Below are 447,270 nucleotides of genomic sequence, written 5' to 3' on the forward strand. Positions count from 1 at the left end.
CTTGGCCCGAAAGCTGCTCGTGCGCCTCAACGCCAAGGCCCGCGACGCTCGACGCGCCCTGGTCGCCGCTTGACAGACCAGACAGTCGCTCCGTCGGCTTCGCCGACACCTCCCCCACAGGGGGAGGATCTTCGAAACTCCGCGCTTGATTTATATACGATTGCCGACACCTTCCGCGCCGCCGCCTCGCGAGGCGCATAACGTCGGGAGGACATGCCATGCGGGGCAAGCGCCGCTTCATCGTCGCCGCGATGGTCGCCGGCCTGATCGGCCTGGACGCGGCCCGGGCCGCCGAGCCCCCGATCTATCTCGGCGTCGACATCTCCTACGCCAACGAGATGGACGACTGCGGCGCGGTCTACAAGGCCGGCGGCAAGACCGTGGACCAGTACCGGTTCTTCAAGTCGGCCGGCGCCAACACCGCGCGGATCCGCATCTGGAACGACCCGGACTGGACGAAGTATTCCAACCTCGCCGACGTCAAGCGCAGCCTCCGCCGCGCCAAGGCGGCCGGCCTGCAGGTGCTGCTGGACTTCCACTATTCCGACGATTGGGCCGACGGCGACAAGCAGGTCGCCCCCAAGGCCTGGGCGAAACTCTCGACGCCCGACCAGGCCAAGGCGCTGTACGCCTTCACCCACGACACCCTGATAGAACTGCACCGCGAGGGCCTGATGCCCGACCTGGTGCAGGTGGGCAACGAGACCAATGGCGAGATCGTCTCCAGCCTGGCCAAGGCCAAGGAGCCCATCCACTGGGACCGCAACGCCCTGCTGTTCAACGCCGGCATCAAGGCGGTGCGCGACGCCGGCCGCGAGACCGGGACCCGGCCGCGGATCATGCTGCACATCGCCCAGCCCGAGAACGCCGAGCCGTGGTTCGAGGCGGCGACCAAGGCCGGCGTCACCGACTACGACATCATCGGCCTCAGCTACTACAGCAAGTGGTCCAAGCGCTCGATGGCCCAGCTGGGCCAGACGATCAACCGCCTGCGCCACGCCTATGCGGCCGACGTGTTGGTGGTCGAGACGGCCTATCCGTTCACCACCCAGAACGCCGACAGCTCGCCCAACCTGCTGGGCGAGGACTCGCTGATCGCCGGCTATCCGGCCACGCCCGACGGCCAGAAGCGCTACCTGGTCGACCTAACTCAGCTGGTGCTGGCCAGCGGCGGCACGGGCGTCTTCTACTGGGAACCGGCCTGGGTCTCGACCAGGACCTGCGGCACCCGCTGGGGCAAGGGCTCCAACTGGGAGAACGCGGCGGTGTTCGATTACAAGGGCGAGACCCTGGGTAGCGCCGAGGTCTGGCTGAAGCACGCCTACGTGCTGCCGGTCGAGGTGACGTTCAAGACCAGGGCGACGACCGACACCGCTTTCATCGACGGCGACTTCCTGGGCGGCGTCGGCCCCAGGCCCATGACCCGCGAGGGCGACGTCTTCGTCTACCGCACACGCCTGATGCCGGAGACCTCGGTGACCGTGGCCATGGCGGCGACCGCCGCGGCGGTGGCCGAGGCGCCGGCGGTCACCGCCACGATCGGCGACCGCGCGGCCACCGTTCCCCTGCGCGAGCAACCTTGATCTGTCGGACTCGACCTTCGATTGTCTGTTTAATAATATGAATGGAGATTCCCCGAAAACGGCGATATGGCTGTCGGACCAGGGGAACGTCGGGCGCGGGGGCGCGCCGGTCGAGGAGGTCGCGATGCCGCGGGACAACCCGGCGCAGCAACAGGTGGAGACGCCCGACGACGGGCGGATCAATCGCCTCAATGCGCGGTATCGCGGCCCGCTGACCAGCTTCTTCCTGCGCCGCGTCCACCGTCGCGACGAGGCCGAGGACCTGACCCAGGAGGTGTTCCTGCGCATGGTCCGCAGCCTGCAAAGGACCGACAGCGACGGCGGCGAGCGGATCGACAATCCCGAAGCTTTCCTGTTCCGGACCGCCGTGAACCTTCTGCGCGACCGGGCGCGCCGGGCCAAGACCTTCGCCGAGCACCTGGCCGAGGCGGCTCACCGCGACGAAAACATTGAGGTTCGTTCGCCCGAGCGCGTCTTACAAGGCAGGCAGTCCTTGCGATCCGCGCTGGCCGCCCTGGAGGAGCTGGACGCCCGCACCCGCGACGTGTTCATCCTGCATCGACTGGAAGGGTTGAAACACGCCGAGATCGCGACGCTGTACGGCGTCTCGTCGAGTTCGATCGAGAAGTACATGATCAAGGCGCTGGCGCATCTGGCAAGGCGCGCTCGCGCGTTCTAGAGCAGGTCCGTGGCCCGATCCTTGTCCGACAGCATCGTTCACGAAGAGGCCGCGCGCTGGCTCATGCGCCTGGGCGACTCTCCGGATGACGCGGCGATCTTCGAGGCCTTCGAGGACTGGCGCGACGCCTCGCCCGAACACCGGCAGGCGTTCGAGGACGTCCAGGCGAGCTGGGCGCTGTTCGGCGAACAGGCGGCCGCGCCCGAACTGCTGGTCCTGCGTCGCAACGCGCTGGACCGGGCCGGGGGGATCGGGCGGCGACGCGGATTCGACCTTGGTCGTCGCGGCTTCGCCGCTGGCCTCGCGGTCCTGGCCGCCGCGCCGCTCGCATATTACGGCTGGCGACGGCTGCACCCCGACGCCGGCCAGACCCTGCGAACGGCGATCGGCGAACAGCGCACGGTCACCCTCTCGGACGGCAGCCGCGTCTCCCTAGACGCCAACACCCTGGTCAAGGTCGCCTATTCGCCCGCCCTGCGGTTGGCCGAAGTGGTCGAGGGTCGCGCCCATTTCGAGGTGGCCAAGGACAAGGCCCGCCCGATGAGGGTGCGAGCCGGCACGCGCACAGTGACCGCCCTGGGCACCGCCTTCACCGTCGAACACGAGGGCGAGCGGGTCGTCGTCACCCTGGTCGAGGGCCGGGTGGCGGTGACCGAGACCGCTTCGGCCCGCGGTGTCGCCCCGCCGCCGAAGGAACTGGTTCCGCAGCAACAGCTGGTCTTCGCCGCCGACGCCGCGCCGCGCATGCACGAGGCCGTCGACGTCGAGCGGGCCATGGCCTGGCGCGAGGGCAAGCTGGTGTTCGACGACGAAAGCCTGGCCGACGCCGTCGCCCGCATGAACAACTATTCGCGGGTGAAGATCGTCGTCGAGGACGACCCCGCCCGGACCCTGAGGATCAGCGGCATCTTCAACGCCGGCGACACCCCGGCCTTCGTCGAGGCGGTGCAGAGCTATTTTCCGGTCGACGTATCGACCGGCGAGTCCGTCGTCCAGATCCGCTCCCGCGGCTGATCCACAGACCTGATCCAGGCCACGGTGAAGTTTTTTTTGAGGGCTCCGCCAAGAGCCGCGTCGTAACCCATATCCGCGGGTTTCGAGAGCCAAGACGGTCGCCAGAGCGAACCGCGGACCGGGAGGGAAAACCGATGACTGCCTATCGTCCACGCGGACGCCGCCACGGCCTTTGCGCCGGCGCCGCGAGCGCCATTCTGCTGACGGGTCTCGCCGCCGCCGCGCCGGCCCTGGCCCAGAGCCAGGCCGCCGTCGCCCAGACCTACGAATTCAACATTCCGGCCAAGGACCTGGACCAGGCCCTGAAGGCGTTCGGCGACCGGTCGAACACCCAGGTGTTGTTCACCAAGGCCGTGGTCCAGGGGCGCAAGAGTTCCGCGCTGCGCGGCCGCTACACCAGCGCCGAGGCCCTGAACCTGCTGCTCAAGGGCTCGGACCTCAACTATCAGCGCACCGCCTCGAACGTGGTCCTGATCCGCGGAGGCGCGCCGGCGTCGTCCATCGCCGGGTCGGCCGCCGAGGCGCCGGCGTCGACCTCGGCGCAGGAAAGCGTCGCCCAGGTCGATGAAGTCGTCGTCACCGGCGTGCGCAAGAGCCTGCGCGACGCACTGGACGTCAAGCGCGGCTCCGACAAGGTGGTCGAGGCCATCTCGGCCAAGGACATCGGCGTACTGCCCGACGTCACCATCGCCGAGTCGATCGCCCGCCTGCCCGGCGTCAACGCCACCCGCGACCGCGGCAACGACAGCCAGGCCGTCGTGCGCGGCCTGGGCGCGCGCCTGGTGCTGGGCACCATCAACGGCCGCGAGGTCGCCTCGTCCGAGCCCGACCGCAACGTCCGCTGGGAGATCTATCCGTCGGAAGTCGTCTCGGGCGTCCAGGTCTACAAGTCGCAGTCGGCCGACCTGATCGCCGGCGGCGTGGCCGCGACCATCAACATCGATACGATCGCCCCGCTCGACTACAAGGGCCCGCAATTCGTGGTCCGCGCCGGCCCGGTCTATTACGACGGCGGCAAGGACATCCCCAACTACGGCCAGACCGGCTACCGCGCCTCGGGCTCGTTCGTGCACAGGTTCAACGACGACCTGGCCATCGTTCTGGGCCTGACCAGCCAGAAGCAGAAGAACGGCTACACCTCGTTCCAGGGCTGGGGCTACAACGACTCGGTCATGCGCCAGCCGCAAGGCGCCAGCGACTTCAGCGGTGACCTGAACGGCGACGGCAAGGTCGATCCCACGCCCTGGGGCATGCAGCTGGAGATCAAGAAGATCGACCAGAAGCGCACCGGCGTCTCGACCGGCCTGCAATGGAAGCCGACCGACCATTTCGAGCTGAAGGCCGACCTGCTCTATTCCGACATCAAGATCACCGAAAACCAGGACCAGCAGATCTACGCCCAGAACATGGGCAACTGGAACAACGGCAACTGGGGCGACTACAACGCCGCCGGCGCCCACTACACCCTGGTCAATGGCGACGTGGTCGCCGCCACCCTGCCCTTCGCCGCCGTCACCTCGGTGATCGCGCGCTACACCGAGGACAAGAAGCTGTGGGCCGGGGGCCTGAACGGCAAGTGGACCAACGACGCCTGGACCGTGGCCGGCGACCTGTCCTACTCGCAGGCCGAGCGGACCAACAACTGGCGCGCCGTGCGCACCGAGGTCTATCCGGCCTCGATGACCTACGACACCCGCGCCGGGGTCAAGCCCAGCGTCACGACGACGGAGGACCCCACCAAGCTGGCCCAGGTGGCGCCCAGCTATCGTGGCGGCCAGAACGACGGTCCCGAGCACCTGAACGACGAACTGGTGGCCGGCGCCCTGGACTTCACCCGCGACTTCTCGGGCGGGGCGTTCAAGAGCCTGCAGTTCGGCGGGCGCTATTCCGACCGGGTCAAGGACCACGACCAGGCCTCGTGGGCGACCTGCCCCAACCCGGGCAACCTGCCCACGAACAGCCCGATCCTGAAGGACCAGACCTGGGGCACCTGCTTCCAGTCGGTGACCCTGCCGGCCAGCCTGTTCAGCTCGTACAACATCAGCAGCTTCAACGTCCCCAACATCCTGACCGGCGACATCGACGCCATCGCCAAGGCCGCCTACGGCGACCACGGCTTCGACGCGGCCAACGCCGTGGACAACCTGGCCCAGCGCTGGCGCGTGCACGAGAAGGTGGCCGAGGCCTACGGCAAGCTGAACTTCGCGGCCGACGGCGTCGCCGGCGCCTGGATGACCGGCAATCTCGGCGTTCGCGTGGTCAGCACCAAGACCGACAGCGAGGGCTATCGCCAGGACCCGGGCCTGGCGACCTTCTCGGCGGTCTCGGTGGGCGGCGACTACACCGACGTGCTGCCCAGCGCCAACGTCAAGCTGGACTTCGACCAGGGCCGTGTGCTGCGCTTCGGCCTGGCCCAGGTCGTGGCCCGCCCGCCGCTCGACGAGCTGCGCGCCAGCCGCACCCTGACCACCTGGTCGCCCTTCACCGGTTCGGCGGGCAACCCCGAGCTGAAGCCGTTCAAGGCGGTGCAGTTCGACGCCTCGGCCGAATGGTACTTCCGTTCGGAGGGCCTGGTCGCCGCGTCCTACTACTACAAGGACGTCGACACCTATATCGGCTGGAAGCAGACGCCCGAGACCTACAATGGCGTCACCTATGCGGTGTCGAGCCCGGTCAACGGCGGCGGCGGCCACATCCAGGGCCTGGAGCTGACCTTCCAGACGCCGTTCTTCTTCCTGCCGGGACCGCTGAGCAAGTTCGGGATCTATTCGAACTACGCCTACGTCCAGTCCAACCTGCGGGAATTCCAGCCGGTCACCAAGCCGCTGACCCTGACGGGCCTGGCCAAGAACACCGCCACGGTCGACCTGTGGTACGCCAACGGTCCGGTCGAGGCGCGCCTGGGCTGGAAGTACCATTCGCCGATGACCGTGATCTACGGCTGGAGCGGCGCGGATCTGCAGACCCTGGAGAGCGAGAAGACCCTCGACTTCAGCGGTTCCTACACCTTCAACGACCATGTCGCCGTGCGCTTCCAGGTCAACAACCTGACCAACGAGCGCCTGCGCATGTACCGCGACAACACCCCCGACCGTCTGGGCCGCTACGACCTTTACGGTCGTCGCTACCTGATGGACGTGACGGTGAAGTTCTGACCCTTTCCGCCACCCCTTCGTCCTGCGGGGTGGCGGCGGCGAGCCTGGTTCGCCGAGCTGGATCCATCAGGCTTCCCGATGATCCTGCGCCCTGGGGAGGAAGCCGACCGCTTCCTCCCCATTCTTTGTTTTCCGCGTGAGGTCCCCATGGTCGATTTCAGCCGTCGCCAAGCTCTGGCCGCCACCGCCGGCGCCGCCGCCTTCGTCGGCGTGGGGGTCGGCGCCGCGTCCGCCCGCGCCGCCGCGCCCAGGGGCAAGACGCCCGCCGCCTCGGCGCCGTCGTCCCCGCCCGCCGTCGACCTGGCCCCGCGCGAGCGCCTGTCGCTGAACTTCGACTGGCGGTTCAAGCTGGGCCACGCCCAGGATCCGGCCCGCGACTTCGGTTTCGGGGCCAACCAGCGCACCTTCGCCAAGGCCGGGGCCACCGCCGCCAACTGGGCGGTCAGCCAGCTTTCCGACCCGAAGTTCGACGCCGGCGCCTGGGCGCCCGTCACCCTGCCCCACGACTGGGCCGTCGAGCTGCCCTTCGTCGACAACCCCGCCTTCGTCCCGTCCGGCAAGCCCGACGACGAGGACCTGCGCGCCGCCCACGGTTACAAGCCCCTGGGCCGCGAATTCCCCGACACCAGCGTCGGCTGGTACCGCAAGACCTTCGCCCTGCCCGCCGCCGACGCCGGCAAGCGGCTGTCGATCGAGTTCGACGGCGCGTTCCGCGACGCCACGGTCATCGTCAACGGCTACATCCTCGAGCGCGAGGACAGCGGCTATAGCCCGTTCCGCGTCGACATCACCGACATCGCCAACCTCGGCGTCGACAACACCCTGGTCGTGCGGGTCGACGCCAGCCTGGGCGAGGGCTGGTTCTACGAGGGCGCGGGCCTCTATCGCCACGTCTGGCTGGTCAAGACCGCCCCGGTCCACGTGCCGCAATGGGGCGTGTTCGTGCGCGCCAAGCTCGACGGGACCCTGTCGATCGACACCGACCTGGTCAACGAGGGCGACGCCCGCGCCGACTACGCGGTGGCCCACACCGTGCTCGACGCGGCCGGCAAGCCGGTGCTGGCCCCCGCGCCGGCCACCGGCCTGCTGCCGGCCTGGGAGCGCCAGTCGCTGGCCCTGACCGTGACGCTGGCCGATCCCGTCCCGTGGTCGCTGGAGACCCCGCACCTCTACACTTTGGTCACCGAGGTCAAGGTCGGCGGCGCCGTGGTCGACCGCTACGTCACGCCCTTCGGCGTCCGCTCGATCGCCTTCGACGCCGACAAGGGCTTCCTGCTGAACGGCCAGTCGGTGAAGCTGAAAGGGACCTGCAACCACCAGGACCACGCCGGGGTCGGCGCGGCCATCCCCGACGCCCTGCAGGTCTGGCGGCTGGAGCAGCTGAAGAGCATGGGCTGCAACGCCTATCGCGCCGCCCACAATCCGCCGACGCCGGAACTGCTGGACGCCTGCGACCGCCTGGGCATGCTTGTCATTGACGAGACCCGGCGGATGTCCAGCGATCCGACCTCGATGGACGAGCTGGAGCGCCTGGTCCGCCGCGACCGCAACCACCCCTCGGTGATCCTCTGGTCGATCGGCAACGAGGAGCCGCAGCAGGGCACGGCGCGCGGGGCCAAGGTGGCGACCACGATGAAGCGGCTGGTCAATCGCCTGGACCCCACCCGCCTGGTCATCGCCGCCATGGACAACGGCTTCGGCGAAGGCATCAGCGCGGTCATCGACGTCCAGGGCTTCAACTATCGCCACGAGAAGATGGACGACTTCCACGCCAGGTTCCCGCACGTGCCGATCATCGGCACCGAGAGCGCCAGCACCGTCGCCACCCGCGGCGAATACGCCCGCGACGACGCCAAGCTCTACGTGCCGGCCTACGACACCGAGCATCCCTGGTGGGCGACCACGGCTGAGAAGTGGTGGAGCCACGCGGCCGACCGCCCGTGGATGGCCGGCGGCTTCATCTGGACCGGCTTCGACTATCGCGGCGAGCCGACGCCGTTCAACCGCTGGCCCAGCATCAGCTCGCACTTCGGGGCGCTCGACACCTGCGGCTTCCCCAAGGACAACTACTACTATTACCGCGCCTGGTGGCGGCCCGAGCCGCTGCTGCACCTGCTGCCGCACTGGAACTGGGAGGGCCGCGAGGGCCAGCCGATCGCGGTCTGGGCGCACAGCAACTGCGACCGGGTCGAGCTGTTCCTGAACGGCAAGAGCCAGGGCGTCCGCGACGTCGTCCCCAACCACCATGTCGAATGGTCGGTCCCCTACGCGCCGGGCGTGATCGAGGCCCATGGCTACAAGGGCGGCAAGGTCATCCTGCGCGAACGCCGCGAGACCGCCGGCCCGGCCGCCAGCCTGCGGATCACCGCCGACCGCCCAACCCTCCTAAAGACTGGCCTGCGCGCGGACGGCCAGGACGTGGCGATCCTCAAGGTCGAGGTGCTGGACGCCAAGGGCCGCCCGGTTCCCCGCGCCGACGACCTGGTGACCTTCGCTGTGGCCGGCCCCGGCGAGGTGATCGGCGTGGGCAACGGCGACCCGACCAGCCACGAGGCCGACGTGGCCAGCCAGCGCAAGGCCTTCAACGGCCTGTGCCAGGCGATCGTCCGCACCCGGCGCGGCCAGGCCGGCGAGTTGCGCGTGACCGCCTCGGCGCCGGGGCTGAAGGCGGCGACGGTCAGCGTGACGGTGGGCGGCTAACGACCCTCTCCTTCCAACAAGGGTTGTCATCCCGGAAGCCTCGCAGAGGCTGTCCGGGACCCAGGGGACTGGGCGAAGGCGGTGCGGTTCACCTGGGTCCCGGACAGCGCTACGCGCTTCCGGGATGACAACCCTTTTGACCCCTAACGCTTGACCAACGCCCCGATCGCCACCGCCTCGCCCATCGCCTTGTAACCCGCCGGCGAGGGATGCAGCTGGTCGCCGGAATCATAGGCCGGCAGCAGGCGTTCGGGATGGGCCGGATCGCGGGTCACCTGGTCGAAGTCGAGCACCGCGTCGAACACGCCCGAGCCCCGGATCCAGGCGTTGACCGCCTGGCGGTCGGCGTCGGCGTCCGCGTCGGAACGGTAGACCTTGGTCCCGCCGCACGGGAGGATCGTCGCCCCGATCACCCTGATGCCGCGCTCGTGCGCCCGGGTCACGATCTGGCGGTAGGCGGCGATCAGGCCGGTCACGACCTGGGTCCGCTTTTCCGGCGTCACCTCGCCCTCGCGCGACAGGCCGCCGATGTCGTTTATGCCGATCAGCACGATCAGGGCCTTCACCCCCGGCTGGGTCAGCACGTCGCGATCCAGTCGGGCCAGGGCCGCCTGGCCGCTGCCGTCCTTGAGCAGCTTGTTGCCGCCGATGCCGACGTTCAGCACCGAGACGCCTTTCGTCCGCGGGTCGGCCTGCAGCCGCGCGGCCAGCACGTCGGGCCAGCGCTCGTAGACGTCGACGCCCGCGCCCGAGCCGTCGGTGATCGAGTCGCCCAGGGCCACGACCGCCATGCCCTTGCCGGAGGGCCGCTCGACGTCGACGCCGGCCAGTTGGGCCCACTGGGTGAAGGTCGTGGCGCCCGCCAGTTCCGGCGCGGCCGACTGGTCGCCGGCGACGACGAAGGCCGTGGTGCGGGCCGAGCGGTGCACGCTGGCCTGGCGCGGGACTTCGGGCAGGCGCAGGCTGACGGCCAGCCGCGCCAGGCCCGCGACCGGCAGGTTCACCGGGTCCGACAGCCAGGTCGCGCCGGGCGGTATGGTCACGCCGGCCTGGCCGTCGAAGGTCACCGCCCGGTCGGTCTCCGCCACGATCCCCGACCCGCCGGGCGCGGCCGCGAGCGCCACCCGCGCGCCGTCGATCCGCAGCGGCGCGGTCCCGAAGGTATTGGCCAGCCGCAGCCTCAGGCGCGGCCCGCCCGCGCCCAGCCTCACCACCTGGCGGATCGTGACCTCGCCCTGCGGCGCGGGCAGGTTGGCCGCGTCGGTCGGAACCAGGGCCGTCGCCCACGAGCCGGTCCAGGTCGGCGGCGTGGTGGCCGCCGCCGCCGGCCAGGCCAGCCCCACACACAGCGCCAGCCCCAAAAGCCGCGTTCCGATCCGCCGCATCGCACCCTCCCAAAGATCTCACAAAATGGATTGACGTCACAGAATATGGAATTAGCGTCGCTGGCAAGATCGCGCTGATCCGGCCGGCGGCGCCGAAGGCGGCGCGCAGGAGGAAGCGCGCCATGAACTCTCCCACCCGACGTGAGGTGCTGGCCCAGACGGCGCTGGCCGGCGCCATGGTCGGCCTGGCGGGTCCGGCGCTGGCCGTCAGCCCTGCTTCGGCCACCTCCGCCAAGTCCCTGCCGCCAACCGAGGCGGTGTGGATCGACGGCGCGCCCCCGGCCCTGAACGCCGGCCAGACCTGGGGCGTACCCTGGCCGCAAGGCGCCTATCCCCGCAAGCAGGCCTTCCGCGCCAGAGCGTCGGACGGCTCGCCCGTGGCCCTGCAGACCTGGCCCCTGGCCTACTGGCCCGACGGCTCGCTGAAATGGACCGCCCACGCGGTCGGGGCCGGCGACCTGGGCGCGCGCCTGACGATCGAGCCCGGCAAGGCCGGCGCCGGCGGCCCCGGCGTCCGGGTGACCGAGAGCCCAGCGGCCGTCGAGGTCTCGACCGGCCCGGCGACCTGGCGCTTCCCCCGCGACGGCTCGGCCCTGATCGCCTCGGCCACCCGAGGCGGCCGCGAGGTGTTGCACAATGTCCGCCTGGTCCTCCAGACCCAGGACGCGCCCGAGATCGGCGCCGCGCCGGTGGGCCGCAAGACCTTCGAAAGCGTGATCGACAAGCTGGTGGTCGAGCAAAACGGACCGGTCCGCGCGGTGGTCCGCGTCGAGGGCCGGCACAAGGGCGGAGGCCGCGCCTGGGCGCCGTTCATCGTCCGCTTCTACGCCTATGCCGGCGCGGACTCGCTGCGGATGATGCACACCTTCATCTTCGACGGCGACGCGGCCAAGGACTTCGTCTGCGGCCTGGGCGTCACCGCCGACGTGCCGATGGCCGACGAGCTCTATGACCGCCACGTGCGCTTCACCGGCCAGGACGGAGGGCTCTGGGCCGAGGCGGTCAAGCCGCTGACCGGCCTGCGCCGCGACCCGGGCGCGGCGTTCCGCGACGCCCAGATCGCCGGCCGCAAGGTCCCCCCCGCCGACCAGATGGCCGCCCCGGTCCGCGCCGGCCTGCACCTGATCCCGGCCTGGGGCGACTTCCTGCTGTCGCAGCCCACGGCCGACGGCTTCACCCTCCGCAAGCGCACCGCCCCGGGCCACGCTTGGATCCATGCCGACGGCGGCCAGCGGGCCAGCGGCGTGGCCTATGTGGGCGGGGCGAGCGGCGGGGCGGCGATCGGCCTGGGCAATTTCTGGCGCGCGCCGCCGACGGCTCTGGAGATCAAGGGCGCGGCCGGCGAGGTCGCCCGGCTGACCGCCTGGCTGTGGTCGCCCGACGCCCCGGTGATGGACACCCGCTTCTATCACGACGGCCTGGGCATGGAGACCCACGCCCAGGAGACCGAAGGCCTCAATATCACCTACGAGGACTACGAAAAGGACTGGGGCACGCCCACCGGGATCGCCCGCACCACCGAGCTGCGGCTGTGGGCCCTGGACACGACCCCGGCCCGCGGCGCCTTCCCGAAGATGGCCCAGCTGAACGACAAGCCGCCGCGCCTGATGGCGACGCCGGAACGGATCCACGCCGCCAATGTGTTGGGCGCCTGGAGCCTGCCGGACCGGGGCACGCCGCAGAAGGCCCGGATCGAGGACCGCCAGGACCAGTTGCTGAACTTCTACCTCGGCCAGATCGCCCAGCGCCGCTGGTACGGCTTCTGGGACTATGGCGACGTCATGCACAGCTACGACGTCGACCGCCACGTCTGGCGCTACGACATCGGCGGCTTCGCCTGGGACAATTCGGAGCTGTCGACCGACCTGTGGCTGTGGCTGAGCTACCTGCGCGGCGGCCGGGCCGACGTGTTCCGCATGGCCGAGGCCATGACCCGCCACACCGGCGAGGTCGACGTCTACCATGTCGGACCCTACCGGGGCCTGGGCACCCGGCACGGCGTGCAGCACTGGGGCGACAGCTCCAAGCAGCCCCGGGTCAGCAACGCCATCTACCGCCGCATCTACTACTACCTGACCGCCGACGAGCGGGTCGGCGACCTGATGCGCGACCTGGTCGACGGCGACGAGGCCCTGACCCGGGTCAATATCGGCCGCAAGCTGGAGGACGGCGCCTGGCCCAAGGGCGAGATCCGCGCCTCGTTCGGCACCGACTGGAGCTCGCTGTGCGGCGCCTGGTTTACCGAGTGGGAGCGCACCGGCGACGTACGCTGGCGCGACCGGATCCTGGCCGGCATGAAGTCGATCGCCGCCCTGCAGAAGCAGTGGTTCGCGGGCGCGGCCACCTACGACGTCAAGACCGGCACGTTCTCCGGGACGGGCGACAAGCTGGCGGTCGGCCACCTGAACGCGGCGTTCGGCGCCCCCGAGATCCATGTCGAGATGCTGGCCCTGATCCGCGAGCCCGCCTACGACAAGGCCTGGCTGGACTATTGCCGCTGGTACAACGCCCCGCGCGCCGAGCAGATCGCCCAGTTCGGCCGGCCGCTGGGCGCCAACGGCCTGCGCCAGGGCCATTCGCGCCTGACGGCCTACGCGGCCTGGCGGCTGGGCGATAAGGCCCTGGGCGAGCGGGCCTGGAGCGAATTCTTCGGACGCGGCGTGGTCGAGGACCTGAACCTGTCGACCGCCACAAAACATGTCGCCGGCCCCGACGTGCTCAACCCCATCGACGAGGCGGCCGGGGTCACCACCAACGGCACGGCCCAATGGGGCCTGGCGGCGATCATGAACCTGGCGCTGGTTCCGGAGGCGTTGCCGACGGGAAACTAAATCCGCCCCTCCCCCTGTGGGGGAGGTGTCGGCGAAGCCGACGGAGGGGGGAGTCATCGGCCGGCGACCACCGCCTGGATCTTCAATCCCAAAACTCCCCCCACCGATCGCTGCGCGATCGCCTCCCCCACAGGGGGAGGGTCGACACACTGCCGAAACATGGCGTCGCCTACGAACACCTCAACTTATCGGCGTCGATACCGGGGGGTCATCCGCCGGCCACGGCGGCGCTCTAGGCAAGGACGGCTCACATCAAGGCCGTCCATGTCCCGCAAACGTCTCGCCTCGGCCGCCCTGGCTCCCCTGCTGCTCTGCGCCGGAGGCGCGGCGGCCGAGACCCAGGTGACCAGCAGTACGCGCACCACGCCGATCGCCACCTCGACCGCCGCGTCCGGGGCCGCCGACGACGTCAAGATCACCAGCGACGGCGCGATCACGCTCAGCGCCTCGGGCCCCATCGCCACGCTGGACAGCAACAACACCCTGACCAACGCCGGCGCGCTGTCCAGCGTCGGGGTCTCCGATTCGATCGGCGTGCTGGTGCTGGGCGGCCACGCCGGGACCCTGCTCAACAGCGCCACCATCAGCCTGACCGAGGACTACACCTATACCGACGACGACGATGACGGTGACTATGACGGCGCCTTCGCCAAGGGCTCGGGCCGTTACGGGATCCGCCTGACCGGGACCACGCCCTTCGTCGGGACCATCACCAACGACTCGACGGGCGCGATCACCATCGAGGGCAACGACTCGGCCGGTATCAGCCTGGAAGCGCCCTTGACCGGCTCGCTGGTCCACGCCGGCTCGATCAGCGTCACCGGCGACCGCAGCTACGGGATCCACACCACGGGGACGATCAGCGGCGGCCTGACCAGCAACGGTTCGATCAGCGTGCTGGGCGGCGGCAGCGTCGGCCTGGCGGTCGACGGCGATGTCGGCGGCGCGCTCGTCATCCAGGGCTCGGTCTATGCCACCGGCTACCGGGTCACCTCGCGCTATTCCGATCCCGACGACGAGGCCCTGCTCGACGCCGACGACCTGCTGCAGGGCGGCAGCGGGGTGAAGGTCACCGCCGACGTGGCCGGCGGCGTGCTGCTGGACGCCCCGCCCACAGACACCAACGACGACACCTCCGACGACGAGGACGGCGACGGCGTCACCGACAGCAGCGAGGGCACGGCTTCGGTCACCGCCTACGGCTCGGCCCCGGCCCTGCGGGTCGGCTCCGACACCCGCGCGGTGACCCTGGGCGCGGTCGGGACGGGCGACGACGCCTACGGCCTGATCATCAAGGGCTCGGTGACCGCGGCGGGCGTCCATGACGGGATCAGCGCCACCGGCGTCCAACTGGGCGGCGACGCGGGGCTGTCGACGATCGTCACCGGCGGGGTGAGACTGACCGGCTCGATCTCGGCCAGCGCCTACGAGGGCGACGCGGTCGGGCTGAAGCTGAACGCCGGCGCCGTGGCCGACACGCTGTGGAACACCGGCTCGCTCGCCGCCTCGGTGATCGGCGACACCGCCGTCACCGCCAAGGGCCTGAGCATCGCGGCCGGGGCCGGCATGACCAGCGTGACCAACGCCGGCACGATCAGCGCCACCGTCTCCGGCGAGGGCGGCTCGTCCTACGCCATCATCGACGACAGCGGCGGCCTGAAAACCATCACCAACACCGGCAGGATCACCGCCTATGTCGTCGCCACCGACGACGACTACGACACCGACGACGCCGACACCGACGCCAGCAACGAGGTCATCCACGGCACGGCGACGGCCATCGACGTCTCGAAGAACACCACCGGCGTGACCATCGTCCAGAGCGGCGTCACCGACGGCGACGACGGCGATGATGGGGTAGCCGACGCCGATGCCGACGGCGACGGGGTGGACGACGCCGACGAGCCGCTGATCCGCGGCAGGGTGCTGTTCGGCTCGGGCGCCGACAGCCTGTCGATCCTGAACGGCGGCCTGATCGGCGACGTGTCGTTCGGCGCGGGCGCCGACCGCCTGACCATCGACGGCACGGGCTACATGGTCGGCGCCCTGACCGACAGCGATGGCCTGCTGGACATCAAGATCGGCGACGGCTCGCTGGGCCTGACCAACACCGAGACCATCAAGGCCACCAGCCTGACCCTGGGCGCCGATAGCACCCTGGTGTTCTCGATCGACCCCACCGCCGGGACCCAGACCAAGCTGGTGGTCGACACCGCCACGATCGAGACCGGCGCCACCCTGGGCCTGAACTTCAAGAGCCTGCTGACCGCCCCGACCACCTATACGGTGATCCAGGCCGGCAGCCTGACGGCCGGGACGATCAACCAGGACCTGCTGGGCCATACCTCCTACCTGTACGTCGCCAACGCCTACGCCTCGGGCAACGACATCGACATCGACGTGCGGCGGCGCACCGCCTCGGAAGCTTCGATGTCGCGCAGCCAGACCAGCGCCTATGACGCGGTGTTCGCGGCCCTGTCGGACAACACCGACGTCGCCGGCGCCTTCCTGAACCAGAGCACCCACGACGGCTTCTTCAACCTCTACGACCAGATGCTGCCCAGCCAGGGCGAGGGCCTGTTCTCGGCCTTGCAGACGGTGCAGCAGCAAATCTCGGCGGCCACCGCCAACCGTCCCGACATCGGCGACCGCTACGGGCCCGACAGCGTCTGGGTACAGGAGATCAACGCCCTGGTCCGCCGCGAGGACGGCGACACCCAGGGCTCCGACACCCAGGCCCTGGGCATGGTGGCCGGCTACGAGGCCATGGGCGAGGCCGGCGGGGCGCTGGGCGTCACCCTGGCGGCGGTCAGCCTGGAGGAGCACGACACCGTCGCCAAGGCCGGCGAGAAGACCACCGCCTCGATCCTGCAGGCCGGGCTCTACTGGCGGCGGTCGGTCGGCGGCTGGCGCTTCAACCTGGGCGGCGGGGTCGGCTACAGCCGCTTCAACGGCGACCGCAGCTTCGTCAGCGAGGACGTCGACGGCGACGGCACGGTAGACGTCAAGCTGACCAACACCGCCGCCTGGAACGGCATGGTCGCCAACGCCTTCGCGGGACTGGCCTACGAGGCCCGGCTGGGCGAGGTCTATCTGCGCCCCGAAGGCCGGCTGGACTATGTCTGGCTGTGGGAGGGTCAGCGCAAGGAGCACGGCGGCGGCTCCGGCTTCGACCTGACCGTGGCCTCGCGCAAGGCCGACAACCTCAGCGGCGACCTGGGCCTGGTGCTGGGCAGGCAGTACGGCAAGGACGTCTGGGTGCGGCCCGAGCTGCGGGTCGGCTACCGGCGGACCCTGGCCGGGGCCATGGGCGACACCATCGCCAGCTTCGCGGGCGGGACGCCGTTCACCCTGGCCGCCTCGGACGACAAGAATGGCGCGGTGACCCTGGGCGTCGCCCTGCGCGCCGGCTCGGCCCTGTCCTACCTGGCCCTGGAGGGCGGGGCCGAGGCCTCGCGCAAGCAGACCAAGTACACCGCGCGACTGACCGGAAGGGCGATGTTCTGACCATGGACAAGCGCATCCTGGTGCTCGACGGCGATCCGGTCGCCCGCCACGACACGACGGGGCTTCTCTCCGGCTATGGCCTGACGGCCTTGGGGGCTGGAAGCGCCCGCGAGATGGAGCAGATCCTGCGCGAGACCCAGGTCAACCTGGTGATGCTGGACATGATGCTGCCCGACGCCTCGGGCCTTTCGGTCTGCTCGCGCCTGCTCAGCCTGCCCTCGCCGCCGGCCATCATGATGGTCTCGGAGTCCGACGAGGAGTGCGACGTGGTGGTGGGCCTGGAGTTCGGGGCTGACGACTACGTGGTCAAGCCCTATCGCCCGCGCGAGCTGCTGGCCCGGATCAGGGCGGTGCTGCGCCGCTGCGACGAGGCGCGCGCCGAGGAGCCGGCCCGCGAGGCGCCGGCGGCCTACCGTTTCGACGGCTGGCGGCTGAGCGTCGCCACCCAGGACCTGTTCGACCCGCGCGGCCGGCCGGTGCCGCTGTCGACGGCCGAGTTCCTGGTGCTGTGGGCCCTGCTCGACCGGCCCAACCAGGTGCTGACCCGCGACGAGCTGCGCCACGGTCCGCCCGACGCCCACGCCCGCCCCGCGCCCCAGCAGGTCAATGTCGCCATCAGCCGCCTGCGGAGCAAGCTCCACCGCATCGACGGCGGGGCGGGGCTGATCCGCACGGTCCGGCATGTCGGCTATATCTTCGCGGCCCGGGTGGATCGGGTGCAGGAGTGATCGCCGTCGTCCCTTGAGGTTGTCATCCCGGAAAGCGCGCAGCGCTTGTCCGGGATCCAGGGGCGGCCGCACCGCATTCGCCCAGTCCCCTGGGTCCCGGCTCTTCGCTGCGCTACGGCCGGGATGACAACGGTTTGAAGGTCCGGGCGGCGTTTGGACCACGGCCGCTGTATCGCCAACCCATTCAAAGGCACGCAAATAAGCAGTCATGTTTCGGCCGATTACAGTAATGTTTCCGCCCGATACAAAACTGTTCCGAAAAAGCCCGCTGGATACCTGAAAAACAGTCCGACCGCGACGCTTGGCCCATGGCGAAGGTCCCGGCCGCGCCTTATTCTGCAGGTATGTCCGCCGCCATGATCCAGCTCGCGCCCGCCGAACACGCCACCGTCCTGCTGGTCGAGGACGACGACGTGCTGCGCCAGGAAATGGCGGGCTACCTGGCCGGCCAGGGCTACACCGTGCGCCAGGCCGCCGACGTGTCCGCCGCCCGCGGCGTGTTGGAGAGCCGGCCGGTCGACGTGCTGGTGCTGGACGTCAACCTGCCCGGCGAGAACGGCCTGTCGCTGTGCCGCCAGGTGTCGGGGACCGACGGGCCGGCCATCCTGCTGCTCAGCGCCCTGGGCGACCCGGTCGACCGCATCGTCGGGCTGGAGCTGGGCGCCGACGACTATGTGGTCAAGCCGATCCCGCCGCGCGAGCTGCTGGCCCGGGTCAAGGCCCTGCTGCGCCGCCGGGCCGGGGGCAAGGGGCCGCGCAGCGACGTGCGGCTGTTCGCCGGTTTCCGGCTGGACGCCGCCGCCCGCCAGCTGACCGCGCCGAACGGCGTGCTGCTGCTGCTGACCCCGGGTGAGTTCACCATCCTGTCGACCCTGGCCGACCACGCCCGTTCGGTGGTGTCGCGCGACGCCCTGCTGACCATCATCGCCGGCGAGGCGGTCGAGAACCTGGGCCGTCGCGTCGACCTGCACATCAGCCGCCTGCGCCGCAAGATCGAGGCCCAGTCCGACGAGCCCCTGATCCGCACCTATCGCGGCATGGGCTACATGCTGGACGCCAAGGTCACGCTCGAATGACCGCCCCGGGGGGCCTGTTCGGCGGCCGCCCGTTCCGGCGCTGGCCCAGCCCGCCGATCGCCTTGCAGATCCTGGCCCTGCTGATCGCCGGCCTGGTGGTGGCCCAGACCGTCACCCTGGTGCTGACCGTGCTGCTGCCGCCGGCCCCGGCCATGCACCACAGCCTGGCCGACATCGCCGCCGGCCTGCGCGGGGCGATGCCCGACAGCGACGACGACCGCCCGCTGATCCGCACCGTCGAGACCCAGCCCCCCAGCCTGCAGAGCCCCGGCTGGGTGGCCTCCGAGCCCGCCCGGGCCGACCTCGCCCGCCTGCTGAACGCGCCTCGCGAGGACGTCCGGCTGCTGTTCTACGCCCCGCCGCCGTTCGCCGGCACCGAAAGCCGCCGCCCCGGCCGCCCGCCGCTGGCCCTGCTGCTGACCAGCTACGCCGAGGCCCAGACCCTGCCGCCGGGGCCCGGACCGGGCGGCGTGGGCGGGCTGCGCGTCGGCATGGGACCGATGGGCGGCGTCCAGATCCGCCAGGGCTTTCCATCCGACGCGGCGATGCGCGGAGTCGTCGGCCAGCAGGTCTTCCAGGCGGGCGACGCGGGCGGCCAGCGGATCTTCAGCTACTCGTCCTCCGCCGCCGCGGCCGGCCGCTCGACCGATCCGCTGTTCACCGCGCCGTTCCGTTCGCGGGCGAACATGACCCTGCCCGACTCGCTGCGGGGGCCAGCCCCGCCGGCGCCGCCGCTCGATCCCGTCGCCGACGCCGTCGCTCGCGAGCCGACCCTGAAACGCCCGCCGCCGCCCCAGCCCCTGACCGCCACCGCCCCGGTCGTCGAACCCGTTCAGGCCGCGCCCCACGTCGCCCTGCCCGCGCCCCGGCCGCCTTCGCCGCCCAAGCCGGCGCCCGAACCGGAGGCGACGGCGGGCCGGCCCCTGGCCGCGCCAGCCGCCCGCAGCCTGTTCGGCCTGGCGCCGCCGCCGTTCGTCGAGGGCGAGTTCGTGGCCGCCCTGCGCGTGGGTCCAAACCGGTGGGTGACCCTGCGGCCCCAGCCCGAGGCCTTCCCCAACAGCTGGCAGCGCCGGGTGCTGATGTGGTTCGCCCTGTCCCTGGCCGTGGTCGCCCCGCTGGGCTGGATCTTCGCCCGCCGCCTGGCCGCGCCCCTGGCCGGCTTCGCCGCCGCCGCCGAGCAGCTGGGTCGCGACCCGGCTTCACCGGTTATCGTCGCCGACGGCCCCGCCGAGATCGGCCGCGCCGCCCGGGCCTTCAACGCCATGCAGGGCCGGCTCAGCCGCTACATCACCGACCGCACGGCGATGATCGGCGCGATCTCGCACGACCTGCGCACGCCCCTGGCCCGCCTGCGCTTCCGCCTGGAGCGCGCCTCGCCGTCGCTGCGCCGCGAGATCGCCCAGGACCTGGACCAGATGGAGGCGATGATCACCTCGGTCCTGGCCTTCATGCGCGAGGACGCCGAGGCCGGGGCCCGCCAGCGCGTCGACCTGCGCTCGCTGCTGGAATGCGTGATCGACGAGGCCGAGGTCACCGGCGCCGACGTGGTCCTGGAGCCCGGCGAGCCGGCCGAGGTCGAGGTCTCGGTGCTGGGCCTGCAGCGGGTGTTCGCCAACCTCGTGGACAACGCCGTCAAGTACGGCGACAGCGCCCGGGTGGCCCTGCATGTCGAGGGCGACGAGACCGTGGTCGAGATCCGCGACCGGGGTCCGGGCCTGGACGCGAGCGAGCTGGAGCGGGTGTTCACCCCGTTCTACCGCGGCGTCGAGGCCCGCACCTCCAGCAAGCAGGGCGTCGGCCTGGGCCTCAGCTCGGCCCGCTCGATCGTCCGCGCCCACGGCGGCGACATCCGGCTGGCCCTGCCCGGCGAGGGCCTGCTGGTGCAGGTGCGCCTGCCTCTGGTCGGGACGGTGGAGGCGAGGCCGCCGGCGCGCCTGCAGGCGGCGGAGTAGCCTCTCCCTTCGCCGGTCTTCCAGGCAAAACGCCGCTACGCCACCGGATCCGCCCGCGCCCAGACCCGCCGCTCCGCGCCGAACCGGTCGGGGACCACGCTGCACGTCACATCCAGCACCATCGTCTGTCGCGTCTTCAGGTCATAGGCTGGCCAGGCCGGCTGGCCCGGCGCCGACGGCCGCCCCGTCCGGGCGAAGTTGGCCCACATCGTGCTGATGTTTTTCGCCGCGGCGAAGCGGTCGGCGCGGTTGCCGGCCAGGGTGTCGGGCGAGACGACGGTGTTGAACACCAGGGGGATGTCGCTGGCGTGCATGGCCCCCAGTTCGATGTCGGTCCCGTCCATCTTGCGGTTCGAGCGGTAGGCGATGTTGTAGACATAGGCCGGCGCCCGGCCCTGGGCGGCCTTGCGCTCGGCGGCGACCACCGATCCCGCGCCCATGGCGTAGTAGCTGGCCGCCGCCAGGTAGAGGTCGCTGGGCGTGGCGCCCGGACGGTCGGAGCGGTAGGCGTCGATCAGCGCCTGGGCCTGGTCGCCGAACCTGCCCGACAGCCGCGCCTTCAACCCCGCCTCGTCCAGCCGGAAGGCTTCGACGTCCTTGCCGGTCCAGGCGAAGAAGGCCGCCTCGTTGTCCAGCCAGCCGATCATCAGCGGCTTGTCGGCGGCGCTGGCCGGGGCGGTCGGATCGAACGGGTGGTGCGGCAGCAGGTCGCCGTCGAGGATCGGGCCGTAGGTTCCGGGCGTCAGGGACTGGATCCCGCGCCAGCCGCCGCTGTCGCTCTTGACCTTGGCGCTCAGCGCCTTCTGGGCGGCCAGGATCTGGGGCGCGGGAACCTCCAGCACCTTGCGCCAGTCGGCCGGGGCGAGCCCCAGCTGCTCCAGGAACATCCGCGTCGTCTGGGCGGCGACGTCGGGGGTGGTGATCCGCACAACCGGCCCGCTCTGGATGATCGCCTTGGAGAACAGCGGCGCGACCGACGGCATGGCGTAGAGGCACGAGGTCTTGGCCCCGCCGCCGCTTTCGCCGAAGATCGTCACATTGGCCGGATCGCCGCCGAAGGCCTCGATGTTGCGCGCCACCCACTTCAGGGCCAGCACGATGTCGGACAGGCCCTGGTTGCCCGAACCGGCGTAGTCCGCCCCGCCCAGCTCGCCCAGGTACAGATAGCCCAGCACGCCCAGCCGATGGTTGGTGGCCACCACCACCACGTCGTGCTCGCGGGCCAGCATCGAACCGTCCTGGGCGGTGCTGCCGCCGGAGCCAGTCGTGTAGCCGCCGCCGTGGCTGTAAAACATCACCGGCCGGCCCTTGCCGCCGCCGGCGGGCGTCCAGACGTTCAGCACCAGGCAGTCCTCGCCCGGCGCGGGCTCGTTCTTGCCATAGACCGTGGTCGGGTCCTGCAGCGACGGCGTACCGAGTTTGCTGGCGTCGAATACGCCGTTCCAGGGCGCGACCGACCTGGCGGGCTTGAAGCGGTTCATGCCCGAGACGCTGGCCCCATAGGGCACGCCCTTGTAGGCGTCGACGCCGCCGGTCCGCAGGCCGCGCAGCCGCCCCTCGGCGATCTGGACTTCCACGGCCTCGGACGACGCGTCGGCGGCGCAGGCCGCCATCGGCAGGGCCAGGACGCCGGCGGCCGCCCCCGTGGCCAGCAGCCGGCGGCGATTGATGTCGGCGTCGCGGATCAAGGACGTCACGGGCAACTCCTGTTTCGATGGACCGCCAGGGCGGAACTAAGATCCGTCCCGACGGCGCCTGGATTTCCTAGCCCGACCTTGGTCGGCGACGCGGAGCAACGGCCTAGCGGCACATCTTGTCGAGGTCGGCGAACGGCAGGTCCAGCCTGGGAACCGGCAGGCCCTTGGCCTTCAGGGCGTTCTCCAGCGTGGTCGGCGCCTCGGTCGCCTTCGTCTTGAAGTCGGCCGCGTAGAACCTGTCGCGCTCGGCCTCCTCCAGGCTGACGAACTTGACGCCATTGTCCTGGTACATCTTCAGCAGCCGCGGCATGACCCGGGCGTCGAAGGCCCCGGCGTGCATCAGCAGCACATAGGGGATGTCGCGGCCGTACAGCGTGGCCGACAGGCTTCGCGAATAGTCCAGGCTGTCCTTGGCGGCCTTCAGGTAGCTGGCCTCCAGCGACGCCACCGCCGCCGCGTCGCCCTTGGCCATGCAGCGGGCGTAGGGCTCGTTCCAGGCGTAGTCGCCGAAGCTCATGGTCACGCTGGCGATGCGGTAGCCGTGGGCCTTGAGCAGCTTGCGGGCCGCGACGTGCTTTTCCGGCGTCTCGCCCTCGCTGAGGAATGGATAGCGCAGCCAGCGCCAGTCCTGGCCGGCCATGTGACGTTCCAGCAGCGGCTCGTTGCGGACGAGGTCGGTCTCCCACTCGGCCAGGCTGTGGGTGTTCAGGTCCAGGTGCGACCAGGTGTGGTTGGCCAGCGGGTGGCCGGCCGCGCGCCACAGCGACAGCACGCCCACCGAGTCCGGCTCGCGCTCTTCGTGCACCCCGTTGACGAAGCCGTAGACCGGTCCCGTCCTCGCGTCGTGGAAGGCGGCCAGCAGCCGGCCGGCCACGTCGATGCGGCTGACGCCCGGCGGCAGGGCGCTGTGGGCGGGCAGGTCGTCGAAGGTCAGGGCCATCTTCACCGGCGTAGCGGCCTGGGCGGCCCCCATCGTCGCCACGGCGGCGACCACCGGCGCGATCCAGCGCGCCCACACCCGCGCCCGCGCGCTCCTGCGGCCCTCGATAGGCATGCGTCCTCCCGCTTCATTCCTTGGCGAATGATAACGCTACCACTTATGCCGCCCTTCGCCCTCGCTGCAAGGCCGATCGCACGCCGCCAGCGCCCCGCGCGAAAACTTGCGGGACACGGTGGGGGTTTTGGCGCGACGTGCGTCATACATCCTGGGAAAATCGTCAGACCCTCCAGCAGGCGGAACCGTGCGGCCAGCGACCGAGCCAGACCTGAGCAGACTCGACCGGCGCTATCGGCCCGCGCTGATGGCGTTCTTCATGCGTCGCGCCGCCAGCCACGGCGACGCCGAGGACATGACCCAGGAGCTGTTCGCCAAGCTGGCGACCGCTGAAGCCAGTTCAATCGACAACGCCGACGCCTACATCTTCCAGATGGCCGCCAACCTGCTGCGCGACCGGGGCCGGCGCGAGAAGGTGCGGGCCAACTACCGCGCCAGCCTCGACACCAGCGCCCTGGACCTGGAGCCCCTGGACCCCGCCCGGGTGCTGCTGGGTCGCGAGAGCCTGGGCGAGGTCTCCGACGCCCTGCGCGAACTGCCCGAGCGCACCCGGGCCATCTTTCTCCTGTTCCGTCTGGAAGGCATGAAGCAAGCCGAACTCGCCGCCCTGTACGGCGTCTCCGTCAGCGCGGTGCAAAAGCACATCCTCAAGGCCATGACCCACCTGACCCGACGCGTGAGGGCCGGCGAATGACCATGATCTCGCCCGACGACCGGCTGGACACCGCCCGCGAGCAGGCCGCCCTGTGGTGCATGCGGCTGGCCGACGACGACCTGTCCCCGGCCGAGCAGGCCGACCTCCAGGCCTGGTTCGCGGCCGACCCCGCCCATCGCGGCCTGCTGGACGACGCCGTCACCGCCTGGCGCGCGGTCGAGGAACAGGCCGCCAGCCCGGGCCTGATCGCGCTTCGGCGCGAGGCGCTCGAGGACCTGCGCCGCGCCCAGCACGGCCGCTGGGCCCGTCCCGGCCGCCGTCCTGTGCTGTGGGCCGGCCTGGCCGCCGGCCTGGTCGTGGCCGTCGGGGCCGGGCTCGCCTGGCGGGCCAGCCTGCCCGACGTCTACCGCACCACCGAGGGCGAGCGGCGGATCGTCGAGCTGGCCGACGGCTCGCGCGCCTCGCTCGACAGCGCCACCGTGCTGAAGGTGAAGTACGAAAGCGGCCGCCGCCGGCTGTGGCTGGACAGCGGCCGGGCCAAGTTCTCGGTGGCCAAGGACCCCCTGCGCCCGTTCTCGGTGGCGGCCGGCGACAAGCTGGTGGTGGCCACCGGCACGGTGTTCAGCGTCGAGCGGCTGACCGGCCAGATGCGGGTGGTGCTGTACGAGGGCCACGTGGCGGTGCTGGACGACAAGACCGGCCGCGCCGACAAGGCCGCGCCCGTCCAGATCGACGGCGCCCCCGCCGACCGGCTGCTGACCCCCGACCATGAGCTGGTGACCTCGACCAAGACCGACGCCACGGTCGTCAGCCAGCTGGACCCGGCCCGCGCCAAGGCCTGGGAGAACGGCCAGCTGGTGTTCCAGGACGAGCCCATGGACCTGGCCGTCGAGCGGGTGAACCGCTACGCCCGCGACAAGCTGCAGATTGGTGATCCCGGCGTGGCCAAGCTGCGGATCAGCGGGGTGTTCACCTCGGGCGACACCGGCGCCTTCGTTGACGGGGTGACGGCCGTTCTGCCGGTCCACGCGGTTGCGGCCGATGGCGTGACCGTGCTGAAAATCGATCACGGCCAAAAAAATTCCACGCCGGCCGGTGTGCCTTCGACGAGCTGAGGCGTCTCACCTTCCAAAGCGCCGCAATCAACGTCGGCGCGCTTGGGAGGGAAGACACATGCGCAGATCCTTCGACCGCCGCTACTGGGCTGGCTCCACCGCCGCCACGGCCCTGATGCTGCTGGCCGCCCCCGCGGCCGTCCACGCCCAGCAGGCCCCTCAGCAGGCCAGGGGCGCCACCTACAGCTTCGACATTCCCGCCCAGGACCTGAGCGGCGCCCTGCGCGCCTTCGGCCAGACCTCGGGCCAGCAACTGGCCTTCGACGAGGCCAGCGTGCGCGGCAAGCGGGCGCCGGCCCTGCAGGGTTCCTACACCGCCGAAGCCGCGCTGAAGCGCCTGCTCAGCGGGGCCGGCCTCAGCGCCCAGCCCACCGCCAGCGGCGTCTACGCCATCCGCGCCAAGACCCTGCTGGTCGCCACCAGCGCCCAGTCCGAGGCCCAGCCCGCCACCGCCGTCGAGCCCATGCCCGAGACCCCCGCCCAGGTCGACGAGCTGATCGTGGTCGGCACCCCCGGCGGCAAGGGCATCGACAAGCTGGCCGCCAGCTTCGCGGTCACCACCGTCAACGCCGACGACATCGCCAAGGCCTCGCCCAAGAGCACGGCCGAGCTGCTGACCCTGGTGCCCGGCGTCTGGGTCGAGACCTCGGGCGGCGTGGCCGGGGCCAACGTCTTCGTGCGCGGCTTTCCCGCCACCGGCGACGCCGAGTTCCTGACTATCCAGTTGCAGGGTTCGCCGATCTATCCGCCCTCGACCCTGTCGTTCCTGGAGAACAGCTCGATCTTCCGGGTCGACGAGACGATCTCGCGGATGGAGGCCCTGCGCGGCGGTCCCAACCCGATCTTCTCCAACGGCCAGCCGGGCCTGACCACCAACTTCCAGCTCAAGGAAGGCGGCGAGGAGACCCACGGCCTGGTCAAGCTGACCACCTCCGACTACGACCTGCGCCGCGTCGACGGCCTGCTGAGCGGCAAGCTGGCCGACGACCTCTATTTCATGGTCGGCGGCTATGCGACCACCTCGCCCGGCGTGCGCGACACCCAGTTCGACAGCGAGGTCGGCCAGCAGTTCACCGTCAACATCACCAAGCGGATGGAGCGGGGGAAACTGAACCTCTACGCCCGCTACACCGACGACCACGGCGCCTGGTACCTGCCGTTCGCGATCAACGTGCCGGGCGTCGACAAGGGCGAATACACCCAGCTGGGTAACGCCAGCCGCTTCCACACCCTGCAGGTCAACGGCGCCGGCGCGACCCGCGACTTCGACCTGGCCGACGGCCGGGGCTTCAAGGGCTATGTGGCCGGCGGCAGTTTCGACCACGAGTTCGGTGACGGCTGGCAGGTGCGCGACCGCTTCAGCCTGACCGACGGCGACGCCAACACCTACGGCCTGGTGCCGGACGGGGCGGCGATCACGGTCGGCGCGCTGAACACCGTGGTCCCCGGCGCGATCACCACGCGCGGCGGAACCACCCTGGGCGCCAACGACTACGTCCAGAACTGGGGCGCCTGGATCGTCGAGAAGAAGATCAAGGCGGTGACCAACGACCTGTCGATCGCCAAGACGGTCGGGACCCACCAGCTGTCGGCCGGCTACTACGCCTCCAGCTTCAAGTCCGACGACTTCTGGACCATCGGCAATGTCGAGCCGATGCAGGTCAAGGCCAACGGCGACTACCTGGCCGCCCCGGTCACCTGCGCCAATCTCGCGGCGGCCGGCAGCACCTCCAGCTGCTTCAAGTTCGGCCTGACCTCGGCCGGCGACGGCCGGGTGGACGCGCTTTACCTGGCCGACTCCTGGCAGGTGATCGATCCGCTGCGCATCGACCTGGGCGTGCGCCGCGAGCGCTTCCAGACCGACTATGTGGTCGACGACGGCCCCGGCTTCCCCGACGGCCTGGCCCTGCGCGCCACCGACTACAGCAACAGCAAGACCAGCTACACGGTCGGGGTGAACTACGACATCAACGCCGTCTCCGGCGTGTTCGGCCGCTATTCGCGCGGCTACAAGTTCCCCAGCTTCGACAATTTCCGCGAGGGCCTGACCGACACCCTGTCGGTCGACCAGTACGAGCTGGGCTACAAGCTGCGCAGCGGGCCGTTCGAGCTCTACGCCACCGGCTTCGCCAACAAGTTCGAGGGCGCCAAGTTCGCCGACGTCGGCGGCATCCAGGAAAGCAACAGCAACAAGGCCCACGGCGTCGAGCTGGACGGCCGCTGGCGCTCGGATTTCGGCCTGTCCCTGGCCCTGAACGGCACCTTCCAGAAGACCGAGATCGTCAAGTCGTCGATCCCAGGCAACAAGGGCAACAGCGCCCAGCGCCAGCCCGACTGGATGATCCGCTTTACCCCCAGCTACGACGTGACCCTGGGCTCGGTGGAGTCGACCTTCTACGGCACGGTCAGCGCCGTGGACGACCGCTTCGCCGACAACGCCAACACCCAGGTGCTGAAGGGCTACACCAAGGTCGACCTGGGCGCGATCTTCGACGTCAACGCCTTCACCGTCCAGGTCTCGGCCGACAACCTGACCGACAGCCACGGCCTGACCGAGGGCGACCCCCGCTCGACCAGCGGCGCCAACGCCCGCCCGATCCTGGGCCGGTCGTTCAAGGTCAGCGTCGGCTACAATTTCTGACCGGTCTCCCTGCGCGGACCGGGTCCCCACGGACCCGATCCGCGCTTCTTTCGTTCTTGAGTTTGATTGATTTTTGAATCCGCTCATCCCGGCGAACGCCGGGATCCAGATCCCATAGCGGTGTGGATGATTGGAAGGGCTCGGCGCTCTTGGCGTCAGCTTCAAAGCCATTCCATCTGGGTCCCGGCGTTCGCCGGGATGAGCGGATAGGTGGAGGACCTGTCGTGAAGCATCGCCCCCTACTGGCTTCCATCGCCTGGCTCGCGCTCGCCTCTCCGACGCTCGCCCAAGCCCCGGCGCCGAAGGCCAGCGAGGTCCCCTCCCCCGCCGACACCTATGGCGCGCTGTTCCACCAGGTGCAGATGCGCAAGCTGTTCCCGGACGGCAAGACCTTCGTCGACGCCACGCCCAAGCGTCCGCCCGCCCAGATCATGGCCGCCTACCGCGCCCACGCCGCCTTCACTGACGCCGAACTGAAGCGCTTCGTGCACGCCAATTTCGTCGTCCCGCTAAGCGCGCCGCTTCCGCCCCCGTCCAAGGACCGCACCACCCTGAAAGCTCACATCGCAGCCCTGTGGCCGGTGCTGACCCGCTCGCCGGTCGAGGCGGTGGACGGCGGTAGCGCCCTGCCGCTGGACAAGCCGTTCGTGGTGCCCGGCGGGCGCTTCCGCGAGATGTACTACTGGGACAGCTACTTCACGATGCTGGGCCTGGCCGCCGACGGCCGCCAGGACGCGGTGGAGAGCATGGTCGACGACTTCGGCGGGCTGATCGACCGCTATGGCCACATCCCCAATGGCACGCGCACCTACTATCTCAGCCGCTCGCAGCCGCCGTTCTACTTCGCCATGGTCGGGTTGACCGACAAGACCGACAAGGCGCGGTTCAAGCAGCGCCTGGACCTGATGCGCCGCGAACACGCCTTCTGGATGGACGGCGAGAAGACCGTCAAGCCGGGCCAGGCCTGGCGCCGCGTCGTCGCCCTGCCCGACGGGGCGATCCTCAACCGCTACGCCGACGACCGGACCACGCCGCGCGACGAGTCCTATCGCGAGGACGTGCTGACGGCGCGCGCGGTGACCAACCGCCCGGCCGGCGAGGTCTTCCGCGACCTGCGCTCGGGGGCCGAAAGCGGCTGGGACTTCAGCTCGCGCTGGATGGCCGACGGCAAGAGCCTGAAGACCATCCAGGTCACCGCGATCGTCCCGGTCGACCTGAACGCCTTGCTGTTCGGCCTGGAGACGACGATCGCCGAGGGCTGCGCCGACCTGGCGGACGCGCCCTGCGTCGCCGAGTTCAGCGGCCGCGCCAAGGCCCGCCGGACGGCGATGGACGCCTATCTGTGGGACGCCCCGCGCGGCCTCTATCTCGACTACCAGTGGCGCGAGCGGACGCGGCTGGACCATTCCAGCGCCGCGACGCTGTATCCGCTGTTCGTCGGGGCGGCCAGCCCGGACCAGGCCAAGGCGGTGGCGGCGACCACTCGCGCCCTGCTGCTGGCCCCGGGCGGCCTGCGCACCACCACCGTCGCCACCGGCCAGCAATGGGACACCCCCAACGGCTGGGCCCCGCTGCAGTGGGTGGCCGTGTCGGGCCTGCGCCGCTACGGCGAGGAGGACCTGGCCAGGGACATCGGCCAGCGCTGGCTGGCCACCGTGACCCGCGAGTACAAGGCCAGCGGCAAGATGCTGGAAAAGTACGACGTCGAGGAGGCCAAGGCCGGCGGCGGCGGCGAATATCCGCTGCAGGACGGCTTCGGCTGGACCAATGGCGTCACCCGCGCCCTGCTCGACCTCTATCCGGCGCCAGGCTGAACGGACCGCGTCAGGATCGAGGACCGCGCCGGGCGGGGCGGTAGGCGTCGATCTCGATGCCGTGGCGGCGCAGCTTGTCGTAGAAGGTCTTGCGCGGCGTGCGCAGCAGGGCCATCGCCGTGCGCGCGTCGCCGTCGCAGGCGGCCAGGGTCTCACGGATCGCCATCGCCTCGTAGCGCTCGACCCGTTCGGCCAGGCCGTCGGCCGGGCTGGCCTCCCCGGGCTCGGCGGCGACGGCCGACGACAGGCCCAGGGCCACCCGCTCGGCGTAGTGGGCCAGCTCCCGCACATTGCCGGGCCAGTCGTGACCCAGCAGATGGTCGCGGACCACGGCCGTCAGGCGCGGAACCGGCCGACGAAAACGGGCCGCGGCCTCGGCCAGGAAATGGCCGAACAGCATCGGCACGTCCTCGCGCCGCTCGCGCAACGGCGGGACGACCAGGGTGACGACGTTCAGGCGGTAATAGAGGTCGGCGCGGAAGGCGCCCTCGCGCACCGGTTCGGCCAGGTCGATCTTGCCCGCGGCGATGATCCGGAAGTCCAGGTGCCGGGGCTCGGCCGCGCCGATCGGCCAGATCTCCCGTTCCTCGACCACCCTCAGCAGCTTGGCCTGCATGGTCGGCGTCAGGCCCTCGATCTCGTCGAGGAACAGCACGCCGCGGTCGGCCAGCTCCAGGCGGCCGATCCGGGGGCGTCCGCCGGCCGCGCCGCCCGCCACCCCGAACAGCTCGGCCTCGAACACCGCCTCGGGCAGGGCGGCGCAGTTGACGGTGGCCATGGGCCGGGCGCGGCGCGGGCCGCCGCGGTGCAGGGCCTGGGCGACGAGGTCCTTGCCAACGCCGGTCTCGCCCTGGATCAGCACGTCGACCTCGGCCTCGGCCAGCTGGGCGATCGTCGCCCGCAGCCGCTGCATGACCGGCGCCTCGCCTAGCAGGGGCGAGCCCGCCGTCGCCTGGGCGGCCGCCGCCTCCAGCCGCCGGTTATCCAGCACCAGGCTCCGCTTCTCCAGGGCCCGCGCCAGGGCCACCGCCAGGCGTTCGATCGGGAAGGGCTTGGAGACGAAGTCGTAGACCCCGTCCTTCAGGGCGGCCACGGCCATGGCCACGTCGCCATGGCCGGTGATCAGCAGCACCGGAATGTCCGGGTCGATCGCCTGGATGCGCGCGAACAGCGCCAGGCCGTCCATGCCCGGCATGCGCACGTCGGAGACCACCGCCCCGGGGAAGTCCCGCGACAGCGCCTTCAGCGCCGCCGGGCCGTTGTCGAAGGTCGCCACCTCGAAGCCGGCCAGCTCCAGGCCCTGGACGACGGCGCCGCGCAGGGCCTCGTCGTCGTCGACGAACACGACCTGGCCAGCGGAAGCGGTCATCGCTCGGCCTTGCGCAGGGTCAGGGTGAAGGTCGCGCCCTCGCCAGGGATGGAGGCGGCGGTCAGCCGGCCGCCGAAGCCGGCGGCGATGTCGCGGGCGATGACCAGGCCCAGGCCCAGGCCTTGCGGCTTGGTGGTCAGGAAGGGCGTGAACAGGCCGCGCTCGACCTCGGGAGCCAGGCCCGGCCCGTTGTCGGCGACCGCGATCTCCACCGTCTCGCCCGCGTCGCGCACGGTCAGGGTCACCAGGCCGTGCTCGCGATGCTCCACCGCCTCGAAGGCGTTCTGCAGCAGGTTGACCAGCACCTGTTCCAGCCGGATCCGTTCCCCCAGCACCGCCAGGCCCGGCGTCTCGCCCTCGCGGACCAGCCGGGCGTCGTGGCGGCGCGAGCGGCTGGCGGTCAGCAGGACCGAGCCCTCGATCACCTCCGACACTAGGGTCGGCTCGACCCGGCCGTCGGCCTTGCGCGAGAAGGCCCGCAGCTCGTCGGTGATGCGGCCAATCCGCTCGGTCATGGCGGCGATCGCCACCAGGTTCTCGCGCGCCGTCTCCGGCTTGCCGCGGCCGATCAGCACCAGGCCGTTGTCGGCGTTGGCCCGGATGGCGGCCACCGGCTGGTTGATCTCGTGCGCCACCCCGGCGGCGATCTGGCCCAGGGCCGCCAGCTTGTTGGCCTGGACCAGGTCGGCCTGCAGGGCCCGCAGCCGGGTCTCGGTGCGCTGGCGCTCGTCGACCTCGCGCGACAGGGCGCGGTTGACCTGCGTCAGCTCCTGGGTGCGGACCTCGACCCGCCGCTCCAGCTCGACCCGGGCCTCGCGCTCGCGCAGGGCGGCCAGGCGGATGCGCCGCCGGCGGATCCACAGCCAGAACAGCACCGTGCTCAGCAGGGTCCAGACCAGGGCGGTGATCCAGCGCGCCGCCGCCGCCGCCTGGTCGACCGGGGCGGCGGCGGTCAGCAGGTGCAGCGTCCAGCCGGGCGCGACGTCGGCCAGCCGGGTCTCGATCTGGCGTTCGGCGCGGGGGACGTCGGTGCGCTGCACGCCGTCGCCGCCGCGCGAGCGCAGCGGCAAGGGCGCGAACGCCGCGTCGCCGAACTGGCCCTGGGCCCGCAGCCTCGCCCGGTCCTGGTCGGACAGCGGGCGGCGCGCCTGGAAGCGCCATTCCGGCTGGCTGGTGATCAGCACCAGGCCGCGCGGATCGACCACGAAGGCCGGCTCGCCGATGGCCCGCCAGGCGGCCTCGACGCCGTCGAACTCCAGCTTGACCACGACGACGCCCAGCGGTCCGGCCGCGCCGTCCACCCGCCGGGCCAGATAGAGGCCCGGCTTGCGGCTGACCGTGCCCAGGGCGAACTGCTCGGCGTGACCCTGGGTCATGGCCTCGGTGAAATAGGGGCGAAAGCCGTAGTTCGAGCCGACGAAGCTGGTCGGCTGGCGCCAGTTGCTGGCCGCGACCGTCACGCCGTCGGTCGCGATCACATAGACGGCGGCCGCCCGGGCCTGGACGCCCAGGGTCTCCAGCTTGCGCGACAGGGCGGCCAGCCGCTCGGGCGCGCGGCTGGACAGGGCCGCCTCCAGGTCGGCGTCGTCGGCCAGGACCAGCGGCAGGGCCCGCTGCTTGTCCAGCTCGCTGCGCAGCACCGCCGCGTGCAGGGCCGCCGAAGCCGTCGCCCGCGCCCGCAGGCTGGCCATGGCGCGATCCTGGACCAGCGCCCCGACCGTCCAGGCCAGGGCCAGGCCGATCGCGGCCGCCACCAGGGCCCAGGCCAGCAGGCGCCGGCGCGAAACCGGCGCGTCCGATGTCGATGTCGACGCCAAGCCAACCTCCAGAGATCGTGCCATATACCACACAAACGGCGATTTTCGTGGGCGAAATACGATACAGGCAGGACCGCGAAAGCCCTGCCGAGGACAGGTTTTTCCCAGCTAAATCAAACCCGTATGCCGCTGGAAAGAAAACGGACGGCGCGGCGCTGAAATTCCCGCACTCTAGGCCCAAGCGCCGAGCCTTCAGAGATGCGCGAGGAAACGAGCCCAGGAGCCCGCCGATGATCCCGCAGACCCCCGCCGCCGCGCCGTCGCGCCCCGGCCGCTGGTACGCCCACCTCTATGTGCAGGTGCTGATCGCCATCACCGCCGGCGCCCTGATCGGCCACTTCTATCCCCACTTCGGCGAGTCCCTGAAGCCGCTGGGCGACGCCTTTATCAAGCTGGTGAAGATGGTCATCGCCCCGGTGATCTTCCTGACCGTGGTCACCGGCATCGCCGGCATGCGCGACCTGGGCAAGTTCGGCCGCGTGGTGCTGAAGGCCTTCGTCTACTTCTTCACCTTCTCCACCCTGGCCCTGATCCTGGGCATGATCGTCGCCAATGTCGTCCACCCGGGGGCCGGCATGAACATCGACCCGGCCAGCCTGCACAGCGACAAGGTCGCCGACTACGCGGCCAAGGCCCACGAGACGACGGTCGTCGGCTTCCTGAGCAACATCATCCCGGCCACCGTCACCGGCGCCTTCGCCGACGGCGACATCCTGCAGGTGCTGTTCTTCTCGATCCTGTTCGGCGTCGCCCTGGCCCTGGTCGGCGACAAGGGCCAGCCGGTCGTCGACCTGCTGGAGTCGATCGCCCACGCCTTCTTCCGCCTGGTCGGCATCCTGATGAAGGCCGCCCCGATCGGCGCCTTCGGGGCCTTCGCCTTCACCATCGGCAAGTACGGCATCGGCTCGGTGATCAATCTGGCCGCCCTGGTCGGGACCTTCTACGCCACCTCGCTGATCTTCGTGCTGGTGATCCTGGGCGCGGTGGCGCGGTTCAACGGCTTCTCGATCCTGCGCCTGATCCGCTACCTGAAGAGCGAGCTGTTGCTGGTGCTGGGCACCAGCTCCTCGGAATCGGCCCTGCCCAGCCTGATCGACAAGCTGGAGCGGGCCGGCTGCGCCAAGCCGGTGGTCGGGCTGGTCGTGCCGACCGGCTATTCGTTCAACCTCGACGGCACCAACATCTACATGACCCTGGCGGCGCTGTTCATCGCCCAGGCCACCGGCGTCCACCTGTCGCTGGGCGACCAGCTGCTGCTGCTGGGCGTGGCCATGCTCAGCTCCAAGGGCGCGGCCGGCGTCACCGGCGCGGGCTTCATCACCCTGGCGGCGACCCTGTCTGTGGTGCCCTCGGTGCCGGTGGCCGGCATGGCCCTGATCCTAGGCGTCGACCGGTTCATGTCCGAGTGCCGGGCCCTGACCAACTTCATCGGCAACGCCGTGGCGACCATCGTCGTCAGCCGCTGGGAGAACGCCCTGGACAAGGACCTGCTGGACGCCGCCCTGGCCGGCCACCCGGTTCCGTCCGACGTCGAGCCGACGCCCGACCCGGTTACGATCGCGGCCGAATAGGCGCTTCACACCGGGAGGCCGCCCCGCGGCCTCCCGCCGTTCCCGATCCCGATCACCAGCTCCCGGCGCTCGGCGCCGGAGAGGGGGAGACTTCCCATGCGCGTTCTGTTCACCACCACCGCCCTGGTCGCCTTCGGCCTTGCCGGCGCGGCCCACGCCGAAGACCCCGACCTGGCGGCGCTGAAGGCGCAGATCCAGGCGCTGCAGGCCCGGCTCGACGTGCTCGAGCGCCAGGCCGCGGCTGCGCCGCCCGCCGCCGCCCCGGCTCCGGCCGCCGCGCCCATCCAGACCTTGGCGTCCAAGCCGGCCGCCGAGCCGATCCGCTGGGAGAACTCGCCGCGCTTCACCGACGCCTCGGGCGCGACCTTCAAGCTGCGCGGGCGAATGTCGCTGGACGCGGTGGACTCCACCACCGAGCGCGACGGCCTGGCCGACTACCACGCCCGCCAGTTCCGGGCCCGCCAGCTGTTCCTCGGCGTCGAGGGCCAGACCGGCCGCTGGGCCTATCGCCTTGAGGGCGGCGCGGTCAGCGGCGGGGCCTGGGGCTGGGACGACGCCATCATCGAATACAAGCTGAACAGCCAGACCTCGATCCTGGCCGGCAATCAGAAGGCCGCCTCGCTGGAGGGCCTGACCTCGTTCAAGTCAACCACCTTCATGGAGCGCGGCGCCTATGGCGACCTGATCGACGCCGGCTATACCCTGGCCCTGGAAGTGGTGCGGACCGGCCCCAACTGGTCGCTGTGGGCCGCCTTGCAGGGCGACAGCATCAACAAGGCCGACGTGACCGGGGGTTTCGATCCCAACCAGGCGGTCGAGCGGTCGGGCGCGACGGTGCGGGCCACCTGGTCGCCCAAGCTGTCGGAGAACGACCGCCTGCACCTGGGGGCCTGGGCGCGGCGGCGCGACCGCGGCGGCGAGACCGGCTTCACCTATTCGGCCGCGGCCAACACCGCCTTCCGGCCGCAGACCGCCTCGGGCGCCACCCTGCTGAGCACCGGCGCGGTCGGCGACGGCGACACCACCCTGGCCCTGGAAGGCGCCTGGGTGCACCGCGCCCTGTCGGTCCAGGGCGAAGCCGCGCGGATCCGGGTCGACCGCATCGCCACCAGCCTGAGCCCGACCCTGGGCGGCGACAATTTCGACATCGTCACCGCCTATGGCGCCGTCAGCTGGTTCCCGACCGGCGAGACCCGGCCCTACAATCCCAACGGCTCGTTCGGCCGGATCAAGGTGCTCCACCCGCTCGACAAGGGCGGCCTGGGGGCCGTGGAACTGGCGGCCCGCTACGACTACGCCGACCTCACCGACATGGCGGCGAACACCGTGGTGGCCCCGGCGCTGCAGACTGGCCTGGCCACCGCCGGCATCTATCGCGGCGTCACCGTGGGCGCCAACTGGTACCCCTACAGCTATGTCCGGCTGACCGGGAACCTGACCCGGGCCAAGATCGACAACCGCAGCCTCGCCGGCGCGGAACTCGACGCCGACGTCACCGTCGTCCAGGGCCGCCTGCAGGTGGAGTTCTAGGGTCGACGTTCAAGGCCCTGCGTGGTCCTCGTCCTTCGACAAGCTCAGGATGAGGACCCTTTAGAGGTCGAGCCGTAGAAAACCTCATCCTGAGCTTGTCGAAGGACGAGGTTTTCCCCCTGCGTCGAAGGGCTACCCAAACCGGGACGCGAACAGGAAACCCGCCCCCGCGATCAGCGCCCGGTCGCCTCGATGATCGCCACGCCCCAGGGCGGCAGGTCGAGGGGCTGGCCGGCCTCGACCTTGCGGCCCGACAGCAGGTCCGTCCCCGTCCCGGCCCCCGCGGCCAGCCGCTGCGGCGTGGCCGAATAGTTCAGCACGTAGCGCACCGCATGGCCGTTCGACAGCTGGCCGCCGCGCACGATGACCGGGAACCGCGCCTGCGGGATCTCGACGCCGGCGCGCCGAGCCTCGCCAGCCAGGATCTTCTCGATCATCGCATCGCTCGGCATGAAGCCGACATAGGCGACCTCGCCCTTGCCGTAGGCGTTGCGGGTCATGGCCGCATAGGCGGGCCAGGAGGGGTGCTTGTAGCGCGCCACCACGGTGGCCGTGGTCGGGGTCAGGAACTCCATCCACCAGCGGGCGGTGTTGTCCTTGTCGCCGACGGCGAAGGGGTCGCCGTCCAGGGTCACGCCCTCGGGCCTCGTGAACTGCTCGTAGCGGACGCCCGCCGCCTGCGTGATCCCGCCCGGCTGGGGCGTGTAGCGCACCTTGGTGTTCTCGTCGGTGAAGCCGCTCTTGAAGGTGTAGACCAGGTGGCCGCCGGCCTTGGCGTAGGCGTTCAGCCGATCGATCTCGGCGTCGCTGGCCGCGTAGAGGGCCGGGACCACGATCAGCTGGTAGTCCGACAGCGGCGTCTTGGACGTGGGCGACAGGAAGTCGACCTCGACGTTCATCCGGTAGAGGGCGTCGTAATAGGGGCGCAGCACGTCGTTGTAGCCGACGTCCGAGCTGATCTTGAACGAGTCGAAGGCGCTCAGCGCGGTGTTGCTGACATAGATCGCGACCCGATTGCGCTTCTTCATATTGACCAGTTTCGGCCCCAACCGCTTGAGGTCGGCGCCGATGGTCTTGGCCTCCTCGTAGACGGCGTTGGGCCGATAGTCCTGGGAGAGCACCCCGCGCCAGTAGGTCTCGATGGCGTTGGACGTGCTGGCCCAGTGCCAGTACTCGACCATGTTGGCGCCCGAGGCCAGGTGGCTGAAGGCCTGCAGCCGCAGCTGGCCGGGATAGGGCGTCCATTCGGGGAAGCCCTGGGCCTCTGTCTCCAGCACCAGATAGTTCTGCCCGTCGCGCACGGACCGGCTCACGTCGCCGCCGAAGGCGATCTCGGCGCCGGTCAGCTTGTCCTGGCTGGGGTGGTAGATGTCGACGCCGGCCACATCCAGCGCCCTGGCCGCCTCCCAGTGGTTCACCTCGGGCTGCACGCCGAACGAATGGCCGCGCCAGGCGTAGTCGAAATTGTGGGTGATGAACTGGTCCGGCCGGGCATGGGCCCGCACCAGGCCGGCCTGCCAGGCCAGGAAGTCGGTGACCAGGCCGCGCTGGAACCGCGCGAAGGCGTTGGACAGGCTGGCGTTGATCGAGCCGTTGACCGACGGGAAATCCTCCCAGCGGTTGATGCGGTTGCTCCAGTAGTCCAGGCCATAGGCCTTGTTCAGGGCGTCCAGGTCAGGCCAGCGGCGCTTCATGTCGGCGACGAAGGCGGCCTGAACATTGGGGCCGCTGGTGCCATAGGCCTTGGTCTCGTTGTCGACCTGGTAGCCGACGACCGCGGGATGGTCCTTCACGTGGTCGACCAGGGCGACGATCACCCGCTCGGCGGCGCGGCGATAGTCGGGGTCGGTGATGTCCATGTTCTGCCGCCAGCCGTACTCGGCGCGGCCCTTCGGCGTGACCACCAGGACGTTGGGATGCTCGCGGGCCAGCCAGGTGGGGACGGCGTAGGTGGGCGTGCCGACGATCACCTTGATGCCGTGCCGCTGCATGGCCGCCAGGGTCCGGTCGACGTGGCTGAAGTCGAAGACGCCGGGCTGGGGCTCCAGCGTGCCCCAGGTGGACTCGGCGATGCGCACGACGGTGATCCCCGCCGCCTGCATCATCCGCGCGTCCTCCTCGACCCGGTCGGTCGGGGTGTATTCGTCGTAGTAGGCCACGCCGTAGAGGATGGTGTCGGGGAGGTCCGCCGCCACCGCGATCCGGCCACAGCCCAGCATGAACAGCAACGCCAACGCCACGGCCCGCAGGCGTTGATCGAAGTTCAGCATCCTGGCCTCCCGAGCCGTCCGTCAGTGGTTCGGCATCGTAGGGGCCAGACCGGCCAGCGGCAACGCCGCCGGCCGGTCGCGCATCATTCGCCGAAGCGGAAGCGTAGGCCCAGGCCGTAATAGCGGCCTTCGTAGCGGACATCGACCGGATAGGTGCGATCGGGCTGGTAGTTGTTGTAGTTCTCGAACGGCTTGGCCAGCAGGTTGGAGACGTCCGCGCTGATGGTCAGGTTCCTGGAGATGTCGTAGCTCAAGGAAGCGTCCAGGCGGGAGGTCGCGCGGACCCCGACGCCGGTATACTGCGTGCCGGTGGCGTCTGCGCGATAATAGCTGACCCAGGGCGATCGGCGATTATAGGAAAGCCGTCCCGTCAGGCCGTTGCGTTCATAGAAGACGGCGGCGTTGTAGGTCCACTTCGACAGGCCCGGAATGCGGACGAAGGCGGGATTGACGCCCAGCTTGTCGGGGAACCGGTTCTTGCCATCGATATAGGTGACGTTCCCCTGAACGCCGAAGCCCTTGAACGCTTCCGGCAGGAAATCCAGGAAGGTCTGGGCGCCGACCTCGAAGCCCTTGATCTTGCCCGCGCCGGAATTCTCGGGACGGCTGAGTTCGACCACACCGTAGACCGGGTCCTGGATGCGTCGCGTGTAGTTGTTCGTGAACCCGAAGAGGTCGCGATAGAAGCCGGCGACGCTGATGTTGCCGGTGCTCGAGAAGTAGTATTCGGCGCTGACGTCGTAGTTGTTGGAAGTCAGCGGGAGAAGGTCGGGATTGCCGCCCGAGCCCCTGGCGTCCGGCGGCGGGGGCGCGGTCGGGCTGGGCGGATTCTCGGACGTGTGGTCAACCTGCTCGATGTGCAGAGCAGGGTTGAGCGAGCCAAAATCGACGCGCGTGCGGGTCTGGGTGTAGCCCAGGCGCAGTTGCAGCTTGTCGATCGGCCGGATCCGCAGGCTGACGTTGGGCAGCACGTCGGTATAGTTCTGCCGGATCGTCTTAGGGCTCAGGGCCGTGACGCCGGCGACCTTGACGGTGGAGGCGCCGGAAAACTCACCCAGCGTCTGGACGACGCGGACGCCGGCCACGCCGTCGATGGCGACCGAACCCACGTCGAAGGCGTACTTGGCCTGAACGTACTCGGCGTAGCTTTGCTCGGTGGCGCTGAACGCGCCGTCCTTCTTCAACGGCACGTCCGGAGCGGTGAAATCCCTCAGCGCGTTCTTGTAGTTCGAGTCGTTGGGGTACAGCACCACGAGCTGCTGCAGAGCCGCGATGGAGCGTTGCTGCAGGGCCGCGAAATTCCCGGCGATCCCGTCGCGCGTCGGCATCAGGTACTGGGTGAAGCCCTGGGCGTCGCCTCGGAACGGATCCTCGATCAGCTGCAGTTGGCCCACCGGCAGGCTGGCGAGCGGGATCTTCAGCGCAAGCACTCCGGCATACCGATCGCCTTGGATCAGCGAGGCGTCCCGGTCGGTGTAGCGCAGCCCGAACTTGATCTCCGGGAGCCAGGAAGCGCCGGTATCGAATGTCGCGTCGCCCCGCCACTGCACCCCGCTGCCCTTGGCGATATAGTGCCGCTCGTAATAGCCGCGCCACAGGTAGTTGGCCGGGTCGGAGGCGTTGAAGCCCGTGATGTCGAACGCCGCGCCGTCCTTCTCGTTGAACTTGGCGACGATGGTCGGCGGCGAGGCGAAGGCGGTGTCGAAGCTCCAGTTGCGCGCCTCGTACTCGCTGTCTTCGTAGGCCAGATCGGTGGATAGGGTCAGGCGGCTACCCCGCCAGATCGCGCCGACCGCGCCCTGGTAGGTGTTGGTGTGGTCGGCCCCGGTCGAGCGGTAGGCCTGGGGCGCCATGCCGCCGGACTTGGTGAAGCCCGCCGCCTGGTCGGTCGTGCCCGGGACGAACGTGACGTTGGTCAGGGGCGGATCCACCCGCACGGTCGAATCCCAGTCGCGAAGATTGACGTCCAGGTTGTCGGTCGCCTGCCGACCGCGATAGCCCTGGTAGATGCCGTCGACATAGACCTCGAGCTTGTCGTTCGGCCGCCATTGGAGGGCGATGTTCGCCGACGGGCGGTAGCGCTTGCCGCCGTCGTTATAGAGGCCGACGGAGTGGGGGTAGCGGAAGTTGTGCCCCGCCGACGCCGGCGAAACGCTCGACGCCGAACTCACCGTGGAGATGTCCTGGTTGTTGTAGCGCACCGCGTTGCGGTATTGCGACTGGGCGTAGGTGGCGTTGGCCAGGACGCCGATCTCGCCGATCGGCGTGTCCCAGCGATCCGAGACCAGGATGTTGCCGTTGGGGTCGTACTTCCTGGTCTGGTCGTTGTAGGTGCCGCGCAGCCCCCCGCCGATGAACCCGCCCTTGAAGTCGAACGGGCGTCGCGAGCGGACGTTGACCAGACCGGCCAAGCCGGGCTCGACGATGTCGGCCGTGCCTGACTTGTAGACCTCGATCCCCGCGATGGCCTGGGCCGGGAAGTCCTGCAGCTGCACACGGCGCAGTTCGGCCGTGAAGATCTCGCGGCCGTTATAGGTGGTGGCCACGTCCGGCAGGCCCCGGATCAGGACGCGGTTGGCCTCGTCGCTGAACCGTTCGACCTGCACGCCGGTGATGCGCGCCAGCGTCTCGGCGGCGGTGTTGTCGGGAAGCTTGCCGATGTCCTCAGCGACGACGGCGTCGAGAATGGCGTCGGAGTTGCGCTTGATTTGCTGCGCCGACCGCAGGCTTTCCCGCAGGCCGGTCACCACGACCTCGTCGACCGTAGCGTCCTGCACGGGCTTGGCTGCGACTGACTTGTCCGACAATACCTGGCTTGCGGGCGCCGTCTGAGCCGCGGCGGGCAAGGCCAAAAGCGCCATCGGCGCGACCGACAGCATGAATGCGAGACGTTTCATCGTTTTTCCCCCTAGTCATCAAGCCCGAGGTATCTTCCCCGTGGCCGCGCTTTTGTCTGACCAAACCTGCCCGCGCCGTCGCCGCACGTCAACAGGTTTGTAATATTAATATCACGGGGTGGGTTTTCGGAATTTCTGGTGCAGGCCAGACCTGCACGCGCAGGCCTTGTCTGACGGCATTTGAGCGCCCTCCGCCGTCACCCGGCCATGGTCCTATCGAACTGAGAACCGGGTTTGCGGAGTCGTGCCGGGCCGCGCCCCGTCAGGCGTCAGGACGCCGGCGCGGGCATATACTCGGACAAGACGGCCCAGGCTCGCGAACCCTTCGGCGAGACCGCGCACCGCCAGGCTGGACCTAGACCCGTCGGTCGCGGCGGGGGTTCATTCCGCGGCTGAAACGCGGCCGATCGACCTTGCCATGGGCCTGGGCCGCCCCGGCGGCGACCGCCGAATCGCCGCGGACGGGCGGCGTCAGCGCCTGACGCTCTCGCGCGGCCCCAGGAAGGCGGCGGGCAGGTCGCTGCGGCTGACGACCACGGTCTCGAACACCACGCCCGGATCGATCCTCCAAAGCTTGAGGGTTCGCGCGCCGCCCTCGGCCAGGGTGAAATGGGCGCGGCCCGCCGCGGCGTTGCGGCTCACCGCGTGGTTCCAGTCCGCGGCGTTGGGCTTCAGGTTCAAGGTCACCACCTCGACCGGACCGTCGTCGAACGAGATCCCGAACCTCAGCCCGCCCTTGCCCCGGAAATCCAGGCTCGGCGCCGTCAGCACGGTGACGTCGAGATCGCCGGCCCCGGCCAGGTCGACCGGATAGTCCAGCACCGGACCGGCGCCGGGCTCCGACGACGGCGCGGTCGAGGGATAGGCGGTCACCCCCGACAGGGTCCGGCCAAGGTTGGGGATCTGGCGCCAGGCCAGGCCGTCCTTGTCGACCGCCCGGGCATAGTGCGCCGCCTCGATCGTCAGTTGGCCCCCGACCTCGACATAGCCCCGGCGCTTGCTCGCCGGCCTGGAGACCGGGACCTTCACCACCACCCGTTCGCCGTTCTCGCCGCGGATCTCAACCTGGGCTTCGGTGACCCCGGTCGGGACCTCGCGCCAGTCGGCCGACACCTCCAGCCGCACGTCCTGGTCGGCGCGGCCCGAGGTTTGGCTGAGCTTCAGCCACGGCTGGTCGGTCGAGGCGGTGAAGGCGAACGGCTTGCCGCCGTTGAAGACGTCGATCCAGCGCGAGCCGGGGCCGTCGATATCGAGAACCGGCAGGACGGGCGCTTCGCTCGCACCCGACCAGGTGGCCTTGGCGTCGCCTTCGACCGCCACGCCCAGGCCGCGCGGCGCCCCGGGCGCGACGGCGGCAATCTGCGGCGGGATGTTCCGGGGCGGGTCGTTCCAGCTGGTGTAGCCGATATGGACCTGGCTCATCATGCCGCGCCATTTCCCGCCGGCGACGTCCTCGTGATACTGCCGGGTCAGTTCGGCGTCGCGGGCGAACAGCGCGCCTGCCTCGTCGCCCCAGGCCTTGGCCGAGGCCCTACCCTGCTCGGCGTAGAGCCTGTTGCGGCCGGCGGCCAGATAGAGCCGGGTGAGGTTGGCGCCAGCCTGGATCGGATGCTGCACCAGCTGGAAGAAGGCGTCGTGGTCGCTGGCGGGCAGAGCCGCGCGGACCTTCAGGGCCCGCGCCTCCAGGTCGTCCCATTCGGCCGCCACCCGCTCGGCCTCGCGCTCATGGACCAGGCTGAAGGTGTCCGGCGTCAGCAGCTCGGGTTTGCGGCGGGCGTTGAGCCGGGTGTAGCCCTCGAGCAGGGCGCCGATCTCCTCGCCCTGGGCCGGGCCGAACTGGGCCTTGGCCCAGTTGGCCGCATAGCCATCCATGGCCTCGACCGACATGGCCGCCGGGTCCCAGGCCATGTCGAGGAAGAACCCGATGGGCAGCTCCATCGGCTTGAGGTCGCCGACATTGACGATCCACAGCCTGTCGGCCCCGTAATCGGCCGCCAGCTTCATCTGCTCCCAGGTGCGCTCGATCTGGTTGGTGTTGATCCACTTGTAGTTCCGCGGACCGCCGACATAGTCGAAATGGTAGTAGACGCCGTAGCCGCCGGGGCGGGCCTTTCCCGGCTCGGGAAGGCGGCGGATGTTCCCCCAGTTGTCGTCGGCGAACAGCAGGGTGACGTCGTCGGGCACGCGCATGCCGGCGTCGTAATAGTCCTGCACCTCCTTGTAGAGCGCCCAGACCTGCGGGGTCCGGGCCGGGTCCTTGCCGGTCACCTCGCCGATGATCTGGCGCTGGTCGGCGACGATGGTCTCCAGCAGCTGGGTGGCCGTGCCCTTGGTCATCGGCTCGTCGCCGTCGCCGCGCATGCCGATGGTCACCAGGCTGTCGCGCGTCCCCATCCGCCTGACGCCTTCGCGCCAGAAGGCCTGCAGGGCGGGCTTGTTGGTGGTGTAGTCCCAGGCGCCGCCGCCCTGCCGACCCCAGTCCTTCTGGGCGCGCATCATCGGCTCGTGGTGCGAGGTGCCCAGGATCACGCCGTACTCGTCGGCCCGCTGGGCGCTGAGCGGATCGTCCTCGAAGATCGACTTGCCCCACATGGCCGGCCACAGATAGTTGCCGCGCAGGCGCAGGATCAGCTCGAACACCTTCTCGTACATCCTGGAATTGACGCCGCCGAAGCTGGCCTTCGCCCATCCCGACAGAGCCGGATCCTCGTCGTTGAGGAAGATGCCGCGGTACTTGACGACCGGCTTCTGCACCCGCCGGCCAGCCGAGACGGCCAGGTTCTTGCGCACCCGCACCCGCACGTCGGCCCACCAGCTCCACGGCGAGACGCCGATGCGTTCGGACAGGTCATAGGCCCCGAAGATCGCGCCGCGCCGGTCCGCGCCGGCGATCACCAGCGCCCGGGGGACGCCGGGCAGCGGATGATCGACGACCTGCTGGACGAAGCCCTCCCATTGGCCGGAGACCCCCGTCACGTCCAGCTTGCCCTCGGCGACCAGCCGGTCGATCAGCGGGCTGGCGCCGATCGTGCCCAGGATGACCACCGGGGTCTTGCCCGAGGCGTCGGCCGGCGCCGGCCCGCCGGCCACCTGAGCCAAGTCGCGCTGCAGGTCGGCGGCCACGCGCCGGACGGCGGGCTGGTCGGCCGGGTCGACCATCACGAAGGCCGGACGGCCATCAACGATGAGTTTCAGAGCGTGTTTCGCGGACGGCGCGACCACGCTGACGGGCCCAGCGACCACGGCGGCCCGCGCCGGGGCGGTCAGCGTCATCGCGAGGCCTAGGGCCGATACGGCGAGCAGGTGCTTGATCATGGTCCAGTCCAAGCCAGGGAAAGAAGGGCGACGCGCGGACGCGCCGCCCCAGTGCGACCGCGCCAACCCCGGGGGAGTAAGCGGCGGCGGCGATCGACGGTCCAGGGGTCTCGCCCTAGAAGTTGGCCCGCACGCCCACCACGAAGGTGCGGCCCGCATAGGTCGCGCCATCCGGCATGGACTCGCGGTTTTCGTACCGGTTGAGCTGCACCTGCTTGAGCAGGTTCTGCGCCTGGAGGGTGACCTGGGCCTGCTTGTAGCCCGGCACGCGGAAACTGACCTGGGCGTCCATGTAGTTGGTGGCGGTCGAATAGAGATCGCCCGGCACGTTGTTGCAGGGGCACACCGTCTGCAGGTTGGCGTCGCGGTGGGTGTAGGACAGGCGAGCCGAGAAGCCGTTGCTCAGCTCGTAATAGAGCGTGCCGTTATAGGTCCAGGGCGCCAGGCCCGAGATCAGCGACTTGGGATTGAAGCTGGCGGGCACCTGCCCCGACAGCGACTGCGAGATGTGGGTGAGGTTGGCGCTGAAGCCCAGCCCCTTGCGGATGAAGTCCAGCGGCTGGTTCCACTGCACCTCCTGGCCGAGCAGCTTGACCACGACGTCGGAGTTCAGCTTCTGCCGCACGGTGATCCGGGCGTTGTTGGGATCGCCGCCGCCGAGGTTGGTGATGCCGGTCTTCTGGCGGTCGCTGAGCCGGTCGAACTGCAGTCCGGTGTCGGCGAAGGGGGTGCTGACGTCGAGGGTGGCGGGATAGTCGAAGATCTCCTTGCCCCAGACGTTGAAGGTCACCACCGTGCGCGACCGGGGATACCATTCCAGGCCGAAGTCGTAGTTGTTGGCATAGAACGGCGACAGCCCCGGATTGCCCTTGGTGAAGACGTCGCCGTCCAGGCTGAGGCCGAAGCTCGGCGCCAGGTCCTGCGGATTGGGCCGCGTGACCGTGCGGGCCGCCGCGCCGCGCACGACCAGGGTGTCGGTGAGGAAATAGGCCAGGTTCAGGCTCGGCAGCCAGTTGTGGCTGTCGCTGGTCGTCGACGGCGAGGTGCGGTTGCCGCCGCCGACCAGGAAGTCGTTGACGATGCCCGCCACCGATTGCTCGGTTTCGGTATAGCGCACGCCGGTGTTGAAGCGCAGGTCGCGGCCGAAGATCTCGCGGCGGCCTTCCGCCATCAGATAGGCCGATGTCGTCTCCTCGGTGAGGATCCGCGGCGAATAGGTATTCAGGTAGTTGGCCGGCTGGTCGCCCGGGTTGGTCTGCTTCATGTAGTAGTCGAAATTGACCGCCTTGCGCAGCTTGTCGAAGTCGATGACCTTCCAGCCGTTGTTGAAACCCGGGTCGATCGGCGCGCCCTTGAACAGGTTCATGGACGGCAGGTCGGTCAGGTACTGCGCGATCGCCGTGTTCGGCACGGCGCCCAGCAGCGAGGTCTCCGTCGAGGTGAAGGCCGAGGTGCAGTTGTTGCGGAACGCGCATTCGGACGTGTTCCAGGTGGCGATGTGGCGGTCGAACTTCGACCTCATGACGCCGGCCGAGACAGCGATCCAGCGCGCGTCGCCCCAGACCAGGTCGGCGCGGAACGACTTCTGCTCCAGGTCCTGCTTGTTCGGCGCGATCTGGATGCTGTTCCAGTTCCAGCCGGTATAGGTCGGCAGATCGATGCTGGACGACAGGCGCGGCGTCAGGTCGCCGGGGGTGTAGCTGTAGACGGCGTATTGCCCGGTGTTCAGTGGTGTCAGATTCGAGGACGGCCCGCCGCCGGCCGGGGCGGTGACGCCGGGCGCGTAGACGGTGGGCTGCACCTGCCCGGCCGCCGACTGCAGGGTGGTCTGGAGCGAATAGTTGCTGAACTTGCCAGTGTTGATCATGCCCGCCATGGAGAACCTGAGGTTCCTGGCGATGTCCCACTCGGCCGACAGCGAGCGGTAGAACAGCTTGGTGTAGGTCTGGGCGTCGGTGCTCTGGTTCAGGAAATAGGCGTTGCCGAACGTGCCCGAGGTCAGGACGTTATTCTGGTCGGTCGTGAACTTGATCGGGATGTTGTTGTTGTAGCTGCGGACCGTCAGCATCACGTCGTGCTGCTGGAAGTCGTTGTTGGACTCCGACAGGATCGAGTCGAACTTGAACCGCAGCGTCTTGGTCGGTCGCCATTCCAGGTTCAGCATGCCGGTGGTCCGGTCGCGGCTGCCGACCACCTGCTCGGCCCGCACCAGGCGCGGCACGATCACATAGCTGAGGTCCTGGCAGGACAGGCCCGAGGTCCCGCCCGGCGCGCCGTTGCCGCACTGGACCAGGGGCGAGCCGAACGCGCCCAGGCCCAGCTCGGACGGGACGTTTCGAGGGATCGTCGTCAGGGTCGCGCCCGCCCCGCCGCCATAGCCGGCCGTGCGGTTCGTCGCCGGCGCGCTGGACGGGTCGAGGATCAGCGAGTTGCAGCCGAACGTGGTGCTGCGGCACGCCGCGCCCAGGTTCATGGTCGTGTAGCCGACCGTGTTGAAGATCTCACTGCGATAGTCCTTCTGGGCGTAGGCGCCCGCCAGCAGGATGCCGAAATCGCCGATCCGGGTGCCTTCCCAGGTGTTGCTGACGATGCCGGCGACCCGCGGCGTCGCCGTCTTGTTGACGTCCTGGTAGGAGCCCTGGGCCTGCAGGTTCAGGTGGAACCCCTTGCGGTCGAAGGCGTGGACCGGCTGCATGTCCACCGATCCCGCCGTGCCGCCTTCGACGGTGCTGGCGACCGGGGACTTGCTGAGGGTCAGCCGCCGAAACAGCTCCGAGGGCAGGATGTCCAGGCTCGATCCCCGCCCTTCGTTGAAGCCGTTGGCCGAGGTGCTGATGGCGAAGCCGTTGACCGTCAGGACCGTGAAGCCGGCGCTGAGGCCGCGCACGTTGATGTAGGTCCCCTCGCCCGAGGTGTCGCGGTCGATCTGCACGCCGGGCAGGCGCTGCAGCGATTCCGTCAGGTTCAGGTCGGGGAACTTGCCGATGTCCTCGGCGAAGATCGAGTCGATGAAGTTGGTGGTGTTCTTCTTGGCGTTGGCGGAATTCTCGAGCGACTGGCGGTAGCCGGTGACGACGACCGCCTCGACGACCGAAGGCTCCTCGGCGCCCGCCGCGGGCTTCACCTTCGGAGGCGGATTGGCGGCGGCCTCCTGGGCCCAGGCTCCCGCCGGCACGGCGTTCGGCCCCGCCAGGATCGTGGCGCCGATCAGCGCGCCCCTCAGCGTCCGCCTGCGACCCACTACGGGCGTCGTGTTCGTCATCGTGATCCCTCCCAAAGCGCACACTTCGGCGCGCCTAATTTGCTTCTTGGGTCCTGCGACCATCCGACCCTTGGGGTCGGAAACCTTAGGTGACAAAGGTCAGACCTCAGTCGACTCTATGGTCTGATATCAGTGTCATGCGGCCTGACCACCCGTCAAGATACCGGTACCAAGTTTTGCAAGTTGAGGGAGAGGGACTCGGGCTCTGGCGACGACACCTGTTCGGAAATGGCAACGCTTACCCCGAATGACGCCCAAGTCGCGCCATTGTTGGTCTTACCAAACAAGGGCGAGTCATCTGATAACCTGGTTAGGCCGCCCAGGTCAGGGCGCCCGCGCAGCGAGTCTCGAACGCGCGGCGCGTCTGGAGGCCCGCCCGTCAGCCCCGTTTGGATCGCGGCCAGGCCGGCGAGCCGGCCGATTGCCCGGCGCCAAGGTCCCGGTCAGCCTTGGTCCGCGGTCCGGCGCGAATTGGCCGTCGCTCCGATCCAGACGCCCGCCGTCAGCACCATCAGCGCCAGCAGCGGAACCACGGCCATGGATCCGGAGAGGAGTCGGGGCGCGTAGGCCGGCGCCCGGTCGAAGTCGGCGCGCAGGAACGGGCGCTCGCCGAAGAGGTAGGGGTAGTAGAAGGTCTGCAGGCGGCGATGGAACGCCGCGACGCTGTCCTGGTAGGCCAGGTGGGCCGGCAGGTCGCTGTCGGCGATGCGGTGGACCAGGCTCTGGGCGGCGGCGGCCGGCGACAGCCAGCCCAGGCGCTCGGTCCAGGCCTGCCGGGCCGCCAGGCTGGCGCGGTAGGCGGCGACCTGCCCGGCCACGCTGTCGTCGCCCATCTCGTGCATGGCGTAATACCAGCTCCAATGGAAGCCGCCGCCGGTCGGCGGCGCGGCCTTCCACTCCGGATGCTTGGCCAGGAATGGCTCCATGATCGCCTCGCGCGGGATGTCCCAGGCGTGATGGACCGCCTCGCGCTGGGCCAGAGTCAGGTCGACGCCGCGCCCGACCGGGACAGCGCGTGACAACGCCGCGTTGCCCAGGGCGGGAACCAGCAGCACCAGCACGACCCAGCACCCGACCAGGGCCGCGGCGTTGAAGGCCGAGCGGCGCCCCCAGGCGGCCACCAGCAGGCCAAGGCCCGCCCAGAAGGCGACGTAGAGCACCGCGACCAGGCTCAAGGCCGCCACGCCGCCGACGTCGGCGCGCGCCGCGAGCGCCCCCAGGAGCAAGGGGGCCAGCAGAGCCGCCAGCACCAGTCCCAGCCTCAGACCGGCGCGCTGCAGCCACAGGAGGCCGGGCCTGGCCGGCAAGGCGCTCAGCACGCGCAGCCGGCCGGCTTCCCGCTCGCCGGAAACCAGGTCGTGCATCAGCGCGATCACCACCAGCGGCGCCAGGTAGATCAGCACGAACGCGAAGTCGAACGGTCCCGGCAGCGCCAGTTCGGCGTTGACCGCCTCGGTTTCGTAGAGCTGGGCCTGGAGTCCCAGCAGGCGCACGCGCAGCACATAGGGCTGGATGTCGCGCTGGCCCATGGCGGCGAAGGCCAGGCTGGAGGGACGGTCCGAGGTCAGGTGGAACGTATAGTAGGCCGCATAGCCGGCCTCGCCGTCGGGTTTGCCATACTGCTTGGCCACGGCGGCCAGATCACGCTGCTGCGCCACCGCCACCCGATCGATGACCGCGTTCTGGCGGGCGCTCGCCGACAGCCCCGTGATCACCGCCACCACCGAAAGGATCAGCAGGACGAGCAGGGCGACGGCGCTGATCTTCGACCGGAGCAGCAGGCGCAGTTCGTAGCGGAGGCGGATCATCGGACATCCTTGCGAAGGCGGCGAGCGACGGGCGCCACCAGGGCCAGCAGCGCGATCAGCCAGGCGGACAGGATGGCGAGATTGGCGACGATCCGATCCCTCGCCACGCCCAGCACGTCCGGAGCGACATAGGAGAAGCTGGGCACGCGCTTCCAATTGTCGGCGGAGATGCGCGGGTCCTCTCCCGCGTCGCGGTTGGGGATCTGCTCGACCTGCATGCGGTTCAGGGCCTGGACGAAGGCGTAGCGATAGCGCTCGACCTGGTCGAGGAAGTCCTGGTGGCTCTCGATGTCGGTTCCGGCCAGGCTCATCGACGCCTGGCGCAGGGCGATCACCGGGCTGACCGCGCCAAAGCCGCGCACGAAGCCGTTCTGGGCCTGCTCGCGGGCGAAGGCTTGCCGCGCGTAGCGGTCGAAGAGCTGGCTGGTCAGCCGCTCGCCCTCCATGCCGACCAGGCCGCTCCACTGCACAGGCAGGTCCTCGACCCTCTGCACGCCGTACCGAGCCAGGGTCCGGGCCTTGAAGGCCGAGAAATAGGGATCGTCGGGATCGTGGCTGTCGCCGATCTTGGCGAGGTCCTGGTGAATGGCGATGTCGGTCTCGATCCGGGTCGGCGTCTGCAGGCGGGCGGCGACCTCCGGCAGGGTGCGCGGGACCAGCACCACCAGCACCATCCAGGTCGACACCAGCACGATCAGGGCGTCGCGCGACCGGCGCGCCAGGGCCGAGACCAGCACCGCCGCCACCGCCCAGATCGCCAGGTAGAGACCGTAGACCAGAACCAGGAGCAGGGCCGGCCCGGGCGGCGCCCAGCCCGCCAGGGCCGCGACCGACAGGGCCGCCGCGGCGGGGGCCAGGATCATCCCGACCAAGCCGCCATGGGCCGCGAGCTTGCCCATCAGCATCTGGCCCGGGGCCAGGCCTTGAGCGGCCATCAGGCGCAGCGTGCCGCGCTCGCGTTCGCCGGCCACCGCGCCATAGGCCAGGAAGATCACCAGCAGCGGCGCCAGGGTCTGCAGCACGAAGGCCGGCGTCAGCTCGCCGAACCGCAGCAGCAGCGACGACTGCCGCGCCTCGCTGAAATTGGCGCTGTTCTGCCGATGGCCTTCCAGGAACACGGTATGGCCCGTGAAGCTGTCGACGCCCCGATCGAAGAACGCCAGCGCCGACAGCGGCCGGAAGACGAACTGGCCGTAATGGACCATCCGGTGCGGATGTCGATCCGGCTGGGCGTCGAACTGGCGGTCGGAACTGGCCTGATGCCGTTCTCGCGCTGCCGCGATGGCGTTGCGCTGCTCGACGCCGAGCACGGCGGCGCTGACCAGCAGCGCCGCCAGGATCACCCCGGCCACGACGGACACCCGGTTGCGGGCCAAGGCGCGCCATTCCTCGCGCGCCACCCGGCCGATCAGGTCGAACCGCCCCTTCACGCCGCTGCTCCGACATGGACGTAGCGCTGGTGCAGGGCGCGGACGTCGAAGCGCTCCCCGCCCTGCGCGGTAAGCTCGACCGCGATGCGGCCATCGGCCAGGAAGCCGATCCGGTCGGCGACCTCGCTCGCGCCCAGCAGGTCGTGGGTCACCATCAGGGTGGCCACGCCCCGGGCGCGCGCGGTTTGCAGCAGACGGTTGAAATCGGCCGTGGCGCGCGGATCCAGGCCCGAGGTCGGCTCGTCCAGCAGCAGCACCGGCACGCGGCGGGCGATGGCCAGGGCGATGGCCACCTTCTGGCGCATGCCCTTGGAGAAGCCCGCCAGCCGGCGGTCCCAGGCCTCGCGCGTCAGGCCGACAGCGTCGAGCGCCTCTTCGATCACCGCCCGCCCCTTGTCGGCTCGCGCCAGGGTCAGCAGGTAGTCGATGTTTTCCCGCGCGGTCAGGTGCTCATAGAGGGCGACGTTCTCGGGCACATAGGCGATGCGCGAACGGGCCGCCGTCGGGTCTGCGCCCACCTCGACGCCGCACACCCGCGCGGAGCCCGCCGTGGGGCTGGCCAGGCCCAGGAACAGGTTCAAGGTCGTCGACTTGCCCGCGCCGTTGCCGCCGAGCAGGGCGTAGATCTCCCCCGCCCTGACCGAGAAATCCAGGCCCTGGAGAACCGGCTGGCTTCCGTAGCGTTGCTCAAGGCCCACGGCTTCAAGCGCCTTGACGGCGGTGATGGTCAAGACGCTGCTCCCACGTTTCATCGACGCGAAGGCGCTTGCAAAGCCGCGTCATCACGAACTACTACGTTATAACGTAACATATCCATCGTATTGGGAGTCAATCTCGGATTGATCCCCTTGGGCTTCGGGGAACGGCATGGGCTTGGCGGAATTTCGGATCGCGCTGCTGGCGGGGTGCGCGGCGTTCGGGGTGTCCACAGGCGCGAACGCGGAGGTCGACCCTGACGCCGCCGACACGGTGGTCGAGGACGTGACGGTCACCGCCCGCCGAGCCAACGCCAGCATCAACGGACTAGACGTCGATCCCCTGCGCCTGCCGCAGAGCGTGCGCGTCCTGGACCGCGAGCTGATCGACCAGACGGGCATGGCCAACCTGTCGGACCTGTTCGACCTGGCTGGCGGCATGGCCCGCCAGAACAGTTTCGGCGGCGCCTGGGACGCCTATGCGATCCGGGGCTTCTCGGGCGACATCAACCAGGGGCCCGATCTGCTGGTCAATCGCTTCACCGCCAATCGCGGCTTCAATCCGCGCCGCGACACCGCCACGGTCGAGACCTTCCAGGTGCTCAAGGGTCCCGCCTCGGCCCTGTCGGGCAAGGGCGAGCCCGGCGGCTCGATCAACATCGTCACCAAGGCCCCGCTGGGCCACGCCCATGCTTCGGCCGAGCTGGGTTATGGCAGCTTCGACACCTGGCGCGCCGTCGGCGACGCAGGCGGACCAGTCAACGATACGGTCTCGCTACGGCTCGTCGGCGCCTATCAGACCACGGACGGCTTTCGCGACCATGTCGGCAGCGACCGCCTGGTGCTGGCCCCTTCCCTGGCCTGGGATCCCACCGACAAGGCCCACCTGCTCTATCAGTTCGAGGCCATGGACGTGCACTTCGTCCACGACCGGGGCCTGGTGGCCGTGAACGGCGACGGCAAGGCCCTGCCGCGGACACGGTTCCTGGGCGAGCCCAATGACGGCAAGATCCACCAACAGAGCCTGCAGCACCAAGTTTCGGCCGTCCTCGACCTGGCCGACGAGGTTTCGCTGGAGGGCGGGGTCCAGTATCGCGACGGGTTCTTCAAGGGCCAGTCGACCCACAACTCCGCCCTGGTCGGAACCCAGCTTCGTCGGCAACTGCGGGTCCATGACTACGACTGGCAGGACCTGTCGGGCCGTGTCGAGCTGAGCGTCAAGCGCCGGTGGGCCGGCCTCGAGCACCAGCTTCGTCTCGGCGGCGACGCCTTCACCTACGACCAGCGCCGGATCTTCCTGCGCTCCAGCCCCACGGCCGCCGCGCCCTACGCCGTCGACATCTTCAACCCGGTCTATGGCCAGCCCAAGCCGACCGCCGCGCTGAACCAGGACCTGCTGGAGGAACTGCGTGGCCAGAGCCTCTACGCGCAGGACCTGGTGACCCTGGGTCGGTTCACGGCCCTGCTGGGCCTGCGCCACGATTGGATCCAGCAGACCACGACCAACTACCGCAACAACACCGCCACCCGGCAGAGCCCCGCGCGGACCTCGCCCCGCGCCGCCCTGACCTGGGCGGCGTCCGACCAACTGTCGGCCTATGTCAGCTGGGGCCAGTCGTTCCGCTACAACCAGGGCGCCGACGCGGCTGGACTGGCGTTCGCGCCGGAGGAAGGCGCCGCCCTGGAGGGCGGCTTCAAATACGCCCTGGGCGACCGCCGCCTGACCGGAACCCTGTCGGCCTTCCGGATCGACAAGAAGAACATCCTGGTCAACGACGCCGCCAACAGCGGCTTCTTCGTCGCCGTGGGCGAGGCCCGCAGCCAGGGCGTGGAGTTCGACGCCAACCTGCGCCTCGACGACCAACTGACCCTGACCGGGGTCTACGCCTTCACCGACACGGAGATCACCCGCGACACCCGAGCCGGCTTCGTGGGCAGCGCTCTGAGCAACATCCCGCGCCACTCCGGCGCGGTCTATGCGCATTGGCGGTCGGCTCGGCCGGGCCCCGGCGCCGTCGGCGTCGGCGGCGGCCTGGTCTATGTCGGCCGACGCCCGGGCGACGACGTCAATTCCGGCTTCGCCCTACCAGGCTACGTCACCGGCCGGCTGAACCTGAGCTACCAGGCGACCCCGGGACTGTCCCTGCACCTGGACGCCGAGAACCTGCTGGACGCCTACTACCTGGAAAGCTCCTACAGCAACGTCTGGATCACGCCGGGCGCGCCGAGGACGGTCACCCTGCGGGTCAAGCTGACCCTGTGAGGCCGAGCTGGCGCCGCGCCGGGATTGGCGACCTGCCGTCCGCCAGTCTCAACGCCTAGAGCAAGACGCGCGATGTAGGAATCGCGCGTCTTGCTCTAGATTTTTGTTTTCGCATCGCTTTTGCGGAAAACCGGCATCCACTTTTCCGCGCGATGCTCTAGCGGCCGCTTCACCGGGCGTCGGCGCGCTTCGGCGCGGCGTCCTCGCGGATCACCAGCGCCTTCTTCGAGAACGCCTTGGGATCAACGTTTCGGACGGTCTTCTTCTTCACGCCGCCGTTGGTCATGAAGGACACCTCGACCGTCACGCGGTCGATGGACTTGAGGCCGAAATGGACGGGCGCGGCGCTCTGGGCGTTGTACCCGCCGCCGGTCGAGACCAGCCGCGACGCCAGGACCTTGCCGGCGCGGTCGTAGAGGCGCACCTCCGCGCCCGCCCGGGTGTATCGTCCCTGGGCGTCGAGCACCAACACGCCGAGGCTGCGGCCCTTGGCGGGGCCGGCCAGATCGTTGTGGAACAGGAAGTGCCCGCCCACCGGGCTGTAGCCGCGCATCACCGACAGGTCCAATGCGCCGTCGTGGTCGTAGTCCACCCATTCCACGCCGTGGTCGCCGGCGTTGAGCAGGCTATCGCGGGTCAGGACCTGGTCGAAACCGCCCTTGCCGTTGTTGTGGTACAGCAGGTCCAGCGGCGTCTGCTTGCCGGGCTCGCCCTCGTAGCCGGTGACGAACAGGTCCAGGTAACCGTCGTTGTCGTAGTCGCCCCAGGAGGCGGCGACCGCGTGGCCGGCGTCATCGACGCCCGCCGCCTTTCCGACCTCGGTGAACGTGCCCTCGCCGTTGTTGCGGTAGAGAAGATTGGCCCCGTAGACGGCGACGAAGATGTCGAAATCGCCGTCATTGTCGTAATCGCCGATGGCGCAGCCCACGCCGCCTTCCTCCGGCTTGCGGCCCGGCGCGGCCAGGCCGAGGCTCGGGGCGACGTCGGTGAAGCCCGTCCCGTCGTTGCGCCACAGCGCGTCGGTCGCGCCGGACTGGTTGGCCAGGAACAGGTCCAGCTTGCCGTCGCGGTTGTAGTCGAACCAGCAGGACCCGACCGTAGGCCGAACGTCCGTTATGCCGGCTTGCGCGAACACCTGGCTGAAGACGCCGCCCTGATTGTGAAACAGCTGGTTGGGTCCAGCCCGGTTCGAGGCATAGAGATCGACCTGGCCGTCATTGTCGTAGTCGACCCAGTTGGCCTGGCGACTGATGCGGCCCGGAATGGTCAGCCCGATCTCCGCCGCCACCTCGACGAAGCGCTTGCCGCCCTCGTTCTTCCAGATGAAGGAGCGGTTCTGGTCGATCGGCATGACGTTGGACCCGCCCAGCAGGTCGAGATAGCCGTCGCCATTGAAGTCGCCCCAGCTGAGACCGCGGACTTCCTTGCCCGTGGTCGGCAGGCCCACGGCGGCGCCGATATTGGTGAAGACGCCGTTGTCGTTGCGATACAGCCTGACCTCGCCGCCCTTCAGCGAGACGGCCAGGTCCAGATCGCCGTCCTTGTCGAAATCGGCCCAGGCGTTCGACAACGATCCGGGGACGGCGAAGGTCTCGCGCTGGATCGCCGTGAAGGCCGGTTGCGTCGCCGCTTGCGCCGCGCTCGCCATCAGGCCGGCCAGCAGCAGGGACGCGACCTTCCAGGCGCGCTTGTTCGGTCTTTGCATCGGATCGCCTTTCAAGGCTTGGGATTGAAGGCGGTGCGCTCGGACAGGTGCGCCTCCACCTGCTCGCGCCGCAGCCAGAGCTCGCGGAATTCGTCGCGCGAGAGCATGCCCAGCTGGTCGCTGTAGTGGGTCGTGCCCGGCTGTCGGCTGTTGCCGTAGCTCATCAGCCCGTAGGCCTTCACCGGGGTGGAGAACTCGATCATCGCCACCCAGGTCTCGCCATGGACCGGCGTGCGGACGCCCTTGGCGTCCGGATCCGACCAGGTGATGACGCGGAAGGCGCCCAGATTGCCGAAGCCGCCGGTCCCCGGAACGTCGACCCCGTCGAGGATGAAGCGCGAGGCGTCGCCGAAGCGCCGGTCGACGGCGCCGTACTTCTTCTTGGTGTTGGCGATGGCGGCGCGCAGCTGTTCGACGGCGGCGACCGGGTCCTTGATCCCGTAGGGCGTGCTGGTCGGACGATCCTGCGTCCAGGGAATGGCGTAGCCCGCCTGGCTCGAGAAGGTGGGACCGGCGAACAGCTTGGCCCATTCCTCGAACAGCAGGCCGGCGTGGTTGTCGGCCGTGAACGACCGGTCCCAGCCCGCCAGCAGACGGGCGGCGGCCTGCACCTCCGGGTCCTTGTCGGCGAGCGCGGCGGGGATGAGGTCCGGCAAGACCCGGTCGGCCATCAGGGCGTGGGTCGACAGCTTCAGGTCCCGGAAACGCTCCAGCGTCAGGGCGTCGTTCTCGGCCATCATCCGGATGGAGCTCTGGGCCCGGAAGGATTCCGGAGTGCGCGGGGCCAGGTATTTCGGGAAGTCGTCCGGCTTGAACGTCGCCGGCCAGCTGGCGACCCAGGGCGGGTCGTTGGTGTTCTGGACGAAGCCGCCGACGGGATCGGTGACGCGCGGCAGGGCCTCGAAGGGCAGGGTCTCGGTCCACAGATAGCGCGACGTATCGCCGGGGACGAGGCCGCTCCAGAAGTTGATGTCGCCTTCGCTCCGGCGTGGGGCGACGCCGTTGAACGTGTAGTCGATATGGCCGTCGCGGTCGGCGTAGGTGATGTTGAAGGTCGGCACCTGCAGGCGCTTCATCGCCGTTTCGAACGCCTTGAAGTTCGGCGCCGTCACCATGTCGAAGTACTGTTCCAGCATCCTGGGCCGGTCCAGGCCCGCGACCCGCACGGCGACCGTGGTCCCATCCTTGCGGTCGAACACCGGGCCGTGGACGGTCGAGCGGATCTTCAGCGTCTTTTCGGCCAGGGACCCGTCCGCCTGCCGCACCTTGTAGGTGGCGGTCTGGGTCTTGAACGGCAGGACCTTGCCGTCGAACAGGTAGCCTCCGTCCTTCAGCGTCAGCTTGTAGTTGGTGGCCCCCACCATGCTGTTGACGGTGTTGGTGATGCCCATCTGCTGGTTGAAGGCGAACCGGACGATCGGCAGGCCGACCTGGGTGGCGCCATAGACCTCGAAGTCCGGCCCGGTCAGATGGGCCTCGTAATAGATGAAATAGCCGGTGCCCCACGGCAGGTGGGGGTTTTGCAGGAGCAGGGTGTTGCCATTGGCGGTCTTCTTCGGCGCCACGGCCCATGAGTTCGAGCCCTGATCGGCGATCTCGGGCGGATCGCCCTCGCCGATCGTCTTGCCGGGCGAAGCCACATAGATGAAGTTCATCAGGCGATGGGCGTGGGCCACGACGTCGACGCCGGTGACCGGCAGTACCTGCTTAACGTCAGCGGCGATGGCTTCGGGATGGGCCGCCGCATAGGCGTTGATGCCGTTGGCGAAGGCGTCGAGATCGGCGCGGAACGCCGGCGTCTGTTGCCTATACCAGGCCTTGGCCCGCTCCGGCACGCCGTTGGTCAGCAGCCAGGTGGTCGTCTCTTCGTAGTCGGGCCCGAAATACTCGGCCCCTCGCCCCCGCGCCTCGCCGTAAAGGCGCAGGATGGTGTTGGCGTGGCTCTGCGCCTGGGCCCAGCCATAGCCGTAGAAAACCGCGGCGGTGTCCTTGCCGTAGATGTGCGGCACCCCGTAGGTGTCCCAGAGGATCTCGTTCTTGGTTGGTTTGACCACGGCCAGGGCCGGGACACGCGCTGGCGGCGCGGCGACCATGGCCTGCCGCGCCAAGGCCGGCCCGACCGCCAGGCCCATCCAGGCCGCCAGCAGCAACGCCGCGGCGCTCCGGCGAAGAATCGTCATGGTCTTGCTCCCCATCCCTCACGAGCCGCCGAGCCGGCTCCACACAAAGTGTCCCGCGTCGTCACGCCGCCACGCGGGTCAGAAATCCCACTGCAGGCGGGCGTAGTAGGAGCCGCCGGTGAAGCCGAACGGCGAGGTGCCGGGGTACTGACCCGTGCCGGTATTGACGTTGTAGGAGGTGTTGGCCGCCGTCGAAGGGCCGCTGCGTGAGGGGTAGATGTTCAGCAGATTGTTGGCCCCGACCGCGACGGTGACGGTCGGCAGAACCTTGTAGGCGACCTCCAGGTCGGTGATCCATTTGGCCCCGTACTTGCGGTCGTTGGCCGGGATGTTCTGCTGGATCGTGTAGCTGCCGTAGCGCGTCTGGCGCATGTTGACGTTCAGCCTGTCCCACGACCAGTTGGCGCCAAGGCTGACCTTGTCCTTGGGGAAGGCCGTGGTCAGGAAGCCCTGGCTCAGGCGGTCGAACAGCACGTAGTTGGGGCCCAGCGCCGCCAGTTCCGGCGGGTTGGCGATGATGTCGGTGATCCTGGTCTTGTTGTGATTGTAGCCGAGCGTCAGGCGAAGGGTCCCGTAGCCGCCCAGGTCCTGGCGATAGGCCGTGACCAGGTCGATCCCGCGCGTGCGGGTGTCGATGGCGTTGGTGTAGTACTGGGCGCTCAGCGAGCCCGGCAGACCGTTGGCGACCAGGATCGCGCTGACTCCCGCGCCGGTCAGGGTGCTGGTGATGGCGATCCGTCCGTCCACCGCGATCTGGTAGGCGTCCAGCGTGACGCTGAGGCGCGGCAGCGGCTCCAGGGTCACGCCCAGGCTGTAGTTCTTCGACTTTTCCGGCTCGAGCGGCTCGGCCCCCAGGGCGATGGCCTCGCGCGAGCCGACCGGCAGGGTCTTGATCTGCAGCAGGTCGAGCACGCCGTTGACCTGGCGGAACTGGCTGGAGCTGGCGGCGTAGTGCTCCTGGGCCAGGCCGGGCGCGCGGAAGCCGGTGCTGGCCGCGCCGCGGATCGCCAGCCACGGCGTCAGCTCGTAGCGGCCGTTGACCTTGCCGACCACGGTGTCGCCCGAGGCGTCGTCATAGTCCTCGTAACGGACCGCCGCGCCCAGGAAGAGCTTCTGGATCGTGTAGCCGACCTCGCCATAGGCCGCGTAGTTGTTGCGCGAGGACTTGCTGGCGTCGGTCGGCTGGAAGCCCGGCGCGGCCTGGGCGCCGGTCGCGGTGCGTTGGGTGGGGAACAACGGGTTCACGTAGGTCCCGGCCGCGTAGCTGAGCGGCTCGCCCTCGCCGACCTGATAGGTCTCGCGACGGTGCTGGGCGCCGAACGACAGCTGCAGGTCGCCGCCGGCGGCGGTGAAGCCGCGGGTCACGTCCAGCGAATTGACCCATTCGGACGACACCAGCTTGCCGACATAGAAGTGGGTGGGGCTGGCCGGGCCGAGGCTGGCGTTGATGCTCTCGGAAACGTGCTCCTTGGCCAGGTTCTTGCCGTAGGTCGACGAGACGTCCCACGACCAGCCCTTAAGGTCGCCGCGCGCGCCGACGGCCAGTTCGAAGTCGTCTTCCTTGATCACCAGGTTGGGCCGGAAGCCGTCCGGATAGACCTGCGGCAGCGCGTTGACGTTGGTCGGGGCCCGGAAGGTGAACGGCAGGTCCGAGACCCGGTGGCTGAACGTGCCGAACGAATAGAGCTCCACCCTGCCGCCGACGTCGTAGCGACCGTTGTAGCCCAGGTTGACGCCGTTCTGCGGCAGCACGCCGGAATTGTGCGTGACCAGACGATCGACCGTGGCCTCGCGCGGATCCAGGGCGCCGCCGACCAGGGGATAGAGCCGGATGTTCGGCGCGATCGGCTCGGCCCGGTTGGATAGCGCCTGGTCCTTGGTGGCGAACGACAGGTTCAGGAAGCCGCGGTCGCCGATCTTGGTCCCGAAATTGCCCTGCACCAGGGTGAAGTCGCCGTCGTCGCGATCGAAGTTCTGGCCGCGCGTGACGGTGAGCGAGCCGCCCGTCGTGTCCTTGAGGATGATGTTGATCACCCCGGCGATGGCGTCCGAGCCGTACTGGGCCGCGGCCCCGTCGCGCAGCACCTCGATGCGGCCGATCGCCGAGGTCGGGATCAGGTCCAGGTCAGCCGGCACCGAGCCGTTGTAGAGCGACGACACCGAGTTGATCAGAGACGTCTTGTGCCGGCGCTTGCCGTTGACGAGGATCAGCGTCTGGTCGGGATTGAGGCCGCGCAGGCCGCCCGTGGCGATCACCGTGGCCGTGCCGCCGCCCGCCCGCGCCGGCAGGTTGAAGGACGGCACCAGGGTCTGCAGGGCCTGGAAGGCGCCGGCCTTGCCGGTGCGCTCCAGTTCGGCCGAACCCAGCACGTCGATCGGGGTCGGGCTCTTGATCACTGTGCGGGCGACGCCGCGGACGCCGGTGACCACCACCTCGCCGACCTCCGCCGGCTCCTCGGGCGCGATGGCCTGGACAGCGGCCGGAGCCGCCGCCGTGGGAACGAATCCGACCGGCGCGCTGGCCTTGATCAGGCTGGGCGCGGGATCGACGGTCAGGGCGATCAGGCCGTCCTTCATGATCGCCACCCGCAGCGGCGAGCCTTCGATGATGGCGTCCAGCGCCTGACGGGTCGGCATCCGGCCGCTCACGGCCGGCGAGCGCAGGCCCGCGATCTGGTCATAGGGATAGAGCAGGCGCTCTCCCGACTGGCGGGCCAGGACATTCAGCGCGCTCTGCATCGGCTGGGCGGCGATGTGGAACTCCCTGGAGGGTTCCGCCGCCGAGGCCGGCAGCGCCGCCACCGCGACCGTGGCGAACAGCGCGCCGCGATACCAGGACTTGAAGTTTGATCCGCCAGCCATCTCGGCGCCCCCAGCGCAGTTGAACCCTGTCAACCACGTCCAACGAGCCGGCCCGGCGAGAACCGCCATCCGTCCAGAGAATAAATTTCAGGCGACGGTCAGGAGCTGTGGACGAATTCCTCGTCCTTCGACAGGCTCAGGATGAGGAATTCTACTCAGCCGCCTTACCAGTAGCCCTCATCCTGAGCCTGTCGAAGGACGAGGGCGGCCCACGGTCGTCAAACGCCTAACCGTCCACTGTTCCTAGGAGCGCGAAACCAGCAGGATGCTGCCGTCGTCCGCGGGGATCGCATCGACCGGGAAGCTGCCTTCGACGGCCGTCAGGAATTTCTCGGCCTCGTCGACCTCGAACCGCCCGCCGACCCGCAGATTGGCCAAGCGTGGGTCGCCGACGATGATCGGCGCCTGGCGATAGCGGTTGAACTCCTCCACCGCCTGGGCCAGCGTTTCGCCGTCCAGCTCGATCACCCCGTCCTGCCAGGCCGTGCGCTGGCGCAGGACCGTGGCGTTCAGCGCCGTGGGCGCCATCGCGCCGGAGCCGATCACCGCCCCGCCGCCGGCGGCGATCTTCGGCGCGTCCGGGCGATGGACGTCGGCCGCGTCCTCGGCCACCGCCACGACGCCTTCGGTGACCGTCAGCTCGACCACGGTGTCGCGGATGCGCACGTTGAAGGCGGTGCCGACCGCCCGCAGGCGCGCCGCGCCCGCATCGACCAGGAATGGACGGCTGGGATCGTGGGCGACCTCGAACAGCGCCTCGCCCTTGACCAGGCGAATGCGCCGGCTGTGCTTGCGCATCGCCACCTCGACGGCCGAGGCGGTGTTCAGGTGGATCCGCGAGCCGTCGGCCAGGGTGATGACCCGGCGCTCGCCCAGTCGCGTATGGTGCAGGTCCACGTCGCCGACATAGCGCCAGGCCACCGTCGCGCCGACCGTGGCGACCGAGGCCGCCAGTCCCGCGCCGACCAGGGTCCGGCGCGACACCCGAAGCCTGCCGCCGATGTCGGCCGTCGCATGGGCCGTCGCATGGGGCGCCTCGATCGGCGGCGGACAGGCCCTCAGCCGGTCCCCGGCCTCCCAGGCCGCTTCCATGCGCGCGAACGCCACGGCGTGACGCGGATCGGCCTCGATCCAATCGGCGATGGCCTGGCGCTCGCTCGGGCTGGCGCCCTCCTGCAACCTAACGACGAACGCCGAGGCCCGGTCGTCGATCGCCTGCCTTTCCAGCGCTGCGTCTGTTGCGGTCAAAACTGTCTTCCTCGCGCTCGGACATCGCCTTGGCCACGAGCATCACAGCTCTAGCAAGATGCTTCTCAACTGTCGAAACGGATAGGGACATGCGAACCGCTATCTCCTGAAACGAAACATCGTGCACCCGCCGCAGAATGAAGACCTGGCGACACTGATTGGGCAGGGTTTCGATGATCGCGTGCAGGTGGCGCAGCTCGTCGCGCGCGGTCAGCGACGCTTCCAGGCTGTCGTCGCCGCGCAGGGTGTCGAGGTCGGCGACGAAGTCGAGCGAGACGATGGTCTCCCGCCGCAGGGTGTCGATCAGCAGGTTGCGGGCGATCGTGAACAGATAGCCGCGTCCGGTCGGGATGCGGCTGATGTCCTTGGCCGTGTAGGCCCGGGCCAGGCTCTCGGCCACCAGGTTGTCGACGTCGAAGCCCGTGGGACACACGCGGCGCAGGCGCGAGCGCAGGGCCGCCTCATGGGGCAGGATCACCGCCTTGAACCAGTTCAGGCGCGCGGTCAGGCCGTCCATGGCGTCGTCCCTCCGGAAAAGGGGCGGCGCGACAGCGCGCCGCGCGCAGAACATCGCGTCGCAGCCGCGACGTCGACGCCAAAGGCCCGATCGGAGGCGAAGTCGGGCCCAAGCGTCCAAGACCGCCGCACTTCGGGCTCGAATGCGGGCATTTCGGCCGGCGGACCGGCCTTCGGGACGCGCCGGCGCGATTGACGCCGCGGCCGGATGGCGGAAACCCGCGCGCCATCCGTTTGAACAGCACAAGGCGGCGAACGCCCGGCCGCCAGGGGGATGAAATCTTGCGAGACGTTTCCGACCGTCGCCGACGCATCAAATCGATCATCGGCGGCTCGGCCGGCAATCTGGTCGAGTGGTACGACTGGTACGCCTATTCGGCCTTCACCCTCTATTTCGCGCCGGCCTTCTTTCCCTCCGACGATCCGACCGCCCAGTTGCTGAGCGCCGCGGCGGTCTTCGCGGTCGGGTTCGTCATGCGCCCGATCGGCGCCTGGCTGATGGGCATGTACGCCGACCGCAAGGGGCGCAAGGCGGGCCTGACCTTCTCGGTCACCCTGATGTGCGCCGGATCGCTGATGATCGCCGTGACGCCCGGCTATGACCGCATCGGCATCTTCGCCCCGGCCATATTGCTGATCGCCCGGCTGCTGCAGGGCCTTTCGGTCGGCGGCGAATACGGGGCTTCGGCCACCTATCTGTCGGAGATGGCGGGGCGGGAGAACCGCGGCTTCTTCTCCAGTTTCCAGTACGTGACCCTGATCTCGGGCCAGTTGATCGCCTTGTGCGTGCTGCTGTTGCTGCAGGCGATCCTGCCGGTCCACGACCTGGAGGCCTGGGGCTGGCGCATCCCCTTCGCCGCCGGCGGCGTGTTGGCCGTCGCCGTGTTCTATATCCGGCGCGGCCTGGCCGAGACCAGCAGCTATCTCGCCGCCCAGCGCGACCCGGGCGCCGTGTCCAGCGGCTGGGCGCTGTTTCGTCACCACCCCAGGCAGGCGATGACCGTGATGCTGCTGACCGCCGGCGGCACCTTGGCCTTCTACGCCTACTCGACCTACATGCAGAAGTTCCTGGTCAACACCTCCGGGTTCAGCCGCGAGTCGGCCACCGCGATCACGGCGGCGGCGCTGTTCGTCTACATGCTGTTGCAGCCGGTCGCCGGCGCGCTGTCGGATCGCATCGGCCGCAAGCCCCTTATGGTGGGTTTCGGCGTCCTGGGCGTGGCCTTCACCTGGATCATTTTCCGGACACTGGAGACCACCAGCAGCTCGTTCGCGGCCTTCCTGCTGGTGTTGGGCGCCCTGGTCATCGTCACCGGCTACACGGCGATCAACGCGGTGGTGAAGGCCGAGCTCTTTCCGGCCCACATCCGGGCGCTGGGCGTCGCCCTGCCCTACGCCCTGGCCAACACGGTGTTCGGCGGCACGGCCGAGTACGTCGCGCTGTGGTTCAAGGGCCAGGGCATGGAGCGCGGCTTCTATATCTACGTCACGGCGATGATCGCCGTGTCGCTGATCGTCTATCTGCGGATGCCCGACACCAAGAAGAACAGCCTGATCGCCGAGGCGTAGGACGCCGCGACCGCTGGACGATCGGTTTTCATCGGGCATGGGCGCATCGCCAGGAAGGAGCCTCCGGCGCGGGCGCCATCGCGCCGGCCGTGCCCAGACCTGGCCTTGGGACGGCCGTTGCAGCAAATCATATCAACTTAGTAGGCATTAAGCCCCGCTAACAGGGTCCACGCCCGAACTTGGCTCTGGGCGCACGGACCGCCGCGCCGCGTTCTTCGCCAAACGCCGCGCATGGCGCGCGACCATGCCTTTCGACTCAAGGCCTCGGGACAGCTCTTCGTGAAGCCCGCTCGCCGGTAGGCTTCGGTCAATGATCCTCGTGCCCAGCACCGCCGACGTCGGCATCAGTGGGCGGCGGCCATGGGGCTGGTGATCGAGGCCATGGCCAGCGGCATCGCGGTGCTCTATCGGCACGCGTAAAGCTTCTGGGTCGTGCGCAGGCCGAAGGCGCCTCGAGCCAAGGCCCGCAAACAAGCTGGCGGCGGGCCGTCGAGCGGTCGCGCTCCCTACGGGGCTCACCTCAAGGCCCTCTCCCTGAGGTCGCACTCGCGTCAGCGTCCTCTGGGAGGACCGCGATCTCCCTCGCATCGCTCCCTTTGTGGCCCTTCCGGACACGGAAGATTGCAATTCCTAGACTGGTTACACGCGGTATCGACCACTCCGCGGCCAGATGCCGCCCAGTCGATGCTGGTCGAACAGCTGGAACAAGTTGCGGCCGAAAATATCGAGACCACGATCCAGAACAGCTTTTCGCGAACAGAAAGTTCAGTTACCACAAAAATTCCAACATCTTACTTGTGGTCTTTACGTCCTCTGCGCGATTTGCGCCGAGACCGTCATGTCCCCCGCCCTCTGGAATGATCAAATCTACCGGATACCCCAGCGCTGATGGCCTTCGCCGTGTCGCGAGGCTGGCGGCCTGACGATCCCACCAAGGACGGCAAGACCGTCACCTATCAGACGGACGCCGACTTCGACGGCCGGCGCGCCCGCCAGCGAAAGGCTCACAGCGACCGGGGCGCCCCTTCCACGAAGCTTGCGCTCCGACCAGCCGTTGATTGGCGCCGGAAGCGCGTCGGTGGAGGATCTGTCTGATCCTCTCCAGGCATCAATCATCATCACCGCCCCGCACGGCCTCTTTCGCTTTGGCGCGCCAACCGTAATCGAGGGAGCGTCCGGCCTCTCGTCTCGACGACGGTGGACTTTAGGGCGGGGCAAAGGATCAATGGCCTCGAATTCAAACCGAAAAGCTGGGCGCCATGAGAGCCAAGATCCTCCTCGCCGCCGCCCTCGTGACCACGCTGGCCGCGATCGATGCACGGGCCCAGGCCCCCGTGCACGACCACGCCGCGATGGAACGGCTAGGCAGCGTAAGTTTCGAGACCTCGTGCAACGCGGCGGCCCAGCCGCGCTTCGATCGCGCGGTTGCTCTGATGCACTCCTTTCAGTTCGGGCCGGCCATAGCCGGCTATCGATCCGTGCTTGAGGCCGATCCCAGCTGCGCCATGGCCGACTGGGGTATCGCGCTGAGCAGTTGGAGCAATCCGTTCGCCGGCTTCAAGTCGCCCGCCCAGTTGAAGCAGGGCTTGGACGCGGTCGACGCCGGGCGCGCGCTGGGGGCCAAGACCGCGCGGGAACGGGCCTATGTCGAGGCGGTCGCTCATCTCTATGTCGACGCCGACCATCTGGACCAATCAGCGCGCGCCCTGGCCTACGAGCAGGCGATGGAACGCCTGGCCGCCGACTATCCCCAGGACACCGAAGCCAGCATTTTCTACGCCCTGGCGCTCGCCGCCGCCGCCGATCCCGCCGACAAGACCTATGGAAAACAGCTGAAGGCCGGCGCGATCCTGGAGCGGCTGTTCGCCAAGCAACCCGACCACCCCGGCCTGGCCCATTACATCATCCACGCCTACGACGAGCCTGCCCTGGCGTCGCGCGCCGCCGAGGCGGCCAAGCGCTACGGCGCGATAGCGCCCTCGACACCGCACGCCCTGCACATGCCCTCCCACACCTTCACGCGGATCGGCGACTGGCAGGCGTCGATCGACACCAACCTGGCCTCGGCGGCGTCGGCGCGGGCCGCCGGTCAGCCGGCCGACGAGCTGCACGCCAGCGACTACATGATCTACGCCTACCTGCAGACCGGGCAGGACAAGGCCGCGCAAAAGGTGGCCGAGACCTCCGTCGAGATTTTTTCGCGCTTCGATCCGGCCACCGCCAATGGCGCGGCGCCGGCCTCGGCCGCCTACTACGCTCGCGCCGCGATTCCGGCCCGCTTTGCGCTGGAGCGGCGGGACTGGGCGCAGGCGGCGAAACTCGAGCCCGTGACCAGCCGGTTTCCGTACGCCGACTCCATCACCTTCTTCGCCCGGGGCCTGGGCGCGGCGCATCTGAACGACGCCGCCGCCGCGGAGGCGGCGATCGGCTCCCTGGATCAGATCCACGACAAACTGGCCAAGCAGGGCGAGGACTATTGGGCGCAGCAGACGGACATCCAGCGGCGAGCGGTCACGGCGATCCTGGACCTGGCCGAAGGCCACGCCGCCGAAGCGCTGGCGGGCATGGGCCAAGCCGCCGACCTTGAGGACAAGAGCCAGCTGGCCTCTGTCACGCCAGGTCCACTTGCGCCGGCCAGGGAAATGTTGGGCGAGATGCTGCTGGCGCAAGGACGGCCGGCCGACGCGCTCACCGCGTTCGAAGCCGCCTTGGTCCAAGAACCCAATCGCTTCTGGTCGCTCTATGGCGCGGCCGAGTCGGCGAAACGTGCCGTCGAGCGGCCCAAGGCTCGCGCCTATTTCCAGAAACTCCTGGCTGTGGCCAAGCACGCTGATCAGCCCGAACGCCCGCAGTTGATCGAGGCGCGCAAGCAAGCCCAGCGTTGAAGACGCGGAAGGGGCCCCTGAGCGCTTCCCGCCGGCTTCCGCCCCCGCTCATCCCGAGCGTAGATGGCCGCAGGGTTCTCGGAGGCGACGGCATGGACAAGCAGATGGCGGAGGCGATGGCTCGCGCAGCCGGTACGAGCATCTCCAAACTGGGGCTTCGGTTCGATCGGGTGGTGCTACGGCTGCTGAGGAGCCTGACCCAGCACTGCGATCGCGTGGCGCCCGATGGAGCCCGGGTCTTGGTGACAATCTCCGCCCCCATCCGGCTGCCCGCAACGACGGCGGATCACCTGAAGCAGCGGATCGAAGCGCTTGTCCTCGAAGGCCCGCCCCCGCTGGAGCGGGTGACTGAAGCGCACGGAAACACCGTCGGCCTGCGCCTCGTCCGGGCTGCGCCAGGTTCGCAGCCGAGGCTATTGGGCCTTGTCCACAACCCGGAGAAGGATCCGAGGCTATTGCTGGAGCTAGCCGAGCGGTACGCGGAAAGCGCGCTCGGCCCCCCCGCATCTTTGAAGTCTGGATGAACCGGCGCGCGCCGACGCGGCTGGACCGAACACCGGGAGCGCCAACGGCCGCACATTCAGAACCTGAAGGTGGTCTGTGCGCCGACCATCTTGATGGTCCGCGCCGGCCCGGTGTCACGAATGAATGGGCCGGGATCGAAAGCACTGAGTGAAGCGGTCAGGTTCAACTTCGGTGTCGCCTGCCAGCTTGCGGCAAGTTCGATCTGCTTTCCGATGAAGCGCGCATCGCTGTCCTTGCCGCTGCGTACCAGTAGCCCGGGAATGGCGTAGATTCCGTCGTGGGTGCTCTCACGCCAATAGGCCACTCCGGTCAGCGATATTGCGACGTCCTTGTGCGGATGAACCGTCGTTGAGGGTCGGAGGTGAATGAGGTTTCGCGGGCCGATCGGCGACAGCGCTCCGAAATACTTGCCATTCGGGAAAAGCGGATTCAGCGTTCCCAGCTTCGGATCGTTCGGGTCACCGTCGCCGGATACCAGGTCGGCCGTGACGGCGACCTCGGGTCGCAGGGATGGGTTCCGGAAGCGATACCCCGTCTCGAACCCCGCGCCCCACGCCTCCGATCGGTGACCGGCGAAAGCACCACGCTGGTAGGCAGCCTCGACGTTCCAATACCAGGCGCCGTTGTCGCCGAAGATCCTCGAACCGAAGGTGTGCGCCAGTTGCCTACCGGATCCCTGGTCGAAGACGGCGTTCCGGTCTCGCAGGCCGATGTAGTACACATCAAAGCCGTTCAGATGCTTCGCGTCGAGCCACTGTGTGGCGTAGACGCCCCATACCGCCTTGTCCCGCGAGCGCCGGTCGTTGAATCCCCCCCGCCTTGTGTCGACCGGCTGAAGGTAGAATCCGGTCACTCGGCGCGTCTTCCCAGTAAGGATGGCTTCAAATCCGTCGAACGGCAGCGGAACGCCGGTTCCATAGCGCCTGTCGATGAACCGTCCCGATCCAAGCGAAACCAGCTTCCGCCCTGCAGACAGTCGGAGCGAGTCGCCACCCGGCGCCGCGAGGTCCACGTCGACAAACGCCTGCAGCATGTCGACACCGGTCGTGTCCGCCGGCCGCTTCGGCCGATCTGTTCCCGAAATCGCCGAAAGGATCGGCATCGCGAAAAACCGGACCTTGCCGACGTGAAGATCGGCGTAGGGCATCAGGCGATTCCAGACGTAATCATCGTTCGGCGATGATCCCCAGCTCACATTCTCATAGCCCTCGTAGCGTGAACGCGCCTCGAGGCCGGTCGTGAGGTAGGTCGCGCCGTCGCCGTTCAGCGGAAAATACTTCAACGGTTCCGCCCAATCCCCCTGGCGGTTCGCGGGATCGGCCAGCCAGGACCAATCCTCGGAATATCGCTCGATGGTCAGCGTCGGAGCTCGCTCCATATTGGTCGACACCTGCGCGCTCGCTGCAAAGGGCGCCAGCGAGGCGGCCGCGACCAGGAGCCGCCATCTGGCGTTCGCCAACAGGGGGACACTGGGTCGATCGCCGCCACTGGACGGCGCATGCCTCAGCGCGGTTCCGGCCCGAAGAGGGTAGATGGCGAGCATCGACGTGCCAGCGGTCTGCAGAAATACGCCCGGCCAATGCTCGCCGCCCATCCCGATTAGCCCGCGTTGTTTTCGACAGGCGTCTTCAGAAGTTGCTGTTCCCACAGATAGGCAATGCCGCTGCCGCCCATGTGCGAGATCATGATTTCAGTCAGTTCCTCGACGTGTTCGGTGCGCGCCCAGTCCCGCTGCCATTCACCAGCCAAGGCCATCACGGTCATCATGTTGGCGCCAGCGGTGATCATCCGCTGGATGGCGACTTGGTGAGACTCGGTCGAAACGCCACCGCACGCGTCGGTGATCACGGTCACGTCCCAGCCTTCGCCAAGGGCTTGGATCACAGGCATCGCCACGCAGACCTCGGTCCACAGGCCCGCGATGATCAGCTGCTTGCGACCGGTCGCCTTGACCACGTCCACCACCTTCTCGTCCTGCCAAGTATTCACCCAGGTCCGGTCGATCACGTTCTGGCCAGGAAAGACGTCGGTGATCTGCTTGAAAAGAAGGCCTCCGCGACCCGCGATCACGCTGGTGAGAATGGTCGGAACTTCAAAGGCTTTGGCCAGCTTCGCCAGCGCTGTGGTGTTGTTCACCACGGCTTGCGGGTCGTGGCTGTTCAGGTTGGCCAACTGGTAGGGCTGATGGTCGATCAACACCAGGACGGAGTCTTCCGGACGAAGGAGCGAATCGAGGCCGTTGCGGAGCGTCATGGTCATTCTCTGCTGCAGTTGTCGGGGCATGTCGGGAGAGGCAGGGGCCGCGAGCGGCGCTGCCTCATCGGACATTGCCATTCCTGTTTTCGACGCGGTATCACCCGGTTTCGCTACGCCGTGTCGCAGAACGGGGAACGCCAACGTGGATACTGATGACCTGCGCACCTTTGTCGAAGTGGCCGACGCGGGCGGTGTTTCGCAGGCCGCACGCCGGCTGGGCGTGTCGAAGTCCATCGTCAGTCGCCGGCTCTTGCGGCTGGAGACCGAACTGGGGGTGCATCTGCTGGCGCGGACCACGCGCGGCGCCGTACTGACGGAGACCGGCGCGACCTTCAGAGACTATGCGGCCCGGGTCAGCGCCGAGATCGACGTGGCCATGGAAACGATCCTGCCCGAGGGGGATCTGCGCGGGCGGTTGCGGATCTCGGCGCCCCTGACCTACGGGCCCACGCACATCGCGCCGATCCTTGCCGAAATGGCGCGTCGCCATCCCCGGCTCAACATCCAGACTTGCTATACCGATCGCTTCGTCGATCTCGTGGCGGAGGGCTACGACTGCGCGATCCGCATCGGCTATCTCCAGGACTCAACCCTGGTCGCCCGACGCGTCGCACCGATCCTGGGCAAGCTCGTCGCCAGTCCCGACTACATCGCCGCGCACGGCGCGCCCGAGACGCCCGACGAGATCGCCCATCACGAGGCGCTCATGCAGGGTACGGAAGCCTGGCAGTTCATGGACGGCGAAAAGATCATCTCGGTGCGCCCCCAAGGGCGTTTCAAGGCCGACAACGGCGTCGCGCTCGTCGCCGCCGCCGTCGCAGGCCTGGGGCTTGCCTGGCTTCCGGATGACTTCACCGACGAACACGTCGCTTCGGGTGCTCTTGTCCCGGTCATGACGCGCCATCCGCCGCCCGCAGCGGGCGTCTATGTGGTGCGCCCTCCGGGCCAGCATCCCGCTCGCAAGATCCGCATCCTCACGGAGCTCTTGATCGAATATTGCGACCATCCCAATCCAATGGCGGCGCTCGCGCAGGCCCGTAGGCGATCGTCGTCGGCGTCGGATAGGACAGGGCCGCTCGACTAGACCCCCAGCAAATCGAATGCTGAATGGCGACCGGAGTTGTATCCAGGCGCCCTGTGCGCTCGCCGGAGCGTTCGCGAGGCCATCGGCCTGCCTGGGTCGGCAACGTCCGATGACCTCGCAGGCGCTCAGCCCGGTGGGGGCCGGGGCAATATCGGAGCCTATCCGCCGGCTTAGGCGTTCGCGCCGCCATCCACTGTCAGCACCGTCCCATTGATCACGCTCGCGGCCGGGCTGGCGAGAAACGCGACGGCCGCGGCGATCTCGCTCGGTTGCGCGTAGCGACCGACCGACGAGAGGCCGCGCTGGAAATCGGCGCTGTCGCCATCGGCCGGATTGGCCTCGGTGTCGACCGATCCGGGCGAGACGAGGTTCACCGTGACGCCTTGCGGGCCAAGCTCGCGCGACAGGCCGCGCGTGAAGGACAGCAACGCGGACTTCGACATCGCGTAGGCCGTGATGCCTGGGAACGGCACGCGATCGCCAAGCGCCGAACCGATCGAGATGATACGGCCGCCCTGGGTCAGGTGTGGGATCGCGGCCTGCGCATAGACGACCGGGCCGCGCACGTTGACGTCCATCAAGGTCTGATATTGCGCCAGGTCGAGATCGGCGAGGGGCCCGGCCAGCCCGATGGCGGCGTTGTTGACGAGAATATCGAGGCCGCCGAGCGCATCGACGGTCTCGGCGACGGCCCGCTTGGCGGCGGCCGGATCGGCGCTGTCGGCCTGGATAGCCAGGCCCCGGCGACCCAGCGTCTTGATCGTGGAGACGACGGCGTCCGCGCGATCCGGCGAGTTCTGATAGGTGATAGCGACGTCCGCGCCACGTTCGGCCAGGGCCTGCGCGATCGCGGCCCCAATACCCCGGGACCCTCCGGTCACGAGGGCGCGCTTTCCGCTGAGATCAGTCATGTTCGGTCCATTGCGATGAGGTGGAGGGCCTGAAATTCAGACCCCGGAGAGGAGCGACGAGGCGTTCTTCCCAGTGCACGGAGATAAGGAGCGGCGGATCGAGCGACATACCCGATCTTGCCGCAAGCTTGCCTGATCCTGCCAACGCCCTATCTGACCCACATGACAGTCCTGGACATCATGACCCGTCGCCTGCTGGACGACCTGACCCCGTTCGTCGCCGCCCGTCCGCAAACCGTTGGGGTTCCAACGCCCGTTCCTCGCCTGACGGTCTGGTCGACCACTGCGCCGACAGAGCCCACGCCAGCAGCCTTCAAGCCGATGCTTTATGCGGTGTTGCAGGGTTCCAGGGTCCTGTTCATGGGCGGCAACCGCTTCGAGCTGACCGCCGGCGCCTGCACGGCCTCGTCGTTCGGCCTGCCCTATGTCGACCAATTGCTAAACGCGTCCGCGTCGGCCCCCTACATCGGCGTCAGTCTCGACTTCGATATCGCCAAGCTCACGCGCATCATGCTCGATATGCCCAAACGCGAAGATCGCTGGACCTGCGCGGCGGCGGCAGGCGACCTCGGCGGTCAGGTCGGCGAGGCGTTCGCGCGGCTCGTGGGCCTGGTGGCGGCGCCCGACGACGTCGACATGCTCGCGCCCCTTTATGAGACCGAGCTCTATTACCGGCTACTGCAGAGTTCGATGGGCGACACACTTCGCCAGATCGGCCAGCGCAACGCGCGCGTGCGCCACGTCAAGGCCGCCGCCGACTGGCTCGCCGCCAACAACCGCGAACCCGTCGTCATCCCTGACCTTGCGGCCTCCGTCGGGATGAGCGTGACCTCGTTCCACCGGCACTTCAAGGCGATCACGGGCTACAGTCCCCTCGCTTTCCAGCGGCACATGCGCCTGCTGGAGGCTCGAAAGCTGCTCGCCGCCGGCAGCGCCACCGTCTCGCGTGTGGCGTTCGACGTCGGCTACGCCAGCGCGTCGCAGTTCAGCCGCGAGTACAGAAGCATGTTCGGCGTCTCGCCTGTTGAAGACCTGCCACGGTGAGACCCGCGCGTGTGCATATAGTCAATCCCGCTTCGGGATAGGGTTCAAGGAAAGTAGCCGCCAAAGCGCGCCTAACCCGCCCCGCATTCAACCCGCCAGGCGAAGACTGCTTTCGGCCCCTCGCATTCATTCGGTGCGCCCGATTTCAGGCCGCGAGAAGACTTGTGATCACGATTTAGCTTGTGGTTTTCGGAGATCGCCGCGAGGAAGCTTCACATGGCAGGGGCGATTAATATGAAGCTGAAATCGATTGCGGCGGCCTTGGCGCTTGCCAGTCTGTGCGCGAGTTCCGCCCACGCCCAGACTGTTGCGCCGCTCTCGTTCACTGACCGCCTGGCGCAGGCGGGGTCACCGCTAACCGTGCGGCCGGAGGGGTTCTCGGGTCCGGGAGCCGCGATACTATCGGAGGCTATAGACGCCAGCCGCTACGTCCTCATCGGCGAGAGCCATCTTTCGCGCGAGATCCCCGCCTTCACCACGAACGTCTGTCGTTTGATGGCGCCCGGCGGCTTGACGGCCATGGTCGTCGAGATCGGGCCGGAGGCGGCCGGCGTGATCAACGCGCGGCTGAGAGCACCGGACCGGGAACAGCGGATTTCTGACTTCATGCGCTCCCATCCCGACGCCATGGCCTTCTTTAACGGCCGCGACGAGGGTCAGACGGCGGCCGATTGCGCGGGTGTCGCCGGGCCGGATTTCAAGCTGTGGGGGCTGGATCAGGAGTTCTTGGGCGCGAGCGGCTATTTGTTCGAACAGATGCTGGCGGCCGGTCCAGGGCCGCTGGCCCGCGCCCAGATCGAAGCGCTGGCTGAGCAGGAGCGGACGGCGACGCAGGCCGCGCTCACCTCCGGTTCACCCATGGACCTGTTCCTGCTCAAGGCCACCGATGCGACGCTAGATCAGGCGGGGACAGCCATCGACCAGGACGGCGGCGACCGGGCCAAGGCGCTGTTCGCCGCCTTGCGCGAAACACGCGCCATCTATCAGGCCTCGCAGTCTCGCAGCGGCGATCCGAACGGGCGCAGGGCGCAGCTGATGAAGCGGACGCTGGTGACGGATTTTGCCGAGGCGCCGCAGGCACGCGTGCTGATGAAGTTCGGCGCCAACCATCTCTACAAGGGCTATAATCCACTCGGCCAGCGCGACCTGGGCAATTTCGTCGCTGAACGTGCCGACGGAGAGGGCGTGAAGTCCCTCCACATCGTCGTCACCGGCGCGAGAGGCGTGCAAGCCGGATACAACGGGGTCGGCCGCCAGGTGGCCGTGCGCAACTTCGATGCGACAACGGGCAAGGACAGCGACTGGTCCAAGGACGTGATGCTGGCCCGCCCGTCGGACACGCCGCCGGGCGACTGGTTCCTGGTGGATCTGCGCCGTTTGCGCAGCGCCGATCCGGAAGCCCTGACGCCTGAATGGCGCGCGCTCATCCGCGGCTACGACCTCGCCGTTGTGGCGCCGGAACTGTCTGCGTCCACCATGCTGGGGGCTCGTGACGCCCCTTAGGCTCAGGACTCAATCCTCATAGCCAGCAGAGCACGATGGCGGCGGGGGCTATGGCCGACAGGAAGACGGTCGGGTCCACCCAACCTGGCCTCTCGAACCGTCCATTCTAGCGGCCGGCCTGCGCCAGCAGCGGAACTTGGGATCGCTCCAGATCCCGGACATTCAGGCGCCGGTGCCATGGCAAGAACGCCCCTGAGCGGGGGTCTGACCTACTCGTCCGTTTGCCAGGCGGAGAGGTCGTCGACGGGTTGGGGTAAGCGGCCCTCCAGCCAGTCAGCAACCGTTCCAGGCTTCATGGCTTTATCCCGACACTCGACAACCCAGGATAAGTAGTCGCGCGGTCCGCCATTCAGATATGGCGGCGGCGACACCGGCTTGAACACGGTCGGCAAGCGCTCGGATATGGATAGCTCGTTGAGGACGTAGCCTATCTCCTGCACGGCGTTCCATGCGAGAGGATGGTCGATATCCAGCGATAGCTTCACCCACCATCCGCTTTCGTCGGTGCCGGTGCCAAATCCGCCCCAAGGGGTTTCATTGGTCTGCACAGCCGGGATTCTCGCGAGGAATGCGAGCAGCTTATGGAAGCTCGGATGATGACTAGTCGGCTTCGCCATATCGCCAGAATAGCCGACTGGCGGCCTCCCGCCACCCTGCCCCGCCGATCCGGAGGTCTGTGTAACCGGCCGGGTCGCGCCACTACGAGACGTTGGCGCACCTCCAGAAACCAGACGTAAAGCAGCTCAATCGACCAGCCCCGCCCACTTGCGACGCAAGTTGGTCACTTAGTATGGCCCGTGCTTCACGCCCAACGGCCCTGTTCGCGCCAATCGCTCAGCCAAAACCCTCAGGATTCAGCGACGCGCCAATGCGGATAGGTGACGTAAGCCGTTACCGCGCCCTCCGCATGCGCAAGGATCGTGACGCTATTGCCCTTAGGCATGTAGACAATGTCACCCGGTCCAGCCGTATGGTCGCCAGCTTCCGAAGTCACCGTCAGCCTCCCCTCTAGGACAATCATCACGTCGTCGACGACGATGTCAGCCTCCAGCCTAGAGTCAGGCCCGTAGCGCCCGTACCCCACTGTGATCGGGCCGCCGTGCCGCTCATCGGCCAGGTTGCCGGTGAAGATGTCGCCGTCTTGGCCGGGCGAGCGCTCGAAAGCCGCCTCGGCCATCGTGAACTTGGTTACCTTCATCGGTGGCCTCCGTAACGGTGGCGCCGCCTCAGGACGCGCCGCCTCGGCCACCAAACGCCAACGCGTGTTTTCCGTTCAGATGCGAACCAGTCCTGCATTGCCGCCCCGTAGGCGCTAATTCTGGGTCACGGAGGCACCACGAACGGACCTTCACTCGCCTCCGAGAACCGGACTCTCGCCGAGCGTGCCCAGCCGCTACGTCTTTCGGAACACGAGTACCAGGTTGTTCGCGGGCATGGTGAGACGTTCGGAAAGGCCAAGGCCATGGGTAGCCGCCAAAGCGACAAGATGGTCCAGGTGGCGAATTCCCCACTCGAGATTGCGTCGTCTCAGGCTCTGATCGAACTCGAGGTTGCTGGGCGCTGTCGGCGTGTCGCCCTCGATAAAGGGGCCGTACAGGAACAGGCCGCCGCCCGCAGGCAGCACACGCGCAGCGCCCGCCATCAGGCCGGCCGTGGCCGTCCACGGCGAGATATGGATCATGTTGATGGCGAGAACAGCGTCGGCTCGTTCGACGGGCCAGGTGTCCGGTTGCGACGCATCCAGCACCAGCGGACACAGAAGGTTGCCTAGGCGGGCATGCTCGCGCCAGGCGGCTATGCTGTCCAGAGCGCCGGGATCAGCATCCGTCGGCTGGTATTGCAGCGTGGGCAGCGCTGCGGCGAAGTGAACTGCGTGCTCGCCAGCGCCCGCCGCAACCTCCAGCACCAGACCGTTCGCCGGCAGGCGCGGCCGCAGGACCTCCAGAATGGGATCGCGGTTTCGGGCCGTGGAGGGGGACGCACGCGCGGCGTGAGGCAGGGGATCGGACATGCCGACAGTCTGAAGGCTTCGGCGGCTCGGCGCCAACAGCGGGCATTGGGCCGCGCCGGAAAGCCGACTTTCGGTCTGGCCGCTTGCCTGACCCTATCGAGCGCCAACCACCTTATTCAGCGTCAGAAATTCCAAGGCCTCGCGCTCGATCTTATCCTGTTCCTCTTTCGGGAACTTGCCATGCACGCCGCCCGGCACGGTGTGGAAGCGGTTTTGAACGCCGGCCTTGTCCAGGTCGGCCTTTAGCGCCAGCGACGTCTCGTAGGGCACGGTCGGGTCCGCATCGCCATGAACGATGAACACCGGCGGCTGGCCTTTGCGCACATAAGTCGCCGGCGACATCGTCGTCCACAGCGCCGGCGGCCCGTCTCCGATCCACCGTGCTGTCGACGGGCTCCTGAACGCGCCGGGAAGGTCGGATCGCAGGTGATAGGGCCCGTAAAAGTCGAGAATAGCCGGCACGGTCGGCTGGTCGCGGCAGGCCGGCAGGTCGATATCGTTGGTCTTGGGCAGCATGCCGGCCATCAAGGCCAGGTGACCGCCGGCCGAGGTGCCGTAAGGCACCACCCGCTTGGCGTCGAAGCCATAGGTCCTGGCGTTGGCTTTCACCCATGACAGGGCGCAGCGAACGTCCTGCACCGCCGCCGGCGCCGGCGCCGGAGCAACGTCGGTGAGACGATACTCGACTGTGACCACCGAGAAGCCCGCCGCCAGATAGGCGCGGAAGCCGCCCCATCCGGCCGGTTTCTCACCTTTCCACCAGGCGCCGCCGTGAATATAGACCAGCACCGGGCGCGGCCCTTTGAAGGCGGTGTTGCGGTAGACATCCAGATGCAGGTCCTTGCCGCTAGCCTGCAGGTAAACGACGTCCTTGGTCGCCTCCGGCGCCTTGACCGGGATTTGCGTCGTGGGGGCGCTCAGGGCCTGGGCGGCGGCGGGTGTCGCGCCCAGCAGGGTGATGGCGGCGAGAGCCTTGGCGATCATCGATGTCTCTCCCATCAGCTCATCAACAGGCCGCCGTTGACGTCCAGGCACACCCCCGTCAGGAAGCTGGACTCGTCGCTGGCCAGATAGGCCACTGCATCGGCGACCTCGGGCGCGCGGCCCTCGCGGCGCAGTGGGGTGCCGGCCGCGACGCGGGCGCGGACCTCGTCCTTGGAGAAGGTGTCGTGGAAGGTGGTGCCGATCATGCCCGGGCACAGGGCGTTCACTCGGATCCCCTGCGGCCCTAGTTCCTTGGCCATGGCTTTGGTGAAGGTCATGATCGCGCCCTTGGCCGTGGCGTAGGCTGTCGCGCCCGGACCGCCGCCGTCCTTGCCGGCCTGCGAAGACAGATTCACGATCGCCGAGCCGGCGGCCATGTGCGGAACGGCGGCCTTGGTGGTCAGGAACACGGAGGTCAGGTTCAGGCGCATGACGTGGTCGAAGAAGGTCTCGTCCATCTCGTTCAGCGTCTTGCGAGCGACCATGCCGCCGGCGACGTTGATCAAAGCGCCGATCGGACCGCCGAAGGTCGACAGGGCCACGTCGATCAGCGCCTGGACCTCGCTCGCCGAGGTCATGTCGCCTTTCAGGATCAGCGCGCGACCTCCCGCGGCTTCGATCTGCGTCAGGGTTGCCTTGGCGGCTTCCTCGCTGCCGAAGTAGTTGATCGCGACATTTGCTCCTTCGGCCGCCAGCTTCAGCGAGACGGCCTTGCCGATATCGCGCGCGCCGCCGGTGACGATGACGGTCTTGTTTTCGAGGCGCATCAGAATTTTGCTCCGTTGGGGGTGCGGGCCGCGAGGGCGGGATCGGCGAGGCGTTCGCCTCGGCCGCCCAAGAGCCAGATGGACAGGATGGAAAGAGGAACCAGGCTTGCGCCCATGGCGAAGACCGGGGCGTAGCTGACCTTGGTGGCGACCGGGACGATCCAGGTGGTGATCAGAACCCCGGCCACGGCGGCAGTGCCGCTGATCCCGGCCAGGGAACCGACCGACCGGCCAGGCAGATAGTCGCTGGGCAGGGTCTGAATATTGTTGATGGCGATCTGGAAGCCGAACAGGATGACGGCGATCAGCAGCACCGCGTTCAAGGGCGTGGAGGCGCCGATGGTCAGCAGCAGGGCCGGCAGCATGAAGACGCCGCCAAGGGTGATCGCCCACATGCGGGCCTTGACCGGGCGCCAGCCGCGACCGATCAGCCAGCCTGAAATCCAGCCGCCGAACAGGCTGCCCGCCGCCGCGCCGACATAAGGCACCCAGCCGAACAGGCCGATCTGCTTGATGTCGAAGCCGAAGCGCTCGGCCAGATAGATCGGCAGCCAGGACACGAACAGCCACCAGACCGGATCGATGAAGAAGCGGGCCAGGATCAGGCCCCAGGCCTCGCGGTGGCGCAGCAGGCCCAGCCATGTCGGCCTGTACTCCACCTCGACCTCGCCTGTCGTCGGGCGCTGGCCGGTGAGGATGTGCTGGCGCTCGTCGTCCGACAGCCACGGATGGTCCTGCGGCGCGGCGCGGCACACAATGGCCCACGGAACTACCCAGATGACGCCCAGCACCCCGATAACCAGGAAGGTCGCTCGCCAGCCGAAAGTCAGGAACAGCCAGGCGATCAGGGGCGCGGAGATGATGGCCCCGACTGAAGCGCCGGCGTTGAAGATACCTTGGGCGAAAGCGCGCTCGCGCACCGGGAACCACTCGGCGTTGGCCTTGGCCGCGCCGGGCCAGTTGCCGGCCTCGCTGACGCCCAGGGCCGCGCGCAGCACGCCCAGCGTCAGGATCGACCGCGCGACCGAGTGCAGGGCGATCGACGCGGACCAGGCCAGGATCGACAGCATGAAGCCAACCCGCGTGCCCAGGGCGTCGAAGATCTTGCCGAAGATCGTCTGGCCGGCGGCGTAGGACAGCATGAAGCAGGTCAGGATGAGCGCGTACTCTTCCTTGCCGACGCCCATGTCCTTGGAGATCTGCGGCCACATCACGGCCAGCGCGTTGCGGTCGATGTAGTTGATCACCGTGGCCAGGCCGACCATGCCGACGATCAGCCAGCGAAGCCCCTTGAACTTCATGTCTCGCCTCATCGTGCGGGAGCCGCCACGTCGGAGAACCCGGTCCAGGCGTAGACGCCGGCGGGAGTCGTGATCCGGTGGCGCTTGGCGGGATCGGGATCCCAGGAGACGCCGATCGCCAGGCTTTTGCCGGAGTTCAGGCGGATGAAGACGAGATCCGCGCCGTTCTCCGACACGCGCTCGACCGCCTTCACCGAGGCGATGGTATCGCGGGCGTATTCCTCGGCGGCGCTGTAGGCGCCGTGCGGCTCGAGCACCCCGGCCAGCGTGAAGCTGTCCTTGTCATTGCCGCGCAGGATGAAGGCCCGCTCGTTGCGAAGATTGTAGTTTGGGTCGTTGGCGCCCAGCTCCGTCAGCACCACCTGATCGACGTCGGCGGACGCGAAGACGTAGTCGTAGAACCGGCCCTGCTTGAACCAGGAGACACGCGCCCCGTCCTTCACCGGCGCGTGGCCGCGATCCCACAGGTGCTGATAGCCGTCAGCCTTGCCCAGCGGCTTCATCTCGCTGGTCCCGCCCTGGAACTGCAGGCCGGACTCGACGATCTGACCCTCGTAGTGCAGCGGCAGGTCGAAGCGATGCTTGCCGCCGCCTTCAGCCCGGACGAGGTCCAGGACGATCGGACGCCCGACCTCGGGCCTGTCGATCAGCGCCATGGCGCGGCGGTAGTTCACGCCCGGCCAGGCGCCGTCGATGCTGGCGGCGGTCGTCTGAACGCCGTCCTTGCTGTCGAAGGCCAGGATCGTCGGCCAGTGTGCCTCGCCGGTTTCGGTCTTGGCGCCGAACTGGCTCTTCTCGTCGACCACAAGCGTGTTGTGGGCGACCGTCTGTTGGGCCCAGCTGTCGTTCTCGGGCAGATAACGGCCACCGGCCTTGGCCTCGACGTTCAGGAACCGCGCCGCACCGTAGTCGGTCACGACCTCCTGGCCGGCGTCGTAGAACTGCCAGGACAGCTTGTCGAAATGACCGTGGCCCATGCCCTGGGACGTGGCCTTGAAGACCAGCGCCTGGTCCTTGGCCTTGGGGCCGGAGCGCAGCACGACCAGAGCGCCCTTGTCGCCCTTCGCCCCATCGCGGAGCTTGATCGAGGCGAACGGGAACGGCTTGGCCTCGCCGCGCGCGATGGCGGCGGCGACCTCGCGGCCCTCGGGGCTCAGCACCACCGAACCTTGCTGGACGGCGATCGACAGCAAGGCCGGATCCTTCGTCGCGGCATAGGTCACCGCCACGCCGTGGACCAGCTCCGGGGTGTCGATGCCCTTGTCCTTGATGGCGTCGTTGATTGGGAACAGCAGGCCGGCATAGCTCTGCTGGATGTTGGCGTAGACGGCCTTGCGCAGGACGCCGTCGCGATAGTCGAGGATCTTGCGCGACGGGTCGTGATGCTGGATCGACTGGGCCAGCAGCAGGAACGGCGACAGGGCGTAGCGCTGATAGTACGGACCTTCGGCATAGTAGCCGTCGGGCGAGAACAGCTCTTCCATCTGCTTGTAGAAGCCCGACCTGCCTGAACCGTCCAGGCCGTAAAGGGCTTGCTTGACCAGGCCCTGATCGCCGATCGCGTAGCCGGTCATGCCGACCGCCGCCAGCGCCCAGGTGCCGTGATTGTGGATGCTGTCGAAGGTCTTGGGCGAGCCGATCGACAGGAACGCCGCCATCGGCCGAAACACCCCCGCCTCGATGGTCGCGCGGTCGGCGGCCGGGATGGCGTCCTTGACCGCTTCGTAGCCCTGGACGGAATTGACCAGCCAGACGCTGTCGTTCAGCACCTGCCAGAACAGCCTGCCCGGAACCTGGTTGGCGCGCTTGGGATGCAGCGGCAGGGACGGATAGAGCTTGGCGTAGTCCAGGAGCACACGGCGAACGAGGTCGGCATAGGCCTGGTCGCCCGTCTGACGGTAGAGCATCCCCGCCTCGTAGATCAGGCGGTAATTGTCCTTGTGCCGCTCGTGGGTGTAGCCGCCGCCGGCGTCGGCCGGGACCGGCACGTCGATCACCTTCTTGAGCTGCGGATCCACGAAGGCCTTGCTGCGGGCCAGGGTGGCCGCGAACAGCGGCGGAACCTGAGCGGAAGCAGCGGACGCGGGCTTTGCCGGCGCGGCTGCCTGAGCCGCTCCGGCCAGGGCGAGGATCGCGAGGCCGGCGAAAAGATGTACGCGGAACTTGGACATGGCTGGCCTACTTGCGCTGGTCGACGATCTCGAGCGCCGCGCCGGCGTTGCCGGCCTCGCTGAGATCGGGCTTGCCGACATGGATTGTGACGCGGGCCGGCGCCGCGTGCTCGAAGACGTTGGCGTCGAGCCTCACCACCTGGACGCCGTCCAGCCGCATTGACGGCTGGCCCGGAGCGACGTCGCGAAAGGCCGAGCCGCTGATGCGGACCTGCGGGCCGAACGTGCTCTCGTCGGTCCCGCCCCTCAGGATGTCGAACATTGGCGCGCGCACATGGGCGAACTGGCTTGCGGCCACGTCGACCCGCTCGACCCCGTAGACGCCTGTGGCGCCCGGCTCGCCGACGATCCGCAGCACCGCGCCGCTGATGTCCGTCAAGCGCGAGTCTCGGATCGTCACGTGATCGGCGAAAGTCCCCTTCGCGCCGTTCAGCACGGCGAAGGCTTCACTACCAGCGAGGTCGGCAACCTCGCTGTCGATCAGTTCGACCGCGTAGTTGTTCAACGGGTAGCTGGGGCCGACACGGATCAGGGCGTTGCCGACCGCACCGGGGGCGCGGACGCCCGACAGGCGCAGGCCCTGCACCTTCAACGACCCTTGCCCCACCAAGCTGAACAGGGTCGATCGATCAAAGGTCACGACCGGCCTGGCGCCCTTTTCGGCGCGAAAGGTCAAGGGCCGGCTGATCTCGACGATCCGGCCCTCGGCATAGTCGCCGGCGGTCAGCTCGATGATGTCGCCGGCCCTGGCCTTGGCGGCGGCGGCCGAGAGCTGGTCTCGCCCAGGCTTGATCTTGAGGACCCGGCCGCTGTCGAAGGCGACGGCCTGGTCGTCCTTTGGATACCAGGGCACGCCGGTGTCGTCGCGCCCCGGCAGCTTGACCGGCGCCGCGAGGCCCAGGGCTTTACGCGCCGCGGCGTCGGGGTAGACCCGGCCGTCCGGCAAGGTCTCGCGACCCAGCGGCCCCGCTTCGAAGCCCGCCACGCCCGACGGCGGCGCGACACCATCGAGGTGGTTGTCGGTAAAGGTCAGGCCGTCGATCGGCGCCAGGACCTTGAAGATCTCCCGCCGCCCCGCGCCCAGGAACACGTTGCCGGCCAGGATGCTCCGGGCCGGCGGCAAGGTCCGTTCCTCGTCCGCCCCCGCCCCGAACACCACCGCGCCCACGTCGACGAAGATGTTGTTCTCGATACGAGCATCCAGCACCTGATTGTAGCGGTTGAGCGGCGAGTTCGGGACGCCGTTCATCAGCACCAGGGCCCCGGTGAAGCCGTCACCACGCAGGCCTTGGAAATAGTTGTTGCGCACCGTCTGGCCGGCATTGATCACGCGCACGCCGCCGGTGTGGGCCACACCGGCGCCCAGAAAGACATTGTCCTCGACCAGGTTGCCGTCGCCGTGGCGCAGCACCAGAGATCCCTGCGAGCGGACGAAGACATTGCGGCGATAGATGTTGCCGCCGGACTTGTTCGAAACGATCTCGACTTCGCCGCTGCAGCCTTCGAAATAGTTGTCCTCGACCACGGTCAGGGATTGGGTGCGCGAGAACGTGCTGGTCCCGACCCGGATCGTCTCGCCGCCATTGGCCCCCAACGGAGGGCGGGGGCCGAAATAGTTATGGTCGATGCGGTGATGATTTTGCTGGCTTTCGGCCGAGCTCAGCACCACGGCCAGCGTCACGCCGGCGTTCAGCTTGCCCTGCAAGTGGTTGTGATCGAAGCGGTTGTTTTGGCCATAGAGACCGACCCAATAATCCTCGGCGGCGCGGTCGGGCTTGTTGAAGCCGTCGATTACCGTCTCGGTGACGCGGGTATCGAACGCCAGCCCCTTGTTGTCCTGGCGAAACGAAATGACCTCGGATGAAGGGCTGAAGCCGTCCTTGAAGGTCAGGCCCGAGACGACCAGATGCCGGCCGCCGATACGCAGGTTCGACTTGCCGGAGATCACGACCTTGCCCGGCGTCTGGGCCCGCAACGTGATGGGCTTGGCGGCCGTGCCTTCGCCGGTGAACACCATCTCGAAATCGCGCCAGACGCCGTCGGCCAACACTACCGCGTCGCCGGGCTTCGAAGCCCGCACCGCCGCCACGAACGCCTCCGGGGTGCGCACTAGGCGCTCGGCCGCATAGGCGTGGACCGAGCCGGCCAGCGCGCCAAGTCCCAGCAAGGCGGCAAGGTTCGAGCGCAGGTTTCTCAATCGACGTCCTCCCCGCCCGAAGCTGTGGTCGCTTCCTATGCCCCTCAAACCAACGCCACGCGGTCTGCGCTTTCAATGGAACGGGACACGCCAGTCCGACCACTTGGACGACAATCTGTCAACCAATTTGTTGACCAATTTCGGACCGTGCCGCCCAGATCGGACCGAAAAGCGCGGATTTACTGCGTTTCCGCTGCCAGTCGTATTGGCGCTGGCGAGCTTCAAGCCGGCGCGCGCGGCGGTTGCTAGCCCATACAGCAGCAGGCTCCAATCTGGGAGCGCGTGGGCAATCGCGTGATGGGGAGTTGACATTCGCCCTCCGGGGGTCAACCAAATAGGTAAGCCAAATATAGAAAATTGGTATTCGGGGAGGATGAGAACTATGGACACCCATCCACGGCGCGCCGGTGCGCGCGCCATGCTGCTCGCATCGACGTGCCTGATCATCGGCTCGGGTTTCGGTCAGGCGTTCGCCCAGGAATCGCCGTCGGCGCAGGACCAGAGCGCGGCCAAGAGCGCCGACGAGGTCGAGGCCGTGGTCGTCACGGGCTACCGCGCGTCCCTGCAGAGCGCGCTGAACGTCAAACGGCAGTCGGACGTCATGGTCGACGCCATCAACGCCGAAGACATCGCTGATTTCCCCGACGCCAACCTCGCCGAGTCGCTGCAGCGCATCCCCGGCATCTCGATCGACCGCGACAACGGCGAAGGGCGCACGATCACCGTGCGCGGCCTTGGCGGCGACTTCACGCGGGTGCGTATCAACAACCTGGAGGCGCTGTCGACGGCGGGCACCAACGACACCAACTCCACCGCGATCAACTCCACCCGGACCTTCGACTTCAACGTCTTCGCTTCGGAACTCTTCAACAGCCTGAAGGTCCGCAAGACCGCCTCGGCCGAAACCGACGAAGGCTCGCTGGGCGCCACGGTCGACCTGCAAACGGGCCGTCCGTTCGACTATCGCAAGGATCGCTACGCGCTTTCAGTCGAGGACGCCTATTATCAGAACGGCAAGCACCACAATCCGCGCATCGCCGGGCTGTTCTCCAAGCGATGGGCCGACGGCAAGATGGGCTTCCTGGGCTCGCTCGCCTATTCGGAAAAGGTCTCGGAGACCGATCAGTACCGCCGCCAGATCGTGACGGGCGAGTATGTCTATCGTTCGGCCACCTGGGCGACGCTGGAAAATCCGCGGCGCGCGGGCTTCTCCGCGCCGGTCGGCACGACCTTCACCAACCGCGTCACCAACCCGACCGCGACGAACCCCGGCGGAACGGTGTCGTCGACGCCGGCCATCACCAATCCGGCTTACCTCAACGCCATAACCGGCTCGGATCCCACCGCCTACGCCCTTCTCCACCCGTCGCTGGACGGCTCGCAGATCATCTTCCCTGCCCTGGCCGGTCCCGAGCAACAGGACCTGAATCAAAAGCGCCTGGGCCTCACCGCCGCCTACCAGTGGGATATCTCGTCCCGCACGCGCCTCAGCATCGATGGGCTCCATTCGAACCAGAAGAGCACCTCCACGCTGAACCAGTTGCTGCCGTTTGGCCTGAACCGCAACAACACCAATGCGACCTACGCCACCGCCAGCGCGGCGACCGCCCTAAACTCCAAGCGCGGGCTTTATCCGGGCACCTGCACCTATACGGCCGGCGGCCCCTATGCCTCGCCGATCGACTGCGGCCAGGCGACCTATGGCGGCGCGCTCGTCGCCGGCACGAGCTTCTCCTACAACCCCAACAATCTCGACGTTTACGACTACTACAACTCGCCCGTCTCGCCCGGCTATGTGGCCTCCGCGGACGGCCTGGCCATGCGCGCCCAGCAGATCGGTCGCCCCGCGACGGACGTCCTGGCCGCCAATGTCACCAACGGGGTCGCCGACTATCTGCAGTTGCGGAACCTGGACTGGGCGGCCCGCGCTGACCAGGGCAGCTACAACACCACTTTCGACCAGCTCTCGTTCAACCTGACCCACGAGTTCAGCGATCGGTTCAAGGCCGACTTCACCTATGGCGCGTCGCGGTCGAAACTGAATTCCTACGGCAAGATGGCCGAGTGGGGTCAGTTCGATCAGCCGGCCACCTTCACCTACGACGAGCGCGGCGGCGGCGACATGCCGCTGTTCGACGCCGGCTTCAACGCCGCCGATCCCAACCAGTGGACGATCCTCAAGGGGGTCTCCTTCCTGCGCTACCACAAGAAGGCCGTGGAAAACCGCTACAACGCGTGGAAGGCCGACTTCACCTGGGAACTCAATGACAACCTGACCCTAAAGTTCGGCGGCACCCAGCGCGACTACCATTTCTCGACCTCGCAGACCGAGCGCCAGAACGTCCAGATCAACCCGACCGAAAAGGAAGCGGGCGTTTCGATCGCCAGTCTCGGGAAGGTCATCAACTTCGGCCAGGGCCTGGACGTGCCCGCCGGCACGACGACCTCGTGGTTCGGCCCGGACATCGAGAAGTTCGACGCCCTGTTCGGCTTCACCTGCGAGTGCGTCAACAAGTGGGGCGACTGGCGCCTGACCCAGTTCCGCCAGCAGGGTCGCGAAACCTTCGCGGTGCGCGAGCAGACCGCCGGCGCCTATGGCCAAGTCAACTTCAACTATGACTTCCTGGACGGCTGGAACACCTTCGGCAATCTCGGGGTGCGCTACGCCACGACCGATGTCGACTCCACCGGCCGCTCGACCGGTGGACGGACCGTGGAGGGCGGCAATTCGTATTCGGACGTCCTGCCGTCGTTCAACATCGCCATCCGCCCGCGCGACAATCTCTATTTCCGGTTCGGCGCGGCCCAGACCCTGTCACGCCCGACGTTGCAGCAACTGGCCCCGACCATCACCCAGCTGACGATCCCGGAGGGCGGGATGACCTCCGGCGCCACCCTGACGATCGGCAATCCCAAGCTGTCGCCGTTCCGCGCCAACAATTTCGACGCCGCGGTGGAGTGGTACTACGCCGAGGGCGGCCTGATCTCGGTGGCCCTGTTCAAGAAGAAGATCGGTTCCTATCCGCAGACCGTGCGTTTCGCCGCGCCGCTGTCGACCTTCCTCGACGCCGAGGGACTTGCAAGCCTGATCGAACAGTTCGGCCCGAACAGCGACCAGGCCGCCTATATCCGCGGCGACTACGATGCGACCGCGCGCCAGTTCCGCGACGCGCCTGGCGGGGAGTTGAAGGGCTGGGAGATCAACTACCAGCAGGCCTTCACTTTCCTCCCGGGCCTGCTGAAGAACACGGGCATCCAGCTCAACGCCACGCACATCGAGTCCGAGCTCACCTATATCCTCGATCCGGGCACCGACACGACACCCGCGGTTCTGGGCAAGGCGCCGTGGCTCGGCGCGTCGCCGAACGCGGTCAACCTGACGCTCTACTATGAGGACGAACGCATCAACACGCGCGTCTCCCTGGCCCAACGCGACGGCTACTACACCACCTACCCGCTGGTGGCGGGCGCCTGCGCGCCCGGCGTCGTCGGCGGCGTGGCGTGCGACACGCCTCTGATCAACGACTTCGGCGGATCCAAGGATACGCTGAACGTCGATTTCTCCTTCAGCTACAAACTGTCGGATCGGGCGTCGTTCTCGATCGAGGGTCTGAACATGACCAACCAGGCAACGAGCCGGTACTACTACGCAGACAACCCGGTGGCGGCGCTCTACGGCTCGCCAGGACGGCAGTTCACGATCGGTTTCCGGTTCCGGAACTAGGCTTTGGCCTATCAGGGGTATACCACTTTGGTTCACCCCTGATAGAACCTTCCAATGTCTGGTCGGCCCGAGGTTGGGAACACCGAGTCGTCTCCAGGCGGCCCGGACGAGAGGCAGCGGAGCAGCGGCGGATGACCATGGATAGGCGTTACCAACAGGTCGCGAAGCAGATCATCGAGCTCATCGAGTCCGGTGAGTTCGCGCCGGGCAGCCGCCTGCCCGGAGAGCGCGAACTGGCCGAACGGTTAGGCGTGTCGCGCGTCACCGTGCGGGAAGCCGAGATCGCCCTGGAGGCGCAGGGCTATATCGCCGTAAAGACGGGCTCGGGCGTCTATGTGCGCCCACGCCGGCAAGCGGATCTGTCGCCGCTGACCGAGGTTGACGCCTTTGAACTGACGACCGTCCGGGCGGTCGTCGAAGCAGAGTCGGCGGCGCTGGCGGCGCTCAACATGACCCCCGAAGCCATGGCGCTGCTGGAAGACACCATGCGAGTGATGGCGGGCAACGACGAAGCGGCCGAAGAGGCTGACGAGCGTTTCCATCTTCTGATCGCCGAGAACAGCGGCAGCCCGATCATCGAGCACTTCGTGCGTACCCTCTGGCGTATGCGCAACGAGGCTCCGCGCGTCGTCCAAGTCTACAGCAACGTGTGCAAGAGCGGGTTCGAGGATCGGATCGAGGAGCATCGGGCCGTGTTCGACGCCATCCGCCGGCGCGATCCGAACGCGGCGCGCCTGGCGATGCGCGAGCACTTCAGCCGCCTGTTCGAAGCCATGCTGGCGGCCGAGGAGACCGAGGCCATCGTGCAGCTGCGCCGCAAGGCCTTGCAGCACCGCGACCGGTTCAAGCTCTCGGTGCAGAACGGCGCGGCCTGACGCAACACCAGACGGGCCACGCCGAGACCTCGCGAACGAACCAGACCGGCGACGATCAAGGAAACGAAAGGAAAGCTTTGCCACTCTGGTCCTGGCCGGAGCCCTGTGGTGCGGCCCGACTTTGGCCGAAGCGCCCCGCTTCACAAATCTCGCCTCGCGACTGTTCCAGAAATGACAGGGCCGCGCCAGATGCGGAACTTGGTGTGGCTCCAGGAACCGGACATTCGCTGGCGGGCTCTAAAGGCGACGTCCGGCCCTCAGCGATCGCTCGAAGCGTCAATTTTCAGGAGCCTATCTCGATGGCTCCATCTCTTCTTCCTCGCCCGGATCATAATCCAGGAGGTCCCCAGGCCGGCAGCCGAGGGCCTTGCACAGCCGTGCGAGCGTCGAGAAGCGGATGCCCTTGACCTTGCCCGAGCGGAACAGCGACAGCTGGGTCTCGCTGAGGCCGATCTCCGCCGCGAGGTCGCGTGCCGTCATGCGCCGGGCGCTCAGCCGTTGGTCGAGCGTGATCCGAATGGGCATCAGAAGAACTGTTCCAATTCGGCTTCCAGCGCCCCCGCATCCGCGAGCAGGTTGGCCAGCATGACCAGCGCGGCCCCGACGAACACTACCAGCAGCGACGACGGATCGAAGAACTTGTCGGGGCCGGCTTCGGTCAGCGCCCGCTTGAGCATGGGGACGATGAAGGTCGCATAGAGTCCGCCGAACGTCAGGGCGGCGCCAGACCAGCGCAGTCCCCGCAAGGCGCCCGACCGAAACCCGCGCCCACTGGCGATCTCGCCGAACGCCTGGCCGAGGAATACCAGCGCCGCCAGATAGCAGACGGTCGGGACGATCTGAATGTCGTGGATCGTGAGCGCGCGGGTGCCCAGGATCAGCACGGCGATCGCGAACGCGCTGGCGAAACACAGGGTTCGAAATAGCGCCGCGCGCCGATGGAAGGGTGCCCGCATGACGACTCCGATTTTAAGTTTGACTTAAATTATCGCCCACATATTTTAGGTTAGAGTTAAAACGTCGCAAGCCCTTAATTCCAAGCTGACCCCCGCCGAGCGCCGCCATGGCGCCTCCGGGCGAGCGTCGTCACGCCAGGACGGGGCCTCGGGAAAATGGAGACCTCAGATGCGCCGACCTTCGATCTTCGGCTTTTCGACCGCGCTGCTGCTGTGCGTCGGCGCGCTCTTCACAGCTTCGGCCGCCGTGGCCGCGCATCGCGCTGGAGACATCGTCATCGAAGCCGGCGTCGTCACGACCGCCGACGGCGCCCGTGTCGCCTATGAGATCGGCACGCTGTACGCGCCCGAAAACCGACGGGTCGCGGACAGCAGAGTCATCGGGGTCGGCTTCGCCCGGATCCGAACCAAGCGCCCGACCGGCGCGCCGCCCGTCTTCATTCTGCCCGGCGGGCCGGGCCGCAGCTATCTGAGCGCCCTGACCGACGACAATGCGGACTCCAAGGCGCTCCTGGCGCAATTGCTCCCCTATGCCGAGGTCGGCGACGTCGTGCTGATCGACCAGCGGGGATGGTCGACCCGCGGCGATGTTCTCGAACTGGCCGTCCCGGGAAAGCCGCTGAACGCGCCCCGCAGCCGCGATGTCGAGGCCGCGGAGATGACTGCGCTCGCGCGCCGGGCCGTCGACGCCAATCCGGGCAAGGACCTGGCCGGCTACACCGTCGTCCAATGCGCCGAGGACGTGAACGACCTGCGCCTCGCGCTCGGCTACCCGAAGATCAGCCTTTCGGGGCAGAGCTTCGGGTCGCAATGGAGCTTCGCGATGATGCGGCTGCATCCCGACGTCGTCGCGCGCGCCGTCATTTCGGGGACCGAGCCGCTCGACAAGGGCTTCGACATGCCGTCGCAGATCCTGGCCTCGCTCCAGCGCGTCGCCTGGGAAGCCGAGCAGGAGCCGAAGCTGAAGCCGTTCCTGCCGAAGGGCGGGCTGATGGCTGCGGTGCGGACGGTGGAAGACCGCCTGCGCGCGACGCCCGTGACGGTCACGCTGCCGGGCGCGACGGCGACCGGGCCCGCGCGACGGATCACGCTGGGCGTAGGAGATTTCCAGGGCTCGCTGCTGCGCCCGCCCGCGACCTGGCCCGCCTTCGTTCTGTCCGTCTACTACGGCCACTACGATGAGCTCGCGCAGGAGGCGGCTCAACGGCGCCAGAATATCGAGGGGCCGGTTCGGCTGATCGAGCCGCTGATCGATTCAAGCCTGGGCGCCCCGTCGCAGCGCGCCTATCTGCTCACGACCGATCCCGCGACGGACCTGTTGGGTTTCTGGGACTTCGACGCCCTGATGGCCTCGGCCAAGGCCTGGCCCACGCCGGCGCTGGACGACGCCTTCCGATTGCCCGTTCCCAACCCGACGCCGGTGATCTTCGTCCATGGCGACTGGGATATCGCGACGCCGGTCGAGAACATGCTCGGCCTGTTGCCTTACTTCCCGAACGCGCGGGCGGTGTTGGTCCATCGCGGCACGCATCACAGCCGTGAGCCGCTGTTCGCGCAGCGGCCTGATATCGCGGCGCGGGTCCTGGAATTCCTGCGCTCGGGCGAGACCGACGGCCTACCCGCTGAGGCCACACTTCAGACTCCGGCCTTTGATGTCCCGGACTTCGCGCCGCCGACTTGACCGGGCAATCCGGCAAGGTTCGCTACTCACCCTACTGTGCCGGACCACATGTCCGGTCCCGAGACTGATCTGAGTCATGAGGCAACGTAGGGTCCTGCGCCGAAAGCAGCCCCTCATCCAAGCTCGAGAAATCGCACTCAACCGGCGGCCACGTACGGAGCCGGCTTCCTATATAGCTGCAATCCGCTCGAATCCGGCTTGGTGGTCGCGCGGCGGATCTAGGTGCGACGGACGAGCGCCTCGATATACGCCATCAGCTCGGTCGCGCCCTTCTCGGTCTCGTTTTGCTGAGGTAGTGGGCCGTCCAAGGTCGCAGCCGTCATGCGGGCATAGGCGTCAGCGGCCGCGTCTGAAAACCCCATCCCCCGAAACGCCTCGATCCAACCTTCCCGCGGTGTGGCGACCGCCACCACGGGCATGCCCAGGGCGTCGCCGAAGGCGTCGGCAACGTCGACTAGAGTATGGCGCTTCGGGCCCTCGATCCCGACGATCCCCACGTCCTGCACCCCCTCCATCAGGCGCCGCGCCGCCACGCGGCCAAGGTCCGTCGGCGCGACCATCGGCAGGTGGAAATCCAGCGGGATCGTGGTCTGAAGCTGGCCGGTCTTCCTGATGTCGGCGACCTGCATATCGAAGTTCGAGAGGTAGTAGGCAGCTCGATTGATCGCGGCCGGAATCCGCTGGGCGGCCAAGCCCTTCTCCAGCGCCCACAGCACGCTGGAATCGCCGGTGCGAGGCTTCAGGGCTTCGCCTGCATAAGCGCCCATCGTGCTTTCCGCGACCACCTTCTCCAAACCGGACCCGTCGAGGGCCGCCAGGATGGAACGAACCGTCGCCAGTTCTTCTGCGTCGGTGTCCGTCGAAGGATCGGCGGGAGGATTGAGCAGGAACGCCCGCCGTCCTTGCTTGAACACCGCGCGAAGGGCGTCAGGGTCATGTACGTCGACGACCGCCGACTTGACGCCTCTCGCCTCAAGCTCCTCGGCTTTGTCGCGCGAATGCGTGACCGCGAGCACCGGGGCGTTGGCGGCGAGAAGGTTTTCCAGGCAGGCCGAGCCGACGTGGCCCGTAGCGCCCATAACGACATGCATGGCGATGCTCCAACTTGCGGCGCCCGAGAGTTGTGGGGTGACAACTCCCCGGAGCGCCCAGGGTTCGGCGCCGCACCTTCTCTGCCCGTTTGGCGTTCGCGCGGCGCTTGGGGGGCGGCGTGCTGGATTAGCGCCTGCTCCTGACACTTTCTGTCAGGAGCAGGCGCGGCAAGGGTCGGGCCTCCGAGGCGCCACTCGGTTTCAGCAGCCGGCCGAAGTATGCTGGAAGGATGTCTCGATCCGAGCGGCTGCTTGCTCTGCTGCAATCCCTGCGCAATCGACGCCGGCCCGTCACCGCCGCGGAGCTCGCGCGCGCGTTCAACGTGTCCGAGAGAACGGTCTATCGGGATCTGGAGTCGTTGCGGGCGCAAGGCGCAGGTATCGAGGGGGCGCCGGGCTTCGGCTACATCTTGGCGGCGGATCACTTTCTGCCGCCCCTGATGTTCAGCCCGCTCGAGGCCGACGCCGTCGCGCTCGGACTGAGATTCGTCCTTCAGCGCGCAGACCCTCTTCTGGCCGGGGCCGCGCGGACCGCCGCCGCCAAGATCGCCGCCGTCGTTCCTCCAGATGTCGAGCGGAGCGCGCGGCTCAACGGCTTGGCGGTCGCGCCCGCGGGAAACGCGACCCCGATGTTGGCGCGTGTGCGCGAAGCCATCGAGAAGGCACGAAAACTGACAATGGATTACACGGACGCCGAGGGGCGGCGGACGACCCGAACGATCTGGCCGATCGTTCTAGGCTTCTTCGACGAGACCGAAGTCGTCGCAGGCTGGTGTGAGTTGAGGAACGATTTTCGGCATTTCAGTCTGACGAGCATTCGGCGTGCCCGGGTGTCGGACCAACCTCTCCCGAAACCCCACCGCATTCTGCTTGCGGAATGGCAGCTCCAAAACAGGGAAGTGACCTTCTAATCAGTAAGTCACCTGGCGGCGCACGCATCAGAGGGATTGCGGGGTGAGATCGTGAGGTCGCTCGTCGGTGACAATCTGTCGGTCCTACCGGTCCAAACGTAGAGCTGTCGCAGCTCGGCGGTGACGAGGTCGCGCCATGAGCGGAAGTTGTGACCCAATCAGACTCCGGACATTGATGCGCTGGCGTCGATGATCCCATCCAACCCGTGGCAGCCGTTGGAAAGCCCGATTTGTGCTCGGCACGACGGCGGCGCCACAGGCTGGTGCGATCGAGGGCGCGCGCTTCGTCAGGGCCCGGGCGCAGGCCCTGATTCCGGCGCCCGTGGCAGGAGGGCGTGACCCAAGCCGCGGGTATAGGCTTCGAACACGCCGCCGCTGTGACGTTCGCCTTCGACGATGCGGAATTGATAGTCCAGTCCAGGATAGCGACGTGAAGCCAGACGCTGATTGAAACGGATAATTCCGCTCAGATAAGCGGGCTGTTCATTCCCGCCTACCGTCATGAAGAGTCGTCCTTTCAGGCCGGCGCCCGACGCCGCGAACTTCTCTTCGTACCGGAAGAGCCAATCCTTTCCCAACGTCACGTCCGGTGTCGCTGCAACGTAAGCCTGAAACAGATCGGGGTCGCTGAGCATGGTGTATAGTGCGAAGGTGCCGCCCAACGAGGAGCCCGCGAGCACGCGGTAGGAGCGGTCGGTTCTATATTCGGCGTCTACGAGGGGGACGATCCTGGTCTTCAGTTCTCGCAGGAAGTCGGCGGCGTGCCCCGAGTTCTCGCCGTTGTCTCCGAACGGCGCGGGCGCGAGCTCCCAGCGACGCAGATCGCCGTAATTGGGATTTTCCCCGGCGTAGCCCAGTCCAACCGTGATGAACTCCGGCGCCACCCGGTCATACGCGAGGGCGCCGCCTATGAGCTTGATCTTCGCGAAGTCCCAATAGGCGTCGGTGACATAGACGACGGGATAGCGCCTGGACGGATCCTTGCCATAGCTGTCAGGCAGGCCAATGTGCAGCTGGTAATGACGCCCGTTGGCGGTGACGGGAAGCGCCCGGACCTGCGAATTCGCGATCACATGTTCGGGAAAGGATTGTTGCTGCGATCTTGCGGGAACGGCTGATCCGAAAAGCATGATCGAGCCCAGCACGCTGGCGCATATCGCTCTCATAACGCCCCCTATCGCGCCGCGACTCTTCCGAGCCCTATGGCTAACACCAGCCAGCCGCCGATAAAGGGGGCGGCAAGTGGTTGTTCACGCATTTGACCTAGACCGTCGCTACCCTTGACGTTTTGATTCCGCTGTCTGAAGCCGTCAAAGGTCCGCGACCAATCCCACCCTGCTCTGCCCGACGGCCTGTCTGGTTTCGGGCCGGAAGCGCCAATTGCAGACATTGGGTCAGCTCCAGGAAGTCGACGTTCAATCGCCTTTCCCTCCGAGGACTCCCCCCGTCGACCGAGAACATCGCTTTCGTTCAAGCCGGCAGTTCTCGATCATGCCCTTGTCGGCGCGACGTCGAAGTTCAAGGAGAACACGATGAAGATCGTCAGGACCGGATCGGCCGCGTGGAGCGGCGGCATCAAGGACGGCAAGGGCTCGATCTCGACCGAGAGCGGCGCCCTGCAAGACTACCCCTACGGCTTTGCCAGCCGGTTCGAGGGCCAGCCTGGGTCCAATCCCGAAGAGCTGATCGCCGCGGCCCACTCGGCCTGCTTCACCATGGCCTTGTCCCTGGTGCTCGGCGAGGCGGGCTTGCGGGCCGACCAGATGGACACCTCAGCCAAGGTCACGCTTGAGCAGGTCGAGGGCGGCTACGCGATCACCGCCTCGCACCTGACCCTGAAGGCCCGGATCCCAGGCGCCGACCAGGAGACCTTCGAGAAGCTGGCCGCCGGCGCCAAGGCCAACTGCCCGGTCTCCAAGCTCCTGAACGCCGAGATCACCCTGGACGCGGCGCTGGTCGAGTAGGCGCCGCCGCGTCGAAGACCGCGTGATGAGGGGCTCTTCGTGAACCGATACAGCTTCCTGGACCTCGCCACTTCGGCGAGCGTGAAATCCGCCCAAGCCGAAATGGGTGTCGACCGCCTGTGGACGCCTGGGCGGGTCGATCGGCAATTGGAGGGGTTCACCCCCAACGAGGAGGCCTTCATCGCCGCGCGCGACAGCTTCTACATGGCCAGCGTGTCGGAGGCCGGCTGGCCTTATGTCCAGTATCGCGGCGGGCCGGCCGGCTTCCTGAAGGTCATTGACGAGGTCACGCTGGCGTTCGCGGACTTCCGCGGCAACCGCCAGTACATCAGTGTCGGCAACCTGGACGCCAACGATCGGGTGGCCTTGATCCTGGTCGACTATCCCCGGCGCGCCAGGCTCAAGATCCTGGCCCATGCCGAGCGCCTGACGCTCGATGCCGATCCGGCGCTCCTGGAGAAGGTCATCGACCCCAGCTATCGCGCGAGGCCGGAGCGAGTTTTCCGCCTGCGCCTGGCGGCGTTCGATTGGAACTGCCCCCAGCACATCGTCCCTCGTTTCACCGAAGCCGAAATCGCGCGCGCCGTCCAACCGTTGCACGACAAGGTCGAGGCGCTTGAGGCCGAGAACCAGGCCCTGCGCGAGCGCCTTGGGCGAGGTTAGCGCCGAAACGCCGCGCGCCCTCTTAGGTCAGATGACGGCCCAGGAAGTCTCGCATGAGGTCGGCGATCTCGCGACCATGGGTCTCGAGGGCGAAGTGGCCGGCGTCGAGAAAATGTACCTCCGCCTCCGGGAGGTCGCGGCGGAAGGCCTCCGCCCCCGCCGGCAGGAAGAAAGGATCTCCCGCGCCCCAGACCGCCAGCAGCGGCGGCTTGCGGGTTCGGAAGTAGTCGTGGATGCGCGGGTAGAGCGCGACGTTGCTGACATAGTCGGCGATCAGCTTCAGCTGGATGTCGTCGTTGCCGGGTCGCGACATCAGGGCATAGTCCAGCCAGTAGGCCTCCGGCGCCACCTGGGTCTCGTCCGGCGCGCCGTGGGTGTACTGCCAGCGCGTGGCCTCCAGGGTCAGCATGCCGCGCATCGTCTCGCGGTTGGCCGGCGAGGGATCGGCCCAATAGGCCCGGGTCGGCGCCCAGCCGTCGCTGAGGCCCTCCTCGTAGGCGTTGCCGTTCTGCGAGACGATCGCCGTGACCGCGTCGGGTCGGGCGAGCGCCAGGCGCAGGCCCACCGGCGCGCCGTAGTCGAAGACGTAGATCGCGTAGCGCGTGAGGCCGATCGCGTCGGTGAACGCGGCCATGACCTCGGCCAACTTCGCGAAGCTGTAGTCGAAGCCCTCGGCGACGGTCGTGAAGCCAAAGCCCGGCAAGTCGGGTGCGATCACGTGATAGCGATCGGCCAAGCGCGGGATCAGGTCGCGGAACTGGTGCGACGAGGTGGGAAAGCCGTGCAGCAGCAGGATCGCCGGCCGCTCGGGGTCCCCTGCCTGGCGGTAGAAGACCGAGACCTCGCCGACCTCGGCGCGGCGCAAAACGACATCGGAAAGGACAGGGGCTGGCGACATCGGGACCTCCCGCTCAAAAGTTAGGTCAAGCTCGCCCGGCGATGCGTTGGACCGGGCGCGATGGGGCGCTGGTCGCCCTTGGCGAGGCGGACCACGGCCACCTCCCCAGGGACGCCCCTCGAGATCCGCTAGACGCTGGCCCGGGCGACGGCCTGGGCTTTCTGGAAGCTTTCCATGACCGCGGCGTAGTTCGGCGCCGCCAAGCCGTAAAGCTTGGCCAGCTCCGCGGCCTCCGGGCGCGCCCAGGTGCGATGCAACTCGCTGAGAAGCGCATTGGTCGAGGTCGGCTTGACGCCGCCCTGCACGAAGCGGGCAAGACTCGTGCGCGAGGCCATTTCGCTGGGATCGCCCGAGGCGTCGACCACCGCGTAGACCTCGTAGCCGGCCGCGCGCGCGTCCAGCGCCGGGAACATCACGCAGACGCTGGTCCAGACACCGGCCATGATCAGGGTCTTGCGGCCGGTGGCCTGGACCTGGGCGACGAAGTCGCCGTTGTCCCAGGCGTTCACCTCGCCCTTGCGCGGCACGTAGACGGCGTGGGGCGCCAGCTCGTGGATTTCGGGCATCAGCGGGCCGTTCGAGCCGGAAGGCTCGGACGCGGTCGTGATCACCGGGATGTTCAGAAGCGTCGCCAGCCTGGCGACCATTTCGACATTGCGCCGAAGGTCCGCCACGGCGATGTCCTTGACGGTCTGGAACAGACCCGCCTGGTGGTCCAACAGCAGGATCACCGTGTCGGCGGGATCCAGGAGGGCCGCGCCGCCACCGGTGGGCAGGACGCTCGACTTTGGGTTCGGCGATATCGTCATCGGATTCCTCGAATTTCCACGCTCGGATCGGCGCCGCCTGGGCGCTCCGTGCAAATGGATAATCCGTCGATAAAACCGAATGAGCCAGTAAAGTGCTGTAAACTTTGGTCCTGCCTTCGGCACATGATCAGTCTCTCGCCGACATTTCCCTCATAGATTCCATACCACACGGCGCTTCATTATATTTTGCCAACACCGACTGCAGTTGTTGACCGAGCTTTACCACACATAACCCCAACAACGATCTTCGATGGACTATCCATCTGGCCAACGCCCAGCCCGGGCCCGTTTGCACGATGGAGAACACAATGAAGCGCGCCCTAGCTGGAATGATCGCGGCCTTGGCCGCCTCGGCGGCCGCCAGCGCGGCTCTCGCCGCCGAGAAGCCGGTATCGATCGTGCTCGTGCACGGCGCCTTCGTCGATGCCTCGGGCTGGCGTCCGGTCTACGAACTCCTGTCGAAGAAGGGCTTTGAAGTCCTCATCGTCCAGAACCCGACCATTACCCTGGAGGGTGACGCGACGGCGGCCCGCGAGGCCATCGCTCAGGCCAGGCATCCGGTCATCCTGGTCGGCCATTCCTACGGCGGGGCGGTGATCACCGAGGCCGGGGCCGATCCCAAGGTCAAGGGCCTGGTCTATCTGGCGGCCTTCGCGCCCGACGCTGGCGAGTCCGTCCTGCAACTGGCCAGCACGCCGGTGCCGGGGGCGCCGCCCGCGCCCCTGCTGCCGCCCAAGGACGGGTTCATCCAGATCGATCCGGCCAAGTTCGCCTCGGCCTTCGCCGCCGACGTCGATCCGGCGACTACCCATTTCATGGCGGCCTCCCAGGTTCCTTGGGGTCTCGGCGCGGTGGGGGCCAAGATCACCGCGCCGGCCTGGAAGGCCAAGCCCAGCTACTACCTGCTGGCGACGCAGGACCTGATGATCCCGCCGGCGGCCCAGCGGGCCATGGCGGTGCGGGCCAAGGCCACACTCGTCGAAACGCCGAGCAGCCACGCGGTGATGCTCTCCAAGCCCGGCTACGTCGCCGACTTCATCGAGATGGCGGCCGACGAAACCAAGTAGTCGCGCCGCCCGCCGATCTCGCCGCGCGCCCTGGCGTGGCGAGACCTCTCAAACGCTGAAAACCCCAACCTGAAACTCAAGGAGATTTCCCATGACCCGACTGTTCACGTCCCTGGCGCTCGCCGCCGCCACCTTGGCCGCCACCACCCTGGCGACCGCGCCCCACGCCCTGGCCGCTTCCGCCCCGAAGGCTACGGTCACGCGCCTCGCGCCGCCGGTGATCCACTACCGGGCCGCCACGATCGACGGTGTGAAGGTCTTCTATCGCGAGGCCGGTCCGGCCGATGGTCCGGTGGTGCTGCTGCTGCACGGTTTTCCGACCTCCTCGCACATGTTCCGCAACCTGATCCCGCTGCTGGCCGACAAGTACCGGGTCATCGCGCCGGACTATCCGGGCTATGGCCAGAGCGACGCGCCGGATCACACCAAGTTCGCCTATACCTTCGCCAACCAGGCCGACGTCGTCGACAAGCTGGCGACCCAGCTGGGGGCCAAGCGCTACGCCCTCTACGTCATGGATTACGGCGCGCCGATCGGCTACCGCCTGGCGCTCAAGCACCCCGAGCGGGTCAGCGGCCTGATCGTCCAGAACGGCAACGCCTACAATGAAGGCCTGCAGTCGCCGTTCTGGGATCCGATCAAGGTCTACTGGAAGGACCGCTCGCAGAAGAACCGCGACGCCCTCAACAGCCTGGTCACCCTGGACATCACCAAGTTCCAGTACACCGACGGCATGGGCGACGTGGCGCGCATCAGTCCCGACAACTGGGTCCATGACCAGGCCCTGCTCGACCGTCCGGGCAACCGCGACGTCCAGCTGGACATGCTCGGAGACTACGGCTCCAACGTGCCGTTCTATCCGGACTTCCAGAAGTTCTTCCGTGATCGCCAGCCGCCGACGCTGATCGTCTGGGGCAAGAACGACAAGATCTTCCCCGAGGAAGGCGCCCATCCCTATCTGCGCGACCTGCCCAAGGCCGAGATCCACATCCTCGACTCGGGCCACTTCGCCCTGGAGGACCGTCTCGACGTCATGGCGCCGCTGATCCACGACTTCCTGGACCGCAAGGTCGCCAACTAGACCTGACGCCTACGCATCCGATGTCCGCGACGCGCCTAGCGCGCCGCGGACATCACGCGTTGGGGTTGGGCGAAAACACCCTCGATCCAGGCCTCGTCACGGGCGGTCAGCTCGATGCACAGGACCCGGCGCGACGTCACCGACGCCGCGCCCACCCCGGCCTCGCCGGGCAGGTCGACGACCACCGAGCGCATCGCCTGCGTCAGCAAGGCGACCATGTTGTGGAACCGCTCCTCCAACGGGCCGACGGGCGCGGGATGGGCTTCGCCGACGAGGGGCTGCGGCGACGCCATGGCCGCAAGGGTCGTGGAGGCTTCGCTGCATTCGACAGGCGCAATGAACCTGTAGCCTCGACCGTTCACGGTGGCGATGTACTGGGCGAGGTCCGCGTCGTCGTCGAGCGCACGGCGCAAGGCGGCGATATGGACCTTGAGATTTCCCTCGACGACCGTGGTGCTGGGCCAGGCCTCTTCCAGCAGCTCGCGCTTGCTGAGCACTTCGCCGGGACGCTGGACGAAGGCGGTCAGCAGATCCAGGGCCCGGCACCCGATGCGAACGGCCTGGCCGTTCTTCAGCAGGAGCTGGCGCCGCGGGATGAACAGATACTCGCCGAAGGCGAAGGTCGGAGCGTGGGTCATGAGCGTGTCGCTCCGTTCCGCGGGTCCACGCCACCCGCATCGCGGCGGCGGATTGATTTCCAAAGGTTCGACAAGCCACCCTCCTCTGATTGAGCTTCAAGGCTAGGGCGCTGGGTCGGACGGGTTCAATTCGTCCATGGTCGCGCTCCTATCCCCGCGGGGCGTGTCGTGTTCGACCTTGGTCTAGTCGGGGCTAGCGCCTTGCGCGGCGCGGCTCCTCGGCGCCCCTTCGGATCGCACCGACGGCCGACGAGCCCGGTCTCGAGGCCGCCTCGCGCCCAATGATCACGTTCGCGCTAGCCGAAGGTCGAACGCGCCTAGACCTTGGTCAGGTGGAAGCAGGGCCTGGATCACGCTAGTTTAAGGCCACGCCGGACAGGCAGGACAAAGGCCCCCTTGTGGCGCCGCCGCGCGTCACGCCCCAGACAGCCGAAAGATCAGATTCTGGAACAGCTCTATAGCGACATCGAGCGCCTGAGCCTTCTGCCCGAAACGTGGAAGGGCCTTGACCCGACCTCGATCGCGGAGGGCGTGCTCGACACCCTGCTCGACATGCTCGCGCTGGATTTCGTGGGCCTGCGCTTCAACGACACCACACACATTTTCCTGCGCGTGGCCCCGGCTTTCGGCGACACGTGTTCGGCGGAAGCGATCCGCGCCGCCCTGGAAACCTGGTCCGCCACCGGCGCACCCGAGGTCATGCGGACCTTAAGCGAAGGATCGATGTCGGTCGTCCAATGCCCCCTGGGCGAGAACGCCAGCATCGGCGTGATCCTGGCCGGCGCGCGCCGCGCCGCCTTCCCGGATCGGATGGAGCTGTCGAAGCTCAGGCTCGCCGCGTCACAGGCCGGTCTGGCGTGCCGCGAGATGCGCGACCTCAGCGACCGCCAGCCGCCCGCGGATTTCCGCGACAAACCCCTTTCGGAGGCCGCCTTGGCGGAAAGCGAATGGCGGCTGCATCTTACCATCAACACCATCCCGACCATGGCCTGGTCGACCACGCCGGATGGACTGATCGACTTCTGTAACCAGAACTTCGTCGACTATGTCGGGTGGACGGCCGAGGAGATCAGCGGCCAGGGCTTCTGGCCGATCTTCCACCCGGACGACACCGCTCACCTGCTGGCCTCCTGGCAGGAGATCCTGGCCACCAAGCGCCCCCGCGACGTCGAGGGCCGCATCCGGCGCGCCGATGGCCAGTACCGCTGGTTCGTGCTGCGGCAGAACCCGCTGTTCGACGCGGATGGCGCCGTCATCAAGTGGTATGGGGCCGGCGCCGACATCGAGGATCGCAAGCGCGCCGAGACCGCGCTCGAAGAGACTCAGGCCGCCCTGCTGGCGAGCGAGCAGAACCTCAACCTGATCATCAATTCGCTGCCGGTCCTGGTCTGGTCGGCGCGGCCCGACGGCAGCGCCGATTTCATCAATCACAGCTGGCGTGAGTACGCCGGGGAACCGGCCGACAAGATCCTTGAATGGGGCTTCCTTGATCTCTACCACCCCGACGACGTGGCGGGCATGGTCGAGATTTGGAAGCGGGATCTGGCCCACAGCGATCAGACCTCGCTGAAGGGGCGTATCCGCGGCGCCGATGGCCAGTACCGCTGGTTCTATTTCGCGGGCCGCAAACTCACCGACGCCAATGGCGTGGTCCGATGGTTCGGATGCAATGTCGATATCGAGGACCTGCAGCGCGCCGAAGACGCGCTGCGCGCCAGCGAAGCGGCGCTGCGCGAGAGCGAACGTGCCCTAAGCCTGATGCTTGACGCCATTCCGGCGATGGCATGGTCGACGACGGCTGACGGCTATGCCGACATGTTCAACAAGAGCATGGTCGATTACCTGGGCCGGTCGATGGAAGAGCTCGCGGGCGTCGGGTTCCTGGCTCAGTTCCATCCCGACGATGTCGACCGCATGCTTGCCGAGTGGCAGGCGATGATGGCCTCGGGCGCCGGCGGCGATATCGAGGGCCGCTCCCAGCGCGCCGACGGCGAATATCGCTGGCTGATCTGCCGTTGCAGCCCGTTGCTGAACGCGCAGGGCGAAGTCGTCCGCTGGTACGGCGTCAATCTGGACATCGAGGACCGCAAACGCGCCGAGGCCGCGACGCAGGCCAGCGAGAGTAATCTGAGCCTGATCCTGAATTCCCTGCCGGTTCTGATCTGGTCGGCCAAGGCTGGCGGCAGCGCCGATTTCATCAATCAGCGGTACCTGGACTATGTCGGCCTTCCCACTGAAGCGATCCTGGACTTCGGCTTCGCCGATGTGATCCACCCCGACGATGTGGACGGCTTGCTGGAGACCTGGCGCCTGGCCCAGGATCAGGACACCTCGTTCGCGCAGGCCAGGATTCGGCGGTTCGACGGCGAGTATCGGTGGTTCTACTTAATTGGGCAGAAGTTTTACGACGCGAACGGGACTGTGCGTTGGTTCGGCGTCAATATCGACGTCGAGGACCACAAGGACACTCGAGATGCGCTGCGCGCAAGCGAGGCAGCGCTGCGGGAAAGCGAGCGGCAACTTCAGCAGATTGTCTCCTCGATCCCGGGCCTGACCTGGTCATCGGATGAGCGCGGCGCCACGACCTTCTGGAGCCGGCAGTACCTGGACTATGCGGGCGCCAAGCTGGAAGACGTTCTGGGCTTTGGGTTTGTGGACTACATCCACCCCGACGACCGTGAACACGCCATGGACACCTGGGCCACGACGCTCACTTCGGGCAGGCCCGGAGAGGCCGAGCTGCGTTTGCGCCGAGCCGACGGGGTGTATCGGTGGTTCCTGATCCGGGCCTGCCCCTTCTTCGACGAGGCAGGCAATCTCACCCAGTGGTTCGGCGTCAATGTCGACATCGAGGACAGGAAGGGCGCGCAGGACGCCCTTCAGGCCAGTGAGGCGGCGCTGCGGGAAAGCGAGCGGCAGCTCCAGCAGATCGTTTCCTCGATTCCCGGGCTGACCTGGAAGGCCGACGCCCAAGGCAATGTGACCTTCTGGAGCAAGGGTTTCCTGGATTATGGCGGTGCCACGATCGAGGACATCGTTGGCTACGGGTTCATGAATTATCTGCACCCGGACGATCACGACCGGGTCATGGAGGTCTGGAACGGCATTCTGCAGTCGGGAACCCAGGGCGAGTCGGAGGTGCGCATACGCCGGGCCGACGGCCAGTACAGGTGGTTCCTGTGGCGAGCCAGTCCGTTCTTCGACGGCGCTGGCAACGTCACCCAGTGGTTCGGCATCAACGTCGATATCGAAAACCGCAAGCGCGCAGAGGAGAACCTGCGTCAAAGCCAGAACGAACTGGCCCACGTGACGCGGATGACGACCATGGGCGAACTCGCGGTTTCGATCGCACACGAGGTCAACCAGCCGCTGATGGCGGTCGTCACCAATGCCGGGGCTTGCCTGCGCTGGCTGAATGGAGACCCGCCGGATCTGGCCATGGCGCGTCAGGCCGCCGAGCGCATCGTGCGTGACGGACACCGGGCAGGCGACATCATCACCAGCCTGCGCAATCTGGCGCGCAAGTCCGCGCCGCGCCTGGATCGGGTGTGCCTGGATCAGGTCATCCCGGTGGTGCTTGACCTGCTGCAGGGCGAGTTCAGGCGCCACGGCGTTGTCGCCAAAGCGGAGCTCGGCGATTTCAGCATCACCATCCGCGGCGACAGCACCCAGTTGCAGCAGGTCGTGCTGAACCTGGTCATGAACGCCGTCGAGGCGATGGCCAGCGCGGCGGCGAGCGTACGACGCCTGACCGTCAGCGCCGAAATCCGCGACGGCGATGCGCTGGTCACGGTCGCGGACACCGGACCCGGGCTGGGGACTGAAGACCCCGATCGCCTGTTCGAGGCCTTCTTCAGCACAAAGACCGAGGGGATCGGCATGGGCCTTTCAATCTGCCGCTCGATCATCGAAGCCCACGGCGGCAGGATCTGGGCTTCCAACGGGGCGCGTGGCGGCGTCTTCAGTTTCACCCTGCCCTTGGCGGAAGGATACGGCTTTGATGTCTCCAACGGCTAAGGACGGCGAGGGCGAGCGCGTCGTCGCCGTTATCGATGACGACGAAAGCGTTCGCGAAGCGCTGCGCGGCCTCTTCCAATCGGTGGGCCTGGTGACGGAGCTCTACGGCTCGGTGCAGGCGTTCATCGACGCCGGCCAAATGGAACGTGCTGGGTGCATCGTTCTGGATATCCGCCTGCCGGGTCGCAGCGGCCTTGAGTTCCAGGAGGCCCTGGCCAGGAGCGGCGCGGCCCAGTCGGTCGTGCTCATCAGCGGTCACGTCGACGTCCAGATGGCGGTGCGGGCCATGAAGGCCGGCGCCATCGACGTGCTGACCAAGCCCGTGCGCGAGCAGGATCTCCTGGAGGCTGTGAACAGGGCCTTGGCCGCCGATCGGCAACGCCGGGAAGAGGCCAAGGGCGGGCAGGCGCTGCGCGCGCGACACAGGACTCTCTCCGAACGTGAGCGGCAGGTTTTCGCCTTGGTGGCGGCCGGCTTGCTGAACAAGCAAATCGCCGATCGCGTCGCCATCACCGAAGCGACCGTCAAGCTTCACCGCAGCCAGGTCATGAAGAAGATGGAGGCTGGGTCCTTGGCCGATCTGGTGCGGATGGCCGATCTGCTGGCCAAGGCCGAGGCGAGCCCGGAACTCTGAGCCGGGCGTCTCGCCGGGGACGGGTCGCCCGTCCCCGGCGAGGACTCAGGCCTCGTTCATGAAGCCGCGCAGCAGGGCGTTATACTGCTCCGGTTTCTCGTTCATCGTGAGGTGCGAGCACCCGGTCATCACGGCCAGGCGCGCCTTGCCGGCGATGCCCTCGCGAAGGGTCTCGTGGCAGTCGAGGGTGACCTCGTCGAACTCGCCGGTGGTGATCAGGGTCCTCTGGGTGATCGCCTTGAGGTCCTTGCGACGATCCCAGTCCTTGATCTTGCCGACGATGGTGAACTCGTTGGGTCCGTTGAGCACGCGATAGGCCGGCGATTTGGAGAGCGCCTCCAGCGTCGCCAGCACCTCGGGGCTCGGTGGAACCCGCAGAACGAAGGCGTCGTAGAACTTCTGAACCAGCTCGGCATATTCCGGCGTGGCCGTCTTGCCGGCTTTCTCCAGGGCATGGATCTTGGCGCTCCAGCCGTCAGGCATGGTGGCGAACAGGCGATCGAACCCGGCCATGACCTGGGGGATGCTGGCCATGGCGCCGCTCAGGATCAGGCGGTCGACGCCCCTGCCCCGCCCTTGGCAAAGATACTCGACGGCCAGCAAGGCGCCCCACGAGTGACCAAGCAGGATGACCCGGTCCAGACCCAGAGCGGCGCGCACGGCGTCCACCTCATCGACCGAGCGCTGGATCGAATAGACGCTTTCGTCTTCCGGCGCGTCCGCTCTGCCACAGCCCAGCTGATCGTAGAAGATCACCGGGCGTTCGTCGGCCAGCGCCCGCAACGGGAGGAGATAGTTGTGCGACGAACCGGGGCCGCCATGCAGCGTCAGCAACGGCGTCTTGCCGCCCGACCCGAACTTTCGCCAAAAGATCCGGCCGCCAGGCACGGCGGCATAGCCCTCGGCCTGGGGCGCGGCGGCGAAGGCGGCGGCGGCCGAAGTCGCCAGGGTCGCGCCCAGCAGTGTAGCGCCCGATTGCAAGGCGCGCCGACGGGTCCAGTTGCTGGTGGTCATGGTCGATACTCCGGAAGATGACTGAAGGGGCTCCCCGCGCCTGAACAGCGTCTAGCGCGTGCGCGCAGGCGCCACGAGAAAGCGAAATGAAACTCAAGATTTCCAGGAAGGGGCTTGCCGCCCGTGCCTCCGGCTAGGCCGAAAATCGACCTGCGGCGGCTTGGCGCCGCCACCGTCCCGGTGTGCATCCCATGAGATTGCCGAACGTCCGCGTGAAGTGCGCCTGATCGGAAAAGCCGCAGGCTAAGGCGATCTCACAAAGCTTGCCGGCGCCGCCGACCAAGAGCCCTCGCGCGCGTTCAACCCGGCGAGCGGCCACGAATCTGGAGAATGTGACGCCAAAGGACTGGCGAAAGCGTCTGGAGAAATAGCCAGGGCTGAGACGGGCATGAGCCGCCGCCACGCTCAGCGACATCGCGCCGTGCAGGTCTGCGTCGACATAGTCGCGGACCCGTTTGACCTGCCATGGGAGCAGGCCTGCCCAGCGCTCGCCTTGCGCGCGGGCCGACGGGTCTGACCCGACCCGCCGGTCACGGCTGTCGCCGAAGACATCCGCGCGGGAATCGAGACGCGCGCGGGCGGTCGGCATGAAGGTCATCAGGCCCGAGGCGGGCAGGACCGCTGGGCGCGTCGCCGAAGGGCTTTGGGCAAACTGCATGGGTCGTCTCCGCCACTGTGATTTCACTTAGCAGCCTAGGAGAGACGTGCACCGTCGTGGCGTTAAGTGCAGTAAACCTCAGTCAAGTTTGATATTCGGCGGCCTCGATGCAGGTTTCGCCTCGATCACGCCAATGAAGACCGCTCGACCTGGTCATGCTGGCCCGCCCGGGGCTTAAGGCCTCGTCAAAAACGGTACTGAACGATCGCCATCACGAAGTCGCCGTCGCGACCGCCGGCCGCCTTGACCGCTGCGTCGACCTCTTGACGCAGCGCCTCGACCTGCAGCTTGACGTTCCGCGTCGCCTGCCAGCTGGCGTCGGCTTGCAGCGCATGCCCCACCGCCTTGGCTCGCGAGCCCAGCGAGCCTGGCAGCACCACGGACGGCTGTAGGTAGACGGCGTCGCCGCCGGTCTGACGGGCGCGATCCAGGTAGCTGACCTCCAGGGAAATCGCCTTGGTGGGCGACAGCCCCAGGCTCGGCCGGATCGCCATCAGGTTGGACCAGCTGGTCAGGCTGCTTTCGTTGAAATAGGCGCCTTTCGGAAACAACGGGTTGAAGGTCTGCAGCCGGGCGTCGTTGGGATTCTTGTCGCCCGAGCCGGCGTCGAGGCGCAGGCCGATCCGAGGTTTCCAGGGCGCGGCCAGGGTATAGCCGCCACCGACCGATCCGCCCCAGGCACGGATCCTTTGCCCGGCGAAGCCGCCGCGCTGGATCATGCCCTCGGCCTCGAAGTCGATCGCACCGACCTGCCCCGCCAGGCGCGCGCCTAGGCTCCTGCGGCGCTCGTCCCCGGTGACCGCGCCGAACCTGGCGCCGTCGCGCTCAAGCTCCAGCGCATAGACATCGAGGTTGAGATGGGACGCCAAGCGCCCCGCGGCGTAGACGCCATAAAAGTGCTGCGCGCGATTGCTGGGATCGTTGAACGCGCCCCGAGCGATCGTGACAGGCGTGACATAGAACGCGTCCAGCCGCAGCCCCTTGGTCTGGCGAGTCACCCGCAGACCGTCGAAGCTCTGGCGGATGTTGGGGCCCTCGCGCACCGAGACGAACCGCTGGGTGGGGCTGAGCATCAGCTCCTGCCGCCCCAGGCGCAGGCGCCAGAGCCGGTCGGCGTCCGGCGTGACGTCGATGAAACCGACCTGTGCGTCCAGCCCGTCGCGATCGGTGAGCGCCGGAGCGTCGGACTTGCCGACGTCGCGATGCCAGCCCAGCTCGCCATAGACCCGGACGCGGTCGTTCAGGTGCAGGTCGGCGCTGAACAGGCTCCGCACCAGGCCGTAGGTGTCGGCCGGTTCGCCGGCGACGCCGAAGCGCGGGGCGTCGATCGCATCGATCCTCAAACGGGCCTCGCCGCCAAGGGTCAGATAGGCGTCGCCGCCGACTGGTATGTAGCGCAGGGCGTCCAGGCCCGTGCGATCCGTCGTGGCCAGATGGGCATAGGTCTCGTCGGAGCGGATCGGCTTAAAGGCCTCGGCGGCTTGGGCGGCGCTGGCGCTGGCCAGGATGGCGACGAGCGCGGTCGCAGCGAGGTTCATGACCGCTCTCCCCGAACGGCGTGGAGAATCGCCAGCACCGCCACCACGATAACGCCCAGCGCAAGGCTCCAGGCGCCGGCGACCAGCACCCCGATCGCGCCGCCCATGGCGCCGAGCGCGAAGGCCGTCACGGGGGGCCAGGTCTTGCGGATCCGCGCCTTCAGCGCCTCGTCGGGACGGCCACGGGCGATGGCCAGATCGACGATGTCGATCGCCACCTGGGTTACGTTGCCGGTCATCATGGTCGTCGGCGCCAGATGGGTGAAGACGACGCGCGCGCCGACGTTCTGCACCGCCATGGCCGCCACCCCCGTCAATCCGGCCAGCATGACGGACGGCGCGTTGGCGCTGGCGGCGGGCAAGGCCCACACGGTCAGGAGCATGAAGCCCGCTAGCAGGACCGCCTGCAACGCCAGGACCAAGACCTCGCAAGGCTGGCCCCGGGCGTTGCGCCAGCGGATCAGCGCGTAGGCAGCCGCCACCGCGCCGATGAACACCGGCAGGGCCAGGAGCTTGGTGGCCACGCCGCCGGCGTCGCCCGCCAGCCCCACGCCCAGCATGACGATATTGCCGGTGGCGTGGGCGACGAAGAGGCCAAACAGCAGCACGAAGCCGATCACGTCGACATAGCCGCCGACGAAGGCCATGCCCACGCCGGTCACGCCGGCCAGGCGGGTCTCCTTGGTCAGGATCGAGCTCGGGCTCATGCGGCGCGCTCCTTCTCGACGAGGGCCGCCGCGACCATGAAGCCGCCGATCAGGCCGATGTGCTCGAGGAAGGTGTTCATGGCGTGGAAGCGCTCGGCCGGATCAGCGACCGTCCAATAGGGATGGGCGATCAGCGTGGCCAGGGCGGTGAAGACCCCCAGCGCCCCCGCCGCCAGCCAGCTCAGCCGGCCAGCGATCAACAGGACGGAGCCGCCCAGCTGGACGGCGATCGTGGCGGCGACCACCAGGCCCGCGGGCCGAAGGCCGAAGTGCGCCGCCTCGCCGAGCGCGTCCGGCCAATGGGTCAGCTTGTAAAGGCCGGCGAACCAGTAGGGCGTAGTGAGGACCGCGCGCGCGACAGGCCCGAACACGGGGGCCCGCAGCAGGGCGGCGATGGGTCGGGGCGTGGTCATGATCATATCGCCCAGCAGCCGCAGCCCATGGCGCCCCAGAAGGAGCGTGCATCGCTGGTCGGAGCGTCCCGCGTGTAGGCGGACGCGTGGTCGTGGCCGTGGACGTTGCAGCCGCTGGCGCAGCCACAGGCCGAGGCCAGGGCGCGGGCATGGCCGCGCGAACGATCCTGGTAGCCGCCGAAGGTCCGCACCGGCGACCAGTCGGGCATCGGCGGCGGCAGGACTGGCGCCAGCTTGTCGTATCCGCCCTGGCCGTGGACCACCTTGCCGCCCAGCAAGGTCAGCACGGACGACAGGTGCGGGATCTCGTCCTCGGGCACGGTCATGTAGTCGTCGGCGAGCACCGCCAGGTCGGCCAGTTGGCCGACGGCGATCTGGCCCTTCTTGCCTTCCTCGTTCGAGAACCAGGTGTTGGCGGTGGTCCACAGGCGCAGGGCCTCCTCGCGGTCGAGACGGTTGGCGGGCGGATAGAGCCGCGTACCGCCGACCGTCTTGCCGGTCACCAGCCAGTTTAGCGAGACCCAGGGGTTGTAGCTGGCCACGCGGGTGGCGTCCGTGCCGGCTCCGACCGGGACGCCAGCCTTCAGCATCTTGTTGATCGGCGGCGTCGCCTCAGCCGCCTTCGCGCCATAGCGGTCGATAAAGTACTCGCCCTGGAACGCCATCCGGTGCTGCACGGCGATGCCGCCGCCCAGGGCCGCGATACGGTCGATGTTGCGGTCGCTGATCGTCTCGGCGTGGTCGAAGAACCAGTGCAGCCCGTCGAACGGCATGTCCTTGTTGACCTTCTCGTAGACGTCCAGCGCCCGCGTGATGGTCTCGTCATAGGTGGCGTGCAGTCGCCAGGGCCAGCGGTTCTCGACCAGATGGCGGATCACCGGCTCGAGATCGCTCTCCATGTTGGCCGGCATCTCGGGACGCTCGACCCGGAAATCCTCGAAATCGGCGGCGCTGTAGACCAGCATCTCGCCCGCGCCATTGTGGCGGTAATTGTCGTCGCCCTGCCCCGGCTTGACCTGCTTGGACCAGCTTTGGAAGTCCGACAGCTCGGCCTTGGGCTTCTGGGTGAACAGGTTGTAGCTGATGCGCAGGGTCAGCTGGTCGTCGGCATGCAGCTTCTCGACGATCTCGTAGTCGTCCGGATAGTTCTGGAAGCCGCCGCCGGCGTCGATCACCCCGGTCACGCCCAGGCGGTTCATCTCGCGCATGAAGTGGCGGGTGGAGTTGAGCTGGTACTCGGGCGGCAGTTTGGGACCCTTGGCCAGGGTGGCGTAGAGGATCGTCGCATTGGGCTGGGCCAGCAGCAGGCCCGTGGGCTCGCCCGAGGCGTCGCGCTGGATCTCGCCGCCGGGCGGGTTGGGCGTGTCCTTGGTGTAGCCGACGGCGCGCAGGGCGGCCCGGTTGAGCAGGGCGCGGTCATAGAGGTGGAGGATAAACACCGGCGTCTCGGGCGCGGCGGCGTTGATCTCGTCCAGGGTCGGCAGCCGTTTTTCGACGAACTGGTGCTCGGTGAAGCCGCCGACCACGCGCACCCACTGCGGCGGCGGGGTGTTGGCGGCCTGCTTCTTCAGCATGGCCATGGCGTCGGCCAGGGTCGGCACGCCGTCCCAACGCAGCTCCATGTTGTAGTTCAGCCCGCCACGGATGATGTGCATGTGGCTGTCGATCAGGCCGGGGATCACGCGGCGGCCCTTCAAGTCGATGATGGTCGGATTCGGGCCGGCGGCGGCGCGGACCTCGCCCTCCTCGCCCACGGCGGCGAACTTGCCGTCGCGGACCAGGGCGGCGTCGGCGCGCGGGTTGGAGCGGTCGAGGGTCGTGAACTTGCCGTTGACGAGCAGCAGGTCGGTCATGGGGCCGGGCCTCCGGGGCTGGGCGAAAGCGGAACTGGACAGGAAGGCCGCGCCGAGGGCGACGGCTTGGCGACGATCGAGCGGGTTCATGCCTGGCCACCTTTAGGATCGGGGCCGTCGCCTGCGATGGCTTGTGGACCCAGCACCTGACCGGCGCATTCCGGGGTCTTGAGATGGGCCACGACGGGCGCCTTGGTCATCAGGCGCTTGGCGATCGGGACCGCCTGTTCGCCCAGCAACATGCCGAGCAGGCCCAGAAGGGCGATGGCCGGCGGGGCGGGTGAGCGAACATTGAGCAGCGAATAAATCACGCCCACGAGCAGCCCGACGCCGAGCGAAAGGAGGTAGGGTTTCATGACGGGGCTCCAAAACGGGAGGCGGCTCGACGCCGCCCCCCGTCCGCTATCGGGTTAGGCGGCGGCCGCGTCTTGTTCAGAAGCGTCGAACATCGTCTTGGCGTAGGTGATGCCAAGGCCGTAGGCGCCGCCCCGTTCGCGGGCGATCCCGGTGGTCAGGTCGTAGGTCTCGCCGCGCGCCCAGTCGCGCTGCAGCTCCAGCAGATATTGCAGCGAGGTGATCGGCTGGGCTCCGGCCTGGATCATGCGCGCCACGGCGCGCTCGTGCGCTTCGTCGGAGACGTCGCCGCTGGCGTCGGTGATCACATAGACTTCGAAACCCTGGTCCAGAGCCGAGAGCGCGGGACCGACGATGCAGACCGAGGTCCAAAGACCGGCCAGGACGATGCGGGTCTTGCCAATGGCGTTGACCTCGGCGATCACCGCCGCGTCTTCCCAGGTGTTCATCGACGTGCGGTCAAGCAGCGCCTTACCCGGAAAGGGCGCGGTGACTTCCGAGAACATCGGGCCGGAAAAGCCCTTCTCGGCGACGGTGGTCAGGATGGTCGAGACGCCAAAGCCGGCGGCGGCGCTGGCGACCAGGCCGGCGTTGTTGCGCAGCTCGGTGGCCGAGATCGACTTGGTCGCGAAGGCCATCTGCGATTGGTAGTCGATCATGATCAGGGTGTGGTCGGCGGCGCTCAGCAGGCGAGCGCCCGGGGTGGCGGTGGCTTGGATCATGGCTGGGTCCTTCGGTGCTTGGAGGACCGCTCTCGGCCGCCCCGTTGTTCTGACAAGGACACCTTGGACGCAACACATCACCGCATAAATGGAAAGTATCGAAACCTATTGTTTCCAAAATTGGCCCGACGGGGCACCTCGGCCCACCAGAACCGCGGGACGGTCGAACCGTTCACAGCGCGGCATTCTTTTTGTCAAAAATCTCAAGCCTTAGTCGGCTGCGCGCCAGGAGCGGACTTAATGCCCCCTCCCCATAAGCGACATTCAGCAGAGCCTCCGCAACGGATGATACCGCTCATCCTGTGGAGCTGGGCAGAACTTTAGCATTCCCCACACAAGCCGAGGCCCCTAGGCGGCCGACGACGGCGGAGGCGGCGTCCCCTTACATCGGTAACGATAAAGCCAACTCAAGCTCGGACGGCTCTGATAAATCGTGCGGCGGCAGCCTCTGGCCGCGGCGCGGGTCCGGCGATGGACGCGCCCGAGGCCACGGGGGCCGCGCCGCTGGTTTCCAGACGCCCACACTGCCCCCCAGTCCGGCCGATTTGGATGCGCTGCGAGGGCGTAACTGCCGGCTCGCCTTCGAACACGCCTCGAAAAGGATTGTACGATGCCATCGGTTCTCATCACTGGAAGCTCATCTGGCTTCGGCCTCGAAATCGCTCGGATGTTTCTTGAGCGGGGGTGGCGAGTTGTCGCCACCATGCGGACCGTGCGCGAAGACTTGCTCCCCGTTTCCGACCATCTGAGCGTCCTCCCCTTGGACGTGACGGATTCGGCGAGCATCGCCCGTGCGGTCGATATGGCCGGAGATATCGATGTGCTCGTAAATAACGCGGGCATCGGCATGGCGAACGCGCTCGAAGGCGTTTCGATGGACGCCATCCGGCGAGTGTTTGAGACGAATTCCTCGCCGCTGACCTGCCTGGTCGGCGACCGCTCGTACGAGGCCGAGATCACCCTTGAGCTGACCGGCGAAGCCGAAGCCGGGATTCTGCTGTTCTACAATCACAGGGCCTTCGTGGGCCTGGGCTTCACGTCCACGGCCCTGAAGATCTTCGAATACTCCGAGGAGCTGCCTTGGGCGCGCACGCCCCACGACGCGCGCAAGCTGCGCCTGCGGGTCAGCAATATCGAGAATGTCGTCACCTACCACTACTCGTACGACGACGGCCGCACCTGGATCCGCCACGGCACGCGGATGGAGGTCTCGGGCCTGCATCACAACGTGTTCGGCGGGTTCCTGTCCTTGCGGATCGGCCTCTACGTCGCCGGAACGGGCGAGGCGCGGCTGAGCGACTTCCGCTACCGCGCCAACCCGTCGGTGGCGGCCGAGAGCAGGGCGTAGTCGCTCCCAGGTGATCCCGGATGGGCTTTCGGAGGTCCAGGGATGACGCATCGGGGTAGGCGTACTTCGCCGCCCAGCCGCGGCGAGAGCGCGGCCGCGGCCAGGGAGACACGCCGCGTGAAACCCGTAGCTCGACCAAAAGACAAGGCGCCTCTCCTTCGCGTCACGAGCAAAGATCATCGTCAAAGAAAACAGAACTCTCTCGCGCCTGTCGGCAGCGTGGGCGACCAGGGCTCGCACGGGGCGCGCCACCATCGCTCGACTTGCGCGTTGCTGAATCCAGGAGATGACCATGCCAAGCTTGGGGGGAGCCATGCGAAAGATCGTTCTCGGAATCCTGCTCGCCTTCGTCCTAACCCCCTTCCCGGCGATAGCTCAGGGCGTGTTCGACATGGGCGCGCTGACCAACACCCTGTCCCAGGGCGCGCTCGTCCAATCAGAGACCGCCCGCGCTCGAACCAACCAGATCTTCCGCCCGCAGGCGCGCGTTCCTCGGAGCCAAGCCGTCGATCGTGCGGCGCTCCTCTATCGCCCCGACATGACTGTGCGTAAGCGCAACATGACCCAGATCGTCGAGCGGCTGCGCCGCGTGGATCCGGTCGGCGCCGCCGACTTACAGCGCACGTTCGCAAGCCGGGATGTCATCGCGGAGATGGACCGGGTGATGCGCCCCGTGGGCCTCAAGCCCGACAACGTCGCCGACGCCGTCGCGACCTACCTCGTCACCGCCTACTACGGGGTACGGGGATCGACCGAGGGCGAGCCGCACGAGTTCAAGGCGGTCAGCGCCCAGGTCGGCCGCGCCCTCGGCGCCGATCCGGCGTTCACCAGCGCCAGCGACGCCTCCAAGCAGGAGATGGCCGAGTCGATGCTCGTGCAGGCGGTGCTCGCCAACCAGGCCGTCCAGGCGGCGCAGAAGCAGCCCTCGGCGATGCCGGCGGTCAAGGCCGCGATCGGCCAGGGAACGCGCTCGAGCTTCGGCATGGACCTGACGCGGGTCCGCCTCGGGGCCGACGGACTTCGGTGACGCGGGTAGCCGATCAGCCGCTCGGCGCCGCTGTAAACCGTTCCGCGGCCGGGCCGTCGATGACGCCGGTTCGTCTTGGCACGAAGCCCTCGTCGGTAAGATCCATGGCGTCGAGATTCAAGCCTGACGCCCGCGCGCCCTGCCGCACCGCGTCCGCGAGGCGGCGAGAAAGGTCGCGATCGTTTTTGGCGCGCTCGATATAGGCGCCGATCAGCATCGCCCGGAGGAGGTTGGCTTCGGCCATCTCCTGCTTTGCCGCGTCGCTCGCGGTCGCAAAGCCAGGCGCCGAAGCGATGGCTTGCGCCGCTTGCGCGCGAACCGCGGAGATCTGCGCCATGGGCGGCGTATCGGCCCGCTGACGCGAGGCCAACCACGCGTTCAGCCACCAGATGGCGTAGGCGTCGGCGACGTTGTCGACATGCATGCCAAATCCGGCGAGTTCGCGCGTCATCTTGCCCATCACGTCGGAGGTGGCCAGTTCCCTCTCGAGCATCGCCGCGCCCACGGGATCCTTTTTCCGCGACTTTGCGACGAACATCGCGAAGTTGGCGCGGCGGCGCTCCATGGACGGCCTGTAGGTCAGCCGCCCCGCCGGTGTTGGCGCGGCCCGCGCACGACTGCGAGGACGAGCCGCCGATTCCCGCGCCGCCTGCATCACGGTCTCCTCCATCGCGTAGATGCCCATTCCGGTCATGTCCATGACACCGCCAACGTCTTGGCTTGCGGCGGGTGTGGCCAGGGCTCCAAGGAGACGCTTCAGCACGAGCGCTGGAACGCGAACGATGCGAGTTCCGCCTCGATCATTTTGCGCGTTCGGCGTTCGCGGAAATCAGAGTGACCACCGCGGCTGGAACCGCTGCGGCGCCGGCCGCCCGCGCTGCGGGGGGCGGCCAGTCGCCACGCAAGGCCAGCGTCCGGATCTGACGTGGCGAGGGCGTTGGCTCGGGCCAGCCAAGCCTCTTGAGCCGCGCCGCCAAGCGGCGCTGTGCACGGGCTTCCATCTCGGATGTGGTCAACATCGGCATGATCACCGAACTGGCCAGGTTGGCGCCGCCGCTGTCGATCGCCCAAGCGTCGGCGCCGCGGTCGAGCAGGAGCTCGGCGATGCGGAAGTGCTCCATGTCGAGCGCCATATGCAGCGGACGGTTGCCCGTCGCCTCCATCACATTGGGATCGGCCTTGAAATCCAGAAGCATACGCACAGCGCCCAAGGCGTTCAGCGTGATCGCCGTGCGCAATGGCCCGCTCGGATGACCGCGAGGATTGGGACTGGCTCCGGCTCGCAGCAACTGGTGCGCGAGCCCCGTATCCTCAGCGCGCAGGGCCAACCGAAGCGGCAGGCCTCGGTCGTCGAGACCGTTCAACGGCGCGCCGCTTCGCACGATCAAGGCGACCGCCTCCGGTCGGCAGGTCGCGACCGCCACCGACAGCATGTCGTGGTGCGCTCCAACCCGGCGCATCGCCAGGGTCGGATCGGCGCGCAGCAGCCGTCGCGCCTGGTCGAGGCGGTCGTCGAACAGAGCCCTGGCGAGATCGCGCGCCTCGGTGCTCAGCGCCTGATCCGCGAGCGCGGCTTGTCGCGTGGGCGCCTCGGCGCCCGGTGAGAAGCAGGCGGCGCCGGCCTGCCCAGCGCACCCCGTCATCACCAGCGCGAGCCATGAAGCACAGAAGGGCAAACCTCGCATGGATCCCCCATCACGGACCGGCCGTTAGCGTTCCGCGCTCGGGGAACGCATAACGATCAACCTTGCTCCCGCCGCCAACGCGACGGAGAGCCCGCATGCGACCGCCGTCATTTGGGAGCAAGGCCGATGCAAGCCGCGGTGGTGAAGCTGGCCGTAGGTCTGGGCATGGTCGCGAGCGGCTTGGCCGTGGCCTATGCTGTCCTGTTCTGCCTTGGCGCCGTGGGGATCGCCATCGCCGGCCTCTGGGATCCCGCCAACTATACCTGGCCTCTGATCGTGGGGGCGCCGACGACCTTGATCGTGGCGACGATGACGTTGCGCCGTCGCGTGACCACGAACCAGATGGGATGGCCCGGCAAACTGGCCCGCAGTTGGGCGCCGGCCCTATCGATGGCCGCGGCCGTGGCGCTGTCTAGGATCATCGTGGTTCTGACGTGAAGTCTCGAGGACCACATCCTCCCGTTCAAAGGCGTTGGCTGATGACGGCCTCAAGCAGATCCATGACGCTCTCGAAGGCGCTCGTCAGCTCGCCGGAAACCTTGTCGCGCTGGCTGGGCTCCGCGCCTGCAAGGGTGACGGTAAGGAGATCCAGGTCGGTCTCGCCCAGGATCAGCAGGTTCTCGGGGCCTGGGCCCTCGCGCCAGAGATGATTGGCGGCGCAAAGGCCCTGCCAGAAACCGCCGGGGCCCGGCGCGACTTGGCTCTGGGTCGCGCCGTAGAGGACCAGCCCGTTGTAGTCGAGCCCATTGGCGTGCCGCAGGAACAGCGCGTAGTCCTGCGGAAGCACGGCGCCAAACTCGGCGTGCAAAGCCGTCCGCAGGCGATTGATGTCGTCCGCGGAAGCCGGACCCTGTCGGACTTCGCCATGAGTGGCCTGATCGGCCTCAAGCGCGGTGATGAGGGTGGCGAACAAAGGTCCTCCTAGACGAGCTGCGACATGCCCGGCGCCTTATCGCCGGCAGGAGATCGGCCCGGGCGTGGCCTCGACCTCCTGGGGCCCCGGGCTCGAGCGCGCCTTTGGCCTTACCCGCACGTCCAGTGAGCAGCCGCCCGCGCGAACCCGGTAGCGGTGCTCGTCCAGGCGTTCGACCGCATCGATAGGCGTTTGGCCGAAGGCTTTGGCCGCGGCCGTGATCACGGCGTTGATCTCGGCGACGCGCTGCCACGCGGGCGGGAGCGCCGCTTGCGCTTCGCCCGCGAGCAACAGGACGATTGATCCCGCCGCGGCCATCCGCACTTGGCGCCATCCGCCCATATCGATCGTCCCAAGAGTTCCGTTCTTCCAGGTCAGAACGCTAGCGCGCCTGGCGACCGGCAATCCAGCCGGCGCTCGGCAGCGTGTCCCCGTCGTCAGCCGATTCATAGCGACTGAGCGCACGATTTCGGCGTCACCTTTTGCGTGCGCCGGCGTTTCAAATGTCGCGATCGCCACGAGGTGGAAGAGATGGAGGGCGCATGAACGGCTTGTGGCTCGTGGGCTTGGCCGCTCCGTTTCTTCTCCTGCCGACGACGCAGGCCGCGACCGGCCAGGACCAGGCCTCCTGCATCTTTGGCGACGCCCCCAGGCCGACGCCTTGCATTTTGAACGACGTCGTGGACCGTGACGGTCATCACATGACCTTCGTTTCGGGCAGGCTGCGGGCGACGTTCGTCGGCCGCAGCAACTCGGGCTGGTGGAGCGGTCAGCTGAACGGCAAGCCCGCCATGGGCTATGAAATCAACCGCGGCCACACCGTCTATAGCAGCGTCGACTTGCAGGAGCGGTTCGAGTGGTGGTCGCGCGGAGCCGGGCCCGTCGATCGATGAACCGCCCCCAATTGGGCGCCGTCAGGATGATCGAGATGGGCCCAGCGCCGTTATGTGACCATCACCGGATACGGGAGCCGTGATGATCCGATATCTTCTATCCCTCGCCCTGATGGCCGGCGCCTCGCCTGGCTTGGCGCAGGATGCGACCGGACCGATCGATCCCGGCGCCTGGTCGCAGTCGATGCCGATGGAGGCCGCGATCCGGGCGCAAGCCAAGGGCGGCGGCGGGAACTTCCGCGGCACGGGCTTTTCCGAACGCTACGTGCGGCAGATATGCGCTGGCTTGCCAGCGGACCGTGCGCGATATGGCCCAACGGACCGCCGCGTCGTGCGCGTCACCAAGGTTTGTCGCAAGGCCGCCCTCCTCCATTAGTCAGGTCGCAGGCCGCTGCTCACGGTCAGGCTGGACGTCCAAGGCAAAGCAGGAGGACCGCCGTTGAAAGTTGTCGACCACGAGCCCCACGCCTGGTTCCTCCTCGAGGACGACGGGGCGCTCTATCTCGATGCTCGTTGTAGTTTCAGCGTCTTCGACTACAGCGTCCTGATCGCCCTCGATACGGAGGAGACCTCGGCCTACAGGGCCAAGGGACGGCCTTATCTCGACGAATTGGCCGAGCGCATCCACAACAGCGCCCCCGCCGCCGCCATCAGCACCTCCCCCTACAGGTCGCGCGACGTCCAGAAGGGAGCGACCGCTGAGAGGGCGAGCGCGGCGATCGCGGCCTGGCGCTCCAAGCCTTCGCGGTAATGGCCCCAGCCCTCGCCGACGGACCCGTCGTCGGTCGAAGATGGAGGGGGCATGGAATCTCGCCCCAGCGCCCCGCCCGGCCGCTCACCGGTCCGAAAAGCCCTGGGCGGTAAGCCGCAGGGTTCGGAGATCCTGGTTCGTCGTCTGCCGATAGTGGGCGGCCACGGCGGCGGCGAACTGCGCGGCGGCGCCCTCGCGTTTGGCGTTTTCGACGCTGCTGAGGAACAGCGTCGTGATGATCTTCAATTCCTCGGCCAGCCGCGCACGCGTGGTCGGATCGCGCAGCGCGACGCTCCTGGCCATCTGCCCGGCGACCTGCCGACGCACGGCGCGCAGCGCCGTGGGATTGGCGTCGGTTCCGTGGACGATCTCCCAACCGGCGACGAGGTAGACCGCCATCACGTCGGCCGCGTCGTCTGGCGAGAAACCAAAGGGCCGGACCGCGTTCGCGAACCGCTGCTGGAAATCGGGTCGGCGGAATTCCGCCGCGATCGCCTGGCCGGCCTCGGGACTGCTGCGGCGCGTCCGATTGATGACTTCATTCATGACCTGCTCGCGGAGCGCAGGACTGGCCTGGAAGGGAAATCTGGCGTCTGACTGAACATCAAACCCGCCTGCAGGCGCAGGGCGAGGTGTCGCGGGCGTCCGAGTCCCTGGGTTTCGCCGCGCGGTAGCGCCAAGCGCATTGCGGTTGATGACCGAACTCGTCAGCGCCCGGCTATGCGCGCTCATGTCCATCGGCGATGTGCCGGGAATGAACTGGGCTTCAGCAGGCGCGGCCAGCGCAAGCCCCGCCCCCGCCAAGGCGATGGCGATGGCGAGCACTGAGAAGCGCGGGTTCATGATGTCACTCCTCTACGCAGATACGATGAGGTGGATTGGCGGCCTGGGCGGACGCTTGTCCGGCCACGCCAAAACGATTAGCGGGTGATGAAACCCTTGTCGGTCAACTCCATGGCGTCAAGGTCGAGCCCTGAAGCCTGGGCGCCGCGGCGAACAACCGCCCCGAAACGCTTCAGCTGAGCGCCAAGAGCCGGCGTTGAGATCGTTCCGGACGTCGGACATTCAGGCGCCGCCGCTACGGATCGCGATCGAGGCCGGCGGTGGGACTCACGGTGCCAGCACTTCGACCAAGAAACCACCCGGCGCGCGAACATAGAACGACCAAGCATGCGCCCGCTCCGGCTTGGACGGCTCCAGACCGTCCTCGGTCATGCGTCGCCAGAGGGTGTTGACGCTCGCTTCATCGGCTTTGCCAAAGCCAATGTGGAAGTGCTTGGGATAGGCGTGATCCTTGGCCTGCATCAGGGTCAGGATCATGTCCCGCCCATCGCCCATGACCACGAACTTCTCGCGCGCTCCCGGGAAAGGACGCATGTCGAAATAGGTTTCCAAGAACGCCGCTGTCGCGCTGGCGTCCGAGACCATCAGGTGAAGGTGGTTTAGCGCCATGGCGAGACCTTGCTGGCTCCAGCAAGATTGATCCCACGCGGCCGCTGCTCCGGCTAGAGACATCGCCTTTGCCAAGGCGGGTCCGCCAGCTCTGCGCCAGGTGTGGACCTTCCCGCCACTCCAGGAATACGACTTTCGGGATCATTGTCGCGTGGACCTATTAGAACCCTTTGGCAACGCCGCACCCATTAGTTTGGGGACGCGCCAGAAGGCCGCACAGGCGCTATGGTCCTGACGGGTGGTGGGAGGCGAGATGGTGGGACGCAGCCGCAGGAGGTGTTCGTTTCTGGTATCGGCCTCGCTAGCCGGCACGATAGCGGCAGGATGGACGGTGGTCGCTCGCGCCGATGTCGTGACGTCTCCTCCAGATGGCTTCGCGATCGCCGAACCGCTCGGCGGCCTGTCGCTCAGGCGAGTCTATGGATCACGGCCGGGCCGGGTCTGCGTCTTCGATCGGGAGCCCAAGGGATGTTCGCTCCAGGCGGTTTCAGCAGAGTGGTCGCCGCGGAACTTGCCGCTCGCCGTCACCTTGGAACGCCGCAATACGGGTTTCGTGGTCCAGTTTTCGACCTTGTTGCGAACACCCCGGGGCTTTCCGGCGTGCTACGCCCGTCAACGGCTTGCCGATAGCGACGCTTCAAGCGCCGCCCGGGTCTGGGCCAGCGTGCAGTCGCGGTTCGAGACGTGGAGCCAAGCGTGCGACGTCGTCCGCGCCTTGGGCGGCGACCACGCCCGATCGGATTTCCTGTCGACGAGGTCCGATATGAGCAGGGCCTACCAGGTGCTTCGCGCGGCGAGACAGCTTACGCCCTCCGAGGAGGGAGCCGGTCTGGATTCGTTTTTTCCGGATCGGGTCACCCAGCCGTTGCTCGACGCCGTGGCGATCGCATGTGGCGGCTCTCCGGGATCCGCGACACTCGGACCCGACGACACGATCGCCTGGCGTTTCGACCAGACCGTTCCCTATGGCCCCGATGGCTCGAGGCCCTTTGGCGTCTGCGTCGACGACCAGATTAAGTACTTCCCCGGTTATCGCCCCCCGGATTAGGCGCCGTTCGCGCGTCGGGATATTTCCGCATCGGTGCGCGAACTCGAGAAATAGAGTGCGCCTACCACCCTAACCCCGCCGAGCTCACGGCTGAGAAGGCAGCCATCAAGCACCAAGAAGCGCCAATTGCGGACTCTGGCATCGGCCCAAGAACGCGACATTCAGAGCGGCATCTGGCGGAAAACAGATCGAGGATCGAGGCGGCCGCCCTCTCGGGGTGGCGGCGCCAGCTCGCGGCAATTCCCGAGGAACTCACGCGCCAGCCCCAGCATGACAACATTGGGGAAATCTCGAAAACGTGTTTGGACGTGCGCGTGGCGGAAATACACGCTATGCGTTAAGTGCGTGAGCGGCGCTTGAGGCCGTGGCGTCTTCGATCGGCTCGCAAGGCGGAACCAAGCCGCCGGACCGGAGACGTATCCCAATGGTGGCGGTAACAATCTGCTCACCAAGTCTTGGACGCTCGTTTCCGCCCCAACGCATCGGCCGATGGGTCCGGCCAGGTCAGTTCATGCAAGATCGAATCTTGGTGGCGATTTAGTTCAGTAAAAATTAGACCTAAAGCTTTTCCTTCGACCTGTAAGCTTCACCATTGGATGACGTCGAAAGCATCCTCTCACAAGCGGTGAAATGAAGACATATGTCGAGCTGGCGATCGCTTTTGGATTGTCAACCCGAATCACCGGTGGCACGGTTTTGTCTGGGATGGGATGTCGAATGCTTGAAGGGTCTCCTCAAGTTCTGCTGTTCGGTCGGTTGCGGTTTCACCGCCGCGAAGGCGCCGCCACGCCAGTCGTGACGGGCGCCGCCAGGGATCTGCTGTCCTATCTCTGCGCCCATGGTGGAAAGGAACTGCGGCGCGAACGCGTGGCCGAGCTGTTCTGGCCCGAACTGGACGAGACCCGTAGCCGCGCGGCCCTGAACACCGCCGTCTGGCGCATCAACAAGACGCTCAGGGACGAACCGGGCCTTTTCCTGCGTTCGACGGCGGAATCGCTGACGCTCCTGGTCGAGGACGCCGCCTCCATCGACGTCTATCTGTTCGAAGCCGCCGTCCGCGCCGCCGTCGAGGCCTGGACGCGGGATTCCCGCTTGAATCCCGATGTCCGCGAGGCGCTGTCGCGCGGCATCGCCCATCACACCGCGCCCTTCCTGGAGGGCTGCAACGCCGAATGGGCGGTGTGCGAGCGAGAGCGGCTCTTTAGCCTGAACCTGCGCGGGCTGGGCATGCTGATGCAGGATCGCGGCGTCGCCCGAGACTACGAGGGCGCGCTGGAATATGGCTCGCGTATCCTTGCCGCCGATCCTTTTCGCGAGCAGGCCCAGTGCGAGGTGATGTGGCTGCATGTGCTGAACGGCCAGCGCGCCAAGGCCTTGATCCAATACCGGTCCTATCGCGCTCTGCTGGCGCGCGAGATGGGCATCGAGCCCATGGCTGAGATGCGGGCCCTGGCTTCGCACATAGAGAATGATCCCGACGCCGAACGACGTCTGCTCGAAGCTTGCTCGGGGCGCCTGTCCGAAAGTCCGCTCGCCGAGGTCCTGCAATCGGTGAGCCGCTGTCGGCTTGAGACCTATCGCACCCTCCACACCACCTGATCCCGTCGCGGCGACGCGTCGGCCGCGCCCGGTGTCGATTGCGCCCGGCGTCGCCGCGCGCCTGCCCGGTCGCGCGGTGATGTTCCCGTGAGAGATCGGTGATTGCTGAATGGCGGCGCGGCGACAGCGCGCCGCATGGCTGCGTGACTGGCCCGCCATCCCAACGTCATCCCTGGGCGAGGGCCGTCGAAGCGTCGCGACAGAACGCTCCTTTTCTCTGGCCTCATGGGACTGGAGCGTTCGGGACGTGGACACATGGCCGCACGAGTTTGGACGCGAGGTGATCGGCGGCGCCCATATCTTTGTGCTGCGATTGACCTTGGAGCCTCCCGGGGAAGGCGCGCCGGCCCCGCGGCTTCGGCTGGAAGCCATCGGCGACGGCGAGCTGAAGTACTTCAGCCGGATCGACGCCGCGCTCGACCATCTGCGGGAGCGCCTGGACGCGATTGTCGTCTCGGCTGGAAAGCCGAGCAGCCAGGGGCCGGAGGGCAAGCGATCATGACCGATTTCGCCGGCATCGCCATCGCGGGCGCCACCCTGCAGCGCTTCCTCCAGATGAGCTTCAACGACCGTCAGCCCCTGGCCGGCGACGACACCAGCGTGATCGTGGCGCGGGCCGAGGACCTCGATCCGGCCAATTTCTCCGGCTTCGTATCCCGGCCGGCCCTGACCGTGCACGTCTACCGCGTGGACCTGGATCCGTCCGTTCGCTCGGCCTGGGCCACTTCAGCCGCTGGCGGCGGGCGACGGCCGGCCCTGGCCGTGCAGATGCACTTCCTGATCACCCCCTGGGGATCCAACGCCGACGAGGAGCACCGGATCATCGGCAGGGCCATGCAGGCGATCGAGGAGACGCCGATCCTTTCGGGGCCGCTCCTGGCCGGTGAGGGTTGGGAGCCCGACGAAACGCTGCAGATCGTCATGGAGGATCTGGACACGCACGCCCTGCTGCGGATCTTCGATTCTCTGCCAATCTCCTACCGGCTGAGCACGCCCTATCTGGCGCGCGTCCTGAGGCTGTCGGGCCGGCCGATCGACGGACCGCCGGTGGTGACGTCGGTCCTGGGCCTGCGTCCCAGCCTTCAGGACGCCTCGGCATGAATCTCTTTACCCCCCAGCCCTACGACGAACTGATCCGTCGCCTGGCCTTGGGGGTCGAGGCGTTCGACGGCGCGCGTCAGCAACCCGTGCCAGGCGGCATATCGATCACCGCCGATGGGCCGGCGCTGCGCCGGCGGTTCGAGCGCCGAGGCGGTTCGCGGTTCGCGCTGCTTCACGACAAGCTGTCCACCGTCACCGACGAGGTGTTTACGGTGCGCCTGCTTAACGCCGACGGCGCGGGGCGGCGATATGTGCCGCGCCGGCTGCGTCTGCTGGTTCCGAAACTCGCCGTGGCGGAGACCCGTCCAGCGTCGCAGCGCGGCTGCCGCCCGCGGCTGTTCCCGGGGGCGGCCTATCCGGTCATGGAGGCCGCCACCGGTGTGCGCGGCCAGGCGGTGCGCACGACCGGAGGTCCGCGCCGTCCGGCCCGCTGGACGCGCGTGGTGGCCACCATTCCCGCCGGTCAGTCCGACCTCAGCTTGGCGACCGTGGTGGGCCGGGCCTTCGGCGACGACCGCGGCGAGTTTCTGCTGATGCTGGCGGCCGGCGCGGCCAGCGGCACGCCGGTCGCCACCCTGGCGGTCAGGCTTTCCGTTTTCGCCCGGCCGGTCGAACCCGCCGCGCCGGTTCCTGGCGACGCCGCCTATGGCGATCCGCTCTGGGATGCGCCGCTGGAACAGCCCGATCTGACTAACGCGGACGATCCGGTTCTGCTCGGCACGGCCATGCCAGCCGGCTGGAGCCTGGTGGCCGACACGACCGTCAATCTGCGCCTGGGACGCCTGGAGCAAGGCGGTCCGCCCTTCGAATTCTAGCAGCCCGAGGAGGCCTCTATGCCGGAATATCTGTCGCCTGGCGTGTATGTGGAAGAGGTGAGCTTTCGGGCCAAGTCGCTCGAGGGCGTGTCGACCAGCACGACCGGTTTCGCGGGCCTCGCCGGCTACGGGCCGGTCTGGTATCCGGGCGGGCCGCGTCAGTGCGATCCCCGGCTGATCACCAGCTACACCGAGTTCGAGCGGGTCTATGGCGGGCTGGGCGCGATTCAGTTGGGCGGCTCCGAGCGCACGGCCTATCTGGCCCACGCGGCCCGGGCCTTCTTCCTGAACGGCGGCCAGCGGCTCTATGTGTCGCGCGTCCATGTCCAGGCCACCGGCGGACTGACGGCCGGCGTGCCGAACTACGAGAACTGCGCCTCGGCCACCGTCCCGGTCGGCGGCGGTTCGGCGACCTGGCGGGCGCGCTGGCCGGGCCGTCTGGGCAACGTCTTCCTGCGCGCCGAGTTCGTCCGCTCGCGCCTGGTGCCCTATCTCCAGGACGGCGTCCTGCAACTGAAGGGGCCACGCGCCGGAGCCATGGTCGAGGCCTTCCCGGCCGGGACGGCGGTCGCCGACCTGCCAGGCGGTTCGTCCTACGCGCCCGACCCCACGCGCTTCGCCGTCATCAGCCTCGACCCCGCCGGCGTGCAGCAGTTCGAAGGCCAGGGCGGCGGCCTGACCATCAACGCCACGGACTCGGTGTTCCAGGTCGAACTGCGGGTTCGCGTCAGCGTCGGCGCCGACCGACTCGACGTCCATGACGCCCTGGGGGCCCATCCGGCTCAGACGCGCTATATCGGCCGGATCCTGGAGCTGCAGGATCCCGAAGACCAGGACGCGGTGGTCTGGCTTGACTGGACGCCACCCGCCGGCGATTTCGGCGCAGTGGAACTGGCCCTGGCCCTGATCGGCGCGGCGTCCGTGCGGCTGACCGGCGGCCAGGACGGCGACACCCCGTCCGCCAGCGACTATGCCGGCCGCGAAGCTGATCCCGACGACGAGACGCGCAAGGCGACCGGCTTGGAAGCTCTGGGCGGGGTCGACGACATCGCCATCGTCGCCGTCCCCGACGGCGGCGACCAAGGCGGAGCCGACGCTTCGGCCGCCGTCGCCGACGCCCTGATCGGCCACTGCGAGCGGGCCCGCTACCGCATCGGCGTCATCGACGCCCCGGCGGGATCGTCGATGAACGAGATCCGTGATTTCCGCGGCCGCTTCGACAGCAAGTACGCGGCGCTCTACCACCCCTGGATCGAGATCCTGGATCCGAACGAGCGACCCGGCCAGGGCGCGCCGCAGCGCCGGCTGATGCTGCCCCCTTCCGGGTTCGTCACCGGCATCTACGCGCGCAGCGACGTCGAGCGTGGAGTCCACAAGGCCCCCGCCAACGAGGTGGTGCGCGGCCTTACCCGCTTCGAAGCCAACATCAACAAGGGCCGCCAGGACGTCCTCAATCCCGAGGGCGTCAATTGCCTGAGGTTCTTCGAGGGCCGCGGCAGCCGGGTGTGGGGCGCGCGGACCATCAGCTCGGACCCGGAATGGAAGTACGTCAACGTCAGGCGGCTGTTCATCTATCTCGAGCACACCCTGGACAAGGGCTCGCAATGGGCGGTGTTCGAACCCAACAACGAGCGGCTGTGGACCAATGTCCGCCGCATGCTCGAGGACTTCCTGCTGGTGCTCTGGCGGGACGGCGCGCTGCTCGGCGAGAAGCCGGAAGACGCCTTCTTCGTGCGCTGCGACCGCACGACCATGACCCAGAACGACCTCGATAACGGCCGGATGATCTGCCTGGTCGGCGTCGCCCCGGTGCGTCCCGCCGAGTTCGTGATCTTCCGCGTCGGTCAGTGGACCGCCGACGCCAAGCAATAGGAGAGCGACATGGCCAAGATGCGCGACAACCCCTACGGCGCCTTCAATTACCTGGTCTCGCTCGGCGCGGGAGACGAGGCCAGCGTCGTGGCGGGCTTCGCCGATGTCTCCGGCATCGGCGTGGAACTGAACTATTCCGAGTACCGGAACGGCAACGAGAAGTTCAATACGGTGCGGAAGGTGGCCAACACCTTCAAGCACGACGACGTCACGCTCAAGCGCGGCCTGATCGGCTCGCCCGATCTCTTCCAGTGGTTCAAGAACGTACGCGACGGGGCGTATGAGCCGCGCGCGGTGACGATCACGGTGCTGGACGAGGCCCGGCATCCGGTGGCGGCCATCCGGCTGCGCAACGCCCAGCCCAAGAAGTGGGTCGGGCCGACCCTGGCCGCCAAAGGCGGGGGCGAGGTGGCGATGGAGGAACTCCACCTGGTCCACGAGGGCGTCGAGTATGAATAGCGGCGCGCCAGCCTCGCCGCGCGGCCGGGGGCGGCGATGAGCCTCGCCCGCCAGGTCGCCCTGGGCGCGCCAGGCGTCTATGCCTTGCCTCGCGCGCGCCTGCGGGCGTTCACCGGCGAGCGCATGGACGTCTGCGCGTTCGTCGGCGTGGCACCGCGCGGCCCCTGCCGGGAGCCGCTGGTCGACCACACCCTCGCCCACGACGACAGCTGGCGCATGTGCGACCCCCACCGGCCGAGGCGGCGAACGGTTCCCGTCGCCGTGGAAAGCTTCGAGGCCTATGCTCGTCTGTTCGGCGGCGCGGCCGGCGCCTTCGCGGGACCGGGCCTGCTGCCCTACGCCGTCCGCGCCTTCTTCGAGCAGGGCGGCCGTCGGGCCTATGTCGCCCGCATCGTGCATGCCTATGGCGGACCGGCCGACCAGGCCGGCGTCGCGACAGGGTGGCTGCCCGCCACCGCCGCGCCGGTCCTGCTGCGAGCCCGCAACGAAGGCTCGTGGGCAAACAGGCTCTCGGCCCGGCTCACCTGGGCCACGCGGCCGGTCCTGGCCGAAAGCCTGGCCGTCGGGACCCTGGTCGTGCGGCGCGGCGAACCCGTGGGCGTGGGCGACCTGCTGCGTCTGCGCCTGACCAACGGCAAGGCCGAGTTCCGGTTCGTGGCGGCGATCGAGTCCTTCGGTGATCCGCTGGTCGACGTGATCCGTCGCCGCGTGGTGTTCGACGCCGCCGCGACCGGCCCGGTGGCGGCCGCCGAGGTGGTCGAGGCCGCGCTGACGCTCGCCGATGGGACGGGCTATGCGGAGATCCACGACCGTCTGGGCCTCGACGCGAGCCATCCGCGCTGGATAGCCACGGTGCTCTGCCGGGAATCGACCCTGGTCTGGCCCGACTGGAGCTGGGCGGACGGACGAATCCTGCCGGCCCAGGCCCACCTAGCCGAGCCCGATGCGCCCAAGGGGCAATTTTCCGGCGGGATGGATCGCCACGCCGATCTCGAACACAGCGACTTCTTCGATCCGGCCTGGATGTCGCCGGCCGACAGTGACGCCGATGGCGCGACGCCGTCGGGCGTCCAGGCGCTGGCCGTCCTGGCCGACCTGACCCACGTCGTCGTCCCCGATCTCTACCAGCCAACTCCGCCGCCGCCGGCCTCCGACATCGGCGAGCGCTCGTTGGCCACGGCCATGTTCGAACCCTGTTTCGACCCGCCGCCGGGCGAGGTCCAGGCCGTGCTCGACCCGGCGCTGCCGGGCCTTCGGCTCGACCCAGGCCTGCCGGCCGACCTGGCCAAGATCATCGGGCTGCAGCAGAAGCTGATCGACTTCGTGGAGGCCACGCGCGAGCAGATCGTGCTGCTGGACGCCCCGCCCGGCCTCACGGCGCCGGCGGTCGAGGCCTGGCGCGGCCGCTTCGACAGCGCCTACGCCGCCGCCTACCATCCCTGGCCGGGCGTGGTCGGGTCCGGGAAGGGGAACGTGGCGGTCGCCGTGCCGCCCAGCGCGATCGCCGCGGGGATCATCGCCGACCGCGAGCGTCGGTTCGGCGTGACCGCCGGCCCGGCCAACGCCTTGGCGCTGCAGGCTGTCCGGCTGAACCAGACGGTGATCCCCCGGGAGCACGCGGCCCTGCACCCCGAGGGGGTCAACGTCTTCGTCCTGGACCGCGACGGCGTGAAGCTGACCGCCGGCCGCACCCTGTCTCGCGACCGCCAGTGGCGCCAGCTGTCGGTCCGCCGGCTGCTGCTGATGCTGCGCCGGGCGCTGAAGCGGCAGATGGACTGGGCGGTGTTCGAGCCCAACGGCCCGGCCCTGCGCCGCGACCTGCAACGCATCCTCTCGACCTATCTGCGCCGCCTCTACGTGGCCGGAGCGTTCCGGGGCGACACCGAGGCCGAAGCCTTCTTCGTGCGCTGCGACGACACCCTCAATCCCCAGGCGCGCATCGACGCTGGGCAACTGGTCGTCGAGATCGGCGTGGCGCCGGCCGAGCCGCTGGAGTTCATCCTGCTGCGCATCGTCCGGCGGGCCGACGGCGACATCGCGGTGGAGAGCTGAGATGGCCGTCATGATGATGCGCAGCTTCAGGTTCCGGGTCGCGCTGCACCTCAGCCCCGAGGCGCCCGAAGGCGCGCCGGCCCCGCCCGGCGGCGGTGCGTCGACGCCCGGCGCGGCGTTCGGCGACGGCGCCTTCCAGGAGGTCAGCGGTCTCGAACTCAGCATGGACGTGGCCGAATATCTGGAGGGGGGCCGCAATGACGGGGCGATCCGCCGCGCGGGCCGGGCGCGCCACGCGCCGATCATTCTCAAGCGCGGCATGTTCTACGGAGCCGGCGCGCCGCCCACGGTCAATCGCGACCTGTGGGCCTGGATCCAGGACTGCTTCGCCGGGGTGCGGCCGATCCGCCGCTACGACGGCGCGATCGAGGTGCTGGCGCGCGGCCAGGACGAGGTGGTCGCCACCTGGACCTTCGACCGGGGCCTGCCCCTGCGCCTGCGCGGTCCGGAACTGAACGCCCGGACCGGGGAAATCGCCATCGAGGAGCTGCATATCGCTCACGAAGGCCTGAGGCTGGTGTGAGGAACGGATGCCGCAACTCACCAAGGCCACGCTGGAAGAGGTCAGCACCGACGACATCACCGTCATCGTGCCGATCCAGTTCAACCCGACCTCGCTGCGGCTGCAGTTGGCCAACCGTACCGAAGGCGGCGACCAGCCGGGGCGGCAGGCGCGGCAATATATCGGCACCGGCTCAGCGACCCTGTCGCTGGAGCTGATCTACGACACCGCCGACGAGGGCACGACGGGTTGGCCCAAGTCGGTGCTGGAATACACCTCGCAGCTGGAATATTTCATCACGCCCCGGCTGCAGGGCGGCCAGCACCAGGCCCCCCCGCGCGCCCGGTTCAGCTGGAGCGAGTTCTCTATCGAGGGCGTGGTCGAGGGGCTGACGGTCGAGCTCGACCACTTCGCCCACGACGGCACGCCGCTGCGCGCCAAGGCTTCGCTGAGCATCAAGGGCCAGAACGCCGACTACCAGTTCATCGAGATCGGACCCGGCGCCAATGACGGCGCCGCCCCCGCCGCCCCCGGCCAGCCCAAGCCGGCCGCCGCCCCGGGAACCAGCAACAACCCGTTCTCCAATGCCCTGAACGGGCTAGCCAACAATCCCGTCACCGACGCCCTGGGCAAGGGCCGCGCCGCCCTGGCCGACGCCCAGGGCAAGGTCGCCCGCGCCCTGTCGGGCGAAAGCCTGTCGCAACTGGCGCAGCGCAACGGCCTGGATCCCGCCGCCTGGCGGGGGCTGGCCGCGGGGCTGTCAAACCCCCTGTCGCTGTCGGCCGGAGCCTTGGTCTCCCTAGGTGGCGGCCGGCTGGGCGCGCCGAGCCGGCCCCGGGGCGGCGCGCCACAGGGCGGAGCGGGCGCCAGCCCGGCGTCGCGGTTGGGGCTCGCGCCCTCCGCCCCCAGCCGTGACGCGGCGACCAACCTGGCGCGCGGCTACGCCCTGTCCGCGGCCGCCGGCGTCGGACCCGCCGTGCAGCAGGCCCGGGCCCAGGCGGCGGCCGACAAGGTTCGCGACGCGCGGCTGGCCTTCGCCGCCCCGTCCCCCCTCCGGGGCGCCGGCGCCCAGGCCGCGGCCGGGCCGGGGGTGATGGCGACCGATGGCGAGGGCCGCGCGACCGCCGCCGCGCGGATCGATCTTCGCGCGGTGACCTTCGGGAGCGGGGCCCCCTTGCGCCCTCGGCGGCGGACGGCGGCGGACGACCGGGTCGACGCGCTCAACGGATCGGGCCGCCGACCCTCCCAGGGCGACGGCATGCCGCCGACCACCACCGACGGCTCGACCCCGGCCTGGCTGGCCTTGCCGCGCCGCGACGCTGGCCTGCGTTCGGGAACGGCGCAGGGCGGGGGCTGCGGTTGCGGCTGCGGCGGACGCAAAGGACGACACCCATGACCGTACGGATCGGCGATCTGGTCAACGACGTGACCGTCGAGGACGAGGCCCCCGCCGGGGGCGATCGCGCCTCGGCCATCTGGGAGCAACTGGCGCTGATGCGACGACTGGCGGAACGCACCCTGCTGGACGATGCGCGCACCGCGGCCCGTGGCGCGGAGGACTAGGGCATGGCCGACGGATCCCTGCTGTCCTCCTCGACCCCCGTCTTCCGCCTCGACGACGCGCGCGAAGGCGGTCTGGCCCGCGACCTGGTGCGACTGGAGATCGACGAGGACACGGCCGGCATGAAGCGCCTGGCCGCCCGCTTTACCGCCTGGGGACCCAGCGTCCGCGACGGCGAGGAGGGCGAACTGTGGTTCGACCGGGCGGTGATCGATTTCGGCAAGCGGCTGGCGGTGGCCATCGGCGCCACCGGGGCGGACCGGACGATCTTCGAGGGCATGATCAGCGCGCTGGAGTCCGATCAGCGCGAGGGGCGCGAGCCCGAGCTGGTGGTCTTCGCCGAGGACGACCTGATGCGCCTGCGCCTCAAGCGGCGGTTCAAGACCTATGCCGACGTCACCGACGCCGACATCGTGCGGGCCATCGCCGCCGACCACGGTCTGACCCCGGACATCGACGCCGACGGTCCCACCCACCCGGTGGTTCAGCAGTGGAACCTCAGCGACCTGGCGTTCCTGCGGGAGCGGGCGCGGCTGCTGCAGGCCGACCTCTGGGCGCTGGAGGGCAAGCTGGGCTTCAAGACCCGCGACAAGCGCGACGGCGCGGAACTGACCCTGGTGTTGGGCGGCAACCTCCTGCGGCTGGAGGCCCGCGCCGACCTCGCCCACCAGCGCAGCGAGGCGACGGTGAGCGGCTACGACATCGACGAGCGCGGCGCTATCGACGAAACGGCCGACGCGTCGATCGCCGCGGCCGAGGCGGGCGACGGCCAGAAGGGGGCCGAACTGCTGGAACAGGCCTTCGACACGGCGATGACCTTCCGCGCGCGGGAGGCTCCCGCCAGTCCGGACGCCGCCCAGGCCTGGGCCAGGGCCGAGCTGCTGCGGCGGGCGCGACGGTTCGTGACGCTGAAGGGCGTCACCTCGGGCAGCCCGGAACTGATGGTGGGCGGGCGGATCAGCCTGCAACGCGTCGCCAAGCCCTTCCTCGGCGGCGGCTATTACGTCACCCGCGTCACCCACACCTATGATCGCCTGGACGGCCACCGCACGGCCTTCGAGGCCGAGCGCGCGACGGTGGCGCCATGAGCGCGGTGCGTCACCTGGAAGCCCTGGATGGCGGCGCCGCCGGCCTGCGCCATTTCGGCCTGCACCCGGCGATCGTCCGCGACATCGTCGATCCCGACAACCTGGGCCGCGTCAAGGTCGGCTTCCCGTGGATGGGCGAGGCGGGGACCGAGGTCTCGGCCTGGGCCCGCCTGGTCAGCCTCTATGCCGACGACGACCAGGGCTGGCTGATCGTGCCCGCGGTCGATAGCGAGGTCGTGGTGGCCTTCGAGGCGGGCCGGGTGGACCGGCCCTATGTGGTCGGGGCGGTGTGGAACGGCCGCGAAGCCCTGCCCGACCGACCCGTCGCCGCCAACAACAAGCGCCTGCTCAAGACCCGGTCCGGAAGCCTGCTGGAATTCGACGACACCGACGGGACCGCCAAGGTCACCCTGTCGATGCAGAGCGGGCACAGGCTGGTGCTGGAGGACTCGCCCCAGCAGATCACCTTGCGCCACGCGGGCGGCAGCGAGATCGTCATCGACCCGGCCGGCAAGGTCAATATCACCACCTCGGCCACGGTGGAGGTCAACGCCACGGCGCTGAACGTCCACGCGGCGGCGGCGGTGTTCGACGGCACCATCACCTGCACGACGATGACCGCCTCGGTCGGCGTGGTCTCGCCCAGCTACACGCCAGGAGCGGGCAACGTATGGTAGCCATGGTCCCGCCCACCCACGACTGGATCGTGACAGCGCCCTGGTGGCGCTGGCGGGCGCCCGACGGCGCCCCCCGCGCCGGCGTGCCTCGCTACGGCCGCGGCACCGCGCCGGAGATCCAGAAGTTCGCCGAGGACGACTTCGTCAACGGCTTCCTGGCCGCCCCCCAGAAGGCGCTGCGCTACGAGCGGGAGATCGACGAAGTCCATGCCGTCAACCTGATCGCCGCCAATCCCGGCCAGTTCGCCAGCAAGTTCGCCAGCCTGTTCCCGATGACCGCCGCCGGCGCGCCGGCCACCACGCCGGGCGCGAACCTGCGCAAGCCGCAGTTGGTGCCGACCGGCGTGCGCAAAGTCTACCTGCCGACCCACGCCCGCCACTACATGGTGGTCAGCGAGCTGCACTGCGACAGGCCCGGCTTTCCTTCGGTGACACCGTCCGAGGTCTGCCAGGCGGGGTTCGTCGTCCGGCGCCGGCGGCTGTCGGCGCCGGACGCCTCCCGCCCCGAGGCCCAGAAGCTGCTGCGCGACCTGGTGGCCGCCCAGGCCCAGTTGAGCGACCTGGAGGAGACCCTGCCTGTGCGGCCGGCCCTGGCCCGCAGCCGCGCCAAGCGCATCGCCCGCTGGCGGGCCAACGGCGAGTACGACGCGCGCCACGCGGCGGCGACCCAAGCCGTCGCCGCCCTGCGCGAGGCCTTGGAGGCCTGGCGCATCGACAACGGCGTCGAGCTCATCCGCGAGGGCTGGGCCCAGACCACGCGCAGGGGCGTGGGCGAATGGCGCTATGTCGAGGAGACGCCCCAGCTCCTGCAGGAAGCGACCTATCCGCTGTACCGCCTGGCGGCCGACCCGACCAAGCCGACGCACGACGCCACCGGCAGGACCCTGTTCTTCGGCGTGCTGCCCACCGGTGGGCTGGAGGCCACGAGGATCGGCGAGCCGCGCTACGATGCGGAGTCGACCTACGAGATTCTCACCTTCTTCCGTCGCCACGACGATTGCTGCCCCTGCCGCGGCCTCAATGTCGGCGCGCCCGACTGCGGCGGGCGCCTGGCCTGGAGCCAGCCCACCAAGCCCTACCGCCTGGCCGCCCAACACGACCTGATCGGCACGGCCAACCGGGCCGTCACCATCCAGATGCCCGACCTGGCCGAGCTGGCGGCCCAGGCCCTGAGCCGCCCCGCCGGCCGGTTCTCCCCCGTGCGGTTCGTCCAGCCCCAGACCCTGCAGCCGCAGTCCGACGGCAAGGGCGCCAGCGGCGGCAAGCTGGGGCCGGGCTCGATCTGCTCGTTCTCGATCCCGCTGATCACCATCATCGCCCTGTTCCTGCTGAACCTGTTCCTGCCGATCGTCGTCTTCCTGTTCGGCCTGTGGTTCCTGCTGGCGCTGAAGCTGTGCATCCTGCCCGAGATCAAGGTGGACGGCGCGCTGCAGGCCGAGCTGGCCTTGCTGCCGCCCAAGCTCGACGTCGCGGGAGAGTTGAGCGTCGACGTCGACGCCGGGACCTTCGGCCTGCTGGTCGGGGGCGCCGAGATCTCGGGGGCCGACATCAACGCCGCCCTGGCCGATCAACTGGAGGCGGCGATCCAGGCCGCCTATGGCCACCGGCCCAGCCTCGACAACCTGTCGAACGTGCCGCTGGTCGGCCTGTCCAATGTGCTGACCGACCACAACCAGCGCGCCCAGAGCGAGGCGGCCGCCAACGGCTCGCTGCTCGACCTCGACGAGGGCCTCGCCTACGAGCCGCGCCGCGTGTGCCAGTGGAAGCACGAGCCCTTCCTGGTGACCACGGGAGAGTTCGCATGACTCTCCTGGCCTTCCTCGGCGCCGGCCTGGCCCTGCCGCTCTCGCCCGACGAGGCCGGCCGGACTCCGCGCGTCGCCGGCGCCGACAAGGTGCGCCAGGCCATCGGCGTCATCCTGGAGACCGAGCCCGGCGAACGGGTGATGCTGCCGGCCTTCGGCTGCGGCCTGCGCCAATTCCTGATGCAGCCCAACAGCGTCGGGACGCGGGCCCGCATCCGCCGCGAGATCCAGGCCGCCCTGAACGCCTGGGAGCCGCGTGTTTCGGTCGACGAGGTGCTGGTGGTTCCCGACGAGCAGGAGCCGTCGCTGGTGCTGATCGACATCGCCTACACCCACCTGCGCGACGGCCGGCGCGACAACCTCGTCTATCCCTTTTACCTGGAGTAGCCGGATGCCGTTGCTGAGCCCCATCCTCGACGACCGCACCTACGACCAGTTGGTGACCGAACTGGTCGGCCGGATCCCGGTCTATAATCCCGAATGGACCGACCATAACGACAGCGATCCGGCGATCACCCTGCTGCAGCTATTCGCCTTCCAGGCCGAGAACCTGCTCTATCGCTTCAACCAGATCCCCGAAGCGACCTATATCGAATATCTGCGACTGCTGCAGGTGCCGCTGAAGGCCGCCTCCCCGTCACGGGCCCTGCTGGTGCTGACCACCGACAAGCCCGAGGGCGTGGCCGTGCAGCCGCGCAGCCTGGCTCGGGCCGGCAAGACGCCGTTCCAGACCCTGGACGAGGTCACCGTCTGGCCGGTCAGCGGCCTGGCCGCCGTGCGGGCCCAGAGCGAGGCGCCGGCCGAGGCTGACGAACCGGAGGTCTACGAATACGTCCTGCGGACCCTGGACGCCCTGCCGCCGGCCATGGCCGAGCAGCCGCGGATCTATTACGAGACCAAGCTGCCCAATCCCGCCGACCCGTTGTCCATCCTCGACTTCGCCGAGGCGGTGGACGGCATGATGTGGATCGCCGTTCTCGCCGAAAAGGGGTTCGACCGCACCGTCTGGACCGACCCCCTGCGCCCGGCCGCGCTGCTCAACATCGGCTTCGAGCCGGACCTACCGCGCGGCGGGATCGACTCGGCCGCCGCCTGTCCCGGCTTGGGCGCGGGCGCCAGCACGCCGCAGGTGCACTGGCAGATCTCGACGCCGCGGCCGGTGGTCGACGGCCAGCCGCGCTATGCGGCCCTGACGGTCGAGAGCGACACGACGCGCGGCCTCTCGCAGGGCGGGGTCGTCCGGCTGCGCCTGCCCAAGTCGCCCGACGACATCGGACTGCCGGTGGTCGACGAAGACCTGGCCGGGACCGGCGACCACCCGCCGCGCCTCGACGACGAGCGGGCCGCCAAGCTGGTCTGCTGGCTGCGGGTCTTCCGGCGCGACGGGGCGCGGTTCGGCGCCTTCCGGTCGGTCGTCCTCAACGCCGCGACCAGCGAGAACGCCCAGACGGCGGCGCCGGAATATCTGGGGTCGGGCAACGGTCAGCCGGCCCAGGTCTTCGTCCTGGCCAACCACCCCGTCCTGCCCGACAGCGAGCGCGCCCAGCTCACGGTCGAGGTCGAGGAGGTCGGCGCCTGGACGCCCTACCGGCGGGTCGACGACTTCCTGGCCAGCGACCGCGGATCGCGCCACGTGGTGCTGGATCCGGAGTCCGGCCGCCTGCGCTTCGGCGACGGCCAGCGCGGGCGCATGCCGCAGTGGGGCGAACGGGTGCGGGCGCGCGGCTATCGCTACGGCGGCGGCGGCGAGGGCAACGCGCCGGCCGGCGCGATATCCAAGATCGACCTGCCCGGCGTCAAGGTTTCCAATCCGCTGGCCGCCGCGGGGGGCGAGGACGCCGAGGCGCTGGAGGCGGCGCTGCTGCGAATCCCGGGCGAGCTGCGGCGGCGCGGCCGCGCGGTCACGGCGGGCGACTTCCGCGAACTGGCCCAGGCGACACCCGGCGTCTCCGTCGGCCGGGCCGAATGCCTGCCCCGCTTCCATCCGCCTAGCCGCAGCACCGGGGCCGCTGGCGTCGTCAGCGTGGTGGTCTGGCCCAAGGCGGATCCCCGGTCGCCCAACGCCCCCCTGCCCGACGCCGGGCTGCTGCGGGCCGTCTGCGAGAACCTGGACGCCAAGCGGCTGGTGACGACCGAACTCTACGTCATTCCGCCCACCTACCGCCGCATCGCCGTGTCGGTCTCGCTGCAGGTCAAGCCCGGTTACGGGATCGAGGCTATCCAGCGTTGGGTCGAACTGGTGCTGCGGCAATACCTGGCGCCGCTGCCGCCCTATGGCCCGGCCGGCGAGGGCTGGCCGCTGGGCCGGCGCGTGCATGGGCCCGAACTGGAGGCGGCCGCCCTGCAGGTCGAGGGCGTCGATTATCTCGAGGGCTTGGCCGTCGCCTTCTGGAGCGAGGACCAGCATCGCTGGATCCCCGGGACCGTCGAACTGGCGGCCTACGAGGTCCCCGAGGTGACCTCGGTGGTGGTGACGGCCGGCCTGCCGCTGCCGGCGCCGGGCGCCGGGATCGACCCCAGCTCCGACGGCAAGGTCCCCCTGCCCGTGCCGGTGCTCAGGGAGGTCTGCTGATGCTGGCGCTCGCCGACCGGAGCGGAGGCGTCGGCGAGGCGCGGTTCCTGGCGGTGACCGGGACCGGAGCCTGGCGCCGTTGCGCCTTCCGCGACCTGGCGCTGGTGGGCGAGACGGTCCAGCTGGCCTGGAACGACCAGCCCGACGCCGCCTCGGGGGCGCCGCCGGACGACCCGGCCGGGGCGGGCCTGGCCTTCGACAGCGGTTGCCGCCTGCTGCATTCCCTGCCGGACCACGGCCAGATCGAACGCGTCCTGTGGGGCGCCTTCGATCCGCTGCACCCCGGCCGAGGGTTGGAGGCGGTTCCGGTGATCGGCGCGGCCGAACCCGCGCCCTCGGGCGACTTCGCGCCCCTCTCGCCGCTTCCCGCCGCCTTCCGCCCGCGCGCGCTGGCCTGCGATCCGGACGACCGGTTGTACGTGCTCGACACCCTGGCGGCCATGGTCCGGGTGTTCGACCTGCCGGACCGGCGACTGCTGCGCTCGGTTCCCGTTCCGGCCAGGCCCGTCGACATCGCCTGGCACGACGGCCATCTCTACGGCCTCTCGGCCCATCCGTCCCGGCTGTGGCGGATGTCGGCGCTCCAGACCCTGCGCCTGGTCGGTCGCGGCCTGGAGGCGCTGGCAGATCCGTCTCGCCTGGCCTTCGCCGAGGACGGCCGCTGCTTCGTGCTCGACGCCGCCCACGACCCTGCTGCCCGGGTGTTCGAACTGGGACGCCCCGGCCGGTGGCGGGCGACGCCCGTCCCGCTCACGGTGGGCGGCGCAGCGAACGCCTTCGCCCGGGCCACCGACCTGGCCTGCGTCGGCCAGGGCGACGAAGAAGGCCTGGTGGTCGCCCGTCGGCCCGGCGAGACCTTCGCCCGGGTCGATATCGCCCAGGCTCCCTACAGCCTGTCCGAGCCCCTGACCGCGCGCGCCTATGACGGTCAGGGGATCGCCGCCACGCCGGACGGTCGGGTGGCGTTCTGGACCGCCAAGGGCGTGCGCCACGCGGTCCGGGCGCGCACACGCTATCGCCCGTCCGGCCGAGTCGTCTCGTTCCGGCTGGACGGGGGCGCCTACCGCACCCTGTGGGGACGTGTCCTGCTCGACGCCTGCATTCCCTCGGGCGCGGCCATCCGGGTGGCCAGCATCGTCAGCGACGACGACGACGCGCCCTTCCAGTACGCCAGCGACCGCCTGCCCCGCACGCCGCCGGCCTTCAGCAACCTGGCCCCGATCGCCGAGGCCGAGACGACGCCGCTGCCGCCGAAGATCCTCGCGCCCGCCGACGACGAGAGGGGTCCGCCGGTCTTCCGGCGGGTCGACGGCGGTGAACAGCCGTGGATCACGACGAGCGACGACTTCGCGACCTACGAAGCCCAGCCCCCCGCCGCGCGGGGTCGCTACCTGTGGCTGGTCTTCGACCTGACCGGGACGTCGACGGCTACCCCCAAGCTGCGCGACGTCCGGGTCGAGCGGCCGGGCCACGACTGGCTGGCCCGCCTGCCGGCGCTATATGGGCGCGACGAGCGGATGCGGGTGTTCCTGCAGCGCTATCTGGCGCCCGAGGCCGGGCTGATCGAGGACACCGCCGCGCAGAGCGACAGCCGTAACGCCCTGCTCAAGGCGGAATCGGCGCCGGTCTCCGTCCTGCCCTGGCTGGCCGGATGGTTGGGTCTGGTGCTCGACGAGCGCTGGTCGGAGACCGCCCGCCGCACGATGATCCGCGAGGCGCCGGCCCTGTTCCGGGCCCGGGGCACCCCAGCGGCGCTGCGGCGGATGGTCGAGATCGTCGCCGAAGCCCCCGCCGTCATCCTCGAGGACTTCCGGCTGCGCGGGTTCCGACGCGGCGCGGGGGCGGAACCGGGCTGGAACGCGCCGTCCGTGCTGGGCGGCGGTTTCCGGGTCGGCGGTCCGGTGGGCGAGGCCAGCGTCACCGTCACCGGAACGCCCGCCGAGGTCGCCTCGATCTTCGAGGGAACGGCGCACCGCTTCTCAATCCTGATCCAGGCGGCGCTGGACTCCGAACGCCTGGCCGCGATCGGCGACCTGCTGGAGGTCCACCGCCCGGCCCACACCCTGGTCGAGGTGTGCACCGGCGCGGCGGGCATGCGCCTGGGCCGCGGCCTGCACCTGGGGCTCAGTTCGATCATCGGCGCCGGCGAGGGTTGGAAAACCCTGCAGACCGGCGGGCGGCTGGGCCGCGACGCGGTCGTGGGTCGTCCCCGGGCGGGCCTGAGAGCCGGGACCGGCCGGCTCGGCGCGCCGAACCTGAGGATCGGGTGACGCCATGGTCGACGCCGTGATCGAACGTTTCGAGACCCGCTTCCGCCTCCCGGCGGACCCCGCCGCGTCGATGGTCCGGCGGGCGGCCGTCGAAACCCCGCTGCGGAGCATGCTCGACCAGCACCTGGACGCCGCCCTGGCGCGCCTGGCGCTGGACGACGAGATCGTGCTGGTCAAGTCGCTACGGACCTCGATCCGGTTGGGCCGCGGCGTCACGGCCTGGCAGGCCGGCGTCGGCTGGAGCGAGGCCATCGTCGCGGCCCTGGAGCAGCGACTGCGCGAACCGGACCCGGGCGAGGTGCTGCGATTCCGTCGCCGGCTCGACGCCCTGGCCGCGTTCGTCGATTGCGCGCTGGAGGAACGGTCCGACCGCGACTGGGCCTGGCGCCAGTTGGACTTCCTGCCGCCCTCCGTCGAACCCGCCTCGGCGGCCGAGCGGCTTGCGGCCGTCCCGGACGCGATGGTCGCCGAGCCGGACCATCTGCCGGCCCTGCTGCGCCTCCTGGCCCGCCACGGCCGGGTCGCCGACCTGGCGGTCGCCTCCGAGGCCGGAGCGGTCGATGCCCTGGTCTGGGCCATGGCGCAGGCGATCGGCGTCGCCGCGCCAGCGGGCGCGGTCCCGTCCGAAGCGATCGCGCGGGCCAGGCTGGCCTCGCCCCCCGCGATGCGCGCCACGGTCGCCGGCCGGTCGTTCCTGCGGGCCGTCCTGGCGACCCGGGCCGACCGCGCGGCCTGGGCCAGGCTGGCGGCCCTGACGCTCGAACCGCATCGCCTGTTCGTGGGACGGGCCGAGTTGAACGACTTGGCGGCCCGCTGGCTGGCTCTGGCCGAGGACACCGCGCACGGCGGACCGGCGACGTCCGCGTCGGACCACCCCGAGACGTCTCCTGAGGGAGGGTTCGCCCAGCCACGCCCGGCGGAAGACCCTTCCGGCGATCGGCGTTCCCAGACCACCGATCCTCGCCCCCGCCCCTCGCCCGTCGGCGGTCGGACCGGGCGCGAAGGTCGGCCGGACTCCACCGCGTCGCCCGACGCCCCGCCCGCGCCGCGCCCCGGGGCCAGGTCCCGCACGCCGCTCTGGACGCGGTTCGGCGGCCTGATGCTGCTGGCGCCCGTCGTGGCCGAGAGCGGAGCGGGCGAGCGACTGTTCGACGTGGACGACGACCAGCGCCTGCGCGCGCGTCTGCATGCCCTATCGCTGAGATTGGCGGAAGGCGCCGAGCCGGACGATCCGGCCGCCCTGGCCTTCGCCGGTCTCGATCCGGACGCGGACCCGCCAGCGGGCGATCCGGCCGAGCGGACCGAGATCGAGGCGGCCGCCGAGCGGGTCGGCGCCTGGCTGGCCCAACGCTTACCGGACTGGAAGGCGACGGGCCGGGTGACGCGCGTCATCGGGCGGGAGGCGATGATCCTGTCCGAGCCGGGCTGGGTGGAGGTCGAATTCGCGCTGGCGGACGTCGATCCCGCCATCCGGCGCGCGGGGCTCGACCTGGATCCCGGCTACCTGCCCTGGCTCGGACTGGTCCTGAAGTACCGCTATGTGTAGCGCCCGCGCCGCCTGGATCGCCCCGGCCGCCGGGGACCAGACCGCCCCGTCGGCGGCGGGATCGCCGTTGTGGGTCGAGGCGGCGTTGATGGGCGAGCGCCTGGCCGAAAGGCTGAGCCCCGTCGCGTCGGACGCCACCGAGTTCCTGTCGCACCAGGCGCGGCTGGCCCGGAAAGCCTGGTCGCCATTGACGATCCAGCCGCTGGACCGGCTGAGCAAGCGCCTGTCGTTGTCGCCGCAGGAGCGCGGTCTGGTCGTGCTGGCCGGTATGGCCGAAGAGCACGAGGGCTACTGCGCGGTGTTCTGCGACCTGCATCCCAAGGGCGAGGCGCGGCCGACGATCGGGCTGTTCGCCCAGCTGCACTGGCCGGACGCCAGCCGGCGGGCCTGCCTGCGGCTGTTGCACGAGAGTGTGGTGGTCCGGTCAGGGCTGGTGCGGGTGGGCGGCGTCGAACCCTGGCCGCGCCGCGACCTGTCGCTGGCGCCGGAAGCGTGGTCGCTGCTGCAGGACCTGGATGTCCGTCCGTCGGACGCCGATCAGGGGGACGGCCCCGACGGTCCGGCTGATGCGGCCTGGCTGGGCGAGGCCGGGCCCGTCCGGGCCATCGCGGCCCTCAGCGCCGATCGCCCCTGCGCCGTCCTGCTGCAAGGGTCCGCCGCCGAGATCCGCGCGCGATGGCTGGCCGCCGCCTCGGGCCGTCCAGCCCTCGTGGCGACGGTGGACGCCGGGCTTGCGCTCGACTCCTTGCAACTGCTGCTCGCCCGCGCATTGATCCGCGACGAGACCCCCGTGCTGCGCCTGGCGGCCTCGCCGGGCGGAGGGGCCAGCGGCCCGCGACGGGAGATCGCCCTGGCGATCGACCGTCATCCGGGGCCCCTGGCGCTGCTCGACGCCGACACGGGCCTGGTTTCGCTGTTGAACCGCCCGATCATCGCGATCCCGGGACGGGCCCTGCCCCGGACCGCGGCGCGCGGCGCCTGGCTGGCGGCCGCACCCGGACTGGCCCGGGCGGCCGACGATCTGGCCGCGCGCTTCCCAGCGCCGCCGGCGACGGTGATGCGGGCCGGCCGCGACGCGACATTCCTGCGCGAGCGCGCCGTGACGCCCGACGACCTGGCCGAGGCCGTCAAGGCGCGGCTGGGCGCGAGCGACGGCGGCGCGGCGCGACGGGTAATGCCAGTCGCCGCCTGGGACGACTTGGTGCTGGCGCCCGAACGATTGCGCGTGCTGCGTGGCGCCGCCGATCGCATGCGGCTGGAACTGCGCGTGCTGGACGACTGGGGTTTCGAGGCCTCGGCTCACGGCCAGCGCGGCGTGCGGCTGCTATTCGCGGGCCTGCCGGGCACCGGCAAGACCCTGGCCGCCGAGGTCCTGGCCGGCGCGCTGGGCGCCGACATGCTGGTCGTCGATCTGGCTGGCGTTGTCTCCAAATGGATCGGGGAGACCGAGAAGAACCTGTCGATCCTGTTCGACCAGGCCGAGGCCACTCGGGCGGTGCTGTTCTTCGACGAGGCCGACGCCCTTTTCGGCAAGCGCACCGAGGTGTCCGACGCCCACGACCGCTACGCCAATATCGAGACCTCGTTCCTCCTGGCCAGACTGGATCGCTTCGACGGCGTCGCGGTGCTGGCCACCAACCTGCGCCAGAACCTCGACAAGGCCTTCGTGCGCCGGTTCGACGCGATCATCGATTTCCCCGAACCCGGTCCGGTGGAGCGCGAGGCCATTTGGCGCCGGCACATGCCGGCCCGCGCGCCCCTAGCCGCCGACGTCGACCTGGCGGTCCTGGCCGATCGCTACCCGATGTCGGGCGCGATGATCCGCAACGCCGCCATCGCCGCGGCCTTCGCCGCGGCCGGCGAGACCGCCGCCGACCCTCGCATCGCCCTTCGCCATCTGCACGCCGCCGTCCGCCTGGAATTCGACAAGGCCGGCCGGCCCCATCCGACTTGATCAGGAAGAACGCCATGCCCGATCCCACTTCGCTAACTCAGTACGCCGACCAGTCGATCACCGCATCGAACGCGGCCTTGGCGACCGGGCGAGCCCGGGCCAACGCCGCCCGCGCCAGCGAGACCGCAGCCAAGAACGCCGTGGCGGCGACGACCCTGGCGCTCGCCGAGGCTGGAGCCGACATCTCCGCCCTCCGCAAGCAGCTGGCGGCGGCCAAGACTCCGGCCGACGCCGACGCCCTGGCCGCGGATCTCGGCGTCGCCATCCTCGCCCAGCGGGCGGCGGCCGGACAGTTGGGCAAGGCCCAGCTGGCTCTAGCCGAGGCCTCGGGCGACAGCGCCCTGGCGGTCGAGGCCGTGCGGGCGCTGACCGAGCGCGCGGCCGAGACCAAGGGCCTCGCCGCCCTGGAAAAGGCCGGCGCGGTCCGGCGCGGCGCGGCGATCACCGCCCTGGGCGCGTCGCCAGTCAGCGACGTAAAGGTCGAGGCCGCCACCCTGCTTGCCGACCCTCTGTTCGCCGCCGCCAAGGCCAAGGTCGAGGCGGACCTGCCGGCGGCCCTGCGCGACCGCGCCGTCGCGCAGGCCGCCGAAGCCGACAAGGAAGCCGCCCGCCGGACCGAGATCCGAAACGCTGCGCGCGCCTCCCTGGACGCCGCGCTGGAGGAAGGTGGACTGGCGGGCGACACCCTGCCGCGCCTGCGGGCCAAGCTGGCCCAGGCCGAGGCGGCGCTGCAGCGTCATGTCGGCCGAGCCGTCGCCGACCTGGCCACGGCCCGCAGTGTCCTGAGCCGCCTGGCCGAGGGCGACAGCGCCCTCAGCGGCGACGAACACGCCGCCCTGTTCGATCCCGCCCAGCAGGTCGACCGGCAGGCGGCCGCGACCGCCGAGAAGGACCGCGACGCCGCCCGGGCGGTCGTACGCGACGCGATCACGACCCTGACCATCGAGCGTGAACGCTTCGTCGCCGCCAACCCGGCCGGCGACCTGGCCGCCGCCGAGGCCGACTCCCTCACGGCCGTGGGAGCGGCCAAGGCGGCCGCCGCCCAGGCCGACGCGGATCTCGTCGCGCCCGAGGCGGCCTTCACTGCGGCCAAGAAGGCGTTACTGGCGAACTGGCGAGCCGACGCGCCCGACGCCGCCTGGGCCAAGCTGGCCGCCTTCGTCGGCGCCAAGGCCGCCCTCGACCGGCTGAAGACCAATCCCACGCCCCTGAAGACAGCCGTGACCGGCGCGGAGGCCGCCGTGCTGGCGGCGCTGCTGAGCCGCGACGGGCGCGACCGTCGGGTCGCGATCGTCACCGCTGCCGAAGCGGCCCGGCGGGCCGCCGACGAGGACTATGTGCGCAGCGTCGATGCGCTCCGGGCCCTGGCGCTGCGGGGGGTGGCGCCATGATCCGCGAGACCGCCGCGCACCCTGAACAGAGGAGAGCATGATGGCCGACACCCTGACCTGTGATCGAGAGGACGGCGAGGCCCTCCTGCCCAACCGGCCCTACCAGGCGGTCGCCTACCACTACGGCATGCTGCTGGGCGTCGACGACTTCAACACCGACCAGTCCAGCCATCGCGGCAAGATCCGGCTGCACAATGCCTGGCTGCACGGGTTCGGCACGGTCTGGGGACTGGCCGTGTCGGCGGACCTGGAGCGCGGAGAGCTGCGGGTCGACCCCGGCCTGGCCCTGGACGGGGCGGGGCGCGAGCTGCACAACGACGTGCTCCAGTGCGTCAATATCGGCGCCTGGTTCACGGCCCACCGTGACGACGCCGACTTCGATTTCACCGAAACCAGCGCTGGCGTCAGCTTCGACGCCCATGTGGTGATCCGCCACCGCGCCTGCCTGGCCCGGCCGGTGCCGGCCATGCTGGACACCTGCGCCGGGGCCACCTCCGATACCGCCTTCTCGCGGATCCTGGAGACGGTCGAGATCGCGATCGTGCCCGGCCCACCGCCCGCCGCGCCGCGCCGTGGCCGCCTGTTGCGGGTATTGGCTGGCCTGGAGCCGCCGGCCAGCGACGAAACCGGCGTCAAGCCCGACGACCAGGCGGCTTTGGACGGCGCGGCCGAGATCGCCGCCGCCGCGCCGGCCGACCGGCTGGCCGCGGCGGCGGCGGTCTACCATCGGATTTCGGTGCTCGACGTGCTGGCGGGGCAGGCCGGCGGCGACACCGAGAGCGTCGAGGTCGGGCTGTTTCCGGACGGCGCGCCCGAGGATCTGGTTTTGGCCACGGTGACGGGGCTGGACCTGACCGGTCCCGGCCCGGACACGGCCGCGCCGCGCTGGACCCTGACGGCCGCCTCGGTCGACAACGACGTTCGGGCGGTCCTGCTTTCGACCGCGACCCTTCAGGACCTGCTGAGCGTCGCGGCGGGCGCCGTCGCGCCGCCCGCGGCGGCCGTCGAGACCGGGCCGCGCGTCCTGGCAGGCACGGTGGGCCGAACCGCCGAGGTGGTGACCTTCACGGTGGACCGGGCGCTGCTCGAACCCACGGTGGTCCCGGCGGCGTTTGTCGCCTCGACCTTCGACGGCTCGGCCTGGACCGACCTGGCAGTGGGCGGCGCCGAGGTCTCCGCCGACGGCCTGGACGTCACGGTGACCCTGGCTTCCGACCCTGGAGCGGCCCTGCTGCGTCTTCGCGCCCTGGGGTCCGGCGGCGCGCCGCTGCTCGGCGACAACAAGCTTCCCCTGTTCGGCGACGCGACGGAACAGCCGTCCTCGTCCGCGGCCGCCCAGCGCGGCGTCGACTTCGTTTGGCACGGCTGAGGAAAGGACATTGAGATGGACGGCAATGGTTCCGAGACGCTGGTGCTGCTGAATTCCACGACCGGCGTGACGCTGATCTCCGACGGCTCGCCACTGACCCGGCTGAACTATTTCGACGGCAAGTTCCTGCGGGCCGAAGACCTCCAGGCCGAGCAGAACTATCTGCGCCGCCTGGTGCAGATGTCCAACCAGGCGCACGGGGCTGGGGTGGTCCACGGCTTCGAGGTCACCCGCGCCTCGGGCGACAAGCTTCGCCTGGCGCCGGGCTTGGCGATCGACAACGAGGGTCGGGTCCTGTTCCTCAGCGAGACCGCCGAGGTCTCGCTGGCGGCCCTGCTGGCCCAGGCTGCTCAGGCGGCTGCTTTGGGAGGCGACGCGGCCTTCGGGGCGTGCGCGCCATTGGCGGCCGAACCCGCGACGGCCCCGATCGCCGACGCGGCGATCTATGTCATCGGCATCTCCCAGGCCGAGGCGCTGTGCGGCCACGAAGACGTCTATGGCCAGGCCTGCCAGCAGGCCTGCATCACCGAAAGCGCCCGGCCGTTCCGGGTGGAGGGCGTGGCGCTGCAGGCCCGTCCGCTGGTCCTGGCCTCGCCGCTGCCGACCTCGACCGCCGTGGTGCTGGACGCCATCCACCTGCGCTCGCGGGTCGCCTCGGCCTATTTCGCCGACGAGCGCGGCCGGCCCGCCTCGCTGATCTCGCAGGCCGGGCTGGCCTCGTCGATCTGGTGCGCGGGGGCCGCGGCCTCGGCCGGCGGCTTCGTGCCGCTGGCCGTCCTGGGCCGCAGCGGCCAGGCCGTGCGGTTCCTCGACCTGTGGACGGCGCGGCGCGAGCGCGGCGATCCCCACCCGATGCGCTACTGGCGCAACCGCCTGGCCATGCGGCCCTGGGACGTGTTCCTGGCCCAGGTGCTACAGTTCCAGTGCCAGCTGCGCGACTCCTGGAGCGAGGTCGGCGAAGCGCCCGATCCTTGCGCCGACGAACGCGCCCTGATCGCCGAGGCCAGCGAGGTGATGGGCGAGCTGGAGAGCTACTACAAGGCGTCCAGCGAGATGCTGGTCCAAAAGGTCCTGGGCGGCGAGACGCAGGACAAGCCCGGCGGCGGGGCCTCGCGCTTCGGCGCGCTGCTGGGCAAGTTGCGCAAGGCCAAGGAGACCTTCACCCTGACGCCGACGTCGCGGGTGCTGATCTCCAAGGGCATCGTCGAACTGCCCAGCGGCGGCTACCTGCCGGTGACGCCGGCCTCGAACCTGACAGTTAACGAACAGGTCCGGCGGCTGATGGGCGAGGGGGTGGACCTGCGGTTCTGCGTCGTGCGGCCCGACTACGTGGCCCACGCGCTGGAAAGCGTGCAGCACATGGATCGCATTTCGCTGCTCAAGGGGCTGGACGACCCGAGCGCCAAGGAGGCGGTCGACATCCTGGTGCCCGATGGCCAGATCGGCCAGGACGCGGCCAGCAAGGGCGCGGCTTGGGAAGGGCGCGTGCGGCGCGTGCCGTCCACCGACGACACGGACGGTGATGACACCTATGTCGAGGTCGGATCTGAAAAGATCACCTCCTACAAGGCGGCCGCCAAGCGGCCCGCCGACGCGATCGGCAAACTGGAAGGCGCCTATCAGCGCGAAGTCCTGGGCGGGGCGGCGCGCAGCGAGACCAAGCCCGGCGGCGAGCTGTCGTTCTTCTTCGCCGGCTTGGCCGAACTGCCCGACCAGGGCGACGCGACCGAGCGTCTCCGCGAGTGGGCCAAGGAGACCAAGCAGCCCGCCGAGGCCACGCTGTGGCGGTCGATCCACGACGTCGCCGAACCGAAGGCCGAGGCCGTCAGCGAGGCGAGCGGGGCCAAGACCGAAAAGGTGGCCAAGAAGGAGGCCGCGTCGGCCCCGGCCGACGACGCCATGGCCATCGGCGCGGGCTATGCGCGGCTGAAGGACGAGGCGATCCGCTATCGCGCCGACCTGGGCGCCCGGATGGCCAAGAAGGCGGGCGTGCGCGGCCAGCGGCAGTTCGGCGGCCTGGACGACGAGCCGGTCGACCACGCGGCCGTGTGGGTCGGCCTCCGTCTGGATCGCGATCCGTTCACGGCGCCCGAACAGGCGCGCGTGGCCGGATCGCTGGACCTGACCTATCTGATGCCCCGCAAGGGTGGCTCCAGGCTAATCGACCTGGCCCTGACCGGCCGCCTGGTCATCGAGGGCAGCCGCGTCACGGGTTCGCGCCAGATCGTCCAGGGGACGTTCCTGGGCGACGCGGTGGTGCGGCTCGACTTCGCCGACATCTCCGAGGCCAGCCGCGTCATCAAGGTCAACGTGCCGGTCATACTGACGCGCCGCGCGGATTCCGAGGGGGTGCGGGTGACGCTGAACGCCGACCTGCAGGGCGTCGGGTCCGACGATCGCGGCCTGCTGGGCGTGCTCGACCTCGAGGCCCAGGTGGACGTGACGTCCGACGGCCGCGAGGTGGAGCTGTCGCTCGTCGTGCGCGGCGAGATCGAGAAAAGCGCGCGGGAGCGTGAACCTCTGAAGCTGCTGGGCGCGCTTCGTCGTAACGACGCGGCGATCAAGCCGGGCAACGCCCTGCGCGCGGCGTCGGAGACGGCGATCGAGGTGCTGGGCGCCCGCGATGGCGGATCGGGCTTCGTGGCGGACGCCCAGGACGACCTGTTCGGCCGTCCCGCGGTGGGCGGCGATCCGCTGGTGGTGCGCGCCACGCGGGACTGGGTGATGTTCCATCGTCGCCGCGACAAGCGGTGCGGGCAGGACGGACCGGGGGCCGAGACCGGCGTGCGGCGCTATCAGCTCTATCATGTGCGCGCGAAGACCGAGGCCCAGGCCCGGACCGCCAGCGCCGCGGTGATGGCGGCCGATGCGGCGGCGATCACCAAGGCGGGTTTCAAGCCCAGCGCCGCGATCGAGTTCGGCATCGGCCGTTCCTCCCTGGTCACCCCGGAGGCGGACGTGATCGCCGATTGGCAGGCGGCGGATCCCGGCGAGAAGCTGGTGTTCGGCGCGATCGGTTCGCTGGGGCCGGCCCAGGCCGAAGGCGAGGCCCTGGCCCGCGCACGGCTGTCCAGCCTGGAACTGACGGTCAGCCGCGACGGCCTGCCGCCGATGGCCGACAACCACGTCCTGCCGCTGCTGCCGGCCCTGGGCCTGAACGGCATGGACGGGGCGCTGTTCCTGATCACCCAGGCGCAGAAGTCGATGTGCCACACGATCTACGTGACCCACGACGACAACTTCCCCAACCTGGTGATGCACAATGGCCTGGCCGGGGAGATCGAGAAGGAGGGCCTGTCGCCGGTGCTCAAGGTGGTCTTCGAGAATGGCGCGACTCCGACCGCCGCCAGCCTCCAGAAACTGCGCGAGTACTGGGCGAAGAACGACTATGGCGAACCGCCCTTCGCCGCCGTCTACCAGGCGGGACCGAACGACGCCGCGCGCCGCACCCTCCTGCTGGCTCAGGCCCAGGCGATCATCGAAGGCCTCGACGGCGAACCGACCGACGCCAAGCTCGCAATATCGCCCGACGTCACCGAGCTGACGGAATGCGATGCGATCACCGTGGTCTACGCCAACCAGCGCTACCAGAAGATCGCGCTGGTCGCGGCCCTCCCGAACGCGACCACCGGAGCGCTGACGATCGAGGTGCAGGACTTCCTCTTCGACGGTTCGGCGCTGACCGACGAGGGCGGGTTCGTCACCAGCGTGCAGAGCGTGCTGCAGCGACCGTACCAGCGGGCCGAGCCCTTCGCGCCGTCGACCGACCGGCTGGCCAAGGCCATGACGTTGGCGTTGCCCATCGGGAACAGGATCACCAGCATCAGCAGCGGGGTCGTGGTTCTGCCGCCGGCCGATGTGATCCAGACCGACATACGGAACCTGATCCAGAACGCCGGCTTCGACACCGACGGCTACGACCTGCTGGTCATCTTCCGCTGAGGCGAAGCCATGGCGGACGGAACCTCGATCCCGAGGCGGCGGGAGCGCCAGCCGCCGGGTTCCGCGCCGCGGGCGGTCGCCGCCGCCCGGGCGCGGGCCCCGCCAGCGGCCGCGAAGCCGATCGTCGGCCCTGGTCCCGGCGCCGCGGGCGAGAGCTGGAGGGCCATGGCCCTGAGCTCGACGCACACGCCGTCGGGCGCCGAGACGCCCATGGCGACGCCGCCTGAGCCGGCGGCCCCGGCGCCCCCCGTCGCCATGCCGCCAGCGGAGGGCGTGGATCGGCCACGCGAAGAGGGTGAAGCCGACTGGGCCGGGGCGGCGGCCGAGCAACTGCAAAGGCGGCGGTCCGCGCCGCCCAAGGCCAAGGCGGCCGACGAAGGCGTCGCCGAGCGCACCGGCCGCACGCCGCATCGCGAAAGGCTGGACGCTTCCAGCGCCGAGCGCGAACCGCCGCCCAGCCTGCTCACCGGCCGGCCGATCCACGCGGCGGCTCGCTTCGATCCAACCCGCGAGGCGCTGTTCTCCGATCTGGAGGGACCATCAACGGGGAGCGGCGGGGAGGGCGGGCTGTGGGCCATGCTCGACGAGATCCTGGGCGCGCCGGCCCAGGGCGAACCGCTGCCCGGCGATGAGCGACGCCTGCTGGAGGCGCTGTTCGGCGCCGACTTGGGCGACGTGCGTGTCCACCCGGGCGGCGACGCGGCGACGGTGGTGGATGCGGCCGGGGCGGAGGCCACGACGGTCGGTCGCGACATCGCCTTCGCGCCCGGCGCCTATCGACCTGGTGACCCCGACGGCCTGAACCTGCTGGCCCACGAGGTGGCGCACGCCGTGCAGCAGGGCCCGGCGCCGGCGGATCCCGACGCGGCCGGCGAACGGCCCGATATCGAAGTCTCGCCCCATCCCGACCCGGTCCCGGCGGAAGCCTCGGCCGAGGTCGAGCCATCCGCCGATCCCGCCGTCACGGCCCCCTCCGAGGTTGAGATCGAGGGCGCGGGTGGTCCCGCCGCCGAGACCTTGCAACTGCCGGACACGCTGGCGACGCCGCCGGCCATGCCGCCGATCGCCGGCGCGGGCGAAGGCGCCGTCGAGCCGCCGCCCGTCGCGGCCGAAGCCGCCGCGCCGCCGTCGCCCTCGGAGGCCCCGGAGTCCGTCGAGCCGATCGCCCCCACACCGGCCGCCGCCGCCGCCGTCCGGGTCGGTCCGGACCCATTGCCGGCCTGGAGCAGTCGGGTGGCGGCGGCCACCACCGCGGTCCACGCCCGTCCGCCGACCCCAGGCGGAGGCGGTGTGATCCGGCGGACCGGCGGCGCGGCGTCGAGCTCGCTGGACAGGGCGGCGGCCCGCGTGCCCGCCGACGCCTCGCGGGTGGTGACCCCGCCCGACCGGCCGACCGACCTGCCGGAGCCGCCCGACCAGGCCACCGGCGCGGCGCTTAGCGCGGTGCAGGCCGCCGGCGGACATCCGCTCAGCGCCTTCACTCTGCCTGTGTTGCCCAGCGCCACGCCGCTGGGCCGGGCCGTGGCCCTGGTCACCGCCGGACCGGGAGCGCCGACGCCTTCCACGACGGCGCCGTCACCCACCGGCGACGCCGCCCCGCCGACGACCGGCGCGCCGGCCGCGGCCCGCGGCGCCGACCGCCTCGGCGCGGCGCTGGGCGCACCCGTTCCGACCATATCCGGCGGAGCCACAACGGCGCCGCCCTTGGGGACCACGGTCAGCGACACGCCGCCGGAGGCGCCCGCCCTGACGGTGGGGTCACAGCGCACGACCGGCCAGGCCATCGCCCGCCTGCTGCTGCAGGTGAACGAGAAGACCAACGACCTGGTCGGCGGCGTGCTCGCCACCGCCTACCGGGGCGGAGTCGCGACCTGGACGGCGCTGGCCGACCCGATCAAGCCCGACGAACGGACGGGGGTCGCGGCCGAGTTGAGGCGCGTCGCGGCCGCCGCCCAGATCTCCGACACCCAGCTCGAAACCCATCTCGCCGATCAGCGCCGCGAGCTGACCGCCCGCCATACCGAGCTTTCGGCCGAGCGCACCGAAGCCGCCGCCGGGGCCGCGGCCGAGGTGCGCACCGCCGGCGCCAGCCTTACCGCCGAGGTGGATTCGGCGCGGGCGTCGCTGGATCGCGCGGCCGCCGATCGGGTCGCGGCGGCGCGAGGCGACGTCGATGTCACCCAGGTGAACGCCGAGCGTGACAGGTTGCTGCGCCGCGTCGACACCCTGGAGACCCAGGCGGCGTCGGGCTATCGCGGGGCGGTCCAGCGCTTCAAGGACGCGCTTGACGCGGAGGCCGGACGCCAGCGCCAGGCCTACCAGCGGGCCGCCGACGCCGACCGCGAGGGGCTGAGAGCGGGCAAGACCACCACCGAGGAACTGCTGGAGGCCGAGCGCGGCTTCCAGCCCGTGCGGATCTGGCGCGACGACCAGTTGCGCGAACTGCAGCGCCAGCTGGAGTTCGGCAAGACGGCCGCCGACACCCAGTCGTCGGGCTTCACCGACACCGTCCGTGACCGCGCGCGGGAAGCGCGCGAGAGCGTCCGGGACTGGGCCGCCCATCGCATCGGCTACGAGCGCAGCTGGCTGCAGCGATTGTTCGACTGGATCAGCGACTGGCGACACCAGGCGGACCGCGAAAGCGCCGCCTGGCAGGAGCAGCAGACCCAGGAGACCCTGCGGGCCACCCTGGAGGGGGTGAGCTTCATCGACGCCGAGGTCGTCCGCCTGCGCGGCATGAGCGAGGCCGAGCGCACCGCCGAGTTCAGCAACCTGACCGCCGAGCAGCAGGCCATCGTCATGGCCTATTTCCAGAGTGGGGGGGATCGCATCGAGGCAGTGGCGGCGGGCCTGATGTCGCGGATCTCGGCCCAGCGCCGGCCCGAGATCCTCAGCCGGATAGAGGCCGCCGTCCTGGCCAGCAACGACGACGAAAAGATGCTGGCGGCGGCGACGGCGGTGAACCCGAGCTTCGACGAGCCCCGCGAGCGAGAACTCTGCCGCCAACTTCGGAGCGCCTTCACCGGGCCCGGCACCGAGGAACCCGACGTCTTCGCCGCCCTGCGCGGGCTGAGCGCGCTCGAGGGCAAGCTGGTCGAACGCAAGTACGCGGCGCTGCACAACGGGGAGTCGCTGCGTGAGCGGTTGCGCTCGGAGCTTGACGATTGGGCAACGTGGTCGTCGCACGATATCGACCGCGCCAACGCGATGCTGGACGGCCACAACGCCGACGCCATCGCCGTCGAGCTGGACCAGGCCATGCACGGCACCTGGAACGGCCTGGGCGTCGGCACCGACAACGACACGATCATGCGGGCCCTGCGCGGCAAGTCGCCGTCCGAGATCGCCGACATCCGCCGGGCCTATCGCACGCGCTACGGCCGCGACCTGCAGACCGAGGTCGCGGGTGAGCTGAACGACTGGTTCGTGGCCGGAACCCACGATGTCGACCGGTTCAACGCCCTGATGGCCAGCGACACCGCCGCGGCCGACGCCGTGGCCGTCGACCAGGCCATGCATGGCGGCGCCATGGGCCTGGGCATAGGCACCGACCGGGCGGCGATCGACGGGGTCTACAGCCAGATCGACCGCGAGATCGACGAGGAGGCCACGCGTAACAACTGGAGCAGCGCCCGGGTGGAGACCGAGCGTCGCCGCCGCCGCCTGGCGGTCAGCGGCAGCTACGAGACGCGCTACGGCGGAGGAACGCGGCGCGCGGACGGCCGGTCGGCCCTGGACGCGGCCTTTGAGGACGACTCTTCGGACGCCGACCTGGCGCTGTTCCGCGGGGTTTCCGGCTCGAACCGCGACCTGACCCGCGAGGGGCTGGACTACGCCAGCATCAACGCCTCGCGCATCGCCCTCGAGCGGCAGGCGATCTTCTATCACGACGACAAGGTGATCCAGGACGCGATGCAGGAGCCGCAGCAGCGGCTGACCGCCGAGCGGCTGAGGGACCTGAATCTCGACATCGGCCTGCAGCAGCAGATCGACCGGGAGGCGGTCGACCGGGGGCACTTCACCACCGCCTGGGACTCGCTGCGGGCGGCCATGAACAACACCTCCGGCACGCCCGAGGAGCGCAGGACGCGCACCGAAGCGGCGTTCCGCGCCTTCAACGGCGCGCTCGGCCGAAGCGGCAGCCTGGGGGCGAGCGAAGGGTGGGGCGCGGTCTCCATGGTGATGGGCGACCCGAACGCCAGCCCTGCGGCCGTCCAGAGGGCCCTCGACCGCTTCCGCGCCCGGTGGGTGACGCCTGAGCGCGGCCGACCCACCACGACCGAGCTGGCCTATCACGACTCCTGGTCGCCAGAGGCCACCATGCGCCGGCGGGCGGAAGCCCGAACCCAGGCCGCCAGCTACGCCGCCGAACGCGCACCCGCCGAATTCAACGCCATGCGCGACTACTACAACGCGCACTACGCCAATCGCCCAGCCGCCGCGATGTTCGAACTCCAGGATCAGGGCGGCGATTTCGACGCCGACGTCCGGGCCATGACCAGCAGCACCGGCGTGGATCGGCGGGTGGATCCGGCGACCGGCCGCGTGATCCTGGAAGACAAGACCGCGGCCCTGCTGCGCCAGGGCGGGGTGCTGAGCGACACGCAGGAAGTGACCTTCGCGGCGCGCGGCATGGGCACCGACATGAACGTCCTGCGCCGCGTCGCGGCCGGCCGCAGCCGCGAGGAAATGCAGGTCCTGGCCGCCAACTGGGAGCGCGAGCATCCGGGGGAGAGTTTCAACGACCTGCTGTTCGGGACCAACGACCCGGAGCGCAACCGCGGTTCGGCCTTCGGCGGCGAGTTCAGCGGCCGCGACTGGGAGGACATGCGCGAGCTGTTCGTGTTCGGCGAGCCGGTCACCCCCACCGACCGGGCGGCCCGCGCAAAGCGCCAGCTGGCCTTCGAGGCCGCTTCCACCAACAGCTGGTCGTCGGACGAACTGGGCTATCTGCGCGAGGACGTCGCGGCGTTGCACGCCGACATCGCCTCGTTCAACGCAGCCGACAAGGCGGCGCGGCAGCCGGGACACGAGAACGACTTCGAGGCCTGGCAGACCTACGAGCGGCGCCTGGCCTCGGTCGAGGCCAATGCACGAGCAGTGGATGCGGCGGTGTCCCTGCATCGCCGCTCGGTCGACGTGGTGGCCGACGTCGCTGGCCAGATCATCGGCGGGGTGGTGATCGCGGCGGCGGCCATCGCCGGAGCGGTGGCCTCGGTGCTGTCGGGCGGCACGCTGTCGGGGGCCGCCATCGCCCTGATCGCGCTGACCGCCTCGTTGGTGGGGTCGGCGCTGTCGATGGGCGCGAAGGCCTACTACAAGGGCGCCGCCTACGGCTGGGAGGAGGTCGGGGTCGACCTGGCCACGGCGGTGGTCGATGCGATCGTCTCCTATGCGACGGCCGGCATCGGAGACAAGCTGCTCAAGAACATGACGGTTCTGAAGGGCCTCGCCGGTCGGGGCGGCGCCTCGCGCTGGCTGGCGGCGGCGTTGTCGGAGGGCATCGAGAACACCCTGGGCACCCTACCGAGCACCTTCACCGGCGTATTGCTGGACTCCTCGACCTACGAAGGCAACCCGCTGCTCAACCTGCTGACGGGCACCCTGATGGGCACGGCCCAGTCGCTGGTCGTCGCGGGCGTCATGGGCAAGGTGATCGGCGGACCGATGGGCCGCCTGGGCACGGCCATGGGCGAGGCGCACGTGTCGATGCGTTCCCGGCCGACGGTTCCCTCAGTGCACGGCGGCCCCCGCGTGCCGCCCAGCCATCCCGACGCCGTTCCGGATTTTCATGGCCCGAACGGCCGGGAGCGGGTCCGCGCCTGGGTGGAGTTCAGAGCGGAGCACCCGAAAGGCACGCTGAACGAGTTTCGCGCCCACCTGGAGGCGGCGACAGACGCGGTGCGCGCCGATGCCCTGGCCCAGGGCCCTCGCCGCAGGGCCGAACTGCTGTCGGCCCTGCCCCCGGAGCGCCACGCCGAGTTCGCCGGTGTGCCGATCGACGTGGTCGGCCCCAACGAATATCGCAGCAAGACCGGCCGCGATCCGGACGCCAGCCACGCGGCGGTGGTCTTCGACGGAGATGGCCGGCCCCGCATCGTGGTCCAGCCCGATACTCCGGCCCACGCGCTGCAGGAAGAAGGACTCCACCTCCTCCAACGGACCGAGGCTGGCCACAAGGAGCGCATCGCGTCATTCGAGCGGCTTACCCCCGAGACGTTTCACGCCCTGTCGGTCGAGGCCCGGGTCGAGGCCGTGCGAAACTATCTCGAGGTCGAGCTGAACGCCCAGGAGCGCTTGCGGGCGGCGGTCGAGGCCGATCTGCATTCCGCCGACCCCACCGTGCGCGCCCGGGCCCAGGAGGCCGCCGCCCATTTCGAGGAGAAGGCCGAGCTCTATCGCCGGCAATTGGAGACCCTTGGCCGTCTGACGCCGGAGCGACTGGCGGAAATGGCGCGCGATCCCAGCAGCCTGCCGCCCCTGCTGCGCGAGGCGCCGGTGCTGCAACAGAAGAAGAGCGTCATAGGCCACCGGCCCAATCCGGCGAGCCCGACCTACGGCGTGGAGACCCGCCAGAAGGTCAAGCGCTCGCGTAGTTCTTACGACGGCCACACCCTGATCGACGCTCATCCCGACGCCGAACTGCAACAGGTCGGCCGACCCTGGTTCGAAGAGGACTCCACCGGCGACAAGCGACGGTATCGCCGCGCCGAACTTGTGGACGCCCAAGGGCGGGTGATCCACACCCGCGAAGAGATCGAAAGTCCTGCGGGGTCGGGCCGATGGCGCCAGCGGGGCAGCGAATCGGCCCTGGCCGGCGGCATCATGGAGGTAGCCTCGGCCGAATTCATCAAGCAGCAGATCGCCGAACACGCGAAGCACGGGCGCGAAGTCATTCAGATCGACGCCAAGCATCGCGGCAACGCCGGCTTCGACAACGTCAAGATCGAGTTCTACAGGGAGGGCCGCGCGCTGAGGGCGCGGATCATCCAGGTCGAGGTCAAGGACTACAGCGGGCACGTCGGGTTCAGCGCCTTCACCGCCAACGCGGTCAACCTGCCCAGCAGCATCGAATCCCTGGGCGAGGTCCTGAAGGTCCAGTCCTTCCCCAGCCCGGCGCACCGCCGCGCCGCGACCGAGGCCTTGAGAGCGCGTCGCTTCGGCATCGAGGTCCATACCGGTCCCACCACCACCCTTGGAACCGCCATGACCTCGCAGCGCGGCGTGCTGGCCAAAATCGAGCGCGTGCAGCGAATTCTGTTCGACCTGGAGCGGATCGGGGCCGCCCTGCCGGCGCGGCGCGGCAGCGAGGTCACCGCCATTCGGGACAACCTGCTTCGGGCCATCCATCCCGACAACCAACGCTCGGAGGTGTCCATTCTCCGGGCCATGAAGGTCGCCGAGGGCAAGGTCAGCAGGCTGGCCGCCCCCATGGGCGTGGAGGTCGGCGAGTGGCGATTCGCGCCGGGTCTGAACCCGGCCCCCAAGGCGGCCTTCGACCCGATGGCGACCTTCGACCTGAGAGTCGCCCATGTGCCCCAGCCGCTGATCGACGCCGCCAAGCTAGCCTCGCCGGCGGGGCGGGTCATCGGCCAGAATTTCGACGTCCACCCCCTGCGTCTGGCCGAGCGCCAGGGGATTCTCACACCGGGGCGCTACCACGCCGAAGCGGCGCCGACGACCTTCGGCGACGGCCTGCACATCATCGCCGACAGCACCGGAAAGCCGGTCGTGATGAACCAGCCGGGCCGGCCGGGCAGCGCCGTCTTCGATCCAAGGATCGAGGCGCAGCGACTGATCCGCCAGGCCAGACACCAGCCCACCTCGGTCGGCAAGCAGGCCGTGAACCAGCCCTTGTCGCCCCTGGTCGATGTGTCCCACCTGACTCCGGCCCAGATCGAGAGTCTGACCGTCGAACTGGTGACCGCGGCTGGCGGCAACCCCAGCCTGCTCGGCCAGATCAGGTTGATCGCCCCGCCGGCGACAATGACCCCCAAGGCCTGGGGAGCCATGTTCGCCACGATCGCGGCCCGCAATCGTAATTTGAGCCGGTATCTGAGCTTCAAACACAGCGTTATCGTGGGGCAGCCATGACGAAGACCAGCGAGGGCCGACAACCATGACTCCACCCCAGCCGCCGCTGTCCTGGCCGGCCTTGCTCGACGATCGCGACACCATTGACCGGTATCTCGAAGAGCTGGGCTATCTGGAGCAGGACGCCAGCGCATCGACGCACCCGCCCGAGGTCTTGCTGCCCGATGGCGCCGACGGCCTCATGGCCGTCGCCCTGCTGCTGGGCCCCGGCGCCTCCGCCCCCGCGCTCGACGCGATGACGGCCAGCGATCTGGTCGGCAGGGGCCTGGCGAACCTCGTGGAACGGGCCGCGCCCTCCACCGCCCTGACCATCGTCGGCGCGCTCACCGCCGCCAACGCCGGCGCGGCCTGCGGGCGCGAGGCTTTCGCCCCCCCGATCGACCAGACCGCCGCTCTGCTAAAGACGGCCGCCCGGGAGTTGGACCGGTTTCCCGATCGCGCCCGGTTCCGCGCCGCCTTCGCGGCCGCGGCGCACGGGCTGGGCGACCAGGCGGCGGCCTTCGCCTACGGCAAGCCGCGCACGGGCGCGTTCAAGCCCGGCGAAGCCTTCGGGCCAAACCTGCAAGCCCTGGTTCACTACCTCGTCCAGGCCGTCGAGGCGGGGGCCTCGGGCGAGGATGTCGATGCGGCGATCCGCGACGCGCTCCTGGTCTTTCCCTACAAGCTGCAGGACGACCAGTTGGGCTGGGGCGACCTGGGCTGGCTGGGCCGAATCCGCTTTCACGAGCTGGGCGACGCGCCGCTGGGCGAGGTGGCCGACCGGATGTTCGACTATGTCCGAACGCTCTGAACCGCCTGGATCGTCGGCGACGGCGATGGCCTTCGCCGGTCTTCGGCGGGACCTTGCCGCCGCGGGATGGCGGCTGGACGCGGTCACCCAGGCGCCATTCTCCAACGAGCCGGCGTTCGCCCGCTTCATCCATCGCGACGGCCGGCGGATGCGCTATATCCGCGACCTGTTGACCGGCGAAACCTCGCTGGAAGGCGATGTCGCCGGGGGCAGCTCCGAAGCCGCCGCCTTCGCGTCGTCAGCGGTCGAGACGAGACGCCAGGTGCTGCGTCGATGGATCGAGGATCGGCCGTCGCTGAACCCGCGCATCGAGGCGGTGTTGCGCCGCGCGCTTGGCGATCCCGACCCCGAGACCCGCGTCACCGCCCTGCTGGCGGCGCTGCGGCTCCGGGCCTTCTCGCTGGCCGAGGATGTCAGGGCCGCCGACATTCCGGACTCGACGACGCGGGGGGCGTTCCCCGGCGATCGTCGACTGTACGTCAGGCTCCAGGCGTTGATTGTCCAGGCCCTATCCGGGCGAGAGACGCATCGCGCCGAGCGCCTGTTCGCGACTGCGCACGATACGCCGCTGGAGCATCCGGAAGCCCTGCTGCTCGATGCGCTTTGTCGACCGCTTCCCGACGTCCAGCCGCCTCGCGATCTTCCGTCTGGCCTGGTGTTCGACGGCTCCAGCGTGCGGCTGGCGAACCTGGAGATCGAGCTATGCTGGGTTCCTGACTTGCCGCACTGGCGCGGCGGCCTACGACCCGCCGACCGCGACGATGTCCGACTTCGCCGTGAAACGCCGCCTTCCGGCCTCTTCGTCGCGCGTGAACCCCTGTCGCCAGGAATGCTCGAGCGCTTGAGCGCGCCTGGCTGGGACGGCGACGGACGCGTCGACGCCGAGACCGCGGCCGCCGTCGCCCGGCGGGCGTCGGCCGAATCCGGCGCCAGACTGGCCATCGTCGACGCCGCCGCCTGGAGCTCGGCGCTGCACGGACCGGATGGCCGCCTGCTGCCTTGGGGGAACACGATCGCTCCGAGCCAGCCGGAGGGTCCCTGGGGCGTGGCCTGGGCGGCCGGCCCCGAATGGATCCGCGTTGGTGACCGCCTGGAGGCGCGCGAGGTTTCCAGTCCCCGCGGTGCTCCCGACGCCCGGGCCATGGTGCGGTTGGGCGTATTGCCTGAGTGATTGCGCCCGAGATCGAGACCGTCTCCGTCCTCCTCCTTTTTCCTTTTCCACCGTTGCTTGTCTCCCAGATTGATTGCCCTCATGCGGACCTGTTAACTGACCCTGTGGGGGGGGCTCTCATGCGCAAAGTCGATGCAGGCGCGGTGCTCTTGCTCTGCGCGACAATGATGGCTTCGACGTCCTCACAGGCCGAGGCACCTCGCGCTCCGTCGGCGGACACGGCGGGCCAGTCGCTTGTCACGGCGCTCACCGACGTCGCCCGGCGCTCGGGACGCGAACTGGTTATGGCGGACGTCGCTCAGGCTTCCGGCGCCGCCCCACGTCTGAAAGGCCGCTACACCCCCGAGCAGGCCCTTCAGTTGCTGCTGGCGGGATCTGGCCTCGCCTACCGGCGCACTGCGGACGGCGCCTATATCATCTATCCCGCCCCGCCTCTGGCGCCGTCCGAGCCGGACAATCCGGTGTCCCTGCCCGAACTGCTAGTCACGGCCCGCTCTCGGAACAGCGACATCCCTCGCACCCTGGCGGTCACCTACGGCGACACGCCCCGCTTCGATGCTGCGACCAAGCGGGTGGACGGGCGGATCGGCTTCACGCCGGACGGCGGGCGGACCGACGTCATGGTCGCCTTCAGCGATTTCCGCGGCGCCAATCTGCGGGTCGGCGAACGAGACTATCCCGCCAAGGCCCGGGCCCGGCGCTACGCGAACTCACGCATTTAACCTAGACCGTCGCTATCCCTGACGTTTTGATTCCGCTGTCTGAAGCCGTCAAAGGTCCGCGACCAATCCCACCCTGCTCTGCCCGACGGCCTGTCTGGTTTCCGGCCGGAAGCGCCGCTTGCGGCCTCTGGGACCGCGCCGGAAACAAGCCATTCGGGCGGTCCCGGTGAACCTGCGGCCGTCAACGGGTGGGCGCCGAGCGTATCTTCAGGAAAGTCTCGAAAAAAGTTCACGGCGCCGATCCGTTTTGATACGGCGCGTCGTCTCCTGGACAGCGAGGTCATTTCGACGCTCGCTCTGGAGACGTCAAAATGAACGCTATCACCCTTGATCCAAGCGCGACGACCTTAGTCAATGTGCTGACCTGCGATCCCGCCAACCAGGCGGTGCTTCTCAACCTTCTGCGCCAGAACACCGACGAGGTGATCACGACCCTCGACGGCTGGCGCTCGACCAGCTTCGTGGCGGCCCAGGACGGCGCGCGCGTCACGATCATCTCGCAGTGGCGTGACGCCGCCGCAGTTGGCGCCATGCAGGGGGACGCGCGCATGCAGGCCTATTTCCCGCGCATCGCGGCGCTCGCCAGCTTCGACTCGGCCATGGGCCCCATCGCCTATGCGCGTCGGGCCTGATCGGGAGACGAGCGCATGACCAATCTAGCTGACTGCCGCGCGATCGTGACCGGCGGCAGCGCCGGACTGGGCCTTGAGATCGTCAAGGCGTTGGCGGCGCGGGGCGCCGATGTCACCGCGATCGCTCGCGATCCCGAAAGGCTCGGCTCGGCGCGCGACGTCGGCGCCGGGATTATCGCTGGCGATGCGACGGACGCGGCGCTGATCCATCGCGCCGTGGCCGACATCGGCCCAGACGTGCTGGTGCTCAACGCTGGCGCGCGTCTTCCCCTGAAGACGATCGACAAGGAGGACTGGGAAGGTTTCTCGGCGATCTGGAACACCGACGTGAAGGCGACGCTCGCGGGCGTGCAGGCGGCGCTCAATACGCCGATGCGGCCGGGCTCGCGGGTCCTGATCATGTCGAGCGGCGCGGCGATGGTGATGAGCCATCCGGCGATCGAACCCCGCAACCTGCGCCTATCGGGCGGCTATGTCGGCGCCAAGCGGATGGTCTGGTACATGGCGCACCAGGCGCAAACCGCCTCGGACGATCGCACGCTGGGGATCCGCTTCCAGGTCCTGGTCCCCACCCAGGCGATCGCTGGGACCGAGCTTGGCTATGCTGTCGCCACTGTCCACGCGCGCCAAGAGGGTCTCACCGTCGACAACTACATGGCCAAGCGCTATGGCCCGACCCTGCACCCGTCGCAGATCGGCCGGCAGGTCGCCGAGTTGCTGAGCGACCCAAGCTATGAAACGGGCGTGGCGTACGGGTTCCGCGCCGATACAGATCCCTTCGTGCTCGACCTGTAGGAACCTCGCCCATGACCGATCAACCGCGCGATTTCGAAGCGATGCTGTCGGCGATGCGTCCGACGCTGCATCGCTACTGCGCGCGCATGACCGGCTCGGTGGTCGACGGCGAGGACGTTGTCCAGGACGCCCTGCTCAAGGCGTTGATGGCGCGCGAAACGGTGGGACCGCTCGCCAATCCCGAGGGCTGGCTCTTCCGCATCGCCCATAACACGGCGCTGGACTTTCTGCGTCGGCGCCAGCGGACCGCCCCGATGGGGACGGAGGAGGACTTGGCCATGGTCGCCGCCCCCGACAGGCCCGATCCCGATATCGCCGCCGCCAGCCTGCGCACCTTCCTTCGGCTGCCCGCGCTTCAGCGCAGCACGGTGATCCTGAAGGACGTGCTCGGCCACTCCCTGGAAGAGATCTCGGCCATCACGGGCGCGACCGAAGCCGCCGCGAAATCGGCCTTGCAGCGCGGCCGGGTCCGCCTGCGCGAACTGGCCCGCGAACCCGAGGACGTCGATCCGCCGGTGTTGTCGGAGGCGATGCGCGCGCGGCTGGTGGCTTATGTTGATGGCTTCAAGGCAGGCGATTTCGAGGCCGTGCGCGCGATGCTCGCCGACGACGTGAGGCTCGACCTCGTGACCACGTCGTTCCAAAGGCGCGGCAAGGGAGAGGTCGGTCAGTACTACGGGGCCTACGAGGCGGCCGGCGCGAAATGGGCGTTCGCTCCCGCGACGATCGATGGCCGCGCCGCGATGCTGGTCTACGAACGCGCCGTCTCGCTGGTCACGCCGGCCTATGTCGTCGTGCTCGATTTCGAGGACGGCCAGGTGCGCGGCATTCAGGATTTCCTGTACGCGCGCTACGTCATGGAGGGCGCGACGGTTCATCTTGTCTGACCTATGCCTGCGAGCGTCGGCCTACGGTGTTTCCGAGCCGCGCCAGCAGCGGACTCTAGACTTGCACCAGCAAGCAGACCTTCAGATCGAGGTCTATCCGTTCCGCCGAGATGGAACGCAGAGCGACTTAACCCCTTCCACTTTCTCCAGGGAAATCAGCCGCAAGGCAATTGCACCGGACATGGCTGCTTGATGACTCTCGAAAGAACCTCTTTCGCCGGCCAGGCGGGGCGGGGCTTAGGCTGCACAGATGCGCGAAGGGCCGCGACATAACACCCTGGCCCCGGAGCAAGGCCCGAGTTTTCGCCGTCTTTCGATCCCCGTCCCATCCCTCAGGATCGCGCGCCGAGATCCTGGCATTTTCCCCTCCACAACAACGTTCCGTAGACGTCAGCTCACCGACCCCCTGCCCTCGCCCTGGCGCAAACCAGAAGGTGAACACACACGATTAGCCTCAACCGTGCGGCGAGGCGTCGCACCGCAGCCCCGGACACCGTTAATCACTTGGTAAGGGTGGAGGCACACCCATTGAATGTAACCTTCGCGTATTCCGCGTGGTAAAAATGGTGGATCGGTTATGAAAACGGTATACCTATCAGTTTTCGCTCTCACAGCTCTTGCTGGCTTGAATATTTTCTCGGCCGCCAACGCCGCTACGGCCACCGGTTCATTTCAAGTCAATTTGACAATTCAAGGCGAATGCAAGGTTCAGTCGGCCTCGAACGTGGATTTCGGCTTGCACGGTGTTATCGATAGCAACATCGACACCACCAACGCGATCGGCGTCCAGTGCACCAACTCCACGCCCTATACGGTGGCGTTGAGCGCGGGCGCGGGCTCGGGCGCCACGGTCGGCAGCCGCAAGATGACCAGCGCCGCCAACGACACCGTAACCTACACGCTCTATCGCGACGCCAGCCGGTCCCAGATCTGGGGCGTCACCCAGAACGTCGACACCGAGGCCGCCACCGGCAACGGGGCCGTGCAGACCTACACCGCCTATGGTCGCGTCGGCGCCCAATCCACCCCCGCCATGGGCGCATACAGCGACCTCGTGTCGGTGACGATCACCTACTGATGCGTGGCGGGGTCGCCCTCGCCATCCTGCTGGCCGCGACGCTCGCCTCGGCCCTGCTCCCCCATGCGGCCCACGCCTCCACCCTGCGCGTCAGCCCGGTCGGCCTGGACCTGCCCCCCGGCCAGAACGCCGCCACGCTCAACCTGTTCAACGACGACTCCGCGCTGCTGAACGTGCAGGTGCGGGTGTTTCGCTGGAGCCAGCGAGACGGCAAGGACGTGCTGGAGCCCGCCACCGGCGTGGTCGTCAGTCCGCCCATCGCCAAGTTGGCGCCCGGCGCGGCGCGCACCGTGCGTGTCGTCCGGCTGGACACCAAACTACCCGAACGGCAGGAAGCCTATCGCCTGATCGTCGATGAACTGCCGCCGCCGCTGGGCGAAGGCGGTCGGTCGATCACCCTGCTGATGCGCCACTCCATTCCGTTGTTCTTCGCCGCGTCCGGCGAGCGCGCCAAGGTCGAATGGCGCCTGATCCAGTCCGAAGGCGGCCCGGCCCTGCTGGCCAGCAATACGGGCGGCAGGCATCTGCGGATCGCGAACCTGCGCATCCGCGACGCGGCCGGCGGCGTGCTGGCCGAACGCAAGGGCTTGGTCGGCTACGCCCTGCCCGGTTCGAAGATGACCTGGCCCACCGGCGCCTTCCAGGCCGCGCCGGGCCTGCGCCTCACCGCCGACACGGACGCGGGTCCGATCGATGCGCCGCTCCCTGGCGATTGAGGCGGCGGTGTTGATCATGGCCGCCGCCGCCCCCCGATCTTCCGCCCTCGCCCAAGAGGTTCCACCACCCTCGCGCTCGGCTCCGATGGCGATCGCCCAGGATCTACAGCTGGAGGTCTGGATCAACGGACGCGGCACCGGCCTGGTGGCGGCCGTCACCCGCGACGCCGACGGTCGGTTGTCGATGAGCGCCGACGAGATGCGAGCCGTCGGCCTGTCGCCGCCCTCCCCACCCCAGGGGCGTTCTGGCCCCGTCGACCTGTCGGCCTTGCCGGGCCTTCACGCCATGTACGACGAGGACGGCCAGCGGCTGCTGGTCGAAGCCGCGGTCGATGCGCTGCGGGCCCAGCGCTTTGACCTCGGGCCGCCGGGGCTGGACGGCCTGAACGCCCGCCAAGACTTCGGCGTGGTGTTGAACTACGCGGTCTCGGCCGACGGCGGACAGGGCGAGGCCGGCGGCGCGGCGGAGTTGGGCTCGCTGGGCGTCGCGCTGGACGCCAGGATCTTCGGCCGCTTCGGCGCCGTCGCCTCCGCCTTCTCGGGAGTCCGTGTCTCGGGTCACAGCGACCTGGTCCGCCTCGACACCGTCTGGAACTGGTACTCCCCCCGCCACGCTCTCGATATCCGGGCCGGCGACTTCATCAATGCGGGTTTTTCCTGGACCCGTCCCATCCGCATGGCCGGACTGCAGGTCCGGCGCGACTTTTCCACCCGTCCCGACCTGATCACCATGCCCTCGCCGCGCCTGTCGGCCAGCGCCGCCGCGCCCTCGATCCTCGACCTCTATGTCAATGATGTCCCGGTGTTGTCGCGCCGGGTCGGGGCCGGACCGATCGAGATCGACGGCCTGCCGCCGACCCGGGGCTTCAGCGAGGCGCGCCTGGTGCTGCGCGACGCGGCGGGACGCCAGACCACGGTGACCGCGCCATTCTTCACCACGCCGTTGCTGCTGCGCCGGGGCTTCGTGGACTACGCCGCCGAGGCGGGGTTCGCCCGCCGCTATTTCGGCCTGCGCTCCAACGCCTATGCCACCCCGCTGCTGGCCACCGGCAGCGTGCGCTACGGCCTGCTGGACAGCCTGACGCTGGAGGGCCACGCCGAGGGCGGCGCGGGCCTGGCCAATCTGGGCGCGGGCCTCGCCGTGCAGATGGGCGGTCTCGGCGTGGCCGGCGTCTCGACCTCGGCCAGCCGGGGGAAGGATCGCCAGGGCGCCCTGACCTCGGTCGTCTTCGACAGCCGGTTCGCGGGCCTCTACGTCTCGGCCATGGCGATGCGAGCGACGTCGGGTTATCGCGACCTGGCCTCCGCCACCGCGATCAGGTCCTGGCGCGACGCCTGGGGGGACGCCGACACGCCGCCGCGTGAGATCAACCAGGTCACCTTCTCCGCGCCCATCGACCTGACGCCCCATCGGCGCGGTGGCGATCCGGCGACATTCAGCCTGAGCTATTCGGATCAGGAGACCCAGACCGGCATGACCCGCGCCGTCTGGACCGGCTCTCTGCGCAAGACCCTGGGTCGCGGCCTGACCCTCTACGCCTCGGGCTACGCCTCGCGCGGCGAACGCCGTGACACCGGAACCTTCTTCGGCCTGGCCATCCCGCTGGGCGGGGCGACCTCGGCGACGATCGGGGCCGAGACCCAGGGGGGCGACACCGCCGGCTTCGTCGAGGCCAGCAAGGCCGAGAACCAGAGCCAGGGCTCCAGCGCCTGGCGCCTGCGGATGGAGCAGGGCGCGCATTCCCGGGTCGAGGCCCAGGGCGCCTATCGCGGTCGCACGTTCCGCGTGGCGGGCGCGGCCCAGAACATCGACGGCGCCACGCGGGCCCAGGTCCAGATCGACGGCGCCATAGCCTGGCTAGGCGGAGCCCCCGCCCTCGCCAACCGCCTGGACGGGTCGTTCGCCATGGTCGATGTCGGCGCGCCGGGCGTGCCGGTGCTGTTCCAGAACCAGAAGATCGGCCAGAGCGGCCGCGACGGCCGGCTAGTGGTGCGTAACCTCTCGGCCTTCGACGACAACAAGATCGCCATCGACCCGCGGATGCTGGCCCTGGATCTGGAAGCCGCCGATACCGAAATGCTGGTCGTGCCGATCGATGGCGGCGGCGTTCTGGTCCGCTTCGGCGTGGCCAAGAGCCCCCCCTCCGCCCTGGTGACCCTGCGCCTGGCCGACGGCGGCTATGTTCCGGCCGGCGGCGAGGCGGTCCGAGCCGGCGCGAGCGAGCGGATCATCGTCGGCTATGACGGCCAGGTCTTCCTGACCGACCTTCGCACCACCAATGACCTGACGGTCTATCTCGAGGACGGCGTCACCTGCGCCGCCCGTTTCGCCTTTTCTCCCGGTCCGAAGGGAGGTCCCGGTGTCGTGGAAGCGCTCTGTCGCTAGGGTTCTGATCCTGCTGGTCCTCGGCCTGGGGATCGGCGCGTCCGGCTGGCTGGCCGTTCCCACGTCGGCCCGGGCCGCCAGTTGCAGCGTGAGCGTCGGCAACGGCGCCTTCGGCACGAGCATCAGCCCCCTCACCGCCGGAACGGTCGACACCACCGCCACCCTGAACTTCAGCTGTTCAGGCCTGACCCCCGCTGTCCCGGTCACGCTTTGCCCGAACCTGGACGGCGGTTCCGGGGGCGGCGACGGTTCGGGCGGGCGACTGCTGAAACTGTCGCCCGGCGTCACCCTGCCGTTCCAGATCTATCAGGACAGCGGCCGCGCCCAGCCCTGGGGATCGACCGTGCAGCCGGTGTTCGGCACGCCCCCGACCATCACCGCCACCCCGGGGCTCGGCGGCACGATCAACGTCTCGCGCACGCTCTATGGACGCATCTGGGTCCAGTCGACCACCGCGCCCGGGACCTATTCCAGCGCCTTCGTGGGCGAGACCTTCCTTTGGGGCCTGAACCTGGTGAGCTGCGCGGGCATAACGGTGGGCTCGACCGTGACGCCGGCCCTGTTCACCTTCAGCGCGACCCTGGTCCCCGACTGCCAGGTCACCGCCGGCAACGTGGATTTCGGAACCTCGGGCGTGCTCAGCGCGGCCAAGGACGCCCAAGGGTCGTTGGGCGTCACCTGCACGTCCGGCTCCCCCTATAGTGTCGGCCTGAACAACGGCCTGACCGGAACCGGCCCTACCCAGCGCAAGATGAAGAAGGGGTCGGAGACCGTGACCTACGGCCTCTACAAGAACGCCGCCCGCGATCAGCCATGGGGCGACCTCGCCCAGGGGGCGGGCTTCGTGTGGAGCGGCAGCGGCACGGGCGGATCCCAACCCTTCACCGTCTATGGCCGCGCGCCGGCCCAGACGACGCCTTCCCCCGGCGCCTATGCCGACACGGTCGTCGCCACCGTCACCTACTGACGAGACGGCCTCCAGGAACGGTTTGAGCGAACGACCTTGCGGCGGTGCGCCCGAATCGCGCCTGCCCTGGCGGTGATAGCCCCCTGCGACCGCCTCGCATTATTGACGGTCTTAAGTTGCATGTCGGTGCGCGAAAGGCGCGACCGACTAAGTGTCGCAGCATTCTTGAGCCGCCCCGCCAAGCGATTGATATCACTCAATCGGCCCTTCCAGGCAACTTAGGCCATACAACTTAACACCGTCCCTGGAGACGCATTTCCAACCTAACGCCGTCCCTATTTGGCGCCGTTGACTACCTGCCACCATCACCTCCGCGTCGATCACAACTCAAATCTATTCCTGACCGGCATTCCGGTCTTTAGCAATTTCCTACGTGCTTTCCGGCTGCACCTTCCCAAGTCCGAAGAGGACATTCATAGCGTCCACGTTAGTTGAGCCGGGCTATAGCCAGCACGTCCCTTCAACGGACGCGCCCCGAGCCAAGGGTACGCCAAAATTTGAATCGCGACTTGGAGTTATGACGGCCACCAGCCTAGCCATCTGCGACCGCCTCGCATTATTGACGGTCTTAAGTTGCAAATGGGTACGCGTTAAGTTGCAACGACACTCGACAACCGCTGTGCGCGCAATTTAGAACTGCTAGGCTTAAATAAATGAATACATTGAGAAATAGCACATTTCACAAATATCATCTCACCAATTAAGGCTGCTACTTTATGGCATGCTCGCAAGTTAAGGCTGCTACTTGGCGCGAAACGCGCGCAGGCCACGCGCATGTGCGAGCGGATTCAACCTCTGGAAATACTCCCCACCTAACAGTTCTCCCTTCAAGTTGCAGGGGCGCTGGAGAGGGACGTGTTTTTCAGATTTCTACGGTTTTTCACCGAACGGGCCAGGGCAGGAGACGCTGGACACTGGCAGCGATGGGAGAAACTCCGGCAGGTCGCCTCAGAATATTCTGATGAGCGGCTTGGCATTGTGACATCCATCCGCCAAACGGCTCGGAACGGCACCAAAGGTTACATCACCTGGTTTGAAACTGGTGTCACCGATGCGTTCTGGTCGCAGGACTATTTTCCATCGACAGGAAGCGGCCTTCTTGTGGGCGGCAGGCATGGTTACGGCGAGCATCACGACGAACCGGTCTTTTATATAAATACAGTGAAAGCCGAGGTGCCAACCAAGGTACATCGTGGCTGGCGCCGTCATGGCCTTCGCCTTAGAGCGCTTGAGAAAGTCGAACTCGCCAAAAATTCGCCAGCGGCAGACGCGCACAATAGTGACTTAGAGAATGTAGCTCAGTGGCAGGCATCAGCCGACCCGTTAGGCGAGCCTCGATCCGTCGCCGAGCTCGTCCAGAGCGGTCAGCACGCGCTCCAACGATTGCCTGAGGCCCAGGAAGCTGGACGCCGGAACGAGATCCCGGCGGCCCGATAATTCCAGGACCGCGGCGAGCACGGCGTCCGAATGGCGTATCAGCGCCACCAGGTTCTCGCCACTTGGCCCGTTCTTACCCTCAAACCAATTGCGGACCGTGCGCTCGTTGGCCCGTGTGACCCGCCCTACTTCCTTGCGCGCCGACGGCGTCTCGCCCCACTGGGAAAGCATGGCCGTAGCGATCGCCGGGGCGAACGATCGGGCATCATGCCCGCTCTCGACGTGAAAAGATTTTCCTTTTTTGGACTGAAAATTTCGGTCCTTTTTATGAAAAGACATTCCGCGATCCTTCACCTAACCTCGCCTCAGACGAGACTTCCTGGCTGCGAGCCAGAGGCAATTGGCGCGTGCGATGAACACAGCGGTTCCCAATGCAGGTGTCGGTTCTGTGCGGAAAAGTATCCGCGCGGCGCAATACGTGCGCATGTCGACCGAGCATCAAAAATACTCGACCGAAAACCAGGCCGACGTCATCGCAAGCTATGCCGCGAAGCGTGGATTTGAAATTGTCCGCACCTATGCTGACGACGGAAAGAGCGGCGTGGTCCTGAGCGGTCGCGGTGCGATGCAGCGCCTGTTCCATGACATCAACTCAGGCACGGCCGACTTCACGGAGATCCTGGTCTACGACGTGAGCCGCTGGGGCCGCTTCCAGAACACCGACGAGCCCGCCCATTACGAGTTCCTGTGCAGCATGGCGGGAATGACCGTCCACTACTGCGCCGAGCAATTCGAGAACGACGGCAGCATCGGCGCCACCATCATAAAGAGCGTCAAACGGGCGATGGCCGGCGAGTACAGCCGCGAGCTGTCGGTGAAGGTCTTCGCCGGCCAATGCCGCCTCATCACCCTGGGCTTTCGGCAAGGCGGGCCGGCCGGGTTCGGACTGCGGCGGCAGCTGGTAGACGAGCACCTGACACCGAAGGCGGAGCTGCGCCGGGGAGAACATAAGAGCCTGCAGACCGATCGTGTCGTGCTGCGCCCGGGCCCGCCAGAAGAGGTTGAGATCGTCCGGCGGGTCTATCGAATGTTCGTCGTGCAGCGGCGCACCGAGCGCGACATCGCCAACCTCTTGAACGCCGAGGGCGTGCTGACCGACCTTGGGCGCCCGTGGACGCGCGGCGTGGTCCACCAGCTCCTGACCAACGAAAAGTACATCGGCAACAACGTCTATAATCGGGTGTCCTTCAAGCTGAAGGCCAAGCGCGTGACCAATGATCCCGAGGCGTGGGTGCGGGCCAACGGCGTCTTCGAGGCCATCGTCGAGCCCGACTTCTTTGAAGCCGCCCAGCGCATCATCCAGGACCGTTGCCGTCGTTATACCGACGAGGAGATGCTCGAACGCCTATCCAGCCTTCTCGCGCAGAAGGGCTGGCTATCAGGCCTGGTCATCGACGAGTTCGAAGACATGCCTTCCAGTTCAGCGTTTCGGAGCCGGTTTGGCAGCCTGGTGCGCGCCTACCAGATGGTGGGCTACTCGCCGGCACGAGACTATCGCTACATCGAGACCAATCGCGCACTGCGCGCGCTCCATCCCGACATCGTTTCTCAGATCGTCGGCGAGGTCCGGGGCGCCGGGGCAATTATCGAGCGCGACGAGGCCACCGACCTCCTGCACGTCAATCACGAGTTCACGGCCTCCGTCGTTGTGGCTCGATGCCATCAAACGCCAGCCGGAGGGCTTCGTTGGAAGATCCGGCTCGACCAAGGCCTACGACCTGACATCACCATCGCCGCGCGCATGTGCGCCGACAATGAGACCCTCCGCGATTATTACTTGCTGCCCTGGATCGACATGGGCGCCGCGCCCAATGTCAGACTGGCGCCCGAGAACGGCGTCCGGCTCGACGCCTATCGCTTCGACAACCTCGAAACCTTCCTCGACCTCACGCGCCGCACGGCGTGCGTGCCGCATGACCCAGGTCGCGCCGGAAGTCAGGATGATCCCGGTGGAGGCGATCACCGTCCTCAATCCGCGGGTCCGTAACAAGCGCATCTTCCAGGAGCTGGTGACCAGCATCGCCCATCTTGGTCTGAAGAAGCCGATCACCGTGAGCCCCAGATCGAGCAAGTCGCGCTATGATTTGGTCTGCGGCCAGGGCCGGCTCGAAGCCTTCATCGCACTTGGCCAGCCCGAAATCCCCGCCATCATCATCGACGCCAGCGAAGACGACTGTTTCGTCATGAGCTTGGTGGAGAACCTGGCACGGCGACAGCACACGCCATTAGAGCTGGTGCGAGCGATCGGATCGTTGCGCGAGCGCGGCTACAGCTACCAGGAAATCGCCGCCAAGGTCGATTTCAGCCCCGAGTATGTCTACGCGATCTCGTACCTGCTGGAGAACGGCGAAGAGAAGCTGATCGCGGCCGTCGAGCGCGGGATCATCCCTCACACCGTGGCCATGGAGATCGCCAAGGCCAAGGATGGCGAGGTCCAGCAAGCCCTGGCCAAGGCCTATGAAGAGAAGGCCATTCCGGGAAACCAGGTCCTGGCCATTCGCCAGATCATCGACCAGCGCAACAGCAGCGGCAAAGGCCTGCGCGATCGAGGGGGCAAGGGACGAGGCCGGGGGACGGTCACCTCAGAATCCCTCATCCGAGCCTATCAACGCGAAACCGAACGTCAGCAGCAGCTCGTCAAGCGCGCCTCGCTCACTCGCAGCCGCCTGATGTTTGTGTCGAACGCGCTGAAGATGCTCCTGGCCGACGAACACTTCGTGGCGCTGATGCGGGCGGAGGGCTTTCACACGGTGCCGTCAGCATTGGCCGCCCGGATAGGCCAGGATCGGATTTGACCATGGTCGATGGAGTCAAAATCGCCTTCGAGCGGCAGGTGCGCATTTTGGCTCTCAACGACATTCTGCCGTCGAAAATGCTCCCGGCCGCGGTGAAGGATTCCGCAAAATATAAGCGGATCGCCAATTCGGTGGCCCAGCTCGGTTTGGTCGAACCCTTGATGGTCTATCGGCCTGCGGCCGGCGGCCCCTACATGCTGCTGGATGGACATGTCCGCTTTTGCGCCTTGCGCGAACAGGGCTCCGCCGAGGCGCGATGCTTGGTCGCCGACGATGATGAGGGCCTGACCTACAACAAACGCGTCAACCGCCTGGCCACCATCCAGGAGCACTATATGATCGTCCGCGCGCTCGACCGCGGCGTGTCGGAAGAAAAGTTGGCCCGCGCGCTCAACGTCGATGTGGGCGCCATCCGCGCCCGCCGGCATTTGCTCAACGGCATCAGCGCCGACGTCGCCGAGGTCCTCAAGGACAAACCCGTGGGGATCCATGCCTTCCAGAAACTTCGAAAAATGAAGGCCATCAGACAGCTTGAAGTGGCCGAGTTGATGGTGTCGGCCAACAACTACAGCGCCAACTACGCCAAGGCCCTGCTGGCCACGACCAAACCGGTCGACCTTCACCACCCAGAGGAATTGAAGAAGGCGACCGGCTTGACATCGGAGCAGATGGCGCGGCTAGAGCGCGAAATGGCCTCCGTCAGCCACGACTACAAGGAACTCGAAGCCTCCTACGGGGACGACATGCTCCTGCTGGTCATCGCGGCCGGGTTCTTGGAGCGGCTGCTTTCTCGTTCCGAGATCGAGCGGTTCCTCGCGGGGCACCACGCCGAGATTTTGGAGAACATGCGATCGATCGTTGCGGCCACGTCGCTAGATCAAGCGCCGGCCATCGCGGCGTAGCGCCCGAGAACATGCAAGGGGACCGGGACCCATAAGCGCCGGGACCATCGGAGAAGCCGCCGTGTGGGGCGGATCAAGGATGGCGGCGGGAATGGCGGCGAACCCGTTCGGAGCCCGCCAGGCCCGCCGCCATAAGGTTGGTCGAGGCCGGCGCGTGAACCGCGCCGGCCCTAACCTACGTCCACTCTAGGACCTCCTCGACTTCAGCGCGGAGCCAGAACGGACAGCCCTCCTGGCGCTCGATTTCGAGCTTTTCGAGGAGATACCTGACGCTGTTGGGCTTGATGCCGTAACGAGCGCCGATCTCCTGCGCGCTGATATACTTGGACGCCAGTCGAACGACCTCGGCGCGCCGGACACGGACGCCCACGCCTTCGACAACGAACAGTTCTCGGTTTTCGATCAGCCACGACACGTCGTTTGGTAGGGCGTTGAGATAGTTCTGGGCGTCGACACGCTTGAGGTCGGCTCGGGGCATGTCCCCGTAAATCGACGGGTCCACCCGAAACCGTTCGCCATCGGCTGAGATCAGCAGATGAAAGGCTTCGTCTGAGAGCGTTAGTGACCGTAACCCTACGCCGGCCGCATCGTCGCTCCCCAACCCGCCTGGCAGTGCGCCGGCAAGTGCGGATTTCAGAATAGGCGCCCAGGGCTTTTCCTGCTCGCCCAGCGCGGTGAAGGCATGCTCCAGCGCCACGCGCCCTGGCTCGCCTGGTGCGTGCCGTACGATCACGCGACCAAGGTTTTCCGTCAGGGCCAACACATCCTCACGGTCGAGCTGAAGCCCCTCGTGGAGCGAGCGGACCGCCGGCGACCGGTTAGGTCGGACCAGCCCGTAGGCGACGACCTGCTCGGCGGCATAGACGGGAAATGCATGCCCCTTGCAGAACTCATGCGCCGAAGTGCGACTGGAAAGCTCGGCGACAAGGGCGTCGATATCGGCCGGCGCAAACCAGGCGTGGGTTCTCTCCTTCCCACGCCTGGAATGCGGCGTTAGCGCGCCAGTTTTCACCAATTTCAAAATGGCCCCATTGTCGATGCGGGCTCTTCGGGCGGCTTCCGCGACACTCAGAAACTGCGAAGCCTGGCGGACCTGCTTGAGGCGCTCCACGCCGCGCTTCTCGCCGGCGTGGAAAGCGACGATCGTCTTCGCCAATCTCAGGGTGCTTTGACGGGCGTAGGTAGCGACCATCTTTCTGATACGGCTGAAAAACGCAGGCGCCGTAGCGTTGGCGTCTCGATCGCCCCTCCAGATGGCGTCCATGGAGCTTGGATAGTCGAGCAGGATCCTAGCTCCGGTAGCGAGGCTAGTGATGGAACGCAGGGTAAGTTCGTCGGGAAGCGCGTCGTTCCCGATCGGATCCGTCGCGGCCCGGCCGAAAATCATGGCCAACTCGACAACCGCCCAGGGATCAAGCTGGCCGAGTTGCCGCGGAACTCGTCCGATAGCCGCCTCGCGCTGAAGCGGATCAGCATCGAGTAACCCGGACAAGAACGCGAGCCCGTCGCGCAGTTCGACGGGCACCTTTTCGACCTGAGCCGTCTTCAGATCGAAGTTGCAGTGTTCGCAGCGATCTACGCCAGCATGGCCATTCCAACCAAGGCCCTGGCCACACTCCTCATCCGGACATTGGCCGATCAGAACGTCCCAGGTTTCGGCGCAATATCCAAACGGCCGAACCATCCAGACCACACGGTGATGACCGGAAATCGAAAGGGCCGTTGGTGACACGCGCCGTCTTTGGTGGATGATTGATCGCTCCGCCACCGGCACGCCGTTCACCAACTTCAAGGGCGAGTTGTGTGCGGGGCGAGGAAAGGTCAGGGGTCGAAGAGCCTGTTCATCCACGCCAAGGCATTTTGACAGACCGCCTAGCCGTGGCTCGATGTATCGGTGCAGCTCGCCAAAGCCGTCCAGGCCGGCCTCGCGAAGGATAAGCTGTGGTGAGGACAAGTAATTCCAGGCGCACACGCGCAGGACATAGCCCGGCAAACTCTCGCCTACGATCGGTTGAAGTGGAAAGAGGACGCTGCCCTCCACGCCGTGGGGCCGCACCGCGGTTGAAAACGGAGTCATTGGCCGCGCTCCCCGTGAAAGGGGTTAAATTTGATGAAGGCCTGCGGAATCGCCCAGCGGTCGACAGCCTCGGCGAGATCTTCGACCTCAAGGCGATCGCCATCTCGCCTGAGGCTCATTTCCAGCGCCGAATGGAATAGGCGGGAGACGCGACCAACGACGCCGTTGCTGACTGCGTGGAGGCCGCCAAGCACCCAGGCATCAACGTGGAAATTTGCGGGATGTCGCACCACGCCAACATCGACCATTGCTCGATCCAAGCGCTCGACATAGCCCGCCAGCAGCGCTTGATCTCCGGGATCGTCGGCTTGAAGCGGATCGAAATCGCAAGGCTCAAGCAGGCGCCCGTTGAGCTGGAGGTTGCGCTGGAACATGTCCGTGGCTTCCTCCGTGCCGAGGAAGACAACAGGGACGACGCCCCCATCGAGCAAACGCTTCAAGCTGTCGGTGACGTCGCTCCGGCCGCGGACGCGCGAATTGAGATGTTGTACCTCGTCGATGATTAGGAGCTGCGTCCCGAACCGTTTTATGTATTCGCGAGTTCGCATAATCAGCAGTTGTTCGGTTCCATGGGTCGCAAACCCATCCCCATACTGCTCAAGGATCGCGATCATCAGCTTCTTGCTGGTCATGTTCGCGTCGAGCGCAACATAGAGAACGGGAATAAAGTCGGCCGTTCTCGGAGTTCGTTTCTCCGCCAATCGGATGTAGGCCTGGGCGGCGGAAGTCTTGCCAGAGCCGCTGGGAGCCAAGACGCGGAACCCCTTTTGGGGACTACCCTTGGAGTATTGCCCGAGCTTCTGGAGAAAATCGCACCGCGCGTGGAATTCGATGTGCTTGGTGTAGGGAATGTAGATTTGATCATAGATCGCGACAAAGCGGGCCGCTTCTGAGTTGAATTCAGAGGGAGTCATGAGAATTTTCCAGATTGGGGCGGCCGGGCACGCGCCCGGCCGCGTTGATGTTTGTTAAGCGCCCGAAGGCCGGCTCACTCGAACGCGTCCCAAGGATCCTGCCAGCCGGTGCGCGGTGGCTTGCGGCGCGCGGGGGCCTTGGCGGGAGTGGCCTTGGCTGGTGCGGGCTTGCGCTGCTGGACTGCGCGTTTGCGCCCCCCCTTGGCGGGGCGTGATGACGGAAGGCCGCCATCATTGCGGCTTGAAGCCAAGGGTTCATGGTCGATGATCGGGGCCAGCCCGTCATGCCGTGGCGGCGCGTAGGCGATGGAGACCCTGTCGCCACTGACCGGGTGGATGGTCGGCGGCGATAGCAATCTGGCCTTAGCCCGACGGTCTCGGATTTTGGCGCCGGGGACAGCACTCTGGGTACGATCAACCAGCCGCGCGCGCGCAGCCAGACGATCGGCTTCCGTAATGAATTCCAGACTGCGATCTTTGGCCCAGGCCTGAACCTGCCTATGGTGCCAAAGCGACATCCCCGCGACGTAGTCTACATCGACGCAGGGTAGCGTGACGTAAACCTTCCGCCGCCGGTTCCAGACATGGATTTCCGATATATTGGCAGGGTTGTAGTGGACTTTAACTGTGGCCGTCGCTGCTCTTGAGCCGCGCTGCTGCTGCCGGACCGGTTCAATGCCGATCAGGTCATCGAGCAACCCGGCGACGGCGCCTTGGTCGTGATACTGCAGCCCAAAGAGCCGAACACCACCCCGCGTGACCTTGCATGGGTACTCGGTTTTGCCGGCGATTTTATCGAGCAGACTGTCGTCGCCGATGACGTCGATGCCGTTGGCGAGGACGTCGCGTTGCCAAAGATCGGCGGGAGCCATCCCGATCCCGCGATGCTCGCACTTATGGTAGTAACAGATGGCCTCCCACATGAGATCTTCGATTTCACTCAAGGTGAGAACCGCGTCCTTGTAGGGGTCGTATCCCATCTCCCGCAGGATTTCGGGCTTGTAGACGGCACCCGTCACCTTGTGGGCCAACAGGTTATTCAGTGTCCTGAAGAACCGCTCGACGACCGCCTTATAGGTGGGCGACCGCACGGGGGCCCAGCGGATGGCAGTCCCCGCATCATTCATAACGTCTTCGAGGGAGTTGCCCGCAAATTCCCAGCCGTTGTCGACGACGATTTCGTCGAAACGGCCGAATATCTCCGCCAGTATTTTGAACCGAGGTTCGCGCTGCCTGAGATGTAGTTTTGGTCGGTTTGCCCTCTTTATGCACTCGGTGACCGAATAGAGGGACGGCGGTTCGAAGCTGATGACGAAACCCACGATGCAGCGCGTTCGCACATCGATAAGCACAGTGACCCATGGCCGCCCGATCGGGATCATCCAATCGGTGTCCAGACAGACGACCGCGTCTAGAAGGTTGTGATCCATGCACCCCAGTTGGAGGGCCCGCGTGGACGTCAAGCCCGCGCCGTGTGCCTTAAAGCGGGCCTTTGCTTTGAGGGGGCCATACTTGGCCGCATAGGTCTCGAAGTGCTCATGTAACCGCACGTCCAGCCGGAAGGTCTCGAAGCTGGGGATTCTGAGCGGGGCCAGAACCAGCCTGCCCCTCCGCCGGCGTTTGTTGATGTAGCTAATCAGGCGATGAAAGAGCGAATAGGCATCACTGATGCTGAGCTTCTCGCGCGCCCAATATTCCGCGACGAAGCGCCGCAACAATTCGAGAGTCTCGGGCGGAAATTTCCGCTGCCTTTCCACGCGCCCCGTCATCGAGATCATCTGCCTGATCGGACGCTCACCAGGCGTTCCTCGGTTGTCGAGCCAACGGCGTACCGACCAAACAGAGGGCATTTTCTCGAACTGCGCAGCCTTCTCAGGCAACTCCCGCCAGAGTCGGACAAGAGCTCGCTCGATTGCCTTTAGGCCGCGGCCCATTTCTCCCTGGTCGTCGAACCACTTGACCACGAAGGCTCGCAATCGCGCCTTCCTGTCCCGCTGGTCGACGAATTCGGCGTCGACGTCGATCGCCGCGGCCTGGCGCCTCGGCCTTGAACTGGGGACGTCTGGTACTCGCTTGAGCCTTCCGCTTTCGAAGGCCTCCAAAGCCCAGGCGCGGCTCGGCGCCCATTTTCGCCCTTCACTGTCCTCCAATTGAAGGGGCGCGAGCGTTAGCTCGATCCTGAAGACGAGCAGATCGTCGCCCAGTTCACGTTCGAAGCCCAGCGCGAGGCCGTCATACGTCCACCGCTGGCCTGGTTTGAAGATCATCGACATCAGCGGACCTCCGAAAACTGGAGGTGCGCGTCCGCGTCGCGAACCAAGCGGACTTCGCTGTCGTCGGTGAGGCGGCGATTCAGCACGATGTCGGCCACACGCCCGACCATCAACGCCTTCACGATCGCCCGTCCCTGTAGCCGCTCCCCGAGGGCGTCGGCGACGACGCCAAGCGGTGCGACCCCACCTTCTCGCGCGATGAGCGCGCTGGCCCGATAGATATGGGAGGCGTCGTGACGAACCGTCCGCCGCGACTGCACCTCCTTGACGTTGGCGTGGAAGATCGGCGGCTGTGTGAGCGCGGACCTAGTTACGACCCTAAAGTTCCAGCCCAGGGACCGGCAGACTTCTCCTACGCGCGCCAACTTAGCCGCGTAGTCGGCATCACGAAGCGCCCGCCAGTCGTTCTTGACCTCGACGACTTCGAGCGCGCCGGTATCCAATTGCCGAACGCAGTCGGCGATGTAGATGCGCGGGCGGCCGTCGAGCGTGAACTCGAAACGGAACGGCTGAGCTCGATAGTCAACGACGGTCGTATCGACTTCGCTGTGCATGAAGAACGCGAGCTCGTTCATGCCCTCGTGCGGAAAGGCCCTGCGCGCTTTTCGGCTCGGGTAGCTTCCCGTCACGATATGGCGGCGGCCGGTGATGACCGTGCGGAGCGGTCGACCATCTAGCGTCATTACTATACGGCAGCTGCAGTTGAGCAGGTTGCGGCCCGTAGAGTTCGGATCAACGAGCCGCGACTTGATGCTGTCTTCGATCGAAAGAAGCCCCGATGGCCGCCTTATCGGACTGCCCCAACGGTCTGCGTTGGGCATGGGGGCGCTAAGCCCTCGGTTGGAAGGTCCCATTGAACATCTCCAGAAGTGATTTTCTTGGCGATGGACACCGCATGCGACAGCGACCGCCCTCTCAGGGCGCTTGACGGAATCGCAATAACGGGGGAGAGTTCTCAGGTCGCGAGCTAAACGACACGAAGAAAATGCTCTCCAAATGCATAAGCCTGGGTGTTGGAAGCGCCCGGGCTTATTCATTTTCCGGTTTCAGGAAAGCGTGTCGATCAATCCGGCGGCATCGTGAAGCCCTCCAAAATTGAAAACTTCGGGATTGGCGCGCACTTATGCGCGCAGATGAGTCGTCACGACTCCATCCAGTTTCAATTGAAGTAACGAAATCTTTGGATTCGCAACCAGAAATATCTCCGCCCCGCTAACGATTGAAAGTCGGCGTTTCAACCCGCTGATACCCTATAGGGTATATTCTTGGCCGCAGACCAATAGGCACACACACTTGCGAAATACTTCGCGGGGATACAAGATGCTGAGCGCCAAGGCCCGAACCGCCTCTGGCTGAATGCGAGCCGGGAGCGTGAACCGTGGATGCCGCTTTTCTTGTAAATGCAGCGCAGGTGATAGGCGGTGCGACCATCACGCTGGTGGTCGTATGCACAACGCCAGCAACCTGGGCACCTGCCGCCAGATGGCCTGGGCGCCCGTCGCCACGCCACTGGTCATGCGTAAGGCGGCCGATGCGCGGAGGCTTCCGACACGCAGCGGATCGGCCGTCGTCGCCGCACAGAGGTTCAACCGCGCCTTTTTACCGAGCGAGCTGAAAGCTCTCTCGGCTCTGAGCGACTTTATTGGGTGAGTAGCGTCGAAGCCCGACCTGGCGATCACACGGCCGAAACCGCCTCTTCGCCGCCCAAGGTGACCTTTTCCCGCTTACCCGCGCATCGGTCCTGTGCAGGGAGAAGGTCTTGCCCTTGAACGGTCCGTTGATCAGGTCCAGCGGCATGATCTGGGCGAGCTTGTTCTCGGGCGTGGCGAACGGCGAGATCAGTTCGACCAGCCAGGTGCGGTCGCCAGAGGTCCAGTCCTCGGCCGCCAGGTGCTCGCCGGCCTCAAGCTTGGCCTCGGCGGCCTCGGACAGATTGGCCCAGATCGCCACGCCCAACGGCAGGGTCTCCAGACCCTCGCGGGTTGCACGCAGCCAATGAAACGGCCATGCGTAGCCAACCCGAGACTCCACCAGTGGCCAGCTAATCATCCAGCCGAGGTCGTCGCTTCGGTGCAATTCGTGAGTGCGGCGGCCGAGCCGCGTAGGTTCCACATCGCGCAGCGGATCGGCCGTCGTCGCCGCACAGCGGTCCAGCTGCTTTCTTCCAAACCTTTCAACCGAGCGGGCTGAAGGCCCGCTCGGCTCTGAGCGAATTTTCGACCGCATGGCCTGCTCAAACGAAAGCGCCCGCCCTTTTCGAGGTGGCGCTCTACGTCGGCTCGGTCTCGCTCTGGCCGATGGCGTCGATTTCCTTGAAGACGCGGCCGTCGATCTCCTAATCTTCGCGCGAGGCGATCGCGCTCAAACGTCGCCGGCGCCGGCGGCTGACCGCCTGGTGCGTGGGCAGCGAGCTTGTTGCGCGTCCGTCGTGCGAGCGGTAGCAGCATCAAAATCACGCGGTGTTCGACGTGAGGGGGGATGACGATGAAGATGCTTCTGGCGCTCGCGCTGAGCCTGGTCTGCGGCGTGTCGGCCGCATCGGCGACGAAATGGCCGGAGGGGGCCAAGGCGGCAGTGGTGCTGACTTACGACGACGGGCTGGGCTCCCAGCTCGATCACGCGGTGCCGGTGCTGGACGAGGCGGGATTGAAGGCGACCTTCTTCCTCGCGAATCTGAAGCCGGCGGCTGTTCCGCGTTGGCGCGCCGTGGGCGCGGCGGGCCATGAACTCGCCAACCACACCGTCTTCCACCCCTGCCCCGCCGCTGTATTTCCCACCGATCCCCGCTACACGTCCGAGGCCTATACGCCGGCGAGCATTCTCAGGGAGATCGAGCAGCAGAACACGCTCCTGACCGCGCTGGACGGCAAGCCGACCCACGGGTTCGCGTCGCCATGCGGCCAGACCATGGCTGGCGGCGTCGACTATCTGGAGGCCCTCAGGGCCGCGAACCTGGTGACCTATGTGCGCGGCGTCTACACCTCGCCCGACGACCTCCGCGCCGACGTCGGCCGGATGGATCCGATGCACGTCCCCGCGCGCGGGTTCGACGAGAAGGTCACGGGCGCGCAGCTGATCGATTTCGCCAAGCAGGCCCAAGCGGGCGGCGGCATGGCGGTCTACCTGTTTCACGGCGTCGCCGGCGACTACCAACAGGTGTCCGACCCCGCGCACCGTGCGCTGATCGCCTGGCTGGCCGCCCATCGCGGCGAGGTCTGGGTGACCACCCTGCAGGGCGCGCTGGACTGGGCCAGGGCGCACCCGGACCCGCAACAATAGCAGGCAGTCGCGAACGAACCGCTCACCGCTCCGAGGGCGGTTCAGGAAGCCAGGTCCTCGCCTTGCCCTCGGCGGACATGCCAGAGCCCGTGATCGACATTCCGTCAGGCTGGGTTGACCCTCGCGCCCAAGCTGCGTCGAAATCGACCTTGAGGCTGAGGACTGCCTTGAGCGCGCATCAAGATCGCGACCCCAACCGCTCATCGGGCCACCTTACCGCCGGTCTCGAGGTGCAAAGCGACCTGCAAGCTCTCAATGCGAGTTAGACGGCGCATATCATGGCTGCAGTTTAGCGGGGCGCCAACCGAGCGGCGAAGGGACGGCTTGACCCCACGCGACCTTTGATGAGCGAAGACTAGGGGCAAACGCGCGGCAACCCGATCCGCTCGCGTGGCCAGCCTGCCTACCTGGCGCTTGGCGCGCCAAGAGCGCACTGTGTCGCAAATGTCACATTCTCATATATAAAAACATTTTTATCAAGAACGTGTGGCGGCAAGCCGATGCGCTATTGTACGACAAATCAAAGGTCACGATCGCCCCTCGAAGGGAACGGTCAGGCGATAAGGTTACGCCTGCTAACAAACGGCGATGGGGAGGAAACATCGGCACATCAGTGCGGCAGCCGGCGCCGTCCGGGAGTTATTGGTCGGCGGTTCATCGCTAGCGGATCGAATGTCCGCCATATCGCGCGTTGGCGAGCGCCACGGCCGCGTGGCCTGACGGGCGACTCCTGATTCACCAATGGCGGGCTAGCAGTGATGGCTTGGGGTTACAGTTTTCCTCAACTTCGCACGCGAGCAAAGAGCCGTTCGGTTAGAGTTCGATTGACCAGATCAACCAGGCTTTGCCATAGCCTGAAGTAAAAGTCTGGTTTCCGGAGAGGCCATGTGTACGGTGGAATTCATGGCTTTAAGTATATCGAGGGGATAATGAGGCGTTCTGTTCAAGGGATCATCGGCTGTCTCGCCTTGGCGCTATGTCATGGCGGCGGAGCCTATGCCGCGACCGATCCGCTGGCGCCAACGGGTCACTGGACCGCGGTGACGACGGGACAGGCGGCCAAGCCGCCCATGGGGTGGAACTCGTGGAACGCCTTCCACACCGACGTCACTGAAGCCAAGGTCCTGGATTCCGCCAAGGCGATCGTTGACAGCGGCCTGGCCGCGAAAGGCTACCGCTACATCAACATCGATGACGGCTGGTGGCTGAAGCGACGGGCCACCGACGGCCGCATGATCGTGCGCACTTCGATCTTTCCGTCCGCCGCGGTCGGCGGCGCCGAACAGACCAGCTTCAAGCCGTTCACCGACCGTATCCATGCCATGGGCCTGAAGGCCGGCATCTATTCGGACATCGGCGCCAATAACTGTTCGCAGGCCTTCGCGCCGAATGCGCCCAACCTCCCCGAGGGCACGGTCGCCGAGCGTGAGGTCGGACTCCACGGCCATGTCGAGCAGGACATCGCGCTCTACTTCAAGGACTGGGCGTTCGACTATATCAAGGTCGACGCCTGCGGCATCCGCGCCTTCGGTCCGGACAACCAGGGCGTCAAATCCGGCCAGTACCGCGCGCTCGGGCCCCTGGTCGACGTGAAGGAAATTCGCCGCACCGACATCGCGGCCGTCCGCGCGCTCTACCAACAGGTCGCCGACGCCCTGGCCCGCACAAATCCCGATGGCGATTATGTCTTTTCGATCTGTGCGTGGGGCTCGGCCGATGTCCGCGCCTGGGCCAAGGACGTCGGCAATCTGTCGCGCACCAGCGACGACATCACGCCCAGCTGGACGCGGATGCTGGCCAATTTCGACAGCGCGGCCAACCGTGCGCTCTACGCCCACCCCGGCTCCTGGAACGATCCGGACATGCTGTTCGTCGGTCACGGAGACTTCGACGAGCGCCATCTGACGGAGGCCAGGTCGCACTTCGCCCTGTGGTCGATGCTGTCGGCGCCGCTGCTGATCGGCTACGACCTGAGGAACGCGCCGCAACCGCTGATGGACATCCTCGGCAACGCCGACATCATCGCCGTCAACCAGGACGCGGCGGGCAACCAGGCGGTCCTTGCCTACGACAGCGACGACGTTCAGATCCTGGTCAAGACGCTGAGCAACGGCCACAAGGCGGTGGCGATCTTCAACCGCGGACTTGCGCCGACCGACGTGACGCTGACGGCGGGCCACATGAAGTTCGCCGCGACGGCCCCGGTGACGCTCAAGGACCTGTGGACCGGCGCGAGCCTGCCCGCGTTCTCCGGCGAGACGAAGCTGCATCTCGACCCGCGCCAGACGCTTGTCTTCGACGCCGCCGGCGCACGTACGCTCTCCAAGGGCCTCTATCTGTCGGAAATGCCCGGACGCGTAAATCCGGCCGTCGACGGCGTGGTCATTCCCCAGCCCGATCCGACGATCCACCGGATGCGCAATCCCTGGGGCGCCACGACCGACGACGGCGAGCCGCCGGCCTACACCGGATGGGGCGGCGCGCAGGCCGACGCCACACCCTACCGGCAGACCTTGCGCGTCGAGGGTAGAGCGTACGGGACGGGCTTGGGCGTGCTCGCCAACTCGCGGTTCGAGGTTCGGGCCGACGGCCAGTTCCGCCGCTTCACCGCCGAGGTCGGAGTCGATGACTCGACCTTCGACACCGACGATGCCGTGACCTTCTCCGTCTATGGCGACGGCAGGCTCCTGGCGACGTCCAGGCCGACCCGTTTTGGCCAGACGGCGCAGACCCTGAGCGCCGACATCGCCGGCGTGAAGATCGTCGAGCTGGTGGCGCGCGGCAAATCCGCCAGGAACAAGGCGCCCACGGTCGTCACGTGGGGCGACGCGGCGTTGCTGAGCGACTAGGACTGCGGCCCTCCCCAGGGTCGCCGGTTTTGACGCAATACAGGAGTTTCGATGAGCCTCTCACGACGCGATCTGGTGAAATCGCCCCTGGTCCTGGCCGGCGCGTCGGCGATCGGCATGGGCGCGGCGACCAAGGCCCTCGCCCAGTCCGCTTCCGTAGGCGCGGGCGCGGGCGAGATCATCGGACTGTGGCCCCATCCGCCGGCCGGCGCCCTGCATCCCGGCATGACCGAGGTCGTCGAGCAGACCTCGTCCAGCCCCGGCTATAGCAGCCGGCGCACGAAGGGCGTCTCCAAGCCGCACATGATCGCGTTGCCGGCGGCCCAGCCCAATGGCTCGGCCATGCTGATCATTCCAGGCGGGGGCTTCGAGTGGAACTATTTCGATCACGAGGGCTACCACATCGCCGACGTCCTCAATCGGGCGGGCATCACCTGTTTCGTGCTGATCTACCGGTTGGCGAGGGACGGCTGGGCCGATCCGGCCGCTGTCGGGCCGGCAGACGCCCAGCGGGCGATGCGCCTCATTCGCGCTAACGCCCCACGCTTCCAGCTTGACCCCGAGCGGGTTGGCGTCATGGGCTTCAGCGCCGGCGGTTTCCTGACGACGACGCTCGCGACGCGGCATTCGACGCCTTTCTACAAGCCTGTCGACGCCACAGACCAGCTCAGCGCCAGGCCTCTGCTGGCGGCGCCGATCTATCCGGTGCAAAGCGTCGATCCCGCCTATGCCTACGGCGGCGTGGCGCCGTCACTGTTTGGCGGCCCGCCCACGGCGGCCCAGATCCGCGAGTGGTCGCCCGATCTCAACGTCACCCCGGCGGCGGCCCCGACCTTCCTGGTGCACGCCGAGGACGACGATCTTGTGCCCGTGGCCAATACGGTGCGGCTACGTGACGCCATGGTCGCGGCCAAGATCCCGGTCGAAACCCACCTGTTCGCCCATGGCGGTCATGGCTTCGGCGCACGCCCGCAGCCGGGCAGTCCGGACGGCCCGTGGTTGCCGCTGTTCATCAACTTCGCACGCCAGGAAAAGTTGTTCGTTTAGAGTTCATCGTCCGAAATGTGCTGAAAGCCTTGAATAATAGCTCAAGGCTTTCAGCAGGAAAGTGCCAAAAATTCGCGCCGTACACATTCAGAATGCGCCCTGAAGTCTCATACGGAAAAGGAATTCGTACAGTGAAACATGGACCCGCCAGCGGGATATTTGTGAGCTTGCTTGCGCTGGCCGGTGTGTCGGGAGCTCATGCGCAGGACGCTTTCGAGCTGGTGCCGAAGCTCACAGACCATGCCGTAGTGCAGCGAGACAAGCCAGTCGTCCCCGCCGGGCTCGACGCGAACGGTCACCTGCAAGCCGTTCCCGTCGCCAGGGCCGCCGGCTTCACTTACGCCAAGCTACGCAACGGCGTTCAGATCCAGCTCGATGGCGTGACGAAGAACCTCGTGTTCTATGCGCCGGACACTCTGCGGGTGAACGCCAATCTCGGCAAAAACTACTGGACTGCACCCAGTCTGGTCGTGCCCAAGGCACCCGGCCCGGTGAGCTTCGCGGTGGAGGACACGGCGGCGGCGCTCGTCCTGACGAGCGCGAAGCTGCGCGTCGAAATCAGCAAGACGACCGGCGCGCTCCGCTTCCTGGATCCCAAGGGCAAGCTCTACACCGAAGAGAACGCCGAAAGCCCGCAACGCCTCAAGCCGGTGACCATCTCGGGCGCGCCGAGCTATGAGGCCACCAACAGTTTCGTGCTCCGCCCCGACGAGGCCATCTACGGCTTCGGCTTCACGGGCGACGACGCCAGCAATCGGCGCGGCAAGGACCTGCTGCTGGTCCAGACCAATGTCGGCATCATCATCCCGGTGATGATGTCCTCGCGACGCTACGGCGTGCTGTGGGACACCTATTCGCAGATGCGTTTCAAGGACGAGGCGGGCGACGCCTCGCTCTGGACCGAGAGCGCCCCGGGCGGCGTCGACTACTATTTCATGGCCGGCGACACCCCCGACGCGGTGGTCGGCGCCTACCGCGCCCTCACTGGCGCGGCGCCGATGTATCCCAAGCAGGCGTTCGGCCTGTTCATGAGCAAGGAGCGCTACAAGACCCAGGATCAGCTGCTGGAGGTCGCGCGCAGGTTCCGCGAGGATAAGTTCCCGCTCGATTACATCGTCCAGGATTGGCAATACTGGGGATCGGACAAGGACGGCAGCTGGAGCGGCATGACCTGGGACCCGGTCCGCTATCCCGATCCGGCGGGCATGGCCCGCCAGCTTCACGACATGCATCTCAAGCTGATGGTGTCGATCTGGCCGTCCATCGGCGACGACACCGCGCTCGCCCACGAGCTCGACGCCCAGGGTTTGCGCTTCAAGCCGCTGCACTGGATCTCGAAACACGCTCGTGTCTACGACGCCTATAGCCCGATCGGCCGGCAGATCTACTTCAAGCACATCAAGTCCGGCCTGCTCGACAAGGGCGTGGACGCGCTCTGGATGGACGGCACCGAGATCGAGGTCAGCAGCGCCATGTGGAACGCCGCCGACAACATCCGTGACACCAAGGCGCTCGGCTCGAACGCCCTGGGCGACTTCACCCGCTATCTCAATCCCTATTCGCTGGTGACCACCCAGGGAACCTATGACGGCCAGCGGGCGACCAGCGACAAGCGGGTCTTCACGCTGACGCGTTCGGCCTGGGCCGGGGCGCAGCGCACGGCGGCGGCCTCGTGGAGCGGCGACATCTTCTCCAGCTGGAAGACGTTCAAGCAGCAGATCGCCGGCGGCGTCGACGTCACGGTCACCGGCAACCCCTATTGGACCCAGGACACCGGCGGCTTCTTCGTGACGGAGTTCCCCGGCGGCGAGCAGAACGCGGAATGGCGCGAACTCTACGCGCGCTGGGCGCAGTTCGCGGCCTTCAACCCGATCATGCGCATCCACGGCACCAGCGTCGAGCGCGAGCCCTACCTGTTCAAGACGCTGGATCCGGCGGTGTACGCCTCGCTATTGGACAGTGCGCGCCTGCGCTATCGCCTGCTGCCCTATACCTACGGCCTGAGCTGGAAGGTCACCTCAGACCACTACACCCTGATGCGGCCGCTGATGATGGATTTCCCGGATGATCGGGCCACCGACGGCATCGACGACAGCTTCATGTTCGGGCCGTCGTTCCTGGTCCATCCCGTCACCCGCGCGATGTACAATGTCAGCCCGCCCCCGGCGGCGACGATCCCCAGCCCGTATCTGCGCACGCCCGACGGCAAGACCGGCCTGGCGGTGCAGTATTTCGAGGGCGTGAATTTCGAGACCCCGAAAGGCACGCTGGTCGATGAGAAGATCGATCACACCTGGCCCGATCCGCCGCTGGCCGAAATCCCCGGCGGGCTCGCCAAGCTCGACGATTTCTCCGCCCGCTGGGAAGGGTCGATCCTCGCGCCCGAGGACGGTGAATATGAGATCGGCGTGGCCGGCGACGATGGCATGCGCCTTTTCCTCGACGGCGAAAAGGTGGTCGACGACTGGACGAGCGGCGCCGAGCGCTACCATGGCGTCAAGCGCAGGCTGAAGCAGGGCGACCGCCTGTCGGTGCGCATCGACTACTACCAGGGCGGCGGCGAGCGCAGCCTGCGCCTCACCTGGCGCCGTCCCGCCGAGTTGCAGGCCGCCGCCAAGCTCGCCCAGGCGCAACGGGATCTGACCGTCGGCACCTACCTGCCCAAGGGCGCGGACTGGTACGACTTCTGGACCAACGAGCGCCACGCCGGCGGTCAGACTGTGTCACGCCAGGCCCCCCTGGAGATCCTGCCGCTCTATGTCCGGGCCGGCTCTATCGTGCCGATGGGGCCCGCGGTGCAGTTCGCCACCGAACGACCCGAGGCGCCCTACGAGATCCGCATCTATCCCGGCGCCGACGCCCGGTTCACGATCTACGAGGACGACAACGAGACCTACGCCTACGAAAAGGGCCAGCGCGCCACCTATGACCTGGTGTGGAATGACCAGGCCGGTACGCTGAGCATCGGTGCGCGACAGGGATTGTTTCCGGGCATGATCAAGCAGCGCCAGCTGAACCTGGTCCTGGTCGCACCCGGCAAGGGCGCGGGCGCCCGGAAGGCTCCGGTCGACCGCCAGATCCTTTACGACGGCAGGCCCAAGGTCGTCAGGTTCAAGTGAGAGACGAGCATGTGGTCGGCGGACTTGGTCCAGCCGAAGAGCTTGAGGTCTTTATTTTGCCATTGGATGTTGAATGAGGCTGATGTCGGGCGAAGGGATGCGCACATTCACATTCATGGCGCGGTCTTTAAAGAGTGCTTTGGCGACAAACCTTGAGGCGAGTCAAAATTTGATTGCGTGCATGCAAAAAATACAATTTTAACTCTGACACGTGAAAGGAATTCATGCAGTGAAACACGGGGCCGGCCATGGAATATTTGCCATCTTGCTTGGGTTGTCCGGCGTGTCGGGAGCTCATGCACGGGACGCTTTCGGGCTTGCGCCGATATTCACCGACCACGCCGTAGTGCAGCGGGACAAGCCCGTCGCCGTCTGGGGTCACGCAGGCCCCAATTCGATGGTGAACCTGACACTATCCGCCGGCAGTCAAATCGTCGCAAACGCCGACGGACAAGCAGACGCATCGGGCGTGTTCTCGCTGGCTCTCCCGCAGCAGGCCGCAGGCGGCCCCTATGTCCTGACGTTCAAGGATTCGGACGGTCACACGCAGACTCTCGACGATATTCTCGTCGGTGACGTCTGGCTGTGCTCTGGCCAGTCGAACATGGAGTTTCCGCTCAAGGCTGCGACAAACGGAAGTTCGGAGGTAGCCAGCGCGACCGCGCCGCAACTGCGCATCTTCGATGTGCCGCGCAACTCGCAGCCGACGCCGGTAACCGGCTTCGCCAAGGCGACGCGCTGGCAGGTATCGTCACCAGCCGCAGCGGCCGACACGTCCGCGGTATGCTACTTCATGGCGCGGCAACTCGCCGACACGCTGCATGTACCGCAGGGCATGATCCATGCTTCGTGGGGCGGCACGGCGGCGCAGCTGTAGATCAGCCGAGAGGGCCTGACCTCCATCGGTGAGATGAGCGAAACCTTGAAGGTGATGGATCTGTACCGAACCGATCCTCAAAGCGCGTTGGCATATAGGAAGAAGTATACGGACGCCTGGTGGCGCGGTCATGATCCCGATTTTTCGCAAATCGAACGGTGGTCGGGGCGAGAATTTGCCGACGCGGATTGGCCCACCCTTGTCGCCGCCGACGTTTGGGAAAACAGCGGCGTTGCAGCTCTCAAGACGTTCGATGGCGTCGCCTGGTATCGTCAGACGGTTATGTTGACTGCCGATCAGGCAGCGCACGCCGTGGTGATCGATTTGGGTCCGGTGGATGATTCCGACACGACCTGGGTGAACGGCAGATGGGTCGGTGCGACGGACGGTTGGGACCGACCACGGCATTATACCCTGCCCAAAGGCGTGCTGAAGGCCGGCGCGAATGTCATCGCCGTGCGCGTTCTTGATAGCGGCGGAGGCGGCGGCCTGCATGGAGCGCCGGCCGAGCGCGCACTGACGCTCGACACCGGAGCGCGTATCACCCTACCGTCGGAATGGCGATACCGTATCGGCGCGGACATCAAAACCCTTGGCCCGGCTCCCACCGCCCCGTGGGCGGACGCCGGAGGGCCGATCGTGCTTTACAACGGGATGATCGCTCCACTGACGCCCTACACTTTGAAGGGCGTTGCTTGGTATCAAGGCGAGGCGAATGCGGGCGACCCAAAGCTATACGCCAAGCTCCTGCCCGCTCTGGTGAAGGACTGGCGCGCCCAATTTCATGCGCCGAATCTGCCGTTCCTCGTCGTGCAGCTAAGCGCTTTCGGCGCACCCCAAGACGCCCCCGGGACGTCGAACTGGGCCGAGGTTCGGGATGTCCAACGCCGCCTCGAGCGAGATGACAAGAACGTCGGCATGGCGATCAGCAACGACATTGGCGATCGCTTTGATATTCATCCGACACAGAAACGTCAGGTCGGTCTGAGATTGGCGCTCGCCGCGCGCAAGGTGGCCTATGGCGAAGCACTGAAGCTGGGGCCGCGACCGGAGCGCGTGCATCGTCGTGGCGACGATCTGGTCGTGGATTTCCTGGACGTCAACGGCGCCCTCCGGGCCTATGGCGGTAAGGACGTGCTAGGCTTTGAGGTGTGCGCGGCATCGTGCCATTTCGCCAGCGCGCACATCGAGGGCGATTCGATCATCCTTCCGGGCGAAGGCGGCCCGAACGCGAAATCGGTGCGTTTCGGATGGGCGGACGCGCCGATTCTCAACCTCTTCGACGCGGCCGACCTTCCCGCTTCGCCCTTCGCTGTGGAAATACGCTAACGCTCGGGTCCGGCGTAAGATTGTGTTTCTCACGAGAACGACAACACTAGGTATAGAACGGTTCGCCATGAGAGATCGCCGCAGTTTTCTGATCGCAACACTGGCCGCCTCTCTGACGCCCGTGCTCGCCAGAGCCCAGAATCTCACGGACGAGGAGCGGTCGGCGCGCAAGCTGGCCAACGCCGATAGCACCCTGGCGCCGGACCTGCTGCTGCCCGAAAACCAGATGGCCTGGTGGCGCGATGCGAAGTTCGGAGTCTTTGTCCACTGGGGGCTCTACGCCATCCCCGCCAAAGGCGAATGGCACATGTTCAACGACAAGGTGTCTCCAGAAGACTACGCCAAGCTGGCGCAACAGTTCGCCCCTCGTCACTATGACCCTAACGCCTGGGCCAGATTGGCCCGGGACGCCGGCGCGCGCTACATGGTGATGACGGCGCGGCACCATGATGGCTTCTCCCTATGGGACAGCCCTTCGAGCTACGGTCATTTTGACTCGATGCATTCCGCGGCCGGCCGCGATCTCGTGAGACCGTTCGTCGAGGCCGTCAGGCGCGCGGGGCTGCGGGTCGGGCTTTACTATTCGCCGCTGGATTGGCGGTTTCCGGGCTATTTCCAACCGAAGGAGCTGCCCGAAAATGCAAGACTGCTGAAGCAGCAGACCTATGGCCAGGTCGAAGAGCTGATGCGTGACTATGGTCGGATCGACATTCTGTGGTGGGACGGCGGTTGGCTGGCCCACAAGGGCACCGACGCCGATGCCGCGTGGTTCTGGGAACCGGACAAGCTAAATCGCATGGTCCGTTCACATCAGCCGAGCATCGTGATCAATCCTCGCTCGGGCTGGCAAGGCGATTTTGACACCGCCGAAGGGGGCGGCGTCATCACGGGTCCTATCCGCGCAAGACCCTGGGAGAAGACCTTCTCGCTGAACGCGGCTTGGGGATACACGCCCGAGGTCCAGGTTATGAGCTGGGAGCAGGTTGTCCGCCTCCTGGTTGACGCGGTTGTCCGCAATGGCAACGTCCTCGCCAATGTCGGCCCGGATAAGGATGGGGTCATCCCGCCGAAACAGGCCGCAACTCTGCGGGGCGTCGGCCAGTGGCTCAAGCGCTACGGCGCGGCGGTCTATGGGACGCGGGCCGGACCTTACCAGCCTGCCGATGGGGTTTACGGATCGACCCAGCGCGCCGACCGCATCTTCATCCATGTTCTCAGCTGGCCGGAAAACGAACTGGTCTTGCCGCCCCTGGGCGGGAAGATCGCACATGTCAGGAACCTGTCAGGCGACACCGTGCGCTGGCGCACCGATGGCAATAGCCTCAATCTGACCGTGCCGCCGTCGGATCGCGGATTACCGGTTACCGTGATTGAAGTGACGCGCGCCTAGATAGCGGCTGGCGCCGCAGTCGCCGACATCGTCATCCGGGGGAGTCCAAGCCCTTGGCCGGCGGCTTACTGACGAGTCTTGGCGCTACGTGTTTTCGGCCGCCGCACAATCCAGAAGCTCGGCGCGTGCCGGTAGAGCACCGCCACGCCACTAGCCATCGCCCCAATCACCAGTCCCATGGCCGCCGCCCACTTGATGCCGGCGTCGGCGGTGCTGGGCACGAGGATCGAACCGATCATGGCGACCATCGAGATCACCACGAAGGTGATGACCGCCGGCCAATTGACCTGCCGCAGCGGCTCTTCCTTTAGCTTCCGGACGGCAGCCAGGATGGGATCGTCCATGGGGGGCTGATTTTCGGCCCGGGTCGGCAGGACCACGATGTTGTCGTTGTCGTCCATTAAACCTTCCCCTTCGCCAAGGCCTTGAGTGTTTGCTTCATCTTGCTAAGGGCTGCTTCCTCGACTTCCGGCGCCTCGTCGAACACCGCCCGCGCCAAGTCCAGCAATTGCGCGCCGTTGGGCTCCAGGCCGATCTGGTAGGCGTACCGGCGAATCTCTTCCTGCAGCCGTTGTAGCCGCTCCCAGTCGATCTCCGAGGCATGCCGCCGTGGGATGTCGCCAGGGCCATGCAGGATCCAGTCTGGATCGATCCCGAACTCGCGACGCACGGCGCTGAGCATGCCGATCGGCGGCTCGGTCTCAGCCCGCTCCCAGCCCAGATAGGTGCGCTTGGGAAAGCCTAGCCGCTCGGCGAACTGGCCCTGGTTGAGACCACTGCCGGCACGCACTCGCGCCAGACGGGCCGCAATGGGGACGAGAGGGTTTTCAGCTGTTGAAGTTGCGATATGTCGCAAGATATGTTCGCCTGTCGCAAATCGCGGAGTCGGATGATGATAGATGACAAACGCCACGCCAACATCAAGTCGGCTCTGCGTCTCAAACATCTGACGCTGTCGGACATCGCCCGGTCGCTCGACGTGACGCCGGGCACGGTGTCGATCGTCAGTCGCGGTTTTCGCCGGTCGCGCCGCATCGAATCGGCCATCGCCACAGCCTTGGGCTTCACGCCCGAGGAGCTATGGCCCGATCGCTATGGCCGCCCGAATGGGCGACGGCGTCAGAATAAGGAGGTCGTCATGCCGCACGGCTAGGATCCCGCAACAGATAGAGCTACTCGAAAAGCCGCCGGAAAGAGAAAAGGCCCGCGCTCGGCAAAAGCGCAGGCCCTTTCGGAGATCAGATAGGTCGATTGGAACCGACCCCGTCACTCTCCCCTAAAGCGCCTTTGTCGTCAAGAAATCCGCGTGTCCTGTGGCGCGCGGTGTTGACGACGCGCGCCGGTCTTTCCGCTCCGATCCATCCTGAAAGAGACCGAAGGGAGAACCGATGTTCGACCCACGAGGCGTGCTGCGCCTTATCCTGACGACCGCCCATGGCGACCGGCAAATCGGCCGCCTGCGCGCCTGTTCCTCCACCACGGTCGGCCGCTATCGCCGGCTGGCTCATGAAAATGGTCTGACCCTGGAAGCCCTGGAGGCGATGACCGACAGCGACCTGGCGCGGACCTTCAATCCGGGCCGGGTGTTCCCAAAGCCGTCCGTCGCTCAACCCGATTGGACGCAGGTGGCCTTGAAGGCCAAGGAAGGCCATCACCTCAACGAACTTCATGAGGTCTACGTCGCCGAAGCCGGCCAGGCGCCGGTAATGTCCTATCGCGGCTTCCTGCGCGGCTACCGCCGTCATGTGGCCGCCGCCCACCCGATCATGCGCCAGCGTCATCGGCCGGGCGAGGCGATGATGGTCGATTTCGCCGGCTATCGACCGATCGGCCGCCAGAGTGGTGGAGACGGCGTCACCGTCTTCGAACTGTTCGTCGCGGTAATGCCGGCCTCCGACTACACCTTCGCCTGCGTGACCCGCTCGCAAAGAATTGCGGACTGGACCTGGGCCAACGAGCAGGCGCTGCGGTTCTTTGGCGGGGCGCCGCTGACCATCGTCAGCGACAATCTGAAAGCCGCGATCCTGTCGCACCCGCGCGGCAAGCCGCCGGTGATCAACCCGGCCTTCCAGGCCTTCTGCGACCATCATGGAACGGTGGCGCGGCCGGCCCAGGTCCACAGCCCAACCCATAAGGCCAAGGTCGAGATCGGCGTGAAGCTGGTCCAGCGGCTGTTGCGCCTGGCGCTGCGCGACCGACCGCTGGCGAGCCTGGATGAGATGAATGATCTGCTGCGCGGGATCATCGCCCGCCTGAACAACCGGCCGCTGCGCCGGGCGCCTGGCGAAACCCGCAAGACGCTGTTCGAGGCGCTGGATCGCTCGGCGCTTCGCGCCCTGCCGGCCGAGCGGTTCGAGATCTTCGAGGTTCGTCGCCAGTTGCTGGTCGGGCCCGACTACCACTTGATGCACGACCATTGTCATTATTCGGTTCCGCACTGGCTGATCGGCCGAAGGATGGATCTGCGGGCCGGACCCAGCGCCATCGAAATCTGGTGCGACAATCGGATGATCGCGGTGCACCCACGCCTTGAGGTCGCCGGCGAGACTTCAACCGATCCCGACCACATGCCACCTCATCACCTGGCTCGGCGAGCTTCGGAGGACGAAAACCTCGTGCTCTGGGCGCGGCTGCATGGGCCGGCCGTGCAGGAGGTCGCCCGCCATGAAGCCGATCGCCGACTATCGGGCGCGGCCAAGTCCGGCGTCTTCCGCTCATTCAGGACGCTAGCGCGCCTGGTCGGACGCGATCGACTGGAGGCCGCCTGCGCGCGGGCTATTCGAAGCGGGGATCCTCGCCTGCACCACGTGCGCAATGTCCTGGACCGCGGGTTGGAGTTCTCCGATCCCGCCGCCTTCGTTCCGCCCAACACCGCAGCCGCGACCAACGAAAACGTCCGCGGCCCCGACTACTTCGCTGGAGAATGATCGCGATGAACACGAGCAACGTCATCGACAAGCTGCGCGAGCTTGGCCTTCAGGGCATGGTCTCCGCCGTCGAACACCACGCCACGTCGCCGGCCTTCGCCGATCTGCCGTTCCTGGAGCGGCTGATGCACATGCTGCAGGCCGAGGCGACCTGGCGCGACGAGAGGCGGCTCAAGCGCATCCTGCGCTCGGCCCGCCTGAAGATCCCGGCCGCCGCGGAGGACATCGACTATCGGTCCGGCCGCAACCTCGACCGCTCGCAGATCGCCGAACTCCTGACCTGCGCCTGGGTCCTGAAACGCGAGAACCTGATCCTGACTGGGGCCACCGGCACTGGAAAGACCCATCTGGCCTGCGCGTTCGGTGGCCAGGCCGCTCGGCATGGCCTGACGGTCCGTTATGTTCGCACCAACCAACTGCTGGAAGACATGGCCATGGCCCATCAGGACGGCTCAGTCGGCAAGGTGCGCGCCGCACTCGCCCGGTTCGACCTTCTGGTTCTTGACGACTTCGGCCTCGCGCCGATGACCGAGCTGGGCAAGCAGGACCTGCTCGACATCGTCGACGCCCGGGTCAAGACGTCCTCGATCCTGCTGGCTGGTCAGTTGCCGTTCAAGGATTGGCACGCCTACATTGACAACCCCATGGTCGCCGACGCCATCCTCGACCGGATGGCCAACACCAGCCACCGCGTCCAGCTGGCCGGCGAGTCCATGCGCAGGCTCGAGCCGGCGCCGTCAACTTAACGCCAGCAGGTCATGCCGCGCCGGCGTCCAGCGGGTTGGCGCGGCGTGACCATCGGCGTGGCGGCGAGTGCCCAGTTCATCTGGCGACAGGTGACCAGTCTGGTGGCTGCATCTAGTCGTATACGTGGCGAAGGCGCTTTTGCTTCGTTGCGCCGACAAGCATGTTGGCGATCACACGAAAGATACTGAGGGCCGCTGAGCGCCCCAAAGGAGGCCTAAGCGACGCGTTCAAATGCCGCGATTGATTTGGCGCGATGGGCGGGGACCGCTACTGACCGCCAAACAATAGCATCTGCGCAGCGTTGCAACCCCCGCGGGAAGCTCTACCATCCTGGCATGGCAATCAGTGATGACGTTTTGCAGCTCATCGACATCCTTCAACATGAGGGCTTCGGCGTGCTCGCGGGCGAATTGCTGACCGAAATCAGCTTGGGCCGGGAAATCGAAAAGCGCCCCGTTCCAGCGCGCGATACTGCATCAATCGAGGCGGAAGACGTCGACTCGGTACTGGTGCGTCAGCCATTCGAAGAAGATGAGCAGTTTTTTGAAGCAATGCGGATTCTGCGCATTCGCTTGGTTGAGCCCGTCAGGGCCTTCGCCGAGGCCGAACAGATCGCTGGCGGCCTGATGAAAGGCAAGAACGTTCGTATTGGCTTCGTTGATCCAGAGGAGCGGTTCGAAACTGCACCCTTGAGCCGCTCAGCAGGAGACGACCAGTTAGTCTACGCACTGGATGAGCTGCTGGAACGGCTGCCCCAAATGCGCTCGTCTGGCCTGACGATCTAATGCCACTTTCGCCTGACGCTGAGCTTGAGCTCCGCACCATACTACGCGCATTCCAAGCCGCCCATTCTGGCGTGGCCGTGCCGGCTGGCCAGGGCAAGGCACTTGAAGCCTGGGTGCTTATGAAGCTTGCTCAGACGGCCCATCAAACCCGCGTCTGGAACGTATCTCTGCGCCGGGGTGACGGCTCCCCTTTGCCAGTCGGGGCGCCTTTCATGCTGCCCAGTGGTCCATCCCGGCTTCAACCCTCAAGCCCAGATGCACCGGGCTACGTTCTTCTCGAGCACCGGAGATACCCAGACCGGCGGCTGGAGATCCGCGGAAGTCTGCAGTGGAGAGGGAGAAGCCACGCTCGACACGAATGTGACATCTCGGTTATGCCGGCCGAGATTGGCGAGGCAATCAGAAATAACGGGGGCGGGTATCCCCACGGCCTGCCGATCTTGGCGATCGAATGCAAAGACAAGACCGGATTTGGAAACCTTGATGAAACGCGCCAGCTCCTGGCGCGGATGTATGATCTGGTGCTCGTACGCCCGCCAGACTGGCCGAGGCGACCGGGGGGCAGCGCATATCGCCGACCACGACGGGCGATGCAGCAAAGGAGCGGGCCATACGCGCAAGAGCCCAGGATAGATCCAAACCAATCGCGGGCCGGCCAGCTTGGGTGAGAACCTTCAGGTCTCGACCGGCCCCGCAACCAAGATCAAGGATTGGACCAACCGGCGCAATGTCCAGGAATCGATCCAGCTGGGGCTGCATGGACTGCGACAAAGTCGCCTGCGCATAACGCTCGGCATGATCCTCATAGAAGGCCTGGGTGGAGCGTCGGGCGCTCGCGAGCTCCAAGTCGACCTTGGCTGCAGCCAGCATCATTACAGGACCGGTCGCCGCCATGGCCCGCCTTTCGAGTCACCTAAAACGGAGACTAAACTCTATGGCCCGATTTGCGAGGCGCGCATTTTCGCCAAACCGGATTCGGGCAGAGTGGAAGCAATTTATTGCGAGTGACTCGCAAATTGAGCAGGCTTAAGTTGGAATCGGAGCAGCTCTAACTTGCGCCAACAACCGCATGGCGGCCCGGAAGGGACTCGAACCCCTGACCTTCGCTTTAGGAAAGCGCTGCTCTATCCTGCTGAGCTACCGGGCCGCTTCGCGCGCGCCAGGGTCCATAGCGCAAGTTTCCGGGCATGCGAACCCCGGGCGGACAAAGCGCTGCGGAAGGGATGGCGATGGCCTTTGCCGCGCGCGCCGAAGACGCTCTGTGTCCAGGCGCCAATCGGCGTCGCCATGGACAGGCTGGTCAGGGCGCCGTAGCCCGAGGTCGGGGTGGGTCCCCGGCATCCGCGTCGCCGTCCTGGCGGTGCTGGTCGGGTCGAGCGGTTCGTGAGCGAGCGCCGGGCCTTGACCAACTTCACCGGCGACGGCGTGGCCGCCCCCTAATGGTGGCCCCGCTGGGAGGGCCCGCTGGATCGCGACCGATTGTCGCGGGAGTTGAGCCAAGTCCCGACGCCGCGCGCCTTGAAGTCGTTGAGAATCCCCGCGCCGACCGACCCCGGGGATGCGCCCGCCAGGTCGCATGCGACGAGCATTAAGCATAGGCTCCACCTTGCCGCGACCCTGGCGGCTGCTAGGGTCGCCCCGGGGACATGCGCATGCGGGACAACCAAGAGTGCTAAACGTCGCGAACGCCGAGCGTTCCGAACAGGCGGACCACGCCGCCCTGATCACGCTGGTCGAGACCATCGAGGCGCTGTCGGCCACGCGCACGATCGAGGAGGTCGCCGCGGTGGTGCGCTCGGCCGCCCGGCGGATGTCCGGGGCCGACGGCGTCTGCTTCGTGCTGCGCGACGGCGACCAGTGCTGGTACCTGGACGAGGACGCCATCGGCCCGATGTGGAAGGGCCAGCGCTTTCCGATGACCGCCTGCGTCTCTGGCTGGGCCATGCTGCACGGCCAGACGGTGGTGATCCCCGACATCTACGCCGACGACCGCGTCCCGCACGACGCCTACCGCCCGACCTTCGTCAAGAGCCTGGTGATGACCCCGGTGCGCCCCAAGGACCCGATCGCCGCGATCGGCGCCTATTGGGCGACCGGCCAGACCCCGTCGCCAGACACCGTGATCCGGCTGGAGGCGATGGCCCGGGCCACGGCGGCGGCCATCGAGAACGCCCGGCTCTACGCCTCGCTGAACGAGGCGCTGGAGCGGCGCACCTTCCTGCTGCGCGAGCTGGACCATCGGGTGAAGAACACCCTGGCCTCGGTGCAGTCGATCGCCCGCCAGACCCTGCGCGCCGCCCCCTCGCCCGCCGACTTCACCGAGTCGTTCGAGTCGCGGCTGATGGGCCTGTCGCGGGCCCATGAACTGCTGACCCGCCAGGCCTGGGGCCGCACCGACCTGCGCGACGTGCTAGAGGCGGCGTTGCAGCCGTTCGGCGGCCTGGCCGACCCGCGCTTCACCGCCCGCGGCCCGGCCATCGCCCTGACGGCCGAGACGGCGGTGGCCCTGCACATGAGCCTGCACGAACTGATGGTCAACGCCGCCAAGCACGGGGCGCTGACCTCGGCCAGCGGCCAGGTCACCGTGGCCTGGCGGGTCGAGGACATCGACGGCGAGGGCGGCCGCGTGCCCAGCCTGGTCCTCGAATGGGTCGAGCGCGGCGGTCCGCCGGTCTTCGTGCCCAAGCGCCAGGGATTCGGCACCAAGCTGCTGGAACGCGGCGTGGCCCGCGACCTGGGCGGCGAGGCCAGGCTGACCTACCAGCCCAGGGGCCTGAGCTACGCCCTGCGCGCGCCGCTGTCGGACCGGATCGCGGCGCAAGCGGCGCCGAGGGCGTCGACATGACCACGCCCGCCAACGCCCCGCGCATCATGATCGTCGAGGACGAGGCCCTGGTGGCCCTGATGGTCGAGGACCTGCTGACCGATTTCGGCTGCCAGATCTCCGGTTCGTTCGGGGCGGTCGACGAGGCCCTGGCCTATCTGAGCAAGGCCGCGACCCCGCCGCCGGCCCTGGACGGGGCGGTGCTGGACGTCAACATCGGCGGCACGATGGTCTTTCCGGTCGCCGAGCGCCTGCGGGCGGCCGGCATCCCCTTCGTGTTCGCCACCGGCTACGGCGCCCTGCCCCGCAAGGGCTTCGAGGACGTCATGGTGCTGAACAAGCCGATCGATCCGGTCCTGCTGGAGGACGCCGTGAGGGGGTTCGGCAAGGCGGCGTGAGCGCGCCCGCGGAAGCAGAGCTGTCAGTCCCCGCTTCCGGTCACGAACGGATTGAAGAACAGCCGCTCGACCGGCAGCTCGAACAGGGCCGCCAGGCGGTAGGCCAGCGGCAGCGACGGGTCGTACTTGTCGGCCTCGATCGCGTTGATCGTCTGGCGGGACGCGTCCGCCCGCTCGGCCAGGTCGCCCTGGCTCCAGCCGCGCGCCAGGCGCTCCTCGCGCAACCGGTTCCTCACGCGGCCTTCGACCGGCGCATCGCCCACCAGCCCAGCCAGCAGACGCCATAGGCCGCGACCTGGGCCAGGAAGACCAGGGCCGCGCCCTGGAACAAGGGGGCTCGGACGCCGCTCGCGGCGATGGTCGCCAGCAGCGCCACGCCGCCGCCGAACGACGCACCCCAGTACCAGGCGATCAGGTGGGCGTCGCGCGCCATGTGGTCCAGCCGTCGCCACCAGGGGATCGTGGCCAGCAGGGCCGCCCCCGTCAGGGCGGCGCAGGCCAGCACGATCACGGCCAGGGGCACGCGGCCCTGGCCGGCGATGATGACCACGCCGCTGACCAGCCCCACAGCCAGTGCAGCCAACAGCGCCGCGCCCCCGGCCATCCAGATTCTCTTCTGACGTCGTTCGACAGCCATGCCGGCCTCCTCGCTACCTGTAAAAGAGTTTTGACACAACGCGCCGCTCTGTCAAAATCTTTTTACAGCCCAGGGAAGCCTTGGCCGGCTCCGGCGCCTGCCCCTAATAGGCCTGGCCGTCGTTCTTGCGCACCGGCAGCTGGTCCCAGGCGAAATCCACCAGCAGCCGGGCGTTGATGCTGATGCGCGGGTCGTCGAAGTCGGGCTGACCGCTGTCGAAGCTGGGAAATTCCGAATAGGTCGGGCAGCCGCAGATGGCGCAGTGGTGGTGCTGGCCCAGATAGTGGCCCCACTGGTAGGTCGAGACCCGATCGCGGGCCGTGGTCAGCCGGAACTGGGCCGGCCGGTAATAGGCGTACAGCGCGCCGCGCCGCGAACAGAACGAGCAGTTGCAGTCGGTCAGTTCGGTCGGCGCATCGGTCACCTCGAACTGGGTGGCGCCGCAGTGGCAGCGGGCCTTCAGGGGCAGGTCGGTCATGGCGCTCTCCATCCTTGGATCAACGCCGGCATAGTGACGCATCGCTGCTGACAGCCTGCTGTCAACAGCCCGGCCTCAGGCCGCCCGGGACTGGGCGGGATCCCGGCCTGGTTCGGCCGGGCAGAGGAAGCGGCCCGCCAGGTCGCCGTTGCGGAGCCGCAGCTCCAGCACGCACGTCCGGCCCGCCCGGTTGAACCGCTGGGTCAGCCAGCGCGCGGCCGCTTCGGCCCGCGCGCCGCTCTTGAAGATCATGGCGTTTTCGAACTCCGGGCAACGCACGGCCCAGGCCTCGCCCTCGGGGGCGACGGAAATCACGGTCGGCACGACCTTTCTCCAAAAAACTAACTCAAAGAAGCGGCCGGCCGGCGAGCGGCCGGACCGCCGGGTCTCAGGACGCGCTCGCGGCGTCGAGACGCCGGAGCGCGGCCAGCACCTCGCTGACCGGCACCGGGGCGCTGGTCCCCAGGAGCCAGCGGTGGGTGGGCCGGTCCTCGACGGCGCTGGCGTCGGACGCCCAGGCCGCCAGGATCTCGCGCTTGGCGCGCGGGTCCAGGTCGTCGTCCTTGACCACCTCCAGCGGGTGCAGAAAGCCGACCGCCGGTCGGCAGGGCCAGGCTGGGCCGCGCTTGGCCGTCTCTTGGTTGGCGAGCATGGTCACCTCCCGCCTCAGGCCGCCTTGCGGGTCTTTTCGGGCCCGCTCAGCCGCTGTTGCGGGGCCTGGCCGATCTCGATCCGGCGCGGCTTGAGCGCCTCGGGGGTCTCGCGCTCGAGCTCGACCGTGAGCAGGCCGTCGGCATGGCTGGCCGACCGGACGACGACATGGTCGGCCAGTTCGAACCGCCGCTCGAAACCGCGCATGGCCACGCCCCGGTGCAGGAAGTCGCGCTGGCCCTCCTCGGCCCGGGCCTTCTTGCCGGAGATCACCAGCAGGTTCGGCTGGGCGACGACCTCCAGCTCGGCCGGCGAAAAGCCCGCGGCGGCGACCGTCACGCGATAGCTGTCCTGGCCGGTCTTCTCGACGTCGAACGGCGGGTAGCTGGCGTCGGCGTCGCCGCGCAGCGCCGCCTCGGCGAGGTCGGCCATGCGGTCGACGCCGATCATCGACCGATAAAGGGGGGAAAAATCGAAAGCGGTGCTCATTTCCATCTCCTCGCAAGCAAGTTGGACATGAGGGACGCCCGAAGCGCTCGGCGCCCCAGAGCCGAACCCATCAGGCGTTCGGCACGACCGGAAATTTAATACAGGCTGAGCAGGGGTCAAGGCGGACGGCGCTCGGCTGTGGGGCCGAAAACCTCGTCCTTCGACAAGCTCAGGATGAGGTTCTCTTACTGCCGGGCTTGTGAGTGGTCCTCATCCTGAGCTTGTCGAAGGACGAGGACCACTCACGGCGCCGAGCATCCCCCTACGGAGCGGCCACCACCGTTTCCTGGCCGGTGTAGCGCACCGTCCGGGCCGGCGGCGTCACGGCCAGGCCGAGGCCGCTCTGGTCGCCGACCCAGACGATGTTGAAGGTCCGCTCGCGCGGCATGTCCGGATAGGCGCCCTTGCGCGCCCCGATCGTCAGCGTCTTGCGCGCCTCGTCCCAGCGCAGGTCGACGGTCGCCCGCCGCCCTTGGCGGTAGCCCTGGCCGTCGCCCTCGTCGTCATAGAGGGTGAAGGCCCCGTCGGCCCCGCGATAGACCCGCAGCTCCAGCGGCGCGTCGGCGCCCGCCGCCGCGTGCGGGACCACCGGTCCCAGCGGCAGGATGGCGCCGGCCCGCACGTGGAGCGGCAGCACGTCGAGCGGCGTCGCCACCGTCACCGTCGAGCCGCCGGCGTAACGGCGGCCGGTCCAGAAGTCGTACCAATCGGCCTTGCCGGGCAGGTAGACGGTCCGGGTCTCGGCCTTGGGCTGGACCACCGGACTGACCAGCAGGTTCTGTCCGAACAGGTACTGGTCGGGAATCCCGTGGGCCAGCGGGTCGGCGGCGAAGTCCATCTCCAGCGGCCGCATCATCGTGTAGCCCTGGTCGGTGACCCGCCAGGACGTGGCGTAGATGTAGGGCAGCAGGCGGTAGCGCAGCTCGACATAGCGCCGCAGGATCGCTTGCGCCGGTTCGTCGAAGCGCCAGATCTCCTTGGACGGCCCGGTGCCGTGCACCCGGAACATCGGGGTGAAGGCGCCGTACTGGAACCAGCGCACGAACAGGTCGCGATAGTTGGCGTCGCCCGGCTCGCCGCCGAAGAAGCCGCCGATGTCGGTGTTCCAGTAGGGGATGCCGCTGGCCACGAAGTTCAGCCCGGCCGGGATCTGCTTGCGGAACACCTCCCAGTCGCCGTGGATGTCGCCCGACCAGGTCACCGCGGCGTTGCGCTGCTGGCCCAGCCACGCCGAGCGGGTCAGCACGAACGGCCGCTTGCCGGGCGCGTCCCTCAGCTGGCCGTCATAGACTCCCGTCGTGTGCATCAGCGGATAGGCGTTGTAGACTTCCGCCCCCGGCCCGGCGGCGGTGGTCAGGGCGCGCATCTCGCCCCAGTGTCCGCCCAGCTCGGCCTCGCTGGCGTCCAGCCAATAGCCGTCGAAGCCGATCGGGGTCATCGATTTGGAGATCTGCGACCAGTAGAGGTCGCGGCCGGCCTTGCCGTAGGGGTCGTACCAGCGGCCGGAGCCTTCCGGATAGACGTTGCGGTAGGTCGGCGGGAACAGCACGCCGGCCGCGTCCAGCGCCTTGGTGTTGGCCAGGTCGGCGTCCAGCCGCGGCCAGACCGAGACGATGGCGTGCACGTCCATGGCCCGCAGGTCGGCCAGCATCTTCTTGGGGTCGGGATAGCGGGCGGGGTCGAACTGGTGCGAGCCCCACTGGCCCGGCGCCCAGTACTGCCAGTCCTGGATCACGGCATCGATCGGGATGTTCATCTGGCGATAGCGGCGGGCGATCCCGACCAGCTCGTCCTGCGAGGCGTAGCGCTCGCGCGATTGCCAGAAGCCCCAGGTCCAGCGGGCCATCATCGGCGCCGCGCCGGTCAGGCGGCGATAGCCGGCGATCACCGCGTCCGGCTCGGGACCGGCGATGAAATAGTAGTCGATGTCGCGCGCGGCCTCGGACTGGAACGTCAGGCGGCTGGAGGCCTGGGGAACGCCGACCTCGACCGCCGTCACCGAGGCGTTGTCCCACAGGATTCCGTAGCCCTTGGTCGACCAGATCATCGGCACGGCGACGTCGGTGTTGACCTGCTGCAGCAGCACGCGCCGGCCGTTGCGACCGATGCCGCCATCGGAGTGCTGGCCCAGGCCGAGGAATTCCTGCGAACCGGCGATCTCGAACGCCTGGCGGACCGAGAACAGGCCGGCCCCGCCGCCGGGGGCAGGCGCCAGGCCGTCGTTTCCGCCGTCGAGGACCTCCTGGGTGTAGAGGGTCCCGGCCGCGTCGCTGAACGAGACCGCGCCGCTGTCGCGGGCGACGGCGACCTTCAGCGCGGGCGTGGTGATCTCGACGCCGGTCGGGGTGTTGGCGACGCTGAACCTCTGGGCCGGCCGGGGCAGGACCACCGCCAGGCTGGTCCGGTCCGGCGCCACGGCGCCGCGGTAGCGCCGGACCCGGACGATCCTGTCGCCCCAGACCTGGACGTTGACCGCGCCCTGGGCCGTGCGGACGGTCAGGCCGTCCTCGCCAGGCTGGACGGCGGGCGCCGGCGGCTGAGCCTGAGCATGCGCCGTCCCAGCCATTGGCCCTACGGCCAGCGCCAGGCCCACGAGCAGGAGCCGCCAAGGCCGCTTGGCGCCGAACTGTACAGGGGTCATCGGGATCCTTCTCGCGCTTCCTCGCCGACCCGGATCTTCGTCCAGGTCGCTCTTATTAGTCAGACTAATTCAGCAAGGTAGCGGTATCAATCGACCTCGTGCCGGGCGCGCCCATTCTCTTGCGGAAGCGTTTCCGAGAATTCAAAACGCAAAACGCCCCCGGACCGAAATCCGGGGGCGCTTGGCTTAACTCTGACTATTGCTGTCGGATCGCCTTAGGCGGCGTTCTTGATCAGCGACTTGGTCAGGATGCCGATGGCGGCTTCGCGGTCGATCCGCTCGATGGCGGCGACTTCCCGGGCCATGCGGTCCAGGGCCGATTCATAGAGCTGCCGCTCCGAATAGGACTGTTCCGGCTGGTTTTCGGCGCGGTGCAGGTCGCGGACCACCTCGGCGATCGAGATCAGGTCGCCCGAGTTGATCTTGGCTTCGTATTCCTGGGCGCGACGCGACCACATGGTGCGCTTGACGCGGGCGCGGCCCTTCAGGGTGGTCAGGGCCTGGCTGACGACATTGCCTTCGGCCAGCGGGCGCAGGCCCGCGGTCTTGGCCTTCTTGGTCGGCACGCGCAGGGTCATCTTCTCGTGGTCGAAGGTGATGATGTAGACCTCGAGCGACATCCCGGCCACTTCCTGGGTTTCGACGCCCTGGATGCTGCCCACGCCATGCGCGGGATAAACGACGTGATCGCCGACCGAGAATTCCAGACCGCTCTTGCTCATTCGTTCGTCCTCAATAAGTTCGGGCCAAGCCCAAAACACCGCGTCTCGAAACCATCCAAAGGGCGTCCCAAACGGCGACAAGGACCCGTCCGCGAAACGTTGCGGGGCCAGTACCGGTCAGGATTTGGAATAGTGCTTAAGTCACCCTTCGCCTTCGATCGGGCGCGCCGGTTTCCCGGCTGACATCGTCCACATGACGGCAGGCGCGAGCAATCGCGACCGTTACGTCGAGAGCGACAATATCATAAAATTCAGCTTGATGAAAGGCTTGCGACCTGTTTAGCCGCCCAGCCAAGCTGATTTGACCGATCTTTCCGGCCATTTCCGGCGAAATTCCGGGATTTCGATCGCCGTCTGGCCCGGGGCGGCGGCATCGCCAGCCATGCGCCGGCCGGCGTTCCCTGAGCCGAAGCTCGGAGGGGCCGGCTCAGCTGCCCTTGCCGGGCTTTTCGCTGAAATATTTCTCGAACTTGCCGGTTTCGCGTTCGAACTCTTCGCGGTCGGCGGGGGGCGTGCCCTTGACCGTGATGTTCGGCCAGATCTTGGCGTATTCGGAATTGATCCGCAGCCACTTGCCGTCCGGCTCGTCCTCGGTGTCGGGCTTGATGGCGTCGATCGGGCACTCGGGCTCGCAGACGCCGCAGTCGATGCATTCGTCCGGATTGATGGCCAGGAAGTTCTCGCCCTCATAGAAGCAGTCGACCGGGCACACCTCGACGCAGTCCATGAACTTACATTTGATGCAGGCGTCGGTAACGATGTAGGTCATCGAAGGCTCGGTGTATTCCGGGACTAGCGCGAGAGAGGCCGCGTTTTCGAAGCCATGGGGCCGCTTGTCAATGCGGCTTGGCTGCGCGCAGGCCCAGGATTTCTCACACCGGCCTAGCCCTGGACGCCGGACGCCACCTTAAATAGGCGCGGATCTTCGGATACCGCCGTTACGTTACCCTTTCTTATCGAAGCTCGGTCACAACCAAGCCGAGGAAAACAAACAAGAAGTCGACAACCCGACCCATGACGAGAGCCGCCGTGCGCACCCAGGTCTCGATCACGCCGCAAGAGACCAAGGCCCCAGGGGCCCAGATGGACGCCTTCGAGACGTTCGTGCGCCACGCCCCGTTCGCGGCGGCGCTGGTCGACGCCGGCTTCCGCCTGACCGCCGTCAGCCCCGACTGGGCCAGCCACGGCCTGTCGCCCGGCGTCTCCGTCGGCGACGACTTCCGCCGCGCCCTGGTCAGCCCCGAGGACGTCGACAGCCTGGAGCGCTGCGTGGCGTTCGGCGAGCCGTTCTCGCGCTACCGCTCGATCTCGGTGGGCGGCGCCGAGCCCCGCATCTGGCGCACCGAATTCGCAGCCACCCTGACGGAGACAGGCCGCACCCTGGCGGTCATCGTCACCGCCCGCGACGTCAGCGGCTACGCCGAGACCGCCCTGAAGGCCGAGCGCGACCAACAGCGGCTGAGGATGGCGCTGGAGCTCGACGAACTGATGGTCCGCGAATACGACCTGCGGACCGGCGAGATCTACTGCTCGGGCACCTCGCCCGAACTGGAGAAGTGGTGCCTGTTCAAGAACGACCCGATGGAGATCGTCCACCCCGACGACCATGAGCGGATCGCCGAAATGGTCCGGGCCCGCAAGGACGGCGAGGCCCAGGTCTTCGAGTTTCGCCTCAATCGCGACGACGGGGTCGAGACCTGGGTGCGCTCGGTCGGAAAGAAGTTCCTGGGCGCCGACGGCAAGCCGGAACGGCTGGTCAACCTGTTCAAGGACATCACCGACCGCCGCCGCCAGACCGAGGCCGTCGAGAACCTGGCCTTCAAGGACAGCCTGACCGGCCTGCCGAACAGAGCGTATTTCAATCGCAAGTTCCAGGAGGCCGTCGACGCTTCCGAGATCATGGGCGAGCTGTTCGGCCTGATCATGATCGACGTCGATCACTTCAAGGACATCAACGACACCCTGGGCCACGACGCCGGCGACGCCCTGCTGAAACGTCTGGCCGAGATGCTGCATGCGGCGTTCCGGTCCGGCGACACCGTGGCCCGGCTGGGCGGCGACGAGTTCGCGGTGATCCTGCGCGGCCTGCATTCCGAGGCCGACATGATGCGGCCGGTCAACGCCCTGCAGGACCTGCTGCGCCGGCCGATCGAGCACGGCGGCCGCAGCTTCTCGGTCAGCGCCAGCATCGGGGCGGCCCTGCACGGCGACCCCGACGCCGATCCCAGCCACATGATCAAGAACGCCGACATCGCCCTCTATCGGGCCAAGGACGAGGGCCGCAACCGCAGCGTCGTGTTCGACCCGTCGATGCGCTCGGCCCTGGAACGGCGGATCGAGCTGCTGCGCGACGTGCGCGCGGCGATCACCGCCAAGGAGTTCGTGCTTTACTACCAGCCCGTCGTCGACCTGGCGTCCAACAGCGTCAGCGGCTTCGAGGCCCTGATGCGCTGGGACCATCCCGAGCAGGGCGTGCTGACCCCCGACCGCTTCATGGCCGCCTTCGAGGACCAGGACCTGTCGCTGAAGCTGGGCGACCTGGCTTTCGAGACCGCCCTGAAGCAGATGCGCGACTGGCTGGACGCCGGCGTCGAGTTCGGCCGCGTGGCCGTCAACATCTCGGCCGCCCAGTTCCGCAGCGGGCGCCTGGCCGAAGAGGTCCAGGATCGGCTCAAGCGCTGGAACGTGCCCTGCGACCGGCTGACCATCGAGGTCACCGAGAACGTCTACATGGGCTGGGGCTCGGACATGGTCAGCGACACCGTCCGCCAGTTGCACCAGGCCGGGGTGATGATCGCGCTCGACGACTTCGGCACCGGCTACGCCAGCCTGGCCAACCTGCGCCAGTTCCCGATCGACCGGCTGAAGATCGACAAGTCCTTCGTCCAGAACGCCGAGGACGCGGCCATCGTCAAGGCGGTGGTCACCCTGGGCTCGTCGATGGGTATGAAGGTCATCGCCGAGGGCGTCGAGGACCAGGCCCAGCTGGACGCCCTGGCCGACTACGGTTGCGACCAGATCCAGGGCTACCACTTCAGCCGGCCGATGCCGGCGGCGTTGGTGCCAGGGTATTTGAAGGGGTTCGGGATCTAGAAGTCCTCCCCCTGTGGGGGAGGTGTCGGCGAAGCCGACGGAGGGGGGAGTGATCGGCAGACGGCCACAACCCGGATCGAGCGTCCTAAAACTCCCCCCACCGATCGCTACGCAATCGCCTCCCCCACAGGGGGAGGACCTCTTTGGCGCCCCGGCCAGCTGCACGTGATCGCTATTTCATCCGCGAGATCTTGCCGCCCTCGACGATCCACAGCGTGTCCTTGCCGGTCCCGACCACGATCGGCAGGCGGTACGTCAGCCCCAGGAAGACATGGGTCTCAAGCGGCGTCGGCGAGACGATATGGTTGACGTAGAGCATCGGCGACTTGGCGCCGGGCGGCAGATCCGGCTTGGCGTTCATCGTCAGGCAACTGGCGGACAGAGCATCGACCCGATTGACCGTCCGGCCGTCGGCGCTGACCGAGAAGCGATAATGGCCGCCCATCGGGATCACGTCGCGCGCCGGACTGGGGGCCAGCAGCCAGACCAGCCAGCCGTCGCCCTCGACATCCCTGATCACGACGCTGTTGTAGCCTTGGCGGCAGACGTCCGGCAGCTTCTTGATCGCCGTCTGGCGAGCCGCGAAGGCAGCGCGCTCTTCGGCGGTCAGCGATCGGTCGGCCGGCTGGACCACCGCCCCCGCGCCCTTGCGGCCGACCACCACGTCGTAGCCCGCTTCCAGGCCTGAACCGGTGTCGCGCAGGAACCGCACCTTCTCCTCGTCGCCCTGGCCTTCGACGATCCAGCCCTTGAAGCCCGCTCCGTTCAGATCGGGAACCTTGGCCGTCAGGGCGTCGGTGGCCAACCAGGCGGCGCGGTCCTGGCGGTAGATCGCCCCGCCCAGGCGCTCCAGCGTCGGGATGTCGAAGACGCGGATCGGCGGCGGCTTGTCGGCGGCGAAAGCCGGCCCGGTCAGGGCAAGAGCCAAACCCAAGGCCAAGACAAAACGACGGATCATGCGAGGCGCTCCCATTCCGGTGTCCAAGCTAGGGCTTTCATGGGGAACGTCCACCCGAAATGCTCGCGGAAGTGGTGGCCAAGATTCAAAGATCCTCCCCCTTTGGGGGAGGTGTCGGCGACGCCGACGGAGGGGGGAGTGGTCGGCTGGTGATCACATCCCGGATCGCCGATCCAAATACTCCCCCCACCGATCGCTTCCCCCACAGGGGAGGACCGTCACCCCTCCACCGCCTCGTACAGCTCCCGCGCTTCCGTCGCCGGGCCGCGCCGTTCGCCGAAGCCCAGCACGCGCACCGAGACGATGCGGCCGCCGATGGCGAACATCAGGGCGTCGCCGACGCGCAGGCCGCGCGAAGGCTTGTCGACGCGGCTCTCGACGCCCGTCCGGGTCAGGCGGATGCGGCCTTCCTCGACGAAGCGGCCGGCCAGGGAGCGGGTCTTGAAGAACCGCGCGCGCCACAGCCAGACGTCGGCGCGGCAGTGGCCGGGGTCCTCGTCGTTCATGAGGCGGCCTTGGCGGCGGCCGGCTTGCGGCGGCGCGGCTTCTTCCGTCTCGGCGGCGGCTCGGTCAACCGGGCCAGGGCCGCGAACGGCGAGTCCGGGCGGGCCGTGACCTTGGGCTCGGGCCGCTGGGCGCCGCGCCGCTTCCACAGGATCGGGTCGCCTTCCTTGGGTCGGATGGCCGGGGTGTAGTCCAGGGCCCGCAGCACGGCGGCGGCCTCGGCCTGGGTCCAGCCCAGGGTGTCGCGGGCCGCGTCGGTCAGCACCACCCCGCCAGGCCGCTGGCCCTCGCGCAGCAGGGCGTCCAGCCGCTCCAGCATCTCGACCGGGGCCACCGCCTTGCCGACCAGCCGCAGGCCGTTGGCGGCCAGGGCGCGGGCGTCTGGCGCCGGGCTGGGCGCGGCGGCCAGGCGCTCGCTCTCGCCGCGCCAGCCGCCGGGGGTCAGGGCGCGGGCGGTGGCCAGGGCCTCGGGTCGCAGCACCGACGGCAGGAACAGGCTGAACGCCCCGATCCGCACGCCCAGGGCCTTGAGGTTGCGCCGCTCGGCCTGGCTCATGGCCTTCAGGTCGGTGTCGACCGCACGCTTGTCCAGCACGCCGCCGGCCTCCAACAGCCGATGGGCCAGGCCGCGCGGCAGGCCCTTCAGCTCGCCGCCGGCCAAGGCCCGCTCCAGCTTGCGCAGGCCAGGCAGCTTGCGGTCGACCTCGCCGGCCAGGAAGGCGTCCAGCCGCCGCTCGGCCCGCTCCCGCGCCGCAGCGTCGCCCAGGTCGCCCAGCAGCCGGGCGCGGGGCGCCAGGAGGTTCACGCCCGCTCCTGCAGAGGAGGCGCGCACCGCCCCGGCCGCCTCGCCGTTCCACAGCACCACGCCGTCCGGCGTCAGGGTGAAGGCGCCGTCGGGCTCGGCCGCCAGCTTGCCCAGGCGACGAGCGATCTCGGGGGTGACGGCCCGCTGGGCGGTGTTGCGCAGCGCCTTCTCCTCCAGCGCGCTGCCGCCCTTTTCCTGGACGAAGGTGACCCCGGTCAGCCGGCCGACCACGTGGCCCTCGACCGTCACCGCCCCATCGGCCCCCACCCCGGCCAGCATCGTCTCGCGGTCGCCCAACTGGCGCATCAGGACGCTGGTGCGCCGGTCGATGAACCGGGCCATCAGCTTCTCGTGCAGGGTGTCGGACAACCGGTCCTCCAGTTGCCGGGTCATGCCCTGCCACTGAACCGGGTTGTGCAGCCAGTCGCCGCGGTTGGCGATGTAGCTCAGCGTGCGCACCCCCGACAGCCGCGCGGCCAGGCTGTCGATCTCGCCGTCGGTGCGGTCCAGGGCCTTGAACTGGCCGGCGATCCAGTCTTCCGGCAGCCGCTTGCGGCCCGTGGTCAGGTCGTCGAACAGGGTGCGGACCATGCGCTGGTGGTCGTCGTCGGTGGTCTTGCGGAAGTCCGGCGTCTGGCACACGTCCCACAGCCGGATCAGGGCCGAGCGGTCGGCCTTGCAGCGGGCGACCACGTCTTCCTGCTGGGCCAGCTTGCGCAGGGTGCGCTCATCCAGCGCCTCTTCCGACAACGACAGGCCCGCGCGATGCGGCGGCTCGGCCAGCGAGCGCAGCAGGCCCTGCAAACTGCCGAAGTCCAGCCGGGCGTTGCGCCATTCCGCGCCCATCACCGGCTCGAACCGGTGCTCGACGACGCTCTCGACCAGGTCCTCGTCCATCTCCTCGCAGTCGCCGGTCACCCCGAACGTGCCATCGCGGGTGTAGCGCCCGGCGCGGCCGGCGATCTGGCCCACCTCCTGCGGGTGCAGCCAGCGGGTGCGCTTGCCGTCGAACTTGCGCAGGCCCGCGAAGGCCACGTGGTCGACGTCCATGTTCAGGCCCATGCCGATGGCGTCGGTGGCCACCAGGAAGTCGACCTCGCCGCTCTGGTAGAGCGCCACCTGGGCGTTGCGGGTGCGGGGGCTCAAGGACCCCATGACCACGGCCGCCCCGCCCCGCTGGCGGCGGATCAGCTCGGCGATCGCGTAGACGGCGTCGGTCGAGAAGGCCACCACCGCCGAGCGGCGCGGCAGGCGGGTCAGCTTCTTGGAGCCGGAATAGGTGAGATTGGAGAACCGCTCCCGCGTCACGATCTCCGCGTCGGGCAGCAGGCGGCGGACCAGCGGGGCCATGGTCCCGGCCCCCAGCAGCATGGTCTCGAACCGGCCCCGGGCGTGCAGCAGCCGATGGGTGAAGATGTGGCCGCGCTCGGGATCGGCGCACAGCTGGATCTCGTCGACGGCCACGAACTCGACCTCGCGGCCCAGTGGCATGGCCTCGACCGTGCAGACGAAATAGGCCGCGCGCGGCGGGACGATCTTCTCCTCGCCAGTGATCAGGGCCACCGAGGCCTTGCCGCGCAGCTTGACGATGCGGTCGTAGATCTCGCGGGCCAGCAGCCGCAGCGGCAGGCCGATCATGCCCGAGGCATGGCCCAGCATCCGCTCGACGGCCAGGTGGGTCTTGCCGGTATTGGTGGGGCCGAGAACCGCCGTGAGCTTGGAAGGGGCCAGGCCTGTCGAACGGTCGCTCATGACTCAAAGGTGGGATGGGAATCGCGGCGGGGCAAGCGGGGTGTGACCGTATAGCCCTCCGATGAGAGAGGACTCTTGAAGGCCCGAGGCGTAGCGTCGACCCACGCGGAGGACGCCATGGACGACAGCCCCTCGATGGCCGTCCTGGGATTTCGGCCCCACACCTACTGGACCGCCGCGGTCGCGCTCGCGGGCCATCCGGATGCGCCGCGAGTCGTCGCGCGGCGCCGGATCGTCTTCGCCGCCGGCCGGGAACGCTTCGTCTATCATCAGGCCGCCGCCTTGGAGCCGGCCAAGGCCCACGCCCTGATCGCCGAGGTCCGCGCGGCGACGCAAGCCAACGCGGCGCGTGAGGTCGACCGCTTCATCGCCGACCTGCGGCGCGACGGTGTCGAGGTCCGCGTGGCCGTCGTCCCGGGCGGGCCGGCGCGGCCTTCGCGAAGCCTGGAGGACATCCTGCGGGCGCATGCCCGCATCCACGCCGCGGAAGGCGACTTCTATCGCGACGTCGTCGCCTCGGCCTGCGCCGGACTGGAGCTGGAGGTTCGCCGCGTGGGCGAGCACGACCTTCCGGGCTTGCTCGGCGAGGCGCTGCGGATCGACGGCCCAACGCTGGAGGCGCGCCTGAAGGCCATGGGCGCCGCGCTCGGCCCGCCATGGAACGAAGACCATAGGTTGGCGACCCAAGCCGCATGGATCCAGCTCGCCACGCCCAGGCCATGACTGGGAACATCATCTTCGTCCAGGCAGCCATCCGGACGCCTTGCTCCGGATCGTGCCGAAAGGTATATACGTGTGATGACGAAGGATCGAAAAATGACCATCGTGACCTGTCGCACCTTCAAGAGCGGCAACAGCGAAGCGGTCCGCCTGCCGCGCGGCGTAGCGTTCGGGGCTGACGTCGAGCTCACCCTGGTGCGCTCCGGCGACGTGCTGACCCTCTATCCCGCTCGACCGCCGCTCAGCGACATGGTCGAACGCCTGACCGCCCTGCCCCGCCCGACGAACATCGAAGTGCGCGACGAGGAGCCGCTGCCGGAACGGCCCGGGCTCTGAGAGCCGCAATGGCGCCCTACCTCCTCGATACCAACATCGCGATCCACCTGCGGGACGGCGATCCGCTGGTCACCGGCAAGATCGCCGCGCTCGAGGGCGCCGTGCTGCTGTCGATCATCACCCAGGTCGAGCTCGAAGGCGGCGTCCATCGCGAACCTTCAGAAGCCGGCGTCCGCAGAGCGCGCCTCGACGTCATCCTGGACGCCCTCCCCGTCCTGGACTTCGACCGCGAAGCCGCCAACGCCTATCGCGCGATCGTCGAGGCCGCAGGTTATTCGCGCCGCAAGATCCTGGACCGCATGATCGCCGCCCAGGCCCTGGTGCACCGCGCCGCCCTGGTTACCCGCAACGCCGCCGATTTCCAGGACATTCCGGGACTGGTCCTGGTCGCGTGGTGAACTGACGCACCGAGCCGGGGCGGCTTGCCGTCGCCCCCGCGAAGCCTATGCTTTCCTGGCTGTCCTTACGTCACCGAACGGAGGCTCGAGCCGTGCAGAATTCCCGATGGAAGGCCGCCAATCCCGAGGTCCAGGCGGCGGTGCTCGACGACAGGATCGCCGCCGTGATGCAGGCGATCGAGAAGGTCGACGCCGCCCTGGTCGCCGACGAATATGCGGTGTTCGCCGCCGCCCTGGCGCCCGAGCTGGTGGTCAACAATCCGGTCAACATCGTCGCGCCCAGCACGATGGTCCGCCAGCTGAACGCCGACGGCAAGATCAGCTACAGCCAGTACGGACGGCTGATCGAGCACGCCTCGCTGCGCGGCGACATGGTGCTGCTGATGGGCGAGGAGACCGTCGTGCCCAAGGGCCAGAACCCGCTGGCCGGCCAGACGGTGCGCCGCCGCTTCACCGAGCTGTGGCGGCCCGATGGCGAGCGCTGGCTGCTGACGGCGCGGCAGGCGACGATCGTGCGGTAGGGAGCCGCCGGGCTTTTACCGCGCGCCATGATCGGACCCCATTCGCGCTTTCCTCTCTCCCCTGAAACGGGGGCGAGCATGAAGCATCTTGTCGGGTCGGCGGTTCTGGCGGCTTGGGCTGTGTCCAGCGTGGCGACGGCCCAGGTCCCCGAGGCCATTCCTTCGGCCGTCTACACCGCCCCGGCCCGACTGGTCGACATCGGCGGCGGTCGCAAGCTGAACCTGTTCTGCCAAGGCCACGGGCCCGTCGTGCTGATGGAGACGGGCTTCAGCGACACCACCATGACCTGGCGCAAGGTCCAGGCCCGAATCGCCGCCTTCGCCACCGCCTGTTCCTACGACCGGGCCGGCCTGGGCTTCAGCGACTCCAGCGACCATCCGTCCGACCTGGTCCACAACGCCGCCGACCTGGAACGGCTGATCAAGGCCGCCGGGCTCGGAAAACCCGTCCTGGTCGGCCATTCGCTGGGCGGGCGCTATGTCGCCTACTACGCCCGCACCCATCCCCGGCAGGTGGCCGGCCTGGTGCTGGTCGATCCCTCGACTTTCGGTCAGCGCGAGAGTTATCTGAAGTTCCTGGGTCCGGACGCCGTCGCCAAGCTGGACGCAAACCGCCTGGAGCAGGTCGCGCGCTACCGGCGTTGCCTGGACCTGGCCAGGGCCGGCCAGCTGGTTCCTGGACGGCCTGGCGACGCCGTCTGCCTGGACGACCCGCCGCTGGAGGATCCCGTCCTGCACGCCGAGACGGACCGCCAGCTGGCCCGCGCCCAGACCCAGGCGGCCACGCTCTCGGAATATCTCGCCTTTTACGGCGAAGCGCCCGGCGGCCCAACGTCGGACCAGGCCCAATGGAGCGTCGCGCCACCCTTGGCCGACGCCCCGCCGGTGATCCTGCTCAGGCGCGTCTACGGCAAGCCGGCTTCGGTCAGTCAGGCGGCCTATGACGGGATCGTGGCCGACGCGGTCGCCGAGTTCGCCGCACTGGCGCCGGCGCCGAGCGGCCGGATCGTGACCGTGGCCAACACCGGCCACCAGATCCAGCTCGACCAACCTCAAGCCGTCATCGACGCGGTGCGCGAGGTGGTGGAGCGGACGCGGAAGTAGAGCCCGCTCCAAACCGTTGTCATCCCGGAAGCCTCGCAGAGGCTGTCCGGGACCCAGGAGACTGGGCGAAGGCCTTGCGGTTCACCTGGATCCCGGACAAGCGCTGCGCGCTTTCCGGGATGACAACGGAGAGGGAGAGTGGACAGAAAAAGACAGGACTGGCCCTGCCCTACTTCTCGAACACCACCTTGCCGTCGACCACCGTCAGGACCGTCTCGGCCTTCAGAATCTCGGCCGGGGCCACGGTCATCAGGTCCTTGCTGAACACCGTGACGTCGGCCTTCTTGCCCGCCTCCAGCGTGCCGCGGTCCGTCTCCGCGAAGGCGGCGTAGGCCGGGGCCCAGGTCAGCATGCGCAGGGCCTGGTCGCGGCTGACCGCCTCGTCCAGATGCCAGTCGGCGTTGGCGAAGCCGTCCAGGCTATGGCGATAGACGGCGGCGTAGAACTCGATGCGCGGGTCGCCGACCTCGACCGGCGCGTCCGAGCCGGCGGCGATCACCGCCCCGCTGTCCAGGAAGTCCTTCCAGCGATAGCCCTCGTGCAGCCGGTCCTTGCCCAGGCGCGCGGGGGCGAAATAGAGGTCGCCGATGGCGTGGCTGGGCTGCATCGAGGCGACGACGCCGAGCTTGGCGAAGCGCGGCAGGTCGGTGTCGGCGACGATCTGGGCGTGCTCGATGCGCCAGCGGGCCGTGGTGTCGCCGGCCAGGGCCTCCTGGAACCAGTCCAGCGCCATGCGGTTGCCGCGGTCGCCGATGGCGTGCATGGCCACCTGGGCGCCGACGGCCTTGGCCTGCTTCATCAGCGCCAGGCCCTTGTCGCGCGGGGTCAGCTGCAGGCCCAACCCCTCGGCGTCGCTGTAGGGCTCCAGCAGCGCCGCGCCGCGCGAGCCCAGGGCGCCGTCCATGTAGAGTTTGATCCCGCGCACCCGGATCAGGCCGGTGGCGTCGGTGGACGGCCCCTTGGCCAGCACCTGGGCCGCGCCGCTGGGATCCATGTAGTTGTCGACCCGCAGGCCGAACTTCTTGTCCGCCGCCAGGGCTGTGAGGATCGCCAGGTCGGGCCCCTCGACGCTCATATTGCCCAGGCCCGTCCAGCCGCGCGAGGCGTAGAGGGCGCCGGCCTTTTCCAGGGCCTGGCGCTTGAGGGCCTCGGACGGCGGCGGGATCACGCCGGCGACCAGACCCTGGGCGTGGTCGACCAGCAGGCCGTCGGGCGCGCCGTCGGGGCCCTTGAGGATCTGGCCGCCGGCCGGGGTGGGGGTGTCCCGCGTGACCTTCGCGGCCGCCAGGGCGGCGCTGGAGGCGACCACCGCGTGACCGTCGGCCCGCTCCAGCACGACGATCCGGCCGGGCGCGGCGCGGTCGAGGTCGGCGCGGTTGGGGAAGCGCTTCTCGGGCCAATGGGTCTCGATCCAGCCCCGCCCGAAGATCGGGCCGTCGGGATGGGCCGTGGCGTAGACCTTTACGGCGGCGACCAGGCTCTCGACCGAGTCGGTGCGGTCCAGGTTCAGGGTCAGCTCGCGCAGGCCGACGCCGGTCAGGTGGGCGTGGGCGTCGACGAAGCCGGGGAAGGCCGCCGCGCCCTTCAGGTCGATGTCGCGCGCGCCCTTGGCCGCCTTGGCCCGGGCGGCGGCCAGGTCGCCGACGAAGGCGATGCGGTCGTCGCGGACCAGCACGGCCTGGGCCGTCGGGGCGGCGGCGACGCCGGTATGGATCGGACCGCCGTGGATCAGCAGGTCGCCGGCGAAGGCGGGCGCCAGGCTGGCGCTGGCCATCAAGGCGGCGAGGGTGAGGATGCGGCGCACGAGGCTCTCCGGGACAGCAAGAAACGGAAATCGTAGGGAGGAACGGCGCAGTTGGAAACAACCCGCGCGTCAACCGTTGTCATCCCGGAAGCCTCGCAGAGGCTGTCCGGGACCCAGGGGACTGGGCTGATGCGGTGCGGTTCGCCTGGGTCCCGGACAAGCGCTGCGCGCTTTCCGGGATGACAACGGGAGAGAGAAGCACCGATCGGCGACTCCACTCCCCCTCGCCCGCTGCTATATTCCTCGCATGACCCAAGGCTTCGCCCTCTTCGAGACGCCGATCGGACTGTGCGGCCTGGCCTGGGGCGGGCAGGGGCTGATGGGCGCTCAGCTGCCCGAGGCCGCGCCGGGCGCCGCCTGGGCCCGCCTGCGCCGCCGCTATCCGGACGCGGTCGAGACTTCTCCGCCGCCGCCCGCCGTCCAGCGGACGATCGAGCGGATCAACGACCTGCTGGCCGGCGGCCGCGACGACCTGACCGACGTCGAGCTGGACTTCAGCATCGTCGCCCCGTTCAACCGCCGGGTCTACGAGATCGCCCGCGCCATCCCGCCCGGCGAGACCTCGACCTACGGCCAGATCGCCAAGGCCATGAACGAGCCGGGCGCGGCCCGGGCCATCGGCAAGGCCCTGGGCGAGAACCCCTGGCCGATCATCGTCCCCTGTCACCGCGTGCTGGGCGCCGACGGCAAGAGCGGCGGCTTCTCGGCTCCCGGCGGCGTCGAGACCAAGGCGCGGATGCTGACCATCGAGCGGGCCAGGACCAGCGCCGCGCCGACGCTGTTCGACCTGGAGTTCTCGGTGGCGCCGCAGCGGGGGCGGTAGGCCCCCTCCGGCCCTTCGGGCCACCTCCCCCAGAGGGGGAGGATCTGCGCGGCGCCGAGATGCTCCCCCTCTGGGGGAGCTGTCGCGGAGCGACTGAGGGGGTTTTTACAGCCCCCGGCCCACCCGCAGCACCAACTCGCGGATCCACACCGACCCTGGATCCCTGTGCGCCACCACCGGGTGGAACAGGTACTGCGCGTCCTCGCCCGGATCGATCGGCGGCTCGACCCGGACCAGGTCCAGGGGCCCGGCCAGGGCCGCGATCAGCCGGCCCGGCACGAAGGCCACCAGGTCGGAGCGGGCGGTCATCCGCAGGGCCTGCAGGTAGCTGGGCACGGTCAGGGCGATGCGACGTTCCAGGCCGTTCTGGCGCAGGAAGGGCTCGATGGCGTCGTCGCGCTCGCCGGCCCCGACCACGGCCACGTGGCGGGCGGCGGCGAAGCCTTCGACGGTCGAGAGCCGGTCGATGCCCGGATGACCGCGCCGCACGGCCAGGGCGTCGCGATCCGTATAGAGCGTCTGGCGATGGAAGCCGGGATAGGCCTCGCCGGTCCAGGCGACCACCAGGTCGATGGTGCGGGCGAAGTCCGGGGTCAGCACCGCCGGGCCGCGCCAGGGCACGACATCCAACCGCACGCCAGGCGCGGCGGCGGCGACCTGGGCCAGCACGGCCGGCATCAGCAGGTCGACGCACAGGTCGGGCATCATCAGGCGGAAGCGCCGCGTGCTGGTCGCCGGGTCGAAGCCCTGGGCCTGGAAAAGGCCGCGCACCTGATCCAGGGCCTGGGCCAGGGGCGCGCGCAGGGCCTGGGCGTGCGGCGTCAGCTCCATCCGCGGCCCGACCCGCACCAGCAGCGGGTCGCCGGTCGCCTCGCGCAGGCGGCGCAAGGCGTGGCTGACCGCCGGCTGCGACAGGTTCAGCCGTTGCGCCGCCCGCCCGACGCCGCCCTCGGCCAACAGGGCGTCCAGGGCCACCAGGAGGTTCAGGTCGAGCCGGGCGAGGTTCATTCGGCGAATATAGATCATCATCAGCATTGATTGGATGAATGATCTCCATCGTCCGATCATCAGGCTCCACCCCAGCCCGGAGAGCCGCCATGAGCGCGACCGACGACAACAAGCGACTGATGCAGGCGATCTTCGAGGGCCTGGCGCGCGGCGACGCCCGCCTGTTCCTCGACAGCCTGGACGAGGCCGCCGTCTGGCGGATGATCGGAACCACGGCCTGGTCGGGCGTCTATGCCGGTAAAGCCGCCATCCGCCGCGACCTGCTGGCCCCGCTGTTCGCCCAGTTCGCCGACCAATATCTGAACGTCGCCGACGCGATCGTCGCCGAGGGCGATACGGTGGTGGTCGAATGCCGGGGCAAGGTCGCCACCAGGGCGGGCCAGCGCTACGACAACACCTATTGCTGGGTCTGCCGGCTGGCGGACGGCAAGATCGTCTCGCTGACCGAATATATGGACACCCAACTGGTCGCGACGGCCCTGCGGCCGCCCGTCCGATGATGTCGCCAGGCCTGGGAAGCTCGACCGGTTAACGCCGGCTAACCTTCGCCCGAACACGAGCGAAACGAATCATGACCGAATCAGCGACTTGGCCCGATTCAGTGTTTGTTCCCTACCACCCATTGTAGCTTAATTCGCATTAACCACAAACAGGCGTCCCGCCGCCCCGTCAGCCCGCCTTGCACTCGGCGCTGACGCGCTTGGCGTCCATCACCCCGGCCAGGGGGAGGCCGTTGATCGTTTTCATGCGGACGTTCAGGCGGAAGCTTTCGGGGGTGTAGGTCCCGTTGGCGGTCACCGGGGCGACCCGGCCCTTCTTGTCGGTCCAGGTTCCCTTCAAGGCCACCTTGCCGTCCTGCACCACGCGAGTCTCGTAGTCGCAGGTGTATTTGCGGGTGCAGATGCCCTTGGAGAACTGCTCGACGTCGGCCGGCTTGAGGCAGCGATCCTCGCCGCCGGCCGGGATTGGGCCGATGCGGTAGCTGTACTCCCACTGGCCGGGCAGAATCGTCGTGTGCGCGCCGGCCGCATCAGCCATCTGGGGGGCCGCGACGGCCGCCACGACGCCCAGGACCAGGGTTCCGGCGATCATGGCGGGGGCAAGCAGGCGCATGCATCAATCTCCTCGTGGACGACACTCTATATAGGAAGCGGCAGATGAACCGCGCTTGAAGGCGATGTTGCGGCGCGGATCGTCAGGCGCGGCTTGACTCGGCGAGCCCCCTTCGCCTATATCGCCCGCTCTCGCGCGGCGGTCCGCCTTCGCGCGCCGAATTCATGTTGCGGAGCCGTCGGCTTCGCCCAAGCCCAAGGTATCCGCCATGTCGCGCCGTTGCGAACTCACCGGGATCGGTCCGATGGTCGGCCACAATGTGAGCCACTCGAACATCAAGACCAAGCGCCGCTTCCTGCCGGCCCTGTCGCCCGCGTCGCTGCAGTCGGACTCGCTGGGTCAGACCTTCAAGCTGCGCATCAGCAACGCGGCCCTGCGCACCCTGGACTTCCGGGGCGGCCTGGACGTGTTCCTGCTGAGCGCCAAGGACGAGCAGCTGTCGCCGCGCGCCCTGAAGATCAAGCGCCAGGTCAAGGCCAAGGCCGCCGCGACCGCAGTCGCCGCCTAAGCATCTTCGGTTTCGACCGACGGAAGGCCCGCGAGGTTCGCCTCGCGGGCCTTTTCGCGTCTGGACCCAGGCCGTCGACCGGCCTTGCCCGCCGCCGGCGAGACGGGTGTTGACGCCTATATATATGCATGTAAATGTATATGCATGGAAACGCAGATAAACATCTTCCATGCGCTCGGCGACCCCACCCGGCTCCGCATCGTCGAGGCGATGAAGTCGGGCGAATGCGCGGTCGGCGACATCGTCGAGCGCATGGACATCCATCAGTCCGGCGTCTCCCGCCACCTCCGCATCCTGACGGAAGCCGGGGTCGTGCGCATGCGCCCGGACGGCCAGAAACGGCTCTATTCGCTACGCCAGGAGGCCTTCGACCAGCTCGAAGCCTGGGTGGCCGACTATCGCCGCCATTGGGAGGCCCGGCTGGACCGGTTCGGCGCCGCCCTCGAACGCAACCGGGCGGCGGAAAAAACCGCCGACAAGGAGGACGCCCAGTGAACGACACCACCGCCACCCGCGCCGCGCGCGCCCAGTTCTCGATCCAGCGCACCTATGCCGCCTCGCTCGACGAGGCCTGGGCCCTGTGGACCACCAAGGCCGGCATCGAGTCGTGGTGGGGGCCCGAAGGCTTCGAGGTGACCGTCACCGCCCTGGACCTGCGTCCCGGCGGCGAGCTGACCTATCTGATGACCGCCGTCGCCCCCGAGATGGTGGCGTTCATGCAAACGTCGGGCATGCCGCTCTCAACCCCGTGCAAGGTCACCTATACTGAGGTCTCCGCCCCGAACCGGCTGGCCTACAAGACCCTGACCGACTTCGTGCCGGGGGTGGAACCCTACGAGGTCGCCACCGTGGTCGAGCTGACGGCGGCCGGCGGCCGGACCACCCTGACCATCACCTTCGACACCATGCACGACGACGCCTGGACCGAACGGGCCCGGGCTGGCCACGAGAGCCAGATGCGCAAGCTGGACGCCCTGCTGGCGGCCCAGGGCAAGGGGGCGGCGTCGTGAGGGCCCCGCTCGCCAGCCTCGGCGCGATCGTGGCGGGGATCGCCGTCACGGCGCTGACCGCCACCCTCGTGGACATGGCGATGCACGCCGCCGGCGTCTTCCCCAGCGCGCCCCAGGCGATGTCCGACCCGCTGTTCGTCCTGGCCGCGGCCTATCGCGCGGTCTTCACCGTCGCCGGCGGCTACGCCACCGCCCGCCTGGCGCCCGACCGGCCCATGCGCCACGCGTGGATCCTGGCCGGGATCGGCCTGGCGGCTGGTCTGGCCGGCGTGGCCGCCTACTACGCCGCGGGCGGCGGCCGGCTGGGGCCGGCCTGGTACGCGCTGGCCATTCCCCTGGAAGCGCTTCCCTGCGTCTGGCTGGGGGCCCGGCTCGCCGGCTCGCGGCGCGCCCCGGACCTACGGCCCGCCTAGAGGCCGCGGACGGTGTCGCGGTCCCGCCCCACGAAAAAGCCCTCCCCGTCGCCGGGGAGGGCTCTTCGACGCCACTGAAAAGGGGCCGATACGCCGCCCCGTACAAACGTCTTTGAACGCCGAACCCTAGAGCAAACCGCGCGATATAGAGATCGCACGGTTTGCTCTAGGCTTTTGTTTTCGCATCGCTTTGCGGAAAACCGGCGTCCACTTTTCCGCGCGATGCTCTAGCGGGCGCGGATGGCCGGGTTGGCTTCGTTGTAGGACAGCAGTTCCGGGTTGTTCAGCTTGCTGACGGCGTCGTTGACCGAGGCGCGCACGCACGAGGGATAGAGGTAGGTGGCCAGGCTTTCGCCGCGGACGCTCTGCCAGCAGACGTTCGAGGCGGCCTTGACGATCTCGGCGCGCAGCTCGGCGGGAGCCTTGCCGGCGGTCTTGACGCGGATTTCGGCGGCGCCGGCGGGCGCGGCGGCGAACAGGGCGACGGCCGAGGCGGCCAGGACGATGGAGCGGATCATGGGACGGATTCCAGGACAGCGTTGATTTTCAACCCGTCCGAAATGCGTTTCCCCGCGGCGGCTGGTCCAGGATCTCGCCCGCTCTGCCGCCTTGGCCAAGCCATAGCTTGCCCATCGTTACTTATCAACGGTTATATTGCAGTGCGGTCACAAAGCCCCATTGACACGAAGCGTCGTGGGAAACGGGGGTGGACCCCGGTCCCGCGCCGCCGAAGCCGCGCGGGACCGGGGTCCAGGATCCTAGTAGCTGGCCTTCAGCAGGCCGCCGGCGCGGAACGCCTGGCGGTCGTAGGCCTTCAGGTTGGGGCTGCCCACCTTCTCGACGGCGTCGCGGGTCACTTCGCGGACGCAGTAGGCGTAGAGATCGTTGGGACGGTCGCCCACGTCCTCGCGGCAGATCGACGAGGCGGCGGCGACGATGTCGGCATGGATGGCGGAGACGGTGCGACCGCGGACCTTGACGTGCTGGTCGGCGGCGACGGCCGACGAAGCGGTGGTCAGGGCCATGGCGCAAGCGGCCAGAACAAACAGAGTCTTCATGATGTTTACTTCCGAAAGGGGGTTGGGGTTCAACCACCTCCCGACGCGTTCCTCTGATGGCCGTCGGGATCTCGCCCGCTCAATCCATCGAAGGTAGCGGTAACATGACAACGTTGTCTATTGAAGTAGAATGTTGAGTTTCAAAAGAAACTACCCCGAGACGCCAGTTCCTTGGGCATCCGTCGCCCCGTCTGCCCGAACCCTCTTCGACATCATCGGCTCGCCGTATTGTACGAAAATCCGCACAGCCCGTGCCGATTGCGTCGGGTTATCGAAGCTCGCGCCGATCACTAGCTTGCAGCCATCGAACAAGGGAAATGACCATGCACGCGATCGATCAGGCGGGAACTTTCACCCTCGGCGGCCGGACGGTGCGGCGGCTGGGCTATGGCGCCATGCAGTTGGCCGGACCCGGCGTCTTCGGCCCGCCGCGCGACCGCGACGCGGCGCTGGCGGTCCTGCGCGAGGCGGTGGCGGCCGGGGTCAACCACATCGACACCAGCGACTTCTACGGCCCCCACGTCACCAACCAGATCATCCGCGAGGCGCTGGCGCCCTATCCCGACGACCTGGTGATCGTCACCAAGATCGGCGCGGTGCGCGGCGACGACGCCTCCTGGAACCCGGCCTACGGCGCCGACCAGCTGGAACGCGCCGTGCACGACAACCTGCGCAATCTGGGCCTGGAGGCGCTGGACGTCGTCAATCTGCGGATCATGTTCGACGTCCACGGTCCAGCCGAGGGCTCGATCGCCGCGCCGCTCCAGGTGCTGGCCGGCCTCCAGCGCCAGGGCCTGGTGCGCCACATCGGCCTCAGCAACGTGACCGCGACCCAGGTGGCCGAGGGCCGCGGGATCGCGCAGATCGTCTGCGTGCAGAACCAGTACAACCTGGCCCATCGCGACGACGACGCGCTGATCGACGCCCTGGCGAAGGACGGGATCGCCTATGTGCCGTTCTTCCCGCTGGGCGGCTTCAGCCCGCTGCAGTCGACCGCCTTGTCCGACGTCGCCGCGCGGCTGGACGCCACCCCGATGCAGGTCGCCCTGGCCTGGCTGCTGCGGCGCGCGCCCAACATCCTGCTGATCCCCGGCACCTCGTCGGTCGCCCACCTGCGCGAGAACCTGGCGGCGGCGACGCTGGTCCTGCCGGACGATGTCATGGCGGACCTGGAGGGGATCGGGATGGCATAAGGGGCGATAGAGCCGGGTCGCTCTTTCTCGCCTCCCTTAAATCTCGTCATCCCGGGCCTTGTTGTTCAGTCCGGGGACATAGCTGACACCTCGGCCCCTGCTTCGCTAAGTCTAGCCAGCCCTTGGGCTGGTGACGTGGGGCATACACATTCGTGGACGACCTCGCCATATCGCCCGAAAATCCATAGACATACAGCTAGGGTCACCAATGTGCGACGCCTGTTGGAGCAATGGTTTGCTCGCAGAGAGGTGTCAGCTATGTCCCCGAACAAGTGTCAGCTATGTCCCCGGACTGAACACTTGTGCCCGGGACCCCTGGTTCAGCTGAACCGTGAGACGCAAGCGGTTCGCCAGCGAACCGCCCCTCGCGCACCTGCGGCGGATAGAGAGGTTCCGGGCACAAGGCCCGGAATGACGAGATGTAAGGGCTGTCCCTACCGCCGCCGCACCGGCTTGGCCGGCTTCGGTGGCGCGGGCGGCGGCGGCGGCGGGGCGGTCCAGTCGAAGGCCATCAGCAGGGTCCGCTCCTGCGGGGCGTCGTTGTCGTCCGACAGGATGTAGATCCGCGTCGCGCCGGACGGGCTCCTGCTGAGCGCGATCCCCTCGAAATTGTCGCGGGTGATCGCCCCGTCCAGGGTCAGGGTCGCGGCCAGGTACTGCCGGGCGGCCGGGGCGCGGGGGTCGATCACGAACCGCACCTGGCCCCGCCAGCCGCGGATCGGGTCATAGGCCCGGAACAGGGCGGCGACCGACTGGCCCTCGAAGGCCGCGAAGCTGGTCAGGCCCCAGGTGAAGTCGGGCGGCGACTGCGGCGTCTGGCCGACGCAAGGGGCCGACAGCCGGCACAGCCACACCTCGCCCTCCTCGCCGCCCACCAGATAGGCGTCGGGGCCGGCGATCGGATAGGCGGTCAGGGCCTCCATGCCCTCGTTGTCGGGGAAGGTGGTGCTGGGCTTGTTGACGGCCCGCGGCAGGCCGTAGGTCCCGTCCGGCTGGCGCGGATAGAGCCAGATCCGATGGTCGCGCTCGAAGCTGACCAGGCGATCGCCGTTGGGCAGGATCGCCAGGCCCTCGGCGTCGGCCTTCTCCTTGCCCTGCAGCGGCTGGCCGTCCAGGCCCTTCAGCGGCGACAGCTTGCCGTCGGTCAGGCCAACCAGGCGACCGGCCTCGTCCAGCTTCAGCCGGGCCTCGAACAGGTCGCCCTCGTCGCCGATCGCCACCAGTCCGCCGTCGGGGCCGAACTTCAGGTCCGACAGGCCGTGCAGGCGCTGGGTGTCGGGACTGCTGATCGCCACGCCGCCGGCATAGACGAAGCGTCCGATCGCCGTGGTCGGCGGATTGGCCGCGCTCAGCGGCACGGGCGTGGCGACCACGCTAATCTCCGGCCCGGCCTTGACCGGCGCCACCGGCAGCACCGCCGGCTGCGGCGGGGTCTTGGCGCACTGGCCCAGCGCCACCGACGCCAGGCCCAGGACGAGAAAGCCGCGCAGTCCGATCACGCGGGAACCTTGCGCGAGGTCTTGGGCGGCCCCTTGGAGATTGGGGGCTGCACGGTCGGCGGGGCGGCCAGCAGGCCCCGGGCCCGCTTGACCGCCTTGGGCTCCTCGTCGAACAGCCCGGCCAGCTGGTCGACCAGGGCGCCGCCCAGCTGCTCGACGTCGACGATGGTCACCGCCCGGCGGTAGTAGCGCGTCACGTCGTGGCCGATGCCGACGGCGATCAGCTCGACGGGGCTCCTGGTCTCGATCTCGGCGATCACCTGCCGCAAGTGGCGCTCCAGATAGTGGCCCGAATTGACGCTGAGGGTGGAGTCGTCCACCGGCGCGCCGTCCGAGATCACCATCAGAATGCGGCGGGCTTCGGGCCGGCCGATCAGGCGCTGGTGGGCCCACATCAGGGCCTCGCCGTCGATGTTTTCCTTCAGCAGGCCCTCGCGCATCATCAGGCCCAGGTTCTTGCGGGCTCGCCGCCAGGGCGCGTCGGCGCTCTTGTAGATGATGTGGCGCAGGTCGTTCAGCCGGCCGGGCGCGGGCGGCTTGCCGGCCTTGATCCACTCGTCGCGGGCGCTGCCGCCCTTCCAGGCGCGGGTGGTGAAGCCCAGCACCTCGACCTTGACCGCGCAGCGCTCCAGGGTGCGCGCCAGGATGTCGGCGCAGACCGCCGCCACCATGATCGGCCGGCCGCGCATCGAACCGGAATTGTCGATCAGCAGGGTCACGACGGTGTCCCGGAACTCGACGTCCTCCTCCTGCTTGAACGACAGGGGGGCGGTGGGGTCGATGATCACCCGGGTCAGGCGGGCGACGTCCAGCATCCCCTCCTCCAGGTCGAAGGTCCAGGCGCGGTTCTGCTGGGCCAGCAGGCGGCGCTGCAGCTTGTTGGCCAGGCGCGAGACGACGCTGGAGAAGGCCGCCAGCTGCTGGTCCAGATAGGCCCGCAGGCGGGTCAGTTCGTCGGCGTCGCACAGGTCCTCGGCCGGAACCACCTCGTCATAGGCCGTGGTGAACACCTTGTAGACCGGCTCGTTGGAACCGCCCTGGCCCTGGTCCGGTCGGGCGGGCTTGGCGCCGTCGCCCATCTCCGGGGCCTCGTCGGTGTCCTCCGGGTCGCCGTCCTGCTCGGACTGGACCATCTCCTCGTCGCCGGCCTCGGACTCGCGGTCGGAGGTCTCGGCCTGTTCGGGCTGGGCGCCGTCGGACTGTTCGCCCTCGCCTTCGCCGGAATCGTCCTCGGAGGCCTCGGTGTTCTGATCCTCGTCGCCCTCGTCCTCGTCGGACTGTTCGGTGGCGTCGGACATGTCCTCGCCCAGGTCCAGGTCGCGCAGGATCTCGCGGGTGACCCGGGCGAAGGCGGCCTGGTCGTCGATGGCCGCGGCCAGGCGGTCCAGGTCCTTGCCGGCCCGGGCCTCGATGTCGGCGCGCAGGATGTCGACCAGGGCCTTGGCGCCATCGGGCGGCGCGTCGCCGGTCAGGCGCTCGCGGACCATCAGCGACAGGATCTCGGCCATGGGCGCGGACTGGCGGTCGGTGGCGATGTTGCGGGTCAGGCCCTGCTTTTCCAGCCGGGCCTCAAGGGCGGCGGTCAGGTTGGCGCGGACCCCGCCCAGGGCGTTCGAACCGATCGCTTCCAGCCGCGCCTGCTCGATGGCCTCGAAGGCCGCCTGGCCGTCGGGCGAGCCGGGGCGGGCCCGGGCGTGGGCGACGGCGTCGTGGTGGGCCAGGCGCAGGGCCATCTGGTCGGCCAGGCCGCGGATGCGGGCGGCCTCCTTGGGGTTCAGGTCGCGGGGCGGATGCGGCAGCACCGCCCGGTTGCCGACCAGGCTGGGGCCCTCGCCGGAGAACACCACCTCCAGGTCGGGGGTCTCGGCAAGCGAACGCGCCGCGTGGGCCAGGGCGCGCTTGAACGGTTCGGTCGGGCTTTCGGGCTTGGAGGCCATGGGGAATGGGTTACCCAGCCAGCGCCCTTAACACAAGACGCGGAAGGGCGCGGACGGGAACAGGGCGCGCCGAGGCCGCGTTGCCTTGGCAAGCCCGCGACCGGACGGGCGCAACCGTCGAGGAAACCACCATGCTGAAATGGGCCATCATCCTGGCGATCGTCGCCCTGATCGCCGGCGCCCTGGGCTTCACCGGCATCGCCGGCGCGGCGGCGGGGATCGCCAAGATCCTGTTCTTCCTGTTCCTGATCGGCTTCATCGTCTTCGCCGTCCTGGGGGTGACGGTGTTCAAGAGCGTGGCGAAGTAGGGGAAGGGACTGCGAGCCTCTTCAACGCTCAACAAGGGTTGTCATCCCGGAAGCGCGCAGCGCTGTCCGGGACCCAGGTGAACCGCACCGCATCCGCCCAGTCCCCTGGGTCCCGGACAGCCTCTGCGAGGCTTCCGGGATGACAAAGATTTGGGATCCAGCGCAACCTATTTCGCCGCGTAGGCCTTAGCCTGCTCCCCCACCACCGCCACCAGGTCGCCCATGGTCAGGTTGACGTCCACCAGGTGCAGCCCCCAGTCCTTCAGCGGCTGGCCCAGCACCAGCAGGTCGCCGGGGATGTTGTCGGCGCGGGGGTCGGCCTTGTCGGGGTGGACCGTGACGGCCAGGTAGTCGAAGGCGCCCTGGCTGACGCACTCGGCCGAGACCAGGCCCGGCAGTTCGACGAACGGCGTCGAGACCGTCGCGTCCTTGGTCCAGACCGTGGCCGGGCGCATGGCCGTGCCCATGATCGTGTGGTCGGCGAAATAGCTGCGCAGCGGCGCCGAGCCGCCGGCCAGGGCCGCGGGGTTGACGCAGGCGGCCTTCATCCCCGGCTCGGCGACCTTGCCGAAGAACTTGCTGCTGGCCGGCGGCGGGCTGTCGGCGCGGAATGAGACATAGGAGATCACGCAGCCGGTCTGGCCGGCCTTGCGGCACAAGGGCAGCGAGCCATAGGCGTCCGTGGCCGGGTCGACCGGGGTGTTCATGCCCAGGATCAGGGCCGAGACCAGCTGCTTCTGCGCCGGCTTGCCGTCGATCTCCTCCTTGATCAGCCGCAGCAGGATGCGCGAACCCTGCGAATGGCCGATGAGCACCACGCCTCGGCCGTGGTTGTCCCGGGCCAGGTAATCCTTCCAGGCGGCCAGCACGTCGGCATAGGCCAGCTCGCCATCGCCGTTCGAGGCCTGGCCCATCATCACCTTGCGCAGGGCCGCGATGGTCACCTGGCGGTAGCTGGGAGCGTACAGCCTGCAGACCTGGCCGAAGCGGGCGAACTGCTGGTCGGCCACCGCCTTTTCCGGCAAGTCCGGCGTCATGTCGCTGTTGCCGCCGGGGTCGCTGGAGACCGTGGGATAGACGTAGAAGCAGTCGATTGGGGCGTCGGGATCGGCCTTGAACGGCTCGACGCGGGTCGAGCCGTCGGCCTGGACCACCGTGGCGGTCTGGTCGGCGGCGCAGGCGTCGTCGCGGCCGGGCCGGCACAGCCAGTTTTCGTCCTGGGCGTAGTCGTTCGGCGCGACCGGACCGGCGGGGGCTGGCTGGGCGCAGGCGGCCGCGCCCAGGCCCAGCATGGAGACCAGGCCCAGCGCGGCCCACAGCTTGCGTGACATTCACCCCTCCAACGCTTGTTCGGGGCGGAGGATGGCGCACCGCCTCCAAGTTGTCATCCCGAACGCGTGCGCCAGGACCGATCGACATTCAACGCCGTGCGTGGTCCTCGTCCTTCGACAAGCTCAGGATGAGGACCATTCACGGAGCCCGGCGGTAGAAAACCTCATCCTGAGCCTGTCGAAGGACGAGGTTTTCGGTCCCCGTGGGCCTGGATCTTGATCCGCCGCTAAGCCGGCAACCACCGGCGCGGGAACTTGTCGCCCAGGGCCCGCGCCTCGCCAGGCCTCAGGCCCAGCTCGCGCATCTTGAAGGCGACGACCTCGCGCAGGGCCTCGACGGGCTCGCGGCCGCCCGACGGGCTGGAGGCGACGGGGCCGGCCTGCATGGCCAGGTCGACCGCCGCCCATTCGGCCTGGGCGCGGTCGGGCTTGCCGACGGCGAAGTAGTGGCGGACGGGCAGCCGTTCGCCGGCCACCTCGACCATCACGCCGACCACCCAGCCTTGAACAATCAGATCGGCGTCGGGGCGCTGGCGGAACATGGGACGGGTGTAGCGATTTCCCGCGACGGCTCAAGCGTCGCCTTGCGCTAGCCCAGCACCTGGAACGCCGCCTGGCTGACCAGGCCCAGGGTCAGCCACAGGGCCAGGCCCAGAACGATGTAGACGGCCTTGGGGGTACGCCGGTTACGGAAATGGTGGATCTCGTGTCTCGCCATGACCAGCCTCCTGGACGCCTCCTGCGTCCGCGGAGTCAGAAACGAGCTTCGCCGCGCTTTCGCTGCACGGGTTAACGCGACCGTGATCGGTTATCCACAAGCGGGGCGGGAACCGGTGAACAGGCTCGCCTCGCCAGGACCGAGGCTCAGACGCGGGGGTCCATCGCCCGCAGGGCCATGGCGCTGTCCACCACCTGCTCCATGCGGACGATCTGGCCGTCCTTGAACGTATAGAGGTGGGCGAAGGTCGCGGTCATGGCCTTGCTGGTGGCGCGGTAGGTTCCCGAATAGACCCCGAAGGCGGCGACGTGGTCGCCGTCCTCGAGATAGGTGTGCGCCTCGGCGCGGTAGTCGATCCACTCGGCAGCCAGGCGCTCGAAGACGCCGGCCGCGATGGCGTCGAAGCCGACATAGGTCCCGGCATTGGGAAAGCCGGCCGCTTCGGTCCAGGACGCGTCGGGCGCGAGCGCCGCCCGCAGTCGCTCGCCTTTCTGGGCCGGCGAGGCCTCGTAGGTGCCGCGTATGACGTCCTTGTTGGCGGCCATCTCAGCCCCACTTCATTTCGCCGGTGGCGACCTTGGCGCCGATCTGCAGGGCCACGCCCATGCCGGCGTCGGGATAGCGGGCGGTCATCGCCGCGATCAGGGCCGCGGAGTCCTTGGCCTTGGCCAGTTCCTGCTCGAAGGCCAGCAGATAGTCGCGGGTGTAGATCAGCGCCGCCGGGCCGGTCGGCGCCGCGGGCGTCATGTGGCCCGGCACGACCACGGCCGGCTTGCGGGCCAGCATGGCGTCCAGCTGCGCGACCCAGGCGGCGCGGGCCTCGGCGCCGGCGGTGTCGGCGGTCCAGACATGGACGCCGGAGAACACCAGCACGCCGCCGAAGATCGCCGAAAGTGACGGCGCCCAGAGGTAGCGGCGATTGGCCAGGCCCTGGGCCGGGACGATCTGGAGGGCCTGGCCGTCGACCGTCAGGTGGTCGCCGTCGAAGGCGGTCGGCATGACGATGTCGGCCAGGGTCTTGGGACCGTTGTCGCCCAGTTGTGGACCCCAGGTGGCCAGCTTCTTCTCGACGCTGGCCTGGATCGCCGCGATGGTGTCCGAAGCCGCGATCACCTTGGCGTCGGGGAAAGCGGCCTTGATCGGACCCAGGCTGAAATAATAGTCCGGGTCGCTCTGGCTGACATAGACGGTCGTCAGCTGGCGGCCGGTGGCCTTGACGGCGTCGGCCAGCGCCTGGCCGTCGGGCAGGGTGAAGCCGCCGTCGATCAGCACGGCCTCCTTGGGGCCCCAGACCAGGACCGGCGCGCGGAAGAAGCCGGTCTCCCCGGCGGGGAAGGCCTTCCAGTCGAGCGTGACGCCGGCGGCCAAGGCGTCGCCTTGGCCGGCGAGGGTTGCGGCGGCGCCGCCTGTGATCATCGTCATCATCAGTCTCCGGGTGGGCATGAGGGGGCTCCTGATCCGCCCGCAGGATGCGCCCGGCCGATTGCGCTGCGAAGGTCGGGAAAATACACTGATCGTATGTCACAGACATACAATCACCGGGACGGCGCCGATCGCGGCCTCAACAATCTCAAGCGCATGGCCTATTTCGCCGAGGTGGTCGAAACCGGCTCGTTCACGGCGGCGGCCGATCGGCTGGGCATCACCAAGGCGGTGGTCAGCCAACAGGTCGCCAAGCTCGAGCGCGCGTTCGAGACCACCTTGCTGGTCCGCACCACCCGCAGCGTGCGGCCGACCGAGGAGGGCCGCGCCTTCTACGAACGTTGCGCCCGCGTGCTGTCCGAGGCCCAGGAGGCCTTCGACGGTCTCGAGGCCGACGACCGCGCGCCGACCGGCATGCTGCGGCTGACCGCGCCCTTCGACTACGGCGTCGCCGTCGTCGTTCCGGCGATCGCCGAGTTCCACCGGCGGTTTCCCGCCTGCACCGCCGACCTGGTGATCAGCGACCGGACCCTGGACCCGGTCGAGAAGGACATGGAACTGGCGATCCGGGTCGGCTGGCTGACCGACAGCGCCTTGCGGGCCCGGCGGATCGGATCGTTCCAGCAGATCCTGGTCGCCAGCCCGGCCCTCGCGGCCCGCCTAGACGACGACGCCGAGCCCGGCCAGGTCGCTGACCTGCCCTTCGTCGCCAACAGCGTCCTGCGCGACCCGCTGGGCTGGACCTTTTCCAACGGCGAAGGCCAGCAGCGGTCGGTGCGGGCATCGGCGGCGCTGGCCATCGACGCCACCCTGGGGGTCCTGGAAGCGGTGCGGGCCGGCGTCGGCCTCTCGGTCCTGCCGGACTATGCGGTCCAGGCCGATCTGGCCAGCGGCCGCCTGGCGCGCGTGCTGCCGGCCTGGAGCCTCGAGAGCGGCGGGATCTACGCCGTCACGCCCGCCACCCGCTTTCGCCGCGCCCGGGTCACGGCCTTCCTCGATATCCTGGTCGCCTGGGAGCGCCGTCGGGCGCTGGGGCGATAGCCAAGGTCGCCGCCAAAAGAAAAAGGGCGGGACCTTGCGGCCCCGCCCCTCTCATTTCGTTCAGCTGAGCTGACCGGACTTCCTTAGAAGTCCATGTCGCCCATGCCGCCCATGCCGCCGCCGGGAGGGCCCCCGGCGCCGCCGCCCTTCTTGGGCGCCTCGACGATGGCGGCTTCGGTGGTGATCAGCAGGCCGGCCACCGAGGCGGCGTCCTGCAGGGCGGTGCGGACCACCTTGGCGGGGTCGATGACGCCGTCGGTGATCAGGTCGACATACTGCTCGGTCTGGGCGTTGAAGCCGAAGGTGGCCGAGTCGCTTTCGAGGACCTTGCCGACCACGATCGAGCCTTCGACGCCGGCGTTCTCGGCGATCTGGCGGATCGGAGCCTGCAGGGCGCGACGGACGATGGCGATGCCGGCGGTCTGGTCGTCATTGTCGCCGACCAGGGTCGCCAGGGCCTTGGAAGCCTTCAGCAGAGCCACGCCGCCGCCCGGGACGATGCCTTCTTCCACGGCCGCGCGGGTCGCGTTCAGGGCGTCGTCGACGCGGTCCTTCTTTTCCTTCACCTCGACTTCGGTCGAGCCGCCGACGCGGATGACCGCGACGCCGCCGGCCAGCTTGGCCAGACGCTCTTGCAGCTTTTCCTTGTCGTAGTCCGAGGTGGTGTCCTCGATCTGCTTCTTGATCTGCGAGATGCGGGCCTCGATGGCCGACTTCTCACCGACGCCGTCCACGATGGTGGTGTCGTCCTTGGTGATCGAGACCTTCTTGGCCTTGCCCAGCATGTCGAGCGAGACGTTCTCGAGCTTGATGCCGAGGTCTTCGCTGACGACCTGGGCGCCGGTCAGGATGGCGATATCTTCCAGCATGGCCTTGCGGCGATCGCCGAAGCCCGGAGCCTTGACGGCGGCGACGCGCAGGCCGCCACGCAGCTTGTTGACCACCAGGGTGGCCAGGGCTTCGCCCTCGACGTCCTCGGCGATGATCACCAGCGGACGGCCCGACTGGACAACGGCTTCCAGCACCGGCAGCAGCGGCTGCAGCGACGACAGCTTCTTTTCGAACAGCAGGATGAGCGGCTCTTCGAGCTGGACTTCCATCTTGTCGGCGTTGGTGATGAAGTACGGCGACAGGTAGCCGCGGTCGAACTGCATGCCTTCGACGACGTCGAGTTCGGTCTCGGCGGTCTTGGCTTCCTCGACGGTGATGACGCCTTCGTTGCCGACCTTGTCCATGGCCTTGGCGATCATCTCGCCGACGTCCTTGTCACCATTGGCCGAGATGGTGCCGACCTGGGCGATCTCGTTGTTGGTGGTGACCTTCTTCGACGACGCCTTGATGGAGTCGACGACGACGTGGACGGCCTTGTCGATGCCGCGCTTCAGGTCCATCGGGTTCATGCCGGCGGCGACCGACTTGAGGCCTTCCTGGACGATGGCCTGGGCCAGCACGGTGGCGGTGGTGGTGCCGTCGCCGGCCTTGTCGTTGGTCTTGGACGCGACTTCGCGGATCATCTGCGCGCCGAGGTTCTCGAACTTGTCAGCCAGTTCGATTTCCTTGGCGACCGAGACGCCGTCCTTGGTCGAGCGCGGGGCGCCGAACGACTTTTCGATCACGACGTTGCGGCCCTTGGGGCCCAGGGTCACCTTCACCGCGTTGGCGAGGATGTTGACGCCGCGCAGCATCTTGTCGCGCGCGTCGGAGGAGAAATAGACGTCTTTAGCGGCCATTTGAGAGCCCTTCTAAAAGAGAAACTTGGGGTCGAAAGCGGTCGAGCGGTCGGGCCTTAGGCCTCGACGATGCCCAGGACGTCGCTTTCCTTCATGATCAGCAGATCCTGGCCGTCCACCTTCACTTCGGTGCCGGACCACTTGCCGAACAGGATGCGGTCGCCGGCCTTCACGTCGAGAGCGACGATGTCACCCTTGTCGTTGCGGGCGCCGGGGCCGACGGCGACGACTTCGCCTTCCTGCGGCTTTTCCTTGGCGGTGTCGGGGATGATGATCCCGCCCTTGGTCTTGGTTTCTTCTTCGACACGCTTCACCAGGACGCGGTCGCCGAGAGGGCGAAATTTCATGACTCGTTCTCCGTCGGGACGGTTTCATTTAAGGTCCGTCGGCAAGCGGGGAGCGTCGCTGTTAGCAGTCGCTCCCATCGAGTGCCAACGCCGGGCTGGAGTTAGGACCGGCGGCGGGGGGAGTCAAGGACGACGGTCGCCGATTTCCTGTGGGCGAAACCCGCCCGAGGGGCGGCGGCGATCCGGCGACGGACATAGATAGGGAGGAAGACGGCGGCATGAAGACGATGAACTCCTCGAACCTGGCCCCGGCCCTGGCCGTGATCGGCCTTCTGACCCTTTCGGCCGGGCTGGCCGCCTGCGCCACTGCCGCGCCGCCCGCGCCGCGGGTCGTCACCGAGGCCGACGCCGGCCCGGTCGAGCTGGCGCGCGGCCAGGCCCTGGAAGTGCGGCTGTCGTCGAACGCCGGGACCGGCTACGCGTGGCGGCTGGACCGCGAGGCCTCGCCCCTGGTGCTGAGCGGCGGCTCCAGCCAGGACGTCGCCGCCTCCCCCGGCCTGCCCGGCGGGCGGCTGACCACCGTCTACAGCTACCAGGCCGCCGGACGCGGCCGGACCGACCTGGCCTTCACGTTCAAGCGCCCGTGGGAGCCGGACAAGCCCGGCGACCGCAAGGTGGTGTTCAAGGTCAGGGTGCGCTGATGATCGACCATGTCGGACTGACCGTGCGCGACCTGGACGCCTCCAAGGCCTTCTACGACGCCGCCTTCGCGCCGCTGGGCGTCGACGTGGTGATGAGCGTCAGCGCCGAGGAGACCGGCGCCCACGCCTATCTCGGCTATGGCCCTCGCGCCGACGGCCGGGACATCCAGGCGGGCAAGCCCAGCTTCTGGATCGGCGGCGGCGAGACCCTGACCGGCCCCATGCACATCGCCTTCGTCGCCGCGACCCGGGCCCAGGTCGACGCCTTCCACGCCGCGGCCCTGGCGGCCGGGGGCACGGACAATGGGCCTCCCGGGGTTCGGCCGCATTATCACCCCAACTACTATGGAGCCTTCGTGCTCGACCCGGACGGCCGCAATGTCGAGGCCGTCTGCCATGCGCCTGCCTAGGCGCCCCAGGACCCAGCGGTTGGAGACCAGATCGGCGTGACGATTTCGAGCTACGGCCTTGCCCTCGTCCTGGCGATGATCGCCTGCGTGATCGGCGGGGTGCTGGGCGGCCTGACCCTGGTCCGGCCCGGCGCGGTCCTCGGCCTGACCGCCCTGGACGACGACGCCGGCGAAGGCGACGAGCCCGCCGCGAGCGCCCGGATCGCGGGCAAGACCGAGGGCCGGGCCCTGGGCGGCCTGCTGATCCTGTCGCACGCCGCCGCGGCCCTGTTCCTGGGCTACCAGTCGCATGTCGGGGCGGCCATGGCCTTCGCCCTGGCCATGGCCTGGGCCGGCGCGGCCCTGGGCCGGGCGGTCTCGGCCCTGGTCGACAAGGCGCGCGGCCGCTTTAACCTGGGCAGCCTGGTCTTCGAGATTATGATCGCCGTCACCCTGTCCCTGCCGTTCTTCAACGCCGGCCGGCTGGTGGTGCTGCGCGGGCACGGGATGCTGGTTTAGGTTTTAGAGAGATCGCTCATCCCTCTTTCAGCCGCCATCCCGGGCCTTGTGCCCGGGACCCCTGGTTCAGCTGACGGTGAAACGCCTTGGCGCGCTAGCCGCGCCACACCCCTGCCCTTGCGGCTGACAGAGGGGTCCCGGGCACAAGGCCCGGGATGACGGTGGAAGAACGATGCGGGACTACGCTAGTCTCACCCCCATGACCCAACGCCCCCTCCTCCGCCGCGAGATCCTGGTCGGCGCCGGCCTGCTGGCCGCCTTCCCGGCCGCCGCCCAGGTGACCCCGGCCCCCGCCCCCAAGCCTCCCGTCTATGTCGCCCTCGACACCCCGCAGGGCCGGATCGTCATCCAGCTGGCCGTGGCCCAGGCGCCGATCACCACCGCCAACTTCCTGCGCTATGTCGACAGGAAGCTCTACGACAAAGCGACCTTCTTCCGGGCCTCGCGGGCCCCGGGGGCGGTGGACTACGGCCTGATCCAGGGCGGGCTGCAGAACGTCGGCGCCCTGCCGCCGGTCGCCCACGAGCCGACCAGCCAGACCGGCCTCAAGCACGTCGACGGGACGGTCTCGATCGCCCGCACCGCGCCGGGCACGGCCACCTCGGACTTCTTCATCTGCATCGGCGACGCGCCGTATCTGGACGCCAATCCGGCCGCCACCGGCGACAACCTCGGCTTCGCCGCCTTCGGCCGCGTGGTCCAGGGCATGGACGTGGCCAAGAAGATCCTGGCCCTGCCGACGCCCGGCAAGGCGATCAATCCGGTGATGAAAGGCCAGATCCTCGACCCGCCCGTGCCCATCACCTCGGCCCGCCGCGTCCCGGCCCCGACCGGACCGGACGTGACGGCGCCGCCGAAGCTCTGAAGCGAGGCCACCCGCCGGATTGGCGCCCCCTCCCCACCGGCCGCAAGGCTGTCGCCTATGGATTGGCTCTAAAAAACCTGTCGTCCTGGACAAGCCCGGCGACGCCGAGCGCCGATCCGGGACCGCCGCAAGCTCTGAGCTCACGCCCAGATCCCGGATCTTCGCGCTGCCGCTCGTCCGCGATGACAGTCGCTTTTGGCCATAGTCGATAGCCCTGCCCCAAAAGGGGAGGATCTATCCGCGCTCAGATGCTCCCCTCCGGGGGAGCTGTCGCGGAGCGACTGAGGGGGCTTTCGCCCCTAGGCCTTCTTCACGAACTCGGTCCGCAGCACCAGGCCGCGCACCTTTTCGACATTGGCCTCGATCTCGTCGGTGTCGCCGGTCAGGCGGATGTTCTTGATCAGGGTCCCGCGCTTCAGCGTCACGCCGCCCGAGCCCTTGACCTTGAGGTCCTTGATCAGGGTGACGTTGTCGCCGTCGGCCAGGATCGCACCGTTGCTGTCGCGGGTTTCGTCCGACATGTCGTTCTTCTCCTGAAAGGTGGGGGTGCTTAGCAGGGCGCGCGGCCAAATCAAAACCGCGCGGCGCCGCCTAGCGCTCCGGCCGGGTCTTCTCGATCCCCGGGACCTCGCCGATCCGCGCGGCGAGGAAGTCGACCAGCAGCCGGACCCGGGCGACGCCCGCCCGTTCGGGGACGATCAGCATGTTTAGCGGGACCGGCGGCGGCGCGTAGTCCGGCAGCACCGCCTCCAGCCGGCCCGCCGCCAGCAGGTCGTCGACCAGCCACCGATGGGCGGGCGCCACGCCGCGTCCGGCGACAAGGGCCTCGCGCGCGGCCAGCCCGTGGTCGACCCGCAGACGCCCCCCGAACGGCGTCGCATGGTGCTGGCCGTTCGGTCCCCGCAGGACCAGCGTCTCGCTGCCCGCCACGTTCGACATCCGCACGCCCTCGTGGCCGGACAGGTCCGCCGGCACGGCCGGCCGGCCCCGCGCCGCCAGGTAGTCCGGCGACGCCGCCAGCAGGCGCCGAGACTGGCCCAGCGCCCGCAGCTTCATGGAACTGTCGGCGAGCGGCCCCAGGCGCAGCGCGACGTCGACGCCCTCCCGCACCAGGTCGATGCGCTCGTCGGTGAGCCCAAGGTCGATCCCGATGTCGGGATACAGGTCCTGGAACGCGAAGATCAGCCGGCTGACGTGCAACACCCCGAGGGCGGCCGTGCACGAGATCCGGATCGTGCCGGCCGGCGCGCCGCGCGCGCCGCGCGCCTCGTCCGCCGCCTGCTCGACCAGCCGCAGGATCTGGACGCAGTGGGCGTAATAGCGCGCGCCTTCTTCGGTCATGGCGACCCGCCGGGTGGTCCTGCTGAGCAGGGGCGCGCCGACGGCCTCCTCCAGTTCCCGCAGGTGCCGGGTGACCGTCGACTGACCGACGCCCTGCTCCCGGGCGACGGCGGACAGGCTTCCCCGCTCGGCCACCCGGACGAAGGTGCGCATGCGCTCCAGCGTGACGTCGGACCTATCCATTTTTCGGCATGATCCTATGCATTCCCGACACATACCGGATCATGACGACACCGCCTACCTGGAGGGTCGATTTCCACCCCAAGGATCGCTGCCCCATGAAAGTCCTGCTCGTCTTCGCCCATCCCGAACCCCGCTCGCTCAACGGCGCGCTCCGCGACGTCGCCGTTCAGGAGCTGAAGGCCCAGGGCCACGAGGTGCGGGTGACCGACCTCTATGCCGACGGCTGGAAGTCGCAGGTCGACCGCGCCGACTTCCCCGTCCTGGCGCCGGACGCGCGCTTCAAGCCCGCCGCGGCCTCCAGCGAGGCCTTCGCCGCCGGCGGTCTGACCGCGGACGTCAGGGCCGAGCAGGAGAAGCTGCTGTGGGCCGACGTCCTGATCCTCCAGTTCCCCCTGTGGTGGTTCGCCATGCCGGCGATCCTCAAGGGCTGGGTCGACCGGGTCTACGCCTACGGCTTCGCCTATGGCGTCGGCGAGCACAGCGACACACGATGGGGCGACCGCTACGGCGAGGGAACCCTGGCGGGGAAACGCGCCATGTTGATCGTCACCGCCGGCGGCTGGGAGGAGCACTATTCCGCCCGCGGAGTGAATGGCCCGATCGACGACCTGCTGTTTCCGATCAACCACGGGATCCTCTACTATCCCGGCTACGACGTGCTGCCGCCGTTCGTGGCCTGCAGGGTCGACCGCCTCGACGGGGCCGGCTTCGAGCCTGTCGCCGAGCGCCTGCGCGAGCGGATGCGGACGCTGGCGACCACCCCGCCCATCCCCTATCGGCGGCAGAACGGCGGCGACTACCTGATCCCGAGCATGACGCTCAAGCCAGGCCTGGAGCCCCCCGGCGCGACCGGCTTCGCGCTGCACGTGGACGGGGCGGACGGCTAGGCGTTGTGGCTGGTTGAGCTGTTTGGATCGGGAAGCGCCGTGCGTCCTTCGAGACCCTCCGTCGGAGGGCGCCTCAGGATGAGGAATTCAGCAACAATGCTCCTCATCCTGAGGTGCGTAGCGAAGCGAAGCCTCGAAGGACGCACCGCATCGCGTCCTTCAACGTCTACTGCCCACAGAACCTAACCCTTTCGCCCCAGCGGGTGCTTGGTCTTCACCACCTCCGCCAGGTGGTCGCCGGCCACGTGGGTGTAGATCTGGGTGGTGGCGATGTCGGCGTGGCCCAGCAAGGTCTGGATGACGCGCAGGTCGGCGCCGCCCTCCAGCAGGTGGGTGGCGAAGGCGTGGCGCAGCACGTGGGGGCTGACCGTCTCGCGGTCGATGCCGGCGGCGATGGCGGCCTCCTCCAGCAGTTGCGACACCCGCCGGCCGGTCAGCTTTCCGCCCTTGCCGCGCGACGGGAACAGCCAGGGGCTTTCCTTGACGCCCTTTGGCAGGAATTGAGGCCTTACCTCCAGATAGGCCTTCACCGCCGTGCGGGCCGCGTCGTTCAGCGGGGCCAGCCGCTCCTTGCCGCCCTTGCCCTTGACCATCAGGAAGGCCGGGTCGCGGGCCAGGGCCGCCAGGGACAGGTTCAGCAGTTCGGAGATCCGCAGGCCCGAGGCGTAGAGCAGCTCGATCATGCAGGCCAGGCGCAGGCCCTGGGCTCCGTCCTTGGCGGCCGCCGCCGCGATCAGCCGCAGGACGGCGTCGCGCGACAGCACCTTGGGCAGGGGCCGCCCGGCCTTGGGGGCCTCGACCCGGCGCGACGGGTCGTCGCCCCGCCAGCCCTCGCCCAGCACGAACCGGTAGAACTGGCGCAGGGCCGAGCGGCGGCGGGCGGCGGTGGCCGGCGACAGGCCGCGCGCCCCCAGGTCGGCGAAATAGGCCTCGACCGCCTCGGCCGAGGCGCCGTCCAGGTCGCCGCGCGAAGCCAGGAACAGTCGCGCGTCGATCAGGTCCTTCTCGTAGGCGGTCAGGGTGTTGCGGGCGGCGGCGCGCTCGACGGCCATCATCTCGAGGAAGGCGTCGATCCAGCCCGCGCTCTTTCCCGGAGCGGCGGCGGCGCTCATTTCACCTGCAGCGCCAGCAGCCCCTCCACGGCGAAGGCGCGGGCGTCGGCTTCCAGGCCGGCCTTCAGCAGGGCGCGGACCAACCGGGCGCGGTCGACCGGACCGGGACCGGCGGGACCGGCGTCGGCGGCGATCGACAGGGCCAGCATCGCCGCCTCGCCCTGGCGGCCGGCGGCGGCCGCCTCGTCCAGCACGATCAGCCGTCCGGCCGGGGCGGCGGACTTGCCGGGATCGAAGGTCGCGAACGGGGCCCGGGCCTCCGGGCTGACGACGCCGCCGAGCGCGGCCAGGATCAGGCCGGCCGGCTGGGCGGGCGACTTGGCCCCGCCCTGGACGCCGCGCTCGACCAGGCCGTCGAGGACCTGGCCGTCCTTCTTGCCCTCGGCCGCGGCCAGGGTCGCGTCCAGCAGGGCGAGGTCGGTGGTCGTAGCGCCGGCGGGCAGGGCGTCGCCGGTCAGCTTGCCCCGGATGGCCTGGGCCGTGGCCGGGTCGCCCGCGGCCAGGGCGGCGCGGGCCAGCAGCATCGGGTCCTCCAGCGGGGCGTCGGCCCGGGCCAGGGCGGCGATGGCCGGCAGGGCGGCCTTGGCGGCCTCGGTGAAGGCGGTCAGCCCCTTGGCGCCGCGCAGGGCGGCGACGGCCGCGGCCTGGGCGGCGGTCAGGTCGGTGGGCGGCGCCGCATCGGCCGGCTTGAGCGCCGCCTTCAGGGCCGGCGAGGCGGCGGCGACGACGGCGGGCGCCGAGACGTCCAGGCCCAGCTTGCGCGACAGGGCGTAGTTGATCCCGTTCTTCAGGTTGGCCGCCCCGGCCGGCGTGCCCGACAGCAGGGCGTTCATCAGCCGGGCGTAGTCGGCGTCCTTGGTCTGCTGGGCGGCCAGGGTGAAGGTCAGCTGGGCCGCGTCGTGCTGGTCGCCGATCGCCTGGCAGAACGCCCGCAGCCGCAGCCAGTAGGGCCCGCCGCGCTCGACGCTCAGCGCCTCGCCGACCTTGCAGGCCTTGTCGTCGGCGCCGGTGATCAGAGCCGCCTCGGCCGCCGCCATCGACAGCTGGGCGCTGCCGGCCACGCCGGGGACGCGGTCGAGCACGGCGTCGGCGCCCTTGGCCTCGCCCAGGGCGATCAGGGCCATGGCCCGGGTCGCGCCCAGCTCCGGGTCGTCGCCGATCCCGGCCGGGGCGTTGGCGCCGGTGGCCAGCACCCGCCGCGCCAGGCCGGCCGTGGCCGGTGACAGCGGCTTGGCCGCCAGCTTGGGCAGGGCCTCCTTGACGACACCGGGCGAGGCGTCCTTCCACAGGTCGCCCGACAGGCCCGTCTGGGCGGCCGGTGGCGAGAACAGGTCCGGCGCGGCCAGGGACTGGACCTGCACCTGGGCCAGGGCGGGGGCGGCCGACAGCAGGGCCGCCGCCAGGACGAAGGTCGAACAGGTCGTGAGTCGCTTGGAAGGAGCCATGGATCAACTATGCCGCAGGACGGGGGTTGGCGAAACTTTTCGCCCTGCCGAACACCCTGGACGCGGCTTTGGTCCAAACCTTGGCGGGACGCCCCGCCCTCGTGTAAACCGCCAGCAGGCCATGACCGACGATCCCGCCCCTTCCCGCCCCGACGACCAGGGTTCCGACCCCAGGGCGATCCTGCGCCACAGGACCATCGTCCTGGTGGGACTGATGGGCGTGGGCAAGTCCAGCGTCGGCCGCCGCCTGGCCGCGGCCCTGGACCTGCCGTTCCGCGACGCCGACAACGAGGTCGAGGCCGCCGCCGGCCGCTCGATCCCCGAGATCTTCGCCGAGATGGGCGAGCCGGCCTTCCGCGACGGCGAGCGGCGGGTGATCGCCCGGCTGCTGGACGAGCCGCCGCACGTGCTGGCCACCGGCGGCGGGGCCTTCGTCAACGCCGAGACCCGCGCCCTGATCAAGTCCAAGGCCGTCGCCGTCTGGCTGAAGGCCGACCTGGAGCTCTTGGCGCGCCGCGTCAGCCGCAAGGAAGGCCGGCCGCTGCTGAAGGGCCGCGACCCGATGGACGTGCTGCGCGAGCACGCCAGCCTCCGCTACCCCGCCTATGGCGAGGCCCACCTGACCGTCGAGACCGGCGACACCCCCCATGGCGTGGCGGTCGAGGCCGTGATCCAGGGCCTGAGGGGCTACCTGGCCCCGTCCGAAGGCCCGCCCCCATCCGAAAGCGAGTCCAAGTGATCACCACCATCCCCGTGGGCCTGGGCGCGCGCGCCTATGACGTGGTCGTCGGCACGGGCCTGATCGACCGGGCGGGCGAGCACATCGCCCCGCTGCTGAAGCGCAAGCGGGTGGCGGTCGTCACCGACACCAATGTCGGCGAGCATCACGGCGAGCGCCTGGCCAACGCCCTGGAGCACGCGGGGATCGCCACCGACGTGATCCTGGTCCCGCCCGGCGAGGAGACCAAGAGCTTCGAGGGCCTGGCCGACCTGAGCGACCGGCTGCTGGCCCTGAACCTGGAGCGCGGCGACATGGTCATCGCGTTCGGCGGCGGGGTCGTCGGCGACCTGACCGGCTTCGCGGCGGCGATCTACAAGCGCGGCATCGACTTCATCCAGATCCCGACCACCCTGCTGGCCCAGGTGGATTCGTCCGTGGGCGGAAAGACGGCCATCGACACCCCGCGGGGCAAGAACCTGATCGGCGCCTTCCATCAGCCGCGCCTGGTGCTGGCCGACCTGGACATCCTGGCCACCCTGCCCGCCCGCGAGCTGGCCTGCGGCTATGCCGAGATCATCAAGTACGGCCTGCTGGGCGACTTCGCCTTCTTCGAGTGGCTGGAAGCCCATGTGAAGGCCGTGCTGGAGCGCGACACCGCCGCCCTGGTCCGCGCCGTCGGGCGCTCGGTGGAGATGAAGGCGCAGATCGTCGCCGAGGACGAGAAGGAGACCGGTCGGCGGGCCCTGCTGAACCTGGGCCACACCTTCGGCCACGCGGTCGAGGGCGAGATGGGCTTCGGCGACGCGCTCAAGCACGGCGAGGCCGTCGGGCTGGGCATGGCCCAGGCCTTCCGCTTCTCGGTCCGCCAGGGGCTGTGCTCGGCCCAGGACGCGGTCCGCGCCGAGGCCGCGATCAAGGCCGCCGGCCTGCCGACCCGCCTGTCCGACATCCGCCCCGAGCCGTTCAGCGCCGACGCCCTGATCGCTCACAGCGCCCAGGACAAGAAGGCCGAGGGCGGGCTGCTGACTTTCATCCTGGTGCGCGGCATCGGCGACGCCTTCGTGGCCAAGGACGTCGACCGCGCGGCCCTGCGGGCGTTCCTGCTGGAGGAAGGCGCGGTCTAGTCGGCGCTCAGGCGGCGATTCAGCGCGGCCAGGAAGTCCTCCAGCCGGCAGAGCCGCTCGCCCGGCGCCTGGCACGCCAGATCCAGCGCGCGCCGGACCGGCGGGCTGGTCAGCGACAGGGGCGCCAAGCTCCGGAGCTGGTCGGGGGTCTGGGCCTCGTAGAAGGCGTCGACGAACCGGCGGCCCTGGCCGTCGACGAGCACCTGCAGCTCCAGGGCGCCGCCGATCGGCGGGTCGTCCTGGCCGTAGCCGTCCATCTTGAAGTGCGCGCCGATCAGGCTGGCCAGGGCGGCGACGTTGTTGTCGTGGCCGACGAAGACGTTGACGGCGGGCGCGTCCCTGGCCGCCAGGATCCCGGAGATCCGCCGGGCCATCGGCCCGCCGATCCGCCGGGCCATGTAGCGCGGCCGGGCATGGATATCGAACAGCAGGGCGTGGAGGCGCGAGACCTCCTCCAGCGTCCGCGGCGTGGCGCGGCCCCAGCCCACCTGATCCAGCGGCAGGCCTTCGGCATATTGCAGCATGAACACCTGGGCCGTGCCGGACAGGATGGCGATCGGCCCGTCCAGCGTCAGGCCGTCGTCGGCGCTGGGCGTCAGGCGCGTCGGGGCCGAGGCGATGTCGCAGGGCGGCTGGGCGCGGTCGCAGCCCAGCACGCGCTCCATCTCGCGGATCTTGGCCGCGTAGGGGGCGACCAGGGCGGCGGGACCGCCGTTCTCGGCGGTGATCGCGACGGCGGCCTTGGCCCCGCTGAAGTCCACCGCCCTGGCCTCGACCGGGTGGAACAGCGGGTCCTCGGTGTCGGGCGGCTGGTGGCCCACGGCCAGGCCGCAGCCGGGCGCGAAGCCCTCGGCGAACGCCTCGCCGCTGGCGATGGTGCGCTGGGCGGTGTTGGTCCAGATGGCGACGGCGCCGGGCGCAGGACAGCCGTCCAGCGCCGTCAGCCCCAGATGGGACAGGCGTTGGCGATCATAGGCGCCCATCAGCCGCGCCGCCTCGCGGCCGTGCGGCGTCAGCAGGCTGGGCGGGGTGCTCCAGACCGGCCAGGGCGGGTGGGCGTAGGCGTCGACCGCCGCCTCGCCCGGCAGCGGGGCGCGGATGCCGTGGCGGTACAGCATCACGGTGCGCTCGACCTTGAGCGGACCGGACGGACCGGGGTCCTGGGCCGCCGCGCCGCCGCCGAGCGCCAGCAGCGCCACGAAGGCGAGGATCGAAAGGAAGGGCTTCATCAGGCGCGCCTGTCGGTGAGATCGGCGCGACGCCCGCGCCGGAGCGAGGGATCCCGGCCGCGGACGGCCGGGATCGGTGGGATCAGTAGGCGTATTTGAGGGTCAGCAGGCTGGTCCGGCCCGAGTCCACCACGTCGGAAAGCGCCAGGCTGTGCTCGCCGATGTGCGACCAGTAGCTTTCGCCCTTCAGCAGGTTGGCCACCGACAGGTCCAGCTTCACGCCGTTGTCGAAGGCGTAGCCGACATGCAGGTCGACGCTGCGCAGGGGCCGGACCCAGAGGTTGTCCCACTCGCCCGGCTGGTCCAGCACGTCGTAGTCGGCCACGTAGGCGCCGGTGTAGTGGTAGATCACGTCGAAGCTGAAGCCGCCCTTCTGGTAGAACAGCTGGGCGTCGGCCAGCCAGTCCGGCGCGTTCTGGATGCGGTTGTCGATCCCGTCGCCCAGGTCGACGCTGGTCCACTGACGCGTGACGTTCAGCCCCGCCCCCAGGCCGCTCAGCAGGCCCGGCAGGTCCGAGAACTTCTGCCGCAGCTGAAGCTCGACGCCATAGACGTCGCCGTCGCCGCCGTTGGTGGGCTGGTTGGTGGTGACCTTGCCCTCGGTCAGGGTGTCGGAGTTCACCGGGCTGGAGCCGTTGTCGTACAGATAGTCCGACAGGTGCTTGTAGAAGCCGCCGACCATGGCGTAGCCGCCCTTGGCGTTGCTCCACTCGCCCGACAGGTCCAGGTTGATCGCCCTGATCGGCTTCAGGTCGGGATTGCCCTTGGTGATCGTGACATTGCCGTCGTCGCTGACCTGGCGACGCTCGCCGCCAGCCAGCTGGATGAAGGCCGGACGGGTGTAGGAGGTCCAGACCGAACCGCGATAGACCGCCGCGTCGCTGGGCCGCCAGGTCAGGAACAGGCTGGGCAGGACTTCGTCATAGGTGGTGTCGCTGTGCGCCCAGTCGCCCGTCTGCTGGCCGGCGCTGGTGGTCGGGATCGCCCAGTAGGTGTTGTCGATTTTGGTGTGCTCGTAGCGCAGGCCCGGGATGACCTCGACGTCGCCGAACTTGTAGTCGGCCATGGCGTAGAGCGAGGCTACCGCCTCGTCGCCCTTCTGGGTGTTGCAGTTGAAGTTGTTGACCGCGTTCGAGCCGCAGGTGTCGAAGCTGGCGTCGGTCTTGTACTTGTTGAAATACTCGAACAGCTTGTCCTGGCTGACCTTCGGGACCCGCCAGCCGTATTCGCCCGGATAGATGTGGTCGTAGTAGCCGGTGGTCAGGCCCAGGCTGTCCCAGGTCAGGCCGCCCTGGCCGATCAGGTTGGCGAAGTGGTCGTTGGTCCAGTCGCGGTTGGTGACCCGGCGGTGGCTGTCGACATATTTGCCGCCCAGCTTCACCCACTGCAGCGCGCCGTCCTCGAACACCCGCTTGGCGTCGAACTTGAAGCCGTACTTCTGCTGGCCGCTGTACTGCTCGGTCAGCTGGCCGGCGCGGCGCGCCAGCAGGGCCGAGCCGGCGTTGTTCAGGTCGTCGAAGATCGCCGGGGTGAGCAGCGGTCGGGGCAGGTCGTCGGTATAGCCCATCGACAGGCCGCCCAGCGGCCGGTTCGAGCCGTTGTTGAAGCGGTCGCTCTGGTTGATGCGGGCCGAGGCCTCGATATGGTTGGGGCGGTCGTTGTCGCCCTCGCTGTAGAACAGCTGCGGCGACAGGGTCCAGGCGCCGACCGTCTTGTCCGCGCCGAACTGCAGCGTGCCGAGATCAGCCTTCTCGGGATTGGTTTCGTACCAGACCCGGGTCGAGATCGCATCGACGCTGAGGGCGTAGCGCCCGGAGCCGGCGACGGCCTCCTTGTAGCTCTTGGCGGCGCTGACATACTGGCTGAGCGTCGAGTTCTGCTGGGTCTTGGCCGAAGCGTAGGAACCGCGCAGATAGACCGCCAGCGTGTCGTCCGGACGCCAGTCGACGGTGAAGTTGCCGCCCCAGCGGGCGGTGTAGCCGTTGGAGACCCCGAAATTGGCGCCGGTCTGGGTGATGTTCTGCTCCGGATCCAGGCCGGGATAGCTGGCGCCATCCTTGTCCTTGACGAGGAAGCCCCAGCCGCCGTCGTTGCGGGCGGCCATGACGCCGGCCATCTCGCTGTTGGCGTAGTTGCGCTTGTCGTAGAAGGCGCTGGCATAGACGCCGAAGGTCTGGTCGGCCCCGAACTTCCGGGCCCATTCGCCCGACAGGCCGCCGCCCAGGCCCTTGTCGCCATAGTCGCGGGCCCGGCTCTCGACCCGGCCCGAGGCCGTGATCGAGCCCTGGAAGTCGTCGCCGTAGTCGAAGGCCGAGGGCGTGCGGAAATCGACCGTGCCGCCGATCGCGTCGCCGTCCATGTCGGCGGTCGAGGTCTTGTTCAGCAGGATGGTGTGCAGGCCCGAGGGCGGCAGCAGGCTCAGCTGGACCTGGCGGCTGTAGGGCATGCCCTGGGCCACGGTCACGCCGTTGATCATGTTGACGTTGAACTCGGCGTTCAGGCCGCGGATCGACACGAACATGCCCTCGCCGCGCGAGGCGCCGTCGATGCCGCCGAAGAAGGACGAGCCGGTGTTCATCACGTTGACGCTGGGCATCATGCCCAGGGCCTCGGCGACGTTGTGGACCGCGGTGTGCTCCAGGTCCTCGGCCGACAGGATCGCCACCGGCGTCAGGGCGTTCATCTGGGCCTTGGCCGCGTCGTTGCGCTTGGCGACGATGACCAGCGAGTCGACCGTGGTCGCGTCGGCGGCGTCGGCCGAGGGTTCGGCCGTCGGCTCGGCCGCCCAGGCCTGGCCCGCCATGAAGGCCGCCGTGGCCATGGCCCCGGCCATCAGCGCGCGTCTGCGCGTTCCAGCCCGGCGCGTGCGCTTCGACGCAGCGCCTGTGTCGATGATCCGGTGCAATAGCCCCTCCTGCGAATGAAATCCGGGGAGGCCATGACACGGCTATGTGACATTTTTCTCGTAAATCCACAAAGTTATTGCTTAGATTTGAATGATCTCCGCCAAATTGGCAAAATATCCACAAAATAGCCTCAACTTGCGATGGAAGCCGCTCTCGGGGGCAGTTCCGAGCGCGCGAGCCAGGTATCTGGCCCGCCGCCCATGCCATCTCCCCCTCGCCGCCGCCCCGGCGTACAACCACGCCATGATCCTGACCGCCATCCTCGGCCTTGCGCCGATCGTCATCGTCCTGCTGGCCCTGTCGGCGCTGTTCTCGGCCGCCGAGACCTCGCTGACCGCCGCCTCCCGGGCCCGCATGCACCAGCTGGAGCGCGAGGGCGACCGGCCGGCCAAGCGGGTCAACACGCTGCTGGCCGACCAGGAGACGATGATCGGGGCGGTGCTGCTGGGCAACAACCTGATCAACATCCTGGCCTCGGCTTTGACCACGCAGGTGCTGACCGCCGCCATCCCCGGCCCGTGGGGCGTGGCGGCGGCGACCGGGGCGATGACCGTGCTGGTCCTGGTGTTCGCCGAGGTGCTGCCCAAGACCCTGGCGATCCTGAAGTCCGACGACGTGGCCCGCTTCCTGTCGGGACCCACCCTGCTGGTGGTGCGGCTGTTCGGGCCGATCATCTACGCCATCCAGTGGGTGGTGCGGCGCACGCTGCGACTGTTCGGCGTCAAGCTGACCATGGAGGTCGACGTCCTGGCCGCCCACGAGGAGATCCGCGGCGCGGTCGAGTACCACCACTCCGAAGGCGGGGTCGAAAGCGGCGACCGGCGGATGCTGGGCGGGGTGCTGGACCTGTCGGACATGGACGTTTCCGAGATCATGGTCCACCGCAAGTCGATCACCCTGATCGACGCCGACCTGCCGATCCGCGAGCTGGTGGCCGAGGCGCTGGAGGCCCAGCACACCCGCATCCCCCTCTATCGCGACAACGCCGACAACATCGTCGGCGTGCTGCACGCCCGCGACCTGCTGCGGGCCCTGGCCGCCGCCAACGGCGCGATCGACGACATCGACGTGGCCTCGATCCAGCGCGAGCCGTGGTTCATCCCCGACACCACCAACCTGAAGGACCAGCTGAACGCCTTCCTCAAGCGGCGCAGTCACTTCGCCCTGGTGGTCGACGAGTACGGAGCGCTGCAGGGGCTGGTGACCCTGGAGGACATCCTCGAGGAGATCGTCGGCGAGATCGAGGACGAGCACGACACCAAGGTCGAGGGCCTTCGTCCGCAGGCGGACGGCTCGGTTCACGTCGACGGCCACGTCACCGTGCGCGACCTCAACCGGGCCATGGACTGGCGATTGCCGGAGGGCGAGGCGGTGACCATCGCCGGTCTGGTGATCCACGAGGCCCAGACCATCCCCGAGCCCGGCCAGATCTTCATCTTCCACCACCACCGCTTCCAGGTGCTGCGCCGCCAGCGCAACCAGATCACCGGCCTGCGGATCAGCGGGCGGCTGGACGAGAGCGCCCGGTGACGCCACTGTGTCGACAAGCCGACACGACCTGCTGATTTCGACCGCCTTAGCCTGCGAATTGGTGCGACGACCGGTTGAGCCCGGCCCGATCCCGACGCACTATGGCGTCGAGCGGAACCATCACCATGGCGACGCGTTTGTGACCGCGCCCGGACGAATGGGCGAGTGGGGGTGAACAGCTTGGCCAAGGCGACCAGTCGCGCCGAGGAGGACGAGGTCCAGGACCTTGCCGCGCGCCTCGCCGCGACCGAAACCGCCCTGGCCGAGGAGGTCCGCCGGTCCCGCGCCCTAAACCGCATCGCTGAGGCGATCGGCGCCGGCGACGACGCCGAGACCCTGGTCCAGACCGTGGTCGACGGCGGGGTCGAACTGACCGGCGCCCAGTTCGGAGCCTTCTTCTACAAGGTCGTCGACTGGGCCGGCGAAAGCTTCATGCTCTACAGCCTGTCGGGCGCGCCGCGCTCGGCGTTCGAAACCTTCCCGATGCCCCGCAGCACCGCCGTGTTCGCCCCCACCTTCGAGGGCGAGGGCGTGGTGCGGTCGGACGACATCACCCGCGACCCGCGCTACGGCCGCAACCCGCCCCACGGCGGCATGCCGGAGGGCCACCTGCCGGTGCGCAGCTACCTGGCGGTGCCGGTTATCACCCGCCAGGGCGCGGTCCTCGGCGGCCTGTTCTTCGGCCATTCCCAGCCGGCGCGCTTCGGCTCTCGCGCCGAGAGCCTGATGGTCGGCCTGGCCGCCCAGGCGGCGGTCGCGATCGAGTCCGTGCGCACCCACGAGGCCGCCCACGCCGAGCTGGCCCAGCGCCGCGACGCCGAGGAGCGCCTGAAGTTCGCGCTGGATTCCGGCCGCCTGGGCTCGTGGGAGCTGGACGTGGAGACCCGCGCCTACCTGGCCTCCGACATCTGCAAGGCCAATTACGGCCGCGGCCCCGACGAGGACTTCGGCTTCGCCGACCTGGTCGCCTCGGTCCATCCGGACGATCGCCAGCGGATGACCGCCGCCATCGAGGACGCCATCCGGCACGGGGCCGACTACGACATCGAGTACCGCGTCTGCACGCCCGGCGGCGAGGTCCGCTGGGTGCACGCCCGGGGCCGCGCCGCCCAGACCGCCGACCACGGCGGGGCCCGGCGCATGGCCGGCGTGTCGCTGGACGTCACCGAGCGCAAGCGGGCCGAGGAACGCCAGAAGCTGCTGGTCAACGAGCTGAACCACCGGGTGAAGAACACCCTGGTCTCGGTGCAGTCGATCGCCAGCCAGACCCTGCGCACCACCGACACGCCGGCGGCGTTCCGCGACGCCTTCGAGGGCCGGATCATGGCCCTGTCCCACACCCACGACCTGCTGACCCAGCAGAACTGGGCCGGCGCCAGCCTGCGCGAGATCTTCGACTTCGAGCTGGAGGCCTTCGCCGCCCGCGACCGCATCGCCTTCGACTATGCCCGCGACGTCCAGCTGAGCCCCAAGGCGACGGTCGCCCTGGGCATGGCTATCCATGAACTGGCGACCAACGCCCTGAAATACGGCGCGCTGTCGGTTCCCGGCGGCGCGGTGCGCGTGGCCTGGGGACCGGAACCCGACGCGCCAGACAGCCTGCGCCTGACCTGGACCGAGCGCGGCGGCCCGCCGGTCGTCCCGCCCCGCCGCCAGGGGTTCGGCGCGCGCCTGCTCGAAAAGGGCCTGGCGGGAGAACTGTCCGCACAAGTCGCGCTGGCCTATGATAGCCTTGGCCTCGTATGCACCATGAGGTTGCCGATCCGTGCCCTGGAGCCCTGAACAATGAAGACCCTCGCCGCCCTTAAGGTCCTGGTGGTCGAAGACGAGGCGCTGGTCTCCATGCTGGTGGAAGACATGCTCAGCGACCTCGGCTGCGTCGTCGTCGGCCCCGCCGCCGAGCTGGACGAGGCCTTGCGCCTGGCCGGCAGCGCCGACATCGACGCCGCCCTGCTGGACGTCAACCTGGGCGGTCGCCCGATCTTCCCGGTCGCCGACGCCCTGAAGGAACGCGGCGTGCCGTTCGCCTTCGCCAGCGGCTATGGCGAGGCCGGACTGTCCGAGGGCCACAGGGGCGCGACCGTGCTGCAGAAGCCATTCCGCGAAGCCGACCTGCGCAAGGTGCTGGAAGGGCTGGCGGCGCAGGCGGTCTGAGGGCCTACGGGACCCGGCTCACCTCCGCATCGGAAACACTCAGGCCGCCTGTCGCGACAGGCGCGCTGCGCCGTGATCCGACGGCGGCCCATTTCGGCAAGAAAAAAGGGCGGCGAAGTCACCTTCGCCGCCCTTCCATCGTTGATCGAGGCAGACCTTACCAGGTCTTCTCGATGGTGATGAAGCCGCGGCGTCCGCGGTAGTCATAGCCGTTCAGCGCGGCGGCGCCGACGCGGAACTGCCCCGTGGAAGCCGCCGGAGCCAGTTCGTCGAACACGTTCTGGATACCCGCCGTGATGGTGATCGTATCCATCTTCTTGCGCAGCGACATGGAGTGATAGGCGGTGAACTCGGTGTACTGCTTGTAGTACACCGGCTGTGACGAGATGCCGGCCGCCAGGTTGGCGTACCTGGAGTTGACGAACACGTCGTCGCCCTCGACTTCGGTATCCGAACCCTTGCCGATCGCATTGACCGTCCAGGCGGCGGTATAGTCGCCACGCTCGAAGCGCAGGGTCACGTCGCCGATGAAGTCGGGACCACGATAGCCATAGGTCGTGCCGTTGTAGTCATCGGTGTTCGAACCAAAGACCGTACGGACGTCCTTCAGCTGCCAGGTCAGGTTCGACGTGAAGCTGAACTGCCCCAGGCTGTTTTCGTGGTTGTACTCGATGGTCAGGTCCAGGGCGCGGTTGGTCTGCTCGGCCACGTTGACGTAGCTGTCGCGCACTTCCGTGACCTGGTGGGTCGTCGGATCCCGATCGAACTGGCCGCAGAAACCGCTGCCGCCCGGGGTCGGGGCGTTGTAGCACTCGTACAGCAGGTTCGAGGCGCCGAAGCGATCGACTTCGTTCTTGACCACGATATCGGCATAGTCGAGCGCGATGCGAAGGTCGGCGAAGCTCGGCGAGAAGATGACGCCGAACGTCTTGGCCTTCGAGGTCTCGGCCTTCAGGACGCCGGCCCCGCCGCCCGCGACGATCAGAGCCGACGAACCGGCCCCGGCGTAGTCGGGGGCGATGCCCGCGGCGGCGCAGTTGGCCTGGATGCGCGGGTTGGAGCTGGTGCTGTAGTTGATGCAGGGATCGATCGAGGTCTGGGCCAGGAAGCTGGTCTGGTTGGCCAGGTACAGCTCATACAACGCCGGGGCGCGGAACGAGGTGCCCACGCTGCCGCGCAGACGCAGCCACGGCAGCGTCTGCCAGTTCAAGCCAACCTTGTAGGTCTTGTCGCTGCCGTAGCTGCGCACGTCGGTGTAGCGGCCCGAGAGCGACAGATCCAGGCTCTCGACGCCCGGCAGACCCTTGAGCAGCGGAACGTCCAGTTCGCCGAAGGCTTCCTTGGTTTCGTCCGAGCCGAAGGTATGACCGGCGGCCGTGAGGCCCCAGTTGTTGTTGGTCACCGACTCGCGGCCCGGCTGGTCGTCCAGCTTGTCGTGGCGGAGGGTCGCGCCCAGGGCGATCCCGACCTTGCCGGCCGGCAAGGTGAAGAGTTCGCCGCTGACCGATCCTTCGACCAGATACTGTTCGTAATCGGTGTGACCCTTGTCGACGCCGAACAGGAAGGCGCGTTCGGCGTCGGTCCACTGGCCGGCCAGGACGCGCTGGCTGGTCCAGCCGATGCCGCCCGGCACGCTGCTGCACTGACCGCCGGAGATGGTGATCAGAGCCTGGTTACAGGCGGACGAGCCGATCGTGGCGGCGACGCGGTCGTTGTAGACGGAATCGACCGTATAGTCCCCGCTCGACTTCCCGTACTGGCCGTAGATGTCCCAGTCCCACGAACTCCAGAACGAGCCCAGGCCGCTGAAGTCGCCCTTAAGGCCGCCCAGGACGCGATAGTAGTCGATGTCCTGTTTGCTGTCGTAGGGCAGGGCGATGACCGGCTGGGCCCGCCAGCCGTTCGCGCCGAAGCGGTTGTTGGGGTTGCTGGCGGACACGGTCGGGAACAATTGGCGCGAGGCGTCCTGTTCCGACTTGCGCTTGTTGTACAGCGCTTCGCCGTAGAACTGGGTGTGCGCGGTCAGGTCGAAACCGCCGGTGGTGAAGAAGCTGTAGCGCTTGACCGGGCTGACGACGGTGGAACGGTCATAGTACGGCGTATCGTAGCTGGCGTAGGGATAGGTCAGCGGATAGCCGGCGCGGGCCATGCGGACCAGGTCGGCCGGGACTGCGCCGCCGTTGAGGGCGTTGCCCTGGGCGAAGGTCGGAGGAGTCAGCCCCGACGGCAGGTACATGAAGTTGCCCAGCGACGAACCCGCGGCGTTGACCACGGTCGCGTAGGCGTTGGACATGTTGTAGCACTTGTAGTCGCCGTTCAGGCCCTTGTAGTCGATCCGGTCGCCGGTTTCGGGATTGAACAGATAGTCTTCGGCGCAAGAGGTGTTCTTGCGGTCGGAGCGGCGCAGCGCCTTGGCTTCGTAATAGTTGGCCGCGACGCTGATGTAGCCGCGGTCGAACGTCTTACCCCAGGCGCCGTCGACGGTGTAGGTCTGGCCGCCGGTCTTGAACGGGACGTTGGCGTTGACGGTCACCTTGCCGCCATCGAGATTGGTCTTGCTGATGAAGTTGACCACGCCGGCCACGGCGTCGGAGCCGTAGATCGACGACGCGCCGTCCTTGAGGATTTCGACGTGATCGATCAGCGAGGCCGGAACGGTGTTCAGGTCGATCGGGCCGACGGTGCCGCGCACGCCCGACGGCGGCAGGCGGTGACCGTTGAACAGGACCAGGGTGCGGTTGTCGCCCAGGCCGCGCAGCGAGACGGTGTTGACGCCCGGACCACCGGTGGCGACGTAGCCGGTCAGTTCGTTGTTGGTCTGCGAAGCGCCGCCCGTGACCGCGGACTGCTGAAGGATTTCGGTGGTGTCGGTCAGCCCCTTCAGGGCCGATTGCTCGCTCGTGATCACCTGGATCGGCGACGGGCTGGTGAAGGCGTTGCGCTTGATGCGCGAGCCGGTGACGACGACGGCTTCAACCTCGGCCTCTTCCTTCGAAGCGGTGGTCGAGCTGGTCGGCGCAGGCTGGCTTTGAGCCCAGGCGGTCGAAGCGGTCATAGCCGCGAAACCCGCGATCATGGACGTGCAAAGCAAGAGCTTACGTTGTTGCATTTTGTTGTTGGATCCCCTGTCCCGATTTCGAAACGATGGGCAGGCCAGGCCATGCCATTACCGTTTGGTCATGATTGGTAACAGGTTCACTGCCGACCTCAACGCGCGACGCGTTTTGGCCGCATTTCCCCGCGGGGGCGTAACAATCTGGTCACAGTTCACACAACGACCGGCCACGGCAGCTATTTTTTTGCGCAATGTCTCGCGGCAAGTTTTTCTATGTATCGGCGTTTTTCAGGGAATGAGCACCACCCCTTCGCCAGTTAGATCGACGACCAACCCCCTCTTTCCAAGAGATAACGAATTTGTTTCCACGGTCTACGCTCAAAGAATGGGAAGTTTTTCCGGCCTAAATTCTAGGCGCTTCGCCACATTCCGCCACTTTCTTAGGTTGTGCTTGGCGAAATACGCCTATAGTTAAGCGTTGGCTAGAACTATAGCTAAGCGGCTGCTGCGCCCGGCGAGGCCGCCCGATCATCCTCCTTTACCCCTCTTGGAACGAAGCTAGGGTGGTCGGCGAACCACGAACCTTGGGGGCTTCTTCAGATGTTGAGAACTTTGCTGGCGGCGACCTTCGCTGCCGGAGCGTTGGCGACCTTTGTTCTCTCGCCGGCTTCCGCTCAACCCAAACCGCCCACGTCGGCGGAGTGGGCCAAGCGTCCGGCCCTGACCTCGGTGAGCATCTCGCCGGACGGCAAACATTTGGCGGGCGTCTCATCGCCGGACGGCGAGAAGACGATCATTTCGGTCTGGAACATGGGCAACATGTCCGAGCCGCCGAAGACGATCGGCGCGCCGCCGCGCTCCTGGTTCACGGGCGTGAGCTTCCTCAAGAACGACCGCCTGATGGTGTCCGTCGTCCAACCCTACGAATCCGGAGAGGAAAAGCGCTACATCGGCCGGGCGTTGATCGTCGGACTGGACGGCGGCAACGTGATGACCACCACCGGCAGTCGAGATCAGTTTTCCCGGGGCGGGGCGGAGGTGCTCGACAACCTGCCGCTGGACCCCAAGAACATCCTGATCAGCATGGCCCAGAACGCCAGCGACGCGGGCGGCGCGACCTACAAGCTCGACATCTATACCGGCTCCACCCAGAAGGTGCTTCAGGAGTCCGACAAGTTCTCCAACGTCCAGACCGATCTGGCCGGCGACGTGCGGGCGCGCAACTCTGTCGGCTTCGACGGCGGCCGCGTCTATATCGCCCAGTGGATGCGAAACCCGGACAGCGGCGCCTGGGAAGAGCATTTTCGGTCCTACGCGAAGGACCGCGGGCTCCAGGTCGTCATCGGCTTCTCCCAGGACAAGAACGTCGCCTACCTCCTGACCAGCAAGGATCGCGACAAGGCGGCGATCGTCGAATACGACATCAGGGCGCGCAAGGTTCTGGACGAAGCGTTCTCCCACAAGCTGTTCGACGCCACGGGGATCGTGCAGTCGCACGCGTCGGGCGCCGGCTATGGCGAGCTTCTGGGCTTCACGTTCGGCGGTCCCGGTCGCCAGACCTACTGGCTGGACCCCGCGCTCAAGGCGGCGGAAGACCAGGCCCGGAAAGCTCTGGAATACACCTCCGTCAAGACCGCATGGACCGACATCGCCAGCGGCGAGAAGGCGAACGTCACCTATGCCGACGGCGCCGACGTGCGCCTGGCCGACTGGTCCGACGACCGCACGCGCTTCGTGGTCGTCCGCAGCGGGCCGAAGGTGGCGACCGAGTACTATCTGATCGCCAATGGCCAGATCAAACTCCTGGCGCGCTCGCGTCCGTGGATCAACGCCGACGCGCTGGGCGACATGCGGGTCGTGGAATACCCCGCGCGCGACGGCCTGCTGATCCCCGCCTTCATGACCACGCCGTCCAAGGCGCTCTATGGCGAAGGGCCGTACCCGACCATCATCCTGCCCCACGGCGGGCCATGGGGCCGCGACCAGCTGGCCTGGGATTCCTCCGGCTGGGTGCAGTATTTCGCCGCCCACGGCTACGCGATCCTGCAGCCGCAATTCCGCGGCTCCGAAGGCTGGGGCCAGAAGCTCTGGCGCTCGGGCGACGGTGAATGGGGCCAGAAGATGCAGGACGACAAGGACGACGGCGCCAAGTGGATGATCCAGCAGAAGATCGCCGATCCGTCCCGGATCGCCATGCACGGCTTCTCCTATGGCGGTTACGCCGCCATGGCCGCCGCGGTCCGCCCCGAAGGCCTGTACCGGTGCGCTATCGCCGGAGCGGGCGTCTCGGACCTGGCGCTGATCAAGCAGGGCATGCTGACCAACAGCCGCTGGGGCAAGGAATACCAGGAGCCCACCATTGATGGTCTCAGCCCCATCAAGAACGCCGACAAGGTGTCGATCCCGATCCTGCTCTATCACGGCGACCGCGACCTTACGGTGCCGATCAATCATTCGGAGCGGTTCGCGGCGGCTCTCAGGTCGGCCGGCAAGGACGTGACCTTCGTGAAGATCCCCGATCTGTCGCACAGCTCGGGCGACACGCCGGCCCTGCAGGTTCGGGAACTGACCGTCATCGGGGATTTCCTGAAGACCAAATGCGGCATGTGAACCGTCGCTTCATGACCTGACAGGGGCGGCTTCGGCCGCCCTTTTCTTGCGCGGCTTCGCTGCGCCCTACCCCAGGTCCCGCGGGCCGAACGAGTCGGGCAGCAGGCTCCAGAACGGCGTGCGGCGGGTGGCCTTGCCGTCCTGGACGGAAACGACCTCGCAGGCGTCGGTGGCGAACTCGGCGATGCGCTGGCGGCAGGCGCCGCAGGGCTGGACCACGGCGTTGGAACCGGCGGCGATCAGCACCTTGGCGATGCCGCGCCCGCCGGCCGTGACCATGGCCCCGATCGCCGTCTGCTCAGCGCAGGTGCCGGACGGATAGGCGGCGTTCTCGACATTGACCCCCAGGTGGGCGCGGCCGTCCGCGTCGATCACCGCGGCGGCCACGGTGAAGTTCGAATAGCGGGCGTAGGACCGCGCCAGCAGGGCCGGCAAGGCGGCGGCCAGGGCGGCCTCGCTGTCCTCGTCCAGGAAGATCGGGATGGGGGGAGATGTCTCGGTTGCGCTCATGCCGGCCTCTTCGCCGGCGGAATCCGCGTCGTTGCGGGATCGCGCCGGGCGGAGAGGCAATCAGTCGCGGGCCGCCCTGGCAAGCCCGTTTTCGCGGGCCGGATCACGCCTCGCCCGGCGCCTTGGCGACGATCGACAGGGCGTGGACCGGACCCGCCATCTCCTCCGCCAGGGCCTGGAAGATCAGCCGCTGGCGGGCCACCCGGGCCTTGCCGGCAAAGGCCTGGGCCTCGATCAGCAGGTTGAAGTGGCTCTCCCCGCCCTCGCGGTGTCCGGCGTGACCGTGGTGGCGGTCGCTGTCGTCGACGATCTCCAGCCGCGTGGGCGAGAAAGCGGCGGTCAATTTGGCGGCGATGGCGTCGGCGATAGCGCCCATGGCGGGTTCCTTGCTTGTCAATCCTTGAACGGAAATAGCTGCGGCTTACTCTAAGCGCCATGAGCGCCGACTTCGAATATCGCCCCAAGTTTTTCGACATCCGTGTCCGCCCCCCGAAAACGGCCGAGGAGGCGGCTCGGGAGAACGACGTCTACGCCCTGAAACCGGGCGAGGTGCGTTGCGACCACCCCGAGTGCCGCTCGGCCGCCACGGCCAAGGCGCCCAAGTCGCGCGACATGCCGGGCGTCTACTACAATTTCTGCCAGCGCCACGCGGCCGAGTACAACAAGAACTGGAACTTCTACGCCGGCATGAGCGAGGGCCAGATCCGCTCGCAGCAGGAGCAGGAGAAGATGACCGGCGGCCGGCCGACCTGGTCGATGAAGGCCGACAGCCGCTCGCGCGAAGCCGCCGCCGCCGCCGCCCGCGACGCCCGCCACCTGAACGACCCGTTCGGGCTGTTCCGCGCCGAGAAGCGCAGGGCCGAGTCGGCCCAGGCCGCCGCCGGCCGCAGCCTGGGCAAGCTGGAACGCCAGGCCCTGGCCGACCTAGACCTGGAGGCCGGCGCCGACGGCCCGGCGATCCGCGCCCGCTACAAGGACCTGCTCAAGCGCTGCCACCCCGACATGAACGGCGGCGACCGCAGCGCCGAGCACAAGCTGCAGCGGGTGATCAAGGCCTACAAGACCCTGCAGAAGTCGGGGCTGGCGAAGTAGGGGTCGAAATCCGACCTTCCCTCCCCTTTATGGGGAGGGGGGACCAGCGAAGCTGGTGGGTGGGGCTTCACCACCGCCAAAAACGCTCTGCACCGAACCCCACCCGACCCGCTACGCGGGCCACCCTCCCCATAAACGGGAAGGAATGGTGGCTTGGTCATGCCGACGGGGCCGTTGGTCTTCCGCCCCGCCGCTCCCACGCCCAGGCCGCCACCCAGCAGGCCATGGCCCAGGCCGCGCCCAGGCTCCAGCCGGCCAGGACGTCGCTGGTCCAGTGGACGCCCAGATAGATCCGCGACGCCCCGACCAGCAGGCTGAGCAGCACCGCCGCGCCCAGGGCCAGGGCCTTGACCCGTCGGCGCGGCGCGAACCGGGCCGCCAGGGCGCCCAGGGTCAGGAACACCACGGCCGACAGCATGGCGTGGCCGGACGGGAAGCTGGGATTGGCCGCCTCGACCGCGCGATAGACCAGCTCGGGCCGCTCGCGCCCGAACAGGTGCTTCAGGCCCTGGCTGATCGCCACCCCGCCCCCGGCCCCGACCAGCACCACCAGGGCCTCGCTCCAGCGCCGCAGGCTCAGCATCAGGGCCAGGGCCAGGACCACCACCAGGCCCAGCACGGTGATCGAGCCCAGGGCGGTGACGTCGGCCGCCGCCACGTGCAGCCACTTGGGGCCGATCAGGCCGTTGGGGTCGCCGGGCAGCCGCAGGGCCTTGAGCACGGCCAGGTCGAAGGCGGCGGTGTCGCCCTCGGCCACCTCGTCGGACAGCGCCAGGAAGGCCAGGGCCCCGCCCGCCAGCACCAGCAGGGCCGCCACCGCGCCCAGCTCCATTCGCGCCGCGGCCAGCAGTCGCGGCAAATCCCGGCGAGGTTGAAAGGCGGAAAAACGCATCATGGCAAGTGAACGCACAAACTTCGATTCCGCGCCACGCCAGTATTCCAGAGCTGGGCCAAATGTTGCACCCCGGAAATACGATGAACCATTCCTGACCAGCGCCGTTCATGTCCAGTCCAAACCCCATTCGCTAGTGTCGGACTATCGAAGAGGTTCGGCGGTGTCGGACCGCCACCAATAGGAAAGGACCTCATCATGAAGCGTCTGATCATCACCACCCTGGCCGCGACCCTGCTGGCCGGCACGGCCCTGTCGGGTACGGCCATGGCCGCCGGACAGCGCTATGACGACCACGACCGCGGCCGCTACGACCAGCGTCACGACGACCGCCGCGACGACCGCCACGACGACCGCTACGATCGCCATGACCGCCGCGACTACGGCCACAGCCGCCGGGAAGCCGCCCACGAGCGCCGCGACTATCGTCGCTGGGAACGCGGCCAGCGCCTGGACGCCCGCTATCGCGACAACCGCTACTATGTCAGCGACTGGCGCCGCCACGGCCTGCGCGCCCCGCCCCGCGGCTATCGCTGGCAGCGCGTGGACGACAACTACATCCTGGCCGCCGTGGCCACCGGCCTGATCGCCTCGGTGATCATCGCCAACCACTAGGTTCTCCCCCCGGGAGGACCGCACCACGCGCCCCGGACGGCTCACGCCGCCCGGGGCGTCGTGTTTTTTCCACGCGGGACTGGCCTTCGCCCTTCCCCTCCCCCACGTCAAAGCGGTAAGCGGGAGGCATCATGCCCGACCTGACCGACAGCCACGCCGCCGATCCCCTGATCACCCTGGCCCCCGACAAGTGGGTCACGCTTCGCGACGCGTTCGGCGTCGACAGCGACATGAAGGTCCCGGCCTTCAGCCATCGCGACGCCCACGTGCCGGAGATCGACGGCGCCTACAGGTTCGACCCGCAGACGACCAAGGCCATCTGCGCCGGCTTCGCCAACGACCGCCGGGTGATGGTCCAGGGCTATCACGGCACCGGCAAGTCGACCCACATCGAGCAGATCGCCGCCCGGCTGAACTGGCCGCTGGTGCGGGTGAACCTGGACAGCCACGTGTCGCGGATCGACCTGGTCGGCAAGGACGCCATCGTCCTGAAGGACGGCAAGCAGGTCACCGAGTTCCGCGAAGGCATCCTGCCCTGGGCCCTGCAGCGCCCGATCGCCCTGGTGTTCGACGAATACGACGCCGGCCGCCCCGACGTGATGTTCGTCATCCAGCGCGTGCTGGAGGCCGGCGGCAAGCTGACCCTGCTCGACCAGAACCGGGTGATCCGAGCCAACCCCTATTTCCGGCTGTTCTCGACGACCAACACCATCGGTCTGGGCGACACGACGGGGCTCTATCACGGCACCCAGCAGATCAACCAGGGCCAGATGGACCGCTGGAGCATCGTCACGACGCTGAACTACCTCGACCACGACGTCGAGGCCGGCATCGTCCTGGCCAAGAACCCGTCCTACGACACCCCGGAAGGCAAGCGCACCCTGGCCGCCATGGTCCGCGTCGCCGACATGACCCGCAACGCCTTCATGAACGGCGACATCTCGACGGTCATGAGCCCACGCACGGTGATCACCTGGGCCCAGAACGCCGAGATCTTCGACAAGGACATCGGCCTGGCCTTCCGCCTGACCTTCCTGAACAAGTGCGACGAGCTGGAGCGGCCGACCGTGGCCGAGTTCTTCCAGCGCGCGTTCGGGACCGACCTGCCGGAGAGCGCGGCGCGGGTGAAGGTGGCTTAGGGACGCTCTCCTCCCCCGCAACGCGGGGGAGGTGGCGCGGCGCGGATACGCGACGTGACGGAGGGGGCGTCAGGCGCTGGCCGCCTCGTCCGCGACGACGCCCCCTCCGTCGGCTTCGCCGCCACCTCCCCCGTTTCACGGGGGAGGAGAAAGACACGACCGCTCCGTTCAAGACTTCCCGCTTGGAACCGTGGCCTTCGAGGCGCAGTTTCCTTGAGCCACACTGAACGGAGCCGTCCCATGACCGACATCACCTACACCATCGTCGAACACGACGGCGGCTGGGCCTACAAGGTGGGCGATGTGTTCTCCGAGACCTTCAGGACGCACGACGCGGCCCTGCACGCCGCCCAGCGCGCGGCCGGCGAGCAGCGGGTGGCCGGCGACGACACCGGCATCTCCTACGAGGACGACCGCGGCCAATGGCGCGACGAGCTGTCGGCGGGGGATGACCGTCCGGTCACCCACGTCGTCGACGGCAAGAAATAGCCCTCGGCGGGGACGCGCACGCACGGCAAGGCGTTGGCCGGCGCGCAGGGCGCCGACTGTGCGTGCGTGTCCCCACCGGACCCGCTGAGTCCGGTGCTGAAGTCCCATGACGCCGTGGGTGGCGTTGGGGACATGCACTCACCCGACGGCCGTGGATCGATCCGCAAGGCCTTGCCGTGAGTGCACGTCCCCGGCTTGCGCTCGGCGTTCAGCGGACAAACCCTCAGGATTTCAACGCCCTGAACTTTCTCGACCCGATTTGATCCTCCCCCTCCCAGACCGCCCGTATCCTGTACCCACCTCGTCGCAGGGAAAGGGCGCATGGCCAGCGACCGATGCGGCGGCGGGGGGCGATCGAGCGGGAAGCTCCGTCGGCGGTCCTTATGGACCAAACCTCGCGTCTCTGGAGCCGGTCGGGCCTGGAACACAAAAACGACGTGGCGCGAGGGCTGGCGGAGCAACAGGCGGGCGGTGACGCGCTCGCGGTCCGGGACCGGGGTTCGTTGACCTGGCCCGCCCGTCGGAGGCTTCAAGGCGGCGAGGTCCGAACAGGGCTCAGCGCCGCGGGCTTCCGGATAACGGTCGCGCGGAGCGATCGGGCTTCGTCGAAAACGGTTACTACTTCAAACACTCCGGACGATGTCCGGCGCTCCGCGTCCCTTTCCATACCTTCAGCGGCCAGTCGCGTGAGGCGGCCAAGCCGCGCCAGTCAGATCCTCCCCCTGTGGGGGAGGTGTCGGCGAAGCCGACGGAGGGGGGAGTGATCGGCCGATGGCCCGTTCTACGATCTTCGACCCCAAAACTCCCCCCACCGGCCTTCGGCCGCCTCCCCCACGGGGGGAGGATCTTGGAAAAGGAAACCCCCATGGTCCAGCCCCGCTCCAAACGCATCCGCCCGGTCCGGCTCCAGCGCGCGAGGCGCGCCTACATCCGCGCCCGGTTCAAGGTCGGCTTCATCCGGGCGGCGATCGCCAAGATGGCCCAGGTCCAGCGCGACCACCCCCGTGACGCCGATCAGGCCGTCCTCTGGCTGCCCCGCTGGGTGCGCCAGATGGCGCTGGACGGCGTCGAGCCGCCCGAGCCGGACATGTGGGCCTTCTACTGGCGGGGGCGGGGCCAGAAGAACCGGGGCGACCCTACCCTCCTCGCCGCAACCGCTCGCGATACGCCCCCGAGCTCGCCACATAGCCCTCGGCGTCGCCATAGGCCTGGAAGTCGCGGTAGCGGTCGTGGCTGCCCTTGACCTTCAGGGCGTGCTTGATCGGGCACCAGTACTGCTCGGTCCGGGCGGTGATCTCGCGGGCGTAGGCGATGACGCCGTTGCCGTAGCCGCAGAACACGCAGTTGAGCTTCTGCACCAGGTTCAGATAGCCCAGCCGATGGCGGTCGATGACAACATAGTCTCGTCTGCGCACCCGCACGACGCCCCAGGCGGTGAAGCAGCCCAGCTGGTAGAGGCTGACGCTGAGGTCCAGGACCATCAGCGGCAGGGCCATGCCGTAGATCAGCGGCATGGTCAGCAGGGTCGGCCACGGGGTGCGGGCCAGGTGCAGGCCCTTGCGGTGCGCCTTCTGGCGGCGCAGGGCGTCGGCCTTGAAACAGGGCTTGCCGGCCTCGATCACCAGGCCGGCGGCGGCCGCCCGCTCGGCGTCGCGGGCGGCGAAGGCGGCCTCGACCTGCGCCTCCACGGCGCGCAGGCGATCGATCAGCTGTTCGAGGGTTTCGGCCATGGGGAACTCCGCTTGGCCACGAGCATGGGGCGAGTCGGGGTCCGTGGGGACGCGCCTGAAGGGTGGGGCCTTTTCGGGCGGTCGCGGAACGCGCTAGGGTCGCCGAATGCGTCACCTGGTCCCGAGCTCCCGCCGCCTGGTCCCGATCCTGCTGGTCGCCCCCCTGCTGGTCGTCCCCTTGGGCCTGATGGCCTGCTCCCGCACCGACGACCGGGCCCACGACCCGGCGGCCGGCGACAGCCAGACGCCGATCGCCCAGCAGGACGCCGCCCCCGTCGCCGGCGCCCCCACCACCCTCAAGCCCGGCCTGTGGAAGACGGTCACCCAGACCCCGGCCGGTCCCGAGACTTCGACCCAGTGCGTGGGCCAGGGCTTCGATCCCGGGGCGGAGGCGGCCCGCAAGGTCTCGCCCTGCGGCAGCCCCACGGTCACCCGCACGGCTGACGGCTTCCGCCTGGACCACGCCTGCCAGAAGGACCACATCGACTACGCCCTGACGGGCCGGGTCAGCGGCGACTTCACGACCACCGCCACCACCGACCTGGAACTGGTCGTCTCGGCCTTCGGCCGCAAGCAGACCCTGCGCATGAAGGCGGTCAGCACCTATCGGGGCCCCTGCGAGCCGGGCGCCCCGATCGCGGGGCAGGACGCGGCGAAACCCCCCGCTTCATAAGGGGCGAAACCACCTCAGCGCGAAGCTGTGGCATGGCGGCCACGGCGGCCGACGATCGCACGAAACGACCCGACCCGGGGGAACGGTCGGCCGCGGCCCCGCCTTCTAGTTGGGAGGGCCGGCGCCGCGTCCGGAGGCCGCCCGAGGAGTGACGACGCCATGACCGGTCCGCTATTGACCCTCGTCCCCGAACAGGCCCCCCAACTGGCCGACGCCGTCGAGGTCTACGATCTCGGCCGCGGCCCCGAGACCGCCACCCAGCGCATCCGGCGCCTGCAACGCGAGGCGCGGCTGCTGGCCCGCGAGCAGATCGAGGCCCTGGCCCGCGACCTGGAGGGCCTGGGCCAGCGGGCCCTGGAGATCGCCGACGGCGGCGACGCCTACGCGGTCGGGGTGCGCGAAATGGCCTCGCGCCTGGCGACCGACCTGCCTCAGAAGTCGCAGAGCCTGCTGGCCATCCTCAGCCGTTCGGGCAAGGACTAGGCGAAGCGGCGGGGCGGGTCCGGCGAGGCTGGTCAAACCGTCACATCGGCGCGCTAGATGGCCGCCATGACCCTGCTGACCCGACGCGCCCTCGCCACTCACACCATGGCCACCGCCGCCTTGGCGGGCACCTTGACCTCCGGCCTGAGCTTCGCGGCCGCCCCGAGACGGCCGATCGTCATCGCCCACCGCGGCGCCTCAGGGCTGCGGCCCGAGCACACGGGGCTGGCCTACGACCTGGCCATCGACCAGGGCTGCGATTTCATCGAGCCCGACCTCGTCCCGACCAAGGACGGCCACCTGGTGGCCCGGCACGAGAACGAGATCGGCGGCACGACCGACGTCGCCTCGCGTCCCGAATTCGCCGACCGCAAGGCGACCAAGACCATCGACGGCCAGCAAGTGACCGGCTGGTTCACCGAGGACTTCACCCTGGCCGAGATCAAGACCCTGCGGGCCCGCGAACGGCTGCCGCAGCTGCGTCCCGGTAACGCCAAATACGACGGCCAGGCCCAACTGCTGACGTTCGACGAGGTGGTGGCCATCGCCAAGGCGGGCAGCCGGCGCACCGGCCGGACGATCGGCGTCTATCCCGAGATGAAGCACCCCAGCTACTTCGCCGGGATCGGCCTGCCGCTCGAGGACCGCCTGGTCGCCCTGCTGAAGAAGAACGACCTGGACTCCGCCACCGCCCCGGTCTTCGTCCAGTGCTTCGAGGTCACGCCGCTGAAGAGGATCCGCGCCCGGACCAAGGCGCGGCTGGTGCTGCTGACCGCCAGCGAGGGCGGCCCGGCCGACCTGCCGAACGTCACCTACGCCCAGCTGTGCAGCCCGTCCGGCCTGAAGGACGTGGCGCTCTACGCCGACGGCCTGGGGCCGGAGAAGACCCAGATCGTGCCGCAGGACGCGACCAGCCTGCTGCCGGCCACTACGCTGGTGAAGGACGCCCATGCCGCCGGCCTGGTCGTCCACCCCTGGACCGTGCGGGCCGAGAACTACTTCCTGCCGTCGTCCCTGCGCCGCGGCGACGCGGCCGCCGCCGACTACCTGGCCCAGCCGGGCGAGGTCGCCGCGGTGTTCAAGGCCCTGTACGCGGCGGGCGTCGATGGCCTGTTCAGCGACTTCCCGGGCCTGGCGGTGGCGGCGCGGGGCTAGGGGCGCTCTTGCGGCGATCAGCGGCGCAAGGCAGCGTGCACGCCCGTTTCGACTGGACGCGCTTCCATGATCCTTCGCCTCGCCGCCGCGACCGCCGCCTTCGCCTTGTTCGCCGCTCCGGCGTTGGCCGCTCCCGAGGGCGCCAAGCTGGACGTCATCGCCAAGGACTTCGTGCGGCTGACTCTGGAAGCCGGCGAGCGCGAGCCGGGCTATGTCGACGCCTATTACGGGCCCGCCGAATGGGCGACCGCGGCCAAGGCCAAGCCGCGCGAGGTCCCCGCCCTGCGCGCCGAGGCCGACCGCCTGGCCGCCGCCCTGAAGGCGGTCGACGGCAAGGCCCTGGGCCCCGACGAGCTCCGCCGCAAGGCCTTCCTGGCCGGCCAGGTCAAGGCCGCCCAGACCCGCCTGGCCATGCTGGCGGGCGTCAAGTTCAGCTTCCAGGACGAGGCCGAGGGCCTGTTCGGGGTGCGCCCGCCGATCAAGCCGCTGGCCGCCTACGACCCGATCCTGGCCAGGATCGACAAGCTGGTCCCCGGCCAGGGCGACCTGGCGACCCGCGTCTCGGCCTTCCAAGCCCGCTACACCATTCCCAGGGACCGGCTGGAGCCGGTGATGAAGGCGGCGATCGCCGAGTGCAAGGCGCGGACGGAGGCCCACATCGCCCTGCCCCAGGGCGAGCGCTTCGATCTCGCCTTCGTCACCAAGAAGCCCTGGAGCGGCTACAACTGGTACAAGGGCGGCGCCCACAGCCTGATCGAGGTCAATACCGACCTGCCCACTCCGATCAGCCGCGCCGTCGACCTGGGCTGCCACGAGGGCTATCCCGGCCACCATGTGCTCAACGCCCTGCTGGAAGAAAAGCTGACCAAGGCCAAGGGCTGGGTCGAGTTCAGCGTCTATCCGCTGTTCTCGCCGCAATCGCTGATTGCCGAGGGCTCGGCCAACTACGGCATCCGCCTGGCCTTCCCGGGCAAGGAGAAACTGGCCTTCGAGCGCCGCACGCTCTACCCGCTGGCCGGCCTGGACCCGGCCACGGCCGCCACCTACGACGCCCTGACCACCGCCACCGCCGACCTGGCCAGCGTCCAGAACACCATCGCCGACCTCTACCTGTCGGGAAAGCTGGACAAGGACGCCGCCGTCGCCGCCCTGGCCAAGTACGCCCTGACCTCGCGCGCCAAGGCCGAGAAGTCGCTGAGCTTCATCGAGGCCTACCGGAGCTACGTGATCAACTACAACCTCGGCCAGGACATGGTCCGCGCCCATGTCGAACGCGCCGGCCCGTCGCAGGACGCGCGATGGAAGCGGATGGAGGCGGTGATCTCGCAACCGACCACGCCGGCGGATCTGGCGAAGTAGGCCGGCTAGGCCCGGGGCGCCAGCACGTGCCCCTCGTCCGGCCCCGCCTCGCCGGCGACCACGGCCGCATAGGCCCGCGCCATCGCCTCGGGTCCCACGCCCTCGATCACCCGCAGCCAGCGCGGCGCGTCGGCGGCGAAGGGGGCCCAGGCGGCGTCGTGGCGCTGGTCCAGCCCGCCCGGCCCCCAGTCGGCGGCGCGCTTGCGGATGCGGTCGGGGGCGAAGAAGAAGATCGGCTTAGGCCCGGGCAGGCGACCGCCGCTGGGTCCGGCCTGCCAATGGGTGCCGCCGACCACGCAGGAATAGGCCAGGGCGTCGCCGAACCGCTCGTGCACGGCCCGCCGCAACGGCGCGTCCCCCGCGAAATCGACCAGCACCGCCGGTTCCTCGATCGGCGCGTCGATAACCGCGTCGTAGGTCACGACCTGATCGTAATAGCCCAGGCCCTCGACGAAGGCGGCGTTGCGCGCCGAGGTCAGGCCGACCACGCGCGCCTGGCCCCGCTGCTTGAGCTGGAAGGCCAGGCTGATCGCGGTCTTCGACGAGGCGCTGGTCAGCAGCACCGACCGCGCCCCGAACAGGGCGTTCTCGTCCAGGAAATCCTCGATCAGGAAGCCGGTGACGAACAGCGGCCGCAGCAGGGCCTGGTAGTCCTCGGCCGGGCTGGCCGCGCCCACCGCCTGATACTGGTTGTAGACCGGCGGCAGGTCGGCGCGATGCGGGGCGGTGTCGGCGAAGCCCGTCCGGGTCTTGCGCGGCGTCACCGTCAGGTGGGTCGACATCGGATAATAGCCGTAGAACCGTTGGCCGACGGTCAGGTCCGGATGGGCCGAGGCCTCGACCCGGGCGTGGCCCCAAACCGGGATCCGCCCCCAGCCCTCCGGCCCGGGAAAGAAGTCCCAGTAGCGCATCTGGTCGCCGAACACCGCGTAGGTGATGTTGTTGGCCGTCAGGGCGAAGCGCTCGATCGCCAGCCGCGCCTGGCCTTCGGCCAGCGGGGGCGGATCCAGGCTCAAGACCTTGGCCTGGCGCAGGTCGGTCTTGTCGACCAAGAAATCCCAGTCCGCCATCGTCGTTGCTCCTCTGCTGGCGGCCAACTTAGCGCCGCCCCATGACAGAACGTCAAACATTTGTATGAAGCACGATCGGCCGCCAAGGCTTGCGGCGCGGGGGGAAGCGGTCCAAGTCGGGGCCAGCCCAGTCTTGCCTCTCCTCGCGCCCGGGACCCCGCCATGACCGACACGCCCCTGCCCTTGCGCCACTTCCTGCTGGCCCTGGCCGTGGTGGCGGTGTGGGGGACGAACTTCGTGGTCATCCGCGTGGCGCTGGACCACCTGCCGCCGCTGCTGTTCGCCACCCTGCGCTTCACCCTGGTGCTGCTGCCGATGGTGTTCCTGGTCAAGCGCCCGAAGGTGTCCTGGGCCAATCTGGCGGCCTATGGCGTGCTGATCGGGGCCGGGCAGTTCGGCCTGCTGTTCGTGGCCATGAAGGGCCACATCTCGCCGGGCCTGGCCTCGCTGGTGGTGCAGACCCAGGTGTTCTTCACCATCGGCATGGCCATGAAGATCAGCGGCGAGAAGGTGCAGCCGTTCCAGGTCGCGGCCCTGCTGCTGGCCGCCTCGGGCATCGTGCTGATCGCCGCCCATGGCGGCGGGGCCGCCACGCCGCTGGGCGTGCTGCTGATCCTGCTGGCCGCCGCCAGCTGGGCCGGCGGCAACATCGTCGCCCGCCAGGCCGGCACGGTGAACATGCTGGCCTATGTGGTCTGGGCCAGCCTGTTCTCGATCCCGCCGCTGTTTTTGATGTCGCTGTGGCTGGAGGGCTGGCCGGCCATGGTGGCCGGCGTGAGAAACGCCGACGCCCTGACCTGGGGCGCGGTGGCCTGGCAGGCGGTGGGCAACACCATGTTCGGCTATGCGGCCTGGGGCTGGCTCCTGGCCCGCCACCCGGCCGCCACCGTCACGCCCATGGCCCTGCTGGTGCCGGTGTTCGGCATGGGCGCCTCGGCGATCCTGCTGCACGAGAGCCTGCCCGGCTGGAAGCTTCTGGCCGCGGCGCTGGTGCTGGCCGGGCTGGCGGTGAACATGTTCTGGCCGAAGGTGCGGATGCGGTTTCTGGCGCCGGTTTGAGGTGGGGAGCCTGTGATCATGAACATCGATCGACGCAGCGTCCTGGGATTTGGCGCCCTGCTGGCGCTCGGAAGCGCCGGCGCCGCACGGGCGACCACCTACATGCGGCCAGATTACTATGTCTATTTCGAGCATACCTCGGATGTGTTGCCTCCCACAGCGCTCCGGGTGATCGATGAAACGAAACCCATGTTCGACAGCTGGGCCGCCGAATCCAAGCAGCCCGCCCGCTTTCTCCTCTCCGGATCGATTGACGGAGCCGAGGCCGGCGGACACCTCCAGGACCTAATGGCCCGGCGTGTCGAGGCGGTCAGGAAAGCCCTCGTGGAGCGAGGCGTCAATCCGGCCCAGATCTCCACCGCGCCCCGGTATGACGGCGAGTTCGCGTGGTTCAGAAACGGTGAAGTCCAGCCGCTCGCCCGAGCGGTGCATATTCAACTGCCATGAACGGCGATCGCCTCACCGAGGGCGGTTATCCACAAACTCGATCCAGCTTGGGACGAACTGATCATCCGGCGTGCGAAATCCGCCGGCTCGGCCTATGTTTGATCCCCTAATCCGCCATGCGTTTCGACGACCACTTCCTCGACGAACTGAAGACCCGTCTTCGCCCTTCCGACGTGATCGGAAAGTCGGTGAAGCTGCGGCGGCAGGGGCGCGAATATGCGGGGCTGTCGCCGTTCACCAAGGAGAAGAGCCCGTCGTTCTTCGTCAATGACGACAAGGGTTTCTATCACTGCTTCTCCAGCGGCAAGCACGGCGACATCATCTCCTACCTGCAGGAGACCGAGCGGCTGACCTTCACGGAAGCCGTCGAGCGGCTGGCGGCCGAAGCGGGCATGGCCCTGCCCGAGCCCGACGCCCGCGCCGCCCAGGACGACAAGAAGCGCGCCACCCTGACCGACTGGATGGAGCTGGCCGCCGCCTGGTTCGAGAGCGAGCTGCGCCGCCCGGTCGGCCAGGCGGCTCGCGACTACCTGGCCCGCCGCGCCCTGCCCGAGGACCAGTGGAGCCGCTTCCGCATCGGCTTCTCGCCGAACGGCCGCACGGCCCTGAAGGACTATCTGGTCGCCAAGGGCGCCAAACCGGCCGAACTGGTCGAGGCGGGCCTGCTGATCGCCCCGGAGGACGGCGGCCAGCCCTATGACCGCTTCCGCGACCGCATCATCTTCCCGATCACCGACACCCGGGGCCGGGTGGTGTCGTTCGGCGGCCGGGCCATGGATCCGCAGGCCCGCGCCAAGTACCTGAACGGACCGGAGACCACGCTCTTCCACAAGGGCCGGCTGCTGTACGGCCTGTACGAGGCCCGCAAGCTGCTGCACGCCGCCCAGGCGGCCGCGCCGACAGAGCAGACGCCGATGCTGGTGGTCGAGGGCTATATGGACGTCGTCGCTTGCCAGCGGGCGGGCCTGCCGGCCGTGGCGCCGATGGGCACGGCGATGACCGAGGAGCAGATGGAGGTGCTGTGGCGCCTGCATCCCGAGCCCACGCTGAGCTTCGACGGCGACAAGGCCGGCCAGCGCGCGGCCAGCCGGGCCATCGACCGCGCCCTGCCGCTGCTCAAGCCCGGCCGCTCGTTCAAGTTCTCGATCGTGGTCGGCGGCAAGGACCCCGACGACGTGCTGCGCGAGCAGGGCGCGGCGGCGCTGAGGAGCCAGCTGACCCAGACCACCTCGTTCGTCGAGGCGCTGTTCGCCCGCGAGCGCGACCTGGAGCCGCTGGACACCCCCGAGCGCAAGGCCGGCCTCAAGCAGCGTCTGCGCGCCGCCGCCGGGACCATCGCCGACAAGGACCTGTCGGCCGCCTATCGCGACGACCTCTACGCCCGGCTGGACGCGCTGTTTCCCAAGCCCGCGTTCGGGGGATCCGGCGGGTTCGGCGACGGCGGCGGCCGGCCGTTCGTTCCGCGCGGCCAGTGGAAGGGCGGCCGTGATCGCGGTCCGCCCGATCCCGGCATCCGCGGCGTGGCCCGGGCGCAGATCACCACGCGGCTGAACCCGTTCCACGCCGCCGTGGCTGTCGCCGCCCTGCGCCATCCCGCCTGGGCCCGCCCCTACGACGAGGCGATCGAGCGCATCGGCTTCGGCGACCCGCGCCTGGCCCCGCTGGCGGTCGAGCTGTTCGAGGCCCTGGCCGACGAGATCAGCGACGACGTGCCGTTCCGCGACATCCTCCAGCGCAAGGGCCTGGGCCCGCAACTGGCCGAGGCCGAGCGCGTGGCCGCGGCGATCAGCGCCCCGTTCCTCGACCCGAAAATGGACGTCCACCAGGCCCGCGCCCTGTGGTCCGCCTGCTACGAGGCCCTGGTCGAGATCGCCGACGCGCACCGCGCGCTGGAAGCCCTGCGCCGCGAGGCGGTCACCGCCGGCGCCCTGGCCGCCACCCGCGACCTGCGCACGCGGATCGCGGTGCTGGAGCGCCAGATCAGCGGGCTGGAATTTTGGGACACCTCCAACGCCGTCCAGGCCATTTCCTGAGGCGGACCCAGGCGCCGAGCCCCTTTCCCGAATTCGCCTTCTCAATCTGACGTGGTGTTTACCTTTTGCTGTTTCGGACCTGCGATCGTCGAAGAGCGGACCCGAACACGTCGCGTCGAGCGGAGCGAACCTGAGCCATGTCGTCACCGGTCGCGAAATCCTCGGTCGGGCCCGGCGCCCTGCAGCTGGAGGAAATCCGACCCGAGGCCCTGACCGCGTCGGACCTGGCCCGCTGGCGCGGCTTCCTGGCCGCCGCCCCCGATCTGGGCTCGCCGTTTCTCGACCCCGAATTCACCCGGATCGCCGGCCAGATCGCGCCCAACACCCGGATCGCCGTGCTGCATCGTCGCGGCGAGATCCAGGGCTTCCTGCCCTTCCAGCGCCGCGGCGCCACCCTGCAGCCGCTGGCCGCGCCCCTGAACGACTACCAAGGCGTCGTCGCCGCGCCCGACCGCCGTCCGGGCCTGGACGTCCTGCTGCGACAGCTGGGGGCCAGCGGCGCGTGGGTGACCGGCTGGATCGGTCCGGCGGGTTCGGTCACCGGCCTCAGCCCGGCCTCGGCCGCCCTCGTGGACCTGTCGGCCGGCTGGGACGACTATCTGGCCCGGCAGTCCCTGGCCCATCCGAAGTTCTTCCGCGACAAGGGCCGCGTCCGCCGCCGCATCGGCGCGACGTTCGCGCGCTACGCCGTGATCGACGACGACCGCGACGCCACCTGCCTGGCCGAGCTGGTCCGCCTCAAGCGGGGGCAGCTGCACCGCACGGGACAGCACGACATCTTTCGCTGCGGCTGGACGCGAGACATCCTGGCCGCCCTGCTGGCGCGGCCGCGCTCGGGCCTGCACGCCCGCATCGCCACCCTGCGGCTGGACGACGAGGCGGCGGCGTACGAGCTGTCCCTGGTCTCCGACGCCATGCAGCATTTCTGGATCCCCGCCTACGAACCGCGGTTCGCCGCCCATTCGCCGGGCATGCTGCTCAGCCTCGACACCCTGCGGACGCGGCGGGCCCAGGGCGCGGTCCTGTTCGACCTCGGTTCGGGCCCCGAGCGCTACAAGGCCTATTTCGGCAACGCCGCCCGGCCGGTGCTCACCGGCTTCGCCTATCGCGCGGAGACCGCGGCTTCGCGGCTGATGGCCGGCGACCGGGTGGGCGGCAAGCTGCGGCGGCGCTGGGCCGTCATCGAGGCTTGCGGCGACTACGCCAGCGGCCTGTCGCGCGGGGCGGGAGCGATGTTGCGCCTGTCACGCGTCAGGGTCAGGGGCGGAGCCGATGACCACCACCGTTCGTGAGTTCGTCCCAGCCAGCGACCTGGACGGCGTCGCCGCCCTGTGCCGCTGGGCCTGGTGGCCGGCGCGCGACCTGGCCGGCTGGACCTGGCTGGCCCAGGCGCCGGGCATGGCCGGACGACCTCTGGGCTGGGTGTGCGCCGCCGACGACGAGATCGTCGGCTTCATGGGCAATTTCGTCCAGGAGCGGCGACGGGGCGCCGACACCGCCGCCGCCGTCTGCGGCCACACCTTCCTGGTCCACCCCAAGGCCATGGGCAAGGCGCGGATGCTGATGCGCCGCATCCTGGACCAGGGCGAGGTCGCCGCCACCTACACCTTCAACGCCAACGGCCGCTCGGCCGGCTTCTTCAAGCACTTCGGTTTCGAGACCTGGCCCGAGGCCGGAGCCGACATCAAGCTGGTCTGGCCGGTCGCGCCCGTGACCCTGGGCGTCGAGCGCCTGCTACGGCGTTGGTCGCAGGCCCGCGCGTTCGCCGGCGTCCAGGGCGGCCGCGAGTGGCTGGCCCCGCGCCGCGCCGCCGCCGCCGTCGCGACGACGCGCAAGACCCCCTCGGTCCGAGCCCTTGATCCGGCGACCGACATCGACGCGCGCTTCGACGACCTGTGGCGCGACCTCGCGGCGACCGGCGCCAGCCTGGCGCGCCGCGACGCCGCGGCCCTGCGCTGGCGGGTCGCCGACCCGATGTCCACGCGACCGCCGATCCTGCTGGCCTACGAGGCCGAGGGTCGCCTGGCGGGCTACCTGCTGGCCATCCTGGCCAAGGGCTCCGAGATCGAGGCGACTGCGCTTGAGATCATCGACCTGATCGCCCTGCCCCGGGTCGAGGCCGTCGCCCTGCCCGCCCTGGTCACGGCGTCGATCGGCCTGGCCCGGCCGCTGGGCGCGGCGCGCGTCCGCCTGGGCCTGGCCCATCCGCGCGTCGCGGCCCTGCTGGCGCCGACCCGGCCCGTGCGGCGGCAAACCCCCTACAGCCATTGCCATGTGCGCTTCGGGCGGCCTGACGACGACGGCGACCGCGCCAGCTGGTACGCGACCCCGTTCGACGGCGACCAGAGCTTCACCGCGCGCTTTCCGCCATAGTCCGTGCGCATTAAGGCGGCCTTGGCCTCCTTCCCATCTTGACTCACGCGTCACGCAACGCCATCTGGCGACTCAAGGATTTGCCACGCTGCTGATTGACATCGCTCGGGCCGCCATTTTCATGCGCGCGCCCTCCTTGAAACAGGATGTCACCCTCGCCGCCGCCAGGTCCCAGTGGCTGCCGAAACCCCTCAAGGGTCGACGCTGATCGCGCGCGAAGACAACGCCTCCGCAAAGAGCCCTGCTCGCGGAGCGTTAGCCTATGGCTCTTCGACGCGTGTCGGGCGTTTATCTTGAGAATTTTTTCAGCGGTTCACTGGACAGCTTGCACGGACGACAGGGCGCGATGCGCAGGCGACCCATCACGGACACATTATCGGCGCGCGCCAGGTTTAGGCGCCGCGTCGTTTCGGAGACCTGAATGAGCACCAATTCCTCGGCCGAGACGGAAGCGCCCGAAGCCACCGGCGGCGACGGCCCCCTGCTCGACCTGACCGACGCCGGCGTCAAGAAGTTCATCAAGCAGGCCAAGGCCCGCGGCTACGTCACGATGGACGAGCTGAACAAGGTGCTGCCGTCGGAAGAAGTGACCTCCGAGGCCATCGAAGACACCCTCGCCATGCTGAGCGAGATGGGCGTCAACGTGGTCGAGGCCGAAGAGGACGCCGAAGGCTCGGAAGGCGGCGAGGTCGTCGCCCGCGAGGACAACCAGCAGGTCATCACCAGCGAGAAGCCTGCGGCCTATGACCGCACCGACGACCCGGTGCGCATGTACCTCCGCGAAATGGGCAGCGTCGAGCTGCTGTCGCGCGAGGGCGAAATCGCCATCGCCAAGCGCATCGAGGCCGGCCGCGACACCATGATCCGGGGCCTGTGCGAAAGCGCCCTGACCTTCGAGGCGATCATGGTCTGGCGCGAGGAGCTGGGCACCGGCCGCATCCTGCTGCGCGAAGTGATCGACCTGGAAGGCACCTACGCCGCGATCAACGGCGTGGCCGCCGCCCCGGCCGCCGACGAGGAGCCGGCCGAGCCGGTCGACGAGGAAGCCGGCGGCGAGGCCAAGGCCGAGGGCGAAGGCGAGGACGACGACGATTTCGACGACGGCGCCGGCCCGACGGTCAGCGCCATGGAAGGCGAGCTGCGCGAAGGCGTGATGGCCATCCTCGACGCGATCGCCGGCGAGTTCGAGACCTTCCGCAAGCTGCAGGACAAGCTGGTCGGCAGCCGCCTGAAGGGCGCCGACCTCTCGGACGCCGACCGCAAGGCCTATGAGGGCCTGTCGAACACCATCATCCAGCACCTCAAGACGCTGAAGCTGAACAACAACCGCATCGAGGCGCTGGTCGAGCAGCTGTATGCGATCAACAAGCGCCTGATCGGGCTGGAAGGCCGGCTGCTGCGCCTGGCCGACAGCTACGGCATCAGCCGCACCGAGTTCCTCAAGGCCTATTTCGGTTCGGAGCTGAACCCGAACTGGATCGACCAGGTCAAGGCCATGGGCGTGCGCTGGACCAAGTTCGTCGAGAACGACGTCAACTCGGTCGCCGACATCCGCCAGGAAATCGCCGCTCTGGCCACCGAGACCGGCGTGCCGATCGACGACTACCGCCGCATCGTCCAGACCGTGCAGAAGGGCGAGCGCGAGGCCCGCCAGGCCAAGAAGGAGATGGTCGAGGCCAACCTCCGTCTCGTGATCTCGATCGCCAAGAAATACACCAACCGCGGCCTGCAGTTCCTGGACCTGATCCAGGAAGGCAATATCGGCCTGATGAAGGCGGTCGATAAGTTCGAATACCGCCGCGGCTACAAGTTCTCGACCTACGCCACCTGGTGGATCCGCCAGGCGATCACCCGCTCGATCGCCGACCAGGCCCGCACCATCCGCATCCCGGTGCACATGATCGAGACGATCAACAAGATCGTCCGCACCAGCCGCCAGATGCTGCACGAGATCGGCCGCGAGCCGACCCCCGAAGAGCTGGCCGAAAAGCTGGCCATGCCGCTGGAGAAGGTGCGCAAGGTCCTGAAGATCGCCAAAGAGCCGATCAGCCTCGAAACGCCAATCGGCGACGAGGAAGACAGCCACCTGGGCGACTTCATCGAGGACAAGAACGCCATCCTGCCGATCGACGCGGCCATCCAGTCCAACCTGCGGGAAACCACCACCCGCGTGCTGGCCTCGCTGACGCCGCGCGAAGAGCGCGTGCTGCGCATGCGCTTCGGCATCGGCATGAACACCGACCACACCCTGGAAGAGGTCGGCCAGCAGTTCTCGGTCACCCGCGAACGCATCCGCCAGATCGAAGCCAAGGCCCTGCGCAAGCTCAAGCACCCCTCGCGGTCGCGCAAGCTGCGCAGCTTCCTGGACTCGTAGGGGTCCCGCGAAGTTCGAAGATCGAACGCCCGTCCCGGGAAACCGGGGCGGGCGTTTTGCTTGTCGGCTTGGACATCAAGAAAAAGGCGGCCCCTTCCGGAGCCGCCTGGCAGGTCGATGGAACGGTCCGGGCTAGTTGCCGACCTTGAGATCGCCCGAGCCCGCGCCGTTGGCCGAAGCATTGGCGCCGCTGCGCGAGGCCGAGCCCGACAGGCCCAGCGAGCCGCTGTTGCCGGTCGAACCGTGGTTGGTCGAGGCGTTGCTCGCGCCCGAGCCGGTCAGCGAACCGGAGAGGCCGTCGCCCGTCAGGCCGCCCGCCGCGTCGGCGTCGCCCGAACCGCTGGCGCTCGCCGAGCCCGCCGCGTCCCGCGCCGAGCCCGCGGCGTTGCGAGCCGCGCCGGTCCCTCGTGAGGCGACCGAGGTGGCCCGGTCGCGCGCCGCGCCCACCGCGTCGCGGCCGGTTCCGACCGCTCGCGAGGTCAGGCCGCTGGTGTCAGGCGCCGTCAGCGAACCGCCTCCAGAGCCATTGGCCGAGCCGTTGCCCGAAAGGGCGCCGGTCAGGGACTGGCCGGTCGCCGAGGCGGAGCCGGAACCCGCGGCCGAACCGCTAGCGGCGGCGTTGCTCGTGGCGCCCTGCGCCAGGCCCTGGACGCCGCCGGCGGTGTCGCGGGCCCGCCGGCTCGCGCGATCAGCGTGGTCGCGGACCCGGCCCGTGGCGTCGGTGGCGCGGTCCCGCACCCGGCCGGTCGCCTCGGTGGCGCGCGAGGCGACGCCACCGATGTCAGGGGTCCCGAACTGGCCCGAGCCGGTCAGCCCGCCGGCGCCCTGGCCGGTCAGACCGCCGAGGCCGCCGCCCAGACCCCCGCCAAGCCCGCCGCCCAGGCCTCCACCAAGGCCGCCGCCGAGCCCGCCGCCTCCGCCGAGGATCTGGGCCTGGGCCATCGGCGCGGTCATCAGCATGGCGGCGGCCGTGGCGGTCATGAAGAACGAGATCTTGCGCATGGTCTTCTCCTGAAGAATGGCTCGAGGCGGCGCTTCGTCCGCCTTCCGAACCGTCCAACGACCCGGCCGCGCGCTTTCTTCCGAACCCCGCGACATTTTTTCGCGGCCCAGGCCTATTGGGCGACCTATTTCGCCGCGGCCTCGACCAAACCCTTGCCGAACACCGGATCGACGCCCGGCGCGCCCAGGTCCACCGCCTCGGCCGCCAGGCGGGCCACCGCGCGCTGGGCCGCCGCCGGGTCGGGGGCGTCGAGCAGCCGGGCCAGCCGGCCGGCCACCACCGGCGCGGCGTAGGAGGTGCCCCGCACGCTGGCCGGACGGCCACCGGGGGCGGCGACCTTGACCTCGGCCCCGTAGGCCGCGAAGTCGACATGGGCCGCGCGGCCGGCCTCGGGCAGCAATCGGCGACGGCGGTCGACGCCGGTCACGGCGATCACCCCCGGATAGGAGGCCGGATAGAGGGCCGGGGCGGCCGGGCCGTCGTTGCCCACCGCCGCCACGATCAGGCAGCCCCGGGCGAGCAGCGCCTTGACCGCCGCCCCCAGCGCGCCGTTCGGCGGCCCCACCAGGCTGATATTGACCACCGGGGCCCTGGCCTGGGCCATCCAGGCCAGGGCCCCGACGATCGCCGAGGCCGAACCGCCGGCCGGCCCCTTGCCATAGACGTCGGCGACCAGGATCTGGTCGGCGCCAGCCGCGGCCAGCAGCGAGGCCGTCGCCGTGCCGTGGGCGCTGGGCCGCGCGCCGCCGTCGGCGAAACCGCGCTGCTCCAGCCGGACATGGGTGAACACCGGCTGGTCGGCCGCGACGCCGCCATCCAGCAGGCCCGCCCGTCCTCCACCGTCTTGGGCGGAGGCCGGCGCGGCGGCGGAGGCCGCGACCACCGTCTCCAGCCCGGCGTCGGCATAGACGTGGTTGAAGTCATAGTCGCCGTCCGGGTCCAGGTCGCGCAGCCGCTTGATCGCCGCCCGGGCGCTCAGGCCCTTGGGCGGGGTCAGGGTCACCAGGGAAAGGCCCAGGTCGTCGGACCGCGTCTGGCGGGCGACGGCGAAACCGGCCGCCGTGACCTTGGCCAGGGCCTCGGGCGTGGGCGAGACGGCCAGCACCTCGCCCCGCACCACCGGCTGGCCCTGGTCGTCCCGTTCCAGCGCCCGGGGATGGGCCCGGACCAGGGCGGCCAGGCGGTCCAGCCGCGCGGCGGCCAGGGCGTCGGGCGTCAAGCGATCGGCCAGGCCGTCGACGTCGCTGGCCAGACGGTCGGCCAAGGGCAGTCGCGGCAGCGGCAGCCCCGTCCGCTCGACCACCGATGACGGCGAGGGCAGCAGCTGGGCGCCGGCCGGCGCGGCGCCCAGAACCGCCAGGCCGGCCAGGATCGTGATCAGGGGGACGCGAAAGCTCATGGCGATCCAGGGTTTCCCAGACGGACGAGACGTGACAATGGCCGCATCGCGACGCGCGTGAAATAAGTTTAGGCTCAGGGATTGAACGTCCCCGGCCAAACGTTTCTTCCACAGGACGAAGGCGAACCTTGGATTCCTTCCAGACGGAGATGCTGGCCCTGCTGCCGCGCTTGCGCCGAATGGCGCGGGTGCTGGCCTGGGAACCGGCGGACGCCGACGACCTGACGCAACTGACCGTCGAGCGCGCCTTGCTGCGCCGCGACCAGTGGCGTCCCGGTACGCGATTGGACAGTTGGATGTTCCGGATCATGCGCAACGCCTGGATCGACGAAGCCCGCGCCCGCCAGCGCCGCGGCCGCGTGCTGGCCCCGCCCGAGGCGGGCGCCCTGGCCGCCGACCCCAGCGCGCCGTCGCTGGAGGCGCGGCTGCAGGCCTCGGCGGTGGAGCGCGCCCTGGAGGCCCTGCCCGAGGACCAGCGCATCGCGGTCGCCCTGGTGCTGATCGAGGGACTATCCTACCAGGAGGCCGCCGAAAGCCTGGAGGTGCCGATGGGCACCCTGACCAGCCGTCTGGCCCGCGGCCGCGCCACGTTGCAGACTGCGTTGATCGACCAAGGAGCCCAGCCATGACCGTTCCGGACGAAGAGGTGTTCGCCTTTGTCGACGGCGAACTGCCCGCCGAGGACATGGCCCGGATCGAGGCCGCCATGGCGACCGATCCGCAGCTGGCCTTGCGGGTCGAGACCCAGCGGGCGTTGCGCCGGCTGCTGTCGGGCGCCCATGCCGGGGTCATGCGCGAGACGCCGCCGCAGGCCCTGGGCGCGGCGGTCGCCGCCAAGCCGGCCCCCGCGCCCCGGCCGGCCGAGGTGATCGCCTTCCCCGGCGCCCAGGCCAAGGGCAAGGCCAGGAGCAAGGACAAGGCCAAGCCGCGCGAGCCCAGGCTGCCCAAGCCGCCCGGCGCGGCCGGACGGGGCTTTCCCGCCTGGATCGGCCTGGCCGCCTGCCTGGTCGCCGGCCTGGTGATCGGCCGCATGGCCGCGCCGCCGCCCGCGACCCTGAGCGGGGCGAACGACCCGGCCCCGATCGCCGCCGGCCCGCTGGCCCAGGCCCTCAACACCCAGACCTCCGGCCAGGCCGCCGGCCCGGTGCGCGTCAACCTGTCGTTCAAGACCGCATCGGGAACCTATTGCCGGACGTTCCAGGCCGCGGGCCGCGCGCCCATCGCCGGCGTGGCCTGCCGCGACCCGGACACCTGGCGCGTGCGGGCTGTCAGCCCGGCCGGCCCCGGCCCGGCCGGCGACTACCGCATGGCCGGCTCGGAAACGCCGGCCGCCATCCTGGCCGCGGTCGACGCGATGATCGCCGGTCCGCCGCTCGACGCGGCCGGCGAGGCCAAGGCCCGGGCCGCGCGATGGAAGCCGGTCGACGCCGTAAAGGGAGGAGCCGCCCCCCGGTAGGACCGGAGGGCGGCGGGTCCGGACCCGCGCAGGGGGGAATGCGGGGTGGGCCCGGACCGACTCGCGCCGACGGGACGAGGGTTCGCGCCCTAGACCTTCATGTCCAGGAGGGCGCCCATCATCTCGTCGGCGGTCTTGGCGACGACGACGTTGGCCTTGAAGTCGGTCTTGGCCGAGACCTGTTCGACGGCCTCGTGGGCCAGGTCGACCTTCTGCCCGGCCTGGCTCTGCTCCAGGCCCCAGGCGGCGGTGCGCTGGGCGCTGGCGCTGAGGCGGTCGGCGGCGGCGAACATGCCGGCGGCGGCGGTGTCGAGAACCTGCACGACGTCTCCCTGGTTGCCAGGCCAATGTCGGGCGCGCCGGTTAATCGGCCTTAAGCAAAGATGGTCAAGTTATGCGGTTAACGGCCTTCGGGGCTACGAACGCGGAAGACCGCGTCTAGACGCTGATATTGACCAGCGTACCCGTCAGCTCGCCGGTGACCTGGGCCAGGGCCGCGCCGGCCGAGGCCGTCATCTGGGCGTTGGTCTGGGCCACCGCCAGCGCCGTGAGGTCGACCGGCGGCGCGCTCTGGGCCTGGGCCGTCCCTGGGCGGATCGGCTGCGGGAGGCTGGCGGCGGGACGGGTGGCGATCTGCACGGAGTCTTCCTTCGAGGTCGCCGTCAGCCTGGTCCCGAACCCTTAAGTCCGGCTGACCAAGGAGGGTAAACGCAGGCAAGCGGTCGGATAACACGTTCTTCCGGCTCGGCTTTTTCGTGAAGATTACAAAACGTTCAGGTCACCAAATCTCGACAAGCCGCCTTGGTCTGGCCAAGGTTCGCGCTCTCGCGGGCTCGCCCCGTTCTTGGAGCCTGCCTTGATGCCGTTTTCCCGTCGCGCCGCCCTCGCCGGCGTCGCCCTGCTGCTGGCCGTCCAGCCCGTCCTCGCCGCGCCCGCCGCCAAGGCCAAGCCCGCCGCCGCGAAGGCGGCCGGCTTCACGCCGTCGGCGGACGCCATCAAGGCGCACATGGGCTTCCTGGCCGACGACCTGCTGGAGGGCCGCGAGGCCGGCACGCGCGGCTACGACATCGCCGCCAAGTACGTGGCCTCGCAATACGCGCTGATGCACGTCAAGCCGGCCGGCGACGACGGTTCCTACCTGCAGCAGGTGCCCCTGACGGCGTACCGGGCCGCCAACGAGGGCGGGGTGTCCTACACCGGGGCCGGCGGCAAGTCCGGCGCCCTGGTGTTCGGCGAAGACTACCTGCCCTCGGCCCAGGCCCGCCAGGCCGAGACCAGGATCACCGCGCCGCTGGTCTTCGTGGGCTACGGGATCGTCGCCCCGGAACGCGGCCGCGATGACTATGCGGGCCTGGACGTGAAGGGCAAGATCGTCGTTGTCCTGAACGGCGCCCCCTCGGGCCTGCAGACCGAGATCCGCGCCCACTACAGCAACACCAACGTCAAGCGCGCCGAGGCCGCCCGGCGCGGCGCGGTCGGGGTGCTGACCCTGCCGACCACCAGCTACGAAAAGCGCCGCCCGTTCGCGCGCAACGTCGGCAGCTACCAGGAATGGAAGATGACCTGGAACGACGCCCAGGGCGCGGCCTATGTGCGCGGGGCCGAGGCGCCGGGCCTGGCCAGCCTGAGCCTGAAGGGCGGCGCCAAGCTGTTCGCCGGCGCGCCGACCAGCCTGGACGAGGTGCTGGTCGCGGCCGAGGCGCCGGACGGCGTGGTCAAGGGCTTCGCCCTGCCCTCCAACGTCACCGTCCAGCTGAAGACCGAGATCGAGAAGCGCCAGAGCAGCAACGTGGTCGGGCTGATCGAGGGCTCGGACCCAACGCTGAAGGCCCAGACCGTCATCCTGTCGGCCCACCTCGACCACCTGGGGATCCACGGCAAGGACGCCGACAAGATCAACAACGGCGCCCTGGACAACGCCTCGGGCGTGGCCACCCTGCTGGAGGTGGCGCGCGGCTTCAAGGAAGCCCGGACCAAGCCCCGGCGCTCGATCGTGCTGCTGGTGGTCACCGCCGAGGAGAAGGGCCTGATCGGCTCGGAATATTTCGCCCACAACCCGACTGTGCCGATGGCCGGCATCGCCGCCGACGTCAATCTGGACATGCCGATCCTGCTGTACGACTTCCAGGACGTGGTGGCCTTCGGGGCCGACCGCTCGTCGATCGGCCCGGCCGTGGCCCGCGCCGCCGGCCGCGTCGGCATCGGCCTGTCGCCTGACCCGCTGCCGGAGGAGGGCCTGTTCACCCGCTCGGACCACTATCGCTTCGTCGAGCAGGGCGTGCCGTCGGTGTTCCTGATGACCGGCTTCAAGAACGGCGGCGAGAAGGGCTTCAAGGACTTCCTGGCCACCCACTACCACAAGCCCAATGACGACCTGAACCAGCCGATCGACTACCAGGCGGGGGCTCGCTTCGCCCTGGTCAACTACGAGATCGCCCGCGAACTGGCCGACGCCCCGGCTCGTCCGTCCTGGAACAAGGGCGACTTCTTCGGGACCCTGTTCGGGAAGAAGTAGGACCGCGTTGGGCTGGACGCCCCCTCCGTCACGATGCGTATCCGCATCGCGCCACCTCCCCCGCGTTGCGGGGGAGGAGTGAAGCGCGACCAGCTTCTCCTCCCCCGTGAAACGGGGGAGGTGGCCGCGAAGCGGCCGGAGGGGGCGTCACCGCACCTTGACCGCGCGCCCGCCCGGCGCGATCTAGACGGGCCCAATCAGCCGGAGACGGGACGAGTGATAAGCGTGGGAAACCTGCTGAGGATCGGCCTGGTCGTTCCGGCGGTCATGGTGGCCGACGTCCTGCTGGCCCAGCACCTGTTCCCCGGCTTCCGGCCCGGCGCACAGTTCATCAGCGAGCTCGGCGGCCCGGCCGCGCCCAATCCGGCGATCTTCAATGTCGGCATGATCCTGGCCGGCCTGGCCGGGATCGCGGCCGGGGCCGGCTTCGCCCAGGCCCTGGAGCACGCCGGCGGACGCCGCCAGGTCTCGGCCTTCGCGGGACTGTGGGTGGCAATGACCGGCCTGGGGGCGCTGTTCGCCGGCCTGTTCCACTGGCCCGACCCGATGCACCGCGCCTGCGGCGTGGGCCTGGCGATCCAGTTCGCCCCGCTGTTCACCGCCTGGGCCCTGTGGGGTAGGCCGGCGCACCGGCGGCTGGCGCGCTTCTCGCTGAGCTGGTTCTTCTTCCTGCTGCTGGTCCTGGCCCTGCTGACGGGCGTGTGGAACGTGCGGACCGGCAACGACGTCGGCTTCTGGCAGCGCGGCCACGCGTTCCTGGGCCTGCTATGGCTGGCGATCGCCGCCTTCTGCCTGGACCGCCACTGGCGGGCCCGCGACCTGCCGGCCGCTCCGGTCGATAGCGAACCGACCGCCGAACCGGACTACGCCCCCGCCGCCTCGTAGGTGACGATCAGGTCGTCGGAGGCCAGGGCGTCGCCCTTCAGCGCGTTGACCAGGTCGGCCAGCGGCGTCTTCTCGTCGAATGGCAGGCGCTCGACCAGGGCGAAGATCTGGAAATGATAGTGGTGCACGCCGTGGCCGACCGGCGGGCGCGGGCCGAACCAGCCAACCGTGCCGTTGTCGTTGACGCCCTGGGTCGCGCCGCCGATCAGGCCCAGGCTGGCCTCGTTCGGCAGCCCTTCGGGCAGGCTGGTCGCCTCGCCGGGAATGTTCCAGATCAGCCAGTGCACGAACGGCCGCTCGCGGGGCGCGTCCGGATCCTCGACGATGATCGCATAGGCCCCCGCCCCGGCGACCGAGGTCCAGATCAGGGGCGGCGAGAGGTTGTCGTGATAGGCGCTGTGGCGGTCGGCCAAGCGGCCGTTGGGGTCGGTCGCGGAGGTGGTCAGGATCAGGCTGCTCTCACCGAAGGGCTGGACCTTGAGCATGGTGATCGCCGCGCCGGAATGGTCGGGGGTGTGGGCTTGGGGCATGGGCGGCTCCTGGCTGTGGGAGCTAAACCCGCCCGCCGTCCGCAAGGTTCACGGCCCAGGTATGGCGGGACCTTGACAGCGCCTCACCGCTGATCGCCGCCTAGCGCCAGGCGTAGTTGAAGCTGATGCTGATCCGCTGTTCCTCGGCCTGGTTGGGCGTCACCTCGTGGCGCAGCCAGCTTTCCCACATCAGGATCGTCCCCGGCTCGGGCTGGACATAGACGAATGGCTGCAGCGTCTCGGGCGCGTCGGCCAGGCGCATGGGCGCGGCCATCATCATCGGCAGGCGAGGGTCCTCGAACTTCAGGGCCGAAGCGTCCGGCGGGATGGTCACATAGACCGTGCCGGAAATCACGCTGTGGGGATGGATGTGGCCGGAGTGTTGACCGCCCGGATCGAGGATGTTGATCCAGAAGCTGTCCATCACCAGCTTGCCGCCGGCAAGGTCGAAGCGCAGGTTCTTGGCGAAAGCGGCCGCGTGCCTGTCGAGCTTCTTCTTCAGGTCGGCGAACAGGCTGTCGCGCTGGGCCAGGTCATCCAGCGAGGCGTACGAGGTGTAACCCAGATAGCCCTTCTTCTCGGCCCAGGCCTGACCAGCCTCGTCGTCCTCCGCTACGGCGATGCAGGCGTCGTGCAGGTCGTCGATGAAAGTTTCGAAACCCTTCTCCCCAGCCAGGCTGGCCTCATAGAGCGGCGTGACGAAGAGCGGGCGCGTGGTCATGAGGCGCGTCATACAGCCCCGCGCGGTTGACGACAAACGGGGTTGGGAGGATCATCTCGGTATGGCCGATGGTGACATCACTCTAACGATAGATGCAGCGCTCGCCATGCGATTGAAGGCCGTCTCGGACGGTCTAGGCAAGAGCTTGGACGAATATGCTCGTCAACTGCTCGACGCCTACACCGGCCTTGATCCACACAAGCATGACCAAGCCTACTGGGACGAGCTTGAACGCATCTGCAATGAAACGGAGCGCGATGGCGGCGTACCTTGGGAGGAGGTTCAGGCGCGGCTGTCGAATTTCGGGCAAAAGCGCTGATCCGTGCGGCAGATCAATGTTTCCAAAAGTGCTTGGATAGATATCGATCGGCTTGAAGACTGGCTTATCGAAAATGAAGCTCCCTACGCAGGGGATCTCGGCGTCACCCTTCGGGATGCAATGAGGAGCCTGCAGGACTTTTCAGAACGGGGCCGTCACTCCGGCGGGGGCGCCCTAAGAGAGCTCATCGTGCCCTTCAGAACATGGAGTTACGTGATCACCTATCGCGTAACTGTCAGTAGTGTGATCATCGCTCGCATCCATCACGGCCTCGAAGATCGCTGACCGCGCCAGACTCGCCTATATGTCCCCCGTGGACCAAGACACCGCCCCTCCCCCGCCCGCCAACGCCCTGAAGGGCGCCGCCCTGATCAAGGACGAGGTCTCGCGCCTGCCCGACGCGCCCGGCGTCTACCGGATGATCGGCGACAACGAGGAAGTCCTCTACGTCGGCAAGGCCAAGAGCCTGAAGAAGCGCGTGGTCCAGTACGCCCAGGGCCGCTTCCACACCAACCGCATCGCCCACATGGTCGACGCCACGCGGTCGATGGAGTTCGTCACCACCCGCACCGAAGCCGACGCCCTGCTGCTCGAGATCAACCTGATCAAGTCGCTGAAGCCGCGCTTCAACGTGCTGCTGCGCGACGACAAGAGCTTTCCCGAGATCATGATCCGCCGCGATCACGACGCGCCGCAGCTGCGCAAGCATCGCGGGGCCCATACCATCAAGGGCGACTATTTCGGGCCGTTCGCCAGCGCCGGGGCGGTCAACCGCACGCTCAACACCCTGCAGAAGGCCTTCCTGCTGCGCTCGTGCAGCGACAGCGTCTACGAGACCCGCTCGCGACCCTGCATGCTGCATCAGATCAAGCGCTGCGCCGCCCCGTGCACCGGCCTGATCGGCAAGGACGACTACCGGGCCCTGGTCGACCAGGCCGAGGCCTTCCTCCGCGGCAAGTCCCGCGCGGTGATGGCGTTGATCGCCCAACAGATGGAAGCGGCGGCCGAGGACCTGGAGTTCGAGCGCGCCGCCCGCCTGCGCGACCGCATCCGCGCCCTGGCCTCGGTGGCCCAGGAAAGCCAGATCAATCCCGAGACCGTGGAGGAGGCCGACGTCGTCGCCCTGCACGTCGAGGGCGGCCAGGCCTGCGTGCAGGTGTTCTTCTTCCGGGCCGGCCAGAACTGGGGCAACCGCGCCTACTTCCCGCGCGTCACCGGCAACGCCGAGGAAGAGGACGAGACGGCCACCGAGGAGCAGCGGATCCTGACCGCGTTCCTGGGCCAGTTCTACGACGACAAGCCCATCCCGCGCCTGATCCTGACTAACCTGGAGCCGGCCGATCGCGAACTTCTGGCCGAGGCCTTCTGCCTGAAGAGCGGCCGCAAGGTCGAGATCGCCACCCCCAAGCGCGGCGAGAAGGCCGACCTGGTGGATCACGCCCTGACCAACGCCCGCGAAGCCCTGGGTCGCAAGATGGCGGAGGGCAGCGCCCAGACCAAGCTGCTGGCCGGGGTCTGCGAGGCCTTCGGCCTGGACGCCCCGCCCGAGCGGATCGAGGTCTATGACAACAGCCACATCCAGGGCACCAACGCGGTCGGCGGCATGATCGTGGCCGGGCCCGAGGGCTTCATGAAGGGCCAGTACCGCAAGTTCAACATCAGGAGCACCGAGCTGACCCCCGGCGACGACTACGGGATGATGAAGGAGGTGCTCAAGCGCCGCTTCGCCCGCCTGGTCAAGGAAGAGGAGGAGGGCGATAGCTCGGCCCGCCCCGACCTGGTGCTGGTCGACGGCGGCAAGGGCCAGTTGGACGCGGCCCTGGAGGTCATGGCCGACCTCGGCGTCGACGACATCGCCGTGGTCGGCGTGGCCAAGGGCCCGGACCGCGATGCGGGCCTGGAGCGGTTCTTCATGCCCGACAAGACGCCGTTCATGCTCGAGCCCAAGTCGCCGGTGCTCTACTACCTGCAGCGGCTGCGCGACGAGGCCCACCGCTTCGCGATCGGCGCCCACCGCACGCGCCGCTCGATGGACCTGAAGAAGAACCCGCTCGACGAGATCGAGGGCGTCGGCCCCGGCCGCAAGAAGGCCCTGCTGCACGCCTTCGGCTCGGCCAAGGGCGTGGCCCGGGCCGGGGTCGAGGACCTGATGAAGGTCGACGGCGTCAGTCAGCCCCTGGCCGAGCGGATCCACGCCTTCTTCCGCAAGAGTTGAGAAAACGCGGCGACGCCATTTACTTCCCAGGCGTGTGACAGCAACAGTGCAATCCTGGGACGGCGTTGTTTTCCGCCCAGGCTTGCCGAGTGCGTCATGATTGTTGCGTCCCCTCAGTCCGCGCCCGCCCGGGCCGCGTCCGCCCAAGCCTCTCCGGCGGACAATCCCGATCCGGTCGCCTTGCTCAACGCCTGGCTGGCCGTCGAAGCGCTCCAGCCCCAGACCTTCGCCACCCAGGAAGACCTGCTGGGACGCGAGCCGCCGCCGGCCAAGCGAAAGCCAAAAGGCCAGCGGGACGCTCCGCTGCCCCGCGCCTGGTTCCCGTTCGACCTGGCCAGCGGCCAGATGCCCTGGGAAGGCCCGGAGGGTGATCGCCGGCGGTTGGCGATGTCCGAGGATGACCGCCTTGTCTGGTACGTGCCGCTGGGCTTCGTGAAGATGGAGCCGGCGGTCGAGCGGCTGGTGACCGAGGTCCAGCCGGAGGGGCCCGAGCGTGAGCGAGGCGCCGGCGTGGCGGTGCTGGCCCTGGCCGCCTTCGACGAGGCGGGCCGGGCCCTGCCCTCGAGCCTGCTGCTGTCCAGTTTCGGCTGGGCCTGCGGACGCGTGCTGGCCGGCGACATCGACCGCCTGCACGCGTTCGTCGACCTGGAGGGCGAGCTGCGCCACCAGCTGGGACAGGCGCTGGTCCAGCTGGACCTGGACGGCCGCAAGGTCGCCACCTCGCGACAGCGGTTCCTCGAAGGCATGGCGGCGATCATGGCCGCGCTGGAGCTGCCGGCCGACCTGCTGGAACGGCCGCGCGTGGCCATCCGCGTGGTCGGCGAGGCCGACGGCGATCCGGTCGACATCATCAACAGCTTCTATCTGCGCGACCTTCACCGCGTGCGCACGGCGCTTGATGCCGGGGCGGGCGGCGCGACTCTGGCGGCCTATCTGGGCCAGGCGCGGCCGGCCCGGCAAGTGGACGTGCTGGCCGACAAGGCGGAGCTGGAGAGCCTGGTGGCGCCGGCCCTGACGCCCGGCGCGCGCTGGCCCGCGCCCAGTCCGGCCAAGCTGGTCACCTTGCAGCAGGCGGCGGTCAACGCCGCGGTTCGCGACCTGGCCGACGGCGGCCTGCTGTCGATCAACGGGCCGCCGGGCACCGGCAAGACCACCCTGTTGCGCGATGTGATCGCCGCGGTGCTGGAAGCCCGCGCCGACGCCCTGGTCGCGCTGGACGATCCGACCTCGGCCTTTTCGCCGGTCGAGCTGGTGGCCGAGAGCGGCCACAAGCGGGTGCTGTATCGCCCGCCGACAACCCTGGCCGGCCGCGGCGTCGTCGTGGCATCGTCCAACAACGCCGCCGTCCGCAATGTCAGCGCCGAACTGCCCCTGGCCGGCGCGGTCGATGATCCGGCCGCCGTCCGCTATTTCCCCGACACCGCCCGCGTCGCCCAGGGCGGAGACGCCGACTGCTGGGGCCTAGTCGCGGCGGTGTTGGGCAATCGCAAGAACCGCTCGGAGTTCGTCGAAAGCGTCTGGTGGGACCCCGACTGGGGCCTGGAGAAGTACCTGGCCGCCGTCAACGGCCGCCCCGAGGTCGAACCGCCGGCCATTGTCACCGCCGAAGCCCCGCCCCGCACGCGCGGCGAAGCGCGCGAGCGCTGGCGGCGGGCCCAGATGGACTATCGCGAGCGCAAGTCCGCCGTCGCCCGGCTGCTGGCCGGACGCGAGCAGATGCGCCTGGCGCTGGCCGACGCCGCGGCCGTCCAGCAGGCCCTGGAGGACGCCCTGGCCGCCGAGGCCGCCGCCCAGGCTGACGGACAGGCGGCCTCGGAGACCCAGGAGGCGGCGGCCCTGGCCTTGGCGCGCGCCGAGACGGCGCTGGCCGACGCCCGCCGGCTGCACGACGGCGGCGCGGCCCTGCGTCCCGGATGGGTGGCGCGGCTGGTCGGCCAGGACGCCGCCTGGCGGCAGTCCCAGGCCCGCACCCTGGCCGTGCTCGAACAGGCGATGGCTGACCAGGCGGCGGCGCGGGCCGAGCAGGACGCCGCCGACCAGCGGGCGCGCGACGCCACGACCCGGCTGACCCTGGCCCAGACCGCCCGGGCCGAGGCCATGGCCCGGCGCGAGGCCCTGCTGCGGCTGGAGGCCGAGGGTCGGGCGCTCTATGGCGACCAGATCGGCCCCGCGTTCTGGGAGAGCGGCCACGCGGCGATCCATACGGCCAGCCCCTGGGCCGACGCGGCCCTGACCGGGGCCCGCGACCAGCTGTTCGCCGCGGCCATGGCCCTGCACCGCGCCTTCCTCGACGCCGCCGCCCGGCCGATGAAGTCCAACCTGGCCCTGATGATGGACCACCTGAAGGGCAAGCGCCTGCCGTCCGGGGCCACGGTCCACCTCGACGCCCTGTGGGACAGCTTCTTCCTGGTCGTGCCCGTGGTCTCGACCACCTTCGCCTCGTTCGATCGGCTGATGGACGGCCTGGGCGAGGCCTCGGTGGGGTGGTTGATCGTCGACGAGGCCGGCCAGGCCACGCCCCAGGCCGCCGCCGGCGCCCTGTGGCGGGCGCGACGGGCGCTGGTCATCGGCGATCCCTTGCAGATCGAGCCGGTCTCGACCGTTCCCGCCGGCCTGGTGCGATCGATCTTCTCCAGCCGGGGCGCCCATCCGGACGTCTGGGCCGCGCCGCGCGCCTCGGTCCAGACCTTGGCCGACGCCGCCAGCCCGCTGACCGCCGCCGTCGGCTGGGGCGTCGACGCGCGGCGGATCGGCATGCCGCTGCTGGTGCACCGCCGGTGCCAGGAGCCGATGTTCTCGATCTCCAACACGATCGCCTATGACGGCCTGATGGTCCACGCGACCGGCTCATCGCCCTCGCCGATCCGCCAGGCCCTGGCCGAGATCGCGCCGGGCAGTTGCTGGCTCGACGTCGCGTCCAGCTCGGCCAAGTGGAGCCCGCGCGAAGGCCAGGTCGTGCTGGACCTGCTGCGGCGGCTGGCCGAACAGGGCGTGCGCGATCCCGACCTCTACCTGATCGCCCCGTTCCGCGAGGTGGCCGACACGCTGCGGGCCCTGGTCGTGCGCAGCGGCGTGCTCGATCAACTGGGCGTGCCCGCCAAGCAGCACAGGCGCTGGGGCGAGACGCGGGTCGGCACGGTCCACACCTTCCAGGGCAAGGAGGCCGAGGCCGTGATCCTGGTGCTGGGGGCCAGCGCCGACGCCAGCCGCGGCTCGCGCAACTGGGCGGGCGGCGCGCCCAACATCCTCAACGTGGCGGTGACGCGGGCCAAGAAGGCGCTCTACGTCGTCGGCCGCCACGAGGCCTGGCGCACCGCCGGCGTCTTCGCCCACGCGGCCGCGGTGCTGCCGGTGGTGGTAAGTCCTCCCCCTGTGGGGGAGGTGGCCGAAGGCCGGTGGGGGGAGCTTTAGGGTCATTGGTCCTGGCGCGGCCGAGGTCGCATCACTCCCCCCCACCGTCGGCTTCGCCGACACCTCCCCCACAGGGGGAGGAGTTTCTACTCCCGCGCCGCCAGCTCCAGCCAGTCGAACTCCTCCTCCAGCGCCCGATAGGCGTCGTCGCCGATCTCGCCGCGCCGGCGCAGGTCGGCGATGGCCTCGCGCGACACCGCCACCACCCGCCGGCGCAGGGCGTTCTCGGCGGAGTCGCGGGCGTCGGCGCCCTTGCGGGTCTGGTCGAGGGCCTCGCCCAGCTCCCGCCGCAGCGCCTCCGCGGCGTCGGACCTGTCGCCGTCCAGCTCGGCCAGGGCGGCCTTCAGCGCCTTGGCGCGGGCCAGTTTCAGCTCCTTGCGCACGGGATCGTCGTCGGGCAGGCGCAGGACACGCAGCAGCGGCTTCAGGGTCAGGCCCTGGACGACCAGCGTGCCCAGCACCACCGCGAAGGCGGCCAGCAGGATGAAGTCGCGATAGGGAAAGCCCTCGGGCAAGGCCAGGGCGGCGGCCAGGGTGACCATGCCGCGCATGCCGCACCACGCAACCGCCAGCCCGCCGCGCGCCGTGGGCGGGGCCATGCTGGACCGGGCGACATGGACGCCGAACAGCCGGTTCTTCAGCCGCACGGCGCCGTTGTAGGTCATCACCCAGGCCAGCCGCACGACAATCACCGCGGCCAGGATCACCAGGGCGGCGCGCAAATAGTCGACCCGCTCGCGCGGCGACAGCCCCTCCAGGATCGGGCGAAGCTGCAGGCCGATCAGGGTGAAGGCCAGGACGTTCAGCACCACGGTCACCGACTCCCAGACCGCGAAGGACGGGATGCGCAATCGCGCCGACATCTGCGCGCCCGGGCGCCAGGCGATGGTCACGCCGTAGACGACGATGGTCACCACCCCCGACAGGCCCAGCCGCTCGGCCAGGATCCAAATCCCGAAGGTCGAGACGAACTGGACGATCACCGAACTGGGCACGTCGGTGATGCGGTGGAAGAACAGGCCGGTCAGCCGCGCCAGGCCATAGCCGGCCACCACGCTGCCCACCGCGACCAGGGCCAGGGTCGGAGCCGCGTGAGCCAGGCTGAAGCCGCCGCCGACCGCTCCCACCGCCAAGCGGTAGATCAGCAGGGCCGAGGCGTCGTTCAGCAGGCTCTCGCCCTCCAGGATCTTGAGGATTCGGTGCGGCGGCTGGACCTGGCGCAGCACGGCCAGGGCCGCCACGGCGTCCGGCGGCGCGACGATGGCCCCCAGGGCGATGGCCGCCGGCCAGGGCATGTCCGGAAACAGCAGCCGCGCCACCCAGGCCACGCCCAGGGTGGTCAGGCCCACGGCCACCAGCACCAGCGACGAGACCGGCCGCCAGTTGTCCTTCAGGTCGCGCAGCGAGGAGTCGTAGGCCGCGTCCAGCAGGACCGGGGCGATGAACAGGGCCAGGATCAGTTCCGGCTCCAGGTCCAGCCGGGGCGCGCCGGGAACCAGGGCCACCGCCGCCCCGCCCAGGGCCAGCAGGGCCGGATACGGAACCCCGATCCGTCGGGCCAGACCTGCCAGCAGCACCGCGCCCAGCAGCAGGGCCAGGATCCATTCGAAGATCAGCATGGGGCCAGGGTCGCCGCTGGCGCGCGACTTGGCAAACGCTAAGCGCGCCGTTCCCCGCCGGAGTCTTTCCGCGCTTGACGGGCGAAGCCGGGGCGGGGGCGGCCCTTATTCCTCGGCAATATCCAGCTTCTGCTCGTTCAATATTTCAGGGTCGCTGGAGATCTGACGAAGGTAATGCAAGGGCCGGCGAACCCTTGTCGTACTTGTACAATTGTTTCGTCTGGTCGCGGCTGAGCGCGAACGGCGCATAGCCCTTTTTCCCCGGGCAGTCCTTGATCAACCTCTGGACGATTTTCGCCCGCCTCGGTAACGTTGGCCTTCCCTGGGGGGCGTCGATGCGTGGGTCGCGGATCATCCTGTCAGCGCTGGCGGCGCTGGCCTTGCTGTCGCTGGGCGCCACCGCGCGCGCCGCCGCGTGCGAGCAGCGCTCGCCAACGGTGTTCCTCATCCGGGGCGCGACCGACCGGGCCATGGCCGACTGCGTGGCCGCCAGGCTGAGGCCAACCACCACCGAACTCGTGGTCGACAGCCAGGGAGGACCGGTCGACGCCGCCCTCGACATCGCCGAGAAGCTCTCGACCTTGCGCGATCTCACGATCCGGATCGACGGCCAGTGCTCTTCTTCCTGCGCCAACTATGTCCTGCCGCTGGGACGGCGGCTGGCGGTGGGCCGGCAGGCGATCATCATGCTGCACGGCGGCTTTGACGGCGCCTTCGTCGCCAAGGCGACGCCCGACGAACGCGCGGCGGTCCAAGCGCTGGCCGAGCGGCAGACAGCCTTCGCCCGGGCGCGCCAGATCCCGCCCGGTTGGCTGCTCTACCGTACCGCCGAGGCGCCGCGCCGCATCGACGGTTTGGACGGCGCCTTCCGCTGGCCCGATCCGGACCCTCTGTACTACCTGGCCGAGGCGCCGCTGCTGCGCAGTTGCCTGCCGTGGCTCGACGTCGACGCCTACGACGCTTGGTTGAAGACCCAGATGACCCCCGACCGCATGGCCCGCCTGAAGAAGAACCGCATCCAGGCCACGGGGACGATCGTGTGCAACGAGCAGCGCTGGTAGGGGGCGGCCGGCGCCTAGAACAGACCTGGCGAAGTTCTGGAACGGGTCGGAAGCAGCCTTGGGGCGGCCCATGAATCGACGCCGAGAAGGTCGCCTGGCGCCCCTACTCCACCGCGAACTTCAGCCCCGCCGCCGCCTGCAGCCGCTCCACCAGCTTGCCCCGCAACGCCGCGCCGGGCGTCCAGATGCCGCCGGCCACCTCCGGCGTGTCGACCAGGCACAGGGCGGTCTCGGCGATCATCTTGCTGGTCGAGCCGTAGCCCGGGTCCTTGTCGCCTTTGACGCTGGCGCGGACCTGGCGGCCGTCTTCGGCGATGGCGACGAACAGCAGGTCGTAGAAGCCGGCCTCGCGCTCGGCCTTGCTGGGGCCCTCGCCGGGCTTGGGACCGCCCTCGGCGCCCATCGCGGCGTTGGCGGCGGCGACGATTCTGGCCGCGGACTCGCCCGCCTCGCCGGAGCCGGTCAGCACCATCTCGTCATAGACAAAGTCGGCGCCGTAGGGCTGGCCCATCAGCCAGTTGGAGCGGTGGACGTTGCGGGTGTTGATGGCCGCCATCACGAACGGGGCGGTCCAGGCGTCCAGGTCGTCGTCGTGGGCCACGGCCGCGCCGTGCGGCTGCTTGGGGCCGGCGAAGTCGGGGGTCAGGGCGAAGGGATCCTTCAAGTGCTCCAGCACCCTTGGGTCGCGGGCCGCCGCGGCCATCGTGGCCTTCAGACTGGCTGCCGTGCCGCCCGAGAAGCCGCCGCGCATGGCCCGCACCCGGCCCTTGACGCGGGCGACGGGCGCGCCGAACCGCCGGGCCGCCTCCTGCTGCGCGAACCAGACGCCCAGCTCGAACGGGATGGAGTCGAAGCCGCAGGAGAACACGATCCGCGCCCCGCTGGCCTTGGCCGCCGCCTCGTGGGCGTCGATCATCTGGCGCATCCAGGCCGGCTCGCCGCACAGGTCCAGATAGTCGGTCCCGGCCTCGGCGCAGGCGGCCACCAGGTCGGAGCCGTAGAGCTGGTAGGGGCCGACGGTGGTCAGCACCGCCTTGGTCCGCGCCACCATCGCCCGCAGCGAGGCCGGATCGTCGGCGTCGGCGACGATCAGCGGCGTGCCAGGGGCCGCGCCGATCTCGTCACGCACGGCGGCCAGCTTGTCGGCGCCGCGGCCCGACATCGCCCACTTGGCTTCAGGATGATGCTTGGCGAAATGCTCGGCGACCAGCCGCCCGGTGAAGCCCGTCGCGCCGTGGACGACGACGTCGAATTCCGCTGACGGGTTCATGGCGCGCCTCCCGAGGCTTTATCGTTGGGCGCAGAGTGGCGCGGATGGGCGGCCGGAGCAAACGGCTGTTTGATATCCGTGTACGGTTTCGAGGTTCGAGCTGGGCCGAAGGACGCTAAAAGCCCGCACCGACCTTCTCCAGGCCCGCGGCCATCTGCTTCAGGCGCTTGTCCAGCTCGGCCATCGTGCGGTTCAGGGCGCCTTCGTCGTCGCGCCAGACCTGCAGGGTGCGGCCCCAGACCGCCGACATCGCGGCCAGTCGGGCCGACGTGGCGTCGACGCCGGCCGCTTCCAGGATGGCCCGGGCGGTCTTGGGAAAGCGCAGGGCCGAGACCACCACGCTCTCGGACCGGCTGATGGCGATCAGGGCGGCGCGGTGCGGCTCCATCGCCTCGATCCGGGCCATGGCGGCATCGAACAGGCGGTCGTGGGACGTGGCGTCCTCCGCGGAGGCGGTGGCCAGGGCGGCGCGGTCGAAGCGGGCGGCCAGGTGGTCCAGCACCGCGCCCTTGCCGTCGGCGCGGGCGTAGAGCTCGGCGAACGGCACCTCGGCCTTCAGGGCGATGTCGCGCAGGCTGATCTGCGTCCACGGCCGGTCGGCCGCCAGGGCGAGCGCGGCGGCGGCGGCGTGGTCGAGGATGTCTTCGGCGGCGGTCATGGCTGTTGAGATGGCGGGTTGAGGCGATGCTTGCAAGAACCCTCTCCCGTCAGGGGAGGGCGTCAGCCGCCCAGTTCCACCGACCGTTTCACCGCCGCCGCCAGCGCGCGCGGCAGCAGGTCCCCGAAACCGCCCTCGCCCATCAGCACGGCCAGGGCCGCCGCCGTGGTGCCGCCGGGCGAGGTGACCTGCCGGCGCAGCTCGGCGGGATCCTCGCCGCCCTGGCCCAGCAGGGCCGCGGCCCCGACGATGGTGGCCCGCGCCAGTTGGGCCGAGGCGGCTGGATCCAGGCCCTGGCCGGCGCCCGCCGCCTCCAACGCCTCGATGAAGGCGTAGAGATAGGCCGGGGCCGAGCCGGACACGGCGGTGGCGGCGTGCATCAGGTCCTCGTCGTCGAGATCCACCGTGGTGGCGACCGGGTCCAGCAGGGCGTGGGCCCGGGCCCTGGCCTCGTCGGTGGCGGCATGGATCGAGGCCGTGCCCAGGCCGATGGCGACGGCCGTGGTCGGCATCACCCGGGCCACCGCGCGGCCGCCGAACGCGGCGGAGATGTCGGCGGCGCCCACCCCGGCGGCGATCGAGACGATCACCGCGTCGGACGCCAGGTGCGGGACGACGTCGGCCACCGCCTCGCGCCAGATCTGCGGTTTGACGGCCAGCAGCACGGTCTTGGCGGCGGCCAGCGCTTCGAGCGGAGGGTTGACGCTCGCGCCCGGAAAGGCGGCGGGGTCGGCGTTGGGGTCGCGGATGATCAGGTCGCCGACGGCGAACGCCCCGGCCTTGGCCCAACCCGCGACCAGGGCCCCGCCCATGCGTCCGGCGCCGAGAAGAAGGATGGGGGTCATGGTCAGCTCCGCTAAACTGGGAGCGGTCTGCCTAGCAGGTCATGCGCCAGGGAGCGAGCCGGGGACATGCCCTCGCGGCGTGTCCCCATTCCAGATCGGCGCGTCGGGTGGGGACACGCCGCAAGGGCATGTCCCCGATCCTAAGCCTGGCCGACGGTTTCGAACATGCAGGCGGCCATGGCCTCGTCCGGGGTCTTGGCGCCGTGCAGCAGAAAGTCGAAGGCGGGGTAGAAGCGGTCGGCGGCCTCCACGGCGGCGTCGATCATCGAGGCGGCCTGGGCCATGGTCGGGCGCTCGCCGGCCGGCAAGGCCAGGGCGTGGCGGAACACCACCTCGCCGTCGTCGGTCCAGACCTCGAAATGGCCCAGCCAGACGCGCTGGTTGATCATCGACAGCAGTTCGTAGGCGCTGGGGCGCTTGGTCTTGGCGGCGCGCAGATCCAGCGACAGGCACAGCTGCAGGCAGTCGGCCTCGGGCCGCCAGGCGAACCACAGCTCGTAGTCCTTCCAGTCGCCGGTCAGGGCGAAGGCCAGGTCGCCGTCCTCGGTGCGGTCGAACGTCAGGTTCTCCGCCGCCAGCACGTGCTCCACCACTTCCAGCGGATCCATCGCCAGCAGGACGTCGTCTTCTTCCGGTTGGGTGTCCATTAGACCCTTTGACCCCCGGGGAGAGACGGGTCGTGGGACCCGACCAAATCACCCACTGCGAGGACTCTAATCTGCTTCGCGGGCGGCGTCACAACCGCCTTCACGTCGAACGGGAACGAAACTCGCCTATTCGGCCGCGTTATCGCTACCAGGATTGGCCTTCCTGGCCGGGGTTTTCTTGGCCTTCAGCGCCGCGACTTCCTCGCGAAGCGCCGCCACCTCGGCCTTCAAGGCTTCGAAATCGTCGCGCCGGATCAGGTCGAACTCGGCGGCCAGGCGGTCGGCCTGGGCCCGCATCGCGGTCTTGGCCTCCTCGCCGGCCGTCTGGGCGATGCCCATGGCCGCCTGGGTCAGCTTGGCGAATTCGTCGAGGAAGGGGTTTTGGCTGTGCATCGAAATTCCCAGAGCCCGGCGGGGGCGCGGCGCGGTTCGTCGCGGATCTTATATGGGAAAGGAAGGATGAAAGCGAAGTGGGAACGCGGTCCAACCCTTTCGCTCCGCGAAAGGGCTGTTTTCTAACGATTAGAGCGCGATGGCCGCCGAAACCGGCTTCCACTTTCGGCTATCGCGCTCTACGCCTGCGACCACTTGTCCGTCCGGAGCGCTCGCGGCGTGATCTTCCCCGACATCGATCCCATCATCCATATCGGCCCTTGGGCCCTGCAATGGGGGCCACTGGCCCTGCGCTGGTACGCCCTGGCCTATGTCGCCGGCATCCTGCTGGGCTGGCAGTACGCGATCCGGCTGGTCCGCGACGCCAGGCTGTGGGGCGGGCAGAAGCCCACCGCCACCTCGGTGCAGATCGACGACCTGGTGCTGTGGATCACCCTGGGCATCATCCTGGGCGGCCGGATCGGCTACATCCTGTTCTACATGCTGGTCAACGCCGATCAGCGGGCCGGCCTGGCCGAGAATCCGCTGGCGGTGTTCAAGATCTGGGAGGGCGGCATGTCCTTCCATGGCGGTTTCCTGGGCGTGTGCGCGGCGATCGCCCTGTTCGCCCGCCAGAACCGGATCGACATGCTCAGGCTGGGCGACCTGGTCGCGCCGGTCGCGCCTATCGGGCTGTTCTTCGGCCGCTGCGCCAACTTCATCAATGGCGAGCTGTGGGGCCGGGTCACCGACCATCCGTTCGGCATGGTGTTCTGCAACGACACCATCCGCGCCGCCAACCGCGGCGTCTGCCCGGCTGGCGAGCTGCCGCGCCACCCCAGCCAGCTGTACGAGGCGGCGCTGGAAGGCGTGCTGCTGTTCCTGATCCTGAACTTCGCGGTCTATCGCCTGAAGTGGCTGCAGCGCCGCGGCGCGCTCGTGGCGACCTTCCTGATCTGCTACGGCCTGTTCCGGGCCCTGCTGGAGAACGTCCGCAATCCCGACCACGGCATGCCCGCCTTCCCGTTCGGCCTGACCATGGGGATGATCCTGTCGATCCCGATGCTGCTGGTCGGCGCGGCGCTGCTGTGGCGAGCCCTGCGCGCGCCGCTCCCCGCGCCCGTCGCGGAAGACCATGAGCCTGCTTGACCGCCTGCGGGCCCAGATCGCCCAGGACGGCCCGATCAGCGTCGCCGAGTACTTCACCCGCTGCCTGCACGACCCGCGCGACGGCTATTACGCGACGCGGCCGGCGCTGGGTGAAGGCGGCGACTTCCTGACCGCGCCGGGCGTCAGCCAGATGTTCGGCGAGCTGATCGGCCTGTGGATCCTGGAAACCTGGACCCTTATGGGCCGGCCGGCGCCGGTGCGGCTGGTGGAGATCGGGCCGGGCGACGGGACGCTTATTTCCGACATCCTGCGCGCCGCGCGGCTGCTGCCCGAGTTCCTGGCCGCCGCCGACCTGTGGCTGGTCGAGGTGTCGCCGCCGTTGCGCGCCGCGCAGGCCGCCAAGCTGGCCGACGCGCCCGTGGCGCCGCGTTGGGCCGATCGCCTGGAAGCCGTGCCGGCCGGCGCGCCGCTGCTGCTGGTGGCCAACGAGGTGCTGGACTGCCTGCCCGCCCGCCAGTTCGTGCGGACGGAGGACGGCTGGGCCGAGCGGATGGTCGGGTTGGACGAGGCGGGGAACCTGGCGTTCGGGTTGAAACCCTTAGGTCCTCCCCCTGTGGGGGAGGCGGCCCGAAAGGGCCGGTGGGGGGAGCAGACCCACCTCAGCCAACGCCCCCCTCCGTCGCCTTCGGCGACACCTCCCCCACAGGGGGAGGATCTGGAACCTGGAACCGTCGTCGAATCCTCACCCGCTCAGGCCGCCCTCGGTTCCGAGATCGGCCACCGGGTCGCGCGCGACGGCGGGGCGGCGCTGCTGATCGACTACGGCCGCGACGTCGCCGGAACGGGCGACACCCTGCAGGCGCTGAAGGCGCACACCAAGGTCTCGCCGCTGGCCGAGCCCGGCCAGGCCGACCTGACCGTCTGGGCCGACTTTCCCGCCGTGCTGGCCGCCGCCGCCGAGGCCGGCGCCGCGACGGGACCCATCCTGTCCCAGGGTGCGTTTCTCCAGAGCCTGGGCGTCGAGCAACGCGCCCAGGCTCTGGCCTCAGCGCAGCCCGACCAGGCCGACAAGCTGGCCAGGCAGCTTGATCGCCTGACCGGCGCGGCGCAGATGGGTGACCTGTTCAAGGTGGTCTGCCTGTCCGCCCCCGGCCTTTCCCCCCCGCTTTTCGAGGGCTCCCGACCATGACCGACCTGCCCATCGTCCAGTCGCCGCTGCTGGCCGCCGCCGCCGGGGTCAGGCACGCCTTCTTCACGCGCCAGGGCGGGGTGTCGACCGGGCTCTATGCCAGCCTCAATGTCGGGCGCGGCAGCCAGGACGAGCCGGCCGACGTCGCCGAGAACCGCGCCCGGGCCGCCGCCTGGTTCGGGGCCGCGCCCGAAGACCTCAACACCTGCTTCCAGATCCACTCGACCATCGCCATCGTCGCCGACGGCTCGTGGGGCGACGTGCGGCCGCAAGGCGACGCAGTGGTGACGAAAACCCCCGGCGTGGTCTGCGGCGCCCTGCACGCCGATTGCGCGCCGGTGCTGATCGCCGATCCCGTCGCTCGCGTTGTCGCCGCCGCCCACGCCGGCTGGCGCGGGGCCCTGGACGGCGTCGTCCAGGCCGCGGTCGACCAGATGACCGCCCTGGGCGCCCGGCCGTCCCGCATGGTCGCCGCGGTCGGACCCTGCATCGGCCCCCAGTCCTACGAGGTGGGCCTGGAGTTCCTGCACCGCTTCGAGGCCGACAGCCCCGGATCGGGCCGATTCTTTTCGCCCGGCGCGGCCGACGACAAGCGCCTGTTCGACCTGCCGGCCTTCGTCCTGGACCGCCTGGCCACGGCCGGCGTGGGCCAAAGCGAATGGATCGGCCGCGACACCCGGGCCGAGCCGGGGCTGTTCTTTTCGAACCGCAGGGCCTTCCTGGCCGGGGAGTCCGACTACGGACGGCTTCTCTCGGCGATCGCGCTCGAAGCCTGAGTATGTCGAATAACCCGAATCAATCGAGACTCGGGGTTGTTCCCGCGCCCGAGACTGCTAGAAGCCCCCGCAACGGCGACACCCCCTCCCGAGACCAAACCATGAAGCTGCTGTCCGGCAATTCGAACCGCACCCTGGCCCAGTCCATCGCGGAATATCTCGACATGCCGCTGACCCGCGCCCAGGTGCGCCGGTTCGCCGACCTCGAAGTCTTCGTCACCATCGACGAGAACGTGCGGGGCGAGGACGTGTTCGTCATCCAGTCGACCAGCTACCCGGCCAACGACAACCTGATGGAGCTGCTGATCTGCATCGACGCCCTCAAGCGCGCGTCGGGCAAGCGGATCACGGCCGTGCTGCCCTATTTCGGCTACGCCCGCCAGGACCGCAAGACCGGCGGCCGCACCCCGATCTCGGCCAAGCTGGTGGCCAACCTGATCACCCGCTCGGGCGCCGACCGCGTGCTGACGATGGATCTGCACGCCGGCCAGATCCAGGGCTTCTTCGACATCCCGACCGACAACCTGCTGCCCTCGCGCCTGCTCGCCGACGACATCCACAAGCGCTACAAGATGGGCGACGACCTGATGGTCGTCTCGCCGGACGTCGGCGGGGTGGTGCGGGCCCGCGCCCTGGCCAAGCGCCTGAACGACGCCGACCTGGCCATCGTCGACAAGCGCCGCTCGGCCCCGGGCGAGAGCGAGGTGATGAACATCATCGGCGACGTGGCCGGCCGTCGCTGCATCCTGTTCGACGACATCGTCGACTCGGCCGGCACCCTGTGCAACGCCGCCGCCGCCCTGATGGCCCACGGCGCCACGTCGGTCTCGGCCTATGTCACCCACGGGGTGCTGTCGGGCGCGGCCGCCGAGCGGGTGGCCAATTCTGTGCTGACCGAGCTGGTGGTCACCGACTCGATCGAGGCTTCGGACACGGTCAAGGCCTGCCCCAAGATCCGCTACGTGTCCTGCGCGCCGCTGATCGGCGAGGCCATCCGTCGGATCGCCAACGAGGAATCGGTCTCCAAGCTATTCGACTGAGGACGCTCCACGGACCGGCCTCGCAGGGGGCGGAAACGCAACCTTGACGGTTCAGCTTGTCAAGACGTGGTTAACGGACTGACTGTCACAATATCGCCCGCGCGCCAGTGATAAGGCGGGCGCCTTATGTCATTGGGGATGTTCTCGGCATGCTTTCCACCACGCGTACGCGCGCCGCGCTGACGGCCATCGCCGTGGTCGCCGCCACCTTGCTGGCCAGCTGCGAGACGCCGCCCCCGCCGCCGCCGCCCCTGGTCGCCGCCCCGCCCGCCCCGCCGCCGATCACCCTGTCCTCCAGCATCGTCGAGAAGGCCAGCGCCTTCCGCGGCTACATGCAGCGGGCCGGCGCGATCGGCGCCACCTTCGACAACGGCGACCAGATCCAGGCCTCGCTGAAGGTCGGCGTCGGCTACGAGCCCAAGCAGTTCCTGTCGGGCGCCACGGCCTACGCCGCCGTCCTGGCCCTGCAGGACCCGACCTACGTGGCGTCGGTGCGCGCGTTCGCCACCGATCCCACTCAGCGCCAGTCGATCATCAACCAGCTTGTCGCCGATCCCGCCTACGCCGTCGGCTTCAAGGGCAGCGACACCGCCGCCGGCCGGATCATCGACACCCTCGGGGCCAGCGGCCTGCAGCTCTACACCGCCGGCAAGGCGGTTAAGCAGGCCGCCTACGACGTCCAGCGCTCGAAATGGTCGACCCTGCCGGTCCTCGACCGCGACGGCCGCCTGGCCTACGCCAAGACCATGTCGGCGACGCCCGGTCTGGCCGACAGCGCCGACGTCGCGGCCCTGCAGCAGGCCTCGATGGGCGGCGTGCCCCTGGTGCCCGCCCCGCCCGCCGATCCCGCCGCCGCCACCGTTACGGTCTCCGGCCCCCGTTCGGCCCCGCCGCCCTACAAGCCGCTGGTGATCCGCGGCCTGGCCGTGGCCGCCCTGGCGGCGCTGGGCTACGCCGGCGACGACAAGCTGTCCCTGATCGAGGCCGTGATGGCCGAGCCGGCCAGCGCCATGTGCCTGAACATGGCCAAGCTGAACCTCTACCAGTGCCTGGCGGTCGCCAAGCCGCACTATGAGGACGTGTTCTGCCTGGGCCAGCACATCATGATCGATACCGGCATGTGCGTGCTCAAGGCTTCGGGCGCCGCCCTGCCCTACGAGCCGCCGCCCCCGCCAAAGCCCGAGCCGGTCGTGACCAAGAAGAAGCCCGTCGCCAAGAAGAAGACGTCGGCAAAGAAGAAGAGCTAAGCGGCTCAACACCTTTCCATTTCGACGCACTCCAGGCGGCCGCCCGTTGCATCGGGCGGCCGCCGCGTGTATGGAGCGCGACCCAAAAACGTCGACCGGGCGAGGCAATCCAGTCTTGTGCGGCGGCTTCGCATTCCGAGAGCATGGGGCTCTCCAGAGAGACAAGACATGGCCGAGATCATTCTCAACGTCGAACTCCGCGACCGCGCCGGCACCGGCGGCTCGCGCGAAACCCGCCGCCAGGGCAAGGTCCCCGGCGTGCTGTACGGCGGCAACAAGGCCCCGGTGAACATCGCCGTGAAGGGCAACGAATTCCGCAAGGCGCTCTATACCGGCAAGCTGCTGGGCCACCTGGTGACCCTGCAACACGGCGACGACAAGCAGTCGGTCATCGCCAAGGCCGTGCAGTTCCACCCCGTCACCGACGAGCCGATGCACTTCGACCTGTACCGCGTCGGCGAGCACCAACTGATCAAGATCGAAGTGCCGGTGCACTTCAAGAACCACGACATCTCGGTCGGCCTGAAGAAGGGCGGCACGCTGGAAGTCATCCGTCACACCGTCGAGCTGGCCTGCCCGGCCGACAAGATCCCTGAAGAGCTGGTCATCGACCTGGCCTCGCACGACATCGGCGACACCATCCGCATCTCGGAAGTGAAGCTGCCGGAAGGCGTGCGCCCGGCCCAGGACCGCGATTTCGTGATCGCCAACCTGAAGGCCTCGGCCGCTTCGCAATCGGGCGAAGGCGACACGACGACCGCCGAAGCCTAAGAGCTTTTCGGTCGGGTCTTCGATCCGATATCCAGAACGGGCGGGCTTCGCGGCCCGCCCGTTTTTCGTTCCGGCCTGGGCCGAGCCACGAAACCTCGTCCTTCGACAGGTCCAGGACGAGGTTTTGAACGCGGCCCTTCCGTCGTCCTCATCCTGAGCTTGTCGAAGGACGAGGACGTCCCTACACGCTGGCCGTCGAAGTGGAAGCGAGCCGATGTCCATGCTGATCCTCGCCGGCCTCGGCAATCCCGAGCCGAAATACGAGAAGAACCGGCACAATGTCGGGTTCATGGCCGTCGACGCCCTGGCCCGCAAATGGGGCACGGGGCCGTGGCGCTCGCGCTTCCAGGGCCTGGCCTGCGACGGCCAGGTCTCGACGCCGGGCGGCCCGGTCAAGCTTCTGCTGCTCAAGCCCAAGACCTTCTACAACGAGAGCGGCCGCGCCGTGGGCGAGGCGATGAAGTTCTTCAAGCTGGCCCCGACCGACGTCATCGTCTTCCACGACGAGATCGACATGGCGCCGGGCCGCTTCCGGATGAAGGCCGGCGGCGGGGCGGCGGGCAACAACGGCGTGCGCTCGATCACCAGCCAGATCGGCGACACGTTCCGGCGGGGCCGCATCGGCGTGGGCCATCCGGGCCACAAGGACGCGGTCATGCACTATGTGCTGGGCGACTTCCACAAGGTCGAGCACCAGTGGCTGGACCCGATGCTGGACGCCCTGGCCGACGCCCTGCCGTTCGCCGCGGCCGGCGACGACGAGCGCTACCAGGCCGAGGTGCTGCGCCTGGCCCCCGCCCCCAAGGCCGACCCCAAGAAGGCCGCACGCCAGGCCGAGTAAGGTCCCGCCGATTGACGTCGTCGGCTCCAGCCCACACATAACCAGCCTTGACCTGGCCAACGCCAAGCTTGGAGCCCTTACCCTCGATGATCCTGCTCGGCCTGTCGCTGCTGTTCTCGATCGCCCTGTGCGTCCATGTGGTCCGCACGGGCCAGCAGATGTACTGGCTGATGATCATCCTGCTGTTCCAGCCACTGGGCGGGCTGGTCTATCTGATCGCCATCGTCGCGCCGGAGTTCCTGGGCGGCGCCAAGGCCCAGAAGGCCCGGCAGGCCGCGCGGCAGGTCCTCGACCCGCTGCGCGAGTATCGCGAGGCCGGCCAGGCCGTCGACGACACGCCGACCGTCGCCAACCGCGCCCGCCTGGCCGCGGCCGCCTCGGGGCTGGGCAAGCACGCCGAGGCCGAGCGCCTCTACGCCGAGGCCCTGCAGGGCATGTACGCCGACGACCCACAGCTGCTGCTGGGCCGCGCCAACGCCCTGATCGAGCTGGACCGCGCCGCCGAGGCCCTGCCGCTGCTGGAGGGCCTGAGCGCCCAGTCGCCGGCCGCCCGCACGCCGAACGTCGCCCTGGCCATGGGCCGCGCCTATCACGCCCTGGGCCGTCCGACGGAAGCCGACACCGCCCTGCGCTGGGCCGCCGCCCATCTGCCCGGCTTCGAGGGCATGGCCCGCTATGCGGTGTTCCTGGCGCAGACCGGGCGCAAGGACGAGGCCCGCGAGGCCTTGGCCGAGATCGACAAGCGCCTGGCCAAGACCCACTCGCACTTCCGCAAGGAAGCCCGCGGCTGGCGCGACCTGGCGGCGACGGCGGTGGGATGAACGGGCGTGACCGCTAAGCGCGCTCGCGCCCATCCCCGACCAGCAGGTGGCCCAGCCAGCTGACGACGCCGATCACCACCGAGCCGAAGATTCCGGCCCATAGACCGTCGACGACGAAGCCCTTCAGCATCAGGCCGACCAGACCCAGCATCGCGGCGTTCACCACCAGCAGGAACAGCCCCAGCGACACCACGGTCAGCGGTAGGGTCAGCACGACGACCACCGGCCTGACGATGGCGTTGACCACGCCCAGCAGCACCGCGGCGACCAGCAGGCTGGTCCAGCCGCCCGGCACGGCGATGCCCGGCACGATCCTCGACGCCAGCCACAGGCCCAGGGCGGCGATCAGGGCGCGGACGATGAAGCGCGTCACGAGAGGCCTCCCAGGCGTAGGGCGCCGCCATTAGAGGCGCAGGGATCCCGTCCCGGCAAGGTCTTGCTCCGCCGAGATCGCCAAAACGCCCCGTCCGTCCGGCCCGGACCTTTCGTCGCGTCGGTCTGACATTTTTGGCTTGAAGTTTTGAGAATGAACGTTCATTCTCACTTTCGAAGCGCCAATACCCGAGTCCGGGTGTCGGACATTACAAATACGTTATCGACCTTACCTAAGCCGCAACGCCTTCCTATCTGACCCATTCTGGTGGGGATGATGGCGCGCGGTTGACGGGCGGATCCGCACCAAGGGGATAGTTTCTATGGCCGTGAATTCACTATCGGTGATGTCGCCGGACGGCGGCCTGTCGCGTTACCTCACCGAAATCCGCAAGTTCCCGATGCTGGCCAAGGACGAGGAGTTCATGCTCGCCCAGCGCTGGAAAGAGCATCAGGACAGCGAAGCCGCCCACAAGATGGTCACCAGCCACCTGCGTCTCGTGGCCAAGATCGCCATGGGCTATCGCGGCTACGGCCTGCCGATCGGCGAGGTGATCTCCGAGGGCAATGTGGGCCTGATGCAGGCCGTCAAGAAGTTCGAGCCCGACAAGGGCTTCCGCCTGGCCACCTACGCCATGTGGTGGATCCGCGCCTCGATCCAGGAATACATCCTGCGCTCGTGGTCGCTGGTGAAGATGGGCACGACCGCCGCGCAGAAGAAGCTGTTCTTCAACCTGCGCAAGGCCAAGAGCCAGATCGAGGCCTTCCAGGACGGCGACCTGCGTCCCGAGCAGGTCAGCGCCATCGCCACCAAGCTGGGCGTGCTGGACAGCGAGGTCATCTCGATGAACCGCCGTCTGGGCGGTCCCGACGCCTCGCTGAACGCGCCGCTGCGCGCCGACGGCGAAAGCGAGTGGCAGGACTGGCTGGCCGACGACGACCAGATCTCGCAAGAGACCGCCGTCGCGGAGAGCCAGGAAAAGTCCATGCGGATGAGCCTGCTCGAGGAGGCGATGGTCGAGCTCACCGACCGCGAGCGTCACATCCTGACCGAACGGCGCCTGAAGGATGAGCCGACCACCCTGGAAGACCTGGCCTCGCAATACGGCGTCAGCCGCGAGCGGGTCCGCCAGATCGAGGTCCGGGCGTTCGAGAAGCTGCAGAAGTCGATGCGCGAAGCCGCCATCGCCAAGAACATGGTCGAAGCCTAAGAAGGCCCAGACCTGAAAGAACGGAGCGCCCCGGATCGCAAGGTCCGGGGCGTTTTTCGATGACAGACGCCCTGCCCCAACTGATCCTGCTGCCCGGCCTGCTGAACGACGCCGAGCTCTGGCGCGACCAGGTCGACGGCCTGGCCGACGTCGCCCGCTGCCAGGTGGCCGACCTGACGCATGGCGAGAGCCTGCGCCAGCTGGCCGAGCAGGTGCTGGCCGACGCCGAGCCGACCTTCGCCCTGGCTGGCTTCTCGATGGGCGGCTACGTGGCCCAGGAGATCGCCCGGATCGCGCCCGAGCGCATCGCGCGGCTGGCCCTGATCGACACCGCCATCCGCGCCGACACGCCCGAACGGGCCGCCCAGCGCCGCGCCGTCAACGCCGCGGCCAGCCATGAGGGCGCCTTCCTCGGCGTCGCCGACCGGCTGATGGCCAGCTATGTCGACGCCTCGCGCCTGGACGACAAGGACCTGACCGGCCGCATCCAGGCCATGACCCAGCGCCTGGGCCGCGAGGTCTTCCTGCGCCAGAACGGCCTGGCGCGCGAGGACGGCGCGGCCGCCCTGCGGGCCCTGCGCTGTCCGATCGTCATCATCTGCGGCGAGCACGACGCGATCACCCCGCTGGCCGGCCAGCACGAGATGGCCCACGCCATCGGCTGTTCGCACATGGTGATCATCCCCAACGCCGGCCACATGACGCCGATGGAGGCGCCCGAGACGGTCAACGCCGCCCTGCGCCGCTGGCTGGCGCGCGAGGGGCGCTGAGGCTCAGAGCCCCAGCGCCGTCTTCACCGTCCGCCAGTCGACCAGCTTGAAGTTCTGCCGCACGCGCGCCGTGGACGGAGCCTCGCCGTCGACGTCGATATCGTCCTGCATGACCACCAGTCCTTCGGCATAGGGCCCGACGGCCCCGCCCAGCGCCGCGACGCCGTCGGTGCCCGTCACGCCATCGACGCCCTTGGCGGCCACCACCGAGAAGCGTCCGGCATAGGCCGGCTGGGCGCCGTCCACGCGCCAGACCGCGAAGGCGCTGTCGCCCTGGCTGGAGGCGATCAGCCAGGTCTTCTCGCCCTCGCGCAGCAAGGTCAGGCCCTCGACGTCGGGTTTCAGCATGGTCGAGGGCGCGCCGGCCACCAGGACGCGCGCGGCGCCCTTGGCGGGGTCCAGGTCGTAGCGCCAGATCCCCTTGGCCTCCTCGCCGATGTAGAGCACGCCCTTGGCGTCGTCGACGACGCAGCCTTCGGTCTGGCTGCCGACCGCGAAGCGCTGCTCTTCGGTCGCCGCCGGCTTGCCATCGGGGCCGACGGCGACGCGCAGCTGCCGCACCTGGCCGTCCGTGCCGTTGACGATGACGATGAAGCCGTCGCCGCGCCGGCCCATGCACAGGCCGTAGGGCTCGGCCAGGTCCAGCGGCGCCAGGCCCCAGGGCTCGACCTTCAGGGTGGCCGGATCCATCAGGTAGAGCGCCGCGCCGATTCGGCCGCGATCGCTGGCCGCGACCAGCACACGCTCGCCGTTGGCCGTGGCCAATCCGCCACGCAGGTCGACATTGTTCAGCCTGCCGTCCGGGATGAAGCCGGTGACCGCCCCGCTCAGGTCGTAGGTGTACAGACCGGCCTGCTTGTCGGTGCCGAAGATCACGACCCGCGACGGATCCTTGGGGTCGACCCAGATCTCGGGGTCGTCGGCCGCATCCGCACGTTGTGTCGCCACCGATTGGGTCTCGCCGGCCACCGGGACCGGCGTTCCGACGCCGACCAGGATCTTGCCGGAGTCCGAGCGGGCCTCCGGATCGAACGCCGCGCAGCCCGCCAGCAGGAGAGATATTCCCACTGATGTCACGAAACTGAAACGAAACCGTCGAAGAAACATCACTGGCCCCAAGATCTTGGCGAATTTATGCCCCGCCGCGTGAAATCACGTGCGAACGGCCGCGTCAACGGCCGCGCCGGCGATCGGGGATACTGACGATGAAGAAGACCGCACTGTTCGCCTTGGCCGCCTTGGCGCCCATGACCTTGGCCGCCGCGGCCTCGAGCGCCGCCTGGGCCGTCGAGGCCGACGCCCCGATCGCCACGGCCGCCGAAGCCCCGGCCACCGCGTCCGAACTGGTCGTCCAGGCCCAGATCGCCTACCGCAACCGCACCGACCAGGCCGCGCCCGTCCTGAACTACGACCTCGACTACTTCCAGCGCTTCGAGCCGCTGACCGCAGGCGACGCGCTCAAGCGCGTGCCCAGCGTCGCCTTCCTGTCGGACGTGCTGGAATCGGACGGCGTGCGCCTGCGGGGCCTCGATCCGGCCTACACCCAGATCCTGATCAACGGCGAGAAGGTTCCAGGCTCCGGCTCGGGCTCCGGCGCGTTCGGCTCGGGCGCCGACTCCGCCTTCTTCGTCGACCGCATCCCAGCCGAGCTGATCGAGCGCATCGAGATCGTCCGCAGCGCCTCGGCCAACCGCAGCGGCGACGCCGTGGCCGGCGCGATCAACATCGTGCTGCGCGACGCCTACGCCCTGGACGGCGGCTTCGTCCGGGCCGGCGCCCTGATGTTCGACGACAAGCGCATCCGCGAGACCGTCGGCGGCGTCTGGGGCGGCCAGGTCGGACCGGGCCGACTGCTGGTCGGCGCCAACCTGCAGGGTCGCCGCAACCCCAAGAACAAGCTCAGCTTGCGCTATGGCGAGCCGGGCGCGCCGATCGACAACAGCGAACTCCAGACGGACGTGCGCAACGGCACCGACTATTCGTTCAACGCCAGCTACCAGGTTCCGCTGGCCGGCGGCGACCTGGATCTCAGCGGCTTCTATGTCCACACCGACCGCTACCAGAACGAGGACTCGATCGAGTACAACAAGGACGTCCGCGACAACGCCAACCTGTCGACCCTGAACGACAACGACGTCGACATCGAGCAGGACAGCTACTCGGTCAACGGCAAGTACAGCCACGACATGTTCGGCGGCAGGACCAGCGTGAAGCTGGGCTACGCCTCGTTCAAGGACAAGGAAGCCGAGTTCGAGGACGAGACCGAATACCTGCGCGACGCCACCCCCTATCCGGACGGCGACCGCATCACCCGTGACAAGTCGAGGACCGACCTGGAAGACACCGAGTTCTCGGCCAAGCTGGAACACAAGCGCGACCTGAGCGACGGCGTGCAGCTGCAGTTCGGCCTGCAGTACGAGAAGAAGCAGCGCGACCTGTTGGTCACCGAGGTCCCGCGCAACCGCTACAGCCTGCCCAGCGCCAACCCGCCGGCCTTCAAACCCTATGCGGTGATCGACGGCGGCGACGCTTCGTTCGAACAGACCCGCCTTGACCCCTATGTGATGCTGGACGGCAAGGCGGGCGCGCTGAAGTGGGAAGCCGGCCTGCGCTACGAGACTACCGACGTCACCCTGCGGGACCGCACGGTCCCTTCGACCACCGACACCGACTACAAGGTCCTGCTGCCCTCAGCCTCGCTGCGCTACAACCTGACCACCGAAGATCAGGTCTACGTCTCGGGCGCGCGCACCATCCGCCGCCCCAGTTTCGACTACCTGTCGCCGGCCCTGCTGACCGCCGAGCTGGGCGACAACGACTTCATCGGCAATCCGCGGCTGAAGCCTGAAACCGCCTGGGGTCTGGACGCCGGCTACGAGCGGCGGATGGGCAAGCAGGGCGTGGCCGGGGTCAATGTCTTCTACCGCAAGGTCAAGGACCTGATCGAGCTGACCAACACCGGCGACGAGGGTGACGAGGGCCCCGGGACGTTCGTCTATTCCGCCCGCAACACCGGCGACGGCAAGGTCTGGGGGATCGAGTTCGACCTGTCGACGCCGCTGACGGTGATCGGGCTGGAGAACACCGGCGTGTTCCTGAACTACTCGTGGCTGGACAGCGACGTGAACGACGAGTTCGGCTCGCGCAAGTTCAACAGCCAGTCGGACTATGTGCTCAACATCGGCTTCATCCAGGACCTGCCGACCTGGGGCGCCTCGTTCGGCGCCACCTACCGCAAGCAGGGCGAGGCCTACAGCCGCGTGGTCGGCGAAGAGGTCACCACCACCTATGGCGGCGACCTGGAGATCTTCCTCGAAAAGCGGATCGGCAAGGACCTGACGATCCGCCTGACCGGCTCCAACCTGCTGGACGCCAACAAGAAGGAAAGCTTCAACAAGTTCAACACCATCGAGGACCAGAACGACCGCAATTTCGATGAGTACGAACTGGAGCGCGAGAACGCCGGTCCGGTGTTCCAGCTGATCGCCCGCCTGGCCTTCTAGGCGCGCGGCGGCGATCCAGAACGACGAAGGGCAGCGTCCGCGGACGCCGCCCTTTTCGTGGCCGGCCGACCAGCGACCGGTCAGGCCGCGCCGCGGCCGCCGTTGTCGTCCTCGACCAGGAAGCCCATCAGGCCGTCGATGCGCTTGACCAGCTCGGTGCGGGCCATGCCGCCGGCCGTGCAGGCCTCCAGGGCGGTGGCGGCCTCGACCAGGCGGGCGTCCTTGATCGCTTCGCCGACCTTCTTCAGCTCGACCGCCTGGGCGGTCAGGGCGCGCCGGGCCTGGGCCGGGTCGCTGTCCAGGGCCTGGGCGGCCGACCTGACGATCCGCAGGGCCTGGGACAGGCGGGCGGCGGGCGCGCCGCTGGCGTCGGCCTTGCGCTTGCGCGGGCCCTTGTATTCGGCCGAGTTGAAGCGGCGGCGATCGGGCCCGACATATTGCACGGCCTCGACCCAGTCGCGCGGCTTCAGGGTCACCGCCTCGAGCCGGCGCTCCAGGTCCTTGATCGTGAACGGCTTGCGCATGAACTCGTGGATGCCCGCGTCGCGGGCCCCGAAGATCGCCTCGGCCGTGGCCTCGGCGGTGCACATGATGATCGGGTTCTCGCGGCAGGCCAGGTCGCTGCGGCGGATCTTGCGGGCCAGGGCCTGGCCGTCGCAGCCGCTGGAGGCGTGCTCGACGAACACCAGCATCGGGTCCACCGTGCGGGCCATGCCCCAGCCGGCCTCGATCGAAGGGGCGTGGAAGATCTGGACATTGCCGACATGGCGCAACTGGTCGGCGAGCAGGCGCACGGCCGCGGTGTTCGGGTCGACGATCAGCACGCGCTGCATCTTCGCCGCGATACGCTGCAAGGTGCGGATGTTGCCGTCGAACACGTGACCCGGAAGCTCCAACAATGACTCGCCCGCAGACTAGCCGAGCGATGGTAAAAATCAGCTTAGTTTGCGCCCGTTGCGACAGAAAGTCCCGGATTCAGGCCGCCAGGCTGGCGCTCAGGCCCGCGTCGAAGTCCTGCAGCAGGTCGATCGCGTCCTCGATGTCGGCGACCAGGGGCGCGCTGGCCGGAAAGCGGTAGCGCCAGAAGCTGGCGATGTGGGCGACCACCCCGACCTTCTCGCCCAGCGACAGGAACATGTCCGGGGCGCGCAGCAGGAATTCGCGGAACGCCTGGGGTCGGCCGTTGTCGATCAGGTCGTCGAACGCTCGGTCGTACACATCCAGGGCCCGCATGATCGCCTGGCGTTCGACCAGTATGCCGCGGCGCAGGCGCTTGCGGGTGTCGTCCAGGAAGCGCTGGGTGGCCACGTCGCGATTGCCGGTGATCGTCAGCCGCATGATCTCGCCGCCCACGGTGTCCAGCTCGGCCCACAGCCGGGTCAGCATCCACTTGTAGTAGAGGAAGCCCTTCCAGCTGAAGACGCCCTCCTTGAAGCTCTCGCCGTCCATGACCAGGGTCTCGCGCAGCGGCTCCAGCCGCTCGTCGACGTCGGTCGACAGCAAGGCCTCGACCAGGCGGGCGGCGTAGGCGCCCGGCACGGCGCGGCCGGCGTCGCGATAGGCCAGGTCGATCAGCAGCGAGATCTGGGTCGAGACGAAGCTCTGCATCTGCTCCATGTCGGCGGTCGACAAGGCGAAATAGCTGGAGGCCACCGACAGGCCGTGGCGGCGCAGGTGCTCGCGCAGCAGGAACGGGTCCAGGGATGGCAGCTGGTCGATCAGGCGCAGGGTCGCCAGGTCGCGCGCCATGTCGCTGTGTTCGTTGCAGGCCTCGCGCAGCAGGTCCACCCAGCCGCGCTGGCCGACGAAGAACGACTGGCCGCCCAGGCCCAGGTCGCTGCGCTCGAACGGGATGATGATCTTGGTGGCGTTAGGGCGGATCTCGTCGAACAGGAAGACGTCGTCGACCCGCAGGCGGTGCTTGACCACCAGGGCGGTGTTGAGGATGCGGTTGCGGAACAGCGGCGCCTCGCCGTGTTCGGGCCGGTGACCGCTGCGGGCCTCGATGGCCAGCAGGTTCAGGACGCGGCTGGTCGAGGCCTCGCGGTCAAGCGCCCGCAGGCTGCGCGTCAGGCGATCGGCCTTGTTGGCGGACTTCATCAGGCGACGCGCAACGGCCAATGACGGCGAACCTCCCCGGGGAAGCCGCCGTCATAGGCCTTGGCCTGCTAAGCAATCGCTAACTGGACCGTAAATCCGTTGTGGAGATAGCGCTTCAGCCCTGGAACGGATCGCGCATCAGGATGGTGTCGTCGCGCTCGGGGCTGGTCGACAGCAGGGCCACCGGGGCGCCGATCAGCTCCTCGACGCGGCGCACGTACTTGATGGCGTTGGCGTTGAGGTCCTTGAACGAGCGGGCGCCGGCGGTGCTTTCACTCCAGCCTTCCAGTTCCTCGTAGATCGGCTGGGCGGCCTTCTGGTCGCGCATGCCGGCCGGCAGGTAGTCGACCACCTTGTCGCCGATGCGATAGCCGACGCAGATCTTCAGGGTCTTCAGGCCATCCAGCACGTCCAGCTTGGTCAGGGCCACGCCGTGGATGCCGTTGATGGCCACCGACTGGCGCACCAGCACCGCGTCGAACCAGCCGCAGCGACGGGCCCGGCCGGTATTGACCCCGACCTCGCGGCCCACGGTCGACAGGTGCTTGCCGACCTCATCATCGAGTTCGGCCGCGAACGGCCCTTCGCCCACCCGGGTGGTGTAGGCCTTGACGATGCCCAGCACGTAGCCGGTCGCCGAGGGGCCCATGCCCGAGCCCGCCGAGGCCTGGCCGGCCACCGTGTTGGACGAGGTGACGAACGGATAGGTGCCGTGGTCGACGTCGAGCAGGGCGCCTTGGGCCCCCTCGAACAGGATCCTGCGGCCGTCCTTGTAGGCCTTGTCCAGCAGCCGCCAGGCCGGCTGGGCGTAGGCCAGCACCCGGGGCGCGAGTTCCATCAAGGCGTCGAACAGCTCGGTCGCGTCGGCTTCCGGCAGGTTCAGGCCGCGACGCAGGGCGCCATGGTGGGCCAGCAGGCGCTCGATCTTCGGCTTCAGGGCTTCAGGATCGGCCAGGTCGGCGACGCGGATGGCCCGGCGGCCGACCTTGTCCTCGTAGGCCGGGCCGATGCCGCGGCCGGTGGTGCCGATCTTCTGGGTCGAGGCGGCCTCGCGGGCCTGGTCCAGGTCCTTGTGCAGCGGCAGGATCAGGCAGGCGTTGTCGGCCAGCACCAGCAGTTCGGGCGTGATGGCCACGCCCTGCTCGGCGATCTTGTCGATCTCGGACAGCAGGTGCCAGGGATCGACGACCACGCCGTTGCCGATGACGGAGAGCTTGCCTTGCACGACGCCCGACGGCAGCAGGGCCAGCTTGTAGACCTTGCCGTCAACCACCAGGGTGTGACCGGCGTTGTGGCCGCCCTGGAAGCGAACGACGACGTCGGCCCGGTTGCTGAGCCAGTCGACGATCTTGCCCTTGCCCTCGTCGCCCCACTGGGCGCCGACAACGGTCACATTGGCCATGTTCAGATATGCCTTATCACCTGCCGAAAAGCGCCCGCGGCCCTTCGACAGGACTCGGCGGCGGACGTTTCATCTGTTGTGATCGGCGTGACGGCCCGCCAGAAGGGGGCCGCCCGGTTCAGAACTTGTAGACCAGCCGGACCCCGGCGTCGTCAAGCCCCTGGTTCTTGCCCTGGTGGAAGATCTGGCCGTTCGACAGGTGGGTGTAGCTGAGCTCGGCCGACCAGCTGTCGCTGAGATCGTAGCCCAGGGCCAGTTCCGGCTCGAACAGCACCTTCGAGCCGAAGTCGATGCGGTGGTAGTAGAGATAGGTGCGGCGAGCGCGTTCCTCGTCGCTGATGTTCGGGGCGTTGGCCGGCGGCAGCTGGGTTTCGCCATCTGTATAGGCCAGGCCCATGCCCGGACGCAGGTAGAAGCCGCCCGGCTGGCCCAGCTCGATCCGCCAGTCGAAGCCGGCGGCCACGAAGTTGGAAGTGTTCTCGCTGTTGATCGAGACCATGGCGTGGACCTGGGGCTTGCCCAGCCAGCGCAGGTTCTCAAGGCGGTTGGTGCGGTAGCCGAGGTGGACGTCGACCCCGTCCTCGCGGCCGGCGGCGCCCAGGCCGACGGCGTCGCCGATGAAAGTCACGTCGTGCTTGTAGACGCCGACGAAGGCTTCGCCGGCCAGGGCCGGCGCGGCGACGGCCACGGCGGCGCAGGCCGCGGCGGCGAACAGAGCTTTCTTCACGGTGTATTCCCCAGCGGTCTTGACGGTCCTCTTATGGCTTGAACGGCGCCGCTCGCAAAGGGTTTCGGCGACGCTTGCCGGACGATAGACCTAGGCGCCATGACCATCGCCTTTTCCGACATCAAAGCCGCCGCCGCCCGCCTCGAAGGCCAGGCCGTTCGCACCCAGCTGATCGAGAGCCCGGCGTTGAACCGGCGGCTCGGCGGCCGGGTGCTGATCAAGCCCGAAACCCTGCAGCGGGCCGGGGCCTTCAAGTTCCGCGGCGCCTACAACCGCCTGTCCCAGCTGAACGACGACGAGCGGCGGCGCGGCGTCGTGGCCTTCTCGTCGGGCAACCACGCCCAGGGCGTGGCCCTGGCGGCCCAGCTGCTGGGCTGCCCGGCCCTGATCGTCATGCCGAACGACTCCCCGGCGGTGAAGGTCGAGGGCACGCGCGGCTTCGGGGCCGAGATCCGCTTCTACGATCGCTTCACCGAGGACCGCGTCGCCATCGCCGACCAGATCGCCGCCGAGCGGGGTTGCGTGGTCGTGCCGTCCTATGACGACCCGCACATCATCGCCGGCCAGGGCACGGTGGGGCTCGAGATCGTCGAACAGGCCCGCGAGCGGGGCGTGACGTTGGACAAGGTGCTCAGCCCCGTCGGCGGCGGCGGGCTGATCGCCGGGGTCTCGACGGCGGTCAAGGCGCTGTCGCCGGCCACGCAGGTCTGGGGCGCCGAGCCGGCCGGCTTCGACGAGACCCGCCGCTCCCTGGCCTCCGGCCAGCGCGAGACCATCGATCCGGACGCCCGCTCGATCTGCGACGCCCTGCTGACCCCGATCCCCGGCGAGCTGACCTGGCCGATCAACAGCAAGACCCTATCGGGGATCGTCGCGGTCACCGACGCCGAGGTGGCGCAGGCCATGCGCTACGCCTTCTCGGTGCTGAAGCTGGTGGTCGAACCCGGCGGCTGCGTGGCCCTGGCCGCGGCCCTGGCCGGAAAGGTCGATTTGAAGGGCAAGACGGCGGCCATCGTCTGCTCGGGCGGCAATGTGGACCCGGCGCTGTATGCGCGGGTGCTGGGCGGGGAGATTTAGACCGAGCCCGTTCAAATTCACTGCCGTCATTCCGGGCCTTGTGCCCGGAACCCCTGGTTCAGCTGACGGTGAAACCAAATGGCGCGCCGGCGCGCCACACCTCTGCACCTGCGGCGGACAGAGGGGTCCCGGGCACAAGGCCCGGGATGACGGTGATGGGTATGGCTAGCCGCCGCTCCGCACTCCCGCTAGGGTCCCGCCCCAACGACAAAGATCTGCTCCAAAGAGTGACAACGATGAAACGCCTGCTGCTCGCGACCGCCCTGATCGCCGCTCCCATGCTGGCTCACGCGGCGGACGCGCCCAAGATCGACCCCGCCCGATTGTCCGCCCACATCAAGGTTCTGTCGTCCGACGACTTCGAGGGCCGCGGCCCGGCCACGGCCGGCGAGACCAAGTCGGTCGACTATATCGTCGGCCAGATGAAGGCCATCGGCCTGGAGCCGGCGGGCGATCCGAAGGCGGACGGAAGCCGCGCCTGGACCCAGGACGTGCCCTTGGCCAAGTTCGACATCAAGGGCCCGGTCGCGGCCCAGTTCACGGTCGGCGGCAAGGCCGTCCCCCTGGCCCAGGGCGAGCAGATCGCCATCCGCGCGGCCATGACCAATGTCGACCAAGTCGCCATCAAGGACGCCCCGATCGTCTTCGTCGGCTACGGCGTCAAGGCGCCGGAACGAAACTGGGACGACTTCAAGGGCCTGGACCTGAAGGGCAAGGTGCTGGTCGTGCTGATCAACGATCCCGACTTCGAGACGGGGTCCGGCGACTTCGGCGGCAAGGCCATGACCTATTACGGCCGCTGGACCTACAAGTTCGAGGAGGCCGCCCGCCAGGGGGCGGCGGGCGTGCTGATCGTCCACGAGACCGCCCCGGCCTCGTACGGCTGGGCCACGGTCAAGAACTCCAACACCAACACCATGTTCGACATCGTCCGCAAGGATCCGGCCAAGAGCCATCCCAGCCTGGAATCCTGGATCCAGCGCGACGTGGCCGTCGAGCTGTTCAAGTCGGCCGGCCTGGACTTCGACGCGCTGAAGACCCAGGCCCAGAGCCGCGACTTCAAACCGGTGGAGCTGAAGGGCGCGACCTTCTCGGCCCACTACGCCGTCGACCACGCGGTGATCGTCTCCAAGAACATCGCCGGCCGGATCAAGGGGATGGCCCGCCCGGACGAGACGGTGATCTACAGCGCCCACTGGGACCACCTGGGCGTCGGCCAGCCGGACGCCAGGGGCGACAGGATCTACAACGGCGCGATCGACAACGCCGACGGCGTCGCCGCCATCCTGGAACTGGCCCGAGCCTTCAAGAGCCAGCCGGCCCCGCAGCGCTCGATCCTGTTCCTGGCCGTCACCGCCGAGGAACGCGGCCTGCTGGGCTCGGAATACTACGCGGCCAACCCGCTGTTCCCGCTGTCCAAGACCGTGGGCGACCTGAACATCGACGCCTTGTCGGCCGCCGGCCCGGCCAAGGACATCACCACCTCGGGCGACGGAAAGGTCGACCTGCAGGACCTGCTGGTCGCCAAGGCCAAGGCCCACGGCCGCTACTTCACGCCCGACCCGTCGCCCCAGGCCGGCCACTTCTACCGCTCGGACCACTTCCCGTTCGCCAAGCGCGGCGTGCCGGCCATCTCGGTCGGCTCGGGCGAGGACCTGGTCAACGGCGGCAAGGAAGCCGGCCAGAAGGCGGAGGAGGACTACACCGCCAACCGCTACCACCAGCCAGCCGACGAGTGGCGCGCCGACTGGGACCTGAGCGGCCAGGCCCAGGACATCGGGCTGTTCTACGAGATCGGCGCCGACCTCGCCAATTCGAACACCTGGCCGCAATGGCAGGCGGGCTCGGAGTTCAAGGCGCTGCGCGACCAGACCAAGGGCGACCGGAAGTAGCCAATTCCTATCGTTGTCATCCCGGAAGCGCGTAGCGCTGTCCGGGACCCAGGGGAACCGCAAGGCATCAGCCCAGTCCCCTGGGTCCCGGACAGCCTCTGCGAGGCTTCCGGGATGACAACGATTTATGCTTATCCAAGAGCGCTCACTCCTCGCCGGGTTGAGCGAGGTATCTGAATGACAGCCTCCGTCTTCGACCTGTTCAAGCTGGGCGTCGGCCCGTCGAGCAGCCACACCATGGGGCCGATGACGGCCGCGGGGCTGTTCGTCGGTCGGCTGCGCGACGCCGGCGGGTTGGCGCAGGTCGCCCGGGTCGAGACGCGGCTCTACGCCTCCCTGGCCCTGACCGGGCGCGGCCACGCCACCGACCGGGCGGTCATCCTGGGCCTGATGGGCTTTCTGCCGGCGGAGCTCGACCCCGACACCGGAGAGGCGGCCCTGCTGGAGACCAAGGCTACGCAGTCGCTGAAGCTGGGCGGCGAGGTCGACATCGTCTTCGACGAGGCGCGCGACATCGTCTGGGCCGGCCATGAGCGCCTGCCCCAGCACCCTAACGGGCTGACCTTCACCGCCTATGACGCCGCCGGCGCCGTGCTGGCCGAGCGCACCTATTTCTCGATCGGCGGCGGCTTCGTGCGCGACGAGAGCGAGATGGGCCGCAACACCCCGCCGGACGAGGGCCCTCAGGTCCCCCACCCGTTCGAGAGCGGCGCCGACCTGCTGCAACGCGCCGCCGACGCCGGCCTGTCGATCGCCGGGGTAATGGGCGCCAACGAGCTGGCGCGGATGGACGCGGCCGAACTCGACGCCGGCCTCGACCGGATCTTCGCGGCCATGGAAGCCTGCATCGACCGCGGCATGCGCGAGACCGGCACCCTGCCCGGCGGCCTGGCGGTCAAGCGCCGGGCCCGGCAGATCCACCAGACCATCCAGGGCCGGATGGAGCGCCAGATCAGCGACCCGCTGGCGGCCATGGACTATGTCAACCTGTGGGCCATGGCGGTCAACGAGGAGAACGCGGCCGGCGGCCGGGTGGTCACCGCCCCGACCAACGGCGCGGCCGGCCTGATCCCGGCGGTGCTGCGCTTCTACCACCGCTTTCACCAGGGCACGCCGCAGGGGGTGCGAGTGTTCCTGCTGACGGCGGCGGCGATCGGCGCGCTCTACAAGCGCAACGCCTCGATCAGCGGGGCCGAGGTTGGCTGCCAGGGCGAGGTGGGCGTGGCCTGCTCGATGGCGGCGGCGGGCCTGTGCGCGGCGCTGGGCGGGACCAACGACCAGATCGAGAACGCCGCCGAGATCGGCATGGAGCACAATCTGGGCCTGACCTGCGACCCGATCGGCGGCCTGGTCCAGATCCCCTGCATCGAGCGCAACGCCATGGGCGCGATCAAGGCCATCGACGCCGCCCGCCTGGCCCTGCTGGGCGACGGCCAGCACTCGGTGTCGCTGGACAAGGTGATCGCCACCATGAAGCGCACCGGCGAGGACATGAGCGAGATCTACAAGGAGACCTCGCTGGGCGGATTGGCGGTGGGGCTGTCGGTGAACCGGGTGGAGTGCTGAGGGGTTGGACACAGCCAGGCCCTCCCCCTGTGGGGGAGGCGGCCGAAGGCCGGTGGGGGAGTTTTAGGGTCGACGATCCAGGACCCCGCCATCTGCCGATCACTCCCCCCACCGTCGGCTGCGCCGCCACCTCCCCCACAGGGGGAGGATCTGAAATCCCTCTTGCCGAAGATCCAAACCCTGACCTAGGGTGCGCCACAAGAACAGGAAGGGAACACTTGCATGCCCGGGACCATTCGCGCCGGCATCGGCGGCTGGACGTACGAGCCCTGGCGGGGCGGGCCTTTCTATCCCGACGATCTCAAGCAGAAGGACGAGCTGAAGTACGCCAGCCGGCACGTCACCAGCATCGAGATCAACGGCACCTACTATTCCACCTTCAAGCCCAACAGCTGGCAGAAGTGGCGCGATGAGACGCCCGACGACTTCGTGTTCTCGGTCAAGGCCAGCCGGTTCTGCACCAACCGCCGCGTGTTGTCCGAGAACAACGACTCGATGGAGAAATTCCTGGCTCAGGGGCTGGAGGAGCTCGGCCCGAAGCTGGGCCCCATCAACTGGCAGTTCATGGCCACCAAGAAGTTCGACCCCGTCGACTTCGAGGGCTTCCTCAAGTTGCTGCCCAGGGAGATCGGCGGCCGGCCGGCCCGCCACGCGCTGGAGGTCCGCAGCCCGACCTTCGCCACCCAGCAGTTCTACGACCTGGCCGCCCAGTACGGCGCGGCCATCGTCTACGCGGTCGACGACGAGGAGCCGACGTGGCCCTGCATCGACGCGCCGACCGCCGACTTCACCTATGCCCGCCTGATGTCCAGCAAGCCCGACGAGCCCACCGGCATGACCTCGGACGAACTGGACGCCATCGCCAAGCAGACGCGGGACTGGGCTAAACGCGGCGACGTCTTCGCCTACTTCATCGCCGGGGCGAAGGTGCGCAATCCCGCCGCCGCCATGGCGCTGATCGAGAAGCTGAAGAAATAGCCCCCGCCGAGACCCTCTCCCGGAGGGGAGAGGGAGGGGCCCACGCTGAAAGCGTGGGAGGGTGAGGGGTCACGCCCTCACCGTTTTCTCACGACGCCCTGCCGGCACGCCGTCTGACGTCTAAACCCCTCACCCTCCCACCGCTTCGCGGCGGGCCCCGCCCTCTCCCGCTGGGAGAGGGTGCGAAACCGGCAGACACCCCAGCCCCCGCAGGCTGGCCGCCACCGCCGCGTCCAGCGGGGTGTGCGGAACCTCGCCCAGGAACGTCCGGAGCTTGCGGTCGTCCAGGGCCAGGGGCTCGCGCCACAGGTAGCGCATCTCGGCCATCTCGCGGAACAGCGGCACGACCGGCGACAGCGCCATGACGAGCCACCAGGGAAAGCCCACGACCGGCAGCCGGGGCTGGTCCGTCACGCGCCGCACCGAAGCCGCCATCTCGCCCCAGGCCAGGTGATGCCCCCCGAAGTGGAAGACCTCGAAGGCCGAGAGGCGATCGGCCTGGTCCAGCAGCCGGGCCATGGTCTCGGCCAGATCCGGCAGATAGGCCCAGGCGTGGGCGACGCCCCGGGTGGAGGGCTCGGTCACCGACTTCAGCGCCGCGCCCGGCTTGATCACAGCCTGGCCGAACCAGGTGTTGCCGGCGTGCGGGCCGAAGAAGTCACCGGCTCGAACGATCAGCACTGGCGCCCCCTCGGCCGAGGCCGCCTTCAGCCGGCGCTCCATCTCCACCCGAATCTTGCCCTTGCGGGTAGTCGGGGCCTGCGGCGCGGTCTCGTCGATCCGCGGGAGGGTCTCCAGGCCGAAATTGTAGACCGTGCCCGGCAGCAGGATCCGCGCGCCCTCGGCCTTGGCGGCGGCGATGGTGCTGTCCAGCATCGGCAGGACCAGCTTGCCCCAGTTGCGGTAGCCGGGCGGGTTGGCGGCGTGGACGATCAACTGGACGCCCCGGGCGGCGCGGGCCACGTCGGCGGCGACCATGGCGTCGCCCTCGATCCAGTCGATCCCCGCCCCCTTTGCGGTTTTTGGAGCCGGCTGGGCGCGGCGGGTCAGGGCGCGGACGGTCCAGCCATGGCGGACCAGGGCCGAGGCGGCTTCGCCGCCGATGCCGCCGGTCGCGCCGATCACCAGGGCGATACGTTGTGTGGTCGAGGTCATGTCGGTCTCCGTCGATCCCGCGAGGGGCTTGATGACGGCAAGATGGCCGGTCGCCAGCCAAACGAGAATTGACGAACCGTCTTGATCTGCCATGCATGAATGCATGAGCGATCCGGACTGGAGCCTGTACCGCGCCTTCCTGGCGGTGATGACTGAGGGCAGCCTGTCGGCCGCCGCCCGGGCCCTGGGCCTGACCCAGCCGACCCTGGGCCGGCAGGTGGCCGAACTGGAGCGCGCCCTGGGTGTGGCCCTGTTCACCCGCTCGCCCCAGGGCCTGAAGCCCACCGACGCCGCGCTGGACCTGCGGCCGCACGCCCAGGCCATGGCCGGGGCGGCCAGCGCCCTGGTTCGCGCCGCGTCCGGCGCCGGCGACACCGCCCGCGGCGTGGTGCGCCTGACCGCCAGCGAGATCATCGGCGCCGAGGTGCTGCCCACTATTCTGGCCGACTTCCGTCCCAAACATCCTGGCGTGGCCGTCGAGCTGTCGCTGGACAACCAGCAGCAGGACCTGCTGCGCGGCGCGGCCGACATCGCCGTGCGCATGGTCCGCCCCACCCAGGACGCCCTGGTCGCCCGGCGGCTGGCCGACACCCACCTGGGGCTCTACGCCCACCGCCGCTATGTGGAAGCCGAGGGGGCGCCCGCCACCCTCGACGCCCTGCCCGACCATGCGGTGATCGGCTTCGACAAGGGCACGCCGTTCCTGCGCGGCCTGGTCCAGCGCGTGCCGCTGCCGCCCCAGGGCTTCGCCTTCCGGGCCGACAGCGACCTGGCCCAGCTGGCCGCCGTGCGAGCGGGCTTCGGGATCGGCTTCATTCAGCACGGGGTGGCTCGCCGCGATCCCGACCTGGTCCCGGTCTGTCCCGGCCAGATCGGTTTCGAGCTGCCGGTCTGGCTGGTCATGCACGAGGACCTGCGCGCGACGTTGCGGATGCGGGCGATGTTCGACCACCTGGCCGACGGGCTGGACGCCTTCCTGGCGACGTCGCAGCCGTGAGCGCGGCTGGGGACAGGCGCATGCCCCTGTCCCTATTGGGAGCGCGGCCCCAAAAACGTGGTTAACCGAACCTCAACGCGGTCCTGCTAGAACCCCTCCCCATGCGCCGCGTCTTCGCCTGCCTGCTGATCCTCGCCGCCCTGGCCGGCTCGGCCACGGCCCAGACGGCCAAGCCGACGCGGGTCGTCCCCTCGACGGCGAGCCGCGCCCCGGCCCCGGACGACACCCCGGCCCTGCCGCCGCCGCTGATCCCGCTGACCGGCGCCGCCCAGGCCCGCGACCCGGACCAGTGCCGATCGTCCTGCAACCGCACCTACTTCTTCTGCCGGGCCAACGGCGACGACGACAGCTGCCCAACCCAGTGGATGCAGTGCAAGTCGCGCTGCACGGCCACCTATTCACCGCGGCCGCTCGGCAACTGAACGCGCCGGCTCAGACGGTTTGACGGCAGGCATAACGCTGATACGTTCACCTGAACAACGATAAGTCAGGGAGGAGGCGATGACCTCCGCTACGCCATCCGCACGGCTTCCCAAGGCCTGCATCATCGGCGCGGGCTGCAGCGGCTTCACCACCGCCAAGCGGCTGAAGGACGCCGGCGTCCCCTATGACTGCTTCGAGGCCTCCGACGACATCGGCGGCAACTGGTACTACAAGAACCCCAACGGGCTGTCGGCCTGCTACGAGAGCCTGCACATCGACACCTCCAAGTGGCGGCTGGCCTTCGAGGACTTCCCGGTCCCGCCCGACTGGCCCGACTTCCCGCACCACAGCCAGGTCCTGGCCTACTTCAAGGCCTATGTCGCCCATTTCGGCCTGCGCGAGACCATCACCTTCAACACCAAGGTGCTGCGCGCCGAACGCGCGACCGACGGCCTGTGGTCGGTGACCCTGTCGACCGGCGAGACCCGGCTCTATGACGTGCTGATCGTCGCCAACGGCCACCACTGGGACCCGCGCGTTCCCGAGTACCCCGGAACCTTCGACGGCGTCGCCTTCCACGCCCACGCCTATAGTGACCCGTTCGACCCGGTCGACATGCGCGGCAAGACGGTGGTGGTGGTCGGCATGGGCAATTCGGCCATGGACATCGCCAGCGAGCTGGCTCAGCGCCCGATCGCCGGCAAGCTGATCGTCTCGGCCCGGCGCGGGGTCTGGGTCTTCCCCAAATACCTGAACGGCAAGCCGCTGGACAAATCCGCCATGCCGCCGTGGATGCCGCGCCGGCTGGGCCTGAAGATCGTCCGCGCGCTGGTCCGCAAGCACCTGGGCCGGATGGAGGACTACGGCCTGCCCAGGCCCGACCACCAGCCGCTGGAGGCCCACCCCTCGGTCAGCGGCGAGTTCCTGACCCGGGCCGGCTGCGGCGACATCGCCTTCAAGCCGGCGATCAAGGCGCTGGAGGGGCGCGAGGTCCGCTTCGCCGACGACAGCGTCGAGGCCGTCGACGTGATCGTGTTCGCCACCGGCTACAGGATCAGCTTCCCGTTCCTGGACGATCCCAGCCTGGTTCCCGACGCCGACCACCGCCTGCCGCTGTTCAAGCGGATGATGAAGCCCGGCGTACCCGACCTCTTCTACATGGGCTTGGCCCAAGCCCTGCCGACCCTGGTCAATTTCGCCGAGCAGCAGTCCAAGCTGGTCGCCGCCTACCTGACCGGCCGCTACGCCCCGCCGCCCGTCGCCGAAATGCGGCGCATCACCGCCAAGGACGAGGAGCGCCACACCGGCCACTATTACGCCTCGGCCCGCCACACCATCCAGGTCGACTTCGGGGTCTATTGCGCCGACCTGAACAAGGAGATCGCCGCCGGCGAGAAGCGGGCGCGAGCGGCGGGCGGGGCCCTGCCCGTGCCGGCCCGCGCGCCGCACGCCTTGCCACTGGCGGCGGAATGAGGCTGAAATCATGACGGGGCGTCATCCGCGCCTCGCCACGAGTCGCGTCCGATGTCGAACATCGCCTATTTCCCGGTCCGTCCGTCTGCGGAGGACAACCGCCCCGGCAAGCGCGAGCGTACCAAGGTGGCCAACCGCCAGGCGATCCTCGACGCGGCGCGGGCGGTGTTCGGCGAGCTGGGCTACGAGGCCGCCACGGTGCGCGACATCATCCGCCGTACCGGCTTGGCCTCGGGCACCTTCTACAACTACTACAAGTCCAAGGAAGAGGTGTTCGACGCCCTGGCCGACGACGGCGCGCGGCGCTTCCGGCCGATCCTGCGCGCCGAGTCCGACAGGGCGGTCGACTTCGAGAGCTTCCTGCGCGGCGCGATCCGGGCCTATTTCGACTTCCTGGCGGCCGAGCACGAGAGCTGGCGGATCAACCGGCCGGCCGGCGAGGTCTTTCCCCACGCCCGCGCCACGCCCGAGATCGTCGCGGTGTTCGACGAGGTTCGCGCGGCCTTCGCCAAGGTGCTGGCGCACGACCACGCCCCCGCCGTGGACCTCGACTATTTCACCGCCGCCTGCATCGCCGTGGCCCGCGAGATCGGCGACAAGATGCTGGAGCGTCGGCCGGTCGACGTCGACGGCGCCGCCGATTTCGCCGTCCGGATGATCCTGGGCGGCCTGCCCGCCCTGCCGCGTCCCTGAAGCCTTTCCTGGTCCGAAATCCTCGTCCTTCGACAGGCTCAGGATGAGGATTTCTACCGAAGCGCCCGATCAGTAGCCCTCATCCTGAGCCTGTCGAAGGACGAGGGCGGCCCGCCAATCTTCAAGAAGAGAGCCCCCGAATGGCCGACCCCGCCGTCCAGAAGTTCATCCTCAAGGCGCTGATGTCGCTGCCCAGTCCGGTGCTGCGGGCGATGTCGGGCGGCGGGACGGTCTATCGCGGCGGCCGGACCCTGGATCCGCGCTTCCAGTTCCTGGCGGCGGCGGCGGCCAAGATGCCGTCGATGACCACCCTGTCGCCGGACGAGGCCCGCGCCGCCAGCGCCAAGGGCCTGGCGGCCATGAGCGGTCCGGCCGAGCCCGGCGTGCGCAACGAGAGCCTGTCGATCGACGGCCAGGACGGCCCGATCCGACTGCGCGCCTACCGTCCCGCCGACCAGGACGGCGCCGCCCCGCTGATCGTCTTCGCCCACTTCGGCGGCGGGGTGATCGGCGACCTGGAGACCTGCCACGCCTTCTGCGGCATCCTGGCCCGCATCGCCCGCACGGCGGTGCTGTCGGTCGACTACCGCCTGGCCCCCGACCATCGCTTCCCGGCCGGGCTGGACGACGTTCTGGCCGCCTTCCGCTGGGGCCGCGACAACGCCGCCCGCTTCGGGGCCTTGCCCGGGACGGCGGCGATCGGCGGCGACTCGATGGGCGGCAACTTCGCCGCCGTCGTCGCCCAGGAGATGAAGCGGACGGGCGAGGCCCAGCCGGCCCTGCAGCTGCTGATCTATCCCGCCGTCGACGTGGCCAGCGAGACGCCGTCGATGACGACCTACGCCGACGCCTATCCGCTGAGCCGGCCGATCATGGACTGGTTCATGGGCCACTATATCGGCGCCGACGCCGACCCGGCCGATCCGCGCCTGTCGCCCGACCGGACCGCCGACCTGTCGGACCTGGCGCCCGCCGTGGTGGTCACCGCCGGCTTCGACCCACTGGTCGACCAGGGCGAGGCCTACGCCAAGCGCCTGATCGCGGCGGGCGTGGCGACCACCTACCGTTGCTACGACAGTCTGGCCCATGGGTTCACGGCGTTCACCGGAGCCGTGCCGGCGGCCGACGCGGCCTGCCGGGAGATCGCGCGGCTGGTGCGAGCGGCCTTGGAGACTTCTTCTCCGTTGTCATCCCGGGCGTAGCGAAGCGAAGGCCGGGGATCAAGGTGAACCGCACCGCCTTCGCCCAGTCCCCTGGGTCCCGGACAGCCTCTGCGAGGCTTCCGGGATGACAACCATCGTGCGGATGGATTGATGCGCGCCCTCGTCGTCGAGACCCTGGCCCCCGACTTCGCCGGCTGCGCCGTCCGCGAGGTCCCCACGCCGCAGCCGGGCCCCGGCCAGGTGCTGGTCCGCGTGCGGGCCGCCAGCGTCAACTTCCCCGACCTGCTGATGACCCGGGGCGAATACCAGTTCAAGCCGCCCCTGCCCTTCACCCCGGGCCTGGACGTGTCCGGCGAGGTCGCGGCGCTGGGCGAGGGCGCCACGGGTTGGAGCGTCGGCGAGGCCGTGGTCGGCGGGGCGCGGCTGGGCGGGTTCGCGGAGTATGCGGTGCTGGCGGCCGAGGCCCTCAAGCCCAAGCCCGCGCGGCTGTCGTTCGGCGAGGCCGCCGCCTATGGCGCGGCCTATCTGACAGCCTATGTCGCCCTGGTCCGGCGGGCGCGGCTGGAGCCCGGCGAATGGGTGCTGGTGCACGGCGCCGCCGGCGGCGTCGGCCTGGCGGCGGTCGACCTGGCCAAGGCCCTGGGCGCGCGGGTGATCGCCGCCTCGGCTTCGGACGCCAAGCTGGCGGAGGTGCAGCGCCTCTACGCCCCCGACGCCGTGGTCAACGTCACCGGCGGCTTCCGCGAGCGGGTCAAGGCGATCACCGGCGGCCGCGGGGCCGACGTGATCTATGACCCAGTCGGCGGCGACGTGTTCGACGAGAGCGTCCGCTGCATCGCCTTCGACGGCCGGCTGCTGGTGGTCGGCTTCACCTCGGGCCGCATCCCGACCGTCTCGGTCAACCTGCCGCTGATCAAGGGCTTCTCGGTGATGGGCGTACGGGCCGGCGAGTACGGGCGGCAGTTTCCGGAGAAGGGCCGCGAGAATGCGCAGGCGGTGTGGCGGATGGCCGACGAGGGCGTGATCTCGCCGCACGTCCATGCGGAATTGCCGCTGGACCGCTGGCGCGAGGCGTTCGAGCTGTTGGCTGGACGCAAGGTGGTGGGCAAGGCGGTCCTTCGGCCGGACCTTTAGCGGCTAGCACTTGCCCCCTCCGGGCCTGCGGCCCTCCTCCCCCAAAGGGGGAAGAGCTTCGCGCGATGAGCTCCGCCCCCTATGGGGGCGGACAGGCGGCGAAGCCGCCAGGTGGGGGCAAGTTCGCGCAACCCATTGCCGTGACTCATGTTGACAGCGCCCGCCCCTTCCCTTATCCACCGCCCCTCACTCGCGGCGGCCCTCCGGCTTCCGCGTCCCATTATTATCGGAGCCACCTCGTGAAGCGGACATTCCAGCCGTCGAAGCTCGTGCGAGCCCGCCGTCACGGCTACCGCGCGCGTATGGCCACCAAGAACGGCCAGAAGATCGTCGCGCGTCGCCGCGCCAAGGGCCGTAAGCGCCTGACGGCCTAACAGCCTTTCTCCCGCTTGTTGCGGGAACAAGACCATGATGGAAGCCGTCCTTTCCTCGAACCGGGCCCAGCGCCCGCGCCGGAAAGGGCGGCTTTTTTCATGACCGAGACCCCGGTTGCGCCCATGAAGATCGAGCGCCTGAAGAAGCGTCCCGACTTCCTGAAGGCCGCCAAGGCGCCCAACCTGGCGCGCGGGGCGGTGTTCATGCAGATGCGCCCGCGCCACGACGACGACCCGCTGATCCGGGTCGGATTCACCGCCACCAAGAAGATCGGCGGCTCGGTCGAACGAAATCGCGCCAAAAGACGCCTGCGCGAGGCCGCCAGGCTGCTTCTCCCCCTTCATGGCCGCCCCTGTTGCGACTATGTGTTCATCGCCCGCGGCGGAACTGGCCAGCGGGACTGGGGGCGTTTGCTTGACGATGTCAAAACCGCGCTGATAAGCCTCGCCGCCGACCTCGATCGCGCGGGCCCGGGCGCGACGCCCGTACCGCACGCCCCCGCCGCGTCCGATTCCTCCGTTTCTGGTTAAGTCCAACCCATGCAGAACGACTCCAACAAAAACACGCTGATGTTCCTCGTCTGCGCGTTTGCGATCCTGATCGGCTACCAGTTCCTGGTGCTGGGTCCGCAGCAGAAGCAGCGCGAGGCCGAGCTTCGCGCCAAGAGGGCCGCCGAGGCCCAGGTCGCCGCCCAGCCGGGCATGACCCTCGGCGCGGACGGCACGCCCCAGCCGCTGAAGCTGTCGCGCGACGAGGCCAAGGCCCAGAGCCCGCGCATCGCCGTCGACACCCCGGCCCTGTCGGGCTCGATCGCCCTGAAGGGCGCGCGCATCGACGACCTGTGGCTCAAGCGCTTCACCCAGACGGCCGACAAGAACTCGCCGCCGGTCGAGCTGTTCCGCCCCGAGGGCGCCGAGCACGCCTGGTTCGCCGACTTCGGCTGGGCCGGGATCGCCGGCATGAGCGGCCTGCCCACACCCCAGACCGTGTGGACGGCCGCGCCCGGCCAAGTGCTGCGCCCGACCACCCCGGTCGTCCTGACCTATGACAACGGCCAGGGCCTGGTGTTCACCCGCACCATCTCGGTCGACGCCGACGCCATGTTCACGGTCGCCGACACCGTCCGCAACCAGGGCGGCGCGGCCGTGGCCCTGGCCCCCTACGCCTCGGTCCAGCGCCAGGGCATCCCGACCGAAGGCCCGCACGGCCTGGGCAAGACCCAGATCGTCTACGAGGGCGGCATCGGCGTGCTGGGCGGCATCGACGGCGTCAAGGACGGCAAGTACCTGCTGCAGAACCAGGCCAAGTACCCCAAGTGGAAGAAGGACAAGCCGCTCCAGGACAACCTGGAATCCAAGGGCGGCTGGATCGGCATGACCGACAAGTACTGGCTGGCGGCCCTAGTTCCCCAGCAGTCGGAGATGATCAAGGGCCGCTTCCAGGTGAAGCCGGTCAGCGGCGTCGACGTCTACGAGTCGGCCTTCACCGGTTCGCCGCGGTCGCTGGCGGCCGGCGCCACGATTACCAACACCACCCGCCTGTTCGCCGGCGCCAAGACCGTGCCGCTGCTGACCCGCTACGAATACGGCGGCAAGCCGGTGGTCTGGTGGCAGTTCTGGAACCGCCCGACCGCCGCCATCCCCAGCTTCGACAAGGCCGTCGACTGGGGGATGTTCGAGGTCATCACCCGGCCGATCTTCAACGTGCTGGAGATCTTCTACAAGCTGGTCGGCAACTTCGGCGTGGCCATCATGCTGCTGACCGTGACCCTGAAGCTGATCCTCTTCCCGCTGGCCGACAAGAGCTACGAGTCGATGGCGAAGATGAAGAAGATCGCCCCCGAGGTCGAGAAGCTGAAGGCCAAGTTCAAGGACGATCCGGCCAAGCAGCAGCAGGAGATGATGGGCCTGTACGCCAAGGAGAAGATCAACCCGATGATGGGCTGCGTGCCCATGCTGATCCAGATCCCGATCTTCTACTCGCTGTACAAGGTGTTGACGGTGACCATCGAGATGCGGCACGCGCCGTTCTTCGGCTGGATCACCGACCTCTCGGCCCGCGACCCGTCGACCTTCATGAACCTGTTCGGCCTGATCCACTGGGATCCGGCGACCGCCCCGATGATCGGCGCCTTCCTGTCGGGGCCCCTGCACATCGGCGTCTGGCCGCTGCTGTACGGCTTCACCATGTGGCTGACCACGGCGATGAACCCGCCGGCCGGCGATCCGCTGCAGCAGAAGATCTTCCAGCTGTTCCCGATCGTCTTCACCTTCACCCTGTCGCAGTTCGCCGTGGGCCTGGTGATCTACTGGTGCTGGAGCAACGTGCTGACCATCATCCAGCAGTACATCATCATGCACCGCTACAAGGTCGAGAACCCGATCGACAAGCTGATCGCCCGCTTCAGCGGCAAGTCCGTCGGGGCTACCTGATGAACGAGCTGGGTATGGACGAGCTGGGTTACGGCGAAGAGGAGATCGAGGCCGCCCGCGTGCTGTTCGCCCAGCCGGCGACCTTCATGATGGGCGCGGTCAAGATGGACGGCATGCCCGCCCCGACCCTGCCGGAAGTGGCCTTCGCCGGCCGCTCCAACGTCGGCAAGTCCAGCCTGATCAACGGGCTGGTCGGGCAGAACCACCTGGCGCGCGCCTCCAACTCGCCGGGCCGCACGCGGGAGGTCAACTTCTTCGTGCTGGCCGAGAAGCTGCGCCTGGTCGACCTGCCGGGCTACGGCTTCGCGCGGGTGTCCAAGAGCATCGCCGACAAGTTCCAGGACCTGGGCCGCGCCTATCTGCGCGGCCGGGTGAACCTCAAGCGCGTCTACCTGCTGATCGACGCCCGCCACGGCCTGAAGTCGGTGGACGCCGAGGCCCTGGACGCCTTGGACATCGCGGCGGTCTCCTACCAGATCGTCCTGACCAAGGCCGACAAGATCAAGCAGTCCGAGCTGGACGCCACGGTCGACAGGACCCTCAAGGCCATCGCCAAGCGGCCTGCCGCCTTCCCGAAGGTCCTGGCGACCTCGTCGGAGAAGGGCTACGGCCTGCCCGAGCTGCGCGCCGAGATCGCCCGGACGTGTCTTTCGTAACTGTACCGCTGTGTGTCCTTCGAGGCCCGCTTCGCGGGCGCCTCAGGATGAGGAGCGTTGTTGCTGAATCCCTCATCCTGAGGTGCGCAGCGAAGCGAAGCCTCGAAGGACGCAAGACCTCCACAAGATCGTTCCCACGCCTTAACCTTCCGGCCAGATCCGTCGGCTAAGGCCACGCCTCCCGTTTTTCGAAGAAGTCCTCTCATGACCCGTCACGAACTGAAGACCTGGCCGCAGTATTTCGCCGCCGTGCGCTCGGGCAAGAAGCGCTTCGAGATCCGCCGCAACGACCGCGAGTTCGCGGTGGGCGACGTGCTGGTGCTGCGCGAGTTCGATCCGGACCAGGACGCCTATACCGGCCAGGTCGAGGAGCGGCAGATCACCTTTCTGCTGTCGGAGGAGGACTACGGCGTCATCCACGGCTTCGTGGCCATCGGCTTCGGCGAGGTGGTCCACCACGGCGACATGCCGGCCGACGGCGCCCTGACGGCGGCGCAGCTGGCCCACTGGCACGAGACGACCTCCAACAACGCCGCCCTGCGCGCCCAGGACGCCCGCAAGGTGGCCCAGAGCTACGCCGCCCCGACCACCGGCCGCGCCGCCATGCCGGTCGCCGCCGACCGCCACAGCGCCGTGGCCGCCGCCGCCGAGGCCGAGGCCGCCTTCCACGCCGCGGCCGCGAAGATCGTGCGGGGCAAGTAAGCGACCCTCAGACGCTGGAATCAAAAAGGGCGGGTCTTGAGACCCGCCCTTTTTCGTTTCGCGATGAGGTGAGGCCTTACGCCGCCTGGCTGACCTGGGCCGGGAAGACGTCGTCCATGCGCAGATAGGTGATCAGGCGGCTGTCCAGCGAGATGATCGCCTGGATGAAGCGCAGCTCATCGGTCCCCAGGTCCGGGGTCGGCTGCAGGTGGTCGCGCGACACGGTGAAGGTCTCGCTGACCGCGTCGACCAGGATGCCGGCCAGGCGGTCCTGGCACTCGACCACGACGATGACGTGGCGGGTCTCGGGGACGGTGACGCCCAGGCCCAGGCGGTTGCGCAGGTCGATGACCGGCATGATCGCGCCCCGCAGGTTGATCACGCCCTTCAGATAGGTCGGGGCGTGCGGGATCGGGGTCGCCGGGGTCCAGCCGCGGATCTCGCGGACCGTCTTGACGTCGATGCAGAACTCCTGCTCGCCGATGCAGAACGAGATCAGCTCCAGGGCGGGTTCGGCGTGGTCGGTCATGATCGGGTCCCGAGGGTCGAAAGTCTTCGCGGCGAAGGCCGAAAACCGGCTTTCGCGTCGTCCGCCACAAGAGCCCGACCGCCGTTTAATAACGGTTAATGCGGCGCTTACGGCACGGCGTCGAATTGTCGCGTGGGCTGGTGACGCCCCCTGTGGGGGAGGTGTCGGCGAAGCCGACGGAGGGGGGAGTGATCGGCAGGCGGCTTCACCCTGGATCGACGATCCGACAACTCCCCCCACCGGCCTTCGGCCGCCTCCCCCCACAGGGGGAGGATCAAGGCTCCGACGCCCCCACGTCGCCCTCGTCGGTCAGGTTGAACTCGTACCAGACGCCGTTCAGCACGCCGAAAGCGACCGCCAGGCCCAGGCCCAGCACCCAGGTGAAATACCACATGGCTCAACTCCTCAGTACAGGGCCGGGTCGGTCTTCAGCGCCGCCGTGCTGGTCCGGCCCCACAGGACCTTGAACACCCAGGCGGTGTAGAGCAGCACGACCGGCATCAGCACGACCGTGACGATCAGCATGATGAACAGGGTCAGGTGGCTGGACGAGGCGTTCCACACCGTCAGGCTCGAGCGCGGGTCGATCGTGCTGGGCAGGATGAACGGGAACATCGACAGGCCGACCGTGGCCACGATCCCGGCCGCCGAGGCCGACGAGCCGCCGAACGCCAGGACCGCCGAACGCCGCCACAGGCCCAGCAGGGCCAGCAGAGCGCCGCCAAAGCCCATCACTGGCGCGACCAGCATCCAGGGATGGCGGCCGAAGTTGTCGAACCAGGCGCCCGGCGCGACGACGGTCGCCGTCCGCAGCGGATTGGACGGTGCCGCAGGGTCGAACGCGCCTTCGATGCGGAAGCCCAGGCGCGTGGCCAGCAGGCCGCCGGCCAGGAACAGCGCCAAGGTAGCGATCCCCGCCGCCGTGCCGAACCTGCGCGCCCGGTCCTGGACCGCGCCGCCCGCCTCGGCCTTGATCCCCAGCCAGGCCGCGCCGTGCAGCACCAGCATGGCCACCGACAGCAAGCCGCAGACCAGGGTGAAGGGGGTGAACAGGCCGAAGAAGACGCCGTGATAGGTGGCGCGCAGGTCGCCATCCAGCTTGAACGGCGCGCCCTGCAGCACGTTGCCCACCGCCACGCCGAACACCAGCACCGGCACCAGGCCGCCGGCGAAAAGCGCCCAGTCCCAGAACGTCCGCCAGCGCGCGTCCGGCCGCTTGGACCGGTACTTGAAGCCGACCGGCCGCAGGATCATCGCCACCAACACGGCGAAGACCGCCAGGTAGAAGCCCGAGAAGCTGACCCCGTAGACCAGCGGCCAGGCCGCGAAGATCGAGGCCCCGCCGGTGATGAACCACACCTGGCTGCCCTCCCAGGTGGCGCCGACGGTGTTGATCACCATGCGCCGCTCCTCGTCGGTGCGGGCGACGAAGGGCAGCAGGGCGCCCACGCCCATGTCGTAGCCGTCGGTCAGGGCGAAACCGATCAGCAGCACGCCCAGCAGGCCCCACCAGATGATGCGCAGGGTCGGATAGTCGAGGGGAAGGTCCATGGATCCGATCTCCTTTAAGCGACGGCTTCGCCGGCGGGGCCGGCTCCGGGACGCCCCGGCGCGCCGGACGGGAAGGCTTCCTGCTCGGCGAAGGGGCCCTTCTTGATCGTCTTGAGGATCAGCCCGACCTCGACCACCGCCAGGGCGCCGTAGAGCAGGGTGAAGACCACGATGCTGGTCAGGATCTGGCCCACGCTCAGCGACGAAGGGGCCAGGAAGGTGGGCAGCACGCCCTCCACCGCCCAGGGCTGGCGCCCCACCTCGGCCAGCACCCAGCCCAGCTCGGTCGAGATCCACGGCAACGGAATGGCCGCAACGGCGAGCATCAGGAACCAGCGGGTGTCGTGCCTGCGCAGCGTGACCAGCACGAAGGCCGTGGCGAACATCGCGATCATCAGGAAACCGATGCCGGCCATGATCCGGAACGACCAGAACATCACCGGCACGTTAGGCACGGTGTCCCAGGCGGTCTTCTGGATCAGCGCCTTGTCGGCCGTGCGCGGGTCGGCGACGTGGCGCTTGAGCAGCAGGGCGTAGCCGAGGTCGCGGCGGTGCATCTCGAAGACGCCGCGCGCCGCCAGGTTCTTCGGATCGGCCTTCAAGGTCTCCAGGGCGTCATAGGCGACCACGCCGCTCTCGATCCGGGTCTCGGCCTGGGCCACCAGCTCGAAGATGCCGGCGACGGGCCGGTCCAGGCTGCGGGTGGCGATCAGGCCCAGGACATAGGGGATCTTGATCTCGTCATGGGTCTTGCGGGCCTTGAGGTCGGGGATGCCGAAGGCGGTCAGGCCGGCCGGGGCGGGCTCGGTTTCCCACATGGCCTCCAGGGCGGCCAGCTTCATTTTCTGGTTGTCGGTCAGGGCGTAGCCGCTCTCGTCGCCCAGCACGACCACCGACAGGGACGAGGCCAGGCCAAAGGCGGCGGCCACGGTCAGCGAGCGCTTGGCGACGCTGACATACCGGCCCTTCAGCAGGTAGAAGGCGCTGACCCCCAGCACGAGGACCGCGGCGATGGTGTAGCCGGCGCTGACCGTGTGCACGAACTTGGCCTGGGCCACCGGGTTGAACAGCACCGCCCGAAAATCGGTCACCTCCATGCGCAGGGTGTCGGGATTGAAGGCCGCGCCGACCGGGTTCTGCATCCAACCGTTGGCGACCAGGATCCACAGGGCCGACAGGTTGGTGCCCAGGGCGACCAGGAAGGTGACCAGCAGGTGGGTGACCGGCCGCAGCTTGTCCCAGCCGAAGAACATCAGGCCCACGAAGGTGGCCTCGAGGAAGAAGGCCATCAGCCCCTCGATGGCCAGCGGCGCGCCGAAGATGTCGCCGACATAGTGCGAGTAGTAGGACCAGTTCATGCCGAACTGGAACTCCATCGTCAGGCCGGTGGCGACGCCGAGCACGAAATTGATGCCGAACAGCGTGCCCCAGAACCGCGTCGTGGTGCGCCAGATCGGCCGCTTGGTCATCACATAGACGCTCTCCATGATCACCAGCATGAAGGACAGGCCCAGCGTCAGGGGCACGAACAGGAAGTGGTACAGCGCCGTCAGGGCGAACTGCAGGCGGGAGAGGTCGACGACGGCGGGGTCCATGCAGCGCTCCGGTGGTCGTTGGCGATCGCGCCAAGGACCTTCTACCCCTAGACGCATCAAGGCCAGGGCGCTTTGATCCGGATCAAGGACGCGCCCGTCCCCAGACCCCAACAACGGCCGATGACCGCCAGTTTCACCGCCCAGCTCGACGCCGTCGCGCGACCCTGGCTGAAGGCGTTGAGCCCGGCCGGCGGTCGCGCCGCGCGGACCGCGCCGCTGTGGCTGCTGGCCGACGTCCCCGCCGCGGTCGCCTTCGCCGCCGGCCTGGCCCTGGCGGTCGACACCCTGCCGCGCGGTCTGGCCGCCGCCGCGCCCTGGCTGGTCCTGCTCGCCCTCGCCGCCGCCGCCCGGGGCCTGCTGGCCAAGCGCGCCGCCGAGGCCGGGGCCCTCGCCGCCGCCGGGGTCAAGGCCCGGGCCCGCCAGGACGCGGTGGCTTCGGTGCTGGGCGGCCGCGTCACCGGCGGCGAGGCCCTGTCGGCCGTGGTCGAAGGGGTCGAGGCCCTGGACGGCCACGTCTCGCGATTCGCACCGGCCAGGCTGGCCGCCGCCGTCGCGCCGCTGCTGGTCATCGCCGCCATCGCCGTCGCCAGCCCCGTGGCGGCGGGGGTCCTGCTGGCGACCCTGGTCCCGTTCGGCCTGGTCATGGCCCTGGCCGGCGGCGCGGCGGCCGAGGAGTCGCGGCGGCAGTTCCTGGCCCTGGAGCGGCTGTCGGGCCTGTTCCTCGACCGGATCCGTGCCCTGCCGCTGGTCCTGGCCTTCCAGGCCGAGGGGGCGGTGACCCGCGACCTTTCAGTGGCCGCCGACGACCTGGCCCGGCGGACGATCCGTGTGCTGAGGGTCGCCTTCCTGTCGTCAGGGGCGCTGGAGTTCTTCGCCGCCCTGTCGGTGGCCCTAGTGGCGGTCTATTGCGGCTTCAACCTGCTGCGGCTGCTGCCCTTCCCGGTTCCCGAGCAGCTGGACCTGAAACGCGCCTTCTTCGCCCTGGCCCTGGCCCCGGAGGTCTACGCCCCGCTGCGCCGGCTGGCCGCCGCCTATCACGACCGCCAGGCCGCCGAGGCCGCCGCCCTGACCCTGGCCGCCCTGCCTGCTCCGCCGCCCGCTCCCCCTACCCCGGCGTTCGACGCCCCGCCCGCCATTCGCTTCCAGGCCGTGACCGTGACCTACGCGGCCGGCGAGGCTTCGGTGTTCGACGGCTTCGACCTCGATGTCGCGCCCGGCGAGGTCGTCGCTCTGCTGGGCCCCAGCGGCAGCGGCAAGACCACCCTGCTGAACCTGCTGCTGGGCCTGGCGCCCCTGAGCGGTGGCGAGGTGGCGGTCGGCGACCAGCGCCTGTCGCACCTGGGCTCGATCGCCGCGTCGGTCGCCTGGGCCGGCCAGTCGCCGGTGATCCTGCCGGGGACCCTGGCCGACAACCTGGCCCTGGCCCATCCCGGCGCCGCCCGCGAAGACCTGGCGCGAGCGGCCCGCGCCGTCGGCCTGGACGCCGTGCTGGACGGCCGGGGCGGCCTCGACACACGCCTCGACGAACGGGGCGCGGGGCTGTCCGGCGGCGAGCGGCGGCGGCTGGGCCTGGCCCGCGCCCTGCTCAAGCCCGCCCCGATCCTGTTGCTGGACGAGCCGACCGCCGACCTCGACGCGGCCTCGGAACAGGCCCTGCTGCCGATCCTGCGCCAGGCGGCGCGCGGCCGCACAACCCTGATCGCCACCCATTCCGAGGCCGTCGCCGCTCTGGCCGACCGGGTGGTGCGGCTGTGAGCGGCCTTCGATCGAATGAGGGTCCCCTCGCCGCCCTGATCCGCCAGCAGCGCCGGCGCCACGCCGACGGCCTGCGCCTGGCCGCGCTCTCGGCGGCGATCGTCGGGGCGGGGTCGGTGCTGCTGCTGGGCCTGTCGGGCTGGTTCCTGACCGGAGCCGCGATCGCCGGCGTCGCCGGGCTGGCGGCGGCCCAGGCCTTCAACGTGCTGCTGCCCAGCGCCGGCATCCGCCTGCTGGCCATCCTGCGCACCGCCTTTCGCTATCTGGAGCGCCTGTCGAGCCACGCCGCCGCCCTGAAGGCTCTGGCCGCCATCCGCCCCACCCTCTACGCGTCGCTGGCGGTTGCCCCGCCGGCCCAGGCCCTGGCCCTGTCGCGCGGTGAGGCCTCGGCCCGGTTGGTGCAGGACGTCGACGCGGTCGAGACCCGGCTGATCCGCCTCTCCGCCCCCTGGGGCGCCGGGGCCGCCGTCGCCGCCGGCCTAGCCATGGCCGCCCCCGCCGGCTGGGCGAGCGCCCTGGTCGTCGCCCTGGCCGTCGCCGCCACCGTGCTCGGCGTCCGGGCCCTGGCCGCTCGCCTGACCGCCCGCACCGGCCCGGCGATCCAGCGGGCCGCCGGCGACCTGAAGGACGCCCTGGCCGCCTACGCCGCCGCCGCGCCCGAATTGCGGGTTTATGGCGTCCAGGATCGCGCGGCCGCCGAGATCGCCGGCAAGGGCGCGCGACTCGACGCCCTGAAGCGCGAGGCCGTGGCGGCCGGTGGTTGGCTGATAGCGCTACAGGGCGCGATCCTGGGCCTGGCCGTCGCCGGTGTGCTGGCCTTCGCCCACGACGCCGCCACGCCCCTGGCGGCCATGGCTGGTCTGGCCTGCGCCATGGCGCTGGAGGGCTTGGTCGGCGTCGGCAAGGCGTTCGAGCAGGAAGCCGGGGCGGACGCGGCGGCCGAACGGCTGGACGCGGTGCTGGGGCATGAGCCGGAACCGGCGCGCATGTCAGCCTCCACGATATGCCCTAACCTGACCTTCGGTGAACTCACCCTCGAACCGGGCTCGCGGCTGGTCCTGACCGGACCTTCGGGCTGCGGCAAGACCACCGTGTTGGAGCGCCTTTTAGGTTTGCGCACCTTAGACGCCGCTCATCCCGGCGAATGCCGGGACCCAGATGGAATGGCTGGGGGGATGACGCCAAGGCGCGATGAGGTCCTCCAATCATCCGCATCGCTAAGGGGTCCCGGCCTTCGCCGAGATGAGCGGTTGAGATGTGGGGGGCAAGATATCGAAGCCCTTTCCCCCCACACCCTCCGCGCCGCTTTCGCCCACGCCCCGCAGGACGCGGCGATGATCGCCGGCACGGTGCGCGCCAACCTCGCCCTGGCGGGTGTCCATCCCGACGAGGCCCTGTGGGACGCCCTGGCCGACGCCGCGCTGGAAGCCCGGGTCCGCGCCCTGCCCCAGGGCCTGGACACCTGGATCGGCGAGAACGGCGAGCGGCTGTCGGGCGGCGAGCGGCGGCGGCTGTCCCTGGCTCGCGCCCTGCTGCGCGACGCGCCCTGGCTGCTGCTGGACGAGCCGACCGAAGGCCTGGACGCCGCCGCCGAGGCCCTGGTCGTCGCGCGCCTGGACGCGCGGCTGAAGCGCACCGGCCAGGGGCTGGTGCTGGTCAGCCACCGCCCCGCGCCGCGCGCCTTGTGCGATCGGGAACTGCCAATCGCTCCGCCAGCGGCTATAGGATAGCCGACCTTGCGCAGCGGAGGCCGCTATCACGTGATGACCATGGTTTCGGCCGGGACGCTGCACAGCGACATGCGGCCCCGCGCCTATCTGGCCGCCATGGCCACGGTCCTGGCCTGCTGCCTGATCCAGCTGGCCCTGCCCCCCGGCTTCACGGCCCCCTCGGCCTTCCTGCTGTTCGTGCCGGCCGTGCTGATCAGCGCGGCGGTCGGCGGCCTGGCGCCGGGCCTGTTCGCCACGGTCCTGGCGGCGGGCGCGGTCTGGCTGTTGAAGGTGCAGGGCCGGCCCGACCAGGCCACGGCCCTGTCCAGCCTGGTGTTCGTGATGATCGGCTTTGGCATGTCGGTCGGCGGCGGCTGGTTCCACGCCGCCCGCTCGCGCGCCGCGGCCATGACCCATCACCTGCAGTCGATCCTCGATTCGGCCCCCGACGCGGTGATCGTCATCGACCCCGCCGGGGTGATGACCTCGTTCAGCCCCGCCGCCGAGCGCCTGTTCGGCTGGACCTCGGCCGAGGCGATCGGCCGCAATGTCAGCCTGCTGATGCCCGAGCCCGACCGCGGCGCCCACGACGGCTTCCTGGCGCGCTACGCCCAGACCCGCGAGAAGCGGATCATCGGCGTCGGCCGGGTGGTGGTGGGCCAGCGCAAGGACGCCACGACCTTCCCGATGGAGCTGGCGGTCGGCGAGACCCGGGGGCTGCAGCCGTTCTACACCGGCTTCATCCGTGACCTGACCGAACGCCAGCAGACCGAGGCCCGGCTGCGCGACCTGCAGACCGAGCTGGTCCACGTCTCCCGCCTGACCGCCATGGGCGAGATGGCCTCGACCCTGGCCCACGAGCTGAACCAGCCGCTGTCGGCGATCGCCAACCTGCTGACCGGCTCGCGCCGGCTGATCGACCGCGGCCGGCCCGAGGACCAGGCCAAGGTCCGCGACGCGGTCGACAAGGCCTCGGCCCAGGCCCTGCGGGCCGGCGACGTGATCCACCGCATGCGCGAGTTCGTGCGGCGCGGGGCCAGCGAGCGGGCGCCTGAGAGCCTGTCCAAGGTGGTCGAGGACGCCGCCGCCCTGGCGCTGATCGGGGCGCGCGAGCACCTGGTGACCACCCGCCTGCAACTCGACCCCGCCGCCGACGCCGTCTATGCCGACCGAGTGCAGATCCAGCAGGTGCTGGTCAACCTGATCCGCAACGCGGTCGACGCCATGGCCGAGGCGCCGCGCCGTGAACTGACGATCGCCAGCCAGCGGCTGGACAACGGTTCCGTCCAGGTGAGCGTGACCGACACCGGCTCGGGCATCGGCGACGACTTCCGCGAGCGCCTGTTCCAGCCGTTCATGACCACCAAGGCCGAGGGCATGGGGGTGGGCCTGTCGATCTCGCGCTCGATCATCGAGGCGCACGGCGGGCGTATCTGGGCCGACCCGAACCCGAAGGGCGGCACGGTGTTCCACTTCATCCTGCCGCCGCGTAGGGATGGCGACGAAGACAACAGGTCAGGGACGTGATCGATGAGTGAAGCCGTGGTCCACGTGGTCGACGACGACGAGAGCGCCCGCGAATCCCTGGCCTTCCTGCTGGAGGCGGCCGACTTCGAGGTGGTCAGCCACGCCTCGGCCCTGGCCCTGCTGGACGCCCTGCCGCTGGACGGCGCCGGCTGCGTGATCACCGACATGCGCATGCCCGACATGACCGGCCTGGAGCTGGTGCGCGAGCTGAACGCCCGCGGCTGCCGCGTGCCGATCATCATGATCACCGGCCATGGCGACATCCCCCTGGCGGTCGAGGCCATGCGGGCCGGAGTGGCCGACTTCATCGAAAAGCCGTTCGGCGAAAGCCGGATGATCGACGCTCTCAACCGCGCCCTGGAAGCCGGACCGCCGCCCCTCGCCCAGAACGGCGCCGCGAGCGCCGTCTCGGACGAGGCGACGCTGGTGCGCCAGCGGCTGGAGACCCTGTCGGAGCGCGAACGCCAGGTGCTGGACGGCGTGGTCGACGGCCAACCCAACAAGGTGATCGCCCGCGAATTGGGCATCAGCCCGCGCACGGTCGAGATCTATCGCGCCAAGCTGATGGCCAAGATGCACGCCGACAACCTGGCCGCCCTGGTGCGCATGACCCTGTCGGTCCGGCGGGGATGAGCGCGCGGGGGTCGATACGTTCAAGCCGGGCTAGGTAATCCCCCTTAGGCGTAGGTCCCGACTGTACCGCCAGGCTCCGGCGACGGAGATTGGCCGGGCCAAGAGATCGGGAGATCGCCATGCTGTCCGTGATCCAGACCCCCGCCGTCACCATCGTTCGCCAGCCCGCGACGATCGTGCTGGACGGCCAGCGCCAGACCTACGGCCCGGGCGAGACGATCTTCGACGAGGGCCGGCCGGCCGACCGGATCTACCAGCTGATCTCCGGCGCCCTGCGCACCTGCCGGATCCTGCGCGACGGCCGGCGGCAGATCGAGGCCTTCCACTTCGCCGGCGACGTGTTCGGCCTGGAGAGCGGCGAGACCTACCGCGCGGCCGCCCAGACCCTGGGCCCGGCCCAGGTGCGGGTCATGCCGCGCCTGGCGTTGGAGGCCCTGGCCAGCGAGCGCGGCGACGTGGCGCACCGGCTGCTGGAGCTGACCACCGACAGCCTGCGCCGCTGCCAGGACCACGTGCTGATGCTGGGCCGCCGCACCGCCTGCGAGCGGGTCGCGGCCCTGCTGCTGGACCTGGCTGAGCGGACGGGCGCGGAGGCCCTGCTCGACGTGCCGATGACCCGCCAGGACATGGCCGACTATCTGGGCCTGACCATCGAGACCGTCTCGCGCACCTTCACCCAGTTCCAGCACGACGGCCTGATCGCCCTGCCGACGACGCGCAAGGTGCTGCTGCGGGACCGGCGGGCGCTGGAGGCGATGGTGGATTAGGGCTGCAAACGCTGTGCGTGGTCCTCGTCCTTCGACAAGCTCAGGATGAGGACCATGTAGAGGCCTGAGCAGTAGAAAACCTCATCCTGAGCTTGTCGAAGGACGAGGTTTTCGCATCCGAAGCCGGACGTCGGCGAACGCCCTAGCTCGACGCGACGTTCATCCACACCGACGCCGTCTCGCCCGGCGCCAGGACCTTGATCCCGCTGTCCTCGCCGTTGAACGGGTCCGGACGGTTGGCCACCGGTTCGGCGCAGACGAAGTCGGCGCCCGGCGGGGAATAGACGTGCAGCCAGCGGCACTCGGGCGAGGCCGTCAGGGTGGTGCTCGCCCCGCCCGGCGCCGACAGGGTCGCGACGCCGGTCCAGCCCGTGTAGCAGTTGTCGATCAATTCGCTGACCGCGGTCGGCGCGCCCGCCGCCCAGTCCGAGCGCCAGACGCCGTCGAGGTGGCGGACGGGCAGGCAATCCTCGTCGGTCAGCCAGACGCCGGTCACGCCGGCCTGCAGCCGCTCGCCGTCGCGGGCCGGGAAATAGGGGTGGAAACCCAGGCCGACGGGCATCGGCTCGTCGCCGGTGTTGGTCACCGACAGGTCCTGGCGCAGGCCCGTCTCGCCCAGGGTGAAGCGCTGCTGCGCGCGATAGGCCCAGGGCCATTCGCCGGGCGGATGGTCAAAGGCCAGCACCGCCTGGGTCTCGTCGGCCGAGACCACGCTCCAGGTCCCGCGCCAGGCCTGGCCGTGCAGGGTGTGCGGATGGTCCCCCAGGTTCGGCGACAGGGCCACCTCGCGGCCGCCGAAGCCGAAGCGCCCGTCGCGGATGCGGTTGCAGAACGGGACCAGGGCGAAGTTGCCGGTGTCGAGCACCTCGGCGGTCCCGGCCGGCGCCGGCCGCAGCACGTCGCGGCCGTCCCAGGTGAAGCGGCCCACCGAACCGCCCAGGGCGGGCAGCAGCTCGAGGCGGGCGCGGGCGGTCTGCAGGACGACGACGGTCATGGGAAAGCCTCGGAAACTGGCGGTGACGCGGCCTGCCTACGCACATCGCCCGGCCGAGACAAGCACGGCGAAACGGGTGGACGCCCCAAAAGGATCGTCATCCCGGACGCCTCGTGGAGGCTGTCCGGGATGACGACGGCGGGTTCAGCCCTTTCGGGCTGAAGCGCCTACTCGACCTCCTCCGTCACCCGCTGGTCGCTGGCGTCGACGGCCAGGCCCAGCTTCTCGGACATCAGCAGGGTCAGCAGAGCCTGCATGACCCCGCCATTGGCGCCGCCCTCGCCGCCGGCCCCGGTGATCGAGACCTTGGGCACCACGTCGACGCCGCTGGTCTCCAGGGCCTCGGCGAAGCGCTCGGCCACCTGGCGGGCCAGCTGGTAGCGGGCGCCGCCCGAGGCCTCGACCTGGCTGGCGATGGCCTCGGCGGTGGCCAGGCCGACCTTGCTGACCCGTTCGGCCTCGGCGCGGGCCAGGGCCACGACCTTGCCGGCCTCGCCCTCGCCGAGCAGGCGGGTGGCGTCGGCGTCGGCCTTGGCCAGGGTCCGGCGCTGCTGGGCTTCCTGTTCCGAGCGGGCCAGGCTGGCCTTGCCGGCGTTCTGCTGCACCTGGATCGACAGCTGGCTTTCGGTGATCGCCGTCTGCTGCTTGGCCAGGGCCTCGGCCTCGCGCAGCTCGCGCTCCTTCTGGGCGGCGAACTTCTGCCGCTCATAGGTGCCGATCTGCTCGTCGGCGATCTGCCGTTGGCGAAGCTGGGTCAGGATCTTCTCGATCTGGTCGTCGCCGCTGGCGGCCGGGCGCGGCGTGCCGATCAGCACCTCCTGCAGTTCCAGGTTGTAGAGACCGAACTTGGCCTTCATCTCCTCGCTCGACTGGCTCTGGATGGCGCTGCGGTCCTGCAGCAGCTCGATCAGGGTGCGGGTCTGGCCGATGTTCTTGAAGTAGGCGCTGACCATCGGGTCCAGGGTCTGCTCGACCAGCTTCTTGATGTCGCCGAACCTTTGGATGACCAGCGGCGCCTTGCGGTAGTCGATGTGGACCACGACCGAGACCGGCAGGGTCGGCTCGAACGCGTCGCGGGTGATCAGCGACACCTCGGCCAGGTTCTCGTCGAACTTGTGCGAGCCCACGGCCATCGTCTCCCACTTCAGGATGAAGTTGGTGGTCGGCACCATGGTCACGCGGCCGGCATAGGTGTTGAAGGCGTACTTGCCCGGCAGCAGCGGGTCGCGCCACACGCCGCGCTCGCCATTGGCGACCAGCTCGCCGTGGCGATAACCCTCGCCCGAGGTGTCGGCGCCCAGCGCGCCGGTATAGGACACCACCACGCCGACCTGGCCGACCTCGACCACGGTCTTGTCGATCCGCTCGACGGTCGCGAACAGCCGGTTGATGTAATAGGTGCCCTCGACCAGCACCTGCAGCTGGCGACCCTTGCGGCCGCCGGCGGCCAGGAACTTGCCGGCCTCCTGGAAGCTGTTGTGGTAAGTCGCCGTGTCCTCGGGGTCGACGCCGACCAGCGGCGCGATCAGCTCGCCCGACGGCAGGCCGGGGCCGTCATGGACGGTGATCACCCCGATCTGGTCGTCGGCGTCCTTGATCACCACCGGCTCGAAGCCGCCGCGTTCCTCAATGATCTCGGCCATCTGCGCCAGCAGGTCGGCCTCGCTGCGCTCCAGGCTGAGCGCGAAGGTGCGGTCCTTGGTCACCACCACGAACTGGGCCAGGTTGATGGCGTAGGCGCCCTCGCGCAGGATCTTGCGCTGCGGGCCCTTCTGGCCGCCGGCGGCCAGGAAGGCGCGGGCGTCCTGGAAGTCGACGCCGGCCGGATGGGTCGCCAGGGTCTGGTCGGCCTCCAGCGGCGCGCCGTCGCGGGCGAAGACATAGCCGATCCGGCCCTGGGGAATGGTCACCAGCGACTGGACGTGCAGGCGGTACTGGAACGGAAAGAAGAAGTGCAGGCCGCCGCGCAGGACGTCGGGCTGAAAGCCGGCCTCCTCCTTCAGCGCGATCAGGCCGCCGGCGATCGAGCCGCGCCGGCTCCACAGCTTCTCGACCACCGCGACGCGGTTGTTGCCGATGTAGCGGACCATGCCCGAAACGGCGACGAACGCCGCCGCGAGCACGACGAAAAGCGCCGAACCGACCAGCGGTCCAAACGCCAAGAGGTTAGACATTTAGGTAGCCCCATGCGGCCGCCTGGGAAGCGATGATCGCTCCATGGATCAGCGGCCACGCTTCAAGTATGCACGCCGCGGCGCCGCGCAATCATGAGGCGATCACATCGGATCACGGACGCGAGAACTCCGTTACACGAAGTTCATGGACGATGCGGGCGAGCCGTCCGTGACCAGTGGCGCTGAGACCAAACGCGAGGCAAAAGAGCGTGGCCGACGAGTCGAACAGCCAGGAGCCTCGCCCCCATGACCTCAACCTTGCCGATGTCCCGCCGCGCCGCGGCCGCCTCGCTCCTGGCCCTGGCCGCCGCGCCCGCCCTTGCCCGGGCCGAGACCTACCCCGTGGTCGGCAAGGTCGAGCGCCTGGACCCGGCCCTGGACGCCCTGGTCGACGCCGACGCGCCGGTCGAGCAGGTGCTGGACGGCTTCACCTGGAGCGAGGGACCGGTCTGGGTCGGCGGCAAGGACGGCTTCCTGCTGGTCTCGGACGTGCCGGCCAACAAGATCCTGCGCTGGTCGCCGGCGACGGGCGGATCGGTCTGGCTGTCGCCCTCCGGCTATGCGGGGCCCGAGACCAACAGCCTGCGCGAGGCCGGCTCGAACGGCCTGATCCTGGCGCGCGGCGGCCTGGTGGTCGGCGACAGCGGCAATCGCTGCGTCTCGCGCATCGACCTGAAGACCAAAAAGAAGACCGTGCTGGCCGCCAGCTTCGAGGGCAAGCGCCTCAACAGCCCCAACGATCTGGTCCTGGCCCGCGACGGGGCGATCTATTTCACCGATCCGCCGTGGGGCCTGAAGGGCGACTGGCGCTCGCCCTATCGCCAGACCGACTATGCCGGCGTCTATCGCCTGGGAACCGACAACAGCCTGACGATCATCGACAGGACCGTGGAGCCCAACGGCATCGGCCTGTCGCCCGACGGCCGGACGCTGTACGCCACCGACCGCAAGTCCGGCTGGGTGGCCTGGGACCTGGACGCCAAGGGCGCGCCGACCGCCCGCCGGCAATTTGTCGACCGCGCCGCCAGCGGCATCGACGGCGGCGACGGCCTGAAGGTCGACCGGGCCGGCAACCTGTGGGCCTCGAGCAAGGACGGGATCTCGATCTTCACGCCGGCCGGCCAGCGGATCGGGATCATCCGGGCCGACGACGTGATCTCCAACTGCGAGCTGGCCGCCGACGGCCATCTCTACATGTCGTCCAACCACCGCGTGATCCGGGTGAGGGTCAAGGCCCGGAAGCTGGCCGTTTAGCGGCCCGGCTCGGTCATGGCCGGCGGATCGCTGGCCGGAAAGCTGTCCTCCAGCGCCGCGTCCAGCCGGGCGTCCCGCTCGGCGCGCAGCCGCGCGGTGAGCGCCACGCTGGCCTCCATGCGCGCCAACTGCTCGGGAGTCGCCGGGCCCTGGTGGCGCGCCTTCCATTCCGATTGCGGCATGCCGTAGACCGCCTCGCGGGCCTGGTCCCGGCTCAGGGCGCCCTCCGAGGCCTCGCTCACCCAGTCGCCCAGGCAGTTGCGGCAGAAGCCGGCCGCGCCCATCAGGTCGACGTTCTGGACGTCGGTCCGCAGGCGCAGGTGCTCGACCAGCCTATGGAAGGCGGCGGCGGCGAGACGGTCGTCGATCGGCGTGGTCATGGTTCCGGCCCAAGATGTCGTGCGCCATCATTTGGCCGTTCGCGGCCGGATCGGCAACTCGCATCGACACGAGGCGGGGTCAGGCGAAGATCTTGACGATCATCGCCAGGATCTCCTCCTTGGAACGGACGTCCATCTTGCTGTGGATGTGCTTGATGTGGGTCCGCACGGTCAGGATCGAGATGGCCTTGCTGTCGGCGATTCGCTCGGCGCTGGCGCCCTCGATGATCAGCTGCAGGATCCGCGCCTCCATGGCGCTGAGCCCGAACAACCGCTCGAGCCGCGGAATGTGCACCGGCGCCTCGAAGTCCTTCAGCGTGATCACCACCGCCCGCTCGCCGTCCTCGTCGACCGGGCGCATGCGCAGCAGGAAACGGGTTCCCTGCTCGGCCTCCATGAACTGGCAGATCTCCTCGCCCGCGAAGGCTTCGTCCAGCCGCTCGTTCAGGAACTGCTGGGCGCGGCGGTCGACGCCGCCCAGCTTGCCGGCTCGATCGACCAGTGGACAGTCGCCGTGCAGCAGCAGCGCCGCCGCCCTGGAACGCCAGAGAAGCAGGCCCTGTCGATCGACCACGATGCGGGCGACTTCGTCCTCTTCAAGACAGAACCTGATGGCCTCGAAATCACGTACCCCGGCGAGCGAATGCGTGCCGTCCATGCCCCTGCCCCTTCTCCCTGTTGACCGGTCTTGGCGCCGGCATCTAGCTGAACCATTCTTTTCTGGTCCGCAGTCTCCTCATCTAGAGGCATATTGGGCAATAATTTCCACAACCTAAGATTAATGGATACATAATAGCGTCGGTTTGACGCACGCCAAATGCATATGCCTCTCAACGCCGCTATTTCTTAGACTATTTGTATTATTAAAGCCATTATAGCTAATAGAGACAGATCTGAATTCCCCATTCAGGCGAAACTATTACGCATACCCAAGCTGGGGGATTTCACACCACTAGTTCTCTGCAATCGTCAGCCAAGCATTAAGAACTTGTTAATTAAACAAGGGCTGGGCGATGATAGGCAAATGCATAATGATCTCCCGGGCTCGACGCTCGGAACGCGGGCTTCGGCCGCTGGACTGGCTGGTCGGCGGCGGCGTGGTCGTGCTGGCGGTGTTCGCCGCCGGAGCTGACCTGGCCCAGGCCCAAGTCACGGCCTACGCCGGCGGATCGCCCTCCAATATCGTGCTGTCCATCCCGGTCACAGCCTCGGTCGGCGGCCGCTGCGGCTTCGCTCCGGGCATGGCCCCCAACGGCTCGACCAATGTGGGCGAGGTCAACAACGCCTTCTCGGCCGACTTTCCGTTCACGCTGGAATGCACCGTGCCGTTCCGGGCGGCGGTGATCTCGCAGAACGGCGGCCTGCTGGCCTCCAGCGTCACGCCGCCGACCGGCTACACCAACCTCGCGCCCTATCAAGTCGACCTGAACCTGGTCGGCGACGTCGGGGTCACCCCGGTCAGCGGCGCCTGCGACACGGGCGACCTGAAGACCAGCTCGGGCGCCACCTGCACCTTCAAGGGACCAGCCACCGCCAGCCAGGGGCTGCGCCTGAACGGCTCGTCCTACGACGTCTCCGGCTCGTACCTGCGGGTCAGCCGCGCCGCCTACGCCGGCCCCCAGATCTTGGCCGCCGCCAATGTCTACGCGGACTCGCTAACGGTGACCCTCAGCGTCTCGCCGTGACGCTCTTTCGGACCCGCTCCCCCAGCGGATCCGATCGTCTTTCCGGGGGAATTGGGGCTCGCCCCGCAAAACCAGGCCGGTTCGCCGGCGCAACATTTGGGAGTGAAACGACATGAACAAGACCATCCTGATCGGCGCCGCCCTGCTGGGCCTCGCCGCCGCCCCGGCCGCCATGGCCCAGACGGTCACCGGCACGGTCAATGTCACCGGCAGCGTCGCGGCCAAGTGCGTCGTGATCACCGGCGGCGCCGGCTCCAGCTTCAGCGGCTCGATCCCGCTGGGCGAACTGGCCGGCACGGACGGCGCGCTGTCGCCCACCCTGGCCGGCTCGACCAACGCCGCCCCGGCCGGCTCGACCCAGTTCCGGGTCAACTGCAACAGCGCCGCGCCCAAGGTGACGCTGAGCTCGACCCGCCTGGCCCTGGCCCCGACCGCCACCGCCCCGGCCGGCTACGCCAACGTCATCGACTACACCGCCGCCCTGGACGCGGCCCTGGCCTCGGGTTCGACCCAGACGGTCAGCTACGTCACCGCCGCGGCCCTGCCCGCCGCCACCGTCCAGGCGCTGTCCGACAGCCTGGCCAACAGCGCCAACAACCTGACGGTCAAGGCCTACGCCCTGAACACCGCCTCCGGCGCGCTGCTGATGGCCGGCAACTATTCGAGCGTCATCTCCATCACCATCGAACCGGTCTGACCCGCAAGGCGACAGGAGCACGATCATGCGACATCCGATCATCCTGTCCGCCGCCGCGGCGAGCCTCGTGCTCGCCTGCGGAGCGGGCGCGGCCCTGGCCCAGACGGCGACGGGCACGGTGCAGGTCAACGGCACGGTGGCCAACCGCTGCCTGTTCGTGACCGGCGACGTGGTGCTGGACCTGGGCGAACTGTCCCTGCTGTCCGGGGACACCGCCGCCATCGGCCGGCTGGACGGCGCCAAGCTGACCAGCCGCACCGCCACCCTGAACGGCTGGTGCAACGGGGTCTCGGCCAGCATGGCCGTCGAAGCCCTGCCGATCCTCAACACCAGCTTCACCGACGCGGCCCCCACCGGCTTCGACCGCCGTGTCGACTACACGGCCACGGCCACGGCCTCGCCGGCCGGCGGCGCGGTCTCGGCCAGCGACAGCACCCTGGCCGCCGGCGGCGGCGCGGGCAGCACGACCGGCGTCTTCAGCAGCGACATCGTCGTCAGCTTCGCCGATCCGGCCACCCCGACCAGCGGACGGCTGGTGGCGGGATCCTACGCCGGCTCGGTGATCGTCACGCTGTCACCCGCCACCTGAACCCGCGCCAGAAGGAGGTCGTCATGATCCAGCATCGAACCATCGGACTCGCGGCGACCGCCCTGGCCCTGGCCACGTCCGTGGCCGCCGCGCCGGCCAACGCCCAGGACCCGGCCCGAGGAAATGTCGGGCTGGACGCCCGAGTCAGCCAGGTCTGCGTGCTGGGCGAGCCCAGCCCGGCCGGCCTGGCGCTCGGCCAGATCTCCGAAGCCTCGGGAACCCGGGCCGGACGGCTGGCGACGATCGCCGCCCAGACGATCCTGCTGCCCGGGACCTTCTGCAACTACGGCGGCGCGGCCCTGGCCATCAGCGCCTCGCCGCTGGCGGTGACCAGCGGCGCCGCCCAGGCCGGCTTCACCGGCGCGGTGGACTACACCTGCTCGATCAGCGCCTGGGGCGCGACCGCCGCCACCGTGCGCACCAGCGCCACCAACGCCGCCGGCGACAGGACCAGCGCGACCAGCGCCGCGCCGAAGGCGACCGACCTGACCCTGGTGGTCTCCGACTTCGCCACCGCCGCCGACGACCTGCTGCAGCCGGGCGCCTACCTGGCCCTGGTCACCATCACCCTCGGGCCCGACGCGGGCCTGAACGCCTCGGGGAGCTGAGCCCATGCATCCCGCCTTGTCCCATCGCACCCTGTCCCTTCTGATCGCGCCGCCGGTCCTGCTGGTCCTGGCCGCCGCCGCCCACGCCCAGACCGTGGGCCCCTCGGACTCCGCCGGACCGATCCAGATCACCGGCAACGTGCCCAACAACATCTGCACCCTCGGCGCGCTCAGCGACGGCGACAACCTGTTCGACGTCGGCGTGCTGATCGACACGGCCACCGGCCTGCTGCGCCCCGACCTGGCCGCGCCGCCCAAGGTGCTGACCGGAACCCAGTGCAGCTCGCGCAGCCAGCTGACCATCGCCGCCACCCCGATGACGGCCCAGGCCTTCGTCACCACGCCGCCGACCGGCTTCTCGCGCGGGGTCGACTACACGGCCACCGCCTCGGGCTGGACGCCGATCGACGCCCGCTATTCGACCGGAACGGCCGCCAACGCCGCCGCCTCGCAGGTCCGCGAAACGGCCGGCGCCGCCGACATCACGATCAGCCTGTCTGGCTTCGCCACCGCCGGCGGTCCGGCCCTGCGCCCGGTCGCCGACGACACCTACCAGGGCGCCGTCGTCGTCACCCTGGCCGCGGCCAGCTGAAGGAGGATGACCATGCGCGACACCCGATCCCTCGCCGCCGCGACCCTGGCCACCGCCTCGGCCGTCACCCTGCTGCTGGTCGGACAGCTGGCCAAGGCCCAGACCGACGACAACACCCGCGACATGGTGGTGCGCGGCCAGGTTCCGAAGGTCTGCACCCTGGCCACGCCGACGCTAAGCTCCGGCAGCCTGGTCAACTTCAAGACCCTGAACGGCTCCAGCCTCGAGGTCGACGCCCTGACCGATCCGGTCACCCTGTCGACCCGCGCGGCCTCGGCCCAGGTGACCTTCGCGGCCGTCTGCAACTACGCCCACCAGATCGTGCTGGAGAGCCAGAACAACGGCCTGTGGCGCTCGGAGCTGGGGCTGACCCCCGCCCCGACCGGTTTCAGCGATGCGGTCCCCTATACAGCCACCCTGGTCTGGGGACCGGTCAGCAACACCTTCCAGGCCGACGCCAGCGCCCGCCGAATGCGCGACAGCGCCCAGGCGGTCGACCAGCCGGTGGTCGGCGACATGGTCCTGCGGCTGGATATCCAGCCGGGGGCCACGAACCTGCAGACCAATGCGCCGCTGGTGTCGGGCGTCTATCGCGACACCCTCAGGCTGACGGTGGAACCCCAATGAAAGCCGCCCTCGTCCCCCTCGCCCTCGGCGCCGTGCTCGTCGCGGCCGCCTCGGCCCAGGCCCAGACCGTCTCGACCGGAGAGCGGGCCAGCAACCGGCTGGACCTGTTCGGCGTCGCGCCCAGCGCCTGCGTCCTGTCGCCACCCTCAAGCGCCGCCGGGACCAACGCCAGCTTCACCGCCCAGGGCGCCCAAGGCGTCGTTCGCCTGACCCAGTTCATCGATCCGCAGACCGCCCAGCCGCGCGACGCGGTGATCAGCCTGGGCTTTCCGGTGGTCTGCAACTCGGCCCATCGCCTGGTGGTGCGCACCGACGGGGCCGGCCTGGCCCGCACCGCCGGTCCTGCCCCGGCCCCCGGTTTCCGCGACAGCCTGGGCTTCCAGTTGTCGGCCGACTGGGCGGGCCTGACCGCCACCGGGTCCAGCACGTCTCTCACCCCGATCAGCCTGCAGACCGCCAACGGCGCGGCCGGGCTGATGAACCTGATCGTCAACATCACCGGCGGGGGCGCGCCGATGGTCGCCGGCGACTACGCGGGAACGCTGGTCGTCGAGATCGAAGCCTCGAACTGAACTCGAACCGAAACCAAGGAGCGGACCCCTCATGTTGCGTTCGAACAATCATCGCAAGCGTTGGCTGGGAGCGGTCGCCGCCGCCAGCCTGGCGCTGGCCGGGACGGCCGGAACGGGGACGCCCTTGCTGGGCGGCGCCGCCCTGGCCATGACCGTCCAGCCGGTCGTCATCGACCTCAAGCCCACCGGGCGCGGCATGTCGCAGATCGTGACCGTGCAGAACACCTTCGCCAACCCGTTGCCGGTGGAGCTGCGCGCCGAGGAGCTGACCTTCGACGACAAGGGCGCCCATCCGGGCGACACCCAGACCAACGACCTGCTGATCTTCCCGCCCCAGGCGGTGATCCAGCCGGGCGAGACCCAGTCGTTCCGGATCCAGTGGGTCGGCGACCCGGCCCTGGCCCAGAGCAAGCACTACTACGTCACCGTCGCCCAGATGCCGGTGAAGCTGCCCGAGGGCCAGTCGGCGATCCAGATCCTGTACAACTTCCAGGTCCTGGCCAGCGTCGCCCCCAGCGGCGGCAAGCCCAGCCTGGCGTTGTCGAAGGCGGAGATCGGCGCGGACGCCGACGGCAAGCCGATCCCGATCGTCTATGTCGCCGACTCCTCCAACACCCACGGCTACCTGTCCCGCGGACGGCTGAAGATCACCGAGAAGGACGCGGCGGGGAAGGTCGTCTTCCAGCGCACCCTCCCCGGTCCCGAGATCCAGCAGACGATCGGCTTTGGCCTGATCGCTCCCGGTCAAACGCGGCGGATCGCCGTTCCCATCGAACTGCCCCTCACGGCGGCAGCAGGAGGCTCCCTTGAGGCTCAATTCTCATCCGACGAAGGGCGCTAGGACGCGCGCCTACCGGCGCTGGCTGCTCGCCGGCTGCCTGGTCGTCGCCGCGGCTCCGGCCGCGGCGCTGGCCGACCCGATTCCCTACATGGCGCTCGTCCAGGAACCCACCGGCGCGCCGTCGAGCAACGCGGCCGCCTCGGCCGACGCCCTGCGCCGGCTGAACCCCACGGGCCGCGACGTCAACCTGACGGTTCCGCTGAAGGACGGCGACTTCTATCTGGGCGACATGCCGCTGACGATCTCGGCCGACGGCCAGTTGTCGATGCCGTCCGAGCGCCTGCTGGGCCTGCTGGCCCCGCTGCTGGACGCCGCCTCGGTGGCGGCCCTGCGCTCGGCCTTCAACGGCCGCGCCCTGGTCGGCCCCGACGCGGTCACCCACGCCCAGCTGCAGATGACCTACGACCCCAAGGCCCTGGAGCTGCGGATCAACATCCCGCCCGAGCTGAAGGCCGTGCGCAGCCTGCAGGTCACGCCCATGGACCATGTGGGCATGGGCAGCTTCACCCCGCCGGCCGGCGTCAGCGGCTATCTGAACATCCGCGGCTCGGTCGACTATGTGGAGCAGGGGCTCGACAACGGGCTGGGCGATCCGACCTTCCTGCTCGACAGCGCCATCCGCGTCAGCGGCCTGGTGCTGGAGAACGAGGCGGTCTGGCAGCCGGGCGGGCGCAACGACTACCAGCGCCTGGGCACCCGCGTGGTCTATGACGACCTCAAGCACACCGCCCGCTGGACCTTCGGCGACCTGCAGGCCACCAGCCGCGGCTTCCAGTCCGCGCCGGACGTCGCGGGGATCTCGGTCTTCCGCTCCTACAGCGTGCTGGCCCCGCAGACGATCGCCCGGCCCCGCGGCCGCGAGAGCTTCACCCTGGCGCGGCCTTCGGACGTCAGCGTGATCCTCAACAACCAGCTGACCCGTCGGCTGCACCTGGATCCGGGCCGCTACAACGTGCACGATTTCCCGTTCGCCCAGGGCTCCAACGACGTGCGCCTGGTGGTCGAGGACGACACCGGACGGCGCGAGACCCTGCAGTTCAACGTCTTCTTCGACCGCGCCCAGCTGGATCCGGGCCTGTCGGAGTTCGGCGCCTATGCCGGCGTCAAGGCGCCGCTGGTGGCCGACGGCCCCGACTACACCCAGAACTTCACCTTCAGCGGCTTCTACCGGCGCGGCATCACCGACCGGGTGACCCTGGGCGTCAACGGCCAGGGCGACGAGGACACCGTCATGGCCGGTTTCGAGGGCCTGTTCGGCCTGCCGGTGGGCACGCTGGGCGTCGACTTCGCCCTGTCGCATATCGACGGCTTCGGCTCGGGCTACGCGACGATTGTCTCCCTGCAGCGCCTGTTCCAGTTCGCCGGCGGCCGCGCCGACTCCCTGAACCTGTCGTTCGAGAGCCGCAGCCGCGAATTCGGACCGGTGGGGACCTTCATCCCCGACAACCGCTACGGCTACGAGCTGGGGGTCGGCTATTCGCACGCCTTCAGCGACGCGATCTACGCCAGCTTCGACGGCCGCTATTCGCATGGCCGCGACAACTTCGCCGACTCCAGCTCGTACCGGGCCGGCATGGGCTATCGCCTGGCCTCCAACCTCGCCCTGACCGCCAACCTGATGTACGACGACGTGCCCGGGCGGCGCGAGACCACCGCGTTCATCTCGCTGTCCTGGCAGTTCTCGAACAATTCCAGCCTCAGGGCGGAATATGACGGTCGCGACGATCGCGCGCGGCTCGTCTACCAGACCCTGCACGGCCAGGGGGTGGGTTCGTACAACGCCTATGGCGAGGTTTCGCGCTCGCCGACCGACGCGGCGTTCAACGGCAGCCTAAACTACATCGCCAACCGCGCCGAGCTGGGACTGTCGCACTTCACCGCGTTCGACGGCCCGGACAACGGCCGCACCTCGCTGCGGGTCGGCACCTCCCTGGGCTTCGCCGACGGCGCGGCCTCGATCGGCCGCCCGATCTACGACAGCTTCGCCATCGTCCAGGGCCACAAGAGCCTGAAGGGCGCCGACATCACGGTGAACCCGACCCCGTTCGGCTACACCGCCAACACCGGAGCCCTGGGCACGGCGCTGGAGACCAACCTCAGCGCCTATGCCGAGCGGACGATCACGGTGGACGCGCCCAACGCGCCGGCCGGCTACGATCTCGGCTCGGGCTCGTTCCGGATGTTCCCGCCCTACCGGTCGGGCTATCGGCTGGTGGTGGGGTCGGACTATTCGATCACCGCGATCGGCCGGCTGCTGGACGGCGACGGCCAGCCCCTGGCCCTGATCGCCGGCGGCGCCACGGAGGTGGCCAAGCCCGGCCAGCCGCCGGTGGTGCTGTTCACCAACCGAACCGGCCGCTTCGGCGCCTCGGGCCTGCGCCCGGGCCGCTGGCGGATCGAGATGGGGACCACGCCCCCCACCGTCTATTTCCTCGACGTCCCCGCCAGCGCGGAGGGTTTCGTCAAGGCCGGCGACCTCAAGCCCAGCGCCTCGGGAGGCTGACATGAAACGCGGCATCAGCATGCTGATCCTGGGGCTCGCCGCCGGCGCGGCCTCGCTGACGGCCCACGCCGTCCAGGCCCAGTGCGTGATCTTCGACCCGGTGGTGTTGTCGGGCAGTTTCGACCCGTTCAATCCCAGCGGGACGACGGTCCAGACCCTGACCATCACGGCCCGGCGACCGCCGGCCGTGGGCGGCAAGAAGACCCAGGAGGTCGACTTCATCTACCTGCGCCGTCCCGACACGCCCGCCAGCCTGGCCGTCGTCCAGACCTCGACCGGCGGCCAGATCCTGGAAAACCCGCCCGGCCACGTGCTGGACCCCAACAACACCAATCCCAACGAGGTCGAGCTGAACTTCGGCGGCGTCGGCCAGCCCGACGTCCAGACCTTCGCCGTGACGATCACCGTGCCCAGCGGCGCGGACCTGGCGGCGGGGAGCACCGATCTGTTCGTGGACCAGAAATACTTCTGCAAGCGCACGGGCGGGGCGGCCGACGAATCCGGCGTGGTGCCCAACTCGCTGGACATCCGGATCAACGTGCTCAGCGCCCTGCAGGCCAGTTTCGTCGGCCCCGCCCTCGACTTCGGCGAGATCGGCGCATTGACCACGGCCGCCCTGCCCTCGACCCCCAACTCGGTCAAGCAGCGGACGGGCAATGTGCGGGTGGCCAGCTCGGGCCCCTATTCGGTGGCCCTGACTTCGGCCAACCAGTTCCGGATGACCTATCCCGGCGGCAACCTGGCCACGGCCAACCAGCGGATCCCCTACCAGCTGGACTTCCTGGGCCAGACCCGGTCCAACGCTTCGCCGACCTTCAGCACGGTGACGTGCCAGCGGGCGGGCCTCAGCGGCCAGTACCTGGCCATAACCCCCACCCTGCTGGAAGGCGGCGCGGGCAAGGCCCCCGCGCCCAACTACCAGGACATCCTGACCGTCACGGTGACCCCTCTCGCCGTGCCGCCCGCGACGACGCCCGTGGCTTGCATGTAGTTCGTTCCCGCGGCGACGATCGCCAAACTGAAACCCCGCCGGACCTGGTCCGGCGGGGCTCTTTCCGTCCACGGACGGTAGGCGGGAGCGACGGCTCAGAGGGCGGTGATGCGCAGCGACAGGTTGCCGACCTGGCCCGCGTCGGCGCCCGGATCCAGGCGCACGACGTGCGACCGCGAGGCCGCGGTCGACGAATGGCTGATCAGGGTCTGGCCCGAGGCCGACAGAAGGATCTTCTGGCCATCGACATAGACCGCCGCGCCGCTCAGGCCCTGGGCGTGCGACAGCCAGACGTCGTAGCCGGCGGCGCTGTTGCAGAACTCGGTCATCCTGCCCAGGTCGGTGGCCTGGTCGGGCGAGGCGCTGCCGGCCTGCAGGTCGACCCGGCAGATGACCGGCACATGGCCCTCGAGGTGAAGCTCGTAGCTGTTGGGCGCGGCGACCGCGCTGGAGGCCAGACCGAGGAAGGCCGCGGCGGCCAGGAGAATCTTCGTGCGCATTGCGAACCCCTTTGGAGAGATGATGGGAGGATCATCCGACGCGAGGGTTAAGCAGCACGCCATAAAGCATGGTAAACAGATTTCCTAATAAGGACGATAGATCGTCGAAACTCAATATTGCGTAAATACGACTGAATAATAAAATTGGCGTAATACATTCTTACTATAAATATCGAGGATTTCCGCGACAACGAGGATCGGGCCCGTATGGCAATTTCATCGCCGTGGGCGGATCGACCGGCGTCGGATCGAGGCGGTGGGGGTGCTGAACCTCGATCCGACGCTCGGCGGGCGGAGCGCGCCGCTGGAGTTCGCCGACGATGTTGCGGACCACATCGGCGAGCCGGTCTTGTCGCTAGACTATACCGGGAGGGTCTTCGTCCGGCGACGTAGTAATATTATCACCTCTTGAACCACGGCCAATAATGCGACTTGGTTAGTTCGTGAAATAAATCCCGGAAATTATTTCGTCACTCCAAGACGTCGGCCGAGGACAGCACAGAGACAAGCTCGGCCTGGCGATGGACGCCGACTTTGACCATGGCCGAAGCCATCTGGACCCGCAGAGTATTGATGCTGACACCGCGCTCGGCGGCGATCTCGGACGGTTCACACCCCTGGACTACCCGGGAGACGATCTCGGCCTCGGCCGGCGAGAAATTGAACATCATCCGGGCCCGCTCCACCGCGTGGGACGAGGACCGGCCCACCTCGCGCACGGTGATCAGGGCGCAACGGAAATTGCTGTCGTCGGTGGAGAAGGGCTCGATCAACAGCACCAGCGGCTTCTGGCTGCACGAGCGGTGGACCAGCATGGCGCCCGGTCGCCCCTGGCGAACGGCGGCGGCGATCCGGCCGCGAAGCCCTTCGGCCTCGAAGTCGTTCTCGGCGGTCAACAAGCCGCCCTGCTCGCCCAGCCCGTCGCCGCGCTGGACGTAGCTCCAGGCCAGGTCGTTGGCGGCGTAGACGCAGCCCTCGCTGTCGGCGACGATCACGCCGAAGTTCACCAGGTTGAGGATGGCGTTGGCCACGTGCGCCTCGAAGACGCCTCGTTCAACTTCTGAATCCACGACCTCGATCATCTTGATCAATCCCATCTGCGACGCCCCACGTTGTCCTGTGCGTTCGCGGCTCGCCGGATATCCAAGTACTTCCAGGTACAAATCGCTAGTTGTAGAAATCAATTTGCATCTTTTCGTAGTTAAACATCCGACATGCTTTGATCGCTCCTGATCAGCATTGGACATTATTTCGAAACCGTAATCCTACCCCGGATTGGGTAGTCAAAATTTGTAATACAGATGCCAGTCACTCCATCCGACGGGAGAAATTCGCCCAATAAAGTACATCTACGCGAAAGCCGTATATTCAGTTCAGGTGATTCAGATCGATATGGACCAGGTGCTGGGTGACGGCGAATAGGCCCGCGTTCCAGCCGGCATGGAGAGCGCCGGCGGCGATGGCCACGCCGTAGGGCACCCCGGGGCGTAACCGCGGCCAGCCGGCGGCGGTCAGCGCCGTCGCATGGGCGCGCGCCGTCACGGCCAGCAGCGCCAGGGCGCCGCCCGCCAGGGCGGTCGACACCAGCAGCAGCGGCATGTGCTCCAGCCCCGTGAACAGGGCCACGGCGGCCAGCAGCTTGGCGTCACCCGCCCCCACCAGCTTGGTCGCGAACATCGGAAACCCGACGGCCAGGGCCAGGACCATGGCCCCCAGGCATGAGGCCCAGGACGCGACCGGCCAGCCGAACGGCAGGCCGACCAGGAACAGGCCGACCATGGCCAGCACCGACCAGTTCGGGATCGTGCGGCGCCAGGCGTCGCTGCCGGCCGCGACCAGCAGCAGGGCCGCATAGGCGCCCGCCCAGACCAGGCGTCCGTAGTCAGTTTCCATGGCCCGTCTCCGCGCCCAGGGTCGACGCGCCGGGCATGGCCCCGTCCTGGCGCTGATCCTGGGCCTTGAGGCTCAGGGCCAGGCGACGGTTCTCGCCGGCCTTGGGATAGTAGGTGCTGCGCGCCTTGCTGGCCTGGTCGAGCAGGGTGACGGAGGTGTCGTAGTCGCCCCGCAGCAGGGCCGCGAAGCCGGCGTTGTTGAGCAGGGCGGCGGGATCGTCGCCGCCCGAGCCGCGCGACGAGGCCTTGGCGTAGTCGCCCCGCAGCGCCAGCGCCAGCCGCAGGTTGTTGCGGGCGGCCACCAGGTCGGGCTTCTTCTCCAGCGCCGCGACCAGGTCGGCCGACGCCTCCGCCAGTCGCCCCTGCAGCAGCCGCGAATAGCCTCGGTTGTTCAGCACCAGGGCATTGCGGCCGGAGGCGTCCAGGGCGCGCGCATAGGCGTCCTCGGCCGCCGGCCAGTCGTGGCGGCGATCGTACTCGCAGCCCAGGCCGCTCCAGGCGCGCCAGAGGCGGGGATCGCTCGCCACGGCCAGGCGCAGGGCCTGGAGGGCGGCGTCGGAGCGTCCCAGGGTCGACAAGGCCAGCCCCTCGCCCTGCCGCGCCCGCGGACTCGAGAGGTCGCCAGGAGGAACCTGGGCGAAGGTCGCCAGGGCGGCGGGGGCGTCGCCCCGCGCCAGGATCGTCTCGCCCAGCAGGGTCAGCAGGCGGGGATCCCGGCCGTCGGCGGCCAGGGCCTGGCCCAGCAGGCTGGAGGCGTCGACAAGACGGTCCTCGGCCAGGGCCGTCTCGACCGCGGCCGCGGCGGCGTCGCGCGTCGCCGCATCCATGACCGGCGCGACGGCGAGCGGCGCGGCGGGCTTGGCGCGACCCCAGCCGCTGGCGGCGGCGGCCGGCGTGGCGGCCAGCAGGAGGACGCAGCCCGCGGCGACGGCGATCGGCGACCCGGCCATCAGCGCGTCCCTCCCGAGGCCCCGCCAATCGCGGCGACGACGCCGTCGGGCGGACCGCCGGCCAGCAGCGCCCCGTGGTCGGCGCCCGCCTGCCCGCTCAGCCGGGCCGAATAGGCCATGTTGTGCGCGACGATCGTCGAGCCGGGATCGACGGCCAGGGCGCGGGCGTAGTAGCGGGCGCTGAGATCGAACCGGCCCAGCTTGTCGTAGATCACCGCCTGGGCGTTGAGCACCCGCACATCAGCCGGCGCGCGGGCCGCCGCCACCTGCAGCACCTCCAGCGCCAGGGCGTAGTCGCGGACACGGATGGCGTCGGCGGCGCGGGCGTACAGCCGATCGACCACGGCGGCCGGATCGGGCGGGACCAGGCCGGGCGCGGGGGCCGGCCGAATCTCGGCGGTCTGGGGCGACGGCCGGACCAGGCTGGCCATCCCGCGCCAGACGGCGCAGCCGCAGAGCCCGGGGAGCAGCGCGCAACAGACGGCGGTCAGCAGCAGACGGCGCATGGTCAATGCCTCTTGAGGGCGGGAAGCAGGTTGTGGGCCACGTCCAGGCCGGCCGGCAGCAGCAGGGCGGTGACGATCACCGGCAGGATGCAGGCCACCAGCGGCAGGGTCAGCAGCACGGGGATGCGCATGGCCTTCTCCTCGCCGCGCAGGAACCGCCGCTCACGCATCTCGGCCGAATAGGTGCGCAGGGTCTGGCCGACGCTGGCGCCCAGGCTGTCGGTCTGGATCATCAGGGCGGCGAAGGCGCGCAGCGCGTCCACATTGACCCGTTCGCTCATCCGCCGCAGGGCGTCGGGGCGGGACCGCCCCGCGCGCAGCTCCTGCGAGACCCGGCCGAACTCGAAGGCGATGTCGCGGTGCGAGGCGGCGATTTCCTGCGACACCCGCACGAAGGCCGCGTCGAAGCCCAGGCCCGCCTCGATGCAGACCACCATCAGGTCCAGGGCGTCGGGAAACTGGTTCTCCAGCCGCTCGCGCCGGCCGGCGGCGCGCAGGTCCACGACCATCGCCGGCACCACCAGGCCAAGCCCGCACAGCACCAGGGCTGCGACGACCAGTTTGAGGCCGGTGATCGGCGCCGAGGACAGCTTCTGCGAAATGAGCAGCATCAGCGGCAGGCCCACGGCCGAGCCGATGCGGGCCAGGGCGTACCAGGCGGGGGCGGACGGGGCCGAAAAGCCGGCCTCGGCCAGGGTGCGGGCCAGCCGCGAGGGCCGATCCTTGCCGGGCGCGGGCATACGCTTCTGCACCCAGGACAGCAGGGGACTGGCCGAACGGACGGGCTTGAGCAGCGTCTCTTCGATCGGGCCCGACGCGGCGGCCGTCCCGCCCTTCATCCGCCGACGGATCAGGGCGCCCTGCTCCAGGCGCCAGACCACCGCCAGGGCGCCGGTGACGACCGCCAGGAAAACCCCAACCTGCAGTCCGATGTTCAGCACGGCGTCCATGGCGTCCTCAATATTTGAAGGTGACGATCCGGTGGATCACCAGCTGGCCCAGGCCGTAGAGCAGCACGATGCCGGCGACGATCGGCCAGAAGGCGGGATCGGAAAACTTGCTGGTGTAGAACTCCGGGTGGAACAGGCTGACCGCCGAGACGCAGACCATGGGCAGCAGCGACAGGATTAGCGCCGACATCCGCCCCTCGCTGGACAGGGCGCGGATGCGCTTGTTCAACGAGGCCCGGCCGCGGATCACGGTGGCCAGGCCGGACAGGATCTCGGCCAGGTTGCCGCCGGTCTCGGTCTGGATGGCGATGCTGACGGCGAAGAAGGCGATGTCGGCCGAGCCCGTGCGACGGGCCAGGTTGCGCAGGGCGTCCCGGAACTCGCCGCCATAGGTGGTCTCGTCCATCACCAGGCCGAACTCGCTGCCGATCGGGTCGGGCATCTCCTGGGTCACCAGGTTGACCGCCGAGATCACCGGATGTCCGGCGCGCAGGGCGCGGATCATGACGTCCAGCGCCTGTGGCAGTTGCTCCTCCAGCTTGGTCAGGCGCGCGGCGCGGCGCCGGGCGATCCACATCGCCGCGACCGCGAAGCACAGGCCGCTCGCACCGAACCCGGCCATCAGGACCTGCGGAAAGGGCGAGGAAACCGACACCCCGCGCAGGAAGATCATCGCCAGCAGCCAGAGGGTGGCGGCCGCCCCGGCGGCCACGCCCAGCACCTGCATGGGTCCCGCCGACAGGCCGGCCTGCCGGCAATAGAGCAGGGCCCGCGCGTGCAGGGCGGCGTAGGGCGTGCGACCGACCCAGCTGTCGCGGGGCTTGCGCACCAGGGTCTGGTAGACCGCCTCCTGCGACATGCCCGTCGCCATCAGCGTCAGGCGGCGATTGACCCGCTGGGTCTGTTCGCGCGCGCCAAGGAACAGGCCGATCAGCGTCTGGCCGGCCATCGCCACGGCCACGAAGGCCAGAACCAGCGCCATGGGGAAGAAGAGCGTGTCCATCGCGTCACGCCGAGACCCGGCCGACGGCGAACAGGTCGTTGGGCAGGCTGATGCCCCGCGCCGCCAGCGCCTCCATGAACCGGGGCCGCACGCCGGCGGCCTCGTACTGGCCCAGCACCCGCCCGTCGCTCCCGCGCCCGATACGGCGGAAGCGGAAGATCTCCTGCATGCAGATCACGTCCTCTTCCATGCCCGAGATCTCGGCCACGGACACGATGCGGCGCATCCCGTCCTCCATCCGCTCGGCCTGGATCACGACGTGGATCGCCGAGGCGATCTGGCCGCGGATCGAGCGGGCCGGGATGTCGAGGCCGGCCATGCCGATCATCTGCTCGACCCGCGACAGGGCGTCGCGCGCGGTGTTGGCGTGGACGGTGGTCATCGAGCCGTCGTGGCCGGTGTTCATCGCCTGCAGCATGTCGAAGGCCTCGCCGGAGCGGACCTCGCCGACGATGATCCGGTCGGGGCGCATGCGCAGGGCGTTGCGGACCAGCTCGCGCTGCTGCACCTCGCCCTGGCCCTCGATGTTGGCGGGCCGGGTCTCCAGCCGCCCCACATGCGATTGCTGCAGTTGCAGTTCGGCCGAGTCCTCGATGGTGATGATCCGCTCGTGGTCATCGATATAGGCCGACAGGGCGTTGAGCAGGGTGGTCTTGCCCGAGCCGGTGCCGCCGGAGATCAGCACGTTGCGGCGCGCCTGGACCACCGCCTCGAGCACCAGCGCCATCTCGCGCGAGATGCTGCCCAGCTCGACCAGGCGGTCCATGGCCAGGGGCGCGCGGGCGAACTTGCGGATCGAGACCAGGGGTCCGTCCACCGCCAGCGGCGGGATGATGGCGTTGACCCGCGAGCCGTCGGCCAGGCGGGCGTCGACCATCGGCTGGCTCTCGTCGACCCGGCGGCCCACGGCGGCGACGATCTTGTTGATGATCCGCACCAGGTGACGGGTGTCCTGGAAGCGGACATTGGTGCGCTGCAGGCGGCCGGCCCGCTCCACATAGACCATCTCGTGGGTGTTGATCAGGATGTCGGTGATGCTGTCATCCTTGAGCAGCGGCTCCAGCGGGCCCAGGCCCAGCAGTTCGTCGAGGATCTCCTCCACCAGCTGGTCGGTCTGGCTGGGGGTCAGCAGGCGCTTTTCCTCGACCAGCAGGCCGATGACCGCGCCGCGGATGTCCTGGCGCAGCGCGTCGCGCGGGGTGCGGTCCAGCAGGCTCAGATTGAGCAGGTCGATCAGCCGCTGGTGCAGCCGCACCTTCAGCCCCAGGGCGTCGTCGATGGGCGCGCCTCCCTGTGGATAGTCGGCGGCCACGGCCGTCGCCTCGATGTGTCGAGTTTCGTCACCCCAGAGCATGGCCCTATCTCTCCGTTCCGACGGCCGCCGCGACACGCGTCGGCGCCACCATTTCCGCCAGGCGGTCGATCGCCGCCTCGATCTTGCTGCCGCGCCGCACGGCGGCCAGCGAGACGCCCTGGTCGATGGCCTGGTGCATCAGGCGGCGATCCTCGGGGATGACCAGGTCGAACGGCCGGCCGATCGCCTGTTGGGCCGCCTTCAGTGACAGGCCGCCGGCGCCGTCGGGCTCGACCTGGTTGCAGACCAGCGTGACCGGCACGTCGTCCAGCCGCTGGGCCGACAGCATGTGCAGTTGCCGGCGGACCATGTGCACGTGCGGCACCGACAGCCGGGTGACCAGCACGATGCGCTGCGACTGGCGCAGCAGGCGGTTGGTCCAGGCGGTCCAGACGGTGGGCGGATCGACCAGGGTGATCTCGAAGTCGCGGCGCAGGGCCGCCGTCAGTCCGTCGATCAGCGCCGGGTTCAGGCTCTCGACCGGCATCAGTTCGCTCGGCGCGGCCAGCACGCTGACCCCGCTGCGGTGCGCGGTCAGGACCGAGGCGAAGGCCATTTCCTCGACGGCCCCGCCCGTCGCCAGCACCTGGGCCACGGTGACGGGATCGGGGATGTCGAGATAGAGCGCCGCCGCCCCCATCTGCAGGTCCAGGTCCGCCACGCAGACCCCCGCCGCGGCCGGGTTGGCGGCCAGCCGCACGGCGGTCTGCACCGCCAGCGAGGTGGCCCCGACGCCGCCGCCGGCCTTGAGCAGGGTGACGATCTCGCCGCTGCGGCGCTGGGCCCGGCCCGTGTCGAGCCGGCAGAAGATCCGCTCCAGGGCGATGGCCAGGGCGGTGTCGGTGACGGGCGCGGGCAGCACGTCGGCCGCGCCCTGGTGGATCAGGCGGCGGGTCAGCTCGACGTCGGCGTCGCGCATCACGACCAGAACCTCGACCCGTCCGACGCAGGTCGACAGGCGCGTGGTCAGGCGATCGATCCCGGCCGGGTCGGCCGCGTCCAGCCCGACGATCAGCAGGTCGAAGGTCTGGGCGGCCCGCTCCGGCCAGGGCGTGTCCAGCCCGCGGAAGGTGACGGCCGGGAACATGGCCGACAGCATCGCCAGCGGCGGATCCGCGCCCAGCCCCGGCAGGCACAGTCCCACCCGCCACGCGCAAGGCCTTTGCGACGGCGCCGGCGGCGCCGGAGGGAGCTTGATCCGGTTGAAGGGGAGCAGGCTCATGACAGGCTTTCTCCGCTGAGGGTCGAGGCCATGTCCGGCAGGGCGAAGGGCGTCACCCCCACCACCTGGAGGGCGGCGCTCTGGAAGGTCATGCCGGTGAGGCTGACCGTCACCAAGGGCTCCATGTCCGGGGCGTAGGGGTTGCCCACCTTGCCCAGGCCGACATGACGATAGGTGATCACGACGTTGGCGGCGGTGATGTCGGGATCGTAGGCCTGCATCTTGGCCAGCACCGCCGCGAAGGTCGTGGCGTCGAAGCCGCTGCCCGGGATCGTGGATCCGGATGTCTGGGTGCAGGAGGAACTCGCCCCCGAGCAGCTGAGGACCACGGGGGGGCTCGAGGGCACCGAACCGCCGCCGGCGATGCCTTGGCTCAGACCGTCGTAACCGGCCATGGCGCTGGAGACCATCGGACTGACCACGGCCAGGCGCACGCCTTCGCGGGTGGCGGCCTTGGCGGCGTTGATGGTCCAGGCCAGGCGGCCCATGTCGATGACGGCCAGCAGCATCGAGACGAAGACCAGGCAGACCAGGCCGAACTCGACCGCCGCCGCGCCGCGCTGCTCGCGGACCAGTCGATGAAGGAGATGGGGGGCCGGGATGCTCATTCGGTCCACGCCTGCTGGGCGCTGACCGTGAACCCGGTCAGCGTCACTCCGGTCAGGGGGCCGAAGGAGTCGATATAGGGCGGCGAGGCGCTGACCTGGACGATCGGCACGCCGGCCATGTCCTCGTAGCGACCGCTGTAGGCGCCGCCCGTGTTGCCGACGCAGGAGACCGTGACGACGACGCTGGCGTTGCTGGTCCAGTTGGCGATCAGGGGCGAGCCCGAACCGTCGCTCGTACCGGTCCGCGCCAGGGACTGGACCTTGGCCGGGTCGCCGGCGACGGTCAGGCCCGCGCAGGTCATCGGCAGGCGGGCGGCGTAGCGGGCCGCGTCGCGCACCGCCGAGACGGCGATGTGGTAGTTCCAGAACAGGCGTCCCGCGCCGACGAAGGCGAAGCACAGCAGCGTCATGAACGGCAGGACCAGCGCGAACTCCACCGCCGCCGAGCCGCGTTGGCCGGCCAGCAGCCGGCGAAGCTGAAGGATCAGGCGCCTAGTCATAGAGCCGCACCGAATAGAGCTTGGTCTCCGCGCCGACCGCCGAGACGTCGGTGGTGGCCCCGATGACCTCGCCATAGATCGAGTTGCTGACGGCCGGGGCGGTCAGGAACAGGTCGACATAGGCGATGATGTGCACGGTCGAGCTGCCATGGACGTTGTCGGCGTGGCAGTTGGCGATCACCGCCGAGATCGTCCGGCGATCGGGCGCGACCTGGGCGCCGGTCTTGTTGCACTGGGGCGCGGCGTAGTCGTGCGACCCGCTGGTCGATGTCTGGCCGTCGGAGAAGGCGCCGGCCGGCTTGGCGATCGAGCCGCTCAGCATGGCCAGCTCCCACTTGTAGACCTGGTAGCGGGTCGGGCTGGTTCCGCCGGCGGCCGGCGCGGGGCCATAGGCCGCCCAGCCTGTCCCGCTCGAACCGGCCGGGACCTGGGGCGTGTAGGTGGTGGGATTGATCCCCGAATGGTTGGTGGCGAAGTACTGGGCCGCGTTCCACACGCCGCTGCCCAGCACGCCGGTCTGGCCGCAATCCCGCGGGAAGCCCGTGCCGCTGGCGAGGGCCGCGGCGCTGGCGCAGGAATTGCTCGGCACGGAGACCGGGGCCGAGCAGGCGCTGGCGCCGGCCCCTGTCTTGGCGCCGATCATGGTGTTCATGGCCGGCAGGAACAGCGGATCGTTCTTCAGGCCGTTTGCTGGCGGCTGGTAGATATCAAATCGAGTGTTGAAATAGGCGTCAGCGGAAGCGACGTTGCCGGGTTTGGTCACCGCCGTCGCCCCGAAACACTGGGTCAGAGGCGGATTGCGGCCCATCGCATTCTTGACGTCGGCCGCGCCGGAGCCGACGTCGAGGAAGCCGAAGTTGCCGGGACCCCAGGGGGTATTGCCGCCGGGCGGCGGAGTCAGCTGGACGCTCTTGCCGATATAGGCGTCGCCGTCGAAGGTCAGGCTGGTGGCCTCGTTGGGATTGCACAGCAGCAGCGGCGGCACCTTGCAGATCGCCGTGCCGTAGCCGGCCACCGCGCGGGCCGTGGCGTTGAAGCCGCCGACGCCGGTCATCGCCCCGAACACCAGGCCCAGGGACCGCGGTGTCAGGCTGATGCGGATGAAGCTGGCGGTGGCGTCGCTGGTCGCCGCGACGTCGGGATCGTGGGCGCTGAGGAAGGCGATGTCGCCGGCGCTGATCGCGACATTGCCCTCGAAGGCGTCGGCCAGGGCCGCGCGGTTGCTGACCAGGCTGCCCGTGGCCGCGGTCTGGGCGCGGCCCATGGCCCCGGCGCTTCCGTCCAGCTGGCTGGCCCCGGCCAGGGCGGCCGCGTCGACCGCGCTCTCCAGTTCGGCCCGCAGCGCATAGGCGCGACTGACGTCGTAGGCCAGGCCGCCGATGGTCACCAGGCCGATCAGGGCCACGCCCGTGAGGGCCGCCACCGCGCCGGATTGGTCATCAAGGAAACGTCGAACAAGGGACATGTCAGTTGGCGGAGCCTGGGCCCTTCGCCCCTCCCTTGGAGTCGATGCTGGAGGTGGAGGCCTGGGCCGGCTGAATGACTTGGTCCTTGCCGTAGCGGCCGGCCGCCAGGACGGCGCGGACGCCGTCGCCGCCGGGCTGCCGGACGCCCTCGTAGTGCGCCTCGGGATCGGCGATCTGGGCGGCGAGGTTGGTGCGGACCGCCGCGCCGAAGTCCGGCGAGAGGTCGCGACGCGCATCGGCGCAGCCGGACAGGGCGGCGACGGCGGCCAGGGCCGCCAGAGGGATGATCCTAGTGCAGCACATGGCCATAGGGTCCATCGACCCCTCCCTTAGTGGCGGCGCCGGTCAGCAGCACGCGGTCCTCGGGCGACATGGCGCCCTGGCCCGCCTGGCCGCGGCCCAGCAGGAAAAGTTCGGTGTCGGACGGCGGCGTGAAGCGGTCCGCCGGGGTCGCCATCCGCGCGCGGGTCGGCTTGACCAGGTGCGGCGTGACGACGATCACCAGTTCGGTCTGGTTGCGCTGGTAGCTGGTCGAGCGGAACAGCGCGCCCAGCACCGGCAGGTCGCCCAGCATTGGGAACTGGCGGACCTGGTTCTGGTAGTCGTCGCGGATCAGGCCGGCGATCGTGAACGACTCCGCGTCGCGCAGCTCGACCGTGGTCTTGGCGCGCCGGACCTTGATGCCCGGAATGCGCAGGCCGTTGCTGACGAACGAGCTGTTGGGGTCGATGCTGGAGACCTCGGGATTGACCACCAGGTTGATCATGCCGTCCTGCAGCACCGTCGGCGTGAAGGCCAGGCCGATGCCGAACTGCTTGAACTCGACGGTGATCGTCGTCAGGCCGCCGCTCTGGTTCTGGGCCACGGGGACCGGGAACTCGCCGCCGGCCAGGAAGCTGGCCGTGTCGCCCGACAGCGCCGTCAGGTTCGGCTCGGCCAGGGTCTTGACCAGGCCCTTGGTCTCCAGGGCGTCGAACAGCACGTTCAGGTCCACGTCGCCAGCGCGCAGGGGGAATTTCAGCAGGCCGAAGCTGTCGAGCACGCTGCTGAGCACGCCGGTGTCGCCGGTGCCGATCTCGAAGTTGTGGTAGCCGGGCGCGGTCGGGTCGGCGGTGGCGACGTTCAGGCGCAGGGCCTTGGCCGTGGACCGCTCCATCTCGACGATGCGCACCGACAGGGTGACCTGCTGGGTGCCCTGCACCGACATCATGTTGACCACCTGGCCGGGGGCGAAACTCTCGGCCAGGGCGGCGGCGCGGCCGGCGGCGGCCCCGCTGCTGATCGGACCGGACAGCACCACCGACTGGTTGCTGGCGCCGACCACCAGGCCGTCCTCGTCGGGCATGGTGTCGTGCAACCGCTGGCGCAGGCTGTCGACGTCGGCCGAGATCACGATGTTGGCGGCGGCCACCAGCTGGCGGCCCGGGCCGTAGGCGGTGAGCGTGGCCGAACCCAGCTTCTTGCCCACCACATAGACCGAGGTGCGGGTCAGGGGCAGGACGTCGGCGGTCTCCGGGTTGGAGATCATCAGGTCGACATAGGGGGCGGGCAGCTCCAGCACCTGGGCCTTGCCGACCGGCACCGTGACCTCGACCTTGCGCAGGGCCGACGCCGACAGGGCGGCGGGCTGGGCGGCCGATTGGGCCTGGGCCGAAGGCGGGACCGCCACGGCGGCGGCGACGGTAAGCAGGGCGACGGCGGCGGCGACCCCGCGCAGCAGCACGATCTTGCGGTTCATCGACGAAGGTCCGATGGGGCGCGGCGCAGGCCGGCGCGGACGAAGGGGAAAGGGCGCGAGCGGGACCAAGGTCATGACCCCACCTCGTAGCCGGTGGTGACAACGCCGCGCGTGACCCGCACCTCGGTGGTGCGCGGCGCGGCGGGCGCGGCGGTGCGAACGGGCGCCCTGGCCCGGACGCTGGTCCGGACCGGAGCGGCGGACGCCACGGCGCGCGGCGCGCCGCCCCGCGACAGGTCGGCCAGGGTGGTGAACTGGCGGGTCAGCGGCGCCTGGTCGGAGATCTGCCGCAGGACCAGCGAGACCGCGCCGACCGCCTGGGCCAGGGTGATGGCCTGGGCCTGGTCGGGCGTGACCTCCACCGTGATGGCCTTGACCACCACCGGCTTGTCGGCGGACTGGTTGTCGGACTGGTCGACGCCGACGACGCGGACGTTCTCGGCCAGCACCTGGGTCAGGCTGGTTTCAGGCTGATTGTTGTCCTGGCTGCGGGTCAGCAGCACGTCGACCCGGTCGCCCGGCAGCACGAAGCCGCCGACGCCGGCTACGTCATTGGCGCGCAGCGACACCGCCCGCATGCCCTCGGTCAGGGCGCCGGAGAGATTGGCGCGACCGCCCGGACCGGAGATCCTGTCGGGCAGGATCGGCTCGTTGGCGGCGATGTCCTTGAGCACGATGCGCGACCCGCCCTGGGCGGCCGCGGCGGCGGCGACGGTGGCGAACGCGCCCGGCGGCACGGAGTCGGCCGGGTAGCGGACCACCTTCAGGACGGCCGGCTGAAGCTTGAAGCCGCGCGTCAGCGGCTGGGCGGCGACCACGACGGGCGCCGAGGCGCTTTCGCGCATGGCGGGACCGGTGTCTCGGCCCGCGCTCATATAGACTCGCGCGGCCAGCACCGCGCCCAGGCCGAGCGCCACGGCGCCCGCCAGGGAAATGACGGTTCTCGTCTGCATGGGGGCAACCCCTCCCCGGGACGGCGACAGGCTCTTGTTCGGCCCGTCGTCCAGAACCGGCGGCGCGGCGTTGAGGCCGCGCCGCCGAAGATCAGCGGCCGACCGTCAGCAATTGCCGGCGGACGGATTGGCCACGCAGGTGGCGGCGCCGGTGATCGCCACGCCGATGTTGGTGCCCAGCAGCAAGGCGGCCACCGCAATGGCGCTGCCGATGATCGCCAGGATCAAGGCGTACTCGGCCGCGGCCGCGCCGTCTTCTTCCCGGATAAAGTCATGCAGAATATTCATTTGACTTACATCTCCTCCAGATCTGCCCCGCGCCGTTTTAGTCGACCGAGATTGAAAGAAAGGGACAAACCCCTTCCGAGACATTTAAGATCTTAAAGGATCATTAAGTAAATACATCGAGGTTAGTAACAAACATTATATATGGAAATCGGGAGAATATAGGTAATTCATATGAGTGAAATCGGGACGATTATTTAAAAGTCTCCTACACGGTGAACTTCTCAACCTTAACAAGTCCCAATGCGACTCTGGATAGATTAGGCTCAGGAGCGCGCCAGGACCCTCCCGGACCGCCGCACGCTCCCTGCCGTCGCGGGAAACACGCGGTTCACGCCCGCGCTTCCGGAATGTATGGGCATGTCGGGACCGCCGCGAACAGCGTTCCAAGCGCGAGCGGATCGACCGTTCACCGCCCGAGGTCGGCCGAGATCGTTCTCAGAACCCGCGCGGCGCGAGCGCGGTCGGATTCCGCCTCGGCGGGAACCACCGGCAGGTCCGGCGCCACGCCGGCGACCTCGTCGGTCCCGTCGGCCCGCAAGCGCATGCAGTTGGGGATCCGAAAGCGCAGGCGGGAGTGCGGCAGCGTCAGCGGCGGCGCGTCACCCATGAAGCCGCAGCCGTCGCCGCCGCTGCGGCCGCCGACGATCTTGGCCGCGCCGTTGTCGCGCATCGTCGCCGAGAACATCTCGGCGGAAGAGAAGGTCTTGCGGTCGATCAGCACGTAGGCGGGGCCGGGCCATGCGCCCTGGAGGTCCTGGACCGCGGTCGACCAGGCCAGGGCCTGCTCGCTGCGCACGTCACCGTAGGCGTGCGCCGGCAGGCCGGGCAGCGGCCCGTCCGCATAGCCCGCCTCGACCATCCGGCGACAGGCGACGTCGCGCCATGCCCGCCGCTCACGCCAGACCCAGGAGAGATCGCATGGCCTGGTCCCGAGGACAGCCTTGCGGGCCTCGAACTGAGCCAGGGCCTTTTCCAGGGCGCGCCTGGCCTCCACGTTCGGCTTGGCGGCGAGCGCGTCGGTCAGGTCGGCGATCTCCTCGTCCAGATAGGCGCGGCCGGCCGGGGCGTCGACGACCAGCAGGCGCGCCGAGGCGATCGGACGAGACCCGAACAGGCGCGCGATCCAGTCGCCGCTGTCGTCGCCGCCTGAATTATTGCCCACATCGACGACCACCCCTTCGGCGCCGGCGCCGCGCAAGGTCTTGAGCTGATCGGCCAGCGCCTTCAGCCACAGGCGGCCCGCCGCCTCGCCGAGCTCGGCGCGGGTAATCGGCCTCCCGGCCTCGCGCGCCTGCGCCCAGGCGCGGCGGCAGGCTTGCGGAAAGGCCCGGGCGCGGAAGGCCTGGATGCGGACAAGACCCAGGCGTCGGCCGTCCACCTCGGCCAGGCCGACGCGAAACACGCTGTCCTGGCCGTCGCCCAGCAACCGCACGCCCGGCAAGCTTTCGAACGGAAGGCTGAAGGCGACGCTGGCGGTCGAGGCGTGCCCGATCGAGGCGCAGCCGGTGACCGGATCGAGCGGGTCCAGGGCTGGCTGCTCCGGCTCGAACCCGCCGGCCGGCGCCGGCGCGAGGGTGGTCAATTCCGAGAGATGGCCATCGTGGAAACCCGCGACAAAGGCGCGCAGCGCCTCGCCCGCCTCGGTGTCGCTGCGGGCCGCGCGCAGGGCGACCTCGGCCCGCCGGACCAGGGACGGGACGTCGACGCCGCTTTCCACGGACCCCATCCAGGCGAGGTTGGCGTAGCGCGCCTCCAGCTCCGTCTCCAGCCGGACAAGGTCGCCGCGCCAGGCGGCGGCGTCATAGGCCGGGGGAGCCGTCAGGACGGCGGCGGCCAGGGCCGCGCCCAGGATCTGGATCATCGGGAGGTCTCGTAGGGCTGCGAGCCCAAGCCTTAGGCGCCGTATGGCGGCGTGTCTTGGACGGGCGCGACGTTTGGGATTTCACGAACGCCGGCGGAAGGTCGTCGGCGTGCAGCCGTACGCGGCCTTGAAGGCCCGCGAGAAATGCGACTGGTCGCAGAAGCCGCAGGCGAGGGCCACCTCGCTGAGCGGCGTATCGGTCTCGCCGACCAGGGCAAGCGCCTGCTTCAGGCGCAAGGCGCGCTGATATTCGCCCGGCCCCACGCCGAACGCGCGACGGAAGGCGCGGGTCAGCCGCGCCGGATGGACCTCGCAAAGGGCGGCCAGGCGCGCCACCGACAACGGTTGATGCAGATGGGCGGCGATATGGTCGCGCGCCTCGGCCACCCTGGCCGGGCTCTGCGCCTCCGTTCCGCCGCCATGCCGGCCGAACAGGGCGACCAGCTCCCAGGAAAGCCCTTCCAAGGCCGCGCCCGAATGCTCGTCGGCCAGGCGCAGTTCCTCGACCATGCGCCGACCAAGCCGCACCAGCGCGGTCGCGGCGGCGGACGGCGCCTCGGCCAGCGGCAGGCGATCGCCCAGGTAGTCCAACATGGCGGGCGCGGGCGACAGGCTCAGCTTCGTCGCCCCGGTCTGCGGGAACAGCTGGGCGTGCGGTTCGCCCGGTGGGCAAAACAGCAGCGCTCCGGGACCGTGCCAATCGGCCCGCCCTCGGATCGTCTCCTGGTAACGGCCGCCCAGCACCAGGGTCAGGCTCGGCGCGTCATGGCTGTGCACGGCCATCGCCCCAGGCGCATACCGCCTGACGCGGACGCGGGAAGCATATGGGCTTTGCATGGCGCGCCTCGTCGAAGACCCCGCGGAAAGGCCGACGATGACGCAATCTCCCGAAGGCCGCCATGGCTTGCCGATCTTCCGACCTCGACTTGAGTTCTGCCGCGCCGGCGAACCCGTACTGCGGCCCAACTCGTTCAGGACGCTGCGCGTGACGACCTAGCCAGGCTGGACACCCGGGGCTGATCCCCCTCGACGGCCTTCATCGGCTTCCGAGACCTTGGACCGCGCGGGCGCAAGCATGTTCGCCTCACGGTTCGCCGATCCATCGCAAGGCGGCCTGGGACAGGCCGACGTCGTCGCCGGCGATCTCGCTGAGCCAGGCGACGACGCCGTCCGGACGGACGAGCACGGCGCTCAGCCCCAGCCGATCCCGCGGCTGGCCGGCCGCGTAGGACATGCGCCCTCCCCAGCGCTGCGCGACCGACCGAAGCGGCCCGCCGGGAGCGAAGTCGAGCAGCAGGGCCTTGCCGTCGCGCAAGCGTTCGCCCGTGCTCGGGCCATCCGGGAAGGCGAAGTCGGGAACGCTGCGGCCGACCAGCGGATGGTCCGCGTCGAGGTCGTAGCGCAGCGCCACGTTCCAGACCTTCTCGGCGAAATAGCTGGCGCCGTCGCCCGTGGCGATGAGATCGCGGATGACGGTCACCAGCGCGCGCGTGCTCGGGGTCGGCCGCATCAGCGCGACCTGGGCGCGCGACCAGTCGAGGATGCGGGCGCCTTCGGGACGGCGTTCGGCGCCATAGCTGTCAAGCAGCCCCACGGGCGCGTCCCCGCGGACCGCGGCGGCCAGTTTCCAGCCCAGGTTCAGGGCGTCGCCGAGGCCCAGGTTCAGCCCCTGACCGCCGAGCGGCGAATGGATGTGCGCCGCGTCACCGGCGAGCAGGACGTGGCCCCGACGGTATTCCGTCGCCTGGAAGGCGCGGTCGGTCCAGGTGGTGGCGAGCTTGAGGGCGGTCAGACGGACCTCGACGCCCGACACCCGGCGCAGCACCGCCTGCACATGGTCCAGCGTGAGCGGTTGCGCGCGGTGAGCGGCGCCGCCATCGAAATCGACCATGGCGATCACGCCGGGCCTCGCATAGGTGTACATGCCGGTCGCGGTGTAGGTTCGCCCGGGGCCGAGCGCGTCCGGATCGGCCAGCTCGGCCTCGACCGAATAGCCCGTGAACTCCGGATCAGTGCCGACGAAGGCGAAGCCGCCGGCCTTGCGCACCAGGCTGCGGCCGCCGTCGCATCCGACCAACCAGCGGCCGTGGAGGCGCTCGCCGCGGGTCTGGACAGCGACGCCGTCGTCCGATTGCTCGAAGCCCTCGACGCCCCAGCCGCGCCGGATCTCCGCGCCCAGGGCCGTCGCCCGTTCGGCGAGGATGGTTTCGAGGGCCTGCATGTCGACGGCCAGGTTGACGCCCGCGGGGCTCGGCAGCCGGTAGGGCCAACGCGTGGTGTCGATGTCCTCGTGGAAGAACGAGATGCCGGCGAAATGGCCGGCGGGACGGCGCGGCTGCTGCGCCCAGTGGGAGGCGGCCTTGGCGGCGCCGGTGGACGGGTTGAAGCGTTGCACGGCTTCGACCGCATTCAGGAGGTCGCGGCGATCGAAGGCTTCGAGGGTCGGCGCCGAGAGGCCGCGCATGCCGAACGGCAGGCGCTTCAGCGGTGAACTGGGATCGGCGGCCTGTTCGAGGACCACGACGGAGACCCCGGCCAGCCTGAGTTCGCAGGCGAGGAAGAGGCCAACCGGGCCGGCGCCGGCGACGACGACGTCGTGGGTGAAGGGATGATGGATAGGCATGGGCGCTCCTTGGTCGATGAGGTTCGACCGGAGCGTTCCTCGAACTGGAGACCGCGCGGACGAACAACGGGCGCTCGCGAGAGCGTCCAGGGTTCGTCGCGGGGATCCCCGGCGCGAAGCCAAAGACCAGAGCTTTCGTCACCGAAAGGACTTGGGCTTACCAGACCAAGTCTGCCTTTTCCGACAGGGGCTACATAACCGAAGGGCGACCGCTTTTCAAATGGCGCTTCGTTCGACAAATCGGCCGCCGGCCGACGAAGGCAGGCGTGCTGTCCTCGAATTGGCGCGCGGCGCCGCCGCGAAAGCAGCGCGCCGCACCAGCCCTCATGTGAAGCGTCCGAGGCGGACGGACGGCGTCGCCGCCATCCGTCCGCCCAGCGCCTAGAAGGTCGCCCGCATGCCGACCAGGAACTGGCGGCCGGGCTTGTAGTAGGTGAACGTCGCGTTGTCGTACTGGAAGTGCGAGCGCAGCTTTTCGTTGGTGATGTTGGTCACGTTGAAGGTCAGCTGCGGCACGTGCTCGAGGCCGAACATCTTCTCCAGGTCGAAGCTGGAGGAGAAGTCGGTCTGCTTGTAGTCGTCCGCGAACAGCGCCGCGGCGGTGACGCCGTTCTGGTTGGCGCCGCTGGACTGCGAGCCCTTCCGGTAGACGTGGCTCAGGCGCAGGCTGACGCCGTCGTGCTCGTAATAGCCCGTCAGGTTGTAGGTGTACTTGGCCACGCCGTAGGCGACGGCCGCGCCGTTGCTGGTCTGGTCGACGATGGTGGCGTTGGCGTTGAAGCCCAGCCCCTCGACGCCGAACCGGCTGGTCAGGAAGTCGAGCGGCTGCACCCACTGGAATTCCAGGCCGTTGATCGTCAGCTTGTTGGGCACGTTGATCTGCGACTGGATCTGGACCTGCGCCGCGGTCGGGCCGCCGCGCGAATTGATCGCCGTCTTCTGGGTGTCGTTCAGGGTGTCGTAGGTGATGCCGTACTGGGCCAGGTACGAGAACGGCTGGGTCACGACGTTGTTGGTCGTGAAGCCGGTCAGCGACTTGCGGAAGGCGTTGACCGCGATCACGCCTTCCTGGCCGGTGTAGAACTCGAAGCCCAGGTCGATGTTCTTGGAGAAATACGGCTTCAGGGCCGAGTTGCCGATGGTGGCCTGGTCGGCCGACGGCGCGCCGAAGCTGACGCCGGGCAGCTGGGCGGCCGGATCCGGACGGGTCATGGTCTCCGACACCGCCGCGCGGGCGACGGCGTGCTCGCCGACGTCATAGGCGATGTTGGCGGCCGGCAGCCACTTGGAATAGGTGTTCTCGGTGTAGACGAAGTTGGTGATGTTCGGATAGCGCGAGCCGTCGGGAAGCTGGCCGCCGGCCGGGTTGTTGCGCGGATCCGCGACCGAGACACGGCCGCCGATCGTCTGCTTGGTGTGGACGTAGCGGACGCCGACATTGAAGCGCAGGTCGCTGTCCATCACCTGGGTGACGCCGTTCAGCTCGGTATAGGCCGCGCTGTTCTTCTCGTTGATGGAGCCGCCGCTGGCGCCGGTGTTGGAGCCGCCCGTCTCCGGCGTGTTGGCATGGAGCTGGTCGTAGTTGGTGGCCTTCTTGACCGCGTCCCAGTCGACGGTGACGAAGCCGGCCGGGCCGGGCTTGAGGTAGCTGGCCAAGCTGGTGGTCGGGATCAGCGAGCCGCCATAGGTGAGCGTCCCGGTCTGGCCGGCCGTGGAGCCCGTGCCGTAGCCCGGATAGGTCGGATAGCCCGCGGGCGCGGCGCCGGGCTGGTTCAGGCCCTGGCAGGGCGGCTGACCGTTGGGCGACGGCAGGTTGATGCTCGGGTTGTTGCCGCAGGTCGCGTTCTGCCACGGCGTGGTGTTGTCGTAACCGCGGATGGTGCGCGAGACGTCGTCGTAATTGCCGCCGAACTTCAGGTTCAGCGCCTCGTCGCCCCAGGTGATCGCCGCCCGAGCACCCTTGGTCTCATACCAGCGCCGCTCGTCCTGCATGTTCAACCGGCCGCCGGTCCAGACGAAATTGGCCGGGTTGTTCAGGTCGACGCTGCTCTTGATCGTCGGAATGCCGTTCGGGTTGTAGGTGTAGTCGACGGTCGTGCCGGCCCCCAGCGCGGTCACCGGACCGAAGGTCGGACTTTCGCGATGGAAGGTGCTCTTGGTGTAGTTGGCCTGGGCCTCGACCTTCAGATTGTCGGTGATGCGCCACTCGCCGCCTGGATTGATCCCCCAGAGCTCGGTCTTCTCCATGTAGGGACGGAATTCCAGGAAGAACTGCGAGTTGGCGTAGGTGCCCTGGGTGACCGTGCAGCCGGTCGAGCAGTCGGTCTTGTCGTACTTGGTGTTGGTCGGGATGATCGCGCCGTTGCGCACGATCCACGCTATGTCCTCGCGGATCAGGTCGTTGTTCTTGTAGCCGTACATGCCGTCGACATAGAAGTTCAGGTTGTCGTTCGGCTTCCATTCCAGGCTGGCCACGGCGTTGAAGCGGTCGCGGCGGCCATATTCCGCCGAGGGGCGACCCAGGCGCGGCAGCAGGCCGTTGTCGATCTGCTGGATCGAGGCGCCGGGATTGTGCGCCAGCAGGAAGGCCTGGTCGATGGTCTGGCCGGCCACCAGGCCGCCGCCCGCGCCGACCGGCACCGTGCCCGGGATCGTCCAGTTGCCGCCGCCCGTGGGGTTGCAGCCCGACGTCGCGCCGCACTGGGCCGCCGACAGGTTCGGGTTGGTGAAGCCGATCGTCTCGTAGCCGCGGGTGTCGGTCTTGAGCCGCTGGCCGGACATCCCGAACAGGACGCCGAAATTGTCCCAGGTCTTGCTGGCGATCAGCGAGCCCTTGCCGCCCCAGTCGGCGCCGTCCGGCTTCACGCCCTGGACGTTCATCGTCAGGTGCTGGCCGGGGCGGTCGAACGGACGGGCCGAGCGCATGTCGATATTGCCGGCCGCGCCGCCTTCCAGCAGGCTGGCCGAATAGCTCTTGTTGACCGTCAGCTTGGTGAACAGGTCGGTCGGGAAGAAGCTGAGGTCGACCGAGCGGTCGGTGCCTTGGGCGTCGGTGGCGCCCGACGAGGCCACGGCGATCGAGGCGCCGTTCAGCGTGACGTTGGTGAAGTTGCTGCCCAGGCCGCGGATGGCGACGTTGGTGCCTTCACCCGTAATGTCGCGGGTGATGGTGATGCCGGGAATGCGGTTGAACGACTCGGCGATGTTGGAGTCGGGGAACTTGCCGATGTCCTCGGCGAAGATGGCGTCGGCGAAGCCGGTCGTCTCGCGCTTGGCGACGGTCGATTGCGCCAGGCTCTTGCGATAGCCGGTGACGACGACTTCCTCGACGACGTCATTGTTGGGCGCCTGGACCGTCGGCGCGGTCTGCGCCTGCGCCTGGACCGCGACAAATCCGGAAAGCATCGTCGCGCCGAGAAGCGCCGCGCGCCCCAGACGCGCACCAATGGCCAGCGTTCGCATATTGATTTCCCCTCCTACACGGCCGCCGCCAAGGGCGCGGCCCGACTTCTTGCTCTTAGTGCGGCGGCGACGCCGACGACGTCAGACCTTTGGCCAGGCTCACGCCGCAGTCAATGAAGTCGGCGTATTTCCTGGCCAGGCCAGAATTCTATTGGCCTGACCAATATCAAGGTTCGAAACGCCCTTATTTTTCTGTGCTGTAGCGGCGGAGCACGACCAAAAAAGGCCAAGAAAACCCGTCGACACGACAATGGTAGCGGTACCGATTGTGCGAACTGGTGGGAATTTTGCCACACTTCTCGCCCTTCCGGCCTCGGGAAAACGAGGCGGCTTAGGGAGATTACCCTGGACACCTGCCGCTTCCGGGGCGCGCACGCCCAGCCAAGACAACCTCTGTTTTGTGTGACTTGTCTGACAAGTTAACGGGGAGAGCGGACACCGATCGGACGGCGGAATGCTCTTGGGCGAACTTTACGGCGCGGTCGGAAACTGGACCCGCCGGCAAAGATCCTGCTCGATCCAGCGCCGGAGGATTGTCGGCCGTCCGGGCGGGGTGGAGGTTGCGGCGTTGACACATTGTTGCAAATGATTATTAGGCGCAGCCTCTTCCCGTCGAGGATCGCCCATGTCGCCCGCCGCCCGTCACCTGCTGTTCGCCTGCACGCTCGCGCCGCTGCTCGCCGCCGCGCCCGCGTGGGCGGAGGAGACGGCCAACGACGTGTCGGGGGTCACTGTGACCGGCCGCAAGGGCGACTACAATCCGGGCAAGGCGACGACGGCGACCAAGATCGACGCCCCGCTGCGCGACATCCCCCAGACCATCGACGTGGTCGGGCTGAAGGTCATGCAGGACCAGCGCGCCCTGTCGCTGCAGGACGTGCTGAAGAACGTGCCGGGCGTCGGCTTCTCCCACGGCGACGGCCAGCGCGACCAGGTGTCGATCCGGGGCTTCACGGCGATCGCCGACCAGTTCGTCGACGGGGTGCGCGACGACGCGCTGTACTTCCGCGACCTGTCGAACATCGAGCGGGTGGAGGTGGTCAAGGGGCCCGCCTCGGTGCTCTACGGCCGCGGTTCTTCCGGCGGCCTAATCAATCGCGTCACCCGCAAGCCGGGCGTGGACATCGCCGCCGTCACCGCCAGTTACGGGGCCTGGGACGACGGGCGGATCGAGTTCGACCTGGGCAAGGCGCTGCCCGGCGCCGCGTTGCGCGTCGCCGGCGCGGTCGAGCGGGCCGACAGCTATCGCGATCCCCAGTTCCTCAAGCGTGAAGCCATCGCTCCGTCCGCCACCGTGGCGCTGGGCGAGGACACCTCGCTGCTGATCCAGGCCGACTATCTGCGCGACAAGCGCGTCACTGACTTCGGCGTGCCGGCCTATCGCGGCCGGCCGGTGGATGTGGACGCCGGGGCCTATTACGGGGCGGCCAACGCCCGCGACGTCGACACCAGCCAGAGCAAGGTGGCCTCGGGCACGGCGACCCTGTCCCACCAGTTCAGCGAGGGTCTGAAGTTCCGCAACGCCTTCCGCTACTACAACTACAGCCTGTCGCGCTTCAACACCCTGCCCGGCTCGGTCGTCGAGCCAGCCCAAACCGTCACCCTCAACCGTTCGCACGTCGAGCGCGATGAGGACGGCTGGTTCAACCAGGCCGAACTGACCCAGGACCTGACACTGGGCGCCACTCGCCATCAACTCCTCTACGGCCTTGAGATCGGCCGTCAGGCCAAGGACGCCCTGACCTATTCGCGAAACGGCGTGGCGACGGTGTCGCTGTTCAACCCGGTGCTGCCGATCCTGGACCGCGAGGTTCCCGGCTCTCCGACCGCCGACAACCGCACGATCTTCAAGACCGTCGGCGTCTACACCCAGGACCTGGTGTCGCTGGGCGAGCACTGGAAGGCGCTGGTCGGGGTTCGCTACGATCGCTTTGAGCAGGCGACCGACCAGCGCCTGCCGAAGCTGGATGACCTGTCACGGACCGACAAGACCTGGAGTCCCCGGCTGGGCCTGGTCTGGCAGCCGACGAAGACCCAATCCTACTACGCTTCCTGGAGCCGCTCGTTCCAGCCGTCGGGCGAGACCTTCGCCCTGGCCGCCAGCAACGCCGACATCGCCCCGGAAGAGACCACCAACCGCGAGATCGGCGGGAAGTTCGACTTCCTGGACGGCCGGGCCAGCGCCACGGTCTCGGTCTTCCGCCTCGAGCGCACCGATATAAAAGCCACCGATCCGGCGACCCTGCGGATCATCCCGATCGGCGTGCAGCGCACGGACGGGGTAGAGCTGACCGGCAACCTCGACCTTTCCAGCGGCTGGCGGGCGATCGCCGGCTATGCCTATCTCGACGCCAAGGTCACCCGGTCGATCGCCTTCGACGCCGGCCTGCCGATCGCGGGCAAGCGCGCCACCATCACCCCCAGGCAAAGCGCCAATCTCTGGCTGACCCGGGATGTCGGCGGACGCTACGGCTTCGGCGCCGGCGCCAACTATGTCGGGGACCGCTTCGCCAATCCGGGCAACACGGTCACCCTGCCGGCCTACGCCACGGTCGACGCCATGGCCTGGAAGCGGTTCGGACCGCTGGTGGCGCAACTCAATGTCAGCAACCTCTTCGACGAGGGCTATTTCGTCTCCGGCCACGGCACGAGTCCCAACCTCAACCTGCCCGGCGCGCCCCGCTCGGCGATGGTGACGCTGCGCTACGCGCTGCAATAGGCCCGGCGCGCACTTCCGCCGCCGTCGTCCGCGGAAGTCCCAGATCGCCCGAACAGGCGACGAGCGAGCGGTCGCGCGGTCGCGCGAGGTCATCGGCGGGATGCGGGCCGACGGCAACGGTGAGCCGTCGCGACGAAGCTGGAGCAAGCCGCGCGACATGGGAATCGCGCGTCTACTTCAATGCGTGTTCCGGCGAACCGACCTTGCCGTTAACGCCAGCCCAGGACGCGGAGGTTCGCGTCGTCGGACTCTGGTGTGGGGCCCCTCTGTTTTCGGGCGCTTTCGGCTCGGCGCGCGAAGTTGCGCATGAATTCCGCCACTTCGGTCGCCGGCATCGGCTTAGCGAAATGGTAGCCCTGCACCTGATCGCAGCCGTAACTGGTCAGCGTCGCCAATTGATCGGCGCACTCCACACCCTCGGCCACCACCTTCATGCCCATGCTGGCACCCAGGCCGATGACCGCCCGAACGATGGCGTCGTCTTCACTGTTCTGGACGAAGGACTTGTCGATCTTCAGCCGATCGATCGGGAATTGGCGCAGATTGGCCAGAGAGGCGTAGCCGGTGCCGAAGTCGTCCAGGGCGATCAGCACGCCGGCGTCGTGCAACCGGCGAACGGCCTGGCTGACCACGTCGCCGCCCCAGCCCATATAGACGTTCTCGGTGACCTCGATCGTCAGGTGTTCGGCCGATACGTTCATCGACGTCCTCGAACGGCAAAATGAGGTGGGGAGGTTTTGGCGCGCGATGAAACCGCAGCTGATCGGCCGAGCGGCACGCGGGATCTTCTAGGGTGATTACAGCGTCAAATCGCCGTTTGTGGCGCCACGCTTGCCTCAAGCTCGCGACCGCTATGACGCCTGGGCTTGGAGTGGGAAGCATCGAGAGTTTGACTTGGAGGGTATTGGAGGCACGACCTTAGGCATGTCCTGCGAGCTTTGAATATAGGCACGCCGACGACCAGGAGCCCCGGCGCTATCAGCCAGCAGGCAAGCTCGGCGGCACATAGGGCTCTCCGCAGCCGGGGCATCTGGCCGACGCCAGGAACGCAATGGCCTTGCTCACGAACGGGGTCGTCTCGCCCGGCTCATAGACGTCGATACGGGCGGCGATCACCAGGAGGCTTGCGACCTCATGGAGGTTGCGCGGCGCGAGCTTGGTGATCTCCTTGAGGCGGCGGTTGCGCTCTTTCCAGAGTTCAGCGAGCTGAACCTCTATGGCGGCCATTTCGGGCGCCATGGGAAGGCTGCTGCGCTGATGGCCGCTCATGCGGAAATAATCGTACCCAGAGGCCGCAAGAGTCTCCAATGCGGACCAGCGCCGGGCCAGCCCATCGTGCTCGAAGTCGTTCGCCAGCCAGAGCGCGCATTGGCCAATAAGGCTCTCCGCCGCTGGCGGCGCCGCTGCGTTCGGGGCGCTGCAAACCAGAGGCGCGGCGGACGTCGCGCCGAGGAGCGTGCGGCGAGAGATGGAGGTGAGATCGGCCTTGTCTTCAGACATGCGGGGGCTCCCGGCGTAGGCGCTCGGCCCGATCAGCACGCTAATCGGTGGAGTTTGAATGGATTGAAGCTACACTCAAACGAATTACGGTGACCGAGTCAACGAAATTCATTCACTTGTGGAGAATAACGTTGACTCTTCTCGCCCCGCCGCAAGTTCGAATGGCCCGAGCCGCCTTGGGCATCAGCGTTCGCGAGCTCGCAGAACGATCAGGCGTCGCGGAATCTACGATCCTTCGTTTCGAAACGGGCCGTGGTGGCATTCTGGCCGCCAACCTCGACAAGGTTCAGACGACTTTGGAAGAAGGTGGGGTGGTCTTCATCAGCGCAGACGCCAGCGGCGGACCAGGTGTCCGCCTGGCGAAATAGGCGCCGGCATCACCCCAACCGCTCCAGGGAGCCAGGACCTGAAAGGTCGGTGCTCGCCCTGGAGCGCTTGGAGAGCCTCTGCCGGGCGGGATGGTGCGGGTCAAGGGCGGCTTCGCCGTCGCTCCGCGATGCGCGCCGAAGGCGCGCACCCTTGACGCGCGCCAGCCCGTCCGGCCCTCGTTCCACCAAGCGCACCAGGGCGAATTGTCTCCGAGCGAAGGTCTAACGCCCTTGGTGGTGGCCGGCGATTGGGGTGATTGGGAGGAGGCAGGGAGGCGGAAATTCCCTCAAAAGTTCGATGGCGAGATAAAAGCGCCGGGACCTTTCAGGTCTATGTCGCTGGTGGTGTTGAGAAATTTCCGGGACCTCGTTTTGAGCCGAGGTCCCGGATTCCAAGATTTCCTGAGCAGAAATAACGACTTATCCGGGACCAACGGAACGCGCCGGCGCGATTGGTCCCGGCCAAGCCGTTGAAGCGTATGGGGAAGTCCGAAAAACAGGGCCCCGCCCCCTGCGGTGGTCCCTAAAAAAGCTGAGCACCATCAATGACCTGGACCTGAAAGGTCCTGGTCCTTTTATCTTGCCTTAGCTCCAACTTCGCAACCAATGCCTAATCAACCCCAAGCTTAGGGGCGAAATCCGGGGGGCGACGTGGGCAGGAAGCGAAAGAGTGGCCGCCGAGGCACGCAGCCTGACGAGATGTTCAGCGCTGGCCCGTTTGAATTTGCCCGGTTCGGCCGTTTGGTGCTCGGCCGCAACAATATGACCGTCGCCGACCACGCCAAAGTCCAAGAGAAGATGGCCGCTCGCTTCCCGGCGGTAACTTTGGAAATCCAAATCCTCGTCGATCGCATATCAAACCGCGTTGCGGGCCTGCCTCCCGCCAAGTTGCTACAGCGAGCTTGGTGGGGGTTTGCCACGCGGCAAATGATGGACATTGAGGGGTCCGGCACTGGCGCGAACGCGACGGAAGACGACGCCACGGCGCTCAGGTTGGTTGACTATGTGCAGAGTGTCATCGCCGCCACGCCACCCCGATTGCCCTATGCAGAAGAGGTCAATGACGACGACTGGGCCGCGCTATCCTCGGATGTCGGAAAACTCTTCCGCTTCTTGGTACACGAATACCCTGTGACGCGCACCGCCTTCCGGCGGAAGGAAGATCCTAACCTCGACATGGAGTTAGAGGCGTTTCAAGTTCGCGCCGAACTTCTCTGGGTCAATGTTCGCGGTCATAGATATCAAACCCAGGAACGCCAAGCGCTCGCAGAGGTAGTCATGAACCTCGATCTCTGCGGTCTCGCTCATGTCTGATCGATCCTACCGATTTCGTGCATCGCACGGTGCAGTGAGTCTGAGTGACTGCGAAGTCTTGGGCCGCTAGGCTCCATGGCAGCGTTTGTATTTTCGCCCACTACCGCACGGACAAGGCGCGTTTACGCCAATCTTCCCCTTCTCCTCGGCCGCGTTGACACGTGAGACGGCCGATGCGCGGAGACTTCCGACACGCAGCGGATCGGCCGTCGTCGTCGCACGTCGGTCCAGCTGCTGTCTTTCATCTTCTACCGAGCGAGCCTCCGGCTCGCTCGGCTCTGAAGAAAACACCTTTGAACACCTCTAGCGGCCCCCGCTCCGTCGAGCAGCTTGAGGTCGAAGCTTGGCTTTCCGCGACTGCCTGACTATCCGCCGCAAATGACCGTTCCGACCCGCGTCCGCCGTCGAACAAGCCCCTCGGCGTCCAGCAGGGCCAAGGCTCCACGCACCGTCGTTCGCGAAACGCCGCAGAGCCGGGCCAGGTGCCGCTCCTCCGGCAAGCGAGCACCCGGCCGAAGCTTCCCCTCGGACAGCCGCTGGCGGATCAAGGCGTACAGCTGGCGATAGCGCGGCGCCGTCCCGCCAGGCAGCGCCCAATCCCTCCCAGTCGCGCACGGTCTGGTCTCGGCCCGGCCAGAATCGGTAAGAGGCCCTTGTTCCATCACCGAGCACATCAGACTGGACTCCCGAAGTTCGCCACCTTCCCGAACCAAATCGAGGTCAAAGCACTAGACCTGCATCAGCTCAGCGGGCCTTGGGCTTGGCCAGCGTCCATGCGTCCAACTTCCGGATCGTCGCCGCCCCGCCCCGCACGCTCGCCGACCATTTCAAGTCGCCGCCGCCGGGGAAGAACCGGTCGGTGATCGTCGCCGTACCATCGTTGACGTAGAGCTCGATGATCGACTGGTCGACGAGCACCCGCAGCTTGACCTTGCCGCTCTTGAGATCGACGGGCGCGGCATGGCGGCCGGTGAAGCTGTCGTGGAAGTGCGGCCCCGAACGCGAACGGTCGATAAAGACCTCGTTGGCGGCCGGCGCTACACCGATCACTGTCTGGTAGCCCTTGGCGTCGGTGAGCACGAGGTCCGCGTGTTCTGCGGCGCCGACATCCATCTCGACCTGCAGTTCGACGGCGCCGCCCGTCACCGGCAGGGCGACCGGCTTTTCGCCTAGACGGATACGCTGCGCCGTCTTGTGACCGGTGCGCCACCGCTCAAGCTCGCTCACGGGAGCCTGGGCGATGCGGTAGCCGTCTGCCGTCTTGAGCAGCCGCACCGTCCGCGGAACCGACATCAGGCCGCGCGCCGGATCCGCCGGGATATCCTGCGCATAGTCCCAGTTGTTGGCCCAGCCGATCCAGATGCGGCGAGGATCCTTGGCCGGCATGTCGTTCCATGAGACCGCCGCGTAGAAGTCAGCGCCCCAGTCCATCCAGCGCGGGGCCTCGCCCCAGTTCGTGACCGGGGTGAACCTGGCGCCGTCGAAATCGCCGACGAAATACTGCCCGCCCGAACCGCCCGCGACCCCGCTGTCGCCGAGATTGACGCTCAGCACCCAGCGCTTCTCGCCTGGCCGGCCGCCTTCGACCGGAAGCTCGAACAGGTCGGGGCATTCCCAGTTCTTGCCGCGCGCGCCCATCGGGCCAAAGTCGCTGGCGTGGGTCCAGTCCTTCAGGTTTGTGGAGGTGTAGAAGGAGACCCTATTCTCCGCCGCCAGCACCACGGCCATGACCCAGCGCTTGGTCGCCGCGTGCCAGAAGACCTTGGGGTCGCGGAACTCGGTCGAGCCGATGTCGAGCACCTTGCCGTGGACCGTGAAGGTGCGTCCGCGATCGTTGCTGTAGGCTAGGAATTGCGACTGGTTCTTTGTCTCGGGATTGAACCCCGTATAGATCGCGATCATCGGCGGCCGGCCGTTTTGGCCCAGGCCGCTGGTGTTGTTCCAATCGATCACCGCGTTTCCCGAGAACGCCATCACGTCCGTCTCGGGGATGGCGACCGGAAGTTCCTTCCAGGTCGTCAGGTCGCGGCTCACCGCATGACCCCAGCTCATGTGACCCCAACGGTCGCCATGGGGATTGTACTGGAAGAACAGGTGATATTCGCCGTCGTAATGGACCAGGCCGTTGGGATCGTTCATCCAGTTGCGCGCCGGCGCGAAGTGATAGGTGGGGCGCGGGTTGGCCACGGGCTCGGCGGCGACCGGCGAAAGCATCGTCGAGGCGGCCATCAGCATTGGCACGATCATCGGCCGGCCCTTTCCAGGTTCATATCCTCGAGCGAGATGCCATTGGTCTCGGGCATCACCTTCCACACCCAGAAGAACTGCAGCAGCATCATCGCGCCGAAGAAGGCGAACACCCATCCGCCGACGTGGGTCGCGAACACCGGGAAGGCCCAGGTGATCGCGGCCGCCATGATCCAGTGAGTGGTGCTGCCCAGCGCCTGGCCCTTGCCGCGCACGGTGTTGGGAAAGATCTCGGAGATGAAGACCCAGATCACCGCACCCTGCGAGATGGCGAAGGCGGCGATGAAGCCCAGCAGGCCGACCAGCACCAGCGTGCCATTGGGCGTCTTGCTTTCGAACTGCCAGGCGACGAGGAACAGCGCCGCGGCGGTGGCGATCGATCCGAAGAACAGCAAGGGCCGCCGGCCGAAGCGGTCGATCAGGAACATCGCGGCGATGGTGAAGACCAGGTTGGTGCCGCCGATCGCGATCGACTGCAGCATCGCGCTGTCGGCGGCCGCGCCGCTCAGCTCGAAGATGTGCGGCGCGTAGTAGAGCAGCGCATTGATGCCCGAGAGCTGGTTGAACATGGCGATCGCGATCGCGCAGGCGACGGGGAACGAGTGCGCCCCGGTGAACAGCTTGCCCGTGGCATGACTGGCGGCGACGTCGCGGGCCGTGGCCTCGCGCATGTGGCGCATGTCTTCGGCCGGATCGGGGAAGCCCAGTCGATCCATGACCGTCAGGGCCTGGGCGTCACGATCGGCCGACACCAGCCAGCGCGGGCTCTCCGGCAGGACCAGGGTAACGGCCAGGAACAGCGCCGAGGGGATGGTGACGATGCCGAACATCCACCGCCACGCCATGTCCGGCGAAACCAGGCCGGCGACGACATAGTTGGAGATGAAGGCCAGCAGGATCCCGAACACGATGTTGAGCTGGTTCAGCGCCACCAGTCGACCGCGGACGTGGGGCGGCGAGACCTCGGCGATGTAGATGGGGGCGATGACCGAGGCTGCGCCGATCGCCAGACCGCCCAGGAAGCGGAAGGCCAGGAACACTGGCCAGGTCTCGGCCAGCGCGGTGCCCAACGACGACACGACATAGGCGATGGCGACTGTGAGCAGCACAGGCTTGCGGCCAAAGCGGTCCGAGGGCGAGCCGGCGACCAGCGCCCCCACGATCGTGCCGATCAACGCCGAGGCGACGGTGAAGCCAAGATGGGCGTCGCTGAGCGCGAAGCGTTCTTGGAGCGCGGAGGTGGCGCCGGAAATCACCGCGGTGTCGAGCCCGAACAGCAGGCCGCCCAGGGCGGCCCCGGCCGCGCTCAGGATCGTGATGAGGGTCACGCGCTTATGCGCGCGCCCCGCCGTGGGCAGATGCTTGTCGCTCATGAGATCAGGCTTTCTGTCTTGGATGAGTCCAGCGCGCCGACCGCCCAGTGCATCGGCCATCGGCCGGCGACGTGGCGGTAGGCGAGCGCGAGCGCGCCGGTGAAACCGGCCGAGGAGCCGGCGCTCGGCCGGGCGATGTAGTCGGTTGGGTCAAGCTCTCGAAGACTGGCGTCATAGCCCGCCAGCTTGCGCACAAGCGCCTCGCGAACCAAGCCGTACATGTGCGGCCGCATCACCCCGCCCCCGACGATGATCCGGTCGGGCCGGAGCGTGTAGGTCAGGCTCGCGCAGAGCTCGGCGACATAGTGGGCCGCCATCGGCCAGGCGGGATGGGCGTCGGAGAGATCCTCGGCGGGCACGCCCCATCGCACGCGCATCGCCGGCCCGCGCGCCATGCCTTCCAGGCAATCGCCGTGATAGGGGCACGAGCCCGGGAAATCGGTGTCGCCATCGGCGCGCACCACGCGGATGTGTCCGGCTTCGGGATGATTGGCGCCGTTATGCGGCGCGCCGTTGATCAGCAGGCCCACGCCGATCCCGGTCCCCACGGTGACATAGCAGAAGGTGTCCAGGCCGCGCCCGCCGCCGAACAAGAGCTCGCCTACCGCGGCGGCGTTGACGTCGGTGTCCAGCACCATCGGCACGCCCAAGGTCCGCCGGAAGTGGCCGAGCAGGTCGGCGCCGGGCCAGCCGGGCTTGGGCGTGGAGGTGATGCGGCCATAGTCGCTGGCGGTCGCTCGCAGCGACAGCGGCCCGAAGCTGCCGATGCCGAGCGCGGCCATAGGACCATGGCGTTCGGCGGCCTGGGTGAAGAAGTCGCTGGCGGCCGTCAATGTCTGGACCGGCGTTGTGGTCGGGATGCGGATTTCCTCGAGGATCGCGCCGTCCTCGCGGGCGACGCCGCACAGGAACTTGGTTCCTCCAGCCTCGATACCGCCGATGATGAGAGGAGACGCCATTAGAGAAAACCTTGCTGTCTTGAACCTTGTTGAAGCCGCGCGCCGTTCGGCTCAGTCGGACCACGTCTTGGCGGCCATCCGCACATTGACGACCGAGCCGAGGTCTTCGGCGTCGCGGCCGAGCGCAAGGCCGTAGTCGCCGGCCGGCATCGACCAGCCGTTGTCCTTCCAGTCCGCCAGCAAACGAGGATCGATCGTCACCGTCACCTGCTGGCTCGCGCCAGGCTCCAGGGTGACGCGCTGGAAGCCGACCAGCCGCCGCGTGGGCTGCCCGGCGCGGCTGACCAGATAGAGTTGGGCGACCTCGTCGCCGGCGCGCTGGCCGGTATTGGTGACCGTGAAGGTCGCGGTTCTGCCCTTCACGGCCAGGCCGCCGGCCGAGAAGCGCGTGTAGCTGAGCCCGAAGCCAAAGGGGAACAGCGGCTTGGCGGCCTTGCGCGCGAACCAGCGATAGCCGACGTCGGCGCCTTCGATATCGTAGTCGGCATGGAGCTTGTCGCCACCCGGCGGGATGTCGTCAGCCGTATAGGGCTCGACCCAGTCGCTGCCGTCGAGCTTGGGGCGCGGGAGTTGCTCTTCGCTCGCCGGGAAGGTGATTGGCAGGCGTCCTGCCGGATTGGTCTGGCCGAACAGGACCGAGGCGATCGCCTGACCGCCACGCGCGCCCGGATACCAAGCCTCGATCACCGCGGCGGTCTTGCCCAGCCAAGGCATCTTCACCGGCCCGCCGGTCTCGAGAACGACGATCGTGTTGGGATTGGCGGCGGCGACGGCGGCGATCAGTTCATCTTGCCCATCGGGCAAGGAAAGGTCCGGCTGATCGAACCCTTCGGTGCGCCATTCGGTGGCGAAGACGATCGCGACCTCCGCGTGCCTGGCCTGCTCCACCGCGTCGGCGATGTAGCGACCATCACGGAAGGTGATCACAGCGCTCGGGGCCAGCGCCTTGATGGCCTCGAGCGGGCTTGAGCGATGGTACTGTTGTGACGCCGAACTGCCCGATGGCCCCACGGCGACCGGAATGGTGACCGCCGGCCCGGCTTCGCCTTGAACCTGGCTGGACCCGCCGCCCGACATCACGCCTCGGTCGGCATAGCCGCCGATCACCGCGATGCTCTTGGCCGACGCGGCCAGCGGCAGGACCGATCGTTCGTTGCGCAGCAGCACGATTCCCGCTCGCGCCACCTCTTCGGCGACCGCCGCGTTCTTGGCGAAGTCGATCTTGCCGCCGGGCGAGGCCGGATGCTTGTCCAGTCCGGCGGCGTAGATGGCCGTCAGGACGCGCGTGTTCATGTCGTCGAGCTTTACCGCGTAGCGCCGGTCGGAAGCCGCCTTCTGCTTGAGGGGATCACCGAAAAACACGGCCTTGTCGAGCTGTGAGCCCGATTGCTGATCCAGGCCATTGAGCGCGGCCTCCACGCCAGGCACGGCCTTGCCCCAGTCGGACATGACGAAGCCCTTGTAAGCCCAGTCTTGCTTGAGCACCTTGTTGAGCAGCCAGTCGCTGTCGCAGGACTTGCGTCCGTTCACGCGGTTGTATAGGCACTAGAGACTTATATCCATGACATGGGCGCGCATCTTTGAGCGCGCTCATTCATTTGGACATTTCGGAAGCGCATTTAGGGCCGCAAATTCACTCCAGATATTAATCCCGATATGGAAAAAACCTGGAGAAAACCTAGACTAATGTGGAAATCCCCACGCCATCGACGCCCTTGAGCGGTCTCTACTTCTAAGGACGGTCCAAGCCCTCCTCGTGATGCGATAGCCCTATAAGAAGTCGGTTATCGATCGTCGTCCAATGACACGACGGGGATTGGTCCTGGCCGCGAATCTGTAGGACTTCGCCCCCCATTCGCACCCAGCGGCACCAACACCCCGGCTAACGCACCTTCAACAATCCACAGCGAATTTGCCGACGCGCTACCAGCGAGAACGTCCGCGCGAGTTGCTTCCGGCCTGCTTCCGAGCAACCGAACAAGCAGCTCGCAGCCCGTGCATAGGACTCACAAGCAACTGAAATAATTTGAGAAAATGGCGCGCCCGGAACGATTCGAACGTCCGACCCTCAGATTCGTAGTCTGATGCTCTATCCAGCTGAGCTACGGGCGCGCATTGCCTTTCGGCGAGGCGGGGGAGATAGCCCGGACGATCCGGGGACGCAAGCGCCTTTTGATGCAGACCGCGCGAAGTTTGTGGAGAAGGGCTTGCGGGCCTTGACCCGCGAGGCTCGGCTCCCTTCTTGGGAGGAACGACCTTGGCCGCGCGGGGACCGCAACGGCGCGCTCCTCGTTTCCGTGACCGGGGTCCTCGAGAAAGTTCGCCATGCGTCTGATCGCCCCCCTGCTCGCTGTTCTGCTCGCCGGCTGCGCGCCGTTCGTGGCGGACGCCTCGCCGCCCGCCGCGACCCAAGCGGCGTCCTCGCCCGCCTACACGCCGCGCGGCATGGTGGCGGCGGCCAATCCGCTGGCGGTGGAGGCCGGCCTCAGGGTATTGCGCGACGGTGGGACGGCGGTGGACGCCGCGGTGGCGGTCCAGGCGGTGCTGGGCCTGGTCGAGCCGCAGAGTTCGGGCCTGGGCGGCGGGTCGTTCATGGTGTTCTACGACGCCAAGACCGGCAAGGTGACCGCCTATGACGGTCGCGAAAAGGCGCCCCAGGCGGCGACGCCGCAGCTGTTCATGGGTCCGGACGGCAAGCCGCTGAACTTCGTGACCGCGGTCCTTTCAGGTCGTTCGACGGGCGTGCCGGGGGCGGTGGGCATGCTGGCCCAGGCCCAGAAGGATCACGGCAAGGCCGCCTGGAACACGCTGTTCAAGGACGCCGAGCGCCTGGCCGACGACGGCTTCACGGTCAGCCCGCGCCTGGCCGGCATGATCAACAGCCCGCGCGTGCCGCAGAACGTGGCGCCGGACGTGATCGCCTATTTCACCAAGCCGGGCGGCCAGCGCTACCAGGCCGGCGACACCCTGAAGAACCCCGCCTACGCCGCCACCCTGCGCGACCTGGCCAGCAAGGGCGCCAGCGCCCTCTACGAAGGCCCGTTGGCCCAGCAGATCGTCGATCGTCTGCACCAGGGGGACTTGGCCTCCAGCATGACCCTGGCCGACCTGAAGGCCTACAGGCCGCGCTCGGCCGACGCCCTGTGCCGGCCGTGGAAGGTCTACACCGTCTGCGTGCCCAATCCGTCGTCGAGCGGCGTCTCGGTGCTCCAGGCGCTGATGATGCTGGAGCACACCGACATCGCCAAGCGCGGGCCGACCGACCCTGCGGCCTGGACGCAGTTGGCGGAAGCCGAGCGGGTCATGTACGCCGACCGCGACCGCTATGTCGGCGACCCGTCGTTCGTGAAGGTTCCGATCGAAGGCCTGCTCGATCCGGCCTATGTCGCCGAGCGGGCCAAGCTGATCGGCGAGACCGCCGGCCCGGCCCCGAGCTTTGGCCTGCCCAAGGGCGCGCCCGCGGTCGGACCGGACAAGACCCAGGAGCCGGCCGGGACGACCCACATGGTCATCGTCGACCCGATGGGCAACGTGGTGTCGATGACCACCACGGTCGAGAGCGTGTTCGGCTCGGGCCGCATGGTCGGCGGGTTCTTCCTCAACAACCAGCTGACCGACTTCAACTTCGACCCGCAGGACGGCGACGGCGCGCCGGGGGCCAACGCCGTGGCGGGCGGCAAGCGGCCGCGCTCGTCGATGGTTCCGATCGTGGTGCTGGACAAGGACGGCAAGTTCCTGGCCGCCGTGGGCTCGCCGGGCGGCTCGGCGATCCTGTCCTACAATCTGAAGGCCATGGTCGGGGTGTTCGACTGGGGCCTGACCATGCAGCAGGCGATCAGCCTGCCCAACCTGGTGGCGCGCGGCGACAGCTTCTCGGCCGATGTCGAGAAGTTCGGACCGGAGATGACCGCCGCCCTGCAGGCGCGGGGCGTGGCGATCAGGACCGGCCAGAACGAGACCTCGGGCCTGCACGGCGTGATCGTGCGGCCCGGCGGCGTGCTGGAAGGCGGGGCCGACCCCCGGCGCGAGGGCGTGGCCAAGGGGCTTTAGTTTTATATCCGCCCATCCCGGCGAATGCCGGGACCCAGATGGAATGGCTTTGAGGCTGACGCCAAGAGCGCTGAGCCTTTCCAATCCGCCACACCGCTATGGGATCTGGGTCCCGGCATTCGCCGGGATGAGCGGGTTTCCTGAAACGCTCAGGGCTTGGACCGCGCCTTGGGCTTCGCAGGCTCCGGCGGCGTTTCCGGCAGGGGCTCGGGCGTTCCCGCCAGGGTCAGGTCGAACACCGAGCCGCCGGGCCCGGTCTCGACCAGGGCCAGGTCGCCGCCATGGCCCTGGGCCAGCTCGCGGGCGATGGCCAGGCCCAGGCCCGTGCCGCCACGCCGCACCGAGCCGACGAACGGCTGAAACAGGTTGTTGCGGGCCCTTTCCGGCACGCCGGGCCCGTCGTCGGACAGGCGCAGGATGCTCGCGCCCTCGGCGCGGCGCAGCTCGACGAACACCCGGCCCTTTCCGCCGCGGTCGGGCGCGCCCTCGATGGCCTCGCGGGCGTTGCGCAGCAGGTTGGTGAGGATGCGGTGCAGCTGGTCCGGATCGGCCAGCACCTGCTCACGGCCGTCGATCACGGTCTCCAGGGCCACGCCGGACGGCTGCAGGCCGGCGTCCTCGGCGGCCATGTCCAGCGCGGCGCGCAGCGGCGTGGCGCGCAGGGCCGGGGCCGGCTCCTTGGACTTGCCATAGGCCATCACGTCGCTGGCCAGGGTGATGGCCCGGTCCAAGGCCCGTTCCAGGCGCGGCAGGGCCTGGGCCACCTTGGGGTCGCCCAGGGCGGCCAGGCGGTCGGACGCCATCTGGGCGCTGGTCAGCATGTTGCGCAGGTCGTGATTGATCTTGGCCACCGCCTCGCCCAGCGCCGCCAGGCGGGCCTTGGCCTGCAGGGCGGTGATCAGGTCGGTCTGCATCATGTCCAGCTCGCGCTCGGCGCGGCCGATCTCGTCGCGGCGGCGCGAGACCACCACCCGGGCGGCGGGATCCTCGGGATTGGCCCGGAACCGCTCCATGGCCAGGGTCAGGCGCTGCATGGGCCGCACCAGCAGGAAGTTCAGCGACAGGTAGATCAGCCCGCCGGCCAGCCCCGCGACGAACAGGGTCACACCGGCCAGCCGCCCTAGGGTGGCGACCAACTGCGCTTTCAGCGGGGCGTCGGGCAGCACGATTTCGACGAACTCGGCCTCCTGGCGGAAGCGCGGTTCGGCCATCACCCGCACCATGCTGCCCGGCGCGCTCTTTAGGGTGAAGAACGGGGCGGCCAGCCAGGAGCCGGAGTTCTGCCGGCGCAGGTCGACCAGATAGGGCGGCTTGATCTTCAGGCCGCGCGGCTCGGCGGGCAGGACCAGGCGACGGGCGCCGTCGACCTCCAGGGCCACGATCACCACCCCGGCCTGATCGAGCAATTGCTGGGAGACCTTGTCGGTCACCCGGCGCTCGGGATCGGCGTCGGCGATGGTCGAGGCCAGTTCGGCGGCCCGCACGCGATCCAGCAGCCACTGCTTCTCGAAGTCGGCCAGGGCGGGCGGCAGGATGACGGCGCCAGCGATGGCCACGAACAGGGCGGTCAGCAGCAGCAGCCGCGCCGACAGGCCGCCGGGCCAGGGAAAGCGACGCCCTGGCTTGGGAGGGTCGGAAACTGCGGGCGCGACCGGCTCGGTCATTCGTCTGGGTTACTTCACGTCTGGGGCTTGGGCAACGCGGCGGTTTCGCCAATAGCGCCACAGGGGCGGCAGCAAGGCCAGGGCGCCCATCGCCGCGATCGGCAGGTAGATGCGCGGCGAGAACAGGGTGTGCATCGTCACCGGCTCGCCGCTGGCGAAGATGTGGCCCAGGCCCGCGCCGATCCCGGCATAGACGAACGAACTGGGGATCATGCCCAGGAACGAGGCCAGCAGATAGGTGCGCACCGGAATGTTCATCAGCCCCGACGCCACATTGACCAGCAGCAGCGGGAAGGCCGGGATCAGTCGCAGGGTGAGCAGATAGGAGAAGGCGTCGGCCTTGAAGCCCTCTTCGATCCGGGTCAGCAGGGCGCCGGGTTTCTGGCGCAGGAAATTCCCGAACGCCGAGCGGCAGACGAGATAGACCACGGTCGAGCCGCCGGTCGCGCCGGTCACCGCCGCCGCCCCGCCGCCGATCGGCCCGAACAGGAAGCCGCCGGTCAGGGACAGGATCAGGGCGCCCGGCAGCGAGATCGACACCGTGGCGATGTAGATCAGGATATAGATGGCCGCGCACTTCAGCGGGTTGGCCGCGGCGTAGGTTTGCAGGGCCTGTCCGTGGGCCTGCAGGGTCGCCAGATCGAGCTTGCCCGCCAGGCCGCTGGCCAGGGCGACGACCAGCAGGATCAGCAACGCGCCCAGCGGCCCGAACCGCCGCAGCCAGGCCAGGGTGGTGTCCGGCGTCATCCCGCGCCGACCGCGTCGGTGACCGAGGCGAAGCCCTCGGCGCGAAGCCTGGCGGCCAGTTCGCGCTTGATGCGCTGGACCAGGCCCGGCCCGCCATAGACCAGGGCCGAATAGAGCTGCACGGCGCTGGCCCCGGCGCGGATCTTGGCCAGGGCGTCGGCGCCGCTGGCGATCCCGCCCGCCCCGATCAGGGCCAGGCCGCCGCCGTCGGCCGCGCGGAAACGGGCCAGCATGGCGGTGGAGGCGGTCAGCAGCGGCCGGCCCGACAGCCCGCCGCCCTCGCCCTTGTCCGGCGAGGCCAGGTCGGCAGGACGAGCGATGGTGGTGTTGCTGACGATGATCCCGTCCAGGCCATTGGCGGCCACGGTCTCGACGATGGCCTCGACCTCGCCGTCCTCCAGGTCGGGCGCGACCTTCAGGAAGATCGGATAGTCGACCGTTCCAGCCGCCTTCAGCAGGCCCCGCGCCTCGGCGATCCGGCCCAGCAGCTCCTCCAGCGCCGCGCGGGTCTGCAGGGCGCGCAGGCCGGGGGTGTTGGGCGAGGAGATGTTGACGGTGAAATAGTCCGACAGGCCCCACAGCCGCGTCAGGCCGGCGACATAGTCGGCGATGCGGTCGGTCGCGTCCTTGTTGGCGCCGATATTCGCGCCGACGACGGGCGCGGGGCCGCCGGCGGCGCGCCGGGCCTTCAGGGCCGACAGCCGCGCGGCGAACGGCTCCAGCCCCTCGTTGTTGAAGCCCATGCGGTTGATCACCGCCTGGTCCCGGGTCAGCCGGAACAGGCGCGGCCGCGGATTGCCGGCCTGGGCCAGGGGCGTGACCGTGCCGCACTCCACGAAGCCGAAGCCGGCCCGGGACATGGCGGCGGGGACCTCGGCGTTCTTGTCGAAGCCGGCGGCCAGGCCCACGCAGTTAGACAGCGGCAGGCCGGCGATGTTGCAGGCCAGAATGGGATCGTCGACGTCGGACTGGCGCGGGCCCAGGCCCATCTTCAGGCCCTTGATCGCCCAACCGTGGGCGTTCTCGGGATCGAGGGCGTGCAGGGCGCGGGCGGCGATGTCGTGCAAGGTCATCGGGTCAGGCTCATGCGCTCAGGTCGCCCAGCACCGGCACGCCGTCGGCGTCGAGCGCGAGCGTCCGTTCGGCCAGAACCTCGTCCACCTTCAGAGGCCGGAACAGGTGCGGGAACAGGGCCCCGCCGCGCGAGGCCTCCCACTTCAGGGCCTCGCCCAGGGCGTCGGCCTCGACAGTCAGCAGCGTCAGCCCGGCCTGGCCCTTGAAGTACAGTTCGACGGTGCGCTGGGCGGTGTCGGGGCCGGAGAAGTGGATGAAGCCGTCGGCCAGGTCGACCGCCGAGCCGGCGAAGACGCCGGCCGCCTGGGCCGCGTCCCATTCGGCCTTGGGAAGGATCTTGTAGATCTTGCTCATTCGCCGCCGTGTCCGCCGTTTTCCGAAGCATAGAACAGGTGGCTCAAGGTGGGGGCTCCATCGGGGTCGATCGAGAACACCGCGACCGTCGCGGTAGGAAACTTGCCGCGCAGCTGGGCCAGCTTGGCGGGGTCGACCGGACCGCCCAGGGCCAGGCGCAGGGCCAGTTCGTGCAGGCCCGGATTGTGGCCCACCACCATCACCGTTCCGGTATCGGGCGCTTCCTCGCGAATCGCCGCCAGCACGTCCTGGGCCTCGGCGTGGTAGAGGTCGCGGCGGGTCGTGGCGCGCGCCTTGGGAAAGGCCGGCGCGACCGCGTCCCAGGTCTCGCGGGTGCGGCGGGCCGAGGAGACCAGGGCCAGGTCCGGCGACAGGCCGGCCTTGGCCAGGACCTGGCCCATCAGGGCCGCGTCGTTCTGGCCGCGCGGCGCCAGGGCGCGTTCGAAATCGCCGCCCGAAGCGGCGTGTGGCTCGGCCTTGCCGTGGCGCATGAGGATCAGTCGGTCCATGATCCTCCATAGCCTCCGCCGCGGCGCTCAGGAAGCGCGCGGTTGACACGGAAGGCGCCAAGCGGTCCAAGGCGGGCATGGCTGAACTCGACTTCGCCGGACCTGTGCTGTCGGAAGGCGGAACCTGGCGGTTCCCGCCCCATCAACCGCTGCGGCTGGACTCCGGCGCCCAGTTGGAAAACCTGGAGATCGCCTACCGCACCTGGGGCGAGCTGAACGCGGACGGCACCAACGCCATCCTGATCTGCCACGCCCTGAGCCTGGACCAGCACGTGGCCGGCGTTCATCCGGTCAACGGCAAGCCCGGCTGGTGGACGCGACTGGTCGGTCCCGGCAAGCCGGTCGATCCGGCCCGGCATTTCGTCATCTGCTCCAACGTGATCGGCGGCTGCGCGGGCTCGACCGGTCCTGCCTCGATCAATCCCAAGACGGGCAAGGCTTATGGCCTGACGTTCCCGGTAATCACCATCGCCGACATGGTGCGCGCCCAGGCCATGCTGGTCGAGGCCCTCGGGGTCGATACTCTGCTGGCCGTGGTCGGCGGCTCAATGGGCGGCATGCAGGTCCAGCAATGGGCGGCCGACTATCCGGACAAGCTGTTCAGCGCGGTGATCGTCGCCTCGGCCTCGCGCCATTCCGCCCAGAACATCGCCTTCCACGAGGTGGGCCGCCAGGCGATCATGGCCGATCCCGACTGGAAGGCCGGCGCCTACGCGGAGGGCAAGTCGCGGCCGGAAAAGGGCCTGGCCGTCGCGCGGATGGCCGCCCACATCACCTATCTGTCCGAACCGGCCCTGCAGCGGAAGTTCGGCCGCGAACTGCAGCGCGACGGCCTGTCGTGGGGCTTCGACGCCGACTTCCAGGTGGAGAGCTATCTGCGCCACCAGGGGGCCAGCTTCGTCGACCGCTTCGACGCCAACTCCTACCTCTACATCACCCGGGCCATGGACTATTTCGACCTGGCCGCCAGTCATGGCGGGGTGCTGGCCCAGGCCTTCGCCGGGGCGCGCCATGTGCGCTTCTGCGTGCTGTCGTTCACCAGCGACTGGCTCTACCCGACCGCCGAGAACCGCCACATCGTCCGCGCCCTGACCGCCGCCGGCTGCCGGGCCGCCTTCGTCGAGATCGAGAGCGACAAGGGCCACGACGCCTTCCTGCTGGACGAACCGGTGATGGACGCGGCGCTGCAGGGCTTCCTCGGTTCGGTGGAACGGGAGCGGGGGCTGTCCAAATGACACGTATGAACCAGACCCTCCCCCTGTGGGGAAGGCGGCCGAAGGCCGGTGGGGGGAGTTTTAGGGCGGCGCGTTCGGGACGTGATCGAAGCCGTATCACTCCCCCCTCCGTCGGCTTCGCCGACACCTCCCCCAAAGGGGGAGGGACTGCGGGATGATCCGCGAGGACTTCAAGGAGATCCTGCGCCTCGTCCGCCCAGGCGCCCGCGTGCTGGACGTCGGCTGCGGCGAGGGGGTGCTGCTGGACCTGCTGACCCGGGAAAAGCAGGTCGACGGCCGGGGGCTGGAGATCAGCGCCGCCGGCGTCGCCGCCTGCATGTCGCGCGGCCTGTCCGTGGTGCAGGGCGACGCCGACCAGGACCTCGACCACTTCCCCGACCGCACCTTCGACTACGCGGTGCTGTCCCAGACCCTGCAGGCCACGCGCCGGCCGCGGCACGTGCTGGACGAGCTGCTGCGCATCGCCGACCGGGCCGTGGTGTCGTTCCCGAACTTCGGCCACTGGCGCGTGCGCTGGTCGCTGCTGCACCGGGGGCGGATGCCGGAGACCGAGGCCCTGCCCCTGCCCTGGTGGGCGACGCCCAACATCCACCTGTGCACCCTGGCCGATTTCCTGGCCCTGACCGAAGACCTGGACGTGCGCATCGACGCCTGCGCCGCCTTCGCGGGCGCCGGCCCGGCCCGGCAGATCGACCCGACCAGGGCCATCGAGAACTGGCGGGCCGAAAGCTGCCTGTTCCTGCTCAGCCGCAATCCCCCGCCCGCTTCGACGGAACCTCCAGCCCCCTCAGGCGATCTCTTCGACGGATGAAGCTTCGTCTCATGACCTACAATGTCCACCGCTGCGTGGGCACGGACCGCAAGCTCGACGTCGAGCGTGTGGCCGAGGTCATCGCTGCGGAAAACGCCGACGTGGTGGCGCTGCAGGAACTGGACGTCCGCCGGGCCCGCACCAAGGGCGTGGACCAGGCCCACCGCCTGGCCGAACTGCTGAAGATGCGCTCGCATTTCCACCCCGCCATGGCGGTGGAGGAAGAGCTCTACGGCGACGCCATCCTGACCGCCCTGCCCGAGAAGAAGGTCAAGGCCGACGGCCTGCCGCTGTATCCGCGCATTCCGGGCCTGGAGCCGCGCGGGGCCATCTGGATCACGGTCGAGGTCGGTGGAACGCCGGTGCAGGTCATCAACACCCACCTGGGCCTGGTGCCCCAGGAACAGAAGCGCCAGGCCGCCGCCCTGCTGGGCGAACAGTGGATGGCGCACGAGGACTGGAAGGCTCCGGGCATCCTGCTGGGCGACTTCAACGCCAGTCCCTATTCGGCGACCTACCGCCTGCTGAGGACGGTCCTGCGCGACGCCCAGGGCCGCAGCGCCTCGTGGACCAGGACGCCGACCGCGACCTTCCCTTCCAGCTTCCCGTTCATGCGCATCGACCACGTCTTCCTGACCAAGGGGCTGGAGACTGTGGCGGTGCGCTCGCCGTACGGATCGTTGGCCAGAGCGGCCTCGGACCACCTGCCGTTGGTGGTCGACCTGGAGATCAGTCCTGCAGGTGATCCGGCAGGATCGGCGTCTGATGATCGTCCATCAGACGGTGCAGCTCGCGCTTGAGGCGCTTGCGGCGGCCCCAGGGGCGCCAGGCGTCGGTGGGCGAGATGGCGTCGCCCAGGCTCCAGTCGGCGATGAACTGCTGGACGCCGGTCAGCGGCTTGATCGGCACCGGTGCCAGGCGGCGGGGCTGGCCGTCCTTGCGATCCAGCGCGTTGATCGTCGCGGCCAGGCCGCCCAGGCGGTCGTAGGTCTCCAGCACGTACTCGGTCTCATGGTCGAGGAAGTGGCCGATCAGCCGGCCCAGGAACGCGCGGATCGCGGCGCGGCCGGCCTCGTCGGTCCCCTCGAAGGCGATGTCGCACTCGGTGTCCAGCCCGATCGAGCGGTTGTTGAGGTTGGCCGAACCCAGCCGCAGCACCCGGTCGTCCATGATCGCCACCTTGGAATGGACGATGATCGCCGCCCCCTTGGGCGTGCGGGCGCTGAACGCCGAGAAGCGGCCATGGATGTCGATCTCGCGCAGCCGGTTGATGGCCGAGGTGCGGGCGCTGTCCATGGTCATCTGGTCGAAATAGCTGGGACTGTGGGCCGGGCCCACTGTCACCACCTCGGGCCCGTCCGGCTCGGCCAGGCGGTCGGCCAGGGCTTCGACGATGATCGGCGAGGTCAGGTACTGGTTCTCCAGATAGACCAGCCGCTTGGCCGCCTTGATGCTGGCCAGGTGCATCAGCATCGTCTCGTTGATCTCGGGATCGTCCTTCCAGGCCGGTTGGGTGCGGCAGACGCCGACCGGCAGGTTGCGCAGGTCGGGAACCAGATGGTCCGGCCAGGGCGCTTCCTCCGGCTTTTCCGACCGCTCCAGCGCCTCGCCGGTCGATCTTCGCCAGCGGGCGATGAACAGGTCGCCCAGGGCCTCGGCGGCCTTGCCGTCGACCATCGCCGCGACCTCGTGGCGAGCGGGGTAGTGGCGGCCGGTGGGCAGGCGGCGGCGGGGATCGTTGTCCAGGTGCTGGGTGGTGTCCCAGCGGTCGACGCCGATGTCGCCGCCGCTGACCAGGGCCACCGAGCCGTCGACCACGACCACCTTCTGGTGATGGCTGGCGCTGGCCGGCAGGGTGTTGTCCAGGTGGTACTTCACCCGCGAACCGGTGAAGAACACCTGGCCGCGATGGGGTCCGAACAGCTGCGAGGCGGCGATAGGGAACGGCATGTCCCAGACCAGGATCCGCACGTCGAGGCCGGGGTTCAACGCCGCCTGGCGGCGCAGCAGCAGGCCGATGCGGTCCACGTGCCGGGGGTCGCGGCTCTTGCGCACCCGGTCGGGATCCAGGCGCGTCAGCGGGTCGAACACCCAGGCCAAGATCCAGATCGACGTCTTGGCCGACAGCAGGATGGACTTCAGCGCGTCGAACGCCTCGTCGTTGTCGATGAACAGCGCCAGCCGGTCGGCCTGCTCCACGCGCCAGCAGGTGGCGCCCGGTCGAAGCAGCGAAGCGGAAGTCAGCGAGGATGCGTCGTCGGCCATATCGCCCCTTGTGCCATGGAAATTCGTCAACGCACGGACCCATGTTATGGCTCCGCTTGGATAGAACGCTGACGCATGTTTGTTGGACGCCCATGACAGCCCAGACCCCCGCCCATCACGTCCTCGCCGACCGCAAGCGCCTGTGGGCCTTCTGGCTGGGCTGCCTGGTGGTCACCGCCGGCGTGGTCCTGCACCTGCCGATGTACCTGATGGGGGCCGACATCGGCTACCAGCTGGCCGGCATGAAGATGGACCTGGGCATGACCGTGGGCATGCTGATCATCCCGCCCGGCTGCGCCCTGGCCGGCTGGGGCCTGCTGCCCCGGCGCGGCGTCGACCATCACCTGGAGCACACGATCGAGGTCACGCCGCCCGAGGACGCCCCGCTGTCCTTGGCCCACTGGGGTCTGATGCTGGTGTTGGTGGTGGCCCTGGTCATCGACATCATGAAGCCGGCCAGCCTGGGCTTCGTGGTGCCCGGCATGATCAAGGAGTACGGGGTGACCAAGGCCATGGTCGCCTGGCTGCCGTTCGCAGCCCTGACCGGCACCGTCGCCGGCTCGATCATCTGGGGCGCCCTGGCCGACGTGTTCGGGCGGCGGGCCTCGATCCTGCTGTCGGCGGTGATGTTCGTCGGCACCTCGATCTGCGGGGCCATGCCCGATTTCTGGTGGAACGTGATCATGTGCTTCATGATGGGCGCGGCGGCCGGCGGGCTGCTGCCCGTGGTCTACGCCCTGCTGGCCGAGACCATGCCGTCCAGGCACCGCGGCTGGGCCCTGGTGCTGGTCGGCGGCCTGGGCGCGGTCGGCGGCTACCTGGCCTCGTCCGGCTGCTCGGCCTGGCTGCAGCCGGTGTTCGGCTGGCGGATCATGTGGTTCCTGAACCTGCCGACGGGGCTGATCCTGATCGCCTTGTCCGGCCTCATTCCCGAATCGGCCAAGTTCCTGATGGCCATCGGCCGCCTCGACGCCGCCCACGCGGTGATGAAGCGGTTCGGCTCGGTGGTTCGCGAGAAGGAGGACCGGCCCGAGGATCACCATCACGTCCTGACCCCGCCGCCGGTCGAGCGGCGCTTCATCGGCAAGACCGCCGCCCTGAGCATCGCGGCGGTGGCCTGGGGCCTGGTCAATTTCGGCCTCCTGCTGTGGCTGCCGGCCGAGCTGGTCGCCGAGGGCCACAGCGTCGGCGTCTCCAGCCAGCTGCTGGCCAAGTCGGCCCTGATCGCCTTCCCGACCGTGTTCGTCTGCGCCTTCCTCTATAGCCGCTGGAGCACCAAGTGGTCGATGGCGGCGACGATTGCCGTTAGCGCTTTGGGCGTGGCCGGCGTGCTGACCATCGGCCCCGGCGTCAGCCCGGTGCTGCCGGTGGCGCTGATGATCATCGGCACCAACGGCCTGCTGGCCATCCTGCTGCCCTATACGGCCGAAAGCTTTCCCTTACGGATCCGCGGCCGGGCCACCGGCTGGGTGGCGGCGTGCAGCAAGTCGGGCGGGCTGATCGCCCAGCTGCTGGGCATCCTGGCGGCCGTGCCGCCGCTGAAGGTCGCCGCCCTGATGATCATCGCCCCGCTGGCCCTAGCCCTGGTCCTGGTGGCGTGGTTCGGCACCGAGACGCGCGGCCGGGACCTGCGGGAGCTGGAGGGGTAAGGAAGGCCGCCTCCTGATCGATCCAGGCCCCTCGTCCCCAAAAGGTTGTCATCCCGGCCGCAGCGAAGCGGAGAGCCGGGATCCAGGGCGGTCGCACCGCCTTCGCCCAGTCCTCTGGGTCCCGGACAGCCTCTGCGAGGCTTCCGGGAGGACAACAATAGAGGCTTTGAGAGCCCCGGCTTGATCAGCCCGCGATCGCTGCCGCGTCGCGTTCGCCGGTGCGGATGCGCAGGGCCTGCTCCAGGTCCAGCACGAACACCTTCCCGTCGCCGATCTTACCGGTGTTGGCGGTGCGCTGCAGAGCCTCGACCACCGGCTCGACCACGTCGTTGGCCACGGCGATCTCCAGCTTGACCTTGGGCAGCAGCTTCACCTCGTATTCGGCGCCGCGATAGACCTCGGTCTTGCCCTTCTGCCGGCCGTAGCCGCGAACCTCGGTGACCGTCAGGCCCGAGGCGCCCGCCTCGGTGACCGCCTCAAGCACGGCGTCCAGGCGACTGGGCTTGATAACGGCGACGATCATCTTCATGGCGCGGCTCCCGCTGACGACGGCTTGTTCTACGGCTTGAAGCTAGGCCCGGGAATCGATGGCTCCAAGGGCCTAGCGGCATTTAGAGTACCTGGCGCCTTTCGAACAGGCGCCGTCCTGACCGGAGCGGGGCCGCCCGGCGAGGGCGCGAGCACGCCCGGCGCGAACACCCGCACGCGGGCGCGGCTGCCGCGCGGCTTGACCGCGAAGGTCTGCTTGACCGCCTCCATCAGGATCAGGCCCGCGAAGCGCGGCCACAGGCGGGCCCCGACCTGCTCGAACCCCTCGGCCCAGCGCGCGGCCACCCCCAGGGGCGGGGCGTAGAGGGCGCGGGTCCAGCCGGCGGGCTCCAGGTCCGCCTCGCGCAGCAGGGCCTCCAGCTGATGGCGGCTGAACGGACGGCCATGGCCGAAGGGCGTGCCCTCGGCCCCCGCCCACAGGCCGTCGCGCGAGGCCACGGCGACGATCAGCCGGCCGGACGGCGCCATCACCCGCCAGATCTCGCGCAATACCGCGCCCGGATCGTCGGCCTCCTCCAGCGCATGGACCGCCAGGATGCGGTCGAACATGGCGTTGGGGAACGGCAGGGCCGTCTCCTCGACCAGGGTGGCGGCGTTGGCGCCGCCGCTCGGCCAGACCTCAACGCCCTGGGCGGCCGGCATGGCGGCCACCACCCGGCGGGCCTGGGTGCGGGCCTTGTCGAGAAACGGCGTGGCGTAGCCCAGGCCCAAAACGTCCAGCCCGCGCGCGTCGCCCCACGCCTCCTCGACCTTGCGGCCCAGCATCTCGCGGGCCGCGCGCCCGAGCGGACTGGCGTAGAACGCTCTGAGATCGAGCACGTCGCGGCGCATTGAGTCTCCCGATCGATCACATCATCTATGTAGGCGGGCGGGCCCCTGGCGTCACGTCCCCGTCCACCAAAAGGACTTGGCCCTGTCCGGAGTCGAAACCATGTCGCTGACCGTTCACCAGTTTCCCTGCCTGTCGGACAATTACGGCTTTCTCGTGCGCGACGACGCCACCGGGACGACGGCGACCATCGACACGCCCGACGCCGACGCCATCCTCGCCGAACTTGCCAAGCTGGGCTGGACCCTGGACCTGATCCTCAACACCCACTGGCATCCCGACCACGCCGGCGGCAACGCGGCGATCCAGGCGGCGACCGGGGCGACGGTGGTCGGCCCCCAGGAGGTGACCCGCATCGCCCCGCTCGACCGTCCGGTCGGCCAGGGCGACACGGTGATGCTGGGCGAGACCTCGCTGTCGGTGATCGACACCGGCGGCCACACCCTGGGGCACATCGCCTATCACGACGCCGCCGACCGCATCGCCTTCGTCGGCGACACCCTGTTCGCCCTGGGCTGCGGCCGCCTGTTCGAGGGCACGGCCGAGCAGATGTGGGGCTCGCTGTCCAAGCTGGCCGCCCTGCCCGACGACACCACGGTCTATTGCGCCCATGAATACACCGCCTCGAACGCCCGCTTCGCCCTGTCGGTGGACGACGCCCCGGCGCTGAAGGACCGGGCCGAGACGGTGTTCGCCGCCCGCCAGCGCGGCGAGCCGACCGTACCCACGACCATCGGCCTGGAGAAGGCGACCAATCCGTTCTTGCGCGCCCCGCTGCTGCGCCCCCATCTGCCCCCGGCCGAAGCGTTCGGCGAGATTCGCGCCGCCAAGGACGGCTTCAAGGGATGAGCTTTATGGGTTCTGGCCTCCAGGGCCTTTCCGGGGATCTGGGCGGCAAGGAGATCATCCGCCTGCTCGACCTGCAGCCGCACCCTGAGGGCGGCTGGTATCGCCGGACCTTCGAGGACGAGGCGCTGGTCGACGGCCGCCCGGCCTCGACGGCGATCTACTACCTGCTGCAGGCCGAGGAAATGTCGGCCTGGCACCGGATCGACGCGGTCGAGACCTGGCACTGGTACGCCGGCGCGCCGATCTCCCTGACCCTGGCGCCGCCCGACGGCGTCGGCATGACCGCCCACACCCTGGGCCCGGACCTGCGCGCCGGCTGCCGGCCGCAGCTGATCGTGCCGACCGGCTGGTGGCAGACCGCCGTCAGCCTGGGCGCCTGGACCCTGGTCGGCTGCACCGTCGCGCCGGGCTTCCGGTTCGAGGGCTTCGAACTGGCGCCGGAGGGATGGCGGCCGACGGCATAGGCCGAGCCGGACGCCCCCTCCGTCACGATGCGTATCCGCATCGCGCCACCTCCCCCGCGATGCGGGTGAGGAGGAAGCAGGCCTGTTCTCCTCCCCCGTGAAACGGGGGAGGTGGCGGCGAAGCCGACGGAGGGGGCGTCCTCGGCCGAAAGCCTCGCGGAGCGGTTCGTCAAGGCGCGATGGACGCCGGCTCGGCGGCCGGCTCGGGAGTGGTGTCGTCCGAGCCGTGCGACCACTTCCTGAGGACCGGCGACAGGGCCAGGAACAGCACCCCGATGCCGATCGAGATCAGGCCGATCACCTTGAACACCAGCAGCGACTGAACCATGGCCGCGGCCGGATCCAGCACCTGGCCGCCGATGGTCTCGCTGGACGCGATGGCCGCGATCCAGCCGCCGAACAGGTTGGCCATGGCCAGGGCCATGTACCAGACGGCCATCACGAACGAGACGATCGACAGCGGCGACAGCTTGGTCATCTGCGACAGGCCGACCGGCGACATGAACATCTCGCCCGAGGTGTGCAGCATGTACATGACGACCAGGAAGACCAGCGGCATGCGGAACGCGCCGTCGGCGAAATGAGCGCCGATCAGCAGGATCAGGAAGCCCGCGCCGACCTGGATCAGCGACAGGCCGAACTTGACCATCGGGCCCGGGTTGCGGCCGCGCTTGCCCAGGACAGTCCAGAGGGCTGCAAAGACGGGGGCGAAGATCAGGATCCAGCCGGCGTTGATCGCCTGGGTCTGGGCGGCGTTGAACGCGGTGTTGACCCACAGCTTGCCGGCCGTGCTCCAGCCCGCCGCCGCCAGCTGCTCGGGCGAGCCCAACACGACCGCGCCGCCGAACCACTTCACCGGGTGGGACAGCAGGGTCAGGTTGACGTTGGTGGCCGCGAACAGGTTCAGGGACGAGCCGGCCTGCTCGAACAGAGTCCAGAACACCACCGCGCCCAGCACCAGCACCGTGGCCAGCAGCAGCCGCTCGCGCTCGACCTTCTCGCACTTGGCGAAGGCGAACCACAGGATGTAGCCCAGCGAGCCGAACATGCCGGCGATCAGGGTGACGTTCACCACCGGGGTGAACTGCACCAGGAAGAAGACCAGCCCGACCACGCCCAGCGAGGCGGCGTAGATCACGCCCTCGCGGTTGATCGGGCCCAGCACCGGGGCCTTCAGCTTGCCCAGTTCCGGCGGCTCGCCCTTGCCCAGCAGCCAGGGCTTGCCCAGCACGAAGACGATGAAGCCGGCCAGCATGCCGATGCCGGCCATGCCGAAGCCCGCCGCCCAGCCGAGGTTGACGCCCAGTAGGCCGCAGAGGATGGCCGCCCAGAACGAACCCAGGTTGATGCCGTAATAGTAGAGGGTGAAGCCGGGGTCGCGGCGCGGATCGCCCTGCGGATAGAGCTGGCCCACCAGGGTGGCGACATTGGCCTTCATGAAGCCCACGCCGACGATGATCAGCGACAGCGCCAGCCAGAAGATGTTCAGGTACAGCGGATCGCGGTCCTTCACGCCCAGCTTGTACTGGCCCTTGGGCAGGACGCCCGGCAGGGCGGACTGGGCCGGCAGGTTCTTGATCTCGAAGTCGCCCTTCTCGTTGGCGGCGACCTCATAGGGCTTGTCGCCCACGACGATCCTGGCGACCCGCGCCTCGCCGCGGCCCTCGACCTGGAATTCGTAGGTCTGGCTGGCGTAGGTCAGGGTCTGGGTGGCCGGACGCCCCTCGACCGCCATGGCCAGGTGTCCCGCCACCAGCAGGATGGCGCCGAAGGCCACGGCCTTGCGGGTGCCCAGATAGCGGTCGGCCAGGAAGCCGCCCAGCAGCGGCACGATATAGACCAGCGAGGTGTAGGAGCCGTAGTGGCCGCTGGCGACCTTGGGGTCGAACAGGAAGTGCTGGGTCAGGTAGAAGATCAGCAGCCCGCGCATGCCGTAGTAGGAGAACCGCTCCCACATCTCGGCCAGGAAGCAGATGATCAGGCCGCGCGGATGGCCGCGCAGCAGCTGGATAAGCACGGGGACGCCGGTCACCAGGGTGACCAGGATGCCGGCGGCGACAACGATATTCATTCACGAACCTTGAAACGTACAAGCGAGCGGGCGACCAGCAGGTGGTTTCGCCCTCCCCTCCCCAATCGGCGGGGAGAAGATCACGGCGCTTTGCGTTTCACAAGCAATGGCTTGCCGCTTCGGAGCCCCGTTCCCGTCCCATGCGTTTGATAGGCGTCACCTCGTCTCGCGGGAGAATTCAGCCATGGACGCCACCCATCAGGACCACCCGATCACCTGCGCCAAGGAGCCCGGCCGGGTCCAGGTGCTGTTCGAGGGCCACAGCATCGCCACCAGCGACGACGTGCTGGTGCTGCGCGAGGCGGGGCACGAGCCGGTCCGCTACTTCCCGCGCGAACACGTGGCCATGGCTTTCCTGAGGAAGACCGACAAGGTCACCCATTGCCCCTACAAGGGCCAGGCCTCGTACTACACGATCATGCGCGACCGGCAGATCGTCGAGAACGCCGTCTGGTCGTACGAGGACCCGCTGCCCGGCATGAGCCGGATCGCCGGCCGGCTGGCCTTCTATCCCGAGCATTTCGACTTCCAGGTCGGCGCGCAGTCGGCGTCGGACACCGAGGCCGCCGACCACGGCCGGCCCGAGGCGGCCAACGCGCCGGCCCGCGGCGTCGACGCCGCCCGCTCCTTCGACCCGGCCGATCCGCATGGCGTGGACGAGGTGGTCCGGCACACCGACAGCGGCTCGGGCGCCAGCCAGGCCGAGCACTGGGACGCCAACGTCTCCATGCCCGACGACGAAGCCTGGGAAGGCGACGACATCCGCGAGGACGGCCCGTCGCCGGTGGCCAAGCCCTATGAAGGAACCGGATCCATCTAGGCCCTGTTCAAGGAACCTGGACCATACAACGTTCGTTAACCTTTGAAGCGCTGCAATGACGGCAACGCTCAAGCGTGAAGCCTCCCGCAGAGAGGCCTCCTGGGAGAAACGTCGTGGCTTACATCGGTTATGATCCCGGTCTGCGTCCCTCGTCCGGCCGGACGCGACCGCGCCCCGCCGGCGCCCGGGTCGCCTGGGAACGCCTGGCGCTGCTGGCCGTCAGCACCCTGGCCTGGTTCGGGATCATCGCCGCGATCCGCGCGATCTTCTAGCTAGAGCCGCGGCCGGTCTCGGCCGAGCGTGGACCTCAGTAGGCGAAGTCCTCGAACACCCGGCTGATGTCGCCCTTCCACGCGCCGTCATAGAGCGCCAGCAGCCGTTCGGCCGGGGTGATGCCGGTGGCTGCGATCTCTTCCAGGTCGCCCAGATAGATCGTCTCGTCCAGGAAGCCGCCGTTCAGGTGGGCGCGGGCCTTGAGGCCCTGCTTGGCGATGGCCACGAAGTCCTTGGCCACGTCCTGGGCCGAGCGCCCGGCGACCATGGCCTTCAGGCCCAGCCTGGGCACGTCGCGGCGCAGGCCGGCGCGATCCTCGGCCGTCCAGTCCTTGCAGAGGTCCCACGCCGCGGCCAGGGCCGCGTCGTCATAGAACACCCCCGTCCACAAGGCTGGCAGGGCGCAGAGACGGCTCCACGGCCCGGCGTCGGCGCCGCGCATCTCCAGGTAGGTCTTGAGCCGCACCTCGGGGAACAGGGTCGTGGTGTGGTCGGCCCAGTCCTTGATCGAGGCGCGCTCGCCCGGCAGCTCATCGATCTTGCCGTCGATGAAGTCGCGGAAGCTGCGGCCGGCCAGGTCGATATAGCGGTCGCCGCGCTTGGCGAAGTACATCGGCACGTCCAGGGCGTAGCGGGCGTAGCGCTCGAAGTCGAAGCCGTCCTCGAACACGAAGTCCAGCAGGCCGGTGCGGTCGGCGTCGGTGTCGGTCCAGACGTTGGCGCGGGCCGACAGGAAGCCGTTGGGCTTGCCCTCGGTGAACGGCGAATTGGCGAACAGGGCGGTGGCGATCGGCTGCAGGGCCAGGCTCATGCGGAACTTGGCGACCATGTCGGCTTCGCTGGAGAAGTCGAGATTGGCCTGCACCGTGCAGGTGCGCAGCATCATGTCCAGGCCCAGGCCGCCAACCTTGGGCATGTACTCGCGCATGATGACATACCGGCCCTTGGGCATCACCGGCACCTCCTCCCGCCGCCACAGCGGGGAGAAGCCCAGCCCCAGGAAGCCCAGCCCCAGCTCGTCGGCCACGGCCTTGACCTCGTCCAGGTGCTGGCCGGTCTCCTCGCAGATGTCGTGCATGGTCTTGAGGGGCGCGCCGGAAAGCTCGAACTGGCCGCCCGGCTCCAGGCTGACATTGGCGCCGTTGCGCTCGAGCCCGATGATGGTCGGGCCTTCCATCACCGGCTTCCAGCCGAAGCGCTGCAGGCCGGTCAGCAGGGCGTGGACGCCCTTGTCGCCCTCGTAGGGAACCGGCGTGTTGGAGCCCAGATAGAAGCCGAACTTCTCGTGCTCGGCGCCGACCCGGAACTGGTCCCTGGGCTTGGAGCCCTGGGCGAAATAGGCGGTCAGATCGTCCAGCGTCAGCGGACGCTCCTGGCTCACGGCTTCGGCCATCGGCCCCTCCCCAAAACACGCTTCCAGAGGGAGGAACGCTCCTCCGACCCGCCCGCGAACTGTCGTGCTGCGCAGTTGGGCGTTTTCTTAGCGAACCTCAAGGGGCGCGGACAGGGTTTCGCGATGGGAAGGTTCCGCTCGCGGGAAGGTAACTTCAAATAGCTCCGTCATTCCGGGCCTTGTGCCCGGAACCCCTTTGTCCGTCGCAGGTGCGGAGACGTGGCGCGCCAGCACGCCAAGGCGCTTCACATGCGGGCTGAACCAGGGGTTCCGGGCACAAGGCCCGGAATGACGGTTCAAAGGGGTAGGGCGCGCCCTACCGCCAATCTCCCGCCGCCGCCTGCCACAGGGTCATCGCCGCGATGGCCGCCGTGTCGGCGCGCAGGATGCGGGGGCCGAGCGACACTGGGATGACGAAGGGCAGCGACCGCAGGCGCTCGCGCTCTTCCGGGGCGAAGCCGCCTTCGGGGCCGATCAGGATGGCGGCCGGCGGGCCGGTCTCCGCGAGGGCCTGGATCATCGGCCGGGCGTCGCCGCCCTCGTCGCAGAACACCAGGCGACGGGCCGGATCCCAGGCGTCGAGGATCTTGTCCAGCTTCTGCGGGTCGTCGACGGCCGGGACGTCCAGGCGGCCGGTCTGCTCGGCGGCCTCGATGGCGATGGCGTCCAGGCGCCCCAGCTTGAGGAAGTCGACATTGGTCCGCCGCGTCTGGGTCAGGCGCACCCGCCGGGCGCCCAGCTCGGCGGCCTTCTCGACGATGGTCTCGACCCGGCCGCGCTTGACCATGGCGATCACCAGGTCGAGGTCGGGGCCGTAGGCCTGGGGCCGCGTCTGTTCCTCGGCCCTCAGCAGGCAGCCGCGCTTGCCGGCCTCGGTCAGGCTGGCGCGCCACTCGCCGTCCTGGCCGTTGAACACCAGGATCTCGTCGCCGACATCGAGCCGCATCACCGCGGTCAGGTAGCGCGACTGGTCGATGGTGGGCGCGACGCCGGCGCCGGCCTTGAGCGGATGCGGAACGAAGAGACGGATCATGGCGTCCTTCTAGCGCAACTGGACGTTCCGGGGGTAGGCTCGAGCGATGAGCAAGCTCGAAGACTACGAAGCCGAACTTCGCGACCTGCAGCTGGCGATGATCGCGCTGCAGAAACAGGCGATCAAGGACGGCTGGAAGACGGTCACCCTGTTCGAGGGCCGCGACGCCGCCGGCAAGGACGGGGCCATCGCCCGCCTGACCGAGCACGCCCACCGCCGCGCCACCCAGGTGATCTCGCTGCCCGCCCCCAACGAGCGCGAACGCAGCGAGTGGTATTTCCAGCGCTACGTCCGCTATCTGCCCGGGGCCGGCGAGGCCGTGGTCTTCAACCGCTCCTGGTACAACCGGGCCGGGGTCGAGCGGGTGATGGGCTTTTCCACCCCGCAGGCGCAGGAGCAGTTCCTGCGCGACGTGCCGGCCTTCGAGCTGATGCTGGTCGACAACGGCATCAAGCTGACCAAGTTCTGGCTCGACATCGACCAGGACACCCAGGCCGAGCGCCTGAAGGCCCGCCGCGACGAGCCGCTGAAGGCCTTCAAGGTCAGCGACCTGGACGCCGTGGCCCAGGCCAAGTGGGACGACTATTCGGTGGCCCGCGACGAGATGCTGATCCGCACCCACTCCACGCCCGCCCCGTGGGTCTGCGTCCGCGCCAACCACAAGAAGGCCGCGCGGCTGAACATCCTGCGCTGGCTGCTGCACGTCTCGGCGCCGAAGAAGCTGCTGAAGGGGATTCCCCAGCCGGACCCGGAGGTGATCTTCAGGTTCGAGCCGGCGGCGCTGACGGACGGACGGCTGGCGCGGTAGATCCTCCCCCTGTGGGGGAGGTGTCGGCGTAGCCGACGGAGGGGGGAGCGATCGGGAGCTCGCCGCCGCCAGGATCGACGGCCCAAAGACTCCCCCCACCGATCGCTGCGCGATCGCCTCCCCCAGAGGGGGAGGGTCCTAATCCACGTCCCATTCGAACGCCGGATCCAGCCACTCCCCCAGCCGCCCGTTCGGCCGCGCCAGGGCGAAGATCCGCGCCATCTCGGCGTCCGACAGGGCGAAGTCGAAGATGTCGAAGTTCTCGGCCAGCCGCGCCGGGTTGCTGGTCCGCGGAATGGTGGCCACGCCCTGCTGGACCTGCCAGCGCAGGGTCACCTGGCCCGGGGTCTTGCCGTGCGCCTCGCCGATCTCGACCAGCACCGGGTCGGTCGCCACCTTGCCCTGGGCCAGGGGCGACCAGGCGGTGATCGTCGAGCCCATCGCCCGGGCCTTAGCGATCAGGGTCTTCTGCGACAGGTAGGGATGGTACTCGACCTGGTTGGTGGCGATCGGCGCCTCGGACGCCGTCTGGGCCTTGGCCATCAGGGCCGAAGGAAAGTTCGACAGGCCGATGGCGCGGGTCAGGCCGCGGGCGTGGACGTCGTTCAGCGCCGCCAGGGTCTCGGCCAGGGCCGGTTTCGGCTTGGGCCAGTGCAGCAGCAGCAGGTCGACCCGCGGGACCCTCAGGCGCTTGAGACTGGCCTCGACCGAGCGCTGCAGGTCGCCCTGGGCGAACTGGTCGACCCAGACCTTCGTGGTCAGGAAGATCTGGTCGCGCGGCACGCCCGTCGCGGCCAGCGCCGCCCCGACGTCCTGCTCGTTGCGATAGGCCTGGGCGGTGTCGATGTGACGGTATCCAAGCTCCAGGGCCTTCTCGACCATGGCCTGGGCGGCCGCGCCCTCCAGCTGCCAGGTGCCCAGGCCGACGACCGGCATGGCCACGTCGCCCGCGCGAAGGTCGGGGATCAGATGAGGCATGGCGGGTCTCCGGGAAGGGCTCAGGCCGATATAGGCGCTCGGGGCCGACGCGCCAGCCGCCGTTGCAGATGCTGCAGGCCGGTCAGGGCCAGGGTCACGGCGTAGAAGCCCGCGCCCATCAGCAGCATGGTGACCAGCACCGCCCCGTAGCCGCGCTTGCCCACGTCGAGGAACGGATAGGGATAGAAACCCGTCGCCGCTCCATGGACCAGCGACCAGGCGCCGTAGGCCAGCGGGAACACCAGCGCCTTCCAGGCCGAGCGCCACTTGGCCGCCTCGCCCGGCGGAAAGGCCAGGAAGTCGGCCAGGAACAGGGCCGGGACCACGGTGTGCAGCAGGGTGTCGGCGAGCAGCTGCAGGCCGGTCGGCCGCCACAGCCCCGCCAGCAGCGTGTGGTAGATCGCGGCCGTCACGGCGATATAGACGCCGACCGCCACGCGGGTCCCGGCCCGCTCGGCCCATCGCCCCAGCGGCCGATCGGCGGCCAGAACCGGGGCCGCCAGCAGGGTCCCCACCGCGATGTTGCTGAGCACCGTGAAGAAGCTCAGGAACTTGACGGCCGCGTGGGCGGCCTCGGCCGGCGGGCGGCCGTGGAGCATCAGCCAGAACTGCAGGAGCACGCCCGACCAGACGACCGCCGCCGCCCCGCTTCGCCACAGGATCTTCATGCCGTCTCCGCGTCATGGGCCTTGAGCAGCTTGCGCGGCGCCGTCGCCCGCCACCGGCGCTCGATCAGCCGCTCCACCGTGCCGGCCCCGACCCGCGACAGGCGGATCAGGACATAGGGATAGCCCTTGTAGTGATCGGTGACGAAGAAGGTCTCCGGCTCGGCCTCGATCAGCAGCTCGCGCTCGTCGAAACCGACGCCGGGGCAGACCAGGGTGTCGCCGTCGTCCCACACGCGGGTCAGGAACTTTCCGTGCGCCTTCAGGCACGGATGGCCATAGGCCGTTCCGTCGGCGACGCCGGGCAGTTTGAAGGCGAAGGCGCGAACGTCCTCGAAGGTCATGACCAAAATCCTGGGTCGTCGCTCATGGCCCGACTATAGGAGGAAGATGGACGCTGAAAACACCCCCTCCCCTTCGGTCCAGGCGCCGTCGGGCCAGACTCCGTCGAGCATGGCCTCGCCGGTCCTGGTGCTGGGCGCCACCAGCCTGATCGGCGGCTTCATGCTGGCGCGGCTGAACGCCCTGGGGATCACGCCGATCTCGCTGAGCCGGCGTCCGCCCACCGACGACGTCTGCTGGGTGGACGGCGACCTGTCCGATCCGGACCTGGCCGACGAGCTGCCGCCGCTGGCCACGGTGCTGTCGCTGTCGCCGCTCTGGCTGCTGCCCGGCGCCCTGCCGGCCCTGAAGGCCCGTGGCATGACCCGGCTGGTGGCGTTCTCCTCGACCAGCCGCTTCACCAAGCAGGACTCGACCGAGCCCTCCGAGCGGGCCGTGGCCCGGTCGCTGGCCGAGGCCGAGGCGGGGGTCGAGGCGTTCTGCGCCGAGCACGGCGTGGCCTGGACGATCCTGCGGCCGACCCTGATCTATGTCGAAGGCCGCGACGGCAATGTCAGCCGCCTGGCCGGCCTGATCCGGCGGTTCAAGGTGCTGCCGCTGTCGGGTCGGGGCGAGGGCCTGCGCCAACCGGTGCACGCCGACGACCTGGCGCAAGGCGCGATCGCCGCCGCCAAGACGCCGGCCGCCTGGAACAAGGCCTATGACCTGGTCGGCGGCGAGACCCTGACCTATCGCGCCATGGCCGAGCGGATCTTCGCGGGCCTGGGCCGCCGCCCGGCGATCCTGCCCCTGCCGCCGTGGCTGTTCCGCCTGCTGCTGACCCTGGCCAAGCCGTTCTATCCGGGCGCCACGGCGACCATGGCCGACCGCATGGCCCAGGACCTGACCTTCGACGACGCCCCGGCGCGGCGGGATTTCGGCTGGGCGCCGCGGGACTTCCGGCCGCGGTTCTGAGGAGGCTAGAGGCGAGACCCCCTCATCGTTGTCATCCCGGAAAGCGCGTAGCGCTTGCCCGGGACCCAGGACAACCGCACCGCCTTCGCCCAGTCCCCTGGGTCCCGGACAGCCTCTGCGAGGCTTCCGGGATGACAACCGAGGAAGTTCAGGGACCAGCAGCCGCCCTACGCGTCGCTCAGCACCATGGCGAACGGGACCCTGCCGCCGTCTTGGTCGACATAGCCGCTGACCAGCTTGTGGTCGGGGTTCAGCACGCCCAGGTCGACGTCCTCGGTGGGGAACATCACCACCCGGCGGTCGCCGATGCAGATCAGCAGCTCGTAGCCGTCGAGGGCCCGCTGCGACATGGCCTTCAGCCGCGAATAGTAGGGCTCGCGCCGCCAGGCGGCCGGCTTGCCCGGATCGACCACGACGTTCAGCCGCTTGCCGTCGCGGTCGGGGTACATCAGGAAGCCGGCCTTGTCGGGCCGCCAGGCGGCGTCCAGCTTCTCCGACGTCAGCCACAGGCAGTGGAAACCCCGGCAGGCCTGGGGCCGGGCCGCGTAGTCGCCGCAGCCCGAACCCTTGCGGAACACGCCGCACCACTGGCCCGCGGGCTTGTCCAGCTCGCCGATGTGCAGGACCTTGCAGCACATCCCGCAATCGCCACAGGTCCTGGCCTGGTCCACCGTCGTTCGCCCCAATCGTCCGGTGACGGATCTATCGCGGTTTCGTGACGGTTTTTCGCGCCCTGGTCCCAAACGGCGTCGAATCGTCGCCAGGGTGATGACGAGGGCGGGCGAAACGCCTACCTGTAGGCCCATGACCGCTCCCATCACCGCCCCCTCCCTGCTGGCCTCGGCCAATGTCGATCCCGAACGCGCCCGCGCCATGCTGGGCGAGGCCCTGGCTGGCGCCGACGACGGGGAGCTGTTCGTCGAACGCTCCGAGAGCGAGTCCTTCGTGTTCGACGACGGCCGGCTGAAGAGCGCCTCCTACGACTCGGGCGAGGGCTTCGGCCTGCGGGTGGTGGCCGGCGAGACCGCCGGCTACGCCTATTCGGCCGAGATTTCCGAAGCCGCCATCGGCCGCGCCGCCGACTCGGCCCGGCTGGCCCGCCGCGGCTATGCCGGCGTCAGCGCCGAGGCCCCGCGCGCCACCAACGAGCGCCTCTATGGCGAGGACGACCCGGTCTCGTCCCCCGCCTTCTCCGACAAGGTCAGCCTGCTGCAGGAGATCGACGCCTTCGCCCGGGCCCGCGACCCGCGCGTCGTCCAGGTGATGGCCTCGATGGCCGGCGAGCGCCGGGTGGTCGAGATCCTGCGGGCCGACGGCCGGCTGCTGCGCGACGTGCGGCCGCTGGTCCGGGTCAATGTCCAGGTCACGGTCGAGAAGGACGGCCGCCGCGAGGCGGGCACGTCCGGGGCCGGCGGGCGCGCGGGCTTTTCCGCCTGGATCAGCCCCGACAAGTGGCGGGCCCAGGTCGACGAGGCCCTGCGCATGGCCTTGGTCAATCTCGACGCCGTGGCCTGCCCGGCCGGCGAGATGGACGTGGTCCTGGGCCCCGGCTGGAACGGCGTGCTGCTGCACGAGGCGGTCGGCCACGGCCTGGAGGGCGACTTCAACCGCAAGGGCATCAGCGCCTTCTCCGGCCGCATCGGCGAGCGGGTGGCGGCCAAGGGCGTCACGGTGTTCGACGACGGGGCGATCCCCGGCCGCCGCGGCTCGCTGACCATCGACGACGAGGGCACCCCGACCGAGCGCACCGTGCTGATCGAGGACGGCATATTGGTGGGCTACATGCACGACCGGATGAGCGCCCGGCTGATGGGCATGGCGCCGACCGGCAACGGCCGCCGCCAGTCCTACGCCCACATGCCCATGCCCCGGATGACCAACACCGGCATGCTGGCCGGAACCGACGATCCGGCCGAGATGATCGCCTCGATGAAGCGCGGCCTCTACTGCGCCAATTTCGGCGGCGGCCAGGTCGACATCACCAACGGCAAGTTCGTCTTCCAGTGCACCGAGGCCTATCTGGTCGAGGACGGCAAGATCACCGCCCCGGTCAAGGGCGCCACCCTGATCGGCGACGGCCCCTCCGCCCTCACGAAAGTGACGATGATCGGGAACGACTTCGACTTTGACCCCGGCATCGGCGTCTGCGGCAAGTCCGGCCAGGGCGTGCCGGTGGGCGTCGGTCAGCCGTCGCTGAAGATCACCGGCCTGACCGTGGGCGGCACGGCGGTTTAGGGGCGCCGACCGGAGGGACCTCGATGGCGGCGGAAGACGGGCTTGGCCGCGCCATCCGGCTGGTGGCGGTGCTGAACCTGGCCTATTTCGGCGTGGAGTTCGCCGTCGCCCTGCACATCGGCTCGGTCTCTCTGCTGGCCGACAGCGTCGACTTCCTCGAGGACGCCGCGGTCAACTTCCTGATCTTCGCCGCCCTGGGCTGGAGCGCCAGGCGCAGGGCCCAGGTCGGCATGGCGCTAGCGGGCCTGCTGCTCGCGCCCGCCCTGGCCTTTCTGTGGGCCGTGTGGCGCAAGTACGCCGACCCGGTCCCGCCCGAGGCGCTGCGGCTCACCCTGACCGGCGCCGGCGCCCTGGCCGTGAACCTGTACTGCGCCTTCACCCTGGCCCGGTTCCGGCATCATTCGGGCAGCCTGACCAAGGCGGCCTTCCTGTCGGCCCGCAACGACGCCCTGGCCAATGTCGCGATCATCGCCGCGGGGGCGGCCACGGTCCTCACCCGCTCGCCCTGGCCAGACCTGGTGGTCGGCCTGGGGATCGCGTGCATGAACATCGACGCCGCCAAGGCGGTCTGGACGGCGGCGCGCGGCGAGCGGAAAGCCGTGGGCGCGCCGCCGGAACCCTGAAGCAAGACCTTGTCTTGCAACGGGAAAGTGGATTTCACCAAGGTGATCGGCGGAAACATTTCACAAATGTAACCTACCTTTCGGTTTTGTAACTGGCTCGGACGCTTCGGCGCCGACAGGGTCGCGGCCAACAAAGCGGGGGCTTTGGGGGTTCCGCGTCATGGGTCTTGCTTCCGTCGTCTTCGCCTTGAGCCTGGCCGCGCCCGAAGCCCAGGCCGCCGCGCCGCCGGCCACGTCCCCTACCCCGCTCGCAGTCGCCGCGCCCGCCGCCGACGCCCAGCGCGGGGTGACGGCCTACCCACCCGACTTCTTCGCCGAGCAGCGGCCCAGCACCGCCTACGACATGATCACCCGCCTGCCCGGCTTCCGGCTGGACCGCGGCGACAGCGCTCGCGGCTTCGCCGGCACGGCCGGCAACGTGCTGGTCAACGGCGAGCGCCCCACCACCAAGAGCGAGAACCTCGACGACATCCTCAAGCGCATCTCGGCCTCGGCGGTCGAGCGCGTGGAGCTGATCCGCGGCGGCGCGCCGGGCATCGACATGCAGGGCCAGACCATCCTGGCCAATGTGGTGATCAAGTCGACGGTTCAGGTCGAGAAGGTCGCCAACATCCAGACCTATCTCTATCCCGACGGCCTGTTCGGACCGCTGCTGGAGTTCCAGGCCTCGCGCCGCGACGGGATCAACGAGATCGAGGGTTCGCTGAAGGCCACGGTCGACCGCACCGACCAGACCTTCGACGGCGGCGCCCGGGTGACCAGCTTCCCCGACGGCCGCCCGACCATCCGCGAAGCCGTCAAGGGCTACGACCAGATCCAGAACTACGCGGCGCGCGGCGCGATCCAGCGGGCCGCGCCCGGCGGCAAGATCCGGGTCAACGGCAAGGTCGAGTACTTCTCGTACGACCGCGACGTCGTCTACACTCGCTACCAGCCCAGTCCCGGCCGCCAGGACAGCGGCGAGACCAACAAGGAATGGACCGGCGAGTTCGGGGCCCGCTACGACGCCCGGCTGGGCCCGCGCACCGACCTGCAGCTGGTGTTCCTGCAGAACCTGGGCGACGAGACCTACGGCTCGACCTTCGCCATGCCCGCCCGCGCCGAGGTCTATCGCGAGCGCGACAAGACCGGCGAGAGCATCCTGCGCGGCGAACTCAAGCATCGGCGCTCGCAAGCCCTGTCGCTGGAGGGCAGCGTCGAGGGCGCCTACAATTTCCTGGACGGCGACATCCGCTACGACGTCAACGGGGCGCCTGTCGACATCGGCCCGCCGCACGTGAAGGTCGAGGAGCTACGGGGCGAGGCGGCCGGAAAGGCCGTCTGGCGGGCCAGTCCGAAACTGACGATCGAGGCCGGCGCGCGGCTGGAGGTCTCGCGCATCACCCAGAGCGGCGGCGTCGACCTGGAGCGCAGCTTCTTCTACCCCAAGCCCCGGGTGCTGGCGACCTGGAGCCCCAACAGCGTCGACCAGCTGCGCGTGCGGGTCGAGCGCGAGGTCGGGCAGCTGGACTTCGGCGACTTCATCGCCTCGGCCGACCTGACCGCCGGCAGCCAGGACGGCGCGGACGCCAACCTCGAGCCCCAGCGCTCGTGGGTCGGCGAGGTCGCCTGGGAGCGGCGGTTCTGGGGCGCGGGCTCGATCTCGACCACCCTGACCCATGCCGAGATTTCCGACGCCGTCGACTACAAGCCCCTGATCGGCGGCGGCGACGCGCCCAGCAACATCGGCTCGGGCCGGTCCGACCAGTTCGTGATCCTGGTGACCCTGCCGACCCAAAAGCTGGGAATCTCCGGCGGCCAGGTGAAGGCCCGCCTCAGCTGGTTCGACAGCGAGGTCACCGACCCGGTCACCTTCGCCAAGCGCCGCATCACCAACGCCACGCCCTTCGTCTGCAATCTCAGCTTCACGCGCGACATGCCCGGCGGCAAATGGAGCTGGGGGACCTCGACCAACTGCCCCAACGAGTACAGCCGCTTCCGCCTGGGCGAAGTGCGCACCCAGCGCGCCGAGCGATATTTCGAGGGCTTCGTCGAATGGAAGCCCGGCCCCGACCTGACGGTGCGCACCACCCTGTCCAACTGGAGCTCGCGCAACGTCACGCGCGAGCGGGTGATCTACAAGGGCTCCCGCGCCGACAACGTGGTCGACCGCATCGAGTACCGCTCGCTACCGTTCGAGCCCTATCTGTTCGTCCAGGTGAGGAAGCGGCTGGGATGAGGTTCAGGCGGCGACGTTCCCGGCGACGCGAAAACCTGACTCTTGCCTGGCAAGCTCCGCTTCCGGCAACCTATTCCACGGATCTGAGCGTGTGGGGAGAATAGCAGTGGTCTCTTCTTGCGGTCCAACTCGCCGGATTGTGCTGGGTGGCGCGATGGGAGCCGCTGGGTTCCTGCAAGCTGGCGCCGCAAGCTCCCGACCGCCGGTGCGCAGTTGGGCCGTCCCCGCGGGATTTGACGCTGACCTGAAGACATGGATGGCCGCCGCTTGCGTGCCTGGCCTGTGCGCCATCCTGGTACGCAATGGCAAGATCGCCTGGGTTCGCGCCGTGGGCGTCGCCAAGGTCGAAGGCGGCCTGCCCCTAAACCAGGACACCATGTTCGAGGCGGCCTCGATCAGTAAGGCGGTGTTCGCCTATATCGCTCTGCAACTCGCCGATCGCGGCGCGCTCGACCTCGACAAGCCCCTCGTCGACTATCTGCGTCCGAACTACCTGCCCGATGATGCGGCGCTCGCGACGATCACGGCGCGTCACGTGCTGACCCATACCTCCGGCCTTCCCAACTGGGGTGAAGATAGCAAACCCGCCTCCCTGGCGCCGCAGTTCACGCCGGGCACGCACTTCAGCTACTCCGGCGAAGGCCTCTTCTGGCTGCAGTTGGTGGCCGAGCACCTCACGGGCCTGGGACTCGATGCGATGGCGCGCAAGATGTTGTTCGTACCGGCGGGCATGACGCGCTCCACCTTCGCAGCCTATACCGAGGACACCAACGTTTCATGGGGACACGTCGGTGGGCGCGTGGCGAAAAGGCAGGGCTGGCGGGACTGGTCCGCGTTCATCGGAGGATTGGCGCGAGAGTGGGGTAAGCCGGTACAGGATTGGACGCAGGCAGATTGGATCCGGGCTGGTGGCGCGTTCGATCCCAAATCACCGCCGCCCAAACGGGTGTTGTTCGCCAACGCCGCGGCGAGCCTGGTTCTAAGCGCGCCCGATCTGGCAAAGTTCATGATGCTTCTCTCTCCCCGGCGTGATCGCGCGCCCTGGGAACTGAAGGAGACCACTCGAGCGGAGATGACGACGCCGGCGGTTGCGGTGCGCGAGGGTGTTCCTCACTGGTGGGGCTTGGGCGTCGAGATCGAGGAAGGGACGAACGGGCGCCGCGTGGGTCACGAAGGCAACAATGACGGGCGCTGCGCCACCTACTGCGGCGCCGAACCGGTCACGGGCGATGCGCTGGTGATCATGGCCAACGATGGCGCTGGTTTCGGCGTCTACCAGCGCATGGTGCGCGCGATTACCGGGCGCGACCAGTTCTCGTTTTTTGCAAATGAGAATCCTCCGATCTCCTAAAAGGTGCCGGCCTCGCGGCTGCGGTGATGAGATGGACGCCCGGACCCGCCGCCGCCATGGGTCGATGTCGGCCGCCACCGCAAGGCGTGCTTCCTGGGAGCGGCCCAACGTCTGTTCCTGGCGCGTAGCCCCCGCCCCTACCGATTGACGATCTTGATGATCCGCTTGGACGACGGGCGGCCCGACAGGCCCTTGCCGGGGGCGTAGGTGACCGTCAGGTCGCCGCCCTTCAGGTTGGCGCCGGGCTTGTGGCCCTCGGCCAGCAGGACGCGGGACACGCGGGCCAGCAGGCCTCGGTCGCCGTCGCGGGCCATGCGCTCGAAGGCCTCGGCGGTGACGGTGGCGGTGTCGGCGACCAGCACCGAGGTGGCGGGGGTGGCGTCGTCGACGGTCTCGAACGACACCCGGTGCTGGGCGGCGCGGCTGGCCCGGGCGCTGGCCTGGACCAGCCGCTGGAACAGGGCGTTGACCGAGATGAACGGCGGCGGCTGGATCGAGCTGGCCCTGCCCGTCAGGGCCGCGGCGTCGCCGCCCGGCCGCTCGCGGGTGAACAGGGTCATGCCGCCCAGCTTGCTGGCCCGCAGCACCGGCTCGCCCAGCTCGTTCTTGTAGATGGTGTCGCCGCGCGGGGCCGGCTGGGGCGACAGCACCCAGACCTCGGAGCTGTTCTCGAACTTCATCAGCGGCTGGGGCGCGGCCCGGTCCAGGATGAAGGCGTCGCCGGTCTCGGCGACGTAGCGGGCGATGGGGGGAGCGGGCGCCTTGCGGACCTCGCCGCGGTTGCCGAAGAACGCGTCGCGCAGGCTGGACTGGGCGTTCGCCGCGCCGCCCGTGGCCGCGAGGGCGAACGCCAGCAGCATCCCGCAACGTCCTGGCCCCGTCATCACAGCCGATCGACTCTTCATCCCCAAGGTCATGCCTGGGGACTAGGGCGAATCTTGGACGCCGAAGACCTTGTTGCCGCCACGCAATTTCCCGAAGACGTCATGAAATGCTTGGAAAGATTACCCCGCCGGCCGGAATCTTCGAACCGGCGGGGAGTCTTCGTCAAGTCGGCAAGTCTTTTTACGGCGACCTGTGGCCTTTAAGTCGCCCCGGCTCGCCCTTTGGGACCGCTACCTAGGCCGCCATGTACTGGCCGCCGTTCAGGGTCAGGGTGGCGCCGGTCACGAAGCCTGCCCGCTCGCCGGCCAGGAACGCGACCATGTCGGCGATCTCCTCGCCCTTGCCCAGGCGGCCGACCGGGATGCCGGCGATGATCTGGGCCAGGACGTTCTCGGGCACGGCCGCCACCATCTCGGTGTCGATATAGCCCGGGCAGATGACGTTGACCGTGACGCCCTTCTTGGCGTTCTCCAGGGCCAGGGCCTTGGTGAAGCCGATCAGCCCGGCCTTGGCGGCCGAGTAGTTGGTCTGGCCCATCTGGCCCTTCTGGCCGTTGATCGAGCTGATGTTGATGATCCGGCCCCAGCCGCGCTCGCGCATGCCCTCGATGACCGGGCGGGTCATGTTGAAGGCCGAGTCCATGTTGACGCGGATGACCTCGGACCACTGCTCGTAGGTCATCTTGTGCAGCATGCCGTCGCGGGTGATGCCGGCGTTGTTGACCAGCACCTCGATCGGACCCAGCTCGGCCTCGACCGTCTTGACGGCGGCGGCGCAGTCGTCGAACGAGCCGACATTGCCCTTGACCACCATCACGCCCAGTTCCTTGGCGCAGGCCGCGGCGGCCTCCTCGTTGCCGGAATAGCCGGCCGCCACCTTCATGCCGTCGGCGACAAGCCGCTCGCAGATGGCCCGACCGATGCCCCGGGTGCCGCCGGTCACGAACGCAACTCTCGCCATGGTATTCTCCCGTCAAGGTTTCTTATCGTTGCACGCGACCGCCGGCGGGGGACAGGCCCCGCCGGCGATCGTCATGAAGATTTGGCCAACAAGCGTTTCCCGCCAGCCTTGTCCGCCAAGCTTGTCCGCCGGCCTGCCGCTCAGACCGCCTCGACGCACATGGCCACGCCCATGCCGCCGCCGATGCACAACGTCGCCAGGCCCTTCTTGGCTCCGGAGCGCTTCATCTCGTGGATCAGGGTGGTCAGGATGCGCGCGCCCGAGGCGCCGATCGGGTGGCCGATGGCGATGGCGCCGCCGTTGACATTGACCTTGGCCGGGTCGAGGCCCAGCTCGCCGACCACGCACAGCGACTGGGCCGCGAAGGCTTCGTTGGACTCGACCAGATCAAGGTCCGACACCGTCCAGCCGGCCTTTTCCAGGGCCTTCCTGGAGGCCGGGATCGGGCCGGTGCCCATGATCTCCGGCTCGACGCCGGCGTTGGCCCACGAGGCGATCCGGACCAGAGGGGTCAGGCCGCGCTTCTTGGCCTCGTCGGCGCTCATCAGCACCAGGGCGGCGGCGCCGTCATTGAGGCCCGAGGCGTTGGCGGCGGTGACCGTGCCGTCCTTGGCGAAGGCCGGCTTGAGGCCCGAAATGCCGTCCAGGGTCACGCCGTGACGGATGAACTCGTCCTTGTCGACGATGGTGTCGCCCTTGCGGCCCTTGATGGTGACCGGGGCGATCTCGGCGTCGAACCTGCCGGCCTTCTGCGCGGCCTCGGCCTTGTTCTGGCTGGCGACGGCGAACCTGTCCTGGGCCTCGCGGGTGATCTGCCAGCGGGCGGCGATGTTCTCGGCGGTCTGGCCCATGTGGTAGCCGTGGAAGGCGTCCCACAGGCCGTCCTTGATCATGGTGTCGACGAACGACAGGTCGCCCATCTTCTGGCCGTTGCGCAAGCTCTGGGCGTGCGGGGCCTGGCTCATGCTCTCCTGGCCGCCCGCCACCACGATGTCGGCGTCGCCGGCGGCGATCTGCTGGGCGCCCAGGGCCACCGCGCGCAGGCCCGAGCCGCACAGCTGGTTCAGGCTCCAGGCCGGGCTCTCGACCGGGATGCCGGCGTTGACCGAGGCCTGGCGGGCCGGGCCCTGGCCGGCGGCGGCCTGCAGCACCTGGCCCAGGATCACCTCGTCGACGTCGGCCGGCGTGATGCCGGCCCGCTCGACGGCGGCCTGGATGGCCAGCTTGCCCAGTTCATGGGCCGGCAGGCTGGACAGGGCGCCGAGGAAGGATCCAACGGGGGTGCGGGCGGCGGAAACGATGACGATGTCGCTCATGGCGAGGTGGCTCCCGAGACATGTTCCGGGCGCTCCTCGCGGACGCGGCGCCCATGATTTTGCAGTGCAATATCACCTTGCATAAAGGCGCCGGGTTCGTCACCTGCACATTTTCACGGGATGTTGCGATGTCCAAGCGCCGCCGGTACTGGCGCCATGCCTTTGCATCCGCGATAGTGCGATGCGAAAAGGCGGAGATAACGCTGTCCTAGGGAATGAAATGTCCGAGAACAACGAAAACGGCGAAACGCCCTCGGCCAAGGCCGGAGAGAAGGGCGCCGGCCACAAGGTCGTCATCAAGAAGTACGCCAACCGTCGTCTCTACAACACCGCGTCTTCTTCCTATGTCACCCTCGATCACCTGTCGGACATGGTGAAGGAGGGGGTCGACTTCGTGGTCTACGACGCCAAGACCAACGACGACATCACCCGCTCGGTGCTGACCCAGATCATCTTCGAGGAAGAGAACCGCGGCGGCGGCCAGAACCTGCTGCCGATCCAGTTCCTACGCCAGCTGATCGGCTTCTACGGCAACTCCATGCAGGCCTTCCTGCCCAGCTATCTGGAGATGTCGCTGGAAAGCTTCACCAAGCAACAGGAGCGCATGCGCACCCAGTTCGCGGGCCTGACGCCGGGCGTGGGCGGGACCAAGGGCATGCCGGGCATCGGGGTCTACGAAGAGCAGATCCGCCAGAACATGGCGCTGTTCGACCGGGCCATGAAGATGTTCTCGCCGTTCGCCTACGCCCGGCCCGAGGACGCTCCCGCCGCCCCGCCCCCGGCCGAACCGGCTCCGCCCGCCGCGCCCGCGCCGCAGCCCAGCGAGGACTCCCTGGCCGACCTCAAACGCCAGCTTGAGGCCATGCAGCAGCAGATCGAGAAGCTGGCGACCAAGCCGTAGCGAACGATTGGGGACAGGCGCATGCGCCTGCCCCCAACCGGATCAACGACCCCTTAACCACGCCGGCTGACCCGGCCTTAACCGTCATCGGCCACAACTCTTCACCATGAACGGCCCGATCGATCCCATCCGCCGCGCCGCGGCCGCCCGCCGGGCGCTACCCGCGCCCCGCGACGCCGACCGTCCCGAGGCGGACGGCGAGGAGGACGTGACCTTCGTGCGCGACGAGCAGCCGGCCGCCCCGCCGCCGCCCCGCCGGAGCGCCTTCGCGACCTTCGCCGCCCACCTGATGGGCCAGAGCGGCCAGAAGCGCGGTTTGCGCGGTGGGCAGGAAGTGCTCGACGCGGCGCGTTCGACCTATCTCGGCACGGAATATTCCGGCCCGGCCGACCGCCGCCCCAAGGCGGGTCTGATCAAGAAGACCGAGATCTAGCGCCTCAGCCGGGCCAACTCCGCCTCCAGCGCGGCCACCCGCGCCTCCAGCATCGCCACCTTCTGGTCCAGCGACGGCGCTTCGATCGGCGAAGGCCCCGCGTGCGCGCCGATCCCGGCCCGGCGCGCGGCCTCGGCCAGCGGCACGCCCAGAAGCTCGGCGAAGGCGGCGATCTGGGCGGCGGTCAGCTCGCGCTGGTCCTTGTAGGCCAGGACCAGCTCCTCGCCGGTCATTCCGGCGACGGCGGCCAGCACCGTCCGCGACAGCCCCCGCTCGGCCAGCCGCGCGTCGTACCAGGACTGGTCGAAGAACAATGCCATGGGCGAAGGCTAACGCAGGAGGCGGCGTTGGCGCCAGTCTTGCTTGGCGCGAGGCGGATCCAGACCTCGAGACCCGTTCATGCTGCTCAGCGCCGTCACCCGCTTCTTCGACATCGCCGTCGTGACCCTGATCTTCACGGCCCTGACCTGAAGGTCAGCGGGGCCCGAGCCAGGCCAGGGCCCGAGCCACGCCGTTCTGATCGGCCGGCAGGTTCTTCAAGCCCAGGTCGTGCTCGGTCGGCATTTCCATATAGGTGACCGCCGGGCCCGCGCCCGCCAGGCCTTCGCGCAGGGTTCGGGCGCTCTCGACCGGCACCGACGTATCCTTGTCGCCGTGAACGATCAGCACGGGAATCGTCGTTCCGCGCAGCAGGGGCAGGCAGCGCTTGCCCAGAACCGACCACCACCAGATCTGCGGATTGGTCCCCCCCATCCAGGTCTGCCCCATCCGGGGATCGCGCGACATCCGCTCGATATTGGCGGCCATGTCCGCGTCGCCCTTGGAGAGCAGGCGCAGCTCGTCGGCGAAGATCATGCCGCCGCCCGTGCTCAGCAGGGCCAGGGCCCCGACGTCGTCGGACGCCGCCGCCAAGGCGCAGCCCGTCAGGCCGCCCGCCGACAAGGCCATCACCTGGAACGCCCCCGACGGCCTCAGGCCCAGCTCGTGCTTCAACCGCCGCATGGCGGCCAGATGATCGTACCAGCGGGCCTCTTCGGTCGCGTGGGCCTCGTAGCCGGCCCCGCAGGTCCCGTCCGCCGACGCCCCGTCCTTGTCGACCACGGCGACCCAGCGCGGGCCGGCCGCCGCCACCGTCTGGTCGATCCACCTTTGAGCCACGGCCTTGCGACAGTCGGAACCGGTCACCACCAGAAGGAGGCGATCGGCGGGCCCCGCGCCACGGTCGAACAACGCCACCTGGATGCTCGTGCCGTCGGCGCGCGGAATCTCCAGGGTTCGGCTCGGACTGGCCGCCGCGGCGACGCCGTTCGCCGCCAAGACCGCGATCAACGCCAGGACGGCGGCAAGCCCTCTTCGCATCCGGTGCTCCCCTTCGACGCCGCGAAAGACGCCTCGCGCCTAGAGACCAAACCCGAGCCGGCGGGGCAAGGGGTCGACGCCTAGGCGCTCTCCAGCAGCATCATCGTGCCCTGGCCGCCGTCGGCGCAGATGCTGACGACAGCCTTCTCGCCCTTGGGCCGGGTGGCCAGTTCCTTGACCGCCTGGCTGAGGATCCGCGCGCCGGTCGCCCCGAACGGGTGGCCGAGCGCCAGGCTGCCGCCGGTGGGGTTCATCCGCTCGCGGGGGAACGGGCCGAGGTCGGCCTCGACCCCCGCCTTGGTCCGGCGGAAGGCCTCGTCCTCCCAGGCGGCGATGTGCGACAGCACCTGGGCGGCGAAAGCCTCGTGGATCTCCCACAGGCCGACATCGGCGTATTTCAGGCCGTTGCGGGCCAGCAGGCGCGGCACGCCGTAGGCCGGGGCCATCAGCAGACCCTCGTGGCGCAGATCGATCGAGGTGACCTCGTAGTCGACCACCCTCACGCGCGGCGTGGTCGCGGGCAGGCGGGCCAGGCCGGCCTCGGACGCCACCCAGATCGCCGCCGCGCCGTCGGTCAGGGGCGAGGAATTGCCGGCCGTCAGCGTGCCCTGGCCGCTGGTCTTGTCGAAGGCGGGACCCAGCTTGGCCAGCTTCTCCAGCGTCGAGTCCTTGCGGGGGATCGCATCGCGCTTCAGATCGCCGACCGGGATCACCAGGTCGTCGAAGAAGCCGGCATCCCAGGCCGCGACCGCGTGCTGGTGGCTTTCGAAGGCGATCTGGTCCTGGTCGGCCCGCGACAGCTTCCATTCCTTGGCTGTGATCTCGGTGTGCTCCCCCATCGACAAGCCCGTGGTGCGGTTGGCGACCTTGGGGATCCACAGTTTCAGGTCGCTGGCCTTCAGCTTGCCCAGGTGCGCCAGTTTCTGGCCCGGCGTCTTGGCGGCCTGGAAGCCCTTGAGCCAGTCGGAGAAGGCGATGCTGGCCCCCACCTGGACCTTGCTCATGCTCTCGACCCCGCCGACCAGGGCCAGGTCGCGGCCGCGCCCGTCGATCATGCCTGCGGCCTCGATCACGCCGATCATGCTGGTCGAGCAGGCCATGATCGTCGAGAAGGCCGGGATGGTCGGGTCGGCCCCGGCGTCCAGCAGCACCTCGCGGGCCAGGTTGCTCCAGGTCAGGTTGGGGATCACCGTGCCCCAGATCGCGAAGTCGGGACGCGCGCCCCCTTCTTTCTGGGAGAGTTGGGCGAGCATGGCTTGCACCACCGGCGCCGACAGGGCGATGGCGTCATAGGCCTTCAGCGGCCCGTCGACCTTGGCGAACGGGGTGCGAAGGCCGGCCGCCAGCCAGATGTCGGGTTTGGACGCCATGGTCGTGATCCTTCGGGGAAACCTCGGATGTCAGCATGGCCCGGCTCGGCGACAAGGGTCTTGTCGAATTTCGCGGTGGAGCGTCTTCCTATCCCCCTCTCCACCGTCATTCCGGGCCTTGTGCCCGGAACCCCTGGTTCAGCTGACACGTGAGACGCAAGCGGTTCGCCAGCGAACCGCCCCTCCCGCACTTGCGGCGGACAGAGGGGTTCCGGGCACAAGGCCCGGAATGACGGTGCTATTTGGGATAGATCGAAACGGCTTGCGCGCGGCGTTGATGGCGCCCTCAGCGCGCGTCGCCGAAATCCACGTCGCGGCGGGCCGAGACGATGGTGACGATGAAGCCGGCCAGCACGTCCAGCAGCACCATCATGGTCAGCAGGAAGAATACCGAGGTGCCGAAGGCCGGGAACAGCAGGAACTCGACCAGGCAGCCGATGAACAGCACCATCGACAGCGAGTGGTTGACGATCGCGATCCTGCGGCTGGTCGTCGACTTCAGCAGTTCGACGAACAGCACCACCAGGGCCGCGGCGATCAGCAGGTCGCCCAGGCTGACGGCCCACTCGGCCTTCGAGGTCATGCGGATGGTGAACAGCTGCTCGGCCAGGCGGTACTGGGCGGCGTTGGCGGCGAAACCGCCCGCGAAGGTCAGGACGACCAGGTTGTAGACCAGCACCGGCAGGGCCAGCAGCGGAAACGCGGCGAACATGGTTGGCTCTCCCCCGAAGACCGGCCCGGAAGGTCAGGCTTAACGGGTTTCGCGGTTTCCCGAAAGGCGGCCGTTCGCAAGTGGCGGCGCGGCCCTGCGTCCTTCGAGGCCCGCCGCGCGGGCGCCTCAGGATGAGGAGCTCCGCGCTGGATTTCCTCATCCTGAGGTGCGCGCTCCTGAGCGCGCCTCGAAGGACGCACCGAGTTCAGACCTCGTCCACGCCCTGCGGGTTGCGGGCCCGGGTCTGCAGCCACATCACGCCCAGCAGGTCGGACACCGAGGCCTTGAGCCGGCCGAAATTGGTGTATTTCGACACCCCGCTCTCGCGGTGGCGATGGTTCACCGGCTGGAACGCCACCTGATAGCCCTCGCGCAGCATCAGGGCCGGGATGTAGCGGTGGATATGATCGAAATAGGGCAGCCGCAGGAAGGCCTCGCGGCGGAAGGCCTTGAGCCCGCAGCCGGTGTCGTTGGCGGTGTCCCGCAGCAGGCGCTTGCGCACGCCGTTGCCGAACTTCGAGGCCCAGCGCTTGGCCGAACTGTCCTGGCGCTTGACCCGCTCGCCGCCCACCAGGGCCAACTCGGCCGGCGCCGCCTTGAGGGCCTTGGCCAGGCGCGGCGCGTCGGCCGGGTCGTTCTGGCCGTCGCCGTCCAGGGTGACGACGATCGGGGCGCGGGCGGCCAGCACGCCGCTGCGCACGGCCCGGCTCTGGCCCGAGTTCTTGCGGTGGCTCAGCACCCGCAGCTGCGGGATCTCGGCCTTCAGCGCCGTCAGCAGGGCCTTGGTGTCGTCGCGGCTGGCGTCGTCGATGAAGATGATCTCGTGGTTCTCGCCCGCGAAGGCGGCGGCGATCTCGCGCGCCAGGGCGGGCGCCGCCCCGCCTTCGTCGAAAACGGGCACGACGACGGAATAGTCGGGCCCAGGGCCGGCGGAGACGGAAGCGGTGGCGTTCATCGCCCTCTCATAGCGCAAAAATAGCCTAAAAGAAGGATCGTGCTATTCCACCATGATGACGCTTGAATCTCGCCTGGATGACTGGAGCCGCGGCTGGCGCGGTCCGCTGTTCGCGGCCCTGGTGGCCCTGATCGCCGGCCTGCCCGGCCTGTTCGCCATGCCGCCGCTGGACCGCGACGAATCGCGCTTCGCCCAGGCCACCGCCCAGATGCTGGAAACCGACGACATGGTCGTCATCAAGTTCCAGGACCAGCCGCGCTTCAAGAAGCCGGTCGGCATCCACTGGCTGCAGGCGGCCAGCGTCACCGCCTTCTCGGCCGCCGAGGACCGCGGGATCTGGGCCTATCGCATCCCGTCGCTGCTGGGGGCCATGCTGGCGGCGGCGGCCTGCGCCTGGGGCGCGTCGGCCCTGCTGGGTCCGAAGACCGGCCTGCTGGCCGGCGGCATCCTGGGCGCGACGATCCTGCTGTCGACCGAGGCGTTCATCGCCAAGACCGACGCGGCCCTGTGCGGCTTCACCACCCTGGCCATGGCGGCCGTGGCCCGGATCTACGCGGCTCATCTTGCCGGCGGGAAGGTTCATCGTTGGACCAAGCTGGCCTTCTGGATCGGCCTGGCCATGGGCGTGCTGATCAAGGGTCCGGTCGGGCTGATGGTGGTGGCGCTCAGCGTCGCGGCCCTGTGGATCTGGGACCGCAAGGCGCCGTGGATCAAGGACCTGGGCTGGGGCTGGGGCCTGACCCTGGCGGCGGCCATCGTCCTGCCCTGGGCGATGATGATCACCGTCGCCACCGACGGGACCTTCTGGTCGACCGCCGTGGGCAGCGACCTGGCCCCCAAGCTGGCCGGCGGTCAGGAAAGCCACGGCGCGCCGTTCGGGGTCTACGCCCTGGCGGCCTTCCTGCTGGTGTTCCCGGCCAGCCTGCTGCTGCCGTCCGGCGTCGTGCTGGGCTGGACCGGCCGCAAGGAGGCGGGGGTGCGCTTCGCCCTGTGCTGGCTGATCCCGACCTGGCTGGTGTTCGAGCTGCTGCCGACCAAGCTGGTCCACTACACCCTGCCCGCTGTGCCGGCCCTGGCCATGCTGATGGCCGCCTCGCTACGGGCGCCCTTGCCTCGGATCCCCCGCCTGATCGGCGCGATCCTGTCGACCCTGGCCGGACTGATCTTCGGCGCCGGGGCCGTCTATCTGCAGGTCGAGTACGGCGACCCGTCCGACCTGCCGGCGACCGTCCTGACCGCCCTGCTGTTCGCGGCCGCCGGCGTGGTCGGCGCCGTCCTGCTGATGCGCCGGACCGCCGCCATCGCCCTGGTCACGGCCGGGGCGCTGGGGATCGCCGCCCACGCGGCCCTGGTCGGCCTGCTGGTCCCGCGGCTGGAGCCGCTGCTGCTGTCGCCGCGCCTTGAGAAGGCCCTGGAACAGGCCGACCTCGCGCCTCGCGGCGGAGCGCCCGGCCCAGTGGCGGTCACCGGCTATTCCGAGCCGAGCATGGTCTTCCTGCTGGGCACCACCACCGAGCTGACCGACCCGGCCGGCGCGGCCCAGGCGGTCGCCCAGGGCCGTCCCGCCGTGGTCGAGGGCCGCCAGGACAAGGCCTTCCGCGCCGCCCTCGCCGCCCTGGGCCAGGCCGCCCGGCCGGCCGGCGTGGTCGACGGCTTCGACTATTCCGACGGCGACAAGGAGCGCCTGACGCTCTATCGCGGCGCGCCCATCCAGCCCGGCGACGAGGCGGACGAGGCCGGCGAAGAGACCGCCGAAACCCAAGCGGAGGTCCGCCCATGAGCCGCTTCATCCAGATCGTCGAGGTCGGCCCGCGCGACGGGCTGCAGAACGAGAAACTGTCCCTGCCGGTGGACGAGAAGCTGGACCTGATCCGCCGGCTGGAGGCCGCCGGCGCCCGACGCATCGAGACCGTGTCGTTCGTCAATCCCAACCGCGTGCCGCAGATGGCCGGGGCCGAGGAGATCCAGGCGGCCCTGACGCCGGACCTGGAACGCTCGCGGATCGGCCTGGTGCTGAACATGCGCGGCTGGGAGCGCTGCGCAGCCGCCGGCTGTGATGAGGCCAACGTGGTCGTCTGCGCCACCGACGGCTTCGGCCTGGCCAACCAGGGGGCGACCGCCGCCCAGCAGGTCGACGCCCTGGCCGCCATCGTCGAGCGCCAGGCGGTGGAGGGCGGCCCGCCGATCACCGCCACGATCTCGGTGGCCTTCGGCTGCCCGTTCGACGGCGAGGTGTCGGAGGACCAGGTCGTGGCCATCGCCCGCGAGGCGGCGTCGATGGGCGTGGCCGAGATCGCCATCGCCGACACCATCGGGGTCGCCGATCCGTGGACCGTCCGCCGGCGGATCGAGGCCGTGCGCGCCGCCGCCCCGGACGTCCGGCTGCGGATGCACTTCCACGACACCCGCAACACCGGCCTGGCCAACGCCTATGCCAGCGTCGAGGCCGGGGTCGACGTGCTGGACGCCTCGGTCGGCGGCCTGGGCGGCTGCCCGTTCGCCCCGAACGCCACCGGCAACATCGGCACCGAGGACCTGGTCTACATGCTGGAGCGCGCCGGCTTCGAGACCGGCTACGACCTGTCGGCCCTGATCGAGATCGGCTGCCAGATCAGCGAACGGCTGGGCAAGAGCGCTCCGGCGTCTTCGCTGGCGCGGGCCGGCGGGTTTCCGGCCTAATCCTTATAACCACCGTCATCCCGGGCCAAGGCCCGGGATGACGATTGAAAGGGTGGTGCGCGATCCCTAGATCGGCCGCCCCGTGATCTTCCAGATCATCGGTCGCGAGACGCTCATCAGCAGGATGGCCGGGGCCAGCAGGACGGCGATCACGTAGCGCTGGACGGTGTCGGCCCGCTTGATGAAGTAGCGCGACAGGCCCACGCCCTTGTGGAATTCGACCTTCAGCGGGTGCTCCAGGCTGGTGTGGCCCAGGTGGATGACCTCGGCGGCCGGCTGGAACAGCACCTGGCCGCCCGCCTGGCGCGCGCGCCAGCACAGGTCGATGTCCTCGACGTGCAGGAAATAGCCCTCGTCGAAGCCGCCCAGCAGTTCGAAATCCGCGCGGCGCAGGGCGAAGCAGGCGCCGGAGATGGTCGGCATCGGCACGGGCGCCTCGGGCAGGGCCTCGTCCTCGCGGTGGATTTCGAACTTGGCCAGGCTTTTGAACACCGACGTCAGGTGGCCGAAGCTGAGCAGGGTGGTGACCGGCGTGACCTCGCCGCGGCGGCCGCCGCGCTGCTCGGTGCCGTCGGTGTTCATCACCCGCGCGCCGACCACGGTGGGAACCGGCTGGTTCTCGAAGGCCGAGACCAGGGCTTCGATGCAGCCGTCTTGCAGGTTGGCGTCGGGATTGAGGAAGACGATGTATTCGCCCCGCGCGGTCTCGGCCCCCATGTTGGCGCCGCGCGCGAAGCCGACATTGCCGTGCCCCTGCTGCAGCACGACCCGCGCCTCGGCGCGTCCCAGGGCGCGCAGCCGTTCGGCCTCCGCGGGCGGCGAGCCGTTGTCGATGATCACGAACTCGTCGACCAGCGGCTCGGCCAGCACGTGCTCGATGCTTTTGATCAGGGCTTCTCCCGTCTGGTAGACCACCATGACCACCGAGACGCGCGGCCGGATCGGCCGCGCGCCCGTGACGAAGGTCGAATGCGAGGGAAGAATACTGTTCATCAGGCCTGGGCCAACTCCGAGGGCGCCGCTGCGACGCGGTCACGGGCGAGGTCCGGCGGGGTGGCTTCCTCGGTCAGGGCGCGCACGGCGTCCTCCAGAGACAGCACCCTCTGCCCCTCGCCGCCGAGGCGACGCAGGGCGACTTCTCCGTTCTCGGCCTCCTTGCGTCCGACCACAGCAATCACCGGCACTTTCGCGAGACTGTGCTCGCGAATCTTGTAGTTGATCTTCTCGTTCCTGAAATCGACCTCTGCGCGAACGCCCAGGGAAGTCAATCGGTCGGCCACGCGTTGGGCGTAGTCGTCGGCGTCCGACGTGATCGTGGCCACCACGACCTGGGTCGGCGCCAGCCACAGCGGCAGATGGCCGGCGTAGTTTTCCAGCAGGATGCCGATGAAGCGCTCGAACGAGCCCAGGATCGCCCGGTGCAGCATGACCGGCCGCTGCTTGGAGCCGTCCTCGGCCACGTATTCGGCGTCCAGGCGCTCGGGCAGCACGAAGTCCAGCTGCAGCGTGCCGCACTGCCAGACTCGGCCGATGGCGTCCTTCAGCGAGAATTCCAGCTTGGGGCCGTAGAAGGCGCCTTCGCCCTCCTGCAGGACCAGGGTCTCGCCCGCCGCCTCGGCGGCCGCCGACAGCGCCGCCTCGGCCTTGTCCCAGACCTCGTCCGTGCCCGCGCGAAGCTCCGGACGCGTCGAGAACTTGGTGTCGGCCAGATGCATGCCGAGGTCGCTATAGACGCTGCGCAACAGTTCGATGAAGCGGGCGGATTCCTCCGTGACCTGCTCTTCGCGGCAGAAGATGTGGGCGTCGTCCTGGGTGAAGGCCCGCACCCGCATGATGCCGTGCATGGCGCCCGACGGCTCGTAGCGGTGGCAGGCGCCGAACTCGGCCATGCGCAGCGGCAGCTCGCGATAGCTCTTCTGGCCGACGTTGAAGATCTGGATGTGGCCGGGGCAGTTCATCGGCTTGACGGCCAGGACCTCGCCCTCGGCGCTCTCGCACATGAACATGGCGTGGCCGAACTTCTCGGCGTGGCCCGAGCGCTCCCACAGGCTCTTGTCGAGGATCTGCGGCGTCTTGACCTCGCGATAGCCGGCCGCGTCCAGGCGGCGGCGCATATAGGCCTCCAGCGCCAGGTACAGGGTCCAGCCCTTGGGGTGCCAGAACACCATGCCCTTGCCCTCTTCCTGGATGTGGAAGAGGTCCATGGTCTTGCCCAGCTTGCGGTGGTCGCGCTTCTCGGCCTCCTCGATCCGCTTGAGGTGCGCCTCCAGATCGGCCTCGCTGGCCCAGGCCGTGCCGTAGATGCGCTGCAGCTGGGCGTTGTTCTGGTCGCCGCGCCAGTAGGCGCCGGCCAGCTTGGTCAGCTTGAAGGCCTTGCCGACATGCTTGGTCGACGGCAGGTGGGGACCCCGGCAAAGGTCCTTCCACTTGCCCTGGTGATAGACCGTGATCGTGTCGCTGGCCGGCAGGTCGCGGATGATCTGGGCCTTGTAGCTTTCGCCCATGGCCTCGAAGTCGGCGATGGCGGCGTCGCGGTCGACCTCCTCGCGCGTGATCTTCTCGTCGCGGTCGACGATCTCGCGCATGCGCTTTTCGATCACCGCCAGGTCGTCCAGGCTGAACGGCTCGTCGCGGGCGAAGTCGTAGTAGAAGCCGTCCTCGACGTTGGGGCCGATGGTCACCTGGGTGCCGGGGAACAGCTCCTGCACCGCCTCGGCCAGCACGTGGGCCGTGTCGTGGCGGATGGTGTCGAGCGCCTCGGGGGCCTCGCGCGTGATGATCTCGAACTTGTTGCCGCCGCCCAGCAGGTCGGGCGTCAGCGGACGATCCAGGTCCAGCAGCTGGCCGTCCAGCTTGATCAGCAGGGCCTTCTTCTCCAGCGACTTGGAGATCGAGGCGGCCACGTCGCGGCCGCTCGCCCCGTCAGGGTACTGGCGGGCCGAGCCGTCGGGGAAAATCAGGTCGATCATTCTTCACATTTCCACTTGCGCGGCTCGGGGGGCGGAGGCGGCGGGTCGTACCCGGAGCCGCCTAACGGATTGCATCGGCATATCCGTCCCACCGCGAGCCAGGACCCCTTCAGGGGTCCATGATCCTTGAGCGCCTGGGCCGCGTATTCCGAGCAGGTCGGCAAATAGCGGCACTGACGCCCGATGAAGGGCGAGAGCGTCGTCTTGTAGGCCCGCAGGCCCAGGTCGACGGTGCGTTCGTAGAGTGTCATGCCGGCGCTTTCGCGAACGGAGTCGGGACCTTATCGACTAGCGAAAAGTTCCGATCAAGCGGCGCCGACGCGGCTAGTTCGGGTTTGGGTCGCCGCTGTGGCCTGGCGGACAGCCTCGACCGTGGCCTCGAACGCCAAAAGCGTCGAGGCGTGACGGGCGGGATAGTCCTTGACCGGCTCCAGCACGGCGAGCTCCGCAAATCGGCCCTGGGGAGGCGGGCCGCCTGACTTCAGCATAGCGCGCAAGGCGTCGCGGGCCAACTCGATCTCGGAAAGCTCGGCCCCGACCACCTGGGCGCCGAGGATCGCGGCCGAGGCCTGGCCCAGGGCGCAGGCCGCCACGTCCTGGGCGAAGTCGGCCACCTTGCCGTCCTGCACAGTCACGTCGACGACGATCCGGCTGCCGCACAGCTTGGCGGTCTTCTCGGCGCTGGCGTGCGGCGCGGCCAGCCGTCCGGCCCGGGGCATGTTGGCCACCAGGGTGAGGATGCGGGCCGAATAGAGGTCGTCGATCATGCCGCTTATGTGGGGGTGTTCTGGCGCTGCGACCAGAGGAGCTCGGCCCGCGCCTTCACCGCCTCGCCCATCCGGGTGAAGGCGGCCCTCAGGCGCCGCCGCTCGTCGCGGCTGACGAAGCGGACCAGCGGCCCCATGAACAGCTCGCCGTTCGAGAAGGTCGAGCCGATGTCGCTCATCTTCTCGATCTCCAGATAGCGGATGGCGGTGACGAACCCCTTCAGCCGCTTGGTGCGCCAGTGCAGCTGCTCGTAGGGCACCCAGTCCTGGACCACCGCCTCGACCGCCGTGGCCGGCGCGTCGCCGAGCACCAGGTCGAAGCGCAGCGACGTGCCGATGCGCATCTCGCCCTCCATGCGCGGATGGACCGGATTCCAGTCCTTCCACGACGCGAAGTCGGAGACCACCTCCCAGACGATCTCGGCGGGGGCCAGCACCCCGGTGCGGTATTCTACGGCGCGTTGCATGTCTTCTACTCGATGAACCCGAGCCCGCTCGCCTTCTGGAAGACCGGCAGGTCGAGGGATGGCGGATCGATCCCGGCCTGGCTGAGCAGGCCATGGACCTGGCCGCGATGGTGGGTCTGGTGGTTGAAGACGTGGGCCAGGGCGGCCCACAGCGGCTGGGTCACCGTCGCGCCGTCGGCCATCCGCGTCCAGCGGAACGCGCCGGCCAGCTGCGCGTCGGTCAGGGCGGCGACGTGGTCCGACAGAGCCGCGTCCTCGTGGACCCGCGCCTCGCGCAGGGTCGCCAGGTCGTCGAAGATCACCGCGTCCAGGCCGTGCGGCGGCAGGGCCTCGCCCCGCAGCCGCGCCAGCCACATGCGGTCGGTGACGATCAGATGGTTCAGCGCGCCGTGGATCGAGCCGAAGAACGCCCCGCGCTCGGCCTTGTAGTCCGCCTCGTCCAGCAGGGCGCAGGCCGCGTGGACGCGGTGGTTGGCCCAGGCGTTGTAGCCGGCGAACATCTGGAAAAGGGCGTGCATCGAAAAACTCCGCTCATCCCGGCGAATTATGAGTGTAATTTAGCCCTACACCAATCCCTATTCGCCGATCGGGGACAGGCGCATGCGCCTGTCCCCGTCCGCTGTCATCCCTAGTCCTTCATCCGCCAGGTGGCGCCGGCCGGGCCGTCCATGACCACCACGCCCAGGCCGTCCAGCTCGGCGCGGATGGCGTCGGCGGCGGTCCAGTCCTTGGCGGTCCGGGCCTCGACCCGGCGCTTGAGCAGGTCCTCGACCTTGGCCTTCAGGTCGTCGTCGGCGTCACCCTCGAACCAGGCATCCGGGTCGGCCTGCAGGAAGCCCAGCAGGCCGGCCGAGGCCAGGAGCCGCCCCTTGTTGGCGGTGATCGCCGGCTCGTCGCCCGCCGTCACCGCCCGCTCGATGGCGCTGGACAACTCGAAGAAGCCCGACACCGCCAGCGGCGTGTTCAGGTCGTCCGACAGGGCCGCCATCACCTCGTCGGAGGGCTCGGACTCGCCGGCCTCGACCGTCTTGGCGCGACGCAGGGCGCCGTACAGCCGGTCCAGGGCCTTGCGGCTCTGCTCGATCAGCTCGGGCGTCCAGTCCAGCGGCTGGCGGTAGTGGCCCGACAGCAGCGCCCAGCGGATCACCTCGCCCGGCGTGGTCTCCAGCAGCTCGTGCGGGATGATCACATTGCCCAGGCTCTTGGACATCTTCTCCCCCGACATGTCGAGGAAGCCGTTGTGCAGCCAGTAATTGGCCAGGACCGGCTGGTCGTGGGCGCAGCGGCTCTGGGCCAGCTCGTTCTCGTGGTGCGGGAAGGTCAGGTCGATGCCGCCGCCGTGGATGTCGATGGTCCGGCCCAGCGCCTGGTCGATCATCGCCGAGCACTCGATGTGCCAGCCCGGCCGGCCCGCGCCCCAGGGGCTGTCCCATTCGGGCTCGTTTTCCTTGGACGGCTTCCACAGCACGAAGTCGGCCGGGTGGCGCTTGTACGGCGCGACCTCGACCCGGGCCCCGGCGATCATGTCGTCCAGGTCGCGGCCCGACAGCTGGCCGTAGTCGGGGAAGGCCTGGGTGTCGAACAGCACGTGGCCCTCGGCGGCGTAGGCCTTGCCGTTGTCGACCAGCTTGCCGATCATCTCGACGATCGCGCCCATGTGCTCGGTGGCCTTGGGCTCCAGGGTCGGGCGCAGGGCCAGCAGGGCGTCGGCGTCCTGGTGGTAGGCGGCCAGGTAGCGGTCGGTGATCACCTTGATCGCCACGCCCTCGGCCGTGGCCTTGGCGTTGATCTTGTCGTCCACGTCGGTGACGTTGCGGGCATAGACCACCGCGTCCTCGCCATAGACGTGGCGCAGCAGGCGAAACAGCACGTCGAACACCACGACGGGGCGGAAATTGCCGATATGGGCGTGGTTGTAGACCGTCGGCCCGCAGACATACATCGTCACCCGGCTCGGATCGGCGGGGGCGAAGTCGCGCTTCTCGCGCGCCATGGTGTCGTACAGCTTGATGGTCATGGGAACGGGGCGGCCTGACGTCGCGGGAGTGTTGCGGGGATACGGGTTGGCCCCATATAACGAGAGCACGCGCGCACGACCATGGTTGAAATGGCTCAAGGCGCGCGACGGGTGGCACGCGTAATTCCAGGGCGAAAGGCGTCCTGGCGCAACTCAGCCCGTGGAAAGACCCTTCCCGCACATGGACGCACTGACCCGCGAGCGAACCCTGATCGGCCTCGACAGCGATACCGGTCTTGATCTTGAACCCGCCCAGCGCCCCACCCGAGACGAGGCCATGGCCGCCGTCCGGACCTTGCTGGCCTGGGCCGGCGACAACCCCGACCGCGAAGGCCTGCTCGATACGCCCCAGCGCGTGGTCGACGCCTATGGCGAGTGGTTCGCCGGCTATGGCGGCGACCCGGCCGTCGAGCTGTCGCGCACCTTCGAGGATGTGCAGGGCTATGACGACATGGTCATGCTGCGCGGCATCGACGTGCAGAGCCACTGCGAGCACCACATGGCGCCGTTCCTGGGCAAGGCCTGGGTGGCCTACATGCCCACCGGCAAGGTGGTGGGCCTGTCCAAGCTGGCGCGGCTGGTCGAGATCTTCGCCAAGCGTCTCCAGACCCAGGAGACCATGACCATGCAGGTGGCCGACGCCATCGAGGACCACCTGGCCGCCGCCGGCGTGGCCGTGCTGATCGACGCCGAGCACCAGTGCATGTCGACCCGCGGCGTCCACCACCACGACGTCTCGACCATCACCACCCAGTTCCGCGGCGTGTTCAAGACCGACAAGGTCCTGCAGCAGCGGTTCATGGACCTGGTGACGCGGAAGTAGGTTGAAAGTCCGTGCGTCCTTCGAGGCCGCTTCGCGGCGCCTCAGGATGAGGAACTTTGTGCTGACTTCCTCATCCTGAGGTGCGAGCCATAGGCGAGCCTCGAAGGACGCAAGGCGTTTCAGTGGGGGCGTGAAGATGTTGAAGACCTGTCTGGCGGCCCTGGCCGTCGCGATGACGGCGAGCGTGACGATGGCGCAGACTCCAAAAGCTCCCTGGGACTCCGAAATCCTTCCCCCCGCCCTGCCCTGGCATGGGGCCAGCGAAAAGCTGGTCGCCAAGCCGTCCGACCCGTGGATCACGCCGTCCGAGCGGACCGGCCTGACCGCCTCGCCGACCTACGCCGAGACCCGCGCCTGGCTGGAAAAGCTGGACGCCGCCTCGCCGCTGATCCGCATGGAAAGTTTCGGCAAGTCGCCGGAGGGCCGCGACCTGCTGGTGGTCTATGTCAGCAAGGACGGCGCCCGGTTCGATCCCAACAAGCCGGTGCTGCTGGCCCAGGCCGGCATCCACCCCGGCGAGATCGACGGCAAGGACGCCGGCATGATGCTGCTGCGGGACATCGCCTTTCACGGCAAGGACGCCTTGCTCGACAAGGTCAACCTGGTCTTCGTGCCGATCCTCAGCGTCGACGGCCACGAGCGCGCGTCGCCCTACAGCCGGCCCAACCAGCGCGGCCCGACGGTGCAGGGCTGGCGGCACACCGCTCAGAACCTCAATCTGAACCGCGACTACGGCAAGCTCGACGCGCCGGAGATGCGGGCGATGATCGCGCTGATCGACCGGGTCAAGCCCGACCTCTACATGGACATCCACGTCACCGACGGCGAGGACTACCAGTACGACGTCACCTATGGCTGGGCCGGCTACCAGGGCGACTTCGCGCGGTCCAAGGCGACCAGCGCCTGGCTGGACAACACCTTCCTGCCGGCCACCGAGGCGGGGCTGAAGGCGGCGGGACACATCCCCGGCCAACTGGTCTTCGCCCTCGACGATCGCGACCCGAAGAAGGGCCTGGGCGCATCGCCGGCCTCGCTGCGCTATTCCAACGGCTATGGCGACGCGGCGCGGATCGCCACGGTGCTGGTCGAGAACCACTCGCTGAAGCCGTATCGCCAACGGGTGCTGGGCACCTATGTCCTACTGGAGGAGACCCTGAAGGTCCTGGCGCGGGACGGCGCCGCCCTGCGCGCGGCCGAGCAGCAGGACCGCGCCCAGCGCCCGGCCGTGGTCAAGGCCAATTTCGGGACCAGTTTCGGCGGCGCCGGCAAGCCGCTGCACACCGTCAGCTTCCTGGGCGTGCGGTACGAGACCTACGACTCCCCCGCCTCGGGCCGCAAGGAGATCCGCTGGCTGGGCCAGCCCGATCCGCAGCCCTGGCGGCTGCCGCTCTACACCAGCGAGCCGGCGCTCGACCTGACCCCGGCCAAGGCCTACTGGATCTCGTCGGCCAAGCCCGAGGTGATCGAGCGCCTGCGCATTCACGGCGTGGCGATGGAGACCCTGGCCGCGCCCAAGGCGGTGTCGGTCGACATGATCCGCTTCACCGCCCCCAAGCTGGCGACCCGCGCCAACGAGGGCCATGTCGAGATCGCCGCCGGCCCGGTCACCCACGAGACCCGCACGGTGACCTTCCCCGCCGGCTCGGTGCGCGTCCCCACCGACCAGCCGCTGGGCGAGATGATCACCCTGCTGCTGGAGCCGGAAAGCGACGAGAGCTTCTTCGCCTGGGGCATGTTCCCCGAGGTGCTGCAGCGCGTCGAATATATCGAGGGCTACGCCATCGCCCCGCTGGCCGAGAAGATGCTGGCCGCCGATCCCAAGCTGAAGGCCGAGTTCGAGGCCCGGCTGGCGGCGGACCCGAAGTTCGCGGCCGATCCCGACGCGCGCCTGGGGTGGTTCTACGCGCGGACGCCCTATTACGACGACCACTACCGGCTCTATCCGGTGGGGCGGGAGCTGTAGGGCGTGGCCTGGCGGCACATTGATAGTTGGCGGCCAGCGGCCGAGGCCTTGGGCCTCGAATTTGACGGACCCCTGCTTGTGAAACTGCCGACCGGTTGCGCGCCGATCGATTTGCGGCTCCGGGGCTTCGGCGGCGCCAAAGGGACGCTGATCGTCGCGGACTATGAAGCGATCCGATCCCACCGCGAGGCGATCCTTGCCGCGGGCTTTGCCTATTCGGTCTTCGACGTCGGCGCGGAGGGGGCCTACCGGTCCCGCGAGGACATTCTCGACCTGCTTCGAGACTGGACCTGGACGGGCGCGCCCGAAGACCGTCCCGTCTGGCTCGACAAGACGCCCTAGTCGCTTCTCCGACGAGACCGCTTGCCAGTCCCGCCAAACGCTGACCCTTATGCCCGCGCGTTCGCTTAGTGTTTCGAAGAGTCGCCACCGATGGACACCATCGCTTCCGGTCACGCCGCCGCCCTTTGGGTGGGGCTGCATGTCTTCCTGTTGCTTACCCTGTCGCTGCTGACCGTGCGCCTGCGGCAGAAACACAAGATCGCCATGGGCGACGAGGGCATTCCGGAGCTGGCCCGCGCCATCCGCGCCTTCGGCAACGCCAGCGAATACATCCCCGTCGGCCTGGCGGCGATCATCGTCCTGGCCCTGGTCGGCGCCCCGCCGCTGGCCATCCACGTGGTCGGCCTGGCCCTGTTCGCCGGCCGGCTGATCCACGCCGTGGGCCTGTCCAACAGCGGCGGCGCCTCGATCCCCCGCGCCGTCGGCATGATCTGCACCTGGGTGGCCTATGTGTTCGGCGGCGTGGCGCTGCTGTTCTACGCGATCGGGTGATCAGGGACCCTCCCATCAACGGTTGACAGTTGTAAATTTGCCTGAAAAGCTGAGCTTCACGCTGATCTTGGTGAGGCAATATGCTCGGTGCGTTGTTGGCCCTGGCCTTGGCGGCGGTCGCCAATCCCAACGACCGGAATCCGGAAGCCGCCTATGAGCGCCCGGCGCGACTGGTCCCCCTTTCCAAGGATCGCGTGCTCAATCTCGACTGTCGGGGGACCGGCGCGCCCACGGTCGTCCTCGAACCCGGCTGGTCGTCCTGGAGCCTCGATTGGGCGCCGGTGCACGACGCCTTGGCCCAGGTCACGCGAGTGTGCGCCTATGATCGGGCCGGGATGGGATTCAGCAGCCCCGGCAAGCGTCCTGCGAGTCTCGCATCGATCACCGCCGACCTAGAGGCGCTCCTGAGCGCGGCGGAAATCGCCCCGCCCTATGTTCTGGTTGGAGGATCCAAGGCGGCCGTCTTCGTCCGAGCCTTCACCGCCGCCCACCCCGATGTGGTGGCGGGCCTGGTGCTGATAGATCCGGCCAGTCCCGAGGTGGACGTCTTCAAGAGCGACCCGATCGCGGACGCTCAGATCTACGGCATGCTCCGCCGCTGCCTCGCGCGTGCGGAAGCTGGCGCCCTTGATCCTGACGCGGCCGCGGACAGCTTCTGCATCGGCCGGGGAGAGGCCCAGTGGAGCGCGCAACTTCAGGAAACCTACCTCGCCATTCAACGTCGCCCAGCCTATGCCGCCGCCCGTCTGGACGAGATCCAAATCCCGAACGCCTCCCTGTCGCTCAAAGCCCGTCAGCCGGGCGCCTTTGGCGATCGGCCTGTGTGGGTTTTGACGTCGGACCAGGGACTTGGCCGCGCCATCCCGGCCGAAAAGCGTGCGAAACTCCAGGCCGCTAAGCTTTCGGCCAACAAGGACCTAGCCCGGCTCTCCACACGCGGCCGACATCGGCTTGTCGCCGACTCCGGCCACATGGTGGCGCAGGACCAACCGCAGGCGGTCATCGACGCCGTGGTCGACGTGGTTCGAGCGGTCCGCCAGCGCCCTTAGAACAGCGCCAAGGATGTCCCGCACGATGAGCGCGAACTCCAACGCGGCGCCCAAACCCGCCTTGCCCCCGCCCCGCGCCCTCGTCCATAAGACCGCATGGACGAAAACCTGTTGCATGACGTGCTCGCCGCCGCGCGAACCGCGGGCGCCGACGCCGCCGAAGCCGTGTTCGCGCAGCGCCAATCCCTCTCCGTCGGCGTCCGCCTGGGCGAATTGGAGGAGGTCGAGCGCGAGGAGTCCCGCGACGTCGGCCTGCGGGTGTTCGTCGGCAAGCAGAGCGCCACGGTGTCGGGCTCGGACATCTCGGCCGAGGGCCGCGCCAAGCTGATCGACCGGGCCGTGGCCATGGCCCGCCTGGCCCCCGAGGACCCCTACGCCGCGCTCGCGCCCGCCGAGCGCCTGGCCCGCGCGCCGTTCCGCGACCTGGACCTGTTCGACCCGACCGAGCCCGCGGCCGAGACCCTGGAGGCCCAGGCCCGCGAGGCCGAGGCCGCGGCCCGCGGCGTCGCGGGCGTGACCAATTCCGACGGCGGCTCGTCGTCGTGGAGCGCCTCGACCTGGCGGCTGGTCACCAGCGAAGGCTTTTCCGGCCTGCATCAAGCCAGCGGCTTCGGCGTCTCGGCCTCGGCCATCGCCGGCGAGGGCGCGGGCATGGAGCGCGGCGGCGAGGGCCGCTCGACCCGCCACGCCGCCGACCTGCCCACGCCCGAAAGCATCGGCCGCAAGGCCGGCGAGCTGGCCGTCGCCAAGCTGAACCCGCGCAAGCTGGACTCCACCACCGCCCCGGTGATCTTCGAGAACCGCCTGGCCATCTCGCTGCTCAGCCCGCTGATCGGCGCGATCTCGGGCCCGTCGATCGCCCGCGGGACCTCGTTCCTGAAAGACAGGCTGGGCCAGCAGATCTTCGCCAGGGGCGTGACCCTGCTGGACGATCCGTTCCGGCCGCGCGGCCTGGGCTCGGCCCCGTTCGACGACGAGGGCGTGGCCTGCGAGGCGCGCGCCCTGATCGACGACGGCGTGCTGACCACCTGGATCATGAACATCGGTTCGGCCTTGCAGCTGGGCCTGCGGAGCACCGGCCACGCCTCGCGCGGCCTGGCCGGCCCGTCCGGCGTCTCGACCCATAACCTGACCCTGCAGCCGGGCGACCGGGACCTGGCCGGGCTGATGGCCGACGCCGGAACGGGCCTTCTGGTCACCTCGATGTTCGGGCCGTCGCTGAACGGCAACACCGGCGACTGGTCGGTGGGCTGCTCGGGCTTGTGGTTCGAGAACGGCGTCTCGACCGGCCCGGTCACCGAGATCACCGTGGCCGGCAACCTGATCGACATCTACGCCCGCCTGGTCCCCGGCTCGGACCTGGAGATCCGCGGGGCCAGCAACAGCCCGTCCCTGCTGGTCGACGCCCTGGCGATCGCCGGAAAATGACCGACCTGGACCTGATCCTGACGGCGGCGCGCGAGGCCGGAGCCCTGGCGCTCTCGGCCCGCGAGGGCGGACTGAAGGTCTGGTCCAAGGACGGCGGCTCGCCGGTCACCGACGCCGACCTGGCGGTCGACACCCTGCTGAAGGACCGCCTGGGCGCGGCCCGGCCGGCCTATGGCTGGCTGTCGGAGGAGACGGCCGACGATCCGGCTCGCCTGACCACGCCGCGCCAGTTCGTCGTCGACCCGATCGACGGCACCGTGGCCTTCATGAAGGGCAAGCCCTGGTTCGCGGTGTCGATCGCCGTGGTCGAGGCCGGCCGCCCGGTGGCCGCCGTGGTCCACGCGCCCGCCCTGGACGAGACCTACGCCGCCACCCTGGACGGCGGCGCCACCCTGAACGGCGCGGCGATCAGCCCCAGCGACACCGACGACCTCGAGGACGCCGCCATGCTGGGCGACGCCAAGATGTTCGCCCATCCGGCCTGGATCGAGCCCTGGCCGCCGATGCGGGTGGAGAGCCGCAACTCGATCGCCTACCGCCTGTGCCTGGTGGCCGCCGGCGCCTTCGACGCGGCCGTCGCCCTGTCGCCGAAGAACGAGTGGGACCTGGCCGCCGCCGACCTGATCTGCGCCGAGGCCGGGGCGGTGCTGAGCGACCACAAGGGCCGCGCCTTCACCTATAATCGGCCAAATCCGCTGCTTCCGAGCGTCGTTTGCGCCAATCGCGCGCTTCACCCGTTGATCCTGTCACGCGTCGGGCATATCGACCTGCCGCAACGATAACTTCCGCGCAGGAAATTCCACGCCATGAGCGACAAGCAGCTTCTTCACCTCGTGATCGGCGGTGAACTGAAGAACGTTTCCGACATCGAGTTCCGCGACCTGTCGAAGGTCGAGTTCGTCGGCGCCTACGCCAGCTACGCCGACGCCCACAAGGCCTGGAAGGCCAAGGCCCAGGCCACGGTCGACAACGCCCACGCGCGGTATTTCATCATCCACGCCCACAAGCTGCTGGATCCGAGCACGGACTGATCCAGACCCTCCCCCATAGGGGCAGGGGAATCGCATATGGATTTTTGGTCCGAACGGGATTCTGAGGGTGTCTCCTTGTGAGAGGGAGACGGTCGGATGGAGATGTTCGCGGCT

The 447,270-nt window shown here is 68.8% G+C and carries 389 protein-coding genes, 2 tRNA genes and 7 pseudogenes; 211 read left to right on the top strand and 187 right to left on the bottom strand.

What is annotated here, in order from left to right; translation table 11 throughout:
• The first annotated feature begins 218 nt into the window (after positions 1–218).
• The 5 genes from J2X41_RS06930 to galA all read left to right on the top strand — a co-directional run bounded on the left by J2X41_RS06930 (position 219) and on the right by galA (position 9,131).
• Positions 219–1,583 (top strand): arabinogalactan endo-1,4-beta-galactosidase, encoded by a 1,365-nt coding sequence (locus J2X41_RS06930; protein ID WP_310080738.1) that lies wholly within the window; start codon positions 219–221, stop codon positions 1,581–1,583.
• Positions 1,584–1,707: 124 nt separating this feature from the next.
• Positions 1,708–2,262, top strand: coding sequence for a sigma-70 family RNA polymerase sigma factor (locus J2X41_RS06935; RefSeq protein WP_310080739.1), 555 nt, complete (start codon positions 1,708–1,710; stop codon positions 2,260–2,262).
• Between the two features lie 9 nt (positions 2,263–2,271).
• Entirely contained in the window at positions 2,272–3,276 is a 1,005-nt protein-coding gene (locus J2X41_RS06940; RefSeq protein WP_310080740.1) for a FecR domain-containing protein, read from the top strand.
• 134 nt (positions 3,277–3,410) lie between these two features.
• Positions 3,411–6,431 carry a TonB-dependent receptor gene (locus tag J2X41_RS06945; protein WP_310080741.1) on the top strand — a complete coding sequence of 1,007 codons (3,021 nt, stop codon included), beginning with the start codon at positions 3,411–3,413 and terminating at the stop codon, positions 6,429–6,431.
• Positions 6,432–6,578: 147 nt separating this feature from the next.
• Positions 6,579–9,131, top strand: a complete 2,553-nt coding sequence (galA, locus tag J2X41_RS06950) for a beta-galactosidase GalA (RefSeq protein WP_310080743.1) — start codon at positions 6,579–6,581, stop codon at positions 9,129–9,131.
• A gap of 143 nt (positions 9,132–9,274) precedes the next feature.
• Here the strand turns inward: galA and J2X41_RS06955 are convergent, their stop codons facing one another.
• Positions 9,275–10,516, bottom strand: coding sequence for an SGNH/GDSL hydrolase family protein (locus tag J2X41_RS06955; RefSeq protein ID WP_310080744.1), 1,242 nt, complete (start codon positions 10,514–10,516; stop codon positions 9,275–9,277).
• A gap of 122 nt (positions 10,517–10,638) precedes the next feature.
• Between J2X41_RS06955 and J2X41_RS06960 the strand changes: the two genes are divergently transcribed.
• The 5 genes from J2X41_RS06960 to J2X41_RS06980 all read left to right on the top strand — a co-directional run bounded on the left by J2X41_RS06960 (position 10,639) and on the right by J2X41_RS06980 (position 20,610).
• Entirely contained in the window at positions 10,639–13,347 is a 2,709-nt protein-coding gene (locus J2X41_RS06960) for a Tat pathway signal sequence domain protein (RefSeq protein WP_310080745.1), read from the top strand.
• Between the two features lie 264 nt (positions 13,348–13,611).
• Positions 13,612–16,854 carry an autotransporter outer membrane beta-barrel domain-containing protein gene (locus J2X41_RS06965; RefSeq protein ID WP_310080747.1) on the top strand — a complete coding sequence of 1,081 codons (3,243 nt, stop codon included), beginning with the start codon at positions 13,612–13,614 and terminating at the stop codon, positions 16,852–16,854.
• Between the two features lie 2 nt (positions 16,855–16,856).
• On the top strand, positions 16,857–17,582 hold the full coding sequence (locus J2X41_RS06970; protein ID WP_310080749.1) for a response regulator transcription factor: 726 nt from the start codon (positions 16,857–16,859) through the stop codon (positions 17,580–17,582).
• Between the two features lie 356 nt (positions 17,583–17,938).
• Positions 17,939–18,658: a response regulator transcription factor gene (locus tag J2X41_RS06975; protein WP_310080750.1), complete on the top strand. Its 720-nt coding sequence runs from the start codon at positions 17,939–17,941 to the stop codon at positions 18,656–18,658.
• The gene (locus J2X41_RS06980) at positions 18,655–20,610 is read left to right on the top strand and encodes a HAMP domain-containing sensor histidine kinase (RefSeq protein ID WP_310080751.1); all 1,956 of its coding nucleotides are present in this window, start codon (positions 18,655–18,657) and stop codon (positions 20,608–20,610) included. Before J2X41_RS06975 ends, J2X41_RS06980 begins: the two co-directional genes overlap by 4 nt.
• Before the next feature lie 35 nt (positions 20,611–20,645).
• On the opposite strand, the gene J2X41_RS06985 is transcribed toward J2X41_RS06980, so the two are convergent.
• Both J2X41_RS06985 and J2X41_RS06990 read right to left on the bottom strand, forming a co-directional pair.
• Entirely contained in the window at positions 20,646–22,307 is a 1,662-nt protein-coding gene (locus tag J2X41_RS06985) for a carboxylesterase family protein (protein WP_310080752.1), read from the bottom strand.
• Between the two features lie 103 nt (positions 22,308–22,410).
• Complete coding sequence (locus J2X41_RS06990; protein WP_310080753.1) at positions 22,411–23,361, bottom strand: polysaccharide deacetylase family protein; 951 nt, start codon at positions 23,359–23,361, stop codon at positions 22,411–22,413.
• A gap of 187 nt (positions 23,362–23,548) precedes the next feature.
• On the opposite strand from J2X41_RS06990, the gene J2X41_RS06995 reads away from it, so the two are divergent.
• The 4 genes from J2X41_RS06995 to treF all read left to right on the top strand — a co-directional run bounded on the left by J2X41_RS06995 (position 23,549) and on the right by treF (position 29,586).
• Positions 23,549–24,055, top strand: a complete 507-nt coding sequence (locus J2X41_RS06995) for a sigma-70 family RNA polymerase sigma factor (RefSeq protein ID WP_310080754.1) — start codon at positions 23,549–23,551, stop codon at positions 24,053–24,055.
• Complete coding sequence (locus J2X41_RS07000) at positions 24,052–25,131, top strand: FecR domain-containing protein (RefSeq protein ID WP_310080756.1); 1,080 nt, start codon at positions 24,052–24,054, stop codon at positions 25,129–25,131. The genes J2X41_RS06995 and J2X41_RS07000 overlap by 4 nt, the downstream gene beginning before the upstream one ends.
• A 58-nt stretch (positions 25,132–25,189) precedes the next feature.
• Positions 25,190–27,772: a TonB-dependent receptor gene (locus J2X41_RS07005; protein ID WP_310080758.1), complete on the top strand. Its 2,583-nt coding sequence runs from the start codon at positions 25,190–25,192 to the stop codon at positions 27,770–27,772.
• Positions 27,773–27,996: 224 nt separating this feature from the next.
• A complete protein-coding gene (gene treF, locus J2X41_RS07010; protein ID WP_310080759.1) occupies positions 27,997–29,586 on the top strand; it encodes an alpha,alpha-trehalase TreF in 1,590 nt (529 codons plus the stop codon).
• 10 nt (positions 29,587–29,596) lie between these two features.
• Here the strand turns inward: treF and J2X41_RS07015 are convergent, their stop codons facing one another.
• On the bottom strand, positions 29,597–30,955 hold the full coding sequence (locus tag J2X41_RS07015) for a sigma-54 dependent transcriptional regulator (protein ID WP_310080761.1): 1,359 nt from the start codon (positions 30,953–30,955) through the stop codon (positions 29,597–29,599).
• Complete coding sequence (locus J2X41_RS07020) at positions 30,952–32,772, bottom strand: ATP-binding protein (protein WP_310080764.1); 1,821 nt, start codon at positions 32,770–32,772, stop codon at positions 30,952–30,954. Before J2X41_RS07020 ends, J2X41_RS07015 begins: the two co-directional genes overlap by 4 nt.
• A gap of 230 nt (positions 32,773–33,002) precedes the next feature.
• On the opposite strand from J2X41_RS07020, the gene J2X41_RS07025 reads away from it, so the two are divergent.
• A complete protein-coding gene (locus J2X41_RS07025; protein WP_310080766.1) occupies positions 33,003–34,343 on the top strand; it encodes a dicarboxylate/amino acid:cation symporter in 1,341 nt (446 codons plus the stop codon).
• Between the two features lie 96 nt (positions 34,344–34,439).
• Positions 34,440–35,873, top strand: a complete 1,434-nt coding sequence (locus tag J2X41_RS07030) for a porin (RefSeq protein WP_310080768.1) — start codon at positions 34,440–34,442, stop codon at positions 35,871–35,873.
• 173 nt (positions 35,874–36,046) lie between these two features.
• Here the strand turns inward: J2X41_RS07030 and J2X41_RS07035 are convergent, their stop codons facing one another.
• From J2X41_RS07035 to J2X41_RS07065, 7 genes are all read right to left on the bottom strand, one after another.
• Positions 36,047–38,143, bottom strand: a complete 2,097-nt coding sequence (locus J2X41_RS07035; protein WP_310080770.1) for a beta-galactosidase — start codon at positions 38,141–38,143, stop codon at positions 36,047–36,049.
• An 83-nt stretch (positions 38,144–38,226) separates the two neighbouring features.
• Positions 38,227–41,040 carry a TonB-dependent receptor gene (locus tag J2X41_RS07040; protein ID WP_310080772.1) on the bottom strand — a complete coding sequence of 938 codons (2,814 nt, stop codon included), beginning with the start codon at positions 41,038–41,040 and terminating at the stop codon, positions 38,227–38,229.
• 471 nt (positions 41,041–41,511) lie between these two features.
• Positions 41,512–44,355 carry a glycosyl hydrolase 115 family protein gene (locus J2X41_RS07045; RefSeq protein WP_310080774.1) on the bottom strand — a complete coding sequence of 948 codons (2,844 nt, stop codon included), beginning with the start codon at positions 44,353–44,355 and terminating at the stop codon, positions 41,512–41,514.
• 115 nt (positions 44,356–44,470) lie between these two features.
• The gene (locus J2X41_RS07050; RefSeq protein WP_310080775.1) at positions 44,471–47,617 is read right to left on the bottom strand and encodes a TonB-dependent receptor; all 3,147 of its coding nucleotides are present in this window, start codon (positions 47,615–47,617) and stop codon (positions 44,471–44,473) included.
• 443 nt (positions 47,618–48,060) lie between these two features.
• Positions 48,061–49,425 (bottom strand): DUF3526 domain-containing protein, encoded by a 1,365-nt coding sequence (locus J2X41_RS07055; protein ID WP_310080777.1) that lies wholly within the window; start codon positions 49,423–49,425, stop codon positions 48,061–48,063.
• Positions 49,422–50,855 (bottom strand): DUF3526 domain-containing protein, encoded by a 1,434-nt coding sequence (locus tag J2X41_RS07060; RefSeq protein WP_310080779.1) that lies wholly within the window; start codon positions 50,853–50,855, stop codon positions 49,422–49,424. The genes J2X41_RS07055 and J2X41_RS07060 overlap by 4 nt, the downstream gene beginning before the upstream one ends.
• Positions 50,852–51,586 (bottom strand): ABC transporter ATP-binding protein, encoded by a 735-nt coding sequence (locus J2X41_RS07065; RefSeq protein ID WP_310080781.1) that lies wholly within the window; start codon positions 51,584–51,586, stop codon positions 50,852–50,854. Before J2X41_RS07065 ends, J2X41_RS07060 begins: the two co-directional genes overlap by 4 nt.
• A gap of 136 nt (positions 51,587–51,722) precedes the next feature.
• Here J2X41_RS07065 and J2X41_RS07070 point away from each other — a divergent pair, with 136 nt between their 5' ends.
• The gene (locus J2X41_RS07070) at positions 51,723–53,813 is read left to right on the top strand and encodes a TonB-dependent siderophore receptor (protein ID WP_310080783.1); all 2,091 of its coding nucleotides are present in this window, start codon (positions 51,723–51,725) and stop codon (positions 53,811–53,813) included.
• 169 nt (positions 53,814–53,982) lie between these two features.
• Here J2X41_RS07070 and J2X41_RS07075 read toward each other — a convergent pair whose 3' ends face one another.
• The 5 genes from J2X41_RS07075 to J2X41_RS07095 all read right to left on the bottom strand — a co-directional run bounded on the left by J2X41_RS07075 (position 53,983) and on the right by J2X41_RS07095 (position 62,325).
• Entirely contained in the window at positions 53,983–55,518 is a 1,536-nt protein-coding gene (locus J2X41_RS07075) for a CRTAC1 family protein (RefSeq protein WP_310080785.1), read from the bottom strand.
• A gap of 11 nt (positions 55,519–55,529) precedes the next feature.
• Complete coding sequence (locus J2X41_RS07080; protein WP_310080787.1) at positions 55,530–57,698, bottom strand: acylase; 2,169 nt, start codon at positions 57,696–57,698, stop codon at positions 55,530–55,532.
• Positions 57,699–57,776: 78 nt separating this feature from the next.
• Positions 57,777–60,560, bottom strand: a complete 2,784-nt coding sequence (locus J2X41_RS07085; RefSeq protein ID WP_310080788.1) for a TonB-dependent receptor — start codon at positions 60,558–60,560, stop codon at positions 57,777–57,779.
• 243 nt (positions 60,561–60,803) lie between these two features.
• Positions 60,804–61,808 carry a FecR domain-containing protein gene (locus J2X41_RS07090; protein ID WP_310080790.1) on the bottom strand — a complete coding sequence of 335 codons (1,005 nt, stop codon included), beginning with the start codon at positions 61,806–61,808 and terminating at the stop codon, positions 60,804–60,806.
• Positions 61,741–62,325, bottom strand: coding sequence for an RNA polymerase sigma factor (locus J2X41_RS07095; protein ID WP_310080792.1), 585 nt, complete (start codon positions 62,323–62,325; stop codon positions 61,741–61,743). Before J2X41_RS07095 ends, J2X41_RS07090 begins: the two co-directional genes overlap by 68 nt.
• A 281-nt stretch (positions 62,326–62,606) precedes the next feature.
• Between J2X41_RS07095 and J2X41_RS07100 the strand changes: the two genes are divergently transcribed.
• From J2X41_RS07100 to J2X41_RS07110, 3 genes are all read left to right on the top strand, one after another.
• Complete coding sequence (locus J2X41_RS07100) at positions 62,607–63,893, top strand: MFS transporter (RefSeq protein WP_310080794.1); 1,287 nt, start codon at positions 62,607–62,609, stop codon at positions 63,891–63,893.
• A 1,259-nt stretch (positions 63,894–65,152) separates the two neighbouring features.
• Positions 65,153–66,778: a hypothetical protein gene (locus tag J2X41_RS07105; protein ID WP_310080796.1), complete on the top strand. Its 1,626-nt coding sequence runs from the start codon at positions 65,153–65,155 to the stop codon at positions 66,776–66,778.
• A 92-nt stretch (positions 66,779–66,870) separates the two neighbouring features.
• Complete coding sequence (locus J2X41_RS07110) at positions 66,871–67,302, top strand: hypothetical protein (RefSeq protein ID WP_310080797.1); 432 nt, start codon at positions 66,871–66,873, stop codon at positions 67,300–67,302.
• A gap of 56 nt (positions 67,303–67,358) precedes the next feature.
• On the opposite strand, the gene J2X41_RS07115 is transcribed toward J2X41_RS07110, so the two are convergent.
• Together J2X41_RS07115 and J2X41_RS07120 are read right to left on the bottom strand one after the other, a co-directional pair.
• A complete protein-coding gene (locus tag J2X41_RS07115) occupies positions 67,359–68,897 on the bottom strand; it encodes an alginate export family protein (RefSeq protein ID WP_310080799.1) in 1,539 nt (512 codons plus the stop codon).
• A gap of 5 nt (positions 68,898–68,902) precedes the next feature.
• On the bottom strand, positions 68,903–69,556 hold the full coding sequence (locus tag J2X41_RS07120) for a hydrolase (RefSeq protein ID WP_310080801.1): 654 nt from the start codon (positions 69,554–69,556) through the stop codon (positions 68,903–68,905).
• Between the two features lie 145 nt (positions 69,557–69,701).
• Here J2X41_RS07120 and J2X41_RS07125 point away from each other — a divergent pair, with 145 nt between their 5' ends.
• The gene (locus J2X41_RS07125) at positions 69,702–70,643 is read left to right on the top strand and encodes a LysR family transcriptional regulator (RefSeq protein WP_310080803.1); all 942 of its coding nucleotides are present in this window, start codon (positions 69,702–69,704) and stop codon (positions 70,641–70,643) included.
• Between the two features lie 170 nt (positions 70,644–70,813).
• Here J2X41_RS07125 and J2X41_RS07130 read toward each other — a convergent pair whose 3' ends face one another.
• Positions 70,814–71,554 (bottom strand): 3-oxoacyl-ACP reductase family protein, encoded by a 741-nt coding sequence (locus J2X41_RS07130; protein ID WP_310080805.1) that lies wholly within the window; start codon positions 71,552–71,554, stop codon positions 70,814–70,816.
• 180 nt (positions 71,555–71,734) lie between these two features.
• On the opposite strand from J2X41_RS07130, the gene J2X41_RS07135 reads away from it, so the two are divergent.
• Both J2X41_RS07135 and J2X41_RS07140 read left to right on the top strand, forming a co-directional pair.
• On the top strand, positions 71,735–72,598 hold the full coding sequence (locus J2X41_RS07135) for an AraC family transcriptional regulator (protein WP_310080807.1): 864 nt from the start codon (positions 71,735–71,737) through the stop codon (positions 72,596–72,598).
• Positions 72,599–72,832: 234 nt separating this feature from the next.
• On the top strand, positions 72,833–74,101 hold the full coding sequence (locus tag J2X41_RS07140; RefSeq protein ID WP_310080809.1) for a hypothetical protein: 1,269 nt from the start codon (positions 72,833–72,835) through the stop codon (positions 74,099–74,101).
• A gap of 209 nt (positions 74,102–74,310) precedes the next feature.
• On the opposite strand, the gene J2X41_RS07145 is transcribed toward J2X41_RS07140, so the two are convergent.
• The 8 genes from J2X41_RS07145 to J2X41_RS07180 form a co-directional block, all read right to left on the bottom strand.
• On the bottom strand, positions 74,311–74,649 hold the full coding sequence (locus J2X41_RS07145; protein WP_310080811.1) for a hypothetical protein: 339 nt from the start codon (positions 74,647–74,649) through the stop codon (positions 74,311–74,313).
• A 299-nt stretch (positions 74,650–74,948) separates the two neighbouring features.
• Positions 74,949–75,299 (bottom strand): cupin domain-containing protein, encoded by a 351-nt coding sequence (locus tag J2X41_RS07150; RefSeq protein WP_310080813.1) that lies wholly within the window; start codon positions 75,297–75,299, stop codon positions 74,949–74,951.
• Positions 75,300–75,494: 195 nt separating this feature from the next.
• On the bottom strand, positions 75,495–76,112 hold the full coding sequence (locus J2X41_RS07155) for a DUF938 domain-containing protein (RefSeq protein WP_310080815.1): 618 nt from the start codon (positions 76,110–76,112) through the stop codon (positions 75,495–75,497).
• Between the two features lie 93 nt (positions 76,113–76,205).
• On the bottom strand, positions 76,206–77,096 hold the full coding sequence (locus tag J2X41_RS07160) for an alpha/beta hydrolase (protein WP_310080817.1): 891 nt from the start codon (positions 77,094–77,096) through the stop codon (positions 76,206–76,208).
• 14 nt (positions 77,097–77,110) lie between these two features.
• Positions 77,111–77,863 (bottom strand): glucose 1-dehydrogenase, encoded by a 753-nt coding sequence (locus J2X41_RS07165; protein WP_310080820.1) that lies wholly within the window; start codon positions 77,861–77,863, stop codon positions 77,111–77,113.
• On the bottom strand, positions 77,863–79,164 hold the full coding sequence (locus J2X41_RS07170; RefSeq protein WP_310080822.1) for an MFS transporter: 1,302 nt from the start codon (positions 79,162–79,164) through the stop codon (positions 77,863–77,865). Before J2X41_RS07170 ends, J2X41_RS07165 begins: the two co-directional genes overlap by 1 nt.
• 8 nt (positions 79,165–79,172) lie before the next feature.
• Positions 79,173–81,335: an alginate lyase family protein gene (locus J2X41_RS07175; RefSeq protein ID WP_310080825.1), complete on the bottom strand. Its 2,163-nt coding sequence runs from the start codon at positions 81,333–81,335 to the stop codon at positions 79,173–79,175.
• A gap of 7 nt (positions 81,336–81,342) precedes the next feature.
• Entirely contained in the window at positions 81,343–83,532 is a 2,190-nt protein-coding gene (locus tag J2X41_RS07180; protein WP_310080826.1) for a polysaccharide lyase 6 family protein, read from the bottom strand.
• Positions 83,533–83,914: 382 nt separating this feature from the next.
• Here J2X41_RS07180 and J2X41_RS07185 point away from each other — a divergent pair, with 382 nt between their 5' ends.
• Positions 83,915–87,256, top strand: a complete 3,342-nt coding sequence (locus J2X41_RS07185; protein ID WP_310080828.1) for a TonB-dependent receptor domain-containing protein — start codon at positions 83,915–83,917, stop codon at positions 87,254–87,256.
• 131 nt (positions 87,257–87,387) lie between these two features.
• Positions 87,388–88,131 carry a FadR/GntR family transcriptional regulator gene (locus tag J2X41_RS07190; RefSeq protein ID WP_310080830.1) on the top strand — a complete coding sequence of 248 codons (744 nt, stop codon included), beginning with the start codon at positions 87,388–87,390 and terminating at the stop codon, positions 88,129–88,131.
• A gap of 291 nt (positions 88,132–88,422) precedes the next feature.
• On the opposite strand, the gene J2X41_RS07195 is transcribed toward J2X41_RS07190, so the two are convergent.
• Together J2X41_RS07195 and J2X41_RS07200 are read right to left on the bottom strand one after the other, a co-directional pair.
• Entirely contained in the window at positions 88,423–88,656 is a 234-nt protein-coding gene (locus J2X41_RS07195; protein ID WP_310080832.1) for a helix-turn-helix transcriptional regulator, read from the bottom strand.
• Positions 88,656–89,087, bottom strand: coding sequence for a DUF2975 domain-containing protein (locus J2X41_RS07200; protein WP_310080833.1), 432 nt, complete (start codon positions 89,085–89,087; stop codon positions 88,656–88,658). Before J2X41_RS07200 ends, J2X41_RS07195 begins: the two co-directional genes overlap by 1 nt.
• 169 nt (positions 89,088–89,256) lie before the next feature.
• Here J2X41_RS07200 and J2X41_RS07205 point away from each other — a divergent pair, with 169 nt between their 5' ends.
• Entirely contained in the window at positions 89,257–90,768 is a 1,512-nt protein-coding gene (locus J2X41_RS07205; RefSeq protein WP_310080834.1) for an alpha/beta fold hydrolase, read from the top strand.
• Between the two features lie 218 nt (positions 90,769–90,986).
• Here J2X41_RS07205 and J2X41_RS07210 read toward each other — a convergent pair whose 3' ends face one another.
• On the bottom strand, positions 90,987–91,859 hold the full coding sequence (locus J2X41_RS07210) for an NAD(P)H-binding protein (protein ID WP_310080835.1): 873 nt from the start codon (positions 91,857–91,859) through the stop codon (positions 90,987–90,989).
• A gap of 230 nt (positions 91,860–92,089) precedes the next feature.
• Here J2X41_RS07210 and J2X41_RS07215 point away from each other — a divergent pair, with 230 nt between their 5' ends.
• Positions 92,090–92,770, top strand: coding sequence for a YafY family protein (locus J2X41_RS07215; RefSeq protein ID WP_310080836.1), 681 nt, complete (start codon positions 92,090–92,092; stop codon positions 92,768–92,770).
• 287 nt (positions 92,771–93,057) lie between these two features.
• Here J2X41_RS07215 and J2X41_RS07220 read toward each other — a convergent pair whose 3' ends face one another.
• Entirely contained in the window at positions 93,058–93,915 is an 858-nt protein-coding gene (locus J2X41_RS07220; RefSeq protein WP_310080838.1) for an alpha/beta hydrolase-fold protein, read from the bottom strand.
• Between the two features lie 387 nt (positions 93,916–94,302).
• Between J2X41_RS07220 and J2X41_RS07225 the strand changes: the two genes are divergently transcribed.
• Both J2X41_RS07225 and J2X41_RS07230 read left to right on the top strand, forming a co-directional pair.
• Positions 94,303–94,734, top strand: coding sequence for an OsmC family protein (locus J2X41_RS07225; protein ID WP_310080840.1), 432 nt, complete (start codon positions 94,303–94,305; stop codon positions 94,732–94,734).
• Positions 94,735–94,773: 39 nt separating this feature from the next.
• Positions 94,774–95,397: a pyridoxamine 5'-phosphate oxidase family protein gene (locus J2X41_RS07230; protein ID WP_310080841.1), complete on the top strand. Its 624-nt coding sequence runs from the start codon at positions 94,774–94,776 to the stop codon at positions 95,395–95,397.
• Positions 95,398–95,419: 22 nt separating this feature from the next.
• Here J2X41_RS07230 and J2X41_RS07235 read toward each other — a convergent pair whose 3' ends face one another.
• The gene (locus tag J2X41_RS07235; protein ID WP_310080842.1) at positions 95,420–96,295 is read right to left on the bottom strand and encodes an alpha/beta hydrolase; all 876 of its coding nucleotides are present in this window, start codon (positions 96,293–96,295) and stop codon (positions 95,420–95,422) included.
• A gap of 128 nt (positions 96,296–96,423) precedes the next feature.
• On the bottom strand, positions 96,424–97,104 hold the full coding sequence (locus J2X41_RS07240) for an isochorismatase family protein (RefSeq protein WP_310080843.1): 681 nt from the start codon (positions 97,102–97,104) through the stop codon (positions 96,424–96,426).
• Positions 97,105–97,412: 308 nt separating this feature from the next.
• Between J2X41_RS07240 and J2X41_RS07245 the strand changes: the two genes are divergently transcribed.
• The gene (locus tag J2X41_RS07245; protein ID WP_310080845.1) at positions 97,413–98,171 is read left to right on the top strand and encodes an alpha/beta hydrolase; all 759 of its coding nucleotides are present in this window, start codon (positions 97,413–97,415) and stop codon (positions 98,169–98,171) included.
• Between the two features lie 91 nt (positions 98,172–98,262).
• Entirely contained in the window at positions 98,263–99,252 is a 990-nt protein-coding gene (locus tag J2X41_RS07250; protein WP_310080846.1) for an alpha/beta hydrolase, read from the top strand.
• A gap of 35 nt (positions 99,253–99,287) precedes the next feature.
• Here J2X41_RS07250 and J2X41_RS07255 read toward each other — a convergent pair whose 3' ends face one another.
• Complete coding sequence (locus J2X41_RS07255; protein ID WP_310080848.1) at positions 99,288–99,890, bottom strand: transcriptional regulator; 603 nt, start codon at positions 99,888–99,890, stop codon at positions 99,288–99,290.
• Between the two features lie 396 nt (positions 99,891–100,286).
• Between J2X41_RS07255 and J2X41_RS07260 the strand changes: the two genes are divergently transcribed.
• Entirely contained in the window at positions 100,287–103,907 is a 3,621-nt protein-coding gene (locus J2X41_RS07260; RefSeq protein WP_310080850.1) for a PAS domain S-box protein, read from the top strand.
• A complete protein-coding gene (locus tag J2X41_RS07265; RefSeq protein ID WP_310081244.1) occupies positions 103,891–104,541 on the top strand; it encodes a response regulator in 651 nt (216 codons plus the stop codon). Before J2X41_RS07260 ends, J2X41_RS07265 begins: the two co-directional genes overlap by 17 nt.
• 45 nt (positions 104,542–104,586) lie before the next feature.
• Here the strand turns inward: J2X41_RS07265 and J2X41_RS07270 are convergent, their stop codons facing one another.
• From J2X41_RS07270 to J2X41_RS07305, 8 genes are all read right to left on the bottom strand, one after another.
• Positions 104,587–105,555 (bottom strand): proline iminopeptidase-family hydrolase, encoded by a 969-nt coding sequence (locus J2X41_RS07270; RefSeq protein ID WP_310080851.1) that lies wholly within the window; start codon positions 105,553–105,555, stop codon positions 104,587–104,589.
• 133 nt (positions 105,556–105,688) lie between these two features.
• A complete protein-coding gene (locus J2X41_RS07275) occupies positions 105,689–106,213 on the bottom strand; it encodes an AraC family transcriptional regulator (protein ID WP_310080852.1) in 525 nt (174 codons plus the stop codon).
• Positions 106,214–106,398: 185 nt separating this feature from the next.
• Positions 106,399–107,751, bottom strand: coding sequence for an alginate export family protein (locus tag J2X41_RS07280; RefSeq protein ID WP_310080853.1), 1,353 nt, complete (start codon positions 107,749–107,751; stop codon positions 106,399–106,401).
• On the bottom strand, positions 107,748–108,458 hold the full coding sequence (locus tag J2X41_RS07285) for a YoaK family protein (RefSeq protein ID WP_310080854.1): 711 nt from the start codon (positions 108,456–108,458) through the stop codon (positions 107,748–107,750). Before J2X41_RS07285 ends, J2X41_RS07280 begins: the two co-directional genes overlap by 4 nt.
• On the bottom strand, positions 108,455–108,871 hold the full coding sequence (locus J2X41_RS07290) for a DoxX family protein (protein WP_310080855.1): 417 nt from the start codon (positions 108,869–108,871) through the stop codon (positions 108,455–108,457). The genes J2X41_RS07285 and J2X41_RS07290 overlap by 4 nt, the downstream gene beginning before the upstream one ends.
• Before the next feature lie 2 nt (positions 108,872–108,873).
• A complete protein-coding gene (locus J2X41_RS07295; RefSeq protein ID WP_310080857.1) occupies positions 108,874–110,724 on the bottom strand; it encodes an amidohydrolase in 1,851 nt (616 codons plus the stop codon).
• Positions 110,725–110,810: 86 nt separating this feature from the next.
• Positions 110,811–111,080: a DUF1427 family protein gene (locus J2X41_RS07300; RefSeq protein WP_310080859.1), complete on the bottom strand. Its 270-nt coding sequence runs from the start codon at positions 111,078–111,080 to the stop codon at positions 110,811–110,813.
• 54 nt (positions 111,081–111,134) lie between these two features.
• Entirely contained in the window at positions 111,135–111,800 is a 666-nt protein-coding gene (locus tag J2X41_RS07305; protein WP_310080861.1) for a hydrolase, read from the bottom strand.
• A gap of 610 nt (positions 111,801–112,410) precedes the next feature.
• Between J2X41_RS07305 and J2X41_RS07310 the strand changes: the two genes are divergently transcribed.
• Both J2X41_RS07310 and J2X41_RS07315 read left to right on the top strand, forming a co-directional pair.
• Positions 112,411–113,148, top strand: coding sequence for an SDR family NAD(P)-dependent oxidoreductase (locus J2X41_RS07310; RefSeq protein ID WP_310080863.1), 738 nt, complete (start codon positions 112,411–112,413; stop codon positions 113,146–113,148).
• A gap of 286 nt (positions 113,149–113,434) precedes the next feature.
• Complete coding sequence (locus J2X41_RS07315; protein ID WP_310080864.1) at positions 113,435–114,175, top strand: DUF6683 family protein; 741 nt, start codon at positions 113,435–113,437, stop codon at positions 114,173–114,175.
• Between the two features lie 13 nt (positions 114,176–114,188).
• On the opposite strand, the gene J2X41_RS07320 is transcribed toward J2X41_RS07315, so the two are convergent.
• Together J2X41_RS07320 and J2X41_RS07325 are read right to left on the bottom strand one after the other, a co-directional pair.
• Positions 114,189–114,875 (bottom strand): DUF6683 family protein, encoded by a 687-nt coding sequence (locus J2X41_RS07320; protein WP_310080866.1) that lies wholly within the window; start codon positions 114,873–114,875, stop codon positions 114,189–114,191.
• Between the two features lie 100 nt (positions 114,876–114,975).
• Positions 114,976–115,860: an ankyrin repeat domain-containing protein gene (locus J2X41_RS07325; protein WP_310080868.1), complete on the bottom strand. Its 885-nt coding sequence runs from the start codon at positions 115,858–115,860 to the stop codon at positions 114,976–114,978.
• A gap of 126 nt (positions 115,861–115,986) precedes the next feature.
• On the opposite strand from J2X41_RS07325, the gene J2X41_RS07330 reads away from it, so the two are divergent.
• Positions 115,987–116,298 (top strand): hypothetical protein, encoded by a 312-nt coding sequence (locus tag J2X41_RS07330; RefSeq protein WP_310080869.1) that lies wholly within the window; start codon positions 115,987–115,989, stop codon positions 116,296–116,298.
• A 25-nt stretch (positions 116,299–116,323) separates the two neighbouring features.
• Here J2X41_RS07330 and J2X41_RS07335 read toward each other — a convergent pair whose 3' ends face one another.
• On the bottom strand, positions 116,324–116,773 hold the full coding sequence (locus J2X41_RS07335) for a YrhA family protein (protein WP_310080871.1): 450 nt from the start codon (positions 116,771–116,773) through the stop codon (positions 116,324–116,326).
• 36 nt (positions 116,774–116,809) lie between these two features.
• On the bottom strand, positions 116,810–117,097 hold the full coding sequence (locus tag J2X41_RS07340; RefSeq protein ID WP_310080874.1) for a hypothetical protein: 288 nt from the start codon (positions 117,095–117,097) through the stop codon (positions 116,810–116,812).
• A 218-nt stretch (positions 117,098–117,315) separates the two neighbouring features.
• Here J2X41_RS07340 and J2X41_RS07345 point away from each other — a divergent pair, with 218 nt between their 5' ends.
• The 3 genes from J2X41_RS07345 to J2X41_RS07355 all read left to right on the top strand — a co-directional run bounded on the left by J2X41_RS07345 (position 117,316) and on the right by J2X41_RS07355 (position 118,417).
• A complete protein-coding gene (locus J2X41_RS07345) occupies positions 117,316–117,666 on the top strand; it encodes a hypothetical protein (RefSeq protein WP_310080876.1) in 351 nt (116 codons plus the stop codon).
• An 82-nt stretch (positions 117,667–117,748) separates the two neighbouring features.
• On the top strand, positions 117,749–118,042 hold the full coding sequence (locus J2X41_RS07350) for a hypothetical protein (RefSeq protein ID WP_310080878.1): 294 nt from the start codon (positions 117,749–117,751) through the stop codon (positions 118,040–118,042).
• A gap of 63 nt (positions 118,043–118,105) precedes the next feature.
• Entirely contained in the window at positions 118,106–118,417 is a 312-nt protein-coding gene (locus J2X41_RS07355) for a hypothetical protein (protein WP_310080882.1), read from the top strand.
• Positions 118,418–118,501: 84 nt separating this feature from the next.
• Here the strand turns inward: J2X41_RS07355 and J2X41_RS07360 are convergent, their stop codons facing one another.
• Both J2X41_RS07360 and J2X41_RS07365 read right to left on the bottom strand, forming a co-directional pair.
• Positions 118,502–119,260 carry a DUF6683 family protein gene (locus tag J2X41_RS07360; protein ID WP_310080884.1) on the bottom strand — a complete coding sequence of 253 codons (759 nt, stop codon included), beginning with the start codon at positions 119,258–119,260 and terminating at the stop codon, positions 118,502–118,504.
• Positions 119,261–119,527: 267 nt separating this feature from the next.
• The gene (locus J2X41_RS07365; RefSeq protein WP_310080886.1) at positions 119,528–119,944 is read right to left on the bottom strand and encodes a VOC family protein; all 417 of its coding nucleotides are present in this window, start codon (positions 119,942–119,944) and stop codon (positions 119,528–119,530) included.
• 178 nt (positions 119,945–120,122) lie between these two features.
• Here J2X41_RS07365 and J2X41_RS07370 point away from each other — a divergent pair, with 178 nt between their 5' ends.
• The 33 genes from J2X41_RS07370 to J2X41_RS07530 all read left to right on the top strand — a co-directional run bounded on the left by J2X41_RS07370 (position 120,123) and on the right by J2X41_RS07530 (position 167,729).
• On the top strand, positions 120,123–120,917 hold the full coding sequence (locus J2X41_RS07370) for a hypothetical protein (protein ID WP_310080887.1): 795 nt from the start codon (positions 120,123–120,125) through the stop codon (positions 120,915–120,917).
• A gap of 630 nt (positions 120,918–121,547) precedes the next feature.
• Complete coding sequence (locus tag J2X41_RS07375) at positions 121,548–122,516, top strand: BTAD domain-containing putative transcriptional regulator (protein WP_310080889.1); 969 nt, start codon at positions 121,548–121,550, stop codon at positions 122,514–122,516.
• A 247-nt stretch (positions 122,517–122,763) separates the two neighbouring features.
• Positions 122,764–123,018: a hypothetical protein gene (locus J2X41_RS07380; RefSeq protein ID WP_310080891.1), complete on the top strand. Its 255-nt coding sequence runs from the start codon at positions 122,764–122,766 to the stop codon at positions 123,016–123,018.
• The gene (locus tag J2X41_RS07385; RefSeq protein ID WP_310080894.1) at positions 123,015–123,617 is read left to right on the top strand and encodes a DUF4255 domain-containing protein; all 603 of its coding nucleotides are present in this window, start codon (positions 123,015–123,017) and stop codon (positions 123,615–123,617) included. The genes J2X41_RS07380 and J2X41_RS07385 overlap by 4 nt, the downstream gene beginning before the upstream one ends.
• Positions 123,614–124,432 (top strand): hypothetical protein, encoded by an 819-nt coding sequence (locus J2X41_RS07390; RefSeq protein WP_310080896.1) that lies wholly within the window; start codon positions 123,614–123,616, stop codon positions 124,430–124,432. Before J2X41_RS07385 ends, J2X41_RS07390 begins: the two co-directional genes overlap by 4 nt.
• A gap of 18 nt (positions 124,433–124,450) precedes the next feature.
• On the top strand, positions 124,451–126,304 hold the full coding sequence (locus J2X41_RS07395) for a phage tail sheath subtilisin-like domain-containing protein (protein ID WP_310080898.1): 1,854 nt from the start codon (positions 124,451–124,453) through the stop codon (positions 126,302–126,304).
• Between the two features lie 9 nt (positions 126,305–126,313).
• Complete coding sequence (locus J2X41_RS07400) at positions 126,314–126,763, top strand: phage tail protein (protein ID WP_057183657.1); 450 nt, start codon at positions 126,314–126,316, stop codon at positions 126,761–126,763.
• A gap of 36 nt (positions 126,764–126,799) precedes the next feature.
• The gene (locus J2X41_RS07405) at positions 126,800–128,815 is read left to right on the top strand and encodes a phage tail sheath C-terminal domain-containing protein (RefSeq protein ID WP_310080902.1); all 2,016 of its coding nucleotides are present in this window, start codon (positions 126,800–126,802) and stop codon (positions 128,813–128,815) included.
• 1 nt (position 128,816) lies between these two features.
• The gene (locus J2X41_RS07410; protein WP_310080903.1) at positions 128,817–129,338 is read left to right on the top strand and encodes a phage tail protein; all 522 of its coding nucleotides are present in this window, start codon (positions 128,817–128,819) and stop codon (positions 129,336–129,338) included.
• Positions 129,339–129,345: 7 nt separating this feature from the next.
• Positions 129,346–130,713: a hypothetical protein gene (locus J2X41_RS07415; protein ID WP_310080906.1), complete on the top strand. Its 1,368-nt coding sequence runs from the start codon at positions 129,346–129,348 to the stop codon at positions 130,711–130,713.
• A complete protein-coding gene (locus J2X41_RS07420; RefSeq protein ID WP_310080909.1) occupies positions 130,710–130,880 on the top strand; it encodes a hypothetical protein in 171 nt (56 codons plus the stop codon). Before J2X41_RS07415 ends, J2X41_RS07420 begins: the two co-directional genes overlap by 4 nt.
• Before the next feature lie 3 nt (positions 130,881–130,883).
• The gene (locus J2X41_RS07425) at positions 130,884–131,966 is read left to right on the top strand and encodes a contractile injection system protein, VgrG/Pvc8 family (RefSeq protein WP_310080911.1); all 1,083 of its coding nucleotides are present in this window, start codon (positions 130,884–130,886) and stop codon (positions 131,964–131,966) included.
• Complete coding sequence (locus J2X41_RS07430; protein WP_310080913.1) at positions 131,963–132,643, top strand: phage baseplate assembly protein V; 681 nt, start codon at positions 131,963–131,965, stop codon at positions 132,641–132,643. The genes J2X41_RS07425 and J2X41_RS07430 overlap by 4 nt, the downstream gene beginning before the upstream one ends.
• On the top strand, positions 132,637–134,448 hold the full coding sequence (locus J2X41_RS07435) for a hypothetical protein (protein ID WP_310080915.1): 1,812 nt from the start codon (positions 132,637–132,639) through the stop codon (positions 134,446–134,448). Before J2X41_RS07430 ends, J2X41_RS07435 begins: the two co-directional genes overlap by 7 nt.
• Positions 134,445–134,834, top strand: coding sequence for a GPW/gp25 family protein (locus J2X41_RS07440; protein ID WP_057183671.1), 390 nt, complete (start codon positions 134,445–134,447; stop codon positions 134,832–134,834). The genes J2X41_RS07435 and J2X41_RS07440 overlap by 4 nt, the downstream gene beginning before the upstream one ends.
• Positions 134,835–134,838: 4 nt before the next feature.
• Complete coding sequence (locus J2X41_RS07445; protein WP_310080917.1) at positions 134,839–137,019, top strand: putative baseplate assembly protein; 2,181 nt, start codon at positions 134,839–134,841, stop codon at positions 137,017–137,019.
• On the top strand, positions 137,019–139,289 hold the full coding sequence (locus J2X41_RS07450; RefSeq protein WP_310080918.1) for a phage tail protein: 2,271 nt from the start codon (positions 137,019–137,021) through the stop codon (positions 139,287–139,289). The genes J2X41_RS07445 and J2X41_RS07450 overlap by 1 nt, the downstream gene beginning before the upstream one ends.
• A 4-nt stretch (positions 139,290–139,293) precedes the next feature.
• The gene (locus J2X41_RS07455) at positions 139,294–140,835 is read left to right on the top strand and encodes a hypothetical protein (RefSeq protein ID WP_310080919.1); all 1,542 of its coding nucleotides are present in this window, start codon (positions 139,294–139,296) and stop codon (positions 140,833–140,835) included.
• Positions 140,828–142,789: an ATP-binding protein gene (locus tag J2X41_RS07460; protein WP_310080920.1), complete on the top strand. Its 1,962-nt coding sequence runs from the start codon at positions 140,828–140,830 to the stop codon at positions 142,787–142,789. Before J2X41_RS07455 ends, J2X41_RS07460 begins: the two co-directional genes overlap by 8 nt.
• A 14-nt stretch (positions 142,790–142,803) precedes the next feature.
• Positions 142,804–144,180 carry a hypothetical protein gene (locus J2X41_RS07465; RefSeq protein WP_310080921.1) on the top strand — a complete coding sequence of 459 codons (1,377 nt, stop codon included), beginning with the start codon at positions 142,804–142,806 and terminating at the stop codon, positions 144,178–144,180.
• Between the two features lie 40 nt (positions 144,181–144,220).
• The gene (locus tag J2X41_RS07470; protein WP_310080923.1) at positions 144,221–145,549 is read left to right on the top strand and encodes a hypothetical protein; all 1,329 of its coding nucleotides are present in this window, start codon (positions 144,221–144,223) and stop codon (positions 145,547–145,549) included.
• 15 nt (positions 145,550–145,564) lie between these two features.
• The gene (locus J2X41_RS07475; protein WP_310080925.1) at positions 145,565–149,491 is read left to right on the top strand and encodes a hypothetical protein; all 3,927 of its coding nucleotides are present in this window, start codon (positions 145,565–145,567) and stop codon (positions 149,489–149,491) included.
• A 9-nt stretch (positions 149,492–149,500) separates the two neighbouring features.
• On the top strand, positions 149,501–157,585 hold the full coding sequence (locus J2X41_RS07480) for a DUF4157 domain-containing protein (protein WP_310080927.1): 8,085 nt from the start codon (positions 149,501–149,503) through the stop codon (positions 157,583–157,585).
• A 25-nt stretch (positions 157,586–157,610) separates the two neighbouring features.
• A complete protein-coding gene (locus J2X41_RS07485; RefSeq protein ID WP_310080929.1) occupies positions 157,611–158,375 on the top strand; it encodes a hypothetical protein in 765 nt (254 codons plus the stop codon).
• A gap of 25 nt (positions 158,376–158,400) precedes the next feature.
• On the top strand, positions 158,401–159,546 hold the full coding sequence (locus J2X41_RS07490; RefSeq protein ID WP_310080932.1) for a hypothetical protein: 1,146 nt from the start codon (positions 158,401–158,403) through the stop codon (positions 159,544–159,546).
• Between the two features lie 284 nt (positions 159,547–159,830).
• Entirely contained in the window at positions 159,831–160,268 is a 438-nt protein-coding gene (locus J2X41_RS07495; RefSeq protein WP_310080933.1) for an STN domain-containing protein, read from the top strand.
• 311 nt (positions 160,269–160,579) lie between these two features.
• A complete protein-coding gene (locus J2X41_RS07500) occupies positions 160,580–160,900 on the top strand; it encodes an antibiotic biosynthesis monooxygenase (RefSeq protein WP_310080935.1) in 321 nt (106 codons plus the stop codon).
• 45 nt (positions 160,901–160,945) lie between these two features.
• Entirely contained in the window at positions 160,946–161,695 is a 750-nt protein-coding gene (locus tag J2X41_RS07505; RefSeq protein ID WP_310080936.1) for an SDR family oxidoreductase, read from the top strand.
• A gap of 11 nt (positions 161,696–161,706) precedes the next feature.
• Positions 161,707–162,582: a sigma-70 family RNA polymerase sigma factor gene (locus tag J2X41_RS07510; RefSeq protein WP_310080937.1), complete on the top strand. Its 876-nt coding sequence runs from the start codon at positions 161,707–161,709 to the stop codon at positions 162,580–162,582.
• A gap of 577 nt (positions 162,583–163,159) precedes the next feature.
• The gene (locus tag J2X41_RS07515; protein WP_310080938.1) at positions 163,160–163,660 is read left to right on the top strand and encodes a spore coat U domain-containing protein; all 501 of its coding nucleotides are present in this window, start codon (positions 163,160–163,162) and stop codon (positions 163,658–163,660) included.
• Positions 163,660–164,376, top strand: a complete 717-nt coding sequence (locus J2X41_RS07520; protein WP_310080939.1) for a molecular chaperone — start codon at positions 163,660–163,662, stop codon at positions 164,374–164,376. The genes J2X41_RS07515 and J2X41_RS07520 overlap by 1 nt, the downstream gene beginning before the upstream one ends.
• The gene (locus J2X41_RS07525) at positions 164,354–166,762 is read left to right on the top strand and encodes a fimbria/pilus outer membrane usher protein (RefSeq protein ID WP_310080940.1); all 2,409 of its coding nucleotides are present in this window, start codon (positions 164,354–164,356) and stop codon (positions 166,760–166,762) included. Before J2X41_RS07520 ends, J2X41_RS07525 begins: the two co-directional genes overlap by 23 nt.
• Positions 166,737–167,729, top strand: a complete 993-nt coding sequence (locus tag J2X41_RS07530) for a spore coat U domain-containing protein (protein ID WP_310080941.1) — start codon at positions 166,737–166,739, stop codon at positions 167,727–167,729. Before J2X41_RS07525 ends, J2X41_RS07530 begins: the two co-directional genes overlap by 26 nt.
• Positions 167,730–168,677: 948 nt before the next feature.
• Here J2X41_RS07530 and J2X41_RS07535 read toward each other — a convergent pair.
• Positions 168,678–168,938, bottom strand: coding sequence for a hypothetical protein (locus tag J2X41_RS07535; RefSeq protein ID WP_310080942.1), 261 nt, complete (start codon positions 168,936–168,938; stop codon positions 168,678–168,680).
• A 114-nt stretch (positions 168,939–169,052) separates the two neighbouring features.
• Positions 169,053–169,460, bottom strand: coding sequence for a hypothetical protein (locus tag J2X41_RS07540; RefSeq protein ID WP_310080944.1), 408 nt, complete (start codon positions 169,458–169,460; stop codon positions 169,053–169,055).
• Positions 169,461–169,518: 58 nt separating this feature from the next.
• Between J2X41_RS07540 and J2X41_RS07545 the strand changes: the two genes are divergently transcribed.
• From J2X41_RS07545 to J2X41_RS07555, 3 genes are read left to right on the top strand one after another with little or no spacing between them, the layout of a single operon-like run.
• Positions 169,519–171,153 carry a recombinase family protein gene (locus tag J2X41_RS07545; protein ID WP_310080946.1) on the top strand — a complete coding sequence of 545 codons (1,635 nt, stop codon included), beginning with the start codon at positions 169,519–169,521 and terminating at the stop codon, positions 171,151–171,153.
• Positions 171,080–171,961, top strand: coding sequence for a plasmid partitioning protein RepB C-terminal domain-containing protein (locus J2X41_RS07550; RefSeq protein WP_310080948.1), 882 nt, complete (start codon positions 171,080–171,082; stop codon positions 171,959–171,961). Before J2X41_RS07545 ends, J2X41_RS07550 begins: the two co-directional genes overlap by 74 nt.
• A 2-nt stretch (positions 171,962–171,963) precedes the next feature.
• Complete coding sequence (locus J2X41_RS07555) at positions 171,964–172,863, top strand: plasmid partitioning protein RepB C-terminal domain-containing protein (RefSeq protein ID WP_310081246.1); 900 nt, start codon at positions 171,964–171,966, stop codon at positions 172,861–172,863.
• A 175-nt stretch (positions 172,864–173,038) separates the two neighbouring features.
• Here the strand turns inward: J2X41_RS07555 and J2X41_RS07560 are convergent, their stop codons facing one another.
• The 5 genes from J2X41_RS07560 to J2X41_RS07580 form a co-directional block, all read right to left on the bottom strand.
• Entirely contained in the window at positions 173,039–174,940 is a 1,902-nt protein-coding gene (locus tag J2X41_RS07560) for a hypothetical protein (RefSeq protein ID WP_310080949.1), read from the bottom strand.
• Complete coding sequence (locus tag J2X41_RS07565; RefSeq protein ID WP_310080950.1) at positions 174,937–175,854, bottom strand: TniB family NTP-binding protein; 918 nt, start codon at positions 175,852–175,854, stop codon at positions 174,937–174,939. The genes J2X41_RS07560 and J2X41_RS07565 overlap by 4 nt, the downstream gene beginning before the upstream one ends.
• A gap of 74 nt (positions 175,855–175,928) precedes the next feature.
• On the bottom strand, positions 175,929–178,127 hold the full coding sequence (locus J2X41_RS07570; RefSeq protein WP_310080951.1) for a transposase family protein: 2,199 nt from the start codon (positions 178,125–178,127) through the stop codon (positions 175,929–175,931).
• Positions 178,127–178,948, bottom strand: coding sequence for a TnsA endonuclease N-terminal domain-containing protein (locus J2X41_RS07575; protein ID WP_310080952.1), 822 nt, complete (start codon positions 178,946–178,948; stop codon positions 178,127–178,129). Before J2X41_RS07575 ends, J2X41_RS07570 begins: the two co-directional genes overlap by 1 nt.
• A gap of 778 nt (positions 178,949–179,726) precedes the next feature.
• A complete protein-coding gene (locus J2X41_RS07580; RefSeq protein WP_310080953.1) occupies positions 179,727–180,353 on the bottom strand; it encodes a toxin-activating lysine-acyltransferase in 627 nt (208 codons plus the stop codon).
• Between the two features lie 258 nt (positions 180,354–180,611).
• On the opposite strand from J2X41_RS07580, the gene J2X41_RS07585 reads away from it, so the two are divergent.
• The 7 genes from J2X41_RS07585 (at position 180,612) to J2X41_RS07615 (ending at position 192,017) form a co-directional block, all read left to right on the top strand.
• Positions 180,612–181,406 carry a polysaccharide deacetylase family protein gene (locus J2X41_RS07585; RefSeq protein ID WP_310080954.1) on the top strand — a complete coding sequence of 265 codons (795 nt, stop codon included), beginning with the start codon at positions 180,612–180,614 and terminating at the stop codon, positions 181,404–181,406.
• A gap of 929 nt (positions 181,407–182,335) precedes the next feature.
• Positions 182,336–184,255: an NPCBM/NEW2 domain-containing protein gene (locus J2X41_RS07590; protein ID WP_310080955.1), complete on the top strand. Its 1,920-nt coding sequence runs from the start codon at positions 182,336–182,338 to the stop codon at positions 184,253–184,255.
• A gap of 51 nt (positions 184,256–184,306) precedes the next feature.
• Positions 184,307–185,302, top strand: coding sequence for an alpha/beta hydrolase (locus tag J2X41_RS07595; protein WP_310080957.1), 996 nt, complete (start codon positions 184,307–184,309; stop codon positions 185,300–185,302).
• Positions 185,303–185,523: 221 nt separating this feature from the next.
• Entirely contained in the window at positions 185,524–188,421 is a 2,898-nt protein-coding gene (locus J2X41_RS07600; protein ID WP_310080958.1) for a TIM-barrel domain-containing protein, read from the top strand.
• 229 nt (positions 188,422–188,650) lie between these two features.
• Complete coding sequence (locus tag J2X41_RS07605) at positions 188,651–189,298, top strand: hypothetical protein (RefSeq protein WP_310080960.1); 648 nt, start codon at positions 188,651–188,653, stop codon at positions 189,296–189,298.
• Positions 189,299–189,331: 33 nt separating this feature from the next.
• Positions 189,332–190,627 carry a sialate O-acetylesterase gene (locus tag J2X41_RS07610; RefSeq protein ID WP_310080961.1) on the top strand — a complete coding sequence of 432 codons (1,296 nt, stop codon included), beginning with the start codon at positions 189,332–189,334 and terminating at the stop codon, positions 190,625–190,627.
• A gap of 67 nt (positions 190,628–190,694) precedes the next feature.
• Positions 190,695–192,017 carry an alpha-L-fucosidase gene (locus tag J2X41_RS07615; protein ID WP_310080962.1) on the top strand — a complete coding sequence of 441 codons (1,323 nt, stop codon included), beginning with the start codon at positions 190,695–190,697 and terminating at the stop codon, positions 192,015–192,017.
• A gap of 65 nt (positions 192,018–192,082) precedes the next feature.
• Here J2X41_RS07615 and J2X41_RS07620 read toward each other — a convergent pair whose 3' ends face one another.
• Both J2X41_RS07620 and J2X41_RS07625 read right to left on the bottom strand, forming a co-directional pair.
• Positions 192,083–192,418, bottom strand: a complete 336-nt coding sequence (locus J2X41_RS07620) for a hypothetical protein (RefSeq protein WP_310080964.1) — start codon at positions 192,416–192,418, stop codon at positions 192,083–192,085.
• Positions 192,418–192,873 carry a helix-turn-helix transcriptional regulator gene (locus tag J2X41_RS07625; protein WP_310080965.1) on the bottom strand — a complete coding sequence of 152 codons (456 nt, stop codon included), beginning with the start codon at positions 192,871–192,873 and terminating at the stop codon, positions 192,418–192,420. Before J2X41_RS07625 ends, J2X41_RS07620 begins: the two co-directional genes overlap by 1 nt.
• Between J2X41_RS07625 and J2X41_RS07630 the strand changes: the two genes are divergently transcribed.
• The 4 genes from J2X41_RS07630 to J2X41_RS07645 all read left to right on the top strand — a co-directional run bounded on the left by J2X41_RS07630 (position 192,865) and on the right by J2X41_RS07645 (position 196,476).
• Positions 192,865–193,170, top strand: a complete 306-nt coding sequence (locus J2X41_RS07630) for a helix-turn-helix domain-containing protein (protein WP_310080966.1) — start codon at positions 192,865–192,867, stop codon at positions 193,168–193,170. The two genes, J2X41_RS07625 and J2X41_RS07630, sit on opposite strands and share 9 nt — an antisense overlap.
• Positions 193,171–193,405: 235 nt before the next feature.
• The gene (gene istA / locus J2X41_RS07635) at positions 193,406–194,944 is read left to right on the top strand and encodes an IS21 family transposase (protein ID WP_310080967.1); all 1,539 of its coding nucleotides are present in this window, start codon (positions 193,406–193,408) and stop codon (positions 194,942–194,944) included.
• Between the two features lie 5 nt (positions 194,945–194,949).
• On the top strand, positions 194,950–195,690 hold the full coding sequence (gene istB / locus J2X41_RS07640) for an IS21-like element helper ATPase IstB (RefSeq protein WP_310080968.1): 741 nt from the start codon (positions 194,950–194,952) through the stop codon (positions 195,688–195,690).
• A gap of 336 nt (positions 195,691–196,026) precedes the next feature.
• Complete coding sequence (locus tag J2X41_RS07645) at positions 196,027–196,476, top strand: hypothetical protein (protein WP_310080969.1); 450 nt, start codon at positions 196,027–196,029, stop codon at positions 196,474–196,476.
• 399 nt (positions 196,477–196,875) lie between these two features.
• Here J2X41_RS07645 and J2X41_RS25265 read toward each other — a convergent pair whose 3' ends face one another.
• Positions 196,876–197,370, bottom strand: a complete 495-nt coding sequence (locus J2X41_RS25265) for a class I SAM-dependent methyltransferase (protein ID WP_404979892.1) — start codon at positions 197,368–197,370, stop codon at positions 196,876–196,878.
• A 176-nt stretch (positions 197,371–197,546) separates the two neighbouring features.
• Positions 197,547–197,623, bottom strand: a tRNA-Arg gene (locus J2X41_RS07650).
• A gap of 522 nt (positions 197,624–198,145) precedes the next feature.
• Here J2X41_RS07650 and J2X41_RS07655 point away from each other — a divergent pair.
• Both J2X41_RS07655 and J2X41_RS07660 read left to right on the top strand, forming a co-directional pair.
• Positions 198,146–199,321, top strand: a complete 1,176-nt coding sequence (locus J2X41_RS07655; protein ID WP_310080970.1) for an HWE histidine kinase domain-containing protein — start codon at positions 198,146–198,148, stop codon at positions 199,319–199,321.
• Positions 199,318–199,698, top strand: coding sequence for a response regulator (locus tag J2X41_RS07660; protein WP_310080972.1), 381 nt, complete (start codon positions 199,318–199,320; stop codon positions 199,696–199,698). The genes J2X41_RS07655 and J2X41_RS07660 overlap by 4 nt, the downstream gene beginning before the upstream one ends.
• 23 nt (positions 199,699–199,721) lie before the next feature.
• Here the strand turns inward: J2X41_RS07660 and J2X41_RS07665 are convergent, their stop codons facing one another.
• From J2X41_RS07665 to fdxA, 9 genes are all read right to left on the bottom strand, one after another.
• Positions 199,722–199,934, bottom strand: a complete 213-nt coding sequence (locus J2X41_RS07665; protein ID WP_310080973.1) for a helix-turn-helix transcriptional regulator — start codon at positions 199,932–199,934, stop codon at positions 199,722–199,724.
• Positions 199,931–200,335, bottom strand: coding sequence for a hypothetical protein (locus J2X41_RS07670; RefSeq protein WP_310080974.1), 405 nt, complete (start codon positions 200,333–200,335; stop codon positions 199,931–199,933). The genes J2X41_RS07665 and J2X41_RS07670 overlap by 4 nt, the downstream gene beginning before the upstream one ends.
• A gap of 103 nt (positions 200,336–200,438) precedes the next feature.
• Complete coding sequence (locus tag J2X41_RS07675) at positions 200,439–200,813, bottom strand: GFA family protein (RefSeq protein WP_310080976.1); 375 nt, start codon at positions 200,811–200,813, stop codon at positions 200,439–200,441.
• A gap of 75 nt (positions 200,814–200,888) precedes the next feature.
• Positions 200,889–201,137, bottom strand: coding sequence for a hypothetical protein (locus J2X41_RS07680; protein ID WP_310080978.1), 249 nt, complete (start codon positions 201,135–201,137; stop codon positions 200,889–200,891).
• Between the two features lie 64 nt (positions 201,138–201,201).
• Complete coding sequence (locus tag J2X41_RS07685) at positions 201,202–201,465, bottom strand: hypothetical protein (RefSeq protein WP_310080979.1); 264 nt, start codon at positions 201,463–201,465, stop codon at positions 201,202–201,204.
• Positions 201,466–201,479: 14 nt separating this feature from the next.
• Positions 201,480–201,953 (bottom strand): Hsp20 family protein, encoded by a 474-nt coding sequence (locus J2X41_RS07690; RefSeq protein WP_310080980.1) that lies wholly within the window; start codon positions 201,951–201,953, stop codon positions 201,480–201,482.
• Positions 201,954–202,215: 262 nt separating this feature from the next.
• Positions 202,216–204,594, bottom strand: coding sequence for a TIM-barrel domain-containing protein (locus tag J2X41_RS07695; protein ID WP_310080981.1), 2,379 nt, complete (start codon positions 204,592–204,594; stop codon positions 202,216–202,218).
• A gap of 215 nt (positions 204,595–204,809) precedes the next feature.
• Positions 204,810–205,316: a CarD family transcriptional regulator gene (locus J2X41_RS07700; protein WP_028038239.1), complete on the bottom strand. Its 507-nt coding sequence runs from the start codon at positions 205,314–205,316 to the stop codon at positions 204,810–204,812.
• 427 nt (positions 205,317–205,743) lie between these two features.
• Entirely contained in the window at positions 205,744–206,085 is a 342-nt protein-coding gene (fdxA, locus tag J2X41_RS07705; RefSeq protein ID WP_029908209.1) for a ferredoxin FdxA, read from the bottom strand.
• Positions 206,086–206,330: 245 nt separating this feature from the next.
• Between fdxA and J2X41_RS07710 the strand changes: the two genes are divergently transcribed.
• A complete protein-coding gene (locus J2X41_RS07710) occupies positions 206,331–208,409 on the top strand; it encodes an EAL domain-containing protein (protein WP_310080984.1) in 2,079 nt (692 codons plus the stop codon).
• A 172-nt stretch (positions 208,410–208,581) separates the two neighbouring features.
• On the opposite strand, the gene J2X41_RS07715 is transcribed toward J2X41_RS07710, so the two are convergent.
• The 3 genes from J2X41_RS07715 to J2X41_RS07725 all read right to left on the bottom strand — a co-directional run bounded on the left by J2X41_RS07715 (position 208,582) and on the right by J2X41_RS07725 (position 212,428).
• A complete protein-coding gene (locus tag J2X41_RS07715; RefSeq protein ID WP_310080986.1) occupies positions 208,582–209,367 on the bottom strand; it encodes a hypothetical protein in 786 nt (261 codons plus the stop codon).
• A 218-nt stretch (positions 209,368–209,585) separates the two neighbouring features.
• A complete protein-coding gene (locus J2X41_RS07720; protein ID WP_310080988.1) occupies positions 209,586–209,873 on the bottom strand; it encodes an RNA-binding S4 domain-containing protein in 288 nt (95 codons plus the stop codon).
• Positions 209,870–212,428, bottom strand: coding sequence for a helicase-related protein (locus J2X41_RS07725; protein ID WP_310080989.1), 2,559 nt, complete (start codon positions 212,426–212,428; stop codon positions 209,870–209,872). Before J2X41_RS07725 ends, J2X41_RS07720 begins: the two co-directional genes overlap by 4 nt.
• Before the next feature lie 117 nt (positions 212,429–212,545).
• On the opposite strand from J2X41_RS07725, the gene J2X41_RS07730 reads away from it, so the two are divergent.
• The 5 genes from J2X41_RS07730 (at position 212,546) to J2X41_RS07750 (ending at position 215,507) form a co-directional block, all read left to right on the top strand.
• A complete protein-coding gene (locus tag J2X41_RS07730; protein ID WP_310080991.1) occupies positions 212,546–213,151 on the top strand; it encodes a hypothetical protein in 606 nt (201 codons plus the stop codon).
• A 93-nt stretch (positions 213,152–213,244) separates the two neighbouring features.
• A complete protein-coding gene (locus J2X41_RS07735; RefSeq protein ID WP_310080992.1) occupies positions 213,245–213,484 on the top strand; it encodes an AbrB/MazE/SpoVT family DNA-binding domain-containing protein in 240 nt (79 codons plus the stop codon).
• A gap of 8 nt (positions 213,485–213,492) precedes the next feature.
• A complete protein-coding gene (locus tag J2X41_RS07740; protein WP_310080993.1) occupies positions 213,493–213,882 on the top strand; it encodes a type II toxin-antitoxin system VapC family toxin in 390 nt (129 codons plus the stop codon).
• A 92-nt stretch (positions 213,883–213,974) separates the two neighbouring features.
• Positions 213,975–214,403 (top strand): nuclear transport factor 2 family protein, encoded by a 429-nt coding sequence (locus tag J2X41_RS07745; protein WP_310080994.1) that lies wholly within the window; start codon positions 213,975–213,977, stop codon positions 214,401–214,403.
• A 78-nt stretch (positions 214,404–214,481) separates the two neighbouring features.
• Entirely contained in the window at positions 214,482–215,507 is a 1,026-nt protein-coding gene (locus J2X41_RS07750) for an alpha/beta hydrolase (protein WP_310080995.1), read from the top strand.
• A 169-nt stretch (positions 215,508–215,676) separates the two neighbouring features.
• Here J2X41_RS07750 and J2X41_RS07755 read toward each other — a convergent pair whose 3' ends face one another.
• Positions 215,677–217,281 (bottom strand): amidohydrolase, encoded by a 1,605-nt coding sequence (locus tag J2X41_RS07755; RefSeq protein WP_310081247.1) that lies wholly within the window; start codon positions 217,279–217,281, stop codon positions 215,677–215,679.
• Positions 217,282–217,558: 277 nt separating this feature from the next.
• Here J2X41_RS07755 and J2X41_RS07760 point away from each other — a divergent pair, with 277 nt between their 5' ends.
• On the top strand, positions 217,559–218,134 hold the full coding sequence (locus tag J2X41_RS07760; RefSeq protein WP_310080997.1) for a methylated-DNA--[protein]-cysteine S-methyltransferase: 576 nt from the start codon (positions 217,559–217,561) through the stop codon (positions 218,132–218,134).
• 105 nt (positions 218,135–218,239) lie between these two features.
• Here the strand turns inward: J2X41_RS07760 and J2X41_RS07765 are convergent, their stop codons facing one another.
• A complete protein-coding gene (locus J2X41_RS07765; RefSeq protein ID WP_310080998.1) occupies positions 218,240–219,163 on the bottom strand; it encodes a LysR family transcriptional regulator in 924 nt (307 codons plus the stop codon).
• A gap of 68 nt (positions 219,164–219,231) precedes the next feature.
• On the opposite strand from J2X41_RS07765, the gene J2X41_RS07770 reads away from it, so the two are divergent.
• Positions 219,232–219,642 (top strand): nuclear transport factor 2 family protein, encoded by a 411-nt coding sequence (locus J2X41_RS07770; RefSeq protein ID WP_310080999.1) that lies wholly within the window; start codon positions 219,232–219,234, stop codon positions 219,640–219,642.
• A 169-nt stretch (positions 219,643–219,811) separates the two neighbouring features.
• On the opposite strand, the gene J2X41_RS07775 is transcribed toward J2X41_RS07770, so the two are convergent.
• Positions 219,812–220,255, bottom strand: coding sequence for a DUF3617 family protein (locus tag J2X41_RS07775; protein WP_310081000.1), 444 nt, complete (start codon positions 220,253–220,255; stop codon positions 219,812–219,814).
• 208 nt (positions 220,256–220,463) lie between these two features.
• Between J2X41_RS07775 and rpmB the strand changes: the two genes are divergently transcribed.
• The 4 genes from rpmB to J2X41_RS07795 all read left to right on the top strand — a co-directional run bounded on the left by rpmB (position 220,464) and on the right by J2X41_RS07795 (position 222,186).
• A complete protein-coding gene (gene rpmB, locus J2X41_RS07780) occupies positions 220,464–220,763 on the top strand; it encodes a 50S ribosomal protein L28 (protein ID WP_310081001.1) in 300 nt (99 codons plus the stop codon).
• Between the two features lie 84 nt (positions 220,764–220,847).
• A complete protein-coding gene (locus J2X41_RS07785; protein WP_310081002.1) occupies positions 220,848–221,258 on the top strand; it encodes a metalloregulator ArsR/SmtB family transcription factor in 411 nt (136 codons plus the stop codon).
• Positions 221,255–221,773: an SRPBCC domain-containing protein gene (locus J2X41_RS07790; RefSeq protein ID WP_310081004.1), complete on the top strand. Its 519-nt coding sequence runs from the start codon at positions 221,255–221,257 to the stop codon at positions 221,771–221,773. The genes J2X41_RS07785 and J2X41_RS07790 overlap by 4 nt, the downstream gene beginning before the upstream one ends.
• Positions 221,770–222,186 (top strand): hypothetical protein, encoded by a 417-nt coding sequence (locus J2X41_RS07795; RefSeq protein WP_310081005.1) that lies wholly within the window; start codon positions 221,770–221,772, stop codon positions 222,184–222,186. Before J2X41_RS07790 ends, J2X41_RS07795 begins: the two co-directional genes overlap by 4 nt.
• Before the next feature lie 227 nt (positions 222,187–222,413).
• Here J2X41_RS07795 and J2X41_RS07800 read toward each other — a convergent pair whose 3' ends face one another.
• Positions 222,414–222,704: a hypothetical protein gene (locus J2X41_RS07800; protein ID WP_310081006.1), complete on the bottom strand. Its 291-nt coding sequence runs from the start codon at positions 222,702–222,704 to the stop codon at positions 222,414–222,416.
• A 240-nt stretch (positions 222,705–222,944) separates the two neighbouring features.
• Positions 222,945–223,244 (bottom strand): hypothetical protein, encoded by a 300-nt coding sequence (locus J2X41_RS07805; protein WP_310081008.1) that lies wholly within the window; start codon positions 223,242–223,244, stop codon positions 222,945–222,947.
• A 323-nt stretch (positions 223,245–223,567) separates the two neighbouring features.
• Between J2X41_RS07805 and J2X41_RS07810 the strand changes: the two genes are divergently transcribed.
• Complete coding sequence (locus tag J2X41_RS07810) at positions 223,568–224,437, top strand: aldo/keto reductase family oxidoreductase (RefSeq protein WP_310081009.1); 870 nt, start codon at positions 223,568–223,570, stop codon at positions 224,435–224,437.
• 434 nt (positions 224,438–224,871) lie between these two features.
• Here the strand turns inward: J2X41_RS07810 and J2X41_RS07815 are convergent, their stop codons facing one another.
• Both J2X41_RS07815 and cobT read right to left on the bottom strand, forming a co-directional pair.
• The gene (locus J2X41_RS07815; RefSeq protein ID WP_310081010.1) at positions 224,872–225,936 is read right to left on the bottom strand and encodes an esterase-like activity of phytase family protein; all 1,065 of its coding nucleotides are present in this window, start codon (positions 225,934–225,936) and stop codon (positions 224,872–224,874) included.
• Positions 225,933–227,873 carry a cobaltochelatase subunit CobT gene (gene cobT / locus J2X41_RS07820; protein WP_310081012.1) on the bottom strand — a complete coding sequence of 647 codons (1,941 nt, stop codon included), beginning with the start codon at positions 227,871–227,873 and terminating at the stop codon, positions 225,933–225,935. The genes J2X41_RS07815 and cobT overlap by 4 nt, the downstream gene beginning before the upstream one ends.
• Before the next feature lie 131 nt (positions 227,874–228,004).
• On the opposite strand from cobT, the gene J2X41_RS07825 reads away from it, so the two are divergent.
• Complete coding sequence (locus J2X41_RS07825; protein WP_310081013.1) at positions 228,005–228,181, top strand: DUF1328 domain-containing protein; 177 nt, start codon at positions 228,005–228,007, stop codon at positions 228,179–228,181.
• A gap of 167 nt (positions 228,182–228,348) precedes the next feature.
• On the opposite strand, the gene J2X41_RS07830 is transcribed toward J2X41_RS07825, so the two are convergent.
• The 5 genes from J2X41_RS07830 to J2X41_RS07850 all read right to left on the bottom strand — a co-directional run bounded on the left by J2X41_RS07830 (position 228,349) and on the right by J2X41_RS07850 (position 231,673).
• Positions 228,349–229,512: a DUF3089 domain-containing protein gene (locus J2X41_RS07830; protein ID WP_310081014.1), complete on the bottom strand. Its 1,164-nt coding sequence runs from the start codon at positions 229,510–229,512 to the stop codon at positions 228,349–228,351.
• Positions 229,513–229,739: 227 nt separating this feature from the next.
• Entirely contained in the window at positions 229,740–230,054 is a 315-nt protein-coding gene (locus J2X41_RS07835) for a hypothetical protein (RefSeq protein ID WP_310081015.1), read from the bottom strand.
• A 47-nt stretch (positions 230,055–230,101) separates the two neighbouring features.
• Entirely contained in the window at positions 230,102–230,230 is a 129-nt protein-coding gene (locus J2X41_RS07840) for a hypothetical protein (RefSeq protein WP_243692269.1), read from the bottom strand.
• 146 nt (positions 230,231–230,376) lie between these two features.
• On the bottom strand, positions 230,377–230,775 hold the full coding sequence (locus J2X41_RS07845; RefSeq protein ID WP_310081016.1) for a nuclear transport factor 2 family protein: 399 nt from the start codon (positions 230,773–230,775) through the stop codon (positions 230,377–230,379).
• A 1-nt stretch (position 230,776) separates the two neighbouring features.
• Positions 230,777–231,673, bottom strand: a complete 897-nt coding sequence (locus J2X41_RS07850) for an MBL fold metallo-hydrolase (RefSeq protein ID WP_310081017.1) — start codon at positions 231,671–231,673, stop codon at positions 230,777–230,779.
• Positions 231,674–231,748: 75 nt separating this feature from the next.
• Here J2X41_RS07850 and J2X41_RS07855 point away from each other — a divergent pair, with 75 nt between their 5' ends.
• Positions 231,749–232,693, top strand: coding sequence for a LysR family transcriptional regulator (locus J2X41_RS07855; RefSeq protein WP_310081019.1), 945 nt, complete (start codon positions 231,749–231,751; stop codon positions 232,691–232,693).
• Positions 232,694–232,776: 83 nt separating this feature from the next.
• Here the strand turns inward: J2X41_RS07855 and groL are convergent, their stop codons facing one another.
• Together groL and groES are read right to left on the bottom strand one after the other, a co-directional pair.
• A complete protein-coding gene (gene groL, locus J2X41_RS07860) occupies positions 232,777–234,423 on the bottom strand; it encodes a chaperonin GroEL (RefSeq protein WP_310081020.1) in 1,647 nt (548 codons plus the stop codon).
• A 56-nt stretch (positions 234,424–234,479) separates the two neighbouring features.
• Positions 234,480–234,770: a co-chaperone GroES gene (gene groES, locus J2X41_RS07865; protein WP_028037871.1), complete on the bottom strand. Its 291-nt coding sequence runs from the start codon at positions 234,768–234,770 to the stop codon at positions 234,480–234,482.
• A gap of 218 nt (positions 234,771–234,988) precedes the next feature.
• Here groES and J2X41_RS07870 point away from each other — a divergent pair, with 218 nt between their 5' ends.
• From J2X41_RS07870 to J2X41_RS07885, 4 genes are all read left to right on the top strand, one after another.
• Positions 234,989–235,411 carry a protease inhibitor I42 family protein gene (locus tag J2X41_RS07870; RefSeq protein ID WP_310081022.1) on the top strand — a complete coding sequence of 141 codons (423 nt, stop codon included), beginning with the start codon at positions 234,989–234,991 and terminating at the stop codon, positions 235,409–235,411.
• On the top strand, positions 235,411–235,821 hold the full coding sequence (locus J2X41_RS07875; protein ID WP_310081024.1) for a VOC family protein: 411 nt from the start codon (positions 235,411–235,413) through the stop codon (positions 235,819–235,821). Before J2X41_RS07870 ends, J2X41_RS07875 begins: the two co-directional genes overlap by 1 nt.
• A gap of 42 nt (positions 235,822–235,863) precedes the next feature.
• Entirely contained in the window at positions 235,864–236,319 is a 456-nt protein-coding gene (locus J2X41_RS07880; protein ID WP_310081249.1) for a DUF4345 family protein, read from the top strand.
• 199 nt (positions 236,320–236,518) lie between these two features.
• A complete protein-coding gene (locus J2X41_RS07885) occupies positions 236,519–237,184 on the top strand; it encodes a peptidylprolyl isomerase (RefSeq protein ID WP_310081026.1) in 666 nt (221 codons plus the stop codon).
• A 299-nt stretch (positions 237,185–237,483) separates the two neighbouring features.
• Here J2X41_RS07885 and J2X41_RS07890 read toward each other — a convergent pair whose 3' ends face one another.
• Complete coding sequence (locus J2X41_RS07890; protein ID WP_310081027.1) at positions 237,484–237,705, bottom strand: alkylphosphonate utilization protein; 222 nt, start codon at positions 237,703–237,705, stop codon at positions 237,484–237,486.
• Between the two features lie 70 nt (positions 237,706–237,775).
• A complete protein-coding gene (locus tag J2X41_RS07895) occupies positions 237,776–238,708 on the bottom strand; it encodes a LysR family transcriptional regulator (protein WP_310081028.1) in 933 nt (310 codons plus the stop codon).
• A gap of 95 nt (positions 238,709–238,803) precedes the next feature.
• Between J2X41_RS07895 and J2X41_RS07900 the strand changes: the two genes are divergently transcribed.
• A complete protein-coding gene (locus J2X41_RS07900) occupies positions 238,804–239,595 on the top strand; it encodes an NAD(P)H-dependent oxidoreductase (RefSeq protein WP_310081030.1) in 792 nt (263 codons plus the stop codon).
• Between the two features lie 182 nt (positions 239,596–239,777).
• Here the strand turns inward: J2X41_RS07900 and J2X41_RS07905 are convergent, their stop codons facing one another.
• Together J2X41_RS07905 and J2X41_RS07910 are read right to left on the bottom strand one after the other, a co-directional pair.
• The gene (locus tag J2X41_RS07905; RefSeq protein WP_310081031.1) at positions 239,778–240,707 is read right to left on the bottom strand and encodes a tyrosine recombinase; all 930 of its coding nucleotides are present in this window, start codon (positions 240,705–240,707) and stop codon (positions 239,778–239,780) included.
• Entirely contained in the window at positions 240,704–242,152 is a 1,449-nt protein-coding gene (locus tag J2X41_RS07910; RefSeq protein ID WP_310081032.1) for a hypothetical protein, read from the bottom strand. Before J2X41_RS07910 ends, J2X41_RS07905 begins: the two co-directional genes overlap by 4 nt.
• Before the next feature lie 121 nt (positions 242,153–242,273).
• Here J2X41_RS07910 and J2X41_RS07915 point away from each other — a divergent pair, with 121 nt between their 5' ends.
• Both J2X41_RS07915 and aroB read left to right on the top strand, forming a co-directional pair.
• Entirely contained in the window at positions 242,274–242,891 is a 618-nt protein-coding gene (locus J2X41_RS07915) for a shikimate kinase (RefSeq protein ID WP_310081034.1), read from the top strand.
• Positions 242,888–243,997, top strand: coding sequence for a 3-dehydroquinate synthase (aroB, locus tag J2X41_RS07920; protein WP_310081036.1), 1,110 nt, complete (start codon positions 242,888–242,890; stop codon positions 243,995–243,997). Before J2X41_RS07915 ends, aroB begins: the two co-directional genes overlap by 4 nt.
• On the opposite strand, the gene J2X41_RS07925 is transcribed toward aroB, so the two are convergent.
• Complete coding sequence (locus J2X41_RS07925) at positions 243,994–245,226, bottom strand: histidine-type phosphatase (protein ID WP_310081038.1); 1,233 nt, start codon at positions 245,224–245,226, stop codon at positions 243,994–243,996. The two genes, aroB and J2X41_RS07925, sit on opposite strands and share 4 nt — an antisense overlap.
• A gap of 82 nt (positions 245,227–245,308) precedes the next feature.
• Positions 245,309–248,059 (bottom strand): TonB-dependent receptor, encoded by a 2,751-nt coding sequence (locus J2X41_RS07930; protein WP_310081040.1) that lies wholly within the window; start codon positions 248,057–248,059, stop codon positions 245,309–245,311.
• Between the two features lie 319 nt (positions 248,060–248,378).
• Between J2X41_RS07930 and J2X41_RS07935 the strand changes: the two genes are divergently transcribed.
• The 3 genes from J2X41_RS07935 (at position 248,379) to J2X41_RS07945 (ending at position 251,816) form a co-directional block, all read left to right on the top strand.
• Positions 248,379–249,662, top strand: a complete 1,284-nt coding sequence (locus J2X41_RS07935; RefSeq protein ID WP_310033987.1) for an HlyC/CorC family transporter — start codon at positions 248,379–248,381, stop codon at positions 249,660–249,662.
• A gap of 171 nt (positions 249,663–249,833) precedes the next feature.
• Entirely contained in the window at positions 249,834–251,444 is a 1,611-nt protein-coding gene (locus J2X41_RS07940) for an HWE histidine kinase domain-containing protein (RefSeq protein WP_310081041.1), read from the top strand.
• A 3-nt stretch (positions 251,445–251,447) separates the two neighbouring features.
• Complete coding sequence (locus J2X41_RS07945; RefSeq protein ID WP_310081042.1) at positions 251,448–251,816, top strand: response regulator; 369 nt, start codon at positions 251,448–251,450, stop codon at positions 251,814–251,816.
• Between the two features lie 157 nt (positions 251,817–251,973).
• Here the strand turns inward: J2X41_RS07945 and J2X41_RS07950 are convergent, their stop codons facing one another.
• Together J2X41_RS07950 and J2X41_RS07955 are read right to left on the bottom strand one after the other, a co-directional pair.
• Positions 251,974–254,871, bottom strand: coding sequence for a TonB-dependent receptor domain-containing protein (locus tag J2X41_RS07950; protein WP_310081043.1), 2,898 nt, complete (start codon positions 254,869–254,871; stop codon positions 251,974–251,976).
• 674 nt (positions 254,872–255,545) lie between these two features.
• Positions 255,546–255,683 carry a hypothetical protein gene (locus J2X41_RS07955; protein WP_310081044.1) on the bottom strand — a complete coding sequence of 46 codons (138 nt, stop codon included), beginning with the start codon at positions 255,681–255,683 and terminating at the stop codon, positions 255,546–255,548.
• A 7-nt stretch (positions 255,684–255,690) separates the two neighbouring features.
• Between J2X41_RS07955 and J2X41_RS07960 the strand changes: the two genes are divergently transcribed.
• Positions 255,691–257,481 carry a prolyl oligopeptidase family serine peptidase gene (locus J2X41_RS07960; RefSeq protein ID WP_310081045.1) on the top strand — a complete coding sequence of 597 codons (1,791 nt, stop codon included), beginning with the start codon at positions 255,691–255,693 and terminating at the stop codon, positions 257,479–257,481.
• Positions 257,482–257,547: 66 nt separating this feature from the next.
• Here J2X41_RS07960 and cdd read toward each other — a convergent pair whose 3' ends face one another.
• Together cdd and J2X41_RS07970 are read right to left on the bottom strand one after the other, a co-directional pair.
• A complete protein-coding gene (gene cdd / locus J2X41_RS07965) occupies positions 257,548–257,991 on the bottom strand; it encodes a cytidine deaminase (RefSeq protein WP_310081046.1) in 444 nt (147 codons plus the stop codon).
• Between the two features lie 103 nt (positions 257,992–258,094).
• Positions 258,095–258,367, bottom strand: coding sequence for a BolA family protein (locus J2X41_RS07970; RefSeq protein ID WP_310081047.1), 273 nt, complete (start codon positions 258,365–258,367; stop codon positions 258,095–258,097).
• A 59-nt stretch (positions 258,368–258,426) separates the two neighbouring features.
• Here J2X41_RS07970 and J2X41_RS07975 point away from each other — a divergent pair, with 59 nt between their 5' ends.
• Positions 258,427–259,083, top strand: a complete 657-nt coding sequence (locus J2X41_RS07975; protein WP_310081048.1) for a J domain-containing protein — start codon at positions 258,427–258,429, stop codon at positions 259,081–259,083.
• 157 nt (positions 259,084–259,240) lie between these two features.
• On the opposite strand, the gene J2X41_RS07980 is transcribed toward J2X41_RS07975, so the two are convergent.
• Positions 259,241–259,978, bottom strand: coding sequence for a phosphatase PAP2 family protein (locus J2X41_RS07980; protein ID WP_310081049.1), 738 nt, complete (start codon positions 259,976–259,978; stop codon positions 259,241–259,243).
• Positions 259,979–260,173: 195 nt separating this feature from the next.
• Here J2X41_RS07980 and J2X41_RS07985 point away from each other — a divergent pair, with 195 nt between their 5' ends.
• The 3 genes from J2X41_RS07985 to J2X41_RS07995 all read left to right on the top strand — a co-directional run bounded on the left by J2X41_RS07985 (position 260,174) and on the right by J2X41_RS07995 (position 262,218).
• Positions 260,174–260,590: an RcnB family protein gene (locus tag J2X41_RS07985; protein WP_310081050.1), complete on the top strand. Its 417-nt coding sequence runs from the start codon at positions 260,174–260,176 to the stop codon at positions 260,588–260,590.
• Between the two features lie 131 nt (positions 260,591–260,721).
• Positions 260,722–261,729 carry a cobaltochelatase subunit CobS gene (gene cobS, locus J2X41_RS07990; RefSeq protein ID WP_310081051.1) on the top strand — a complete coding sequence of 336 codons (1,008 nt, stop codon included), beginning with the start codon at positions 260,722–260,724 and terminating at the stop codon, positions 261,727–261,729.
• Positions 261,730–261,969: 240 nt separating this feature from the next.
• Positions 261,970–262,218 carry a DUF2188 domain-containing protein gene (locus tag J2X41_RS07995; protein WP_310081052.1) on the top strand — a complete coding sequence of 83 codons (249 nt, stop codon included), beginning with the start codon at positions 261,970–261,972 and terminating at the stop codon, positions 262,216–262,218.
• Positions 262,219–262,513: 295 nt separating this feature from the next.
• Here the strand turns inward: J2X41_RS07995 and J2X41_RS25270 are convergent.
• Positions 262,514–262,581 (bottom strand): annotated as a pseudogene (locus tag J2X41_RS25270) (hypothetical protein); the annotation flags it as partial.
• A 773-nt stretch (positions 262,582–263,354) separates the two neighbouring features.
• Positions 263,355–263,948 carry a hypothetical protein gene (locus J2X41_RS08000; protein ID WP_310081053.1) on the bottom strand — a complete coding sequence of 198 codons (594 nt, stop codon included), beginning with the start codon at positions 263,946–263,948 and terminating at the stop codon, positions 263,355–263,357.
• Positions 263,949–264,054: 106 nt separating this feature from the next.
• Between J2X41_RS08000 and J2X41_RS08005 the strand changes: the two genes are divergently transcribed.
• The 4 genes from J2X41_RS08005 to J2X41_RS08020 all read left to right on the top strand — a co-directional run bounded on the left by J2X41_RS08005 (position 264,055) and on the right by J2X41_RS08020 (position 267,618).
• The gene (locus J2X41_RS08005) at positions 264,055–264,621 is read left to right on the top strand and encodes a hypothetical protein (protein ID WP_310081054.1); all 567 of its coding nucleotides are present in this window, start codon (positions 264,055–264,057) and stop codon (positions 264,619–264,621) included.
• Between the two features lie 159 nt (positions 264,622–264,780).
• On the top strand, positions 264,781–265,104 hold the full coding sequence (locus J2X41_RS08010; RefSeq protein WP_310081055.1) for a hypothetical protein: 324 nt from the start codon (positions 264,781–264,783) through the stop codon (positions 265,102–265,104).
• A gap of 57 nt (positions 265,105–265,161) precedes the next feature.
• Positions 265,162–266,259, top strand: a complete 1,098-nt coding sequence (locus tag J2X41_RS08015; protein ID WP_310081057.1) for a glycerophosphodiester phosphodiesterase — start codon at positions 265,162–265,164, stop codon at positions 266,257–266,259.
• A gap of 66 nt (positions 266,260–266,325) precedes the next feature.
• Positions 266,326–267,618, top strand: coding sequence for a hypothetical protein (locus J2X41_RS08020; RefSeq protein WP_310081058.1), 1,293 nt, complete (start codon positions 266,326–266,328; stop codon positions 267,616–267,618).
• Between the two features lie 5 nt (positions 267,619–267,623).
• Here the strand turns inward: J2X41_RS08020 and J2X41_RS08025 are convergent, their stop codons facing one another.
• Positions 267,624–268,688: a DUF2855 family protein gene (locus J2X41_RS08025; RefSeq protein ID WP_310081059.1), complete on the bottom strand. Its 1,065-nt coding sequence runs from the start codon at positions 268,686–268,688 to the stop codon at positions 267,624–267,626.
• Between the two features lie 162 nt (positions 268,689–268,850).
• Here J2X41_RS08025 and J2X41_RS08030 point away from each other — a divergent pair, with 162 nt between their 5' ends.
• The 6 genes from J2X41_RS08030 (at position 268,851) to rpoD (ending at position 276,974) form a co-directional block, all read left to right on the top strand.
• The gene (locus J2X41_RS08030) at positions 268,851–269,747 is read left to right on the top strand and encodes an EamA family transporter (RefSeq protein ID WP_310081060.1); all 897 of its coding nucleotides are present in this window, start codon (positions 268,851–268,853) and stop codon (positions 269,745–269,747) included.
• Between the two features lie 18 nt (positions 269,748–269,765).
• Positions 269,766–270,194 carry a hypothetical protein gene (locus J2X41_RS08035; protein ID WP_057184809.1) on the top strand — a complete coding sequence of 143 codons (429 nt, stop codon included), beginning with the start codon at positions 269,766–269,768 and terminating at the stop codon, positions 270,192–270,194.
• A 116-nt stretch (positions 270,195–270,310) separates the two neighbouring features.
• A complete protein-coding gene (gene dnaG / locus J2X41_RS08040; protein WP_310081063.1) occupies positions 270,311–272,227 on the top strand; it encodes a DNA primase in 1,917 nt (638 codons plus the stop codon).
• A gap of 137 nt (positions 272,228–272,364) precedes the next feature.
• On the top strand, positions 272,365–273,519 hold the full coding sequence (locus J2X41_RS08045; RefSeq protein ID WP_310081064.1) for a GNAT family N-acetyltransferase: 1,155 nt from the start codon (positions 272,365–272,367) through the stop codon (positions 273,517–273,519).
• The gene (locus J2X41_RS08050; RefSeq protein ID WP_310081065.1) at positions 273,500–274,600 is read left to right on the top strand and encodes a GNAT family N-acetyltransferase; all 1,101 of its coding nucleotides are present in this window, start codon (positions 273,500–273,502) and stop codon (positions 274,598–274,600) included. The genes J2X41_RS08045 and J2X41_RS08050 overlap by 20 nt, the downstream gene beginning before the upstream one ends.
• A 421-nt stretch (positions 274,601–275,021) precedes the next feature.
• Positions 275,022–276,974: an RNA polymerase sigma factor RpoD gene (gene rpoD / locus J2X41_RS08055; protein ID WP_310081066.1), complete on the top strand. Its 1,953-nt coding sequence runs from the start codon at positions 275,022–275,024 to the stop codon at positions 276,972–276,974.
• Positions 276,975–277,106: 132 nt separating this feature from the next.
• Here rpoD and J2X41_RS08060 read toward each other — a convergent pair whose 3' ends face one another.
• A complete protein-coding gene (locus tag J2X41_RS08060; protein WP_310081067.1) occupies positions 277,107–277,976 on the bottom strand; it encodes a hypothetical protein in 870 nt (289 codons plus the stop codon).
• Between the two features lie 125 nt (positions 277,977–278,101).
• Positions 278,102–279,376: a S8 family serine peptidase gene (locus J2X41_RS08065; RefSeq protein ID WP_310081069.1), complete on the bottom strand. Its 1,275-nt coding sequence runs from the start codon at positions 279,374–279,376 to the stop codon at positions 278,102–278,104.
• A 128-nt stretch (positions 279,377–279,504) separates the two neighbouring features.
• On the opposite strand from J2X41_RS08065, the gene J2X41_RS08070 reads away from it, so the two are divergent.
• Complete coding sequence (locus tag J2X41_RS08070; RefSeq protein ID WP_310081070.1) at positions 279,505–280,005, top strand: sigma-70 family RNA polymerase sigma factor; 501 nt, start codon at positions 279,505–279,507, stop codon at positions 280,003–280,005.
• On the top strand, positions 280,002–280,832 hold the full coding sequence (locus tag J2X41_RS08075; RefSeq protein ID WP_310081071.1) for an anti-sigma factor: 831 nt from the start codon (positions 280,002–280,004) through the stop codon (positions 280,830–280,832). Before J2X41_RS08070 ends, J2X41_RS08075 begins: the two co-directional genes overlap by 4 nt.
• Before the next feature lie 89 nt (positions 280,833–280,921).
• Here J2X41_RS08075 and J2X41_RS08080 read toward each other — a convergent pair whose 3' ends face one another.
• The gene (locus J2X41_RS08080) at positions 280,922–281,155 is read right to left on the bottom strand and encodes a flagellar basal body rod C-terminal domain-containing protein (RefSeq protein ID WP_310081072.1); all 234 of its coding nucleotides are present in this window, start codon (positions 281,153–281,155) and stop codon (positions 280,922–280,924) included.
• Positions 281,156–281,270: 115 nt separating this feature from the next.
• Positions 281,271–281,471 carry a hypothetical protein gene (locus J2X41_RS08085; protein ID WP_310081073.1) on the bottom strand — a complete coding sequence of 67 codons (201 nt, stop codon included), beginning with the start codon at positions 281,469–281,471 and terminating at the stop codon, positions 281,271–281,273.
• 220 nt (positions 281,472–281,691) lie between these two features.
• On the opposite strand from J2X41_RS08085, the gene J2X41_RS08090 reads away from it, so the two are divergent.
• On the top strand, positions 281,692–283,347 hold the full coding sequence (locus J2X41_RS08090; RefSeq protein WP_310081074.1) for a M20/M25/M40 family metallo-hydrolase: 1,656 nt from the start codon (positions 281,692–281,694) through the stop codon (positions 283,345–283,347).
• Positions 283,348–283,572: 225 nt separating this feature from the next.
• Positions 283,573–284,232, top strand: coding sequence for a DUF998 domain-containing protein (locus J2X41_RS08095; RefSeq protein ID WP_310081075.1), 660 nt, complete (start codon positions 283,573–283,575; stop codon positions 284,230–284,232).
• Here the strand turns inward: J2X41_RS08095 and J2X41_RS08100 are convergent.
• Together J2X41_RS08100 and J2X41_RS08105 are read right to left on the bottom strand one after the other, a co-directional pair.
• Positions 284,211–284,762 carry a YbhB/YbcL family Raf kinase inhibitor-like protein gene (locus J2X41_RS08100; RefSeq protein WP_310081078.1) on the bottom strand — a complete coding sequence of 184 codons (552 nt, stop codon included), beginning with the start codon at positions 284,760–284,762 and terminating at the stop codon, positions 284,211–284,213. The two genes, J2X41_RS08095 and J2X41_RS08100, sit on opposite strands and share 22 nt — an antisense overlap.
• 100 nt (positions 284,763–284,862) lie before the next feature.
• Entirely contained in the window at positions 284,863–285,483 is a 621-nt protein-coding gene (locus J2X41_RS08105) for a TIGR02466 family protein (RefSeq protein WP_310081080.1), read from the bottom strand.
• A 61-nt stretch (positions 285,484–285,544) separates the two neighbouring features.
• On the opposite strand from J2X41_RS08105, the gene J2X41_RS08110 reads away from it, so the two are divergent.
• From J2X41_RS08110 to J2X41_RS08125, 4 genes are all read left to right on the top strand, one after another.
• Positions 285,545–285,802 carry an antitoxin gene (locus J2X41_RS08110; protein ID WP_310081082.1) on the top strand — a complete coding sequence of 86 codons (258 nt, stop codon included), beginning with the start codon at positions 285,545–285,547 and terminating at the stop codon, positions 285,800–285,802.
• Positions 285,803–285,805: 3 nt separating this feature from the next.
• The gene (locus J2X41_RS08115; protein ID WP_310081084.1) at positions 285,806–286,087 is read left to right on the top strand and encodes a type II toxin-antitoxin system RelE/ParE family toxin; all 282 of its coding nucleotides are present in this window, start codon (positions 285,806–285,808) and stop codon (positions 286,085–286,087) included.
• A 28-nt stretch (positions 286,088–286,115) separates the two neighbouring features.
• Positions 286,116–288,017, top strand: coding sequence for an excinuclease ABC subunit UvrC (gene uvrC, locus J2X41_RS08120; RefSeq protein ID WP_310081086.1), 1,902 nt, complete (start codon positions 286,116–286,118; stop codon positions 288,015–288,017).
• Positions 288,018–288,113: 96 nt separating this feature from the next.
• A complete protein-coding gene (locus J2X41_RS08125) occupies positions 288,114–291,428 on the top strand; it encodes an ATP-binding protein (RefSeq protein ID WP_310081088.1) in 3,315 nt (1,104 codons plus the stop codon).
• A gap of 86 nt (positions 291,429–291,514) precedes the next feature.
• Here J2X41_RS08125 and J2X41_RS08130 read toward each other — a convergent pair whose 3' ends face one another.
• Positions 291,515–293,047 (bottom strand): sodium:proton antiporter, encoded by a 1,533-nt coding sequence (locus tag J2X41_RS08130; RefSeq protein WP_310081089.1) that lies wholly within the window; start codon positions 293,045–293,047, stop codon positions 291,515–291,517.
• Positions 293,048–293,382: 335 nt separating this feature from the next.
• Here J2X41_RS08130 and J2X41_RS08135 point away from each other — a divergent pair, with 335 nt between their 5' ends.
• Positions 293,383–294,108, top strand: coding sequence for a hypothetical protein (locus J2X41_RS08135; RefSeq protein ID WP_310081091.1), 726 nt, complete (start codon positions 293,383–293,385; stop codon positions 294,106–294,108).
• 103 nt (positions 294,109–294,211) lie between these two features.
• Here J2X41_RS08135 and J2X41_RS08140 read toward each other — a convergent pair whose 3' ends face one another.
• The 5 genes from J2X41_RS08140 to J2X41_RS08160 form a co-directional block, all read right to left on the bottom strand.
• Positions 294,212–295,378: a saccharopine dehydrogenase NADP-binding domain-containing protein gene (locus J2X41_RS08140; protein WP_310081092.1), complete on the bottom strand. Its 1,167-nt coding sequence runs from the start codon at positions 295,376–295,378 to the stop codon at positions 294,212–294,214.
• A 115-nt stretch (positions 295,379–295,493) separates the two neighbouring features.
• The gene (locus tag J2X41_RS08145; protein ID WP_310081094.1) at positions 295,494–296,036 is read right to left on the bottom strand and encodes a TetR family transcriptional regulator; all 543 of its coding nucleotides are present in this window, start codon (positions 296,034–296,036) and stop codon (positions 295,494–295,496) included.
• Positions 296,037–296,098: 62 nt separating this feature from the next.
• Positions 296,099–296,881, bottom strand: coding sequence for a pyrroline-5-carboxylate reductase (gene proC, locus J2X41_RS08150; RefSeq protein WP_310081095.1), 783 nt, complete (start codon positions 296,879–296,881; stop codon positions 296,099–296,101).
• A gap of 140 nt (positions 296,882–297,021) precedes the next feature.
• On the bottom strand, positions 297,022–297,528 hold the full coding sequence (locus J2X41_RS08155; RefSeq protein WP_056459958.1) for a YbjN domain-containing protein: 507 nt from the start codon (positions 297,526–297,528) through the stop codon (positions 297,022–297,024).
• 126 nt (positions 297,529–297,654) lie between these two features.
• The gene (locus J2X41_RS08160) at positions 297,655–297,921 is read right to left on the bottom strand and encodes an accessory factor UbiK family protein (RefSeq protein WP_035071741.1); all 267 of its coding nucleotides are present in this window, start codon (positions 297,919–297,921) and stop codon (positions 297,655–297,657) included.
• Between the two features lie 219 nt (positions 297,922–298,140).
• Between J2X41_RS08160 and lgt the strand changes: the two genes are divergently transcribed.
• The 9 genes and pseudogenes from lgt to J2X41_RS08200 all read left to right on the top strand — a co-directional run bounded on the left by lgt (position 298,141) and on the right by J2X41_RS08200 (position 305,695).
• On the top strand, positions 298,141–299,049 hold the full coding sequence (lgt, locus tag J2X41_RS08165) for a prolipoprotein diacylglyceryl transferase (protein ID WP_310081096.1): 909 nt from the start codon (positions 298,141–298,143) through the stop codon (positions 299,047–299,049).
• A complete protein-coding gene (locus J2X41_RS08170) occupies positions 299,036–300,199 on the top strand; it encodes an SAM-dependent methyltransferase (protein WP_310081097.1) in 1,164 nt (387 codons plus the stop codon). Before lgt ends, J2X41_RS08170 begins: the two co-directional genes overlap by 14 nt.
• On the top strand, positions 300,196–300,975 hold the full coding sequence (pgeF, locus tag J2X41_RS08175) for a peptidoglycan editing factor PgeF (RefSeq protein ID WP_310081098.1): 780 nt from the start codon (positions 300,196–300,198) through the stop codon (positions 300,973–300,975). The genes J2X41_RS08170 and pgeF overlap by 4 nt, the downstream gene beginning before the upstream one ends.
• 101 nt (positions 300,976–301,076) lie before the next feature.
• Positions 301,077–302,015, top strand: a complete 939-nt coding sequence (locus tag J2X41_RS08180; RefSeq protein ID WP_310081099.1) for a ribose-phosphate pyrophosphokinase — start codon at positions 301,077–301,079, stop codon at positions 302,013–302,015.
• 149 nt (positions 302,016–302,164) lie between these two features.
• On the top strand, positions 302,165–303,262 hold the full coding sequence (locus J2X41_RS08185; protein ID WP_310081100.1) for a hypothetical protein: 1,098 nt from the start codon (positions 302,165–302,167) through the stop codon (positions 303,260–303,262).
• A gap of 168 nt (positions 303,263–303,430) precedes the next feature.
• Positions 303,431–304,033, top strand: coding sequence for a 50S ribosomal protein L25/general stress protein Ctc (locus J2X41_RS08190; RefSeq protein ID WP_310081101.1), 603 nt, complete (start codon positions 303,431–303,433; stop codon positions 304,031–304,033).
• 94 nt (positions 304,034–304,127) lie between these two features.
• Positions 304,128–304,212 (top strand): annotated as a pseudogene (locus tag J2X41_RS25275) (hypothetical protein); the annotation flags it as partial.
• Positions 304,213–304,253: 41 nt separating this feature from the next.
• Positions 304,254–304,874 (top strand): aminoacyl-tRNA hydrolase, encoded by a 621-nt coding sequence (gene pth, locus J2X41_RS08195; RefSeq protein WP_310081250.1) that lies wholly within the window; start codon positions 304,254–304,256, stop codon positions 304,872–304,874.
• A gap of 86 nt (positions 304,875–304,960) precedes the next feature.
• Positions 304,961–305,695 (top strand): hypothetical protein, encoded by a 735-nt coding sequence (locus J2X41_RS08200; RefSeq protein ID WP_310081102.1) that lies wholly within the window; start codon positions 304,961–304,963, stop codon positions 305,693–305,695.
• Between the two features lie 13 nt (positions 305,696–305,708).
• Here the strand turns inward: J2X41_RS08200 and J2X41_RS08205 are convergent, their stop codons facing one another.
• Positions 305,709–306,068: a phage holin family protein gene (locus J2X41_RS08205; RefSeq protein ID WP_310081103.1), complete on the bottom strand. Its 360-nt coding sequence runs from the start codon at positions 306,066–306,068 to the stop codon at positions 305,709–305,711.
• 313 nt (positions 306,069–306,381) lie between these two features.
• Between J2X41_RS08205 and rpoH the strand changes: the two genes are divergently transcribed.
• Positions 306,382–307,278, top strand: coding sequence for an RNA polymerase sigma factor RpoH (gene rpoH, locus J2X41_RS08210; RefSeq protein ID WP_310081251.1), 897 nt, complete (start codon positions 306,382–306,384; stop codon positions 307,276–307,278).
• A gap of 59 nt (positions 307,279–307,337) precedes the next feature.
• On the top strand, positions 307,338–308,048 hold the full coding sequence (locus J2X41_RS08215; protein ID WP_310081104.1) for an alpha/beta hydrolase: 711 nt from the start codon (positions 307,338–307,340) through the stop codon (positions 308,046–308,048).
• A gap of 3 nt (positions 308,049–308,051) precedes the next feature.
• Here the strand turns inward: J2X41_RS08215 and J2X41_RS08220 are convergent, their stop codons facing one another.
• Entirely contained in the window at positions 308,052–309,116 is a 1,065-nt protein-coding gene (locus J2X41_RS08220; RefSeq protein WP_310081105.1) for a phytase, read from the bottom strand.
• A gap of 137 nt (positions 309,117–309,253) precedes the next feature.
• On the opposite strand from J2X41_RS08220, the gene J2X41_RS08225 reads away from it, so the two are divergent.
• Complete coding sequence (locus J2X41_RS08225) at positions 309,254–311,551, top strand: TonB-dependent receptor domain-containing protein (RefSeq protein WP_310081106.1); 2,298 nt, start codon at positions 309,254–309,256, stop codon at positions 311,549–311,551.
• Positions 311,552–311,631: 80 nt separating this feature from the next.
• On the opposite strand, the gene J2X41_RS08230 is transcribed toward J2X41_RS08225, so the two are convergent.
• From J2X41_RS08230 to J2X41_RS08245, 4 genes are all read right to left on the bottom strand, one after another.
• Positions 311,632–312,429: a response regulator gene (locus tag J2X41_RS08230; RefSeq protein WP_310081253.1), complete on the bottom strand. Its 798-nt coding sequence runs from the start codon at positions 312,427–312,429 to the stop codon at positions 311,632–311,634.
• Between the two features lie 97 nt (positions 312,430–312,526).
• Positions 312,527–313,651, bottom strand: coding sequence for a hypothetical protein (locus tag J2X41_RS08235; protein ID WP_310081107.1), 1,125 nt, complete (start codon positions 313,649–313,651; stop codon positions 312,527–312,529).
• 115 nt (positions 313,652–313,766) lie between these two features.
• The gene (locus tag J2X41_RS08240; RefSeq protein WP_310081108.1) at positions 313,767–315,053 is read right to left on the bottom strand and encodes an adenylosuccinate synthase; all 1,287 of its coding nucleotides are present in this window, start codon (positions 315,051–315,053) and stop codon (positions 313,767–313,769) included.
• Between the two features lie 118 nt (positions 315,054–315,171).
• The gene (locus J2X41_RS08245) at positions 315,172–315,780 is read right to left on the bottom strand and encodes an acyloxyacyl hydrolase (RefSeq protein ID WP_404979898.1); all 609 of its coding nucleotides are present in this window, start codon (positions 315,778–315,780) and stop codon (positions 315,172–315,174) included.
• A 99-nt stretch (positions 315,781–315,879) separates the two neighbouring features.
• Here J2X41_RS08245 and J2X41_RS08250 point away from each other — a divergent pair, with 99 nt between their 5' ends.
• The 5 genes and pseudogenes from J2X41_RS08250 to J2X41_RS08270 form a co-directional block, all read left to right on the top strand.
• Entirely contained in the window at positions 315,880–316,857 is a 978-nt protein-coding gene (locus J2X41_RS08250) for a threonine/serine dehydratase (RefSeq protein WP_310081109.1), read from the top strand.
• A gap of 236 nt (positions 316,858–317,093) precedes the next feature.
• Positions 317,094–318,749, top strand: coding sequence for a M28 family metallopeptidase (locus tag J2X41_RS08255; RefSeq protein ID WP_310081110.1), 1,656 nt, complete (start codon positions 317,094–317,096; stop codon positions 318,747–318,749).
• Between the two features lie 177 nt (positions 318,750–318,926).
• Positions 318,927–320,315: an L-serine ammonia-lyase gene (locus J2X41_RS08260; RefSeq protein WP_310081111.1), complete on the top strand. Its 1,389-nt coding sequence runs from the start codon at positions 318,927–318,929 to the stop codon at positions 320,313–320,315.
• Between the two features lie 155 nt (positions 320,316–320,470).
• Positions 320,471–321,293, top strand: a pseudogene (locus tag J2X41_RS08265) (DUF72 domain-containing protein).
• A gap of 61 nt (positions 321,294–321,354) precedes the next feature.
• Positions 321,355–321,474 (top strand): annotated as a pseudogene (locus tag J2X41_RS08270) (hypothetical protein); the annotation flags it as partial.
• Here J2X41_RS08270 and J2X41_RS08275 read toward each other — a convergent pair.
• Complete coding sequence (locus J2X41_RS08275) at positions 321,423–322,448, bottom strand: NAD-dependent epimerase/dehydratase family protein (protein WP_404979899.1); 1,026 nt, start codon at positions 322,446–322,448, stop codon at positions 321,423–321,425. The pseudogene J2X41_RS08270 and the gene J2X41_RS08275 overlap by 52 nt on opposite strands.
• Before the next feature lie 103 nt (positions 322,449–322,551).
• On the opposite strand from J2X41_RS08275, the gene J2X41_RS08280 reads away from it, so the two are divergent.
• From J2X41_RS08280 to yihA, 10 genes are all read left to right on the top strand, one after another.
• Positions 322,552–323,445, top strand: a complete 894-nt coding sequence (locus J2X41_RS08280; RefSeq protein WP_310081112.1) for a LysR family transcriptional regulator — start codon at positions 322,552–322,554, stop codon at positions 323,443–323,445.
• 101 nt (positions 323,446–323,546) lie between these two features.
• Entirely contained in the window at positions 323,547–323,867 is a 321-nt protein-coding gene (locus tag J2X41_RS08285; RefSeq protein ID WP_310081113.1) for a hypothetical protein, read from the top strand.
• Positions 323,868–323,946: 79 nt separating this feature from the next.
• Positions 323,947–325,341 carry an NAD(P)-binding domain-containing protein gene (locus J2X41_RS08290; protein WP_310081115.1) on the top strand — a complete coding sequence of 465 codons (1,395 nt, stop codon included), beginning with the start codon at positions 323,947–323,949 and terminating at the stop codon, positions 325,339–325,341.
• Between the two features lie 51 nt (positions 325,342–325,392).
• The gene (locus J2X41_RS08295) at positions 325,393–326,034 is read left to right on the top strand and encodes a TetR/AcrR family transcriptional regulator (RefSeq protein ID WP_310081117.1); all 642 of its coding nucleotides are present in this window, start codon (positions 325,393–325,395) and stop codon (positions 326,032–326,034) included.
• 140 nt (positions 326,035–326,174) lie between these two features.
• The gene (locus tag J2X41_RS08305) at positions 326,175–327,236 is read left to right on the top strand and encodes an alpha/beta hydrolase (protein ID WP_310081118.1); all 1,062 of its coding nucleotides are present in this window, start codon (positions 326,175–326,177) and stop codon (positions 327,234–327,236) included.
• Between the two features lie 111 nt (positions 327,237–327,347).
• A complete protein-coding gene (locus J2X41_RS08310; protein WP_310081119.1) occupies positions 327,348–328,331 on the top strand; it encodes an NADPH:quinone oxidoreductase family protein in 984 nt (327 codons plus the stop codon).
• A gap of 239 nt (positions 328,332–328,570) precedes the next feature.
• The gene (gene rpmH, locus J2X41_RS08315; RefSeq protein WP_012284717.1) at positions 328,571–328,705 is read left to right on the top strand and encodes a 50S ribosomal protein L34; all 135 of its coding nucleotides are present in this window, start codon (positions 328,571–328,573) and stop codon (positions 328,703–328,705) included.
• 123 nt (positions 328,706–328,828) lie between these two features.
• Positions 328,829–329,236, top strand: coding sequence for a ribonuclease P protein component (gene rnpA / locus J2X41_RS08320; RefSeq protein ID WP_404979906.1), 408 nt, complete (start codon positions 328,829–328,831; stop codon positions 329,234–329,236).
• 9 nt (positions 329,237–329,245) lie between these two features.
• Positions 329,246–331,138: a membrane protein insertase YidC gene (gene yidC, locus J2X41_RS08325; protein ID WP_310081121.1), complete on the top strand. Its 1,893-nt coding sequence runs from the start codon at positions 329,246–329,248 to the stop codon at positions 331,136–331,138.
• Positions 331,138–331,794 (top strand): ribosome biogenesis GTP-binding protein YihA/YsxC, encoded by a 657-nt coding sequence (gene yihA / locus J2X41_RS08330; protein ID WP_310081122.1) that lies wholly within the window; start codon positions 331,138–331,140, stop codon positions 331,792–331,794. Before yidC ends, yihA begins: the two co-directional genes overlap by 1 nt.
• A gap of 5 nt (positions 331,795–331,799) precedes the next feature.
• Here yihA and J2X41_RS08335 read toward each other — a convergent pair.
• A pseudogene (locus J2X41_RS08335) lies at positions 331,800–331,907 on the bottom strand (hypothetical protein); the annotation flags it as partial.
• A gap of 91 nt (positions 331,908–331,998) precedes the next feature.
• On the opposite strand from J2X41_RS08335, the gene J2X41_RS08340 reads away from it, so the two are divergent.
• Entirely contained in the window at positions 331,999–332,496 is a 498-nt protein-coding gene (locus J2X41_RS08340; protein ID WP_310081123.1) for an ASCH/PUA domain-containing protein, read from the top strand.
• Between the two features lie 76 nt (positions 332,497–332,572).
• Here J2X41_RS08340 and J2X41_RS08345 read toward each other — a convergent pair whose 3' ends face one another.
• From J2X41_RS08345 to J2X41_RS08360, 4 genes are all read right to left on the bottom strand, one after another.
• Entirely contained in the window at positions 332,573–333,028 is a 456-nt protein-coding gene (locus tag J2X41_RS08345) for a chemotaxis protein CheW (RefSeq protein ID WP_310081255.1), read from the bottom strand.
• A gap of 271 nt (positions 333,029–333,299) precedes the next feature.
• Positions 333,300–333,419, bottom strand: coding sequence for a cytochrome bd-I oxidase subunit CydX (gene cydX / locus J2X41_RS08350; RefSeq protein ID WP_035071806.1), 120 nt, complete (start codon positions 333,417–333,419; stop codon positions 333,300–333,302).
• Between the two features lie 11 nt (positions 333,420–333,430).
• Positions 333,431–334,576, bottom strand: coding sequence for a cytochrome d ubiquinol oxidase subunit II (cydB, locus tag J2X41_RS08355; protein WP_310081124.1), 1,146 nt, complete (start codon positions 334,574–334,576; stop codon positions 333,431–333,433).
• 14 nt (positions 334,577–334,590) lie between these two features.
• Positions 334,591–336,171: a cytochrome ubiquinol oxidase subunit I gene (locus J2X41_RS08360; RefSeq protein WP_310081125.1), complete on the bottom strand. Its 1,581-nt coding sequence runs from the start codon at positions 336,169–336,171 to the stop codon at positions 334,591–334,593.
• Between the two features lie 120 nt (positions 336,172–336,291).
• Here J2X41_RS08360 and cydD point away from each other — a divergent pair, with 120 nt between their 5' ends.
• From cydD to J2X41_RS08385, 5 genes are all read left to right on the top strand, one after another.
• Entirely contained in the window at positions 336,292–337,926 is a 1,635-nt protein-coding gene (gene cydD, locus J2X41_RS08365) for a thiol reductant ABC exporter subunit CydD (RefSeq protein ID WP_310081126.1), read from the top strand.
• Positions 337,923–339,656 carry an ATP-binding cassette domain-containing protein gene (locus J2X41_RS08370; protein ID WP_310081127.1) on the top strand — a complete coding sequence of 578 codons (1,734 nt, stop codon included), beginning with the start codon at positions 337,923–337,925 and terminating at the stop codon, positions 339,654–339,656. Before cydD ends, J2X41_RS08370 begins: the two co-directional genes overlap by 4 nt.
• Positions 339,657–339,662: 6 nt before the next feature.
• Positions 339,663–341,162 carry a PAS domain S-box protein gene (locus tag J2X41_RS08375; protein WP_310081128.1) on the top strand — a complete coding sequence of 500 codons (1,500 nt, stop codon included), beginning with the start codon at positions 339,663–339,665 and terminating at the stop codon, positions 341,160–341,162.
• A gap of 3 nt (positions 341,163–341,165) precedes the next feature.
• Positions 341,166–341,795: a response regulator FixJ gene (gene fixJ, locus J2X41_RS08380; protein ID WP_310081129.1), complete on the top strand. Its 630-nt coding sequence runs from the start codon at positions 341,166–341,168 to the stop codon at positions 341,793–341,795.
• Positions 341,796–341,914: 119 nt separating this feature from the next.
• Complete coding sequence (locus J2X41_RS08385) at positions 341,915–342,562, top strand: helix-turn-helix domain-containing protein (protein ID WP_310081130.1); 648 nt, start codon at positions 341,915–341,917, stop codon at positions 342,560–342,562.
• Positions 342,563–342,704: 142 nt separating this feature from the next.
• On the opposite strand, the gene J2X41_RS08390 is transcribed toward J2X41_RS08385, so the two are convergent.
• Together J2X41_RS08390 and J2X41_RS08395 are read right to left on the bottom strand one after the other, a co-directional pair.
• Positions 342,705–343,556, bottom strand: a complete 852-nt coding sequence (locus J2X41_RS08390) for an aldose 1-epimerase (protein WP_310081131.1) — start codon at positions 343,554–343,556, stop codon at positions 342,705–342,707.
• A 167-nt stretch (positions 343,557–343,723) separates the two neighbouring features.
• Positions 343,724–345,730: an SPFH domain-containing protein gene (locus J2X41_RS08395; RefSeq protein WP_310081132.1), complete on the bottom strand. Its 2,007-nt coding sequence runs from the start codon at positions 345,728–345,730 to the stop codon at positions 343,724–343,726.
• 246 nt (positions 345,731–345,976) lie between these two features.
• Between J2X41_RS08395 and J2X41_RS08400 the strand changes: the two genes are divergently transcribed.
• Positions 345,977–346,984 carry an SMP-30/gluconolactonase/LRE family protein gene (locus tag J2X41_RS08400; protein WP_310081133.1) on the top strand — a complete coding sequence of 336 codons (1,008 nt, stop codon included), beginning with the start codon at positions 345,977–345,979 and terminating at the stop codon, positions 346,982–346,984.
• A gap of 74 nt (positions 346,985–347,058) precedes the next feature.
• Here the strand turns inward: J2X41_RS08400 and J2X41_RS08405 are convergent.
• Together J2X41_RS08405 and J2X41_RS08410 are read right to left on the bottom strand one after the other, a co-directional pair.
• Positions 347,059–347,364: pseudogene (locus tag J2X41_RS08405) on the bottom strand (DUF1244 domain-containing protein); the annotation flags it as partial.
• A 79-nt stretch (positions 347,365–347,443) separates the two neighbouring features.
• Positions 347,444–348,022, bottom strand: coding sequence for a helix-turn-helix transcriptional regulator (locus J2X41_RS08410; protein ID WP_310081134.1), 579 nt, complete (start codon positions 348,020–348,022; stop codon positions 347,444–347,446).
• A 373-nt stretch (positions 348,023–348,395) separates the two neighbouring features.
• Here J2X41_RS08410 and J2X41_RS08415 point away from each other — a divergent pair, with 373 nt between their 5' ends.
• From J2X41_RS08415 to J2X41_RS08460, 10 genes are all read left to right on the top strand, one after another.
• Positions 348,396–349,049 carry a hypothetical protein gene (locus tag J2X41_RS08415; protein ID WP_310081135.1) on the top strand — a complete coding sequence of 218 codons (654 nt, stop codon included), beginning with the start codon at positions 348,396–348,398 and terminating at the stop codon, positions 349,047–349,049.
• 112 nt (positions 349,050–349,161) lie between these two features.
• A complete protein-coding gene (locus tag J2X41_RS08420; RefSeq protein ID WP_310081136.1) occupies positions 349,162–349,746 on the top strand; it encodes a hypothetical protein in 585 nt (194 codons plus the stop codon).
• Between the two features lie 25 nt (positions 349,747–349,771).
• The gene (locus J2X41_RS08425; protein WP_310081137.1) at positions 349,772–350,335 is read left to right on the top strand and encodes a hypothetical protein; all 564 of its coding nucleotides are present in this window, start codon (positions 349,772–349,774) and stop codon (positions 350,333–350,335) included.
• Positions 350,336–350,358: 23 nt separating this feature from the next.
• Positions 350,359–350,943, top strand: coding sequence for a hypothetical protein (locus J2X41_RS08430; RefSeq protein WP_310081138.1), 585 nt, complete (start codon positions 350,359–350,361; stop codon positions 350,941–350,943).
• Positions 350,944–350,947: 4 nt separating this feature from the next.
• A complete protein-coding gene (locus tag J2X41_RS08435; RefSeq protein ID WP_310081139.1) occupies positions 350,948–351,535 on the top strand; it encodes a hypothetical protein in 588 nt (195 codons plus the stop codon).
• Between the two features lie 12 nt (positions 351,536–351,547).
• The gene (locus tag J2X41_RS08440; protein ID WP_310081140.1) at positions 351,548–352,162 is read left to right on the top strand and encodes a hypothetical protein; all 615 of its coding nucleotides are present in this window, start codon (positions 351,548–351,550) and stop codon (positions 352,160–352,162) included.
• Positions 352,159–352,734 (top strand): hypothetical protein, encoded by a 576-nt coding sequence (locus tag J2X41_RS08445; RefSeq protein ID WP_310081141.1) that lies wholly within the window; start codon positions 352,159–352,161, stop codon positions 352,732–352,734. Before J2X41_RS08440 ends, J2X41_RS08445 begins: the two co-directional genes overlap by 4 nt.
• Before the next feature lie 31 nt (positions 352,735–352,765).
• Complete coding sequence (locus J2X41_RS08450) at positions 352,766–353,575, top strand: fimbria/pilus periplasmic chaperone (RefSeq protein ID WP_310081142.1); 810 nt, start codon at positions 352,766–352,768, stop codon at positions 353,573–353,575.
• The gene (locus tag J2X41_RS08455; RefSeq protein ID WP_310081144.1) at positions 353,541–356,078 is read left to right on the top strand and encodes a fimbrial biogenesis outer membrane usher protein; all 2,538 of its coding nucleotides are present in this window, start codon (positions 353,541–353,543) and stop codon (positions 356,076–356,078) included. Before J2X41_RS08450 ends, J2X41_RS08455 begins: the two co-directional genes overlap by 35 nt.
• A 1-nt stretch (position 356,079) precedes the next feature.
• Complete coding sequence (locus J2X41_RS08460) at positions 356,080–357,069, top strand: hypothetical protein (RefSeq protein ID WP_310081146.1); 990 nt, start codon at positions 356,080–356,082, stop codon at positions 357,067–357,069.
• A 95-nt stretch (positions 357,070–357,164) separates the two neighbouring features.
• Here the strand turns inward: J2X41_RS08460 and J2X41_RS08465 are convergent, their stop codons facing one another.
• From J2X41_RS08465 to J2X41_RS08560, 20 genes are all read right to left on the bottom strand, one after another.
• Positions 357,165–357,569 carry a hypothetical protein gene (locus tag J2X41_RS08465; protein WP_310081147.1) on the bottom strand — a complete coding sequence of 135 codons (405 nt, stop codon included), beginning with the start codon at positions 357,567–357,569 and terminating at the stop codon, positions 357,165–357,167.
• Positions 357,570–358,039: 470 nt separating this feature from the next.
• Positions 358,040–358,666: a LuxR C-terminal-related transcriptional regulator gene (locus tag J2X41_RS08470; protein ID WP_310081148.1), complete on the bottom strand. Its 627-nt coding sequence runs from the start codon at positions 358,664–358,666 to the stop codon at positions 358,040–358,042.
• 271 nt (positions 358,667–358,937) lie between these two features.
• Positions 358,938–359,462, bottom strand: coding sequence for a prepilin peptidase (locus J2X41_RS08475; protein ID WP_310081149.1), 525 nt, complete (start codon positions 359,460–359,462; stop codon positions 358,938–358,940).
• A complete protein-coding gene (locus J2X41_RS08480) occupies positions 359,452–360,411 on the bottom strand; it encodes a tetratricopeptide repeat protein (RefSeq protein ID WP_310081150.1) in 960 nt (319 codons plus the stop codon). Before J2X41_RS08480 ends, J2X41_RS08475 begins: the two co-directional genes overlap by 11 nt.
• Positions 360,411–360,917, bottom strand: a complete 507-nt coding sequence (locus tag J2X41_RS08485) for a tetratricopeptide repeat protein (protein ID WP_310081151.1) — start codon at positions 360,915–360,917, stop codon at positions 360,411–360,413. The genes J2X41_RS08480 and J2X41_RS08485 overlap by 1 nt, the downstream gene beginning before the upstream one ends.
• Positions 360,918–360,919: 2 nt before the next feature.
• Positions 360,920–361,867: a type II secretion system F family protein gene (locus tag J2X41_RS08490; protein WP_310081152.1), complete on the bottom strand. Its 948-nt coding sequence runs from the start codon at positions 361,865–361,867 to the stop codon at positions 360,920–360,922.
• A gap of 7 nt (positions 361,868–361,874) precedes the next feature.
• Positions 361,875–362,870, bottom strand: a complete 996-nt coding sequence (locus tag J2X41_RS08495; protein WP_310081154.1) for a type II secretion system F family protein — start codon at positions 362,868–362,870, stop codon at positions 361,875–361,877.
• Positions 362,871–362,874: 4 nt separating this feature from the next.
• A complete protein-coding gene (locus J2X41_RS08500) occupies positions 362,875–364,224 on the bottom strand; it encodes a CpaF family protein (RefSeq protein WP_310081155.1) in 1,350 nt (449 codons plus the stop codon).
• A gap of 4 nt (positions 364,225–364,228) precedes the next feature.
• Positions 364,229–365,446, bottom strand: coding sequence for a hypothetical protein (locus J2X41_RS08505; RefSeq protein WP_310081156.1), 1,218 nt, complete (start codon positions 365,444–365,446; stop codon positions 364,229–364,231).
• Positions 365,443–366,054 (bottom strand): pilus assembly protein, encoded by a 612-nt coding sequence (locus tag J2X41_RS08510; RefSeq protein ID WP_310081157.1) that lies wholly within the window; start codon positions 366,052–366,054, stop codon positions 365,443–365,445. Before J2X41_RS08510 ends, J2X41_RS08505 begins: the two co-directional genes overlap by 4 nt.
• Complete coding sequence (locus tag J2X41_RS08515; protein ID WP_310081159.1) at positions 366,051–366,554, bottom strand: TadE/TadG family type IV pilus assembly protein; 504 nt, start codon at positions 366,552–366,554, stop codon at positions 366,051–366,053. Before J2X41_RS08515 ends, J2X41_RS08510 begins: the two co-directional genes overlap by 4 nt.
• On the bottom strand, positions 366,547–367,977 hold the full coding sequence (locus J2X41_RS08520) for a pilus assembly protein TadG-related protein (RefSeq protein ID WP_310081160.1): 1,431 nt from the start codon (positions 367,975–367,977) through the stop codon (positions 366,547–366,549). Before J2X41_RS08520 ends, J2X41_RS08515 begins: the two co-directional genes overlap by 8 nt.
• Before the next feature lie 43 nt (positions 367,978–368,020).
• Entirely contained in the window at positions 368,021–368,338 is a 318-nt protein-coding gene (locus J2X41_RS08525) for a hypothetical protein (RefSeq protein ID WP_310081161.1), read from the bottom strand.
• Entirely contained in the window at positions 368,310–369,758 is a 1,449-nt protein-coding gene (locus J2X41_RS08530) for a type II and III secretion system protein family protein (protein WP_310081162.1), read from the bottom strand. The genes J2X41_RS08525 and J2X41_RS08530 overlap by 29 nt, the downstream gene beginning before the upstream one ends.
• A gap of 71 nt (positions 369,759–369,829) precedes the next feature.
• On the bottom strand, positions 369,830–370,711 hold the full coding sequence (gene cpaB, locus J2X41_RS08535) for a Flp pilus assembly protein CpaB (protein ID WP_310081164.1): 882 nt from the start codon (positions 370,709–370,711) through the stop codon (positions 369,830–369,832).
• A gap of 105 nt (positions 370,712–370,816) precedes the next feature.
• A complete protein-coding gene (locus J2X41_RS08540) occupies positions 370,817–370,999 on the bottom strand; it encodes a hypothetical protein (protein ID WP_310081165.1) in 183 nt (60 codons plus the stop codon).
• Between the two features lie 406 nt (positions 371,000–371,405).
• The gene (locus J2X41_RS08545; protein ID WP_310081166.1) at positions 371,406–372,860 is read right to left on the bottom strand and encodes a S41 family peptidase; all 1,455 of its coding nucleotides are present in this window, start codon (positions 372,858–372,860) and stop codon (positions 371,406–371,408) included.
• Between the two features lie 81 nt (positions 372,861–372,941).
• Positions 372,942–373,637 (bottom strand): helix-turn-helix domain-containing protein, encoded by a 696-nt coding sequence (locus J2X41_RS08550; RefSeq protein WP_310081167.1) that lies wholly within the window; start codon positions 373,635–373,637, stop codon positions 372,942–372,944.
• Between the two features lie 307 nt (positions 373,638–373,944).
• Positions 373,945–375,483 (bottom strand): FAD-dependent monooxygenase, encoded by a 1,539-nt coding sequence (locus J2X41_RS08555; RefSeq protein ID WP_310081169.1) that lies wholly within the window; start codon positions 375,481–375,483, stop codon positions 373,945–373,947.
• Between the two features lie 381 nt (positions 375,484–375,864).
• Positions 375,865–378,945, bottom strand: a complete 3,081-nt coding sequence (locus J2X41_RS08560) for a TonB-dependent receptor (protein WP_310081170.1) — start codon at positions 378,943–378,945, stop codon at positions 375,865–375,867.
• A gap of 625 nt (positions 378,946–379,570) precedes the next feature.
• Between J2X41_RS08560 and J2X41_RS08565 the strand changes: the two genes are divergently transcribed.
• Positions 379,571–381,664: a TonB-dependent siderophore receptor gene (locus J2X41_RS08565; RefSeq protein ID WP_310081171.1), complete on the top strand. Its 2,094-nt coding sequence runs from the start codon at positions 379,571–379,573 to the stop codon at positions 381,662–381,664.
• A gap of 296 nt (positions 381,665–381,960) precedes the next feature.
• On the opposite strand, the pseudogene J2X41_RS08570 reads toward J2X41_RS08565, so the two are convergent.
• Together J2X41_RS08570 and J2X41_RS08575 are read right to left on the bottom strand one after the other, a co-directional pair.
• Positions 381,961–382,362: pseudogene (locus tag J2X41_RS08570) on the bottom strand (EAL domain-containing protein); the annotation flags it as partial.
• 280 nt (positions 382,363–382,642) lie between these two features.
• Positions 382,643–383,164, bottom strand: a complete 522-nt coding sequence (locus J2X41_RS08575; protein WP_310081172.1) for a hypothetical protein — start codon at positions 383,162–383,164, stop codon at positions 382,643–382,645.
• Positions 383,165–383,295: 131 nt separating this feature from the next.
• On the opposite strand from J2X41_RS08575, the gene J2X41_RS08580 reads away from it, so the two are divergent.
• Together J2X41_RS08580 and J2X41_RS08585 are read left to right on the top strand one after the other, a co-directional pair.
• Positions 383,296–383,532, top strand: coding sequence for a helix-turn-helix transcriptional regulator (locus J2X41_RS08580; protein ID WP_310081173.1), 237 nt, complete (start codon positions 383,296–383,298; stop codon positions 383,530–383,532).
• Positions 383,533–384,183: 651 nt separating this feature from the next.
• Positions 384,184–384,846 carry a hypothetical protein gene (locus tag J2X41_RS08585; RefSeq protein WP_310081175.1) on the top strand — a complete coding sequence of 221 codons (663 nt, stop codon included), beginning with the start codon at positions 384,184–384,186 and terminating at the stop codon, positions 384,844–384,846.
• Positions 384,847–384,912: 66 nt separating this feature from the next.
• Here the strand turns inward: J2X41_RS08585 and J2X41_RS25280 are convergent, their stop codons facing one another.
• The 7 genes from J2X41_RS25280 to J2X41_RS08610 all read right to left on the bottom strand — a co-directional run bounded on the left by J2X41_RS25280 (position 384,913) and on the right by J2X41_RS08610 (position 391,537).
• On the bottom strand, positions 384,913–385,137 hold the full coding sequence (locus J2X41_RS25280; protein WP_404979903.1) for an SEC-C metal-binding domain-containing protein: 225 nt from the start codon (positions 385,135–385,137) through the stop codon (positions 384,913–384,915).
• A gap of 74 nt (positions 385,138–385,211) precedes the next feature.
• On the bottom strand, positions 385,212–385,520 hold the full coding sequence (locus J2X41_RS25285) for a winged helix-turn-helix domain-containing protein (RefSeq protein WP_404979904.1): 309 nt from the start codon (positions 385,518–385,520) through the stop codon (positions 385,212–385,214).
• Positions 385,521–385,590: 70 nt separating this feature from the next.
• Positions 385,591–387,093: a glycoside hydrolase family 32 protein gene (locus J2X41_RS08590; RefSeq protein ID WP_310081176.1), complete on the bottom strand. Its 1,503-nt coding sequence runs from the start codon at positions 387,091–387,093 to the stop codon at positions 385,591–385,593.
• The gene (locus J2X41_RS08595; protein WP_310081178.1) at positions 387,090–388,466 is read right to left on the bottom strand and encodes a sugar porter family MFS transporter; all 1,377 of its coding nucleotides are present in this window, start codon (positions 388,464–388,466) and stop codon (positions 387,090–387,092) included. The genes J2X41_RS08590 and J2X41_RS08595 overlap by 4 nt, the downstream gene beginning before the upstream one ends.
• A complete protein-coding gene (locus J2X41_RS08600) occupies positions 388,463–389,425 on the bottom strand; it encodes an ROK family protein (RefSeq protein WP_310081179.1) in 963 nt (320 codons plus the stop codon). The genes J2X41_RS08595 and J2X41_RS08600 overlap by 4 nt, the downstream gene beginning before the upstream one ends.
• 51 nt (positions 389,426–389,476) lie before the next feature.
• Positions 389,477–390,844: a glycoside hydrolase family 3 C-terminal domain-containing protein gene (locus J2X41_RS08605; RefSeq protein WP_310081180.1), complete on the bottom strand. Its 1,368-nt coding sequence runs from the start codon at positions 390,842–390,844 to the stop codon at positions 389,477–389,479.
• A 616-nt stretch (positions 390,845–391,460) separates the two neighbouring features.
• A tRNA-Arg gene (locus tag J2X41_RS08610) sits at positions 391,461–391,537 on the bottom strand.
• 213 nt (positions 391,538–391,750) lie between these two features.
• Here J2X41_RS08610 and ggt point away from each other — a divergent pair.
• Complete coding sequence (gene ggt / locus J2X41_RS08615; protein ID WP_310081181.1) at positions 391,751–393,475, top strand: gamma-glutamyltransferase; 1,725 nt, start codon at positions 391,751–391,753, stop codon at positions 393,473–393,475.
• A 149-nt stretch (positions 393,476–393,624) separates the two neighbouring features.
• Here ggt and J2X41_RS08620 read toward each other — a convergent pair whose 3' ends face one another.
• Genes J2X41_RS08620 through J2X41_RS08640 form a run of 5 tightly spaced genes read right to left on the bottom strand, consistent with a single transcriptional unit; the run spans position 393,625 to position 397,823 of the window.
• Positions 393,625–395,139, bottom strand: a complete 1,515-nt coding sequence (locus J2X41_RS08620) for a HAMP domain-containing sensor histidine kinase (protein WP_310081183.1) — start codon at positions 395,137–395,139, stop codon at positions 393,625–393,627.
• Positions 395,140–395,148: 9 nt separating this feature from the next.
• On the bottom strand, positions 395,149–395,886 hold the full coding sequence (locus J2X41_RS08625) for a TVP38/TMEM64 family protein (RefSeq protein WP_310081184.1): 738 nt from the start codon (positions 395,884–395,886) through the stop codon (positions 395,149–395,151).
• The gene (locus tag J2X41_RS08630) at positions 395,883–396,959 is read right to left on the bottom strand and encodes a quinone-dependent dihydroorotate dehydrogenase (RefSeq protein WP_310081185.1); all 1,077 of its coding nucleotides are present in this window, start codon (positions 396,957–396,959) and stop codon (positions 395,883–395,885) included. Before J2X41_RS08630 ends, J2X41_RS08625 begins: the two co-directional genes overlap by 4 nt.
• A gap of 10 nt (positions 396,960–396,969) precedes the next feature.
• Positions 396,970–397,314, bottom strand: a complete 345-nt coding sequence (locus J2X41_RS08635; protein ID WP_310081186.1) for a DUF952 domain-containing protein — start codon at positions 397,312–397,314, stop codon at positions 396,970–396,972.
• Positions 397,311–397,823 carry a histidine phosphatase family protein gene (locus J2X41_RS08640; RefSeq protein WP_310081187.1) on the bottom strand — a complete coding sequence of 171 codons (513 nt, stop codon included), beginning with the start codon at positions 397,821–397,823 and terminating at the stop codon, positions 397,311–397,313. Before J2X41_RS08640 ends, J2X41_RS08635 begins: the two co-directional genes overlap by 4 nt.
• A 77-nt stretch (positions 397,824–397,900) precedes the next feature.
• Here J2X41_RS08640 and J2X41_RS08645 point away from each other — a divergent pair, with 77 nt between their 5' ends.
• From J2X41_RS08645 to J2X41_RS08655, 3 genes are all read left to right on the top strand, one after another.
• Complete coding sequence (locus J2X41_RS08645; RefSeq protein ID WP_310081188.1) at positions 397,901–399,058, top strand: homoserine O-acetyltransferase; 1,158 nt, start codon at positions 397,901–397,903, stop codon at positions 399,056–399,058.
• Positions 399,059–399,212: 154 nt separating this feature from the next.
• The gene (metW, locus tag J2X41_RS08650) at positions 399,213–399,869 is read left to right on the top strand and encodes a methionine biosynthesis protein MetW (protein WP_310081189.1); all 657 of its coding nucleotides are present in this window, start codon (positions 399,213–399,215) and stop codon (positions 399,867–399,869) included.
• The gene (locus tag J2X41_RS08655; protein WP_310081190.1) at positions 399,866–400,669 is read left to right on the top strand and encodes an endonuclease/exonuclease/phosphatase family protein; all 804 of its coding nucleotides are present in this window, start codon (positions 399,866–399,868) and stop codon (positions 400,667–400,669) included. Before metW ends, J2X41_RS08655 begins: the two co-directional genes overlap by 4 nt.
• On the opposite strand, the gene J2X41_RS08660 is transcribed toward J2X41_RS08655, so the two are convergent.
• A complete protein-coding gene (locus tag J2X41_RS08660; RefSeq protein ID WP_310081191.1) occupies positions 400,599–402,134 on the bottom strand; it encodes a phospholipase D-like domain-containing protein in 1,536 nt (511 codons plus the stop codon). The genes J2X41_RS08655 and J2X41_RS08660 overlap by 71 nt on opposite strands.
• A gap of 92 nt (positions 402,135–402,226) precedes the next feature.
• On the opposite strand from J2X41_RS08660, the gene J2X41_RS08665 reads away from it, so the two are divergent.
• Complete coding sequence (locus tag J2X41_RS08665) at positions 402,227–403,783, top strand: MFS transporter (protein WP_310081192.1); 1,557 nt, start codon at positions 402,227–402,229, stop codon at positions 403,781–403,783.
• A gap of 184 nt (positions 403,784–403,967) precedes the next feature.
• Here the strand turns inward: J2X41_RS08665 and J2X41_RS08670 are convergent, their stop codons facing one another.
• Both J2X41_RS08670 and J2X41_RS08675 read right to left on the bottom strand, forming a co-directional pair.
• Complete coding sequence (locus J2X41_RS08670) at positions 403,968–404,312, bottom strand: P-II family nitrogen regulator (protein WP_028038154.1); 345 nt, start codon at positions 404,310–404,312, stop codon at positions 403,968–403,970.
• Between the two features lie 29 nt (positions 404,313–404,341).
• Positions 404,342–405,163, bottom strand: coding sequence for a methyltransferase domain-containing protein (locus J2X41_RS08675; RefSeq protein ID WP_310081193.1), 822 nt, complete (start codon positions 405,161–405,163; stop codon positions 404,342–404,344).
• A gap of 100 nt (positions 405,164–405,263) precedes the next feature.
• Here J2X41_RS08675 and gloB point away from each other — a divergent pair, with 100 nt between their 5' ends.
• Entirely contained in the window at positions 405,264–406,010 is a 747-nt protein-coding gene (gene gloB / locus J2X41_RS08680) for a hydroxyacylglutathione hydrolase (protein ID WP_310081194.1), read from the top strand.
• Entirely contained in the window at positions 406,007–406,474 is a 468-nt protein-coding gene (locus J2X41_RS08685; RefSeq protein WP_310081195.1) for a cupin domain-containing protein, read from the top strand. The genes gloB and J2X41_RS08685 overlap by 4 nt, the downstream gene beginning before the upstream one ends.
• A gap of 169 nt (positions 406,475–406,643) precedes the next feature.
• On the opposite strand, the gene J2X41_RS08690 is transcribed toward J2X41_RS08685, so the two are convergent.
• The gene (locus tag J2X41_RS08690; RefSeq protein ID WP_310081196.1) at positions 406,644–408,545 is read right to left on the bottom strand and encodes an oligopeptide:H+ symporter; all 1,902 of its coding nucleotides are present in this window, start codon (positions 408,543–408,545) and stop codon (positions 406,644–406,646) included.
• Positions 408,546–408,729: 184 nt separating this feature from the next.
• Between J2X41_RS08690 and J2X41_RS08695 the strand changes: the two genes are divergently transcribed.
• Positions 408,730–409,365 (top strand): DUF427 domain-containing protein, encoded by a 636-nt coding sequence (locus tag J2X41_RS08695; protein ID WP_310081198.1) that lies wholly within the window; start codon positions 408,730–408,732, stop codon positions 409,363–409,365.
• A 113-nt stretch (positions 409,366–409,478) separates the two neighbouring features.
• Positions 409,479–409,637 (top strand): hypothetical protein, encoded by a 159-nt coding sequence (locus tag J2X41_RS08700; protein WP_310081199.1) that lies wholly within the window; start codon positions 409,479–409,481, stop codon positions 409,635–409,637.
• Positions 409,638–409,672: 35 nt separating this feature from the next.
• Here the strand turns inward: J2X41_RS08700 and J2X41_RS08705 are convergent, their stop codons facing one another.
• Positions 409,673–411,031, bottom strand: a complete 1,359-nt coding sequence (locus J2X41_RS08705; RefSeq protein ID WP_310081201.1) for a glutamate--cysteine ligase — start codon at positions 411,029–411,031, stop codon at positions 409,673–409,675.
• Positions 411,032–411,347: 316 nt separating this feature from the next.
• Positions 411,348–412,064, bottom strand: coding sequence for a 16S rRNA (uracil(1498)-N(3))-methyltransferase (locus tag J2X41_RS08710; RefSeq protein ID WP_310081202.1), 717 nt, complete (start codon positions 412,062–412,064; stop codon positions 411,348–411,350).
• Between the two features lie 46 nt (positions 412,065–412,110).
• Here J2X41_RS08710 and J2X41_RS08715 point away from each other — a divergent pair, with 46 nt between their 5' ends.
• Positions 412,111–412,872 carry a polyphosphate kinase 2 gene (locus J2X41_RS08715; protein WP_310081203.1) on the top strand — a complete coding sequence of 254 codons (762 nt, stop codon included), beginning with the start codon at positions 412,111–412,113 and terminating at the stop codon, positions 412,870–412,872.
• Between the two features lie 138 nt (positions 412,873–413,010).
• Here J2X41_RS08715 and J2X41_RS08720 read toward each other — a convergent pair whose 3' ends face one another.
• Genes J2X41_RS08720 through J2X41_RS08730 form a run of 3 tightly spaced genes read right to left on the bottom strand, consistent with a single transcriptional unit; the run spans position 413,011 to position 414,859 of the window.
• Entirely contained in the window at positions 413,011–413,850 is an 840-nt protein-coding gene (locus J2X41_RS08720; RefSeq protein ID WP_310081205.1) for an aldo/keto reductase, read from the bottom strand.
• Positions 413,851–413,870: 20 nt separating this feature from the next.
• The gene (locus tag J2X41_RS08725) at positions 413,871–414,518 is read right to left on the bottom strand and encodes a Pr6Pr family membrane protein (protein ID WP_310081206.1); all 648 of its coding nucleotides are present in this window, start codon (positions 414,516–414,518) and stop codon (positions 413,871–413,873) included.
• Positions 414,515–414,859: an MmcQ/YjbR family DNA-binding protein gene (locus tag J2X41_RS08730; RefSeq protein WP_310081207.1), complete on the bottom strand. Its 345-nt coding sequence runs from the start codon at positions 414,857–414,859 to the stop codon at positions 414,515–414,517. Before J2X41_RS08730 ends, J2X41_RS08725 begins: the two co-directional genes overlap by 4 nt.
• Before the next feature lie 46 nt (positions 414,860–414,905).
• Here J2X41_RS08730 and J2X41_RS08735 point away from each other — a divergent pair, with 46 nt between their 5' ends.
• Positions 414,906–415,811, top strand: coding sequence for an NAD-dependent epimerase/dehydratase family protein (locus J2X41_RS08735; protein ID WP_310081209.1), 906 nt, complete (start codon positions 414,906–414,908; stop codon positions 415,809–415,811).
• Positions 415,812–415,978: 167 nt separating this feature from the next.
• Here the strand turns inward: J2X41_RS08735 and J2X41_RS08740 are convergent, their stop codons facing one another.
• A complete protein-coding gene (locus J2X41_RS08740) occupies positions 415,979–416,449 on the bottom strand; it encodes a YkgJ family cysteine cluster protein (RefSeq protein ID WP_310081210.1) in 471 nt (156 codons plus the stop codon).
• A gap of 166 nt (positions 416,450–416,615) precedes the next feature.
• Here J2X41_RS08740 and tldD point away from each other — a divergent pair, with 166 nt between their 5' ends.
• The 4 genes from tldD to J2X41_RS08760 all read left to right on the top strand — a co-directional run bounded on the left by tldD (position 416,616) and on the right by J2X41_RS08760 (position 422,238).
• On the top strand, positions 416,616–418,046 hold the full coding sequence (tldD, locus tag J2X41_RS08745) for a metalloprotease TldD (protein WP_310081211.1): 1,431 nt from the start codon (positions 416,616–416,618) through the stop codon (positions 418,044–418,046).
• A gap of 23 nt (positions 418,047–418,069) precedes the next feature.
• On the top strand, positions 418,070–418,669 hold the full coding sequence (locus J2X41_RS08750) for a cation transporter (protein WP_310081212.1): 600 nt from the start codon (positions 418,070–418,072) through the stop codon (positions 418,667–418,669).
• Between the two features lie 160 nt (positions 418,670–418,829).
• Positions 418,830–420,887, top strand: coding sequence for a TonB-dependent receptor domain-containing protein (locus J2X41_RS08755; RefSeq protein WP_310081214.1), 2,058 nt, complete (start codon positions 418,830–418,832; stop codon positions 420,885–420,887).
• 256 nt (positions 420,888–421,143) lie between these two features.
• Entirely contained in the window at positions 421,144–422,238 is a 1,095-nt protein-coding gene (locus J2X41_RS08760) for a serine hydrolase domain-containing protein (RefSeq protein WP_404979905.1), read from the top strand.
• 137 nt (positions 422,239–422,375) lie between these two features.
• Here the strand turns inward: J2X41_RS08760 and J2X41_RS08765 are convergent, their stop codons facing one another.
• The 3 genes from J2X41_RS08765 to J2X41_RS08775 form a co-directional block, all read right to left on the bottom strand.
• On the bottom strand, positions 422,376–423,098 hold the full coding sequence (locus J2X41_RS08765) for a DUF4908 domain-containing protein (RefSeq protein WP_310081216.1): 723 nt from the start codon (positions 423,096–423,098) through the stop codon (positions 422,376–422,378).
• 259 nt (positions 423,099–423,357) lie between these two features.
• The gene (locus tag J2X41_RS08770; protein WP_310081217.1) at positions 423,358–424,083 is read right to left on the bottom strand and encodes a beta-ketoacyl-ACP reductase; all 726 of its coding nucleotides are present in this window, start codon (positions 424,081–424,083) and stop codon (positions 423,358–423,360) included.
• 140 nt (positions 424,084–424,223) lie between these two features.
• Entirely contained in the window at positions 424,224–425,399 is a 1,176-nt protein-coding gene (locus J2X41_RS08775; protein ID WP_310081218.1) for an acetyl-CoA C-acetyltransferase, read from the bottom strand.
• A gap of 220 nt (positions 425,400–425,619) precedes the next feature.
• On the opposite strand from J2X41_RS08775, the gene phaR reads away from it, so the two are divergent.
• On the top strand, positions 425,620–426,300 hold the full coding sequence (gene phaR, locus J2X41_RS08780; protein ID WP_310081219.1) for a polyhydroxyalkanoate synthesis repressor PhaR: 681 nt from the start codon (positions 425,620–425,622) through the stop codon (positions 426,298–426,300).
• Between the two features lie 106 nt (positions 426,301–426,406).
• On the top strand, positions 426,407–426,733 hold the full coding sequence (locus tag J2X41_RS08785; protein ID WP_310081220.1) for a hypothetical protein: 327 nt from the start codon (positions 426,407–426,409) through the stop codon (positions 426,731–426,733).
• On the opposite strand, the gene J2X41_RS08790 is transcribed toward J2X41_RS08785, so the two are convergent.
• The 5 genes from J2X41_RS08790 to J2X41_RS08810 form a co-directional block, all read right to left on the bottom strand.
• Positions 426,730–427,053 (bottom strand): DNA-binding protein, encoded by a 324-nt coding sequence (locus J2X41_RS08790; protein WP_310081222.1) that lies wholly within the window; start codon positions 427,051–427,053, stop codon positions 426,730–426,732. The two genes, J2X41_RS08785 and J2X41_RS08790, sit on opposite strands and share 4 nt — an antisense overlap.
• Before the next feature lie 154 nt (positions 427,054–427,207).
• Positions 427,208–428,092, bottom strand: a complete 885-nt coding sequence (locus tag J2X41_RS08795; RefSeq protein WP_310081223.1) for a hypothetical protein — start codon at positions 428,090–428,092, stop codon at positions 427,208–427,210.
• 80 nt (positions 428,093–428,172) lie between these two features.
• Positions 428,173–429,462 (bottom strand): acetyl-CoA C-acyltransferase, encoded by a 1,290-nt coding sequence (locus tag J2X41_RS08800; protein WP_310081224.1) that lies wholly within the window; start codon positions 429,460–429,462, stop codon positions 428,173–428,175.
• 286 nt (positions 429,463–429,748) lie between these two features.
• A complete protein-coding gene (locus tag J2X41_RS08805) occupies positions 429,749–430,174 on the bottom strand; it encodes a hypothetical protein (RefSeq protein ID WP_310081225.1) in 426 nt (141 codons plus the stop codon).
• 205 nt (positions 430,175–430,379) lie between these two features.
• A complete protein-coding gene (locus J2X41_RS08810; protein WP_310081226.1) occupies positions 430,380–431,129 on the bottom strand; it encodes a glycosyltransferase family 2 protein in 750 nt (249 codons plus the stop codon).
• A gap of 55 nt (positions 431,130–431,184) precedes the next feature.
• Here J2X41_RS08810 and J2X41_RS08815 point away from each other — a divergent pair, with 55 nt between their 5' ends.
• Complete coding sequence (locus tag J2X41_RS08815) at positions 431,185–432,909, top strand: glycosyltransferase family 39 protein (RefSeq protein WP_310081258.1); 1,725 nt, start codon at positions 431,185–431,187, stop codon at positions 432,907–432,909.
• Positions 432,906–433,808: a hydroxymethylglutaryl-CoA lyase gene (locus J2X41_RS08820; protein WP_310081227.1), complete on the top strand. Its 903-nt coding sequence runs from the start codon at positions 432,906–432,908 to the stop codon at positions 433,806–433,808. Before J2X41_RS08815 ends, J2X41_RS08820 begins: the two co-directional genes overlap by 4 nt.
• Before the next feature lie 66 nt (positions 433,809–433,874).
• Here J2X41_RS08820 and J2X41_RS08825 read toward each other — a convergent pair whose 3' ends face one another.
• From J2X41_RS08825 to cysS, 7 genes are all read right to left on the bottom strand, one after another.
• Positions 433,875–434,801 (bottom strand): glycosyltransferase family 2 protein, encoded by a 927-nt coding sequence (locus tag J2X41_RS08825; RefSeq protein ID WP_310081228.1) that lies wholly within the window; start codon positions 434,799–434,801, stop codon positions 433,875–433,877.
• Complete coding sequence (gene thrS / locus J2X41_RS08830; RefSeq protein WP_310081230.1) at positions 434,801–436,777, bottom strand: threonine--tRNA ligase; 1,977 nt, start codon at positions 436,775–436,777, stop codon at positions 434,801–434,803. The genes J2X41_RS08825 and thrS overlap by 1 nt, the downstream gene beginning before the upstream one ends.
• A complete protein-coding gene (yidD, locus tag J2X41_RS08835) occupies positions 436,774–437,028 on the bottom strand; it encodes a membrane protein insertion efficiency factor YidD (RefSeq protein ID WP_310081231.1) in 255 nt (84 codons plus the stop codon). The genes thrS and yidD overlap by 4 nt, the downstream gene beginning before the upstream one ends.
• A 54-nt stretch (positions 437,029–437,082) precedes the next feature.
• Positions 437,083–437,544, bottom strand: a complete 462-nt coding sequence (locus tag J2X41_RS08840) for an iron-sulfur cluster assembly scaffold protein (protein WP_310081232.1) — start codon at positions 437,542–437,544, stop codon at positions 437,083–437,085.
• A 5-nt stretch (positions 437,545–437,549) separates the two neighbouring features.
• Positions 437,550–438,011, bottom strand: a complete 462-nt coding sequence (locus J2X41_RS08845; protein ID WP_310081233.1) for an SRPBCC domain-containing protein — start codon at positions 438,009–438,011, stop codon at positions 437,550–437,552.
• A 5-nt stretch (positions 438,012–438,016) separates the two neighbouring features.
• Positions 438,017–438,529, bottom strand: a complete 513-nt coding sequence (locus tag J2X41_RS08850) for a DinB family protein (RefSeq protein WP_310081234.1) — start codon at positions 438,527–438,529, stop codon at positions 438,017–438,019.
• Between the two features lie 110 nt (positions 438,530–438,639).
• The gene (gene cysS / locus J2X41_RS08855; protein ID WP_310081235.1) at positions 438,640–440,028 is read right to left on the bottom strand and encodes a cysteine--tRNA ligase; all 1,389 of its coding nucleotides are present in this window, start codon (positions 440,026–440,028) and stop codon (positions 438,640–438,642) included.
• 181 nt (positions 440,029–440,209) lie between these two features.
• Between cysS and folE the strand changes: the two genes are divergently transcribed.
• The 8 genes from folE to J2X41_RS08895 all read left to right on the top strand — a co-directional run bounded on the left by folE (position 440,210) and on the right by J2X41_RS08895 (position 447,156).
• Positions 440,210–440,851, top strand: coding sequence for a GTP cyclohydrolase I FolE (folE, locus tag J2X41_RS08860; protein ID WP_310081237.1), 642 nt, complete (start codon positions 440,210–440,212; stop codon positions 440,849–440,851).
• A gap of 136 nt (positions 440,852–440,987) precedes the next feature.
• Positions 440,988–442,814 carry a M14 family metallopeptidase gene (locus tag J2X41_RS08865; RefSeq protein WP_310081238.1) on the top strand — a complete coding sequence of 609 codons (1,827 nt, stop codon included), beginning with the start codon at positions 440,988–440,990 and terminating at the stop codon, positions 442,812–442,814.
• Positions 442,815–442,892: 78 nt separating this feature from the next.
• Positions 442,893–443,156 carry a hypothetical protein gene (locus J2X41_RS08870; protein ID WP_310081239.1) on the top strand — a complete coding sequence of 88 codons (264 nt, stop codon included), beginning with the start codon at positions 442,893–442,895 and terminating at the stop codon, positions 443,154–443,156.
• A gap of 90 nt (positions 443,157–443,246) precedes the next feature.
• Positions 443,247–443,648, top strand: a complete 402-nt coding sequence (locus J2X41_RS08875) for an MAPEG family protein (protein ID WP_310081240.1) — start codon at positions 443,247–443,249, stop codon at positions 443,646–443,648.
• A gap of 80 nt (positions 443,649–443,728) precedes the next feature.
• A complete protein-coding gene (locus J2X41_RS08880; protein ID WP_310081241.1) occupies positions 443,729–444,697 on the top strand; it encodes an alpha/beta hydrolase in 969 nt (322 codons plus the stop codon).
• Between the two features lie 96 nt (positions 444,698–444,793).
• Entirely contained in the window at positions 444,794–446,125 is a 1,332-nt protein-coding gene (locus J2X41_RS08885; protein WP_310081242.1) for a TldD/PmbA family protein, read from the top strand.
• Positions 446,122–446,907 carry a 3'(2'),5'-bisphosphate nucleotidase CysQ gene (locus J2X41_RS08890; RefSeq protein WP_310081243.1) on the top strand — a complete coding sequence of 262 codons (786 nt, stop codon included), beginning with the start codon at positions 446,122–446,124 and terminating at the stop codon, positions 446,905–446,907. The genes J2X41_RS08885 and J2X41_RS08890 overlap by 4 nt, the downstream gene beginning before the upstream one ends.
• Before the next feature lie 24 nt (positions 446,908–446,931).
• Positions 446,932–447,156, top strand: a complete 225-nt coding sequence (locus J2X41_RS08895; RefSeq protein WP_035076686.1) for a DUF4170 domain-containing protein — start codon at positions 446,932–446,934, stop codon at positions 447,154–447,156.
• The last annotated feature ends 114 nt before the right edge of the window (positions 447,157–447,270 follow it).

It is taken from the genome of Caulobacter sp. BE254 (genome assembly GCF_031457295.1).
GTDB lineage: Bacteria > Pseudomonadota > Alphaproteobacteria > Caulobacterales > Caulobacteraceae > Caulobacter.

What these genes read in the sequence shown, in the direction of transcription:
- J2X41_RS07235 (WP_310080842.1), bottom strand. Translation starts at nt 96,295, where the DNA reads ATGTCGCCAGCCCCTGTCCTTTCCGATGTCGTTTTGCGCCGCGCCGAG.
- J2X41_RS07300 (WP_310080859.1), bottom strand. Translation starts at nt 111,080, where the DNA reads ATGAAACCCTACCTCCTTTCGCTCGGCGTCGGGCTGCTCGTGGGCGTG.
- J2X41_RS07895 (WP_310081028.1), bottom strand. Translation starts at nt 238,708, where the DNA reads ATGGATAGGTCCGACGTCACGCTGGAGCGCATGCGCACCTTCGTCCGG.
- J2X41_RS08385 (WP_310081130.1), top strand. Translation starts at nt 341,915, where the DNA reads ATGCTGTCCGTGATCCAGACCCCCGCCGTCACCATCGTTCGCCAGCCC.
- J2X41_RS07610 (WP_310080961.1), top strand. Translation starts at nt 189,332, where the DNA reads ATGAGCGAAACCTTGAAGGTGATGGATCTGTACCGAACCGATCCTCAA.
- J2X41_RS08215 (WP_310081104.1), top strand. Translation starts at nt 307,338, where the DNA reads ATGACAGACGCCCTGCCCCAACTGATCCTGCTGCCCGGCCTGCTGAAC.
- J2X41_RS06960 (WP_310080745.1), top strand. Translation starts at nt 10,639, where the DNA reads ATGAACTCTCCCACCCGACGTGAGGTGCTGGCCCAGACGGCGCTGGCC.
- J2X41_RS07270 (WP_310080851.1), bottom strand. Translation starts at nt 105,555, where the DNA reads ATGACCACCAGCAACTGGACCCGTCGGCGCGCCTTGCAATCGGGCGCT.
- J2X41_RS08105 (WP_310081080.1), bottom strand. Translation starts at nt 285,483, where the DNA reads ATGACCACGCGCCCGCTCTTCGTCACGCCGCTCTATGAGGCCAGCCTG.
- fdxA (WP_029908209.1), bottom strand. Translation starts at nt 206,085, where the DNA reads ATGACCTACATCGTTACCGACGCCTGCATCAAATGTAAGTTCATGGAC.
- J2X41_RS08590 (WP_310081176.1), bottom strand. Translation starts at nt 387,093, where the DNA reads ATGATCGTGCCAATGCTGATGGCCGCCTCGACGATGCTTTCGCCGGTC.
- J2X41_RS08875 (WP_310081240.1), top strand. Translation starts at nt 443,247, where the DNA reads ATGGACACCATCGCTTCCGGTCACGCCGCCGCCCTTTGGGTGGGGCTG.
- J2X41_RS07195 (WP_310080832.1), bottom strand. Translation starts at nt 88,656, where the DNA reads ATGCCCATTCGGATCACGCTCGACCAACGGCTGAGCGCCCGGCGCATG.
- cydD (WP_310081126.1), top strand. Translation starts at nt 336,292, where the DNA reads ATGACCGCCAGTTTCACCGCCCAGCTCGACGCCGTCGCGCGACCCTGG.
- J2X41_RS08600 (WP_310081179.1), bottom strand. Translation starts at nt 389,425, where the DNA reads ATGGCGTCTCCTCTCATCATCGGCGGTATCGAGGCTGGAGGAACCAAG.
- J2X41_RS07535 (WP_310080942.1), bottom strand. Translation starts at nt 168,938, where the DNA reads ATGACGGCGCCAGCCACGATGTACCTTGGTTGGCACCTCGGCTTTCAC.
- J2X41_RS07715 (WP_310080986.1), bottom strand. Translation starts at nt 209,367, where the DNA reads ATGATCCGTCGTTTTGTCTTGGCCTTGGGTTTGGCTCTTGCCCTGACC.
- J2X41_RS07750 (WP_310080995.1), top strand. Translation starts at nt 214,482, where the DNA reads ATGAAGCATCTTGTCGGGTCGGCGGTTCTGGCGGCTTGGGCTGTGTCC.
- J2X41_RS07585 (WP_310080954.1), top strand. Translation starts at nt 180,612, where the DNA reads ATGAAGATGCTTCTGGCGCTCGCGCTGAGCCTGGTCTGCGGCGTGTCG.
- groL (WP_310081020.1), bottom strand. Translation starts at nt 234,423, where the DNA reads ATGGCCGCTAAAGACGTCTATTTCTCCTCCGACGCGCGCGACAAGATG.
- J2X41_RS08075 (WP_310081071.1), top strand. Translation starts at nt 280,002, where the DNA reads ATGACCGTTCCGGACGAAGAGGTGTTCGCCTTTGTCGACGGCGAACTG.
- J2X41_RS07775 (WP_310081000.1), bottom strand. Translation starts at nt 220,255, where the DNA reads ATGCGCCTGCTTGCCCCCGCCATGATCGCCGGAACCCTGGTCCTGGGC.
- J2X41_RS07370 (WP_310080887.1), top strand. Translation starts at nt 120,123, where the DNA reads ATGGTGGGACGCAGCCGCAGGAGGTGTTCGTTTCTGGTATCGGCCTCG.
- J2X41_RS07725 (WP_310080989.1), bottom strand. Translation starts at nt 212,428, where the DNA reads ATGAGCGACCGTTCGACAGGCCTGGCCCCTTCCAAGCTCACGGCGGTT.
- cydB (WP_310081124.1), bottom strand. Translation starts at nt 334,576, where the DNA reads ATGGACCTTCCCCTCGACTATCCGACCCTGCGCATCATCTGGTGGGGC.
- J2X41_RS07565 (WP_310080950.1), bottom strand. Translation starts at nt 175,854, where the DNA reads ATGACTCCCTCTGAATTCAACTCAGAAGCGGCCCGCTTTGTCGCGATC.
- J2X41_RS07050 (WP_310080775.1), bottom strand. Translation starts at nt 47,617, where the DNA reads ATGACGAACACGACGCCCGTAGTGGGTCGCAGGCGGACGCTGAGGGGC.
- J2X41_RS08720 (WP_310081205.1), bottom strand. Translation starts at nt 413,850, where the DNA reads ATGCCTCATCTGATCCCCGACCTTCGCGCGGGCGACGTGGCCATGCCG.
- J2X41_RS06990 (WP_310080753.1), bottom strand. Translation starts at nt 23,361, where the DNA reads ATGCCTATCGAGGGCCGCAGGAGCGCGCGGGCGCGGGTGTGGGCGCGC.
- J2X41_RS08805 (WP_310081225.1), bottom strand. Translation starts at nt 430,174, where the DNA reads ATGTTCGCCGCGTTTCCGCTGCTGGCCCTGCCGGTGCTGGTCTACAAC.
- J2X41_RS08630 (WP_310081185.1), bottom strand. Translation starts at nt 396,959, where the DNA reads ATGACCTTGCACGACATCGCCGCCCGCGCCCTGCACGCCCTCGATCCC.
- J2X41_RS07275 (WP_310080852.1), bottom strand. Translation starts at nt 106,213, where the DNA reads ATGCAGTTTGCCCAAAGCCCTTCGGCGACGCGCCCAGCGGTCCTGCCC.
- J2X41_RS08135 (WP_310081091.1), top strand. Translation starts at nt 293,383, where the DNA reads ATGCGTGGGTCGCGGATCATCCTGTCAGCGCTGGCGGCGCTGGCCTTG.
- J2X41_RS08820 (WP_310081227.1), top strand. Translation starts at nt 432,906, where the DNA reads ATGAGCCGCTTCATCCAGATCGTCGAGGTCGGCCCGCGCGACGGGCTG.
- J2X41_RS07095 (WP_310080792.1), bottom strand. Translation starts at nt 62,325, where the DNA reads ATGGACGGCCTGACCGCGCGCCTGAACTGGTTCAAGGCGGTGATCCTG.
- J2X41_RS07960 (WP_310081045.1), top strand. Translation starts at nt 255,691, where the DNA reads ATGTCCGAGCCGCCGAAGACGATCGGCGCGCCGCCGCGCTCCTGGTTC.
- J2X41_RS07985 (WP_310081050.1), top strand. Translation starts at nt 260,174, where the DNA reads ATGAAGCGTCTGATCATCACCACCCTGGCCGCGACCCTGCTGGCCGGC.
- J2X41_RS07870 (WP_310081022.1), top strand. Translation starts at nt 234,989, where the DNA reads ATGAAGACGATGAACTCCTCGAACCTGGCCCCGGCCCTGGCCGTGATC.
- J2X41_RS08390 (WP_310081131.1), bottom strand. Translation starts at nt 343,556, where the DNA reads ATGACCGTCGTCGTCCTGCAGACCGCCCGCGCCCGCCTCGAGCTGCTG.
- J2X41_RS07350 (WP_310080878.1), top strand. Translation starts at nt 117,749, where the DNA reads ATGATCCGATATCTTCTATCCCTCGCCCTGATGGCCGGCGCCTCGCCT.
- J2X41_RS06965 (WP_310080747.1), top strand. Translation starts at nt 13,612, where the DNA reads ATGTCCCGCAAACGTCTCGCCTCGGCCGCCCTGGCTCCCCTGCTGCTC.
- J2X41_RS07190 (WP_310080830.1), top strand. Translation starts at nt 87,388, where the DNA reads ATGACCATGGATAGGCGTTACCAACAGGTCGCGAAGCAGATCATCGAG.
- J2X41_RS08665 (WP_310081192.1), top strand. Translation starts at nt 402,227, where the DNA reads ATGACAGCCCAGACCCCCGCCCATCACGTCCTCGCCGACCGCAAGCGC.
- J2X41_RS08660 (WP_310081191.1), bottom strand. Translation starts at nt 402,134, where the DNA reads ATGGCCGACGACGCATCCTCGCTGACTTCCGCTTCGCTGCTTCGACCG.
- J2X41_RS08490 (WP_310081152.1), bottom strand. Translation starts at nt 361,867, where the DNA reads ATGGACGCCGTGCTGAACATCGGACTGCAGGTTGGGGTTTTCCTGGCG.
- J2X41_RS07950 (WP_310081043.1), bottom strand. Translation starts at nt 254,871, where the DNA reads ATGACCGCTTCGACCGCCTGGGCTCAAAGCCAGCCTGCGCCGACCAGC.
- J2X41_RS08555 (WP_310081169.1), bottom strand. Translation starts at nt 375,483, where the DNA reads ATGCCTATCCATCATCCCTTCACCCACGACGTCGTCGTCGCCGGCGCC.
- J2X41_RS07925 (WP_310081038.1), bottom strand. Translation starts at nt 245,226, where the DNA reads ATGAAGCCCTTCCTTTCGATCCTCGCCTTCGTGGCGCTGCTGGCGCTC.
- J2X41_RS07205 (WP_310080834.1), top strand. Translation starts at nt 89,257, where the DNA reads ATGCGCCGACCTTCGATCTTCGGCTTTTCGACCGCGCTGCTGCTGTGC.
- J2X41_RS08155 (WP_056459958.1), bottom strand. Translation starts at nt 297,528, where the DNA reads ATGGACACCCAACCGGAAGAAGACGACGTCCTGCTGGCGATGGATCCG.
- J2X41_RS07875 (WP_310081024.1), top strand. Translation starts at nt 235,411, where the DNA reads ATGATCGACCATGTCGGACTGACCGTGCGCGACCTGGACGCCTCCAAG.
- J2X41_RS08775 (WP_310081218.1), bottom strand. Translation starts at nt 425,399, where the DNA reads ATGAGCGACATCGTCATCGTTTCCGCCGCCCGCACCCCCGTTGGATCC.
- J2X41_RS08695 (WP_310081198.1), top strand. Translation starts at nt 408,730, where the DNA reads ATGGACGCCACCCATCAGGACCACCCGATCACCTGCGCCAAGGAGCCC.
- J2X41_RS07555 (WP_310081246.1), top strand. Translation starts at nt 171,964, where the DNA reads ATGGTCGATGGAGTCAAAATCGCCTTCGAGCGGCAGGTGCGCATTTTG.
- J2X41_RS08790 (WP_310081222.1), bottom strand. Translation starts at nt 427,053, where the DNA reads ATGGCATTGTTCTTCGACCAGTCCTGGTACGACGCGCGGCTGGCCGAG.
- J2X41_RS07550 (WP_310080948.1), top strand. Translation starts at nt 171,080, where the DNA reads ATGACCCAGGTCGCGCCGGAAGTCAGGATGATCCCGGTGGAGGCGATC.
- J2X41_RS07160 (WP_310080817.1), bottom strand. Translation starts at nt 77,096, where the DNA reads ATGATCGCCAAGGCTCTCGCCGCCATCACCCTGCTGGGCGCGACACCC.
- J2X41_RS08850 (WP_310081234.1), bottom strand. Translation starts at nt 438,529, where the DNA reads ATGCACGCCCTTTTCCAGATGTTCGCCGGCTACAACGCCTGGGCCAAC.
- J2X41_RS08160 (WP_035071741.1), bottom strand. Translation starts at nt 297,921, where the DNA reads ATGCACAGCCAAAACCCCTTCCTCGACGAATTCGCCAAGCTGACCCAG.
- J2X41_RS07615 (WP_310080962.1), top strand. Translation starts at nt 190,695, where the DNA reads ATGAGAGATCGCCGCAGTTTTCTGATCGCAACACTGGCCGCCTCTCTG.
- J2X41_RS06945 (WP_310080741.1), top strand. Translation starts at nt 3,411, where the DNA reads ATGACTGCCTATCGTCCACGCGGACGCCGCCACGGCCTTTGCGCCGGC.
- rpmB (WP_310081001.1), top strand. Translation starts at nt 220,464, where the DNA reads ATGTCGCGCCGTTGCGAACTCACCGGGATCGGTCCGATGGTCGGCCAC.
- J2X41_RS08020 (WP_310081058.1), top strand. Translation starts at nt 266,326, where the DNA reads ATGATCCTTCGCCTCGCCGCCGCGACCGCCGCCTTCGCCTTGTTCGCC.
- J2X41_RS07240 (WP_310080843.1), bottom strand. Translation starts at nt 97,104, where the DNA reads ATGACGATATCGCCGAACCCAAAGTCGAGCGTCCTGCCCACCGGTGGC.
- J2X41_RS07030 (WP_310080768.1), top strand. Translation starts at nt 34,440, where the DNA reads ATGCGCGTTCTGTTCACCACCACCGCCCTGGTCGCCTTCGGCCTTGCC.
- J2X41_RS08255 (WP_310081110.1), top strand. Translation starts at nt 317,094, where the DNA reads ATGAAACGCCTGCTGCTCGCGACCGCCCTGATCGCCGCTCCCATGCTG.
- J2X41_RS07165 (WP_310080820.1), bottom strand. Translation starts at nt 77,863, where the DNA reads ATGCGCCTCGAAAACAAGACCGTCATCGTCACCGGCGGCGCGCGCGAT.
- J2X41_RS08395 (WP_310081132.1), bottom strand. Translation starts at nt 345,730, where the DNA reads ATGTCTAACCTCTTGGCGTTTGGACCGCTGGTCGGTTCGGCGCTTTTC.
- J2X41_RS07560 (WP_310080949.1), bottom strand. Translation starts at nt 174,940, where the DNA reads ATGACTCCGTTTTCAACCGCGGTGCGGCCCCACGGCGTGGAGGGCAGC.
- J2X41_RS07080 (WP_310080787.1), bottom strand. Translation starts at nt 57,698, where the DNA reads ATGACGATTCTTCGCCGGAGCGCCGCGGCGTTGCTGCTGGCGGCCTGG.
- J2X41_RS08465 (WP_310081147.1), bottom strand. Translation starts at nt 357,569, where the DNA reads ATGCGCACGAAGATTCTCCTGGCCGCCGCGGCCTTCCTCGGTCTGGCC.
- J2X41_RS08235 (WP_310081107.1), bottom strand. Translation starts at nt 313,651, where the DNA reads ATGAAGTCCGCCAACAAGGCCGATCGCCTGACGCGCAGCCTGCGGGCG.
- phaR (WP_310081219.1), top strand. Translation starts at nt 425,620, where the DNA reads ATGTCCGAGAACAACGAAAACGGCGAAACGCCCTCGGCCAAGGCCGGA.
- J2X41_RS07325 (WP_310080868.1), bottom strand. Translation starts at nt 115,860, where the DNA reads ATGCGAGGTTTGCCCTTCTGTGCTTCATGGCTCGCGCTGGTGATGACG.
- J2X41_RS07175 (WP_310080825.1), bottom strand. Translation starts at nt 81,335, where the DNA reads ATGTCCAAGTTCCGCGTACATCTTTTCGCCGGCCTCGCGATCCTCGCC.
- J2X41_RS08145 (WP_310081094.1), bottom strand. Translation starts at nt 296,036, where the DNA reads ATGACCGCCGCCGAAGACATCCTCGACCACGCCGCCGCCGCCGCGCTC.
- J2X41_RS06975 (WP_310080750.1), top strand. Translation starts at nt 17,939, where the DNA reads ATGATCCAGCTCGCGCCCGCCGAACACGCCACCGTCCTGCTGGTCGAG.
- J2X41_RS07265 (WP_310081244.1), top strand. Translation starts at nt 103,891, where the DNA reads ATGTCTCCAACGGCTAAGGACGGCGAGGGCGAGCGCGTCGTCGCCGTT.
- J2X41_RS08030 (WP_310081060.1), top strand. Translation starts at nt 268,851, where the DNA reads ATGACCGACACGCCCCTGCCCTTGCGCCACTTCCTGCTGGCCCTGGCC.
- J2X41_RS07700 (WP_028038239.1), bottom strand. Translation starts at nt 205,316, where the DNA reads ATGAGCAAGAGCGGTCTGGAATTCTCGGTCGGCGATCACGTCGTTTAT.
- J2X41_RS08015 (WP_310081057.1), top strand. Translation starts at nt 265,162, where the DNA reads ATGGCCGCCATGACCCTGCTGACCCGACGCGCCCTCGCCACTCACACC.
- J2X41_RS08750 (WP_310081212.1), top strand. Translation starts at nt 418,070, where the DNA reads ATGGCGGCGGAAGACGGGCTTGGCCGCGCCATCCGGCTGGTGGCGGTG.
- J2X41_RS07810 (WP_310081009.1), top strand. Translation starts at nt 223,568, where the DNA reads ATGCACGCGATCGATCAGGCGGGAACTTTCACCCTCGGCGGCCGGACG.
- J2X41_RS07115 (WP_310080799.1), bottom strand. Translation starts at nt 68,897, where the DNA reads ATGGGCGGCGAGCATTGGCCGGGCGTATTTCTGCAGACCGCTGGCACG.
- J2X41_RS07375 (WP_310080889.1), top strand. Translation starts at nt 121,548, where the DNA reads ATGAAGACATATGTCGAGCTGGCGATCGCTTTTGGATTGTCAACCCGA.
- J2X41_RS07500 (WP_310080935.1), top strand. Translation starts at nt 160,580, where the DNA reads ATGAACGCTATCACCCTTGATCCAAGCGCGACGACCTTAGTCAATGTG.
- cysS (WP_310081235.1), bottom strand. Translation starts at nt 440,028, where the DNA reads ATGACCATCAAGCTGTACGACACCATGGCGCGCGAGAAGCGCGACTTC.
- J2X41_RS07150 (WP_310080813.1), bottom strand. Translation starts at nt 75,299, where the DNA reads ATGAAGGTAACCAAGTTCACGATGGCCGAGGCGGCTTTCGAGCGCTCG.
- J2X41_RS08280 (WP_310081112.1), top strand. Translation starts at nt 322,552, where the DNA reads ATGAGCGATCCGGACTGGAGCCTGTACCGCGCCTTCCTGGCGGTGATG.
- J2X41_RS07250 (WP_310080846.1), top strand. Translation starts at nt 98,263, where the DNA reads ATGACCCGACTGTTCACGTCCCTGGCGCTCGCCGCCGCCACCTTGGCC.
- J2X41_RS06955 (WP_310080744.1), bottom strand. Translation starts at nt 10,516, where the DNA reads ATGCGGCGGATCGGAACGCGGCTTTTGGGGCTGGCGCTGTGTGTGGGG.
- J2X41_RS07085 (WP_310080788.1), bottom strand. Translation starts at nt 60,560, where the DNA reads ATGGCTGGCGGATCAAACTTCAAGTCCTGGTATCGCGGCGCGCTGTTC.
- J2X41_RS07475 (WP_310080925.1), top strand. Translation starts at nt 145,565, where the DNA reads ATGGACGGCAATGGTTCCGAGACGCTGGTGCTGCTGAATTCCACGACC.
- J2X41_RS07660 (WP_310080972.1), top strand. Translation starts at nt 199,318, where the DNA reads ATGACCACGCCCGCCAACGCCCCGCGCATCATGATCGTCGAGGACGAG.
- J2X41_RS08310 (WP_310081119.1), top strand. Translation starts at nt 327,348, where the DNA reads ATGCGCGCCCTCGTCGTCGAGACCCTGGCCCCCGACTTCGCCGGCTGC.
- J2X41_RS08575 (WP_310081172.1), bottom strand. Translation starts at nt 383,164, where the DNA reads ATGTCTGAAGACAAGGCCGATCTCACCTCCATCTCTCGCCGCACGCTC.
- folE (WP_310081237.1), top strand. Translation starts at nt 440,210, where the DNA reads ATGGACGCACTGACCCGCGAGCGAACCCTGATCGGCCTCGACAGCGAT.
- J2X41_RS07855 (WP_310081019.1), top strand. Translation starts at nt 231,749, where the DNA reads ATGTCACAGACATACAATCACCGGGACGGCGCCGATCGCGGCCTCAAC.
- J2X41_RS08515 (WP_310081159.1), bottom strand. Translation starts at nt 366,554, where the DNA reads ATGACTAGGCGCCTGATCCTTCAGCTTCGCCGGCTGCTGGCCGGCCAA.
- J2X41_RS08185 (WP_310081100.1), top strand. Translation starts at nt 302,165, where the DNA reads ATGCTTTCCACCACGCGTACGCGCGCCGCGCTGACGGCCATCGCCGTG.
- J2X41_RS07075 (WP_310080785.1), bottom strand. Translation starts at nt 55,518, where the DNA reads ATGCAAAGACCGAACAAGCGCGCCTGGAAGGTCGCGTCCCTGCTGCTG.
- J2X41_RS08525 (WP_310081161.1), bottom strand. Translation starts at nt 368,338, where the DNA reads ATGGACCCTATGGCCATGTGCTGCACTAGGATCATCCCTCTGGCGGCC.
- J2X41_RS08565 (WP_310081171.1), top strand. Translation starts at nt 379,571, where the DNA reads ATGTCGCCCGCCGCCCGTCACCTGCTGTTCGCCTGCACGCTCGCGCCG.
- J2X41_RS08285 (WP_310081113.1), top strand. Translation starts at nt 323,547, where the DNA reads ATGCGCCGCGTCTTCGCCTGCCTGCTGATCCTCGCCGCCCTGGCCGGC.
- cdd (WP_310081046.1), bottom strand. Translation starts at nt 257,991, where the DNA reads ATGAGCGCAACCGAGACATCTCCCCCCATCCCGATCTTCCTGGACGAG.
- J2X41_RS07545 (WP_310080946.1), top strand. Translation starts at nt 169,519, where the DNA reads ATGAACACAGCGGTTCCCAATGCAGGTGTCGGTTCTGTGCGGAAAAGT.
- J2X41_RS08090 (WP_310081074.1), top strand. Translation starts at nt 281,692, where the DNA reads ATGCCGTTTTCCCGTCGCGCCGCCCTCGCCGGCGTCGCCCTGCTGCTG.
- J2X41_RS08410 (WP_310081134.1), bottom strand. Translation starts at nt 348,022, where the DNA reads ATGGACGGCACGCATTCGCTCGCCGGGGTACGTGATTTCGAGGCCATC.
- J2X41_RS08200 (WP_310081102.1), top strand. Translation starts at nt 304,961, where the DNA reads ATGATCCTGCTCGGCCTGTCGCTGCTGTTCTCGATCGCCCTGTGCGTC.
- J2X41_RS07345 (WP_310080876.1), top strand. Translation starts at nt 117,316, where the DNA reads ATGAACGGCTTGTGGCTCGTGGGCTTGGCCGCTCCGTTTCTTCTCCTG.
- J2X41_RS07155 (WP_310080815.1), bottom strand. Translation starts at nt 76,112, where the DNA reads ATGTCCGATCCCCTGCCTCACGCCGCGCGTGCGTCCCCCTCCACGGCC.
- J2X41_RS07520 (WP_310080939.1), top strand. Translation starts at nt 163,660, where the DNA reads ATGCGTGGCGGGGTCGCCCTCGCCATCCTGCTGGCCGCGACGCTCGCC.
- J2X41_RS25285 (WP_404979904.1), bottom strand. Translation starts at nt 385,520, where the DNA reads ATGTGCTCGGTGATGGAACAAGGGCCTCTTACCGATTCTGGCCGGGCC.
- J2X41_RS08460 (WP_310081146.1), top strand. Translation starts at nt 356,080, where the DNA reads ATGAAACGCGGCATCAGCATGCTGATCCTGGGGCTCGCCGCCGGCGCG.
- J2X41_RS07415 (WP_310080906.1), top strand. Translation starts at nt 129,346, where the DNA reads ATGCCGCAACTCACCAAGGCCACGCTGGAAGAGGTCAGCACCGACGAC.
- J2X41_RS07330 (WP_310080869.1), top strand. Translation starts at nt 115,987, where the DNA reads ATGCAAGCCGCGGTGGTGAAGCTGGCCGTAGGTCTGGGCATGGTCGCG.
- J2X41_RS08005 (WP_310081054.1), top strand. Translation starts at nt 264,055, where the DNA reads ATGCGTCACCTGGTCCCGAGCTCCCGCCGCCTGGTCCCGATCCTGCTG.
- J2X41_RS07590 (WP_310080955.1), top strand. Translation starts at nt 182,336, where the DNA reads ATGAGGCGTTCTGTTCAAGGGATCATCGGCTGTCTCGCCTTGGCGCTA.
- istB (WP_310080968.1), top strand. Translation starts at nt 194,950, where the DNA reads ATGAACACGAGCAACGTCATCGACAAGCTGCGCGAGCTTGGCCTTCAG.
- cydX (WP_035071806.1), bottom strand. Translation starts at nt 333,419, where the DNA reads ATGTGGTATTTCACCTGGGTGCTGGGCCTGGGCCTGGCGGTCGCTTTC.
- J2X41_RS07720 (WP_310080988.1), bottom strand. Translation starts at nt 209,873, where the DNA reads ATGAACGACGAGGACCCCGGCCACTGCCGCGCCGACGTCTGGCTGTGG.
- J2X41_RS07305 (WP_310080861.1), bottom strand. Translation starts at nt 111,800, where the DNA reads ATGATCCAAGCCACCGCCACCCCGGGCGCTCGCCTGCTGAGCGCCGCC.
- J2X41_RS07830 (WP_310081014.1), bottom strand. Translation starts at nt 229,512, where the DNA reads ATGTCACGCAAGCTGTGGGCCGCGCTGGGCCTGGTCTCCATGCTGGGC.
- J2X41_RS08810 (WP_310081226.1), bottom strand. Translation starts at nt 431,129, where the DNA reads ATGAACGCCACCGCTTCCGTCTCCGCCGGCCCTGGGCCCGACTATTCC.
- J2X41_RS07285 (WP_310080854.1), bottom strand. Translation starts at nt 108,458, where the DNA reads ATGAGCCCGAGCTCGATCCTGACCAAGGAGACCCGCCTGGCCGGCGTG.
- J2X41_RS08000 (WP_310081053.1), bottom strand. Translation starts at nt 263,948, where the DNA reads ATGGCCGAAACCCTCGAACAGCTGATCGATCGCCTGCGCGCCGTGGAG.
- J2X41_RS08295 (WP_310081117.1), top strand. Translation starts at nt 325,393, where the DNA reads ATGTCGAACATCGCCTATTTCCCGGTCCGTCCGTCTGCGGAGGACAAC.
- cpaB (WP_310081164.1), bottom strand. Translation starts at nt 370,711, where the DNA reads ATGCAGACGAGAACCGTCATTTCCCTGGCGGGCGCCGTGGCGCTCGGC.
- J2X41_RS08275 (WP_404979899.1), bottom strand. Translation starts at nt 322,448, where the DNA reads ATGACCTCGACCACACAACGTATCGCCCTGGTGATCGGCGCGACCGGC.
- J2X41_RS07185 (WP_310080828.1), top strand. Translation starts at nt 83,915, where the DNA reads ATGGACACCCATCCACGGCGCGCCGGTGCGCGCGCCATGCTGCTCGCA.
- J2X41_RS08545 (WP_310081166.1), bottom strand. Translation starts at nt 372,860, where the DNA reads ATGATCCAGATCCTGGGCGCGGCCCTGGCCGCCGCCGTCCTGACGGCT.
- J2X41_RS08010 (WP_310081055.1), top strand. Translation starts at nt 264,781, where the DNA reads ATGACCGGTCCGCTATTGACCCTCGTCCCCGAACAGGCCCCCCAACTG.
- J2X41_RS07580 (WP_310080953.1), bottom strand. Translation starts at nt 180,353, where the DNA reads ATGCGGTCGAAAATTCGCTCAGAGCCGAGCGGGCCTTCAGCCCGCTCG.
- J2X41_RS06980 (WP_310080751.1), top strand. Translation starts at nt 18,655, where the DNA reads ATGACCGCCCCGGGGGGCCTGTTCGGCGGCCGCCCGTTCCGGCGCTGG.
- J2X41_RS07460 (WP_310080920.1), top strand. Translation starts at nt 140,828, where the DNA reads ATGTGTAGCGCCCGCGCCGCCTGGATCGCCCCGGCCGCCGGGGACCAG.
- J2X41_RS07315 (WP_310080864.1), top strand. Translation starts at nt 113,435, where the DNA reads ATGACCATGCCAAGCTTGGGGGGAGCCATGCGAAAGATCGTTCTCGGA.
- J2X41_RS07310 (WP_310080863.1), top strand. Translation starts at nt 112,411, where the DNA reads ATGCCATCGGTTCTCATCACTGGAAGCTCATCTGGCTTCGGCCTCGAA.
- J2X41_RS07105 (WP_310080796.1), top strand. Translation starts at nt 65,153, where the DNA reads ATGAGAGCCAAGATCCTCCTCGCCGCCGCCCTCGTGACCACGCTGGCC.
- J2X41_RS08560 (WP_310081170.1), bottom strand. Translation starts at nt 378,945, where the DNA reads ATGCGAACGCTGGCCATTGGTGCGCGTCTGGGGCGCGCGGCGCTTCTC.
- J2X41_RS08065 (WP_310081069.1), bottom strand. Translation starts at nt 279,376, where the DNA reads ATGAGCTTTCGCGTCCCCCTGATCACGATCCTGGCCGGCCTGGCGGTT.
- J2X41_RS07645 (WP_310080969.1), top strand. Translation starts at nt 196,027, where the DNA reads ATGGCAATCAGTGATGACGTTTTGCAGCTCATCGACATCCTTCAACAT.
- J2X41_RS08530 (WP_310081162.1), bottom strand. Translation starts at nt 369,758, where the DNA reads ATGAACCGCAAGATCGTGCTGCTGCGCGGGGTCGCCGCCGCCGTCGCC.
- J2X41_RS07470 (WP_310080923.1), top strand. Translation starts at nt 144,221, where the DNA reads ATGGCCGACACCCTGACCTGTGATCGAGAGGACGGCGAGGCCCTCCTG.
- J2X41_RS07575 (WP_310080952.1), bottom strand. Translation starts at nt 178,948, where the DNA reads ATGCCCAACGCAGACCGTTGGGGCAGTCCGATAAGGCGGCCATCGGGG.
- J2X41_RS07570 (WP_310080951.1), bottom strand. Translation starts at nt 178,127, where the DNA reads ATGTCGATGATCTTCAAACCAGGCCAGCGGTGGACGTATGACGGCCTC.
- J2X41_RS08445 (WP_310081141.1), top strand. Translation starts at nt 352,159, where the DNA reads ATGAAAGCCGCCCTCGTCCCCCTCGCCCTCGGCGCCGTGCTCGTCGCG.
- J2X41_RS08110 (WP_310081082.1), top strand. Translation starts at nt 285,545, where the DNA reads ATGGCCGATGGTGACATCACTCTAACGATAGATGCAGCGCTCGCCATG.
- J2X41_RS08540 (WP_310081165.1), bottom strand. Translation starts at nt 370,999, where the DNA reads ATGAATATTCTGCATGACTTTATCCGGGAAGAAGACGGCGCGGCCGCG.
- J2X41_RS07430 (WP_310080913.1), top strand. Translation starts at nt 131,963, where the DNA reads ATGAGCGCGGTGCGTCACCTGGAAGCCCTGGATGGCGGCGCCGCCGGC.
- J2X41_RS07035 (WP_310080770.1), bottom strand. Translation starts at nt 38,143, where the DNA reads ATGCTGAACTTCGATCAACGCCTGCGGGCCGTGGCGTTGGCGTTGCTG.
- J2X41_RS07490 (WP_310080932.1), top strand. Translation starts at nt 158,401, where the DNA reads ATGGCCTTCGCCGGTCTTCGGCGGGACCTTGCCGCCGCGGGATGGCGG.
- J2X41_RS08495 (WP_310081154.1), bottom strand. Translation starts at nt 362,870, where the DNA reads ATGGACACGCTCTTCTTCCCCATGGCGCTGGTTCTGGCCTTCGTGGCC.
- J2X41_RS07945 (WP_310081042.1), top strand. Translation starts at nt 251,448, where the DNA reads ATGAAGACCCTCGCCGCCCTTAAGGTCCTGGTGGTCGAAGACGAGGCG.
- J2X41_RS07005 (WP_310080758.1), top strand. Translation starts at nt 25,190, where the DNA reads ATGCGCAGATCCTTCGACCGCCGCTACTGGGCTGGCTCCACCGCCGCC.
- J2X41_RS08760 (WP_404979905.1), top strand. Translation starts at nt 421,144, where the DNA reads ATGGCCGCCGCTTGCGTGCCTGGCCTGTGCGCCATCCTGGTACGCAAT.
- J2X41_RS07070 (WP_310080783.1), top strand. Translation starts at nt 51,723, where the DNA reads ATGGGCTTGGCGGAATTTCGGATCGCGCTGCTGGCGGGGTGCGCGGCG.
- J2X41_RS08450 (WP_310081142.1), top strand. Translation starts at nt 352,766, where the DNA reads ATGTTGCGTTCGAACAATCATCGCAAGCGTTGGCTGGGAGCGGTCGCC.
- J2X41_RS07970 (WP_310081047.1), bottom strand. Translation starts at nt 258,367, where the DNA reads ATGGGCGCTATCGCCGACGCCATCGCCGCCAAATTGACCGCCGCTTTC.
- J2X41_RS07225 (WP_310080840.1), top strand. Translation starts at nt 94,303, where the DNA reads ATGAAGATCGTCAGGACCGGATCGGCCGCGTGGAGCGGCGGCATCAAG.
- J2X41_RS07515 (WP_310080938.1), top strand. Translation starts at nt 163,160, where the DNA reads ATGAAAACGGTATACCTATCAGTTTTCGCTCTCACAGCTCTTGCTGGC.
- J2X41_RS08510 (WP_310081157.1), bottom strand. Translation starts at nt 366,054, where the DNA reads ATGAGCATCCCGGCCCCCCATCTCCTTCATCGACTGGTCCGCGAGCAG.
- J2X41_RS08400 (WP_310081133.1), top strand. Translation starts at nt 345,977, where the DNA reads ATGACCTCAACCTTGCCGATGTCCCGCCGCGCCGCGGCCGCCTCGCTC.
- J2X41_RS08890 (WP_310081243.1), top strand. Translation starts at nt 446,122, where the DNA reads ATGACCGACCTGGACCTGATCCTGACGGCGGCGCGCGAGGCCGGAGCC.
- J2X41_RS07295 (WP_310080857.1), bottom strand. Translation starts at nt 110,724, where the DNA reads ATGACCGACCTGCTGCTCGTCAACGGCAAGTTCACGACCCTCGACCGC.
- J2X41_RS08785 (WP_310081220.1), top strand. Translation starts at nt 426,407, where the DNA reads ATGAACGGCCCGATCGATCCCATCCGCCGCGCCGCGGCCGCCCGCCGG.
- J2X41_RS07485 (WP_310080929.1), top strand. Translation starts at nt 157,611, where the DNA reads ATGACTCCACCCCAGCCGCCGCTGTCCTGGCCGGCCTTGCTCGACGAT.
- J2X41_RS07510 (WP_310080937.1), top strand. Translation starts at nt 161,707, where the DNA reads ATGACCGATCAACCGCGCGATTTCGAAGCGATGCTGTCGGCGATGCGT.
- J2X41_RS07825 (WP_310081013.1), top strand. Translation starts at nt 228,005, where the DNA reads ATGCTGAAATGGGCCATCATCCTGGCGATCGTCGCCCTGATCGCCGGC.
- J2X41_RS07890 (WP_310081027.1), bottom strand. Translation starts at nt 237,705, where the DNA reads ATGTCGGACGAAACCCGCGACAGCAACGGTGCGATCCTGGCCGACGGC.
- pgeF (WP_310081098.1), top strand. Translation starts at nt 300,196, where the DNA reads ATGACCGACCTGCCCATCGTCCAGTCGCCGCTGCTGGCCGCCGCCGCC.
- J2X41_RS07455 (WP_310080919.1), top strand. Translation starts at nt 139,294, where the DNA reads ATGGTCGACGCCGTGATCGAACGTTTCGAGACCCGCTTCCGCCTCCCG.
- J2X41_RS07805 (WP_310081008.1), bottom strand. Translation starts at nt 223,244, where the DNA reads ATGAAGACTCTGTTTGTTCTGGCCGCTTGCGCCATGGCCCTGACCACC.
- J2X41_RS07915 (WP_310081034.1), top strand. Translation starts at nt 242,274, where the DNA reads ATGACCGACGATCCCGCCCCTTCCCGCCCCGACGACCAGGGTTCCGAC.
- J2X41_RS07130 (WP_310080805.1), bottom strand. Translation starts at nt 71,554, where the DNA reads ATGACTGATCTCAGCGGAAAGCGCGCCCTCGTGACCGGAGGGTCCCGG.
- J2X41_RS08730 (WP_310081207.1), bottom strand. Translation starts at nt 414,859, where the DNA reads ATGACCTTCGAGGACGTTCGCGCCTTCGCCTTCAAACTGCCCGGCGTC.
- J2X41_RS08675 (WP_310081193.1), bottom strand. Translation starts at nt 405,163, where the DNA reads ATGCGCCGCGACGTGCTCGATCTCAGAGCGTTCTACGCCAGTCCGCTC.
- J2X41_RS07290 (WP_310080855.1), bottom strand. Translation starts at nt 108,871, where the DNA reads ATGACCACGCCCCGACCCATCGCCGCCCTGCTGCGGGCCCCCGTGTTC.
- groES (WP_028037871.1), bottom strand. Translation starts at nt 234,770, where the DNA reads ATGAAATTTCGCCCTCTCGGCGACCGCGTCCTGGTGAAGCGTGTCGAA.
- J2X41_RS07910 (WP_310081032.1), bottom strand. Translation starts at nt 242,152, where the DNA reads ATGGCTCCTTCCAAGCGACTCACGACCTGTTCGACCTTCGTCCTGGCG.
- J2X41_RS07480 (WP_310080927.1), top strand. Translation starts at nt 149,501, where the DNA reads ATGGCGGACGGAACCTCGATCCCGAGGCGGCGGGAGCGCCAGCCGCCG.
- J2X41_RS07675 (WP_310080976.1), bottom strand. Translation starts at nt 200,813, where the DNA reads ATGACCGACCTGCCCCTGAAGGCCCGCTGCCACTGCGGCGCCACCCAG.
- J2X41_RS08470 (WP_310081148.1), bottom strand. Translation starts at nt 358,666, where the DNA reads ATGGGATTGATCAAGATGATCGAGGTCGTGGATTCAGAAGTTGAACGA.
- J2X41_RS08125 (WP_310081088.1), top strand. Translation starts at nt 288,114, where the DNA reads ATGATTGTTGCGTCCCCTCAGTCCGCGCCCGCCCGGGCCGCGTCCGCC.
- J2X41_RS07630 (WP_310080966.1), top strand. Translation starts at nt 192,865, where the DNA reads ATGTCGCAAGATATGTTCGCCTGTCGCAAATCGCGGAGTCGGATGATG.
- J2X41_RS07025 (WP_310080766.1), top strand. Translation starts at nt 33,003, where the DNA reads ATGATCCCGCAGACCCCCGCCGCCGCGCCGTCGCGCCCCGGCCGCTGG.
- J2X41_RS08360 (WP_310081125.1), bottom strand. Translation starts at nt 336,171, where the DNA reads ATGGACCCCGCCGTCGTCGACCTCTCCCGCCTGCAGTTCGCCCTGACG.
- J2X41_RS07995 (WP_310081052.1), top strand. Translation starts at nt 261,970, where the DNA reads ATGACCGACATCACCTACACCATCGTCGAACACGACGGCGGCTGGGCC.
- J2X41_RS08240 (WP_310081108.1), bottom strand. Translation starts at nt 315,053, where the DNA reads ATGGCCAATGTGACCGTTGTCGGCGCCCAGTGGGGCGACGAGGGCAAG.
- J2X41_RS08415 (WP_310081135.1), top strand. Translation starts at nt 348,396, where the DNA reads ATGATCTCCCGGGCTCGACGCTCGGAACGCGGGCTTCGGCCGCTGGAC.
- J2X41_RS08045 (WP_310081064.1), top strand. Translation starts at nt 272,365, where the DNA reads ATGTCGTCACCGGTCGCGAAATCCTCGGTCGGGCCCGGCGCCCTGCAG.
- J2X41_RS08625 (WP_310081184.1), bottom strand. Translation starts at nt 395,886, where the DNA reads ATGACGCCGGACACCACCCTGGCCTGGCTGCGGCGGTTCGGGCCGCTG.
- J2X41_RS08735 (WP_310081209.1), top strand. Translation starts at nt 414,906, where the DNA reads ATGGACGCTGAAAACACCCCCTCCCCTTCGGTCCAGGCGCCGTCGGGC.
- J2X41_RS07120 (WP_310080801.1), bottom strand. Translation starts at nt 69,556, where the DNA reads ATGACGCTCCGCAACGGCCTCGATTCGCTCCTTCGTCCGGAAGACTCC.
- proC (WP_310081095.1), bottom strand. Translation starts at nt 296,881, where the DNA reads ATGACCCCCATCCTTCTTCTCGGCGCCGGACGCATGGGCGGGGCCCTG.
- J2X41_RS08340 (WP_310081123.1), top strand. Translation starts at nt 331,999, where the DNA reads ATGACCCGTCACGAACTGAAGACCTGGCCGCAGTATTTCGCCGCCGTG.
- J2X41_RS07695 (WP_310080981.1), bottom strand. Translation starts at nt 204,594, where the DNA reads ATGACCCCTGTACAGTTCGGCGCCAAGCGGCCTTGGCGGCTCCTGCTC.
- J2X41_RS08770 (WP_310081217.1), bottom strand. Translation starts at nt 424,083, where the DNA reads ATGGCGAGAGTTGCGTTCGTGACCGGCGGCACCCGGGGCATCGGTCGG.
- J2X41_RS07000 (WP_310080756.1), top strand. Translation starts at nt 24,052, where the DNA reads ATGACCATGATCTCGCCCGACGACCGGCTGGACACCGCCCGCGAGCAG.
- J2X41_RS07210 (WP_310080835.1), bottom strand. Translation starts at nt 91,859, where the DNA reads ATGCATGTCGTTATGGGCGCTACGGGCCACGTCGGCTCGGCCTGCCTG.
- J2X41_RS07015 (WP_310080761.1), bottom strand. Translation starts at nt 30,955, where the DNA reads ATGACCGCTTCCGCTGGCCAGGTCGTGTTCGTCGACGACGACGAGGCC.
- J2X41_RS08655 (WP_310081190.1), top strand. Translation starts at nt 399,866, where the DNA reads ATGAAGCTTCGTCTCATGACCTACAATGTCCACCGCTGCGTGGGCACG.
- J2X41_RS07595 (WP_310080957.1), top strand. Translation starts at nt 184,307, where the DNA reads ATGAGCCTCTCACGACGCGATCTGGTGAAATCGCCCCTGGTCCTGGCC.
- J2X41_RS08845 (WP_310081233.1), bottom strand. Translation starts at nt 438,011, where the DNA reads ATGCAACGCGCCGTAGAATACCGCACCGGGGTGCTGGCCCCCGCCGAG.
- J2X41_RS07955 (WP_310081044.1), bottom strand. Translation starts at nt 255,683, where the DNA reads ATGTTCCAGACCGAAATGATCGTCTTCTCGCCGTCCGGCGATGAGACG.
- J2X41_RS08035 (WP_057184809.1), top strand. Translation starts at nt 269,766, where the DNA reads ATGAACATCGATCGACGCAGCGTCCTGGGATTTGGCGCCCTGCTGGCG.
- J2X41_RS07495 (WP_310080933.1), top strand. Translation starts at nt 159,831, where the DNA reads ATGGCGGACGTCGCTCAGGCTTCCGGCGCCGCCCCACGTCTGAAAGGC.
- J2X41_RS07525 (WP_310080940.1), top strand. Translation starts at nt 164,354, where the DNA reads ATGCGCCGCTCCCTGGCGATTGAGGCGGCGGTGTTGATCATGGCCGCC.
- J2X41_RS08505 (WP_310081156.1), bottom strand. Translation starts at nt 365,446, where the DNA reads ATGAGCCTGCTCCCCTTCAACCGGATCAAGCTCCCTCCGGCGCCGCCG.
- J2X41_RS07135 (WP_310080807.1), top strand. Translation starts at nt 71,735, where the DNA reads ATGACCCGTCGCCTGCTGGACGACCTGACCCCGTTCGTCGCCGCCCGT.
- gloB (WP_310081194.1), top strand. Translation starts at nt 405,264, where the DNA reads ATGTCGCTGACCGTTCACCAGTTTCCCTGCCTGTCGGACAATTACGGC.
- J2X41_RS07390 (WP_310080896.1), top strand. Translation starts at nt 123,614, where the DNA reads ATGAATCTCTTTACCCCCCAGCCCTACGACGAACTGATCCGTCGCCTG.
- J2X41_RS08635 (WP_310081186.1), bottom strand. Translation starts at nt 397,314, where the DNA reads ATGAGCAAGATCTACAAGATCCTTCCCAAGGCCGAATGGGACGCGGCC.
- J2X41_RS07045 (WP_310080774.1), bottom strand. Translation starts at nt 44,355, where the DNA reads ATGATCAAGCACCTGCTCGCCGTATCGGCCCTAGGCCTCGCGATGACG.
- J2X41_RS08425 (WP_310081137.1), top strand. Translation starts at nt 349,772, where the DNA reads ATGCGACATCCGATCATCCTGTCCGCCGCCGCGGCGAGCCTCGTGCTC.
- J2X41_RS08690 (WP_310081196.1), bottom strand. Translation starts at nt 408,545, where the DNA reads ATGAATATCGTTGTCGCCGCCGGCATCCTGGTCACCCTGGTGACCGGC.
- J2X41_RS07440 (WP_057183671.1), top strand. Translation starts at nt 134,445, where the DNA reads ATGACTCTCCTGGCCTTCCTCGGCGCCGGCCTGGCCCTGCCGCTCTCG.
- J2X41_RS08430 (WP_310081138.1), top strand. Translation starts at nt 350,359, where the DNA reads ATGATCCAGCATCGAACCATCGGACTCGCGGCGACCGCCCTGGCCCTG.
- J2X41_RS07445 (WP_310080917.1), top strand. Translation starts at nt 134,839, where the DNA reads ATGCCGTTGCTGAGCCCCATCCTCGACGACCGCACCTACGACCAGTTG.
- J2X41_RS07800 (WP_310081006.1), bottom strand. Translation starts at nt 222,704, where the DNA reads ATGATCCGCTCCATCGTCCTGGCCGCCTCGGCCGTCGCCCTGTTCGCC.
- istA (WP_310080967.1), top strand. Translation starts at nt 193,406, where the DNA reads ATGTTCGACCCACGAGGCGTGCTGCGCCTTATCCTGACGACCGCCCAT.
- thrS (WP_310081230.1), bottom strand. Translation starts at nt 436,777, where the DNA reads ATGATCGACCTGATTTTCCCCGACGGCTCGGCCCGCCAGTACCCTGAC.
- J2X41_RS08710 (WP_310081202.1), bottom strand. Translation starts at nt 412,064, where the DNA reads ATGATCCGTCTCTTCGTTCCGCATCCGCTCAAGGCCGGCGCCGGCGTC.
- J2X41_RS07280 (WP_310080853.1), bottom strand. Translation starts at nt 107,751, where the DNA reads ATGAACCTCGCTGCGACCGCGCTCGTCGCCATCCTGGCCAGCGCCAGC.
- J2X41_RS08865 (WP_310081238.1), top strand. Translation starts at nt 440,988, where the DNA reads ATGTTGAAGACCTGTCTGGCGGCCCTGGCCGTCGCGATGACGGCGAGC.
- J2X41_RS08060 (WP_310081067.1), bottom strand. Translation starts at nt 277,976, where the DNA reads ATGCGCAAGATCTCGTTCTTCATGACCGCCACGGCCGCCGCCATGCTG.
- J2X41_RS07930 (WP_310081040.1), bottom strand. Translation starts at nt 248,059, where the DNA reads ATGGCCGGGGCCATGGCCACGGCGGCCTTCATGGCGGGCCAGGCCTGG.
- pth (WP_310081250.1), top strand. Translation starts at nt 304,254, where the DNA reads ATGCTGATCCTCGCCGGCCTCGGCAATCCCGAGCCGAAATACGAGAAG.
- J2X41_RS07730 (WP_310080991.1), top strand. Translation starts at nt 212,546, where the DNA reads ATGGACGACAGCCCCTCGATGGCCGTCCTGGGATTTCGGCCCCACACC.
- J2X41_RS07385 (WP_310080894.1), top strand. Translation starts at nt 123,015, where the DNA reads ATGACCGATTTCGCCGGCATCGCCATCGCGGGCGCCACCCTGCAGCGC.
- J2X41_RS08815 (WP_310081258.1), top strand. Translation starts at nt 431,185, where the DNA reads ATGACGCTTGAATCTCGCCTGGATGACTGGAGCCGCGGCTGGCGCGGT.
- yihA (WP_310081122.1), top strand. Translation starts at nt 331,138, where the DNA reads ATGAACGAGCTGGGTATGGACGAGCTGGGTTACGGCGAAGAGGAGATC.
- J2X41_RS07670 (WP_310080974.1), bottom strand. Translation starts at nt 200,335, where the DNA reads ATGGCTGTCGAACGACGTCAGAAGAGAATCTGGATGGCCGGGGGCGCG.
- J2X41_RS07215 (WP_310080836.1), top strand. Translation starts at nt 92,090, where the DNA reads ATGTCTCGATCCGAGCGGCTGCTTGCTCTGCTGCAATCCCTGCGCAAT.
- J2X41_RS06970 (WP_310080749.1), top strand. Translation starts at nt 16,857, where the DNA reads ATGGACAAGCGCATCCTGGTGCTCGACGGCGATCCGGTCGCCCGCCAC.
- J2X41_RS07620 (WP_310080964.1), bottom strand. Translation starts at nt 192,418, where the DNA reads ATGGACGACAACGACAACATCGTGGTCCTGCCGACCCGGGCCGAAAAT.
- J2X41_RS07465 (WP_310080921.1), top strand. Translation starts at nt 142,804, where the DNA reads ATGCCCGATCCCACTTCGCTAACTCAGTACGCCGACCAGTCGATCACC.
- J2X41_RS08725 (WP_310081206.1), bottom strand. Translation starts at nt 414,518, where the DNA reads ATGAAGATCCTGTGGCGAAGCGGGGCGGCGGCGGTCGTCTGGTCGGGC.
- J2X41_RS07835 (WP_310081015.1), bottom strand. Translation starts at nt 230,054, where the DNA reads ATGTTCCGCCAGCGCCCCGACGCCGATCTGATTGTTCAAGGCTGGGTG.
- J2X41_RS08795 (WP_310081223.1), bottom strand. Translation starts at nt 428,092, where the DNA reads ATGCGAAGAGGGCTTGCCGCCGTCCTGGCGTTGATCGCGGTCTTGGCG.
- J2X41_RS07435 (WP_310080915.1), top strand. Translation starts at nt 132,637, where the DNA reads ATGGTAGCCATGGTCCCGCCCACCCACGACTGGATCGTGACAGCGCCC.
- J2X41_RS07760 (WP_310080997.1), top strand. Translation starts at nt 217,559, where the DNA reads ATGACCCAAGGCTTCGCCCTCTTCGAGACGCCGATCGGACTGTGCGGC.
- J2X41_RS08685 (WP_310081195.1), top strand. Translation starts at nt 406,007, where the DNA reads ATGAGCTTTATGGGTTCTGGCCTCCAGGGCCTTTCCGGGGATCTGGGC.
- J2X41_RS06930 (WP_310080738.1), top strand. Translation starts at nt 219, where the DNA reads ATGCGGGGCAAGCGCCGCTTCATCGTCGCCGCGATGGTCGCCGGCCTG.
- J2X41_RS08500 (WP_310081155.1), bottom strand. Translation starts at nt 364,224, where the DNA reads ATGCTCTGGGGTGACGAAACTCGACACATCGAGGCGACGGCCGTGGCC.
- J2X41_RS08740 (WP_310081210.1), bottom strand. Translation starts at nt 416,449, where the DNA reads ATGTGCTGCAAGGTCCTGCACATCGGCGAGCTGGACAAGCCCGCGGGC.
- J2X41_RS07735 (WP_310080992.1), top strand. Translation starts at nt 213,245, where the DNA reads ATGACCATCGTGACCTGTCGCACCTTCAAGAGCGGCAACAGCGAAGCG.
- J2X41_RS07405 (WP_310080902.1), top strand. Translation starts at nt 126,800, where the DNA reads ATGAGCCTCGCCCGCCAGGTCGCCCTGGGCGCGCCAGGCGTCTATGCC.
- rnpA (WP_404979906.1), top strand. Translation starts at nt 328,829, where the DNA reads ATGAAGATCGAGCGCCTGAAGAAGCGTCCCGACTTCCTGAAGGCCGCC.
- J2X41_RS08190 (WP_310081101.1), top strand. Translation starts at nt 303,431, where the DNA reads ATGGCCGAGATCATTCTCAACGTCGAACTCCGCGACCGCGCCGGCACC.
- cobS (WP_310081051.1), top strand. Translation starts at nt 260,722, where the DNA reads ATGCCCGACCTGACCGACAGCCACGCCGCCGATCCCCTGATCACCCTG.
- J2X41_RS07740 (WP_310080993.1), top strand. Translation starts at nt 213,493, where the DNA reads ATGGCGCCCTACCTCCTCGATACCAACATCGCGATCCACCTGCGGGAC.
- ggt (WP_310081181.1), top strand. Translation starts at nt 391,751, where the DNA reads ATGCGTCTGATCGCCCCCCTGCTCGCTGTTCTGCTCGCCGGCTGCGCG.
- J2X41_RS08100 (WP_310081078.1), bottom strand. Translation starts at nt 284,762, where the DNA reads ATGCCCCAAGCCCACACCCCCGACCATTCCGGCGCGGCGATCACCATG.
- J2X41_RS07690 (WP_310080980.1), bottom strand. Translation starts at nt 201,953, where the DNA reads ATGAGCACCGCTTTCGATTTTTCCCCCCTTTATCGGTCGATGATCGGC.
- J2X41_RS08225 (WP_310081106.1), top strand. Translation starts at nt 309,254, where the DNA reads ATGAAGAAGACCGCACTGTTCGCCTTGGCCGCCTTGGCGCCCATGACC.
- J2X41_RS07685 (WP_310080979.1), bottom strand. Translation starts at nt 201,465, where the DNA reads ATGCTCGCCAACCAAGAGACGGCCAAGCGCGGCCCAGCCTGGCCCTGC.
- J2X41_RS07905 (WP_310081031.1), bottom strand. Translation starts at nt 240,707, where the DNA reads ATGAGCGCCGCCGCCGCTCCGGGAAAGAGCGCGGGCTGGATCGACGCC.
- J2X41_RS08895 (WP_035076686.1), top strand. Translation starts at nt 446,932, where the DNA reads ATGAGCGACAAGCAGCTTCTTCACCTCGTGATCGGCGGTGAACTGAAG.
- J2X41_RS07710 (WP_310080984.1), top strand. Translation starts at nt 206,331, where the DNA reads ATGACGAGAGCCGCCGTGCGCACCCAGGTCTCGATCACGCCGCAAGAG.
- J2X41_RS07770 (WP_310080999.1), top strand. Translation starts at nt 219,232, where the DNA reads ATGAGCGCGACCGACGACAACAAGCGACTGATGCAGGCGATCTTCGAG.
- J2X41_RS07400 (WP_057183657.1), top strand. Translation starts at nt 126,314, where the DNA reads ATGGCCAAGATGCGCGACAACCCCTACGGCGCCTTCAATTACCTGGTC.
- J2X41_RS07885 (WP_310081026.1), top strand. Translation starts at nt 236,519, where the DNA reads ATGACCCAACGCCCCCTCCTCCGCCGCGAGATCCTGGTCGGCGCCGGC.
- J2X41_RS08140 (WP_310081092.1), bottom strand. Translation starts at nt 295,378, where the DNA reads ATGAACCCGTCAGCGGAATTCGACGTCGTCGTCCACGGCGCGACGGGC.
- J2X41_RS08595 (WP_310081178.1), bottom strand. Translation starts at nt 388,466, where the DNA reads ATGAGCGACAAGCATCTGCCCACGGCGGGGCGCGCGCATAAGCGCGTG.
- J2X41_RS08475 (WP_310081149.1), bottom strand. Translation starts at nt 359,462, where the DNA reads ATGGAAACTGACTACGGACGCCTGGTCTGGGCGGGCGCCTATGCGGCC.
- J2X41_RS07900 (WP_310081030.1), top strand. Translation starts at nt 238,804, where the DNA reads ATGAAAGTCCTGCTCGTCTTCGCCCATCCCGAACCCCGCTCGCTCAAC.
- J2X41_RS08480 (WP_310081150.1), bottom strand. Translation starts at nt 360,411, where the DNA reads ATGGCCGGGTCGCCGATCGCCGTCGCCGCGGGCTGCGTCCTCCTGCTG.
- J2X41_RS07410 (WP_310080903.1), top strand. Translation starts at nt 128,817, where the DNA reads ATGGCCGTCATGATGATGCGCAGCTTCAGGTTCCGGGTCGCGCTGCAC.
- J2X41_RS07360 (WP_310080884.1), bottom strand. Translation starts at nt 119,260, where the DNA reads ATGAACCCGCGCTTCTCAGTGCTCGCCATCGCCATCGCCTTGGCGGGG.
- J2X41_RS07850 (WP_310081017.1), bottom strand. Translation starts at nt 231,673, where the DNA reads ATGCCCACCCGGAGACTGATGATGACGATGATCACAGGCGGCGCCGCC.
- J2X41_RS08420 (WP_310081136.1), top strand. Translation starts at nt 349,162, where the DNA reads ATGAACAAGACCATCCTGATCGGCGCCGCCCTGCTGGGCCTCGCCGCC.
- J2X41_RS08715 (WP_310081203.1), top strand. Translation starts at nt 412,111, where the DNA reads ATGAGCAAGCTCGAAGACTACGAAGCCGAACTTCGCGACCTGCAGCTG.
- J2X41_RS07055 (WP_310080777.1), bottom strand. Translation starts at nt 49,425, where the DNA reads ATGATCCGCCTCCGCTACGAACTGCGCCTGCTGCTCCGGTCGAAGATC.
- J2X41_RS08840 (WP_310081232.1), bottom strand. Translation starts at nt 437,544, where the DNA reads ATGATCGACGACCTCTATTCGGCCCGCATCCTCACCCTGGTGGCCAAC.
- tldD (WP_310081211.1), top strand. Translation starts at nt 416,616, where the DNA reads ATGACCGCTCCCATCACCGCCCCCTCCCTGCTGGCCTCGGCCAATGTC.
- J2X41_RS08180 (WP_310081099.1), top strand. Translation starts at nt 301,077, where the DNA reads ATGAAGCTGCTGTCCGGCAATTCGAACCGCACCCTGGCCCAGTCCATC.
- J2X41_RS07755 (WP_310081247.1), bottom strand. Translation starts at nt 217,281, where the DNA reads ATGGCCAGCGCCAGCCTGGCGCCCGCCTTCGCCGGCGACCTGCTGATC.
- yidC (WP_310081121.1), top strand. Translation starts at nt 329,246, where the DNA reads ATGCAGAACGACTCCAACAAAAACACGCTGATGTTCCTCGTCTGCGCG.
- J2X41_RS08130 (WP_310081089.1), bottom strand. Translation starts at nt 293,047, where the DNA reads ATGCTGATCTTCGAATGGATCCTGGCCCTGCTGCTGGGCGCGGTGCTG.
- J2X41_RS08645 (WP_310081188.1), top strand. Translation starts at nt 397,901, where the DNA reads ATGGCTGAACTCGACTTCGCCGGACCTGTGCTGTCGGAAGGCGGAACC.
- fixJ (WP_310081129.1), top strand. Translation starts at nt 341,166, where the DNA reads ATGAGTGAAGCCGTGGTCCACGTGGTCGACGACGACGAGAGCGCCCGC.
- J2X41_RS07420 (WP_310080909.1), top strand. Translation starts at nt 130,710, where the DNA reads ATGACCGTACGGATCGGCGATCTGGTCAACGACGTGACCGTCGAGGAC.
- J2X41_RS08485 (WP_310081151.1), bottom strand. Translation starts at nt 360,917, where the DNA reads ATGCGCCGTCTGCTGCTGACCGCCGTCTGTTGCGCGCTGCTCCCCGGG.
- yidD (WP_310081231.1), bottom strand. Translation starts at nt 437,028, where the DNA reads ATGACACTCTACGAACGCACCGTCGACCTGGGCCTGCGGGCCTACAAG.
- J2X41_RS07245 (WP_310080845.1), top strand. Translation starts at nt 97,413, where the DNA reads ATGAAGCGCGCCCTAGCTGGAATGATCGCGGCCTTGGCCGCCTCGGCG.
- dnaG (WP_310081063.1), top strand. Translation starts at nt 270,311, where the DNA reads ATGCGTTTCGACGACCACTTCCTCGACGAACTGAAGACCCGTCTTCGC.
- J2X41_RS08825 (WP_310081228.1), bottom strand. Translation starts at nt 434,801, where the DNA reads ATGAACAGTATTCTTCCCTCGCATTCGACCTTCGTCACGGGCGCGCGG.
- J2X41_RS07395 (WP_310080898.1), top strand. Translation starts at nt 124,451, where the DNA reads ATGCCGGAATATCTGTCGCCTGGCGTGTATGTGGAAGAGGTGAGCTTT.
- J2X41_RS07255 (WP_310080848.1), bottom strand. Translation starts at nt 99,890, where the DNA reads ATGACCCACGCTCCGACCTTCGCCTTCGGCGAGTATCTGTTCATCCCG.
- J2X41_RS07975 (WP_310081048.1), top strand. Translation starts at nt 258,427, where the DNA reads ATGAGCGCCGACTTCGAATATCGCCCCAAGTTTTTCGACATCCGTGTC.
- J2X41_RS07450 (WP_310080918.1), top strand. Translation starts at nt 137,019, where the DNA reads ATGCTGGCGCTCGCCGACCGGAGCGGAGGCGTCGGCGAGGCGCGGTTC.
- J2X41_RS07200 (WP_310080833.1), bottom strand. Translation starts at nt 89,087, where the DNA reads ATGCGGGCACCCTTCCATCGGCGCGCGGCGCTATTTCGAACCCTGTGT.
- J2X41_RS08290 (WP_310081115.1), top strand. Translation starts at nt 323,947, where the DNA reads ATGACCTCCGCTACGCCATCCGCACGGCTTCCCAAGGCCTGCATCATC.
- J2X41_RS08435 (WP_310081139.1), top strand. Translation starts at nt 350,948, where the DNA reads ATGCATCCCGCCTTGTCCCATCGCACCCTGTCCCTTCTGATCGCGCCG.
- J2X41_RS08305 (WP_310081118.1), top strand. Translation starts at nt 326,175, where the DNA reads ATGGCCGACCCCGCCGTCCAGAAGTTCATCCTCAAGGCGCTGATGTCG.
- J2X41_RS08885 (WP_310081242.1), top strand. Translation starts at nt 444,794, where the DNA reads ATGGACGAAAACCTGTTGCATGACGTGCTCGCCGCCGCGCGAACCGCG.
- J2X41_RS08765 (WP_310081216.1), bottom strand. Translation starts at nt 423,098, where the DNA reads ATGCTGCTGGCGTTCGCCCTCGCGGCCACGGGCGGCGCGGCGAACGCC.
- cobT (WP_310081012.1), bottom strand. Translation starts at nt 227,873, where the DNA reads ATGGCCTCCAAGCCCGAAAGCCCGACCGAACCGTTCAAGCGCGCCCTG.
- J2X41_RS08880 (WP_310081241.1), top strand. Translation starts at nt 443,729, where the DNA reads ATGCTCGGTGCGTTGTTGGCCCTGGCCTTGGCGGCGGTCGCCAATCCC.
- J2X41_RS07040 (WP_310080772.1), bottom strand. Translation starts at nt 41,040, where the DNA reads ATGAAACGTCTCGCATTCATGCTGTCGGTCGCGCCGATGGCGCTTTTG.
- J2X41_RS08640 (WP_310081187.1), bottom strand. Translation starts at nt 397,823, where the DNA reads ATGGACCGACTGATCCTCATGCGCCACGGCAAGGCCGAGCCACACGCC.
- J2X41_RS08025 (WP_310081059.1), bottom strand. Translation starts at nt 268,688, where the DNA reads ATGGCGGACTGGGATTTCTTGGTCGACAAGACCGACCTGCGCCAGGCC.
- J2X41_RS08050 (WP_310081065.1), top strand. Translation starts at nt 273,500, where the DNA reads ATGACCACCACCGTTCGTGAGTTCGTCCCAGCCAGCGACCTGGACGGC.
- J2X41_RS07840 (WP_243692269.1), bottom strand. Translation starts at nt 230,230, where the DNA reads ATGGCGAGACACGAGATCCACCATTTCCGTAACCGGCGTACCCCCAAG.
- J2X41_RS07170 (WP_310080822.1), bottom strand. Translation starts at nt 79,164, where the DNA reads ATGAAGTTCAAGGGGCTTCGCTGGCTGATCGTCGGCATGGTCGGCCTG.
- rpoD (WP_310081066.1), top strand. Translation starts at nt 275,022, where the DNA reads ATGAGCACCAATTCCTCGGCCGAGACGGAAGCGCCCGAAGCCACCGGC.
- galA (WP_310080743.1), top strand. Translation starts at nt 6,579, where the DNA reads ATGGTCGATTTCAGCCGTCGCCAAGCTCTGGCCGCCACCGCCGGCGCC.
- J2X41_RS08440 (WP_310081140.1), top strand. Translation starts at nt 351,548, where the DNA reads ATGCGCGACACCCGATCCCTCGCCGCCGCGACCCTGGCCACCGCCTCG.
- J2X41_RS08800 (WP_310081224.1), bottom strand. Translation starts at nt 429,462, where the DNA reads ATGGCGTCCAAACCCGACATCTGGCTGGCGGCCGGCCTTCGCACCCCG.
- J2X41_RS07980 (WP_310081049.1), bottom strand. Translation starts at nt 259,978, where the DNA reads ATGATGCGTTTTTCCGCCTTTCAACCTCGCCGGGATTTGCCGCGACTG.
- J2X41_RS08620 (WP_310081183.1), bottom strand. Translation starts at nt 395,139, where the DNA reads ATGACCGAGCCGGTCGCGCCCGCAGTTTCCGACCCTCCCAAGCCAGGG.
- J2X41_RS06935 (WP_310080739.1), top strand. Translation starts at nt 1,708, where the DNA reads ATGCCGCGGGACAACCCGGCGCAGCAACAGGTGGAGACGCCCGACGAC.
- J2X41_RS08705 (WP_310081201.1), bottom strand. Translation starts at nt 411,031, where the DNA reads ATGGCCGAAGCCGTGAGCCAGGAGCGTCCGCTGACGCTGGACGATCTG.
- J2X41_RS07425 (WP_310080911.1), top strand. Translation starts at nt 130,884, where the DNA reads ATGGCCGACGGATCCCTGCTGTCCTCCTCGACCCCCGTCTTCCGCCTC.
- J2X41_RS07845 (WP_310081016.1), bottom strand. Translation starts at nt 230,775, where the DNA reads ATGGCCGCCAACAAGGACGTCATACGCGGCACCTACGAGGCCTCGCCG.
- J2X41_RS08755 (WP_310081214.1), top strand. Translation starts at nt 418,830, where the DNA reads ATGGGTCTTGCTTCCGTCGTCTTCGCCTTGAGCCTGGCCGCGCCCGAA.
- metW (WP_310081189.1), top strand. Translation starts at nt 399,213, where the DNA reads ATGATCCGCGAGGACTTCAAGGAGATCCTGCGCCTCGTCCGCCCAGGC.
- J2X41_RS08670 (WP_028038154.1), bottom strand. Translation starts at nt 404,312, where the DNA reads ATGAAGATGATCGTCGCCGTTATCAAGCCCAGTCGCCTGGACGCCGTG.
- J2X41_RS25265 (WP_404979892.1), bottom strand. Translation starts at nt 197,370, where the DNA reads ATGGCGGCGACCGGTCCTGTAATGATGCTGGCTGCAGCCAAGGTCGAC.
- J2X41_RS07110 (WP_310080797.1), top strand. Translation starts at nt 66,871, where the DNA reads ATGGACAAGCAGATGGCGGAGGCGATGGCTCGCGCAGCCGGTACGAGC.
- J2X41_RS08170 (WP_310081097.1), top strand. Translation starts at nt 299,036, where the DNA reads ATGAGCCTGCTTGACCGCCTGCGGGCCCAGATCGCCCAGGACGGCCCG.
- J2X41_RS07320 (WP_310080866.1), bottom strand. Translation starts at nt 114,875, where the DNA reads ATGGACATGACCGGAATGGGCATCTACGCGATGGAGGAGACCGTGATG.
- J2X41_RS08250 (WP_310081109.1), top strand. Translation starts at nt 315,880, where the DNA reads ATGACCATCGCCTTTTCCGACATCAAAGCCGCCGCCGCCCGCCTCGAA.
- J2X41_RS08260 (WP_310081111.1), top strand. Translation starts at nt 318,927, where the DNA reads ATGACAGCCTCCGTCTTCGACCTGTTCAAGCTGGGCGTCGGCCCGTCG.
- J2X41_RS07140 (WP_310080809.1), top strand. Translation starts at nt 72,833, where the DNA reads ATGAAGCTGAAATCGATTGCGGCGGCCTTGGCGCTTGCCAGTCTGTGC.
- J2X41_RS07765 (WP_310080998.1), bottom strand. Translation starts at nt 219,163, where the DNA reads ATGATGATCTATATTCGCCGAATGAACCTCGCCCGGCTCGACCTGAAC.